This window comes from Rhizobium sp. 10N427 (genome assembly GCF_056394605.1).
Window position 1 is genome coordinate 344,135 of record NZ_JBFTID010000001.1, and the last position, 461,373, is coordinate 805,507.

Here is a 461,373-nt window from a genome sequence, read left to right on the forward strand (position 1 = left end):
CGCAGCGATCGGAATCCACGGCCAGTGGATATGGATCCATCCGGAAACGAAAACCGTCGTCGTCAAGCTGTCATCGCAAACCCTGCCTGTCGATCCGCCGCTCGACCAGGCGATCATCGGCTCGCTGCGCAGCATCTGCCGGGCGTCCGCGTAGCCAGGATCAGGAAAACCGGTGCTCCTTGGATGGAACCGGAGAGGCGAACTGCGTCTGTAGTTCGGCCACGTCGAGAGGGACGACGGTGTCGGCGCCGGACGGCAGCGGAGATGCTGCTGAGCAGGATCGAGGGGCGCCAGGAAGCCCGGCATATCCTCGTCGAGCCGCATGTTGAGATGCGCGGAAGCACCTGACCGGTGGACCAGACATCGCACCGCAGCCCGATGTATATTCTTCGGCCATAAAACATGAGTGCTTTTAACGTCCGGTGCTCGATATACAATCGTGCAGGACGCTTATCTGCGTTTCACGCCCGGCCAGTCGCCGATCGGCTCACCCCGCCAGACCGTTGCCTATCTCTATCGCGTCGTTCGCAACCTGTCCTTCGACGTGCTCAAGCGTCGCAAGGTGGAGGCGAGACAGCAGGAGGGCGAGCCGCTGCACTGGACGATCCCGGTCGAGACCGAAAATCCGGAACAGGCGCTGATGTTCTGTGACCAGGTTCGCGTCGCCTCCGAGGCGCTGGCGAGCCTGCCCGACGATGCGCGGACGGCGGTGGAAATGTACCGGTTTGGCGGCCACACGCTGGAAGAGGTCGCCCGGCATCTCGACGTCTCGGTTGCCACCGTGCACCGCCACGTCAAAAGTGCGATGATGAAAATTGCGCTCGCCCTTGACGCACCCGTGTCATGACGCACAACTGGCGTGAAAAAATCGGCCCGTTCGATCGTCTATAGGATCGAAAGGGAAAAGCGGATAACGAGCCGGAGAGGCCGTATCCCACTGGGGCGACATTTGACACAGCATAGCAATCGATCCGAAGACATTCTCGAAGAGGCCATGGACTGGTTTCTGCGCCTTCGGGAAAGCAGCGCGGATCCGGCCACCGATGCCGCTTTCCAGCAATGGCTGCACTGTTCGCCGGAACATGCCAAGGCCTGGGATGCCGCCTGCCGCAGCTGGGCTCTGCTCGGGGAAGCGATGCCGCGTCAGCAGGCCGGTGCCACCACACCCGATATCATCGATTTCGCCACTGCGCGCTCGCGGAAGCGCCGTACATCCTTGCGGCTTTGGGCCACCGGCACGCTTCTCGCCGCCGCCTGCATCATCCTGGCGCTGTTCGCGCCCTCGCTGCTGATCCTGTTCACCGCCGACTACACGACCGGCACGGCGCAGACGATGACCCTGACGCTTGACGATGGCAGTATCGTTGAGATGGCAGCGCGCAGTGCCATCAAGACAGAGATGGAGGGCGCCACCCGCCATGTGACGCTTCTCGCGGGCCAGGCGTTTTTCGATGTTGCACATGACGCCAAACGCCCCTTCATCGTTGATGCCGGCGGCATGAAGGTCGGCGTCATCGGCACCGCCTTCGACGTGTCGATGACCAGCGAGCACGCCTCCGTGGCGCTCGCCCGCGGCATCGTCGATGTCTCCGCCACAGGCGGAAAAGCCGACACCGAGCTTTCGCCCGGCCAGATTGCCCGGGCAGACCGCGCCAGCGGCACGCTGACCGTCGATAGCATCGACATCGCCGAAATCGGCGCATGGCGGGACGGAAAGCTCTTCGTCAACGACGCCACCATCGCCTCCGTGGTCGCGACCCTGCAGCGCTATCACCCGGCCTGGATCCGGATACCGAGCGGCACGCTTGCGTCGCAGCGCGTCACCGGTCTCTATGATCTCAAGGATCCAGATCATGCGCTCGAAGCGCTGGTCGAGCCGTTCGGCGGCAAGGTGCACCGCCTCTCTCCCTATCTCCGTGTCCTCTCGCTTCTCTAGCCAGATGCAAATGCGATTTATTTTCAAAAATCGTCATCGCTGCTGAAAAAACCCGGAAGGTCGATCGTCTTTGCTGCTGAAACGTAGGCCGGGGGGCTCTGCGTCAGAACGGAGACAGAGTCGAGATGAGCGTAGTGGCGTGCCGTACCGGGCGGGGGCTTAGACTGAATCGTGCAGCATGGCTGCGGGCAACAGTGGCTGTGGTCGCAATCAGCGCGCTGGCACCGGCAGTGACCACGCCCGCATTTGCGCAGAACACCGCTGCGGCTGCCGTAAAAGAATTCAACATCCCGTCCCAGCCGCTCTCCGGCGCCCTCAATGTCTTCGGCAGACAAGCCGGCCTGCAGGTGACGCTGGCATCCGAAACGTCGCGCGGCGTCAGCTCAGCAAGCGTGACCGGCGAGATGACGCCTGAACAGGCGCTCGCCCGCCTGCTGTCCGGCACCGGCATTTCCTACCGCATCCAGAACGGCACCGTCGTTGTAGGCACGGCAACCACGGCAGGAACCGCCGGCGGCGCGGCGGCCGCCGACGGTTCGACCGTGCTGCAACCGATCCAGGTCCAGGGTGTTGCAGGCGGACGCGGCGGCGCAGGTGAGATCATCATCGGCGAGCGGGAGATCGAGCGCAACAACCCGACGAGCCTTGCCGACGTCTTCCGCGGCGAACCGGGCATCCAGGTCGGCAGCTCGCTGCCGATGTCGCAGAAGGTCTATGTCCACGGCGTCGAGGAAACCAATCTCGCGGTCACCATCGACGGCGGCCGCCAGGGCAACAAGGTGTTCCATCACAACGCAACGACCCTGATCGACCCGGGCCTCCTGAAGCTCGTTGACGTTGACGCCGGTATCGCGCCCGCCGATGCAGGTCCGGGCGCACTTGCCGGCGCGATCGCCTACGAAACCAAGGATGCCCGCGACCTCCTGCAGGGCGATGGCGTCGGCGCCTTCGTCACCTCGTCCTATAATTTCAACAGCAACACCTTCACCAACGGCGTGTCCGGCTACGGCATGAAGGACGGGCTGGAATTTCTCGGTTACCTCAACTACGGCCGCGGCGACGAATTCACGGCCGGCAACGGCGACGAGGTGCTCGGCACGAGCACCAACATCATCAGCGGCATCGGCAAGGTCGCCTATGAGTTCGACAGCGGCGATCGCGTCGAGCTCAGCCATGAGAGCGTCAGGGATGATGCGCCCCGGCCGTTCCGCGCGAACATGGAGCTCATCACCAACGCGCGCCCTTGGGAGCCAAAGGTTCGCGACTACACGCTGACCCGCCAGAATACGGTATTCACCTACACGGACGAAACGCCCGAAGGCCTGTGGGATCCGACCTTTGTTCTGGCTTATGCCAAGAACGAGGTCGGCACCCTGGGCTACGCCTGCCCTGGTCGAGGCTGCACGATCCCGACGACCTTCCCGACGATCGGCGAGACCACCAGCTTCAACGGCAAATTCGAAAACCGCTTCGACGTCGGAATTGGCGACATCACTGCCGGTCTCGATTTTTACAATGACAAGGTCGATCTCGACGCCGCCAGCACGTTGCTTGGCTTCTCGGACTCCTCGCGCGAAAAGGCAACCAATGTGGGCCTTTACGCGCAGGCGCGGCTGGAGCCCTGGGACCATACCCGCCTGTCGTTCGGCGGCAGAGCCGACCAGCAATGGTTTACCGGCACCAGCGGCGACAAGTGGGACAATGCAGGCCTGAGCGGCAACGTGTCGCTCGAATACGACCTGACGGATTTCCTCACGGCCAAAACCGGTTTCTCGCATGTCTGGGCAGGCATCCCGCTGGCCGAGAGCTTCATCATGAATCCGATCTGGAACTATGGCGACGGTCCGGAGCCGGTCACGTCCAACAACTTCACGTTTGGCCTCGAAGCACACCATAACGGTTTTACACTCGAAGGCACCGTCTTCGGGACCGATATCTACGATGCGCGCGTCGCCAGATACGCGACCGCAACGGGCGCGCTGCTGGCGCACGACATGCAATCGCGTGGCTTTGAAATCGGCGCGGGTTACGAGTGGCTCGACGGCTTCATCAAGGTCAAGTACGCCCATATCGATGTCGATGTGGACGGCAAGCCAGCCGATTCTGATACCGGCAATTATCTCGCAGCTCCTGTTGGCGATATCATCACGATCACCGCCGCCCACACGTTTAGCGAATGGGGCCTGACAATCGGCGGGGATGTTGAGATTGCGCCGGAATATGACCGGGTGGCGTCCGGAGCTCCTGCCTACAAGGCCTACGAAGTCGTCAATGTCTTCGCCGAGTACAAGCCGCCGAGCCACTCCAATCTGACCTTCCGCGCCGACGTCAAAAATCTCTTCGACGAAACCTATGCCGAAAGGGCGTCTTACGGACAGGAATTCGGCACCGTGAAGCCGCTCCACCAGGAAGGCCGCGCCTTCATGATCACCGCCAAGGCGACGTTCTGAGAACGCCGGCCGATGAACATGCGCAAAGCAGGGAATTGATCCGATGATCGAGGCGACAGCCAGGTTCGAAACGGGAAACGGCCAGAAATATCTCGAGCAGATGTGCAAGCACTTTGCCCATAAGGTCGAGGTCATCGAGGCGGACGGGCATGCCGAATACCGCTTCTCCTGCGGCATCGGCAAACTGGAGGCGGGGCGAGACGCCCTGCTTCTCAGGGTCAGCGCCGAAAGCGAAGCGGAATTTGCCGAGACCCGGGCGGTGATGGAGGACCATCTCCTTCGCTTCGCCTTCAAGGAGAAACCGGAGCCACTGCTCTGGACGAAGCAGCACCAGGACGCGTGAGCACAGCATTGAGACACGGGAGCGCTGCGCGTTTTCGCGCGGCACTTCCTGCCGTCGATAAAGGTGAACCATGAGCCAGTCTTCCCGTCAGATTGCCGAACGGGCTACGTTCCAGAGCTTTGTAAACTGCTACATGCGTGAAATCGATGCCGGTCTGTCTGCAAGACATGGCGGTGCTTCCGGTGTCGATTGCATCGAATGGGCGCTGCCCAGCCAGCATCTCTTTCTGCGCGCTGAAATAACTTCGCGGTCGCTCTGCGGTCCGCACCGCTTCGGCCGCGCCTGGTGCAAGGGCACATCCGAAATCGCCTGGCGGCCGGTCGCGCTCGTCACCGCGCTGCAGTTCCTCGTCCATGAAATGTACAGGCGCGGTCATGACCTGCCTGCCGATACCCTGCAAGGCCTGGAACTCGAGCTCCTTCTGCGCGTGCTGCAGAGCTACCGCCAGACGATGAGCTATCTGGATGCCGGGGGCGAGGCGCGGACGTCGAGCGACCGTTTCATCGATGCCGAGCAATCGCTGGTCTTCGGTCACTGGATGCACCCGACGCCGAAGAGCCTGCAGGGCATGTCCGCCTGGCAGCAGCCAAGCTATGCACCCGAATTCGCCGGCGAGTTCCAGCTGCATTTCTTCGCGGCTCGCACCGATTGTGTCAGGCATGCCTCGGCACGTGCCGAAAGCGCCGTCGAGATCATCGAGAGCATGGCAAGGGAGGCTGCGGGGCTCCTGCGCGACGGCGAGACGCTGATACCCATGCATCCGCTACAGGCCGAGGCTCTCAGGCTCGACGCCGATGTGCAGTCGATGCTGCGCAGCGGCCTGCTTCGCGATCTCGGTGCCCGCGATGCACCATTCACCGCAACCTCGTCGGTACGCACGGTCTATAGCCGCAGCCAGCCCTGGATGCTGAAATTCTCGTTGCCGGTACAGATAACCAACTCCTTGCGCCGCAACCGGCGCCATGAGCTGGATGCCGGGATCGCCATTGCAAAACTGTTCGACAGGACCGGCATTTCGGAACGCTACCCAAATTTCCGGATCATTCACGACCCGGCTTACATTACGCTCGATATCCCGGGCCTCAGCGAAAGCGGATTCGAAGTCATCCTCCGGGAAAACCCGTTCGTCGAGGGGCACGACGAAGGCATGGTGACAGTCGCTGCGCTCACCGCCGATCCGCTTCCCGGGCAGCCCTCTCGACTCGACCGGATCATCACCGGTCTTGCCACGCGTAGCGGCAAGGCGCGCTCCTGCGTGGCTCTCACCTGGTTCGAGCGCTATCTCGATCACGCGCTCGTTCCGCTCGTCAAACTCTACGACGAGTTCGGCATCGCGCTCGAGGCGCATCAGCAAAACAGCATTCTCGACGTCTCGGCAGGCTATCCCGGCGGCTTCTACTATCGCGACAATCAGGGCTTCTATCTCTCCAATCGCTACCGGCCGCTCTTGATGCGGCATGTGCCGGAGACGGCAGGGATCGCCTCGCTCTATTTCGACGATGCGGAAATCCGCAACCGCTTCGCCTATTATCTGACGGTCAATCAGATCTTCTCGCTGATCAGCCGCATGGGCCACGACGGGCTGCAGGATGAAAGTGCCCTGCTCCTGGTGCTGCGAAACCGCCTCGAGCAGCTCGCGGCCACTTTGAGCGGCGCAGGCCGCGACTTTGCGCGGCATCTGCTCGACCGGCCCGTCATCGCCACGAAGACAAACCTGATGGCCCGGCTTCTCGACATCGACGAGCTTCAGTCGGAAGGCGGCGTCTCGCTGTATAGCGACCTGCCCAACCCGCTATTCGCGGTCGCGGCCTCGGGCTTCCGGGAGGGCAATCATGCCATTGCCTCTTGAGCTTCACGGACGGCCCGAAGAGCGTGTCCTGCGCCAGCTCATTGCAGCGCTGCTCTTCGAAGGCATCGTGCCTCACGAGATCGCGGCCTCCGGCCAGACGCTGTGGAGCCTCGGAGCGGTTGAGTTCCGCTGCAGTGCGACAAGAGGCGCATTTGGCCGGGTGAGGATCGTGCCCGGCTCGATCGAAATGACTCACGATGGGCAATGGTGCGAGGCGACGCTCGCCGCAGTGGTGCCGCATCTGCCCGGCAATGCGCGCAACCGCGCCAGACTGCTCAACGAGATGGAGCAGACGGTGACGCTGTCGCGCTGGAACGCTGCCAACCTTGATCGGCGCTGCCGCCGTTCGTCGGCCTACGCATCGCTGGAAGCGCTGCTGGACGAGGGGCATCCCTATCATCCCTGCTACAAGGCGCGGACCGGATTTTCCGAAGCCGATCACGCCAGCTATGGACCTGAGGCCGGACGCCGCTTTCAGCTCATCTGGCTTGCCGTCTCCCGCTCGCTGCTGGAACAGCGGCTGCCCTGCGGCGAAGACGAGTTCTGGCAGCATGAGCTCGGAACCGACGTTTACGACGAGCTGTCGGGGCGCCGGGATGCACCCGGCCTTGGTGAGGATTTCGCGCTGCTGCCTGTTCATCCCTGGCAATGGCGCACCCTGAGCCAGGATCGCCTGAAAAACTGGATCACGGAAGGGCTCGTACATTGCCTTGGCACCGCCGGCCCGTTCTATACGGCCAGCCAGTCCGTCCGAACGCTGCTCGACGCGGAAGAACCCCGCCGCGCCCATCTCAAACTGCCGCTGGCGATGGTCAACACCTCGGCCGAGCGAATATTGGAGCCGCATTCTGTCTGCACCGCCCCCATCATCTCGGCGTGGATTGATAGCGTCGTGCGCTCGGACAGCCTGTTTGCCACCCGCTACCCACTGACGATCCTGCGCGAATATGCGGGCATGATCGCCGGCCGCTCGACAGAGCTTTCCGGCCATCTCGGTGCCATCTGGCGGGAGAGCCCTGAAGCCAGCCTTGGTGCCGGCGAAGCGGCGATCCCGTTCAACGCCCTGATGATGATCGAGGCGGACGGCGCGCCATTCATCGATCCTTTCGTTCGGCGCTATGGCCTTGACGCCTGGATGGACCGGCTTCTCGACATCGCCGTGCTGCCCGTCTGGCATCTGCTTGTGGCCCACGGCATCGCCGTCGAGGCACATGGGCAGAACATGGTTCTCGTCCACAAGGACGGCTGGCCGGTCAGGATCATGCTGCGCGATTTCCATGAGAGTATCGAATTCTCCACGGATTTCCTCGCCGACCGCCAAAACGCGCCCGATTTCGCGCAACTGGACGCCGTCTACCGGGATGCCAGGCCCGGCGATTTCTATTCGACGGACTCGCTGGATTCGCTGCGGGAATTGGTGATGGACACGCTGTTCATCTACAATCTCACTGAGGTTTCGCATCTTCTCGAAGAACATTACGGCTACAGCGAAACCGCCTTCTGGCAGAAGACCACAGCCTGCCTCGCGGCTTACGCGAAACGGCATGATCTCGGAGAGAGGCAGGCCGCGCTCGGCCACAGCGCTCCGTCGATCCTCACCGAATCCCTGATGACCCGGAAGCTGCTCGCAGCCCAGCCGGAATATCATCACCTCATCCCCAACATCTTTGCCGTCACCGGCTGAACAGAGGATAACCCGATGATCACCATAGACGATACGCTTTACGACCGGGCCCATTTCGACAGCGCCACAGAGCGATGCATAAAGGAATCCGGGCTCGACCGGCGCCAGCCCGCCCGCTATGCGGTCTGCTTTGCCAACACCGTCGACTGGCTGGAGCTGTTCTTCGCCATCCGCTCGATCGGGGCCAACGTCCTGCCGATTTTTCCGGGCACGCCCTATCCCGCTGCCCGCCGTCTTGCGGTCAGCGCCGGTTGCGGCACGCTCTTCTACAACAGCCTACAGGCGGAATTGCTCTCGGAACAGGAAGCCGCCGCCGGCGAAGGACAGCTGCTGCAGATGAGCTCCGGCACGACGGGAACGCCGAAATGCATCGCGCGGAACTGGAGCGAGATCGATCGCGAGATCGAAAGCTATGTCACGGCGTTTCGCGCCCCTGAGGCAATGACCCCTGTTGTCGCCTGCCCCACGACCCATTCCTACGGGCTGATCTGCGGCATTCTCGTTGCGCTTCGCCGCGGCCAGACGCCGGTGATCCTCAACACCGCCAATCCGAAATACCTGCTGCGAAAGCTTAAGGAGATCGACCGCCCGTTGCTCTATTCGTCGCCGGCGATTCTCCACACGCTGGCAAGGCTTCTGCCTTCAGGCGAAAAGATCCATGCTGTCATGACATCGGGAACCGTTCTGCCAGAGCCCTGGTTTGCCGATATCCGGACCAGGGCGGAGCACATGTTCCAGCAATATGGCTGCTCCGAAGCCGGATGCATCGCCATCAACCCGGATGTCCGCAGCGCCGCCGATATGGGCTATGTCCTGCCGCACCATCGTGCCGAAGCCGGGCAAGGCGCCACCGCTCCCGGTGAAATCGTCGTCAGCAATGCGACTACGGCCGTTCGCACCCAGGATCTCGGCTATCTGCGCGAGGACGGCATGCTGGTCTTCGTCTCGCGCATGGACGACACGATCAACGTCTCGGGTCTCAACGTTTATCCGAAGGATGTCGAGGACGCAGTGATGCTGATGCCCGGCATTTCCGATGCCGTCGCGTTTCGCAAGCCGGATCGTTTTGCCGGCGAGCGCGTGACGCTGATTTTCAGCGCTGCAGAGGCGATCAACCCGCTCTCCGTCCGCGAATGGTGCAGCCGCAATCTTGCCAGCCATCAGCTGCCGATGGAGATCCTGCAGGTCGGCGCCGTGCCGCGGCAGGCAAATGGCAAGATCAGCCGGAGGCAGGTGGCCGAAATGCACCAGGCCGGTGCCTTCGCGGCCCCAGCCATGGAGGCGGCACAATGAACCGCGGCGAGATCATCTCCGCCATCGGCTCGATCCTGCGCGATACGATGCAGCTTCCACATGCCGGCGCCTTTGCGCCGACGGCGCGGCTCAACGAGGATCTCTATCTGGATTCCGTGCTGATCCTGCAGATCTTCCTCAACCTCGAACTGGAATACGGGCTTCCCGCCGTCGATGAGATCATCAACCGCCAGGATATCGTCACGGTCGAGGATCTCGCCGGTCTCTTTGCCGATGCGCCGGCAGAGCCAATATCTCCTGCTGCTGTGCCTGAAGGCGATGGCGTGCACGGCGAAGCTTATTACGACATCAAGGTTCACTGCTTCGTCAGCTGCGTCTGCGAGGGCCTGAAGAAGGCGGGGCTTGACCACCGGCCCTTCTATTTCGGCGTATGGGACGCCGATTTCGCTGTCAGCGAGCAGTTCGAACTGCTCTATCACACGCCTGCAATCAGCCAGGAATTCTTCCGCTCGTGGTTCGAAACGCTCTACGGCGCCGAAGTGCGAGAGTGGTACGACCACGGCAGGTCTAAGGAAGAGAACCTTTCGACGATGCTCGATCTGATCGAGCGCCGCGGCGAAACCGGCTATGTCATGGTGATGGTCGATCTTTTCCACCTGCCGGAACGGGAAAACAAGTTCAACCAGAACCCCTTCCCGCACTACCTGATGATCGAGACGAGCGGCGATCCCGAGATCTGGAATGTTCTCGACCCCGACTACCGCTGGCAGGGCCAGATCGAGCGCGCCAAGATCATCAATGCGATGATGCAGCCCAGCGTCGCAGGCGGTTACGTTTTCGACCGCTCCGAAGCGCGTGCGCCTGTTGACGAAGACCTGCGCGACTATTTCCACGCCAGCTTCCATCCACGCGGCAATCCGCTCGTCGATGCGGTCCGCAGGATCGTTGCGGCGCATCTCGACGGCCCGCCGCGCCTGCAGCTCCCGGCGCTGGCTTCGGCGGTGCGCGAACTCCCGGTGATCTCGATCCGCAAGTATGCCTATGAGCACGGCTTCGCGTTCTTCTGGCGCGCCCTCAAGCTGCCATCGGCGGAATTCGACATCTGGTGCGACGAGATCGAGGCTCTATTCCAGGAGCTCAAGTCGCTGCATTACGCCTGCATGAAACTCAGCCAGACGCGCGACCACAACTTCGCAGCCGACGTCTTCAAACGCCTCGACAACGCCGAACGCATTGAGGGCAGGATCAAGAACAAGTTGCAGGAGGTCTTCGGCCTCTGGTGCGAAAGCCGCGGCATTGCCGCTTCCGCTGCGCCGTTGGCGAGAGGAGTATCACGATGAAGGTCTCTCTCTGCACCATCACCTTCCGCCACCATCTTCTGTCGATCGAAGACATCGCCAACTGGGCGCGCTGCAACGGCTTTCAGGGGATCGAACTCTGGGGGGCGCATGCGCGCAATCTTGCCGCCAGGCCGGAGCTGGATGGCAGCTGGCTCGCGGGCTTCGGGCTCGGCGTGCCGATGATCAGTCACTATCTGCCGCTTGAAGCGGAAGCCGCCACGCTTCGGCGGCTGGCGCTGGAGCTCTGCGGTCACGCGAACCGCTGGGGCGCGCGGAAGATCCGCATCTTTGCAGGCAGTCGTGCCAGTGCCGCGACCTCGATCGAAGACCGGCGCCGGATCATCGCGCGGCTGCGGGAGATCGCGGTGATTGCCGAAGCGCATGGCCTGCTGCTACTGGTAGAAACCCATCCGAATACCCTCGCCGACACCGGCCCTTCGACGCTCCGGCTGATCGACGAAGTTCGCCACCCGGCCTTCAAGATCAACTTCGATGTTCTGCATGTCTGGGAAGGCGGCGACGATCCCGTCGCCATGCACCGCGCTTTGCGCCCGCATATCCGACACTACCACCTGAAGAACGTCGCCTCGCGCGATGATCTCGATATTTTCGAACCGGCGAATGTCTATTCAGCCGCCGGCCGGCGCGATGCGATGACGCCGCTTTTTGCCGGTGCCTTCGACTATGATCGCTTCCTGTCGGAGCTTTCCGGCGAGCTTAGCGCCGATGCATCGCTGGAATGGTTCGGCTCCGACTGCTTCGAGGTGTTGAAAAACGACCGCGGACGTCTTGCCGACACACTCGACAACACGGTCCCGCTTCAACGCTCGGCCAATTTCTAACTTCGGATATCGACCATGCATGTGTTCAAGACATTTCTCACCACCCTCTTTCTGCTGGTCCCGGGCGTTGCCGCGCAGGCGCTGGAGATCGAGACGGCGCAAGGCGTCGTGACCATCGATGCGGCGCCGAAAACTGTTGCGGTTTACGACATCGCGGCGGTCGATACGCTCGACAAGCTCGGCGTCAGGATCGACGGCCTGCCGTCGAAACTCTACGTCCCCGAACTCGATCGCCTGAACGGGACGGCCAAGCCGGTCGGCGATATTTTCGAGCCCGATCTTGAAGCGTTGAGTGCGCTTTCCCCCGATCTCATCATCGTCGGCGGCCGTTCCTCGCCAAAGCTCTCGTCCGTCTCGAAGGTCGCTCCGTCGATCGACATGACGATGGATGGCGACGATCTGCTGCTGCAGGCGAAGCAACGGCTCTCGGCTTACGGCGCATTGTTCGGCAAAGTGGCGGAGGCGCAGGCCGCGTCTGCGGAACTCGACCAGGCCGTGGAAAAGGCCCGCCAAGCGATCGCCGGCAAGGGCAAGGCGCTGATCGTCATGACCAATGGCCCGAAGATCTCGGCCTATGGCGCCGGTTCCCGCTTCGGCTGGGTGCATAACGCGCTGGCGCTTCCATCCGCTGTAAAGGACGTCACCGCCGCGACGCATGGCGAGGCTGTTTCCTTCGAATTCATCCGAGAGGCCAATCCCGACTGGCTGTTGGTGCTCGACCGGGCAGTGGCAATCGGCTCCAGCGACCAGAACGCCAAGGCGACGCTCGACAACGCCCTTGTCGCCGAGACGGCCGCCTGGAAAAAGGGACAGGTGATCTACCTGCCCGCCGCCGACTTCTACATTGCCGCGGGCGGGGTTCAATCGACGCTTCGCGTCCTGGACCAGATCACCACCGCTTTTGCCGCCGCGAAGCGATGAACTGTCGCCTGTCCTGCAAGTGGATTGCGCCGCCTTTGCTCGCGGCGCTTTTTGCCGTCAGCCTGTGTGTCGGCGCTGGCAGCACGGGGACCGGGCCGTTCGATCCGGCGGCGCAGCAGCTGCTGTTCGTCAGCCGCCTGCCGCGCACGCTTGCCGCCGTTCTGGCGGGTGCGGGCCTCGCCATCGCCGGCCTGATCATGCAGATCATCGCCAGAAACCGCTTCGTCGAACCGGCGACGGCCGGAGCGGCGCAGAGCGCGGCGCTCGGCATCCTCATCGCCACCATCTTCTATCCGACAGCCTCGCTTGCCCTAAAGACGCTGGTCGCCACCGCGACCTCCCTTGCCGGAACCACGGTCTTCCTGGCGACGGCCCATCGCCTGCCGCCGGAGCAGCCCTATCTGGTGCCGCTGTTCGGCCTCGTCTATGGCGGGGTGATCGGCGCGGCGGTGACCTTCGCCGCATGGCAGACCGATCTGCTGCAATATGTGGAAATCTGGATGAACGGCGAGTTCTCCGGCATCCTGCGCGGGCGCTACGAACTGCTGTGGCTCGCCGTACCGCTGGTCGGCGCCGCCTGGTGGATTGCCGACCGGCTGACGATCATGACGCTCGGGCGCGATGCCTCGATCGGGCTTGGCATCAGCTATGGGCGGATGCTGCAGGCCGGGCTGGTCATCGTCTCGGTCATCACGGCGCTGACGGTCACCGTCGTCGGCATGATCCCCTTCGCCGGGCTTGTCGTGCCGAATGTCGCCTCCCGTCTGCTCGGCGACAATATCCGCAGCTCGATCGGATGGGTGGCCGCAGGCGGCGCAATCCTGGTGCTCGGCTGCGATATTATCGGCCGCCTCATCCGTTACCCCTATGAAATACCCGTCGGAACCGTCATGGGGGTTACAGGCGCACTGCTTTTCCTTGTGCTGCTATTCGGGCGGCGAAGAGATGCATAAGACGCGCCTGCTCATCCTCGCCGCTCTCGCGGTCGCCAGCCTTATCGCCTTCATGTCGATCGGCCTTCGCGGCAACATCGCCTTTGCACTGGAGCTGCGCGCTGTAAGGCTCGCGGCCCTCATAGTCGTGGCAGCATCCATCGCCGTCTCGACGGTGCTGTTTCAGACCGTCACCGGCAATCGCATCCTGACGCCATCGATCATGGGCCTCGATGCCCTCTACGTCTTCGGCCAGATCGCGCTGGTCTTCGCCGTCGGCGGCGCCGGATTCTCCGCGCTGAATGCGGAAGCGAAGTTCGGCATGGAAGTGCTGCTTCTGATGCTGATGTCCTGCGCGCTGCTCTTTCCGATGCTGAAGACTCGGACGGATATCGGGCTGATGCTGCTGGCAGGCGTCGTTGCCGGCATTCTCTTCCGCAGCCTCACCTCGCTCCTCGCTCGCCTCATCGACCCAAACGAGTTTGCCGTCGCGCAGACGGTGAGCTTCGCCAATTTCAGCAACGTTGAAACAGGTCTGCTCGGGATCGCGGCGGTCCTGACGCTTGCCGCCGTCATCGCCGCCTGGCGCCTGCGGCATGTGCTCGACGTTCTGCTGCTCGGGCGCGAGAGCGCCACCGGCCTCGGCATCGACTGGCTGAAGACGGTGGCCGCCATTCTTCTGCTGGTCTCGGCCCTGGTCTCGGTCTCGACCGCCCTTGTCGGCCCCGTTGCCTTTCTCGGCCTGCTTGTCACGGCCCTTGCGGAAAAGATCGGCGGGAGCAGCAGACACGGCGCGCTGATCCCCACCGCCATAGTGGTCGCCATCATCCTTCTCGTCGGCGGCCAGACCCTGCTGCAGCATCTGTTGGGCAGCGCCTCCACGCTCGGCATCGTCATCGAATTCGCCGGCGGCCTTGTCTTCCTTCTGATGCTGATTACCGGGAGCAGAAAATGATCCGTATCGAAAATGTCTCGCTGTCAATCGCCAAGGCAGAAATCCTCAAATCCGTCGAGCTGACGATCCCCAAGGGCGGCATCACGGCACTCGTCGGGCCGAATGGCGCCGGCAAGTCCACGCTTCTGTCGCTGATCGCGCGGCTCCAGCCGCTGCAGCATGGCTCGATCTCCGTTGACGGGCTTCCCGTCGGCACCACCAGCGGCCGGGAGCTTGCCAAGGTGCTGGCGATCCTGCGCCAGGACACGGCAACGGCAAGCAGGCTCAGGGTGCGCGAACTGGTCGGCTTCGGCCGCTTCCCCCACCACCGCGGCCGCCTGACGGCCGCGGACGAGAAGCTGATCGACGAGGCGTTGGCGGGTTTCGATCTCAACGATCTCGCAAGCCGATTCATCGACACGCTTTCCGGTGGCCAAAGACAACGCGCCATGGTGGCGATGACGTTCTGTCAGGGCACCGACTACCTGCTGCTCGACGAGCCGCTGAACAATCTCGACATGTTCTACGCCCGCCAGCTGATGCAGACACTGCGCCGGATCGCCGACGAGAACGGCCGCACCATCGTCATCGTTATCCACGACATCAACCAGGCGGCCGCCTATGCCGACCGGATCGTTGCCATGAAGGACGGGCGGATCATCGCCGCCGGCGCGCCTGAAGAGGTCCTGAAGACCGATGTGCTGGAAGCCGTCTTCGGCTACGCGATGCCGGTACACGAAGCCGAGGGCATGCGGGTCGCGCTGCATTTTTGCCGGTAGAACGCCGGGCAATGATAAAAAATACCACTTTCCTTCGGCGCCGATCGGATGCATGTCTTCGCCCACCCGGCGGTATGACGGCGGGATCTATGATCAAAAGTGGATATGAGCATGACGCAGCAGGCATGGAACCACCCCGTAGCCGCCATCACTGAAAACGAGCGGGCCGCCCGCCTGGACCGGCTTCGCCAGAGCATGCGGGAACGCGGCATTGCCGCCACGCTTCTCGGTCCGACGGAAAGCCTGCGCTACTTCACCGGTCTCGTCTGGCATCTGAGCGAGCGCCTGCTCGGCGCTGTCGTCACCGAAGACAGGCTCACCTATATCGTGCCGGGTTTCGAGCTTAGCCGCGTCGAGACTCTGCCGCATCTTCCGGGCGATCTGCTGGTCTGGCAGGAAGAGGAAAGCCCCTCGGCCATCGTCGCGCAGCTTGCAGGCGCCTCAGGCAAGCTGGCGCTCGACGATGCGTTGCCGCTCGCCTTCTACCATGCCTTCGCCGAAAAGATCGGCGCCGCAAGGCTCGTCGATGCCGGGCCGATGATCAATGCGTTGCGCCTCACCAAATCGCCAGCCGAGATCGCCATCATTCAATATGCGATGAAGCTGACGCTCGGCATTCACGGCAAGGTCCGCGAGATGATCAAGCCCGGCATCGCCGCATCGGAAGTGGTCCGGTTCATCGATCAGCAGCACCGTGCGGCAGACGCTGACAACGGCTCGAGCTTCTGCATCGTCTCTTTCGGCACCGCCACGGCGCTGCCGCATGGCGCCGATGGCGAGCAGATCCTTCAGGATGGCGACGTCATTCTCGTCGATACGGGTTGCCGGATCGACGGCTACCATTCCGATCTGACCCGGACCTATATGCTTGATCCCACCAGCGAATTCGAGCGCGCCTGGTCGATCGAGCGCGAGGGACAGCTGGCGGTTTTCGGTGCGGCAACGCTTGGTGCTGCCTGCGAGACGCTGGATGCAGCAGCCCGCAAGACTTTTGCCAACCATGGGCTAGGCCCGGACTATCAGCTGCCCGGTTTGCCGCACCGCGCGGGCCACGGACTGGGGCTCGAAATCCACGAAGGACCGTTCATCGTCCGCGGCAACAAGACGCCTCTGGCGCCTGGCATGTGCTTTTCCAACGAGCCTATGATCGTCTTTCCCGGCCAGTTCGGGGTTCGCCTGGAAGACCATATCTACATGTCGGAGACCGGCGCCAACTGGTTTACCGAGCCGTCAACCGGCCCGTCGTCGGTCTGACGCGAACCGCAAGATGCAAAACCCGGCCATCCTCCGACAGGAGAATGGCCGGGCCATATGGACGAAAATCAATCAGCTTGCGGGACTGATCTCCCGCCGCGCAAGTTTGCCTTCCTCGGCCTTGTAGAAATACTGGCTGGCGACGAGCCAGCCTTTCAGCGGCCTCAGCGGCGGAATACAGGTCGCCAGCATGAACGGACCTGTCACCAGGAACTGCACCCAGAGCGGCGCCGAGAAGGCGACCTCCAGCCACACGCCGAGCAGCACGCTCGGGACGCAGGCAAAGCAGATGACGAAGAAGGCCGGGCCGTCGGCCGGATCGGCGAAGGAGTAATCCAGTCCGCAAGCCTCGCACTCCGTCCGAAGCGTCAAGAAGCCCTTGAACATGTGCCCCTGCCCGCATCGCGGACAACGGCCGCGAATGCCGGTCTGCATGGGAGGAAGAGGAGGATATTCGGTATCCACGGTTATCTCGCTTTTCAGGTTGCGAGGCATTTTTATATGCATTCAATGCCTCTGAATGTATGCATACAATATAATTACATTGAAGGCGAATTGCCAGTCTATTAGGCACAATGCCGCAGTGACTTGATCGTAAAGTTAAGAAGCCATCTCCAGCGCCGTCACGCGCCGCTTCCGCCAGCGCGGCAAAGACTGGACGGGATCAGAAAAACGACGCCGTCATCTCGGGCGAGCCTTCCAGTGCATGCGCCATGAAATCCAGCGCGCCCTGCAGACGCTCTCTCGTAATCGGCCCGCCAATGCAGACGCGCACAGCCTCCGGCGCCTGGCCATCGACGGTGAAGGCATCGCTTGCGACGACACCGATACCCGAACTGCGCATATGGCTGCTGAAGGTCGATCGGGTCCAGCCATTCGTCAGCGGCAGCCAGATATTGAAGCTGATCGCATCCGCGTTATAGCTGCCCGCAGGCAGGATCCTTGCCACCATCTCTTGGCGGGCCGCTGCCTCGGTGCGGATGAAGTGGAGGATGGAATCGGCGGTACCGTCTTCGATCCACTGGGTCGCCAGCGCCAGATTGAGCGGCGAGGCCATGACATTGCCAGTGCGCATGGCGCTGATAAACGGCCAGATCGCCTTGGTATCGGGCGCCACGACGAAGGCCAGCCGCAAGCCGGCGCCGATGCATTTCGCCAGACCGCCGATATGCCAGGTGAGCTCCGGCGCAATCGCCGCCAGCGGCGGGGGGCCATCGGCAGGAATGAAGCCATAGGCATCGTCTTCGACGACGGGCAGATTGTATTTGCGGGCGACCGCCGCGATCGCTTCGCGGCGCTGAAGCGGAATGGTCAGCGTCAGCGGGTTCTGCAGGGTCGGGTTGAGATAGAGCGCCTTCGGCTTCAGCCTTTCGCAGGCATCGGCCAGCGCATCCGGGAGAATACCCTCTTCATCCATCGGGAGCCCCGACAGATTGAGCCGCAGCTGAGCAGCGATCGAGCGCATGCCGGGATAGGTGATGTTTTCGGAGAGAACGGCATCGCCCGGCCGCGCCAGCATGCCGAAAATAGCCAGCAGCGCCGGATGCGCGCCGGGCGTGACGAAGATGCGCTCCTGCGACGGCGCCAGACCACGGCGGCCAAGCCAGACGCCGGCCGCCTCCTTGTCCATCGCCGAACCGCCAAATCCCTGATAGCGCAGCAGCGGGATCAGATTGGCGGCGACGGTTGCCATGCCATCGCGCATTCGCTCCAGAAGCTCGACGCCATCGGGCTCGGGCGGAAGGTTCATCGAGAAATCGGCGACGGCTTCGCGCCGCGGATCGGCAACGGCTTCGGCAGCAAACCCTCGGCGCTCTTTTTCCTGACCACCGGTTACGAAGGTGCCACGGCCGACATGCGAGCCGACAAGCCCGCGCTTGCGCGCCTCAACATAGCCACGGGCGACCGTGGTGAAATCGATATTGAGGCGTTTGGCGAGCTCGCGCTGCGGCGGCAACCGGTCGCCGGCAGCAAGCACACCGCTTCTGAGATCCATCTCGATCAGATCGGCAATCGCCATATAGCGTGGGCTGGAAGAGCGGTTGAGATCTGGGTGCCAGTCTTTCATCTGTGATCCGTCGATACCGGGCCAACGCGGGAAGTAGCTCCCGCATTGACTGTATATTGTTGCATCGAGTTTCTGTCACGCGGAAACATTGTCGCAACATCGGATTCCAGGGAAGCTTTGGCATCCCCGCAGATACGGGGATGCCCTTCTGGGGCGTTTACCGCCAGCCGAGCGCCGGGGCGACGTGCTTGAGGATGCTCTCGATCACATGCGCGTTGTAGTCGACACCCAGCTGGTTCGGCACGGTCAGCAGCAGCGTGTCGGCCTCGGCGATCGCCTCGTCCTGCTTCAGCTGAGCAATCAGCCGGTCGGGTTCTGCTGCATAGGAACGACCGAAAATCGCCTGCGTCTGCGGATCGATGTTGCCGATCTGGTCCTGGCTGTTGCCGCTGGCGCCGAAATAGGCGCGGTCCATATCGTTCATAAGCGCGAAGATGCTGCGGCTGACGGAGACCCGCGGCTCGCGCGCATGCCCGGCTTCCTTCCAGGCCTCGCGATAGATACGTATCTGTTCGGCCTGCTGGATATGGAACGGCTTGCCGCTCTCGTCGGTCTTCAGCGTCGAGCTCTGCAGGTTCATGCCGAGCTTGGCAGCCCAGATGGAGGTCGCATTGGAGCTCGATCCCCACCAGATACGCTCACGCAGGCCCTCGGAATGCGGTTCGAGGCGCAGCAGGCCCGGCGGGTTCGGAAACATCGGCCGCGGATTGGGCTCGGCAAAGCCCTCTCCGCGCAGCACGTCCAGAAACACCTCTGTGTGGCGGCGGCCCATATCGGCATCGCTCTCACCGTCGGCTGGGGCGTAGCCGAAATAGCGGTAGCCATCGATGACCTGCTCCGGCGAACCACGGCTGATGCCGAGCTGCAGGCGGCCGCCGGAGATCAGGTCCGCCGCTCCGGCATCTTCGGCCATGTAGAGCGGGTTTTCGTAGCGCATGTCGATGACCGCGGTACCGATCTCGATCCGCCTGGTCTTCGCGCCGACTGCCGCCAGAAGCGGAAATGGCGATGCCAGCTGGCGGGCAAAGTGGTGTACGCGGAAATAGGCGCCGTCGGCGCCGAGCTCCTCGGCGGCCACCGCCAGGTCGATCGACTGCAGCAACGTGTCGCCCGCCGTGCGGGTTTGCGATTGCGGGGAGGGCGTCCAGTGCCCGAACGAGAGAAAACCGATCTTTTTCATGATGCTGTCATCCGCAAGGTTTCGTTGCCGCTGTCTTGCCACGCCGCCGCGCCGGAATATAGCCGCGCCCCATTGAACAGAGTGTCGCTTCCGGCGCGCCTCGCATCATGCCTCTGTTATGAGCATTGGCAGCAATCGCAGATCTGCCATGCATGAGGCGGGACGCTGGAAAAACGTAAAAACAAAAACGCCGGCTCGAATGAACCGGCGTTTCCGATAGAAATTCTGAAGACTTCGCGGGCCGATTAGCGGCCGGCTGCAGAGCGTGCGACCGAGCGGATATCACCGCGGTCGATGCCGAGGTCGTACAGTTCGCGGTTCGTCATGCGACCCAGTTCTGCAACGGTCTGACGGTACTTGCGCCAGTTATTGAAAGAGCGTGCTACGTTCATCTCGGTCCCCTTCCGTGGGCTTTGCGAACCCTGCTGCCCCAATCGGCGCTCCGTTCGCTTCGATGAGAAATATATAATCTAAGCCAGCCGGGATTTGCAGCGCTAAGACATCTGGACAGCATTGCGCAGAGTGCATAGCTTGCCCATCTTGCGGGCAATTAATGAACACTTGGTGTCCTGACTGCAAAGGCGAAGTCTTCCGCCACGAGTTCGCTGATCGAAATCAGCACCTCTTCCGCCGTGAACCCCGAGGCGATCGCCGCGCGGATCAAATCCTGGAGATCCGGTTCGATCACATCGCGGCAATCCTCAAGCCTCTCGTCCGAAACATTCAAGCTGTAAAGTTCTTCCATCGCACAACCCTTTCATGTCCCGTCCGCCGGACCGCAGTCCGGCGGCGCGATCGTTACCGTGCCGATACTTTGCGTTTTGCAGCAGGCAGGAGGCCTTCGCGCTGCAGCTGCTTGCGGGCAGCCTTGCGATGGCGGGACACGGCCTGCGCGTGCTCGCGAACCCGTCGTTCCGAGGGCTTTTCATAGACGCGGCGTTCCTTCATCTCGCGAAAGACGCCTTCCTTCTGCAATTTCTTCTTCAGCACACGAAGCGCCTGCTCGACATTGTTGTCTCTGACCAGAACCTGCATGGTCTTCTCCTTCTTCGTTTGTGATGTCTCAGCCCAGCTGCCTGGCGATGATCGCCTTCAGTTCCCGCCGCGTCAGCAGGCAGGGATCGGGCTTCCAATTCTTGGTGGGCCGTTTCACGGCCTCTTCGCGCTTGCGCGGCGCTGCCGCGGCAGGCGCAATCGCGGTATTCGTCTTGTTCAAATGAAATCCTTTGCCGCCTCTTGGCGGCCGGCACAGCCCGGCAAAAACGCCGGGCGACCGGCTTTCGAGCCGGTCATGCGCGGTTTGTTATGTGAGTGATGGCCGAAAGATAGGGTGAGAGGCGCCGCATTGCAAGGCGGGCCAGCGACCGGGCAGAGCATCGGCACCCACCGCGGAAAGACCGCTGCGGCACAAAAGCGGCCGCAGCGGCTATGGTTTTTCAGCGATCAGCCTTTGATGAAGGCCAGCAGATCGGCATTCAGGATGTCGGCATGGGTTGTCAGCATGCCATGCGGAAAGCCCTTGTAGACTTTCAGGGTGCCGTTCTTCAGAAGCTTGATCGATTCATACGCGGATGCGCCGATCGGCACGATCTGGTCGTCGTCGCCATGCAGCACCAAAGTCGGCACCGAAATGTTTTTCAGGTCTTCGGTCTGGTCCGTTTCCGAGAAGGCCTTGATACCTTCGTAATGCGCCTTGGCGCTGCCCATCATGCCCTGACGCCACCAGTTGCGGATCACGCCATCCGAAACCGTCGCGCCCGGACGGTTGTACCCGTAGAACGGGCCAGCCGGAACGTCGAGGAAGAACTGGGCGCGGTTGTCGGCAAGCGCCTTGCGCAAACCGTCAAACGCATCGATCGGCAGGCCGCCCGGATTGGCGTCCGTTTTCAGCATCAGCGGCGGGACGGCGCTGACAAGCACCGCCTTGGCGACGCGGCCCTGCGGCTCGCCGAACTTGGCGACATAGCGCGCGACCTGTCCGCCTCCGGTGGAATGGCCGATATGAACGGAATTCTTCAGATCGAGATGTTCGACCACGGCGGACGCGTCGGCCGCGTAGTGGTCCATGTCGTGACCTTCGCTCACCTGCGCGGAGCGGCCGTGGCCGCGCCGGTCATGGGCGATGACGCGATAGCCGTGATGAAGGAAGAACAGCATCTGGTTGTCCCAGTCATCGGCCGAAAGCGGCCAGCCGTGATGGAACACGATCGGCTGGGCATCCTTCGGACCCCAGTCCTTGTAGAAAATCTGCACGCCGTCTTTGGTCGTGACGAAATGATTGGTCATGATCGGTCGTCCTCTGTCGTTCGGGGTTGATTGTCGAAAGGGCAAGCGAAATGGAGTTATGGCAGCTGAAAATGTCGCGCAAACGAATGTCCCTACCCGCGCGCGGCGCCATCATCCCGGATGACTGCGAAGACATCAAGGTTGGATTTCGCGAACGGCAGCGAGGCTGGCCGGGCAGCTCTCTGGGCGGGTCAATCGAGACGGGATGCGGCCTGGCGGTCAGTTCGCGCTTTTGAAATCGAGACCGATATCGAGGATCGGCGCGCTATGCGTTATCCAGCCGACGGAGATCAGATCGACGCCGGATGCAGCGATGTCAGGCGCGGTCGTAGGCGTAATGCGCCCCGAGGCTTCGGTGATCGCCCGGCCGGCAACGATATCGACGGCCTGGCGCAGCATGACCGGGTGCATGTTGTCGAGAAGCACGGCATCCACGCCCTCGTCCATCACCTCCCGGAGCTGATCGAGCGTATCCACCTCGATCTCGATCTTGACCATGTGCCCGGCAGCAGATTTGGCTCGGCGCAACGCCTCGCGGATGCTGCCTGCGATGGCAATATGGTTGTCCTTGATCAGCACGGCATCATAGAGCGCGAAGCGATGGTTCATGCCGCCGCCTGCCCTCACCGCATATTTTTCCAGCGCCCGAAGCCCCGGAGTCGTCTTGCGCGTGCAGGCAACCGACGCCTTCGTTCCGGAGATCGCCTCAGCAATCGAAGCGGTTACCGTGGCGATCCCCGAGAGATGCGAGAGAAAATTCAGCGCCGTGCGCTCGCCGGTCAAAAGTCCCCGCGACGGGCCTGATATCGTTGCGATCACGTCACCGGACTTGACCGCCATGCCGTCCTGCAGGTGCCGCTCCATGACGATCGCGGGATCGACGAGCTGAAAGGAAAGCTCGGCCGCATCCAGACCGGCAATGATACCCGGCTGCCGCGCAGCCATGACGACCGTGGAGCGGTGGTCCGCGGGAATGACGGCAGCCGAGGTGATATCACCGGCAAGACCGAGATCTTCGGCAAGGGCTGCCCGGACAAGAGGCTCGATCACAAGGCGCGACAGGGGAACAAGGCTCATATCAGGCACTCCTTGCAAAATCTTGAGAGGCGGCGGCGCGGGCAATCTCCAGCACCTCGGCAAGCGTCATCATCCGCCTGCGTGCAACGCCCTGACGCAGCGGGAAATCGGTCCGCGCATGCGCCCCGCGTGATTCCTGGCGCAGGCTGGCAAAGACGGAAATGGAAAGCGCCACGATCGCGGGATCGGAGGCCGGACCTTCGCTTTCTGCCAGCGGCAAGAGCGCAGAGATCGCACCATGGATGGCGCCAGCATTGCGCAGCACGCCGAGATGGCGAGAGACGATCGGCCGGACGAAGCTTGTTTCGGGGCCCGGCGGCAAGGCGGGAACCGCCCCGAGGCTCGCCTTGATTGCCGATGAAGCCATATCGCGGGCGGCACGCATGCCCATCACCGCCGCTTCGAGCAGCGAGTTGCTTGCCAGCCGGTTGGCGCCGTGAAGGCCTGTCGATGCAGCCTCGCCTGCCACCCAAAGTCCGGGCACGCTGGTGCGGCCGCCGCGATCAGTGGCAATGCCGCCCATATGATAGTGAACTGCCGGACGAACCGGGATCGGCGCGCTGCCCGGATCGATACCTGCTTCGTGGCAAAGGGCGGCGATCGCGGGAAAGCGCGCGCCGAACCGCGTTCCGAGCGCTCGGCGGGCATCGAGGAACACGCGTCCGCCGCGGGCGATCTCGGCGCTGATGGCGCGGGCGACGACATCGCGCGGCGCCAGCTCGGCACCCGGCACGCTGGCCATGAACCGCTCACCGCGCTCGTTGACAAGCTCGGCCCCCTCGCCGCGCACAGCTTCGCTGACGAGCGCCAGCGGGCGGCGGCGGCTGTCGAGCGCCGTCGGATGGAACTGCACGAATTCCATATCGGCAAGAACCGCCCCGGCGCGCGCCGCAAGCGCAACGCCCTGGCCAAAGTTTCCGGTCGGATTGGTGGTCGCCTCGTAAAGCCCGCCGATCCCGCCGGTCGACAGCAGGACGCGCGACGAGGACAGGACAATGCCGCCAGCCGGTCCCGCACAAAGGAGGCCGCAGACGACTCCGTCTTCTGTGAGAACCCGGCGCGCTTCGGCGCCTTCGATCACCGTGATTGCCGGATCGGCGCGGACGGCAGCCGTGAGTGCGCGGATGATCGCCGCTCCCGATCCGTCGCCACCGGCATGGACGATGCGGCGGCGGGAATGGGCAGCCTCCAGGCCAAGGGAAAGCGCACCATCGCCGTTCCTGTCGAAGACGACGCCAAGGCGTTGCAGAACCCGGATGACCTCGGATGCGTCGCCGAGAATGTCCGCAGCGGCCTCGGCGTCACACAGACCGTCACCGGCAGCCAGCGTATCGGCAAGATGCAGGCTCGGGCTGTCATCGGCGCCGACGCTGGCGGCAATGCCGCCCTGCGCCCAGGCGCTCGATGTTTCGGCCCCCAGCATACTGCGGGTGACGAGAACGGAGGGCTCCGGCGACAGCGTTAAGGCGGCGATCAGCCCGGCAAGACCGCTGCCGACGATCACGGGACGGCCAGAGAGATGGTCGAGGATCTCGATCATATCGCCAGCATCCTCTCCACCGCCCGCCGCGCCGCGACGGCAACGCCGGCATCCACGATCACCTCATGGCGGTTTTCTTCCAGCGCGGTGCGGATATTGGAGAGCGTGATCCGCTTCATATGCGGGCAGAGATTGCAGGGGCGGATGAATTCGACATCGGGATGATGCACCGCGACGTTGTCGCTCATCGAGCATTCTGTTAGCAGAACCACGCGCGTCGGCTTCTTTGCGCTGACGTAGTCGGACATCACCGCCGTCGATCCGGCAAAATCCGCTTCCGCCACCACATCGGGCGGGCATTCGGGATGCGCAAGGACGGTGACGCCAGGATGATTTTCGCGCAACTGCCTGACGTCATCGGCCGAAAACAGCTCGTGCACTTCGCAATGCCCGTGCCAGGCGATGATCTCGACATTGGTTTCCCGGGCGACGTTGCGCGCCAGGTATTCGTCGGGGATCATCAGCACCCGGGGGACGCCAAGCGACTCCACCACCTGCTTGGCGTTGCCCGACGTGCAGCAGATATCGGACGCCGCCTTCACCGCGGCTGAGGTGTTCACATAGGTGATGACGGGGACGCCAGGATGGGCCTGACGCAGCAGGGCGATGTCTTCAGGCGAGATCGAATCCGCCAGCGAGCAGCCTGCCGCCATGTCGGGGATGAGCACAGTTTTTGCCGGATTGAGCAGCTTCGCCGTCTCCGCCATGAAATGCACCCCGGCCAGAACGATGACGTCGGCATCCACATCGATGGCCTTGCGCGCCAGCGCCAGACTGTCGCCGACGATATCGGCAACGCCGTGAAAGATCTCCGGCGTCTGGTAGTTATGCGCCAGGATGACGGCATTGCGCTTGCGCTTGAGTTCGAGGATGGCCTCGACATCGTCTTCGAACGACATCCATTCGGCTTTGGGAATGACGCGACTGACGCGATCATAGAGGGACGCGGCTGATACGGGACGGTTCATGGCGGTCTCCTTTATGCTCAAATTGAGCATTAACGGAGCAAATAGATATTCTCATACTGAGCATATGTCAATTGCGGGAGAGAGGCAGTTTCGTTCCGGAGAGAGCGCGTTCTTCGACGACGGTCGGACGGAAGCGGAAGAGCTTGGCCGGACGTCCACCGGTTTCGCTGGTCATTTCGCCGGTTTCCTCGACCAGTTCCTGCTGTTCGATCAACCGGCGGAAATTCTGTTTGTGAAGACCTAGCCCGGCCAGCGCCTCGACGGTGCGCTGCAGCTGAAGCAGCGTGAAGCTTTCGGGCATCAGCTCGAAGACGACAGGACGGTATTTGATCTTGGCGCGCAACCGGGCAATGCCGGTCGCCAGAATCCGCCGGTGATCAGCAAACATCGGGCGCCCGAAATTCACCCCTTCGACACCGGCCTCGGCCAGCAAGCCGGCTTCGTAGAGCAGCTCGTAGCGCTGCAGCGTCAGATCCTCGTTCCAGCCGCCGCCATCGAGCCCGAAGGTGAAGTCGGCCCGCTTGTGGCGCTGATCGCGTCTGATCGGATCGGCATCGGCCCACAGCCGCAGCTTCTGCATCACCTCGGCCAGCACCTCCGGCCGCCCCTGGCGATGGTCCTCCCAGGGAAGATATTCGTACCATCCATGCCAGGCCGGACGTCCCCCACCCGGCGCGTCCTGTTCGCGCACCAGGCCGAGATAGCTGATCGATATCGTCCGACCGCCAAGGATCTCGTTGTTCCGGTCACGATCCGCAAATGTATAAAGCTGCTCCAGATAGCCGATCGGGTGGCCGGTTTGCTCTTGGATCCATTCGCGCAGGCCGCTTTGGAGCGTCCGGTGTCCGAGCTCGAAAGGGCCGGACGGCAACGCCTCGCCGGCGCGCACGGTCATGACGCGCGGCTCGTCCTTTGTCACAGCCGTCACCACGGCCATGAGTTCGGCATGAGCGAGCCCGATCGTCACGTTGATTCCCCTGGATTATCAGCCACCGTCAGCCCTTGTGGCACAGCCGCGCCGCTTCGCCAACCGCAAGCTGCGCAACGCTGGAGACGGCAACGCATTTGCGCTATGAGGCGGACTGTCCAACGCACCAGATCCGGCAGCCAGCATGTTCGTCCTGAAAGACCAGATCGCCACCGAGCAGGTGGTCAAGAAGAGCCGGTTTCGCGCTGTCGCCATTCCTGTCGATAGCGAAGCCGCCGTCAAGGCTGCACTCACCGAACATTCCGATCCCTCGGCAAACCACAATTGCTACGCCTGGCGGATCGGCAACGTCTATCGCTTCAGCGACGACGGCGAGCCCTCGGGCACCGCCGGAAAGCCGATCTTCCAGGTGATGGAAGGGCGCCAGCTCGACAGGACGCTCGTCATCGTCACCCGCTGGTTCGGCGGCGTGCTGCTTGGCGCCGGCGGTCTGGTGCGCGCCTATGGCGGCACGGCCGCAGCCTGCCTCAGAGAAGCGGCGTTGGAAGAGACAATTCCTGCCGTCACCGGCACCGTGCACCTGAATTTCCAGGAATTGGAGATGGTTCGCTCGAAACTGACGTCGCAGGTCATGGCGCGGATTACAGGCGAGCAGTTCGATCACGAGGGATGCCTGCTGCTACTCGAAATCCCAGAAATACACGCCGCCGAAGCCATCCTGCTGGTCACCAATCTGACCCGCGGCCGCGCAGTCCTGAAGCTCGACGACGGCGGCCAGGCTTAGCTTGCGCGGCAGCAGCCGTCACAGGTTTCTGGCGATCACCATCTTCTGCACGTCGCTGGTCCCCTCGTAGATCTGGCAGATGCGGACATCGCGATAGATCCGCTCGACCGGATAGTCGGACATATAGCCATAGCCACCATGGATCTGCAGCGCCGCGGAGCAGACGCTCTCAGCCATCTCGGATGCAAAGAGCTTGGCCATCGACGCTTCGGAGAGACAGGGCTCGCCGGCTTCCTTGAGCGCTGCGGCATGCAGCACCAGCTGACGCGCCGCTTCGATCTTGGTCGCCATTTCCGCCAGCCGGAAGGCAATGGCCTGATGCTCGGCGATCGGCTTGCCAAAGGTGATGCGTTCGCGGGCATAGGCCTGTGCCGCTTCGAGCGCCGCGCGCGCCATGCCGACGGCCTGGGCGGCAATGCCGATCCGTCCGCCTTCGAGATTGGCAAGCGCGATCCGGTATCCCTCGCCTTCCTCACCCAGTCGCTGGTCCGCTGGTACCCGCATGCCGGTAAAGGCGATCTGGCAGGTATCGGAGGCATGCAGCCCGAGCTTTTCCTCGACGCGCACCACTTCGTATCCCGGCGTATCCGTCGGCACGATGAAGGCAGTGATGCCCTTCTTTCCCGCCGAAGGATCGGTGACCGCGAAGACGATGATCAGATTGCCATTCTTGCCTGAGGTGATGAACTGCTTGGTGCCGTCGAGAACATAGAAGTCTCCATCGCGCACCGCCTTTGTTCTCAGGTTTGCGGCATCGGTGCCCGCCTGTGGCTCGGTCAGCGCGAATCCGCCGATCCATTCGCCCGATGCGAGCGTCGGCAGGAAGGCACGCTTCTGCGCATCGCTGCCAAACCGCAGGATCGGGACGCAGCCGACTGAACTGTGCACGCTTGTGATCGCCGAACAGGCGCCATCGGCGGCAGCGATTTCCTCGATCGCCAGCGCATAGGCCACCGCACCGGTATCCGAACCGCCATAGTCCTCGGAAACCAGCATGCCGAGCAGACCGAGCTCGCCCATCTCGCGCAGTTCATCACGAGGGAAAAGATGCTCCTTGTCGCGGCGGGCAGCGCCCGGCGCCAGCCGCTCCTGCGCGAAGGCACGCGCCATGTCGCGGATCTGGATCTGTGTCTCGTTGAGCAGCATGGGCTTCTCCCTCAGATCCGCTCGAAAGCCATGGCTGTCGCCTCGCCACCGCCGAGACAGAGAGAGGCCATGCCGCGCTTCAGATCGTGGCGCTGCATCGCTGCCAACAGCGTGACGATGATGCGCGCGCCGGAGGCGCCGATCGGATGACCGAGCGCGCAGGCGCCGCCATGGATATTGATCTTTTCAGCCGGCAATTCGAGATCGTGCATGGCCGCCATCGGCACGACGGCGAAGGCTTCGTTGATCTCGAAGAGATCGACGCTGGAGAGCGCCCAGCCGGTCCGCTCCGAAAGCTGTTGCAGCGCGCCGACAGGTGCGGTGGTAAACAGGCGCGGTGCCTGCGAATGCGTTGCGTGCCCCGCAATCACGGCAATCGGCGAAAGCCCGCGCCGTTCGGCTTCCGAGCGGCGCATCAGCAGCAATGCGGCGGCGCCATCCGAGATCGAGGCCGAGCTTGCCGCGGTCACCGTTCCGTCGTCGCGAAAAGCGGGCTTCAGAGAGGGAATACGCGCCGGATCGGCCTTGCCCGGTTGTTCGTCGCGATGGACGTCGCGGCTCACCTTTCCTGACTTCACCTCCACCGTCACCGTCTCGGCATCGAAGAGCCCGCCATCGACGGCCCGCTTCGCCTTGTCGAGCGAGGAAACGGCGTAGGCGTCCTGCGCCGCGCGGGTGAATTGATAGGCCTCGGCACATTCCTCGGCAAAGGTGCCCATCGACCGGCCCTTGTCGTAGGCGTCCTCGAGCCCATCGAGAAACATGTGGTCGAGGATCGTGCCGTGCCCCATGCGATAGCCGCTTCTGGCGCGCTTCAGCAGATAGGGAGCATTGGTCATGCTCTCCATGCCGCCCGCGATGACGACGCTCTGGCTCCCGGAGACAATCTCATCGTGGCCGATCATCGCCGCCTTCATGCCCGAGCCGCAGACCTTGTTGACAGTCACCGCGCCACAGGCATAGGGCAGACCGGCGCCAAGTGCGGCCTGACGCGCCGGCGCCTGCCCCTGCCCGGCAGGTAGCACACAGCCCATCAGCGCCTCGCCGATATCGTCTGGCTGTACGCCGCCGCGCGCGATCGCGGCACGGATGGCCGCCGAGCCAAGCTCGCTTGCACTGACATCCTTGAAGTCGCCCTGAAAGGCACCCATCGGCGTGCGCGCCATGCTGACGACGACGACCGGATCATCGGATTTCATGAGAAGGGCTCCTCCCTGCCTGAACTCATGCATCACGCGCCGCCCGCCGGGCGGCGCTTCGTTCAACATATCGCTCTTCGAAACAAATGCCATTGCATCGTGCAGAGATGTCGCAAAAGAGCCAGCGGGTTCGCGTCTCGAATAGACAAGCCCCTTGGCGGATCGCTACATCTTATTGTCGTGGATCGACTGTAGTGCCGTTTCGGCCTGTACTAGATTCGGCGCACCAAGATTCAAGGGTTCAAGTGATGGCGGAATTTCCAAGCAAGGCTAAAGTCGTAATCATCGGTCTCGGCGGCATCGTCGGCGCCTCGATCGCTCATCACCTGATCGAGCGCGGCTGGGACGACATTGTCGGCATCGACAAATCGGGGATCCCGACCGATATCGGATCGACGGCGCACGCCTCCGACTTCTGTTACACCACCAGCCACGACTATCTCAGCGTCTGGACGACGCAGTATTCGATCGATTTCTACGAGAAGATGGGCCACTACGCCCGTATCGGCGGTCTGGAAGTTGCCCGCACTGGCGACGACACCTGGATGGAAGAGATCAAGCGCAAGCTGAGCTCCGCCAAGGCCTTCGGCACCAACGCCCGCTACGTCTCGCCCTCCGAGATCAAGGAAATGTTCCCGCTGATCGAGGAAGATCAGGTTCAGGGCGGCATGTTCGACCCCGATGCCGGCCTCGTCATCCCGCGCTCGCAGACGGTTGCCGGCAAGCTGGTCGATGCGGCCGAAAAGTCCGGCAAGCTGAAGATGTTCGGCAATACGCCGGCGAAGTCGCTGATCGTTGAAGGCGGCCGCATCAAGGGCGTTGTCACCCATCGCGGCACCATCATGGCCGATCACGTCATCGTCTGCGCCGGCCTCTGGGGCCGCCTGATCGCAGAAATGGTCGGCGAAGACCTGCCGGTGATGCCGGTCGATCACCCGCTGACCTTTTTCGGCCCCTATAACGAATTCGAAGGCACCGGCAAGGAAATCGGCTTCCCGCTGCTGCGCGACCAGGGCAACTCCGCCTATATGCGCGACACCGGCGACCCGGCGACCACCGAAGGCGGCCAGATCGAGTGGGGCTATTACGAGACCACCAATCCGCGCATGTGCCATCCGCGCGACCTGCTCGAAAAGCACGAAGCACGCCTCTCGCCCTCGCAGCGCGACCTGGAAATGGAACAGATCATCGAGCCGCTCGAGCGCGCCATGGAACTGACGCCGATCCTGGGCGAACTCGGCTACAACGAAGGCCACTCCTTCAACGGTCTGCTACAGGTTTCGGCCGGCGGCGGCGCCTCCTGCGGCGAGAGCCAGAAGGTTCGCGGTCTTTGGTATTGCGTCGCCATCTGGGTCAAGGACGGCCCGGGCTACGGCAAGCTGATCGCCGACTGGATGACCGACGGCCGCACCGAGATCGACCACAACTCGATCGATTACGCGCGCTTCTATCCGCATCAACTGACGGAAGAGTTCATCGAGGGACGCTGCTACGAAGCCGCCCAGAAGATCTACTTCCCGGCCGTTCATACCCGCGAACCCTATGCATCCGGCCGCAACGCCAAGCGCTCACCCTTCTACGAGCGCGAAAAGGAACTCGGCGGCTACTTCATGGAGCTCGGCGGCTGGGAGCGCGCCCATGGCTACGCCGCCAACGAACACCTCCTGGAAAAATACGCCGACCGCGTGCCGGTTCGCGAAAACGAATGGGACAACCGCCACTTCTGGCGCGTCTCGAATGCCGAGCATCTGGCGATGAGCGAGGATTGCGGCATCGTCAATCTCAGCCATTTTCACATGGTCGACATCGAAGGGCCTGATCATGTCGAGCTCCTCGAATGGCTCTGCGCCGCCAAGATCGGTGGCGACGCCAATATCGGCAAGGGCATCTACACCCACTTCCTCGACGACGAGGGCATGGTTCGCGCCGACTTCACCGTCATCCGCATGGCCGACCGCTGCCGTCTGATCAACGGCGCCGATGCCGGCCCGCGCGACTTCCACTACATGAAGCGCGTTGCGCAGGACCGCGGCCTCGATGTCACCATCACCGACGTCGCGGAGAAGTACATCACCGTCGGCATCTGGGGCCCGAATGCCCGCGAGACGCTGAAGAAGGTGGTTGCCGATCCCTCGGGCCTCGATGCCGAAAACTTCGCCTTCGCCGCCATCAAGCCGATCGAAATCGCCGGCAAGACGGTGACCGCATTCCGCATCTCCTATGTCGGCGAACAGGGCTGGGAACTGCACATGAAATACGAGGACGGCCTCGCCGTCTGGGATGCCCTGCGCTCGACGGGCGTCATGGCCTTCGGCGTCGAAACCTATGCAAACTCACGCCGCATGGAAAAGAGCCTGCGCCTGCAGAATGCCGACCTTCTGACCCAGTACAACCTGATCGAAAGCGATCTGGCGCGTCCGAAGGTCAAGGAAGCCGATTTCCGCGGCAAGGCCAAGCACCTGGAATACAAGGCCCGCGAACACCAGCCGGCGATGCTCTGCACCCTTGTCATGACCGAAAATACCGACAAGTCGGGCGTCAAGCGCTATCCGGTCGGTTCCATGCCGGTCATGGATCCGGAAACCGGTGCCGTGCTGATCGACGAACTCGGCCGCCGCTCCTACACGACCTCGGTCGCCTTCGGCCCGACGATCGGCAAGAACATTGCGCTCGCCTACCTGCCCTGGGAATATTGCCAGGTCGGGCGCAAGCTGAATGTCGAATATTTCGCCGAAACCTATCCGGTCGAAGTGGCTGGCGTCGGCTACAAGCCGCTCTACGACGCCGAAAATCTGAAGCCGCGCAGCTAACAACGGCGCATTTTCAGGCAGACATCCGAACCCGCCGTGTCTCATGACGCGGCGGGTTTTGCGTTTCGGCATCGGCCCGTTCAGCCGATTGCCGTATCCGTAGAGGCGCAGTAATGTATACAGGAATCCGCAACCAGCAGGCCCTCATGTCTTCCAATTCCGATCGCGTCGAAACCGCCACTCTTGCGCTGCGCCGTGCCATCGTCGAACAGGCGCTGAAAGCCGGTACCAAGCTGCCGGAAGATGAGATCGGCAGGCACTTTTCGATGAGCCGGACGCTGGTTCGTGCGGTGCTGGCGAAGCTGCAGACGCAGGGGCTTGTCGATACCTATCACAAGCGCACCGCGACCGTTGCCCAGCCCAGCCTTGAAGAGGCTCGCGATGTGTTTGCCGTGCGCCGGGCGCTCGAGCGCGAGGCGATGAAGGCGGTCATCAAGCGCTGGTCTCCGGCCATCGAGAAAGCGCTCAGAAGCCATGTGAGCGAGGAGGAAGAGGCGCATGCCAAGGGCGACGCCCGCCTTTCCACCCGGCTTGCTGGCGAATTTCACCTGAAGCTCGCCACGCTTTCCGGCAACGCTCTTCTCGAACGCTACCTGTTCGAACTCGTCTCGCGCTGTTCGCTGATCCTGGCGATGTACAGCCGCCCGCATTCCAGCGAATGCGCCATCAGCGAACATTCCGCCCTGATCGCCGCGCTGAAGACCGGCGATGCGACGGCCGCCGAACGCCTGATGGACGAGCATCTGATCTCGGTCGAGACCCGGGCGCTGATTGCGGACGAGAGCGACGACCGCCCGGATCTCGGCAGCATTCTCGCGCGCTACAGCGGCGATACCAGCCCTTAGGCCACTGCCTATTTTGCAGTCATGTATACATGATTTTGCCTTTTCTGTAGACATGCTGTAGAGGCTGCATCCAGGACCTAATGCAGGCCACGCCCTGCGAAGCCGCGTCATTCGCATGCTCGCTGCATCTGGCACTCGGCTTGCAAGGAATGATGCGGCGCTCAAGATTCAAGGAAGAACGCGATGGCTGATATCGAAACCGTCTTTACCAACGCCCGGCTGCCGGACGGTTCGCTGAAGAACATTGGCGTCGCCGCCGGCAGGATCGTTTCACTGGAGCCTGCCGGAAAGGCGGCCGGACCGGTGGAGGCTGTCGATCTCGAAGGCGCCCTCGTCGTGCCCGGCTTTGTCGAAGGCCATATCCATCTCGATACCAGCTTCTATGGCGATGCCTGGATCCCGCACAAGCCCTGCACCAATGGCTTCGATGTCCACCAGCGTGTCGCCTTTCAGGCCGAAAACATGGCGCAGGCCGCGCCGATGGCGGAGCGGGCGCGCAACCAGCTCGATCTCTGCATCGCCAATGGCGCGACGGCGATGCGCAGCCATGTCATGGTCGATGGCTCGGTCGGCCTGAGGTCGCTGGAGACCATTCTGAAGGTTCGCGAGGAGTACCGCGATCTGATCGATATCCAGCTCGTCGCCTTCCCGCAGAGCGGCATCCTGAAAAGCCCTGGGACCCCCGAGCTGCTCGATGCCGCGATCGGCCTCGGCGCCGACCTGATCGGAGGCCTCGATCCGGCAAGCTTCGACCGCGACGTCACCGCCCACCTCGCCGTCGTCTTCGGCATTGCCGAGAAACGCGGCGTTGATATCGATATCCATCTGCATGACGCCGGCACGCTCGGACTTTTCACAATCGAGGAAATCTGCGCCCGCACGAGGGCGCTCGGCATGGGCGGCCACGTGACTGTCAGCCACGCTTATGGGCTCGGCGACCTGCAGCAGGACGCCGCGAACAAGGCTGCCGATCTGATTGCCGCAAGCGGCGTCTCGATCATGACCAATGCGCCGGGCAATCACAATTTTCCGCCGGTCGCGCTGCTGCGCAAGGCTGGCGTGACGGTTTTCAGCGGCAGCGACAACATCCGCGACAGCTGGTGGCCCTATGGCGATGGCGACATGCTGCGCCGTGCCGAGATCATCGGTTACCGGTCCGGCTTCTACACCGACGACGAACTCGCCGCGGCCTTCGACGTCGTCACCGCAGCGGGTGCCAAGGCGCTCCGCCTTGAAGGCTACGGGCTTGAGATCGGCGCCAAAGCAGATTTCGTGACGTTGGACACGCCACACATACCGCAAGCCGTCGTTAGCGTGCCGAAGAACCGCAAGGTGTTCAAGGCGGGCCGGCTGGTGGCCCAGGGCGGGGCGGTGATCCGCTGATGTCAGCCGCCGGACGCCGCCAGAGCCAGAGCTTCAACGCCACATCGCAGACGGCGATGGTGACGGCACCGCACTGGCTTGCGGCGGAGGCGGGAGAAAAGGTTCTGAAGCGCGGCGGCAACGCGATCGAGGCGATCATCGCCGCAGGCGCTGCGCTGTCCGTCGTCTATCCGCATTTCTGCGGCCTTGGCGGCGATGCGATCTGGATGATCGCCGACGCCTCGGGCAAGGCCACGACCTTTCTTGGCATCGGGCAGGCGGCCGAACATCTGCCGGCGCTGACCGATATGCCGCTCCGCGGTCCGTTGTCGGCGCTGACCAGCGCCTGCCTGGTCGACAGCTGGGGACACCTGCTCGCTCATTCGAATGCGGCATGGGGCGGGCACGAAACGCTTGCCGCGCTTCTGGACGATGCCATCGCGCTCGCCGAGAACGGCTTTCCGGTCAGCGCTTCACAGCGCTTCTGGCACCAATTCCGCAAGGGCGAACTGGCGTCGTGGCCCGGATTTTCGGCGCTCTTTGCTGATGACGGCATCCAGCGCCAACCGGCCCTGGCGGCAACGCTGCGCGCCATCGCAGAGAACGGTCCACGCGAGTTCTATGAAGGCGCCCTCGCCCGCCGTATCGCCTTGGGCCTCGCCGAAGCGGGGTCGCCGGTAAGAGCCAGCGATCTCGCCAGGACCCGGACGATCGCCGGGGAGCCTCTGTCTCTCCCCTACCGCGGCCTGACGCTTCTCGCCCCGCCACCGCCGACGCAAGGTGTCACGACGCTCGGCATCATGGGCGTGCTTGGCGAGTTCGCGATGGCCGGCTTCGATTATCGGGAGGCCGGTTTCTATCATCATCTCGTCGAGGCGGTGAAACAGGCCTTCCTCGACCGGCCAGCGATTGCCGATCCGCTCTTCGCCGCCATCGACACGCAACGGCTGCTGGCGCCCGGGCGGCTGTCGGCAAAAGCCCGGACGATCAACCCCGGCCATGCGATGCCATGGCCGCACCCATACAAGCATGGCGACACGGCGTTCCTGGCTGCCGTCGATGCCGAAGGGCGCAGCGTTTCGATGCTGCAGAGTATCTATTTCGATTGGGGAAGCGGCGTGGTTGCCGGTGACACCGGGATTCTCTGGCAGAACCGCGGTGCGGCTTTCAGCCTCGATCCGGCAAGCCCGAACCATGTGAGACCCGGCAAGCGGCCATTCTATACGCTGAACCCCGGCATGGCGTTGAAAAATGGGCGCCCGCATCTGCTTTATGGCACGCAAGGCGCCGACGGCCAGCCGCAGACGTTGGCGCTGCTGCTTTCGCTGCTCATCGACCACGGGCTCGACCCGCTGGCTGCCCTGTCGCAGCCGCGCTTCCTGCTCGGGCGAACCTTCTCGGACACCAGGGACAGTCTGAAGATCGAAGCCAATGCCGGCGCTTCGGTGCTGGAAGGCTTGGGGGCGTTCGGCCATCAGGTCAGCAGCATCGATGCCTTCAGCCAGCTCGGCGGCCAGGCCGGGATCATCTGCATCGGTGATGACAAGGCGATCACCGGCGCCCACGATCCGCGCAGCGATGGCGGGGCGATCGGTCTCTGATGATGAGCACGCCGGTTTTCGATCTGCTGATCCGCGATGCGCGCCTCGAGCCTTTCGATGGGCCTGTCGATATCGGCATCGCCGGAGAGCGCATCGCGGCGATCGGTGCGAACCTCGTCTGCGAGGCCATCGAGACGACGGATGCTCAGGGCGCCTTTGCCAGCCGTGGTTTTACCGACAGCCACGTTCATCTCGACAAGGCCTGCATCCTCGATCGTTGCAGCATATGCGAGGGAACGCTGGCCGAGGCCATCAGTGAGACGGCGAAAGCCAAGGCCGATTTCACCGAGCAGGACGTCTATGCCCGCGCGGCGCGCGTCGTCGAAAAAGCGATCGTCAACGGCACAATGCGCATGCGCACCTTCGTCGAGATCGATCCGCGCGCCGGCATGCGCTCCTTCGAGGCGATCAAGCAGATCCGCCAAGACTATGCCTTCGCGATCGATATCGAGATCTGCGCCTTCGCACAGGACGGACTGACAAACGAGCCGCAGACGTTTGAAATGCTCGACGCGGCGCTCGCGGATGGAGCCAACCTCGTCGGCGGAGCGCCCTATATCGATCTCGATCCGCGGGGCCAGATCCGGATGATCTTCGATCTGGCGGAGAAGCATGGCACCGCCATCGATTTCCATCTCGATTTCGATCTTTCGCCGGAGAAGACCAATCTGCCTGCGGTCATCGAGGAGACGGTGCGCCGCCGCCATCAGGACCGCGTCTCGCTCGGCCACATGACCAGCCTCTCCGCGATGGCGCCGGACGAAGTTCAGTCGCTCGCACGTCAGTTGAAAGCGGCGGGCATCGCCGTCACGACACTGCCCTCCACTGATCTGTTCCTGAATGGCCGCGATCATGACCGGCTGGTGCCGCGCGGCGTGGCACCAGCCCATCTGCTGGCATTCGAAGGGGTGCTGACCTCGATCGCCAGCAACAATATCCTCAATCCCTTCACGCCGTATGGCGATGCATCGCTGCTGAGAATGGCCAATCTCTATGCCAATGTCGCGCAGCTTTCGCGGCGCAGCGACATGCAACTGGCCTTCGAGATGATCAGCACCTCGGCAGCGCGGATCATGGGCAGGGATGAGCAGCCGATCGAGGTCGGCTCGCCTGCCGATATCATCCTGATCGATTGCATAGACCGGGAACAGGCGATCCGCGAAAACGCCCGCGTCATCTTTGGATGCAAACGCGGGCGCAGGACTTTCGAGGCACCAAGGCCGAGCATCTTGCGGGCTTAAGCCGCCTGCGCTGCCTTCGCCGGAATTTCGACGTCGATCTCCAGCACCGAGACATGCTCGCCGCGGTCGATTTTCACCTGCAGCCGGTCGCCGTCGATTTCCACGTGCCTGGCGATCACGGCGAGGATTTCCTCCCGCAGGATCGAGACCAGGTCGGCCCCGGGCGTGATGCGCTCATGGGCGAGCAGAAGCTGCAGCCGCTCGCGGGCAACAGGCGCGGACTTTTTCTTCTGGAAGAAGTTGAACACGTTCATGCTGCCCTCCGTCCGAAAATCTTGCCGAACAGGCCGCGCTTCTCGCCAGGTACCGTAACCGGCACCACTTCGCCTGCCAGGCGGCGGGCAGCCTCGAAGTAGGCCTTGGCCGGCGCCGTGTTCTGATCGGCGAGCGTCACCGGTGCACCGATATTGGACGCGCGCAGGACGTCCATGCTCTCCGGAATGATGCCGAGCAGCGGAATCGAGAGGATTTCCAGCACGTCATCGACCTTCAGCATGTCGCCACGCTCGGCGCGCGTCACGTCGTAGCGGGTGAGCAGCAAGTGCTTTTCGATCCGCTCGCCGTTTTCGGCCTTGGCCGTTTTGGAGTCGAGCAGGCCGATGATGCGGTCGGAGTCGCGAACCGAGGAGACCTCGGGGTTGGTGACGACGACGGCGATATCGGCATGGCGCATGGCGAGCGTCGCGCCGCGTTCGATGCCGGCCGGGCTGTCGCAGATGATCCAGTCGAAATTGCGCTTCAGATCGTTGATGACCTGCTCGACGCCCTCGGCGGTCAGGCAATCCTTGTCGCGCGTCTGCGAGGCCGGCAGCAGGAACAGCGTTTCCAGCCGCTTGTCGCGGATCAGCGCCTGCGAGAGCTTGGCATCGCCCTGGATGACGTTGACCAGATCGTAGACGACCCGGCGTTCGGCACCCATGACGAGATCGAGATTGCGCAGGCCGACGTCGAAATCGACGACGACGACCTTTTCGTTGCGCTGCGCCAGAGCGGCGCCGAGTGCGGCCGTAGAGGTCGTCTTGCCAACGCCACCCTTGCCCGAGGTAACAACTATGACTTTACCCATATCCCCTCTCCTGTCCTAAACCATTCGTCCGTTAAATCAGCCGCGATGCGAGGATCGCGTCGTTTTCGAGCCAGAGCTGCGCAGGCTGGCCGCGCAGTTCGGCAGGCAGATCGTCTGCCGTCTTGTAGATGCCGTCGATCGCCAGCAATTCTGCTTCCAGCTTGCGGCAGAAAATCCGGGCCGACGAGTTGCCGACCGAACCTGCCAGCGCCCGGCCGCGAAGCGCGCCGTAGATGTGGATGGAGCCGCCGGCGATAATCTCGGCGCCCGAAGCGACCGATCCGATGATCGTCACGTCGCCTTCCGGGAAGATGATCGACTGGCCCGAGCGCACCGGCTCGTGCAGAACCATCGACGACAATGTGGCGCGCGTTACCTGAACGGGCGCAGTGGCCTGCACCTGCGTCTCAGCCTTCGGCGCCGGCTCCTTCGCCTGCGGCACGTCGGCGACATCGACATCCGGTGCCGGGCGGCCGCCGCTCATGCCCGGCGGCATGGTAGCGTCGAGCTGCGATGGCCGCGCGCCTTCGATGCCCATGATCCGGACGCCGCGTTCGCCAAGCGAAGCGATCATCGACTTCAGCTGAGCCCGGTCCGCCTGGAGGTCGGCGACATCGAGGACAACCGGCCTTCCCAGGAAAAAGCCTGCCGAACGCTTGGCCAGATCGTCGAGCCGGACCAGCCATTCATCGAAGGGCAGATCGGGCGTCAAAACGACCGCCAGGAACGAACGGCCTTTGATACGGATGGAGCGCGCGTCGGTTAACACATTAGCAATCTTGGTTAATTTTTGATTGCTTCGGTGTACCTGCTTCGTGGTTAACAAATAGTTAACGCGTGGCCCCGGCCACAACGTTCAGTTAACGGCCGGGGACATTTGCACGGCGCCGTGGCAGGGCCGCCACAGGGCTATTTTACCTCGACGGCAAGGTCCGCAACATCGGGCGCGGTCTTCACCAGACCCATCTCCTGCATGAAGGTCCCGAACCGCTGGTAGCGGCCGGTATCGAGCGCCGCAGGACGCTTGGCGAAGCGCGGCAGCGTGTCGAAGAATGCTGTGCGGTTCAGCTCGTCGTCGAGATTGGGGTAGGCCTTGACGAACAGCTGCCAGGCTTCCTTGGGGTGGTTGGTGATGAAGATCGAGGCCTGTTCGACGGCCGCGAGGAAACGTGGCAGCCGCGGATCGGCGATCGAATCGCGATGGGTGACGAAGATCAGCTCGTCATAGGGCGGCACGCCGTTTTCTTCTGGAAAGAACGCCTTGCCCTCATGTCCTTCGAGCTTCATCTGCGTCAGCTCGAAATTGCGGAAGCCGCCGACATTGGCATCGACCTTGCCTGCGATCAGCGATGGCGACAGGGCGAAATTGACGTTGACCAGCTCTACGTCTTCTTTCGTGAGACCGGCGTTTTCCAGCATCCGCTTCAGCATCGCGTCTTCAAAGCCGGTGACGGAAAAGCCGACCTTCTTGCCCTTCAGATCGGCAAGACTCTTGATCGGTCCATCGGCAAGCACGGTGACGGTGTTGAGCGGCGTCTCGACCAGCGTGCCGACCCGCACCAGCGGCAGTCCGGCTTCGTGGTCGAGGTAGAGGTTGGGCTGGTAATGGATGCCGATATCAGCCTGCTTGGCGGAAATCAGCCGCGGCACCGCCGAGGGATCGGCAGGCGGGATGAGCTCGACATCCAGCCCTTGCGCGGCAAACAGGCCCTTCTGCCCGGCGATGACCAGCGGTGCGTGGTCGGGGTTGACGAACCATTCCAGCATCACTGTCAGCTTGTGGTTGGCAAGCGACGGCGAAGCGAGCGCCACAAGGGCAAGGAAGGTGGCGGATATCAGACGCAGCATGTTTGCTCCATGAATGTGCAGTTTGAAAATCGTTCAGCGCGTGGTTGCCCACGGCGTCCAGCCGGAGGTGAGCCTGTCGACCACCACCCGGCAGATCAGCGTCATCGCCGCCAGCACCGCCATGGCGGCAAAGACCATGTCGGTCTGCATGCGCGCATTGGCCTGGACCATGACGAAGCCGAGGCCTGCCGACGCGCCGACCCATTCGCCGATCACGGCGCCGAGCGGCGCCAGCGGCGCAGCGATCCTCAGACCTGAAACGAGTGCCGGAACGGCAAGCGGCATCCGGATGCGGACCAGCGTCTGCCAGTGGCTGGCATTTGTCAGCGATACGGCATCGAGGATATCGCGCTCGGTCCTGCGCAGCCCGTCGGCAAAAGCCGAAGCGACGGGAAAAAAGATGATGATCGTTGCCATGGCGACCTTGGAAGCCATGCCGAAGCCGAGCCAAATGACCAGGATCGGCGCCAGCACAAAGACCGGGAAGGCCTGCAGGATCAGCACCAGCGGCCAGACCAGCGCCCCGGCGGCCGGAAAGGCCGACAGCACGAAGGCCGCCGCCGCACCTGAGATTGCTCCGCAGACGTATCCCAGCACGATCTCAAGCGCCGTCGTCAGGCTCTGCTCCAGCAGGAACAGCGGCTGCCGCACAAAGACCGAAGCGACCGACAGCGGTGAAGGCAGGATGAAATGCGCCGGCGCAAACAGCCAGATGACCACCTGCCAGATCGCAAGCAGCAAAACTGCACCATAGAGAGCGTTGAGAGGGCGCATCGTTCAGGTGTCAGTGGAAACTGAGGGGCGTGAGCGCAGCAGAACAGACATTGCGAAGCGATCTCCAGACGGCAATGGAGATCCAGGCAAAGCGAAGACGAAGGGAGATACCGGCGGCATCTTGTTCCGTTCCTACGCCGGCATGACCCGGATCAGGTTCAAGGGTCCGGCTCAGCGCCATCTCAGCATCGTCAGATGCTCCCCTCGGAATGGGCGGGAAACTGTCGCGTTTTCAAAGGACTGTCAATGGTGGATCCGCCGCCTGCGCAGCGCCCAGGCATTTGTGATCGAAAGGGCTAGAGACTTTTGGCCCAGGGCTACCTATCTAAGTGTCATGCAATTTAGGGAGACCGAATATGAAATTCGCTATTCTCACCGTTCTTGCTGCTTCGCTGGCGGGAATATCAGCCCAGGCCGCGGACCTGACACCACCGCCTGCGCCGGTTGAACCGGAGGCAATAACGCCGGTTTTCACCTGGTCGGGCCCTTATATCGGTGCCGAGGGTGGCTATAGCTGGACGACGTTCGATCCTGACGGTGCATCCAATGTCGACGCCAACGGCGGGATCCTGGGCGGCTTTGCCGGCTACAACTACCAGTTCGACAATAACTGGGTGATCGGCGTCGAAGGCGATGTCCTCCATAACTGGAACGAAGAGGACACGGCCTTTGGCTCCGTCGAGACGACATGGCAGGGCTCGGTCCGCGCCCGCGTCGGCTATGCCTTCGACAACGCCCTGCTCTACGGAACCGCCGGCTGGGCGATCGCACGGGCAGAAGGTCATCCGACCGGGGCTTCAGATGTTTCCGACACGCTGAACGGCTGGACGATCGGCGCAGGTATCGACTACGCCTTCACCCAGAACATCTTTGCCCGCGGCGAGTATCGCTATACCGACTACGGCAGCGGCAACTTCGGCGGTGCGGCGGGCGGTGATTTCGATCTGAACCAGAACACGATCATGATCGGCGTCGGCGTCAAGTTCTGAGGAGACGGAATGAAATGCGCGATCGCGGACGGCACGCCTTCACACGGCGTGACGCGAAGCTAGCCGTTTTCCAAAAGTCCGCTCTAGGTGTTCCAACATCCCCGTGGAAAACCGGAACACCGTGTTGCACTAAATTAGGACTTCGACAAAAGTCATTCCTCATGATGAGGAATGCTCACAATGCTGTCGGGTCTCGGGACAATCACCATTACGGACGAGAATTACAGCGAGCACGTGGCCTTCGAACTCGGTGAGCGTGACGGCCTGCTGTTTGGCGGCGAAGAGATCCTGCGGCGGGCACAGCGCGCCAAGAAGGTGTTTCTCTTCCTGCTGACATCGCGGCGCGAGTTGCGCATCCGCATTGCCAATGTCGAGCATTCCTGCGCCAATTTCGTCGTCATCAGCGAACCGCTTCCTGCCACCTGAGAGCGCGTGAAAAGGCCACGAGCGGGTCAGCGCTGCGTGGCCTTCATGACGCGGCCCGTGAGGCGAGCCGCGCCTCAGTTCAGATGTTCGAAGTCCGCCATGTTCTTCTCCGTCACCAGTTGGAACGGGATCCAGACCTCGCGGTCGATCTTTTCGCCCTTGATCGCCTTCAAAGCCGCATCGATCGAACCCTTGCCCTGACCCTTGGCATCCTGGAAGACCGTGACCTTCAGGTCGCCCGCCTTCATCGCCTGCAGGGCTTCCGGCGTGGCGTCGATACCGGCGACGATGATCTTCTCCGTGGATGCGCCGCCATTCTTCAATGCGGCGATGGCGCCGAGCGCCATCTCGTCGTTGTTGGCAAGAACGGCATCGAACTCCAAGCCCGATGTCAGCCAGTTGGAGACCAGATCGGCGCCGTTGACGCGGCTCCAGTTACCGACCTGCTCCTGAGCGACCTTCAGGCCGCTGCATTCAGGCGTCGCGATGACGTCATGGACGTCCTGAGTGCGCTGACGCGCGGCCTGGCTCGTCAGGTCGCCGATCATGATGACGACATTGCCTTTGCCGCCCAGAATGCGACAGACTTCCTTGGTCTGCAGCGTGCCGGATTCGGCCTCGTTTGAACCGACGAAAGCCTGTTGCTTGCCGAGTGTCGAAAGATCGGTCGGCTGAACGTTGACGTAGATCAGCGGGATGCCGGCATCCTCGGCAACCTTGCTGAGAGCCGGCGTGCCATCTGAATCGACGGGATCGACGATGATGGCCGAGACGCCGCCGGCAGCGAAATTCTTGACCTGGTCGAGCTGCTTGTTGACGTCCGTCGTCGCATCCTCGATCTGCAGCTCGACACCGACGGACTTGGCATAATCCTGCATGCCGTTGACGATCAGCGTCTGAAAATTGTTGGTGAGCGTCCCCATCGAAACACCGATACGATCGGCCGCGTGCGCCTGCCCAGCAAGCACCAGGGCAACCGCGCTGGTGGTCAGCAATTTCAGCATTTTCTCTCCTCCCAGAGATAAGGCGGCGCCAGCCGGCCGCAGGAAAACGTTAGCCGGGGAAGATCGCGCGGTCCGCGGAAAAATTGATGAAAATCCCTCATTTGCAGGGATCCGGACAGCAAAAGGCCCGGCGGAGAAGCCGGGCCTGCGGGTCGTTCACCTGGGAGGATCAGCCAGCCTGCTGTTCGCGGCGCGCCTTCTTTTCTGCGCGGCGCCTGGCCTGCTCCATGAACCGCTTGTCCATGCGCTCCTGCGCTTCGGATGAACCATCGTGGAATGTGCCGAACCACTTGTCGAGCGGGATCACGCCATCGGCGTAGTTGCACTCGAAATACTTGTGGTGAAGGTAGTGGTCGTAGCTGTGCGTATCGATGGCGCTTTCCTCGCCGACGACGATCTTGTCGAAACCGGCATGGCCGGGCGCCGGTGCAAGGCCGGCATGCGCCAGATGAAAGATCGCATGAACCGGGTTCGACGGAACGATCCAATGGATCAGCACGCCGGAGAAATACAGCAGGTGCTCGATCGGGTGCATGGCAAGACCTGACCAGGGGCCGGGATTGACGTTGTTATGATGCAGCTTGTGGACGGCATGATAGAGCGGCGGCCAGTGGATCAGCCGGTGGACCAGATAGAAATGCAGGTCGCGGAATGTCGGGATCAAGAGCATGACCACGGCGCAATAGACCGGTTGCTCGGCGAATGAGACATAGGGAATGATGCCATTGGCAAAGGCCCACAATGTGAGCACTTCGAAAGCCGTCCAGAGCGGCACGGCGCTGGCGAAAGTCCAGATGACATTATCGACCGTCTGATTGCCGAACAGAAAGGCATCATTGCCGACGGAGGGCCATTTGGCATTGAACTTGAAGCTCGTTCCCTGCTTCTTCTGCATGTAGAGGCGCAGGTGGAACGCGCCGAAGAAGACGAAGACGATTGCGGCGTTGCGCACCAGCAGATAGGCAATCCAGCCGATCGAGAAGGTCTTTGCCGTCTCGAGCGACGGCGTTGCATAGAGCCAGAGCAGCGTGCCGATCGCCGCATAAAGCACGTTCCACGGCATCAGATAGCCCGGATAGCCGAACACCCATTTCAGGAAACGGAGCGGCTGCACTGGCCAGATGAACACAGGCGGATACTGAATAAGCTTGGAAGGCGCCCAGTCGCCGCGTTTGTTGCGCTTCCCGTAAAGTGTGTCGTCCATCTGATATCCTCCAACTCGTGCCGGAAAATTACCGCAGCAATAGTGCCGTTTCCCATCGCTGTCTTGATGTGTTTTGATCAACTGAGCGATTTCGCCAGAGGCGCTGCAATGCTTGACTGTCGAGCGGAGTTTTGGGGAGGTTTTGATGAAAAAGACGACACTGCAGGATGTCGCCACAGAGGCCCGGCTTGGCATCGCCACCGTCGAGCGCGTCATCAACGGCCGCGGCGGCGTCACCGAGAAGACGGCAGAAAAGGTGATCCGTGCGGCCAAGAAACTTGGCTACGGCGAGCGCTCGACGGAAACGCATCGCGGCGCCATCCGCATCGAGGTCATTCTGGTGCGCCCTGAAACCAGCTTCTTCGCCCGCTTGAACCAGGCCTTCGAGCGCATTGCCGCATCGCTCGACCGCGCCGTCATCCTGCATCGCACCTTCATCAAGGAAAGCGATCCGATCGGCATGGCCCATCACATCGCCAATCCGAGCTTTCGCCGCTCCGGGCTGATCATCTGCGCGCAGGATCACCCGAAGGTCATCGAGAGCCTGCGGCGTGTGCGCGCCGCTGGCGTCGAGGTCGCCCAGGTCGTCACCCGCTGCGACGACCAAGAGGTTCCCTATCTCGGCATCGACAATTATGCCGCCGGGCGCAGCGCCGCCTATTACATGTCCGGCATGCTGGCTGCCCGGCGCGGAAACTTCGCCGCGATCTGTCATAGCGGGGCCTATTCGAACCATCGCCAGCGCATCCAGGGCTTTTCCGATTACCTCACCGAGAAGGGTGCCAATGGCCACGCGGTATCGCTGGTGATGATGGGACGCGACGATGATCTGCAATGCGCCGAACTGCTCGGCGAGGCGCTCCGCCGCGATCCTGAAATCATCGGCGTCTATTCGGCCGGCGGCGGCGACGAAGGTGTCGCCATCGTCCTGCAGCAATGGGCCAGGCAGCGTGATATCTTCTGGGTCGGACACGAGCTGACCGAGAAGAAGAAGCGCTATCTGGAAACCGGCCTGCTGGACATCTGTCTCGACCAGGCGCCCGAAGTGCAGGCGCGGCGCTCCGTCGATCTCATCCTGCGCAAGCTCGACATCATCCGCACCGAGGTCATCACCGATCCGGTGCGCTTCATGACCGTCAGCGCCCAGAACCTCTAACTAACGACGAGGCCAGCAATGCAATCCCTCACCGTCTTCCAATCCCTTTGGGCCATGGAGCTTCGAAGCGCACTCACCCCGGAGCGCGCGCTCGAGGAGAATATCGGCCTGATATCCGAGGCCGGTTTCGACGGCGTGAGCGCGCATTGGTATGACCGCGCCTATGTCCGGCCACTTGCCGCTTTGCTGAAGGACCACGGCTTGAAGGCGGAGGGGCAATGCTTTCCGAAGACGATCGACGAGCTGAAACCGGCGCTGGAAAATGCCGCAGAATTTGGCGTCGCCCATCTTTGCCTGCAGCCGGACGTCCGGCTGCGCCGGATCGAGGATTGCCTGCCGCTGCTGGAGGGTTGGCATCGGCTTTCAGAAGAGGCCGGCATTCCGGTCTTTATCGAGACACATCGCGACCGGATGACCACCGACCTGTTCTTCACCCTCGACCTGATGGACCGGCTTCCGGATCTGAAACTGCTCGGCGATCTCTCGCATTTTCTCGTTGGCCGCGAGTTCGCCTGGCCGGTCTCCGATGAGAACCACGAAATGATGCAGCGCGTTCTCGACAGCTCCTGGGCCTTTCATGGCCGCGTTGCCTCGCGCGAGCAGGTGCAGATCGAGATCTCCTTCCCGCATCACCGGCCGTGGGTCGATCTGTTCATGGGCTGGTGGGACTACGGTTTCCGCAGCTGGCGGCAGCGGGCAGGCGCCAGCGACACCCTCGCCTTCACCTGCGAGCTCGGCCCGAAACCCTATGCCATAACCGGCCGCGACGGCGAAGACAGCACCGACCGCTGGCAGGAGGCGCTGTTTCTGAAGGACGAGATCCGGGCGCTCTGGGCCCGGACTGCCGCGTGATCAGTAGAAATCGGGCTTTTCGTGTTGCGGGACCGCCACCCGCTCGCCCGACTTCCAGGCCTGAAGGCAGGCCTTGGTGACCTGCATCGCCATGAAGCCATCCCAGGCGCTGGCGCCGGTTGGCTGCCCGGTGAGTATCCCGGACGTCCAGGCTTCCAGCTGTGCCCGGTAGGCCTGCCGGAACCGCGGCCGCCAATCGGGCGGGGTGCGGAAACCGTCATGGCCCTTTGCGCGAAGCATCGTATGCGGGGACGGATCCAGCGATACGGTTCCGTCCTCGCAGACGAGCTCGGCGCGCACGTCATATCCGTATTGGGCGTCAGTGAAGACCTCGATGTCGATGACGACGCCCGATGCGGTCTGCAGCAGGATGAATTGCGGCTGGCGGTTCGGCGCATTCCGCGTCGGCGGCGGGCTGGTGACGAAGGCCGAGGCAATCTCTTCGTCCAGCAGGAAGCGGGCAATATCGAATTCGTGGCCTGCCGAATTGGCAATCACCAGATCCGAGGTCAGATAATCGGGCGCCACTGCGTTGCGGTGAATGCAGTGGAGAAACAGCGCACGGCCGAGTTCGCCCGATTGCAGCGTATGCTTCATCTCGCGATAGCCGGGATCGAAGCGGCGCATGAAACCGACCTGCACCAGACGGCGCCTGGCATTGGTTTCGGCACTGATGATCGCCTCGGCATCCTCGATGCCAGCCGCAAGCGGCTTTTCCACCAGGACCGGCTTACCGGTGGCAATCGCCTTCAGCGCCAGCGCAGCATGCGTTTCATCGGGCGAGCAAACCATGACGGCGTCGACATCCGGGTCGGCGATCAGCTCATCCGCACCGGCAAAGACACGGGCACCTGAGGCCTCGCCAACTGCGATCGCGCGCTCCCGGCTGAAATCCTGAACAGCGGTGAGCCGCGCATTGGCTACACCTTCAGCAAGGATCGCCGCATGGTCACTCCCCATCACGCCGGTGCCGATGATGCCTATCCTGACCTCTGTCATCGATGTTCCTTTCGGGATTCCGCTTTAGGGAATTCAAGCTAAGCGCGCGGCAACAGCGATTTCAAGTTCACCGACACCTGCGAAAGGTCTGTGGCATCGGGTTTTGCCCGCTTGGCGATCAGCATTTCGGCGAGGCGGATATCCTTGGCGATGCGATTGCCGGGTCCAAAGCCGCTGGCGGCAAGCAGGCGCCCGTCTTCGCCGAGGTGGAAGAGAATGAATGTCCCGGGCTCGATTTCCCGGCGCACGCTCGTAACCGCGCCGTCGGCGAGACCGGCGATCTGCAGCGTGCAATCATATTGATCCGACCAGAACCACGGGACGGCCTCGTAGGGGCTGACAGCACCCAGCATGCCGGCGGCCGCATGCGCGCCCTGATCCTGCGCATTCCGCCAGGCCTCCAGCCGGATTCGCCTCGCGTCATAGGGAAATGAACAGCAGTCTCCAGCCGCAAAAATTGCCGGATCCGAGGTTTGCAGGCTGGTATCGACGGCAATGCCGTTCTCGACGGTGAGACCGGCCTTCACAGCCAGTTCGGAGCGAGGTTGAGCGCCGATGCCCACCACCAGCGTACCGGCTTTCAGGATTTCACCGGTGATGAGGGCCAGGACGACACCATCGCTGTCACCGGATAGCCGCTCGATACCGGCGCCGCACACGATCCGCACGCCATTGCCTTCGTGAAGCGCCTGGACCTTTGCGGCGATCTCCACAGGCACGCCCCGCATCAGAATGCGCGGCAATGCCTCGATGACAGTGACCTCAAGCCCGCGCTGGCGGGCAGCCGCCGCTAGTTCGAGGCCGATAAAGCCCGCGCCGATGATCGCGACGTGGCCGCCCGCCGACAGCCGCGCAGCAAGGCCCGCCGCATCGTCGTGGGTTCGCAGATAGAAAACATGCTCGAGCCCCTCGGCCGCGGGCAGGCGCCGCGGGGCCGCACCGGTTGCGATCAGCAGCCTGTCGTAGGGGATTCGCCGGCCGCTTGCCAATTCGACGGCGCGGCGCTCGCGATCGATCGCAGTGGCGGCATCGCCGGCGATGACCACGATTCCGTGTTCGTCATATTGCGACCGCCCTGCGATAAACGGCGGCTCAGCGCCATCGGGCGCCAGCATATGCTGCTTGGAAAGCGGTGGCCGTTCGTAGGGCAGATGCCGCTCGTCGCCAATAAGCGTGATCGATCCATCGAAGCCCTGATCGCGTAGCGCGAAGGCAGCGCGCGCGCCGCACTGGCCGCCGCCGATGATGACGAAATGCTGCATCGGCGTCATTCCAGTCCGAGAAACACAGCGCCGTCTTCGACCTTGACGGGATAGATCCGGAGGTTGACGCAGACGGGCGCGCCCCTTGCCTCGCCGGTGCGATAGTCGAAGCGTCCGTTGTGTTTCGGACATTCGACGATGTGGTCCATGACCAGACCATCGGCGAGATGAACCTTCTCGTGGGTGCACATCCCATCCGTCGCATAAAAGCTGTCATCGGGGCTGCGGTAGACGGCGAAGGTCTTTCCGCCGTGATCAAAACGGATCACGTCCTCGTTCTCGACATCATCGATCTCGCAGGCCTTCACCCAGTTGCTCATCCGATCCTCCCGAATTCATCGCGTTTGATCAGAACCTAGGCGATCGGCCGGAAAATCGCGGTCAGATTCTTGATCAAAACCCATCAATTCGAACGGCGGGAATAGCATCTCGACAGGACCAAAACAGCATGCGGGAGCTATTTATGAAAACCATTTGACTAAATAAAAACTCGGTGCCAAGCTGATGACATTCTGAGGGCTGTGGCATGACATTGCGTGGTACCAATCAGGAATCAGGGCGTCCGTATAACCGGCGTATCGTTCTCGAAGCGATCCGGTTGAACGGTCCGGTGACGCGCGCAGACATCGCCAAGCGCGTCAGCCTGACGGTGCAGACAGTCTCGACCATCGTTCGCGAACTCGAAGAGCAGGGCTACATCCTCTCGGTCCGAGAAGAGCCGAGGGGGCGCGGTATTCCGCCATCGGTGCTGACGATCAATCCGCAGGGCGGCTATGTCGCGGGCATCCACCTAACCCCGCTCGGTATCGACGCGGCACTGGTCGATCTCAACGGCAATATCGTCGAGAGCGCCTATCGCACCGCGCCGAATGTAGCGCCCGATCTTGCGTTCCAGCTGATCGGCGAACTGGTCTCAGAACTTCGCGCCGGTGGCAGCAAGCGCATCCTGGGAGCCGGCATGGCGCTGCCGGGTCCCTTCGGCATCGATTCCATGAGCTTCATCGGTGCGACGACAATGGCAGGCTGGAAGGACGTGCCGCTCAAGGAGCGGCTGGCGGAAGCCGCCGATCTGCCTGCTTTCATCGACACGGACATGGCCTGCGCGGCACTCGGCGAACAGCTCTACGGAATTGGCTCGCAATTCTCCAACTACTACTATCTCTATTTCGGCGTCGGCCTCGGCGGCGCCATGGTTCACGACGGCGCAGTGATGCGCGGCGGCTGGGGCAATGCCGGCGAAATCGGCCATATCCCGGCGGTACCGGATGGCGAGCCCTGCCCCTGCGGCAACAGCGGCTGCCTGGAACGCTATCTTTCTCTCGACGCCTTCAATCGCCGCGGCGTGTCGCAGCAAATGTGGGCCGAGGAAATCCGGCCGATCTTCCACAACGCCGTCCGCACCATCGAGAACCTGCTCGACCCGCAGACGATCGTGCTCGGCGGGCTGGCGCCACCCGACCTCATCGAAAAGCTGGTGGCCTCGGCCGGCCTGCCGAATTCCGTCGCCGCCCGCAAGGATCGAAAGCATCCGCGGCTGGTCATGGCGAGCGATTGCCAGAACTCGGTGCTCCGCGGCGCGGCAGCGCTTGCCGTCTCCAGCCTGCTGTCGCCGCGCTTCGGCCAGATGTTTTCCACCCCCGACGAGAAAGGGATCGCCGCATGAGCGAACCGCTGCTGGTGCTCGACAATATCCGCAAGAATTTCGGCGCTATCGAAGCGCTGAAGGGGGTCAGCTTCTCGATCGGCAAGGGCGAGGTCGTGGCACTGCTGGGCGATAATGGCGCCGGCAAGTCGACGTTGGTGAAGATCATTTCCGGCGGGCTGGAACCATCGTCCGGCCGGATGCTCTTCGAAGGTCGCGACTATGTGGCCAAGACCCCGGCCGAGGCGAAGGCCGCCGGTGTCGAGACGGTCTATCAGGACCTGTCTCTCGCCACCAATGTCGATGTCGTCGCCAATTTCTTCATGGGCCGCGAAATCACCCGCAAGGTGCTCGGCATTCCCTTCCTCGACGAGCGGGCGATGGAAAAGGTCGTCGGAGATGCGCTTGCCAATGCCGGCACCCGCATCCCGTCGCTCCGCACCAAGGTCGAGCATCTCTCCGGCGGCCAGCGCCAGGCGATCGAGCTCAACCGCTTCGTCCATTGGGGCGGCAAGCTGGTGCTGCTCGACGAACCCTTTGCAGCGCTCGGTGTCGAGCAGACGCGCCGCGGCCTCGAGATGATCCGCCATGTGGCCAACCAGGGCATCGGCGTCGTCATCATTACCCACATCATGCAGCAGGCCTTCCAGGTCGCCGACCGGATCGTGGTGATCCGCCAGGGCGTCGTCGCGGGCGACGTCGAGACATCAAAGACAAATGCAGACGCGGTGATTGAAATGATCACCGGACAAAGCCTCGCCGGTGCCGGACCGGTGAGACCATAAAAATTGAGGGTCCGGCACAAAAGGAGAGAACGACATGAAGCGAATAGCCTTAGCCGCGCTGACCGTTCTGGCGCTCGGCATCTCATTGATGACGACCGCCTTCGCGCAATCGAAGGGAACGGTCTATTACCTCGTCCCGACCTTGCTCGATGAATTCCAGACCGGCTCGGTCAGCGCGCTTGAGATGTTTCTCAAGCAGACCGGCTACGAAATGAAGACGCTGAACGCCGACAACAAGACGGATGCGCAGCAGTCGCAGATGAACGATGTCATTGCCTTGAAGCCCTCGGCGATCATTCTGGCCGCCGTCGATTTCAACGCGCTGAAACCATCGATCGAGGCCGCACGCGCCGCCGGTATCCCGGTCGTCGAGTTCGACCGGCAGATCACCTCGACGCAGTCGGACTTCACATCGGTCGCCGGAACGATCGAGATCGGCTATGTGGCGGCCGAACAGGCAGAAAAGCTGCTGAAGGCAAAGAATGGCGACGTGAAGGGCAAGGTTCTCCAGGTTCTGGGCGATCCCGGCGATCCCTACACGCTCGACATCCAGAAGGGCTTCGAAGAGAAGATGAAGGCCTTCCCGGGCGTGAAGATCATCTCGGTGCCTGCCATGCAGTGGGAAGCCAGCAACGCCGGAACGATCGTGTCCGACCAGATGCTTGCCAACCCTGATATCGACCTGATCTTCAGTCATGCCGCGCATCTCTCGGTCGCCGCCGTCGCTTCGCTCGAAGCCGCAGGCAAGAAGCCGGGTGATGTCATGCTGATGAGCTCCAACGGCGCTCCTGTCGGTCTCGACCTGATCCGCAAGGGCTGGCTGAACGTCGAAGTCGAGCAGCCGCTTTATGCGCAGGCCGCGGCCGTCGCCATCTTCATGGACAAGATCGCCAAGAAGGAAGAGATCAAGCCCGGCGAATATGACGTGCTCGGCCTGAAGGGCGTCGTCACCAAGGAAGCATGGGGTCCGAACATCAAGATCCCCGGCGCTGCCATCACCAAGGAGAATGTCGACGATCCGGCCTTCTGGGGCAACCAGAAAGCACCGACCGCACAGGTCAAATCGGTCGAATGAGCGACATCCAAGCGCCCGGGCTTCACAGCCCGGGCTCCCTCCCCAGCAACCGGAACGGCCTGATGACACCTCGCACGCGTCAATTCTTTGAGCTCGTCCTCGATAATCTCGTCTGGTTCATGCTCATCTTCGTGCTCGCCGTCTTTTCGGCGTTCGTCCCGAACTATTTCCAGCTTGGCATCTTCGCCAATATCATCGAAGCCTCCAGCGTCCTCGGCGTCATGTCGATCGGCCTGTCGCTGGTAATCATCGCCGGGCATATGGACCTTTCGGTGGAGTCAGTCGCGGCGCTGTCGGCCATGGCAGTCGGCATCCTGTTCTGCTCGGCCGGCATCGGCATCGGCTTCACGCTCAGCCCGGAATGGCTGATGGTGCCGGTCTCGCTGCTGATCGCCCTTGCCGTCGGCGGCCTGATCGGGCTGCTCAACGGCTTCCTGATCGTCAAGGTGAAGATGAATGCCTTCATCATCACGCTGGCCTCCTATATCTGGGTGCGCGGCATCGTGCTTGCCGTCTCGGGCGGCCGCTCCGCGCAGGATCTGGCACCCGCCATCCGCTGGTTCGGTATTCAGAGACTGATCGGCCTGCCACTGACGGCCTGGATCGCCATCTTCTGCTTCGTGCTGTTTTCGGTGATCATGGCCAAGACCCCGTTCGGCCGTCATCTGACGATGATCGGCGGCAATGAGACGGCAACGTTCCGCGCCGGCATTCCCGTCCAGCGCAACCTGATCATCGCCTTCGTCATGGCAGGCGCGATCGCCGGTCTCGCCGGCTGGCTACTCGCCATCCGCACCTCGGGCGCGACAGCCAATCTTGGCGTCGGCCTGCTGTTCAACGCCTTTGCGGCCGTCGTCATCGGCGGCGTCAGCCTGAAGGGCGGCGTCGGCGCCCTGCCCGGCGTCTATGCTGGCGTGCTGCTGCTGTCGTCGATCAACACCGCCATCAATCTCATGGGCCTGCCCGCCAATTTCACCCAGGTTATCCACGGCTTCCTGGTGCTGGCGGCGGTCCTTCTCGATACATTCAAGCAAAAACTGCGTCAGAGGCTCGCATGACTGGAAGACTGGACGGAAAAATAGCGGTTGTCATCGGCGCCGCCCGCGGCATCGGCAAGGCGACGGCCAAGCGCTTTCAGGAAGAAGGCGCCACGATCGTCCTCGCCGACTACGAAGAGGAAGGCGGCCGCGCCGCCGCCGCGGATCTCGGCGTCACCTTCTTCAAGACCGATATCTCGAAGATGGAGGACGCCAAGGCTGTCATCGCCTTCGCAGTCGAGACCTATGGCAGGATCGATATCATCGTCCAGAATGCCGGCGTCTATCCCTGGCAGCTGATCGAGGATACCAGCCCCGAGGACTGGGACAACGTCATCGCCGTCAATCTGCGCGGCTCCTTCAACGCGGCGCGCGCAGCACTCGACCCGATGCGGAAGCAAGGCTATGGACGCATCCTCTTCACCTCGTCTATCACGGGGCCGCGTGTCACCAGCCCGGGCCACGGCCATTATTCGGCGACCAAGGCCGGGATCAACGGCTTCATCCGCGCCRCAGCGCTCGAATTCTCCTCCTATGGCATCACCGTCAACGGCGTCGAGCCGGGCAACATCATGACCGAGGCGATGCAGCTTCACCGTGGCCCGGCCTTCATCAAAAACATGGAGGATGCCATTCCGCTCGGCAGGCTCGGCAGCCCGCGCGATGTCGCCAATGCCTTCCTGTTTCTCGCCTCCGACGATGCAAGCTACATCACCGGCACGACGATCGTCGTCGATGGCGGGCAGCTTCTGCCTGAGGGAAGCGATTTCAGGCTCTTGCCTCCGTGAGCTGGCGGCGGTCCTCACGGTCTCGTGAGCGAAGTCGGCCGCCCGTCTCTTGACCTTCGTGACTGCTTCCCTACTTCGCAACTCGGGCGAAGAAGTTGGGAATGACATGAAGGTATTGATCGTTGAGGACGAGGGCATCATTGCCTGGGACCTCGAAAGCATGGTGCTCGACAACGGGTTCGAGGTTGCGGGACTCGCAAGGACGGAAATTGAGGCGCTCTCGCTGGCACGGCGAGCCGATATCGCGCTCGTCGACGTACAGCTGGCGGACGGCCCGACCGGTCCGCAGATCGCCCGCACGCTGATCGATCTCTATGGCATCGAGGTCGTCTTCATGACTGGCAATCCCGAAATTGTCGCGGGCTTCGAGGGCGCCGTCGGCGTCGTCACCAAGCCGCATCACCTCGACAAGGTCAAGTCGGCGCTGATGGATGCGCTGGCTGCCAGAACCCGCAAACGGGATGCCAGGTCCAGCGGCGCGACGGCTGCCTGATGTAGTTCGCTGCAGCGGAAGGCCGTCAGTTTTCCGCCCGCCAGAACCGTTCCCTGAATCCGGTTCCGGACGCGTCCCTCATGTAATTCCTTAGCTCTCTCTCGGCATCGAGGCCGGGGAAGATTTCGGCGATCTGCGATTCATATTTCAAGATCGCCGCGAACTTGCGCTCGAAGTCGACGTCGATATCAACATGATCCCTGACCGTCCAATTGGTCCGCTCCAGTGCAGCCGGCACGCTGTCCGGATGGCCGGGCGGGAAGAAGCCGGCGGCATAGGGAATGTCCTCATAGAGATAAATATCGGCGTTCCAGGCAGCACTGCATTTGCGGAAAGTCTCGGTGGTCACGACATGATCCAGATGGCGGCCGACCGCCATTGGGCAGAGGACGATCGTCGGGCGCACCGCGGCGAACCATTCCGCCAGCAAATCCTCCAGCGGCGCCCAGGCCGGATCCCGATCCGATGGCGGCGAGAAGACCGCCTCCCGGGTCGCGTAAAGGGGGATGCCATCGCGGTCTTTGCGATAGATTGAATCCGTCATGCCGCCATGAATGTAATCGGCGCCGAGGCGCGCGATCGAGGCGATATCCTCCTCGCGCCTGACGGCATACGGATTTGCGCCGAGCCCCCACCATTCATGCAGCTCGCGAACCAGCGGTGACGGCTCACCCTGCAGATCGGCATCGCCGGTAAAAATCGTCGCCGCGACGACATGGGCACCATCTTTCACCGCCCTGTCCATTAGCCCGCCGGCACTGAGAACCGCGTCGTCGAGGTGCGGCGAGAGGATCAGGACGCGGTCGTCCCCGGTGAGCTTGTCGAGCATTACGGCATCCGTTCGTGTGGCGATTTTCCTTGCAGACAAAAGACGCCGGATTATTCACCCCAGCCGACAACACCCTTGATTTCAAGGAAATCATGGATCGCCCAATCGGCGTACTCGCGGCCGTTGCCGGACTGCTTGTAGCCGCCGAAGGGTGCGAATGTGTCCCAGTCCGGATAGTTGAGATAGACCGAACCGGCGCGCATGCGCTTGGCCACGGCGCGGGCATGCTCGATATCGGTCGACTGGATATAGGCGGCGAGACCGTAGACCGTATCGTTGGCGATGCGAACGGCATCCTCGTCGTTCTCGTAGGAGATGATCGAGAGAACCGGCCCGAAGATCTCCTCGCGCGCAATCGTCATGCCGGGCGTGACATGGCCGAAGACTGTCGGACGGATATAATAGCCGCGGTTCAGCCCCTCCGGCCTGCCGGGACCGCCGGTGACCAGCGTCGCACCTTCGCTGATGCCGCTCTCGATCAGGCGCTGGATCTTGTCATATTGGATCTGGCTGACGACGGGGCCGAGATCGACGCCTTCGGCGCGCGGATCGCCGGTCTTGAAGGCTTCGGCCGCCTTTTTGGCGATGGCAAGCACCTCGTCGTGGCGGCCTGCCGGTACCAGCATCCGGGTCGGCGCATCGCAGGACTGGCCAGAGTTGCCGAAGCAGCCCTCGACACCCTTGGCGACGGCCGTTTCGAAATCAGCGTCGTCGAGAATGATGTTTGCCGACTTGCCGCCGAGCTCCTGCGCCACGCGCTTGACCGTATCGGCGGCGGTCTTCGCAACGATGATCCCGGCCCGCGTCGAACCGGTGAACGAGACCATATCGACATCAGCATGTCCGGCCATGACCTGGCCGACATCGGGACCGGTGCCATTCACCAGATTGAACACGCCCTTCGGCGTTCCCGCGGCCGCCATCACCTCGGCGAAGATGATGCCGCTGATCGGCGCGATTTCCGATGGCTTGAGAACGACCGTGCAGCCTGCGGCGATCGCCGGAGCCACCTTGCAGACGATCTGGTTCAGCGGCCAGTTCCAGGGGGTGATCAGCGCGCAGACGCCGATCGGCTCCTTGACGACGGTGGTCGTGCCGCGCTTTTCGCTGAATGTGTATTCCTCGAACGCGGCGATCGTCGCTTCCATGTGAGCGCGCCCCACCCCGGCCTGCGAATCGCGGGCGAATGGCAGCGGCGCACCCATTTCCTGGCTGACGGCCTGGGCGATATCTTCGAAGCGCTCATTATAGCATTCGAGAATCCGCTTCAGCAGCGCCAGACGCTCCTCTTTCGAGGTCAGCGAGAACGTTTCGAACGCCTGCTTCGCAGCTGCAACAGCCTTGTCAACATCGGCTGCAGAGCCACCGGAGATCGAGGTATAGGTTTCTTCGGTCGATGGATCGATCACCTCGATCGTCTTCGGCATCACAGGATCGACCCAGGCGCCGTCGATGAAGAATTTCAGGTGGTTATTCATGTGTTCTCCAATGCCGTTGGTAGCTCAGGCGCGGGCAGCGCGATGGCGCTCGACCGGTGTCATTGACGGACACTAGCCGAACTTTGCAAATGTGAAATAGCAATTGCGAGGCAATCTCTGCCGCCGCCACGCGGCGGTGTTTCTCACCGGGCAAACCGTGTCGAGAGAATGATCGAGGACAGCGTGCGGTCGACGCCATCGATCGCCCCGATCCTGTCGATCACCTGGTCGAGCTCCGATATCGACGGCGCAGCGATCAGCGCGATCAGGTCAAACGATCCGCTGACGGAATGCAGCGCCGTCACCGTCTGCATCTTGTCGAGGGCCGATGTCACCTGCGCCAGCGCCTTGGGCGCGATGGTGATCAGGATATGCGCCCGGATCAGCCCCGAGGCATAGGCATCCGACAGCCTGACGCCATATCCGGCGATCACGCCCTCGCGCTCGAGCCGTTCCAGCCTCGCCTGCACCGTCGTTCGCGATAGCGACAGTTTCTTGGCCAAGGTGGCAACCGGCAGACGGGCATTTTCGCCGAGCAGCGCCAACAGCTCCCGGTCTTTCACGCTCAGATCCATCGCTCTACACTCCGCAAAGATTGATCAGCAAACTGATTTAATATGTCCGTCGTTTTGCGCATTCTGCCGCTATTTTATGTGAAGTCCACTGCTAGGCTTATAAAAATCCTATAAACGTCATCGAGGGCTGATATGAAAGAAGTTGTTGTTGCAGGCGCAGGCAAGATCGGTGGCGCCATCGCCTTGATGCTGGCCGATACGGGCGCGTACAAGGTGCTGGTCTTGGACCGCAGCGCTGAACAGACCGAACGGGTCGAGCGGCATCCGGCGATTTCGACCGCCGTGCTTGATATTTCCAGCCATGCGGATCTGGTGGCCACGCTCAAGGGCAAGTTCGCCGTCCTGTCGGCAGCGCCGTTCAATCTGACCGGCCTGATCGCCGAGGCGGCCCTTGCCGCCGGCGTGCACTATCTCGACCTCACGGAAGACGTTGCGACGACCAAGAAGGTCGAAGCGCTGGCAGAGAATGCCGAAAGCGCCTTCATTCCCCAGTGCGGCCTGGCGCCGGGCTTCATCTCGATCGTCGCCAACGATCTGGCCAAGCGCTTCGACAAGCTCGACAGCGTGCGGATGCGTGTCGGCGCGCTGCCGCAATATCCGTCCAACGCTCTGAACTATAACCTCACCTGGAGCACCGACGGCCTGATCAACGAATATATCGAGCCCTGCGAGGCGATCGTCGAAGGCAAGTTCATCACCGTTCCGGCGATGGAAGAACGCGAAGAGTTCTCGCTCGACGGCGTAACCTATGAGGCGTTCAACACCTCTGGCGGACTGGGCACGCTTGCCAAGTCGCTGGAAGGCCGCGTGCGGACGATGAACTACCGCACGATCCGCTATCCCGGCCATCAGGCGATCATCAAGGCACTCCTGAACGATCTCAACCTGAAAAACCGCCGCGACGTGCTGAAGGACCTGTTCGAGCATGCGTTGCCCGCCACCATGCAGGACGTGGTCATCGTCTTCGTGACCGTCTGCGGCTGGAAGGACGATCACTACCTGCAGGAAACCTACGCCAACAAGGTGTATTCCGGCGTCGTTGCCGGCCGCAAGATGAGCGCGATCCAGATCACCACCGCGGCAGGCATCACCGGCGTGCTCGATCTTCTTGCCAACGGCAAGCTTCCGACCAAGGGCTTCGTACGACAGGAAGAAATCGCTCTTGCCGACTTCCTCGACAACCGCTTCGGCCAGTTCTACAGCCCCGAAGCCGCGCGCCTCAAGGCAGCCAGCTGAACCAGCCCTCAGAAATCGAACTGCGGCCGATCGGGCCGCAGTTTCAAAGGCTGGGATTGAACTTGTCCCAGCCTTCCTTGACCGTTTCCATCGCCGGATTGGTCGATGTGCTCGAGACATGCGGCAGCGTCGAAATCTTCTCGCCGAGAACACGGCGGTATTTGGCGATGTCGCGGGTGCGAACCTTCAGCAAATAGTCGAAGCGCCCGGCGATCATGTGGCACTGTTCGACCTCCTTGATCTTCTTGACCGCATCGTTGAAGCTCTTCAGCGCGCCCTCGGTCGTGTTCGAGAGCTTGACCTCGACGAAGGCGATATGATCGAGTTCCATCTTCGCCGGATTGAGCACCGCCCGGAAACCCTCGATATAGCCTTCGGCGATCAGCCGCTTGAAGCGGATCTGGCATGGAGTATTCGACAGGCCGACGCGCGCTGCCAGGTCTGTAATGGAGATCCGCCCATCTTCCGACAGGGCCTCCAGTATCTTCCTGTCCAGTTGGTCGAGTTCACTAAACAAGGCGGTCTCTTTAGGCATATTAGCATCCCAATCGCGATATCTATAGATAATTGCCATTGAAATCGCCCTCAATCAAGTTGGATCGACCAGGCACATTTATGCTAGATTGCCGCTGCCGGTGGTTTGGGGCATGGGCGCATGCGCCTTGCGTATCGAACAGACGCCGGCAGTTGCCGTTCAAACAAGTCCCGCTGCTAGGATCCCGCAATGCTCAACGCCGCCGATAACGCACCAGGTCCGGATTCCAATTCGCCATTTGCCGAGTTTGCGCCGCCGATCCGCGAGCAATCGGACCTGCGCAAGGCCATCACCGCCGCCTACCGGCGCCCGGAAACGGAATGCCTGCCGCCCCTCGTGGAAGCAGCCCGCGTGCCTGCGGATATGAAGGCCGCCGCCCGCGATACCGCGCGCAAGCTGATCGAGGCGCTGCGTGCCAAGCACAAGGGAACCGGCGTCGAGGGCCTGGTGCAGGAATATTCACTGTCGAGCCAGGAAGGCGTTGCGCTCATGTGCCTCGCCGAAGCGCTGCTGCGTATCCCCGATACGGCCACGCGCGATGCGCTGATCCGCGACAAGATTTCCGAGGGTGACTGGAAGTCGCACGTCGGTGGCGGACGCTCGCTGTTCGTCAACGCGGCGACCTGGGGACTTGTGGTCACCGGCAAGCTGACATCGACCGTCAACGACCGCAGCCTTGCCGCCGCGCTGACCCGGCTGATTGCCCGCTGCGGCGAACCGGTGATCCGTCGCGGCGTCGATATGGCGATGCGCATGATGGGCGAGCAGTTCGTCACCGGTGAGACGATCGACGAGGCGCTGAAGCGCGCCCGTCCGCTCGAAGCACGCGGCTTTGGTTACTCCTACGACATGCTGGGCGAGGCAGCGACGACGGCAAAGGATGCCGACCGCTACTACCGCGACTACGAGAAGGCGATCCACGCGATCGGCAAGGCATCGGATGGCCGCGGCGTCTATGCCGGGCCGGGCATCTCGATCAAGCTGTCGGCTCTTCACCCCCGCTATGTCCGCGCCCAGTCGAAACGGGTGATGACCGAGCTTCTGCCCCGCGTTCGCGAACTGGCACTGCTTGCCCGCACATATGACATCGGCCTCAATATCGACGCCGAGGAAGCCGATCGCCTCGAACTGTCGCTCGACCTCCTCGAAGAACTCAGCCTCGACGCCGGGCTGAAAGGCTGGAACGGTCTCGGCTTCGTCGTTCAGGCCTATGGCAAGCGCTGCCCCTTCGTGCTCGACTACATCATCGATCTCGCCCGCCGCTCCGGCCGCCGGATGATGGTGCGCCTCGTCAAGGGCGCCTATTGGGACGCCGAGATCAAGCGCGCCCAGCTCGACGGCCTGCCTGACTTCCCCGTCTATACGCGCAAGATCCACACCGACGTTGCCTATGTCGCCTGCGCCCGCAAGCTGCTGGCCGCCACTGACGCCGTGTTCCCGCAATTCGCAACGCATAATGCCCAGACGCTGGCGACCATCTATCAGCTCGCAGGCCCGGACTTCCAGATCGGCAAGTACGAGTTCCAGTGCTTGCATGGTATGGGCGAGCCTCTTTATGACGAGGTCGTCGGCAAGCAGAATCTCGACCGGCCCTGCCGCATCTACGCGCCCGTCGGCACGCATGAAACGCTGCTCGCCTATCTCGTCCGCCGCCTGCTCGAGAATGGCGCGAACTCCTCCTTCGTCAACCGCATCTCGGACCCCAAGGTTTCGGTGGATGACCTGACCACCGATCCGGTCGATCTCGTCGAAGCCGCCACGCCCATCGGCAAGCCGCACGATCTCATCTCCCTGCCGCAGAACCTCTATGGCGCCGAACGCAACAATTCCTCGGGCATCGACCTTTCGAACGAAATGGAACTGGCCCGCCTTGCCGGCAACCTGCTTCAGACAACCACGAAATGCTGGCATGCCACGCCGCTTATGGCAGACGGCTCGGTGGATGGCACGACAAGCCCGGTTCTCAATCCGGCCGATCATGGAGACGTTGTCGGTCAGGTGACCGAAGTGGAGATCGACGCCGCCGCCAGGATCGCCAGGTTCGCGGCTGACGGCGCCAAGCAATGGGCGGCAGTCCCGCCGGCAGACAGGGCAGCCTGCCTCGATCGCGCCGCCGATATCATGCAGTCGCGGATCGAGCCGCTGATGGGCATCATCATCCGCGAGGCCGGCAAATCCGCCGCCAACGCCATTGGCGAGGTACGCGAGGCAATCGACTTCCTGCGCTACTATGCGGAACAGGCTCGCCGCACACTCGGCCCGTCGCATGTGCCTCTCGGCCCGATCGTCTGCATCAGCCCCTGGAACTTCCCGCTGGCGATCTTCACCGGACAGGTCGCCGCAGCGCTGGTGGCGGGCAACCCAGTTATTGCCAAGCCTGCGGGCGTCACCCCGATCATCGCCTTCGAAAGCGTCAGGATCCTGCATGAGGCCGGCGTTCCGCGCGCAGCGCTTCAGTTCACCCCGGGCAGCGGCCGCCTCGGCGCCGCGCTGATCGACGCGGAAGAGACGGCCGGCGTGATGTTTACGGGTTCCACCGGCGTCGCCCGGATGATTCAGGCACAGCTTGCCAACCGTCTCTCGGCGTTGGGCAAACCGATCCCGCTGATCGCCGAGACAGGCGGCCAGAACGGCATGATCGTCGATTCCTCCGCACTTGCCGAACAGGTCGTCGGCGATGTCATCGCTTCGGCTTTCGACAGCGCCGGTCAGCGCTGCTCGGCATTGCGCGTGCTCTGCCTGCAGCAGGACGTCGCTGACCGCACCCTGACGATGCTGAAGGGCGCCCTCCAGGAGCTGACGATCGGCCGTACCGATCGCCTCAGCATCGATGTCGGCCCGGTCATCACGGCGACCGCAAAAGGCGATATCGACGCCCATATCGAGAAGATGAAGGCGCTCGGCTGCAAGGTCGAGCAGCTGCCTCTGCCTGAGACTGCGGGCCTCGGCACCTTCGTGCCGCCGACCATCATCGAACTCAAGAAGCTGTCCGATCTGGAAAAGGAAATCTTCGGGCCGGTTCTTCACGTTATCCGCTACCGCCGCGAAGATCTCGATCGCCTGATCGATGATATCAACGGCTCCGGCTACGGCCTGACATTCGGGCTTCACACGCGTCTCGACGAGACGATCGCTCACGTCACCAGCCGCATCCAGGCGGGTAATCTCTATGTCAACCGCAACATCATCGGCGCGGTCGTCGGCGTCCAGCCGTTCGGCGGCCGTGGCCTGTCGGGCACCGGCCCGAAGGCGGGCGGTCCGCTCTATATCGGCCGCCTGGTCCAGAAGGCACCGGTGCCGCCGCAGCACAGCTCCGTTCACACCGACCCGGCTCTTGCCGACTTCGCAGTCTGGCTATCGGGCAAGGGACGGGCTGACGACGCCGAGGCCGCACGCGAGCTCGGAAGCCTCTCCGCCGTTGGCCTTGAGAAGGAACTTGCCGGTCCTGTCGGCGAGCGCAACATCTATGCGCTTCATCCGCGCGGACGGGTTCTGCTCGCTCCCGAGAGCGAACGTGGCCTCTATCGCCAGCTGGCCGCTGCGCTCGCCACCGGAAACCAGGCCGTTATCGACGAAGCCACCGGCCTTCGCGCCGCACTGAAGGACATTCCCGCAAGCGTCGCGGCGCGCGTCTCCTGGACTTCGGACTGGAACAAGGACGGTCCCTTTGCCGCAGCCCTTTTGGAGGGCCGCGCAGAGCGCATCCGGACGCTCAACAAGGCGATCGCCGCACTCGATGGACCGCTTGTCCTGGTGCAATCGGCGACGGCCGCCGAAATCGAGAGCGATATCGAAGCTTATTGCCTGAACTGGCTAATCGAAGAGGTCTCGACCTCGATCAACACGGCCGCCGCCGGCGGTAACGCCAGCCTGATGACCATCGGCTGAATGGGATAGAATACTTGCCCGGACACCTGCCCGGGCAAGTTGATCTATTCCAACGGTTTCGCGCGCAGCATCGCTCCGGGCCGTCCGCCTCGACATGATCGTTTTCCACGGCTGCAACGCGCGAGACGACGCCCACACACGTCACCGATGTCCTACAGCCGACAGCAATACGTTCAATATTTCCTAAAATTCTACAAATACAACCTTATTTACTTGAATAATAAATCGGATGATTAATCCAAATTAGCTACGACTATGGAAATAGTCAGAATGACTTAGATGGACATAGAATTATTTTACGAATACTAATTGCACAGATACTATGAACAGGACGCGTATCATGAGTCCGATCTCGGTAGTAGTTATTGACGACCACCCGTTAATGGTGGCCGGACTGACGGAAATTCTTGGAAAGAATCCGGAATTTACTATCGCAGCGACTGGCACATGCGCCGACGATGCATTGGATATCGGCCTAAGACTGGCGCCGGATGTGTTTGTCGTCGATCTGATGATGCCCGGCAACATCTTCGACGTGATCACGAAACTGGTCGAAAAAATCCGCACCAAAATACTGGTTTTTACAGCGAACACGGGCAGCGATTACGCGGTGCGTGCGCTCAATGCCGGCGCGAGCGGCTATGTTCTCAAAGGCAGCAGCATTCAGGAGCTCGTCCAGGCAATCAGCGCCGTGCATCGCGGCGACATGTTCATCACGCCGGCCTTTGCCTGCAAGGTCATCGAAGAACTCAAGATCGCTTCGCTGCGCAAAAAGGCCGGAGCGGATTTGAAGCTCAGCATCCGCGAGGGGCAAATCATCGGCATGCTTCTGCGGGGCTTCACCAACCGGCAGATCGCAATCGGCCTCAAGATCGGCGAGAAGACCGTCAAGAATTACATGACGATCCTGATGCAGAAGCTGAATGCCCGAAACCGGCTGGAAGTGCTGATCGCCGCACAAAAGCTGGAGGGTGCCGGCGATTCCATTCCGCGGCACTAGAGACTGTTGCCCTCCATCGGCACCGTCACCCGAAGCTCCGTGCCGGAAACCGGCCCCGGCCGGATATCGACGTGCCCCCTGAATGCAGCGACACGGTTGCGAATGCCCTGGAGGCCGAGCGGACGGTGCCGATCTATGCTGCTCTCTGGCGCAATCCCTGGACCTTCATCGGCAATGGTCACGACGATCTCGGACATATCGGATGATGCAGACACGCGCTGACCTCGGCCGCCGCCGTGTCGGAATGCGTTGTTGAGCCCTTCCTGCACCACGCGATAAAGACAGATTTTCAGCGGATGCGCGACGCGCTCGGGAAGTTTCCCGTAGGCCGATAAGACCTTTGATCCCGTCGCATACTCATGCTGCTCGACCGCCATCTGCAAGGCGGCCTCCAGCGGCATGTGCTCGATCTCGGGCACGACAAGATCGGTCGATAGCTCCCGCAATTCGGTCAACACCAGACGCGCAATATGAACGGGTGCGAGCTCGCCCCCCTTGATCTCCGGCACGCGTTCAAGCGCCACCTTCGGCAAATTGGCGCTTGCCGCAGATCCGCTCAGCTTGAGGATCAGCAGACTGAGCAGCTGAACCGGACCATCGTGCAGATCGGCGCCAATCCGGTTGAGAAGCTGCTCGTTCGATTGGGTGGCATCCATGCGGGACCGGTCCGCCGCCTTTCGAAGCTCCGTATTCTGCTCCGCCAGTGCCCGCGCCTGAGCGAGCTGCGTCTTCAATACCGCCCGCTGACCGGCAATCGTCCTGCTGGCCCGCCGGACGATCAGAAACAAGAGCGCCATGATCGCCAGCGAGGTGGCTCCGACAATCACCCATGTATGGCGCTGCACCCTGTTGCGCTGAACGACAAATTCGCCCGCCTCCTCATAAAGCTCTCCGACGGCGATGATATCCCGCGTGCCCGGCCGGTAGATCGGGGCATAGATTTCGATGAGCGGCCGGTGGGTTGCCGCGGGACCATCGTCCTCTCCGTCGTCGTGGCTATCCTCAAGCTGGGCGACGACCCGCCCCTTGAAAGCGTGCTCGATATCCTGCGAGGGAAAAGTCTTTCCAATCAGCGATTTGTTGGTGCTGTAGATGACGAGACCATCGTGGCGCCATATCCGGAAGCCTTCGACGCGCCGTGCGAGATCCGTGCCGATCAGCAACTCATCCAATTCCTCCTGGCGGGCCGGAGACACCTGAGGATCATCGGCATTTCCCTCGATATGGCGAGCCAGAAAACCCTCCATGTAGAGGGCGCCGGATTCGGCCCGGCTCCTCAGCTGGTTGGCGGCGATCTGTCCACTCAGCCATTCCCCCAGCAGCGCCATCGAACCACAGACGACGATACCCGCAACAATGAGAAATTGCCGGGTGACATCAAGGCCTTGCCAGATGCCGGACATGCCCGGCCCTCCGCCTTCGGCATTCTTACTGCCAGGGACGTAAGTCACATTTATTTGCGGGTCAAAAGTCCCGCCCCCCTCAAAGACCAAAGTCTCTAGATGTCCCCGGACCTATGGAACTATTCCGTGGCCTCCCCCCGAGACATCATCCGATCATCGCAGATAATGCCGATCGGTTTCTACTGGATTCTTTCGGGGCGCAACTTTGCGCTCCGAGTAAAAAATCCCGCCGCCCGGCTCGATCCTGCGAATTCTTTGTGGGGAGCAAGCATTGCCGAAACGATAATCGTTTCCCGTGCAATCAGAGGGGAGAGTACCATGGTCACCTATATCCGTTCGGATCTCGATTTCATCCTGGCGCAGATCAAGATTGCAGAGGCGCATGCTGCTGGAACGCCGCTTTATGGACCAGGTGGCCTGATCCCCGCTTACAACGTGGCCTGGGGGTTGCGGACGGTCGATGGATCCTACAACCACCTCCTGCCCGGCCAGGAAATGTGGGGCGCCGCCGGCGCAGAGTTTCCCGAGCTGATGTCTCCGATCTACCGGCCCGCCGATGGCACGCTCTTCGATCCAGATGGTCCGGGCGGAGCGCCTGCAATGCCGACGGCTCCCAACTACAACCCGTCGAACAATCCCGGTTCCCTCGTTTTCGATTCAAGCCTCCGCACCATCTCGAATCTGCTCGTCGATCAGACGCTCGGCAATCCGGCCGCTATCCTGACCGCACTTGAGCGAGCCGGCGCGGCAAGCCCGATGACCGATCTTCCCGCAGTCACGGCGATCTACCAGACATTCAAGCCGGCTTCAGACGCCGAGTACCAGGCACGCGTCGTCATGCAGAACGCCAAGACCGCAGCCGATGCGCTTGGTGATGGCGATCCCAACACGCCGCCGACGCCTGCGGAACAGACCGCGCTCGATACATTGGCGAATGCCACGGCAGCGCATGCCGCGACAGTGACCGATCTGGAAGCTGCGCGCGAGGTGCGCGATGCGGCGCTTGAGCCCTTCGGCATCACCATGCAGGGCGACAACGTCTATCTTCCTGCCGTCGCACCGGATGAAGGTCTTTCGGCGCCGTTCAATTCCTGGTTCACCCTGTTCGGCCAGTTCTTCGATCACGGCCTCGATCTGATCAACAAGGGTGGCAGCGGAACGGTGTTCATCCCCCTGGCGGAGGACGATCCGCTCTATGTCCCAGGCAGCCATACGAACTTCATGGTGCTGACCCGTGCGACGGTTTCGGCTGGCGCAGATGGTATCATGGGCACCACTGACGACGTCCGCCCCGTTAACACGACAACCTCCTATGTCGACCAGAATCAGACCTACGCCTCGCATGCGTCGCACCAGGTCTTCCTGCGCCAGTATCAGCTCAATACGGCAGGCGATCCGGTTGCAACGGGCAAGCTGATCGAAGGCGGCAACGGCGGCATGGCGACCTGGGGCGAGGTCAAGGCTCAGGCGAAGACACTGCTCGGCATCAACCTGACGGATGCCGACGTCGGCGCCGTCCCGCTGCTGCGTACTGACCCCTACGGCAACTTCATACCCGGCGCGAACGGCTTCCCGCAGATCATCCTCGGGATCGGCGCGGACGGTATCCCCAACACGGCCGACGACATTGTGCGGGAAGGCGACCCGACCGCCAATGGGGGGCTGGGCGCCTCGACGACCGGCGCTATCCGCACCGCCAGCGCGTTCCTCGCCGACATCGCCCATGAGGCCGTGCCGATCGGCAAGATCGCCGATGGTGACATCACCATCGGTCTCGGCAACCCGGGCAACGGCGATACGGAATATGACAACGAACTGCTGGACGCGCACTTCATTGCCGGCGACGGCCGCGTCAACGAGAATATCGGCCTGACCGCCGTCCACCACGTCTTCCATGCCGAGCATAACCGGCTTGTGCAGCATACGAAGGACACGGTGCTCGCAAGCAACGACCTCACCTTCATCAACGAGTGGCTGGAAGTCGATCTGGTTGCTCTGCCGACGGCCGGGCAGATCGCATCGCTGGTCTGGGATGGCGAGCGCCTCTTCCAGGCGGCCAAATTCGGCACCGAGATGCAGTACCAGCATCTCGTCTTCGAAGAATTCGCCCGCAAGATCCAGCCGAATATCAACGTGTTCCTGGTGCCTGATGGCTTCGACACGACCATCGACCCGTCGATCGTCGCCGAATTCGCCCATGTGGTCTATCGCTTCGGCCACTCGATGCTGACCGAGTCGATCGACCGCTTCGACCCGTCATTCAACGAAGACCATATCGGCCTGATCGAGGGCTTCCTCAATCCGCTCGCCTTCGATGGCGGCGATACCGGCGTTGCCCATTCGATCGGCGACGACGTTGCGGCGGGTGCGATCATCCGCGGCATGACCCGGCAGGTCGGCAACGAGATCGACGAGTTCGTGACGACGGCGCTGCGCAACAATCTGCTCGGCCTGCCGCTCGACCTCGCGACGATTAACCTCGCCCGCGGCCGCGACACCGGCGTGCCATCACTGAACGAGGCGCGGCGGACCTTCTACGAGGCCACCAACGAGGACGCGCTGCTCAAGCCCTACGAGAGCTGGGTCGATTTCGCCGGTCACCTCAAGCATGAAGCGTCGATCATCAACTTCATCGCGGCTTACGGCACACATGCTGCGATCACCACCGCGACCACACTTGTAGGCAAGCGCGACGCGGCCCTGGCCCTCATCATTGGCGACGGCAACGATGTCGATGGAGTAACCATTGGCGGCGTGAACTATACTGATCGTTTCGACTTCCTGAACGGCACCGGCACCTATGCAGCGTTGCTCGGTGGCCTCGAAAACGTCGATCTCTGGATCGGCGGCCTTGCCGAACAGATCATGCCCTTCGGCGGTATGCTGGGCTCGACCTTCAACTTCGTCTTCGAAGTGCAGATGGAAAAGCTGCAGAACGGCGACCGCTTCTACTATCTGCAGCGCCTCGACGGTCTTCACCTCTTCGGCGAGATGGAGAACAACTCCTTCGCCGCGATGATCATGCGCAACACCGACGCCACGCATCTGCCGTCCGACGTCTTCTCGACGCCCGGCCTCATCCTGGAGATCGACCGCACCAAGCAATACAATCCCGGCCTGGGCGAGGATGCCGGCGCCGACGGCATCCTGGAGGACGATCCGAATACGGTGATCAATGAAAGCGCCGACAACCGCGGCATCGATCCTCTCGGTACCAGCCTGCTGACACCGCTCGTCATTCGCGACAACCCGGCCACAGCGGGCCCTGATACCAACTATCTCCGCTACACCGGTGGCGACCACGTCGTCCTCGGCGGCACCGGGGGCAACGACACCCTGATCGCCGGCATCGGCGACGACACGCTCTTCGGCGACGGCGGCAACGACCGGCTGGAAGGCGGCTTCGGCAACGACATCATCAATGGCGGCGACGGCAACGATATCATCGTCGACAGCGGCGGCGACGACAACATCAAGGCCGGCAAGGGCCATGACGTCGTACATGCAGGCCCCGGCCTCGACCTCGTCATGGGCAATGACGGCCAGGACTTCATCTTCCTCGGCACAGACATGGGCTCGGAAGTCTTCGCCGGCACCGGCAACGACTTCATCTACGGCAACAAGAATGCCGAACGCATTCTCGGCAACGAGGGTGACGACTGGATCGAGACCGGTACCTTTGACGGCGCGCCCGGCGACAACTTCGACGAAATCTTCGCCCATGACGGCATCGACGGAAACGACGTGTTCCTCGGCGATGGCGGCTTCGACGAGTTCATCGGCGAAGGCGGCGACGACATCATGGTCGGCAGCGCCGGCCGCGGCAAGATGGCCGGCATGTCCGGCTTTGACTGGGCGACCTACAAAGACAATACGCTTGGCGTGAATGCCGACCTCTCCCGCCCGATTGTCTTCGACGAGGCCCCGACCCTACCGCAGAACGCGGCACTCGACGAGTATGAGTCGATGGAAGGCCTCTCCGGCACCCGCTTCGCTGACGTGCTTGGCGGCACCGAAGACGTGGCGGCCGACCGCGCCAGCCTCGCCAATGGCGGCACGAGCGGCTATCTCGGCAGCACGCTCGACGCGCAGGGCATCGCCCTGATCGCCGGCCTGCAGGCTGTACTCGGCGCGGGTGTCACCTCCTTTGCCGGCGGCGACATCATCCTCGGCGGCGATGGTGACGACCGCATCCAGGGTAACGGCGGCGACGACATCATCGATGGCGACAAGTGGCTGAACGTCCGCATTGGCATCATGAGCGGGTTCGATGATAACGGTCCCACCGGCACGGAAATTGCCGGCAATCCGAATATCAAGAGCATGACGAGCCTCGTCACGCTTGTCGTCAACGGCGCCTCTGTTACCAAGACGCTCGCGGCCTGGATGTTCGAAGGCCGGATCAACCCCGGCCAGCTACAGATCATTCGTGAAATCACCACGGCTGGTGCGGACAACATCGCCGATACCGACACCGCCGTCTTCCGCGGCGACCGCGGCGAATACGCCTTCTCGGCCACCACGGACGGGCAGGTCATCGTCACCCATGCTGTCGAAGACGCAATCGATGGCAGCGACCGCCTGCGCAACATCGAGAAGGTGGAGTTTGCCGGAGGTGGTGCGCTCAACATCATCGTCGGCACGCCTTACAGCGACAATGGCCTTGCCCCACAGGGGGCGGCTCCGCTCAACCAGCCGGTACTGAACGGCACGGCAACGGACGACCTGATCCTCGGCCTTGCCGGCTCCGATGTGCTCAACGGCAATGGCGGCAACGACATCCTGGTTGGCGGCGCCGATGGGGCCGTCGCGGCTCTGACGACTGTGACCTTCCAGGATAACTTCAACACCAGCAGTTTTACCAACTCCAACGGACCCAACGGCAATCCCGCGTGGACGACGCCCTGGACAGAAACTGGCGACAGCACACCCGGCGACCCAGCGACAGGCAGTCCAACGACGGGCCAGATTCGCCTCGATAATGGTCAGGACAATCTACGGTTCAATGCCGGGGATGGCGGCCAGATCCAGCGCACTGTGAACCTCGCCGATGCAACTGCTGCCACTCTGGCTTACACCGTTGGCCGCAGCACCGGCAACAACAGCCTTGACGCCGCACCAGACGACGACGCCGTCAGGGTTTATTTCTCGCGGAGCGGTTCTGAGGCCGACTTCGTCTTGGTCGACACCATCAACAGCACATCGTCAACAGCGGCGCGCAATATCAACCTTGCGGGTCCCTTCACGGCGAATGCTGCGATCCGCTTTGTCACCAGCGCGCTGGAAGGGGGCGAGTTTGTCTCGATAGACACCCTTGCTATTACCCGCACCACGGTCGGCACTGGTGCGGTTGCCGGCGACACGCTCAATGGTGGCCTCGGCAACGACACCTACTCCTTCAGCCTTGGCGACGGCAACGACGTCATCATCGAAGCCGGTGGCGCGGGCGCGGGAACGGCAGACAAGATCTCGATCCTAGCCCCGAGCACGGGCGTCGATGTAGATGGCCTGCCGATCCTGACCATCAACGCCCTCAATGCCTTCGACAGTAATACGGGCACTGAGAACGGCAACCTGGTGATCAACTATACGCTGCCGACAGGCGTGCAGCAGTCCATCACCGTGAACGGTCACTACACCGGCAACGTTGCAGAAACCGGCGTCGAGCTAATCAACTTCAACGGCGCCTTCTTCAACGGCTACCAGCTGGTCGGCGACTATGCCATCAGCCGGGCAGACCCGGCGGGCGGTACGCGTACCGTCAATCTGGCGGCCTCGGCTATCAACAACCTGATCGCCGGCGAAGATGGCGACAATGACGCAATCACCGGCGGCAGCGGCAACGACTTGATCTTCGGCGGCGGTGACAACGACGATCTCGTCGGCGGCCTCGGCGACGACCTCCTGGTCGGCGGCGCGGGCAATGACGACCTCGACAACCGTCTCAACGCAGCTCTCGACGACTTCGAAGGCGCGATCGGCGCCGACACCATGGTCGGCGGCGCAGGCAACGACACCTACGGCGTCGACGATCTGCTTGACGTCGTGGTGGAAGTTGCGGGCGAAGGCACGGATACGGTCGAGACCTTCCTCGCCGACCTGTCGATCGTGGCCATGGCCAATGTCGAAAACCTCGCCTTCCTCGGCGCCGATGCCAGCCAGTTCGTCGGCACCGGCAATGCGGGCAACAACGTTATCTCCGGTGGCGATCTCGCCGATACCCTGAGCGGCCTTGGCGGCAACGATACGCTGCAAGGCGGGCTCGGTGCTGACACCATGATCGGCGGTGACGGCAATGACGTCTACGAGGTCGATGAGGCTGGTGACCTTGTGACCGAAACCTCGGCAGATGCCCTCATCGGCGGTACCGATCGCGTCGAATCCGACATCGACTACACGCTCGGCGCAAATCTCGAGAATCTGGACCTCAACGGCGCCGCTGTCAGGGGCACCGGCAACACCCTCAACAATGTCATCAACGGCAATGGTGGGACCAACCAGCTGTTCGGCGCGGGGGGCAACGATACGCTCAATGGTGACGACGGCAACGACCTGCTCGATGGCGGCGATGGTAACGACACGATCAGCGGAGGCGACGACAACGATACGATCATTGGCGGGGCCGGCAACGACACCATCGATGTCGGCGGTGGCTTCAATACCATTGTCTACAACGCGCCCGGCTTCGGCGAGGACACCATCAACAGCTTCGACAGCGCCGGAGGAACAGCAGCCAACCAGGACAAGATCGACCTCAGCGGGCTCGGGATCACGGCGGCAAACTTCGCCAACCGCGTCTTCGAATCCGGCTCAGGCGCCAACACGCTCATTACTATCCGGGAAAACGGAGCGTCTTCGACTATCCAAGGTACGATCCTGATCAATGGCAGCAACACGGGGGCCATCGACGCCACCGACTTCACACTGGCGGCAGCAGCCCCGACCAGCACGATCACAGGGACCGAAGCCGCTAACACCCTCAACGGAGTGGGGACCACATCCGAGACGATCAACGCGCTTGGCGGCAATGACACCGTCAACGCAAACGGCGGCAACGACGTAGTCAACGGTGGTTCGGGTGCGGATACCCTCAATGGTGGCGACGGCAACGACACACTTAGCGGCGGCCTAGGGATCACCAATCTGAACTATGTCGACAGTTTCGACACGCAGAACCAGGGCAACTCCAACGGCACGACCACTTGGGATCCCGATTGGATCGAGAGTGGGGACAGCGGTGCTGTCGCTACGGGTCAAATCCGCATCGACGCTGGCAACAACAACGTCCTCCAATTTCTCGGTGGCAATGGCAACGATTTCAACGGAGCGCAAATCCAGCGCAGTGTCGATCTCGCGGGGGCCACCACTGCCACCCTCAGCTACTCGTTCGTCGCCACTGGACTGGACGCGGGAACGGATAACGACGCGGTAACGGTGCTCTTTTCTCGGGACGGCACGAACTTCGTGCAGGTCGACGTGATCAACACCGCCGCGAACACCCTTCCCCGCAACATCGATCTCAGCCTGTTTGGCACCGGACCGTTTACCGCGAACGCCGCCATTCGCTTCGTGACGACCAGCCTCGAACTCAACGAAAGCGTCAACATCGAAAGCCTTACGATCAATGCGACGGGTAACTTCGGTGTCGACACCATCAATGGCGATGCCGGTGACGATACTGTTATCTGGAATGCCAATGCCTCCGGCGCCACCGATGGCCGCGACATCGTCAATGGCGGCACGGAAGGGGCCGCTGGCGACACCTTCGTGATCAATGGCAACGCCGCGGCCGAAGCCTACACGATCTACACCAGGGCAGCCTGGCTGGCGATCACCGGTAACGTCGCGGCGAACCTCAATGCCGCGACCGAAATCGTCGTCACCCGCAACGGCAGCAACAATGCGTCCGTCATCGCGGAGCTCAACGAGATCGAGGAAATCCGCCTCAACGGTGTCGATCCTTCGGGGGCGGGAATGGCCGGGAATGACAACTTCAGCATCGTCGGCGACTTCTCGACCACCAGCCTGCGCCTCAACACGATCACCATCGACGGCGATGCCGGAAATGACACGATCGATATCTCGGCGCTCGGCTCTGCGCACCGTATCGTCTTCCGCTCCAATGGCGGCAACGACACGATCATCGGCACGTTGCGGCCGCAGGACGTCATCGAACTGGCCGAAGGCACCACAGTCGACGACTATGAGATCACGACCGGTGCCAACGGCGTGACGACGATGACCAACGGCGAGCACAGCATCCAGTTCACCAGCGAAGGCGGGCTGCCGCAGTTCAATGGCGATGGCACCACGGCCGAGGAAGAAGATACGCCGGCACCGAACCCGCCTGCCCCGACGCCACCAGCCGCAACGGCAGGGGCGACGATAGCAGGCACTGCAGCCGCCGACGTGCTTCTTGGTACGGCCAGTGGTGAAACGATCGTCGGCTTTGCCGGCAATGACGTGGCAACCGGCGGCGCCGGGGCCGACATCATCCGCGGCGATGACGGCGACGACTTCCTCAATGGGGAAGGCGGAAACGACATGGTCTTCGGCGGCGCCGGAAATGACGACCTGCTGGGTGGCGAAGGCAACGACATGCTCTATGGCGATGCCGGATCCGACCGCGTCTTCGGCGATGCCGGCGACGACATGATCCGCACCGGTGCCGGCAACGACACCGCCCATGGCGGCAGCGGCAACGACATGTTCGTCGCCGAAGCAAGCGATGGCGACGACACCTACTATGGGGATGACGGTAGCGACACGCTGGATATGGCGGCGATCACTGCAAACCTGACCGTCGATCTCGGCAGCGGCTTCATGGGCCGAGGAAGTGCATCGAGCAGCCTCTCGGGCAACGATACGCTGTGGGGTATCGAGAATGTCGTCACCGGTTCCGGGGCCGACACGATCACCGCCAATGCTGCCGTCAATATCATCGATGGCGGGGCCGGAAACGACAAGTTCGTCTTCCTCTCCGAAAAGGATGCCGACGGCGACACGATCATCGGCTTCCAGCCGGGCGACAAGATCGATCTCAGCGGCACCGACGCCAATGGCGGCGTTGCCGGCAACCAGGCCTTCACGCTGGTCAACGGTTCGGCGCTGACAGGTGCCGCCCAGCTGATCGTCACGCATGAGGTCCGGGCCGATGGCGACTACACGGTCGTCCAAGGCAGCGTCGATGCCGACAGCACGGCCGAACTCCGGCTCAACATCAAGGGGAACCACAACCTCACCGCTTCCGACTTCAACCTGTAACCCGCGACATCAGGCGTGCCGACTTTCCCGGCACGCCTGACAGCCCAACAACAGAACGAAGTGGTGAAAGACATGCGCCCCAAGACTCCATTGACCGGTAACAAGCGCAAGCAGGTCGAGAAACTGACTCACGGACTGCGCGGAATATTCGTCTTCCTGTTCTTTACATCAGGGGTCATCAATATTCTGGCACTGACCGGCTCCTTCTACATGCTGCAGATCTATGATCGCGCCCTGACCAGCGGCAGCGTTCCGACACTGCTCGGGCTTTCGGCCCTGGCGATCGGCCTCTACCTGTTCCAGGGTTTCTTCGACATCATCCGCTCGCAAATCCTGGTGCGGATGGGCGCCCGGCTCGACAGCCGGATCGCGCCCATGGCCCATCAGGTGGCAATCGACATGCCGCGGTTCGGGTTCTCAACCGCAGAGGCGCTCGAGCGCGGGCGCGATGTCGATACCGTTCGCAGCTTTCTCGGCAGTCAGGGTCCTGTTGCCCTGTTCGACCTGCCGTGGGTGCCGCTCTACCTCGTCTTCGTCTATATGCTGCATCCCTATCTCGGCGCGCTGACTTTCGCCGGCGCCTTCGTGCTGTCGATGCTGACCATCGCGACCGAGCTGATGACGCGGCGGCTCGCCAGTGCCACGCACAAATCGGGCATCGAGCGCAATGCGATCGCGGATTCCAACGCGCGCAATGCCGATATCCTGAAGGCCATGGGTTTTGCCGGGCGCGCGGTGGACCGCTTCAACCGCGCCAACCAGGATCACCTGGAACTGCAGACCCGCACCAACGACATCAGCGGCACGTTTGGGGCGATCTCGCGCGTGCTGCGCATGATCCTGCAGTCGGCCGTCCTCGGTCTTGGGGCATGGCTGACGATCCAGGGAGAATTGTCGGCAGGCGCCATCATTGCCGCCTCGGTCGCCTCGGCCCGGGCACTTGCGCCCGTCGATCTGGCGATCGGCAACTGGAAGGGCTTTGTCGCCGCCCGAACCGCCTTCATTCGGCTGAAGGAGACGGTCATCGCACTTGCCGGCGCCGTGCCGCCGATGGCGCTGCCGGCACCGGCCCGCACGCTGAAGGTCGAGAAGATAACGGTCGCTGCTCCGGGTTCCGGACGGGTGCTTCTCAGCGAAGTGAGCTTTGAGATCGCCGCCGGCCAGGCGCTCGGCATCATCGGCCCGAGCGGCGGCGGCAAGACCACGCTGGCGCGCGCCCTGACCGGGGTCTGGCCGACCCTTCGCGGCAGTGTTCGTCTCGACGACGCCGAACTGACGCAATGGTCGGATGACGACCTCGGCCAGCATGTCGGCTATCTGCCACAGGATGTGGCGCTGCTCGATGCGACGATCGAGGAGAACATCGCGCGGCTGGAGCCGCAGGTCGACGCCCGGGCGATCGTCGATGCAGCGCAGACGACAGGCATCCACGAAATGATCGTGCGGATGCCGGATGGCTACCGCACGGCACTCGGCCCGCAGGGCGTCTCGCTTTCGGCCGGACAGCGGCAGCGCATTGGCCTTGCACGGGCGCTTTACCGTAACCCCTTCATCGTCATCATGGATGAGCCGAATTCCAACCTCGATGGCGAGGGTGAAATGGCGCTGACGCAGACGATCAAAGCGGTACGCGCCCGCGGCGGCATCGCCGTCGTCATCGCGCACCGGCCAAGTGCGCTTGCAGCCGTCGATATGGTTGCCGTCATTCAGAACGGAAAGATGGTCGCCTTCGGACCCAAGGACGAGATCCTGAAGCCAACGGCAGCCGAACCGGTCAGCCGGCCGGCAGCAGCGGCACAGATCGGATCACGCATCACAGCGAGGATGTCAGAATGATCGAGGTCAAAGGAACCAAAACCGCAAAGACGGAAGAAGACCCGCACGATCGCTATGTCCTGAAGAACGAGGACAAGCAGTCGAAAGTGCCGATGTTCATGACGTTGTTTCTCACAGGTTTCGCTCTCTATCTGAAGACAGCGCTATCTCATCAGCAGCCAAACCCGCCCGCTGAAGAAGCAGACGCCCGGCCGGCGCTGGACGGCGAAGAACCATTGCCGGCGGCCGACGCTGTCACGGCTCTTGCGGCGGCAGGGATCGAGGACGAGGAGGACGAAGCCGCGCTGGCCGGAAAGAAGGCCTCGGGCGTGACGCTCTCGAACCACAAGAACAGCGTGAGCTACGCGCTGACCGATTCTCCGGCGATCGAATTCAACAGGCTCAATCTGCCCAGCCTCGCGCTGTTGAAAAGCTCAGGCGGGATTTCGGTTTCCTTCCACGCCTCGAACGACAATGCATGGAAGGCTTCGAAAGCATCCGTGGCGGGGCCGCAAACGAGCACCGGCACCGGCAGCAGCAACGAGAGAGTCTCCTCACCCGCCCCTCAAACAGGAAACGAAAAACCGCAAAACCGCGCCCCGCGTATCACCAGCCCGGTCACCCTCGCTGACGTCTCCGGTTGCGCCATTGCCTTGATCGGCCTTGCCGACCTGTTGCGCGGCGCGCTCGATCCCGATGGCGATGCCTTGTCCGTGCGGGATCTGACGGTCTCATCGGGCAAGCTGGTGCAGACGGCGGGCGGGTGGAGCTACGATGCAGCGGGTCTCGGTCCGGTGACCATCACCTACCAGATTAGCGACGGCACCGCCTCCGTGTTGCAGACCGCACATTTCTCGGTGGTCAAGGCAGCACCCGTCATCGGCACGGCTGGAGACGATCTGCTTTCGGGGACGCAATGCGCCGACGAGATCGGCGGGCTGGCCGGAAACGATAATATCGACGCCAGAGACGGCAACGACACCGTGGACGGCGGTGATGGAGACGACAATATCGTTGGCGGCAGCGGCAACGATACGATCCGCGCAGGCGACGGCAATGATATCGTTCTCGGCGGTCTTGGCGACGATCACATATGGGGTGGCCGTGGCAATGACCGCCTCTATGGCGAGGAAGGCCGCGACACGATCTACGGTGAGGAAGGCGACGATCTCATCAGCGGCGGCGCGGATGCCGATATCCTTCGTGGCGGCGACGGTCACGACAGAATGAGCGGCGATGCCGGCAACGACGTCCTGGACGGTGAAGATGGTGATGACGACCTTGATGGAGGCGACGGCGACGATGTTCTCTTCGGACAGGCGGGCACCGACACACTGAAGGGCGGCACTGGCAACGATTTCCTGAGCGGCGGCAGCGGCCGGGACACGGCGAAGGGCGAAGATGGCGGCGATACGGTCGCAGGAGACGCCGACGGGGCCGACGACATCTACGATGGCGGCGCCGGGATCGATACCCTCGACTATTCGGCGCTGGCCGAGGCGGTCGAGATCGACCTCGCCGATGGCACCGCCACCGGAGTGGAGATCGGCAATGACGCCGTCTCGAATTTCGAGATCGTCCGCGCCGGGGCGAATGACGACGAGGTGACCGGCAGCCTTGCCGACGAAGCGATACACGGCAATGCCGGCGACGACTATCTGAGCGGCGGCGGCGGAACCGACTTGGTCGAAGGCGGTGACGGCGATGATGTTGTCGAAGGCGACATCGATGCCGTGGCCGACCGCTACGATGGCGGAAGCGGCATCGACACGCTCGACTATTCCGCAGCGGTCATGTCGATCGTCGTCGATCTCGCGGCCGCTGATGCGACGGGTGAAGAGATCGGCAACGACAGCATCAGCAATTTCGAGATCATCAAGACCGGGGACGGCGATGACACCCTGAATGATAATGAGGGCGCCGATCTTCTCTGCACCGGAGACGGCGACGATATCGTGGTCGCGGCAGCCGGTGCATCCGATGACGAGTATCGCGGTGAAGGCGGGTTCGACACGATCGATTATTCGCAGGCAGCGCACGGCGTGCTGATTGACCTGAACACCGGCACCGCTACCGGCTTTGATGTCGGCCACGACGTAATCGAGGGTTTCGAAAAGGTCATCGGCGGCGCGGGAGACGACACGGTCCGCGCCGGACCGCTGGCTGTCGTCATCGAGGGTGGTGCGGGCGAAGACACGTTCGAATTCACTGTGCCCGCTGGTGAAAGCAGTGCCGATGTCGTCCACCAGATCCTTGATTTCATGGTCGGGGACCGCATCGACATCTCCAAATACAAGATCTTCGAGGAGGTTCTGGACGGCCTCGAGGATCGTTTCGAGGAGATCTATGGCGACAAGGCGGATGACGAGCCGCTGCCGATCCGCGTCCGCCACGAGGGGACCGACGAGATGAGCCGGACCTTCATCGAGGTCGATATGGACAAGGACGAGCACTACGAAATGACGATCAACCTGACGGGGCATCATCTGCTTGTCATCGTTGAAAATCCCGCGGCCTAGGAAGGTAAGACATGTCTAGAAACCAGCAAAGATCCCAGGCCGCACTTTCACCTGAGGACAACAATACATTTCCTGTGACTGCCCGCGTTCTCGCCGGCATGGCGCTTGGCGTGCTGCTGTTTGCCGGGGCTGGAGGATGGGCGGCGACGACGCAGCTCAGGGGCGCGATCATCGCCCCGGGCGTCATCATGGTGGACCGGAACCTGAAGTCGATCCAGCATCGCGATGGCGGCATCGTCAGCGAAATTGCCATCAAGGAGGGCGATGTCGTTACCAAGGGACAGATCATGCTGCGCCTCGATGACGCCCAGACTCGCGCGGAGCTCTCGATCGTCAAGGCGCAGCTGATCGAACTGACGGCGCGCCAGGCGCGGCTGATCGGCGAGCGCGACAATGAGGAGGCCATCACCTTCCCGGCCGATTTCGGGACGGAGTTTCCTGCCATTGCGGCGGGCGAACGCCGTCTCTTCGATGGTAACCGCAAGAACCGGCAGAACCAGAAGCAGCAGCTTCAGTATGGCATTTCGCAACTCGAGGAGGAGTTGAAAGGCCTGGTCGCCCAGCATGACGCCAAGACCGGCGAGCTCGAACTGGTGAAAACCGAACACACCAAGATCAAGGGCCTCGCCGACAAGAAGCTGATCGATACATCCCGCAAATATTTCATCGACCGTGAACTCGCGAAACTGACTGGCGAGAGCGGGGAGATTCAGGCCAATATCGCCCGGTCGCGGGCACGCATGAGCGAGATCCAGGTGCAGATCATCGCCATCGACGAGGCGGCCCGGACAGAGGCGCAGCGCGAACTGAGCGTCGTCGAGCCGAAGCTGTCGGAATTGAGGGAGCGTCGGGTCGCCGTCGAGGATCGGCTGTCGAGGACCGATATCCGCGCACCGCTCTCGGGAACCGTCAACGAGCTTTTCGTCCACACGATCGGCGGCGTCATCACCCCGGCAGAAAAGCTTCTGACCCTGGTGCCCGCCGACGCGGCGCTTAAGATACAGGCGAGACTTGCGCCCACCGATATCGATCAGATTTCGGTCGGCCAGGACGCGAGAATGCGTTTCTCCGCCTTCAATCAGCGCGCAACGCCGGAGTTGAAGGGTAACATCGCCTATGTCTCGGCGGCAACCAGCACCGATCCTGCCACGGGTCAGATCTTCTATCTCGCCGATGTTGCCGTGCCTCAGGCAGAAATGGCAAAGCTCGGTGCCAACAGGCTTTTGCCGGGCATGCCTGTCGAAGTCTTCGTCTCGACTGAAGAGCGCACGGCAATGTCTTTCCTCGCCAAGCCACTGACGGATCAGTTCAACCGGGCGTTCCGCGAGGAGTAGTTTGGAAAATTGCGGGGCGCGCCATTATAGCGCGCCTCGCCAACTCAGATCAGCCTTCCAGCCACTTCACCTGCTCTGGCGTCAACTTGATATCGAGCGCGGAGAGGCTGTCCTCCAGCTCGGCGATCGTCCGCGGCCCGATCAGCGGAATGACCGGGAATGGCTGGGCGATGACATAGGCGAGCGCGATGTGGATCGGGCTGCGGCCAAGCTTGTTTGCAAGCTCGATTGCCCGGTCGCGGCGCTCGAAATTGCGGTCCGAATACCAGCAACGGACGATTTCCTCGTCGTCATGCTTGTCGCGTCCCGCACGGTCGGTGAAGAAGCCGCGGCCCTGGCTCGACCAGGCGAAGTTCGGGATCTGCTTCTTGTTCAGCCACGCCTTCCACTCGTCGTCGGAAGACGTAACACAACCGGCCCAGATCGGATCCAGCATCTCGGCCAGCGAGAAGTTGTTGGAAAGAGCAGCCGGTGCCGTCTTGCGGTTCTTGTCGGCATAGGCGATCGCCTCTTCCATGCGGGCGCGCGTCCAGTTCGATCCGCCGAAAATGCCGCGGATGCGGCCACGCTTCACCTCGGCATCCATCGCATCGACGAACTCGCCGACCGGAACGGCGGTGTTGTCGCGATGCATGAAGTAGATGTCGACATAGTCTGTCTTGAGACGATCGAGCGACTGGTCGAGCTGCTTGGCGATCATATCTGGATAGCAAAGCGGCGAGTGCGCGCCCTTGCCGATCAGCACGATCTCGTCGCGCGATACATCGCGGCTGGTGTGCCAGTCGCCGAAAATGCTTTCGGTCTTGCCGCCGCCATAAACGTAAGCCGTATCGAACGCATTGCCGCCTGCCTCGTAGAAGGCGTCCAGCGTCAGCGATGCCGAAGCGAAGTTCGGGAAGAACTCGAAGCCGAGCGTCACCACCGAAGCCGGTTTCAGGATGCCCGGGATTTCGCGCTTCGGAATGCTGTTGCCGAGCTTGACCGGAGCGCCTGCGAGATTGAGCGTCCGCTTCGTTGCCTTCTCGACCCCGTATTCCAGGCCGACCGACGCGCGCCACTGATCAAGAACCCGGAGATTGCCGACGGAATCCGCCCAGCTCATGCCCGGCGAGGTGAACTCATGCTGTCCAGCGCGGATCGCATCGCCGGCGGCATCCACCTCGAACGAATAGAGCCAGCGGTCTTCCTTGACCTCGATCGTCTCCTGCTCGTTGCCCTTGAAGATCTCGATCTTGCCGGTGCCGCCCTTGTGGCCAGACGCGAACCAGAAATCCTTGACCTCGATACGGCCGTCCGAGCCGATAATGCGCAGCGTGTTGTCCTGGTTCGCCATGATCGAGCAGGACACTTCGGCGATGATCGAGTTCGGGAATTTCAGCACCGCCGAGGCCCACTCATCGACACCGGACTGGCCGAGATGGGCGACGCCCGAGACCTTCTCGGGCTCAAGGAACGGCTTGCCTTCGGCAGCACCGGCAATCAGCCGCGCCATGGAGACCGGATATCCGCCGACATCGAGAATGCCGCCGCCTGCGGTATCGTTGGAAAACAGCCGGTGCTCGGGCTTGAAGCTTCCCATGTTGAAACCGAAGCTGGAGCGGATGATGCGGACCGTGCCGATGACGCCGCTCTTCACCAGCTCGACGATCTTCGCCGTCTGCGGATGGACGCGGTACATGAAGGCTTCACCGGCAAAGACGCCGGCCTTCTTCGCCTCGTGATAGATCGCGTCCGCATCGTAAGCGGAGAGCGCGATCGGCTTTTCAACGAGCACGTGCTTGCCCGCGCGGATCGCCTTGATCGCCCACTCGGCATGGCCGGTATGCGGCGTGGCGATATAGATCGCATCAATCTCGGGATCGGTGAGCAGCGCGTCATAGCCCTTGACGATACGCGCGCCCGGGAAGCCGTCGCCGAGGCCCGGCTTGTCGGGATTGCGCGTCGCGATCGCCACAAGCTTGCCGGTCCGCGAATGCGCGATGCCATCCGCAAAGGTACGGGCGATGGTGCCGGGGCCGATGATGCCCCAGCGGATCGTTTGCTCTGAACTCATGACTATTCCTCTTTCGATGTGGTCGTCTTGGGATTGCAATGTCAGCGCAGACGTTGGCCCGCGCTGTCGAACAGAAATGTGCGTTTGGCCGACAACGAGACGGCCAGGCTGTCGCGATTGCCGGTGGTGCGGGATTCCGGCCGCTCGATGATCAGCTGCTCGCCGCCGAGCGTCGCGTAAATGTAGCTGGTATTGCCGAGATGCTCGGCGACATCGACGCTGACGGTCATATCGGCGTCACCCTTGCCGGAATCACCGAAATGCTCGGGGCGGACGCCGAGCGTCACGTCGGTTCCGTCAGATAGCGCCGCAGTCAGCGGCAAGGTCAAACGGACGGTCCGGTCTGCGGCAAGCGCGATGGTCAGTCCCGCGGCGTCCCTGCCCGTCACGATGGCCTTCAAAAAGTTCATCTTCGGGGAGCCGACGAAACCGGCGACGAACTGGTTTGCCGGATCGTCGTAGAGATCGAGCGGCGCGCCGACCTGCTCGATATTGCCAGCCCTGAGCACGACGATCTTGTCGGCCAGTGTCATCGCTTCGGTCTGGTCGTGTGTGACGTAGATCATCGTCGTGCCGAGCTGCTTGTGCAGCCTCGAAATCTCGACGCGCATCTGCACACGCAGCTCGGCATCGAGGTTGGACAGTGGCTCGTCGAACAGGAAGACCTTGGGCTCTCGCACGATCGCCCGGCCGATCGCCACGCGCTGGCGCTGGCCGCCGGAAAGCTGCTTGGGGCGGCGCTGCATCAGCTCGTTGATCTGCAGGATCCCGGCTGCGTGGCGGACGCGTTTCTCGGTATCTTCCTTCGGATTGCCATTCATCCGCAGGCCGAAGGAGAGGTTTTCGGCCACCGTCATATGCGGATAGAGCGCGTAGGACTGGAAGACCATGGCGATGCCGCGGTCGGCGGGCTCGACGTCATTGACCACCTTGCCGCCGATATCGATCTCGCCACCGGAGATGTCCTCCAGCCCGGCGATCATGCGCAACAGCGTGGACTTGCCGCAGCCCGATGGTCCGACGAAGACGACAAACTCGCCGTCCTTGACCTCCAGATTGGCGCCATGGATGATCTCCAGCGCACCATAGCGTTTGACGACGTTTCTGAGTGAAAGCTCTGCCATGCGGCTCCCCGATTATTTGATTGCGCCGGCAGCAATGCCAGCGATGAAGTGGCGCTGCAGGAGCACGAAGATGACGAGGATCGGCGCGGTGAGCATCGTTGCCCCCGCCATGATGCCGCCCCAGGAGACCTTGGTCAGGCCGATCAGCGTGCCGAGCGCCACGGGTGCGGTCATCATCGCCGGCCTGGAGTTGATCAGCAGCGGCCAGAGATAATTGTTCCACGAGACCAGGAAGAGGATGATCGACAGCGCCGCCATGGTCGGCCGCGCCAGCGGCAGGGCAATGCGCAGGAAGATCTGCCATTCCTTGACGCCTTCGACGCGTGCCGCATCGAAAAGCTCGTTCGGCATCATCGAGAAAGACTGGCGCATGAAGAGCACGCCGAGCGAGTTAAAGAGCGGCGGAACGATCAGCGCCACCCAGGTATTCGCCAGCTTGAACTCTCGCGCCACCATGATGAACTGCGGAATGACCACGACCGCGAAGGGCAGCGTGATGGTGCCGAGAATGATGGCGACGACGACGGAACGCCCGGCGAAGCGGTAGCGCGCCAGCGCCCAGCCCGCCATCGAGGTCAGCAGCACCGACAGAATGGTGTAGATGATAGCCACCGAGATCGAGGTGAACATCGCCCGGGTGAAGCCGGTCTGCGCTTCCAGATCCTGGAAGTTGGCAATGAAGTTCGTCGACGGAAGCAGCACGATCTCGGGGCTGAAGATGCCGTAGTCGGGCATGGTCGAGAAGATGAACATCATCCACAGCGGGAACAGCCAGATGATCGCCAGCGGTGTCAGCACCGCATGCAGCGCGATCCGCCTCAACAGCAGCGATTGCGACTTGGATTTCATTTCGCTTCCCTCCCGACCCACAGGTTGAGCAACGAGATCGCAACCGCCAGTGCCGCTATTGTGTAAGCCACGGCTGACGCATAACCGAAATTCAGCGACAGGAATCCCTGGCGGTAGAGCAGCAGGCCGAGTGTCTCGGTGCCGCCACCCGGACCGCCGCGATTGGTGATCAAGAACGGTTCGGTGAAGAGCTGCATCGTGCCGATGACCGAGAGAACGACGCAGAACAGAATGATCGGCTTCAAGAGCGGCAGTGTGATGTGGAAGAACTGCTGCGTCTTGCTGACCCGGTCGAGCGTCGCAGCCTCGTAGACATCCTCAGGGATCGATTGTAGCCCGGCGAGAATGATGATGGCGTTATAGCCTGCCCAGCGCCAGGTCACGGCGATGATGACGAGCGCCATCGCGGCATTGGCATTGTCGAACCAGGAGACCGCCGGCAGGCCGACCGAGGTGATCAGCTTGTTGACGATGCCGAAATCGATGCTGAACATCAGCCGGAAGACCGCCGCATAGGCGACTTCGCCGACGACGACGGGCGCAAAGAAAGCAAAACGGAAGAGCGGCCGCAGCTTCAGGAGCGGCGAATTCAGGAGCACCGCCATGACGGTGGCGATCGCGATCATCACCGGCACCTGGATGACCAGGATGATCAGCGTGTTGTAGAGCGCGTTGTAGAAAGCCGGGTCGCCGAACAGGCGCCCCCAATTGGCCGAGAGGCTGAATTTCCACGGATTGACGCGCGTGTTCTGAAACGAGATCAGAAACGAACTGATGATCGGCCACACCCAGAAGGTGGCGAAGACGATGAGATAGGGCGCGAGGAACGCATAAGCGCTCCGGTTGCGGATCGGCATGTTTTCCTCCTCACAGACGCAACGAGCCATCCCGGGGGATGGAGAACCGGGCGCCGCAAAGCGCCCGGCTTCGTCACTTATTCTGCGATCGGAAGACCCGTCGCGGTGGCGATCTGCTTGGCAGCGTCGTCAAGCGCCGCCTTGGCATCCGGGAAACCACCGGCGAAGTATTTGGTCTGCGCTGCCTTGTAGATGGCATCCGCATCCGTCTGGTACTGCGTGCCGCGGCTCGGCACGATCTTCGGCAGGGTCGAGAGAATATCGGCCCAGACCTTCTGACCGCCCCAATAGGGCTGCGGTTCGTTGACGAACGGATCCTGCACGGCCGAGAGAAGCGACGGTACGAGGCCGAAGGACTTCAGCATCGTCACCTGGCCCTCATTGGTGCCAAGCGAGTAGTTGATGTAGTTCCAGGCCGCTTCCTTGTTTTCGGAATTGGCGGCGATCGCGAGCGACGAACCGCCGAGATTGGCCGCATGCGGGCCGTCCGCCGTCAGGCTCGGCATCATGTAGACGCCCCACTTGCCGGACAGATCGGGCGAGCCGGAGCGGATCGTGCCTTCATACCAGCCGCCATACATCTGGCTGGCCACCTTGCCAGCGGTATTCGCCTGGATCTTTTCGTCCCAGATGGCGGCCGTCAGCGTGCCGGCATCCTTCATCTGCTTGACCTTGTCCAAAGTCGCGACGCAGGCAGGCTTGTTGATGGTGATCGATTGACCATCCTCGGAGAAGTAGCCGCAGCCCTGCTCGTTGGAAATCATCCGGAACCATTCGCTGTCGCCGTTGAAGTCGGCCTGCGCCATGACGACGCCAGGATTGGCGGCCGAGATCTTCTTGCCGGCGGCGATGAAATCGTCCCATGTCTTGATCGTCGTCGGATCGACGCCAGCCTTTTCATAGAAGTCGCGGCGGTAGAACACCGCAACCGGGCCGGAGTCCCACGGCATGGCATAGGCCACATCGCCCACTTCGAGTTCGGTACGCTTGAAGTCGGGGAATTTGGCTTGGATGTCGGCGTTGTAGCCGAGGTCCTTCAGGTTGGTGAAGCAGTCGGGGAAGCGGTTCCAGAAGATTTCCGCTTCGAAATTCTCGACCGTGACGATGTCAGGCAGGCCGTCTCCTCCGGCGGCGCAGGCTGCCAGCATCTTGTCGAAGACCTGCTGGTTGCCGAGATCCTGCACATCGACTTTGACGTCAGGGTATTTCTTGTTGAAGCCTTCCACAGTGGATTTCAGCGCCGATGCGGCGACGTTCCAGCTCCAGATGGTGAGCGTGCCCTGCTCTGCATATGCGGAGCCGGAAGCAAGCAGCGCGACAGCAGCCGTCGCACCGATAAGATTGAAGCGCATTGAAAATCCTCCCTTTTCAATTGCCGTCCCTTAGCGAACGTGCCTACACTAACCGGAAGGCACCGGCTGTCTCCTAAAAAGGGAATATGGATTTGGCGGAAAGTAAGGTTGCGCAAAGAGCCATCTATCAGCCCGGTGCGAGCAGCATCGAGGGGCTGCCCACCGCGCTTCAAATGTTCCACGCCCATCCGCCCGTCATGGCCATGCCGCACTGGCACGCGCAGGTCGAGGTCAATTTCGTGATGCATGGCAGCGTGCATTATCGCATGAACGACCACGAATTTTCGCTCAACGCCGGCGAGATGTGCCTGTTCTGGGGCGGCCAGCCGCATCAGATGGACGAATCGTCCGATGATTCGATTTATGCGGGCGCCCACCTGCCGCTCGTCTATTTCTTCCGCATGCGCCTGCCGGTCACCATTTCCAGCCAGCTGATGCGCGGCGCCACCATGCTGACCTCGGCGACAGACGCCGCCGACAGCGAGAATTTCGCGCGCTGGCACCGCTATGCGACATCAGGCGATGCGGCAAAGTCGCAGCATGCGGTGGACGAACTGCTGCTGCGCATCGAGCGCATCCTGCTGGAACCCTATTCGATGATCGGGCTCAGCACGCAGCTGGCCGAAAACGATCCGCCCTACGCCCAGTCGTCGCGCAACGTGGCGCGCATGTGCGATTTCATCGCCGCCAATTTCATGGAAGACATCGACACGATCGACATCGCCCGCGCCGCCGATCTCCATCCGAAATATGCGATGAACCTCTTCAAGAAGTCGACCGGCATGACGCTCAGCAAATACGTCAACCTGCTGCGGCTCTCGCGCGCCCAGGCGATGCTGATGAGCGAGGAGGCGAACGTGCTGCAGGTGGCCATGGATAGCGGCTTTGGCTCGATCAGCGCCTTTAACAAATCCTTCCGTCACATCGCCGGCATGTCGCCATCCGATTTCCGCCGTGACCTGCGCTCATCGGGAATTTCCACGGCAAACTGATCCCCAACCGTTATTCACACCCCATCGAGGAGACCTCACCATGGCTGGAAGACTGGCAGGCAAGATTGCGATCATTTCCGGCGGGGCGACAGGCATGGGCGGAGCAGCCTCGAAACTCTTTGCCGCCGAGGGCGCCAAGGTGGCGATCATCGACCGGAACGAGGAGGCAGCCGCAGAAACCGCAAAGGCGATCCGCGACGCCGGCGGTGTCGCCGACTACTGGGTGGCCGACGTCTCCAATGAGACGGCCGTCAACGATGCCGTCAGAGGTGTGGAAGACAAGTTCGGCGCCGTCACCGTCCTCTTCAATCATGCCGGAACGATCGTCATCAAGCCGTTCCTCGAAACCACGCTCGAGGAATGGGAGTGGCTGCACGGCGTCAACGTGCGCTCGATGTTCCTGATGACCAAGGCGGTCCTGCCGAAGATGATCGCAGCAGGCGGCGGCTCGATCGTCTGCACCTCGTCGATCTCCGCCGTCGCGGCAACGCCGATGGAAGTACTCTACGACACGACCAAGGGCGCCGTGCACATGTTTGCCCGGGCCATTGCCGTCGAGTTCCGCGACCGCAACATCCGCTGCAATGCCGTCTGCCCGGGCTTCATCCGCACGCCGCATGGGTTGCGCGAGGTCAAGGAACTGCAGGCGCTCGGCGTCGATGTGTCGGACGAGGCAATCGCCGCCCAGCAGGGGCGCATCGGTGAGCCCGAAGACGTGGCGCGTGCTGCACTCTATCTGGCCAGCGACGACTCCAATTTCGTCAACGGCGTCCACCTCTTCGTCGACAACGGCTTCACCGCGATCTGAAGAGACAAGACGGGCAGGCCCACCGGGAGGACAGATGGCGCGCGAATTCGATTTCATCATCGCCGGCGGCGGATCGGCGGCATCGGTGGCGGCCGTGCGGCTGGTGCGCGATTTCGGCTTTTCGGTCCTGATCGTCGAGCGTGGCCCAAGCCAGACGGCGAAGCTGATGTCCTTTCCGGCGGGCTACATGAAATACCTCGCCCGCGACGATTTTCTTGAAATGCATCATACCGTTCCCCAGCCGCAGCTTGGCGGCCGCGGGCCGATCGTGCCTGTCGCCAAGGCACTCGGTGGCGGCAGCGCGGTCAATGCGATGGTCTACATGCGGGGCCAGAAGGAAGACTATGACGGCTGGGCGCGCTATCTCGGCAATGGCAGCGAGTGGTCCTACGCAGACATGCTGCCACACTTTACCGGCATCGAGGCCAATAGCCGCTTCAACAACGCCTATCACGGCATATCGGGTGAGCTTCGCGTTTCCGAGCCGAAGCATATTTCGGATACGACCGAGGATTTCATCCGGGCCGCCCAGGGGCTCGGCCATTCCTACAATCCGGATTTCAATGGCGAGCGCCAGAACGGCGTCGGCATCATGCAGCACACATTCGCCAAATGGGGCCGGCGTACCGAGCGCTCCGACGCCAAGAAGGCATTCCTCGATCCCCTGGCAAAGGACGAGCGGCTGCAGATCATCACCGGCGCGCGGGTCGACCGCATCCTCATCGAAAACGGCCGCGCCCGCGGCATCGTCTACACCAGGGGTGGCGAGACGCAGACGGCGATGGCAGGCCGGGAGGTGCTGGTTGCGGCCGGTACCTATAACAGTGCCAAGCTGATGATGCTGTCGGGCCTCGGTCCGGCCGATCACCTTCGCCAGCACGGGATTGCCGTTGCAGCCGACATTCCAGGCGTCGGCGCCAATCTTCAGGATCATCACGAAGTCCCGGTGATCGCGACGACCAGGGGCAAATCCGGATATTTCGGCGAGGACAAGGGCTGGCCGATGATCCGCAACGGCCTGCAATATCTGTTCTTCGATTCCGGGCCGGTGACGACAACGGGGATCGAATCCTGCCTGTTCTATGATCCGGATGGTGGCGAGCGGCCGACGATCCAGCTCTATTGTGCTCCGATCGTCTATCTCGACCGCGACGTCTCCTCGGCCAAACCCACCTGGGGCGTGACCTTCACCTCATGCCTTCTCAGGCCGAAGGCGCGTGGCAGCGTCCGGCTGCGCTCCGCCAATCCTGCCGACCAGCCGCTGATCGATTGCAACTTCTTCGGCGATCCCGATGATCTGAGGCTGACACTGGCATCGCTGAAGACAGCGCGCCGGTTGCTGGAAACCGAGCCTTTCCTGTCCAAGATCGACATGGAGATCCTTCCCGGCCGCGCCATCCAGGATGAAGAGGCCCTGACGAAATTTGCCGGGCAGACGGTCAAGACCAACTACCATCCCTCCGGTAGCCTGCGCATGGGGCCGGACAGCGACCCCATGGCGGTCGTCGGCAGCGACCTTCGTGTGCGGGGCATCGAAGGCCTTCGGGTCATCGATTGCTCGATCATTCCCTTCATTCCTTCGGGCAACACCAACGCTCCGGCGATGGCGATCGGCTCGAAGGCTGCCGAGATGATCGCCGTTAGCCACGCCTGAGCTGAAGGCCGACCAGCATGGCCAGATTGCCGCAGCCAATAAAATAGATAGCGAATAATTTGAATCCTATCTAATTCGATGCTATATCCGGCGCATGGATACCTACAACAGCCTTCAGCGGGTCTTTACCGCCAACCTGCTTTCGACCGGCCGCCAGTGGCGCCGCGCCGTCGATTTGGCGCTCAGCAGCCACGGAATCTCCGAGGCCTGCGCCGCCCCGCTTCTCTGGATCGGCCGCCTCGGCGGCGGTGTCCGCCAGGTGGTGCTGGCCGGCCATGTCGGCATCGAGGGGCCGTCGCTGGTGCGGCTGCTCGATCAGCTCGAAACACTTGGCCTTGTCGTCCGCAAGGACGATCCTGCCGATCGCCGCGCCAAGGGTCTTTATCTGACCGATGAGGGCAGTGCCCTTGCGGCGCGCATGGAAGCGGTGCTCGACGAGCTTCGCGAGCGCATTCTCCAGGATGTCAGCAAGGCCGACCTTGAAGCTGCCGTGCGCGTGCTGCAGGCCTTCGACAATATCGACGTGACGCAGACCGGCGCCCTCGAAAAGGAAATCGAGGCGGCGTCGTGACATTGGGATGGCGTGACTGGTTATTCTCGGGCAAGGCCTTCCTTGCATCGATGCTGGCGCTGTTCGTGGCGCTGTCGCTCGACCTGCCCCGTCCCTACTGGGCGATGGCGGCTGTCTATGTGGTCGCCAATCCGCTGGCCGGTGCCACGAGCTCCAAGGGCCTCTACCGCGCGCTCGGCACACTGCTCGGCGCTTCGGCAGCCGTGTTTTTCGTTCCCCTGTTCGTCAACGCTCCGGAATTTCTGTCGCTGGTCGTCGCCCTCTGGACCGGCACGCTGCTCTTCATCTCGATGCTCGATCGCAGTGCCCGAAGCTATGTCTTCATGCTCGCCGGCTATTCGCTGCCGATGATCGCCCTGCCCTCTGTCGGCTCGCCCGAGACAGTCTTCGATACCGCACTTGCCCGTTCGGAAGAAATCATCATCGGCATCGTCTGCGCCAGCATCGTCAGCGCCGTCATCTTCCCCGCCAGCGTCAGTTCGCTGCTCGGCCAGCGCATCACCACCTGGCTCGATGATGCCGGAAGCTGGGCCGACGAGATCCTGCGCGGCGAAGGCGCCTCGCCCGCCACGCCGCTGAAGCGCCAGAAGCTCGCCTCCGATGTCACAGGCCTCGACCTCGTCATCAGCCAGCTCGGCCATGATGCGAATGGCCGCGATATCGTCCGTCATTCACGCGAATTGCGCGGCCGCCTGCTGATGCTGCTGCCGCTGTTTTCTTCGCTTGCCGACCGTCTTCACGCGCTGAAATCGTCCGGACAGGAGCTGCCGCCGGCGCTTTCCACGCTGCTCAACGATGCCGCCGCTTGGTTGCAGCAGGGGGGCAAAGGCAAGCCGGACGGCACGGGCGCAAACCTGCGCCGCCGCATCGATGACGTCCAGACCTCGGAGAGCCACGAAACCGGCTGGAACGCCCTGCTTTATCGCAGCGCGCTTGCCCGCCTCGGCGAGATCGTCGACCTCTGGCACGATTGCCTGACCCTGCGCGATGAGATCGCCAGCGGCCGCCATGCCGGTCCGTGGCATCCGGTTTTCCGCCACCGCCAAGTGGTCGGCCGCGTCAGGCATTATGACTATGCGCTGATTGCCTTCGCTGCCGGTTCCGTCGTTGCCGGGATCGCTGTCGCTTGCTTCTTCTGGATCTTCACCGGCTGGCAGAATGGTGCAGGCTTCGTGACGATGGCCGCCGTCGCCTGCTCGTTCTTCGCCGCGATGGACCGGCCCGCGCCCTTCATCCGGTCGATGTTCATCTGGTCGGCTCTGAGCCTCGTCATTTCGTTCATCTACATCTTCGCGATCCTGCCGGCGGTCAATTCCTATGAGCTGCTGGTGGTTGTCTTCGCACCGCCATTCCTGCTGCTCGGACTGCTGATCACCCGCCCGCAGTTCAACATGCTGGCGATGCTGCTATCGGTGAACAGCGCGAGCTTCATCGCTCTCCAGGATCGCTACACATCCGACTTCACCACCTTCACCAATGAGGCGGTCGCGGCCCTTGCCGGAATCGGCTTTGCCCTCGTGTGGACGCTGATCGCCCGCCCTTTCGGCGCCGAACTCGCTGCCTGGCGGCTGGTGCGTGCCGGCTGGAGGGATCTGGCCGAGACCGCAGCCGGTGAACGCCGCACTGACCACGAGCGGCTCTCCGGCCGCATCCTCGATCGCCTCGGCCAGCTGGTGCCGCGCCTCGCCGCCGTCGAGGATCGCGAACTAAAAAAGGTCGATGGCTTTGCCGACGTCCGCCTCGGCTTCAACGTGCTGATGCTGCAGACCCGGCGCAAGGAGCTCAGTGGCGCAAGCGCCCTTTCCGTCGGCCGCGTGCTGTCGGGCGTCTCCGATTTCTACCGTGCCCGGCTCGATGCCGGCCAGGCAATCGATCCGCCCGACGAACTGCGTGCCGCGATCGATGACAGCCTCGGAACCATTGCCCATGAACGGACGGAAACCCGGGACAATATCGATGCGCTGGTCGGCCTGCGCAGGGCGCTCTTCCCTGAGGCGTCGCCGCCGGACTGGCCCACGCCCGAAACCCTCTCAACCCCGCTTCAGATTGCAGCCGAGTAAACCGTCATGCCTGCCGAATTCGATCTCTATGGCGTCTATGTGCCGCGCCTTCTCGTTCTCATGGTGCTTTCCCTTCTTCTCGTGATGATCGTCCGCCGCGGGCTGAGCTGGCTGGGCGCCTATTCGCTCGTCTGGCACCGCGGCCTCTTCGATCTCTCCCTCTATGTGCTGCTTCTCGGAGCAGTCTCCTCCCTGACACGCTGGTACTTCGCATGAACACGCTGAAATCAATCTCCCGCCTGATCGTCACCCTCGCCTTCGTTGCCGCCGCTGCCTATGCCGGCCACGGCCTCTGGGTGCATTACATGGACGAACCCTGGACGCGCGACGCGCGTCTGCGCGCCGACGTCGTCGGCATCGCACCGGACGTTTCCGGCCTCGTCAGCGACGTCGCCGTCAAGGACAACCAATCGGTCAAGAAGGGTGATGTGCTGTTCCGCGTCGATGGCGAGCGCTTCAAGATTGCTCTGGCGCAGACCGAAGCCGCGCTGGAAGGTGCAAAGGCGATGCTGGAACAGGCCCGCCGCGAAACCGACCGCCAGCAGCGCCTCGGCGACGCCGCCTCCGTGCAGCAGAAGGAACAGGCGCGCACCGCCGCCGACCAGGCCGAAGCCACCTATCTGCAGGCCGTCGCCAACCGCGATCTGGCGCAGCTCAATCTTGACCGCTCAGCCGTCAAGGCAACGGTCAACGGCACGGTTTCGAACCTCAGCCTGCGCCCAGGCGACTATGTCACCGCCGGCACCGCCAAGGTCGCGCTCGTCGATACCGACTCCCTGCGCGTCGAAGGCTATTTCGAAGAAACCAAGCTGCCGCGCATCCATGTCGGCGACAGCGTCACGATCCATCTAATGGGCCATCGCCAGACACTGGAAGGCCATGTCGACAGCATCGCCACCGGCATCGAGGACCGCGAACGCACGTCGGGAACCGGGCTGCTGGCCAATATCAACCCAACCTTCAGCTGGGTACGGCTGGCGCAGCGCGTTCCCGTCCGCATCAATCTCGACAAAGTGCCTGACGGAGTACAACTGATTGCCGGTCTAACGGCGACGGTCGAAGTCGGAGGCCAAAGCTCCGCCCTCGCCTCGCTCGACTGACGTTGCCTAGAAGTTCCAGTCCTCGTCTTCCGTCGCCACGGCCTTACCGATGACGTAAGACGAGCCGGAGCCAGAGAAGAAGTCGTGGTTCTCGTCGGCATTCGGCGAGAGCGCCGAGAGGATTGCCGGATTGACCTTGCAGGCCTCCGGCGGGAACAGTGCCTCGTAACCGAGGTTCATCAGCGCCTTGTTGGCGTTGTAGTGCAGGAACTTCTTGACGTCTTCGGTGAGCCCGACACCGTCATAAAGCGCCTCGGTGTACTTGGCTTCGTTGTCGTAGAGCTCCAGCAGCAGATCGAAGGCGAAATCCTTGATCTCCTGACGGCGGGCCTCCGGCAGGCGCTCTACGGCGCGCTGGAACTTGTAGCCGATGTAATAGCCATGCACCGCCTCGTCGCGAATGATCAGGCGGATCATGTCGGCGGTGTTGGTGAGCTTTGCGCGGCTCGACCAGTACATCGGCAGATAGAAGCCGGAATAGAACAGGAAGCTCTCGAGGAAGACGCTGGCAACCTTCTTCTTCAGGGGATCGCCGGAAGCATATTGCTCCATGATCAGCGCCGACTTCCTTTGCAGAAACTCGTTCTCGTCGGACCAGCGATAGGCGTCGTCAACGTCAGGTGTCGAGCACAGCGTCGAGAAGATCGACGAGTAGGAGCGCGCGTGCACAGCTTCCATGAAGGAGATGTTGGAAAGCACCGCCTCTTCATGCTGGGTCGAAGCATCGGCCATCAGCGTCACCGAGCCGACGCCGTTCTGGATCGTGTCGAGCAGCGTCAGCCCGGTAAAGACCCGGATCGTCAGTTGCTGCTCTTCCGGTTTCAGCGTCGCCCAGGAGGGAATGTCGTTCGACAGCGGCACCTTTTCCGGCAGCCAGAAATTGCCGGTCAGGCGGTTCCAGACTTCGAGGTCCTTGTCGTCCTCGATGCGGTTCCAGTTGATGGCGCGGACGCGGGATACGGGCTTGGCGTGCATGTTCATGGGTGTGTCCTTTGGACCGAATTCATCTGGTAGCCCCCTCATCCCCGGTGCAACGAGTTGCGCCTGACCTGCCGGCACCTTCTCCCCGAGGGGAGAAGGGAAACCGCGGCGGCGTATCGCTCTACATCCCCTCTCCCCTCGGGGAGAGGGCTAGGGTGAGGGGGCCGCTTACTCAAACGTCAGCAGCTAAAACTCACAGCGTACACGACACACATCCCTCCACCTGCGTACCCTCCAGCGCCATCTGGCGCAGGCGGATGTAGTAGATGGTCTTGATGCCCTTCTTCCAGGCATAGATCTGCGCCTTGTTGATATCGCGCGTCGTCGCCGTGTCGCGGAAGAACAGTGTCAGCGACAGGCCCTGATCGACATGCTGGGTAGCAGCCGCATAGGTGTCGATGATCTTCTCCGGCCCGATCTCATAGGCGTCCTGGTAATAGTCGAGATTGTCGTTGGTCATGAAGGCGGCGGGATAGTAGACGCGGCCGATCTTGCCTTCCTTGCGGATCTCGATCTTGGAGACGATCGGATGGATCGATGACGTCGAGTGATTGATGTAGGAGATCGACCCCGTCGGCGGCACCGCCTGCAGGTTCTGGTTATAGAGCCCGCCCTCCATGACGGCCTTCTTCAGTGCCAGCCAATCTTCCTGGGTGGGAATTTCGATACCGGCATTGCTGAACAGGTCGGCAACCGTCTGCGTAGCCGGTTTCCACTCGGTTTCGGTATACTTGTCGAAATATTCGCCCGAGGCGTATTTCGAATTCTCGAAGCCCTTGAAGCTCTGACCGCGCTCGACGGCGAGACGGTTCGAGGCGCGGATGGCGTGATAGGTCACCGTGTAGAAGTAGATGTTGGTGAAATCGACGCCCTCTTCGGAGCCGTACTGGATCCGCTCGCGGGCCAGATAGCCGTGCAGGTTCATCTGACCGAGGCCGATCGCGTGGCTCTCGTCGTTGCCCTTCTCGATCGAAGGGACCGAAGAGATGTGGCTCATGTCGGAAACTGCCGTCAGCGCCCGGATCGATGTTTCGATCGTCTTGCCGAAATCGGATGAGTCCATGGCGGCAGCGATATTCAGCGAGCCGAGATTGCAGGAAATGTCCTTGCCCATCACCTTGTAGGACAGGTCGTCGTTATACTCGCTGGCTTCGCTGACCTGCAGGATCTCGGAGCACAGATTGCTCATGGTGATGCGTCCGGCGATCGGGTTCGCCTTATTCACCGTGTCCTCGAACATGATGTAGGGATAGCCGCTTTCGAACTGGATCTCGGCGACGATCTGGAAGAAATCGCGGGCCTTGATCTTCTTCTTCTTGATGCGGCTGTCGGCCACCATCTCGCGGTATTTTTCGGTCACCGAGATCTCGGTGAACGGCACGCCGTAGACGCGTTCCACGTCATAGGGCGAGAACAGGTACATGTCCTCGTTGTTCTTGGCGAGCTCGAAGGTGATGTCAGGAATGACGACACCCAGCGACAGCGTCTTGATGCGGATCTTCTCATCGGCATTTTCGCGTTTGGTATCGAGGAAGCGCATGATGTCGGGGTGGTGAGCGTTGAGATAGACGGCACCGGCCCCCTGGCGCGCGCCGAGCTGGTTGGCATAGGAGAAGGCATCCTCGAGCAGCTTCATCACCGGGATGATGCCCGACGACTGGTTCTCGATATGCTTGATCGGCGCGCCCATTTCGCGAATGTTGGTCAGCGACAGTGCCACGCCACCGCCCCGCTTTGACAACTGCAGCGCCGAATTGATCGAGCGGCCGATCGATTCCATATTGTCTTCAACGCGCATCAGGAAGCAGGAGACCAGCTCGCCGCGCTGCTTCTTGCCGGCATTGAGGAAGGTCGGCGTCGCCGGCTGGAAGCGGCCGGAGATGATCTCATCGACCATGTCGCGCGCTAAGGCCTCGTTGCCCTGCGCCAAGGCAAGTGCCACCATGCAGATGCGGTCTTCGTAGCGCTCCAGATAGCGCTTTCCGTCAAAGGTCTTCAGCGTGTAGCTGGTGTAGTATTTGAAGGCGCCGAGGAAGGTCGGGAACCGGAATTTCTTGTCATAGGCGTGATCGAAGAGATCGCGCACGAAATTGAACGAATACTGATCCAGCACCTCCTGCTCGTAATAGCCCTCAGTCACGAGGTAATCGAGCTTCTCCCGGAGATTATGGAAGAACACGGTGTTCTGGTTGACGTGCTGCAGGAAATACTGCTTCGCCGCCTGCCGGTCCTTGTCCAGCTGGATCTTGCCGTCCTCGTCATAGAGGTTCAGCATCGCGTTCAGCGCGTGGTAATCCAGCCCTGTTTCCGCGGCCTGCGCCTTTACAGGGCGCTCGAGAACTGCCGTGTCCAAAATCGTTCCAATCCGTGTTTGACGTTGGCAACATCATCAGCCGTACCCAAGAGTTCGAACCTGTAGAGGTACGGCACCTGGCATTTCTTCGCGATGATGTCGCCGGCGAGCCCGAAGGTCTCGCCGAAGTTGCTGTTGCCCGCGGCAATCACGCCGCGGAGGTTCGAACGGTTTGCCGCATCGTTCAGGAAACGGATCACCTGCTTGGGCACGGCTCCCTTGCCGCCCTCGCCGCTATAAGTCGGGAGGATCAACACGTAGGGCGAGACAGCTTCGAGCGTCGCGCCAGTGATGGGGATGCGCCGGGCGGGAAGGCCAAGCTTTTCGACGAAGCGATGGGTGTTTTCCGACCGGCTGGAAAAATAGACGATCTCGCCCATCGCAGCCGCCGCTCAGGCGAGCGCGCTGATCATGTCGGGGCGGAAGCCAGCCCAATGCTGCTCGCCGGCGATGACGACGGGAACCTGGCGGTAGCCGAGACCCTGCACCAGATCATAAGCGGCGCTATCGGTGGAAACGTCGATGATCGTGTAGTCGATGCCCTGGCGATCGAGCGCGCGGGTGGTTGCGGTGCATTGAACGCAGGCGGGCTTGCTGTAGACGGTGATGCTCATGGGAAAACCTCGTGACTAGAAGGCATGGGATATCGTTCGGACATCCGCCGATGTCCGCGCTTGGGAAGATCGAAAAGGAAGACAGCCGTTGCCGGTTGCCGGGCGTCAGCAGCCCGTCATTCGCGCCGGTATGATCTGAAACTCAAAGACATAAGACTTCACCCCGAAGTGGCTCATGCGGGACACACCGGAGGAAGCGAAGAGCGGCATCATGCCCACATCTCATCGCTCGCCAGCCGGACACCCCGCCCGTGGACGTTTTCGCTCAAGGCAGGTCTCCTGGCTTGCGGATCATCACATTCATCCCGGTCTTCCCAGGTCTTCATGACCCAGTGACCCGAAATGGGACAGATGCTCGCCGCTTACAGTTGCGGGGGCAGCTCCGGCATTGCTCCACCTTGCGGCAGATCTCACCGAATTCCCGTCTTAGCCCGCGATTCTTGCGAATCGAGGGAACCTCGAACACTAGATATAGTACGCGAGTCTATTTGTACGTCAATGGATGGTTCATGTTTCGGGTGCCGCAAGCCGAAAAAATGAATGTGATGTGGATAACGGAAGATTAATGCGGATTGGCTGTGGAAAAGAGAAGCCGGCAAAAGCCGGCTCCTCGAATACGATGACGATCAGGCCGTTGCCGTGGCAACGCGTTCGCGCAAAGACCGCGCCGCCGCCACCATATTGACTAGCGCCGGCTTCACTTCCTCCCATTTGCGGGTCTTCAAGCCGCAATCCGGATTGATCCAGAGCTGCGAATCGCCAAGCCGCTCGCGCGCCAAAAGAAGCAGACCGGTCATATCGGCAATATCGGGAACGCGCGGCGAGTGGATGTCGTAGACACCCGGGCCGATCTCGTTCGGATAGTCGAAGCTGCGGAATGCCTCCAGCAGCTCCATCTTCGAACGCGATGTCTCGATCGAGATCACGTCCGCATCCATGGCGGCGATCGCATCGATGATGTCGTTAAACTCCGAATAGCACATATGCGTGTGGATCTGTGTCGCGTTGCCGACACCGGTCGAGCACAGGCGGAAGCTTTCGACGGCCCAGTCGAGATAGGTCTTCCACTGCGAGCGCCGCAGCGGCAAGCCTTCCCGAAGTGCTGCCTCGTCGATCTGGATCATCCTGGCACCCGCCTTTTCGAGATCACCGACCTCGTCGCGAATCGCCAGCGCGATCTGCCGGCATGATTCGCTTCGGGCGATATCGTCGCGCACGAAGGACCAATTGAGGATCGTCACCGGTCCAGTCAGCATACCCTTGACCGGCCGGTCCGTCAGAGACTGGGCATATTGCCACCAGCCAGTCGTCATCGGCTTCGGCCGCGCGATATCGCCGAAGATGATCGGCGGACGGACATAGCGCGAGCCATAGCTCTGTACCCACGCATGCTGCGTGAAGGCAAAGCCCGACAGCTGCTCGCCAAAATACTGCACCATGTCGTTGCGCTCGAACTCGCCATGGACGAGCACATCAAGGCCGATTTCCTCCTGCCAGCGGATGGCTGCTTCGGTCTCTTTGCGCAGGAAAGCCTCATAGTCCGCATTGCTGAGCGTTCCCTTCGCATGTGCCGAACGCGCCTTGCGGACTTCAGACGTCTGCGGGAAGGACCCGATCGTCGTCGTTGGGAACAGCGGCAAGCGGATATCCGTCTGCTGGATCGCCTTGCGCTCGGCGAAGCCGGCCTTGCGGCGCTTCATGGTCTCGTCGATCGCTGCAATCCGCTGCCTGACCGCGGGATCATTGACCTTCGGCGATGCCGCGCGGGCGGCCGCGGCCCTCGAAGAGCTGCCGATGGCATCCGTCACGCAATCGCGCCCCTGCGAAAGTGCCTGGCCGAGGACCGCCAGCTCATCCAGCTTCTGCGTGGCAAAAGCCAGCCATCCCCTGACCTCGGCATCAACAGCGGTTTCGAGAGCAAGATCGATCGGCACATGCARAAGCGAGCAAGATGGCGCGATTTCGATTGGACGCGTTTTGGAAAGCGCCTCGACCCGATCCAGCAGTTTCTCAAGATCAGCGCGCCAGATGTTGCGGCCATCGATGACGCCGAGAGATAATACCCGGTCATCAGGCACCGCCGATACGACCGCATCAAGCTGCTCGGGCGCGCGCACCAGATCGACGTGCAGACCGGCAACCGGCAGCGCCGCTGCTGTCTTGAGATTGTCGCCCAATGCCCCGAAATAGCTGGCGATCATGATCTTCAGGTTCGGAACCAGCTGGTGAAGCGCGCTGTAGGCCGTGGTCAGCGCGTACCGCTCAGCGTCTGCGAGATCGAGCACCAGGGCTGGCTCGTCGATCTGCACCCAATCGGCGCCCGCAGTGCTGAGCTCCGCGAGGATGCCCGCATAGACAGGCAGCAACCGGTCGAGCAGTTCGATCGGATCGAAGCCTGGCTGCGTCGCCTTGCCGAGCTTCAGGAACGTCACCGGGCCGAGAATGACCGGGCGCGTGTGGATGCCGAGCGCCTTTGCCTCCCGGAACATCTGCAGCGGTTTGTTTTCGGTCAGCGCGAAGCGCTGGTCGCGGGTGAATTCCGGCACCATGTAGTGGTAGTTGGTATCGAACCACTTGGTCATTTCGAGCGCCGGAACGCCCTCATGATGATGCGCATGGCCGCAATCGCCGTGCTCAGCGCCCACTGAGCCGCGCGCCATGGCGAAATAGATGTCGAGATCGACGGGACCGCCCTTCCAGCCATATTCGGCCGGTACGGCGCCGACCATCACCGCCGTGTCGAGCACATGGTCGTAGAGGGAGAAGTCGTTGGACGGAATGATATCGATTCCCTTGGCCTTCTGCAGGGCCCAATGTTCGGCCCGCAATGCCTTGGCGACGTCGAGAAGTGCTGCCCTATCAAACTTTCCGGCCCAATAGCTTTCCAGCGCGAACTTCAGTTCGCGGTGCTTTCCGATACGCGGGAATCCGAGATTTGCAGTCTTGATGCTCATGTTTCCTTACCCCGAGGGTTGTGGGCAAGGCTTGGGATGACGCATCGGCGCGCGGACACAGGCGTGCCGGTCGCAAAAGCGGCACACCGGACACCCCGCCCGTGGACGTTATCGATCGCGGCAGGTCTCCTGGCTTGCGGGTCAACGCTGCCGTCCGTCTTCCCGGGGCGTCTTCCCCAGTGACATGAGTGGACGGCCGCTCGCCGCTTACAGTTGCGGGGGCAGCTCCGGCATTTTCACCGGATTCCCTCTTAGCTCCGGACCAAAGGTCCGCAGAACCACGATGACACGAGCATGTCGCATCGCGGATCTCACGTCAATAGACATAAAGATATGTTTATGTCTTTGTTTCTCGGCTAGCTGTACTCGCCGACTACGACAACAGCATCGAGGACGGCGCGCCGGTCTCCACGGGAGCCTGCAGCTTCTGGGCAGCAAGCACCACTTCGACGCGATTGCGGGCATCGAGCTTCTGCATCAGGATCGTCATGTAGTGCTTGACGGTCTTCTCGCTGATATCGAGCATGCTGGCGATTTCGCGGTTGGTCTTGCCCTGCAACAGGTAGTTGACGATCTGCTGCTCGCGGGCGCTCAGGCGCTTCTGCATCTGCGCCTTGCGGCGCACCTCGGCCGTCTTCATCGACAGGATCACCTTGGTGGCGAAACCCGGCGTGATGAAGGTGCTGCCGTCATGCACGGTCTTGATCGCCTCATACAGATCGCGCGCCGTGCTACCCTTCAGCACATAGCCGCAGACGCCGAGATTGAGGACCTGAATCGCCGTGTCGATATTGGCGGTGGCGGTGAAGACCACGACCTTGGTGCCTTCGTAATTCTTCTGGATCAGCTCGAGTGCTGCCAGCGTATCGCCCGGCATGCTGAGATCGGTGACAAGAACGTCGGGCCGGTGCTCCTCGACGATCTTCAGCGCGTCGATGGCGTTCTGCCCGCGGGCAGTCACCCGAAGACCTTCCTTCGCCGAGTAAAGATTAACGAGTCCATCCAACAATATTGGATGATCATCAACGAATGCGACCGAGATAGACATAATGACGAATAAACCCCCTCGTCTTCTTTCCGATAGCTCTAAAGTAAACAGAGCCAAACATAAAGACGGATTTTAATGCTTGGTTAACTTCATCGGATTTCTGTCTATTCGATCTCTATGCTTTCAGCCAGTTATCAATTCGGATAGTCCGTCACCTTATAGGCCAGTTGCGTCGGCCTGCTGCAGCTCCAGCACCATCTCCAGGATCATGCCGCCCCCCGGCCGCTTGGTGACAGCAAGCTTGCCGCCGAAGCTCTCGATCCTCTGCCGGAGGCCATAGAGCCCCATTCCGCCCTCGCGCGCCGCAAACGGCACGGTCCCGGAAGGCAAACCGTCATCCTCGACCGAAATCGCGATGACGGGCATGTCGATCCGACATCGGACACGCTGGCCGTTGCCACCAGCGTGGCGGTAGGCATTGTTGAGCCCTTCCTGAACGAAGCGGTAGATGCAGGTCTTCAGCGCCGGCGGCAGGTCGGCATTGGTGCCGCTGGAGACAAACGCGACCTTGGTCTTGGTCCGCGCCTCATGCTGCCTGATCGCTTCGGCCACCACGTCCTTTGCCCAGAGATGCAGTATCTCCGGCAAGAGCAGCGATTTGGTGACCGTCCGAGCCTCGATCAGCGCTTCACCCAGTGTCTTGCTGGTCTCGTCGAGGAGCCTTGCGCGCTCATCCTTCTTGGTCAGGTCGCGCAGCTCGTCGAGCTGCAGGATCGCCAGTGTCATCAGCTGTACCGGGCCGTCATGCAGGTCGGCGCCGATGCGGCGGATGAAGGTCTCGTTGAGGTTGGCGAATTCCATGGAGGCCCGGCGCGCCGTGTCCCTCAGCTCCATCAATTCCTTCGAGGCGGACTCTGCCTCCTCGGCGCGGTGGCTCAGAACCTGCCGCTGATGCTCGATCGTCCGGCTGCCGCGCCTGACGATCAGGAACAGCCCGAGCATGACGACGAAGGAGAACAGCGCCACCGTCGTCCAGGTGACCACCCTCAGCCGCGCGAGCTCATCGACAAAACCGCTCGGATCCTCATGGATCTCGGCCACACCGATGATCCGCCCCGAAGCCTGGTCATGCAGCGGGCTGTAGATTTCGAGATATTCGGTATTGATGTTGCGGAACGTATGCTCGTCGGCATGAAGATCCGCATAGACGGCAACAATTTCGCCTTTCAAGGCGCGCTGTAGGCCCTCGGGGAAACTGAAGCGGTGGCCGATCATCTGCTTGGTCCGGGAATAGGCAACAGTCCCGTCGGGCGCCCATATCTCGATATGCGGGAAACGCGCCTGGAGATCCGCATCGCCGAAAAGCGCGTCGAGATGAGCGATGCTGGCGGCCTTAAGGCGCGTCGAGGCGCCCAGTTCCTGCACCTCAGCCTCAGTCAGGCTCTGAACCAGCAAGGCCGTCGTGCCGGCCTTTCCGCTGAGCGCTTTGTCGGCAACCAGCCGCGTCGTAAGATAGCCCGCAGAAACCGTGGCGATCAGAATAACCAAGCTGCTGGCGATCAGGAACTGCGTGGAAAGGGTCCGCTCGGCGCCCCATCGAAGGATACGGTTAAACAGTCGCGGCGCTTCCACGCTTTCATCTACGCCAGCATTTCTGGCGCCTAAGTATTCGTCCGGCAAAACGTCCCCCCAAGGCCGATAGCGCTATCATCCTTGCAATATTACCCAAGGAAATAAAAGACCATTTTTGTACTATAGGCCCGTATGAATTCTATCAGACCAAAGGCCAATTCATCATAGGACCTTACTCCCGGAAGGATAAGGACCGAAGACCTGCTTTTGCCGTGGACGAACATCGAAAACATCGTCCGACCATGCGCCGTTCAAAACCCCGGCAACTTTCCGCAAGATCGCATCATCCCAAGCCAGCCCTGCAAGGCGGGCTTTGAAGACATCAGGGGCAATTCAAACCGCCGGGCTCGCAGCGCGATCCGGCGGACAGGACAAGTTTGCGAAAAACCAGGCGCCAGGACAGCGCGCCGACGGAGGGGAAAATGGTTACGCTTGTAAGACACGATCTCGAGTTCATCCTGAAGCAGATCGCCATCGCCGAACAGCATGCGGCCGGTGGTGACCTTGCCGCGCTCGTCGCCGAAGCCGGCGAAGCAGCCGGCGCGACCGGCACCGGTGCACCGCAGGCGCATCTCCTGCCCTACGGCCTCCGAACCGTCGACGGCAGCTACAACAACCTGCTCGATGGCAATGAAACCTGGGGCGCAGCCGACCAGCCGTTCACGCCGCTGGTGCAGCCGAACTACGTCAACGAAAATGACGACTCGCTGGCATTCGGCCCGGGAACGGTTCTCACGAACGGTAACTATGCGCCGGGTACCCCCAGCGCCGTCGGCCCGGGCACCGTCGTCGACGCCGATCCACGCATCATCTCCAATCTGATTGTCGATCAGACCAGCAACAACCCGGCAGCCATCATGGTCTACCAGGCCATGATCGACGAGGGCAAGACAGCGACGCGCGTACCGATGCAGGACGCCAATGGCGCGCCCATCGTCCATGCAACCAATGTCGTCGGCCCCGATGGCACCGTTCTCGCCGCCGCGGGCAGTCCCGTCTACGTCTACACTTTCGAGAACGTCTCGCCCGATATCGGCGACTCCGCGCCTTACAACTCGATGTTCACGCTGTTCGGCCAGTTCTTCGACCATGGCCTCGACCTCGTGGCCAAGGGCGGTGCCGGAACGGTCTATATTCCGCTGTCACCGGATGACCCACTCTACAATCCGGCAACGCCGCACACCAATTTCATGGTCCTGACCCGCGCCAGCCGCGATGCCGATGGCGAAGTGGCTGCCAACACCACGACGCCGTGGGTCGACCAGAACCAGACATATACCTCGCATGCATCGCATCAGGTCTTCCTGCGCGAATATGTCATGCATGAGGGCAAGCCTGTCGCGACCGGCCATCTGCTTGACGGCGCGCGCGGCCTGCCGACCTGGGCCGACATCAAGGAACAGGCTCGCGAGATGCTCGGCATCGACCTGACCGACGCCGATGTCACCAACATTCCGCTGCTGCGCACCGATCCCTATGGCCGCTTCATCCCCGATGCCAACGGCTTCGCGCAGGTCATCACCGGCATCGGCGCCGACGGCATTCCGAACACCGCCGACGACATCGTTGTCTCAGGCACGCCGGGCGCTCCTGTCAGCACCGCTGGAGCCGTCCGAATCGGCCACGCCTTCCTCGATGACATCGCCCATGCCGCAGTACCGGTCATCGCCGGTGGCGTACTGCAGGCCGACAGTGACGACGCCGTAGGCTATTCCGGCGGCTTCAACACCCGCGGTCAGCAGACTGCCTACGATGATGAGTTGCTCGACGCGCACTACATCACCGGCGACGGCCGCGGTAACGAGAATATCGGCCTGACGTCGATCCACCACATCTTCCACTCGGAGCACAACAGCGTCGTCGAGCAGACCAAGCAGGTCGTCCTCGACAGCGCCGACCTGGTCTTTATCAACCAGTGGCTGCTTGAGCCGATTACCACGCTGCCGACAACCGAGGCAGAACTTGAGGGACTCGTCTGGAACGGCGAGCGTCTGTTCCAGGCCGGCCGCTTCACCACCGAAATGCAGTATCAGCACCTCGTCTTCGAGGAATTCGGCCGCAAGATGCAGCCGGATATCGATGCCTTCGTCTTCGAGCCATCGACCGACATCAATCCGGCGATCTTCGCCGAGTTCGCCCACGCGGTCTACCGCTTCGGCCACTCGATGCTGAACCAGGATATCGACCGTCTCGTGGAAAATGCCGACGGTACTTTCAGCTTCGATAACATCACATTGTTCGACGGCTTCCTGAACCCGCTGGAACTCGGCGCGGTCGATGCCAACGGTAATGTGCTCGTCAATCACGACCAGGCAGCCGGTGCCATCATCCGCGGCATGTCCCGACAGGGCGGCAACGAAATCGACGAATTCGTCACCGACGTTTTGCGCAACCAGCTTGTCGGCATCCCGCTCGATCTTGCAGCGCTCAATATCGCCCGTGGCCGCGACGTCGGCCTGCCGACGCTGAACGAGGCACGTGCCCAGTTCTACCAGGCAGCCGGTCAGGACACGCAGCTGAAGCCCTATGTCAGCTGGACCGATTTCGCGCTGAACCTGCAGAACACCGCGTCGATCGTCAACTTCATCGCTGCCTACGGCACGCACTCCTCGATCACCAGCGCGGCGACCCTCGACGCCAAGCGCGCTGCGGCCGCCTCGATCGTGCTCGGCACGGCCGGTGCACCTGCCGACCGCCTGGAATTCCTGAATTCGACCGGCGCCTGGGCGACGGCTGAGACGGGTCTCAACGACATCGATCTGTGGATCGGCGGCCTTGCCGAGAAGAAGATGGATTTCGGCGGCATGCTCGGCTCCACCTTCTCCTTCGTCTTCGAATTGCAGATGGAGAACCTGCAGGAATCGGACCGCTTCTATTATCTCTCCCGCGTCCAGGGTCTGAACCTTCTCAACGAGCTGGAAAACAACTCGCTGAGCAAGATCATCATGCGCAATACCGATCTGGGCGAAGGTTCGACGGCGCTGCCGGGCGACATCTTCTCGACGCCTGACCATACGCTTGAGATGGACATCTCGAAGCAGGTCGGCGCCGATCCGATCTTCACCGATGCGATCCTGCAGGCGCTGACGCCGCTGGTCGTGCGCCGCGACACCGATGGTGACGGCGACCTCGACTACATGGCCTATCACGGCGGCGACCACGTCGTCATGGGCGGCACCGAGGACGACGATACGATCATCGCCGGCGAAGGCGATGACACGATCTGGGGCTATGGCGGCAACGACACGCTTGAAGCCGGCTACGGCGTCGACCACGTCCACGGTGGCGAGGGTGACGACATCATCACCAATGCCGGCACGGATATCGGCGCGGCCGACTTCCTGCATGGCGAAGGCGGCAACGACGTCATCCATGGCGGCAGCGGCCTGGCGCTGATCTTCGGCAATGACGGCAAGGACTTCATCATCGCAGGCCCTGACGGCAAGCACGTGCTCGGCGGCCTCGGCGACGACTTCATCCGCGGCGGCGACGGCGGCGACTTCCTGATGGGCAACGAGGGCAACGACTGGATCGAAGGCGGCGGACGTTTCGACACACTGTCGGGCGAAAACTCCGAGCTGTTCTTCAATTCCTCGATCATCGGCCATGACGTTCTGAACGGCGATGGCAGCGACACCGATTACGACGCCGAATCCGGCGACGACATCATGTTCCAGGGCGATGGCATCCAGCGCAGCAACGGCATGGCTGGTTTCGACTGGGCAATCCACAAGGGCGACAATACCGCAGCCAATTCCGATCTCGGCATCCCGCTCTTCGCCACCCAGGAAGCCTTCATCCTGCGCGACCGCTTCGATCTTGTCGAAGGTCTCTCCGGCTGGGTCCATGACGATATCCTGACCGGACGCGTCGCCCCGACCAATGCCCGGGCCGAGCTGCAAAATACCGCAGCCATTCCGGGTACCGGCAGCCCGCTCGAAAGCTATTCGAACGCGCTGCTCGAAAAGAACCTCAGCCTGATCGCCGGTCTCTCGCAGCTCGTCGCCCACCGTGCCCGTACCTCTGTCACGGTCAACGGCGTCACCGAAACAATCGTCATGGATACCGCTGACGCTTCCGACATCCTGCTCGGCGGCGGCGGTGATGACATCATCACCGGCCTCGCCGGGGACGACATCATCGACGGCGACCGCTGGCTGAACGTCCGGATCCGCATCAACGACCTCAACGGCAATGAGATCGGCTCGTCCGACGGCCTGTCGAAGGGCGTCTTTGCGCCCAGCGGCGCCGCAATGTTCAACGGCCGCACACTCAGCGACCTGATGTTCGACCGCACGCTGAACCCGAGCCAGCTCGAAATCGTCCGCGAGATCATCGACGGCGAGGTAGAGGGCGATATCGATACGGCCGTCTATACCGACGTCCGCGCCAACTATACGATCACGCAGAATGCGGATGGCAGCATCACCGTCGCTCATACCGGCTTCGACGAAGACGGGGGGCCCGACGGAGATGAGGAAACGGTTGCCAATCCGGTTTCCGACGGCACCGACCGCCTGTTCAACATCGAGCGGCTGCGTTTTGCGGACGGCGAATATGCGCTGAGCCCGCCGCAGCTCCAGCTCTACACGCTCGATCGTGGCCAATACCGCGACGACTTCAGCCCGTCCAACTACACGGGTACCGATGGCACCACGCCCTGGACGACACCTTGGACGGAGTCTAGCGACAACAACAGCGCCACCAGCGGCGATGTTCTCGTCACCGGCGGCACGTTGCGCTTCGACGATAACGGCAATGGCGCCAGCGTGCAGCGCGCCGCCAACCTTGCAGGCGCGACGACGGCCCGTCTCACCTACGATGTGAACGAAAGCGGACTCGATCAGGGCGATACCGTGACCGTCTGGTTTGCGGCCAATGGCGTCAATTTCATCCAGATCGACACTATCAACTTTGCAACAAACGTTGCAGAACGGAGCATCGATCTGACCGGTCCTTTTACCGCCGGGGCCATTGTTCGCTTCACATCCACCGCACTCGGCAATAATGACATCGTCGATATCGACAATGTCACGATCGACTTCACCCGCCCTGCGGCGGCGCCATCGATCAACTATGCGACGACCTTCGTCGAGAATGGCGATCCGGTTGCGATCGCCTCCGGTCCTGCGATTACCGATGAGGATGGCCAGATCGTCTCCGCACGGATCGTTCTGACCAATGCCCAGAACGGTGACCAGCTAAATGTAGGCGCTCTTCCTGCAGGCATCACCGCCCAGACCGACACTTTGGTTGCCGGCCAGATCGCCATCACACTGACGGGGACTGCCACGCTTGCCGCCTACCAGGCCGCAATCCAGGCGATCACCTTCGGCAACAGCTCGGACCAGCCGGGAACGGTGGCACGCGTCATCACCGTCACCGTCAACGACGGCCTGATGAACAGCAATCCGTCGACCGCAACGATCGCGGTTACGGCCGTCAACGATGCACCTGTCGCCGGTGACGATAGCGTCATCACCAATGTAGAGACTGGCAGCTTCGTCATTCCCGAATGGGCACTGCTCGCCAATGACACGGATGTCGACAGCCTTCTCAATATCACCGGCGCAACCGAGAACCAGACCAACTTCGCGGTCGCAGTGAACCCCGCAGGCGACGTCACGGTCACGCACTCGACCACACAGCAGCGCAACTTCACCTACACGGTGAGCGACGGTGCTGCGACCGATACGACGACCGTTACCGTCACCCGCGACACCAACGACGTCAGCGGCACGGCAGGCAACAACATCCTGATCGGCGACAACTCCGGTGATACGTTCGACGGCGGCACCGGCAACGACATCATCCTCGCCGGTGGCGGCAACGACACCATCGTCTGGAACGCCAATAACACAGGCGCAACGGATGGACGCGACATCGTCGATGGCGGGGCCGGCACCGACACATTCGACCTCAATGGCCGCACCGGCCAGGGCGGCAACGAAACCTTCCGCATCTATACGCGGCAGGCAGCCGAGCTTGCCGGCATCACCGGCCTGATGGCGACGACGGAAATCGTCATCACCCGCAACGGTACCGACAATGCCTCGGTGATCGCTGAACTCGACAATATCGAGGAGATAACCGTCGGCAACATCACGCTGGATGACGGCACGCCGACTGGCGGGACAACGGGTGGCGACACCATCACCGTCATCGGCGACTTCTCGCAGACCAGCCTGGCGCTGAACACGATCACCATCGACGGCACTAATGGCGACGACGTCATCGACATCTCGGCGCTGCAATCGGCACACCGCATCGTCTTCCGCTCGAATGGCGGTCACGACACGATCGTCGGCACGCTGCGCCCGCAGGATGTCATCGAACTTCCTGAGGGACTGACTGCGGCCGATTTCGAAACGACTGTCGATGACGAGGGACGCACGGTCATGACCCGTGACGGCAGCTCGATCACCTTCGTCGGCCCCAATGGTTCCGAGCCGCCGGTTGGTCCCGGCGACGACGACCACGAGGAGGAGGAAGAAGAGCAGGAAGGCAGCGGCAGCTGCGACGATGATGACGACGACGGCGAACAGCCGTCCGGCGGCGAAGGCCCGGCTCCGGCCACGCCCCGCACGCTTGTTGGCACCGGTGCCGGCGAGGCCCTTTTGGGTGCAGCCGCAGCCGACATCATCCTGGCAGGCGATGGCAACGACATCCTCGTCGGTGAAGCCGGCAGCGATATCCTGCGCGGTGAAGGCGGCCACGACCTGATCACCGGCGGCGCAGGCGCCGATGTGATGTCGGGCGGTGATGGCGATGACGAAGTGCACGGCGGCGCCGATGCCGACCATATCTTCGGCGACGCAGGGGCAGACCGGCTCTATGGCGACGATGGCAACGACGTCATCGAAGGCGGGGCGGGCGACGACCAGGTCTGGGCGGGCGCCGGCAACGACCTCATCCTCGCCAAGCTCAACGACGGCTCCGACACCTACTGGGGTGGAGATGGCAACGACACGCTGGACTATGCAGCGGCCACCACCAACCTCACCGTCGATCTCGGCAACGGCTTCATGGGCAGAGGCAGTGTCGCCGGGTCGAGCACAGGAACCGATACCGTCTACGGCTTCGAAAACTTCATCGGTGGGTCCGGCCACGACACGATCACCGCGTCGCTCGCCGTCAACATCATCGATGGCGGGGCTGGCGAAGACGTCTTCCGCTTCACCTCGGCGGCAGCGGCCAACGGCGACAAGATCTATGGCTTCCAGCCGGGAGACAAGATCGACTTCTCGGCCATCGACGCCAACACGTCTGTCGCCGGTGTCCAGGGCTTCGCGCTGAAAGCGGGCTCGATTACCGCCGCCGGCCAGATCGCCGTCAGCCACGAAACCATCGATGGCGAGGCCTTCACGGTGCTGCGCGGCAACGTCAACGCCGATCCGGAAGAAGACTTCGAACTGATGATCGCGGGCACCCACAATTTGAAGGCATCGGACTTCAACGGTGTCTCCTGATCGATGGCTCTGCCCCATGGCCGCTGACGGCCATGGGGCATGCCGAATGAATTGCCGGAGGGGAAAATCATGGCAACGAAGAAGAAAGAGCCGCAGTACAAGATCGACAAGGCGCGCGGCGTCCTGACCTATCTGTTCGGCCTGTCCGGGCTCATCAACATCCTGGCGCTCACCGGCGCCTTCTACATGCTGCAGATCTACGACCGGGCGCTCGCCAGCGGCAGCATCTCGACGCTGATCGCGCTCTCGGTTCTGGCAATCGGCCTTTACCTCTTCCAAGGCGTCTTCGACATCCTGCGCTCGCAGATCCTCGTGCGTCTCGGCGCCAAGATGGACACAACGCTGGCGCCGCTAACCCACCAGGTTGTCGTCGAAATGCCACGCTACGGCTACTCGACGGCAGAGGCGGCCGAGCGTGGCCGCGACGTCGATACGCTGCGCAGCTTCCTCGGTGGCCAGGGCCCGATCGCGCTTTTCGACCTGCCCTGGATCCCGATCTATCTCGTCTTCGTCTGGCTGCTGCATCCGGTGCTTGGCATGCTGACGCTGGGCGGCGCAGCAGTCCTCGCCTGTCTGACGATCCTCGCCGAAGTGCTGACGCGGCGTCACGCCCATACGATGATCAAGGCCGCCGTCACCCGCAACGCCGTGCTCGATTCCAACACCCGCAACAGCGAAGTCCTGCATGCCATGGGCATGACTCAGCGCGCCGTTGATCGCTTCGAGCGGGCCAATCGCTATCACCTCGAGCACCAGACAAAGACCTCCGATATCGGCGGCACGCTGTCGGGTCTCTCCAAGGTGCTGCGCATGATGCTGCAGTCGGCTATCCTCGGTCTCGGCGCCTATCTGGCGATCGGCGGCGAACTCTCGGCCGGCGCCATCGTCGCTGCCTCGATCGTCACCAGCCGCGCGCTCGCCCCCGTCGATCTGGCGATCGCGCAGTGGAAGAGCGTCGTCTCGGCACGCCGCAGTTACAACCGCATCCAGGAAACGCTGGCTGTCCTGAACGGGAAGGAAGAGTTCATCCCGCTTCCCGAACCAAAGGAAAGCCTGAGGATCGAGGGGCTGACAACCGTTGCGCCCAGCACCGGCGCTGTGCTGCTCAGCGAGGTCGGTTTCGAACTGAAGGCCGGCCAGGCACTCGGCCTCATCGGCCCGAGCGGCGGCGGCAAGACGACATTGGTCAGGAGCCTGCTCGGCATCTGGCCGGCGCTGCGCGGTTCGGTGCGCATCGATGGCGCCGATCTCGGCCAGTGGAATGCCGATTTCTTCCGCGATCACGTCGGCTACCTGCCGCAGGACGTTGCACTGATGGACGGCACGATCTCCGATAACATCTGCCGCTTTGCCGAGGAGCCGGATCCACGCAAGATCATTCTCGCGGCCAAGGCGGCCGGCATCCACGACATGATCGTCCACCTGCGCGAAGGCTACCAGACCGAACTCGGCCCGAACGGGACTGCACTTTCGGCCGGTCAGCGGCAGCGTGTGGCGCTGGCCCGCGCGCTCTATGGCGACCCCTTCCTGGTGGTACTCGACGAGCCGAATTCCAATCTCGACGCCGAGGGTGAAGAAGCCCTGACGACGGCCATTCTCTCGGTCCGGCGCCGCGGCGGCATCGTCGTCATCATCGCCCACCGCCCCAGCGCTCTGCAGGCCGTCGACATGGTCGGGCTGATGCAGGGCGGAAAGCTCACCTCCTTCGGCCCCAAGGAAACGCTGCTGCAGACCAAGGCCAAGCCGCTCGCCGTCGAGAAGTCGTTCGGCGACAGCCGATCGCCGCGCTCGACGGCCGCGGAATAAGGGAGCGCGCTGTCATGGAGGAGAAGCTCACCCTTGGCCTGCCGGATGCGCAGGCAGCGATCGCGCCGATCAACAAGTACCGCGAGAAGGAAGAGAGCAAGAGCGGACCGCGCAAGTTCTTCATGCCGCTGACGGCCTTCTCGGCGCTGGCGATGATGTTTGCAAAGACCGAGCCCGGCGCACGCAACCAGCAGCCCGAGGCCAAGGAGCAGGAGCCGGAACAACCCTCCAACGACGATTACGGGATCATCGAGGACGTCACCGCCTTTCTCCAGACGCTCGCGAGCGAGGCCGCCGCTCCGGAAGCAGGTGAACAGCAGCCTGCCGTCCGGCTGAGTTTCCGCACCAGCACGTTCTACGTCACGGACATGCCGCCGCGTCTTGAGCGCACCGTCCTGAGCGGCACGGCCAACGACAATCTGCGCAGCATCATCGACGCCGGCGAAGGCTTCGAGTTTCCAGCGCTGCGCCCGCCCGTTCACCTCGACCTGCCGTCCCGCGCAACGCGCAGCACTTCCGCCAGCGGCGCGCCCTCCAGTGGCAATCGCAATCCCGATGACCAGGACGACCCGGACCCGAACCGGGCGCCGGTCAGCCTCGGACGCTACACATTCTCCAGCGGCTTCGTGAACCTTTCGGCGCTGGTCATGCTCGACGACCTGCTCGCCCATATGTACGACCCGGATGGCGACAAGCTCAGCATGAACGACATCTCGGTATCGAGTGGCCAGATCCGCGCCTACGGGCAGGACATGTGGCTCTATACGCCGCAGCGCGGCTATATCGGTGACGTCACCTTCACCTATGACGTGTCCGATGGTCAGGCCGAAATCCGCACCGGCGCGCTGTTCAACCTGCGCAAGGCGCCGCCCCATGAAATCCAGGGAACGGAAGGCGCCGACACGACCGGGACGCCCGGCGAAGACCTGATATCCGGCCTCGGCGGCAGCGACGTGATCTATGGGCGCGAAGGCGACGACATTATCTCCGGCGACGGCGGCGACGACCTGATCCTCGGCGGCGACGGCGCCGATACGCTCTACGGCGGCGCAGGGAACGACACGCTCTTCGGTGGTGCCGGCAACGACGTTCTCTTCGGCGGCGACGGCGATGATCGTTTGTTCGGCGAGGCAGGCAACGACACGCTGATCGCCGGACACGGCAACGACGCGCTGAGCGGCGGCACCGGCGCGGACCGGCTGTTCGGCGAAGATGGCGATGACAGCCTGCTCGGAGAGGCCGGCGACGACTATCTCGACGGCGGCGATGGCGACGACGCCATGACCGGCGGCAGCGGCAACGACGTCGTTATCGCCGGCAAGGGTAACGACACGATCAAGGCCGGGCTCGCGGGCGAGGAAGCGCGAATGGCAGTGGCCACGGCGCATGATGGAAATGACAGCTATTCCGGTGGCGAGGGCATCGACACCTATGACATGAGCAGCGCCCGCAAGTCCGTCGCCGCCGACCTTTCTCTTGGGACCGCCAGCGGCGAAGAGATCGGCAGCGACAGGCTCGTCGATATCGAAAATCTCACCGGCGGCGCGGGCGACGATACGCTCACCGGCAGCGATGCCGCCAATATCCTGGCCGGTGCCGACGGCGACGACACCCTTTGCGGCAAGGATGGCGACGACACGATTTCCGGCGGAAACGGCGACGACACCTTCGTCGTGCTTGCCCGGAGCGGCGATCGCGATGATGACGACGACGGGGATGATCACTATTCCGGAGACGATGGCTTCGATACGCTCGATCTCGCTGCGCTGGTCCAGGAGGTCATCGCCGATCTCGAAGCGCAGCTGGCCGAGGGTCAGGAGATCGGCCGCGATACGATCGAAGGCTTCGAGGCCGTGATCGGCGGCGCCGGTGACGATCGCCTTTCCGGCAATTCGGCGGCCAATATTCTGGTCGGCGGCAACGGCAACGACCGCCTCTCCGGCCGCGCCGGCGATGATGTGCTGACCGGTGGAGATGGCAATGACATCGTCTCCGGCGATAGTGGCGATGATATCGTTCTCGTTGCCGTCCACGCCGCCGATGACGGCCGCAACGGACGGAGCGACGGCGACGACAGCTATCAGGGCGGTGACGGCTTCGACACCTACAGTGCTGCCGGGGCCGTGCATGCCGTCATCATTGACCTAGATCAGGGCACTGCCACCGGCATCGATATCGGCAACGACACATTGGCAGGCTTCGAGGCCGCGATCGGCGGCAGCGGCGCGGACTTCATCATCGCCGGAGATGGCCTCAACTTCCTGGCCGGTGGCGCCGGAGACGACGTCTTCGTCTTCCGTTCGCTGGCATCGATCGCCAACGATGGCGACGGCCGTGACCAGATCCGCGACTTCGCCGTCGGCGACCGGATCGATTTTTCCGGGATTGCCGCCAGCATCGGCGGACTGGTGTTCGGAGCGCCCGATACAGACGGCCCGCAGCAGCCGATGAACCGGATCATGCTCTATCACGAGAGCTTCGAGGACGGCGACCGGACCATCGTCAAGGCGATCATCGACTTCGAGCGCGACGAGGATTTCGAGATCCTTCTCTACGGCCGCCACGAACTGACCGAACAGGACTTCATCCTGGCGGCACGCGATACCGGCGCGGATGGCACCGCTCCGCATCAAGCCTGATCACAATCAAAGAAAAGCTAGGGGAAAGCACATGCAGCCGGCAAAGAAAGAAACACAAAAGCAGTTCGGCATTTCGGGCCGCATCTATCTCTCGGCGTTTCTCGCCGGGGCGCTGGTCTTCGGCATTGGCGGCTGGGCCGCACAGGCGAAGCTCTCGGGTGCCGTCATCGCGCAGGGGCAGGTTGCCGTTTCGCAACAGGTCAAGGTCATCCAGCACCGCGATGGCGGCATCGTTTCGGAAATCCTGGTGCGCAACGGCGACGCCGTCCGCAAGGGTTCCGTACTTTTCCGCCTCGACGAAACTCAAACCCGTGTCGAACTGACGATCGTCCGCAGCCAGCTGCAGCAACTGCAGGCGATGATGGCGCGACTTTCCGCCGAACGCGACGGGGCCGAAACCGTCAGCTTCGCAGGGCTCGACGTCCCTGTCGCGCTCGCCAGGAGCGAGACCAAGCTGTTTACCGAAAACCTCGGCATGCTCGCCAATCAGAAGGAACAGCTGCGCCTGCAGGCCGCGCAGCTGCAGCAGCAGGTGGAGGGCTATCGCGCCCAGCAGCAGTCGAACGACGAAGAAAAGGCAATCATCGATCTGGAACTGCAAAAGACCAACCAACTGCTGGCAAGAGGCCTGATTCAGATCACCCAGCAGCGCGACGCCGCCCGGCAGAAGGCGCGAATCGAAGGCGCCCGCGGCGAGCTGATCGCCCGCATGGCCGAAACTGAAAACGAGATCAGCGAAGTCAGGATGAAGCTCCTGTCGCTCGATCAGAACCGCCGTAAGGAGGCGCAGACGGAGATCGTCGGGCTGGAGGCCAAGATTGCCGAACTCACGGAACGGGAAGTCGCCGCCGGTGACCGCCTGTCACGGATGGAAGTGCGCGCGCCGGTCGACGGCCTGATCTACGACATGCAGATCCACACGATCGGCGGCATCGTCGGCGCCGGTGCGACGGTGATGTCCGTCGTTCCCGATAGCGAAGAGATGACCGTCGAAATCCAGGTGCCGCCTGCCGACATCGACCGCATCGCCCCCGGCCAGCCGACACGCATGCGCTTTACGGCCTTCAATCAGCGCACGACGCCCGAATTTCACGGCGCCGTTGACGTGGTGGCCGCGGCCACGGCAACCGACCGCACCACCGGGCGGCCGTACTATCTCGCCACCATCAAGCCTTCCGATCTGCTGCAGCTCGGCAACCGCAAGCTCGTTCCCGGCATGCCTGTGGAAGTCTATGTCCAGACCGACGAGCGCAGCGCGCTGTCCTATCTGGCAAAGCCATTCACCGACCAGATGATGCGGGCATTCCGCGAGGACTAGAGCCCGGAAATCCACTGGAAGCCGATGGGACGCGACCTGTTCGCGCACCCGTCGGCTCCAACGCGTTAACCAATCGTTAACCATATTGGACCAGCCTTGGCGGCAGTCGCGGCCTCTTCTTGAGGCGGCATTTGCAAACAGATCGAGGTGGTAAGATGCGGCTCGTCACTCTTCCCGGCAAGATTCTCGCCAAGGCAAATCATACGCTGATCATCATGGGCGACGGCGCGGCGCGCCAGGCCGTCTGCGTGCTCGATGAAGCGCTGAAGGCGGCAAATCCGCAGCGTATTGACGCCGTGCGTCAGCATCTCGGGCTGATCGAGCGGATCGCCAGCGGCAAAACCGACAGAGGCGAAGTCGCCTTCGACGGCCGTGTCTGGATCACGTCGGCCGATCTCACGGTCAATAGCGGCGGACGCCTGCATTGATCCTCAGCGATCGAAGAAATCCTGCCACTGCTTTTCGCCGGCCATGCAATCGCTCTTCGGCGGTGCAGCGGCCTTCTGGATGTCCGGAACCGGGCTGAGGCCGCTGACCTCAAGCACCAGCTTGCGGCGGACAGCGATGCCGAAATCTTCGATCTTGTAGACCGGCAGCACGAAAGCGCCCGGGCCGCCGATGACGCAGTCGGCATAATAATTGTCGAGGCCGCCCGGCGCCCCTGATGGCCTTAGCATCAGCGCCAACCCGTTGATGATGAGCCCCGCCTCCACCGCCTTGTCGCGGGTTGGCGCAACAGGGTTGCCGGCATTGTTTGTGCCGTCGCCCGAAACATCGATCACCTGCCGCATCGCTGTATAGGGGCTCGAAACGATCATCGACGCTCCCTGAGTGATCGCCGTCGATATCGATGTCCGCCTCTGGGTGTTCAGCGGCCGCTGTTCCAGTTTATCGGCAAATGCGATCGCATCGCTTTCGGTCTCGATCAAATGCCAGTCGAGCACGGAGCCCGGCACCACGAAGCCGGCCCATTCGAAATAGCTGATGGCGATGCGCCCCGTCAGTCCGCCTTTGACGGCGTCGATGAATTCCTTGTGCTTGAGCGCCTCGACATAGCCCTCTCGCTGGATGCGCACCTCTTCGAAGTCCATCGACCGGGACGTATCGACGGCCAGCACGAGCTTGACGTCGACCTCGCCGGCGCCTGCCTGTACCGGCATGGCCGCACTTCCGGAGAGCGTCATGAGTATCGCAAGCGTCTCGAACATCGGCAATCCAATCACCGGCTATGGACCCTGCCGAAGGATATAGTCCGAACCGTGCATCCGCCAATGCGGCTTCGAAAGATTGTCGTGTCTCAAAGACGGTCGCTTCTTTGAACACGTTTTGCTTGTGTTAAGCACCCGGATAGATCGCACGGCACAATCCTGGATATAAGCCGTTACAACCGGATGTCTGGCTTTCTGCAAAACATGCGGCAGCTACGCACCAGCCGCAATGGCAACTTCGCGATGATGACCGCGATCGTCCTGCCTGTGCTCATCGGCGCCGCAGGGCTGGCGATCGATCTCGGCAACATCATGCTCTCTCAACGCCAGTTGCAGGAAGCAACCGATTCCGCCGCGCTCGCGGTCTCGACAGCACTTGCCGATGGCAAGGCCGACGAGACTTCCGGAAAGGCTCTGGCGAAAGACTTCGTCGGCGGCCAGATGGCCAATTATGTCAGTTCCACGTCAGCAACCGCGATCAAGAACGCCACCAATGCGACGATCACGACGACAACGAGCGCGACCGGAAAGTCCTTCACCGTTGCAGTGAATTCTTCCGCGACAGTGACGTTGACGCCGCTGATCGCGTTCCTTGCCGGTAGCAGCAAGACGATCGCGGCAGCGAGCAACACAACCAGCGGATCCGGCAGCACCAAAAGCGGTCTGTCGATGGAAGTGCTCGTCGACGAATCCACCTCGATGTCGCAGAACACCACGACGCTGAAAAGCGCAACATGCATCATCCCGATCTTCAATGGCTGCCTGCTTTACGGCCCGCCGGTCTATGTCACAAAGATCGAGGCCCTCAAGCAGGCCGCAACCGCGCTCTTCGATGCCTTCGACAAATCCGATCCTTCTGCAAAATACGTTCGTACAGGCGTGATCTCCTATACTGCAGGCATCAAGGGGAAATCGGCGATGGCCTGGGGAACAACGGATTCGCGGCGCTACGTTTCGAATATCGTGGTCGCTCCGCTCAGCGGAACCGACGCGACCGCGGCCGTGAATACAGCGACCACAACCATCAAGAAGAACATTTATGGCACGGACACTGAAAGTGTCGAACAGAAGAAGAAGGACAATGCCAACTCCGACAGGGTGATCGTTCTGATGACCGACGGTGAAATGACCGGCATGACTGACCAGTGGAGCAAGGCGCTCGACCAGTCGGTGCGCGATGAATGCGCTGCCGCCAAGAGCGCCGGCATCACGATCTACACCGTCGCCTTCATGGCCCCTGCCAACGGCAAAAACCTTCTCAAATATTGCGCATCAACGACGGCGAATTACTATGAGCCGGAAACCATGGATGGACTGGTCGCCGCCTTTTCGTCTATTGCCCAGACCGCCACCAAATCCGTAAGCCGCCTGACCAATTAGCGGTGCAGCTAAAGCCGTCAGACCGCCCGGCGCCTGTCGGATGCGGCGCGCTCCACCCAGTCGGCGATCGTCCTGTTTCGCCCTTTCGATTTGGCGTTGAGCAGGGCCGCATCGGCACGCAGCAGCAAGTCCGCGGATGGCGCATCGCGCGCAGTCGATGCAGCGCCGACCGAGATCGTGACGGCGCCAAGCAGGCGGCCATGATAGGTCACCGGCGTTGCCGCAATCAGCGTCCGCAGTTTTTCCGCCAGATCGAGTGCGCTGTCTTCGGAAGCCCCCGTCAGCAGGATTGCGAACTCCTCGCCGCCGAAGCGATAGACGATACCGGCATCACCGACCGCTTCCGAGAGGATGGCGGAAACCCGGCGCATGACTTCGTCTCCGGCGTCATGGCCGAATTCGTCGTTGAAGCGCTTGAAATGATCGATATCCGCCATGATGGCGATCGCATCACCTGCCCCGTCCCGGGCGATGCGGTTCAGCGCCTCGTCCAGCGAGCGGCGATTCAGAAGCCCGGTCAGGCCATCCCTTATCGCCAGCCCCATCAGCCGGTCGCGCAGCTGGAGATTGGCAACGCCGAGACCGATATTCTCGGCGATCAGTTCGAAATAGAGACGCGCCGCAGCGATAGCCTGGCCGTCGGATGCGCCCTCGAAATAAAGCAGGCCGACGGTATCGCCCTGAGCCGAGAGCGGAACACAGATCCCCATCTCTTCTGCATGGGAAAGATGCTGGCATGGGATATCGCCCGCAGCGGCATCGCTGACATGCGGCCGGCCGCGGCGCAGCGCCCAGCATTCCGCCGAGGTCAGCGCCGGCCCGGCGCGGCGCGGCTCGCGCCAGCTGCCGATCGAGCTCAAGGCGGTGCGGCTATCGTTCATGACATAGAGGTGCCCGGCGAAATTCGGGAAGATCTGCGGCGCAAACAGCGATACGACCTCTGCGAGCTCTTCCTGGCGCTGGCAGGCCTGCAGCCGGTGCATCATCTGCAGGATGAGATCCTTGGTGCGCTGGTCCTCGCGCCGCTCGGCGTCCAGCCGCTCGCGCTCAAGGCCATTGTCGCGGAAGATCTGGATCGCATCATTCATCTCGCCGATCTCGTCCCGCCTGCTATCTGGCAGCACCTCGACGGCATAATCCTGCTTTGCGAGGCGGTTGACGATGCCAGTCATCCGCATCAGCGGCATGGCAACACGGCGTCTGAGGACGAAATAGAGCACACCGAGGAAAACCGCCGCGGTCAGCCCGAGCAGGCTCTTGGCCACCGCGCCCCAGAAATCGCTCCACTCCTTGGCCTCCGCGAGCGCATCGCTGGTGCGGGTCGCAACGAGATCGGTGAACTGGCGAACGCTGGTGAGAAGATCGCCCTGGATGCGCTCGTGCTCCGGCCCGAACAGCGTTTGCCGCGCGCCTTCCTGGTCGCCGCCAGTATAGGCGGCAACGGCACGCTCCTCGAGCGCGTCCAGAGCCTCGCCATCCTGTTCCACTTCCTGGATCAAGGCTGCTTCCCGCGAAGACAGCGCCGCCGACTTGAGAGACTTTATCGCCTGCTCGCGATCCCGCTCGCCCTTTTCATCGCCCCTGAAAGCCTGAAGATGGCGGTCTTCGCCCCGCATGACGAACAGGCGTGCATCCTCGCTCGTCTGCTCGGCTGCCATCGCCAGTTGCTCGGACAACTCGTTGAAAACCTGGCTTTCGACTACGGCCCGGCGCTCGAAATCTGCGCTGCGTGCGGACAGGATGAAGGCGCCGCCGGCTAGCAGCGTCAGGCCGACGGTGACGCCATAGGCCCAATTCGTGATGGTGCTAATCCGCATGTCGAAATCTCGTCTGCACGATGGAAGTCAGCGTTCTGGATCGTACGTTGATGTGCCGATCTTATCGATCGAGCATTAAATGAGTATTTAATAATAAGCGTGAAAGTTGAGCGGCTAGACCGGAACACAGCAGGGCGATACCACAACTGCTTCAGGCGCAACAATACCAAAATCCTCCGGCTGGAGAGACAGAACCGCCTAGCCCCGGGCGGTGCTTGCAAATTTTGGATTGCGGATCGCCCAGCTAACGAGATCGACCTCGATGTCATCATACCAGGCTTCGAGAACCTGCCAGCGGTAGCTCATTTCTTCGATCAGCGGCCGCTGCAGCTCATGATGCGCGGCGGTCAACTCGGCAATCGCGGCGGTATCGATCGGTTCTTCCCTGGATTTCTCCTGAAGGATCGCGAGATATTCGGCCTGGTTCCGGTCATGCGCGCGCTTGACCTGCATGTAGGTGCGCAGCGTGACGAGAACTTGATCTTTGTTGGCCATGAATCGAATCCCGTTTGGAATCCGAATAACCCGAACCGAATATTCGCGCCAACGAAAAAGCGGCTTCGCTAATATTTGTGATCATATGAAAAGGGGCAGCCTGCCGGCCGCCCCTCCTCTCAAACATCGATCGCCGCTGCGATCAGGCAGCGTTGCGCTTCGGCAGCTTCCAGCCCGGACGGACGAAATGGCAGGTATAGCCATTCGGAATCCGCTCCAGATAGTCCTGGTGCTCGGGCTCTGCTTCCCAGAAATCGCTGTCGGCTGTCACTTCGGTGACGACCTTGTCCGGCCACAGACCTGAGGCATCGACATCGGCGATCGTATCCTCGGCGACGCGCTTCTGCTCGTCGCTCGTGTAGAAGATCGCCGAGCGGTAGCTGGCGCCCCGGTCATTGCCCTGGCGGTTCAGGGTCGATGGATCATGGATCTGGAAGAAAAATTCCAGAAGCTCGCGATAGCTGATCTTGGCGGGATCGAAGATGATCTCGATCGCCTCGGCGTGGTTGCCGTGATTGCGATAGGTGGCATTCGCCACTTCGCCGCCGGTATAGCCGACACGGGTCGAGATCACGCCGTTGTAGCGGCGGATCAGATCCTGCATGCCCCAGAAGCAGCCACCTGCGAGAACTGCGCGTTCGGTCGTCATTGAACTTCCTCCACCTGGTCGAGATAGGCGCCATATCCTTCCGCTTCCATCCGGTCGCGGTGGACGAAACGGAGCGACGCCGAGTTGATGCAATAGCGCAAGCCGCCGCGGTCACGCGGGCCGTCGGGGAAGACATGCCCGAGATGACTGTCGCCATGGCTGGAGCGCACCTCGGTGCGCACCATGCCATGCGAGATATCGGTGAGCTCGCTGACATTGGCGGGCTCGATCGGCTTGGTAAAGCTCGGCCAGCCGCAGCCGGATTCGAACTTGTCGGCAGAAGCAAAAAGCGGTTCGCCCGAAACGATATCGACGTAGACGCCAGGCTGCTTGTTATCGAGATATTCGCCGGTGCCGGGCCGCTCGGTTCCCGATTGCTGCGTCACGCGGTATTGCTCGGGCGTGAGCTTGGCAATGGCTTCGGCACTTTTCTTATAGTGCTGCATGATTTTCTCCTAGCAATGACCTGCCGCCTCAATTGCCTCCGGCTGACGCGACGAGAACGGGCTTGTCGCGATAGTCCGAAGGGAACATCTGCTTGAGGCTTGCGATCTTCGGCAGATCGTTGATCACTATATAGGGATAGGTCGGGTTATTTGTCAGGAAGTCCTGGTGATAATTCTCGGCCGGATAGAAATTCTTTCCCGGCTCGATGGTGGTGACGATCGCCGCATCGAAGACCCGGGCGTGGTTGAGCTGGCTGATATAGGCCTTGGCGACCTTGGCCTGCTCGTTGCCGGCGGGGAAGATTGCCGAGCGGTACTGCGTGCCGGTATCCGGCCCCTGGCGGTTCAGCTGCGTCGGATCGTGGGCGACGGAGAAATAGATCTGCAGCAGATGCCCATAGCTGACCTTCTTCGGATCGAAGACGACCTGCACGGACTCCGCATGGCCGGTATCGCCGCCGCTCACCGTTTCATACTGCGCCGTGCTCTTGCTGCCGCCGGCATAACCCGACGTGGCGCTGACGACGCCGTTCACATGCTGGAACACGCCCTGCACGCCCCAGAAACAGCCGCCGGCAAATGTCGCCGTTTCCGTGCCTAATGTCGCCTGCTCATCGACGGCAGGCGCCGGGATGACGCGCGCCTCTTCAGCCGATGACGGCGTGAAATAGAAGGCGGCGCCGGTCATCAGCAGCGCTGCGGCGCCGAGCGCGATGGTGCGGATCGCACCGCTGGATCTGTTCTTGTCCTGTTGGCTGGTCATGGTTTGCTCCTTTCAGCCGAAGGTGAATGCGAATGCCTGGACGCCGGGATCGAGGAAGCGGATCTCGAACGTATGATCGCCGACCGCGCCGGTCTCGCGAACCAGCTGGTAGAGACGCTGGCCGGTGACCGTGCCATTGCCATCGGCATCGGTATCGAAGCCATGCCCATCGCCGGGCGGCTTGCCATCGACCGTCACCTGGAAACGCACCGGCTTGCCGTCTTCGCCCGGCCCGAGCACGAGATGCAGGTCGCGGGCATGGAACCGGTAATAGATGCTACCGTCCTTGTCGTTGAGCTTCGCCTGTTCGGCGCCGACAGTCCAGTTGCCCGTCAGGCCCCATTCGTTGAGACGCGGCGTGGCGGCAACATAGCTATGCGCGGCATCGTTGACGGTACCCTTGTCATCGACGAAATTCTGCGAGCGCTGCCAGCCGACATAGGTCTCCGGCGATTGCACGTCCGCCTGGTTCGATGCGGCTTCGGCGCCCGTTGCCTTCACATCGACGATATCGGACGAGACGTTCGCCTTGCCGGCCTCGGCAAGCAGCTGCTGGACGATACGTTCCGAGCCGTCGTAATCGCCCTCGCCGAAATGATGGTGACGCACCCGGCCCTCCGCGTCGATGAAATAATGCGCCGGCCAGTACTGATTGTCGAAGGCCCGCCAGATCGCATAATCGTTGTCGATGGCGACTGGGTAGGTGATTCCGAGATCGCCGATCGCCTTCTTGACGTTGTCGACATTCTTCTCGAAAGCGAATTCGGGGGCGTGGACGCCGATGACGACGAGGCCCTGATCCTTGTACTTTTCGGCCCAGGCTTTGACATAGGGAATGGCGCGGATGCAGTTGATGCACGAATAGGTCCAGAAATCGACGAGCACCACCTTGCCCTTCAGCGCCTGCATGGAAAGCGGCGGCGAGTTCAGCCACTGCACGGCGCCATCGAGCGAAGGCATGGTCGCTTCGACCGGAAGCGCCTCGGCGCCACCTGCTTTCGGGGCGCCTTTCATCATCATGGCGTTCGAGCCGCTCATGGCCGGATTGCCGCTCATCATCATCTGATTGTTGCCGCTCATCATCGCGTCACCGCCCTGCATCAGGACAGAGGAACCGGAGTTGTCAGCCTGCTGTTGCTGGGGGTGCAGCTTGTCGATCAGACCCTGCTCCAGAGTGCCGGTGCTGGCAAGCGATGCCTGCGTCAGGAAGCCGGTATCGGCCCCGAGCCCGATCGCCACCACCGCGACGAGAACGGCAAAGCCAACGCCGCGGCGAACCCACTCGCCGGCGCCGAGCGACCGCTTCATCACCTGGTAAACGCGACCACCGACGAGCAGCGCCAACGCCAGCGACGTCGCAGCGCCGAGCGCATAGGCGAGCAGCAGCAAGGTCGTGCCGACACTTGCGCCCTGCAAGGCAGCCCCGGTCAGGATCAGACCCAGGACCGGACCAGCGCAGGGCGCCCAGAGCAATCCGGTGGCAACGCCGAGAAGCAGAGAAGCGACAACCGTCGAGCCGCCGCTGCGGCTCTCCTTGTCGGCAGACTGCGACAGGCGGGCGCCGAGCGAAACAAGCGGCCGTGTCAGGCGATCCGAGAGCGCCGGAAACAGCAGAACGATACCGAAAACGGCAAGCAGGACGAGCGCGGCGTAACGGCCATACTCGTTCGCCTGCACCGCCCAGCCGCCGCCGATCGCGGCGAGACTGGCGACGGCTGCGAAGGTTGCGGCCATGCCCGCCAGCATCGGCAGCGTCGAGCGCATGAAAGGCTGGCCCGCCCGCGCGAAGACGAAAGGCAGGACCGGCAGGATACAGGGGCTGACGATCGTCAGCACGCCGCCCAGATAGGCGAGGACAAAGAGGATCATGATATTTTCCGCTTATCAGGCCGAGGCCGGATGAAATTTCAATGCGATGCCGTTCAGGCAGTAGCGCAGGCCTGTCGGCTTCGGACCGTCGTCGAAGACATGCCCGAGGTGACCGCCGCAGCGCCCGCAATGGACAGCCTCGCGGACCATGCCGAAGGATGAGTCACGCGTCGTGCCCACGACCTTGTTGTCGATCGGCGCCCAGAAGCTCGGCCAGCCGGTACCGCTGTCGAACTTCGTCGTCGATGCAAAGGATTCCAGGTCGCACCCGGCGCAGGCAAAATTGCCCTTGCGGTGTTCGTTGAGAAGCGGGCTGGTGAATGGCCGTTCGGTCGCCTCTTTGCGAAGAACCGCATATTGGTCGGATGACAGCAGCGACTGCCATTCGGCATCCGAATGCGTGACAGCAAATGTCTCGTCGGCGTTCGCGCTTGTCGCCGATAGCGCCAGCCGCAAGCCGATGGCGGCCAGTCCCGTATTCAGGAGCAGCATGCGTCTATTCAACATCTTCAGACCTCCTTGTCCGAAATTGGTCCTGTCTGCAGATAAGTACGGGCGCGGCGCGCATTTTGTTACACGGCGAGACAGGAAAAGTGCTGGACACTCTGGGCAATTGATTTCGCGGATATCACTGGGACGTTATATCTTTTGAAATACGACGCTATCCCGCCCTTTCGTGGACGGCAAGCAGACCGCCGGTCATATTATCGCGAGCGGCCGTGAAGCCCTTCGTTCAGTTCCTGAAGACGAGGCAGGTGCCGTTGCTTTTCCGGATCTGGGCGCAGAGCTGATTGGCCTCGTCCCGGGTCTGACGGGCAATACGCGTCACATAACGCGGCCGGAAGCCGAAGCTGCGGTCACGCTGACGCATGACCAGCGGCTGCTCGGCATTGAGCGGCGCCGGCAGCCTGCCGACGGCGGCAAAGAACAGGCGGCGGGCAGCGTCCGGATTGGCATGGGCGGCGATCTGCACGCCCCAGGGCATCCACGTGCCCTCGCTCTGCCAGGCGGGCTCACGCAGCTTGCGGCGTTCGGCAAGGGCAACACAGCTGTCGAGGAAGGTCTTGGTCTTGTCGAGCGCGGGTGCCGCGATTTCGGGCGCGCTGCTCTTCCAGTCGTCGACGCTGTAGGAGGTGATGCCGATCACATAGGCGCGGGTCTCGGATGGCAGGCTGCCGCCGGAGAGATAGTTCGACAGCCCGTTTTCACCGGCATTGTAGGCAGCGGCGGCGAAGCCGAGATTGCCGAACCGGTCGCGCAGCTCGCCGAGATATTCCGCCGATTTGTGCAGGGCCTCCAGAACGTCGTAACTGTTTCTGAGACCCCGCAGCTTTGCCGTTCCCGGCATGAACTGGGCTATGCCCTCGGCACCCTTGTAACTCAGGGCGTCTGCCCGGAAGCGGCTTTCGCGCCAGATTAGCCGCGCGAAGAAATCCGGCGGCAATTGGAAATCCGCCGCCGATCGCTCGATGGCGCTGCAGAGATCGCGATTGAAGCTGTCCTTGCGAATGCAGAGCGTCTCGCCCGCGCCCTCAGCCGAGCGCGTATAGAGGCAGCCGGCGGGCGCCGGTCCCTGCACGTCTTCCACCGCCATTGCGGGATGTGCGAATGGCGTGGCGAGCAGGATACCCGCCGCCCATGCTGTCAAAGTCCTTCGCACCGAATGCTTTGCGGCCGTCATGTGGTTCCGGTGCGGAAGAGCCCGCGCCGCCATAGGTGGCTAATGTAGCCATACCAAATGCTTTGACGGCCGCAGTCAAGCGATAACCGGCGCCAGCGTCTCCGCCGGCGCCGATAACGGCATCACTCTTAAGCAGCGCGGACCTTGCGGCTGCCGCGTGCCCATTCCGGGAGCCAGTCGCCGTGGGCGACCAGGAGATCGTCGACCAGCGACCAGATCTGATCAAGATCGAGTTCGGCGGCCGTATGCGGGTCCATCATCGCGGCATGATAGATATGCTCGCGATTTTCGGTCATCAGCGCCTGAACGGTCAGTTCCTGGACGTTGATGTTGGTCCGCATCAGCGCCGTCAGCTGCGGCGGCAGGGCGCCGATATAGGTCGGCTGGATGCCGGAGGCATCGACGAGGCAGGGAACTTCAGCGGCGCAATTTTCCGGCAGCGAGGTGATGCAGCCGTTGTTGCGGACGTTGCCGTAGATGACCGAGGGCTCGCCGGTCCAGACCGAGTTGATGATCGAGGAGGCATATTCCTTCGACTGCTTGACCTCGATCGTGTTGGCCGTCCGGTAGGTTTCGGCCTGGCCCTTCCAGCGCTCGATCTGCTCGATGCAGCGCTTCGGATATTCGTCGAGCGGGATGCCGAATTTCTCGATCAGGTCCTCGCGGCCTTCCTTGATGAAATAGGGCGTGTATTCGGCGAAATGCTCCGAACTTTCGGTGACGAAATAGCCGAGGCGGGTCAGCATCTCGTAGCGCACCTTGTTCGGGCAGCGCGGGTTCCAGCCGGGCTTCGGCGCCCGGCCTTCGCGGTAGCCACGCACGAGATCCGGATAGAGATCGCGATAGGAGCCGTCCGGCTGCCGGTGCTCGAATTTCAGATAGAAGGCCATGTGGTTGATGCCGGCCGAGCGGTAGCGGATCTCCTCGTAGGGAATGTCGAGGTCGTGGGCCAGCTCCATCGCGGTGCCCTGAACCGAGTGGCAGAGGCCGACCTGCTTGATCGTCGGATATTTTTCCGAGATCGCCCAGGTGTTGATCGCCATCGGGTTGACATATTGCAGCATGATCGCCTCGGGGCAGACGGCGAGCATGTCTTCGCAGATCTTCCAGAGATGCGGGACAGTCCGCAGGCCGCGCATGATGCCGCCGACGCCAAGTGTATCGGCGATCGTCTGGCGCAGGCCGTATTTCTTCGGCACTTCGAAATCGGTCACCGTGCAGGGCTCGTAGCCACCGATCTGGAAGGCGACGACGACGAAGTTGGCGCCGGCCAGGGCCTTGCGCTGGTCCGAATAGGTCTCCGCCTTGGCGTTGACGCCGAGCGTCGAGATCAGCTTGTTGACGACGATGGCGCTTTCTTCAAGCCGCTGCGGATTGATGTCCATCAGCGCGATCGTGGCGCCAGACAGCGCCGGGCGCTGCAGGATATCGCCGACGATATTCTTCATGAAAACGGTGGAGCCAGCTCCGATGAACGTAATTCTGGGATTTGCCATATGAACCTCCGGCGTCAGGCAGTCAGGCTACCTCGAAAGCGGCTTTCACGAGCCGTTCGGTGTAGGCGGTCTTGGGATTGGTGAGAACTTCGTTGACGGGACCCTCTTCCATGATCCGGCCATGCTGCATGACGATCACACGATGGCAGAGGGCACGCACGACCTTGAGATCGTGCGAAATGAACAGGTAACTCAGGCCGCGCTCGTCCTGCAGCTTGCGTAGGAGCTCGATGATCTGCGCCTGGACGGAGAGATCGAGCGCCGAGGTCGGCTCGTCGAGCAGGATGAACTCAGGCTCGAGCGCGATGGCACGGGCAATGGCGATGCGCTGGCGTTGGCCGCCCGAGAATTCATGCGGGAAACGCGAGAGAATATTGCCCGGCATGCCGGCGGCAAGGAGCGCTTCGCGCACGCGGTCGAGACGTTCGGCCCTGGTGGCGCCGAGCTTGTTGACGACAAGGCCTTCCTCGATGATCTGGCCGATCGTCATGCGCGGATTGAGCGACGAGAACGGATCCTGGAAGACGATCTGCATGCGCGAGCGCAGTGGACGCATTTCGGATCGCGATTTGCCGTGGATCGGCTGCCGGTCGAAATAGATCTCGCCGGTATCCGGGTCGTTGAGGCGCACCAGGGCCTGGCCGAAGGTCGTCTTGCCCGAACCGGATTCGCCGACGAGACCAAGCGTCTCGTGCCGGCGAAGCGTCAGGTTGAGGCTGTCGACCGCAACCAGCTCCTTCAGCTCCGGCTTGAAGAAGCCGCCATGGCGCATCATGAACGAGACGCGCACGCCGCGGGCGTCGAGAATGATATCCGATCCCTCAGGCAGCGGATTGGCCTGGCCGCGCGGCTCCGATGCCAGGAGATGCTTGGTGTAGGGATGCTGCGGATTGGCGAAGAGCTGCTCGGTCGTGTTGTGCTCGCGCATTTCGCCATGCTGCATCACATAGACATAGTCGGAGAACTGGCGGACGACCGTCAGGTCGTGGGTGATCAGGATCACCGCCATCCGCAATTCCTTCTGCAGGTTGCGGATGAGATTGAGGATCTGCGCCTGTACGGTGACGTCGAGCGCCGTCGTCGGCTCATCGGCGATCAGCACATCGGGATTGTTGGAGAGCGCCATGGCGATCATCACGCGCTGGCGCTGCCCCCCGGAAAGCTGGTGCGGATATTGCTGCAGGCGGATTTCCGGATCGGGGATCTGAACCTGCTTCAGAAGCTCCAGCGCCCGCGCCTCGGCCTGCTTGCGGCTGACCCTGTTGTGGACGCGAATGGCTTCGACGATCTGGCTGCCGATCGTATAGATCGGGTTCAGCGAGCTCATCGGCTCCTGGAAGATCATGGAGATCCGGTTGCCGCGCAGCTTGCGCCGGGCAGGCTCCGAGAATTTCAAAATGTTCTTGCCGTCGTAATCGACCGAGGACTGCGGGGCGACGACGGCGCGCTTGGACAACAGCCCCATGACGGTGCGCGCCGTCACCGATTTGCCGGAACCGGATTCGCCGACGATGGCGATCGTTTCGCCGCGATAGAGCTGGAAGGAAATGTCCTTCACCGCTTCCACGGTGCCGTGTTCGACCTTGAAATTCACGCCGATATTGCGCGCATCGATGATCGGTGTTTCGTCGCGGCCATCATGGTCGTGGCGGACGGGTGGAGCGAAGGAACTGACGAGAGCGAGAGCCATCTGCATCACCTCAATAAGGATCGACCGCGTCGCGCAGACCATCACCCAGCGCGTTGAACGCGAAGACGGTGACGAGCACGAAGCCGACGGGGGCAAGGATCCAGGGATAGGTCCCGATGACGGAGTAGTTTGCCGTGTCCTGCAGCATCAGGCCCCAGGATATCAGCGGCGGCTTCACGGCAAAGCCCAGGAAGCCGAGGAAGGATTCGAGCAGCACGACGCTTGGAATATGCAACGTCACGGCAACGATGACGTGGCTCATCACATTCGGGAAAATGTGCTGGAAGATGATGCGCCGGTCGGTGGCGCCGACGGCCATCGCCGCACGCACATAGTCGATACGGGCCAGCGCCAGCGTCTTGCCGCGCACCTCGCGCGACATCTGCGCCCAGCCGAGCGCCGACATGACGAAGATCACGAAGGCGAGGAAGACGTTCGTCGGCGCGGTGATCGGGATCAGCGAGGTCAGCGCCAGATAGAGCGGCAATTGCGGGAAGGCGAGGACCAGCTCGACGAAGCGCTGGACCCAGACATCGAAGCTGCCGCCGAAGTAACCGGAGACCATGCCGACGGTCGTCCCGACGATGGTGACGATGAACACCACCGTCAGCGCGATCATCAGCGAGATGCGCGAGCCGATAATGGCGCGCGACAGCACATCACGGCCGAACTTGTCGGTGCCGAGGAAATGCACCGGCTCGCCGCCGACAGTGCCGAAGAAATGCCGGTTGGCCGGGATCAGCCCGAGCAGGCGGTATTCCGCACCCTTGACGAAGAAGCCGAGAACACGGGGATTGTCGTAGTCGGGGCCGACGATCGGCTGGAAGGTGACGGGATCAAGCTCCTCGGAATCGCCGAGCGCATAGACCCGCGGCCAGACGAGATTTCCGTCCTTGTCGTGGGCGCTCATCATCTGCGGCGGCGCAAAGCCGACATCCGTCGCCTTCGGGTCCATCGGCGCGAAGAAATCCGCGAAGATCGCCATGATGATCAGCAGGCCGACCAGGATCAGGCCCATCATTCCGGTCCAGGACCGGCGCAGGCGGCGCCAGACGAGCGCTAGGTAGCTCTCGTTGCCATGCGGCGCGTGCTTGACGGTTTCCTCGTGCGGAGGCGGCGGGGAAGAGTCGAATGCCAGCATCTCAGGCTCCTCCATATTGACGGACGCGGGGATCAAGCAGCGCCAGCAGCATGTCGGCGATGATGTTGCCGACGATCAGCGTTGCCGAGAGAACCAGCATGAAGGTGGCGGTGACATAGACGTCGCCGATCGCCATGGAACCGACAATCGCGGGGCCGACAGTCGGCAGCGAGAAGATGATCGCCGTCTCGATTTCGCCGGTCAGCATGTAGGGGAGAACGACACCCTGATACATGACAAGCGGATGCAGCGCATTCGGAACGGCGTGGCGCAACACGACGGCGCTGCCGGACAATCCCTTGGCGCGCGCGGTTTCGACATATTGGGCGTTCAGCGTATCCAGCAGATTGCCGCGCATGACGCGCATGTTGTAGGCGAGGCCGCCGAAGGTGGCGATGGCAACGACAGGCCAGACATGGCTGACGAGATCCATGAATTTCGCCCAGGACCACGGCGCCCCGCCATATTGCGGCGAGAAGAAGCTGCCGATCTCGCTGACGTTGAACTGGAAGACCAGGAGATAGACGATGATCAGCGCCATCAGAAAGCGCGGCACGGTCATGCCGAGGAACGAGATGCCGGACAGGAGGCTGTCGATCCAGGTGTACTGGCGCGTTGCCGCCCATATGCCGAAGCTGATGCCGAGGATCGATGCGAAGATGTGGCAGACCAGGGCCAGCGCCAGGGTGCGCGGCAGGCGCTCGGCGACGACATCGGCGACCGGCTTGTTGTAGAACATGCTGTAGCCGAAATCGCCTTCGGTGATGATGCCCTTCATCCAGTTCACATACTGGATGACCATCGGCTTATCGAGGCCGTGTTCGACGCGGTAGGCCTGGGCCTGTGCATCGGCTTGTGCGAAGGAAGCGCCGCTCTGATTGATCAGCTGCGAGCGGATGTAATCTGCGTAGTCGCCGGGCGGCGCCTGAATGATCGCAAATGTCACCACACTCAGAATGAAGAGGACGGGGATCGCCGAGGCGATGCGCATGAGCAGGAATCGTAGCATCGGACGGTTCGCTTCTCCTTGCCGCCAGTCGCTCGTCTCTAGCGCGGCCGGCTTGTTGATTATGCCCGGCCGCGCGCAGCACGCGCGGCCGGAAGCTCATTCGGTTGGGAGGGAGCTCTTAGTTGATCGGACCCTTGTCTCCGGGCTTGCCGGGCAACTGCTGCGGGAACAGCTCGTATTTGCCCTGCTTGTCGGCGGCCACCCACAGACGCTCGCGGATGACGGAGTCTTCAGCCCAGTTGAACATGAAGATCGGCGTACCCTGCGGGACGTTGGAGAAGCGCTTGTTGACGATCAAGGCGCCCGGATATTCCGTCAGACCAACGGTATCGACATTCTCGGTCGCGACCTTCTGATACTGCTTCATCAGATCGACGCGCTCGTCGTTGTTCTGGCTCGCCTGGAACTTGGTGACGAGATCGACCAGCTTTTCTTCGTAAGGCATCAGATCGACCTTGCCATCCTTGCCGGCGCGATGCTGCCAGCTGGTGCGTGGACCGATCGGAGCCAGCTGCTCGGTGTTCTGCACCACGGAAGCCAGTTCCGGCGTGTTGCGCTGGATCAGCCAGTCGAAGCGGCCGCCGTAATGGGCATCGTCACGCTTCGGACCGTCGAGGGCATTGATGATGACCTTGATACCGAGCTTTTCCATCTGCCCGACGACGCCTTCTGCAAGGCTCTTGTCGGTGGCGTAGCCGTTGTTGACCAGCAGCACGACCTCGACATCCTTGCCGTCGGCCGTTCCGGCCGGGAAGTTCACGAAGCCGTCGCCATCCGTATCCTTCAGGCCGGCCTTGGCGAGCAGCGCCTTGGCACCGGCCAGATCGTAGGGATAGTAGACCGTGGAATTGCGATCGTAGAAGCTCGTGCCCGAGGACAGGCCACCCGGATAGATCGCCGTGAACGGACCCTTGACCAGCGAGTCGCCGATGGCCTTGCGATCGACCGCCATGGTGACTGCCTTGCGGAAGTCCTCGTTGCGGTTCAGCTCGCGGATCGCTTCGCCACGCGCATCGGGATCGCCCCAGCCGTTGGCGGAGAGGTTCATGCGCAGGTTATAGCCGATCAGGCGCGGACCGAAAGCGAGACGCGCCGGAGCGGTCTTTTCAGCAGCACGCTTCAGCGATGCCACGAAATTCTCAGGCTGTTCGAGGTTCGAGAAGTCGCCGGAACCGGCAACCGCCTGAACGTCACGGTCTGCCCAGGTCGAGAGCTTGTAGTGCAGCTCGTTGAGGTAAGGCAGCTGATTGCCCTTCTCATCGACCTTCCAGTAGTAAGGATTGCGGCGCATGACGATGATATCGTCAGGGCGATACTCGACCGGCACCCAGGCCCCCATCACCGGCATGTTCATATATTCCGGCGGGAAGGCGTTCTTGAACTGGTCGTAGGTGTTCTTCGAATATTTCGGATGCTGCGGCTTCAGGATGTGCGACGGGCCCGGGCAGAAGTTCGGGTAGGCCATCGTGTAAAGATACTGCTTCGGGAAGGCCTCCTTGAAGGTCCATTCCACCGTGTAGTCATCTACCTTGGTGAGCGTCGTTCCCTCGCCGAAGGCTTCCGGCGATGCGCCGCCGCCCAGCGGCGAGACGTTCGGGTCGACGACTTCGTCTTCCCAGTAGAACATGATGTCATCGGCATTGAACGGCGCGCCGTCGGACCACTTGGCGCCTTCGACCAGATGCATGGTCAGCTTGTGACCATCGGCCGACCATTCCCAGCCCTTGGCCAGATTCGGCAACGGCTCGGTATCCTTGGCTTCCACCTGGAAGAGCGGCGCGGTGCGCGTCAGGCACTCGGAGAGGCCGATATCGATGCCGCCCCAGCCCTGCGTCTGGCCGGCGCCATAGTTCCAGCCTTCCGGACGGCCACCGATGACATGACGCATCGTATCGCCATAGACGCCGATGCCGTCAGGCATGTTCGCGGTCTTGAAGACCAACGGCTCCTTCGGGAGGCGATCCTTGACGGCCGGGAGCTTACCGGTATCGACAAAGTTCTTTTTGACCCAATCCGGCTCGTTATAGGAAGGAAGCGCCTTGAACTCCTCGATGGAGTCTCGCGACACGTATTTTATCTTGCCTTCCGCCGGAAACGGCGGCGGCGCTGGCGGAGTGGTCGGCTCGGAAGCGTAGGCATTCAAGGCCGCGACTGAAACGCCAAGCGCCAGTCCGGCCAGGATGCCGATCTTACGGAAATTCGTCATCGTCTCTCCCTCTTGTTCCGGAGCGCTTGCAGGCGTCTCCGCTTCTCCTCTAGGAATGATGAAGCAAGCCTTGGCGCGGCGGCCTTCCTCCCGAAGGACCGCCGCGGCTTGCTTCACCGGAAAATCAGACCGCCTGCTTCAGCGCCGCCTTTTCGGCCCGAAGCTCTTCGATCGAGCGGACGTTGCGGCGCGCAGCCCCTGCCCATTCCTTGGTCTTGACCTTGCTGTTGGCCAGACGTTCCTTGGCGGCAGGCACGGCATGCGCATATTGCGGCAGCCAGCGGGCCTGGGCGACCACCATCTCGTCAACCATCTGCCACACCTCTTCCGGCGTCGAGACGGCGCCGACCAGCGGATCGTGCAGCACGGCAAGCTTCAAGAGATCGATATCGCCGGTCACGGCTGCATGAACCGACATGCGCTGGACATTGATCGATGCCATGCAGGTCACAGCGCAGGCTTCCGGAATGGTGATGCCCGAGACCATGTTGATGCCAAAGCGGTCGACGAAGCCGGGCGACTCGATGATCGCGTCGGATGGCAGGTTGGTGATGACGCCATTGTTCTGGACGTTGAAGTGGCCACGATAGACCCGGCCGGTCTCCAGCGCTTCAAGAATATGGCTGGCATGCTCGTTGGAGCGCCTGGCCGGATCGATCGGCTTTTCGGCCGAGGCGAGGAACTGCGGAAACTCGGTCTCGAACCAGTTGCGGGTCTCGGTCGAGTGGCGCAGGTAACCCCCGGTCTCGCCGTGGATCCAGTCGGACATGTCGATCCACTTGGTGATTTCTTCCGGCCGCTTGCGGTACCAGGGCAGGTATTCCGACAGGTGGCCGTTGCTTTCGGTCGAATAGACGCCGAAACGCTTGAGCACGTCAATGCGCAGCTTTTCCTGCTGCGAGAACACCGGATGCGCCTCGAAGGCGGCAACCAGCTCGTCCTTGCCAATCTTGCGGCCGTTGAGCTTCAGATCGACGAACCAGGTCTGGTGATTGATGCCGGAGCAGATGTAATCGAGCTCGGAGAGCGACTTGGCGCCGAGTACTTCGGCGATCTGTTCGGCACCGTGCTGTACGCCGTGGCAAAGACCGACCGTGTCGACCTTGCCATACTCGATCGCCGCCCAGGTGTTCATCGCCATCGGGTTGGCATAATTCAGGAACTTTGCGCCCGGCTCGGCCAGCTCGCGGATATCCTTGCAGAAGTCGAGAATGACGGGGATGTTGCGCTGGCCATAGAGAATGCCGCCAGCGCAGATCGTATCGCCGACGCACTGGTCGATGCCGTATTTCAGCGGGATGCGGATATCGTCGGCATAGGCTTCCAGGCCGCCGACGCGCACGCAGCTAATGACATAGCGCGCACCGGAGATCGCCTCGCGGCGGTCGGTCGTCGCCGTCACCTTGGTCGGCAGCTTGTTGGATTCGACGATCTTGTCGAGGATCGCCTTGATCATCTGCAGGTTATGTTCGCTGAGATCGGTCAGCGCGAATTCGATGTCCTTGAATTCAGGCACGCACAGGATATCGGTAAACAGCTTCTTGGTGAAGCCGACGCTGCCTGCTCCGATGATAGCGATTTTGAAACTCATGTCCTTCACCTCGGTCCGATCGAATGTTACGTAGAGAGAAGACAAGGGAGAACCAGGCCGCATGTTTGCACATGCAGGTGAAAACCACTGGAATTAAAACCTGTATTCCTCCCGGCCGTTCGTCCGGCCGCGATCTCTTCCTCTTATGCGAAGGGATTATGCGCATATTCGGCAGGGCGGCCAGAGAAGGATTATGCTTTCGAGGGTAATTTTGTGCTGCACGATTTGATCGCCAACGGACAGGCCATGCGGACCGTTTCGCTGCCTCGCGGACGCCAGAGGCTGCACGCCATGCCGACCAGTGCGGGCTACGAAGTTCGCGAGAACGAGACCTATGACTGGGACGGCCGCAAGCGCGGCCAGACGCCGTTTACGGTGCTGCAGCACACGATCAGCGGCAGCGGCCACCTGCGTTATCTGAACCGCAACTACAAGCTCCAGGGCGGCGACACGATGATGGTGCTGGTCCCGCACAATCACCGCTACTGGCTCGAAAAGGGCGAGCGCTGGGAGTATTTCTGGATCTCGATGAATGGCGACGAGACGCTACGCATCCACAAGATGGTGCTGGCGCTTGCCGGCCCGGTGCTCAAACTGCAGCAATCCACCATCGATCATCTTGCCGATTGCAGCCTGCGCCTGGTCAAGGGTGCAACGACCCCCGGCTCGGCTTCGGCCATCGCCTACGAGGCGGCAATGGCGCTCTATGACGACGTCTTCGGTTCGCCCGCCTTCATGGCCGAGCAGAGCCTGATGCAGCCGGTGATCGACCATATCAACCTGTATCTGGAAAAACCGCTCCCGGTCAGCGAGCTCGCCGCCATCGTCGGCCTCAGCCGCGCCCATTTCTCCCGCAGCTTTTCCGAAAGCGAGGGCATACCACCCGCGGAGTATGTCCTGCAGCAACGGCTGCAGCGCGCCGCCAAGCTGCTGACCAAGGCTGACTTCCTGCCGGTCAAGGAAGTGTCGATCATGTGCGGCTTCGAGGATGCCAACTACTTCGCCAAGGTCTTCCGCCGCGTCTACGGCATCACGCCCACGGAGTTCCGCACCACCGGCATGTATGCCAGCATCGGCCGCAGCCGGTAGGGCGCTATCTCGGATGTGATCGCCAAACCGCTGTCGATCCGCACCCGGTTTGTGATATGCCCTGCCCATGGACACACAAACAGACTTCGACTGCCAGACTTGCGGCGCTTGCTGCTCGTTCTCGGCCGACTGGCCGCGCTTCTCGACCGAGTCGGATGCCGAGCTCGATCTGATACCGCTGAAATATGTCGCAGCCGATGAAGCGGGAATGCGCAGCGAAGGCAACCGGTGCTCCGCCCTGGTCGGCGAGATACGGTCGAAGACATCCTGCGCGATCTACGCCGTGCGGCCGCATGTCTGCCGCACCTGCAGCCCCGGAGACTTCGAATGTCTCTCCGCCCGCGAATTTTTCGGCATCGGCAACTGAGCTTGAAAGCCGCCGGCGCTGGCGCAAGCTGCTAGAAATAGATCGACATGATCAGGTCCTGATCGAAATCGCCAAAACCCTTGCCGAAAATGTTCATGCCGCCCGGATTGTCGGCCTTTTCGTCGATGCCGATGCGGAAGCGGATCGAGTGATGATCGGCGATACCAAGCGAGGCAATGGTCTGGGTCGAGACCATGGCGCCGTCGATCCAGGTGCCGGTCTCGTCGATCGTCCAGGTTTTCAGCTTGCCATATTGAGACCCCGACAGCTTCCACCAGGCCGGTGAATACATGCCGCGGCGGTCGCCGAAATCGCCGGGCGAGGTCCAGTGTCCGGCCTTGATGCCGTTGACCCAGATCGAGATGTCGGACGGCCAGTTGGCGTTGGTGGCCGGCGTCTCGGAGCTGAGTTCGGCTGAGAACTCCACCTTGCGGATCTTCTTGCCGGAGACCTTGGCGTTGTTCGGAAACTTGTATTCGACATAGCCGCGGGTGAACCAGAGAAGTGCTGCCTGCATGCGCTGCGGGTCGAGGAAAACTTCCTGCACATCGAGCATGCCGATGACATTGTTGACCGAACAGAGGCCGCAGGGCGCACCCACCTCGAACTCGGTGAAGAGGCCGATCGGCATGCTGACGGTGACGACGTCCTCGCTCGCCTTTGTGCCATTGGCGCCAAAGCGGATCAGGATCTCGTCATAGATGCTGGAGCAGACCTTCTGGTTGCCCTTGCTCGCCTTCATCGTCTGCGTCTGGATCAGGCCCGCCTGCTCCAGCGCCTTCAGGTTGGTTGCCGTCGTCGATTGCGGCAAGCCCATCTGCGCCGCGATGTCGTTGACATTCAGCGGCCCCTTCTGGCGCAACAGGTTGAGGATCTCGATCCGCGTCGGAGACCCGAGTGCCTGGACGACATCGGCGTCCCGCATCGGATCGACGGTTAGAAGCTTAGTCTCCATATGATAATACTGGTTCTCCAGTCTTTCTTGTTGGTTTCAGCTGATATCATGGGCGCAGGCACTGTGTCGCTGCTCAAATTTTACTAGGGGCCGGTCCGCGCCTCGGGAGAACTCTCGCGGACCGGCAGGGGCCTTCTCACCTCGGCCCTGAAGCAATCTCATGCACGTCATCCCTTGATGCCGGACGAAAGCATCAGCGCCTGCGTCACGCGTTTCTGGAACAGAAGGTAGGCAAGTGCGACGGGCATCGCGGCGAGAATGGCGACCGCCATGTCGCGCGCATATTTGACGCCGAAGGCATCGCGGGTCTGGGTAATGCCGACGGTGATCGTCATCATGTCGTCAGAGTTGGTGACCAAGAACGGCCAGAGGAAGGCGTTCCAGGCCATGATGTAGGTGATGATCGCCAGCGCCGTGGTGATCCCCCAGTTCAGGGGCAGATAGAGCTTGAAGAGGATCTGGAATTCGCCGCAGCCATCGAGCTTGGCAGCCTCGCGCAGCTCCTTCGGCACGGAATCGAAGAACTGCTTGTAGACGATGACGACGACGGGAACGATCAGCTGCGGCAGGATGATGCCGCCCCAGGTGTTGATCAGGTTCAGCTTGTGCATCAGCACGAATTGCGAAATCACCAGCGCCTGCGACGGCACCATGAAGCTCGCGAGGATGATGCCGTAAAGCAGCTTGCGGCCGGGGAAAACGATCTGCGACAGCGCATACGCGCACATGACGCTGATCAGGATGACGACGATGGTCACCGTTACCGAGGTGACGATCGAATTCAGATACCAGGTCGGCAGCTTGGTTTCGAACAGCGCGTAATAATAGCCCGAAAAGTTGAGCACATCGGGGATGAAGGTCGTCTTCGCCACGACCTCCTGCTCCGGCTTGATCGAGGTGACGACCGCCCAATAGATCGGGAAGGCCCACATGCAGGCGATCAGGAGCGTGAGGACAAGGAGCAGCACGTTGCCGATTGTTTTTCCGGGCATCCTAGCGCTCCCTCACACGTAGCAGCTGGTACTGCAGCACCGAGACGACGACGATGATCGCGAAGAGAATGACGGCGACGGCAGAACCCGTGCCGCCGTGGTTAGAACGGAAGGCCTCGCGGTAGACGAGCTGCAACAGCACATAGGTGGAATTGAAAGGGCCGCCCTCGGTCAGCAGGTAGACCTGGTCGAAGATCTTCAGCTGCAGGATGAGCTGCAGGGTCAGCACCAGCGCCGTGACCGGCCAGATCAGCGGCCAGGTGATGCGCTTGAAGCACTGCCAGCGCGTCGCGCCATCCAGCATCGCCGCCTCGTAATAATCGTGCGGAATGTTGCGCAACCCGGCGATGAACAGCAGCAGGTTGAAGCCGTTGGTCCACCAGACCGTCACCAACGCCACCATCGGCATCGCCCAGATGGGATCGCGGAAGACGCTGACGCGCTTGCCGGTCACGGCTTCGATGACGAACTGCGCGATACCGAACTGCTGGTCGAGAACCCATTTCCAGATCTGGGTGACGACGGAAACGGGCAGGATATAGGGAATGAAGAAGAGTATCAGGATCAGGCTCTGCACCCAGCCCTTGAGACGCACGACCATCAGCGCCAGACCAAGCCCGATCAGCGTGTTCGGAATGACGGTCAGCACAACGAAATAGCCGGTGTTCCAGACCGAGGTGAAGAACAGCTTCTGATGGAACAGCTTGACGTAATTGTCGAAGCCCACCCACTGGCCCTCGCCGATCAACGGAGCGTCCGTGAAGCTGAGCGCAAACATCTTATAGACAGGATAGGCAAAGACCGTCGCATAGGCGATCAGGAACGGCGCGATCATTGCCACCGCCGTCAGCGTCTTGCGCCGCTTCTCATTGTTGATCACAGGCATCTCCTTCGAAGCGAAGGCTGGCCGGAGAAAAATCTCCGGCCAGCAACGGCTTATTCCTGGCTCTTCAGCTCTTCGCGCATCTGATCGATGGCATCGGCCGGATCGAGCTGGCCGTTGAGCGCGGGAACCACGAAGTTCTGCGTTGCCTCGTAGATCGGACCGGCGACACCGGCGAGCTTCGAGACCGGGTCGAACACGGCGGTATCGGCAAGCTTCGCATAGGTGGCGTTCGGTTGCATTTCCTTGAATTCCTTGCTGTCGGTCACCGGCTTGAAGGCGGGGATATGACCGGCGCTGGCCCAGGAGATGCTGTGCTCGTTCATCCAGGCGATGATCTGCAGCACGGCCTTGAGTTTCTCAGGCGTGATCGGCTTGCTGTCGCTGTTCGGTACCGCGAAGGAGTGCGAGTCCGCCCAGGTCGCCTGCGTGCCCATCAGGTTCGGGATCTCGATCGCACCCCATTCGAAGCCGAGTTCGCCCTTCTTGGCGAGGTCGGTCATGGTCGGCACTTCCCAGACGCCGTTGACATGCATCGCAGCCTTGCCGGAGGTGAACAGCGCGATCGAGGCTTCGTAGGAGATCAGCTTCGGCGAATAGCCGGTCGAAACCCAGTTCGCCATGGTCTGCAGTGCCTTGACGCCGGCGTCACCGGGCAGAATCTCGTTGCCATCCATGAACTTGGCGCCCTGCTGGGCAATCAGCGTATAGAAGACGCGCCACATCGAGCCGCCTTCGTCCGTATGCAGCGACAGCGGATATTCGACCTTGCCGGTTGCCTTGATCTTCTCGAGCGCGGCATTGAAATTGTCGAGGCCATCGAGCCCCTTCGGCAACCCATCGTCGCCCAGCAGCCCGGCTTCCTTCAGGATGTTCTTGTTGTAGTAGAGAACGATCGAGTGGACGTCGAAGGGGATGCCGTAGACCTTGTTGTCGAAAGTGCCCTGCTTCCAGGCCGCATCGACGTAATTTTCCTTCTTGATGCCGGCAGAGGCCAGTTCCTCGTCGGTGAACGGCCGCAGGATGCCGGTCGGCACCGCCAGCGGATAGCGCGACATGTGATAGGTCATGATATCGGGCTGCTGGCCGACGGCGGCCGCCGTCTGCACCTTCGTATAGAAGGGCACGCCCCATTCCAGCGTCGTCGCGTTGATCTTGATATCGGGGTGGGTGTCGTTGAATTCCTTGATCAGCGCCTTCATGCGAACGCCGTCGCCGCCGCTCAGGAAGTCCCACCAGGTCACGTCTGTTTGCGCGAATGCGGCTGCCGAGGGCAGCAAGGCTATGGCCGCCGAAACGGCAAGTTTCACCAGTTTTCTCACGTCGGTTCCTCCTCAATAAAAGTGTTATTCATGGGCATCTCACGGCACGGGACATCCGTGGCCGCAGACCTCCTCCAAGGCCTACGTCCCCCCTCCCGCATGTCTTCGCCGAGTTCCGGATTCCGTCCGGATTTCGGTATCAGCTGAGCCTTCCGCCTTCGGCATCGAAGGCCAGCATTTCAGGCACCCTCAGCGAGAGGGTGATCTTTTCCTTGGGCTGCGGCCGGCTTTCCCGGCACTCCACCGTCATTTCGGCACCCGTTGCCGTCAGCACATGCAGATAGCCGGTGCCGCCCAGTTCCTCGGTAAACTCGGCCGTTACAGGTAGCGGCAATCCGCCTTCCGTCGCGCCGAGCCCGATATGCTCTGGCCGCACGCCGACATGGACGACGGCGCCGTTCGCGACAGGCGCCCGTGTCGGCAGATCGAAGGTCTTGCCCGGTGCGTCGTCGAGTTCGATCGTCGCCGAATTTTGGCCTGAAACGATGACCTTGCCCTTCAGGAAGTTCATGCCCGGCGAGCCGATGAAGCCGGCAACGAACATATTGGCGGGATCGCGGTAGAGATCGAGCGGCGCGCCGACCTGCTGCACGACACCGGCCTTGAGCACGACAATCTTGTCGGCCAGCGTCATCGCCTCGACCTGGTCATGGGTGACATAGACCATCGTCGCGCCGATCTGCCGGTGCAGTCGGGCGATCTCCATGCGCATCTTCACGCGCAGTTCCGCATCCAGATTGGAGAGCGGCTCGTCGAACAGGAAGACGCGCGGCTCACGCACGATCGCCCGGCCGATGGCGACGCGCTGGCGCTGGCCGCCGGAAAGCTGGCTTGGCTTGTGATTGAGATAGTCCTCGAGCCGCAGGATATCGGCCGCAGCCTTCACCTTCTGCTGGATCTCCGCCTTCGGTCGCTTGGCGATCGACAGGCTGAACCCCATGTTTTCGAAGACGGAGAGATGTGGATAAAGCGCATAGGACTGGAAGACCATGGCGACGCCGCGCTTCGACGCTTCGGTATGCGTGACGTCCTCGTCTTCGATGCTGATCTTGCCGCCGCTGGTTTCCTCCAGACCGGCGATCATCCTGAGCAGCGTCGACTTTCCGCAGCCCGACGGGCCGACGAAGACCGCGAACTCGCCCTGTTCGATCTCGATATCAACGCCATGGATGACCTTGAACGAGCCGAACGACTTGCTGACGTCAGTCAGTTTGATTCCAGACATGCATCCTCCCGATTGGCATTCCCATCTGGGCGGCCTCCTCCGCCGCCCGGATGACAATCAGCTCACGCCGCGGCGACGGAGAGCAGGATGAAGTGATAGGACTTGGCCGGCAGCGAACCGCTGAGCTTGCCTTCATCCGTGACCTGCAGCCCGGAACCGGCCTTGGGAACGATGCGGTTCTGATCTTCGACCGAGTTGCGCGCCTTCAGGTCGTCGCCGACCATGGTGTGATGCTGGAGGATTTTCGCGCCCTTGAAACCCTGCAGATCGACATCGAGATCCATCGCCTCGTCGAGGCTGCGGTTGATGGCGAAGACGGCGATCGTCTTGCCGTCTTCCTGCAGCACGGCCGAGAGGTCGAGATAGGGAACATCCTGCGCCACTTCGCAATCGTAAGTCGGGCCTGACGCAGAAACGTTCAGCGCCGTGCCGCGGCCGTATTTCGAGGCGAACTGCAGCGGGTAGTAGATCGACTGGCGCCAGGCCGGGCCGCCTGCCTTGGTCAGGATCGGGGCGATGACATTCACCAGCTGCGCCATGCAGGCGATCTTGACGCGGTCGGAGCGGCGGATGAAGACGTTGATCAGCGAGGCGACGAAGATCGCGTCCTCGAGATTGTAGAGCTCTTCGAGCAGCGGCGGTGCTTCCGGCCAGTCCCAGTTCTTGTAGCGCTGGTCATCTTCCTTGCGGTCGTGATACCAGACGTTCCACTCGTCGAAGCAGATTTTCACATCGCGCTTCGAGCGCTTCTTCGCCTTGATGTAATCGATGACGCCGCCGATCGTGACAATGTAGCGGTCGAGCTCTATCGCCTTGGCGTAATAGTTCAGCGTGTCGTTCTCTTCGTTGCCGAAATATTTGTGCAGCGAGATATAATCAACGCTGTCGTAGCTGGCTTCGAGAACCGTCGCCTCCCATTCGGGATAGGACTTCATCTTGTCGTTGGACGAGCCGCAGACCACCGTTTCGAGCGTCTTGTCGAAATATTTGAAGGCCTTGGAAACTTCGTTGGCGAGATGGCCATATTCAGCCGCCGTCTTGTGGCCGACCTGCCAGGGGCCATCGATCTCGTTGCCGAGGCACCAGATGCGGACGTTGTGCGGATCCTTGTAGCCGTGCTTGGCGCGCAGGTCGCTCCAATAGGTGCCGCCCGGATGATTGCAATATTCGAGGAAGTTGCGGGCGTCGTTCAGGCCGCGCGAGCCGAGGTTCATCGCCAGCATCATCTCGGTCTTGGCGAGCTTCGACCAGTCGGCGAATTCATTGACGCCCATCTGGTTGGTTTCGCGGGTGCGCCAGGCGAGATCGAGGCGCGTCGGGCGCTGGTCGCGCGGGCCGATGCCGTCTTCCCAATGATAGGCCGAGACGAAGTTGCCACCCGGATATCGCACGATCGGCATATCGAGCTCACGCACCATATCAAGAACATCGGTACGGAAGCCATCTTTATCCGCTTTTTCATGACCCGGCTCATAAATGCCGGTGTAAACCGCCCGGCCCATATGCTCCAGGAATGAGCCATAGACGCGCTTGTCGACGGTCGAGATCGTGAATTCCCTGTTTAGGGTGGCTTTAGCCCGCATCGGTGTTCCTCAAAGTTTATTGAATCTGATTTTTTGCCACGCTATTCTGAGAGATTTTTTAAATCAAGCATTTTGTTTTATATCAAAAAATCAGATTTGAAGAGCGGCGAACGCGACCTCTGTTGCGACAAAACGCCTGCATCGCTCAACTGCGGCAGAAGAGATTGCTGGAAGCCGCAACCTATGAAAGACTCCTGATAGAAACACCCTGTCGCCTCTCATTTGCAGGATTCGAACCATATGCGTTATCTCACCTGCCTGCGGTTCATCGCAGCAGTCGCCGTCGGCTGCATCGCCGCATCAGGGAATACCCTCCACGCACAGGAGCCGCAGAGTTGGCCGCAGATCCGCAGCGACATTCCGGCAGATCCCGATATACGCTTCGGCATCCTCCCCAATGGCATGCGCTTTGCCATCATGCACAACGCCACTCCGCCGGGGCAGGCGGCGATCCGCTTCCGGATCGGCGCCGGTTCGCTTGACGAGAACGACGAGCAGCAGGGGCTGGCGCATTTTCTTGAGCACATGGCATTCAAGGGTTCGGCCCATGTCCCCGAAGGTGAGATGATCCGCATCCTGCAGCGCAAGGGTCTGGCTTTCGGCCCGGATACCAACGCCAATACCGCCTATGACGAAACCGTCTATTCGCTCGATCTTCCCGAGGTCGATGCCGACACGCTCTCGACCGGTCTGATGCTGATGCGCGAAACGGCGAGCGAGCTGACGCTCGACGCCGGCGCCTTCGATCGCGAGCGCGGCGTCATCCTTTCGGAAGAGCGGTTGCGCGACACGCCACAATACCGGGCGTCGATCGGCGTCACCAACCTGCTGCTCGAGGGCCAGCGCGCCACCCTCCGCTCACCAATCGGCAAGATCGACATCATCAAGAATGCGCCTGTCGACCGTGTCCGCGACTTCTACAATGCCAATTATCGTCCTGACCGTGCGACATTGATGGTGGTTGGTGACGTCGATCCGGCTGCACTGGAGGCCGACATCCGCAAGCGCTTCAGTGACTGGCAGCGCGGCGCTGCGGTTGCCGAACCGGATCTCGGTGCGTTGAAGGCAAAGACCGAAAGCGCCGATGTGATCACGGTGCCGGGCAGCGCGACCAATGTTCAGATCATCTGGACACGCCCCTTCGATACGTCTCTTGACACCTATGCCAAGCGGCGCCAGCAACTGGTCGAGGACCTCGGTCTTCTGGTGCTGCGGCGGCGCCTTTCGACCATTGCCAGCAAGCCGAACGCGCCCTTCACCAGCGCCGACGCCGGCTCGCAGGATCTGCTCGAATCCGCCCATGCAGTGATGATCGCCGCAAACGGCGATCCGGAAAAATGGCAGGCGGCGTTGAGCAGTATCGACCAGGAACAGCGCCGGCTGCTGCAGTTCGGCGTCTCCCAGCCGGAGCTAGACCGCGAGATCACCGAATATCGCGCCCTGCTTCAATCAGCAGCATCGGGCGCAGCGACCCGGACGAGCACCGGGATCGCCTCGACCCTCGCCTACACCGTCGATACCGATCAGGTCTATACCTCGCCATCCGAAGACCTGGCTCTCTTCGAACGCATGACGAAGGACATCCAGGCCGGGAAGATCAACAAGGCCCTGCCGGTCACCTTCTCAGGCAATGGCCCGCAGGTGATGCTGCTGACGCCTGCCGCTCCGAAGGGCGGCACAGATGAGCTGCGCAAGACCTATGACGCATCGCGCGACATCGCCGTGACGGCTCCGGTGGCGGCGGCCGATATCGCCTGGCCCTATACGGATTTCGGCGCGCCGGGCACAGTCGTCGAACGCCGCGTCGTTGACGATCTCGGCCTGACGATGGTGAAATTCGCCAACGGCGTGCGGCTCACCGTCAAACCGACGAAGCTGCGGGCCGACGAGGTTCTGGTGCGCGAAGATATCGGCCACGGCCGTATCGGCCTACCCAAGGATCAGGCCTCGGTGCTCTGGGCCTCGCCCGCCGTCATCCTCTCCGGCGTCAGGGCCATGGATTATCCCGATATTCAAAGAGTGCTGGCGGCGAATGTCGTCGGCATCGATTTCTCCGTCGGCGACAGCTCGTTCCGCTTCAACGGGCAGACGCGGAGCAGCGATCTGCAGACGCAGTTGCAGCTGATGGCCGCCTATACCTCAGATCCGGCATACCGGCCGGAGGTTTTCGACCGGGTGAAGCAGGCCTACCTGAACAATCTCAATCAGTATGCCGCGACCCCTGGCGGCGTCATCAGCCGCGATTTTGCAGGATTTGCGCATGGCGGCGACCCCCGCTGGACTTTCCCCGGCAAGGCCGAACTCGGCTCCGCCCAGTCAGCCGAGTTCGAAAAGCTTTTCAGACCGGCGGTTGCCAGCGGCCCGGTCAACATCACCATAGTCGGCGATGTCACGGCAGATGAAGCCATCGCTCTGACCGCACGGACATTCGGCGCCCTGCCGCCACGCCCGGATACGGCTCCAAGCACTGCGCCGCTCAAGGTCAGCTTCCCCGCTCCGACCGCGTCGCCTATCACCGAGACGCATAGCGGCAGGCCCGACAATGCTGCAGCCATCGTCGGAGTGCCGGTCGGCGACATGCTCTCGGGCCTGAAACGGTCGTTCACCGCCAACCTCACCGGCCAGGTCATCCAGAACCGGCTGATTGCCCAGTTCCGCATCGCCGAGGGCGCAAGCTACGGCGTGCAGGCCGATGTCGATCTATCGAAAGACATTCCGGGTTTCGGCTATGCCTATATCTATGTCGACACGACGCCAGGGAAGCTCGCGCGGTTCTATGAACTCGTCGACCAGGTCGCGGCCGATCTGCGGAAGAACACTATCTCTGCCGACGAGCTCAGCCGCGCCCGCGCCCCCGTCATCGAAACAATGAAGCACCAGCAGCAAAGCAACGAATACTGGATCGAGCACCTGCAGGACGCCCAGACGGATCCCCGCGGACTGCAGCGCGTGCGCGAAAACCTCAGCGGCTATGACAATGTCACCACCGAAGACATCCGCCAGTTCGCGATCGCCTACCTGAAGCCGGAAACATTCTGGAAATTCGAGGTGCTGCCGGCGGCGGGACAGTAAACGCGTCCGGTCGAACGGCTTGGCTGGGCGCTGTGGCAAACCACAGCGCCCAGCCTTGCGCGTTCGGAATTCCCGAACTTAAGAATTGGAATCTGCCGTCAAATCCGGACACTGCTTTTCGGCTACATCATTGTCATCAACCCCGGCGATACGCCGGGCAATCGATCAACCGAAAGGATTTCGTCATGTCCAGACTTGCAAACAAGACCGCTCTCATCACCGGCGGCACCAGCGGCATCGGCCTGGAGACGGCCCGCCAGTTCATCGCCGAGGGCGCGCGCGTTGCCGTGACCGGCAGCAGCGCGGCCGGCGTCGAAAATGCCCGCAAGGAACTGGGCGACAAGGCGCTCGTGATCCAGTCCGACGCCGGAGACGTCGAGGGCCAGAAAAAGGTCGTGCAGCAGATCGAGGAAACATTCGGCCATCTCGACATTCTCTTCGTCAATGCCGGCGTTGCCCAGTTCGGTCCTATCGAAGGCTGGTCGGAAGCCGCCTTCGACAAGTCGATCGCGACGAATGTCAAAGGCCCCTACTTCCTGATACAGGCGCTGCTGCCGATCTTCGCCAAGGGCGCAGCCATTGTTTTGAACACCTCGATCAACGCCCATATCGGCATGCCGAACTCGAGCGTCTACTCGCTGACCAAGGGCGCGCTTCTGACGCTTGCCAAGACCATATCGGGCGAGCTTGTCGGCCGCGGCATCCGCGTCAACGCCGTCAGCCCCGGCCCCATCGCCACGCCGCTCTACGGCAAGCTCGGCATGTCGGAAGCGGACTCGAAGGCGATGGCGTCGCAGGTTCAGAGCCAGATCCCGGTCGGCCGCTTCGGCGACGCCAGCGAAGTTGCCAAGACCGTCATTTTCCTCGCTTCCGACGAAGCGTCCTATATCGTCGGCAGCGAGCTGATCATCGACGGCGGCATGAGCAATCTCTGAAGACCGAACTCGTTCGAAGCGCCCGCGGTGAATGAAGCGGGCGCTTTCGAGTAGCGCGGCGGCAATGATCACGCTTCGGTTGCGGTTATTCTATGCAAGGCAGGAAACAATCAGCGATTAGCCGGGAATGCCGCGCTTTATATTAGCGATTAGGCATGAAATGCTTGCATCACGGCCGTAAATCGGTTGTCCTTGGCGATGCCGTGAATGTGGGCAAGCTCGCCATGAAGAAGATTCAAGCGCGATTTCGATTTGCGGGCGAGCGCCGTCAGGTGACGGCACTTTTCTACGATATTGTCGGCTCTACCGAGCTGTTGCTGCGAACCGAGCCCGAACAGTTCTTCCGCTCCGTTTCAGCACTCCACCAAAGCGCGGATGCGATCATCGCCAAGCATGGCGGCTTCGTTCATCAGCGGCTTGGTGATGGCGGCTGTTGCTATTTCGGCTTTCCCAATCAATCCGAAGACGCCGCCGAAAGCGCGGTTCGGGCATCACTGGAACTGGTCGGATCCCTGACCAAGCCGAAGGGCCGGACAGGGCGGCCGCTGAAACTCAGAATCGGGATCGCCACCAGTTTCGTCGTCTTCTCCGCGGAGGGCGACGAAATCGTTGGCGCTGCGCCGATACTGGCGGCCCGCCTCCAGGGCGAGGCAGACCCGAATTCGGTGCTTGTGGCCGACTCGACTGTCCGCTTGACGCAAGGGGCTTTCGACTATTCCTTCATCCGGGAGGCCAATCTCAAGGGTTTCGACGAACCGGTCGCGCTCTGGCGTCCCAAGGACCGGCATCCGGCGGCGGCCAACGAACAGTCCATCGCAAGCGAGCGGCCGCCGCTCCGCGGCAGGACCAGCGAGCTTGCCATTCTTTCCGATGCGTGGCGTTCGGCCCTTGATGGGAGGGGCAGCTCGATCGCGCTGACCGGTGAGGCCGGCATCGGCAAATCACGCGTCGTCGATGAGTTCATCAGCAGGACAAAGACACGGCCGCAGGACCTTGCCATCCTGCAATGCGGCCGCCGTCTGGAGGGGCAGCCGCTCTTTCCATTCACGGCCTTCATCGACCGGCTTGGCGCTTCGCCCGCTCTCAGGGATGGCGGGATAGCGGCATTCAACGACGCCCTGGTTCTGTCGGGGCGGCCTGTCGATAGGAAGCTGATCGAGCCGCTCGCCAATTTCACGGCCAGCGCGACGACCGCGATGTCTGGCAGTCTCCGCACATCCGATCTATCCGGGCGCGCGTTCAGGCAGTCCGTCATCGAAGCCGCCGCGCATGTTCTCACCTGCAATGCACCGGCCTCTCCGGCGCTGATCGTCTTTGAGGATGTTCATTGGGCCGATGGCATGACGCTGGGGCTTCTGGAGCGTCTCCGGGCGCTGGCCGCCGAGCAGCCGATCCTCGTGATCCAAACGTCGAGGCTGGCAGGCGCACCGGCGGGCGCCACCGAAATCACCCTGTCCGGTCTGGCATCCGATGCGGTGCGGGACCTCGTAACCTCGATCTGGGGCAAGCCGGCGCCGCCTGGACTATCGGATTTCATTCTGGATCAGAGCGATGGCATGCCGCTTTACGGCGAGGAGCTGGCCAGCTTTTTCCGCTCGCGCAATGCGCTGGCCGGATCGCCCGCAGAGTGGAAAAGACAGCTGACGGAAGGCGGTGTGACGTCGCTCAACGATCTGCTGGCCGCCCGGCTTGCCGGAAGCGGGTCTGCCAGGCTGACAGCCCAGATCGCCAGCGTCATCGGCCGTGAGTTCAGCCTCCCGCTGCTGATGCATCTTCTCGACAGTATTGCCCGGCAGCCGCCCGACCATCCGGTCGCGCGGCTTATCGCTGAGGGGATTATCGAGCTCGTGCCCGAGGCCCGCGACACTTTCCGGTTCCGGCATGTGCTGATGCAGGAGGCCGCTTATGGCAGCCTCCTGAAAACCGACAGGCGCCGCATCCACCGGCTGATCGCAGAACGGTTGATCGGCGAGGAGGTGCCAAGCCTGCCTGCCGCAATCGCCGCCTGGCAATGCGCCGAGGCGGGATTGCACGAAGATGCGGCCAGGTTCGCCCTGGAAGCAGCCGAGGCCAGCGTCTCGCGCTCCGCCATGAATGAAGCTGGCATTTCGATCGCACTCTGCGCAGAGGAGCTCAGGCGCGTGACCGCGGCACGCAACGGCCGGGCCGACCTGCGGCTCAGACTGCTGGAAGTTCAAGGTGTTGTCGCGACCGCGCTCGAAGGAGAGGGCTCGAAAGCCGCCCAGCGGGTCTATTCGCGCGCCATGCAGCTGTTGCGGACGCAGCCGCCGCCGGTCCGCGCGAGGCATTTCCCGGTTTATTGGGGATGGTGGTTCACCGCGCCTACCGTGCTGGAGCAGCAGACCCGCGCCCGGATTCTCGTTGCCGACATGCAGAGCGTCGAGGATGACGAGACAAGACTTCAGTCTTTTCACTGCGGGTGGGCGACGAGCTTCCATGCCGGTGAGCACGAATTCTGTCTCGACTGTGTCTCCAGGGGACTTCATCTCTACGACCCCGAGCGGGCGGTCAGGAATCGTGCCTTCTTCGGCGGACACGATGCGAAGGTGTGCGGACTGGGCGAGAGCGCGCTTTCCTATCTGCTTCTCGGCCGTCCTGACGATAGCGAGAATGCGATCGCCACCTGCCTCGACTGGGCTGAAGCAACCAATCATGCCGGCACCATGGTGCACGCGCTCTATTATGCGATCGTCCTCAGGCGATGCCAGGACCGCTTTGACGACGTTCATGCCCTTGGCGAGCAGATGTATGCGCTGGCCGGCCGACACGGTCTCTCGGCCAGCCAGGCCCGTGCCAACATGTATTGTGGCTGGGCCGAGCTGATGCGCTCTGCAGGGCGCCGCGGGGCAGACCGCTTCCAAGACGGGCTGACGCTTCAGCAACAGCTGGGCACCGACGACAATCTCTCCATGCATAGCGACATGCATGCGCAGGTGCTGCAACTCACCGGCAGACCTGCCGAGGCCATGGAAGCGCTGCAAACTGCAATCGCGGCAGGAAGCGCAAGCGGCCAGCTGTTCTGGCTCGCGGAGCTCTACCGGCGGCGCGCCAATCTCAAGCGCCAGCTGCAGCACAAGGCGCCCGAAGTCATCAGGGATTTCGCAAAGGCAGTCCGCATCGCGGAAACGCAAAAAGCTGTCTGGCTCGCCGGGCGGGCAAAACGCGATCTCGATGAATTGGCAGGGCTTTGAGCCATGGACGAGATCGCGGGCGAAGCGTTTTCGGCCATGCTTGAGAACGGGCGGATACCCTCCCCGCCCGATCCTGCCGGGACCGTCCGGCGCATCCTTGAACGAAAACGTGACTACGGGATCACCAGGCTGGGTTCGGTGACCGAACTCGACTGGATCGGCATCCCGGTGGTCCAGGTGGTGCGGCCGCGCTCGCTCTCCGTCGCGGTCAGCCAAGGCAAGGGGTTGACCGTTCCACTGGCGGCGATTTCGGGGCTGATGGAATCTCTCGAAGGCTGGGCGTCGGAAAGGATCGACCCCGCGCGCGTCTTCGAGGGAACGCTTGGAGGGCTGGACCCTCAAGGATTTTGGACCCATCTTCAAGGAACAAAGGACACCGCACTATCCTGGATCAATGGCGTCGATCTGTTTTCGGGACAGGCAATGCCGGTTCCGCTTGGCCTCGCCGATTCCGCCTATACCTTTCCATCGCCGCATCCGGCCTGGATGCCTCGGGACACGACGGGCCTTGCAGCCGGGACAAGCCTCGAAGGTGCCGTTGCGCATGCGTGCCTCGAATGTCTCGAGCGTCACGCGCGATGCGAGGCGATGGCCACGCCGCATTTCTTCGATCGCTATCAGGTCGACGCGCGCTCCGTTCAAGCCGGCAAGGCTTCGGAAGTTCTGCGCCGCCTGTCCGGGACCGGCTTCATCATCGGCATCTGGAAAATTCCGGCGCCGCACGATCTGCCTGTCTATTGGTGTCATGTGATGGAGGACGCCGGTAGAGCTCCATTCGCGCCGTTACCCGCAGAGGGCTTCGGATGCGCGCTTACCGACGACGCGGCCCTGACATCCGCCCTGCTCGAGGCCTGCCAGTCGCGGCTTGGCGTCATCTCCGCCGCACGGGACGATATCAGCGCTGAACTCTACCGCTATCCTGATGAATCAGAGCTCTGGGAGTGGCGCGCGCAGCTTTCCCGTGGCGGGAGCGCTTTTGCCGAAACCGGCAGGCCTGAACAAGATCGCCCGCTCCGGCGGATCGGGCGCGCCCTTCGGCACGCCGGTGCAAGAGCAGCCATCCTGGTCAGCCTTCATGTGGATGAGACGATCCCTCTTCATGTGGTCCGGGTCATCACGCCACCGCTACAGACGAACCCGGAGGCCGATGTTGGGCGCTGATATCGTTGTATTCCTCGGCCCATCATTGGATGCGATCGAGGCGCAAACACATCTCGATGCAGTCTACGAACCTCCGGCAGGCGGCGGCGACATCATCAGAGCCGTGATCACGCACGCTCCGGCAACGATCGCGATCATCGACGGCGTCTTTGCGCAGGCGCCCGGCGTACGCCATCAGGAGATCCTGTGGGCGATGTCGAAAGGCGTGCACGTCTACGGCGCGGCCAGTATTGGCGCGCTGCGCGCGGCCGAACTCGCAGGCGAAGGCATGATCGGGCATGGCATGATCTATCGCTGGTACCGGCGGTTTCCGCTTGCCGACGATGCCGATGTCGCCGTGCCGATGGCACCAGTGGAATTTGGATCGCGAAGGCTGGGCGAGGCCATGATCGATATCAGACTGACGCTGAAGCAGGCGCAACGGGAGGGTGTGATCGGCGCATCCCTCCGGCGCCGGCTTGAAGCGGTCGCGCGCACGCTTCATTTCCGCAACCGGTCCTTCTCGAGCTTCATCTCGGCTGCAGAAAGCCATTTGGCGCTGACGAACGAAATAATGTCCTTGAAGAATTGGCTAAAGACTGGAGCGATCAGCCGGAAGAAAACGGACGCGATCTCTCTCCTGAACTATTTGAAATACCGGAGAAGAATAGGTTTCGAAACACCCATTCATTGCCATTTTGAGCTTACGGAAGCCTTCGCTTACGATATGGAGTCATGCAACTTACTCGACAATCTCTTGCCGAAAGTACAGTTTCTCTGATATAAGGCCGCCTGTTGCTTGCTTTGAACAGAAGCGACGGAGGCAGCCTTGGATGCCGTTACTCACCCGAAGAGCGCAGATCATCTGGCAGCTGTAGCGCAGCCATTGGGGACACGCTTCCTCATTTTTCCGCAGCCTCCCTACATCCTTGGGTATGAGAAGCCCGAAGTCGTGTGGATCGGACCGTCCGCCGGTCCCGTTCTCGCGGGGCCTTCCGACAAGCGCATGTATGTAGTCAGCCCGGCCGAGGAGAAGATCCCGTATCTCGCGCCGGATATTCCTCCCTATCCCGGGCTTTTGCTGCCGCCGGTTGAGCCTGGACCCGACGGACATTTTGATCATATCGGTCCGGATTCACCGCAATTCCTCTCGACGCACAGCTATGCCTGTGCCCGCCGCGTTCTCGATATCTGCGAGAGTTATGCCGGGCATGCCATCGGCTGGTTCTTCGAGCCGACGCTTGAGCGGCTAGAGATCGTCCCGCGCATCGCCCATTGGGAAAACGCACAATCCGGCTTCGGCTTCCTGGAATTGGGAGAAGAACAACCGGAGACCCCGGCATCCTGCTTCGCGCTGAATTTCGACGCCGTTGCCCATGAAATGGGGCATCTCGTGCTGCTCAGTGAACTCGGCATTCTCCAGAGCGACGGGCGTGGCAGCGATTTCTTCTCCTATCATGAAGCGGTCGCCGACCTGATATCACTGCTCGGCCTGCTGCAATTCGATACGGCGGTCGATCGCCTGCTGCGCCGGACCGGCGGAAACCTGCTCGTGCACAACGAGCTCGACCGTTTCGCCGAGCTCAGCGCCGAAAAGCAGCTGCGATCCTTCAACAACGCGCTTCGCCTCAGCGATGTCAGCAGCGAGGTGCACGACAGGTCGAAGCCGTTTGCCGCCGGCATTTTCGACTGTCTGATCGAGGTCTATCAATCGCTGCTCTTTGAGCGCGGATTGTCGAAGATCGATCCGCGCCGCTACAGCGACCTTCGCCAGCAGATGGCGCCGGCTCTGATCGAAGAAGCGCTGCGCAACTCAAGGCGATCCGCCGATCTGAACCATTTTGCCACCAAAGCCGCCCTGCAGGAGGCTCGCGACATCGTCGGCGAGGCTCTTGTCGGCTCGTGGCACGATCTCGAACCCGACAGCGTGACATTCCCAAATGCTGCCGGGGCATTTCTCGAGACCGCATGGCAGGGCCGCGGCTCCGCCTATATCGACCAACTGGAAGATTGCATGAGGTGGCGTGAAATCCTTTGACAACCTGAGGGGGACGCATCGATGACATATGAGAGCATTCCAGCACCTTCTGGACCCCGCTACGTGGCGGATGAGATCATCCTCTACGGGATCGATCTGAATGACACGAATGATACAGCCCATATTGACGTTGGATTTGCGAAAGGCACGGATCTTCAGCTTAAGCTCGCCAGCAATGTCGGCATCACAGCTTACACAGTGCTTGCTTATGGATACGCCTTCGAAGGGCACTGCTACAGGCTTGATACCACTCGCATCTTCATAATCACTGGGCCGATAGCACGACCTGCTGTCGGTTGCGGCTTTGATAAGCAAGAGAAATACCAGATGTGGCGGATCACGGCGTCCACGCAAATCCTGGAAATCTCGACGGCCTTTGCCGACGCGCGGGCGCTCATTCTGGAGGCCCAGTTGCCCGGCAAGAGATCACCGAGCTCATACGCGATAACGCTCAGAATGGCGCATCGCGGCGGCCGTTTGAGCAACGACTAATTCACCTTGCGAGAATAGGAGTTCGGTTATGCCGTGCAAAGTAATCGTCAGGTTTACAGAAGATCTCAGAGCAATCACAGTTTGGGACGGTTCCGTGCCCTACAAAGGTGTGAAAGTGGATGAGTGCGGTAAGCCAATTGATTCTGAGGTCACGCTTCAGAATCTCAATCCGGACGCGGGTGATGGCTATCAGATCGTTGTGGAGCTCAGCGGCACCTCCGGTGTGGTTGTGATCTGTGAAGAAAATACCCCTAGTAGCTATAATGTGCCTGCCGAAAGTGGTGCGGCGGGTGTTCTTTACTATCCGAAGAACGGCGCGGCCCTTGGAGATAAGCTTAGCCAACTTGAGAAGGACGTTGGCCAGTTGAAACTGACGATCAAGGCGGACGGCGCTCCACGTTAGCGGCAAAAGGCGACCGCCATCCGATGACGCTGCTGCAGCTAGTGAGGCACATGAACTTATACAATGCCTGACCCCAAGTTCACGCTAGACTGCTGCGGAGCCTCAAGGCCGGATCCTGCCATATCCGGAAGCCGCCTTTGAAAGCGTTTTCGTTGTCGCCGAGGCGGCAATTGTCCGGCAGGTCCTTGATCTTGTCGACATTGCCGCCACCGATGACGATATAGTCGGGCTGCAGGGCAGCGCGCAGGCGCTCGGCGACATCCGCCACGGACTTCCGCCATTTGGCCTTTCCATCCGCCTCCAGCCCGCGGAGGCCGACATAGTCCTCGAAGGTCTTTTTCTTTTTGTAGGGAAGATGCGCCAGTTCCATCGGCAGACAGACGCTGTCGGCGACCATCGCCGCGCCCAGCCCGGTGCCCAACCCGAGAAACAGCATGCGCCCGCCCTCGTAGCTGCCGATCGCCTGCATCAAGGCGTCGTTGACCAGCTTCAGCGGCTTGCCGAAGGCCTTTTCGAAATCGTAGTCCTTCCATCCGGCCGCAAGATTGTGCGGATCAAGCGAAGGCTTGTTGTCCGAGACAGGACCCGGATAGCCCATGCCGATGACATCGTAATTCCAGCCCTCCGCCATCTCGCGCACCGCCTTCACCATCTTGTCGGGCGACATGTCTGGCCCCGAAACGACGGCGCGCTTTTCGCCGCCGGTGCTCAGGTGGACTTTCACATGTGAGCCGCCGAGATCGATGGCGAGCACCGTTTGCGTTGTCTGATGCGTTTCGGCGGCGTTGTTGGGCGTGTCCATGAGGAAATCCTGCTTCTTCCGACGGAGTTGATTTGAAAAGGCGCGGGCACTTCCGCGTTCGGGCTAGTGCGTGGTGACCTCGATCCTGAAATCACGGCCCTCCCAGCTGTTGCGGTCCTTCCAGAAAATCGTGAAGGAGATCGCCGATCCCGCTGGGAAAGCGGCGGTCGGCACGTCGGCGAGGTGGGTGCCCATCGAACTATCGGCCGTATCGATATCCTGCGTCGTTTTCCAGCCATCGGCAGACCAATGGATCAAAGCGGGCTCGAACAGTTCGAAGCGTAGCAACCGGCCAGATGGCACATAGTCCGTCGTCGAATTCGTGCGCCAGACCCAAGGCGCCGGTACCGGCTTACCCTGCACATAGCGCTTCAGCGTCTGCGGCGGCATGTCGAACACCGCCCCATCCTTCAGCGATCGCAACAGCTTGATATGTTCGGCATGCGCCCAGACGAGCGGCATGGCGCTTCCCGAGGGACGGCCGAGGAATAGCTCCTTGTCGGCAATGTCCGCCTCGTCCCAGATCTGCTCCGGCAGCAATCCGCCATCGCTTGCCGATGCTTCCAGCGTTGCGAGCAACCGCGCCGCCTCATCTTTTCTTCCGGCCGCAATTTCGAAATGCGCCCGCTCGCCTGTCAGAAGCGGCCAGAGGCGGCCGATACCCGCGCCATCAAACGGCGAGCCGTCTTCCTTCTCACCGTAGCCATCCTCGTTATAGCGATACCAGTAGGGCCCGGCGGGAAGATCCCGCTTTAGCAGCGAGTCGATCGCCTTGACCGTGTTGACGATCCGCGGATCGTCCGCCGCCCGCAAACCGAAACGCACCAGCGCCAGCGCATCGGGGCTGACGAGCAGGCCGGATTCCAGCGTCATACCGGCATTGTCGCGGTTCTTGATCGGCACCAGTGCGGGTGACCGCGCATGGCCTTCGCCGGTGAAACTGCCGATCCGCATGTAATAGCCGTCGATGCCGAGGCTTTGCGACAGCGCCGTATTCCTCGCATAGGTCCAGCTTTCGATCTGCTCGTTCCAGCTGTCTGCGACTTCCCTCAGATAGCGCGCCAGATCGCGGTCCGATACAGCGTCCATAGCGTCCGCAGCGGCCAGCAGCCCGGCGATCTCGACCGCGAGCGTGAAAGGCGAGAAGCCGCCATCTTCCTCCCACCGGTCCTGCTGGGTTGCCGGGCCGTTACGGACGACGTATCGGGCCGCGGCCCTGACCATGCCCTGATAGCGCCCGGCATCGGATGGACCAATGACCTTGGCTCTGAGCAGCATGTCATAGAGCAGCATCGGAAAAGCGGTCTCGTCCATCTGGATGCCCTTCCAGTAGGGCCGCCCGTCGAGCCAGGAATTCTGCACCCAATGGCCGTCGGCCTCCTGGGTCGCGACCAGATAGTCGAGAACCTCGAGCGCATCGGCATGTGCTCCGGCCGCGAGCAGCCCGCCTGCCGTTTCGACGAGATCGCGCGTCCAGACAAGATGATAGCCGCCAAGATCATCATCGCCCTTCGACGAGCCCCAGGGAATGGAGAGGCTGGCAATGATTGCGCCCGAGGCATCGTCACGATGGGTGGCGAGGACGGCGGTGCTGACGCGATAGCGGTTGAGTTCGCGCGGATCATGCGGCTCATCGAGGGGAAGCAGCCCGCTCTGCCATGTACGCCATCCGGACTTGTAGGCTTTGAGTGCGGGCTCGATGCCCTGCTGCAGGCTGAGCAACACACGGAAGGCCGCCTCTTCCGGCTGCGTTCCGAAGCCGAGCGCGATCAGCGCCCGGCCCCCGGTCTGCGACAGATCGAGCGTGCCGCCGAGCGCCACATTGCCGTCTTCGGCGCGTTGATACTCCTGCCGCAGCCCCTCGCCGCGCGACAATGTCTGCCAGGCATCGGAAAAGCCGACGAAACCGGCCGAACGGGCAAGCCACGGCACCGACGAGGCAACGGCCAGCGACCGGCCTGTCCCATAGGCGAAGAGCATCGGATGCCCCTTGAAATCGTCGTACCAGCCGGTGTTGTTGGCGCCGCCATTGACGAGATGCGGCGATATGATTGCGTGAAGCTGGTAGTCGGAGAGCGCCCCAATCAGCGCCTCGAACTGGATCTCCTGCAGCACGACTTCGCGGTCGGGATCCGAAAGGATCGTTTTGGTGATCCGGTAGCGCCCGTCCTTCGCCGTGTTGATCAGCCGGAATGCCGGAACGCCGTCCTCCAGCGTCTCGACGACATGATCGGCGTCACGCTTTTCCTCGGAGAAATAGTCCTTCGCGGTGACGGCGAAGCCGAAATCGCGGATGCTCGCCTGATCGAGCCGCGGCGCGTAGACCTCGTTGAGGATACCGTGGCTGGCGGTGAACCAGACCTGACCGGCTTCCCCGGGCGCGCGCCCAACGGCGGACTTGTCGCTCGATGTCCAGCGCGGCAGAATTCCGGGTGCCCCCGGCGGCGTGGTCGGCTGCGTCAATGGTCTGATCCTTCGTTCGCGCCTTATGCGAGAACCGCTCCGCATTCTGGGAAAGGACGCGCGAGTGCAGGCTCAGCAAAGCACCTGAAACGGAACCTGTCGAGGACAGAGTGAACGGCGAAGCCGTGATGGCGGCAAGGTGACGCGGCGAATGTCAGCCGGCAGGAGCGAATTGGCTCATGGCGCCGAGATAGGGTTTGGGAAGCGGTGAGGCATAGGAGCCGCGCTTGCTGGTCGACAAACCAAGCGATACCAGCGCCTCCGCCTGCTTGACCGCAGCCGCGACGCCATCGACGACGGGCACGCCGTAATGCGCCTGCAGCTCGCGGGCGAGATCGGTCATGCCGGCGCAGCCAAGCACGATCGCCTCGGCGCCGTCCTCTACAAGGGCGCGTTCAATCTCGGCCCGCAGCTTGCCGATCGCCCCGGATGCCTCGTTCTCCAGTTCGAGAACCGGAATGTCGGAGGCCCGCACCTTGGCACGGTCGCCCATGCCATAGCGGCGAACCAGATTGTCGATCAGCACCCGCGAACGCTCCAGCGTGGTGACCACAGTGAAGCGCTGGGCCAGAAAGCCGGCGGTGGCAACAGCGGATTCGCAAAGGCCGAGCACCGGGACGTCGCAGAAGCTGCGAGCCGCCTCCAGCCCGGTATCGTCGAAGCACGCGATGATGGCCGCATCATAGCCTTCCGCCTGCCTGTCCTTCAGCTCCGCGAGCAGCCCCGGCAGCGCCATGGCGCCGTCATAGTGGCCCTCGATCGAAACGGGCCCCATGCGCGACGTCGCGGTGATGATCTCCGTGCCTGCAGCAGCGACCGCGCGGGCTGCAACCGCGGCCTTCTCTGTCATCGAGGCCGTGGTATTCGGGTTTACCAATAGTATGCGCATGTTACCTGATCTTTGCCTGCCGGCGGCCAAGCATCATCATGATGCCGAGCGTGCCGAGGATGATGGTGAAGGAGAAGACCGTGGTGACCGTGCCCAGCGCATAGAGCACCGGCGTCGTGACATTGGTGGTCATCCCGTAGATTTCGAGCGGCAGCGTGTTGTAGCTGCCCGACGTCATCAGCGTGCGGGCGAATTCGTCATAGGAGAGCGTGAAACCGAACAGGCCGACGCCGATCAGGCTCGGCAGGATCATCGGCAGAACCACATGGCGGAAGGTCTGCCAGGAGGTGGCGCCAAGATCGCGAGCCGCCTCTTCATAGGCCGGCGAGAAGCGGTTGAAGACGGCAAACATGATCAGCACGCCGAAGGGCAGGGTCCAGGTCAGATGGGCGCCGAAGGCCGAGGAATACCAGGCGGGCTTCAGGCCGCTCTGCTGGAAGACCACGCCGATGCCGAGCGAGATGATGATCGAGGGCACAACGAGGCTGGCGACCGTTGCGTAGAACAGCGCCGTCGCGCCGCGGAATTTTCTGCGGAAGGCAAGGCCCGCCAGCAGCGAGACGACCACCGTGACGATCATCACCATCAGGCCGAGCGTGAAGGAGCGCTTGAACGACGCCCCGAAATCGCCGACCGCCTGCCTCTCGAACAGATTGGCGAACCAGTGCAGCGAAACGCCGTTCAGCGGGAAGGTCAGGCCGCCGTCCGGCCCCTGGAAGGACAGGATCAGGATCGCCGAAAGCGGCCCGTAGAGGAAAAGCACGAAGACGATGAAGAATGCCGTCAGCGCGTAGAATTCGAGGCCGCGTCTTTCACCGTTCATCTCAAAGCTCCTTGCGGATATCGACGACACGCAGGATCGCGGCGACCATGAGCAGCACGACGACCAGCAGCACGACGGCGTTGGCGGCGGCGGCCGGATATTGCAGCAGCGACATCTGGTTCTTCATCATCAGCGCCACCGAGGCGCTCTGGCCGCCGGACATGACCTGAACCGTCGAGAAATCGGCCATGACCAGCGTCACCACGAAGATCGAGCCGATGGCGATGCCGGGCTTTGCCAGCGGAATGACGACGTTCCAGAGGACCTGCCAGCCGGATGCGCCGGCATCGCGCGCCGCTTCGAACAGCGAGCGGTCGATGCGCATCAGCGTGTTGAAGATCGGGGTCACCATGAACAGCGTGTAGAGATGGACCATTGCAAGCACCACGGCGAAATCGGAATAGAGCAGCCATTCGATCGGCTGCGGCACGATGCCTGATGAGACGAGGGCGGAATTAACGAGACCGTTGCGGCCGAGCACCGGGATCCACGAGATCATGCGGATGATGTTGGACGTCATGAACGGCACGGTGCAGACGAGGAAGAGGATCATCTGCGTCGAGGTCTTGCGGATGTGAAAGGCCAGGAAATAGGCGACCCAGAAGCCGATGAACAGCGTCAGCGCCCAGACGATAACGGTGAATTTGAGGGTGTTGAGATAGGTCTTCCAGGTGACCCACGAGCCGAGCGTATCGGTGTAGTTCATGGTCAGGAAGGCCGGATAGAGCCCGGCGAAGTCGTAGTCCCAGAAGCTGACGACACCGATCATGGCGATCGGCAGGATGAAGAAGATGCCGAGGATGACGAAGAGTGGCACCGCCTGGAGATAGGAGATGGCGGCAAGCGGCATGCGGAAGCCGGTGCTGCGGACGCGGCCGATTTTCTCGTTTGTCTCTGCAGAAGCGATCGTCGCCATGTCTTCGGTCTCCATCTGATCTGGCCGGTGGGCTGCATCCCCACGGCCCTCATCCCTGTGCTTGTCACAGGGATCCAGCCGACGCGCGTCTGCGCGGCGAGAAGAATCTTTCAGCCCAAGGACTTGGGCTGGCTGGATTCCTGTGACGAGCACAGGAATGAGGGACATCGGTAGCCCCTCTCCCCGTCAAAGGGAGAAGGGCATTTGCAATCGCCTTAGGCAGCGATGAACTCGTTCCAGCGGCGGACCATGTAGCGGTCTTCGTCCATGACCGAGTTCCAGCAGGCGACGTGGCCCATGCGCTCCTCGAAGGAGCCGCCATCGCGCACCGCACCGGCCTTTTCCATGACCTTGCCGTCCGGGCCCTTGATGTCGCCCTTTGCAGCCTTGCCCTCGATCCAGTAGCCCCATTCGTCTTCCGACATGAACTTCTTGGCGGTGTCCATGCAGGCGGAATAGTAGCCCTGGCGGTTGAGGTAGCCGCCGACCCAACCGGACGTGTACCAGTTGATGTATTCGTAGGCGGCGTCGAGTTCCTTGCCCTTGAGGTGCGAGGCAAGGCCGAGACCGCCGCCCCACGAGCGGTAGCCTTCCTTGAGCGGCTGGAACTTGCAGGCGATGCCCTTGGAGCGGACGGCGGCGACGGCCGGCGACCACATCGACTGGATGACGACTTCGCCCGATGCCATCAGGTTGACGGACTCGTCGAAGCTCTTCCAGAAGGCGCGGAACTGGCCGTCGCCCTTGGTCTTGATCAGGAAGTCGATCGTCTTGTCGATCTCTTCCTTGGTCATGTTGCCCTTGTCGGCATATTTGATGTTGCCGGCCGCTTCCATGATCATCGCCGCATCCATGATGCCGATCGACGGAATGTTGAGGATCGAGGTCTTGCCCTTGAAAGCAGGATCGAGAATGTCGGCCCAGCTGGTGATATCGCGGCCGACGAGATCGGGACGGATGCCGAGCGTATCGGCATTGTAGATCGTCGGCATCATCGTGAAGAATTCGGTCTCGCTCTTGGCAAAGGTCTTGGCGTCCTTGGCCTCGACATAGCCGACGGTGTGCGGCGCCGTGCCCTGCGCGATGACGCTGTCAGCCTTCAGCTTGCCGGTCTTGAAGAGCGGTACGACCTGATCGTAATATTTCAGCTTCTTGGTTTCCATCGGCTGGATGACGCCGGTCGGATAGACCTTCTTCAGGATCCAGTATTCGATGTCGGCGATGTCGTAGCTGTCAGGCTGGGTAACGGCGCGCTGCGCTGCGGCATCGGAATCGGTCGCCGTCATCTCGAGCGTGATGCCGAGGTCGGCCTTGCACTTCTCGGCGATGTCGTTGAGGTTCGAAACGCCTGTGCCGAACTGGCGTAGCGTGATGTTGGACTGCGCCCAGATCGTCGGGAAGCCGGTGATCAGGCCCGAGCCTGCGGCAGCACCGATCGCCGCAGCGCCGGTCTTCAGAAGCGAACGGCGGGAAATCCCGGCCTCCGTGTTGGTTGTCGTCTTTTCAGTCGTCATGTCAGTTCCCCTTTTTTTGATGGCAAGGTTCATGCACGGCCAAGGAGGACGGCGTCCTCGAGGGCCCAACTCAGAGACACCGCATCGCCGACCGATACGGGTTTGGCGAAATAATCGCCGTCGCTCGCGATGACCGTGAAGTCGTCACTGCCCGCACCGATGACGGTGAGTTTCACCGTCGCGCCGCGATATTCGATGTTGGAAACGACGCCGCCGAAGCCGAGCGTCTTGTCGCTGGCCGCCTCAAGACGGACGCGATCGGTACGGATGCCGATATCGACGGCTTCGCCCACAAGCCTGCCGTCGCCGCGCACCGAGAAGGTCTGCCCCTCCGGCGCCTCGAGCACCAGCATGTCGTCCTTGACGGAGGTCACGCGGCCCGAGAGAACATTGTGGTCGCCCATGAAGCGGGCGACGAAAGCCGTCGCCGGACGCTCGAAGACCTCGCGCGGAGGCGCCGCCTGCTCGATCTTGCCGTCGTTCATGATGACGATCACATCGGCGAGCGCCATCGCCTCTTCCTGGCTGTGCGTCACATGCACGAAGGTGATGCCGAGCGTCTTCTGCAGCTTCTTGAGTTCAGCGCGCATGCGGATCTTCAGAAACGGGTCGAGCGCCGATAGCGGCTCGTCGAGCAGCAATGCTTCCGGATCGGTAATCAGGGCGCGGGCAAGCGCCACACGCTGCTGCTGGCCACCGGAGAGCTGCGCCGGCCGGCGCGTCGCATAGGCCTCCATCTGCATCAGCTTCAGCATCTCGAGCGCCTTGGCCCGGCGCTCGTCCTTCTCGACGCCCTTCATCTTCAGGCTGAAGGCGACGTTGTCGATCAGGTCGAGATGCGGAAACAGCGCGTAGGACTGGAACATCATCGCCGTGCCGCGCTTGGCGGGCGGAAAGTCGGTGACGACGGTATTGCCGAGGCGGACATCGCCGGAGGATATGCTCTCGTGACCGGCGATCATCCGCAATGTCGAGGTCTTGCCGCAACCGGATGGACCAAGGAAGCAGCAGTAGGATCCCGCCGGGATCTTGAGGCTGATGGCATGCACGGCCGTCGTGCTGCCATAGACCTTGGAAACGGATGCAATATCGATCTCTGCCGCTTTCGACATCATGTCTTCCCCTGTTCGAGTAAGACAATGCATCTGCCGTGCCAGTTTCTGCTGCACTGCGTCAAAGCCATGGGATTCAACGGAAAACAGGATTAGACTGGCTTAAGCGCAAATTAGAGGCAGTGAAAATTCTGCACAGGAAATAGGCTTTCGTCTGCAATTTACGCAGTATATCGTATACAATTTGATCGCCATTTTGCGCGCAAAATTCGTTTAACTTCTGATGCAAAGCTGGCTATCATTGCGGCTGTAATCAGGTACCCGTTTTCATGACTCCTTCAGCCAACGCGCTTTTGCAGGCAGACGATTCAGCCGACACCGGCACCCAGCAGATCCGCGATGCAATCCGCGACGCGATCGTCGAACGCCGGCTCGCGCCTGGAACGAAACTGTCGGAAGCCGATGTCGGCAATCTCTTCAATGTCAGCCGCACGCTGGCCCGCGCTGCGCTTCAGGCGCTCTCTTACGAGGGGCTCGTCAGCGTCGAGAAAAACCGCGGCGCCTTCGTTGCCTATCCCTCGCCAGATGAAGCGAAGCAGATCTTCGCGGCCCGCCGTCTCGTCGAACCGGGCATCCTGCGCGAGGCAGCCGCCCGCATCACGCCATCGCAGATCCAGCACCTCCGCCAGCTGCTGCAGGAAGAAGGACGCCTGATCAGCGAGCGCGGACAGACAGCGCGCCGGGCCGAAATCAAGGCTTCCGGCGACTTCCACCTGACGCTGGCATCGATATCGGGCAACGCCATCATGCAGCGCTTCATGGAAGAGCTGGTGGCCCGCTCATCCCTGGTCATCGCCCTCTACGGCCAGTCCGCCGTTTCCAGCTGCGGCCATTCCGAGCATGGCGACATCGTCACCGCCATCGAGGCCGGCGATCTCGACCGTGCCTGCCATCTGATGGTGCATCACATCTCCCATATCGAGGCCGACCTCGATCTTCGCGAGCGCAAGAGCTTCGGCCTGAAGGAAGCTTTTTCGATCTAGCCAAACGCCCTTCGGCGCCGTCGGTCGCTCTACCCGGCCGGGCGGATGCAGCACGCTCCCCGAGCAAATCCCTGCTTTTCTTCCGGAATTCCCGCTCTAGTTCCAAAAAGAGGAGCCGCTTGCGGCGGGGATGACGAGGAGCAACTGATGAGCGGAGCGCCGTTGAAAAGCTTGCCGGAGCAGCCGGAACTGCAACGGGTGATGGGACCGGGCCTGCTGCTGCTCTTCATCGTCGGCGATATTCTCGGCACCGGCATCTACGCGCTGACCGGCCAGGTCGCAGCCGAAGTCGGCGGGGTCGTCTGGCTGCCTTTCCTGATTGCTTTTGTGGTGGCGCTGCTGACGGCGCTCAGCTATCTCGAGCTGGTGACGAAATATCCGCGGGCGGCCGGCGCGGCGCTCTACACGCACAAGGCCTTCGGCGTCCACTTCCTGACATTCCTGATCGCCTTTGCCGTCATGTCCTCCGGCATCACCTCGGCATCGACAGCATCGCGCGCCTTTGCCGCCAATTTTTCCGAGGCCTTCGGCTTTGAATTCGGCGACTATGGCGTCACCTTTATTGCCGTCGCCTTCATCGCGCTAATCGCCGCCATCAACTTCCGCGGCGTCGGCGAAAGCGTGAAGCTCAACGTTGTCCTGACGATGGTCGAACTGACCGGCCTGCTGATCATTATCGGCATCGGATTCTGGGCGATTGCCGGTGGTGAGGGCGACGTATCACGCGCCTGGACCTTTCAGCCGAGCAGCGAGCACGGCGTGTTCTGGTCGGTCATCGCCGCCACGACGCTCGCCTTCTTCGCCATGGTCGGCTTCGAGGATTCCGTCAACATGGCCGAGGAATGCAAGGAGCCGAGCCGGATCTTCCCGAAGGTGCTGCTCGGCGGCCTGTTGATCACAGGCGTTATCTACGTGCTGGTTGCCATCTCGGCGATCACGCTGGTGCCTGCGGCCGAGCTCGGTGAAGGCGAGACGCCACTGCTGAAGGTGGTGCAGGCGGGCGCGCCGAACTTCCCGATCGGTATTTTCGGCATCATCACCATGTTCGCCGTCGCCAATTCGGCGCTGATCAACATGATGATGGCGAGCCGGCTGATCTACGGTATGAGCCGCGAAGAGGTCCTTCCGGCCGCTCTCGGCAAGGTTCATGCCGCGCGCCAGACGCCCTATATCGCCATTGGCTTTACGTCACTGCTGGCCGTCGGCCTGATCCTGTTTGCCGGCGGCGTGCCGGCGCTCGGCGGAACCACGGCTCTGCTGCTGCTCGGCGTCTTTGCCGTCGTCAATATCGCCGTGCTGGTGCTACGCCGCGACAAGGTCGATCACCCGCATTTCCGCACGCCGACCATCGTGCCGGTCCTCGGCGCGGCGACCTGCCTGTTCCTCGTCGGCCCCTGGACCGGCCGTGATCCGGTCCAGTACGTGATCGCCGCCTGCCTGATCGGCATCGGTGCGGTCCTCTGGTTCGCGACGATCGGCTTCATGCGAAGCGCGAACCAGAATGCCTAATGCGACGACTGTTGCTTGGCGCGGGCGACGATCTGCGTCGGATTGACGAACTGCAGGGCGATGATGAGCCAGAAGAGCGTCGTGATCATGTAGATCACCGCCATCGCATCGATCGACTGCGCGGCACGAACGCCGGAGGCAAACACTGCGTAATAGAGCGAGACGACCAGCGTCTGCGTCGTCGGCCCCGAGATCAGGAAGGTCAGCTCGAACATCGCGATGGTGCGAACCAGAACCAGAAGCAGCGCCGCCAGCATGCCGGGCAGAAGCAGCGGCAGCAGGATGCGGATGAAGAGGCTCGTGGTCCCCGCCCCGAACACCCGGGCCGCTGCTTCGATGCGCGGATCGATCTGTTCGATGAACGGGATCATCACCAGCACGACGAAGGGGAAAGACGGCACGAGGTTGATCAGCACGAGGCCCCAGAACGTACCGCCGAGGCCGAGCTGATAGAGCACGGTCGCAAGCGGAATGCCGTAGGTCAAAGGCGGGATCAGCAGCGGCAGCAGGAAGAGCAGAACGATCAGCTTCTTGCCGGGGAAGTCGCGACGGGCCAGCGCATAGGCCGTCAGCACCCCGAGAATGCCCGAGATCACCGTGACCGTGAAGACGATCTGGAAGGTGACGAGCACGACGCTCGATAGCTGGAATTCCTTCCAGGCGCTGAAATACCAGCGCGTCGTCCAGCCCGCCGGCAGCCATGTGCCGAGCCAGCGCGTCGAGAAGGAATTGATGATGACGACGGCGATGACGGCCAAGAGGTTGAGGATGAACAGTCCTGCAACGGCCCAGACGGCGAAGCGCCAGATTTTCGATGTGAGGCCCTGGTCACGGATCATGGCTCAGCCTTTCGTGCCGCCGGCAGGGCCGCGATAGAAGAACGAGCGGCAGGCGAGAACCGCCACCACGACGACAAGCTCGACAGCCCCCATGATGAGCGCGATCGCCGAGCCCAGTGAATGGTCATATTGCTCGAAGGCAGCCTGATAGGCCGCGATCGAGATGACGCGCGTCGGCCCGGCCGGCGCACCGAGCAGAACCGCCGAGGGGAAGACGGCAAAGGCCTGCACAAATGCCAGGCAAAAGGTGACGGCGAGGCCCGGCACCAGAAGCGGCAGGAAGACGCGGAAGAAGCGCTTGCGCGGACCGGCCCCCAGCGTTGCCGCCGCCTGCTCGATCGCCGGATCGATGCCGGTGATGTAGGAGAGCGTCAGCAGGAAGGCGAAGGGAAAGCCGGTGATCAGCAGCGAGGCGAAGACGCCCCAGTAGTTGTTGGTCAGCTTGACCGGCGCATCAAGGATGCCGATCAGCAGCAGCGTCTGATTGAACCAGCCGCGCGGGCCGAGGAACGTCAGCAGGCCATCGGCGACGAAGACCGTTCCAAGCGTGATCGGCAGCACCAGGATCGTCGTCAGCAGGCGCTGGCGCCGCATCAGCCGGACGCGGAACGCGATTGGCACGGCGAGCGCCAGATTGAGGATGGTGACAGGCAACGCCAGCCACATCGTAGCGCCGATGGTGTTGTACTGGAAGGGATCGCTGAAGAACTTGGCGTAATTCGCATACCACGCGCCGCCATCCTTCGGCGTCAGCGAATCCACCACGCCATAGAAGAAGGGATAGACGAACAACGCGAGCATGAAGATCAGGCCCGGCAGCACCAGCATCGTCGTGCCGTCGAGCCCGCGGACCGCAAGCCGGGTGCGAAGCGATGGCCCGCTCATGCAGCCGTTTCCTTGAAGAGTAGCGCCCGCCCTGCAGCCGGCTGCAGGAAGGTCGCAGCACCGCGCGGCAGCACATCGTCGGAGCGGAAATAAAGATCGGAGCCGTCAGCGGATTTAGCCAGGCCGAAGAAGGCGCGGCCGCGATATTCCATGCTGCTGACGGTGGCGGGAATGCCATCGCCGGCGACCGCGACCAGATCTTCGGGGCGCACGGAAAGCACCGCGGCATCGCCCACCTGAAGCGGCGTGCGCATCGTGCCGGTCAGCCGCGCCGGGCCAACCTCGATCTGCGCCTCGTCACCCGACACCGAGGTGACGCGGCCGCGGATACGGGTGCGGAAGCCCATGAAATCGGCGACGTTCAGATTGACCGGGCGCTGGTAGAGATCCTGCGGCGTGCCGATCTGCTCGATATGGCCCTGGCTCATGACGACGATGCGATCGGCCAGCGATAGCGCCTCGTCCTGGTCGTGCGTCACGTAAATTGTCGTCGAGCCGATCTGGTCGTGAATGCCGCGGATTTCGGCGCGCATTTCAAGACGGAGCTTGGCGTCGAGATTGGATAGCGGCTCGTCCATCAAGACGATCGGCGGACGGATGACGACGGCACGCGCAATCGCAACACGCTGCTGCTGGCCGCCGGAGAGCTGGCCGGGCAGCTTGTCTGCCTGGCTTTCGAGCCGGACGAGCGCCAGCGCATCGTTGATCCGCTTGTCCGCTTCCGGCCCCTTGATGCCCTGCATCGCCAGACCGAAGCCGACATTCTTGCGCACGCTCATATGCGGGAAGAGCGCGTAGCTCTGGAACACCATGCCGAAGCCGCGCTTTTCGGGCTCCAGCTGGTCGATACGGCCGCCGCCGAGACGGATTTCACCGCCCGAGAGTGCCAGCAGCCCGGCGATACAGTTGAGCGCCGTCGACTTGCCGCAGCCCGACGGGCCGAGCAGTGCGATGAACTCGCCGGGTTCGATCGCAAGATCGATACCGTCGAGCGCGTTATAGGCGCCGAACGAGCGGCGGAGACCATCAAGCTCGAGACGGGCTTTGTTGCGCGACGACGGCGCTGCGTTCTGGGCGGGCGCGTTCAATCGAAACTCCATATATATCGAGGCAATGAGGGCGCCGGCCCTATGACCGGCGCCATGGATTGCGATCAGCCCTTCTTGGCGCCGATCTTTTCGTCCCAGATGCGGAAGGCTTCGACGAGCTGCTTGGGCTCGAGCGGCACTTCCAGCGGGTTGCTGGCGATCCAGTCGGCATATTCAGGACGGCCGAATTCCTTGATCACGTCCTGGCTTTCCTGCGGCGCCATGTCGATGGTGACATCCTTGACGGCCGGACCCGGATAGAAATAGCCGGCGTCATAGGCGATCGCCTGCTGCTTCGGCTGCAGGATGTAGTTCAGCACATCCATCAGCACCGCGATCTTCTCGTCCGATACGCCCTTCGGGATGACCGCATAATGCGCGTCGGTGACCCAATGGAAGCCGTCGAGCTTCTGCACCTTGGCTTCGGCGGGAACGATGCCGAGGGCGCGCGGGTTGATGTCCCAGCCCGTCGTCGTGGCCACGATGTCACGGGTACCTTCGCCGAGTTCCTTGAACACCACGGCGGTGCCGGTCGGGTAGTATTCGATGTTCTCGCCGAGAGCGGCCAGATATTCCCAGGTCTTCGTCCAGCCCTTGGCGGGATCACGCGGATCGCTGTCGCCGAGAAGGTACGGAAGACCCATCAGCAGCGTGCGGCCGGGGCCGGAATTGGCAGGGCGGGCGTAGAGGAACTTGTTCTTGTTCTGCTTCGTCCAGTCGAGCAGCTCCTGCGCCGTCTTTGGCGGCGTCGCCACCTTGTCCGGCATGTATTCGATCAGCGGGCCGGACGGGTAGTAGGTGATGACGACACCCTGATCCTTGGCAAGGCCCTGCATCTTGAAGGCCTGCGGCTGCAGGGTGCTTTCAAGATTGGGAAGCTCGGATTTATGCGCGCCGAGATCGATCCAGAGACCCTGGTCGACACCAGCCGAAAGCGCGTCGGTGCCGGTCAGCACAAGATCGATATCGACCTTGCCTGCCGCCTGCTGCGCCTTGATCTTGCCGGGCAGTTCCGGGGCCGGCGCCTTGGTGAAGGCGAAGCTCGACACCCAGTCGGCCTTTTCGGCGGCATAGGCTTCGAACATGCCCTGCGTCAGCGCAAGATTGCCGGCAACGTCGGCGATGGTGATCGTCACCGGGCTCGCCGGCTTCTTCGCCTGGGCAAACAGATGGCTGGGCAGCATGCCGGCAACGGCAACGCCCGCGGCGGTACTCACGAATGTTCTGCGCGTAATGTTCATGGGTGTCTCCTCCTCTTGTGCGGCGTCTGCGGACGAGCCCAGACAGCCTGCTCTCCCGTGATCTGCCAGGCGAGATCAAAACGCCGGCCAACCGCCGAAAAGCGGTTGAAAGCCTTGCAAAGCGACCGCTCCTCATCGGCAAGCCTTGGCAATGGATGAGGATTGATATACTAGTATGCACAACAGAGTCAACGTGCAGGAAATAGCATGCGGCAGGCATCCGGCTCCGAAGCGATCGACTTTCCGCCCGCAGTGGAAAGACCGGCGAAGCTACGCCGTGTGACAACGGCCGATGCCATTTTCAACCAGCTCTACGCCGACATCGTCTCACTGCGCATGCCGCCCGGCATGGCCCTCCAGGAAAAGAAGATCGCCGAAGAATTCGGTGTCAGCCGTACCCCGGTGCGCGAGGCACTGCTGCGGCTTGCCGAAGGCGGGCTCGTCGATATCTACCCGCAGTCGGGCACTGTCGTTTCCCGGGTTCCCGTTTCGGCCATTCCCGAAGCCGTTGTCGTGCGCAAGGCGCTGGAAACGACGACCATCGAAGCCGCGACGCGCAACGCAACACCCGCCGATATCGAGCGGCTCGATATGATCATCAGCAGGCAGAAATCGCTGGCTTCGCTGGGCGACACATCAGGCTTTCACGAGGAAGACGAAGCCTTCCATGAGGCGATCACCCGGATTGCCGGCTATCCCGGTATCTGGACGATCCTGAAGACCGTGAAAGTGCAGATCGACCGCGCCCGCCGCCTGACGCTGCCGGCGCTGGGGCGCATGGACAATGTGGTGCGCGAGCATATCGTCATCCGCGATGCGATCGCCAGTCATGACGTCGATGCTGCCCGCGAGGCGATCTTGCATCACCTCAGCGCCGTCATCCCAGATGTGGTGGAGCTGCGCACCCGCTATCCCGATTATTTCTGCTAGAAGCCAAAAATATAGAAGCGACTGACGAGGAGGAAATCGATGCGGCAAGGATGGAGATGGTTTGGGCCCGAAGCCCCGGTGACACTGGACGAGGTGCGCCAGACCGGCGCCACCAACATTGTCTCTTCGCTGCACCAGGTCCCAATCGGCCGCGCCTGGACGGAAAAGGAAGTCTCCGAGCGCAAGTCGATGATCGAGACGACACCCGCCGGGCGTTCGCCGCTCGTCTGGTCCGTCGTCGAAAGCATCCCGATCCCCGATGCCGTCAAGCGCAAGGGCGGCAAGGCGAAGGCCGAGATCGAGGCCTGGATCGCCAGCCTCGAAGCGGTCGCAGCCAACGATATCCCGATCGTCTGCTACAATTTTATGCCGGTCGTCGACTGGACCCGTACCGAACTCGACTACATCACGCCGACAGGCGCCACCGCCATGCGCTTCGACCACGAGCGCTTTGCAGCTTTCGATCTCTTCGTGCTGCAGCGCCAGAGCGCCGGAAACGATTACTCGGCTGAAGACCAGCAGCGGGCACGCGAGGTCTATGACGAGATGAGCGAGGAAGAGATCTCCGAGATCACCCGCATCATCACCTCCGCCCTGCCGGGCTCCACGACCGAGCCGCTGACCATCCCCGGCTTTCGCGACAAGCTATCGAGCTATGCCGGCATCGATGCCGCGAAGCTTCGCCAGCATCTGATCGAATTCCTGCAGGCCGTGACGCCGGCTGCCGAAGCGCGTGGCGTCAAGCTGACGCTGCATCCGGACGATCCGCCACGCTCGCTCTTCGGCCTGCCGCGTATCGCCTCGAATGCCGAGGATTATGCGGCGCTCTTCGACGCCGTGCCCTCGCCTGCAAACGGTATGTGCTATTGCACCGGCAGCCTTGGCGTCCGCGCCGAAAACGATATGCCCGCGATCGCAAGGCGTTTCGCCTCGCGCATCTATTTCGCCCACCTGCGCGCCACCAAGCGCGAAGGAGACGGCCGCACTTTCCACGAAAGCGCCCATCTGGAGGGCGATGTCGACATGGTCGCAGTGCTGAAGGAACTCGTTGCCGAAGACAGCAAGCGTAGCGCCAAGGACGAGATCGTCTTCCGCTCCGACCACGGCCACCGCATGCTCGACGACCTCAACAAGACCGTCACGCCCGGCTATCCGGCGATCGGCCGCATGCGCGGCCTGGCAGAGCTGCGCGGGATCCTCTACGCGCTGGGGTCTATCCCGTCGTAGGACTTGCGAGGGCCGCATCTTGCGATCTTGCCCTCGCCAATACCCTCATCTTTTTGCCCTCAGGGCTGCGCCCACGGGATGTCACAGAGATGGGGGTGGATCGAACTACCCTTCCGGCAGCCAGGAACGATAAAGCGGATGCTCCGCCGTGATCGGCAGCGGAGTCGGCTTACCGGTTCGTTGCGAGTCATAGGCTGCTGTCACCAGTTCCAGAGAATTGCGCGCGTCCTGCAGCGTCACCGGCGGCTCCGTGCCATCAGTGATTGCCTGATGGAACAGCTCGAACTGGCGGGTATAGCCGTCTTCCTTGACCTCGTAACCTGCAAGGGCGTCATCGACACGCTTCTGATGTTCCTCGGTCCCGGCGATGAAAGTCCAGGGATCGCGGCCCATCGTATAGGGCTCCAGAATGCTTTCGGCGACGACATCGTGGAAGCAGAAGCGCAGCCGCGAGATTTCCTTGCGCGACCCCAGCGTCATCGACAGCGCCGCCAGCGAGCCGTTCTGCATCTTCACCGAAATGGCCGACGTGTCCTCGACCTCGATCGGATTGACCAGCGTCGCGCCATAGGAAAACACCTCGGCGCAAGCGCCGTGCACATAGTTCAGCATATCGTGCGCGTGGATGGCGTGGCCGAGAAGCCCGCCGCCGAGCTCGCTCTTCCATTTGCCGCGCCATGGAACGGCATAATAATCCGGGCCGCGCCACCAATGCGTTTCAATCGTCGTCAGGAACGGGCGTCCGGTAAGGCCGAGTTCGATCAGCCGCTTCAGCTTCTGCAGGCCGGAACCGTAGCGATACTGGAAGATCGGCATCAGCATCTTGCCGCCGGCGCGCGCGACGATCCCGGTCATCTCGTCGACCTCGGCGATCGAACCGAACAGCGGCTTCTCGCAGATCACATGCTTGCCTGACTCTATTGCCTTCTTGCAGAGCGCGAAATGCGTGTCCGGCGGCGTGCAGATGTCGATGACATCGAGGTCATCGCGGGCAAAAAGCGTATCGGCATCCTGCGTATATTCGCCGATGCCGTGGGTCGCGCAGAGTTCGCGCCCGCGCTCCTCGTCCAGCGAGCAGAGGACAGGCACTTCGAACAAATCCTTGTTCCAGTCGAAGCCCGCAAGATGCCGGGCAGCGATACCGGCTCCGATCACGCCGACGCGCAATTTCTGTGTCATGGCAGGCTCTCCTATCGTCCGCCGAGCCTGACGGCATTGGTCTGCGCCTCCAGCGACAGCCGGCAGACTTCATAGACATGGGTCTGCAGCATCGCGGTCTCGCTGCGATCGCGCACATCGGCGCTGAAGGCGTCGAAATAGTCGAGTTTCTCATCGCTGCAGTCGATGTGGATGTTTTCCTTGCCGTTGACCAGGAAGAGATGGTCCTTGCCGGGACGCCCGGAAATATCGATGTACTTGCGCAGCTCCATATAGCCTTCGGTGCCGAGGATGGTCAGACGGCCATCGCCCCAGGTGCCAAGCCCTTCGGGTGTGAACCAATCGACGCGGACATAGCCTGACCCCCGGTCGGAGCGCAGCAGCACTTCGCCGAAATCCTCGAATTTCGGCTTATCGGGCATGCCGAAATTACCGATCGAGCTGGCCACGACCTCGCCCGTGGTCGAGCCTGTGTAAAACAGGAACTGGTCGACCTGATGCGAAGCGATATCGACAATGATGCCGCCAAAGGCTTCCGGATCGAAGAACCAGTCCGGCCGTGTCGGCAGCTGCAGCTTGTGCGGTCCCATGCCAATCGTCTGAATGACCTTGCCGATCCGGCCTTCCTTGACCAGCTTTCCCGCCTTGACGGCGGAGCGAACGCAATGGCGCTCGGAAAAGCAGATCGAGAAGATGCGGCCGGTCTCGGCAACCGTCTTCTTCACCTCTTCAAGCTGGGCGAAGGTGGTGACGCCCGGCTTGTCGGTCATCACGTCCTTCCCCGCCTTCATGGCGCGGATCGCAAGGCCTGCACGGTCACGCGGGATGGCGGCGATGCAGATGACATCGATCGACGGATCGGCAAACAGCTGCTCGCGATCGATCTGCGGGGTATCCGGGTAGGTTTTCTCGAAGTTTTCGCGCAGCGCCGGAACCGAGGTTTTCGGGCAGTAGCCAACGAATTCTCCGCCGGCCGCAAGCAATCCTTTGACGTGATCGAACGTGTGCCCATGATCGATCCCGATGACCGCAAATCTCAACATCTCGAAATAATCCTCCTGCTTGCACGGCGCGCCGCGACCCGCCCGCTCCTCTTGTAACCATTCAGATACTTGCGCCAATTCTGTGTCAAGCGATGTTTAGCCGCAGAATGCGACAAATTCTCCGGCGCAATTGCAGTGCCCAAAAAGCCGCAGGGACGGCAGTCGGCGGCCAGGAACTGAAAGCCCGGTTGATGCGTTCTGGCGCTATTCCTCCATCAACGACCGAGATCCGCCGTGGACCAGAAACAGCGCACCGCACCGCAACTGGACGAAGATCAACGCGAGGAACCGAAGGACAGCGCAGACGCTGAGCCCACCGGCAAAGAGGAAAAGAAACCGTCGATTATCCGGCGCCATCCGCTGGCGGCGCTCTTCATCGCCGTTGCGATCGCGGCCGTCGCGGTCATCGGGTATGTGGTCTGGCTGGTTTATTTCCATCCCTATGAGAGCACCGATGACGCCTTCATCGATGCGCGCAGTTTCTCGGTCGCTGCCAAGATTTCCGGCTATGTTGCCGATGTTCCCGTCTCCGACAACCAGCATGTCGATGCCGGCGCCGTCATCGTCAAGATCGATCCACGCGACTACCAGATTGCCCTCGATCAATCGAACGGCCAGATCGGCGTCGCGAAAGCGGCAATATCGAGTGCCGAAGCGCAGATCGCCGCCGCCGGTGCGGCGATCGACGAAGCGAAGGCGCAGCAGACCTCGGCCGCCGCAGCCCTCCAATATGCCAATGATGAAAACAGCCGGCAGCAGCAATTGGTCAAGAGCGGCGCCGGTTCCGAACAGTCCGCCCAGCAGGCCGCATCGACGTTACGGCAGAACCAGGCGAATTTCGTCCAGTCGCAGGCAAGCGTCACCTCCGCGGTGAAGAACCAGGCCGCCGCCGAAGCGCAGAAGGCGAGCGCGATCGCCACCCTTCACCAAGCTGAGGCGGAGGTGGAAGCGGCGCAGCAGAACCTCGACTACACGACCATCACTGCGGCTCAGCCGGGCCGGGTCGTCAAGCTCAGCGGCTCGAAGGGCCAGTATGTGCAGGCGGGTCAGGCAATAGCCATGTTCGTTCCCGACGAGATCTGGATCACCGCCAATTTCAAGGAAACGCAGCTCACCGACATGCGTCCCGGCCAGCCCGTCGATGTGACGATCGACGCCTATCCGGATCATCTGCTGAGGGGCAAGGTGGATTCCGTGCAGCCCGGCTCAGGCACCGCCTTCTCGCTGCTGCCGGCTGAAAATGCCACCGGCAACTATGTAAAGGTCACCCAGCGTGTGCCGGTGAAGATCGTCGCCGACGACTGGCCGAAGGATATCGCCATCGGCCCCGGCATGTCGGTCGTGCCGACGGTGACGGTCCGGCCGAGGCATTGAGATGAGCAGCGCCGCAACGACGGCCGGAAGCGCGCCCACAGCCGCGTTCGGGGCATCGAACCCATGGCTGATCGCGATGGTCGTATCGCTCGCGACCTTCATGGAAGTGCTTGACACGACGATCGCCAACGTGGCGCTGCGCTACATCTCCGGCGGCCTCGCGGTCAGCGCGGATGAAGCGTCCTGGGTGGTCACCACCTATCTGGTTTCCAATGCCATCATTCTGGTCGCCTCCAGCTTCATCGCCAAGCGCTATGGCCGCAGGCGCTTCTATCTGCTCTGCCTTGCCACCTTCACCGTCGCCTCGATCTGCTGCGGCCTTGCTTGGAATCTCGAGTCGCTGCTGGTTTTCCGGATGATCCAGGGCTTTGCCGGTGGTGGCATGGTGCCGATATCGCAGTCGATCCTCGCCGACTCCTTCCCGCCCTCCAAGCGCGGCCAAGCCTTCGCGATGTTCGGCGTCGCCGTCGTCGTCGCCCCGGTGATCGGCCCGACGCTCGGCGGCTATCTCTCCGACAATTTCTCCTGGCACTGGTGCTTCCTGATCAACGGACCGGTCGGCGTCTTCGCCTTCATCCTCGTGTACATGCTGGTGCAGGAGCCGGAATCGCTTCGCAGGGAGCGCGCGGAGATGCGCAGCAAAGGCACGCGTTTTGACATTACCGGCTTCCTACTGGTCGCAACATTCCTCGGCGCGCTGGAACTGGCGCTCGACCGCGGGCAGACGGAGGATTGGTTCGGCTCGAACTTCATCATCGCCACGGCCGCAGTCTGCCTGCTGGCCCTTGCCTTTGCCATCCCGTGGCTGATGACCCATCGAAATCCTGTGATCGATGTCCGGCTGCTTGCCAGCCGCCAGTTCGGCGCCTGCGTCATCGTCATGCTGGCAACCGGCGCGATCCTGATTGCCACGACGCAATTCGTGCCGCAGGTGCTGCAGACCAATTTCGGTTACACCGCGACCTGGGCCGGCTTTGCCCTGTCGCCCGGCGGCCTTGTGACGATGATGATGATGTTTGCCGCCGGACGCCTGACATCGATGGTCCAGCCGAAATATCTGATCGCCATCGGCATGGCGATCATCGCGCTGGCGATGTGGGACATGACGCGGCTGAATGCCGATCTGAACTTCGGCTTCTTCGTATGGTCGCGGCTTTATCTCGGCCTCGGCCTGCCGCTGATCTTCATTCCGATCACCGCCGCATCCTATGACGGTCTGCGGCCCGATCAGACTGACCAGGCCTCCGCGCTGATCAACGCGGCGCGCAATACCGGCGGCTCGATCGGCGTCTCGATCGCCTCCAATGTGCTGGCCCACCGCGAGCAATGGCACCAGAGCCGGCTGGTCGAGCATGTCATTCCGTCGGAACCCGGCTATACGAACGCGTTCAATCAAGCGACGCAATTCTTCGCCGGTCGCGGCTCAAGCCTGCTCGATGCGCAGTCGCAGGCGATGGGCTGGATCGGCCATCAAGTGCAGACCCAAGCGAGCTATCTTGCCTATATCGACGTCTTCCACGTCCTGATGGTGATCTCAGCGCTGATGGTGCCGCTAGCGCTGATCCTTCGGCGCATCGATCTCAAGCAGGATGCGGCACCTGGAGGGCACTGAGAGCTAGTGGCCATCCGGCGGCACGGCTTCGGCAGGCACGGTGCCCTTGATATTCTTGCGGTGGAAGATGAACAGCCCGGCGAAGACGATGATGGCGGCGCCGACAATAATCTGCGTATCCGGCACATCGTTGAAAAAGACGTAGCCGAGCACGATCGCCCAGAGTAGCAGCGTGTATTGCAGCGGCGCCAGCAGCGAGGCGGGCGCCAGCTTCAACGCGCGGGTGATCAGCAGATGCGCGCAGGTGGCGACAACGCCGAGAAGCAGCATGCCGCCGAGATCGATAAGCGTCACGTTTCGCCAGTCACCGGTTAGCACGACCAGCACGATGCCGGTTGCAAGGGCGGCGATCGTCTGCCACGTCACCAGGGTCGTATCGCTGGTGGAGCGCAGATAGCGGTTCATAACAAGGGTCAGCGCGAAGGCGAAGCTGCCGACGAGGCCGAAGATTGATGGCAGTGAGAGCATCGCCGTCGATGGCCGTAGCGCGATTACGACACCAACGAAACCGATGAAAACGGCAAGCCAGCGCCGCCAGCCGATCTTCTCGCCGAGGAAGAAATGCGAAAGTGCGGCAACATAGATCGGCCCGGCCATATAGAAGGTCATGACGTCGGCCAGCGGCAGATAGGCAACGGCCGCATAGAACAGCCCGACGTCAAATGTGGCCATGCAGACGCGCATCAGCTGCAGGCGTTTCTGCTCCACATTGAAAAGCGCCCGCGGACCCTGGCGGACGATCATCGGGCCGAGCACGAAGAAAGCGCCGAGCGAGCGGATGACCAAGACCTGCCCGACGGCAAAGCTCGCCACCAGCCATTTGCCCATCGCGTCATTGAGCGCGAAAAGCAGATCGCCGATCAGCATGAAGACGATGCCGGTCATGACGATATTGCCGGCGGCCGCCGTGGCTGAATTCGGTTTCATTATCGGGTATTTCCTCGCGCCTGCGGCATGATCGATGCCGCAGGCGGCTTCGGCCTTAACGGCCGCGATGTCAAGCGTTCGGTGGCGCTAATTTATGCAGGCGAGCGCAGACAGGACTAATGAATGATGCGAACCGGCACATCCTGCGCGGGTGATAGCGCAGCGCCATCCCTGGAGGCGCCATGCAGATCCGCGGCAGCGGCCGCCAGACCAAGGAGTGCTGCGCGCAGCTGGGCGTTTGTGCTCTTGCCGGCACCAAGATCGACCACAGCATCCCACAACTCATCCGCGATCACGCGGAGATTGTCTTTGTCATCATCAAGCAATTCGCAGATGGTCTCAACCCGGGAGACGGTATCCTTCACCAGATCTCTCTTTCCCACATCTGAAAGATCCGTCACTTTATTAGCAACCGAGACGAGCTTTATGACAAGTCCAGGAATTGTTTCTTCGCGATACATCGATTGTCCCATCCGCCGATCAGAATAGAATTGATTATTCATAACGATTCTGCCGCCCCCAATTGGGTGAGATGGCGAAAAAGTCCAGCTTTAATTGACTGCGTTCTGGAAAACGGCCTGATGCCGGGCTATGCCCTTGCTGACAGTCAAGCGAATGCGTTTCCTGGAGGCTCCATGACATCCGATCCGTCCCTCGCCGCCCTTGCCGAAGAGGCAAAGGGCTGGCGCCGTACCATTCATCAGCATCCGGAACTGCTTTTCGATCTGCCCGTGACATCAGCGCTCGTCATCGGCAAGCTGACATCCTTCGGCTGCGACGAGGTGGTCAGCGGCCTGGCGAAATCCGGCGTTGTCGCGGTCATCAACGGCAAGCTCGGCGCCGGCAAGACGATTGCGTTGCGCTGCGACATGGATGCGCTGCCGATGTCGGAACAGACCAACCTGCCGCATGCCTCCAAGGTCGAGAACATGATGCATGCCTGCGGCCACGACGGCCACACCGCCATGCTGCTCGCCACTGCCAAACATCTCGCCGCCAACCGCAACTTCGCCGGCAAGGCCGTGCTCATCTTCCAGCCGGCAGAAGAGGGCGGCGGCGGCGGCCGGGTAATGATCGAGGAAGGCGTGCTCGAACGCTTCGGCATCGAGGAAGTCTATGGCATGCATAACGAGCCCGGCCTTGCTGTCGGCTCCTTTGCCATCCGCAGCGGCCCGATCATGGCAGGCGGCGACCGTTTCATCATCACCATCAACGGCAAAGGTGGCCACGCAGCCTCGCCACATCTCAGCCACGACCCGGTCATCGTCATGGCGCATATGATCACCGCGCTGCAGTCGATCACGTCGCGCTTCATCGATCCCTTCGATCCGGTGGTTCTTTCGATCACCTATGTCAACGGCGGCAATGACCGGGCGCTCAACGTCATCCCGGCGGCCGTCCAGATCGGCGGCACCATCCGCACGATGCAGCCGGAGACGCGCAAGGCCGTCGAAGCGCGCTTCCGCGAGGTGGTGACGATGACCGCCAAGGTGTTTTCCGCCGAGGCCCAGATCGACTGGCGCCCCGGCTACCCGGTCACCGTCAACGATGTGGCAAAGACCAGGGTCGCGGTCGCCGCAGCCGAACGCGTGGCCGGCAAGGGGCGCGTGAACGACGACTACCCGCAGACCATGGGCTCGGAAGATTTCTCCTACATGCTGGAGAAGCGCCCCGGCGCCTTCATCTGGCTCGGCAACGGCGATAGTGCGGACCTGCACAACCCCGCCTATGATTTCAACGACGAGGCGATCATCCACGGGGTCAACTATTGGCTGGCGCTGGTCGATCAGCAACTCGGGGCCAAGGGCTGAGGAGCCGCATTGATGACTGACACTTCGATTTTCACGGCCGGCGAACTGCAGGCACGCGTCGTCGCCATTTTCAGGAAGGCCGGCATGAACGGCGTCCAGGCCGAGGCGGTCACCCGCGTCATCACCGCCGGCGAACGTGATGCCTGCAAGTCGCACGGAATCTACCGTATCGAGGGCGTGCTGCGCACCATCAAGGCCGGCAAGGTGACACCCGATGCCGTGCCTGAGGTACTCGCCCAGCGTGATGGCTCGGCAATCGTCAAGGTGGACGCCAAGGGCGGCTTTGCCAATCCGGCCTTCGAGCTTGGTCTGCCGCTGCTGGCAGAACGTGCCCGCGCCTCCGGCCTCGCGGCGCTCGTTATCAACGACTGCACGCATTTCTCGGCTCTCTGGCCGGAGGTCGAGGCTGTCGCAGCCGAAGGCCTCGCAGCAATCGTCATGTGCCCAAGCTACGCAACGGTGGCGCCGGCTGGCGGCAACAAGCCGCTGCTCGGCACCAATCCGCTCGCCTTCGGCTGGCCGCGCCCGGACAAGACGCCCTACGTCTATGATTTCGCCACCTCGGTCGCCGCCCGTGGCGAGATCGAGCTTCACCGCCGCGCCGGCAAGAAACTGCCGGAGGGATGGGCGATCGACGCCGATGGCGAACCGACGATCGAGCCTGAAGCCGCACTCGCCGGCGCCATGCTGCCCTTCGGCGGCCATAAGGGTTCGGCGATCAGCACAATGGTCGAACTGCTGGCCGGTATCATGATCGGCGACCTCACCAGCCCCGAAGTGCTCGACTATCTTGGCACCACGACCCTGGCGCCGCGCCACGGCGAACTGGTGCTTGCCTTCTCGCCACAGGCCTTTGCATCAGGTCGCGCCGGAGACCCGTTCGCCCGCGCCGAAGTTCTCTTCGAGGCCATCGCTGGCCAGGGCGCTCGCCTTCCCTCGCAACGCCGCTATACGGCGCGGGTTAAGTCGCTTGCTGAGGGGATTGTGTTGACGAAGGCGGAGATAGAGCAGCTCGACCGGCAGCTTGCGCTTGGGTTGGATTCGGTTGGTTAAGTAGGCGACGCCTGCACTTCAGCGCCAACGCCGACTTGGCATATTGAAGCGGGCAGCGCTCCGCAAACTCCCCTCATCCCTGTGCTTGTCACAGGGATCCAGCCCGCCCAAGCCCTTGGGCCGAAAAGACTCTTCCCACCGCGCAGACGCGCGGTGACTGGATTCCTGTGACGAGCAGAGGAATGAGGGAGACGTAAAGACAACCGCTCAAAACAAAAGCGGCCGGAGTTGCCTCCAGCCGCCTCAAAACTCAGACCTAGAAAAGTCTCAAGCCTTATACTTTGCAACCGCGCCCGGAAGCTTGCTCCACTCGCCGTACCAGCTGTTGAACAGCTTGAACTGGCTCTCGACATAGCCGCGCTGGCTGTCGTTGAGGGTGTCGCTCTCGTTGAAATGCAGCGTGTATTCCTCGTCGCCCTTCAGCACCATCATGTGCTTGAAGAACAAGACGAGATCCGGACCTTCATCGAAGGAGGAGAGGACGGCGAGAGCCTGTTCCAGCTCCAGAGCCCGCTGACGCGCATCGACGTCGCCCTTCGCCGCGGCCTGCGACAGGTTGCAGAGCGTGATGACTTCCTTTGGCAGGACGTTGCCGATGCCGGTGATGGCGCCGGTGGCGCCGCAATTGACGAAGCCGTGGAAGACGGCAGTGTCGACACCGATCATCAGCGAAACGCCGTCGTCACGGCTGGTGATGTTCTCGGCCGCGTAGCGCATGTCTGCCGGGCCGCCGAATTCCTTGAAGCCGACGAGGTTGGAATGTTCGGCGCGCAGCGCGAAGAACAGGTCGGCGCGGGTGGCGAAGCCATAATAGGGGCTGTTGTAGATGACAGCCGGAAGATCCGGGGCTGCCGACAGGATCGCCTTGAAGTGCGCCTTCTGGGCGGCGATGACCGAGCCGCGCGAGAGCACGCGCGGGATGACCATCAGGCCGTGGGCGCCGACCTTCTGGGCGTGCGCCGCATGGGCAACGGCCGAGGCGGTGTTCACCGCACCCGTGCCGACGATGACGGGAATGCCGGCCTTGACCAAGCGCTCGACGCCTTCCATGCGCTGCGCGTCGCTGAGCAGCGGCCAGTCACCCATAGAGCCGCAATAGACGACGGCCGACATGCCGTCGGCGATCAGCTGCTTGCCCTTGCGCACCAGCGCGTCGAAGTCCGGGGTCCGGTCCTTCTTGCAGGGGGTCATGAGCGCCGGGATGACGCCGGAAAAGATCTTGGCCTTCATGTCAAACTCCTTCAGCGGATAGCGAATGATCGGGGCAGCACGGGCGCGGACGTATCAGCGCCTCAAGCTCTGATATATCATCTAGCACTTTGTATTTTATTTGTCGACAAGAAATCGCCGACGTCTCACAAATCGATATCGTGCCGCTGGTTTCGCGAAAACAACGCCTGGATCTGCGCCACGATCTGCTCGGCATGCGCCTTGGCCAGCCTGTCGGCGGCATCGATATCCCGCGCCTCGATCGCAGCAATCATATCCTCGTGCTCGTCGACGAACTGCTGCGGCAGACGGTCGCCGTAGGATTGATAATAGAGCCTGAGGATACGTCGGCCCTCGTCGAGCAGCCGGTTGAACAGGCTGATATAATAGGGGTTGCGTCCAGCCTCGGCGATTGCCGCATGCAACGCCGCATTGGTGGCGATCATCGCCAGCGCATCGCCAGCCTCGGCGGCGGCGGTAAAGCGGGCCTGCGCGGCGCGGATCGCCACAAGGTCCTCGGGGCGTTGATATTGAGCCGCGAGCCGCGTCGTCACCCGGTACATCAAGACAAGCGCATCGAAGAAGGTGTGTAGATTGAGGAAGTCGATATTCGCCACCATCGTCGAGCGGTTCGGCAGCGTATCGATCAACCCCTCTCCCGAGAGCCGGACAAGCGCCTCGCGAATCGGCGTGCGCGACATCTTGAAACGCTCGGCCAACTGCACTTCATCGATGGGACTACCCGGCGGCAGGACCAGATCGAGGATCTCGTCGCGCAGCAGTTCGTAGACCATCTTCACGCCTGAGCCGCGCTTGCGCTCGGGAACGGAGGCCGGGTCTGTTTCGGTCATCGCGGAAATCCTTGTCTCTCACCTATCGAGTAAGGGGGCACGCGCACCGGATCAATCTTTTTTCCGCAGGCGCCCTATCGGCCCGTCAAAAGCCGCTTCACGCCCGACACTCATTTACAACAAACAGGTTTACAGTAAATTACTAACATGTTAGCTCTCTAATTACTGACTTCAGGAGAGAAAATGGTGGCGGGATTTGGTTTGTCGGTCGCTCTGGCGACGCCTTTCAAAAGCAGTGGCGCGATTGCGGCCGATGTCATGGTGAAGCAGGCAAGGCGGAGTCTCGCAGACGGCTGCGCCAGCGTCACGCTGTTCGGCACGACCGGCGAAGGCGCCTCGATCGGCACCCAAGAGCGCGCACGGATCCTCGATGCCTTCATGGAAGCAGGGATCGAACCGTCGCAGATCGTTGCCGGTGTGCTTGTCGATGCCGCCGAGGATGCCGCCCATCAGATGGCGCAGGCACTCTCGAAAGGCGTGCGCAACATCCTGCTTGCCCCGCCGTCCTACTTCAAGAACGTCAGCGACGATGGGCTTTTTGCCTGGTATGCCGACGTCTTCGCGCAGGTGGGCGACAAAGCGCGCGATGTGCTGGTCTACAACATTCCCTCGGTGACGATGGTTGCCCTCAGCATCGATCTGATCGGCCGCCTCAGGACTGCCTTCCCGGCGATCGTCACCGGCGTCAAGGATTCCTCCGGCGACTGGCCCTACACCGAAACGCTGCTGAAGACCCATGGCGACCTGATCATCCTGATCGGCGACGAGCGCCATCTCGCCAAGGGCGTGCGGCTGGGCGGCCAGGGAGCGATTTCGGGCATGGCGAATTTCGCGCCGCTCGAGGTCCGCGCCATGGCGGTCGATGGCAAGGACGATACGCGCGTCGAACGTTTCGTTGCAGAGCTCCTGAAGCATCCCGTGACACCCGCCGTAAAAGTCATGGTGGCAACCATGACAAACGATGAAACATGGCTTGCAGTCCGTCCGCCTTTGACGTCAATTTCCGCCGGCGGCAGACGCGAACTCGCTTCTGCCTTCGAAAGCCTGTTTCGCACCAAGGCGGCCTGAGCGAAATGTACGAGGAGAAGCCTATGGATGGAGCCGACGAGCAGCCGACGCTACGGGAGAAAGCCTATGAGAGCTTTACCCGGCATCTGCTGGCGCGCGACGTCCGTCCCGGGCAATTCGTCTCCCAACGCCGGCTGGTCGAACTCACAGGACTGACGCTCGGCGCCATCAGGGAGCTCATCCCGCGTCTGGAGGCGGAGGGGCTGATCAAGACGGTGCCGCAGCGCGGCCTGCAGATTGCCCATATCGACCTCAACCTGATCCGCGAAGCGTTCCAGCTTCGCCTGTTTCTCGAGAAGGAGGCCGTCGCCCTGTTCACGCAGACGGCCTCCGACGCGACCGTTGCGGCCATGCTCGCCGAGCATCGCGACATTGTCGCGGCGATCGAGAGCGGCAACGCAACGCATGAGCTCGAAGTCCATGCCCAGGCGGTCGACTGGGGCATGCACGACGCCTTTATCGACGCGCTCGGCAACACGATCATTTCCAACGCCTACCGCGTCAACTCGATCAAGATGCGCTTGATCAGCCAGGAGCGCTTCCGCATCGACGGCCGCGTCGGTCCTGTCATGGGCGAGCACCTCAAGGTGCTGGAGGCCATCGAACGGCGCAATGTGGACGAGGCGGTCAATGCCCTCGCAGCACATATCAATCACGCGCGAAGCCGTGCGCTGAGACTATAGACGACCGCCCGCGGTGAGGAGATCGCAGGGCACAAAGGAGGAGGAGTAACAGCATGGCATCTTCATTCATCAATCCCACCCGCCGCAGCTTTCTGGCGGGATCTGCCGCAGTCGGCGCGGCCGGCATCCTGGGCGTCAAGCCGGCCTCGGCGGCGGTCGACTGGAAGCGCTTCGCGGGAACGACGCTCGAGGTCAACCTAGTCAAGAGCCCGCGCAGCGAAACGATCCTCAAATACCTCAGCGAATTCGAGACACTGACCGGCATCAAGGTCAATGCCGAGGCGACGCCCGAACAGCAGCAACGCCAGAAGACCACCATCGAACTCAGCTCCGGCAAGCCGAGCTTTGACGTCGTGCACCTCAGCTACCATGTCCAGAAGCGCCAGTTCGAAAAGGGCGGCTGGCTGGCCGATATCAGCGGCTTCCTCAATGATCCCTCGCTTACCGACCCATCGCTGGTGGAAAGCGATTTTGCCGAGGCCGGCATGACCTTCGCCAAGGATTCCGAGGGTAAGCTGCGCTCGCTTCCCTTCTCGGTCGACTACTGGATCGTCTACTGGAACAAGGAACTTTTCGAGAAGAAGGGCCTATCCTACCCGGCGACCTTCGAGGAGATGGTCAGCGCTGCCGAGGCCCTGACCGACAAGAGCAGCAACACTTATGGTTTCGTCGCCCGCGGCCTGAAGAATGCCAACGTACCGGTCTGGACGACGCTGATGCTGGGCTACGGCACGACGCCGCTCGGCCCGGACGGCAAGCTGCGGACGACCTCCGATGATGCCGTGGCTGCCGCCAAGATGTACCAGCAGCTGATGACGAACGCAGCGCCGGTCGGCGTCTCGGGCTTCAACTGGGCCGAAGCGCAGTCTGCCTTCCTGCAGGGCAAGATCGGCATGTGGCTCGATGGCGTCGGCTTCGCACCGCCGATCGAAAACCCGGAAAAGTCCCGCGTCGTCGGCAAGGTCGGCTATGGCGTCATGCCGAAAGGCCCGAAGGCGCAGGCAGCGGCGACGACGGGAGACGGCATCGGTGTTGTTGCCGCAAGCAAGAACAAGGAAGCCGCCTACCTCTTCTGCCAGTGGGTGATCTCCAAGGAAATGGGTGCCCGCCTGCTCCAGGCTGGTGCCGGCGTTCCGTTTCGCAACTCCGTGCTCGAGGATCCGAAGGTTCGCGAAGGCGTCAAGATGCCGAGCGCCTGGGTCGATGCCGTTGCAGGCTCCGCCAAGGTTTCGCAGCTCGCCCTGCCGGTCATCATTCCGGTCACGGAGTTCCGCGACATCTATGGCGTCGGCCTCACCAACATGATCGGCGGCGCCGATCCGGCGGCCGAGCTGAAGACGGCAACCGCTCAGTTCGAACCGGTCCTGGCACGAAGCGAGGGATAATGGCATCCGTGAGCATGGAAACCGCGCGGAGCGGACGTGACGCAAAAGCGAGGAGCAAGCCGAACAGGCTTGCTCCGAACTATTGGCCCTTCGTGATCCCGGCACTGATCGTTATTGCCGCGGTCATCGTCTTTCCGTGGGTTTTCACGCTGTGGATGAGCGTGAATAGCTGGACACTTGGCCAGGCCGTCGTCTTTGCCGGCCTGGACAATTATATCCGGCTGTTCACCGACTTCCGTTTCTGGGAGTCGCTCTGGCACACGGCTGTTTACACGCTGCTTGCCGTCGTCGCCCCCCTGTTCTTCGGAACACTGGCCGCACTGATCTTCGACGCGCAATTTCCGCTCCGAGGCCTGCTGCGCGGCATTTTCGTCATGCCGATGATGGCGACGCCTGTTGCCATTGCGCTCGTCTGGACCATGATGTTCCATCCGCAGCTCGGTGTGCTCAATTATCTTCTGTCGCTCGCTGGCATCGGCCCGCAGGAATGGATCTACAACCAGAAGAGCGTCATTCCTTCGCTGGTGCTGGTCGAGACCTGGCAGTGGACGCCGCTGATCATGCTGATCGTGCTTGGTGGTCTGGCCGCCGTGCCGCGCGAACCATATGAAAGTGCCGAGATCGACGGCGCCAATGTCTGGCAGAAATTCCGCTATCTGACGCTTCCGATGATTGCGCCCTTCCTGATGATCGGCGTCATCATCCGCTCGATCGACGCCGTCAAGAGCTTCGACATCATCTATGCGATGACGCAGGGTGGGCCCGGCACGGCGTCGGAGACGATCAACATCTATCTCTACAACACCGCCTTCTCCTACTACGACATCGGATACGCTTCGGCGATGGCCGTGATCTTCTTCGTCATCATCGTCGTCCTGTCCTTCGTTTTGATGATGGTCCGTCAGCGCGCCAACTGGTCGGATACGGAGACACGATGATGAAGCGCAAGACGCTCGACCGCATCGGCCTTTTCTTCGTCGCCCTGGTGATGGTCTCGCCGGTCATCCTGTTCTTCCTCTGGATGATCTCGCTATCGCTGAAATACGAAATCGACAACGGCGCCTATCCGCCGATCCTGATCCCGGAACGCTTCGCCTGGTCGAACTATCTCCAGGTGTTTCAGGAAAACAATTTCTTCCTATATTTCTGGAATTCGATCCTGGTCACCGGCGGCGCGACATTGCTGGCCCTTCTGATCGGCGTACCCGCCGGCTACGGCATCGCCCGGCTGAAGGCGGAGCGCTCGGCGATGGTGATCATGATCGCCCGCATGACGCCGGGTCTTTCCTTCCTCATCCCACTGTTCCTGTTGTTTCAATGGCTGAACCTGCTCGGGACGCTCTGGCCGCAGATCATCATCCATCTCGTGGTCACCGTGCCGATCGTTGTCTGGATCATGATCGGCTATTTCGAGACGACGCCAAAGGAGCTGGAGGAGGCAGCCAGCATCGATGGCGCGACGGCCTGGCAGGTGTTCCGCCTGGTGGCGCTGCCGATCGCCAGGCCCGGCATCGTCGTCGCCTTCATCCTGTCCGTGATCTTCTCGTGGAACAACTTCGTCTTCGGTATCGTGCTCGCAAGCCGCGAAACGAGAACGCTGCCGGTTGCGGTCTATAACATGCTGTCCTTCGAGCAGGTGAGCTGGGGGCCGCTGGCCGCTGCCGCGCTGATCGTCACCTTGCCGGTGCTGGTGCTGACGATGTTTGCGCAGAGACAGATCGTTGCCGGATTGACCTCAGGCGCGGTCAAGGGTGGCTAGGCAGGACAATTCAACCAAACGAGTGACCGCAGCCTTGAACCTGTCATCTCCTCCATCCACCGGCCGCCGCCATGTGCTTTGCGTTGGCGCAGCCGTGCTCGACACGCTGTTCAGGGTGCGATCGATCCCGGAAAAGCCGGGCAAGGTGCTTCCCTACGAAATGCTGCAGGTTGCCGAGGGTATGGCCTCGAGCGCCGCCTATGCGATTGTCAGGCTGGGCGGCATGGCAAGCCTCTGGGYCGCCACCGGCGATGACCCCGCCGGGCATCAGATCATCTCCGATCTGCAGCAGGCAGGCATAGACGTGGAAGGGATGACGCTCGTACCGGGCGCACGCTCAGCAGTCTCAAGTATTCTCATCGACGATGATGGCGAGCGGCTCATCGTTCCCTTCTACGACAAGCAGCTGCACGACGTAGTGCGGGATGTGACGCCCGCCGATCTCTCAATCTTCGATGCGGTTATGGTGGATGTGCGTTGGCCCGGGCTGGCCAAAAAGGTACTGCAGGCAGCCCGCCAGGCTGGCAAACCCGCCATCTTCGACGGCGACGTCGCGCCTGCAGAGACACTGGATATGCTGGCGAAAGAGGGCGATCATCTGCTTTTTTCGGAACCCGCCGCGCGTCTGCTCTGCGCATGCGACGACCCTGCTGCAATGGTGCCGATCCTTCGCGAGCGCTATCCGAATGCCCTGGTCGCCGTGACTGCAGGAGAACGCGGCTGCTATTGGTGGAACCGGCAGGAAGACGCCGTCGCTCATGTTCCAGCCTTTCGGGTGAAGGCCGTCGATACGCTGGCGGCGGGCGATGTTTTCCACGGAAGCTATGCCCTGGCGATTGCCGAGGGCGCCGGACCCGAAGATGCAATCCGGCTGGGTTCGGCTGCCGCCGCGCTCAAATGCACGGTCTTCGGCGGTCGCCTCGGCGCACCTGATCGCGCTGCCGTCATGGCCTTGCTGTCAAAGGACTGACGCGTCAGCCGCCGCGCTTCATTGCCTGAACGAGGTTGCGGCCGCGCCGCAACGCGGTGATGGCCGCGCCGACGGCCACGATCCAGAGCGCGGCACACAGAACATCGTTGTGCAGGCCGAGCAGTGGTTCGAAGACCGACAGGACGGCTGCCGCCGTGACGGTTGCCATGCGGTGCTGCTTGGCCATCGGGCCAGAGAAATCGGCGCCTTGCCCGCAGGCACGGCCAAGCTCGCGGACATAGGCGGTGAGAACCGCAAAGGCGGCCGCCGCCCAGCCAAGGCCGGCAAAGCCGATGCCGAGGCCGACACCCGCGAAAATCAGGATATCGGCGGCGCGATCCGGAAACTCGTTCCAGAAGGGGCCATCGGCCGCAGCCTTGCCGCCCTCGACCGCGACCATGCCGTCGAACAGATTGCAAAGCAGACGAAGCTGGCAGGACAGTGCTGCGAGGAGCAGGAAGACGATCCGCTGGGTGCCGGTATCCTGTCCCGCGAAATAGAAGAACAGTCCGGCCAGCGCCGCGGCCGCAATGCTCGCCTGCGAGATCTGGTTCGGCGTGACTGACTTTTGCGCCAGCCAGCGGGCGATCGCCTGCGCCCACCGTGTATTGCGGCTCGTCAGCGGACGGCGGTCTCCGGCCTCGGTCACGGCGCAGTTCTCCCTCTTGAGATCGAATAATTGTAGATCGCCGCATAGCTGGTGGAAACGGCAAGCGGCACGGCGATGGTCTTCAGGATTTCGGGCGTGCCGCTCAGCATATGGAAGGCGACGAGGATGGTCGCCGACCCCAGGCAAGCAATCAGCGGCGGCGCGACGAGACGGACGCCACCGGAAAACAGGTTGGACAGCGCCTCGACCGCCCGTTTCAGAAACAGCGTCAGACAGGCAGAGAGCGTGCCCTGCACGGCGCCCGCCATCAGCATGGCTGGCAGCGGATAGGGACGGTTGGCGAAAAGCGCCCAGCCTCCCATGGCGAGAAAGGCAAAGGCTACATGCACGGCGCTGCTTCGGCCAAGCCGCGCGACGAGGCCGCTCATGTCAGCGACCACCAGTAACGAACGAGATGGAAGAAGATCGGCGCCGAGAAGACGACGGAATCGAGCCGGTCGATCAGGCCACCGTGGCCCTCGATGATGTGGCCCCAATCCTTGACGCCGCGGTCGCGCTTGATCGCCGACATGACGAGCCCGCCGAAGAAGCCCATCAGGGTGATGATGAGCGCCAGGAGGCCCGCCTGGAAGGGCGTGAACGGGGTGATCCACCAGAGCGAAGCACCGATCAGCGTGGCGCTGGCAATGCCGCCGATGAAGCCTTCGACAGTCTTTGAGGGCGAGAGTTTCGGAGCAATCTTGGTGCGGCCGAAGAGCTTGCCCCAGACATATTGCAGCACGTCGGACAGCTGCACGACGATGACGAGGAAGGCGATCAGCAGGACGTTGCGGCCCTCATATCCGGGGATCGTCAGTGTCAGCAGCGCCGGCACGTGCGAGGCGCAGAAGACGCAGATCATCAGCGCCCATTGGACTTCGGCGATTCGGATCAGGAAGCGCTCGGTATCGCCGCGCAACACCGAAATAATCGGCATCAGCAGGAAAGCGTAAACAGGCACGAAGATCGAATAGATGCCGTATTCCTCGGCCCAGAGCAGATAATACTGGATCGGCAGAACGACGAAGAAGGCCGAGGCGAGCGCCCAGTGATCGGCCCGCTTGGTATTGGTCAGTGTGATGAATTCGCGCAGCGCCGCAAAGGAGCAAAAGGCGAAGAGAATGATGACCCCTGCCCGCCCGGCCAGAAAGGCGATGCCGATGAAGATCACCATGATCCACCAGGCCTTGATGCGGGCGTTCAGGTTTTCGATGGCGCTGTTGGAACCGTCGGGCGACAGCTTCCGGTGCAGCACATAGCCGATGGCGGATGCCAGGATCAGCACACCGAAAATGCCGAGAACCAGGGTGATCAGATCGTGTTGCGCCCCGTTCATTCGCCAGCTCCGGCCGTTTTCGGCGACAGCGCCAGCATCGCGGCGCGCAGACGCTCAAGAAAATCTTCCTTCGTCTCGCCTCTCTCCAGCTGCATCGGGCTGCCGAACGTCACGGTGCAGATCAGCGGTATCGGCACGATTTCTCCCTTCGGCATGACGCGGTTCAGATTGTTGATCCAGACAGGCACGAAATCGATATCCGGCCGCGCTTCGGCCAGATGAAAGATGCCGCTCTTGAACGGCAGCAACGGCTCTTCTGTCTGATTTCGCGTGCCCTCGGGGAAGACGATCAGCGACGAGCCGCTGTCGATGGCGTCGGCCATCTGCGCAATCGGATCCTGCGTCCGGTTCTCGCGGTCCCGCTGGATCAGCACCGAATTGAAGACATCGCGGCCGATGAAGGTACTGAGCCTGGATTTCAGCCAATATTCGGCACCGGCCACCGGCCGTGTTTCGGCGCGCATTCTGGGCGGCAGCACCGCCCAGACGAGAATGAAATCGCCATGGCTGGAGTGATTGGCAAAATAGACGCAGCGCCGCGGCGGCAGGCCTTCGCCCGACCAGATGGCACGCACCGCGGTGATGGCGCGCGCAAACAGCACGATCGCCACCGCGGCAGGCTTTGCAATCAATGTCCGCATGTCCTGCATCAAGGCTTCCTGCATTCAGGGTTGCAGGAACCTAGCTGCCTTTTGCGCAGACGGGAAGCAGCGCCGTAAGCCGGGTAAGATTTCCACAGGCGGCCGGCATCACGCCGACCGTGCTTCTCCCTCATCGGCCTCGGCCGACACGAGAATCTTATCGACGCGGCGGCCATCGAGATCGACGACCTCGAAGCGCCAGCCATTCTTGACGAAGCTCTCACCGAGCTCCGGCAGGTGCTTCAGCTCTTCGAGAATGAGACCGGCGACAGTCTGGAACTCGATGTCGTCGTCGAGCTTGAAGCTCATGAACTCGGCGAATTCGTCGATCGGCGTCCAGCCGGATACCAGATAGGAGCCATCGGTGCGGCGAACGATTGCCTGTTCTTCCGAAGGACCTTCCAGCAACGCGCCCATGATCGCTTCCATGATGTCGCCGGACGAGATGACGCCTTCGAAATGGCCATACTCGTCATAGACGAGAACCATGTGAACGGGCGATTTGCGGATCGCCTGGATCGCATGCGTTGCGGTCGATAGATCCGAAATGACCGGAACTTCATGGGCCAGCGCCTGGATATCGGCATGGCCGTTGGCATTCATGGCGTCGTAATAGTCCTTGACGAACAGGACACCAAAGACTTCGTCGGAGCTGCCGCGGCGAACCGGCAGACGCGAGCGGCGCGTCGCATGCAGCAGGGTGCGGATCTCTTCCGGGGTATCATCGACATCGACGACCTCGACATCGCGGCGCGGCGTCATCAGGGCGCGGGCCGTGCGGTCGGCAAGGCGCATGACGCCCGAAATCATCGCCGATTCTTCGCTTTCGATCACGCCGGCGCTCTGCGCTTCGGCGAGGACCGTCTTGATCTCTTCGTCGGTCACGCCGTCGCTGACCTTGCCGGACTGGCCAAGCAGCTTCAGCACCAGCTTGCCCGATGCATCGAGCAGCCAGACGAGCGGCAGCGCAAATTTGGAGAGCACGACCATCGCAGGCGCCACCTTGGCTGCAACCGCTTCCGGTTCGCGCAGCGCAATCTGCTTCGGCACGAGCTCGCCGACGATCAGCGACAGGTAGGTGATGGCGACGACCACGGTGCCAACGCCGAGCGCATCCGACAGCGCCGGGCCAACGCCCTGCTCCGACAGCCACTGCGTCAGGCGTCCGCCGAGCGTGGCGCCGGAAAAGGCGCCCGAGAGCACGCCGACCAGCGTGATGCCGATCTGCACGGTGGACAGGAAGCGTCCGGGATTTTCGGCAAGTCTGATGGCCTGGGTGGCCCCCAGGCTGCCGTGATCGGCGAGAACTTTAAGACGGGCGGGGCGGGAAGAAACGACAGCAAGTTCGGACATGGCGAGCACACCGTTCAGAACGGTAAGCAGGACCACGATAGTGATTTCGACTAACAAAAGGAGCCTATGATATCGACAAGGATGTCCCAAGATAAGGGTAAAGCGCTGACATTGAAAGCAAACGATCCGTTGAATGGCGGATATTTTTTCGTGACCGGAGCGTCTCCATACCGATATCTGGCATGTTTCGGAACGCCGCAGGCCATCGTCTCCGCGGCACAACCAAAACCTTCACGTTTCCGAAAAGCGGAACTTTTAAGCGTTCTATCGGTTCTTCATGCTCAACGAGCCTGGGGAGAATACCTTATGACACAGATCCGAGAAACCGAGCGCCGTGGCCGTACTTTGCGCGGCCGCCCGTATAGCCTTCCGGAATTTGCCAAGAAATACGGCCTCGAAGACGATCAGGCTGAAGACCTCTTCGTGCGCTTCGGCCCCTCCTCGATCGAACTCGATCTGCTGATGGCTGCGAAGCGCCGTCCGCCTGTGCGTCTCGAACAGGTAATGTAATCGATCCCGACCCGACCATGCGGCTTGCGAACGGCAGTCTCTGACGAAGGAATGGACGATGAACGCCACGACCGCAGCCAGCAAGAAAACCAAGCCGAATGCCGCGATGATGAAAGCGCGGGCGGTTCCGCAGCTGATCGACCCGGATGCGGAACCGTTCGTCGCCGAAGCCGTGCGTGAGCTTGTCGATTGCAAGATCCCGTTTCTGGTCGCCGGTACCTATGCTGTCTGCGCCTACACCGGCATCCAGCGGCAGACGAAGGATTTCGACATCTTCTGCAAGGCCGGTGACTACGGCCGCATCCTTGGGCATTTCAAAGACAAGGGTTACGCCGTCGAAGTCGAGGATGAGCGCTGGCTCGGCAAGGTCTTCAAGGGCAAGCATTTCTTCGATGTCATTTTTGCGTCGTCCAACGGCACGATGCCTGTCGGCGACGACTGGTTCAAGGATGCGCGTCAGGTGGAGATGTGCGGTTGTCCGGTCTGGATCATCAGCCCGACAGAGCTGCTTTGGTCGAAATTCTTCGTACAGCTGCGCCACCGCTATGACGGCGCAGATATTGCCAATGTGATCCTGCGCGCCCACGACAAGATCGATTGGCGCAAGCTGCTCGGCTATATGGAAGTGCACTGGGAAGTGCTGCTGATTGCGATCCTGAACTTCCGGTGGATCTACCCAACCGAGCGCGACAAGATCCCGCAATGGCTGATCGACGAGCTGCTGGAGCGCCTTGCGGCCCAGCGCGAGCTGCCGCTGCCGCAGATGCGCATCTGCCGCGGACGGATGTATTCGCGCGTCGATTTCGAGATCGACGTCAAGGAATGGGGTTTTGCCGATGTGGGCGGCGAGGGACAGCCGCGCGGCGAATGGGAGGAAGCCGATGGCTGAGACGAGAAGGAAGATCCGCGTCGCCGCCGTCGCCGACCTGCATGTGAAGGAAGACGGCGCCAAATCCTACAAGGAGCTTTTTGCCGAGGTCTCCGGTGTTGCCGATGTTCTCGTCATGGCAGGAGACCTCACCGATCTCGGCAAGCCCAAGGAAGCTGAGCTTCTCGCTGCCGATCTGCGCAGCTGCACGGTTCCCGTCGTTGCCGTTCTCGGCAACCATGACCACGAGAGCGGGTCTGTCGAGGACGTGACCCAGATCCTGACCGATGCCGGGGTGAAACTGCTGAACGGCCAGGCGGCGGAGATAGCGGGCGTCGGCTTCGTCGGCGTCAAAGGTTTTGCCGGCGGCTTCGGCCGGCATATGCTCGGCTCCTTCGGCGAGAACGCCATCAAGGCGATGGTCGCCGAAAGCGTCGAGGAATCGATGCGGCTTGAAAATGCCATGCGCCAGGTGCGCGCCGACAGATCGATGGTGATCCTCCACTATGCGCCGATCGCCGAGACCGTCGTCGGCGAGCCGCTGGAGATCTACCCGTTTCTCGGATCTTCGCGTCTGGCGGAAACCATCGACCGCTTCAAGGTCAATGCGGTCGTCCACGGCCATGCCCATCGCGGCACATACGAGGGCCGCACACCTGGCGGAGCGCCGGTCTATAATGTTGCCGCCCATATCGAAAAACCGACCGGCAAGACCTATGCGCTGCTGGAGCTGTAAATCTAGGCGCGTTTGCCGATCTTCCGGACCGGCTTCTGTTCCGGCCGGACGACACGAAACGCGTCGTTTTCAGCAGCCCGCATCAGGCGGCCGGTGCGGCGCAACATGTCGATCAGCTCACTGCCGTCGGTCGATGCGCGCGTTCGTTCGAGCTGCTCGTATTCCGCCATCGCCTGCTGCCAGTGAGCACCGCCCCGATCGTGCGGGCGGCCCTCTTCCTCCCAGATGGCATAGGCACGCTGATTGATCCAATCGTCCTTCGTACGGCTCATGATATGTCCAACTGAAATAAGCAAAATAATCTCCGGGAAGACTGCCAGAGCGGGCTTACAGAGTCGTTACTTGCGCGGACGAAATTTGAGCGGATTTACTTGCACTATCAGCAGCAAGATCAGGCCGAAAGAATGTGCGTGTTCTACTCCTTGCGCTCGGCAAGCTCGATGATGATGCCGTCGGGGTCGCGCAAGAAGGCGATCTTGTGCAGCACCTCGGAATTGAAGGCGAGACGCGGCCGCTCCTTCACCTCGACGCCGGCGGCTTCAAGCTTTGCGAAAGTCTCGTCGACGCTGTCGAACAGGAAGGTCAGATGGCGCATACCCGCGGTGCCGTCAGGCACATCCGCGGCTCTGGCTGCGCCGCCTGGCGGCGCGACGATCTCCAGCATGCCGCCGCCTGCATCCAGAAATACGAGATCGGAGCCATCCGGCTGCTTTTTCCGAAGATGAAGTCTGAGGCCTAGCAGGCTACAGTAGAAATCGACGGTGCGATCCATGTCGCTGACCGTCATGCCGACGTGTTCGAAGGATTTCAGCATTGCAGGCGGGGCCTCCTCTCCCCGGCAGGCGGATGAAAAATCGCTGCCGAACCTACGCCTCTGCAACCGGGCCGCAAGTCCGAAATCTAGCCTTCAACGAAACGTGCAGTCAGTTTTTCCGGTGATCAGCCTTGCCCGCGCTGGCCGAATATGATCGATTTCCGGCGCTGCTGGAGGGCGGCAATTTTCCGCAATTTCCATGAGCAATCGCTCATCAGCATTGGAGGGGTTACCATGTCCCAGCTTCTCGACGCCGCTTCCGCAAACGGCCTCTTCGTCGGCCGCATCTGGAACCTTGAGGCCGGTGGCCCGTCGATCGTGACGATCCGCGACGGGCAGCTCATCGATATCACTTCCAAAGACGTGCCGACGCTGAGCGCGCTGCTGGAACTGGCCGATCCTGCAGGTTTCGTCCGCGCGGCCGCCGGGACGCCTGCCGGGACGCTGGAGGCAATCGCCGCAAACAGCACCGGCGCTCCGGATACGAGCAAGCCCTATCTGCTGGCGCCTGCCGATCTTCAGGCGATCAAGGCCTGCGGCGTCACTTTCGCCCAGTCGATGATCGAGCGCGTCATCGAGGAGAAGGCGGCCGGCAACCCTGACCGCGCCGCTTCGATCCGCGATCGCGTTGGCGCGCTGATCGGCGGCAGCCTTGCGAATATCAAGGCGGGCTCGCCCGAGGCCGCCAAGGTCAAGCAGGCGCTGATCGATGAAGGCATGTGGTCACAATATCTCGAAGTCGGCATTGGTCCCGATGCCGAGGTGTTCACCAAGGCACCGGTTCTGTCGTCGGTCGGCTGGGGCGCCGATGTCGGTTTGCACCCGATCTCCACCTGGAACAATCCGGAGCCCGAGATCGTGCTGGCGGTCAACAGCCGCGCCGAGATCAAAGGCGCGACACTCGGCAACGACGTCAACCTGCGCGATGTCGAGGGCCGCTCGGCGCTGCTGCTCGGCAAGGCGAAGGACAACAACGCATCCTGCTCGATCGGCCCTTTCATCCGCCTGTTCGACGACAGTTACACAATCGACGACATGCGCAAGGCCGAGCTTGACCTCAAGGTAACAGGCGAGGACGGCTTCGTTCTGCACGGCAAGAGCTCGATGTCGAAGATCAGCCGCGATCCGACTGATCTCGTCAAGCAGACCTGCGGCGCGCACCACCAGTATCCCGATGGCTTCATGCTGTTTCTCGGAACCCTCTTTGCCCCGACCCAGGACCGCGACGCCAAGAACCAGGGCTTCACCCACAAGCTCGGCGATGTGGTGGAGATCTCTTCGGCCGGGCTTGGAACACTTAGCAACACCGTGCGCCTGTCGACGCAATGCCCGCCCTGGACATTCGGCATCTCGGCCCTCTTCAAAAGTCTCGCAAGGCGCGGCTTGTTGTGAGCGGCAATTGTGCTTGGCGCCGCAATCGGGTTAGAAGAGCAGCATGAACGACAACGTCATCAAGTTTAAGAAACCGAACAAGCCGAAGCCGCCGCGCCAGATCAATCCGGCGCTGCGCAAGCTCATCGTGGTCCTGACCATCCTGGTGCTCTTTGCGGCCGCCTGGGGCTATTTCAACTTCTTCGGCGGCCAGCCAACGCCGTAAGCGTGCGGGCGCGGCTTCGCCGTTTCCTCACCAGTTGAAGGTCAGCTTGCCCATCACCGTCCGGCCATCGCCATAGGTGCAGCCAAACGAGCTGCAGCTGGCGATATATTCCTTGTCAGCCAGATTTCGAAGGTTAAGCGAGGCGGTGACGCCTTCTTTCTTGTAGGTGAGTGCCGCATCGAAGAGGGTGACTCCGTCGAGGTCGTAGGTGTGCAGGACTGCGGGGGTACCGTAGCTTGCATATCCATAGCGCTGGCCTACATAGCGAACACCCGCGCCGATGCCGACGCCTTCAAGCGGGGAGCCTTCTGCAAAGCTGTAATCCATCCAGATGCTGGCGGCATGCTCCGGAACACCGTCCAGTGGGAGGCGGTTCGTCAGCATTCCGGGGGCGATCGTGTCTGTATCCGTATAGGTGTAGGCCGCTCGGAGATTGAGGCCATCCGCCAAGCTCGTCACTCCTTCGAGCTCGACGCCTTTGGCATGAACTTCACCGATCTGACTGGTGACGCCGCCAACCGTCTGCAGGACATTTTGCTGACGCAGATCGTAGACCGCCGCAGAGAAAAATCCGTCCCAGCCTTCGGGCTGATACTTCACGCCGATTTCGACCTGCTTGCCTTCCGTGGGACGGACATCGGAAAAGGTTGACGTGGGCGCAACCGGCTCAAACGAAGTGCTGTAGCTGACATATGGTGCGATACCATTGTCGAAGACATAGCCCAGCCCGACGCGTCCCGTCAGCTTTTGGTCATCGCGATCGAGAGATCTGACCGCCCGCGTTGCAGGCAGGAAATTCGTCGTGGTGCCATCCGTACTTGCCCAATCCTGTCTCAGGCCAAATGTCGCCCGCCAATTGTTGTAGGCCATCTCGTCCTGAACATAGATACCGACTTGACTGAGGTCCGTGTCCACCAGCGTGTCCGTCGTACGGGACAGCAGGCTGATCGGTCCACCATAAGTGGGATTCAGGATATCGAGCGGCGTTGCCCGGAAGAACCGGGTGCGCGCATTGTTGCTGAAATAGCGATAGTCCAAGCCGATCAGAAGCTTGTGCTCCAGATCACCGGTCTCGAACTCTCCCAGCAGACTATTGTCCACATTGAAAGTGTTAAGCAGTTCGTCCTGGAAAGTCGCATTGCGCAGGATTGAGTGACCATCGGCGCCCACACCCGGACCATAGGCTACGTTCGCGACGGTCGTTGACATCCCCAGCGCCTGATAATCCCAATCGAAATTCGAGTAGCGGACATTCTGGCGGAAGGTCCAGGTGTCGTTCAGCTTGTGCTCGAACTCATAGCCGAGATTGGTCAGCGTCCGGTTGGAATGGTCGAAGCTCTTGTCGCCGACATAGAAGTCCGGGCTGAGCGTGTTGGCAAACAGCGCAGGCACGCCCGACGGCGTGCTCGGATTGTCGTGCTGCACGCTGGTCAGGATCGTCAGCTTGGTGTCTTCATCGGGCTGCCAGGTGACGGCAGGGGCGATGAAATAACGGTCGTTGTCGAGCTGATCGACCTGGGCGCTCGCGGTTCTTGCCAGGCCAGTTACACGGTAGGCGAAATCCGACGCGTCGCTGACCGGGCCGCCGGCATCGAAATAGGTGCCATAGGTATCGTAGCTGCCGATCTGCAGGCCCACCTCGCCAAAGCGGTCGAAGGTCGGCCGCTTGCTGATCAGGTTGATGATGCCGCCCGGATTGCCCTGGCCGAACATCACGGAGGCCGGGCCGCGCAGCACTTCGATACGCTCGAGCTGATAGGGATCGATCGCCGGCGCGCCTGCCGTCCGCATCAGTCTCAGGCCGTTCAGATATTGCGACTGACGGCCATCGAACCCACGGATGCGCGGCGCATCGAAACGCGGATCGGACCCGCCCGGCTGGCTGACGACACCGGGCATGTAGTCGAGAGCCTGGCTTACGGTTTCGGCATCCTGCGCCTTCAGCTGGTCCGCGGTGATGACGGAGATCGACTGCTGGGTTTCGAGAATCGGCGTTCCGGTCTTGGTCGCCGTCGAACTCGTCCTTGCAACGAAACCCTTCACCGGCGCATTCGGGTCCTGCTTCGCCCGGCCCTGGACGGTGATCGGCGCGAGCTCGGTCACGGTCTGCGCATCCTGCGCGACCGCGGCTGCCGGAAGGAGCGCTGCCCCGCAAACGGTGGACAGCAGGACAAGCGATAGATTCTTCACGCGCACGGCAACCTCATGGAGACGAGGACGGGACGACCCGCCTAAAACTTGACAATTTCAGTCACGTTACTAGACGCTTTCGTTTTTTTGATCCAATAAGGCAATGAGCGTTTTTCATAAGCGCTGGTTCTGAAAACAGGTGGCAATTGGCGAATAGCTCCGCGCTCGAGCTCAGGCATCTCCGATATTTCGTTGCGCTTGCCGAAGAGCAGAATTTCGAGCGTGCGGCGGCCCGGCTGGGTATTGCCCAGCCCGGCCTCAGCCAGCAGATCATCAAGCTCGAAGCCCTGCTCGGCGTAGCCCTGCTCGATCGCAGCCGCCGCGCGGTGCGGCTGACGCGGCCGGGACTTGAGCTCGCCGAACAGGGCCGCCGCGTTCTCGGTCAGGCGGAGAACGCGATTGACGCCGTTCACCGCGCCGCGCGCGGCGATCTGGAGCGGGTCTCGGTCGGCTATGTCGCCTCGGCTGCCTATTCCGGCGTGCTCGGCGATGCGCTTTCGAAGTTCAAGGCCGCGAGCCCCGGTGTCGAATTCCAGCTGATCGAGATCGAGATGCGCCAGCAACTCGAAAAGATCGCCGACAAGACGCTCGATCTCGGCTTCATCCGGCCACCGATCTCGCTTCCGCCGGGTTTGGCAGCCGAAGTCGCGGTGCGCGAAGATTTCGTCGTGGCCCTGCCTGCCGGCCATCGACACGCGAGTGCCGCATCCGTTTCCCTGAAATCACTCTCCCCGGAAGTGTTCATCACGCCGCGCCAACCTGCCGATACCGGCTTTCACCGCAACACGATCGCCGCCTGCCGCGAAGCCGGTTTCGAGCCTCACATCAACAGTTCCGGCCGGGATTTCATAACGATCGCCAGCATGGTCGTGCTCGGCGTCGGCGTTGCGCTGGTGCCGCGCTCGTTCCAATGCGTCCAGCTTCCGGGCATTACCTACACCAGGCTGAAAGGATGCTCGGTGACATCGGATCTGGCGATCGCCTACCGCAAGGTCGAGCCATCGCCGGTCATCAAGGGCTTCATCGCCCATTTCAAGAAAAACCTGGTACGCGATCAGGACGGTCTTCGCGATGACGTTGCCGACGAGAGCTTCTGATTGCCGCCGCCTAGTCTTGTTGACAAAGTTCATTTTCGCCGGGAAGCTTTCACGCTCCATAAGGCTGGAGGATACTTTGACGCTGCCGTCAGCAATTTTTGAGACGTATCGCTCCACGCTTGTCTCACAGCCCTTGTCTGCGCTTTGGCGGGGGCATGGCTCTGCTATTTTTCTGGAGTTTGGCCGCTTATCGCCAAAGGTGAAACGAGATGGGTCTGCTGCCAATCCACAGGGCGACTATACGGTCATAATCGAGTGGAGTTGGCGAATTGAGAACGAGGAGTCCATCCTGTGCGGAAGCTGGAGCGATGAAGATAATTGGAAGGAGATATTTCAGACGCTGATCGGACAGACGGTTCAAGACATCTCGATCTACGGACGGCTTCCAGAACTATCGATTTCTTTCGCCAATGGACTTTACGTTGCTTCCTTTATGACCGCCGAGGGGCAACCTGCTTGGGGCATCATCGACCGTTCGCCGCAACACCAAAAATGCAGATGCTTGGGCGTTCGCGATGGCGTCATCGTCGAAGAATTCTAGCCGGTGAGGGTCTATGACACCACGTTGCGGATGAACTTCACGATCCCGGTCTGCCGGTTCGCGTAGGAATAGTCCTGGGCCGAGCTGTAAATCGCAAAAGTCCCTGCCGGGTAGTCCTTCTCGGCGCCGCCGACGGTAAGAGTCAGCACGCCTTCGGTGACGAAGATCATTTCGTGCCAGCCCTGCGGGTCCGGTTCCGCGTCATAGCGCTCGCCGCCTTCGAGCGACCAGAGCCACATCTGTGTCTCGTGGGCCGCAGGCGCAGTGCCGAGCAGAACGCCGGCGCTTGCCGGGCCGTTTCCGCGCCAGGTCACCTCGTTGATATCGGCAGAGGAGCTGCGGTCGGGATCACGCACCAGATCGACGAACCCGACGCCCATTGCCGCCGCCAGCTTGTCGAGGCTGGAGAGACTGATATTCGCATCACCGGCTTCGACGGCGACGATCATCCGCCTGCTGATCCCCGATGCTTCAGCCAGCGCCACCTGGCTCATGCCGGAGGCCTGACGATGCCTGCGAAGATTGCCGGAAACATGCGCTACGACATCGCGACGCACTTGACTGTGCAATATATTGCTCATAGGCTCCTTTTACTCTTGATGGGCAGACTATTCAACAGCGATTTCAGCCGTGCGTGGGGCACCTACGCGGGAACGGATGTTTGCGCGCGGCCGTCTGCCCCGCATTTAAAGGCGAGGTCATTCATGTCGCAACAGCCAATCGTTCTCCACGAAGCCGATATCACCGCTCTTCTTCCGAAAGTGGACGTCCGCTCGGTGCTGGAGCGCATGTTCCGCTCGCTGGCAGATGGCGATGCCGTTCAGCCGCCGCAGACGCTCAGCCTTTTCCCGCGCGATGCCGGCGACTTCATCACCTATCTCGGCGTGCTCTCGGGCGAGAAGGTCTTCGGCGCCAAGCTTTCCCCCTACATCCCCGGCGACGGCAAGGCGCTGGTCACGGCCTGGACGCTGCTGATGTCGATGGAAACGGGCACGCCGGTACTGCTCTGCGATTCCAAGAAGCTGACCACCGAGCGCACCGCGGCGACATCGGTCATCGCCGCCGATGTCCTGGCGCCTTCAGATGCGTCGGTGCTCACCATCGTCGGCTCCGGCCCGGTGGCGCTTGCCCATCTACGCTATGCGGAAACGATCCGCGCCTGGAAAGAGGTGCGCATCGCATCACCGAACGTCGCCAGCCGCAAGGACATTCCTGCGACGATCGCCAGTGGCGTTGCGGTCAGCCAATACGCCGATGCCAATGCCGCCGTAGCGGGCGCCGACGTGGTGCTGCTTTGCACTTCCTCGGGCAAGCCCGTCATAGACGTTAAGTCGCTGTCGAAATCGGCCGTCGTGACCTCGATCAGCACCAATGCCGCCAATGCCCACGAGGTCGATCCCGCGGCCCTACAGGGCTTCGACGTCTATTGCGATTACCGCGCGACGACACCGGCATCAGCAGGCGAAATGAAACTGGCTGCCGCCGCCGGACAATGGAGTGCTGACGCGCTTTGCGGCGACCTGCCCGAACTGCTGGCTGGCAGAGCCAAGGCTCCGAGCTGCGAACGCCCGGCCTTCTTCCGCTCGATCGGCCTTGGCCTCGAAGACGTTGCGGCCGCCGTCGCCCTGCTCGCCGCCGCCCGCGCCTAAGACACAAGCAATAGCCAGGAGAATGACATGAAGATCCGCAATTTCGGCGTCGAGATTTGGATGAACAAATACGAGAACGTCTGCGAGCTGAACCTCGCCGAGACCTGCGTCGAATCGCTGACCGTCGGCGAATTGCTCGACATGGCAGGCAAGACGGATATCGCCGCCGAATTGCTGCCGCTGAAGCTCACCTATGGCGAGATCGAAGGCAGCGTGCGGCTGCGCAACCTGGTTGCCGGCCTCTACGAGCGCCAGAAGCTCGAGAATACCGTAATCACCCACGGCGCGATAGGCGCCAACGCACTCGTTCACCTGACCCTCGTCGAAAAGGGCGATCGCGTCATCTCCGTGCTGCCGACCTACCAGCAGCACTACTCGATCCCCGAGAGCATCGGCGCCGACATCCAGATCCTAAAGCTCACCGAAAAGACCGGCTTCCTGCCCGATCTCGAAGAGCTGAAGAAGCTGGCGACCCCGGGCACCAAGCTGATCGCCATCAACAACCCGAACAACCCGACCGGTTCGCTGATGGACCGCGCCTATCTCGAAAAGATCGTCGAGATTGCCCGTGCTTGCGGCGCCTGGATCCTCTGCGACGAAGTCTATCGCGGCACGGATCAGGAAGGCGCAGACGGCATGACCGCCTCGATCGCCGATCTCTACGAAAAGGGCATCAGCACCGGCAGCATGTCGAAGACCTATTCGCTGGCCGGATTGCGTCTCGGCTGGATTGCCGGTCCGGAAGATTTGATACATGCGGTTTCCGTTCATCGCGACTACAACACGATCAGCGTCGGCCGCCTCGACGACCACTTTGCGGCGATCGCGCTCGAAAATCGCGACAAGATCCTGAAGCGTAGCCATCATATCACCCGCAGCGGTCTCTCCATCCTCTCGGACTGGGTCGATGCCGAGCCGCTGATTTCCTGGATCAAGCCGAAATCCGGCACCACGGCCCTGCTGAAATACGATCTGCCGATCTCCTCCGAGGACTTCTGCCTTCGCCTTCTCGAACAGAAGGGCGTCATGCTGACGCCGGGCAGCGCCATGGACATGGAGGGCTACCTGCGCATCGGCTACACGAATGGCGAAGCGGTACTCCACGAGGGCCTGAAGCGCATTTCGCAATTCCTGAAGGAGGCCGCCGTTTCGGCCGCCTGATCTCCTCGAAAACCCAAGAATTCCAGCCGCCCGGTTGCGGGCGGCGGATTGAGTCCGTTTCCAAACAAAAGGGGAATTTCCATGAAACGACTTTTGACAGTGCTCTCGCTTTCGCTTCTCGCGGGCACCGCCTTTGCCGACGAGCTTCGCATCGGCACCAGCGCCGATTACCCGCCGTGGGAATCGGTCGATGCCAGCGGCAACATCATCGGCTTCGACAAGGATGTCGGTGACGAGATCTGCAAGCGCATCGCCGCCACCTGCAACTGGCAGAACCAGGCCTATGACGGCCTGCTGCCGGGTCTTCAGGTCGGCAAGTTCGACCTCGTCATCTCGGGCGTGTCGATCAACGACGAACGCTCGCAGAAGGTCGATTTCTCGGCCGCCTATGCCGACGCTCCGAACGCGATCGTCACCGCGCCAGGCAGCGATGCAGCCTCGGCCAAGTCTGCCGCCGATCTCACCAAGGCCCTCGCCAAGGCTTCGATCGGCGTTCAGTCCGGCTCGACCCACGAGCAGGTGATCCGCGCCCATTTCCCGGATGCCGACGTACGGGTCTACGACCGTCCCGACCAAGTTGCCGACGACCTCGTCGCTGGCCGCATCGATGCCGGCCTGATGGAGCGTTCCGCCTGGGAGCCGCTCATCAAGGATCGCGGCGCCGACAAGCTCGCCTATGCAGGTCCGCTGCTGACCAGCGCCGACTTTGCCGAATTCGGCAAGGGCCAGGGCGTTGCCATGGGCAAGGGCAAGGCCGAGCTGAAGACCAAGGTCGACGGCGCCGTCGAAGCGATGCTGAAGGACGGTACGGTCAAGACCATTTCCGAGAAGTGGTTCGGCTACGACGCCTCCAAGAAATAATGGCATGCGGGAGGCGGCATGCCCGCCTCCCCTTCCAGGAGAGACCATGCGCATTTCACCCGACATCCTGGCGGCAGCCAGGAACGATCTGTCCGCCCTGGTGGCCATTCCATCCGTCAGCGCCCGTGGCGAAGGCATGGAGGCCTGCGCGGACGAGGTCGAGCGCCTTCTTGCCGAAGCCGGTTTCAGCACAGGGCAGCACAAGGGCGATGTCGGCCCGTTCGTCGTCGGCGAGACCGGCGATGGACCGTTCACGCTTGTCATCTACAATCACTACGACGTGCAGCCGGAAGACCCGGTCGCCCTCTGGACTGATCCGCCCTTCGTGCTCACCGAGCGCGATGGCCGCCTCTACGGCCGGGGATCGGCCGACGACAAGGGCGAGTTCATCAGCCGCATAGCCGGTTGGAATCTTTTCCGCCAAGCCCATCCCGGCGCCCTGCCGTTCAAGCTGATCTGGATCGTCGAAGGCGAAGAGGAGATCGGCAGCCCGTCGCTGACCCGCTTCCTCGACAGCCGCTTCCCGGACACCAGGGCCGACCTCTGCTGGTGGGAATTCGGCGAAGTCGACAAGTCAGGCCGCCCGATCATTCTTATGGGCTTCAAGGGCATCCTCGCGGTCGAGCTCGAATGCCGCACGGCGCGGGCCGACCTGCATTCGAGCCTTGGCGCTATCTTCGATAATCCGCTCTGGCGCCTTGCGGCCGCCATTGCCTCGCTGCGAGACGCTTCCGGCCGCATCCTGATCGACGGCTTTTATGACGACGTTATGGCGCCGGATGTCCGCAGCCGCGCGCTTGCCGCGACCCCGCCTTTCCCGCTCGAAAGCCTGCAGGCCGAAACCGGCGGACAGCGCCTGCTCGATGGCGTCGATGCTGATACGTTCTACGAGCACCTGAATTTCGAACCCTGCCTGAACGTCAACGGCTTTCACGGCGGCTATGACGGCGAAGGGGCAAAGACCGTTCTGCCCTGCACCGGAATGGCCAAGCTCGATTTCCGGCTGGCACCGGGCCAGCACCCGGTAGAGATCGCCGCATTGCTGCGCCGTCACCTGGACGCGAAGGGATTTGACGACGTCGAGATGAAAATCCTCGATGCCGAGGTTCTCGGCGTCAGAAGCGACCCGTCGCATCCCGCCGTCGATCTGGGGGCGGCACTGCTGGAAAAATGGTTCGGGCGGCCAGCGGTGATCCAGCCGAGTTCGGCCGCCTCGGGGCTTGCGCATCCTTTCGTCCACAAATTCGGCGCCACCCTGTTCGGCGCCGGCCTGACGCATCACGGCGCGATGCTGCACTCTCCGGACGAGAATATCCTAGTCTCCCATTTCGAGAACATGATCGGCTTTTCCGCCGAGTTTTTCGCGGCCCTTTGCGAGAGCGCAGTGACCCGGGAGGCTGCCGCAGATGCTTGATGCCCTCGTCCAATATCACGGACAGCTTCTGCAGGGGCTGTTGACCACCCTGATCGTTGGCGTCGCCAGCTTCGTCGCGGGCTTCGTCATCGCCGCAGCCCTTGCGCCGCTCGCCGTCTATGGCAGTCCGCTGACGCGCAAGATCATTATGGGCTATGTCGGGCTGATCCGCGGCCTACCCGAACTGCTGGTCATCTTCCTGGTCTTCTATGGCGGCACGGTGCTGCTGACCAAGATGATCGGCCGCTATGTCGAAGTCGATGCGTTGACCGCGGGTGTCGTGTCGCTGTCGGTCGTTGCCGCCGCATACCTAACCGAAATCCTGCGCGGCGCTCTGCTCAGCGTCTCGCAGGGACAGTGGGAGGCAGCACTGTCGCTCGGGCTGCGCAAGCCCCGCGCCTTCCTTCTCGTCATCCTGCCGCAGATGATGGTGCGCGCCCTTCCCGGCCTTGGAAACCAGTGGCTGGTGATCCTCAAGGAAAGTGCCCTCGTCTCGGTCGTCGGCCTTGAGGAGCTGATGCGCAAATCGGTGGTCGCCGCCGGCGCGACGCATCAACCACTCGCCTTCTATCTGGCCGCTGCCGGCCTCTATGTTGCCATCACCGGCATCTCGTCCCTTCTCCTGAAGGCGTATGAGCTGCGCCTCACGCCGCATATGAGGTGACCATGCTCTCCTTCGATCTGTTTCTTCCGGCGTTTCTGACCGTCAAGGACGGCTTCATCCTCACCGTCCTGATCACCGTGGCGAGCTTCGCGCTCGGCCAGGTTCTGGCCCTGCCGCTGGCTTTGGCGGTGACCTCCTCGCGCCGTTCTCTGCGCGTGCCGGTCTCGACCTATACGTTCCTGATCCGCGGCAGCCCGCTGCTGGTCCAGCTGTTCATCGTCTATTACGGCCTCGGCCAGATCGATCTGATCCGCCACGGCTTCCTGTGGCCGGTGCTGCGCAGCCCCATCTATTGCGCCATCTTCGCAATCGGCCTGAATTCGGCCGCCTATTCCGCCGAGCTGCTGGCCGGTGCGATCCGCCAACTCCCGGCAGGTCAGTGGGAGGCAGGACAGGCGCTCGGGCTGCATCGCGTGGTGCTATTGCTGAAGATCATCCTGCCGCAGGCCTACCGTGCCATCCTTCCGGCGATCGCCAACGAACTGGTGCTGGTCATGAAGGGCTCGACGCTCGCCAGCGCCGTGACCGTGATGGAAATGACCGGTGCCGCCCGCGTCTTCGTCGCCCGCACCTACGCGCCCTTCGAAACCTTCCTGATCGCCGGTACGCTCTATCTGTTGATGGGTGCGGTCTTCGGCCGGATCTTCCGCTTCATCGAAATGCGGGTGGCGATTCCGGGGCGGTAACGGCCCCGGCCGGTAGCATCAGGTATTTCGCCTGATGCCCTGCAGCAGATCCAGCACGGAGTTTGCGGCATCGAGCACATTCGTCCCCGGCCCGAAGACGGCGGCGACGCCGTGGTCGGTGAGGAACTGATAGTCCTGGCGCGGAATGACCCCGCCGCAGACGACGATGACATCGCCGCCACCCTTTGCCTTCAGCGCCTCGACCAGCTGCGGCAGCAGCGTCTTGTGACCAGCCGCCAGCGACGAGACGCCGATGACGTTGACCTTCTCGCCGATCGCCATCCCGGCCGCCTCATCGGGCGTCTGGAACAGCGGCCCGGCCAGCACGTCGAAGCCGACATCGCCGAAGGCCGAAGAGATGACTTTCGCACCGCGGTCATGGCCGTCCTGGCCGAGCTTGGCGACCATGATCTTCGGCTTGCGCCCGAGGCTCTCCGTCACATCCGCCATGCGGCCCTTCAGCACGGCAAGCTCCGGCTGATCGCGATAGGCCTCGCCATAGACGTCCCTGATCACCTCGGGTACCGCCGCATGATCGCCGAAGGACGCGCGCATCGCATCGGAGATTTCACCGACGGTGGCGCGCGCCCGCGCTGCCTCGACTGCGGCGGCAAGCAGGTTTCCCTCTCCGGTGCGGGCGATGTCTGCAAGGGCTTTCAGGGTTTCGGCAACCTTGACGCCATCACGGCGGCGGCGCGTGTCCTCGATGCGCTTGACCTGCGCGGTCCGCACAGCCGCATTGTCGATCGCCAGGATGTCGAGCTCTTCCTCGGTCTCGAGCCGGTATTTGTTGACGCCGACGATCACTTCGTCGCCCTTGTCGACAGCGGCCTGACGGCGCGTCGCGGCTTCCTCGATCAGCCGCTTCGGCAGGCCTTCGTTGACGGCCTTGGTCATGCCGCCGAGCGCCTCGACCTCCTCGATCAGCGCCCAGGCCTTGTCGGCCAATTCCTTTGTGAGGCTCTCGACATAATAGGAACCAGCCAGGGGATCGACGACCTTGGTCACCCCCGTCTCGTGCTGCAGGATCAGCTGGGTGTTGCGGGCGATGCGGGCCGAGAATTCCGTCGGCAGGGCGATCGCCTCGTCGAAGGAATTGGTGTGCAGCGACTGCGTGCCGCCGAGCACGGCCGACATCGCCTCGAAGGCGGTCCTGATGATGTTGTTATAGGGATCCTGCTCCTGCAGCGAGACACCCGACGTCTGGCAATGGGTGCGCAGCATCAGCGACGAGGCCTTCTTCGGCTGGAACTCCTCCATGATCTTCGTCCATAGCAGACGGGCGGCACGCAGCTTTGCCGCCTCCATGAAGAAGTTCATGCCGATGGCGAAGAAGAAGGAGAGGCGTCCGGCGAATTCGTCGACGTCGAGACCCTTGGCGATGGCCGCCCGCACATATTCGCGGCCATCGGCCAGCGTGAAGGCAAGCTCCTGCACCAGCGTCGCACCGGCCTCCTGCATGTGATAGCCGGAGATCGAGATCGAATTGAACTTCGGCATCTCGCGCGCTGTATACTCGATGATATCGGCAACGATCCGCATCGAGGGCTCGGGCGGATAGATATAGGTGTTGCGGACCATGAACTCCTTGAGGATGTCGTTCTGGATGGTGCCGGACAGAGCCGCGCGCGAAACACCCTGCTCTTCCCCGGCGACGATGAAGGAGGCGAGGATCGGGATGACGGCGCCGTTCATCGTCATCGACACCGAGATCTTCTCCAGCGGGATGCCGTCGAACAGGATCTTCATGTCCTCGACGCTGTCGATCGCCACGCCGGCCTTGCCGACATCTCCTTCGACGCGCGGATGATCGCTGTCATAGCCGCGATGGGTGGCCAGATCGAAGGCAACCGAGACGCCCTGCTGACCGGCGGCAAGCGCCTTGCGGTAGAAGGCATTGGAGGCTTCGGCGGTCGAGAAGCCGGCATATTGGCGGATGGTCCAGGGGCGTCCGGCATACATCGTCGCCCGCGGTCCGCGGGTGAAGGGAGCAAAGCCCGGAATGCTGTCCAGATGACCGGCGCCCGCGATATCCTCGGCCGTATAGAGCGGCTTGACGTCGATGCCCTCAGGCGTGTGCCAGACAAGCACATCCGGAGAAGCCTTCAGCTCCTTCGCGGCAAGCGCCTGCCAATCGGCCACGGTCTTCTTCGTCATGTCATCCTCCGGCATGTCATTGCGCCGCACGCTATCACCAGGAATGCATGCGGCGCGATAGGGCCTTAGGATAATTTACACGAGCCTTCCCGTCACGCTTCCGCGTGCCCGGTCACCCGTGCGCGTGTCTGGGGATCTTCGGCAGGAAGATCGTCAGCAGGCCGAGCAGCGGCAGATAGGAGCAGATCTTGTAGATGAACTCGATGCCGTGGCTATCGGCGAAATCGCCGAGGAAGGCGGCGCCGAGACCACCGGCGCCGAAGGCGAAGCCGAAGAACACCCCGGCAATCAGCCCGACGCGGCCCGGCACCAGCTCCTGCGCGAAGACGACGATCGCCGAGAAGGCCGAAGCGAAGATCAGGCCGATGACGACGCTGAGAACGCATGTCCAGAAGAGGTTGGCATAGGGCAGCATCAGCGCGAAGGGAATGACGCCGAGGATCGAGAACCAGATGACGAAACGGGCGCCGAGACGATCGCCGATCGGGCCGCCGAGGAAGGTGCCGACGGCAACCGAGCCCAGGAACAGGAATAGCATCAGCTGCGCCTGCTGCACGCCGAGCTGGAAACGGTCGATGACATAGAAGGTGAAGTAGCTCGAGATACTTGCCATGTAGACGTTCTTCGTCGCGGTCAGAAGCACGAGGATCAGCAGCGCGATCACCACCTTGTTCTGCGGCAACGGCAGGGTGCGGCTGACGGCCGGCTTGCCGGCATTCTGGCGGCGGTGGCTCATGTACCAGTTGCCGACCCAGCCGAGCACGATCATGCCGATCAGCGCGATGCCCGATAGCCAGGAAACGCTGTGCTGGCCGAGCGGGAAGACGATGAACGCGGCGATCAGCGGGCCGATCGCCTGACCGGCATTGCCGCCCACCTGGAAGAAGGACTGTGCAAAGCCGTGACGGCCGCCGGAGGCCAGCCGCGCGACGCGCGAGGACTCCGGATGGAAGACGGCGGAGCCGAAGCCGATGAGGCTTGCCGCAACGAGCAGCAGCTCGAAACTGCCGGCATTGCCCAGCAGGATCAGGCCGCAGAAGGTGCTGGCCATGCCGACTGGCAGCGAATAGGGCATCGGCCAGCGGTCGGTGAAGATGCCGACGAAAGGCTGCAGCAGCGACGCGGTGACCTGGAAGGTCATCGTCAGCAGGCCGATCTGTACGAAGTCGAGGTTATAATTGGCCTTGAAGAGCGGATATAGCGACGCAAGAAGCGACTGCATGATATCGTTCAGCATGTGGCAGAAGCTGACTGCCATCAGGATCGACATTGTCGTCTTCTGGAAACGCGGCGCGGTTTCGCTCACTACGGCCATGAATATATCCTCCTGCAACAGGATTCCTTGCCTGCTGCGGTCATGTGATGAAGAAATGGAAGCGTTCGGGACCGGGTGAAATCCTCCCGGTGGCGTTCGCTAGCACAGCATCTATCGCAACTTCTGCGTCCGGCACAGCCCGCTTTGGCCAAGAGCGGTACGCCAATGCCTAAAATTTGCGCGCCTGCGCCATTTTTGCTGCGCCTCCGAAGACTGGCGTTGAACGCGGGATTTCGGGCGGTGGTTGTACGCGGGCCTTGGGCTCCCTAAGGTAAGGCGGTTCGAACCAAGCTTCCAAGGACCCGCATGCAGGACAAGGCCTCTTCACCCGCGCTCGAGATATCAGCGATCCGCCGCAGCTTCGGCGCCCAGGCAGCACTTGCCGGCCTGTCGCTGACCGTCGCCCGTGGCGAGATCGTCACCCTGGTCGGCCATTCCGGCTGCGGCAAGTCCACGCTTCTCCGGGTGATCGCAGGCATCGAGCGGCCGGATGGCGGAGCAGTGGTGCTGGAGGGCGAGATGGTGTCCGGGCCGGACCGCTTCGTCGAGCCGGAAGAACGCAAGATCGGTTTCGTCTTCCAGGACTATGCCCTCTTTCCGCATCTGACGGCGATGCAGAACATTCTCTTCGGTCTGCGCAGGCGGCCAAAGGCCGAAGCGGCAGCGATGGCGGCGGAAGTCATCAGCATTGCCGGGATCGGCCATCTGACGGACCGCTACCCGCATATGCTCTCTGGCGGCGAGCAGCAGCGCGTGGCACTTGCCCGGGCGCTGGCGCCGCGGCCGCGCATCCTGCTGATGGACGAGCCATTCTCCAACCTCGACCAGGGGCTGCGCGAGCAGGTCCGCACCGAGACGATCGCACTTCTGAGAACACTCGGCACCACCGCCATCATCGTCACCCATGATCCGCAGGAGGCGCTGTCGGCGGGCGACCGGGTGGTGCTGATGCGGGCGGGTGAGATCGTTCAGGTGGGAACCGGCTACGATCTCCACGACCGGCCGAACTGCGCCTATGCCGCCGAATTCTTTTCGCTGGCGAACAAGATTCCCGGCATCAGCAGGAACGGCCGCATGGAAACGGCAATCGGCAGCTTCGCGCATGGGCTCGACCTGCGCGACGAGGAAAGCGGCACCGTCTATGTGCGCTTCCAGGATATCACGGTCTCGGTCGATGAAGGTGACCTGCCGGCCCGCATCATCAGGCGCTCCTTCCAGGGGGAAATCGAGGAACTGACGCTCGATGTCGAGGGTCTCCAGGCTCCGATCCGGACCCGCACCATGCGGCGCCTGCCGGACGATGCGCAGAGCGTGCGAATCTCGATCGCTCCCGAACGGGTGCTCGCCTTCGCCTGAACGGGTGAGAACGCCATCACGAAGCCGTGATGGCGGCGACTTAAACTTGACTATCCCCCTCAAGAACTGCAGCTACGGAGCGCAGTCATTTACGGGGGTAGTATGATGCAAACCAAAATGTCCGCGGCATTCGCCGCTTTTTCTCTGTGCGCTCTTCCGGTCACCGTTTCGGCCGCCGAGCTCAATCTCTACACGACACGTGAGCCGGCGCTGATCGCGCCGCTTCTGGAAGCCTACACGGCGAAGACCGGCACCAAGGTCAACACCGTGTTTCTCAAGGACGGTCTTGCCGAACGTGTGGCAAGCGAAGGTGCTGCCTCTCCGGCAGATATCCTGATGGCCGTCGATGCCGGCAATCTGGTGGATCTCGCCGAAAAGGGCGTCACCCAGCCGATCGAGTCCGCAACGCTCAACGCCGCCATTCCAGAACAGCTTCGCGATGCGAAGGGCTACTGGTTCGGCCTGTCGATGCGCGCCCGCGTGCTCTATGCCGCCAAGGATGTCGATCTGACGGCCTTCAACTACGAGGATCTCGCCGATCCCAAGTGGAAGGGCAAGATCTGCATCCGCTCTGGCCAGCATCCGTACAACACGGCGCTGTTTGCGGATTATATCGCCCATTACGGCGAAGCCGAAACCGAAAAGTGGCTTTCCGGCATCAAGGACAACCTCGCCCGCAAGGCGGCCGGTGGTGACCGCGACGGCGCAAAGGATATCCTCGGCGGCGTCTGCGACATCGCCATTGCCAACTCCTACTATGTCGGTCTGATGCGCTCCGGAAAGGGCGGCGAAGACCAGGTCAAGTGGGGTGAGGCGATCAAGGTGGTCCTGCCGACCTTCAAGAACGGCGGCACGCAGGTCAACATCTCCGGTGCGGCCGTTGCCAAGCATGCGCCAAACAAGGAAGAAGCCGTGAAGCTTCTGGAATATCTCGTCTCCGACGAGGCCCAGAAGATCTATGCCGAAGCCAATTACGAGTATCCGGTCAAGGCCGGCGCCTCTGTCGATCCGATCATCGCCTCCTTCGGCGAATTGAAGATCGACAGCAAGCCGCTGGCCGAAATTGTCGGCTACCGCAAGGAGGCGAGCGCGCTCGTCGACAAGGTCGGTTTCGACAACTAAGGCGATCGGGGCGGCTGCACCTGCGGGCGCCCCTTTCCGTTCGGATGATTGCATGTCCCTGACATCAGTGGCAGATCGCCCCGCAAGGCGGCCGGTCAGCGCCTGGCTTTCCGGAGCCGGGCTTGTTGCGTTTCTCGTCATCCTGCCCTTCGGCGGCCTCGCCTTCGAAGCGTTCAAAGGCTCGCCGTCGCTCTGGAGCCATCTGTTTTCGACGATCCTGCCGGTCGCCCTTGCGGATACGGTGATCCTGCTCGGCGGGGTCGGCCTGATGACGGCGGCAATTGGTACGCTGACGGCTTGGCTGGTGACAGCCTACGACTTTCCCGGCCGCCGCGTGCTGGAATGGGCGCTGCTGCTACCGCTCGCGGTGCCGACCTATATCATCGCCTACGCCTATCTCGATATCCTGCATCCGATCGGCTCCGTGCAGGGCGCGATCCGCTGGCTGCTCGGCTATGAGAGCCCACGGCAGTTCCGCTTGCCCGATATCCGTTCGATGACGGGCTGCATCCTGCTGCTCGGCATGGTGCTTTATCCCTATGTCTATATTCCTGTCCGGGCGATGTTCCTGACGCAGTCGGCCAATCTCATCGAAGCGGGACGGATGCTCGGCATTAGCAGGCGCGGCGTCTTCTGGCATATCGCCCTGCCGCTTGCCCGCCCGGCCGTTGCCGTCGGCGTCAGCCTGGCATTGATGGAAACACTGAACGACGTCGGCGCCGCCGAATTTCTGGGCGTGCGGACCCTGACGGTCTCGATCTACACGACCTGGATCACCCGCACCGACCTGCCCGGCGCATCGCAGATCGCGCTGGCACTGTTTTTCATCGTCGTAGCCCTGATTGCCATCGAGCGCTGGGCCCGGCGCAATCAGCGCTACGCAACCGACAGCCGCCGCAGCCGCGGCCTGCAGCCGCAAAAGGTCTCTCCGTCCAAGGGTCTCCTTCTCTCTGCTCTCGGCTTCCTGCCTGTTATCCTCGGCTTCGCGGCGCCGGCTGTCTATCTGGCCTCGGAGGCCTGGAAGCGCTTCCGCTTCGCCGGGGTTTCCGCCAATTTCCTCAGTGAAGCCGGATACACAGTGCTCTTCGCCTCGGTCGCCACCGCCGCGGTCATCCTTCTCGGCCTTCTGCTTGCCTATGCCGGCCGTCTATGGCCGGGTGCAGGCTCATCCTTGCTGATGCGGATTGCGGCAACCGGCTATGCCGCACCGGGAACAGTCGTGGCGATCGGCGTGCTGATCGTCCTCGGCAGTGCGGACAGGATGATCTTTCATGCCGGTACTCAATGGTTGGGCGTCGTCACCGGATTGTTCTTCATGGGATCGGGAGCGGCCCTCGTCTATGCGCTGGCGGTTCGCTTCCTGGCGATTTCGGCGGGCGGCATCGACGCCGGACTGGCGCGCATTCCTGTCACGCTCGACCACGCCTCGCGCACACTTGGCCAGACACCATCAGGCACCTTCCGCCTCGTGCATCTGCCGCTGTCGAAGACGGCGATTGCCGCCGCTGCGCTGCTGGTCTTCGTGGATTGCGTCAAGGAACTGCCGGCGACCCTGCTGCTGCGCCCGCTGAATGTCGAGACTTTCGCCACGCATCTCTACGGCGAGGCAGCGAGGGGAACATACGAGGAGGCATCGATCGCCGCTCTCGCAATCGTCCTCGTCAGCCTCCTGCCCGTCATCCTGCTCTCGCGGGTCGGCACCACAAGGCGCTGAAAGGCACCCGCGCGGTTTGCGCGGGCGCTCTGTCCTAGCGTTCGCGCTCGAACAGCGCGTCGGTTTCCTGCCACAGGGCATCAGGGATCGGCAGCTTCGCCCAATCGAGATTCTGCGCAATGCGCTCCGGCCGGCTCATGCCGAGAACGGCGGCGGAGACGTGTGGATTGCGGAAGGCGAACTGGATCGCTGCCGCCTGCAGGGGGACGCCGTGACGCTCGCAGATCGCCTCGATCCGCTTGGCCCGGGCGACGACTTCCTCCGGCGGAGCACCGTAATCGAAGGTCGTGCCTGAATTGCCCGGACCCGTGGCGAGAATGCCCGAATTGAACACCCCGGCGACGACAATCTCGACACCCCGATGAGCAGCTTCCGGCAGCAGGTCGGCTTCAGCCGCCCGGTCGAGCAGGGTATAGCGCCCGGCCATCATGACAGCGTCGAGCGCGCAGGCCTTCATGAACCGTGTTGCAACATCGCTCTCATTGACGCCGACGCCGATCGCCTTGATGTGACCGGCCTTTCTGAGATCGTCGAGCGCCCGGTAGCAGCCTTCGACGGCCTCGTTGAAACGCCGCTCATAGGCATCCCCATGGGTGAAGCGATCGACATCATGGATATAGACCAGATCGAAATCGGCAATGCCGAGCCGGTTTGCCGATTGCTCGAGCGAACGCATCGTTCCGGCATAGCTGTAGTCGAAGAACGGCTTGAGGCGCAGCGGCGAGGCCCACAGACCGTAATCGACCTTCTCGCCATAGGGCGGCGCCATATAGCGGCCGGCCTTGGTGGAGACCGTGACGGTCTTGCGATCGATGGTTCGCAGGAAGGTGCCAAGGCGCAATTCGCTGAGACCGTGGCCATAGAGCGGCGCGGTGTCGAAATAGCGCATCCCGCCGTCAAAGGCGGCAGCCAGAACATCGGCCGCCTGCGCCTCGGTCACATCCCGGTAGAGCGTTCCGATGCCGCTCGCGCCGAAGCCGAGGCGGGAGGCAAAGCCGATCTTGCTCGAAGTCATAACCGCCGTCATGCCCGGTCCTCCCCAAAGCCTGGAAGCCGGTAGACCTCGATCGCGTTCAGTCCGAAGATCCGCTCCCGCTCGGCGCTCGACAGATCCTTGAGGCATTCCTGCAGCGCCTCGACGACACGGTCGTAGCTTGCCGCTACCAGGCAAACCGGCCAGTCGGTGCCGAACATGCAGCGATCGGTGCCGAAGACATCGAGCACTTCATGGACGTAGGGCTTCAGGTCCTCAGGCGTCCAGCTCTGCCAGTTGGCTTCCGTCACCATGCCGGAGACCTTGCACCAGACGTGGTCACGTTGCCCTTTGAACTGGCGGATCAGCACCGCCCATTCGTCGAAACCGCCATTGCGGATTTCTGGCTTCGAGATGTGGTCGAGCACGAAGCGCGTTTCAGGGAAGGCTTCCACTGTCGCGATGCAGGAGGGCAGTTGCGGCAGGTTCGGCACGAGGTCATAGACGAGCCCGGCAGCCTCGACAGCTTCCAGGCCCTTCTTCACGTCATCGCGCAGCAGCCAGTTCGGGTCACTTTCCGTCTGGATAAGGTGCCGGACGCCGACCAGCCACTTGCCCTGAGGCGACGATTGCAGTTCGGCAAGCGTCTGGACGAGTTTCGGATCGGTCAGATCCACCCAGCCGACGACGCCGGCGACGAAATCCGTCGCCTCCGCCGTCCTGATGAAATCCCAGGTCTCGCCGAGATCGTTCCAGGTCTGCACCAGAACGGTTCCGTTGACGCCATTCTTCTGTAGAGCCGGGCGCAGGTCGTCCGGCTCGAACACGCGGTTGATCGGTTCGAAGGGGCCGCTCAGCCAGCCATAATCGCCACCGCTTTTGGGATCCCAGAAGTGATGATGGGAATCGATGATCGGGCTTGTCATGGTTGACGCTCCCTACCAGCGCTGATGAACATATTGCTTGATGTAGGTGTCGTAGATCGACCTGATCTCCCGCATCGCGCTGTCGGAAATCGCCGGCAAGCTGGCGGCCTCGGCATTGGAGCTCGCCTGCGCCGGATTGCGGGCGCCCGGAATGGGGAGCGTGACGGCGTCGAACATCAGGATCCAGCGGAGCGCGAATTTCGCCATGGTCGTATCGCCGGAGACCAGGGGACGAACCTTTTCGACCGCCTCCAGACCGACCTCATAGGGTACGCCGGAGAAGGTCTCGCCGACATCGAAGGCTTCGCCGTTGCGGTTGAAGAGCCGGTGGTCATTGCTCTCGAACTTGGTGTCCTTCTTGAACTTGCCCGACAGCAGCCCGCTTGCCAGCGGCACGCGGGCGATGATCGCCACCTTCTTTTCCTCCGCCTGCTTGAAGAAATGCTCGATCGGGCGCTGGCGGAAGGCGTTGAAAATGATCTGGACACTGACGACGCCGGAATATTCGATCGCCTTCAGCGCTTCCTCGACGCGCTCGACGCTGACGCCGTAATTGCGGATCTTGCCCTGCTCCACCAGCCGGTCCAGACGTCCGAAAACTTCAGGGTGATAGTAGAGATCCGTCGGCGGGCAATGCAGCTGGACGAGATCGAGGCAATCGGTCTCAAGGTTCTTGAGGCTGCGATCGATCCAGCCGTTCAGGTTCTCCGCGCTATAGCCTTCGACGGACTGTTCGGGCAGGCGGCGACCGGCCTTGGTAGCGATGAACGGGCGTTCGCCGCCGCGTTCCTTCATCACCTTGGCGATCAGGCGTTCCGAATGGCCGTCGCCATAGACATCGGCCGTGTCGATAAAGGTGACGCCGGTGTCGAGAGCGGCGTGCAGGGCGGCGAGCGCCTCCGTATCGTTGACCTCTCCCCATGCGGCGCCAATCGCCCACGCGCCAAATCCGATCTCGCTGACCTTGCGGCCTGTCCGGCCGAACTCCTTCGTTCGCATCTCTCACTCCCTGATTTGCGGTGACCGGCGGGCCGGTACTGTCTGGTTAGACTTGCTTGACATTCTCCGTCAACCCAATTATCAGAAAACAGGGTTGTACGACAACCCGGTAAGTACGCAAAATCTGCATCGGGAGGATGAGACCGTGCGATCACTTGTTTTGGGAGGCATTTCTCTAGCGCTTAGCCTCGGCGCGTCACTGCAAATGGCATCGGCTGAAGACACGATCAAGATCGGTGTCGTGGCCGCAGAATCCGGCGCTTTCGTCTCGGCCGGTCACACCTTGCCGGCGGGCGTTGGCCTAGCGGTCAAGGAAATCAACGACGCGGGAGGCGTCAAGGTTGGTGACAAGACCTACAAGGTCGAGATGGTGAAGCGCGACGACCGCACAGACATCTCCACCGCCATTGCCGCGACCCAGGAACTGGTTCGCGATGAAAAGGTTTCGGCGATCTTCGGTTCGGAAACCCACGACTTTACATTGGCGATGACCAAGATCACCCAGCCTGCCAAGGTGATCCAGTTTGCCGGCAACAGCACGCTGGCAAAAATCCTGAACCCGCAGTCCGTCGCCCCCGGCGCCGAAGACCATTACCTCTTCCAGTCCGAGCCGCAGGAATTCCAGCGCTCCGGCTCAACGGCCCGCGGCGTTCTCAGCCTGCTGACCCCGCTCGTCGGCCACCCGCTGAAAAAGTCTGTGGTCATCGTCGGCAATGACGCGACCGGCCAGTTCCTGACCTCCTATTACGTCAAGGCACTGAAGGCCGAAGGACAGGAAGTGCCTGAAGTCATCTCCTATCCGCCCGACACCACCGACTTCTCGCCGTTCCTGACGCGCGCCAAGAGCCTGAACCCTGACGTCGTGCACTTCTGGTACAACGGCGACTCGACGCTGACGGCCCTGCCGCAGGCGCTCGAACTCGGCGTTGCCCCCAGCTACTTCCTGTTCGGCGTCGACCCGGGCATCTGGAAGGAACGAGGCCTGACCGCCGACGTGCCGGTCGCCATGAGCTGCGTGCCGATCTGCTGGGGTGAATCTTCCAACGCCAATGCGAAGACCTATTTCAAGGCCTACTTCGCTGCCGGCGCACCGAAGGGCGTAACTTCCTCGGTCTCGCTGCTCTACTACGACTATGTCCATATGCTCGCCGAAGCCTGGACCAAGGCCGGTTCGCTCGATCCGGACAAGACCGTCGCAGCCCTGGAATCGCTCCATCACAAGGGCGTGGTTTCCGATGACCTCTCCTTCAACAAGAGCCATCAGGTGACGCACGCAACCGAGGTCTGCGCTGCAGCACCGGGCGGCGACATCTCCTGCGCGATGCAGCAGCCACCCGCCGAAGCCCCCGCGGAATAAACTGCCGATGCGCCTCCCGCCGGCCCCCTGCGCCGGCGGGACTTTCGTCATTGAAAGCGGACGCGCCTGACGCGCAGTCCCCGTAACAGCGGAACAGAGCTGTGGACATTCTCATTCAGCAAATCCTCAACGGCCTGTCGATCGCGAGCGTCATCACGCTGATCGCCGTCGGGGTCACCTTGATCTTCGGCCTGACCGGCATCATCAATTTCGCGCATGGCGAATTCCTGATGGTCGGCAGCATCGTCACTTGGCTTGCCGTGCAAGCCGGCCTCGGATTCTTCATCGCTCTCGTGCTCGCCGTCCTTGCCGTCGGCGTCATGGGCTTCGTGCTTGAACGCGGGCTGTTTCGCTTCACGCTGACGCGGCCGACCAATGGCTTCATCGTCTCGCTCGGGCTGATCGTCGTGCTGCAGCACATCGTCATCTTCTTCTACGATCCGAACCAGAAGAGCATTCCACGCCCGCTGACCGGCATCTGGGATATCGGCGGCGTCCGCATCGCCTCGGTTCGCGTCATGGTCATTCTCGTCACCATCGCGGTCGTGGCACTGACCTTCGCCATGGTCACCCGCAGCCGCTATGGACGCGCGCTGCGCGCCGCCGTCGATGATCGCGATACGGCTGCACTGATGGGCATCCCGGTCCGTCGCTACATCACCGGTGTCTTCGTGCTCGGCAGCGCCCTTGCCGGTCTCGGCGGCGCGTTGCTCATCGCCCTCTTCCCGATCACGCCGTTCACCGGCGGCACCATGGTGATGAAGGGTTTTGCCGTGGCGCTGATCGGCGGCCTCGGAAACCTGACCGGTGCTGTCGTCGCCGGCCTGATTCTCGGCATCGTCGAAGGCTTCAGCGCCGGCTACGGCTTCTCCGCCTGGACAGACGCCTATTCCTTCGCCCTGATGATCCTGGTTCTGCTCTTCCGCCCGAATGGACTGTTCGGCGGCACGAGCGGCCCGAAAATGGCCTGACGCGCGAAAGGCACATGCTATGAACAATTCACTTTCGTCGCTCCGCTCACTGATACCGGCTCTGGTCGTGCTGGCGATCCTTGCCTTCGTCCCGACGCTTGGCGCCAGCAACCGTATGCTGTCGCTGGCGATCTCGGCCGGCATCAACATCGTCGCGCTCTATGGCCTCTCGGTGCTGTTCGGCCAGACCGGTATCCTCTCCATGGGCCATGCGGCCCTTGTCGGCGTCGGCGCCTATGCGGCGGCGCTGCTTGCCCGCGATACCGGCATCAGCTTCTGGGTGGCACTGCCGCTTGGCGGCATCGCCGCTGCCGCCTTCGCGGCCATCATCGGCGTCCCCTCGCTGCGCGTCTCCGGCCACCACTTCGTCATCATGACCTTCGCCTTCGGCCAGCTGCTGACCATCGTTCTGACAAATGGCGGTGATTTCACCGGTGCCGCGACTGGGCTCGACCTGCAATTGCCGGTCAGCTTCTTCGGCATGCGTCTCGATGATCTCGTCCCCTATTATTTCGTCGTGCTGGCCTTCGTGGCACTCAGCGCCATCGCCAGCTGGGGGATCATCAACTCGCCCTATGGCCGGACGCTGCGCGCCATCCGCGAAAACGAGAAACTGGCCGCCTCGCTCGGCATCAATGTCGGCCGCCACAAGATCGGCGCCTTCATCGTCAGCGGCGTCTTTGCCGGTGTCTCGGGCGTGCTGCTCGCCTATTTCCTGCGGCACATCTCGCCCAGCCAGTTCTCCTCCTTCCCGAGCATCTATTTGGCGCTGATGGTGATGATCGGCGGCGCGCGCCTGCTGCTCGGGCCGATCGCCGGCGGCATTCTCGTCTCCTTCCTGCCTGAGGTCCTGAACCTCGATCCCGTCGAATCCCGAATCCTCTACGGCGTCTGCCTGATCGCCGTCATCCTGCTGCTCCCGAACGGCCTGATCGCCGGCCTCATCGACGGCTGGAACAGGCTCGTTCGCGGCCCGGCGCAAAAGCAGGCGTCGCGCCAGGCGGCAACTGCCACGCATGCTTCGGAGGCAGGCCGATGAACGCCATTCTTGAGATCAGCGGACTGAAGAAGCAGTTCGGCGGCGTCACAGCACTATCCGGTGTCGACCTGTCGATCGAAGAGGGCGAGATCCTCGGCATCGTCGGCCCGAACGGTTCCGGCAAGACGACGCTCTTCAACGTCATCACCGGCGTCTACCGGCCGACCGAGGGGCATGTCCGCTGGCGCGGGCGGGATATCACCAGTCTCGCCGCCCATGAAGTGTCGGGCGCCGGTATCGGCTACACCTTCCAGCAGGCCATGGCCTTTCCGGGCCTCACCGTCTGGGAAAACGTCCAGATCGCCTGCGAGCATGCGCGCAAGACGAGCCGACCCTATCCCTGGACAACGCCCGCCGCCCTGCTCGATTTCGTCGGACTGACGGCGCTCGCAAATGAGCGCGCCGGCGTTTTGCCCTTCGGCAATCTGCGTCTCCTCGGCATCGCGCTGGCGCTCGCCACGCGGCCCTCGCTAATCCTGCTTGATGAGCCGGCGGCAGGCCTGAACGACAAGGAAACCGCAACGCTGGTCGGGCTGGTCAAGCAGTTCCCGGCCCACGGCATCAGCGTCTGCGTCATCGATCACGACATGAAGCTGATGCAGATGCTCTGCAAGCGGCTGGTCGTCCTCGATTTCGGCTCGAAGATCGCCGACGGGCCGACACAGGACGTTCTTTCCAATCCGAAGGTGCTCGAAGTCTATCTCGGAGGTGCGCTGTGAACCTGCTCGATGTTTCCAATGTAACAACAGGGTATGGCCCAACGGTCGTCAACCGCGATGTCTCCGTCACGCTCGGCGAGAACGAGGTGATCACCATTCTCGGCCCGAACGGCGCTGGCAAATCGACTTTGCTGCGCACCATCGTCGGCCTCGTCAAACCGCGCGCGGGAACGATCAGCTTCGCCGGCGAAAACGTGACGGGCCGTACGCCCGATATCATGGCCAAGCGCGGTGTGGTTCTCGTGCCGGAAGGACGGCGGATCTTCGGCGACATGACCGTCGAGGAAAACCTGCGTCTTGGCGCCTATGCGCGGCGTGACACCGACGCTGTCGAAGCCGACGTCAAGACGATGGAGCGCTTCTTCCCGATCCTTGCCACCAAGCGGCAGCAGAAGGGCGGCTCGCTGAGCGGCGGCCAGCAGCAGATGCTGGCGATCGCCCGCGGCCTGATGGCGAGACCCCGCGTGCTGCTGCTCGACGAGCCGTCGCTCGGGCTTTCCCCGCTGCTCGTCAAGGAAATCCAGACGATCATTCTCGACATCGGCAAGACCTTCAACGCCTCCGTTCTACTGGTCGAGCAGAATGCCGGCCTGGCGCTTTCCGTCGCCACCCGCGGCTATCTGATGCAGAACGGCCGCATCGCGACGTCGGGGCCGATCGCAGAACTCAAGGACATGTCGCTGATGCGCGAGCTCTATCTCGGCGGCGTGGCGGAGCAGGTGTGACGATGGACACGATCGCTCTTTCCTACGGCCGCGGCCATCTCGACATCACGCTTCCGCCGGGCGCCCGGCCGACGGTGATCCGCAAGCAGCAACTGCCGAAACTCGCCGATGGCAAGGCGGCGGTGATCGAGGCGCTGCGCCATCCGGTTGCCTCCAAACCTCTTGCTGACCTTGCAAAGAACCGCCAAAGCGCCTGCATTCTGATCTGCGACATCACCCGGCCGGTGCCGAACCGGCTGTTTCTGCGCCCGATGATCGAGACGATGATCGCGTCGGGCATTCCGCAGGAGAAGATTTCGGTGCTGGTCGCCACCGGCCTGCACCGGCCGAATCTCGGCGATGAGCTGGCCGAACTGGTCGGCGATCCCTGGGTGCTCGAAAATGTCCGCGTCGAAAACCACTATGCCAGAGACGAGGACGCCCATATCGATTTCGGCTTCACCAAGACGCGGAACACGCCGGTCAAGCTCGATCGGCTGTTTGCCGAGGCCGATCTCAGGATCGCCACCGGCCTTGTCGAGCCGCATTTCATGGCAGGCTGGTCGGGCGGACGAAAGGTCATTGCCCCGGGCGTTGCCCATCACGAGACGATCCGGACATTCCACTCGGCACGCTTCATGGAAGACCCGCTGGCCGTCCAATGCAATCTGATCGGCAATCCACTGCACGAGGAGCAGCTGGAAATCGTCCGGATGCTCGGTGAGGTCTATGCGTTGAATACCGTGCTGGATGAGGATCGCGATCTCGTCTGCGTCACCTTCGGCGAGATCATCGCCAGCCATCAGGCGGCGGTCGATTTCGTCAGCGGCGCGACACAGATCCCTCTCGACCGGAAGTTCTCCACCGTCATCACCTCTTCGGCCGGCTATCCGCTCGACAAGACCTACTATCAGACCATCAAGGGCATGGTGACGCCGCTCGATATCCTGAAGCCCGGCGGCACGCTGATCATCGCGTCGGAATGTTCGGAAGGCTTCGGTTCACCGGAATTCCGCGAGGCGCAGGCAAGACTGGTCGAGCTCGGACCCGATCGGTTCCTGGCGACGCTGACGGCAAAGAGCCTAGCAGAGATCGACGAGTGGCAGACGGAGATGCAGTTGAAGCCGATGCGGCTCGGCAGCGTCGAGCTCTATACGACCGGTCTTTCGGGCGACGACCGGACGCTGACAGGCGTCGGCATGATCGACGATATCGAGACGGCAATCGCCCGCAGCATCAGCGCCAACGGCGATGCCGATGTCGCCATCATCCCGGAGGGGCCTTATGTCGTGCCTCGATATGCGGCGTGAGTGCTTAACGATGAAGGTTGGCGTCGCGCAACTCTTCGAAGCGCGCGGTGCTCTTCGACAGGTGATTGCGCAGCGCCTTGCGGGCGGCCGCTTCGTTGCCGTCGCGGATCGCGGCGAAAATCGCATGGTGCTCCTTGCGCATCCGCTCGGCATGCTGCTCGCGCCCGGCCGCCGTCATCTTGTCGAGCCGGGCCCACTGGCGCGGCACCATCGCATTGCCGAACGTGTCGAACAGCCGTCCGTAATAGGAATTCTGCGTCGCAACGAGGATCGAGCGATGGAAGGCAAAGTCTTCCTCGGCGCCATAGCCGCCTTCGGCTATCGCCCGGTCCAGCGCATCGAGCCGGTCCTGCATGCGGACGATATCCTCCGGCGTGCGCCGGAGCGCCGCGAGACCGGCAGCCTCATATTCGATGCCGAGGCGCAATTCGAGAACCCGCAGCACCTCGTCGATCGATTCCAGATCGTTGGGGATGATCGAAAAGGAACGCGGCGTCGGATCGTTGGAAACGAAGGCGCCGAGCCCCTGGCGGGTCGTAATCAAGCCTTTCGCACGCAACGTCGCAAGCGCCTCACGCACGATCGTGCGGCTGACGCCCGTCGCTTCCATGATCGCCTGCTCGGTCGGCAGCCGCTGGCCGGGCTTCAGATCGCCGGACTCGATCTGGGCGATCAGGCTGTCAGCCAGCCCGCTGCGCAGATTCGGCGTCTGCGGGATGGTGTTGAAAACGGCGTTGTCCCTGTCCTTCATGCTGTCGCGACGTCCATTCTCGCCGTCAGGCGGCGGCCGGGGAATAATGCCGTTGCTACCGCATACCAGCACAAAAAGCAAAAGCCCGCCCGGCGGGGATAACCAGAACGAACGGGGAGGAAAGAATGAAAGAGAAAATCGGCTTCATCGGTCTCGGTGCAATGGGATCAGGCATGGCGGCCAATCTGCTGTCGAAAGGCTGGCCGCTGACCGTCATGGCCCACAGAAAGCGCGAGGCCGTCGAGCAGTTGAAGGCGCAGGGCGCCAGCGAAGCGGCGACGCCCAAGGCACTGGCGCTGGCATCGGATGTGGTGGTGCTCTGCGTCACCGGTTCCGAGGAAGTTCAGCAACTCCTGTCCGGTCCAGATGGCCTGCTCGCCTCCGGAAGGCGGATGCTTTTGATCGACTGCTCGACCTCCAACCCCGCCGTGACGATCAAGCTCGCTGCCGAACTTTCCGAGCAGGGCATCACGCTCGTCGATGCGCCACTCGCCAGAACGCCGAAGGAAGCAGCCGAAGGCAAGCTGGATGTGATGGCGGGAGGCTCTGCCGATGGCATTGCCCGCGCCCGGCCGATCCTCGAAGCCTTCGCCGCCCGCATCATCGAGACCGGCCCTGCTGGCACCGGGCACACGATGAAGCTGCTCAACAACTTCGTGTCGATGGGTTACTCGGCGATCTATTCGGAAGCATTGATGATCGCCGCGAAGGCCGGGTTGACGCCTCAGGTATTCGACAGCGTGCTGCGCGGCAGCCGCATGGATTGCGGTTTCTACCAGGCCTTCTTCGAATTCGTGTTGAACCGCAACGAAAACGCTCAGCGCTTTGCCATGGCCAACGCATTGAAGGACATGTCCTATCTGGCATCGCTGGCCCAAGCGCTTCAGGCGGTAAATCCGGTCGGCGCAGCCGTGCGCAACAGCTTTGCGACGGCGGTCGCCGCTGGCCATGGCCAATCCTTCGTGCCGGCCCTTTCGGATGTCATCGCGGCTGCAAACGGTGTCTCGCTGACTGAAGCAGCGGACGGAAAACAGGGCGGATGACCGTGCTGGAAATTCACCTCGACCCCGTCGGCGGCATTGCAGGCGACATGTTCGTCGCAGCCCTGCTCGATCTCAGGCCGGACCTGAATACCGGCTTGCAGGCGGCGCTGAAACGCTGCCCGCTGATCGAAGACGTCGGGTGCGAACTTGTGGCGCATCACGACGGCGTGCTGACCGGCAGCCGCTTCAAGGTGCATCATACTGAGCATGGGACGGATCACCCGCATGATCACCATCATCATGACCATCACGGCCACCATCATCATGATCACGGTCATGCGGAGCACGATCACAGCCATGCAGGGCATCACCATCACGTCGCCTGGCGGGACATCCGCGATGCCCTGAGCCGTTCGGCGCTCGGCGGAGACACCATCCGCCACGCGACCGGCATCTTCGAAAAGCTGGCGGAAGCCGAAGCCAAGGTCCACGGCACGACACCCGAAGACATTGCCTTTCACGAGGTTGGCGCCTGGGATTCGATCGCCGACATCGTCTCTGCCGCCTGGCTGATAACGCAACTCGGCGCAGCGCATTGGAGCGTTGGTCCGGTCCCGCTCGGAAGCGGCCGGGTGAAGACCTCGCATGGACTGCTCCCGGTTCCGGCGCCGGCGACCGTGCACCTGCTAAAGGATTTCGATGTCATCGATGACGGGATCGGCGGCGAGCGCGTGACGCCAACGGGTGCCGCTATCCTTGCTTATCTTTGCGGGACAAAGACCGCACCCGGCCGAAGGGTCCTGAAGGCATCAAGCCATGGCTTCGGCACCAAGCCGCTCCCCGGCATCAGCAACTGCCTGCGGCTCCTGGCCTTCGAGCGCCGCGACGAGGTATCAGGCTTCAACGGCACGGTGGCGGTGCTCGAATGCGAGATCGACGACCAGACTGGCGAAGACATCGCCCAGGCCGTCGACCGGCTGCGTAACCGGCCGGATGTGCGCGACGTCGTCCAGATGCCGGTCTTCGGCAAGAAGGGCCGGATGATGACCCATCTCCGGGTGCTTGCCGACCCATCGAAAAGCAGGGATGTCGCCGCCGCCATGCTCGACGAAACGACAACCATCGGCGTGCGCGCCACGACGGCTGAGCGGATGACGCTGAGCCGCGAGCAGGAAACGGTCGAGCACGCAGGAAAGATCTACGCCTTCAAGCTCGTCGACCGCCCCTCGGGCCGCACCGCCAAGCTCGAAGCCGACAACCTGACATCCACCCCGGGTGTCGCGGCACGCAACAGCCTGAGGAGTCTTCTGGAGGGGCTGTTGAAACAAAAGAGAGGAGACCTGTTGTGAGAAAGGCTCTGGAGGAATGTCTCGCCTCGCTCGGCGACGTCTCGATCGCGGTCAGCGGCGGTATCGATTCGCTGACGCTGGCGGTCATTGCAACCCGGCTTCTCGGACCCGCACGCGTCAACATCATGCACGCGGTCTCGGCGGCGGTCCCCGGAGAGGCCACCGAACGCGTCAGGATGCTGGCGGACAGCGAGGGCTTTGACCTCGAGATTATCGATGCCGGCGAATTATCCGATCCGGATTATCTCCGGAACCCCGTCAACCGCTGCTTCTTCTGCAAGGGCAATCTCTACGGTGCCATCGCCGCCCGGTCGAACCGTCAGCTGCTGTCGGGGACCAATCTCGACGATCTCGGCGAGTACCGGCCGGGGCTTGAGGCGGCCAAGAATTTCTCCGTCCGCCATCCCTTCGTCGAGGCCGGTATCGGCAAGCAGGCTGTGCGCCAGCTGGCGCGCGACGCGGGCCTCGGCGCGCTGTCGGAGCTGCCGGCCTCCCCCTGCCTCTCCAGCCGGATCGAAACCACGATCGCCATCGAGCCGGAAATGCTGGAGGCCGTGCACCGGATCGAGACGTTCCTGACCGAGACGCTCAGACCTCAAACCGTCCGCTGCCGCATCAGGCGCAGCGGCATCGCCATCGAGCTTGATCGCGATGCGCTGGCACTGGCAACGGCAATGAACGACGTCGGCAACGACCTGCGCGGCATGCTGCCCGGCGCCTACAGGAACGGTCCGCTGACCTTCGAGCCATACCGCAATGGCAGCGCTTTCGTCGGTGCCAGGCCATGACCGGCGATGCCGTCTTCGATTTCGCCCGGGCCGAGCGCATCGGCCTCAGCGAAGCCGTATTCTGTGCGGGCAAGACGCCGCAGCAGATTGCGGCGATCCTTCGAAGCGCCAGCGAGCGGGATGCCGGTCTGCTGCTCACGCGCCTCGACGACCAGAAGTTCGCGGCGCTCCCGAGTGAATTGAAGCCCGCCACGGACTGGTGCCCGCTGTCGCAAACCGCATTTTTCGGCCCGGTTCCGCCGGTATCCTTGACCCAAACCGTCGCGATCGTCGCAGCCGGAACCTCGGACGCACCGGCCGCCCGGGAAGCCGAGCGGACCCTTCGCCACGCAGGCGTCGAGGCATCCGTCATCATCGATGTCGGGGTTGCCGGGCTCTGGCGGCTGATGGACAGGATCGAGGAGATCCGCCGCTTTCCCGTGGTCATCGCCGTTGCCGGCATGGACGCGGCGCTCGCAAGCGTTCTCGGCGGTCTGTACGGCGGCAGCCTGATCTGCGTGCCGACCTCGGTCGGCTATGGCGCGGCCGAAGAGGGCCGCACCGCACTCAACGCCATGCTGGCCAGCTGCGCGCCGGGCATCGTCGTCACCAATATCGACAACGGCTACGGCGCCGCCTGCGCGGTGCTCCGCATGCTTGGTGTCATGAAGCTTCGCTGATCAGGGAGCCGTCGAGCGGCTCCCCGAGGCTTTCTCAGGCAGCGTCCACAGTCAGCTGCGTCTGCTCGCCGAGACCGTCGATGCCGAGCTTTATCGTCTGCCCGGCCTTCAGGAACAGCGGCGGCTTCATGCCGAGGCCGACGCCCGGCGGCGTGCCCGTCGAGATGATATCGCCCGGCTGCAGGCTCATGAACTGCGAGATGTAGTGAACGAGGAAGGAGACGCCGAAGATCATCGTCTTCGTCGAGCCGTTCTGGCGCATCGTGCCATCGACGGACAGCCACATCTTCAGGTCTTGCGGATCGGCGATCTCGTCGCGCGTTACCATCCATGGGCCGATTGGGCCAAAGCTGTCGGCCGACTTCCCCTTGGTCCACTGCCCGCCGCGCTCGGCCTGAAATTCGCGCTCCGAAACGTCGTTGATCAGGCAGTAGCCGGCAACATGTTTCATCGCGTCGGCTTCCGAAACATAGCGGGCCTCGTCGCCGATGACGATGCCGAGCTCGACTTCCCAGTCGGTCTTCTTCGACTTGCGCGGGATGATGACGTTGTCGTTCGGGCCGGTGATGGCGCTGGTGGCCTTCATGAACAGGATCGGCTCTTCGGGAATGGCCGCACCGGTCTCGGCAGCGTGGTCTGCATAGTTCAGGCCGACGCAGATGAACTTGCCGGTGCGCGAGACGCAGGGGCCATACCGGCCGGTCTCGGCAGCGAGGGGCAGGCTCTCGATGTCGATCGCGGCGATTTTTGCCAGACCCGCAGCCGTCAGGCTGTCACCTGATATGTCGCCGACATGACCGCTGAGGTCCCTGACCTTGCCGTTCCTGTCGAGAATGCCGGGCTTTTCGGCGCCGCGCTCACCGTATCTCAGAAGCTTCATATCGATTGTCCGTTTTTCAAGATGTGTCTTCAGGCGTTCGCCCAGCCGCCATCGATGACGATGGCATTGCCGGTCATGAAGGCCGATTCCTTGCTGGCGAGGTAGACGACGAGGTCGGCGACTTCCTCGGGCGTACCGAGGCGTCCCATCGGCTGGCGGGCGATGAAGCTGGCGCGGGCCTGATCGTAATCGCCGAGCGCCCGCATGCGGTCCTGCAGCGACGGGCTTTCGACGGTGCCGGGGCAGATCGCGTTGGCGCGGATGCCCTGGCCGACATAATCGAGCGCCACCGATTTCGTCAGCCCGATCACCGCAGCCTTGGTGGTGCCGTAGATGAACCGGTTCGGCGCAGCGATGACGGTCGAGGCAACAGACGCCATGTTGACGATCGAGCCGCCGCCGCGGGCGATCATGCCCGGCAGGAAGGCGCGGATCATCCGGTACATGGCGCGGATGTTCAGGTTGACGGAAAAGTCGAAGGCATCCTCGTCGCAATCGAGTATCGAGCCGTGATGCACGAAACCGGCGCAGTTGAAGAGAATGTCCGGCGCATCGATCTCCTTGGCGAAGGCGCTGATCTCCGCCGGGTTCAGCACATCGAGTTTGCGTGCGCTAACGCCCGCCTGATCGCGCAGCGTATCGAGCTTTGCGGCATCGATATCGGTGGCGCAGACGCGCGCGCCTTCACGCAGGAAGGCGAGCACCGTGGCACGTCCCATCCCCTGCCCGGCTGCCGTCACGACAGCGGTTTTTCCCTCAAGTCTTCCAGTCATGTCATGTCCTCAACAGATTATTCGGGTTGTTCTCCGGCCAGCCCGACGCGGTTTGCGGCACCATGGAGGTGCGCCCGCATGGCATCACGGGCTTCGTCGCCGTCGCCCGCTTCGATGGCATCGAGAATGCGTTGATGCTCGCCGAGGGTCACGGCCGCCAGATCTTCGGAACGCTGCTGGTTGCCGGAGGCCAGAATGCTTTCGCGCACCCGCTCGGAAACGAACATCAGGAATTGGACCATGTAGAGATTGCCCGTCGCCGCAGCGACGGTTTTATGGAATTCGAGATCGGTCTTAAGCCACATGACGCTGCCGTAGGGTGCATCACGCATCGTCACCAGCGCATCCTTCATCGCCGTCAGGTCGTCGCCGGTCCGGCGCTTGGCGGCAAGGGCCGCCGCCTCGACTTCGAGAATGCCGCGCAGTTCGAACAGCGACTGGAAGGCCGCAGCCTGCTGCAGGGCTTCGTAGTCGATCGTCAATGTCGTGGCATTCGGCTGGTCGGCGACGAAAGCGCCGCGGCCCTGCTGCGACCAGATCCGGCCCTCGGACCGCAGCCGCGCGATCGCCTCGCGCACGACGTTGCGACTGACACCGAATGTCTGCGCAAGCTGCTGCTCGGTCGGCAGCTGATCACCCGGCCTCAAACGCCCCTGGGCGATTTCGCGCGAGATCGAACTTGCGACCAGCGTCGACAGATGCGGGCCCCGATTGACCTTGTCGAGTTTCAGCGTCATTCCCTACCCCCTGCCATGCCATCTGCACTTGCCAATATCCGCCCCTCGCTCAAGAGATGCCGTGGGTCGAATGCATCCTTGATCCGGCGCGAGAGCTCCAGCGTCAAGGGGTCGGCACGTTTCAGGAAGGCGTCCTGCTTGACGCGGCCGATGCCATGTTCGGCGCTGATCGAGCCGCCATGCTTGTCGACGACATCGAAGATCACCTCTTCTGTGGCATGAAACAGGCCATCGAACTGATCATCGGGCATGCCGACAGGCGGAACGATATTCAGATGGATATTGCCGTCGCCGACATGGCCATAGGTGACGGCGATCGCCTCGGGATGCTTCTGCGACAGCGCTTCGAGCGTGTCGCCGACGAAGGCCGCCAGGCTCGAGATCGAAACCGAGACATCGGTCCTCAGATATCGTCCGCCGCGGCCCTGCGCCTCGACCATCATCTCGCGCAGCAGCCAGAGCCGGTCGCCCTGCGCCTTGCTGCTGGCAATGACGCCGTCGAGAACCAGATCGGAGGCGTCGCCGAGAAATCCTTCGAGCAAGGCGCGAAGATCAACGCGTCCGGCTGCCGAAGCCTCGATCAGCACATAAACGGGATAGGCCTCGCTTAGGGGATCGGGAAGATCGTCGCGGGCGTTGATGGCAATCTCGATGCCGCCGCGCAAGATGAGCTCGAATGCCGTCAGCAGGTCGCTGCACTGGCGGCGCGCCCGCGCATAAAGCTGCATGGCATCATCCACCGAGGCCAGCCCGACCAGCGCCGTTTCCACCTGTTCCGGCTTCGGAAACACCTTGAGCGCCACGGCGGTGACGATGCCGAGCGTGCCTTCGCTGCCGATGAAAAGCTGTTTCAGGTCATAGCCACGGTTGTCTTTGCGCAGCGTGCGCAGACCGTTCCAGATCCGGCCGTCGGCAAGCACGACCTCGAGGCCGAGCACCAGGTCGCGGGTCATGCCATAGCGCAGTACGTTGAAACCACCGGCATTGGTCGAAACGTTGCCGCCGATCCGGCAGGTGCCCTGCGCCCCAAAGGTGATCGGCAAAATACAGTCGGCCGCTTCGGCGTGGCGCTTGGCATCTTCGAGAATGCAGCCGGCCTCGACGACCATGGCGAAATCGATCGGATTGACGGAGCGTACCTTGTTCATCCGCTCCAGCGAAACGACCACCTCGCCGCCCGGATAGCTCGGCACTGCCGCGCCAACCAGCCCGGTCAGCCCGCCCTGCGGAACGACATGGATCTTCTCTTCATGGCAAAACGCCATCAGGCGGCTGAGCTCAGCGGCCGAGCGCGGCCGCGCCACGGCCAGCGGCCGGCCGTAATGCTCTCCGGACCAATCGCGGCTGTAGCGCTCCAGCGCCTCGCCTTCCGTCAGGAGCAGGTCTGCCGGCATAGCGGCAGAGAGGGCGGCAAGCGCTCTTTCCTGGAGGGGCGGAAGGGCATTCATTCGGTTGCTCCGGTTAAGCGGGAAAACATCTGGACAACTGGGTCACTTACATGGTTATCATACAACACTGGTTTCGAACATCAAGTGCGGCGATCTTTTCCAATGCTCGCCTTTCGCTAAAAACCAGTGTAAAAACGATAACTTGCAGGAGGATCCGTACTATGACCGCAGCGTCCGGCCAATTTCGAAATATGCACGTCATGATCCGTGTGTTCGACCTCGATAGGTCGATCAAATTCTACACGGAACTGCTCGGCATGAAGCTTCTTCGCAAGGATGACTATCCGGGCGGAAAGTTCACCAATGCCTTCGTCGGCTATGGTCCCGAGGAGACCGATACCGTCATCGAGCTGACCTACAACTGGGGCCGCGAAGAACCCTACGAACTCGGCACCGGCTTTGGCCATCTGGCACTCGGCGTCAACGACATCTATGCCGTCTGCGCCGCGCTTGAGAAGCAGGGCGCCAAGATCCCGCGCCCGCCGGGTCCGATGCTGCACGGCACCACGCATATCGCCTTCATCGAAGATCCTGATGGCTACAAGATCGAGCTGATCGGCCTCGACACGATGTAAGACCCGCTTCGTCTTCCGGAGGCCGCGCTGCAGAGCGCGGCCTTTTTTGTTTGCTGACGCCGTCTGCGTGCGGCCCATCATTTGATGATCGCAATCTTGCTGCGGTCGATGGTAATGGCGACGGCGAGGATCAGCACCGAGCCGAAGACGACGTTTTCGGCAAAGATGTTGATGCCGATGAAAGTCATGCCGATGCGCACGATCGAGATGATCAGCGCGCCGACAGCCGTGCGGGCGACCCCGCCGAGACCGCCGGTGATCGCCGTGCCGCCGACGATGACGGCAGCGATTGCCGGCAGCAGCAGCTGGTTGGCCAGGTTGGGCGAGCCGCTCGACAGACGCGCAGCCAGGATCACGCCGGCAATCGCCGCCAGCATGCCCGAGATTGCAAAGGCGACGATCTTGGTCCGCTCGACATTGATACCAGCAGCGATCGCCGCAGGTTCACCGGCACCGATCGCCAGGCTGTGGCGGCCGAAGCGCGTATATCTGAGGCCGAAAAATGCCAGGATGYCGATGATCGCGGCAATCCAGATGACCGTCGGCAGGCCCGCAAAGTTGTCGTTGATCCAGGCTGTGTTCAGACGGCCGGCTTCCTCGATGGTAATTGCCCGCCCGGCCGCGGCCCACAACGCGATACCGGCGACGACGCCGCCTGTCGCCAGCGTCGCCACGAAGGACGGCACCTTGAGGCGGACATGGACGTAGCCACTCAACGCGCCGAAGACCAGGCCGGACAGGATCGCCACCGGAAAGGCGAGCATGCCGATCTGCGGCAGAAGCTGCGCCAGGATAACGCTCGACAGCGACGCCACCGACTGGATCGACAGGTCGATGCCGCCGATCAGGATGACGAAGGTCACACCGGCAGCGAGAATGAAGAGCACCGCCGTGTTCGACAGCAGAAGGATCAGCGTATCGCCGGTCAGGAATCCGGGAGCCGCGACCTCGATGACAAGGACCAGCACGACGAGGAGTGCGGGCGGAATGGCGCCCTGCATCCAGCCTGCGGCGAGAAGGGATTTCATATCCTTGAAACGTTCCATCATCGCCTCCTCACACCATCGCCCGGACAAGATCGACCTGATCCGGCTTGTTTCCGGGCGCCGCATCGAAATGCGCCGTGACGGCGCCATCGCGCATCACCAGCACCCGATGCGACAGGCCAATTGTTTCCTCCAGCGTGTCGGAGATCAAAAGGATCGCGACACCCTGCGAGGACAGATCGCGCACCAGTTCATAGACTTCCTCCTTGGCGCCGACATCGAGACCGCGCGTCGGGTGATCGAGGATCAGGATCCGTGAGCCCGCCGTCATCCAGCGCGCCAGAACCACCTTCTGCTGGTTGCCGCCGGAGAGTTTCCGGCAGGCGATATCGGGTCCCGGCGCCTTGATGCGCAGCCGCTTGATCCAGTCGGCTGCCAGCCGCCGCTCGCGGCGATAATCGATTGCGCCGTTGCGCATTACCGAGGAGAGATCGGCAAGGGTGATGTTTTCGGCGATCGACAGGAACATCACCAGCCCCTCGACGCGGCGCTCGCGCGGGATATAGCCGATGCTCTTGCGGACGGCCTGCTGCGGCGTACGGAAATGCACCGGCTCGCCGTTGATCTTCAAGGTGCCGCCGGTATGGGTCATGAAGCCGCCGATGGTGCGGGTCACTTCCTCGCGGCCGGAACCGACGACGCCGGCAATACCGACGATCTCGCCGGCATGGATCTGCAGATCGACATCGTGAAAGGCGCCATCGATTGCCAGCCGGCTGGCATCGACGACGATTTCGCTCTTCGGCGGCAGCTGCTTGTCTTCCTTGTAATAGGTAGACTGCAGCCCGCGGCCGACCATAATCTCGTGCAGTTCGGGTCCGGTGACATCGGCAGCCCGATGCTCGGCCACCACCTGCCCGTCCTTCATCGTGTAGACGCGGTCGGAGATGCGCAGCACCTCGTCCAGGCGGTGCGAGACGAAAACGAAGCTTGCCCGCGATTTCAGCGAGCGCACGCGCTTGAACAGCACGTCGATATCGCTGCCGCTCAGAACCGAGGTCGGCTCGTCGAGCAGGATGACCAGCGGGCGCGAGACGGTTTCTTCCAGCGTCAGGGCCTTGGCGAGTTCGACCATCTGGCGCGCGGCAAAAGTCAGTTCCGAGGTGCGCGCGGTCACGTCGATGTCGACGCCGATCTTGTCGAGCTGGCGCTTTGCCGCTGCCCGCATCGCTTTCCAGTCGACGATGCCGAAGCGGACGAACTGGCTTTCCTGGCCGAGATAGATGTTCTCGGCAACGGAGATGTTGAGCAGCAGCGACTGCTCCTGGAACACCATGCCGATGCCGTTGGCGGCGCCATCGCGCGCATTACGCAGCTTCAGCGGCTGGCCGTCGAGCATCAGCGTGCCGCTGTCAGGCTGATGTGTGCCTGCAAGGATGCGCATCAATGTCGATTTGCCGGCACCGTTTTCGCCGATGAGGCCGACGACCTCGTTCGGCCGGATTTCGAGCGAGACGTTCTTCAATGCGTGAACGCCGGCGAAGGATTTGCTGATATCGTTGGCTGAAAACATGGCGGTCACTTCACGATCTGGAGACGCAGGCGGTCGAGCGACAGCGCGACGGCAGCGATGATCATCAGGCCCTGAACGGTCTGCTGCACATAGGGCGAGACGCCGAGCAGGATCATGCCGTTGCTGAGAACGGTGACGATCAGGACGCCGACCAGCGTATTGATGACGCCGCCTTCACCGCCGGTCAGCGCCGTACCGCCGACCACCACGGCAGTCACCGCCGCAAACAATCGGCCATCGGCGATGACGGCATCGGAGCGGCCGAGCTGGGCCGCGGCAAGAACACCGGCAATGCCGAAGAAGAAGCCCGCCAGCCCGAACGCCATGATGCGGACGCGGCGGAGATTGATGCCCGAGAGTTCGGCGACATCCTCGCCCCCGCCGATCGCCATGATATGGCGGCCGAGACGGGTATAATATTGAACGGTGCAGGCAATCAGGAATGCGGCGAGCGCCACCCAGACGGCGAAAGGCAATCCGAGAAAGCGGGCAAGCGCCAGATCGCGGATCGACGGATCCATCAGGCGCACGGCGGAACCACCGAGCATATAGACGGAGATGCCGAGCCCGATGAACCAGACACCGAGCGTCGCCATGAAGGACGGGATTCGGAGATAGGTCTGGATGATGCCGGTCGTCAGGCCCATGACGGTGCTGGCGGCGATCGCGGCGATGACGGCAAGCCAGCCGTAGGCATTGGCATTGGCATCATTGGTGGCGAGCAGCACGGTCACCATGGCCGCGACCGAAAGCGAGCCCTCGACCGAGAGGTCTATACTGCCGAGCAGGATGATGAAGGTCAGGCCCATGGCGAGCGTCAGCGGAACCGCGGCGGAATTGGCAACGCGCACCAGGTTGCGAGGCTCGATAAAATTGGGATTGGCGATGGTGATGAGAATGCAGAGCGCGATCAGCACCAGCGCCGGAGCGTAGGCGCGCAAGCGCTTGAGGTTCGGCCCGCTGAACAGGCGGCTTCCAACAGTCGGCATGGCACCTGCCTGTTCGCTTTTTGTCATAGTCTTGATGTTTTCGGCATTGATGGTCAACAGACGGCACCTCATGCGTCATGCGGAGGAGCTGGCAGGCGCCGTAGCGCCCGCCAGCGACGAGGCAGCCTCGGGAGGAGCCGATGCTGCGGGAGAGACGGTGCCGCTAGGTGCGGATGGCGCCTGTCACACGACCCCAAAGGTCGTTCCAGTCCAGCGTCGGATGCGAGTCGATGTTGGTCTTGTAATATTCCTCGACATTGTCCTTCGCGATCAGCACGGCCTTGCCGTAGAATTCGCGATGGTCGGCCGGTTCCTTGGCCGGGTCGAACTTCTTCTGGAGTGCAGCCAGACCAATGGCGAGGCCCATGCCGCCCTGCCAGAACGGATCCGAGGTGACCGTGCAGGCAAATTCGCCCTTGCGCACCGCGTCAACCGCAGCCTTGATGCCGTCAACGCCGACGACGGGAACCTTGCCAGCGAGGTTTTCGGCGCGGAGCGCTTCGAGTGCACCGGTGCCCATGTCGTCATTGGCAGCCCAGATGCCCTTCACGTCATCGCCGAAGCGCGTGAGCAGGTTGCTGGTCAGGTCGTAGGCTTCCGACGACTTCCAGTTGGCGACCTGGAAATCCAGGAGCTTGATGTTGGTGTTGGCAGCCAGCGCGTCTTCCAGACCCTTCTTGCGCTCGATCGCCGCCGTGTTGGAAATCTGTCCGCCAAGCGCGATGATGCCGCCGGAGCCGCCGATCGTCTTGAAGAGGATTTCGGCAATCTGCTTGCCGCTGGAGATGCCGTCGAATTCGATGTGCGAGACGTAGTTCGGATTGAAATCCTTCGGATGAAGGTCCGCCGGCTTGTTCCACTGCGTCACGACATAAGCGCCCGCCTTGGCGCAGGCCTCGACGATCGGTCGTGCATCCGGCGTATCGTTCGGGTCGGAGTTCAGCACCATGTTGCCGCCGGTCTTGGCGAGCATCGCCTTGATGTCAGCAATACCCTTTTCGCTGTTGCCCTCGGAAACCAGCGTGACGTGGTCAAGGCCGATGGCGGAGGCGAAGGCCTCGGCACCCGTCTTCCAGACGGCATGATAGGGGTTGGAGAGAGAGCGGATGGACGTGACAAGCGTCGGCTTGTCAGCGGCGAAGAGCTGCCGTGGCAAGGCGGCGACCGTCGCACCCGCTGCGACCGTCGCCAGAAACGATCTGCGGTTCATGCTGCCGAAACGCGAATTCATCTTATCGTTCATTCGAAAACCTCCCGTTGAATGACGAAGATAGCGATGCCGTCCTTGTTTCCCCGGCATCTCCATCTGAAGCGACGTCGTCATAACATTTGTACGACAACCCTTCAAGACGATAACCGTACCCTTTCTCTTGACGAGGGGCAAGAGACTTGAGATTGTGATCGCGAATTGATGCCGGGACAACGAGGAGCGACCGGTTTCATCTGGATTTTACGGAGGAAAGAATGCCCGATTACATCATCGTCGGGGGCGGCTCGGCGGGATGCGTGCTTGCTGCGCGCCTGAGCGAGGATCCGGACGTATCCGTGACCCTGCTGGAGGCTGGCCCGCGCGACAGCAATATGTATATCCATCTACCCGTCGGCTTCTTCAAGATGACCGCGGGGCCGCTGATCTGGGGCTATGAGACGGTCGCCGGGCGCGAGATTGCCGGACGCAAGATGGTCTATCCGCAGGCGCGCGTGCTCGGCGGCGGCAGCTCGATCAATGCCCAGGTCTTCACCCGAGGCTGCCCCGAAGATTACGACGGATGGCGCGACCTCGAAGGATGCACCGGCTGGGGCTATGACGATGTCAGGCCCTATTTCCGCAAGTCCGAAGGCAACGACACGTTCGGCGGCGCCCATCACGGCACCGAAGGACCGCTCGGCGTCAGCTCGCAGACGCCGCATGCCCTCACGCGGGTTTTCGTCCGCGCCGCCCAGGAAGCGGGTCTCCCCTTCAATCCCGACTTCAATGGTGGATCGCAGGCCGGAGCCGGCTTCTACCAGACGACGACCCGCAATGGGCGCCGCAGCAGCACGGCCGTCGGCTACCTGAAACCCGCAGCGCACCGCAAGAACCTGACGGTCCGCACCGATACGGCCGTCAACCGCATCGTCATCGAAAATGGCTGCGCCGTCGGCATCGAGATCATCGAAAACGGCCGCCCGGTGCTGCTGCGTGCCGAGCGCGAGGTCATTTTGACATCGGGCGCCATCGGCTCCCCGAAGATGCTGATGCTCTCCGGCCTCGGCCCTGCAGACGAATTGCGGGCGCTCGATATCGACGTTGTCAGGGATCTGCCGCAGGTGGGCAAGAACCTGCAGGACCATATGGATGTCGATGTTCTCGCCGAACTCACCGGATCACACGGCATCGACCGCTACAAGAAGCGGCATTGGCAGGTGGCGGCGGGCATCGAATACGCGCTGTTCGGCAAGGGTCCGGTCGCATCCAACATCGTCGAAGGCGGCGGCTTCTGGTGGGGCGACCGCGCCGAGGCGACGCCGGATCTGCAATTCCACTTCTTGCCCGGCGCCGGTGTCGAGGAAGGCATCGGCGGCGTACCCGGCGGCAATGGCTGCACGCTGAATTCCTATCACGTCCGCCCGCGCTCGCGTGGGACGGTGACGCTGCGCTCCAAGGACCCGGCCGTTCCGCCTGAGATCGACCCCAACGCCTTTGCAGAGCCTTACGATCTCGAGCGTGCTGTCGACGGCATCAAGATCTGCCAGGAAATCCTCTCGCAACCGGCCTTCCGGCCCTTCGTCAAACGGCTGCATCTGCCCGACGGTAACATCCGCACGCAGGAGGAATACCGCCAGTTCGCCCGCCAATACGGCCGTTCTGCCTATCATCCTGTTGGCACCTGCCGCATGGGTGGCGGCGAAGACGCCGTCGTCGATCCGGACCTCAAGGTGCGCGGCATCGATCGCCTCAGGGTCTGCGACAGCTCGGTGATGCCGCGGCTGATTTCCTCGAACACCAATGCGGCAACGGTGATGATCGCCGAAAAGGCGGCCGATATTCTCAAGGGCGTCTTGCAACGGCAGCCACAGCACGATTACGCATGACGATCCTTTCCAGCGCAGATCATTCCATGACCTATTCCATCCCGTCTCCCCGCGAATTCCTGGCCTCGCTCTTCCACGCCGCCGTCAAGGCCGCCGATCCCCTGACGGGGATTGCGGCGCACCTGCCGGAAAAGCCGAAGGGCAAGACCGTCGTCATCGGCGCCGGCAAAGGGGCGGCGCAGATGGCGCGGGCACTTGAAAGCCTCTGGGACGGGCCGCTGGAAGGCGTCGTCGTCACCCGCTACGGCTATGGCTGCGAGACCGAACATGTCGAGATCATCGAAGCCTCGCATCCGGTGCCGGATGCTGCTGGTCTCGCCGCATCGAAGCGGCTGATCGAGACGGTGAAGGATCTATCCGCCGATGATCTCGTCATCGCTCTTGTCTGCGGCGGCGGCTCGGCGCTGCTGCCCTCTCCGCCGAAAGGGCTGACGCTCGAGGACGAGATTGCGCTCAACGAGATGCTGCTTGCCTCGGGCGCGCCGATCTCGGCGATGAATGTCGTGCGCAAGCATCTGTCGACCATCAAGGGCGGACGGCTGGCGGCAGCGACCAGGGCCCGCGTCGTCAGCCTCATCGTCTCCGACATTCCCGGCGACAATCCTGCCCATGTCGCATCCGGCCCGACGGTGCCCGATCACTCGACCCGGCATGAGGCGCTTGAGATCATTGCCCAGTACGGCCTCAAATTGCCGCAGGCGGCAATCGATCACCTCAATTCGGCGGCAGCCGACGCGCCGCTCCCGGATGATCCGGCCTTTGTCCGCAACAGCCACCATATCATCGCCTCGGCCGGTGTTTCGCTGGAGGCCGCTGCCGCACTGGCGCGTGCAGGAGGCATCGAGGCGGCGATCCTCTCGGATGCGATCGAGGGCGAATCCCGCGACGTGGCGCAGGTGCACGCGGCTATCGCCAGGGAAGTGCTCGGCCGCAACCGGCCGTTCGCCAAACCCGTCGTCGTCCTTTCCGGCGGCGAGACGACGGTGACGCTGCGTGCGAAAGGCGGCAAGGGCGGGCGCAACGGCGAGTTCGCGCTGGCAGCAGCCCTTGCCCTTGACGGGCACGACATCCATCTCATCGCCGCCGACACGGACGGCATCGACGGCTCGGAAAACAATGCCGGAGCCTTTGCAGACGGTGCGACGGTGAAACGGCTGCGCGCAGCCGGTCTCGACCCGCGCCGCGTTCTCGATGCCAATGACAGCTATACCGGCTTCAAGGCGACCGGCGACCTTTTCGAAACAGGCCCGACCGGCACCAATGTCAACGATTTCAGGGCGATCCTGATCCTCTAGCCGGAACCGATCATGCAACACCTGCTCTTCATCGGCACGCTCAACCAGCCGACCTCCTATTTCGAAGGTGCCAATGGCGATGGACTTTCGGTTCATCTCTTCGACGACGAGACGCTGAGTGCCGAGCGGCTGGCTACAGCGCCGCAGATCGTCAATCCGACCTTCCTCACGCCATCAGCAGACGGCAGCCTCGTCTATGCGAATTCGGAGATCGAAGGCTGGTACGAGGGCCTCGTCACCGCCCTTTCGTTCGACAGGCAGGCCGGGCGCCTCCGCCATCTGAACATGCAGCCGTCGCTGGGCGCTACCACGGCGCATAACGCCATCTCGCATGACGGCAGGCACCTCTTCGCCGTCAACTATGCGATGGGAGACGGTGGCCCGGATCAGGCGCTTGTCGCCTTCGAGCGCCGGACCGACGGCTCGCTGGCGCCGGGCAAGATCAGCGTGGCGCAATCCGGAACCGGCCCGAACCCCGCCCGCCAGGAACGCAGCCATCCGCACAGCGTCACCGAGATCGCCCCGAACCTGATCTTGGTTGCCGATCTCGGCACGGATCGGCTGACGATCTACGCTCTCGAAGGGGACCGGTTCGAGAAGGTGAGCGAGACCGCGGCAAGGCCTGGTGCAGGACCGCGCCACGTTGCGCTCCACCCCTCCGGCCGCTTCGTCTTCGTCATCAACGAGCTTGATTCCACGGTGGCGAGCTATCGCTTCGATGCTGCCCGCCGGACGCTGCATGAGATCGAGATTCACTCGACGCTGCGGCCGCAGACCACGGGCACCAACTATGCGTCGGACCTGCAGATCTCGCCGGACGGCCGGTTTCTCTACGGCGCCAATCGCGGGCATGACAGTATCGCGGTCTTCGATATCGACCCGGAAACCGGCAGGCTTTCGCCGAAGGGTCAGGTGCCCTGCGGTGGCCGCACGCCGCGCAATTTGGCAATCGCCCCGCAGGGCGGTCACCTTCTTTGCGCCAATCAGGATAGCGACGTCGTGACCATTTTCACCCGTGACCGGGAGACCGGAGCGCTCCGCGACAGCGGCAAGACGATCCACATCGGCACGCCGATGTGCCTGCGCTTCGCCCGGGCTTGACGCCCGCCCTCAGTGCTTGAGGATCTGGCTAAGGAACAGCTTCGTCCGCTCATGCTGCGGATTGGTGAAGAAGTCGTGAGGCTTGCCCTCCTCGACGATCTGGCCCGAATTCATGAAGATCACCCGGTCGGCAACGGCCCGGGCAAAGCCCATTTCGTGGGTGACGCAGACCATCGTCATGCCATCCTTCGCCAGACCGGTCATGGTTTCCAGAACCTCCGAGACCATCTCTGGATCGAGCGCCGAGGTCGGCTCGTCGAAGAGCATCACGGCCGGCTCCATGCAGAGCGAGCGAGCAATCGCGACGCGCTGCTGCTGGCCGCCGGAGAGCTGGATCGGGTATTTGTTGGCCTGTTCCGGAATGCGTACGCGCTCGAGAAAACGCAGCGCCGTCTTCTTCGCTTCCGCCGCCGGCACGCCCTTGATCCACATCGGCCCCACCATGCAGTTCATCAGCACCGTCATATGCGGGAAGAGATTGAAGTGCTGGAACACCATGCCGACATTCTTGCGGACGTCGCCGACATTGCGCATCCTGTTGTGCAGGGTGATGCCGTTGACGGTGATATCGCCTTCCTGATGCGCTTCCAGCCGGTTGAAGCAGCGGATCAGCGTCGATTTGCCGGATCCTGAAGGACCGCAGACGACGATGCGCTCGCCCTTGGTGACCGTCAGGTTGATATCCTTCAGCACCTGGAAGGCGCCGTACCACTTGGACACATTCTTCGCTTCGATGATCTTGTCGCCGTTCATCGGACTTTGCTCCTGGCGTAGTGACGCTCGATGCGGGATTGGATGAGCTCCAGGCAGATCGACATGATCCAGTAGAGCATGGCGGCGGAGATCAGCATTTCCATGTGCTGGAAGGTCTTCTGTCCCAGCGTGCGGGCAAGGAACATCAGTTCCCAGACACCGATCACCGAGACCAGCGAGCTATCCTTCAGCATCGAGATGAACTGGTTTCCGGTCGGCGGAATGATCACAGGTAGGGCCTGCGGCAGGATGATCTTGCGCATCGTGACGCCGAAACCGAAGCCGATCGAGCGCGAGGCTTCCCATTGGCCGCGATCGATGCTCTGGATGCCCGACCGGAAAATCTCCGTCATATAGGCGCCGTAGCAAAGCGACAGCGCCAGGATACCGGCCGGCACCGCGTCGATGACGAAGCCGAGCTGCGGCAGGCCGAGATAAATCAGATAGACCTGCATCAAGAGCGGCAGGCCGCGGAAGAACGAGGTGTAGAAACTGGCGATCGCATAGGCAAAGCCGTTGGTCGACAGCTTGGCGACGGCACCCAGAATGGCGATCGCAGAGGCGATGACGATCGATATCGCAGAGACGTAGATCGTCGTCACCAGACCCTGCGTGATCATGAAGGGCAATTTCTCGGCAATGAACGGCAGGCTGAGATGAAAGGTGGCGAAGAAGGCCAGGAACAGAGCGAGCAGTTCCAGCCAGACGATGGCGATCTGCACCCTCAGCGGCGCAAAACCGATGAGCACGACATTGAGCACGAAGATGACGGCGATAACGAAGGCGATCGCAAAACGTCCGTAGATGCCGCTGGATGCGGGATCGCCGATCACAGGGCGCATCAATTCGCCCATCGCGGTGCCGCTCATATTGAACATCAGGAAGAAGGCGAGCACGACGGCAAACAGTGTCGCCACGAACCACGGCTTATGGACGAGTACTTCAGACTCGACTGTATCGGGATAAAGCATCTCTTGTCCCTTGCGGCAAATCGACGGTCCGGGGGTCCGGACCGTCTGGTTCTGGCGGCGGTTACTTTACGACCGTATAATCCACGCCGTACCACTTTACCGAAAGCTTGCTCAGCGTACCGTCCGCCTGCATGCCCTTCACGGCCTCGGCGATCTTGTCGTTGAACTCCTTGTCGCCATGCTCGATGGCAATGGCGAGCGGCTCGTAGAAGACCGGGTCGCCGATCTGCTTGATCGGATAGCCGGCCTTGACCGCGTCGAGAATGCTCGGCAGCGAGGACACGACGGCATCGAGACGGGTGCCGTCACCGAGACGCAGGTCGTCGAAAGCCGTGGTCGAGTTGGCGTAGGACTTCACGTCCTTCGGCTTGAACTCGTATTTGAACGGAGGCGCGCCGGCAGCGTCGAGCGTCAGGTCGCCCTTGGCATAGGCCTCAAAAGTCGAGGTCGCCGTAGTGCCGACCACCTTGCCGTCGAGATCGGAAAGCTTGGTCGCCTTGCTGTCCTTGTGAACGGCAACGGCGGCAGGGGTGTAATAATAGACGGCCGGGAAATCGAAGATTTCGGCGCGCTTCTTGGTCGGCGTCATCGAGCCGACATGCATGTCCCAGCGGCCCGCCCAGTTGCCGGCGGTGATGATGTCCCAGCCCGGCGTGACGAATTCGACCTTCACGCCAAGACGCTTGCCGATATCCTTGGCAACGTCGATGTCGAAGCCATCGAGTTCGTTCTTCTCGTTCATGAAGGATTGCGGCGCCCAGTTGGCGTCGGTCGCAACCTTCAGGTCCTTGGCCGCCAGCACGCGGTCGAGCACAGCACCGGCATTCGCCGGCACGGCAGCCAGCGCGACGGCGAGCGACGCAGCAGCGGCGGTCATCTTTGTCAGTCTGTTCATGCGATGGTTCCCTTTATTGTCATTCTTGGTTTTTGGCCCGGGCTCATTCCCGTACCGTCATGCGATCTTGAAGTCGAAGAGACCTTTTCGTCTTCCGGCGATCTGAAGCAGCCGCAGGCCGGTCGCTTCCTTGAATCGATGGAAGTCAGAGCTCTCCTTTCTGGCGCATCTCGTCGCGGATAGAGCGTGCGACCCGGAAGGCTTCGACGCCGGCCGGAATGCCGCAATAAACCGCGATCTGCGTGAGTGCCGCCCTGAGCTCGTCATCGGTCAGCCCATTGCGGATGGCGCCGCGGAAATGGATGCCGAATTCATGCATGCGATTGAGCGCCGCCAGCATGCCGAGGTTCAAAAGGCTGCGCTGCTTGAGATCGAGACCGTCATCGGTCCAGGCCGTGCCCCAGCAATATTCGTTGAGCACATCCTGGAACGGGGCCGAGAAACTGTCGGCGCCGTTGATGGCGCGATCGACGTAGTCGTCGCCGAGAACCTTGCGCCGGACGGCCTCACCACTCTTTCTGAGCGCTTCATCCATGGTTCGACTCCCCGGTTGTGAGGAACTCGCGCATCAGATCGGCAACCGTCTGCGGCGCCTCGATCAGGATCGAGTGGCGGAGGCCCGGCAGGATCGCGAGCTTCGAGCCTGGAATGCGCTCGTGCATGTAGCGGGCCATGCGCGGGTTCGACCCGGCATCGTCTTCGCCCGTCGCAATCAGCGCCGGGCAGCGGATCTGATCGAGGAATCCGCCGAAGTCGGTTTCCGCCAGCACGCGGTAGGCCGCCGCATAGCATTCCGGATCATTCTCGGCATCGCGCTGTCTAAGCGTCGCGATTACCTCCGGATTGTTGTCCTGGAATTCTTCGGTCAGCCACCGGGACAGCGATGCATTGTGATGGTCGGCAGGCGTGCCGGCGCGCAGCGCCGACAGCCGTTCGAGAACCCGCGTCCGCTCCTCCGGCGTCCGGCCAGCGACAGTCGATAGCAGCACCAGCTTGCGCAAGCGCTCGAGATGGGTCAACGCCAGGCGTTGTGCAATCAATCCGCCGAGCGAGAAGCCGGCGAGATTGAAAGTCGAGAAACCTGCCTTGTCGGCCAGCGCCAAAGCTTCATTGACGAAATCGTCGATCTCATAGCGGCCCTTGGCCCGGCTCGAATGGCCATGGCCGCGCAAATCGAAGGTCAGGATCGTGAACCTGTCCTTCAGACGCTCGACCACGCCCGACCATGCCTCAAGATAGGAGCCGACGCCGTGGATGCAGACCAGCGGATCGCCGCTGCCGTCGATCCGGTAGTTGAGCGTCACGTCTGCGACGGTATGGCGCTGTGCCTCTGCCATGATCAGCCCGCCGCCGCCTTGCGCTGCTTGTCTTTTTCGCGTGCCGCGAAGAAGGGCATGATTTCCTTGACGAACAGCTCGATCGTCCGTTTCTGCAGCTCGAAGGGCAGATTGAAGGTGAGCCCGAGACAATACTGATCGACGCCGGCTGCCTCATAGACCAGCAGCTTTTCGATCGCCTCATCCGGCGTGCCGAACATCAGGTTCTTGCGGATGTTGTCCGGGTTGTAGTTGTCCTTGCCCTTGACCGCCTCATAGGGAACCGCTTCCGGAAACCCTTCGCGCACATTGCCGATATTCTGCATCAGGTTTTCGAAGGTGCGGCCGTAATCCATGCTGTGCTGGACAGCGGTTTCCCAGCCGTCCGCCTTGTCGTAGACGCAGGTGCGGCGCTGCATCATGAAGCGCGGGCGCGGGACTTCCGGATGGTCGGCAACGGCCTTGTTGAACTTGTCGGCCAGAACCTGGATTTCTGCGGCAGGCTGGGAGAGCGGTGTGGAGAGGATGCTGGCGCCGTTGGCGATCGCCCAGTCGAACGAGCCGGGATCGCGCGCCGCCACCCAGATCGGCGGATGCGGCTGTTGCAGCGGCTTCGGCACAGACGTCGCCGTCGGGAATTTCCAGTAGTGGCCGTCATGGGCATAGTCGCCGGCCCACAGCTTCTTCACCGCAGGAACGATCTCCTTCATATAGGCGACGCCTTCCTGCTGCGGCATGCCGCCCGCCATCCGGTCGAACTCGTACTGGTAGGAGCCGCGGGCGATGCCGAATTCCAGGCGCCCATTCGTCAGGTGATCGCAGAGCGCCGATTCACCGGCGAGCCGGATCGGGCTCCAGTAGGGAGCGACGAGCGTCGAGGTGCCCAGGCGGATCTGCTGTGTATGCTGTGCCAGCCAGACGAGCGTCTGGAAAGGATTGGGAGAGATCGTGCATTCGATCGTGTGATGTTCGGCCGTCCACAGCGCCTCGAAGCCACCTTCGTCGGCCATCCGGGCAAGATGAAGAAGGTTGTTCTTGGCCGTCGACATCGAAACATCGGGCGAGAAGCGCTCCATGGTCAGCGATACTGCGAATTTCATCTGCTAGCCTCCCGTTCGGGCTGAATTTTCTTCTGTGCCGTCACTTCAGACGGATGACGAAGGGGTCCTGCATTGCCCCGGAGTAATCGATGATGACGTTCTTCAACCGCGAGAATTCGTGCATCACCTCGAAACCGCCGCGGCGGCCATAGCCGCTCTCCTTGAAGCCGCCATTGGCGGACATGAAGGAGGCGGAACGGTAGGTATTGACCCAGACCGTTCCAGCCTCGATCTGATTGGCGAAGCGAAGTGCCCGGTCGATATCCTTGGTCCAGATGCCGGAGGCGAGGCCGTAATGGCTGTCATTGGCGAGCGCGATCATCTCCGCCTCGTCGCGGAACGGCATGACGCCGACCACCGGGCCAAAGATCTCGTCGCGCATGAAGCTCATGTCGTTCTGCGCATCGACCATGACGGTCGGCTCGAAATACCAGCCGCCGCTCGACAGGCCTTCCTTCTGGGGACGGCGGCCACCGGCTGCGATCTTCGCGCCTTCCTTGACGCCGGATGCCACGTAGCCCTCGACCTTGGTGAGCTGGTCGGCGAGCGCCAGCGGACCGATATCCGTCTCCTCGACCGTCGGCAGGCCGACACGGATGCGGGCGGTGCGGGCAACCAGTGCATCGATGAACTTGTCGTAGATACTGGCCTCGACGAAGCAGCGCGAACCGGCAACGCAGGTCTGGCCCGCCGCGGCAAAGACGCCGGACACGACACCGTTGACCGCATGCTCGATCTCAACATCGCCGAACACGACATGCGGAGACTTGCCGCCAAGCTCTATCGAGCAGGGCACGAGGTTCTGCGCCGCATTGCCGGCGATGCGGCGGCCGGTCGCGGTGCTGCCGGTGAAGACATACTTCGAGACACCCGGATGGCGTGTCAGCGCCTCGCCCGCACTCTTACCGGTACCAGTGACGACATTGACGACGCCTGCGGGAAAGCCCGCTTCATGGATCAGCTCGGCCAGCGCCAGCGTCGAGGCACTTGCATGTTCGGAGGGCTTGATGACGACGGTGTTGCCGATCGCCAGGCACGGCGCCAGCGTGCCGGTGAGCAGCATAAGCGGCGAATTCCAGGGCGTGATCATGCCGACGACGCCGAGCGGCTCGCGCAGGTTGAGGTTCAGCGTATCGACCCGGTTGATCGGGATGGTGTCGCCCTGCAGCTTGTCAGCCATGCCGGCGAAATAGTGATAGCTATCCGGCATCGAGCGCATCTGCGCCCGCGTTTCCTTCAGCAGCTTGCCATTGTCGCGCGTCTCGATCTCGGCCAGCGTATCGGCATTGGCCCGGACAAGCTCGGCAAGACGGCGCACCAGCGCGCCACGATCGGTCTGCGTCATGCGGCGCCAGGCGGGGTTGCGGAAGGCAGCATTTGCTGCGGCAACGGCAGCCGCGACATCATCGGCATCGGCCTCCGCCAGATCGCACCAGCGCTCGCCGGTCGTCGGATCATAGCTTGCGATATAGTTGCCGTTCTTCGGCGCTACGAATTCGCCGTTGATGAACAGGCCCTGGCGCGAACCTTCGATGGAGCTGACTGTCGTCTTCATGTCACTGTCCTTGGTCTTGGGAGGCTTGGATCCAGGCACGGGCTTCGCCGTCGATCATCGCGACGCGGCCGCCATCGTCGGAATCCATGTAGATGCCGAACCGGCCTGCCTGCCGCTCGCGCACATAGCGGCGCAGCATCGAACGCAGTTCGTGGGTGGCGATCGTCTCGTAGGGAAGATCGTCGATCGCAAAGAAACGGAGATCGGCGGGCAGATTGACGCCCTCCCCCTCGCCCGCCAGCCGCGCACGATAGACGAGATAGCCTGGATCGCTGTCGGCAACGTCGAAGACAGAGTAGAGGAAGGTCTCGTCCGGCATCAGCCGCAGTGCATCGCCGCCTTCGACGACCAGCTGGCTGTCAGCCTTGCGGCGGCGCGCCGAGGGAAGCACCCAGCTGCCCTTTCCGTCAGCCCGCAGCAGCAGGCCATCGCCGGCTTCGATCAGGTAGCCGATGATCATGCCATGAGAAGCGAGCCAGCCGGATGGCAGCGGATCCTTGACGCTGGCATAGCGGCCGCGGCAGAAGCCGAGTGGCGCGGTCGGGCTGGTGCCGAAAGCCCTGACCTGGCCGATCAGAACCGTGTGATCGCCGGCATCAACCGAGCTGAAGGTCGTGCAGTCGAACCAGGTGAGACTATCCGTCAGAACAGGCGCACCGGTATGGATATGGTCGTGGGTGACGGACTGGAACTTGTCCGGCGACTTCGAGGCGAAGGTACCCGATACATCGACCTGGCCTTCATGGAGGATATTGACTGCAAAGCAACCGGCACCCGTAAAGGCCTGATAGCTGGACGCGGACTTGGCGATGCAGACCAGAAGCAGCGGCGGATCCAGCGAAACCGAGGTGAAGGAATTCGCGGTCATGCCGCGCGGCGTGCCGTCCTCATCGCGGGTGGTGATGACGGTGACGCCCGTCACGAAGGTTCCGAAGGCCCGGCGCAGTGCGATCGGATCGATCGGCGCATCCGTCTTTGCCGCTATCTCCGCCATGCTTTCGTGCCTCCTCCGTTTGTTGAAGAGGAGGCTATCGCTGCCTGTCCGGTGGTTCTTCCGCGCCTTCAAAGGAAAGGCAGGAAAACTTCTGCTGCGATCCATAGGAGAGGGAAAGTGGCCGCGCGAAAGCACTGCAAGCGAGGATAACGGGGCTGTGGGAGATTACTTTCCGGCCGTTGCGCGGTTGTCGATGACGCCATGCAGGCGGATCGCCAGTTCGACCGCAAAGCGCTTTTCCGGCATCTCGACATCGACGCCGAAGAGTTCCTGGATGCGCGACAGCCGATAGCGCAACGTCGTCACATGCAGGCCCATCGTATCGGCGCAGGCCTGGCTGCGGCAGCCTTCCTGCAGGTAGGTAGACAGCGTCTCGAGATAGGGCGTGCCGTTCTCGCGGTCATGCTCGGCAATGGCGCCGACGCTTTCCTGCACGAAGCTGCGCACGTCGCCGGCTTCGGACGCCGCAACCAGCATCGGCAGCGGCCCGAAATCCTGAGCGGAAACGGCGCCTGTCAGCCCGAAGGAGCGGCCGATGCGGATCATCCGGCTGCAGCGTTCCCAGGCGGCGGGATAATCGGAAAGCGCGGCACAGCGGTTACCCGCGACGACCACGGGCGGCTCGTCGAAATAGCGGCCGAGCTCCTCGGCAATCCGCCGTGTCAGCTTGGCCGTGCGTTCCTGCCGCTTGCTCGGATCATGCGGAACCAGGCACACGACGCCGCCATCAATCGCGATCAGGCTCGCCTGCAGCGATGCCTGCTGCATGATGCGTGCAAGGGTGTGTTCTACATCGACGGAAGCCCCGCCGAACGCCTTCGTCTTGTCGGGAAAATCGATGACGATCATCTGCTGCGGCGTCGCGAAATTGAGCCCCAGCCTTTGGGCGCGCTGGGCGACATCTCCGGCATTGCGCCATCTGGCCTCGACGATCTCGAAGAACAGCTCGGTCTGTGTGCGGGTCTCAAACCGGAAGCGGATGAAACTGCGCATCATCTGGACGCTGAGCGCGAACTTGGCGCTGTCGAGCATCAGGAGATCGAGATCGCTGAACTCGCGCGAGGTGGGGAAGATGATCAAGGCCCCCACCAGCTGGTTATCGACCATCAGTGCCTCGATGCGGGCCGAGATCTTGAAGCGCTGCGTGCCATCATCGAGAAACAGGCTCGCGGCATCGGTCGTGCCACGATCGATCGCCTCGCGCGCCGCCTTCATTAGCGGCCGGGCAAAGACGGTGGACGCGGCCTCCTGCCACGAGGCCTCGTCATAAAGCCCATTTGGCGGCCGCCCCGCGATCACCTGATTGGCGGTGAAATCGACAACCACAGTCGGGTTCGGCAGCATCATGCCGACCATCGCGGACAGCGGCGCAACCGCACCGTCACTAAGCACATGTTCGAGCAGCGAGGTATGCGCCTGCAGCGCCCGCTCCAGCCGCTGCGCCGCGCGCTTCTCTGCCTCAAGCCGGTGCTCGCGCTCGACGGCGATGGCGCCCATGTGAATGATGGTGCCGAGAAAGGCGAGGTCGTCTTCGGTGACATCGGTGATCTGCCGGGAGATGACGCTCAGCACCATCGGCCGGCCCTCGGCATCCCGGCAGTTCATCGGCATCACGACGACCGTGCGGTAGTCGCGCTCGAAGGCTTCCTTGCGATAACCCGGAAACTCGGCCGTCTCGCGCGCGTCGCGGATATAGACGGGCTCGTTGCGCTGCAGGGCAATCAGCGACGGGCTTGTCGCCAGTTCCCATCGGTCCGGCAGCTGGCGTTCGATCAGCGTCGGATCGTAGCGGACGATGACATAGGCATAGCCGTGCGCCGCATCGATGCCCATGATCGAACCAAGCGACCAATGGGCGTGACGGCAGGCGGCCGCGATCAGGTGCTGCAGCACGGTCTGAAGGTCGCCGCCGCTGTTGATCTGGCTCGCGACGTCGCGGAGCGCCAATATCTGAGACTTCTGATCCAACCTGCCTCGCTCCCCCCGGCTGGCGCGTATCATGCGCGCGGCCTCAATAGAAATCTACTCCGTTTCGATGGAAGCTGAAGCCATCCGCTTCCGCCGATCAAAGGAAGACGTTCGCCGTTTAGCCGCTAGGCTTCTAGCCAGTTTCAACATTTCGTATCGGCGCAAGGCATGACACTCGGCATCAGAAAGATTTCCACCTTCCTCGAAGAAACGCATGTCGAAGGCGGCAAGGCAGCGCCTCGGCCGGTGACCATGGTCGTGGTGGCAGCAGTGATCCAGAACCCCTGGGCCGGGCGCGGCTTCGTCGAGAACCTGCGGCCGGAGATCATCCGAATTGCCGGCGAACTCAGCCACGAGATGACCAGCCGCCTGTTGCGGCAGATGGATGCCGAGAAGATCGAGGCCTGCGGCAAGGCGGCAGCGGTCGGCATCAACGGCGAGATCGAACATGCCTCGGCGATGATCCATACGCTGCGCTTTGGCAACCCGTTCCGCGAGGCGATCGGCGGCACCAACTATCTGGAATTCGCCAATACCCGCAACGGCCCCGGCGCCCTGCTATCGCTGCCGATGATGCACAAGAGCGAGAGCGGCAAGCGCTCACACTTCCTGACCGCCAACTTCATGATTGCCGATGCCCCGGGCGCTGATGAAATCATCGTCGCGATCGGCGCGGCCGACGGCGGCCGGCCGCATGCGCGCATCGCCGACCGGTTCCAGGATATTGCCGAGATGGAAGCCGAAAAGGCAGCCAAGGGCTAACCCGGGCTACCGGCCCCCGTCGCCGGGAATTGCCGCGGTGATGATCGTGTCGGCCGCAATCAAGCGGTCGAACACGCCGGGGAGCTCGATCTTTGCCAGGATCAGCGGCGGATCGGGATCTCCGGGCGGCAGCAGACGGCCCTGCGGCCAGATGGCTTTCAGCTCCTCCCGGTTTACTGAGGCGAGGTTGACATCGATATCCGTCAGCGTTCCCGGCACCCGGTAGGGGCAGCGTCTCGTCGAGCAGTTCGACGCCGAGGAGAATTGCCACAGGAAATATTGCTGCCAGTTGCCCATCGGAAATGTGCCGCCGACATCAGGCTTGTAGCGCGCATACCAGATCGGCAGCCGTGCCAGCACCGGATAGATCTGCCGGTAGGCGGCGATATAGCGGGCGGTCGCGTGGTTGACGTAAAGGATCGGATAGCGGCCGGTGCGGGTTCGGATATGCCCGGCAAAGATCTGCGCATCAGACAGCGACATGAACTGATCGGTGTCGAGCCCCTCGAGATCGAGGACCATCAGGTCGTCGGGGCCGGGCTCTGCGTAGTCCAGAAAGTGGTTGGCCTGATCAACCGGGTTGCCGGGTCTGGCGACATGATAGGCGCCCCATAGCAGCCCGCTCTGCTTGGCAATGAATTTCCGGGTCTGATAGAGCTCGCGGCTGACCGCATATTTGCGCCACATCGTCTTGCAATGCGCGACGGTATCGCCGCGATGCTCGCCGCTGCAATCAAACACTTCCGGAAGCCCGTCCGAGGCCTTGGAAATCATCCCGGCGATCCGCTTGTCGGTGAGCAGAGCATCCCAGTCGATCGCGTTCATCTCATAGGCATCGACGATAAGCGCCGCATCCTGGCGGTTCCAGGGGGCCGCGTCGCGCGCGCCAGCGGAAGGACCGGCCAGTGAGAGACCGGCCGCCATGAGGTATGCAAACACCCATCTAAGGGATCGCCGCATCGACCGCCCTCTGTTCGTGCCGGGCAATTATATTAGATCATGCTTGCGCGAAACTGCGCCGGAGCGGCAGGGGGTAAACGGTGCTACGCCTTTCGGACGAATTGCCGAAGCGGCAGCCGTCTCCCATATCCATTTGGCTATGGTGAAAAGGACAGATGACCGACACCAATGCGGGGCCCGCTGAACCGGAATTCGGCGGGCCTCCTTTTCTTCAGGCAGAATCCCTACTTCCCGGCAATCGCATTGCGGATCATCGCGTCGTAGCCTTCCGGATCCTGCAGCATCGCAAAATGGCTGGCATCCTTGAGGATCACCAGTTTGGCGCCCGGAATTTCCTTTGCCATCATCTCAGTATGATCAAGTTTGACGGCCTCGTCGTGGTCGCCGATCGCCAGCGTCACCGGCACGGCGATCTTGGCGAGATTCGCAGCAGTCCAGGCCGGCTGGCTCGCCCACATCGCCGAGATCTGGTTGACGAACGCGTCATATTCGTTCGGCGTCGGCGACAGCTTGTTGTAGGATTCGCCCGCGGCATTGATATAGTCGCTGAAGGTCTTGTTGGTCATCACGTCGGCCTTGACGCCATCGGTCGTGACATTCGCCGCCTGGGCAATGACCCGCGTCAGCTTCTCCGGATGCGTCATCGCCATGTCGATGCCAATAATGCCGCCGTCGGACCAGCCAACGAGCGTGACCTTGTCCAGCTTCAGATAGTCGAGCAGCGCCACGTAGTCGGACGTCATCAGGTCGTAGCCGAAGGGCTGGGCGCTGCGCGTCGAGCGGCCGTGGCCGCGGCTGTCGGCAACGATCACCCGATGATCCCGGGCAAAATCCGCGACCTGATTGCCCCAGACATCGGCGCTGCCGAGACCGCCGTGAATGAAGAGGATAGGGTCGCCCTCCCCATACTCAGCGTAGTACATCTTGATATCGTTGACCGGTGCCATGCCGCTGGCCTTGGCGGGCGGCATCGGTGGAAAACTGGGTAGCGTTTCCCAGCGCTCGGCGGCTTTTGCCGCCGTGGTCAGGGCGAGTGCGGTCAATAGGGCAATGGCAGCAGCTTTGATTGCAGACACAGCTGATCTCCGAGCGAAACACGCCGCGGAGATTAGGCCTATCCAGCCAGCTGGCAAGTCATCCAATCGAAGGCGGGTCAGGCGGCCGAACGGCTGGTCTGCGGGTTCCGGGGCCCCTGATAGTTCGATTTGACCGAAGAGCCGTCGTCGCGCATCACCGCACGGCGGTTCAGCTTGAAGAGGCTGACGAGCTGCGACAGCGCATCGGCGCCGAGCGCCAAGGTGCTGCTGATCGCCGTCGTGCGCGCACTCATCGCCGCATTTTCGCGCGTCATCTGGTCGAGCCGCTCGACTGCCTTGCTGATATCGCCAAGCCCCGCCGTCTGCTCGTCGGCCGCATGGGCAATTCTGTCGACATTGCCGTCGATCCGTTTGACGAGAACGTCGATCTGCTTCAGTGCCTCGCCGGTCTCACCGACCAGCCGGACGCCTTCGAGCACCTCGGTGCCGGAATTGTTGATCAGTGCCTTGATTTCCTTCGCCGCATTCGCCGAGCGCTGGGCAAGCTCGCGCACTTCTTGAGCAACGACGGCAAAGCCCTTGCCGGCCTCGCCGGCGCGCGCCGCTTCTACACCGGCGTTCAGCGCCAGAAGGTTCGTCTGGAAGGCGATCTCGTCAATCACGCCGATGATCTGGCTGATCTCACGGGAGGCCGCCTCGATGCGCTGCATCGCGTTGACGGTCTGCTCCACAACTTTGGTCGAGGCTGCGGTCGAAGCCCGTGCACTTTGAACAAGCTGCCGGGTCTCCTTGGTGTTTTCCGATGACGAGCGGACGGTGGCAGTGATCTCGCCGAGTGCCGCCGTCGTCTCCTCAAGGGCTGCTGCCTGCTCACGGGAGCGTTCGGCAAGATGCTCGGAAGCCTCGCGCACCTCCTGGCTGCTCTTGCTGAGATCACCGGTCTGGCCGAGAACATTGACCAGCGTCTTCTGGAACTCGCCGATCGACTTGTTGAAGTCGCGGCGCAGCCGTTCGAATTCACCAACGAAGGGCTTGTCGAGCGTAACGCGGATATTGCACTGCGACAGCCGTTCGAGCGCCGCGCCAAGCTCTTCCACCGCATCCATCCGGTCAGTCACGTCGATCGCAAACTTGACGACCTTGAAGACCTCGCCCTTGTGGTCGATGATCGGATTGTAGGACGCCTGAATGAAGACGCGCTTGCCATCCTTGCCAAGCCGCATGAACTGCCCGGTGGAGAATTTACCCGAGCGCAGTTCGGCCCAGAAATCCCGGTATTCCTGCGATTGGGCGTAGCCCGCCTCACAGAACATCGCATGATGCTTGCCGATGATCTCGGACGCCTCGTAGCCAAGCGCGCCGAGGAAATTCTCGTTGGCCTTCAGGATCGTGCCATCGGGTGTGAACTCGATGACGGCCTGCGCACGCGACAGCGCCGCCAGCTTTCCTTCGTCTTCGGCGCTCTTGCGCTTGATCGCGGTGATATCGGTGGCGATCTTCACCACCTTGTAGGGCTTGCCGCGGCGGAAGACCGGATTGTAGGAGGCTTCGATCCAGATTTCCTGGCCATTCTTCGCCAGACGCCGGTACTGGCCCTGATCATACTCTCCGCGCGCCAGCTTTGCCCAGAACGCCTTGTATTCCGTCGATGCTGCCTCATCGCGCAGCACGAACATGCTGTGATGGCGGCCGACGATCTCGGAGCGCGGGTAACCGACAGCTTTGCAAAAATTCTCGTTGGCAGTCAGGATGTTGCCAGAAAGATCGAACTCGATGATGGCTTGCGAGCGGCTCAGCGCCTCAAGCACGGACGACGCATCAAAACCGAGTTTCGGAAAGCTGGACATGTTTCAGTGACCCCACGATTACCGGCATCGGGACGATCCTGAACCGCCCGCCTTGCGCCCTCGCGAAACACTATCCGGACACCGTTAATTAGATATTAAGCATATCTGAAGTGGTGATTTTTACGGGCGGCTATCCCGCGCCGGGCGCCGATCCGCGTCAGGGTTGCGGAGCCGGTGTGCCCGATGACCTCATACGTGACCTGCGCCGCACACTCGTCTAATGCAGGATCTGGCTGAGGAACAGCTTGGTACGCTCGTGCTGCGGATTGTCGAAGAACTCAGCCGGCGAATTCTGTTCGACGATCTGGCCCTGGTCCATGAAGATGACGCGGTTGGCGACCTGGCGGGAAAAGCCCATTTCGTGGGTTACGCAGAGCATGGTCATGCCTTCTTCGGCCTGACTGACCATCGTAGCCAACACTTCCTTGACCATCTCAGGATCGAGCGCCGAGGTCGGCTCGCCGAACAGCATGATCTTCGGATTCATGCAGAGCGAACGGGCGATCGCCACGCGCTGCTGCTGGCCGCCGGAGAGCTGGCCCGGATATTTGTTGGCCTGTTACGGAATCTTGACGCGCTTCAGGAAGTGCATGGCGACTTCTTCCGCCTGCTTCTTCGGCATCTTGCGCACCCAGATCGGCGCCAGCGTGCAGTTTTCCAGGATCGTCAGGTGCGGGAAGAGGTTAAAGTGCTGGAACACCATGCCGACTTCGCGGCGCACTTCGTCGATCTTCTTCAGGTCGTTGGTAAGCTCGGTGCCATCGACGACGATCTGACCCTTCTGGTGCTCTTCCAGACGGTTGATGCAACGGATCATCGTCGACTTGCCGGAGCCAGACGGGCCGGCGATGACGATGCGCTCGCCACGCATAACCCTGTATAGCAAGTGTTTTTTGTCGATAAAAAACCAGAAACATCTTAAGCTTATGCGATCGTTACGAAAAATAGGACCTGCCTCTGATCGGTCAGGCGGCGGCTCCTCACCCGTCCAAGCGATCGCCGCGGCGCTTGGAAGCAGTAGCAGCGACCGCCTTGATATTGCGCATCGCTCACGGTTGTCATAGGCCTCATCACATAATCGCAGGAGCCCAGCGCGTGACGAAACAGAAGCCGAAAATTGCTATCAATGGCTTTGGCCGCATCGGCCGCTCTGTTCTTCGCATCCTGCTGAAAGAGCGCCGCGATATCGAGGTCGTCCTCGTCAACGACATCGCTCCGCTGGAAAGCTGCGCCTACCTGTTCCAGTATGACAGCGTCTTCGGCCCATGGCCGGAGGACGTGGTGGCCGAGGCTCGCGCGTTGCGGATCGGCGAGCGTTCGATACCTTTCCACAACGAGCGGGATATTCGCGCCCTCGATCTATCGCACGTCGATATTTTCCTCGAATGCACCGGCCAGCCTTATACCCGCGATTACGTCTCCCGGGCGCTAGAGGCCGGCGCAAAGCGTGTCCTGATTTCGGGTCCGGCGGAATCTGCCGACGCGACGGTGGTGCTTGGCGCCAACGAAGAGATGATTGCCGGCCACAAGATCATATCCAATGCATCATGCACCACGAACGCGCTGGCACCCCTGCTGAAGACTGTCGATGACCTCTTCGGCATCACTGGCGGGCAGATGACGACGGTTCATTGCTATACCGGAAGCCAGCCGACCGTCGACCAGCCGCGGGACGATTTTGCACGCAGCCGCGCGGCAGCCCTCTCTATGGTGCCGACGAGCACCAGCGCCCACAAGCTGGTTGGCAAAGTCCTGCCATCCCTCGCCGGAAAGATCGAAGCCCGGGCCATCCGCGTTCCGACCGCAAGCGTCTCGGCGATCGACCTGACGGTGTCGCTGGAGAAGGCGCCGACCCTAGCCGAAGCCCGCGAACGCTTCAAGGGCGCAATCGCCACGTCGCCCGTCATCGGCTGGATCGAAAAGCCGCTCGTATCCGTCGATCTGCGCGCCCGGCCGGAATCGCTGGTCGTCTCAGGACCGGAACTCTCGGTTTCCGCTGGCGGCCTTCTGCGGGTTTTTGGCTGGTACGACAATGAATGGGGCTTTGCCAACCGGATGCTCGACGTTGCGGCCCTAATGGCACGGTCGTAGCGCGGCGAAATGAGAGAGACGATAGCAATGCCGTATCCGAGGTCATTCAGGGCCATATCCGCAGTGGCCGCGACCCTGTCCCTGTTGTGGGCACCAGCGCTGTTGGCGCAGGAGGCATCGTCCGGTTCGAACTGGTCCAAGGACCCGACCAGCCGCTGCGAATTCATTTCCCCCATCTCTCTGACTGCAGGTCCCACCTACTGGACAGGACTATGCACCGCGAACAAGGCATCCGGACTTGGCATGCTGCGACGGCGCGACGGCGATCGCGCCGGTCCTGCCTTCTATGGCGAAATGAAAGCAGGCGTGCCTGTCATCGGTGTGATCGATCATGATGGTTATCGCGTTGGCCGCTTCAACGATGGCGATATCGGTGGCGATGCCAATCTCAAACCGCAGGTTCGGATCGATGCGTTCCGCGCGGCGGCAAAGGCAGCGCGAGCGGTCGGCTCGCAATATGCCAAGCAGGGCAACGCCGCCTCATCCCGCCACTATGAAAACATTGCCCAGCAACTCGATATGCAGGTGGAATGACCATTCGTTTCGGCGCCGGCATCGACCCTGTCGATGAGAACGCGATTTGCGGCAAGAATTGTGAGCGTTATCGCAGCCGTTGTCTCGCGACGGCAACGAAATATTCAGCCCCTTGCCGAAGCACATTGTCGTTGAAGTCATAGCTGGGATTGTGCAGGGGAGCTGACGTCTCTCCATTGCCGATGAAGGCGAAGTTACCGGGAACTTTCTCCAGGAGCCTGGCGAAATCTTCGGAGGCGGCGATAGGCGCAATATCGTCTTCCACCGCCCCAGGTCCGAAAACGGAGGCGGCAGCCTCCAGTGCAACGCGCGTTTGCTCGGATGTGTTGACGAGTGGAACGAACTCACGGCCGTAGTCGATCGATGCCGAACAACCATAGGCCGAAGCAGTCCCATCAACGATCTGGCGCATACGGCGCTCAATCTCCGCGCTGACCTCAGACCGCATGCTACGCGCGTCGCCGAGTATGGTTGCGGTACCCGGGAGAGCGTTACGTGTACCGTCGGCAATAAGTTCAGTGACCGATACAACCGCCATATCTGCGGGGTCGAGCCGTCGAGAAACGATCGTCTGCAGGTTCACAACGAGCGCACAGGCTGCAACCAGCACTTCATTGGTATGGTGCGGTCGCGCCGCGTGGCCGCCTGTTCCGTCCAGCCTTATCTCGAATATGTCCTCGGCGGCCATGATTGAGCCAATTCGCGTCGCGAACCGGCCCACCGGCATACCCGGCATGTTGTGGATGCCGTAGACTTCGGAAAAAGGGAACCGGGCCATGAGGCCGTCGTCCAGCATTGAAAGAGCGCCCCTGCCCCATTCCTCAGCCGGCTGAAAGACGAAGCGAACCGTGCCGTCGAAGCCACCCTCTTCTGCCAGGATACGGGCAGCACCAAGTAGCATTGCGACATGTCCGTCATGGCCACAGGCGTGCATCGTGCCTAAGGCTTGCGACCGGTAGGGAAGGTCGCTCCTCTCGCTGATCCGAAGCGCATCCATGTCGGCACGAAGCGCGATGGCGCGCTTTCCGGTTCCCAGCGTCAAACTGCCGACAACGCCGGTTTTTCCAACGCCTTCTATGACCTGGATGCCCCATGAACGAAGTTTCTCGGCGACGAACGCTGCCGTGTTGATTTCTTCAAAGCCGAATTCGGGATTGCGGTGCAGGTGATGCCGCCATTCGATCATCTCCCTCTCGATTGTCTCGAACCTGTTCATAGTCCACTCCCGAGCAAGAGGGCGCCGCTGGAGCGGCGCCCGGACAAGATCATTCGGCATTCTTTTGCTCGAACTTGCCACCCTTCAGTTCGTAGAAGACGAAGTCCAGCCGCGTGATATCGCCCTTCTCGTTGTAGGAGAGAGGGCCTATGACGGTATCGACTTTCAGCCCGCCGTGCAGCTTGTCTGCGACAATCTGTGGATCGGCGCTTCCGGCTTCCTTGATGCCGGCTGCAATGACCTGCATCGCCACGTAGCCATAGAGCGTGAAGCCTTCCGGATCGATCTTCTTCCCGGCAAAGCGCTTCACAACCTCCGCAGCCGCGGGGTTTTGACGTGCATCGGGGCCGAAGGTAATCAATGTGCCGTCGGCTTCCGGCCCGGCGATAGCCGCGAATTCACCCGAGAACATCGCGTCTCCGCCGATCATCGGGGTCTTGACCCCTTGATCACGCAATTGACGAAGAATGAGACCTCCCTCGGTGTAGACGCCGCCGAAATAGACGACATCAGCCTTGGTCTCTTTGATCTTGGCGATCAGGGCCGAGAAATCCTTGTCGCCGACAGTGATACCCTCGTAGCCAGTCTCGGTCAGGCCGCCGGCATTGATCGATTTCTTTACCTCTTCGGCAAGACCCTGACCGTAGGGCGTCTTGTCGTGAACGATGAAGACATTCTTGCCGGTGAAATTCTTGATCAGATAGTTCCCTGCGACGGTCCCTTGCTGGTCGTCACGCCCACAGGTGCGAAAGGTGTTCCAGAGCCCGCGTTCCGTGAGCTTGGGATTTGTGGATGCCGGAGTGATCTGGAACATGCCGTTCTCGGCATAGACATCCGAGGCAGGGATTGAGGCACCGGAATTCTGATGCCCGATGACGAATTTTATGCCGGATGCCGCAAGCCGATTGGCGACCGAGACGGCCTGCTTGGGATCGCCACCGTCATCTTCCGTCTGCAGCAAGATCTTTTCGCCGAGAATTCCACCCGCGGCATTGATATCCTCGATCGCCTGCTTGACGCCATTGAGGTTCTGTTCGCCAACAGCGGCGCTGCCGCCTGTGACCGGGCCGGCCCAGCCGATGGTCATATCCGCCAATGCCGGCGTGGCCAGCACGCCCGCAATCGTCGCGGCAATTATTATGCTTTTCATGTCATTCCCCTTTTAGGTTTCTTCGTTGAGAGGTCCTTCGGTCACGAACAACAGCACGCGGCTCGAAGCGTCGAGTTCAAGGCGGACTGCCATTTCGGGATTTGCAATGGCTCGGCGAAGCCCGGCGAGACCGGCTGCGCCCGACGGCGTGGTCGGGGGGCCGCCAGCGGCTTCCAGCAAGAGTGGTTCGTTGGTGAGACGATCCTCTTCAACGGTCACAACGTCGATAAACCCGGCCATCAGTTTCAATGCCGGCCGGCTTGCCTCGCCGCAGGCAAGCATCGTTGCGGACGTTGTCAGATCGCCAGGCACCCGCTCGACATTGCCTGTGCGGATTGCCACATCGACACATGCCGCTGTCGCGGGTTCTACGACGACAATCCTTGCCGGTTGCGCGAGCCAGTCCTTGAGGCCTGTCGTCATTGCCGCCGCGAGACCGCCGACACCGGCCTGGATAAAAAGATGCGTCGGACGCAGCCCTTCCCCAATCTGCTCTTTGATTTCCTGGGGGATCACGCCATAGCCTGCGATCACGTCGCTCACGATCGGGTCATCGGGATCGGAGGAGGTGTCGGCCACCAGAATGCCGGCACCGTCTTTGGCCGCCTTCTTTGCCGCGTCGACAGCGTCGTCATAGGTTCCATCGATGTCGACGATCTCCGCACCCATCTCAACGATGCGATCACGGCGGGCGCGAGAGACGTCGGGGTAGAGGAAGATGCGGGCGCGGCTGCCAGCAAAACGAGCGGCGGCGGCAACGGCCAGGCCATGGTTTCCAGCACTCGCAGTCAACAGCTGAGGCAGGCGGCCGGCCGGCACTTTGCCCGAAGCAATCGCGGCGAAATCCTCACCGGTAGCCCGCGACAGCGCCCGCAATGCCGCATAGGTTCCTCCAAGTGATTTGAAGCTGCCGAGTGTTCTAGCTCCCTCGTCCTTGAGGAAGACCGCACCCAGCCCATGGGCAGCTGCGAGCTCCGGCAAGGCAATCAGCGGTGTCGCGGCATATCCCGGCGCAAGGGCATGCAGGCGGGTCTGGATAATGTGAGCGTCTTCGATCGGCAGGTTCTTTGTCATGCGGAAATGCTACTGCGTTATGCGCGCTGAGTTTCGCCGAAATTCCTTGCACCTTACCGGTTTCAGGCGATATTCTCCCTATTCATGACGGAAACCGCTACCCTCGATTCATTCGATCTCTCTTTGCTGAAGCTGGTGCAGGTCAACAACCTGATGCCGGCCCGCATGCTCGCCGAAAAAGTTGGCCTTTCGGAAAGCGCGGTGTTGCGCAGGCTTCGCCAGATGCGGGCGAATGGGACGATTGCCGCCGATGTCGCGATCGTACGGCCGGCGTCGATGGGATTTCCACTGACAATTCACGTTCTCGTTTCGCTGGAGCGCGAGGCCGGTAGCGAACTCGAGGCGTTCATCAGGAAGATCAAAAAGCGGCCGGAGGTTCGGCAGGCCAACTACGTGACCGGTGAGGCTGATTTCATTCTGATGCTGCAGCTTTCCGGCATGGAGCAATACGACGTCTTCACGCGGGAAGTGTTCCACGAAGACGGCAACGTGAAATCGTTCACGACGCTGGTTACGATCCGCGATGTCGTCAACCCTATGGATGCGGTCCTTGCTCGAGGCATCGACCGATAAATCAAGGCGCCGCTCACACCGCGGTGCCCCCTCGAAGTATAACTCCGCGGACCACTGCCACTCACCTGCTCGCCAAAAGGCGGATCTAGAGGCGGTTTCGGCGGTGTAGTGATACGCGGCCAATATGCACGATAAGAACCCGGCAAGATCCTGGTGAGCTTCCATGAGACCGGCCGTCCCACCGGGATCATCTGCCACGGTCCGATCGTTCTGCTTTCGGCACTCCCGCATCCGGATGCCTTCATCGCCTCGATGATCACAGGTGACGGCAAGGCAAGCTCGCTCACCACCGGCTGGCCTTATGCCGGTTATCGCGCGACGATCTTCTTGACCGGCGAAGAGCAGGCGCTCGAAGGCCCGAACGGCCTCGGTGGCAACGTTCAGTTCTACCTGGTCAATGCTCTGGCCGAAGCCAGCGCACGCGTGGAACCGATCGCCAACTGGCATAGCAACGTCGTCGTCGATCGCGAACTGATCACCGGCCAGCAGCCGATGTCGGCGCCAGAATTCGGCGACGCTCTCGTCGCAAAGCTGAATGACAAGCAGTAGTCACGTCGAAAGCGGACCGCCGGGTCAATTCGGCGGTCCCAAACCCATACTTTAAGTCGCGTCCAAGCTCAAAAAAGCGCTTTCCCCGGGGCTTGTCTCATGGGAAAGGTAACGCTGCATTTGCGACGAAAGATCCATGAAAACAATATCGGGCACCAACCTTGAGCAAGCGAAATTCCATAACCGCCGGGTTGTGATCGAGGCGATCCGCAGCAGTGGACCGCTGTCCCGGGCGGCGATCGCGCGGATGACCGCGCTGACCACGCAAACGGTGTCCAACATTGTCGAGGAACTGGCGCGCTCTCACCTTTTGATTTCCGGCGAGCCGCAGAAGACAGCGCGCGGACAGCCGATCATTCCGTACTCGATCAATCCGCAGGGCGCCTATTCGATCGGCCTTGAGCTCGGAAGCCAGCGCGCCAGCGGCATTCTGACCGATCTCTCCGGGGCCATCTGCGCCCGCGTCGAGCACAACATCGACCATGCCGATCCGGAGAAGGCAATTCCTGTCCTTGAGGGCGTCGTCGCCGAGCTTCAGGGAGCATTCGCGTTTGACCGCCGCCGCCTTCTCGGGATCGGCATGGCACTTCCCGGGCGCTATGCCGACGGAGGGGTGACCACGCTCAGCCCGCAAAATCTGCCGGGGTGGCAGCGCTTCCCCGTTGGACGCGAGCTTGAAGACCGTCTGGGCTTGCCGGTGCTCATCGAGAACGATGCGGCGGCAGCGGCGATCGGCGAGCGCCTTCACGGCGTCGCCCGCGGCTTCAACAGTTTCGTCTATCTCTACCTTGCCCGCGACGGTGGCATCGGTGCCGGCATGTTTCTCGACGGCCATCTCTACAAGGGCAGCCGCTACAATGCAGGCGAAATCGGCCATATCGTCGTCGAACGCAACGGCAGGCCCTGCCCCTGCGGCAAACGTGGTTGCCTCGACCGCTATGTGTCGCCGTCGGTCGCCTATGAATTCATGGGCATCGGCAATGCAGGCGAGCTTTCGACCGACGAACTCGACGAACGGGTGAGAGCCGGCGGCAAAGGTCTTGAGGACTGGCTGGCGCTGGCGGTCGAGCCCTTGCGGCAGACAATCGACTTTCTTGAGCTTGCCTTCGACCCGCAGACGATCGTTCTCGGCGGCAGCATATCGACGCTGATGATGCAGCGGCTGGCCGACTGCCTGGCGCCCCTACCCGTGCCGATCGATCCCGATGAGATAAGGACCGTGCCGCGCGTCACCATCGGCACGACCGGGAAGGATACGGCCATTCTCGGCGCCGCAGCCCTCCCGATCTTTTCCGAAACGAACCCCCGTTTCGACGTGCTGCAGAAGCCGCTGGGCTAGCGGCTTCAGGCTTGCTGGATGCCGTAGAGAAGCGGCATCAATCCCGCGAGCGCCCGGAACCGCTCCCAGGATTTCGCCTCCGGTCTCGTCCAGCCGTTTTCAGCGAGGGCCGAAAGCCTTGGAAAGACCAGGCGATCGAAGACGGCCCGGTCGGTCATCGGTTCAGACCAGATGCAGGCCTGTATCCCGCGAAGCATGTTCCTTTGCGCGTCCGTCCATCCCTCGACCGGATCGAACTGGTACAGCTTTTCAGCGTCGGACGTCCCCGCCCAGTTGGCGCCCGGCTCGTCCCAATCTGGCCTGAGTGCCATATCGAGATAGTAGACCTGGCCGGGGCAAACCACGATTTCGTAGCCTTGCGCGGCGAGTTCAGCCGCCACTTCGACATTTCTCCAGCTGCAGAGATAGCTGCGCGATTTGTCGATGACGTCTCCATGGGCTGCTTCTTCCCAGCCCCCGGTGGTGCATCCGTTGGCGGCCAGGAAGCGCTGCGCCCGCTGCAGAAATTCGGCCTGCAGCACCGCGGTACCCGACCCAGAAATATCGTCGGCGCCATGGTCGTTGGTAATGACGTTCAGCCGTTCCGCATGCCTGTCGGCGATCTCGTCACCGGCGAGTGAACGCAACCTTGCCAGTGCCTGCGGAGAACCGGACCAGGCGCCGAGCGGAACCTCGTCGGCACCGATGTGGATGATCTTCGAAGGGAACAGGTCGATGAGTTCGGAGAGAATGGTCTCAACGATCTCGTAGGTCTCTTCCCTTGCCGGATTGAGGCAATTGTCCGGAAAGCCCTGGACGGAATAGTAGCTGCCCATCTCGTCCGGATCGCGCAGTTCCGGAATGGCAAGCTGCATCGCATAGCAATGGCCCGGCATGTCGATCTCCGGAACGACGGTTATGCCGAACGACGAGGCGAGCGAAACGATCTCTCGTACCGCAGCCTTGGTGTAGAACCCGCCCGTTCGAGCCGGGCTGGAGCCGAGGAGCGGCGGAATTGCCAGCCCGTGGCCGCGCCAGGCGCCAATCTCCGTCAGAGCCGGATAGGCGTCGATCTCCACGCGCCACGCTTCATCATCCGACAAATGCCAGTGGAAATGGTTGAGCTTGTTCCACGCCAGCACCGCGAGCAGCTTTTTGATTTCTGCAGCGCCGTAGAATTGTCTGGCAACATCGAGATGCAACCCGCGCCAGGCCATTTGCGGCTCGTCGGTGATTTCGCCGGACCCCGGAAAATGGAAGACCTGCGGATGCAGCCTTGCGCCCCGCCAAATCTGACCAAGCGTGATGAGGCCGTAGAGAAAACCGGTCCGGCCGGCCGCCTCGACCTCGACGCTGCTGCCCCGAAAGCGGATACGGTAGCTTTCCGGCCCCGGGAGATCTGCTGCTGTCAGCAAGACAGGCATGCCTCCCTCGGCAGCCGGTCTCACCATCCCCTCGACGGCAAACAGCCGCTCCACCAGCGCCGTGAAATTTTCTGCCGCGGCCTCTGCTTCGGCATTGGAAGCCTGCAGGGCAAAGCCTGCAGGCAACGGCATGCGGGCGCCAACCGAGACTTTGCTGGGCCACGGAATAATGGAAACGGGAACAGACACCTGGGCAGGCACCGGAAAGATCTCTGCGCCACGCTTGAGCGGCGCGTTGCTGGCCGACGACCGTGTCGGTTCGCATTCAAGCGTGATGATGCGCCCGTCATCAAGAGCCAGATAGGCGTTGGTCGCACCGTCCGTCCAGTGCTGGAATTGCCAGCTCAGCGCAAAAACAGAGATCGACCAGGTGTCTCCCTGGGCAAGCACGAAGCCTTCAGGCGGACGGAATTCCGTAAAGTTCGAGAGACGTTTGGAAACCACCGCACCTTCGACCCGGCCAGCCGGATCGACACGTCCCGGCCCGCTGACACAGAGGGCGAAGTTGGTCAGCGGTTCGCCTCCCATGTGCTTCAGGCGAAGTGCATAGGAGAACTCTGCGTTGCCGGAAGGCGGATTCCATATGGTCTCCAGCCGCAGGGCGGAGCGTTGAGGTGCGGACATGGCTATTCCTTTGGGTTCAGTGGTCAGTTTTGAGCATGCCGGCATAAATGCCGGGCTCGGAATTCGGGATCGGCGTTGCCGCAACGGCCTTCTCGTAAAACGCGGACGGCCCGACGTCGCCGATGATCGCATAGGCATATCCCAGCGACTTAAGGTCGGTCAGGCTGGCAAACAGGAGAGCACGGCCGATTCCAAGACCGCGCGCATTTTCATCAACGCCGGTTGGGCCGAAAAAGCCGCGGGCCGTGGCCTCGTGGCAGGCAAAGCCGATCAGCGCGCCGTCGCGCGTCGCGATAAAGCAGGTGGGCGGCTGGCGGGTCATGGCGACTGTTGCTTCGCTGGCCCAGCCCGCTCCAAATTTGTCCTCGATCCAGCCTGTGATCAGCTTGAGCTCGGGCGGCAAGGCGCGCCTGATTGTCACCTTGGCCTCCGTCATGGCGGTTTGTGACGTGTTGTCGGCAGGCAAGGCCGACAGGTTGACGAGATAATCCATTCTAGTTTGGCCTTACTGAGCTGTGTTGCCGGGCATTCGGACAAAGTGGTTCGCGCCCACCTGATCGATCGCTGCCGACGCTGGGCGGCTGAGGCTGCGGACCTTTTCCGCCTGTTCAAGAAAGCGCGCACTTCCGCCGGTCACGAACGGCCTGCCGCCATCGGGCACGGCAGAAAGCAGCAGCCGGGTGTAGGGATGATGCGGCTGGCCAAGCACAGCTGCCGTATCGCCCCATTCAACCATCTGCCCCGCAAACATCACGACGATTTCCTCGGCAACGCTGGCCGCGGTGGCGATATCATGGGTGATGTAAAGCAGGGCCAGATCATTTTGCTTTTTGACGCGCGCCAGGAGGTCGAGAATGTCCTTGCGAATAGAGACATCGAGCATCGACGTCGGTTCATCGGCAACGAGCACGCTCGGTTGAACGGCAAGCGCCCGGGCGATGTTGACGCGCTGGCGCTGACCGCCCGAAAGCTCGTGCGGAAACTTCCGGCGCGAGACTGCCGGGTCGAGCCCGACGCTTTCAAGCAGTGCCCCGATACGCTCGTCCAGCACCTGCTTTGAAAGACCGTGCTGGTGAAGTTCGAGCGGCCGCGACAGATGATGGTTCACGCTGAAGGCGGGATTCAGGGAGGAAAACGGATCCTGAAACACCATCTGGACATCCTTGCGGTAGCGCCGCTCCTCCTTCGGGGTACCGCGAAGCGTCAGATCCTGCCCCCGAAAGAGCAGCTTGCCGCCAGAGGGTCTGTCCAGGCGGGCGATGATCCGCGCGCAGGTGGTCTTGCCGCATCCGGATTCGCCGACAAGCGCCAGAGCCCGTCCCGGATAGAGGGAGAAACTGATGTCCCTCAAAGCCTGGATCGGGCCGAAATGCCTGTTGATGCTTTCAAGCCGGATATGCGGCAAAGCTGCGGTGGATATGCTCGGCTCGGCTCTCATGCTGTAACTCCGGAAGACAGGTCATGGACGGGAAGCTGCGGGATCGCGTTCCATAGCTTGCGCGTGTATTCGTGCTTCGGCGCCGTGCTGACCTGATGGACATCGCCGACCTCGACCAGCTCGCCTTTCAGCATCACTCCGATGCGCTGACACAGCTGCGCCATCAAATGCAGGTCGTGCGTGATGAACAGCACCGAGAAACCATGAGTTCTCTGCAGATCGACGACCTGCTCGAGGATCTCGCGCTGGACGACGACATCGAGCGCTGTCGTCGGCTCATCCATAATGATCAGTTCGGGCTGGAGGGCCAGACATATGGCGATGACGATGCGCTGACGCATGCCGCCTGAAAACTGATGCGGATAGTCGGCAATGCGATGGGGCGGTATGCCCACCAGCCGGAACATCTCCTCGCCGCGTGCCCTCGACTGGTCGCGCGAACATCCGGTATGCCTGAAGAGCACGTCATGAAACTGCGCTTCGACCCGCATCAGGGGGTTAAGCGAGTTCATCGCACTCTGGAACACCATACCGACGCGCTTCCAGCGGATCTTCTGGAGCTCGCGCTCGCTCAGGCGCAACAGATCTTCTCCACCCAGCCTGATGCTGCCGCTTGTGATCCACGCAGGCGCCTTGGAGAGCCGGGTGATCGCATAGGCAATCGTGCTCTTGCCGCACCCGGACTCGCCAGCAAGCCCAAAGATCTCTCCCTTGCCGATGTTGAAAGAGACGTCGTTGACGGCGCGGAACTCGCCTTTGTCGACCAGATAGTCGATGTTGAGATGCTCGATTTCCAGCAGATTGTCGCTCATCGGCGTGCCTCCAGTTCGCGATTGCGGGCACGATTGAGGCGGAACCACCGAGCAAGGGCGGGGCCTGAGCGCAGTTGCGGATTCGCGATCTCATCGAATGTGAAGTTGAGAAGCGCCAGTCCGAGACCGGTCAGCGCAATCCCGGCCGCCGGAACGCCGACGTCCCACCACGCACCCACCATGATCGCCGACGCGTTCTGCGCGTTGTAGAGCATCGTGCCCCAGGAGACCTTCAGGGGATCGCCGAAACCCAGATATTCCAGCGTCGTCTGTGCGACGACAGCATAGATGATGCTCCCGACCAGATTGATACCGATGAGGGGCGCCAGATTGGGCAGGATCTCGACGAAGATGATCCGCCATGCCGGCTCGCCGATCATTTTCGACGCTGTCACGAAATCACGGTTTCTGATCGACATGGTCTGCGACCGCGTCATTCTTGCACCCCATGGCCACGATGTCAGAGCGATGATCATCATGATCGTCATCGGACCGACCGTTCCCGCGAATGAGGCAAGCAGGATCAGCAACGGCATGTTCGGGACGACGAGAACGGCATTGGTTGCAAGATCGAGGGCGGCGTCGGTTTTTCCGCCGGCATATCCGGCAACAAGACCGATACCGGTGCCGATGACGGTGATCGCGATGCCGGTGGCAAACCCGACCGAAAGCGAGCTTCGCGCACCCCAGACAAACTGGCGATAGACATCGCGCCCCATCTTCGTGGTGCCAAGAACGTGTTCCATCGACGGGGGCTGATGGGAGCGGCCGACACGCGCGCCGGGTTCGCCCGGCGCAATAAGCGGAGCAAGCAGCGCGATCGCCCAGATGGCCGCGACGATAATCAATCCGGCAACGGCCTTGCGCTGGCGAAGGATGGCCCCAAGGGTGAAGCTCATTAGTTTGCCTCCCGCAGTCGTGGGTCGATCGATCCATAGAGAATGTCGACGAGAAAATTGGCGCCGAGAGTGGCAAGCGTCATCAGGAGCAGCTGGCCCTGAATGACCGGATAGTCACGCGCGATACTCGCGGTGTAGAGGGTCAATCCGAGCCCCGGGTAGTTGAAGACGATCTCAGTGACGATCGATCCACCGAAGACCGCGCCGATCATCAGTGCCAGATTGGTAAGAACGGGAAGCATCGCGTTGCGGGCGCCGTATCCGAACATCACGGCACGGTGGCTGAGGCCCTTGGCACGCCCCATCGTGACGTAGTCTTCGCCAAGCACCGAGATCATCGCCGAACGCATCGTCGTCTGAAATTCACCGATGAGAAACGGCGACAGCGTCAGTACCGGCAGAATGGCGTGAACGAGCACGCTGCCTGCAAAGGTGAAGTCGAAACCCGGATCCAGGTTCGGATCATAGGCATAGCCAACCGGAAACCAGCGAAGCGAAACACCAAAGATGAAAAGCGTGGTCAATGCGATGATGACGGGAGGGACGGAGATCATCACGACCGAAAGGGGCGAGACGATCGTGTCAAACCGGCCGCCGCGCCGCCATGCGGCGACAGCGCCGAGAACCACCCCCACACATAGCGAAAAGAGAATGGCGGTGACGACCAGAAAGATTGTCCAGATGGTGGCTCTGCCCAAAACCTGAACAACCGTTTGCGGATAGTATTTGACCGACACGCCAAGATCCAGCGTGGCCAACCCCTTCAGATAGTCGGCGAACTGGCTCATCATCGGGGCATCGACCGCGCCAAAGCGAGCCTTGATCGCTGCCACGGCTGCCGGCGTGGCGCGTGGCCCCAGCTGGGCCACCATGGCGTCGACGGGGCTCCCCGGCATAAGCCGGGGAAGGATGAAGTTCATCAACACGGCGAACGCCAGAGCGACCGCATAGACGCCGAGGCGCCGGCTCGAAATGCGCATATCCTCTATCCCTGGCCGGCTTATTGAACCGGCTTGAGACGCAGGAGATGCATCAGACGCATCCGGTTGTTGTCATGATCTTCCGGGTTCATGACCGGATCCTTGTCCGTCACCCAGCCGGTAAAGCGCTTGCTGGAGAACTGATACCAGGTGGGACCGTTGAACACAGGTACGACCGGGAAGTCATCGGCGACCAGAAGCTGGATGTCGTTGAAAATCTTCTTGTGGTCATCATCGGTCGTGGCCTTCAGATACTGACTGAAGAGCGCGTCCAGCTTCGGATTCGAATAGCGGGAAGGCGCGCCGGTGATGCGTCCGGCATAGGCTGTCGAGAGGCTTTGATAGTAGCCGCGGAACGGCGTCGCCCCGTCGGCACGCGAGTTCATGACCACCTCGAAACTTCCGTCAAGGATCTGCTTGCGCCACTGCTCGTATTCGGGCGTGGCGACGGACGCATTGATGCCGATGGCGCGAAGTCCCTCGACGGCGATCTGGACCGCGTCAATCCAATCGGTCCAGCCGTTTGGAACGATGACCGGAAACGCGATCGCCTTGCCTGTTGGCGTCGTCCGGAAGCCATCGGCGCCCTTCTTGAAGCCCGCGTCATCAAGGACCTTGTTGGCCTTCTCCGTGTCGAAGCCCATGAAGGCGTCCTTATCGCCTTCCGCGGCCTTGTTGCGCCAGCTTTCGAAGCGCGGCGGCAGGCCGCTGGCATGAAGGTTTACCACCGGATAGCCGAACCCGGCGATATCCACCATCGACGGCCGATCCATGGCGAGGCTGAATGCGTGACGGAAATTGATGTCCTTGTAAGCCTCGAGATTGCCCTCGTTGGCGCTCTTGAAGTTCATCTGGAAGGCGACCGTCTCGGCCGGCGGCTGCCAATAGCCGTTATGATCCGGATCGAGTGCTACGAAGGTTTTCTTGATTTCCGGAATGAACGATCCAATCCAGTCCATATTGCCTTCCGGCAGGATCGCCAGCATCTGATCGTTGCCGGAGATCTGCGGTAGCCGGATGCAATCCACATGAAGGGACGCCGCATCCCAGTAATTCGGATTGCGGCATTGCTCGTAAACCTGCGGCGTGAACCGGCGCAGCTCGGTGAGAGGCCCGGATCCGATCGGCTTTTCATTCTTGAATGCGACCGGGTCGGAAACATCCTTCCAGACATGCTCAGGAACGACGGCCAGATCTGCCAGCGACTCAGGGAAATCGGAGTTGACGTCCTTCAGATTGATGCGGACTTCGGTCGGTGATGGCGCCTCAACGGATGCGACAGTCTCGCCGACACCGACCGTATCGAGAGCCGCGTTCTTCAGCATCAGATCGATCGTATACTTGACATCAGACGAGGTCAGCGGCTGACCGTCCGACCATTTCAGCCCAGGACGCAGTTCATAGGTGATAGACTTGAGGTCATCTGAGAATTTGAAGCTCGTCGCCAGCCGCCATACCGGCTTGCCACCGTCCTCGGCGTTGAAAATGACAAGTGGCTCATAGATGAAATCCATCGTGCTCTGCCGGCGCCCGGCGAGGTCGAACGGATTGAAATTCTGCACCCAGCTCGTCTGCTCTTCAATGTGCATTGTCAGGACCGCCTCGGCGCTGAATGCACTCGAGGCGCCGAACAAGGCGATATAGGCAGCCGTCGTCGCCCAGCCCGCCTTCGCGATAAAATTGCGATACCCAATTCCAGTGATGTTCATGAAGGTTCCCTCTTTTTTATTTGCACTCAATCAAATTGATTTAATAATGGATATCGATCTTGGCGATGCCGGTCAATCTGTGAAAATCAGAAATTTGGGTTTGAAAATGCGCCCGCCGGAAAGCCTTCATTTCTTTCACGAAACGGCATAGAGGCGGAGGTGTGGGCTGCCCGGACGCCGGCGTCGTCTGCGCACAGAATGTGGATCGCGAAGGCAATTTCCGCGTCATTGCCGATCGTCCATCAGAACCGAATAGTTCAAGGTCGCCAAGTTCCTTCACGGGCGACATCGCAGGCGTTTCGTCATAAAAGCGTAATGTGCCTTTGCGATGCCTCAGGTCTCCAAATGTGAATCACTTTCCAGGTTTCCATGACAATTCCCGACGTTGCCGACCGACTCCATCCCGCGGCATCCAGCCGTCTCAGGCTCTTGGCAGAAGCCGTTTTCAAGGCCGGCACGCTCGCCCGTTCCTCCCTGAAACGCCGCCGTGTCAACGAGATGCTGGCGAAGGCTCCCAGAGACTATCAGACGGAGATCGACGTCGCGGTTGAGCGGATCATTGTCGACGAGATGGTCAGGGCATTTCCGGATTACGCCATCCAGGGCGAAGAGGCCGTCGGCAATCGCGACGCCGGCCCGGATACGCCAGTGATCTACATCGATCCGATCGATGGCACGACGAATTATGCGTGGGGAATACCCCATTTCGGCATGACCATCTCGATTGCCGAACATGGCAAGGTCGTCGCCGGCGTCGTCTACGACGCGATGCTGGACGAGCTCTTCAGCGCCGAAGCCGGACAGGGTGCCTATCTCAACGGCGAGAAGATCAGCTGCATCAACAATGGCGATATCGAGAATGTCCTGATCGGAGCCGGCCTTCCCGTTCCCGGCCAGGTCAAGGCGGTCAGGAAGGAAACCTATCTCTCGGCATTGCAGCGGCTGATGGATGAGACGGCCGGCGTGAGGCGGCTCGGCTCGGCGGCGCTCTCGATCGCCTATGTGGCCTGCGGCCGCCTCGATGGCTTCTTCGAGGATGGCCTGTCGCTGCACGACTACGGCGCCTCGGCATTGCTTGTCGAAGAGGCAGGCGGCAATGTCTCCGCCTTCTCGGGTGGCCCGGTAACGGCGAATGGCGATATCCTTGCGGCCAACGCCGCGGTCCACGCCTGGCTGGTTGACGGCTTCCGCGAAGGCTAGTGGCCGGAGGTGATCAGCGTCTCAAGGCCAACCGGGTCATCGGTGGTGATCTGGTCGGCCTTCAGCGCCAACAGGCGGCGAACATCGGGCAAGACATCGGGGATGGCGCGATTGATCGTATAGGCGTCGATCGTCCGGCCTTCCTGATGAAATGCGCCGATCATGTCGAAACCCGCTGCATCGGCAAACAGCACCAGCTTGTGATGCAGATAGATCATCGTGGCCTTTGGCGAGGCCGCAAGCGCGCCAGCGACGAAGCCCGCGAAATCGCGGTTTTCCATCAGCCGCTCGATTGCGCCGTCATGGCATGGGTCGTAGCCGACAGGCATATCGGGGACAGCGCGCGACAGGCGCTCCACGGCCACGGCGTCGCCGCCTGACAGAATGACGGATTTAGCCACCGGCGCGATCGCCCTCGCAAAGGCAGCAACGTCGGCTTCGCTGATGCGGACAGAATATTCCTTCAGATCCAGTTGCAGGACCGCATCCGGATGGCAATCGATCTCCTGCAGCAGACGGCCGAGATCATCGATCAGCATGACCGGATGACCGGTCGGCTGGCCTTCGTGGTCGCGGAGATAGAGGCTGTGGAGATAGTCGGCCGAGGCATCGGCGACAGCGCCCTCGCCCGTCGTCGCCGGATGCAGCACGTCGTCGTGCAGGACAGCAAAGCCATCACCCGCGAAACAGACGAGATCGATCTCGACGCTTGCACCGAGCGCCATGCCCTCGGCAATCCGCTGGCGCGTAAAGGAAATGTCGCCGGCCTGCCGGTGGCCGCGATGCCATTTCAGCCAGGTGAGATGGCCATCCGTCTTGATTGCGACGCCCGTTGTATCAGACATGACCGAACACCTGCTTCTGTCCCTGATGGCCGGCTTGCGGCGATTGATAGACGAGGCCGTTATCGCGGAATGCGAAGTAGGCTGCAACCTTGGGCTCGACCAGACTGCCCTTCGCCCAGTTGGCATCCGGCGCGGTCATCGATTTCAGCCGGCTACCGTCGATGAGATCGATATCGACAAGCTTATGCGTCCCGAAATCGATGGTGCGGTGAACCGACGCTGCTTTCTTCTCTGAGAGAGAAAGCGAAAGCGCCTCGGGCCGGAAGGCGATCTCCACCTCGCCATCGCCGACCGGTACGGCGAGCGGAAAGGCCGGGTGCTCGCTGACGCCGTTCTTGACAGTCGTGCGGACGAAATTCATCGAGCCGATAAACCCGGCGACGAAGGCCGTCTGCGGCTCGCGATAGATGACGTCTGGCGGTGCGATCTGCTCGGTGCCGCCGTCTCGCATGACGACGATGCGGTCGGCAAGCGCTAGCGCCTCGTCCTGACCGTGGGTGACGAACAGCGTGGTGATGCCGAGACGCTGCTGGATGTCCTTGACCTCTTCACGCAGACGCTCGCGCAGATGCTGGTCGAGGCTGGCGAAGGGTTCGTCGAGCAGCAGGATCTTCGGCTCCAGCACCAGCGAACGGGCCAGCGCGACACGCTGCTGCTGGCCGCCGGAAAGCTGCGTGGTCTGGCGCTTGCCGTAGTTGGACAGGCCGACAAGCTGAAGGGCGCCTTCGACGCGGTCGCGGATCTCCGCCTTCTGCAGATGCCGCAGCTTCAGGCCGAAAGCGATGTTGTTGAAGACATCCATATGCGTCCACAAGGCGTGGCTCTGAAACACCATGCCGGTCGGCCGCTTCTCCGGCGGCAGGCCGGTCACGTCCTTGGCGTCGATCAGGATCGAACCGCCCGTCGGGCGCTCGAAGCCGCCGATCATGCGAAGCAGCGTCGACTTGCCGGAGCCGGAGGGGCCGAGAAGGCAGACCAGCTCGCCATCTTCGACATCGAGCGAGAAATCGCGTACGGCGAAGGACGTGCCGAAGCTCTTCGAAACGCCGTTGATCGTCAAACGAGCCATTGAAAGCCTCTCTTCGGGCGGAACCCGATCATATTATGCACCGAAGCCCCGGGCGAATGCACCCGTGCCGATGACGCGGCGGGCAAACATCAAGGCAATGAAGGACGGCACCCACAGCATCACAGAAAGCACAGCGCCGTACTGAACGACGATCTGGTTGTTGATGAAGGTGATCATCAGCACCGGCATGGTGCGGATTTCAGGCGCACCGATCAGCCAGGCGCCTTCGGTTTCGTAGAAGGTGCCGACGAAGGTCAAAAGCAGGGCGGCGGCGATCGTCGGCCCGGCCTGCGGCAGGGTGATCGACCAGAAGACGCGCAGTGGTGCCGCACCTGCGTCCCGCGCCGCCTCTTCCATGCGGCGATCGACATTCTGAAAGGCCGCGACCGGAATCCAGATCATCAGCATCAGTGTGCCGACGAGCTGGATCAGCACGACACCCCAGAAGGTGCTGATTAGCCCCAACTGCAGGAAGATGCCGGCGATCGCCACCAGCAGGCCAAATTTCGGAAAGGCATGCGATGCGAGCAAGGACAGGAAGAGGATGTTGCGGCCCGGAAATTTCATCCGCGCAAAGGCATAGGCCGCCGGAAGGCAGATGATCGCCGAAAGGATGGTGACGGTTGCCGTCAGCCGCAGGCTCAGCGTCAGCGCATCCCAGACATCCGCACGCGACAGCGTCTGATGCCAGAAGCGCAGGCCGAACTGCTGCGGAATGACGGAGGGATAGCGCCAGACCTCGGTAAAGGCCCAGGTGCCGACAACGACCAGCGGCAATGCGATGAACAGCGTCAGAAGGACTGCGAAGCAGATCCCGGTCCAATCGATCCTGGCGCGTGAAGCGGTGTTTTCAACCGGCGTCATCGGCGGCCCTCCCGGTTTCTGGCGATCGAGCGCACGTAGAAAATGCCGAAGACCAGGCAGAAGGCGAAGGAGATAACCGCCTGCGTCAACGCGTTCAGCGGATCGTTCATGTCGGAGAAGGTGCGCTGCATGAACGGCCCCATCATCTCGGGCGAAGCGGGACCGAGAACATAGGGCAGCGTGAAGGACGAGAAGATGCCGAGAACGGCGAAAGATGCGGTCACCAGGAGGGAGTTGCCCATGCGCGGCATGATGATCGAGATGAAGACGCGCAAGGGCTTGGCGCCGACATCACGCGCGGCCTCGATCGAGCTTTTCGAGATGCTGCTGAGCCCGGCCGTCAACATCAGCACGGTCAGCGGCAGGTTGTCCCAGACGAGGCCGATCACCGGCCCCCAGGGTGTCAGATAGGGCGATGGCAGCTTCGGCAGACCGACGGCGTTGAGCAGGATATCGACGGTACCATTCGGGCCGATGGTGCGGATCAGCGCGTAGGAAAGAATGATCGACGGCACGAACATCGGGAAGATTGCAAGCCCCTGCACATAGCCGGCAAGGCGGCCCTGGGAGAAGCGAAGATAAAGCGCAATCGGCAATCCGATGACGACAAGCAGCACGCCGCAGACAAAGGTCGTCCAGAGCGTTACCCAGAGATTGGCAAGGCTGTAGCTGTCGGTGAAGAAGAACTGGTAGGAAGCCAGCGAGAACTGCGAAGTTCCATCCGCCCGGCGCACGAAGATCGTACCCATGACGGCCGAGATGATCGGATAGACGATAAGCCAGCCGAGCAGGAGAATCGGCAGGGCGACCAGAAGCAGCCCCGCCGAGGCACTCTTGGCCGGCGCGCCATCACGCGCCGGCGATTGAACGGGTATCCGTCTGCGCATCAGGTACGGCTGATGTTCGGCGCTACGTTACGGTACCAGCCGTCGTTGATGTTGGTTTCCCAATCGCCACTCGGGAAGGTCGGAATGGTCTTCGGAATGACGTCGGCATACTTCTTGCGAAGGTCGTCCGAAATGTGGTCCCAGGAGACGCCCGGGAAGCCGCCGATCTCAGTGATGATGGATTCCTGGATTTCCTTGCTGAGCAGGAACGAGGCGAGCTTGAGAGCGGCATCCTTATGGGCGCCGTTCGAGAGGACAGTCATGCGCGAGAAACCACCGCAGAGCGCGAGATCGCTTAGCTGGACGAGGCCGGTCGTCTCGGGCAGCACGCCCTGCGAGATTGCCTGCAGAATCTGATCCGACCAGACAGGCGTCATGGTGACGACGCCCTGTGCGAGCAGCTGGATCGACTGCGTGTTGCCGGCGGTGTAGGCGCCCTTTTCGTAGAGCGAGGGAGCGAGATCAGTGAGAAGCTTCCAGGCCGGAGTCAGCGTCTGGTTGGCGTAGTCTGCGGTGAAGTTGTCGACGGTGAACTTGCTGGGGTCGCGGCCATTGGCTTCATGAATGGCGCGGCGGACGAAGTTACCGCCAGAACCGCCCTTGTCGGGACGGTTGTAGATGAACTGGCCGGGGTTGGCCTTGATCCAGGCCGTCAGCTGTTCCCAGGTCTTCGGCGCGTTCTTCGGGTCGAGCTTGGTGGTGTCATAGGCCAGCAGAACCTGCGAGCCGCGATAGGGAAGCGAGTATTCGCTATCGACGCTCAGCGGGTTGACGTGGTCGAAGCCTTCGATGTTCTCGGCCGAGAACTTCACCCAGAGACCGGCGTCGATGCCGCCTGCCGGAAGGCGTGGGTCGAAATGTTCGAAAATGTCTGCCTGCGGATCGGTCTTGGTCTTCAGCGCGGCGAGACCGCGATCGGCGATAGCGCGCAGACCGGTGTTGTCGCCGGCGTCGGTGACCTTGATGGCCAGCTCCGGATGGGCCTTCGAAAACGCCGGAACGACGATGTTGCTCCAGAAATCGATAATGTTGGCGTCAGAGCCACTGTAGAGATCAATCGTCTCTCCAGCTGCAAACGCAAAGCGCGGCATCGCCAGAAGGCCCACCACCGCCGACGAAGTGACTAGAAATTCGCGTCTGTTCATGACCTTCTCCTCTTCCTGGGCCTCATTCCAAGAGGCCTTCGAAAGCCTAGCTATCCGTGGTGGATGACACCCCAATGACAAAAACCCACTTTTTGCACGCCTGTGCATCAATTGGCTTGAGGGATTTGGATTGCGGCTCAGTTACCGATAATATCGCGACATCACCATCATGACCGGCAAACCAGGCGTCGCCGCGCTATCCCAATTCACCCGCAAGATTTCATTCGTCCGGTTACATTGTTGTACGACAAATTATATGCCAGTATGTGATGGCGAGGTAACGCAGGAAGGCGCGAAGCCCCGCATCACATCAGACGATCGAGCGAAGAAGTGTCAGGAAAATAAATGCCAAAACTGGAGAAGAGAAGCGTCAACGCGAATGGGCCTGAGGTTACCGTCATGGGCCTGGGCGGAACCGGCCTAGGCAACATGTACCGCGCGACTGACCCGAAAGTGGCGCATGACACCGTTCACGCTGCTTTCGAGAAGGGCTTGCGCTATTTCGATACGGCGCCGGTCTATGGCTTTGGCCTGGCGGAGACCCGGCTTGGCGAAGCGATCCGCACGCTGCTGCGGAGCGAAATCGTCATCTCGTCCAAAGTCGGCTACGATCTGGTGCCGATCCCCGACAGCGAGGTCAAACCTGTTCTCTGGGACGAGGCGCCGCCTTTTCGCGCCGATTTCGACTATTCACGCGATGCCGTCTTCCGGTCGATCGAGGGCTCACTGAAGCGCCTCGGCACTGATTATATCGACATGCTGGCGATCCACGATCCGGACGAGGCGATCCACTTCGCCAAGGGTGAGGATCCGCGCGCCCGCAGCCGCTTCAGGGAAGCGATGGACGGCGCCTATCCGGCACTCGACGAGCTCAGATCGCAGGGTGTCATCAAGGCGATCGGCGTCGGCATCAACCAGTGGCAGATGCTGTCCGATTTCGTCGAGGCGGGTCAGTTCGACTACTTCCTGCTGGCCGGCCGCTACACGCTTCTGGAACAGGAGCCGCTTGCCACACTGTTTCCCGCCTGCGAGCGCAAGGGCACGAAGCTCGTCATCGGCGGCCCCTACAATTCGGGAATTCTGGCAACCGGCGCCGTCAACGGCGCGACCTTCAATACGCGCAATGCGCCGCAGGAGGTGCTGGATCGCGTTGCCCGGCTGAGCTCCGTCTGCGAAAGCCACAAAGTGCCGCTGGCCGCTGCCGCTCTCCAGTTTCCGCTGGCCCACAAGCTTGTCGTCAGCGTCATACCCGGCGCCCGTTCGGTCGCAGAACTCGAACAGAATCTCGACTATCTCGCGTGGCCGATCCCGGCGGGCCTATGGTCGGATTTGCGCGATCAGGGGCTGATCGATCCGGCAGCGCCGCTACCCGGCGACACGCAGTGACATGATGCCTCCGCGGCCGGCGATTGCACCCATCGGCGAATTGGAGACGATCCTGTCGTCGACGAAAGCCGACCTGACGGCGGCTGCTGGCTTTCCCGAACTAGAGATATCCGGCCGCCGGATCAGGCTGTTCTTCGTGCGCGAGGCGCAGGCGGCGATCACCGACTGGCCGGCGCTCAAGGCGAAAGCGCGGCGCGTTGCCACCGCGCTTGCGCGGGTGGATGCGACGCCCGTTCTGGTCACCACGCTTGCCGCATCTCCGCTTGCCGCGGTATTACAGGATGCGGGATGGGCCATCCTGCGTGAAGGCAGCAACGAGATTGTACCGGGCGGCCCTCCAGCGGACATGGCAGACCGGAAAATTCAGGGTTTCGGAAGCCGGAAGCTCACCCTTCTCTGCGCCCTTTGGCATCTGCGAAACGAAAGCTTCGAAGCGTCGCAACTCGGCGCTGCCGCCGGCGTTTCGGCGACCGCGGCGCGCAGCGCCATTTCCGATGCCGTGCAGCTGGGCTGGCTCGTTCCGCAGGCCCGTGGCCGCAGCCACCGCTACGCCGTCGCTAATTCGCAGGCGATCATCGATACGGTGAAAACAACGGCGGCGGCGGCAAGCCCGCGCTGGCAGCACTACGCCGTTCCCGCCGATGCCCTCACATCTCTGCCGCAGCGGCTCGATGGATTCTGCCGGACGCATGATATCGGCTATGCGATTACCGGGCGCTACGCTGCGAGCTACTATCTCGGCAGGCGCGGCGATGTGCCGGAGTTGCAGATCAGGCTTTCGCCCTCGGTCGACATCGCCGACCTGCTCGCCCATCTCAGGGCCGCGCCGGTCAAAGCGCCCGGCAATCTCGCGATCGTGATTTCGGCGGATGCCGCCAGCTGGCTCCACGCCAGGCGCGCCCACGGGCTCGATCTTGCCAATCCACTGATCGTCCTCTGTGATCTCTTGAGCCTTGGAAGCCCTGCTGCCGAAGCGATCGAGGCCTGGCTCAGAGGCAGCGAATGCGCTTCAGACGGGGGCTAGTGCCACCCATTGGTACTATATACACAAGCGCGTAGCGGCGAATGGTCCATCCCCAGAAGTAGCGATTGAATTTTTCACTCTGCTCATACACTATCTATTCGCGCCCCCCCTATTGATCGGTCCTCCGCAAGGACGCCAATCGACCCTCGCGGTAAACGGAAAAAAGAAATGAACGCCAAGGCCCCGAATGCAATCGACGTCTATGTCGGCTCCCGAGTAAGAATGCGCCGGCTCCTTCTCGGCCTTAGCCAGGAAAGGTTGGCCGATCAGATCGGCGTGACGTTCCAGCAGGTCCAGAAGTATGAAAAAGGCATGAACCGCATCGGCGCCAGCCGCCTGCAGAAGATCGCCGAAGTGCTGTCTGCACAGCCGAGCTATTTCTTCCAGCAGGACGACAACCAGCCGCTGACGCTCGAGGGCCTGGAGATGCCGCAGAAGGCTGATCCGGTTTCAGAATTCCTCCGCTCCAAAGAGGGCCTCGCTCTCAACCGCGCCTTTCTGAAGATCAACGATCCGCAGATCCGCGAAAAGATCGTTTCACTCGTCAAGGCGATGGCACAGGCCGAAGGCCACCGCGAGGTTGCCGCCGACACGGTCGCTTCGGATTCCAGCGTCCCGCTGAACGGCTGACCGCTGATCCAGCAAAACGATGACATCGAGGCGCGGCCATCCGGACCGCGCCTTTTGATTTCCGCAGCCTATGACCCGCATGGTTGCATCCGGATTCCAGGTTGAATTCCGAAGCGCATTCCGACGCCTAGACGTGTGTCACGCTTGTGTCACGCGCGTCCTGCGGGAAGTTCAACTAGCCTCGTCATGTGGCCGTTTGCAGCGGCAACGATCTCATGGGGTGTATCAATGGAAGATGCGGTCATCGACATCAGGAACGCGAAGGGCGAAGAGCAGCTGAAGGAGCTGGCCTCCCTTGCAAGACTGATTGCCTTCGCGCGTGAGAATGCCAGGGAGCTCAATGCAGAATTCCCGGCCCATTGCCTGGATATGGCGCTGAATGCCCTGCTTCAGGATCTGCAGGGCAGCGCAGCGCCCGCGATCGCCGAGGAAGGGCAGCGGCTCGAAGCGGCTTTCGCGGTTCGCCACTGACTGAGCCATTTTCTTGCTCCGGAAAAGCCGGGGCAAGATGATAGCTCGCATGCTTGCTTCAACTGCTTAAACGTTACAGCAAACTGCGCGCAGCCTGCCGGTAGCCATGTTCGCGGTGATAATCGCGATAGTCCGATTTGCCTTCAGCCGATGATGCTCGAGAACTCCACCGGCTGAGGCCACACATGCTTTCATGAGCCGTCAGGCTTTGCCGCCGCGCACCGCGTCGGCGATCGTGACCTTCTTCGGAATGAGCTTGAGCTCGTAGAAGGTGTCGGCGATCGCCTGCTGCTGAGCGACGACAGAAGCATCCAGGCTCTTCACGCCATAGGACTGACGTTCCAGCGCGCGGACGAGGACCGGTTCCGGAATACCCACGGACGGCGACAGTTCGGCAGCTGCTGCCGCAACGCCGGATTTGGTCCAGTCGTCGATTTCGGAAATCGCTTCGATGACCACATCGATAGCCACGCTGTGGCCATCGACCAGAGTTTTGGTCCCGAGATAGAACTGATGGTTCGGGACGATACCCTCGCCGTTTCTGAGCTCGCGCGCTTCGATCGCGATCTCTGCCGCCGCCTGGAAGGGATCCCAGATAACCCAGGCATCGACGGCGCCCTTTTCGAAAGCGGCGCGGCCATCGGCCGGAGCGAGGAAGGACGGCTCGACGTCGGCATAGGTCAGGCCCGCTTCTTCGAGCGCCTTAACGAGCAGATAGTGAACATTCGAGCCCTTGTTGAAGGCGACCTTCTTGCCCTTCAGATCGGCAACCGACTTGATCGGGCTATCCTTGGGAACGAGGATCGCTTCGCCGCGCGGGGCCGGCGGCTCGTGTGCGATATAGACGAGCGGCGCATTGGCCGCCTGTGCGAAGATCGGCGGCGTCTCGCCGGTCGAGCCGAAATCGACGGCTCCGGCGTTCAGCGCCTCGAGAAGCTGCGGGCCACCTGGGAATTCAGTCCATTCGACCGAATAGCCGATCGTCTCGAACTTCTTCTCCAGGATACCCTTGCCCTTGAGCAGCACCAGGGTGCCGTATTTCTGGTAGCCGATGCGAACGACCTTGTCGGCTGCAATAGCGGTCCGAACCCCGACCAGGGGAGCGGCGATTGCGCCGGCCATGGCCACGGTAAATGCGCGTCTCGAGATTTTCATAGTGAGCCCCTCCGTTGAATTGGTTGGGCCAAAATTAAATTATGTCTACAGCTTTACTAGACTAATCGTGCTGTTTTCGGAGCAGTCCAAGGATTCCATTTTTGATTTTTGCGTCATTCGCAAAATGGGTGCTCGAAAGAGCGTTCAACCGCCTGGAATCCAAGTGATACGGGCGCATTTTCATCGCCAGACGGCGACCCGCGCAGCGTCTATTGCGCACGAAGATAGTGGCGCGGCGGGCCAACGGTTCCCCGTTCGATCAGCCGGACCGACATGCCGACGCGGCGCACCCGCGCCTCGGCATTCAGCGCTCTCTCCTTCAGCATATCCCAGCCGACGCGGCCGAGCTCTTCGCGCTCGATGCGAAGCGTCGTCAGTGCCGGGGTGCTGTGCTGCGCGATCGAGATATCGTCCATGCCGATCACCGAATAATCACGCGGGAGGATGTTGCCGCGGGCGCGCAAGGCATCGATGACGCCGAGCGCCATGATGTCGTTGCTGCAGACGAATGCCGTCGCCTTGGCGAACCGGCCCTTCTGCATCGCGTCTATCAGGGCATTCGAGAGATCAGGCTCGAGGATCCCCGCAGCCGTCAGGTCAAACAGGTGCCTGTCGGGGTCAATGGCAATTCCGGCCTCCTGCATGGCATCGCGAAAGCCATCGAAGCGTTCCTTGAGCGACGTCCGGAACAGCCGGCTTACATGCACGATTTCAGTATGGCCTTCCGACAGCAGCCTTGTGGTCGCCAGCCAGCCGGCGGATCTGTTGTCGGGCAGCACGCAGGAAAGCCGCATCGTCCGGTCGATGCCGTTGACGATCACCGCCGGCGCATGACTTCTGGCCACCTGCTCGATCAGGACAGGATGGTCGAGACCGACGAGAAGCAGACAGGCGCCGTCTGCACCGAGCAGATTTTCGACGTTGACGCTGCCGGTTTCGATATCCGGCGTGAGCAGATGGACCTTGGCATCGACGCCGCCCTCCCTTGCGGCATCGAGCGCACCCTGAATGACGCCCTCATAGAATTTCGAATTCAGATAAAGTGTCGCTGTGGTCACAACCGCCAGACCGGATGGAAAGGCTTCCGTTAACTCCGTCGTCTTGTGGCGATAATCGAGACGCGCAGCCGCCTCCAGGATCCGCTCCCGGCTCTCGATCCCGACCCCTGACCGGTTGTTCAGCGCCTTCGACACCGAGGCAATTGAAACGCCTGCGGCTTCGGCAATATCAGAGATACGTGATCTGCGTGTCATCCAGGGATTCTCCTCGGACCTTGATTAGCACGGCCGGTTGAACCTCGCCACTGTTCGAGAAATTTTCTCCATCAACGAAATTTTTCTTTCCCTATCTATTTTTTCGTTTATCGTTGCACAGTCGCCGCATCAAGCGGGCGGCATTGACCTGGGAGGGGAAGATGCTGAGACGTCGAGAATTCATCGCAAGTGCAATTGCCGCCGCCTTGATCGACATTCCCGCGGCACTCGCCGCGGACGAATCGCTGAGAGTGTTCTGGTGGGGCAACCCGGACCGGGCAAAACGGACTGGCGAGGTCATCAAGCAGTTCGAAGCCGCCGCGCCTGGCGCAAAATTTACCGGGCAGGTCGCCACATCCGACTATTGGGTGAAACTGAGCACCATGGTCGCGGGCCGCAATGTGCCCGATGTCTTCGCACTCGAGCCAGTCACCTTTGCCGACTATTCCCGCCGCGGCGCGACGCTGGATCTCACGCCGTTTCGCGACAGCATCATCAAATCGACGGATTTCGCCTCCGGCGCACTGGATCTCGGCACGGTCGATGGAAAATTGACCGGCATTCCGACATCGCTCAACGCCGCGGCCCTGATCGTCGACAAGGCAGCGCTGGAGAAAGCCGGAGTTCCGGTGCCGGCGGCGTCCACGACCTGGGAGCAGTTCAAGACGATCTGCACCGACTTCAAGAAGGCCGCTGGTTCCGCAAGCCTCTTTGCCGTCGGCAACGGCGCGAGATACAGCTTCGTCTTCGAAGTCTGGCTGCGCCAGCGCGGCAAGACACTGTTCACGCAGGACGGACAGCTGGGCTTCCAGGAAGCCGACGCGATCGAGTGGTTCGATTACTGGGATCAGCTGGCGAAGGCTGGCGGTTGCGTGACCGCCGATATTCAGGCCCTCGACAAGGGCAATATCGAAACCAACCCGATCGCCAGCGGCAATGCCGTGATGGCATTTGCCTATTCCAATCAGCTTGCCGGTTACGGTGCATTGGCAAAATCGGAAATGTCGATCGGCTCGCTGCCGGTGCAGGAGGCGTCCGGTCCCTCGGGGTTGTTTTACCGGCCCTCGACGCTATGGTCGATATCGCCCTGGTCGAAGTCGCCGGAGACGGCTGCGAAGTTCATCAACTTCTTCGTCAACGACACCAATGCCGGGCATGCTCTTGGAACCGAACGCGGCGTTCCCGTGAATGCGAAGATCCAGGGCGACGTCGCTGCCACCGGCGACAAGGTTTCGAAGCAGACGATCGATTACATCGTCTCGTTGAAGGATAGGGTCGGCCCCTATCCGCCTGCAATCCCGATCGGCGCTGCCGAGTTCTCGCAGCAGGTTTTGACTGCGACTGCCGACAGCGTCGCCTTCGAGCAGATAACGCCATCCGACGCGGGCAAGCAACTCATGTCGGAAGGCAAGCGCATATTCGGCGGATGAGCAGCACCGGGGAAGCATGATGGATCAGCGCAATAGTCCGCAGCAGCCGTTGGACGAGCACAAGGAAGCGCGCAGACTGCAGTTCCTGCCGTGGGAGCGTGCCGCTGCCGACCTCGACCATCCTGACCATATCGAACGAAAGACTGCGCTGCAGGAGTCCTGCGGCGCGGAATTTTCCGATACGTCCTACATCGCCGAGCACGCGGCGGTCTTCACTGAAAGCCTGAAGATGGGCGAGCGGTCATGGATCGCGGGTCATGCGCTGGTCCGCGGTGCAGTCGTGCTTGGCGATGACTGCACCATCAACCCCTTCGCCTGCGTCTCCGGAAAGGTGACCTGTGGCAATGGCGTGCGGATCGCATCGCATGCGTCGATCGTCGGCTTTAATCACGGTTTCGACGATCCCGGCGTGCCGATCCACCGGCAGAAGGTGACCACGACTGGCATCACCATCGGAGACGACGTCTGGATCGGCGCCAATGCCGTCGTGCTTGACGGCGCCGTCATCGGCAGCGGGGCGGTCATTGCGGCGGGTGCTGTCGTTTCCGGCGAAATTCCGCCGATGGCGATCGCCGGCGGCGTACCGGCGCGAGTCATCCGCATGAGAGGCCAGCCGCCCCGGTCATCCCGGCCCGGTAGCATCGAGGGCAATCTTCAGGCGCTTGGACAGAAGGCGCGGGATCAGTGGCCGGAGATCCTTCAGCGCTGGAAAACTGCCGATGCCTATCTGTCACTTGAAGCTGATGGCGTCGCCCGCCCGGCTACCCGCCATCTCTGCGATGCCATCGAGATTGCTGCAGGCTTCGGCGAACTGCCGCCCGGACTGAATGTGGCTGAGACCATCGAGCGGCTCCGGAGCCTTCAGGACCGTGAGACCGGTCTTTTCCCCGAAGCTGGAACGCAATCCGCCGGCACCGAGCTCCGGCAGGACCCGAAAGCGCTCTATAATGTGCTCTCTGCCGGCTACGCACTCGAAGTCCTGGGCTCCCATCCGCAGCAGGCAATCCAGGCCGTGCAGATCGATCTCGCCGAACTAGATCGCTGGCTCCTGGGATTGCCCTGGACAACCGCAGCCTGGAGCGCGGGCAGCGTCATCGATGCGATCGGCACCGCCATGTATTTCAACGCGAGATATTTCAACGTGGACCAGCCACGCCAGGCGCTGTTCGAATGGCTGACGCGGCATGTCAACGTGGCGACAGGTGTATGGGGCGAACCGACGGCGGCGGAAGGCTGGCTGCAGCCTGTCAACGGCTTCTACCGCCTGACGCGTGGAACCTATGCACAATTCGGCGTGCCCCTACCGAAGCCGCATGAAGCGTTTGAAACGGTGCTGCTGAACTACCGGAACCATCAGGGCTTCACCGGCTCCAAATACACCGCGTGCAATCTTCTCGATACGATCCATCCTCTCCTGCTCATCGCGCGCCAGAGTGACTACCGGCGTGGCGACGCCGAAGACATCGCCAGGAAGATCATCGCCAGAGCGGTGGACCGCTGGCAGGACGGCGAAGGTTTCGCCTTTGCCGATGGCAGCCCGGCCAGCCTGAAGGGAACCGAAATGTGGCTGTCGGTCGTTCATCTGGCAGCCCGGTATCTTGGCCTGGCGAACGCATTCTCCTTTTTGCCAAAGGGCGTGCATCGCACGGCCGCCGTCGGTCTCGGTTTATAGCGAGAACTCCGACCGCGCCCGCAGAACGGAAAAGGCCGCAACGAAATCCATCGCTGCGGCCCTTCCGTCACTCTCGCTGCCGCCGCAGCCGAGCGTTAGAACTCTTTCCAGTCGTTGCTGGCCGAATGCGTCGTCCCGCCCGATCCGCCGAAGGCAACGGCGAGCTTTGTCGAGAGCGTGCGTGCCGGCGAGGCGACCGCGTGAAGCCTGCTGCCGTTTGCCGTTCTATGGGTATTGCCCGAGACGTCGTAAGGCCGGTTTCCGTTAGCGCCGTCGTCCAGCTTGAACTGCGCAAGACGTTCCGCCAGCGCCGCGACTTCGGTCGCCAGTGTGTGGCAGGCGGCATTGGATTCTTCGACCATGGCGGCATTCTTTTGCGTTGCCTGGTCCATCTGGTTCACCGCGGTATTGATCTCCTGAAGGCCCGTCGACTGCTCCCTCGCGGACTTGACGATCGCGTCGACATTCTGGTCGATCTGCTGCACCTGACCGACGATGGCCGATAGCGCGTTGCCGGTCTCGGTGACCAAATCAACGCCAGTCTTGACCTGCGATCCCGAGGAGACGATCAGCGTCTTGATTTCTTTGGCGGCACCAGCCGAGCGCTGGGCAAGCTCGCGAACCTCCTGCGCGACGACCGCGAAGCCCTTGCCGGCCTCCCCTGCCCTCGCCGCTTCGACGCCGGCGTTGAGAGCCAGCAGATTGGTCTGGAAGGCGATGTCGTCGATGACGCCGATGATATTGGAGATCGACCGCGACGATTGCTCGATCGCATGCATGGCATCGACAGCGCGCCGGACGATCTCGCCCGAGCGCTCGGCATCGCCCTTGGTGCGAGCGACCATCGATCCGGCCTCCTCGGCACGGACGGTCGAATCCTTGACGGAAGTGGTGATCTGTTCGAGCGCTGCTGCGGTTTCCTCGACGGACGCTGCCTGCTGCTCCGTGCGCCGCGCCAGATCATCGGCGGCGGAGCGAACCTCGCCGGCGCCGCTCTGGATCACATTGGCATTCTGCGAGAAGGAGACCATCGCCGAGCGAAGCTTGACGATCGAGTCGTTGAAATTGACGCGGGTCTCATCGAGAGCAGCGGTGAAGGGCTGCTCGAGCACCGTCGTCATGTCGCCTTCTGCAAGCCTGGAAAGTCCGCGCGCCAGCTCGCCGACGGCGAATTTGACGTCGGCTTCCTGCGCCGTGTTCAGCCGTGCGCGCTCTGCCCGCTCCTTCTCCTGCTGCGCATGCGTGGCAGCAGCCTGATTTTCAAGATCGGACTTCTGTCGATTGCTCTCCAGCAGCCGGCTCAGCGAGCGGGAGAGATCGCCGATCTCATCCTTCGAACCGGCGTCCTTGATCTGCACGTCGAGCTTGCCGGCGGCGATCTCGGCCGTCTCGGAAATCACATTGGAGATCCGGCCGATAAAACGGCGTGCGATCAGCCAGCCGGCGAGGCCGAGCATCAAGGCGGCAACGCCGGTCGAGATCAGCGCATCGCGGATCATTGCATTCAGCTCGGCAAAAAGCGTTGCCTTCGGTACGGATATCACCGCATACCAGTCCGGCCCCTCGCCGAGCTTGACGGGAACGGCGACCGCCAGAGAAGCAGTGCCATCGCTCGCCATCAGCTGCTGCTCGGCACCGAGTTTGGCAATCAGGCCGTCCCATCCCGCCGTCTCATCGCCTGCCTGGCTGAGGCTCTTTCCGATCAATGCAATATTCGGATGGCTGACAATCTTACCGCCGCCGCTGACGAGCCCGATAAAGCCTGTCCCCATTGGCTGGATCTGTGACAGCGCCTTGCTGGTATCCTGAAGCGAAAGATCGAGCCCTGCGACGCCCGCCGGCTTTCCGTCGATGATGATCGGTTTGGTGACCGAGGTCATCAGCACTTCCTTGCCATCGATCGTGTAGGGATAGGGCTCGACGACGGTCGTCTTGCGCGTCGTGAATGGAACCTGATAATAATCGCCCGGACCCGGCGTCGCATAGTCGGTCAATGCGGTATGGGTGATCTGCGTGCCGCTGCGAACCCAGTAGGGCACATAGCGGCCGGTCTGGTCATAACCTTCCTTGTTGGCGAAATCCTTGTCCTTGCCGTCGAAGGCATCCGGCTCCCAGCCGGTCCAGGTCGCCAGGATTGCCGGATTGGCCTGCAGCATGTTCAAGAGAATCTTGTCGGCCTTGGTGCGATCGGCATCGCCGGTCTGCTTCAAAGTCTGCAAAACGGCATCCAGGCTATCGACGATATGGACGGTACCGCCAATATCGCGCTCGACAGCAATCGCCTCGGACCGGGCGATCTGGCGCATCTGATCCATGCTTTCTGTGCGTATTTCCGTGTAGGATCTGAAGAAAAGGACGCCGGATGCGGCAATAACGGCAACGACGCCGCAAGCGCCAATCGAGAATAGATTACGACCTGTCGTTGTTTTGAAGAGCATATTAATAACTCGTTCCCGTCATGATTGTTTTACGTTGAACCCGCCGCCGATATTCTTGGCTTTAGACTTACAATTTTAGCTATTCATGATTAAGGAATGTTTGATTGACAGATATCTTGGAAAGCAATCAGACGGGCGTCACGAGGCGCCTTTGGCGTCAAAATTGCTTTTGCGATGCCGATCGCAAAACGATTGCTGGACCAAACGCCGTTCTTCTGCGAAAGAACTACACCCTGTAAAAAGGCGTAAACCGTTGATAAGCCGGCGCGCGAGCGATAGGCTCCGGCGGCGATTGAAAACGGCTAAGAGAAGTAAAAGGAACTCTGATGGCTACTGGTACTGTAAAATTCTTCAACGATGACAAGGGCTTTGGCTTCATTACCCCGGAAAGCGGTGGCGCTGACGTATTCGTGCACGTGTCTGCTCTGCAGCGCGGCGGCTCGCTTCGCGAAGGCGACAAGGTGAGCTTCGAAGTCGGACAGGACCGCAAGACCGGCAAGTCCAAGGCCGAAAACGTCGCAGTTCTCTAATATTTTGCAAGGCCCAGCCGCACGCGTGTGCCGGCTGGGCCTTCATTCGATGCCGATGATCAGGTCCCCGTCACGGGAACATCAGCGGATGTCGCGGTTTTTTCACAATGGCAACGTATGGAAGCCATGTGGAGTAAATCATGCGCAAAGCCTGGACTGTCAGCCGCGGACCGATTGCGGCAACCGAAGCGGATGTCGAGAAAGCCCGGGCGATCAACGCCATGCTGACCCGTTCGATTGGAATTCTGCCCGAAAATCCCGGTGACCCCATCCTGCCCTTCGCGGTCGGCCTCTTCAACGAGATCAAGGCGCTGCTGAAGCCGGAGCATGGCGTGAGCAGCCTGCGCCGGGCGACGGCGTTCCACATTTTCTCCAAGCGCTATTATTTCGCCAGCGCCCAGCCCGATTCGATGCGCCACGACATCGACGGCAGACCGGTCGAACCGCTCAGCGCTGCAGACCGCCTTGCGGCGCAGAAAAGCTTTCTCGACGTGAAGCGGCAACTGATGCGCACGAGCATCGAAAGACAGCAGGCCAACAAGGCACACATCGATGAAGCGCGCGCCGGACACTAGCGGGCCCTTTCAGCCCGGCACGTAGCCGTGGCGTGAATAGAATCTGTCGAGTTCGCGGTTTTCCGGCGACCGGCCGGTGAAGATTTCCACGTATTCCGGGATGCGCTTCATGCGTACCGCAAGATCTTCCTGCGACTGCATGGAGATATAACCGATCTGCACCAGATAAACGGTGCGGGCCCGGACATCGGCCCTGGCTTCGTCTTCACCGAAGCGGTGCAGCATTTTCGTCAGGGCGGAAATCCGAAGCTGATCGGCTTCCTGCACTTCCGCAAGCGTTTCCGCCGATTGCAGCGCCCAGCTTCGGATGGCGAACTCGAATTTGGCGTCGAACAGTGCAGGATCGATCCAGCAGTCGAAAACGTTCAGCATCGCCTCGGCCACCGTTTCCGCATAGGCTTCCGAACGCCTGACCAGATTTCCGGTATTCTTGTCCCGCCATCTGGCGACCAGCGCGCCGAGCAACTCCTCGCGATCCTTGAAGAACCAGTAGAAGCTGGTGCGCGACAGCGTGAGCTTCTTCGCGAGCGGCAGGATACGCACGCTATCGACGCCCGATTCGAGCAGCGAGGCATAGGCCGCCTCAAGCCACACATCCGGCGAGCCCCGCCAGCCGCTATCATTCTGTAATCGCTCCATGGCGCAGAGGTACCAAACTCCCATCGCGGCAACAACGGGTTTGTGCATCGCTGTCTGTCAGCAAAACAGCAATGCCTTCTAAATTGACATAGGTGTACATTTCTGGATAACCTTCGATCCCAGTCATGAACACTGGAGCACCGCGATGTCGAACGATCCCCTCCTGCAACCCTACAAGCTCAAGCACCTGACGCTTCGCAACCGGATCATCGTCACCTCCCACGAGCCTGCCTATCCCGACGACGGCATGCCGAAGGAGCGGTACCGCGCCTACACGGTCGAGCGGGCCAAAGGTGGTGTGGCAATGACGATGACCGCGGGCTCGGCCGCAGTCTCACGCGACAGTCCTCCCGTCTTCAACAACCTGCTTGCCTACAAGGACGAGATCGTCCCGTGGATCCGCGACATGACCGATGCCGTCCACGAACAGGGTGCCGCGATCATGATCCAGCTGACCCATCTTGGACGGCGCACCCGCTGGGACAAGGGCGACTGGCTGCCCGTTCTTGCACCCTCGCACCAGCGCGAGGCCGCGCACCGGGCTTTTCCGAAGAAACTTGAAGACTGGGATATCGAGCGCATCATCAAGGATTTCGCGGATGCCGCGGAGCGGATGAAGGCGGGCGGCATGGATGGCGTCGAGCTGGAAGCCTATGGCCACCTGATCGATCAGTTCGCCTCACCGCTGACCAATGAACTCGACGGCCCCTATGGCGGTTCGCTGGAAAACCGCATGCGCTTCTGTTTCGACGTGTTCAGGGCGATGCGCGAAAGAGTGGGCGACGATTTCATTCTCGGCGTCCGCTATACCGCCGACGAGTGTCTTCCCGGCGGTACCGATCGCAATGACGGCATCGAGATTTCGAAACGGCTGCGCGACAGCGGGCTGATCGACTATCTCAACGTCATCCGCGGGCATATCGACACCGATCCGGGCCTGACCGACGTCATCCCCATTCAGGGCATGGCGAACTCGCCGCATCTGGATTTCGCCGGCGAAATCCGCGCCGCGACCAATTTTCCGACCTTCCATGCCGCGAAGATCCCCGACGTTGCGACCGCCCGCCACGCCATCGCCTCCGGTAAGGTCGATATGGTCGGCATGACACGGGCCCACATGACCGATCCACACATCGTTCGAAAGATCATCGAGAAGCGGGAGGAGGATATCCGCCCCTGCGTCGGCGCCAATTACTGTCTCGACCGGATCTACCAGGGCGGCATGGCCTTCTGCATTCACAACGCCGCTACCGGGCGCGAAGAGACGATGCCGCATGTGGTGGAAAAGGCGGATGCCCGCCGGAAGATCGTCATCGTCGGTGCCGGCCCGGCCGGGCTCGAGGCGGCGCGCGTCGCCGCCGAGCGCGGCCACGAGGTCGTCGTCTTCGAGGCCGCCAACAATCCCGGCGGGCAGATCCGCCTGACGGCACAAAGCGAACGCCGCAAGGAAATGATCAGCATCATCGACTGGCGCATGAGCCAGTGCGAGAAACGGGGTGTGACCTTCCATTTCAACAGCTGGGCCGAGGCTGACACTATCGCCGCTGAGAACCCTGATGTGGTGATCATCGCCACCGGCGGCCTACCGCATACCGATGTCCTGTCGAAGGGCAGCGAACTCGTCGTCTCCGCCTGGGATATCATCTCGGGCGACGTGAAGCCCGGTACCAATGTACTGATCTATGACGATGCCGGCGACCATGCCGGTCTGCAGGCGGCGGAGATTATCGCGAGGACAGGCGCGAAGGTCGAGATCATGACGCCGGACCGGTCCTTTGCGCCCGAGGTTATGGCGATGAACCTCGTTCCCTATATGCGCACGCTGCAGAAGCTCGACGTCATCTTCACCGTCACCTTCCGTCTGGACCAGGCCGAGAAACAAGGCAACCAGCTGCTGGCGCATGTCGGCAGCGACTATGGCGGCGTTGCCAAGCAGCGGATCGTCGACCAGATCGTCGTCAACCACGGCACCATTCCGCTTGATGACCTCTATTTCGAACTGAAGCCGCTCTCCAGCAATCTCGGAGAGCTGTCGCACGATCAGCTTCTGGCCGGAGAGCAGCAGACCGTCACCCGCAATGCCGATGGCAAATTCCAGCTGTTCCGGATCGGAGATGCAGTGGCGGCGCGAAACACCCATGCCGCCATCTATGACGGCCTGCGGATCGCAAGCCGCCTTTGATCCCGGCGCGGGAAAACGGCCGCGTCGTCCCTGAGTCGCAGCAGGGATAGGCGGCACCCGGCCTGAGGCAAGGCCGGGAGTCCGGCGCAACCAGCGCTTTTGCGGCCCATATCGGTCGGTTTGTTCACAGCCGATCGGTCCGTAAACCGTTGATCGGCGAGCCGAAATGGGCTCAAGATAGGCAGTGGCAAACGAATTGCGATTCGATTCGCGGCCCCGGAGACCAAAAACCGATAGTGGCTAATGCCGTGATATGGTTAATGTACTCCCCTGAACGGAAGTAGAAACGCCGTTCGCTTCCGCTGCCCGTACACAGGCTCGTCCGGCGCGAAAACCGCTCTTTTCAGCCGCCGATCTGTGCAAAGGCTTCTCGAAGAAATCCGGTTAACTCCCTGTTAAGCCTAATTGCCTTGCAAGAAAATGAGAATCGGAGCTAAATGCGCTTTCAAAGCCCGCAGGGTGTTTAAATCGCATTTTTGAGATTTCCATGAATATGGCACCGACAATTGATAAGGCAATTTCTGACGTCGATCAGCTGATCATCGCTCAGGCGCAGGAACTGTCCGACAAGCTGAAGCAGCACCGGCTGGAAATGTTTCCGCCGCGGGCCATGAAGGATCTGCGCGAGTTCCAGCTGGCAGAGGCTGCACGCTTTCTCGGCGTCACCAGCGGCTATCTCAGGAACCTGTCGCTGGAGGGCAAAGGCCCCCTCCCCCAGGTCACCTCGTCCGGGCGCCGCTCCTATACCGCCGGTCAGATGGACGAGATGCGCCAGTTTCTCGACCAGAACGCGCGTGGCGGCACGCGTTACGTTCCGCATCGCAAAGGCAGCGAACATCTTCAGGTCGTCGCCGTCGTCAACTTCAAAGGTGGCAGCGGCAAGACCACGAGTGCAGCCCACCTTGCCCAGCACCTGGCCCTCACCGGCCACCGGGTCCTGGCTGTCGATCTCGACCCCCAAGCCTCACTGTCCGCCATCCACGGCTTCCAGCCGGAATTCGACGTCGACGAGAACGAGACGCTTTACGCGGCGATCCGCTACGACGACGAGCGCCGTCCGCTGAAGGAAATCATCCGCAAGACCAATTTCCCCAACCTCGACCTCGTCCCCGGCAATCTCGAGCTCATGGAATTCGAGCACGACACGCCGCGCATTCTCGCTCAGGGCAAGACCAGCGATTACGGCCGGATCTTCTTCGCCCGTCTCGACGAGGCGCTGTCTTCGGTATCCGATGATTACGACGTCGTCGTCATCGACTGCCCTCCCCAGCTCGGCTTCCTGACGATGAGCGCGATCTGCAGCGCGACCGCGGTGCTGATCACCGTTCATCCGCAGATGCTCGACGTCATGTCGATGTGCCAGTTCCTGCAGATGCTCGGCGAGGTGCTGAACACCCTGAAGGGCGCCGGCGGCAACATGAACCTCGACTGGCTGCGCTATCTGGTGACCCGCTACGACCCGCAGGACGGGCCGCAGACGCAGATGGTCGCCTTCATGCGCTCGATGTTCCGCAATCACGTTCTGACAAATCCGATGCTGCGAAGCGTCGCGATATCGGATGCGGCCATGACCAACCAGACGCTTTACGAGGTCGAGCGCAGCGCCTTTACGCGCGCCACCTATGACCGCGCAATGGAAGCGATGGATTCAGTCAACGGCGAGATCGCCGATCTCATCCACAAAGCCTGGGGCCGCAAATGATAACTCACGGCTTCGCCACGGGAAACCAATCGACCGTCCGGAGGGAGACATATGGCACGTAAGAATATCCTCTCCGGCCTGATGGACGATTCCAAGAAGTTTACCGCGGTAAATATCGAAGGCGATTCCGGTGCCGAAAAGCAGCAGATTGCCTTCAAGGGAATCGGGGCGCTTGGCGCCGTCACCCGCAGCATCGACGCGCTGGCGGCGAGGGCGGATGCGGCGCGCGATATCGAAGAAAAGCTCGCTCATGGCGAAACGGTTATCGATCTCGATACCGCTCTCATCGAGGAGTCCTTCGTCAGCGATCGTCTGGTTCAAACCGACGAGCAGTTTCAGGAATTGCTTGAAGCGATCCGCTCGCGCGGTCAGGACTCCCCTATTCTGGTGCGTCCGCATCCGCAAAAGGATGGCAAGTATCAAATCGCCTTCGGTCATCGCCGTGCGCGCGTTGCTAAGGAGCTCGGCCGTCCGGTTCGCGCCGTGGTCAAGAAGCTCGACGACCGTGACCACGTCATCGCCCAGGGTCAGGAAAACTCGGCGCGTGCCGACCTCTCCTTCATCGAGCGCACGATGTTTGCCGACAAGCTCGATACGCTCGGTTTCGACCGCGAGACCATCATGTCGGCGCTGAGTGCCGATAAGACGACGGTCTCCAAGATGCTGTCGGTCACCCGCCGCATCCCGGCCGAGGTTCTCTCGGCAATCGGCGCTGCGCGCGCCACCGGCCGCGACCGCTGGCACGATCTTTCGGTCAAGTTCGAAGAAGAAAATTCCGCCGAGCGGGCAACTCTCTTCGTTGAGACGCCCGATTTCGTTGCTGCCGAACCGGACGTGCGTTTCGATATGCTTGTGCAGTTTCTGAACGGCAAACCCGTTTCTACCGCTCAGAACCAGGCGCAGCCGGCGTCCATCAGCCAATGGCAGCGGCGCGACGGTTCGGTCAAGGCGAAGATCAAGGATAACGGGAAACAGTTCACGATCGCGCTGAAGGCAGCCAAGGGATCGGCCTTCGGCGCCTATATCGCAGACAATCTGGATCGTCTCTACGAGGCGTTCGAGAAGGACATGATTTCATCGAAGAATGGAGATCAATAAGCAAAAGAAAAGGCCCCCAAAACGTTGCCGTAGTGGAAGCCCTCTCTGATCTAGACACCCAGAGAATCACATTTCCACTCCACATAGTCAAGAGTCCCCGGCACCTATTTTTGGTGAGCTGATATCTTTTGCCTTGAAGAAGGCGAAGAAAATGGATGGTGGAAGTGTGACGACGCCTTTTGGGCGGCGGCCGATGACGCTTGGCATGCTTGCAAGCCAGGTCAGAGCCCAAAAGATCGAGAGCAGTGCCTCGGTCGACAAGTGGAAAATCTATCGCGCGCTCTGCGAAGCCAAACCTCTGCTCGATATTTCCGACCGGGCGCTCGCGGTGCTGAATGCGCTTCTGAGCTTCTATCCACATGGCGAACTCTCTGCCGAGCGCAGCCTTGTCGTGTTCCCATCTAACAACCAGCTTTCAATCCGATGCCACGGCATGGCCGAGCAGACGGTGCGGCGGCATATGGCATCTCTCATCGCGTCGGGCCTGGTGCTCCGCAAGGACAGTCCGAATGGCAAGCGTTATGCGCGCAAGGACCGTCAGGGCGAAATCCGGGATGCCTATGGTTTCTCGTTAGCGCCGCTGCTTGCCCGCGCTGAGGAAATCGAACGTCTCGCAGCCAAGGTCGCTGCCGAGAAATTGCATCTGCAGACCATCAAGGAACAGCTTACCCTTTGCAGGCGCGATATCTCGAAGCTGATCACAGCTGCGATCGCCGAGTCGGCCGATGGCGACTGGTGGGCGATCGATGAGGCGTTTCATTCCATCCTCAACAAGCTGCCACGCGTTGCAACCCCGCATCTGATCGCCTCGGTTCTGGCCGAGCTCGAGGAATTTCGCGCCGAAATCGTCAAGCAACTGGAGACACAGATTAAAACCGAAAATTCGAGCGCCAATGCCTTACAGAATGAGCGGCACATACAGATATCAGAATCTGAATCTATTTCTGAATCTGAACATCCGGTTACGAATGCCGGGGATGGGTTGACCGCAGTAAACTCCGCTGATCTCGGCGACAACGCTTTAGAAGGACAAAGGCTGCTACCCGGGAAGGCGTCGATTACCTATCCGATCACCACAGTGACCGAAACCTGCCCCGATATCGCTCTTTACGGACCGGGAGGAAGTGTTCGAACGTGGAGCGATCTGATCAGCGCCAGCACCATCGTCAGCACCATGCTGCAAATCGATCCATCCGCCTATCATCAGGCCGTCAGCAGGATGGGCGTGCAGAATACGGCTGTCGCGATCGCCTGCATATTCCAGAAGGGTAGTACGATTGCGTCTCCAGGCGGCTATTTGCGGACATTATCGCGCCGCGCCGGGGAGGGGCGGTTCAACACATGGCCAATGCTTGCCGCTTTGCGACGGGCGAACATATCGGAGCCTGCGGCAGGCCCTCCAAAGCCGGTTACCCAATGATGGAAGCAAACTATTCATTGAGTTCCGTTGCGCTAAGAAAACATCGGATAAACAACGATTGGAACGTGAAGAAATCAGGCCATGAGAGCGCCATATGGACTGAAATCCAAGCGAATCCAGTCGCTTAGCCTAACGTCGGCGTCCATCGAGAAAGAGCAGCAGCCCGAGCCCGGCCACCCCCGAGATCGCACCGACAAATGCCGTGCCGGAATAGGTTGTCAGAGCCGTCCCGGCAGCAAAGAGCAAGGCGCTCAATCCAGCACTGAGGAATATGTTGACCGAGATCAACGCGCTGCCGAGGCCCGGACGCTCGGCGATCAGATCCTGCAGATAGGTGATCGGAACACTGATCAGGGCGGCTGCGCCAATCCCGCTGATAAGGGTGAGGGCGTAGACCTGCCAGGGCGCGGAGGCGAGGGCGAGCAGCACGAGATAGACGGCGTAGATGATCGTTCCCGCGGCCAGAGCCGTCAGCTGGCTGATCACCCGCAGCAGCCGCGACCAGAGAATGATGAAGATGACCTCGAGGAAGGCAACGATGCCGACGAGGACACCGACATCGGCAACGGTCCCATGCGCAGCACCGGTGACCACCAGCGGCAGGATCGCGCCGTTGACGTGAAGCGTGCTGCTGATCAAAGCGATAGCCACCACGCGACTCAGGATCTTCGGCGAGACGACCTGTCCGAGCGCAGCGAGATAGGACAGATGATGGGTGGCCGCATGGTCGGTGCCGCTCTGCCGTGGCAGAAACAGCCCGATCAACGCCAGACAGACGACACAGGAAATACAGGCAAAGAGATAGGCGGGCAGCATGGTCGGCGAACCGGAGAGCAGAATGCCGGTCAGCCCCGGGACGAGAACCCAGGAGAGGGAGATCATCGCCCGCACGCCCGAATTGACGGTCGCGACATCGCTTCTGTTCATGTCTCCGGTCGCCGCTCTGACATTGGCGAACAACAGCGAGCTCAGCGAACTATAGACGGGCAGGATAAGAAGAGCGCTCAACACGAAGACCTGTTCGGTCGGAATGAGATAGATGGCGCCGTAACCGGCAACGCCGAAGATCGCGGCGATCAGCATCATCGTCCGGTATTCGCCCAGCCGGTCGGCAAGATTGCCCAGCAGGATGCTGACGACGACATTGACGGTTGCGGCCGCGAAGATCAGTGCGGAATAAAGCGCGTTCGAAAGACCCAGCTCTCGAATACCGACGACGGATTGGTAGGGCGAGGTCGTCGCGCCGGCAAAGCCGAAGGTGAAAATCGCAAGCATGCTCACCCGGATGACCGGGTTGCGGAAGACGTCGGGGATAAGGCGTTTCATGTTCTTCATCGAAGACTGGCGAATACAGGCCGGGCGGGGATGAAGCCACCCGATATGGACAGTCGCCGTATGTTGTTGTCAATCTTTCCAAGAAGCGGAAAGACGCGCCTCCGGCGTATAGGCGAAATCGCGATCGAATGGAAAGGCTGGACGCTGCCGGCGCAGGCTGACAAGGTTTTCGATATCCTGTCCAACCACGCCATCCGTCAAAGCCATCAGGTTGGGGTTTGCGATCGGGGCCAGCTCCGGCGAGAGATAGCCGGATTTGACGACGAGAAGTCCTACGGATTTGGGATCAAGGCCGAGGCGGGTGAAATCCGCGATATTGTGGTAGGGGCGCCGGCGCGCAGCAAGAATGACAGTCACGCCGCCGATCCTCACAACGGCCTGCCGGTCGGCAGGAATGCCGGGGTCGTCGAGGGTCAGGATTTCCGCTTCCACATCGACCGGTTGGCTCGACGGATCCAGGCTGCCGCCGATCGATAGCGTTACCCTTGCAGAGTTTACTGCAGTAAAACATGCGTCAACCGTCGGGCGATCCGTGATGCCGGCAAAGAGAACGCCGGTCAGATTGCGGCTCAGAACGGCTCGCAGAACGTCCGCGCGGTCACCGACGCCGCCACCGGTCGGATTGTCCGCAGAATCGGCAAGAATAACCGGACGTGACGATAAATTCTGAGCGATATCAAGGACTTCGTCCAATGGACGGGTGACCGGGCCGAAACGAAACTCGGCGCGTGCATCCCAATAGGAGAGAGCAATCTCCTCTGCCGCCTTTATAGCCGCAGCCTTGTCTTTGCCTGTCACAACCGCGCAGGCCGTCGCGCGTGGCTCGTCGGCCCAGACATAGCCGACCATAAGGTTGGCATCGAAAATTCCGTCGCGGGCGTCGAATTCGGGCAGCCTGGCATAGAGCCGCTTTGCCGGCTCGTCCTCAGTCGAGGTGCGCTCGCCGGGCCAGAGAACCGGGACCGGCGCCCAGGCGACACCTGGCCGCTCGCCCGTCTCCAACGCATCAACGAGCATCGTCCAGGCACGGACCATCGTCTGGCGCACATCGATATGCGGTGCTGTGCGGTAGGCGGCGAAGATATCCAGCTGGTCGACGATCGTCTGGCTGACATTGCCATGCAGGTCGTAGCTCGCCGCGACAATGCAGGCATCGCCGGCGACGGCGCGGGCTGCCGAAATCCAGTCGCCCTCGGCATCGTCCATGCCCTCGACATTCACCGCGCCGTGCATGGCGAGGTAGAGGCCGTCGAGCGGCAGCGCCGCTTTCAGCCTCTCGATAAATTCGGACTTGAAGGCTTCATAGGCCACGCGCGACACCGGGCCTCCGGGCACGGCGCGGGCGTGAAGCAGCGGCAGCAGGTGAGCCCCGCTCTCGTGGACGAAGTCGAAATAGGCCGCGCCGAGAAGCTCTTCCCCCCGCAGCACCTTGAAATCATCCACGGTCATCAGCACCGGCGAGTAGGTGCTGCACTCTGTATGAATTCCGCCGATCGCAATCCGCATGGCTGTCATCCTAGAGCATCGGGCTCAGCGGAACGATGGCAGCGAAGCGATGCCAATCCTTCGCGGCCTTCGGCGTCCATGCCGCCTCGGCGATAGCCGGCAGGCGCGGGAAGACGAGACGGTTGAAGTAACCGCGCGACAGGAAATGCTCAGACCAGATGCAGGCCTGAACGCCCTTCAGCCGATCCTTCAGCTCTTCCGGGAATTCGCCCGCCGCCTCATAGGCATAGGTGTGGGCCGGCGGCACCGTTCCGGCCCAGCTGGCGCCCGGTTCCTGGAAAGCCGTCGCCTGAACCATGTCGAGATAATAGGCCTGGCCCGGCGTCATCACGACGTCATAGCCTTCCTTGGCGAGCTCAATGCCAACCTGCGGATTTTCCCAGGCCATCAGCAGGCTGTCCTTTGCCGCAACGCCGCCGCCATGGGCCACCTCGTTCCAGCCGGCGAGCTTGCGGCCACGCTTGTCGAGCATCGCCTTCACCTGCTTCAGGAAATAGGACTGCAGCCCGAACGTGCCTGAGATGCCTTCCTTCTCCATCAGCTTCTTGGCAAGCGGCGAGGCGAGCCACGAGCCGTTTGCCACTTCGTCACCGCCGATATGGATGTAGGAGGAGGGGAAAAGCTCGACCATCTCGTCGAACACTTTCTCCAGGAACTCATAAGTCATCGGTATGGCCGGGTTCAGCGCATTGTTGGGATAGCCCTGAACGGAGTGATAGCTGTCGGGCGCTTCCTGACCGTCGGTGAGTTCGGGCAGTGCAACGAGCGTTGCCGCATTGTGACCGGGAATGTCGATCTCGGGAATGACTTCGACACTCAGCGAACCGGCATGGGCGACAATCTCGCGGATGTCGTCCTGCGAATAAAAGCCGCCGGCGGGCTCCGCACCATTGCCGAGCTGTGGAAGCAGCGGTTCGTCGGGCCCGCGCAGAACGCCCGCCGCCGTCAGCTGCGGGTAGGCCTTGATCTCCAGACGCCAGGCCTCGTCATCGGTCAGGTGCCAATGGAAGATGTTGAGCTTGAACCAGGCGAGGATATCGATCAGCCGCTTGACGTCGGCAACCGGATAGAACTGGCGCGAGACGTCGAGATGGCAGCCGCGCCAGCCGTACCGCGGCTTGTCCGATATCGTCCCTGAAAGGGGGAAGCGGAATTTGTCTTTGGTGACGCGAGCGCCGTTCAGCAATTGGGCGAGCGAAGTCAGGCCATATTGGCGTCCGGCAGCACCGGAATAGCTGAGCGTCACGCTGCCGGATGCGAAATCCAGGCGATAGGCTTCTGCCTCAAGGGCGGCATCCGTCTTGAAGATCAGCGGGCGGCCCTGCGGCGAGGCGGCAAGATTGAAGACCGAGTGATCGCTTTCGAACAGGCGCCGCGTCAGCGAGATCACCGTCGAGATGGCAGCGAGTTCCTCGACGCTTGCGTCCTGTGGAAAGAGCACGACTGGAAAGCCGTCGCCCGGTGTGGCACTGATCTCGGCCGGCCATGGCTGAAGCGCAAAGGGGAGATCGAGACGGCCTTCCGGCAGAAGCTCCGGCGGCGGCTCGCTGGTGCGGCCTTCCAGCAAGAGGTCCGACACGGCGACCGGCACATGCTTGCCCGAGGAGAGAGTCAGGTAGGCGGACTTGGCGCCGTCGGTGCAATGCTGCGCCCTGCGGTGCAGGCCGGCGACTGTGAAACTCCAGCTTTCGCCGGGTGCGAGCGTGAGACCGGCGGGCGGACCGAACTCATGGAAATTGGCGTTGCGGCGCAGGAAGGTGGCGTTGCCGCAAGCTGCCGCATCGATGACGCGGGTGAGCGAGGTATAGACGAGCTTGAAACCGGAAAGCGGCTCGCCGGACAGATTGAAGAGCGTGAAGGTGAATGCACCGTTCGGGCCGCCATCCGGGTTCCAGCTGTTTTCCAGGCGGTAGTAAACCGGTTTCATTTCTGTTCCTCTCGTTTTCTCTTATGATTTTTCAATAGTGCTCGGATTGGGAGAAGGTGCGGGCGAGCTCTGCCTGACCGGCCGTCAGGCCGCAATCGACAGGCAGGCAGACGCCGGTGATCGCCGCCGCCAGCGGTCCGGCGAGAAAGCCGACGGCATTGGCGACATCCTTCGGATCGACGACACGCTGCAGCGGATACCAGCGGCGGGCATCCTCGAAGACATTGGGATTGGCAGCTGCACGGATTTCCCAGGCCTGCGTCTTGACCGTACCCGGAGCAACCGCATTCGAGCGGATACCGAACTTTCCGTATTCGACAGCCACCAGCCGGGTGAAATGCAAAAGCCCGGCCTTGGCGGCGCTATAGGCGGGATGGCCGAAGACGTTCATGCCGTTGACCGAAGCGATGTTGACGACCGAGCCTTTGCTGGCCTTTAGCTGGTCCTCGACGGCCCGGAAGGTCAGGAATGCCGCTTCGAGATTGAGCGCATTGTCCGCCCGCCAGATTTCCGGCGTCGTGTCATGCAGGCTGACGGCGCGGGCGGCGCCTGCATTGTTGACCAGCGTGCGGACCGTTCCGATCTGCGCTGCCCGCCTGGCGAGCGCGGCAACGCTGTTCTCGCTGGTGACGTCGCATTCGACCGGGATGAAACGATCGGCGCTGCCGAGTTTCGCTGCGGTTGCGGCCGCAGCTTTCGGATCGATATCGGCCAGCAGAACAATGTCGTGATCGTCGGCCAGTTTCGCGGCGATCGCCGCGCCGATGTCGCCTGCTGCTCCCGTCACGATGGCCGCCGATTGCGTCATTGCTGCTGTCCTCTCATGTCAATCAGTCTCCAAGCAGCTGCCGGTCGTCGGTGCCGTCGCGGTGGGCGACGAGTTGCTGCTTTATGCGGCGGAGCGTCGTCGTTGCCTTCGGCTGGATGGCATAGGCCACGAGGCTCGCAAGAATATCGACCGTCGCGATATAGGCGATGCGGGTCGATGTCGGCCGGTAGATATTGGTGCCTTCGGGCAGGTCGATCGGAACGACGATCTCGGCGGCCTTGGCAACCGGGCTGCCGGTCTGCGTCAGCGCGATGGTCTTCACCTTGGCCTCGCGTGCCAGAGCAAAGGAGCGAACCAGCTCGGCATTGCGGCCGGAGAAGGAGGAGCCGATGATCACGTCGCCGGATTTGGCCGCTGCCGCCATCATCAGCTGCATGCTGTGGTCGGAGCTGGCGGTAATCCGCAGCCCGAGACGGAAGAGACGGTTCTGCAGCTCGTCGGCGATCATCGAGGAATTGCCGCCGGAGCCGAAGGCGTAGATCATTTCAGCCTTGGAGATCAGCCCGACGGCCGCCTCAATCGCCGTCAGGTCGAGCGAGCGGTGCAGCAGGAATAGCGCGTTCTGCGCCTTGGTAATGATATCCTGCGCCACGTCGGCCGGATCGCTGCTTTTCGATTCCGGCTTGAGATAGCGCACGCCGATATGGGCGGTGCGGGCGAGCTGGACCTTGAAGTCGGAAAAGCTTTCACAGCCAAGCCGCCGGCAGAAACGGGTGACGGTCGGCGGGGAAACTTGGGCGCGTTCGGCGAGTTCGATGATCGACGCGTTTACCGCAAACTCGAAATCATTGACGATGATCTCGGCGATGCGGCCCTCGGAGGCTGAGAGCCGGCCCTTGTCTTCCTGCAATGTGGAAAAGATATCCAAGCCGGTCCCCCCGTAATCGCCGCTCTCAGTCTTTCTTCTTATAGGCGACGCAATCAATCTCGACCTTGCAATCGACCATCATGGACGATTGGACGCAGGCGCGGGCCGGCGGGTGCTCGCCGAAATATTCCTGATAGATCTTGTTGAAGGTCCAGAAATCGCGCGGGTCATCAAGCCAGACACCGACGCGAACGATGTCCTCGACGCCGTAATCGGCTTCCTTGAGAATGGCGAGCACATTGGCGATCGTCTTGTGGGTCTGGGCAATGATATTGCCGTCGATGATCTCGCCATTTTCCATCGCCACCTGGCCGGAAACATAGAGCCAGCCGTCGGCTTCCACAGCGCGTGCGAACGGCAGCGCCTTGCCACCGGCGCCGGTTTGTACAGTGCCATAGCGTTTGATGGACATGCCCGGTTCCTTGCAAATTATTTTCTTGATAAGTTGACAAGTGACCATAGAAAGCAGAATTTGACCAGCGAAAAACGCCATTTATGAAAACTATTTAAATCGGGGGCGGCCATGCGTGATCCTTTTCAGAATCCTTTCCCGTCCTCGGATACCGCCAGGCACAGCATCTGGGAGATGCTTGTTCCCCGCGATATCGACGCTTTTCTGGCTGCAGACTGGTCTGCTGTCGAGCATGATTTCGTCGAGGAAGGCTTCATCGGCATCGATGGCCGCAAGGAAGTCAGCCCGGACAAATGGCGCCTCGCTTTTCCGACGCTGAAAGCCTATCGCGACGAGTGGCTGAAGCAGGCGAAAGACTTCGCCACGCAAAGATTTGCCGAGGATACCCGTACGGCGATTTTCACCACCACGACGCTCGAGGATATCGAGATCGAGGGCGACATGGCGCTTGTCCGCAAGAAGTTCGACGGCGGCCTGACGAAGAGCGACGGCAGCCGCGACATCATGCAGTGGCAGACACTCTATTATTGCAGGCTCCACGAAGGACAGTGGAAGATCTGCGGTTTCACCGGCTACCTGCCGAACCCGATGGGTTGACGCGGGGCCGACATTAAAAGGCCTAATCACTTGCGCATTTTCACGGCAGCACTGGCGACCGAGACCAATACCTTTTCACCGATCTGCGTGGACCGCCGCGCTTTCGAGGCCTCGCTTTATGCGCCGCCCGGCCAGCATCCCGAAACGCCGACGCTCTGCACCGCCCCGATCACTGTCGGCCGCCGTGTCGCCGCCGAAAAAGGCTGGGAGCTGATTGAGGGCACCGCCACCTGGGCAGACCCGGCCGGTCTCGTCAATCGCAACACCTATGAGGAACTGCGCGACGAAATCCTCGGCCAGCTGAAGGCAGCGCCGCCGGTTGATGCCATCGTCATGGGCCTGCACGGTGCGATGGTCGCTGCCGGCTATGAAGATACGGAAGGCGATCTTCTGAGCCGCATGCGCGAGATGGTCGGGCCTGACGTGCTGATCTGTGCCGAGCTCGATCCGCACAGCCACCTCACGAAGAAGCGTATCGAAGCGCTTAACTTCGCCGTCTATTTCAAGGAATTCCCGCATACCGATTTCGTCGATCGCGCCGAAGATCTCTGGCGGATCGCCGTCGATGCGCTGGAGGGCCGGGTGAAGCCCGTCAATTCGGTGTTTGACTGCCGGATGATCGATGTTTTCCCGACCTCGCGCGATCCGATGCGTTCCTTCGTCGACAAGATCATGAAGATCGAGAAGGACGACGCGGATGTCCTGTCGATCTCGGTCGTGCATGGTTTCATGGTCGGCGACGTGCCTGAAATGGGCACCAAGCTTCTTGTTGTCACCAACAACAAGCCGGAAAAGGGCGCCGCCTTGGCGCGCGAACTCGGCATGGAACTGTTTTCCAAGCGCGGGACCTTCATGGTGCCGCAGATCGACGAGAAGGAAGCGGTGTCCCGCGCACTTGCCGCAACCGCCTGGCCTGTCGTGATCGCCGATGTCTGGGACAATCCGGGCGGCGGTACGGCTGGCGATGCGACGGTCATTCTCGAAGAGCTGATCGCCCGCGGCGTCAAGAGTGCTGCCATCGGCACGATCTGGGATCCGGTCGCCGTGCAGATCTGTTTTGCGGCAGGCGAGGGGGCCGAGATCCCGCTGCGCTTCGGCGCCAAATCGGCACCCGGCACCGGCAATCCTGTCGATGGCACTGTCAAGATCGTCAAGCTGGTGAAGAATGCCGAGATGCAGTTCGGCGAGAGCCTGGCGCCTTTCGGCGATTCCGCCCATATCGTGCTCGATGGCATCGATATCATCCTGAATTCGACGCGCGCCCAGAGCTTCGATCCAAGCCTGTTCTCGGTGATGGGTATCGATCCGGAAAAGCAGAAGATCTTGGTGATCAAGTCCACCAACCACTTCTTCGCGTCCTTCTCCAAGATCGCGGCCGAGATCCTTTACTGCTCCGCGGGAACGCCCTACCCCAATAATCCGGCAACGACGGCCTATCGCCGGGCGCCGAAGAACATCTGGCCGATCGTGGCCGATCCTCATGGAACCGAACGCGGAGCCGCCTGAGATGCATGACAACCGGTTTGCCGTCGTCGCCAAGGCAGGTGACAGGATCGCGGATCTCTCGACCCCCCGCCCTGTCATCGACGAAGACAAGCTGGCCGCCAACATCCACCGGGTGCAGTCCTATATGGATCAGCACGGGCTGAACTTCCGCCCACATATCAAGACCCACAAGATCCCGGCACTGGCCGTCGCCCAGGTCGCGGCCGGCGCCAAGGGCATCAACTGCCAGAAGGTGACCGAGGCGGAGGTTTTCGCTGCGGCCGGCTTCGAGGACATCCTGATTACCTTCAACATTCTCGGACCGCAGAAGCTGGAGCGGCTGAGTGCCCTGAACGACCGGATCTCCGGCCTGAAGGTGGTTGCCGATAGCGAAGTGACGATCGACGGACTGGCAGCCCATTTCTCCGGCCACCGGCCGCTGACCGTGCTGGTCGAATGTGACACGGGCGCGGGCCGCTGCGGGGTCCAGACGCCGGAGGAGGCTGCCTCGCTTGCCAAGCGGATCGCCGCGGCCGACGGACTGACCTTCGGCGGCATTCTCACCTATCCAAAACCGCAATCGGCCGATGCCGTCGAGGCTTTCATCCAATCGACCCTTTCGCTCCTCTCGGCGCAAGGCATCGAGTGCCCGATCGTTAGCAACGGCGGGACGCCGAGCCTGTTCGACGCACATCTCGTCAAGTCGGCGACGGAGCATCGCGCCGGAACCTATATCTACAATGACCGGCAGATGGTCCGCATGGGCCACTGCCGCGAAGGCGATTGCGCCATGCATATCGTCGCGACCGTGGTCTCGCGTCCGAATGCGGACCGTGCGGTCATCGATGCCGGTTCGAAGGCGCTGACCTCCGATCTCCAGGGTTTCAGCGACTTCGGGCTTGTCGTCGGGTATCCAGAGGCGAAAATTTCAAGCCTCTCGGAAGAGCATGGCGTCATCGACCTCTCGGCTTGCACAGGGCCGCGGCCGCAGATCGGCGAGAAGATCTTCATCATCCCCAACCACACCTGTGTGGTCTCGAACCTCTTCGACACGATGGTCTTCCACCGCAATGGCGTCGTCACCCGTGTCGAGGAAGTCGCTGCGCGCGGCCTCGTCTGGTAACTGATCGGTCAATTGCTGCTTGCGCACGCGGCCGCATTCGCTAGATGAGGTTCATCGAGCGAAGGAGAGTGGCGTGGAAGAGCAAGTCCAGATTGGAAATCGCGGTGATTTCGGCCAGTGGGCAATCGAGGTCGCCAAACTAATCGTCAGCGACCAGGGTTTCGAGCTCGCAAAGGCTGCCCGTGAAGGCAGCGAGGACGATGTCCGTGCGGCCGGTGCTGCACTCGGGCAGGCGATCACCGACGCCTTGATGGAAGTCTATGACGGCCTGATCGAAGAATAGACGAGATCAGACCGCTGTTGCGGTCCGATTGCGATCCTCAGGCTGTCGCCGGAGACAGCAGGTTCACATCGATTTCGGTGAGCTCCACCCGGCGTTCGAAGGCGATACCGTCTTCGTCGAACAGATGGCAGTCCACGGCATTGATACCGACGGTTACGGGAACATCGGCGCGGATGCCGACGCTGCCGGGCAGCATGGCGCAGAAGTTTTCCGTTTCGCTGCCGAGCGCGGCATAGGCAACCGTATTGGCGCCCAGCCGCTCGATGACGCTCGGCGTCACCGTCAGCGAGATGTCGCCATTGGCAAGTTGCACCTGCTCCGGCCGGATGCCGAGCGTCAGCGTCTTGCCTGCCATCCCGTCGCGCGGGGCGACCGGTAATGTCGCCGTCTGGCCGCGGTAATCGACCGTCACGCCGGCATCGCTGACGGATTTGCAGGTCACCTGCAGGAAATTCATTTTCGGATTGCCGATGAAGCCGGCCACAAACTGGTTTGCCGGCTTGTGATAAAGCTCCAGCGGTGCGCCCGTCTGCGAGATATTGCCTGAATCGAGCACGACGATGCGGTCGGCCATGGTCATGGCCTCCACCTGGTCGTGGGTAACATAGATCATCGTGGCCTTCAGCTGCCGGTGCAGCTTGGCCAGCTCGATGCGCATGTCGGCGCGCAGCGCTGCGTCGAGGTTGGAGAGCGGCTCATCGAACAGGAAGATCTTCGGTTCGCGAACGATCGCGCGGCCGATGGCGACGCGCTGGCGTTGTCCGCCGGAGAGCATGCCGGGCTTCTGCTGCAGGCGGGTTTCGAGGTGGAGGATGCGGGCAGCGTTTTCGACGCGCGCCTTGAGCTTTTCCTCTTCCATCTTCTCGACGCGCAGCGGAAAGGCGATGTTTTCAAAGACCGTCATATGCGGATAGAGCGCATAGGACTGGAAGACCATTGCGATGCCGCGCTTGACGGGCGGCAGCTCGTTGACGCGCACACCATCGATGACGATGTCGCCCTTGGTGGTGGCATCGAGACCGGCGATCATCCGCAGCAGGGTGGACTTGCCGCAGCCTGACGGTCCGACGAAGACAACGAACTCGCCGTTCTTCACGTCGAGTTCGACGCCTTTCAGAACTTCGTAGTCGCCATAGAATTTTTGAACTTTATTGAGCTGAAGCTGTCCCAAAAATCTGTCTCCGGTCCCGGCCTGAACGCGCATGAGGTTGGTCGGTGAGGATCGCGGCCGAGTGACCGCGATCCTCTGATACGGCTTACTTGAAGGCTTCGATTTCGCCGGCAGCCTTTTTCAGAGCGGCTTCCGGTTCGGCCTTGCCTGTCACGACGGACTGAACCATCTCGATGATCGAGTTCTGGAAGCCCTTGTAGTCGGTGAAGAGCGGCTCGGGACCACCGAAGGCGATACCGTCGATGAACGGCTTCCACGACGGATCGGCCTTGACGAATTCGTCAACCTTCGCCGACGGACGCAGCGGGGTGAGGCCCGCGCCGCCCTGCAGCTCGTATTCGCCCTGCGGGCCCGGCGAGGTGATGTACTTGGCGAATTCGGCCGCCTTTTCCTCGACGCCCGTGCCCTTAAAGACGGCCAGGCTGTCGGTGATCAGCAGCGTGCCTTCACCCTTGGCCGAAGGACCGAGTGGCAGTGGCGCGACGCCCCAGTTGATCTTGGTGTCCTTCAGGCGGGCAGCAGCACCCGAACCTGCCTGGATCATGCCGACCTTGCCATCGAGGAAGATGGCGCGGATTTCGTTCTGTTCGTAGGCGGTTGCGCCTTCGACGGAGTAGGGCGTGATGTCCTTGTAGGCTTGCAGGGCTGCGAGAACCTCCGGGCTGTCGATGACGATCTTGTCGCCGTCGATGACCTTGCCGTTGTTGGTGTAAACCCAATGCATGAACTGGTGCATCGTGTTGTCGAAGGTTTTGGCAGGCAAGCCGTAACCGGCAATGCCGGTCTTTTCCTTGATCGCCTTGGCGTCGGCGATTTCTTCAGCCCAGGTCTTCGGCGGGGTTTCCGGGTCGAGACCGGCCTGCTTGAACAGGTCCTTGTTCCAGTAGAGGGCCTTGGTCGAGAAAGCGACCGGCACGCCCCACTGGTTGCCGTCGAAGGTGACGGTGTCGACGATGTTCGGGTAGTAGCTCTTCTTCTCTTCGTCGGTCATCGGAACCGGAACGATAAGGTCGTTCTGCGCGAATTCCTTCAGCGTGCGCGAGCCGACATAGGCCATGCCGACGGGCGTACCGGCAGCAGCCAGCGTCGTTGCCTTGTCCTGGCACTGTTCCCAGCCGACGACTTCAGGCTTGACGGTCCAGCCCGGGTTCTTGCCTTCCCATTCCTTGATGTATTTTTCATGGATGGGGTCGATCTTGTCGCCGCAATAGATCCAGCTGATTTCCTGGTCAGCGGCATGAGCGGTCATGGTACCAAGCGCGGTGGAGCCGAGCAGGGCAAGGGCCATGAGGCCGGTCTTGAATTGAATCGTCACTTTTTTAGCTCCCATTTTCTCTGGTGGTTTAGTTTTGTCTTACTGTTTCACCGCGCCCGCGGTCAGACCGCTGACGAGATACCGTTGAAGGAAGAAAATCACGATCATCGCCGGCGCGATGCCGACGAAACTTGCCGCCATCAACTCGTTCCAGACGACTTCCTGGCGGCCGAAATAGGCAAACAGGCCGACCGGCAGAGGGGCGTATTCCGTCTTGGAGTTGAAGGTCAGGGCGTAGATGAATTGCTGCGCGTAGGAGCCGATGAAGGTTGTGATGGCAACGACGGTGATCCCCGGCATGGCGATCGGCAGGATGACGCGGCGCAGCGTGTAGAAATGGCTTGCACCATCGACGAAGGCCGCCTCATCGAGCTCTCGCGGGATGCGCATCATATAGGTGCGCAGCAGCCAGATCGCCGAGGGGATCAGGAAGGCGATGCCGGGAACCATGATGGCGAAATAGGTGTTCAACAGCCCGAACGAACGCATCAGCCGGAAGAGCGGGATGAGAAGAACGGCACCCGAGAACATGTTGACCGCCAGGAACGCGCCGAGCAGCAAGCCTGCCCCTCGGAATTCGAAGCGCGCGAAGGCATAGGAGGCCGGGACGACGAGGATCAGCACCACCGTGGTGACGATCGTCGAGATGAAGAAGGAGTTGAAGATATAGCGCGCAAAGCCTGGCACGCTCACCCACATGGTCCGGTAGGCTTCGAACGAGCCGTTCTCAGGAATGAAGCGATAGGGCGAGGAAAACAGCTGGCTGAGCGGCTTCAGCGAGACGAGGAAGCCCTCGACGAACGGCGCCAGCACGAAGGTGAGAAACACCAGGATACCGGCATAGATGCCGATGATCTCATACCATTTGTAGCGGTTGATCAGCAGATGCGGCGTTCTCATCGCTTGTCTCCGGAAGAAAGACGGCTGGTGATACGGAAGTAGCAGACGCAGAAGATCGACAGGAAGATGCAGATCAGCACGGCGCGCGCTGCACCCTCGCCATATTTGTTGGAGCCGATCGCCGTCTTGTAGGTGTCGATGATCATCGTCGTGGTCTCGCCGCTCGGGCCACCGCGCGTCAGAATCCAGATGATGTCGAAGGAATTGAAAGTCGAGATCAGCGACAGCATCGACATGGTGATCATCGAAGGCACGATCAGCGGCAGGGTGATGCGGCGGAAGCGATAGAAACGTCCGGCCCCGTCGGTCCAGGCCGCTTCGTAGAGATCCTGCGGGATCGCCTGCATGGCCGCCAGCATGTAGAGCGTCACCATCGGCACGCCGATCCAGACGTCGGTGATGATGGTCGCCCAGAAGGCCGTCGATCCCTCGGCAAGGAAGGCGACGGGACCCGACGCCAGGCCGAAGCGCTGCAGCATGCCGGAGATCATGCCGAACTGGCCGTTATACATCCAGCCCCACATGAAGATGCCGATCGCCATCGGAACGATCCAGGGCGGCATGGTCAGCACGCGAAACAGTGCGCGGCCGGGCACGGCGGAGTTCAGCATCGTGGCGCCGAAGACCCCGATGATCATCTTGATCGACACCGAGAAGAACGTCCAGATGAAGGTCCGGATGATGACCTCGGCGAAGGTCGAGTTGAAGATCTTGCCGTAGTTGACCCAGCCCACCCAGTTGGTGGTCTTCTTCAGCGACGCGTCGGTGAATGACAGGATAAACGTGTCAAGCAGCGGATAGGCGACAATGACTGTCACATAAAGAACGGCCGGAAAGAGGAGGAGCCAGGCGAAGATGACTGTGCTGCGTTGAACACCCATCTCCAGCCCTCCTCAAGCCGCTCTTGCGTGAAGGGCTTCGTCGAAGCGGTCCCAGATGGGACGCAAGTCGACGATCGTCTTTTTCATTCGCGCCTCATCCATGGCGAGCGCCAGAATGCCGGCTTCCAATGCGTTCAGTGTCGAGACGGGAAGCTCGAGGCCGGTGCGCACACTTTCGAGAATATCGGCGGCCATCTGTTCGTCGGCGCCGTAATGCTGCGAGAGCTCGGTTGCGGCGTATTTGGTCTCGAAGACCTTCTTGCCGGTGAGCTGCTCGTGGACATCGAGATAGCCGCGCACGAAATCGCCTTCCGCCATACCGCGCGATCCCATGATCGCGAAGCGGCGGAACTGGTCTGGAACATTGAGGTTGGTATGGAAATTCATGCCGACGCCATTGGCATATTCGACGATCGCCACCTGATAGTCGATGATATCGGCGTCGCTGTCGAACACCTTGTCGGATCCCATCCAGCCGCTCGGCTTACGATGGAAGAGTTCGAGGTCGTTGATGCCTTCGCGGGCCGGATCGTTGGCGGGCGTGAAGCTCTTGCGGCCGCCGAAGCTGGCGACACGCTCCGGCCGGGCGCCGACGATACCATTATAGAGGTCGAGATCGTGGCAGCACTTCTCCAGCATGAAGCTGCCGGAATAGCGCTCGTAACGGCGCCAGTCGCGCATGAAGAAGGCGCCGTGATAGGGCTCGATATGCTCGGAGGCCTCGATGGAGACGATGTGTCCAAGCTTGCCTTCCGCCTGGACGGCGCGCAGGTCCTTGTAAAGCGGCGAGTAGCGCAGAACGAGGCCGACCATCAGCCGCTCATGGCCGAAGTTCGCCATCAGGTGAGCAAGCTCGATGCTCTCGGCGATCGTCGTGACGATCGGCTTTTCGCAGAAAACCTTGAGACCGGATTCAAGGCCGAGGCGGATGTGATCGAGATGCATGTGATTGGGAGAGCCGATCATCAAGAGATCGAGCTTTTCGGAAGCGAGGAGCTCCTGCGGCGTGCCATAGGCCTTGCCGACGGAGATGCCCTTTTCCTGCAACCCCGGAAGGCCCGCGGGTTCGGGATCGACATAGCCGACGATTTCGAAGCTGCTGTCGATTGCCGTGAAGACATGGCCGAGGTAGCCGAGCCGGAATCCCAGCCCTATGATTCCCACTTTCATCCCGATGACGTTCCCAATTTAGTAATTTATTTTCTTCAAGTTGGGACAAAAATCAGAGGCCGTCAACCGAAAACGGGCCTGAAAGCGCATTGATGAAATTTATTTTCATCATATACGATCTAGGCGCAGTTTTTGCGGTTTAAACACAAGCGCCACTTGCGGCCGGTGGGGCGGCCGCTGTGCAATAAGTGAAACTGGTTTCTATTTCCGGCACCAGTTGCGCCCGAAAACAGTTTTCAGGGAAATGCCCGTTCAACTCAGACTACGCCCGGGGTTGGCGTTCGGCAAGCCATGCAGATAGCGGCGCCTGCAAACGCTGCGATGGCGTGCCGCAGGGCTCAGAGGTGGCTGCGATCACTCTCCGGCCGAACGTCCGGTGGCGAGTTCCAGCTTGCGCAGGCAGTCGTCATTGCCGGCGAAACGGAAGATGCCATAGACGGCAAGACCGAGATCCTCGCTGCCCGATATCGTCAGGCTGGCAGATTCCGCGTTGCCGAAACGCAGCGACAGATCGTTCCACTGGTCGAAGATCTGTCTATCTTCGTTGATGATCGCGGCCTCGAACTGACTGTTGTCGCGCAGCTCACCGTCTTCGGCATGGTCGACGGTCTCGTCGGGTTTCCCAAGCTGGCGGCTCATCAGCTGGTAGGCCTTGGCGAACAAGGCACGCGTCTTGCGGCCATCTTCGTCGCCGGCGATATAAGGCGAGACAGCCGAAATGTTGCAGATTCCCGTGCCCTTCACATAGGCGAGAATATACTCGTTGAAGAGACTGCTGGCTTCCGGGGCCCCCTTGCAGACATATTGTCCGGTTGCATCCGCGCTGCTACTGCCGCCATCGATCGCCTCGCAGCCAAGCGCCGAAGGACGCATGTCCTGCGCGATGCCGAAGGGCAGCATCGGTGGGGACGTGTCCTGCGGCGCGGACGATGGGGTGACGATTGCCGCCGCAAGCGCAATCGGAAGCATGCCGAAATCGAAAGCCATCATGTCCTCGTCAGCGATTCCGTTTCAGTCAATCGCATGACAAGCGCGCGATTGCCACCGTCAGCCAAACGCAGCTGTGGACAAGCACGTTCCTTCACGATCAGGCATCAGCCTGTAACATAGCCACGCTTGAGCTTGGCGCGGACGAGCCGGGTCATGCGCGAAGCGGCCTGCTCAGACCCGGCGTAGAGATCGATCCGGCTGCGCCCTTTCGTGCCGAGGCGGCCCCAGCAGCGCAGGACTGCATGATCGCCGAACAGGCTTCGTTCGATCGATACGAGATAGAACCGGGCCATGTTGCGGGCCGGATCGCGGCGTGTGAGGAGGACGACATCCATGCCCCGAGATTCACACCGGAGCGGTGCCAGCGTCCAACGCGGAATATGAATCGGTCCGGCGGGATCGATTCATTCTGGTGATGAATACCGGCCCGGCCGGGAAGCGTTCAGCGGGCGCCTTTCAGGCGGAAGCGGGCCTCGAGGTGGTTCCAGCTGCGCCTGAGAATCTCGACGATGACGATGTAGACCACCGCTGCGGCGACATAGAGCTGGAAGTCGTAGGTGCGTTGAAAGGCGAAGCGCGTGGCCCCGAGCAGGTCGTAGACGGTGACGACGCTCGCCACCGCGCTGCCTTTGAGGACGAGTACGACTTCGTTGCCGAAACCGCGCAGGCCATGACGCGCTGCCTGCGGCGCGACGATCATCAGCATCGCCAGCCACGGTTTCAGAGCGAGAGCCTTGGCGGCTTCCATCTGACCGCGCGGAACGGCAAGCACGGCGCCGCGGAAGATCTCGGATTGATAGGCTGCAGTGTTGAGGCTGAAGGTCAGAAGCACGCAGAATTGCGGCTCGCGGAACAGCGGCCAAAGGCCGAGCGCCTGCAATTCCGGCCGGAATTGTCCCGAGCCGTAATAGACCAAGAACACCTGAGCGAGCAGCGGCGTGCCGCGCACGGCATAGGAATAGGCATAGGCTGCAGCCCTCACCGCCTTGGGACCAGACAATCGCGCCCAGGTGAGGAGCGCGGCGAGGATCGCCCCGAGAGCAATGGAGATCACAGTCAGCTCGATGGTGATGAGCAGGCCCGAGAACAGCCGCCCGCCATATTGCTGGAAAACATCGAGATCGATCATCGGGCGTGCCCCCAACCGCGATTGGCGTAGCGCTCGAGTGCCGAGAGCACGGTGCTGGAGATCATCGTCAGCAGCAGATAGATGCCGCAGGCGGCGGCGTAGAACAGAAAAGGCTGCTTGGTCTGGCCGGATGCCAGGTAGGCCTGACGCAGGATGTCGTCGAGGGCGATGACCGAAACCAGCGACGTTTCCTTGAGAAGCGCCAGCCAGCAATTGCCGAGCCCGGGCAGGGCAGGGCGCAGAAGCTGCGGAAAGATCACCTTCAGGAACAGCGGAAAGGGCTTGAGACCCAGGCTCAGCCCGGCTTCGATCTGGCCGCGGTCGATGCCGCGCAACGCGCCGAGCAGGATTTCGCTGGAATAGGCGGCGAAAACGGCGCCGAGCGCAATGACGCCGGCGATGAACGGGCTGAGTTCGAGATTGACGCTGTAGCCCATCCATTCGCCGATCGTCCGGATGGCGATGGAGGAGCCGTAATAGATCAGGAGGAGCGTCAGCAATTCCGGCAGGCCGCGGAAAGCGGTGGTGAATGCTTCGCCAAATGCCCGCAGCGCTTTGCTGCGGGCATTCTTCATCAAGGCGAGTGCGAGCCCCAGCGCGAAGCCGAAGGGCAGGGTCGTCAGCGCCAGCTCTACCGTCAGCAGAGTACCGGCGAGCAGCTGACCGCCCCAGCCATTCGCGCCAAATCCGAGAGTTTCCATATGCCTCTTCGTCTCCAGGGGCTCGGCAGAGCGGGCTTAGTAGATCGAGAAGGGGAAATACTTCGCGTTGATCGTCTTGTAGGTGCCGTCGGCGACGATCGCGGCCAGAGCCTTGTTCAGCTTTTCCTGCAGCTCCGGCTCGGCCTGGCGGATGCCGATGCCGACGCCGTCACCCAGGTAATGCGAGTCCTTGATGTCGTTGCCGGTCAGCTGGCAGCAATCGTTGCCCGACTTCTTGAACCACTCGGTCAGCGTGATCTTGTCGGCCATGACGGCATCGACGCGGCCGGCGACGAGATCGAGAAGAGCTTCGTCAACGGTGCCATACTGGCGGACTTCGGCGTCCTTATACTTGTCTTCGATCAGCGTCGAGAAGGTCGAGGAGGACTGAACACCGAGCGTCTTGCCCTTCAGGTCGTCAGGCGTGTTGCCCGGCAGCGGCGCCGACTTCAGAACCGCCATCGCACCAGCCGTGTGGTAGTAGGGGTTGGTGAAGGCGATCTTCTTCTTGCGCTCGTCGGTGATCGACATCGAAGCGACGATCGCGTCGTAGTGGTGAGCGAGAAGGCCAGGAATGATGCCGTCCCAATCCTGCGCCACGATCTTGCAGTCGGCCTTCATGTTGTCGCAGAGCGCCTTGGCGATATCGACGTCGAAACCGGCCAGCGTGCCGTCGGCCTGCTTGAAATTGAAGGGAGGGTAGGCGCCTTCGGTGGCGATGGTCAGCGTGTCCTGGGCGCTGGCGGCCGTCGCCGAAAGCCCGAGAAGGCCGAATGCCGTCAGTGCTGCAGCTGCAATAGTCCTGTTCATCTCAGTTCCCTTTATCATTATGGTGGTTGCTTGCCGGAAGCCGCCCTTGGAACGCTGATGCCGTTCCGCGCCGGGCGGCCTTAAATTTCCTCCAAGGATCCGTAGTTCTCGGAAGAATTGCTGCCGCTCTTTTTCTGCCTCAGGTCTTTCAGGTGCTTGTAGAGCGTCGCGCGCGACATCTTCAGCACCTCGGCGATGTAAGGCGTCGCGTTGCGGATCGAGAAAATGCCCTGGCGATCGAGAATGCCGACCAGTTCGCTCAAATCGTCCTTGCTGAGGCCTGCCTCGGTCAGCCGCTTCTCGCGCAGATAGGCGTCGATCGTGGCGCTGACGACCTCTTTCCAGTCGCTCTTGAAGAGCGCTGCCGGCGGATCCGACGGTGGCGAGAACTGAATGAGGTTGCGGATGAATTCGACGGCACCTTCGAAGGCGGAGATATCGAGGTTGACGCAGAGAAGTCCGACCGGCCGCTCGGCGTGATCGCGCAGCACCGCGGTGACGGAGCGAAGCTGGCGCCGATCCCAATTGGTCTTGCGGTACGGCCCGATCACCGAGGAGTCGATCGAGATCGCCACATCGAGATCGGTCATCGACGAGTCGCCCGGCCGGCGCTTCGAAAAGGCGTTGGCGATATAGGCGATGTTGCCGGTTGCGAGGTCATGCAGAACCACTTCGGCATGCGGCTGCAGAAGCGTTGCGATCGCCTGGCAAACGGGGACGTAGGGTTTCAGAACTTCCTTCATGAGCAACAGTTACGGCTGATGAGACATTTTGTCAATTCAGACATATTGTCTCAAACGAGATCCGGGTATAGGAGATTGGAAGGGAGGAAGTGGAGTGCGTAATAGAGGCATGGACCAGCATTTCAGCGCTGGTTTTTATCGCTCCCCGTTCGCCACCGAATTTCTCAAGCCGAGGTTGTGGATGCAGACGCAGTGTCTCCCGATGGATTTTCTGTCTAATCTTCTATCCGCCGAGACGATCCTGCGCCGGCCTTCAAGAATGGAGTTTTACATGAGCATTTCCGAGACCATCGAAGCGGCAGAGCGCCGTATCCGGCCATACGCACGGGAAACCCTGCTGGAGCCGTCGCCGGTGTTTTCAAGCCGGGTGGGCCAGGAGGTTCTCCTCAAGCTTGAAAACCTGCAGCATACCGGATCCTTCAAGCTGCGCGGCGCGCTGAACAAGATCCTGGCGATGGGCGGCGAGGCGACGAAGACCAAGGTGGTCACCGCCTCATCCGGAAATCACGGCGCTGCCGTTGCCTATGCTTTGCGCGTCATCGGCGGCAAAGGTCTGGTGTTCGTCCCCGAGGGTGCATCGCCCTCGAAGGTCGCGAATATCCGGAACCTCGGCGCCGAGGTGGAATTCTTCGGTGACGACAGCATCGATACCGAAATCCACGCACGCGCCTATGCTGCAGAGCATGGCTGCCTCTATGTTCCGCCTTACAACGACTATGAGGTCATGCGCGGCCAGGGCACCATCGGCGTCGAGCTGATGCGTCAGAGCCAGCCGATCGACAACCTCTTCATCTCCGTCGGCGGCGGCGGCCTGATCGGCGGCATTGCCGCCTATATCAAGGCCGTCTCACCGAACACCCGTATCATCGGCTGCTCGCCTGCGGCATCCTGCGTGATGGCGCGCTCGGTCGAGGCCGGTTCGGTTCTCGATCTTCCGTCTGACGATACGCTTTCCGATGGCACGGCCGGCGGCCTCGAATCCGATACGATTACCTTCCCCTTCTGCCGCGATCTCGTCGATCACTGGATCGACGTTTCAGAAGAAGAGATCGCCGAGGCGATGCGTACCTTCATCGACGGCCACCACATGCTGCTCGAAGGTGCAGCTGGCGTTGCACTCGCTGGCCTTTGCAAGGCCGGTGCCGAATGGACCCGCGGCCGCTCGGTCGCCGTCATCTGCGGTGCGAATATCAGCCGCGATGTTCTGAGGAGCGTGATTTGAACGCGCCACGGCTGTTTTCTCCGGAGGAAATCAGAAAGCGCCTCGAGACGGTGGATCCCGTCCTTTGCGTCGAAGAGGCATTTCGCTCCTTCTCGCGCGGCGAAGCCATCGTCCCGCCACCGGGCGAGTTGATCTTCCACAACCCGCCGGGTGACGTGCATATCAAGTATGGCTATATCGGCGGCGGCGCGGTCTATGTCGTCAAGATCGCCTCCGGTTTCTACGAGAACCCGCGTCATGGTCTACCGAGCAGCAACGGCGTGATGCTGGCCTTCGATCGCCAGACGGGCGCGCTTGCGGCCATTCTCGACGATCGCGGCCATCTGACGGATATCCGCACCGCTGCGGCAGGCGCCGTCGCGGCGAAATATCTGGCCCCCGAAAACGTCGAGACGATCGGTGTCATCGGGACTGGTCTGCAGGCTGAGCTTCAGGTGAAATTCCTGCAGTCCGTCAGGCCCTGCAAGAACATCCTTGTCTGGGGCCGCCGGGCGGAAGCTGCCGAAAGCTATGCCGAGCGGATGCGCAAGGACGGTTACACGGTCGCAGTCGCATCGAGCGTCGAGGATGTGGCGGAACGCTGCCGGATCATCGTCACCACCACTGCAAGCCACGAGCCGCATCTCCATGGCGCCATGATCCGCCCGGGAACGCATGTGACCGCGATGGGCGCCGATACGCCCGACAAGCGCGAACTGCATGCCGATATTTTCGCCGCTGCCGATCTGGTTGCCGTCGATAGCCGCGTCCAGGGCGCGCTGCGCGGTGACCTGAAGGGTGCGCTGGATGCCCGGACTGTCGAACTTGAGCGCGTCAGCGAACTGGGTCAGATCATCGCCGGCACGGCGAAGGGGCGGTCCAGCGCCGGTCAGGTGACCGTTGCAGCACTCACCGGTCTGGCCGTGCAGGACGTGGCGATCGCATCGGCGGTTATCGCCGGAGATATCTGATGCCTGCCGCGCCGCGTGCGGTGTCCGTGTTCAACGAGGTGACGTCATGTTTCAGACGATAGTGGATGCCTTCCCCCAGTTGCGAGACATGCGCCGCACCATGCATGCGCATCCGGAGCTGTCGCTCGAGGAAACGTGGACCGCAGCCTATGTCGCCGAGCGTCTGCGCGAGCTCGGGATCGAGGTTCACACTGGGATCGGTGGCCACGGTGTTGTCGGCGTCATTCACGGATCGGCCCCTGGACCAGCCATTGCCTTGCGCGCCGATATGGATGCGCTGGCGATAGAGGAGCAGAGCGGCCGTCCCTACGCGTCGGAGATCTTGGGCAAGATGCATGCCTGCGGCCATGACGGACATGTGGCGATCCTGATCGGCGCGGCGATGCACCTTGCCCGCACGCGGCGTTTCCGCGGAACGGTCTATCTGTTCTTCCAGCCGGCCGAGGAGCGCTATGGCGGCGCCCAGCACATGATCGATGATGGGCTTCTCGCCCGTTTTCCGGCAGAGCGCGTCTTCGGCCTGCACAACTGGCCGGGCCTCAGGGCCGGCGCCATCGTCGTCCACGACGGGCCCGTCATGGCCGGAACCGGGGAATTCGAGGTCACGTTCACGGCCGCCGGCGCGCATGCGGCCATGCCGCATCTGACCGGTGATCCGATCCTGGCCGGGTCGCATTTTGTCACCGGCGTCCAGCAGATTGCCGCGCGCGCCATCGATCCGCTCAGCGCCTCGGTCGTCACCATCGGTTCGTTTCAGGGTGGACACGCGCAGAATATCATTTCCAAGAAGGCGGTCCTCATGGGGACCTTCCGCGCCTTCGGCCTGGACGTGCTGCAGCTGATCCAGCGCCGCCTCGAAGAGATCGTCCGCTCGGCCGCGGCAATTGCCGGAACGGAGGGTGCGATCCGTTTCGACGATGGTCTGTGTCCGCCAGTGGTCAATACGCGGGCGGAAGCCAGGCTGATGCGCGATGCGGCCACCGAGCTTTTCGGCGAAAGCGAGGTCGAAACCCTGCCGCCGACGATGGCGGGTGATGATTTCGGCGTGTTCCTGCAGCATCTGCCCGGCGCCTACATCTGGATCGGCAACGGCACCGCCGATGAAAGTGCCGGGCTGCATCTGCCGAACTACGACTTCAACGACGACATTCTCGTGCGTGGCGCAAGCCTGCTTGCCGCGACGGCGGAACGGGCGCTGGCGTGATGTCCGCTATGCCTGTGACGATATCAGGGAAATGCAGCCATGTATGATCGCAGCTTTCTGGAGGATTTTTCGGCGACCTTTCCCGCGGCGCGCCAGAAATTTCTCGATGCGTGCCGGGACGCGGCAATTCTCGAAACCTTTCCGCATCCGCTCAAAGGTCCAGACGGCGAAGAGCTCGCAACCGATATCGCCTATTTCGGCCGCATCGATGCGCCATACCTAATCGTCTCGGTCTCAGGCACCCATGGTGTCGAGGGCTGGGCGGGTTCTGCCTGCCAGACGGGCTGGGCACGCCGCGATTTGGCGCTGCCCGATGATGTCGCGATGCTGCATATCCATGCCATCAATCCCTGGGGCATGGCCTGGGACCGGCGCCAGCAGGAAGACAATGTCGACCTCAACCGCCATTATGTCGATTTCGCCGGCGTTCCGGCCAATCCCGATTATGCGAAACTCTACGAGCACGTGATGTGCCCTGAGGACGATACCAGCCGGCGCAGCGCGGCCGATGCGGCGCTCACCGCCTATTGCGAGAAGCATGGCCGTCTGACCTCCGGCATGACCCTGCAGGGCGGCCAGTATTCTTTCCCGGATGCGCCATCCTATGGCGGGTCGGCACCAGTCTGGAGCCGCCGGATTGTCGATGAAATCTTCGCCCGCTATTGCGGCAAGGCCAGGCGCGTCGCCGTCGTCGATATCCACACGGGCTACGGCCCCTATGGCTACGGCATTCCACTCTGGCACATGCCCGGCGGGCCGCAGCTTGAGAAGGCGCGCACCCTTTTCGGCCCGACCATCGAGGCGCCGCTGGCCGGCGATCGTGCCCATGAGGAATTCATCCAGCACGGCCATTTCTATGGCTATTGCGAACGCCAGATCGCCAAGGCCGATGTCATCGCCATGTGCCTGGAATTCGGCGGCGAATGGCTGCCGGACGGACAGAGGGCGCGGCTGGAACGCAACGATGCGCTGCTGTGGCGTGATGGCGACCGCCTCTCGGCCGAAGCGCGCGCCGCGCGCCGCCGCTGGCGCGATCTGCATTGCCCCGACAGCGACGGCTGGCGCGAGATGGTCTGGTTCCGCGGCCGCCAGGTCTTCCGTGAAATGGTCGAGCGCATCCGACTCGATGACGAAACCTCTATGCCCGAAATGAACCAAGCATGACATTACGCATCATCGACCAACCCGTTGTTCGCCAACTCCTCACCATGCCCGTCTGCATCGATCTGATGGAACAGGCGATGCGGCAGACCGCCCAGGGTGAAACGCTGCAGCCGCCGCGCTGGATCATGGGTCTGCCGGGAGACAGCGGCCGCGGCTTCGGGCTGATGCCGGGGGCGATGAAGGAACCGGCGGGCTTCGGCGCCAAGCTGACGGCCGTCTATCCCGAGAACGGCGCCAAGGGCCTGCAGTCGCATCGCGGTATCATCGCGCTTTTCGACACGGAGACCGGCGCGCCGGTGGCGATAGTCCATGGCGGCGAGGTCACGGCCATCAGAACGGCAGCCGCCAGCGCGCTCGCAACGCGCCTGTTGGCACGCCCGGACGCCAGTGATCTGGCGATCCTCGGCTATGGCGAACAGGCGCTTCAGCATCTGAAGGCGATGGCGGCTGTCCGCACGCTCAGCCGCGTCCGTGTCTGGGGCCGCTCGCAGGAACGCGCCGAACATTTTGCCCGCGAGGGCCGGGCGCTCGTCGATTGCGCCATCGAAGTTTCCCCATCGGTGGAAGCAGCTGTTTCCGGTGCAAGTCTGATCTGCACGGTGACGGGTGCGGCCGAGCCTGTTCTTGCCGGCCGGATGATCAGCCCAGGTGCGCATCTCAACGTGGTCGGCTCAAGCGTTGCCGCCGCCCGCGAGATCGACGTCGATGCCGTTGCGCGCTCGCGCTTCTTCGTCGATTACAAACCCTCGACGCTGCTGCAGGGCGGAGAGTTTCTGGCCGCGAAACGCGAGGGCCGCGTCAGCGACGATCATATCATCGGGGAGATCGGCGAGATCCTGATCGGCCGCAAGACCGGGCGCCAGACGGCCGATGAGATTACGATCTACAAGTCGCTCGGGATTCCCGCCGAGGATCTCGTCTGCGCGCATTTTCTCTACACGGCTGCCACCGAGCACGGGCTCGGCGCCAGCGTCGATTTTTCCTGAAACGGACGGAGATGGATCACCATGAGCCTGCTTGACGATATCGAACGCGCCCGGGCCGCCGTCCAGCCGCATATCCATCGCACGCCGCTTTGGCACTCCTCGACGCTTTCCAAGCTTGTCGGCGAGGACGTCTATCTGAAGGCGGAGCTTTTCCAGAAAACCGGCTCCTACAAGCCGCGCGGCATGATCTGGGCGCTGATGTCCCTCTCCGATGCCGAGCGGGCGGCCGGTGCCATCACCTTTTCGGCCGGCAACGCGGCGCAGGGGCTCGCCTACGCGGGAACGGCGCTCGGCGTGAAGACCGTCGTCGTCATGGCTGCGACCGCCAACCCGACCAAGGTGCAGGCGACCAAGGATTACGGCGCAGAGGTGATCCTGCACGGCACGCCGCAGGAAGCGGCGCAGTTCTGCCTCGATACAGCGCGGCAACGTGGCCTCACCTATATCTCCTCCTATGACGACGATGCGCTGATGACCGGCCATGCCTCGCTCGGCTGCGAGATCTTCGAGGATCTTCCTGACGTCGCGACGATCTTCCTCGGCATGGGCGGCGGCGGCATGGCAGGTGGGCTTGCCAAGGCGGCGATCGCCCACAGCCATTCCGTCTCGCTGGTCGGCATCGAGCCCGAGGGGGCGCCGGCGATGTACGAAAGCCTGAAGACGGGAAGCGCCGTGCGGCTGCCTGTCGTCAAGACGATCGCCGATGGTCTGGCCGCGCCAAGTGCCGGCGTCAAGTGCTTCGAGCTTGTCCGCCAGCGGTTCGAGGACGTGTTGCTTGTTGACGACGAAGCGATCGTCGGCGCAATGAAGCTTCTGATGCAGCGTTGCAAGCTCACCCCCGAGCCCGCAGGTGCCGCGGCGCTGGCGGGTCTCCTTGCCAATCGCGAGCGGGTGCGCGGCAAGGGACCGGTCGTCTGCGTCGTTTCCGGCGGCAATATCGATCTCGCGCTGCTCAAGCAGTGGCTTTGACCAATTTACCAAGGATAGCATTATGCGTTTTCAAACAGATGTCAGGGACAGCACACGGATCGGCTTTGCCAGCGGCGATGTGAGCGGCAGCGGCAAGGTGCTGTTTGCGGCTGCAGGGCCCGACGGCAACGTGCTTGTCATATGCGACGAGACGCCGGTTCATCCGGTGAGCTTCCGCTGGCCGGACCAGCCCGCCGATCGCGGCGTCATGATCACGGCCGGCGGACAGCGCCTGGAGATCACCGATGCCTGGACCGGCATGGCCAATGCCGAAACCGGCGAGCTCGTTCTCGGCGAAGACGCCCGGGCGCTCGGCCGCACCGGGGACGAATGGAAGAGCGTCGTCATCCATGTGATCACAGGTGATGCGCCTGCTGCTGGCGAGACCGTCAGCATCGAGGTCGATGCCGACCGCCGGCGCAAGCTCAGCCTGGCCCACACGGCAGCTCACCTCTCGGCCTTTGCGCTCAACCGCGCCGCCAAGAGCTATTGGACCAAGGAGGGCGCCGCGCTCGATACGCTCGGAAATCCCGATTTCGACAAGGAAGCGATCGTCAGCGCGCTGCTGTCGGAGCAGGCGTCGGTCGATACCTATCGTGTCGGCAAGACGCTGCGCAAAAAGGGCTTCGAACTCGAGAGCTTCGTCGCCGACCTCCCGGCCGTCATCGAGGCGATCAACGAGACGCTGCGCGGCTGGCTTTCTGAGCCCACAGCCATCTCGCTTACGCCAGTTCCCTCGACGCTCGATACGCGGCGCCTCTGGGAATGCGCTCTCGATGGCAGGCGGGCGCAGATGTATTGCGCCGGAACCCACGTGGCGAGCCTCCAGGACATCGCCGCGATCACCGTGTCGATCGAGCCGGTCGATGGTGGCGTCGTCATGCACACGGCAGCACGCTGAGCGGATCTTAAAAAACCTACAAGGCGGCGGCCTCAGCCGCCTTGCACAAGGCGCAGCCGCGTGATCTCGGACGGCGCAAAGAGCCTGATCGGCGGTCCCCAATAGCCGGTTCCGCGGCTGGTATAGACCCAGAGATCGCCGAGCTTCGCCAGCCCGTGAACGAAGGGCTGCTGCATCCGCACGAAGAACATCCACGGCAGAAACTGGCCACCATGTGTGTGGCCGGAGAGCTGCAACGTGAAACCCGCTTTCGACGCTTCGGGGGCGCTACGCGGCTGATGGGCCAAAAGCAGCCGGAAGGACGCATCGCCGGGTGCGCCCTTGGCGGCCTTGGCCGGATCGCTCTGATGCCTTGGGTCGAAATGACCGCCGCCGTAATCGGTGACACCGGCAATGACGGCCTGCGCGCCGCGGTGATCGATGACCACGTGCTCGTTCATCAGCACCGTCAGCCCCAGCCGGCGAAACTCGCTGATCCACGGATCGGCGCCCGAATAATATTCATGATTGCCGGTGACGAAGAACGTGCCATGGGGAGCCGCCAGGTCCGCCAGCGGCTGCGTGTGCTTCTGCAGCTGCGGCACCGAGCCATCGACGGCGTCGCCCGTCACGGCGATGAGGTCAGGCTTCAGCGCGTTGACCGTCGCGACGATCTTTTCGACATAGCCGCGCTTGATCGTCGGGCCGATGTGAATGTCGCTGACCTGAACAATGGTGAAACCGTCAAACGCCGCATCAAGTCCGGCGACCGGAACATCGACCGTTTTCACCGGCGCGCGGCGGCGTGCGAAATAGAGGCCGAGAAGGCTGAGAAGCAGCGCAAGCGCGGGAACGCCGAGTGTGGTGAATTCCGCAAAGGCCGGAACGGGCGCCCCCGCCCCGGATAACCATCCGGCGATGGCGAGCGCGATCAGCGCGATGTCGCGCAGGACCGTGAGAACGAGCAGAGACGAGAAGAAGCCCATGGCGGAGAGCCCCGCCCATGCCAGCAGATCTGACAGTGGCTGGCGGCTGATCATCCGGGCTGCCATGCCAAGCGGTATCAGGGTCACGGAAGCGGCAAGGGCGATGACCGCCAGCCACTTCAGCGCACCATCGACGGGTGCTGCGGGTATCAGCCGGATGCCGACATAGAGATGCATCAGAAGGCCGATGGCCATGACGCGGACGAAGAAGGCGGAAGGGCGCATGAAAAATCCGTCAATGGAAGCCGGCCGCGATAATGCGAGAGCGGCGTGCCAGAGCAAATAGGAACTGTGGCACGCCAGTAAAAGAGGCCATGCTGCTCGGCCATCTCGGCGGCAGCCTCTTGCGGAAGCGGCACGCCGTCGAACCCGCAGGCGGCGATCAGCCGGCGGCGGCCATCGCAGCTTCCAGGTTGCGGCCGTCATTTGCCCACAGATGCTCGATCTGCAGGGCGGTCGGATCCGGGAAGATATAGGCATCGCCGTTTTCGATGCCGCGGACGATATTGACCGCGACATGCTCCGCCGTCGCCTTTTCGAGCGGGATATGCCGGGCGAGATCGGTATCGACGGGGCCGGGATAGATGCCGATGACATCGATGCCGGATGCTTTCAACGTGCCGCGCAAAGTCTGCGTCAGCGACTGAAGCGCGGCCTTCGAGGCCGAATATCCGCCGAGCGGCGGGGCGGAAACCAGGCCGACGATGCTGACGACATTGACGATCGTGCCGGAGCCGCGGGCGACGCAACCGGGCACGAAGGCGCGGATGACCCGCAGCGTTCCGTAATAATTGGTCTCCATGTCGCCGTTCAGTTCTTCATGCGTGCTACTGATGAAATCGTTGAACGCCAGGCTTCCGGCATTGTTGAGCAGCACATCGACATCGGGCGCGGCGGCAAGCGCCTGCTTGACCGAGGCATCGTCGGTCACGTCGAGCTGCAGAGGCATGACGCGGGCATCGGCGAAATCGGGAAGCGACGCGACGTTGCGGGCCGTGGCGTAGATCTTCTTGACGCCAGCGCCGAGCAATTCCTTGACGGTGGCTGCGCCGATGCCGCGGTTGGCGCCAGAAACCAGGACGGTTTTCTCTCTCAGTGACATTTGCTTTCCTTCCGGGCCATCGCTGCGGCCATAGGTTCGAAAATTTAGTAAACAGATCTGTTTACTTCGCGAATTGATAAACAGATCTGTTTACCGTGTCAACGCAGTTTGCTAAAGCTGTCGTCATACGCCCGTGAGGAAATGAGACATGCCCGACGCCGCGCCCATCCCGGCCAAAAAGCTCGAGATCCTGAAGCTGGCCTTCGACCGCTTTTACGATGGCGGGTTTCATGCCACCGGCATCGACACCGTCATGGCCGAGAGCGGCATCTCCAAGCGCACGCTTTACAAGTATTTCGCCTCGAAGGAGGACCTGATCGAAGCGGTGCTCGATTATTACGGCGAGGGCATCGCGGACGCTTATTTTGCCCCGGCAACGGCCACAGATGGCGATCCGCGCCAGCAGATCCTCGCCTGTTTCGACAGCCGGCGCATGCAGCTGGAGGCAGACCGCCGGGGCTGCCTGGGGATCAAGGCTTCCCAGGAATATGCCGGCAAGCATGAAGGCATTGCGGCGCGCGGCGAACGTCTCGGCCTCCATGTCGAGCAGCGCTTCATCAGCATGTGCGGGCGTCTCGGCGTGGCCGATCCCGAAGGCCTCGGAAAACAGATCGCCATTCTCTTCCAGGGCGCACTGCTGATGTCACAGGTGTGCCGCAATCCCGCACCCTTTGCTTCCGCCAAGGCGGCGGTCGAGACACTACTTCAAAGCGCAAAGCGCAAAGCGTTGAGCTGATCGCTTGGGGCGCGTGCCACCGTCGCACTACGCTTCCCTCTCAGTGACCACCGCCGCCGGGTTGCGGGCTCTTCGGTGGCGTGACATTGCGTAATAGCGGCACCAGCGCCGTGGCGATGACGAAGGCGGCCATGATCACCCGGAAGGCATCGGCATAGGCCATGGTCGAGGCCTCGCGGTAGGCGAGCCTGAACAACTGCTTCAGGGCGGCCGTCTGCCCGCCGTTGATGCTTCCGGCGATCTCAGAATAGCGCCGAGCAACGCCGCCCGTCAGCCGCTCCATCGCACCATTCGCAGGCGTCAGGTTGGAGGCGATGGCGTTGAAATGCATGTTGGTGCGGTTGTTGAGGATTGCCGCGCTGACGGCAATGCCGACGGCACCGCCGAGATTGCGCATCATGTTGAACAGACCGCTCGCATATTTCAGCCGTTCGGGTGGCAGGCTGCCGAGCCCGAGCGTCACGGCGGGCGCGACGGCAAAGACCTGCGGAAAGCCGCGGAACACCTGTGGCCAGAAAAGCTGGTCGCCGCCCCAGTCGTGGGTGATGGCGCTGAAGCCCCACATCGAGATGCCGAAGGAGGCAAGCCCGAACATCATCAGCCAGCGGATATCGTAGCGCTTGGCGAGCATGATGTAGAAGGGGACGCCGAGCATCGATGCGGCCCCAGTGGAAAAGACGGCAAGTCCAGTCTCCCAGGCATTGAAGCCGCGGACATAGCCGAGAAACAGCGGCGTCAGGTAGATGGTCGAAAAGATGCCGATGCCTGTCACGAAGGAGAGCAGGCAGCCGATGGCGAAGTTGCGGTTTCCGAAGGCGCGCAGATCGACGACCGGTTTCGAATAGGTCAGGCTGCGAATAAAAAACAGTAGGCTGGAGATGCCCGCGATCGTAGCGGTGGTGCGGATCGTCTGGTCGTCGAACCAGTTGGCGCGCGTGCCTTCTTCCAGCGTATATTCCAGCGTTCCGAGTGCCACCGCCATCAGCAGGATGCCGGGATAGTCGGCTTCCTTGAGAAGCTTGATATCGGGCTCGTCGATCTTCACCAGAATGGCGACGAGCACGGCGATCAGGGCGCCGGGGACGACGTTGATGTAAAACAGCCAGTGCCAGTTCCACGTATCGGTAATCCAGCCACCGATAACCGGGCCGAGCGTCGGCGCGACCGAGGCGATGGTGCCGACGACCGCTGCCGCATAGACGCGCCGCGGTCCCTGGAAATAGTGGAAGGACGAGGTGAAGACGGTCGGGATCATCGAGGCGCCGAGCAAACCCTGCAGGGCGCGAAAGACGATCATGCTGTCGATGTTCCAGGCAAGGCCGCACAGCATGCTGGTCAGCGTAAAACCGGCGGCCGACGCGGTGAACAGCCAGCGCGTCGAGAACACCCGGGTCAGCCATCCCGACAGCGGGATGACGATGATTTCGGCGATCAGGTAGGCGGTCTGTACCCAGCTGATCTCATCCTGCGAGGCCGACAGGCCGCCGCCGATATCCTGCAGCGAGGAGGCGACGATCTGGATGTCGAGCAGCGCGATGAACATGCCGAAGCACATCACCACGAAGGGCAGCAGACTGCGAACCCAGCTTGGCTGGGCAGTCGTGACGGGGGCTGTCATGGTCTATTCCTGATCAGGGACGGGTGTCGACGGTCACCGTTGTCGAGAGGCCGGGCCGCAGCGCCTGATCCTTGACGGCGGTGTCATCGAGTGCCACGCGGACGGGCACGCGCTGGACTATCTTGGTGAAATTGCCGGTGGCGTTTTCAGGCGGAATGACGCTGAAGGTGGCGCCGGTAGCCGGTGCGATGCTGCTGATCTTGCCGGTCAGATCGTGGCCGGGATAGATATCGGCGACCACGGTCACCTTCTGTCCAGGCTTGATGACGGCGAGCTGATCTTCCTTGAAGTTCGCGTCGATCCACAGTCCCTTTTCAGGAATGACGCTCAGGAGATAGCTGCCATCGGAGACGAAGGCGCCGATCTGGGCTGCCCGGTTGCCGACATAGCCATCAACAGGCGAGCGGACCTCCGTGTAGCTGAGATTGAGCCGCGCTGTCTCGGCATCGAGCCTGGCGCCGTCGAGCGCCGATTGCGCCTGGGCGATCTGCGTGTCCAGAACCTGTATCTGCTGGCGCGCCGCCGTTAGTCCGGCGTCGGAGGCGGCGACTGCGGCCTTCGCTTGCGTGTCGGCCAGAACCGCCTTCTGGGCGTTCTGCTCGGTTCCCGTGCTCTGGGTCGCCAGATTGCGGTAGCGCACCGCGTCGATCTCGGTGAAATCGGATGCCGCCTTCTTGGCAGCAAGATCGGCTTCCGCCTGTTTCACCAGCGAGGCCTGAAGCGCCGACTGGGCGTGAAGATTGTCGAGGCTCGCCTGCTGTTCGCGCACTGCCGCCTCGGCGCGATCGACTGCCGTCTTGAATGTGCGGCTGTCGAGGCGCACCAGCAACTGACCTGCCGTCACCCGCTGATTGTCATCGACCAGAACAGCCTCGACATGGCCGGAAACCCGCGGCGAGAGCGCCGTGGTATTGCCGCCGATATAGGCGTCATCGGTGGTCTCGAGATAGCGGCCGGTCTGCGACCAGTAGTATCCGTACCATCCGGCGCCGCCCGCGATGGCAATGAGCGCCAGGATGCCGAGCGGGCGCTTGAGGCTTCTCTTCGGCTTCAGGGAAATGGCTCCCTGGGTCAGTTCGGATTCAGTCACGACCTTATTCATGGCCATGCTCCAGTCTTATTGTTCTTGGTTGGGGGCGGGGCGCTCGATCAGCGCCGTACCGGACGCTTCGGAGCGGAAGGGATAGCGCAATCGCAGCGTCTCGCTGGCGGCAGGCCCGGCGGCGACGTCGTATTGCGGCTTGGCGAGCGGGTTTCCGGTATTGCGGTCGACAAGCACCGGATCGGCCCAGGCGCCGCTTTGCTTGTCGACGATGACAAGGCTCGGCCCTTCAGGTGCGAAATGCCGGTTGCTCCAGGCGATCATCGACCAGATGACCGCGCGGAAGTCCTCGCCGCAGGCCGTCAGCACATATTCGAAGCGTTGCGGCCGCTCCTGATACGCTCGCCGTTCCAGCAACCCTGCCTTGACCAGATTGTCGAGGCGCCGGGTCAGCGTCGCGGTCGCAATGCCGAGGTTCTTCTGAAACTCGTCAAACCGCGTCACGCCGCGTAGCGCATCGCGCAGGATCAGAATGCTCCACCATTCGCCGACGCGGTCGAGACTGCGGGCGACAGGGCACTGCATGGATTTGAAGCTTTTATTCTGCATGACAGCACCTAGTAGCTTTCATCATGAAAGTTACAATACGCCGACCGATTGCGCTTTGCAAGCTGTTTGCTTGTTTGGCGAAATGCAGAGCTCTGGCGCGTCGGCATGACCGAAACGCGAAGGGCCAGCCGTGGTGTCGGCTGGCCCTTCGCGGATCGCACAAAAATCAGATGGAAGGATCAGCCGATCCGCTTCCCCGCAGCGTCGAAGAAATGCAGCGCTGATTGCGCCGCGCCGATCGTCACGCGGGCGTCGATGGCGATCTGTGACCGGCCTGGGACGCGGAAGACGATGTCTTGGGTGTTCGGCAGCGTGCCGTGGACATAGCTTTCGGCACCGACGAGTTCCACCGCGCCGACGCTGACGTCGGCCGTGAAGGCATCGGGCTTGCCGGGTTCGGCGAGATGCAGGTCCTCAGGGCGGATACCGAGCGTTGCGGTGCCCGGCGGCAAAGGCGTGGCGCCGTTGCCGAGCGCAAAGCCGCTGCCGCTGGTCTCCAGCAGGTTCATCGACGGCGAGCCGATGAATGTGGCGACGAAGGTCGTCGCCGGCTTCTCGTAGAGCTCGATCGGTGTCCCGACCTGTTCGATATGGCCGCCGTTCAGGACGACGAGCCGGTCGGCAAGCGTCATCGCCTCCATCTGGTCGTGGGTGACGTAGACGCTGGTCGTCGCCAATGCCCGCTGCAGCCGCTTGATCTCAACGCGCATCTGCACGCGCAGTTTCGCATCGAGATTGGAGAGCGGCTCGTCGAACAGGAAGGCTGCGGGTTCGCGGACGATCGCTCGGCCCATGGCGACGCGCTGGCGCTGGCCGCCCGAGAGCTGGCGCGGCTTGCGCTCCAGAAAGGGCTCGATCTCCAGCGACTTTGCCGCCTTGACGATCCGCCGCTCGATCTCATCCTTCGGCGTGTTGCGGTTCTTCAGGCCGTAGGCGAGGTTCTGGCGCACCGTCATATGCGGATAGAGCGCATAGTTCTGGAAGACCATGGCGATATCGCGCTCGGAGGGCTCGAGATCGTTGACGACGCGGTCGCCGATGCTGATCTCTCCGGAACTGATGCCTTCCAGGCCGGCGATCATTCTGAGCAGCGTGGACTTGCCGCAACCGGAGGGGCCGACGAGCACCAGGAGTTCGCCGTCGGCGATCTCGAGCGAGACGCCCTTGATGACTTCGACGCCGCCGCCATAGGTCTTGCGGACATCGTTGAGGGTGATCCTGGCCATTACTTCTCCGTCTCCACAAGACCTTTGACAAACCAGCGCTGCATCAGCACCACGACGAGGATGGGCGGAATGATCGCAAGGATCGCCGTCACCATCACGAAATTCCAGGGCGTCGCCGCGTCGGTGAAATCCACCATCTTCCTGAGCCCGATGATGATGGTGTTCATCTGCGCGTCGTTGGTAACGAGCAGCGGCCAGAGATACTGCGTCCAGCCGTAGATGAACAGGATGACAAAGAGCGCCGCGATATTGGTGCGCGACAGCGGTAGCAGGATATCGCGCATGAAGCGGAACGGTCCGGCATTGTCGATGCGCGCCGCCTCCAGCAATTCGCCGGGGATCGTCAGGAAGAACTGGCGGAACAGGAAGGTCGCGGTTGCCGAGGCCATCAGCGGCAGGGTCAGCCCCGCATAGGTATCGATCAGGCCGAGATCGACGATCACCTTGTAGGTCGGCAGGATGCGCACCTCGACCGGCAGCATCAGCGTCACGAAGATCATCCAGAAGAACACCATGCGCAGCGGGAAACGGAAGAACACCACCGCGAAGGCCGACAGGAAGGAGATCAGGATCTTGCCGACGGCAATCAGGATCGCCACCACGAAGGTGTTGAAGAGCAGCCGTTCGAGACTGACGCCGACGGCGCGCTCGACGCCGCCGAACAGCGCCTCGGTGTAATTTTCGGTGAAGTGGCTGCCCGGCAGCAGCGAGATCGGCGGTTTGATGATCTCGGCCGACGTCATCGTCGAGGCGATGAACGTGTAATAGATCGGGAAGGCAACGATGATGATGCCGATGATCAGCATCAGATGGCCGATAAGGCTGGCGACGGGGCGTTTTTCGATCATTTCAGACCCTCACGCATAATGCACCCGCTTCTCTACGAAGCGGAACTGGAAGGCTGTCAGCGCGATGACGATGATCATCAGGATCACCGATTGTGCCGCGGACGAGCCGAGATTGAGGTTCACGAAGCCGTCGTTATAGACCTTGTAGACCAGCGTTTCCGTCGCCTTGGCCGGGCCGCCGCCGGTCACCGAATGGATGATGCCGAAGGTGTCGAAGAAGGCATAGACGGTGTTGACGACGAGCAGGAAGAAGGTGGTCGGCGCCAGCAGCGGGAAGACGATGGTCCAGAAGCGGCGGCTGCCGCGGGCGCCGTCGATGGCAGCCGCCTCGATCAGCGATTTCGGGATCGCCTGCAGACCGGCGACGAAGAACAGGAAATTGTAGCTGATCTGCTTCCAGGCGGCGGCGACGATAACCAGCGTCATCGCCTGGTTGCCGTTCAGAAGCGGATCCCACATGAAGCCGTTGCGCCGCAGGATATAGGCGAAGGTGCCCATGGCGGGATTGAACATGAAGAGCCAGAGCATGCCGGCGACGGCGGGCGCCACGGCATAGGGCCAGATCAGCAGCGTCCGGTAGAAGGTCTGCCCGCGCACCACCTTGTCGGCCGCCGTCGCCAGAGCCAGCGCCACGACCATCGAGAGCAGTGCCGTCAGCACGCTGAAGACGACGGTGACATAGAGCGAGTTCAGATAATTCGGATCGGCGAAGACGTCGCGAAAATTTGCGAGGCCGACAAAGCCGCTCTTCAGGCCGAATGGATCTTCGCGCTGCATCGATTGATAGAGCGCCTGGCTTGCTGGCCAGAAGAAGAAAACCACCGTGAGGATGATCTGCGGGGCGACCAGGAAATAGGGAAGGATCTTGTTCGGAAAGACGACGCGCTGCACGGCGATCTCCTTGACATGAAGGGGCCACCCGCAGCCTTGAGGGCTGCGGGCGGAAACGCCGGTATTACTGGCCGATTGCCTGCTGGATCGCGGCATTGCCGCGTTCGACGGCCTTGTCGAGCGCTGCCTTGGCATCCTGCTTGCCGGCCAGCATCGCTTCGAACTCTTCGTTCATGATGTCACGCACCTGCGGCAGGTTGACGAGACGCACGCCCTTGGAGTTTTCGGTCGGCGCCTTGCCCATCATCTGCAGGATCGGCGTTTCGCGGCCCGGGTTCTTTTCGTAGAAGCCGGACTTCTTGGTGTCTTCATAAGCGGCCATGGTCACCGGCATGTAGCCGGATACCTGATGCAGGCGGGCCTGGATCTTGGTCTGCGACAGGAAGTGGAAGAACTGGGCGATGCCCTTGTATTCTTCATCGCTCTTGCCGGCGAAGACCCAGAGGCTGGCGCCGCCGGGAATGGTGTTCTGCGGACGTCCTTCGCCTTCATAATAGGGCAGCTGGCCGATGCCGTAGTTCATGCCCGTCTTGATGATGTCGCCGAGACCTCCGGAGGATTCCGTCATGATGCCGCATTCACCGGAGGTGAAGAGCTGCTTGGCTTCCGAGGTGCGGCCGCCATAGCGGAACGTGCCGTCCTTGGCGAGATCGGCGATCGCCTGGAAATGCTGGACGAAGAGCGGCGAGTTGAATGCGAGCTTCACATCGGTGCCGGCAAGGCCGTTCTCGTTCGAGCCGTAGGACACGTTGTTCCATGCGGCCAGGTTCTCGGTCTGGATCCAGGTGAGCCAGGTCGAGGTCAGGCCGCAGGCAGACGCGCCGCTCGACTTGATCTTCTTGGCGGCTTCGAACACTTCGGGCCAGGTCTTCGGCGGGCTTTCAGGGTCGAGGCCGGCCTTCTTGAAGGTGTCCTTGTTGTAATAGAGGATCGGCGAGGACGAGTTGTAGGGGAAGGACAGCATCGTGCCGTCGGGCTTCGAATAATAGGCGGCGATGCCGGGCAGGTATTCCGACTTGTCGAACTTGAAGCCGCCCTTTTCGAGAACCTGGGCTGCCGGCATGATCGCGCCCTCGGCGCCCATCATCACGCCGCTGCCGGCATCGAAGACCTGCAGGATCGCGGGCGGCTGCTTGGCGCGGAAGGCGGCGATGCCGGCATTCAGCGCTTCCGGATAGGTGCCCTTGAAGACCGGGACGATCTTGTAGTCTTTCTGGCTTTCGTTGAATTCCTTGGAGAGCTGGTTGACCACTTCGTTGTTGGCGCCCGCCATGGCGTGCCACCACTGCAGTTCGGTCACTGCAAAGGCACTCGAAGCGAACGAAAGCGACAAGGTGATGGTTGCCGCGGATGCGGCCATGAAACGAATGGACATGGTTCCTCCCTATGTGTCCTGCCGCGCCGTTTTGAACGGATTACGGCCTGCCGGCGCAGATCCTCCTCGATCTCACCGGCCGGTTTCGTTACGAAACTTTCCGCATACAAAACGAAAAGAAACGAACTGGCAAATGAAATTGTGAAGGTTTTGTGACATAGTGTTTGTGACAGTTTTGTCGAGTGCGCCTTTGGTCGAATTCGCAAGCCATCTTCTCTCCCGCAAGACGACCTGATAGCGTCGCCGCCATGCATTCCTCTCTTCAGCTTTCCCCTGATGACAAAGCCCTCTTCGATGGCCGCCACGGTGAGGCGGCTGCTTTTGCCATGCGGCTTCTCGTCCGTTTCGCCGAGGCTGTCGGCGCCACAAAACTGGTGGACATCGAGGCTGCCCATATCGACGGCTGTCTCTATCTCGGCGAGGTCAGCCTCGATTTCGTCGAGCGCATGGTGTCCTGGGGCGGCCGCGTCCGGGTGCCGACGACGCTGAATGTCGGCTCGGTCGATCTCATCCATCCCGAACTTTTCCGCGGCGACGAGGCGCTTGGTAAGAACGGTGCGCGGTTGATGAGGGCGCATGAGGAGCTCGGCTGCGTCCCGACCTTCACCTGCGCACCCTACCAAACGATCTTCCGGCCGCGCTTCGGCGCGCAGATCGCCTGGGCGGAATCGAATGCGATCGTCTTTGCCAATTCGGTGCTCGGCGCCCGCACCAACCGCTATGGCGATTTTATCGATCTCTGTTGTGCGCTGACGGGACGGGCGCCCTATTATGGACTTCATGTCACCGAAAACCGGCGGGCGACCGTGCTTGTCGATATCGAGGAGTTTGCCGAGGGTGAGCGGGATGCCGGGTCGATCTGTGTCGCTGCCGGTCACGCCATCGGCCGCCGTTGCGGCGATCGCATCCCCGTCATCCGCGGCCTGCCGAAGGAAAGCTCCGAGGATGACCTGAAGGCGCTCGGTGCCGTTGCCGCATCGGCAGGCGCCGTCGCGCTGTTTCACGCCGTCGGGCTGACGCCGGAGGCGCCGACGCTGCAGGCGGCCTGCGGCGGGGTCGAACCGCAGGAGACGCTCCGGCTCAGCCGCACCGATATCCGCGACACCATCCGCAATCTCTCGACCGTGGCGGAAGGGACACCGCTTGCGGCCATCAGCATGGGAACGCCGCATTTCTCGATCGGCGAATTCGAGCGGCTGATGCCGCTGCTCAGCGGTGGGAAGGCTACTGTCGATATCTACATCAACACCAACCGAGAGGTCCTGGCGGAGCTTGAAAATCGCGGCTGGCGCGTAACGCTGGAGGCGGCGGGCGTAACGCTCGTCATCGATACCTGCACCTATGTCACGGCAATCATCCGCGACATGTCGGGTGCGGTGATGACCAACTCGGGCAAGTGGGCCTATTATGCGCCGGGCAATATCGGCGTCGACGTCGCCTTCGGCTCGCTGGCAGAGTGCATGGCCTCGGCGCGCTCAGGCAAGGTGGTGCGGCTGTGACGGCATTTTCCGCGACGACCCTCATGGAAGGCAAGGCCGCGGCCCCAGCCTTCGTGCTCGCCGAGCCGCTCAGCTTCTGGGGCGGCGTGGATTCGGCGACCGGCGAGATCATCGATCAGTGGCATCCGCAAAGCGGCCAGTCGATCACCGGCGTGATCCTCGTCATGGAGGCGGGCAGGGGATCAAGCTCGGGAAGCTCGGTGCTCGCCGAAGCAATCCGGCTGACGACCGCGCCAGCAGGCATCATCCTCCTGAAGCGCGACGCGATCGTGGTGACCGGCGCGATGGTTGCCGAGGCACTGTACGGCATCGGCTGTCCGGTAGCACTCGCCCGGCCGGAGGACTGGGCGCAGATTTCGATAGCCACGCATCTGGCGATCGAGGCCGGTGAGCGCGAGGCACAAATCAGAATTATCCAGCCCTGAGCGGCTGCGGGAGGAGGAAGTGATGACCAAGACCGAAAAGCCCCTGGCGATCAGCGCGCCCGATCCGCGGACGCTCGATCTGATCTTCACCGATGCGGCGCGCCGCGTGCTTCACGACACATACGAGATCGTCGAGGCCGATCCGGACAATATCGCCGGTCTCGGCGACGAGGTTCTCGGCAAGGCGCGCTACATCATCGGCCAGCCGCCGCTGTCGGAGGAAACGCTGGCGCGGATGACGTCGCTGCGCTGTGTGCTCAATGTCGAGAGCAATCTCATCAACAACATGCCCTATGACGTGCTCTTCCAGCGCGGCATTCATGTGGTGACGACGGGCCAGGTCTTCGCCGAGCCGGTGGCCGAAATCGGTCTCGGCTTCGCCCTGTCGCTCGCCCGCGGCATCGTCGATGCCGATGTCGCCTTTCGCGACGGCAACGAGCTCTGGGGCGGCGAGGGCAATGCCAGCGCCCGGCTGATCGCCGGATCGGAGATCGGCATCGTCGGCTTCGGCGATCTCGGCAAGGCGCTGCGCCGAGTGCTGTCGGGCTTCCGCGCCAAGGTGCGGGTCTTCGATCCCTGGCAGCCGAAGTCGATCCTCGAGGAAAACAATGTCGAGGCCGCAAGCCTGGAGGATGTGCTGACGAAGAGCGACTTCGTCTTCGTCGTTGCCGCCGTCACCAGCGAGAACAAGGGCTTTCTCGGAGCCGAGGCCTTCGCCAGCATGCGCAAGGGAGCGGCCTTCATCCTGCTCAGCCGCGCCGATGTTGTCGATTTCGATGCGCTGATGGCCGCTGTTGCCTCAGGCCATATCGTGGCGGCAAGCGATGTCTATCCGGAAGAGCCGCTGCCATCCGATCATCCGGTGCGCAAGCTCAAGGGCTTTATCCGCTCGGCCCACCGCGCCGGAGCGCTCGACAGCGCCTTCAAGAAGATGGGCGACATGGTGCTCGAGGACATGGACCTGATGGACCGCGGCCTGCCGCCGATGCGCTGCAAGCGGGCCGAACGGGAAACGGTTTCACGCATGCGGTCGAAGGGCGTGAAGATCAACTGATCAAATCTTCGCGGAAGGCTATTCCTCGCATTGTCAACGGTGCCCGGTCTTGCTAGGCCGTGGCACCCCAACGCATTCCCATCGCAGGCTTCCATGTTCTCCAGATCGACCGATGAGGCGCCTTCCCCGCTGGTGGGAATTGCCCTTGCCTGCATCGGCTATTCGCTGTTTGCCATCCAGGACGCCGTCGTCAAGTGGCTGGTCGCCGACTATGCCGTGCCGCAGATCCTGTTCATCCGCAGCGTGATGATCGTCGGCTTCTCGGCCTTCTTCATCCACCGCAACCGGCATCCGTCGATCCTGAAAAGCCAGCACAGAAGTTCCGTTCTGCTGCGCGCCGTTCTGATGCTCGGCGCCTGGCTTGCCTATTATTCCGCGGCCCGCCATCTCGGGCTCGCCGAAATCACCACGATGTATTTCTCGGCACCCGTTATCACCGTCGTGCTGTCGATCTTCATCCTGCGCGAAAATGTCGGGCCGATCCGCTGGCTGGCCTGCATCGGCGGCTTCATCGGCGTCGTTCTGGCCGCCAATCCAGTTGAAGCGCCGAGCCTCATTCCCGCCGGCATGGTGTTTTTCGCCGGCTTCTGCTGGGCTTGGAGCACCATTCTCGTGCGCCTCGTCAGCCGTACGGAAAGTACCGTCAACCAGATGCTGGCAACAGGCGTTCTGTTCGTCATCGTCTGCGGCGCCGCACTGCCCTTCGTCTGGAAAACCCCGGATGCTTTCGGCTGGGCACTGATGATCGGCCTCGGCTGCATCAGCGCGGCCGGTCAGTACATCCTTTACGAAGGCTTCCGCTATGCGCCGGCCTCTACACTGGCGCCGATCGAATATAGCGGCCTGATCTGGGCTTTCCTCTATGGTTACCTGATCTGGGCCGAAATCCCGACGTTGAATGTCGTTGCCGGGGCCCTGCTGATCGTCGGCTCCAGCCTGGTGCTGATCTGGTGGGAGCGGCGCCTCGTGATCATCTCGCGGCGCCGCCTGACGGCTTAATCGCGAACCAGCACATGCCCTGACTTCAGCCAGAATGGCGGGAGATAGAGCGGCGTCGATGACAGCGGCAGGATGCTGTCCTTGACCGCGACACCCAGCTTGTCCGCCATGAAGCTACGGCGCGCGGCGATGCGCGCATGCATGGCCGGATAGCGCTGCCTGATCTCCTCCCTCAGTGCTTCGTCGGCGAAGGCAACGGCATCTTCGCTGTTCAGCGCCCAACCAGCTGGCATCGGCACGGGAATGACATCCACCTGGAACGGCATGCCGGAGCGAAGCCGATCCGTGGAGCCCGGCTGCACCGGCGAATGCAGCCATTCCTCGTGGCTGCCGAGATGGCCGGGGTTGAGCGCAGAGTTAAGCCCCGCCGACTTCAGCTTGCCGGTCACCGCCTCGAAGAGCGCGCCGCCGGTGACACCGATATCCGATGTTTCGTACCAGGTCATCAGCGCCTCGAAATAGGCTTTCGCCGGCTTCAGGAAGTCGTGGTCGTGGTCAGCAAGCAATCCGGCGCGCGATGACAGTGCACCCCAGTAGCCGAGCGCCGTGGTGACGCCGTCGCCGCGCTTCAGCTTTCGCGCCGTCGGGCTGCGCAGGCCGATGATGTGTTCGCCCTTGCTGACTGAGGCAAACATCGTGTGGACGTTGAGCGGATCGCCTTCATAGCCGAGCCGTCCGAGCGCCTCGAATTCCGTATCGCCTTCGCGCACGCCTGAAATGACCCTCCAGAGCGCCGTCGAGCAGCGCGCAGCCGCCCACTCGAAAACCGCGAGCTGATCGACATCGACAACGGAACGCAAGCCGTCCTGCGGATGCATCAGCACTTCGGTTCGATCGACGAGCTTGCCGCCACTGCCGATGGCGCGGCTCAGGATCTTCACGATGAAGTCAGGCACGAAGAAGCTTTGTGCGTAATCGTCATCTTCCTCGGCAGAAAGATATTTCCAGCCCACCAGTCCAATGCTGTCTCCAGGCGTGATACCGGCATCCTTGAGACGGTCGGCAAAGCGCGGGTTCTCAGAGCGGTCCTGACCCATCAGGCTGAAGCTCTGCGCGCGCAACACTTCGATGCCGGGCAGCCGGGCGAGCGCCGTATAGCTCTCGGATTCGTTGCCGGTGATGATGACGCGCTTGCCGCCTTTGCCGAGCATCAACAGCGCCTCCTCGAAACGCGGCTCGAATCCGGAGAGGAACATGATGTTTCCGAAATGCTCCCGGTCGGCATAGACGACGAGCCAGTCCGTCCCGGCATTCTTCAGCGCTGCTTCGGCGCGCGCTGCATAGGTGGCGGCGGGAATCTGCGGCTGTTCGCCGAGCGGACCGAAATCCGGAAGGGCGACGGGGGCGAGCGAAATGGTCATGTTTTCCTCCGATGCGCCCGCTCCAAACCGGGCTCGACGGATATGGCGAGATGGCGGCCGCAAGGTCAATCGGCAAAGGCCACCCATTGCAAAAATGTCGTGATGGCACATTCTAATTTTCGAATGATGCGCAACCGCGCCATTCTTGGCCCGGAAATTCCGCAACCGCAGTGCTACTATCGCGTTACATGCCAAGGGAGCGGAAGAGGAGCCCTCCCAAGGTGTCATGGTTCACCACTGCGATCTCGGGAGGAGAGCAGATGCTGGCGACGAGTGTATCGCTCGACGATAAATATACGGCCGACGAAGGCAGGGTCTTCATGTCCGGACTGCAGGCGCTGGTTCGCCTGCCGATGACCCAGATGCGGCGCGACCATGCCGCCGGGTTGAACACCGCTGCCTTCATATCAGGCTATCGCGGCTCGCCGCTCGGTGGCTATGACCAGCAGCTGATGAAGGCGCAGCGCTATCTTGACCAGCACCAGGTCACCTTTCAGCCAGGGATCAACGAGGATCTTGCCGCCACCGCCGTCTGGGGCAGCCAGCAGGCCGGTCTTTCGCCGGGAGCCAACAAGGACGGTGTTCTCGGTATCTGGTACGGCAAGGGCCCGGGCGTCGACCGCTCCGGCGACGTGTTGAAACATGCGAATGCGGCGGGCACTTCCGAGCATGGCGGCGTCCTCTGTTTTGCCGGCGACGACCACGCGGCGAAGTCTTCCACCGTGCCGCACCAGACCGACCATGATTTCATGTCGGCGGTCATTCCGGTTCTCTATCCGTCCTCGATCCACGAATTCATTGAATACGGCCTGCTCGGCATTGCCATGTCGCGCTATTCCGGCTGCTGGGTCGGCATGAAATTCATCGCCGATACCGTCGAGACGACCGCCGCTGTCGATCTCTCGGGCGAAAAGCGGCAATTCGTGATCCCCAGTGATTTCGAGCTGCCGCCGGGTGGGCTCAACATCCGCTGGCCGGACCCGCCGCTGATCCAGGACGACCGGTTGCAGACCTACAAGGCCTATGCGGCGATCGCCTTCGCCCGCGCCAACCGGGTGGATGAGATTACCCATGATGCGCCGCATGCCCGCTTCGGCATCATCTCCTCGGGCAAGGCCTATGAGGACGTGCTGCAGGCGCTGCGGGAACTGGAGCTCGGCCGTGCCGAGATGGAAGCGATCGGCATCCGTATCCTGAAGATCCGCATGCCCTGGCCGCTGGAACCGGAGGCCGTACGGCATTTCTCCGAGGGTCTGGACGAGGTGCTCGTCATCGAAGAGCGCCGCGAGATCATCGAGAACCAGATCAAGCAGCAGCTCTTCAACTGGCGCTCCGACGTGCGCCCGCGCATCGTCGGCAAGTTCGACGAGCATGACAAACCCTATCTCAGCCTCTCGGCGGCGCTGACGGTGGGTGCCGTTGCGCGTGCCATCGCCGAGCGCATCCTGAAACTCGATATGGACCCGGCGCTGCACCGGAGGATTTCCGACAAGCTTGCCTATCTCTCCGAGCGCGGCCAGATCAGCCGCAGCCATGTGCCGCCGCTGCAGCGCACGCCTTTCTTCTGTTCCGGCTGTCCGCACAATACCTCGACGCGGGTGCCGGAAGGCAGCCGCGCCACGGCCGGTATCGGCTGCCATTACATGGTCACCTGGATGGACCGGAATACCGAGACCTTCACGCAGATGGGCGGCGAAGGCGTGCCGTGGACGGCGATCTCGCGCTACACCGACGAGAAGCACATGTTCGTCAATCTCGGTGACGGCACCTATTTCCACTCCGGTATTCTGGCGGTGCGCCAGTCGGTCGCCGCCAAGGTCAACGTTACGTACAAGCTGCTCTATAACGATGCCGTTGCCATGACCGGCGGCCAGCAGATCGACGGCTACATGACGCCGCAGCTGATGACCAAGCAGCTCTACAATGAAGGCGTCTCGCCGATCTATCTGCTCTCGGACAATCCGGATGCCTATGTGGCGCCCGAGCTTGCGCCCGGCGTCACCGTCCTGCACCGCGATCATCTCGATCCCGTCATGCTGAAACTACGCGAAACGCCGGGTTGTTCGGCGATCGTCTACGTACAGACCTGTGCTGCCGAAAAGCGCCGGCGCCGCAGCCGCGGCCTGATGGAAGACCCGGCCAAGCGCGTCTTCATCAACGAAGCGGTTTGCGAAGGCTGCGGCGATTGCTCGGTGCAATCCAACTGCATCTCGGTCGAGCCGCTGGAAACCGAGTTCGGCCGCAAGCGGCAGATCAACCAGTCGACCTGCAACAAGGACTTCTCCTGCGTGAAGGGTTTCTGTCCGTCCTTCATCACTGTGAAGGGCGGCGAGCGCAAGAAGCGCAAGGCGGTCGAGCCCGTCGATGCCGACATCCCGATGCCCGTCATCCCGGAGATCGGTGACCGCCCCTGGAATATCGCCATCGCCGGCGTCGGCGGTACCGGCATTCTGACGATCGGCGCCGTGCTCGGCATGGCTGCCCATCTCGACGGCAAGGTGCCGATGATCCTCGATATGGCCGGTCTTGCCCAGAAGGGCGGCGCGGTGATGAGCTATCTGCGCATCGGCCGCGAGCAGAAGGACGTGACCTCGCCGCGCATCGTCAACGGCGGTGCCGATCTGCTGCTGGCAGCCGATGACGTGGTCGGCGCCTCGAAGGATGCGATCACGCTCTGCAAGAGCGAGCGCACGACGGCCATCGTCAATACCGGGCTGATGCCGGTTGCCGATTTCGTCCGCAACCGTGACTTCGATTTCAAGACCGGCTCGGTGATGCACACGATCGCCAAGACAGTCAGCGACCGCTCGGTCTTCCTCGACTTCAGCCATGCGGCGACCGCGTTGACCGGCAATGGCATCAACACCAATATCCTGCTCACCGGCTTTGCCTGGCAATCGGGCCTTGTGCCGCTCTCGCTTGAATCGATCGAAAAGGCGATCGAACTCAACGGTGTTGCCGTCAAGGCAAGCCGCGCCTCGTTCAACTGGGGACGCTTTCTCGCTCACGATCCGGACGCCGTGCGCGCTGCGATGGGCGAGAAGGAGGAGCGCAAGACGCTGGCCGATATGTCCCTTGCCGAGGTCGTTGCCCATCGCAAGGCGCATCTCGCCGCCTATCAGGACGAGCGCCTTGCCACCCGCTTCGGCGCCTTCGTCGAGCGCGCCAAGGGCGCGGCCGCAAAGGCTGGCCTTTCGGACAAGATACCGTTTGCTACCGCCGTCACTTATGCGCGGGTGCTCGCATACAAGGATGAGTATGAGGTGGCGCGGCTGCTGACCGATCCTGCCTTCGAGGCGAAGATGCGCGAGGAAATGGAGGGCGATTTCCGCCTGGTCTTCAATCTCGCGCCACCGGTTCTCACTGGCAAGGACCCGAACGGCCGCCCGAAGAAGCGGGAGTTCGGCGCCTGGATCCTGCCGCTGCTGCGCGGTCTCGCACGCTTCAAGAGATTGCGCGGCACGGCGCTCGATCCCTTCGGCTATCTGCATGAGCGCAAGCAGGAGCGCCGGCTGATTTCGGACTACGAGGCGGTGGCGACCCGTGTCTTTGCAAGGCTCGACGCCGGCAATGAAGCGGAAGCGCTTGCCATTCTGACGCTGTTCGATGAGATTCGCGGCTACGGGCTGGTCAAGGAGGCGGCCACCCGCACGATCATGGAGCAGATCGACAAGCGCTTGAAGGCTTACGAGACGACGGGCGAGCCGGCACGCATGCCGGACGCCGCATAGTTGGTGGCGACGAGCAATTCCAGCAAAGGTGCCAAGCGGTTTTGCGTCCGGAATTGCGGAATGGGTCCAAGGGAGAAGGCCGGATGTATTTAGGTGGCTTGAGCTTTGCGCTCGGCGAGGAAATCGAAGCGCTGCGCGACGCCGTCAGGCGCTTCGCCAGCGAACGGATCGCGCCGCTCGCCGACGAGACCGACCGCAACAATGCTTTTCCGATGCCGCTCTGGCGTGAGTTCGGCGATATGGGCCTTCTCGGCATCACTGCCGCTGAGGAATATGGCGGCGCCGGTCTCGGCTATCTCGCCCACTGCGTGGCGATGGAGGAAATCAGCCGTGCCTCGGCCTCGGTGGCGCTGAGCTACGGCGCTCATTCCAATCTCTGCGTCAACCAGATCAACCGCAATGGCAATGCTGGCCAGAAGCAGCGCTACCTGCCGAAGTTGATTTCTGGCGAGCATGTCGGCGCGCTGGCGATGTCCGAGCCTAGTGCCGGTTCTGACGTCGTCTCGATGAAGCTCAGGGCCGAGAAGCGCGGTGACCGCTACGTGCTGAACGGCAGCAAGATGTGGATCACCAACGGCCCGGATGCCGATGTGCTCGTCGTCTATGCCAAGACCGATCAGGAAGCCGGCCCGCGCGGCATCACCGCCTTCCTGATCGAGAAGAGCTTCAAGGGCTTTTCAACCGGCCAGAAGCTCGACAAGCTCGGCATGCGCGGCTCCAACACGTCCGAGCTGATCTTTGCCGATTGCGAAGTGCCTGAGGAAAACGTGCTCGGCACGGTCGGCGGCGGCGTGAAGGTGCTGATGTCGGGTCTGGACTACGAGCGCGTCGTGCTCTCCGCCGGCCCGCTCGGCATCATGGCTGCCTGCATGGATATCGTCGTTCCCTACCTGCACGAGCGCAAACAGTTCGGCCAGGCGATCGGCGAGTTCCAGCTGATGCAGGGCAAACTCGCCGACATGTATGTGACGATGAACACTGCGCGAGCTTATGTCTATGCCGTCGCCACCGCCTGCGATCGCGGCGAGACCACCCGCAAGGACGCCGCCGGCTGCATCCTCTACGCCGCCGAAAAGGCAACCACCATGGCGCTCGAGGCCATCCAGGCGCTCGGCGGCAACGGCTATACCAACGACTACGCTGCCGGCCGCCTGCTCAGGGACGCCAAGCTCTACGAGATCGGCGCAGGCACCTCCGAAATCCGCCGCATGCTGATCGGCCGCGAACTGTTTGCGGAGACGGCATGACCGTACTCAAATCCGAAATCTCCACCAATTCCGAAGCCTTCAAGGCCAATCGCACGGCGATGCAGGAAGCCAGCAAGCTCGTCGACGAAGCCGTTCGTGTTGCCGCCAATGGCGGCGGGCAGGTGGCGCGGGAGCGGCATGTCGGGCGCGGCAAGATGTTGCCGCGCGATCGGGTCATGGGGCTGATCGATCCGGCGACGCCGTTTCTTGAGGTCGCGGCCACGGCGGCGCATGGGATGTATGACGGCGATGCGCCAGCGGCGGGATTGATCACGGGAATCGGCCGGGTGATGGGCCGCGAATGCATGATTGTCTGCAACGATGCGACGGTCAAAGGCGGTACCTATTATCCGATGACGGTGAAGAAGCACCTGCGGGCGCAGGAAATCGCCGCGGAGAACAACCTGCCCTGCATCTATCTCGTCGACTCGGGCGGCGCCAACCTGCCGAACCAGGACGAGGTCTTTCCGGACCGGGACCATTTCGGCCGTATCTTCTTCAATCAGGCGAACATGTCGGCGGCCGGCATTCCGCAGATCGCCGTCGTCATGGGCTCGTGTACGGCCGGTGGCGCCTATGTGCCGGCCATGTCCGACGAGACTGTCATCGTCGAGGGGCAGGGGACGATCTTTCTGGCTGGTCCGCCGCTGGTGAAGGCTGCGACCGGCGAGATCGTCACGGCCGAGGATCTCGGCGGCGGCGATGTCCATACGCGGCTGTCGGGCGTTGCCGATCATCTGGCGCGCGACGATGCCCATGCGCTGGCGCTTGCCCGCCGCAGCGTTGCGGCGCTCAACCGTCCCAAGCGGACGGCGATCGAGCTACAGATCCCGGAGCCGCCGCTCTACGATCCCTCGGAGATCGCCGGGATCGTCCCGGCCGATCTGCGCACGCCCTATGACATCAGAGAGGTCATCGCCCGCATCGTCGATGGCTCGCGTTTCGACGAGTTCAAGGCGCGCTATGGCGCCACACTTGTCTGCGGCTTTGCCCATATCCACGGGATGCCCGTCGGCATCATCGCCAATAACGGCGTGCTGTTTTCGGAATCGGCGCTGAAGGGCGCACATTTCGTCGAGCTCTGCTCGCAGCGGAAGATCCCGCTGGTCTTCCTGCAGAATATCACCGGATTCATGGTCGGCCGGAAATACGAGACGGAAGGCATCGCCAAGCACGGCGCCAAGCTGGTGACGGCGGTGGCGACCACAAATGTGCCGAAAATCACCATGCTGATCGGCGGCTCATTCGGTGCCGGAAATTACGGCATGGCCGGCCGCGCCTTCTCTCCGCGTTTCCTCTGGACCTGGCCGAACAGCCGCATCTCCGTCATGGGCGGCGAACAGGCGGCGGGCGTTCTGGCGACCGTGCGCGGCGAGGCGCTGACGCGCGCTGGCAAGCCATGGAGCGCAGAAGAGGAAGCAGCCTTCAAGCAGCCGGTGCTCGACCGTTTTGAAAGCCAGAGCCACCCGCTCTATGCCTCGGCGCGGCTTTGGGACGACGGGATCGTCGATCCCACAAAGAGCCGTGATGTGCTCGGGCTTTCGCTATCGGCGGCGCTGAATGCCCCGATCGAAGACACGCGCTTCGGCCTGTTCAGGATGTGAGGCTGCCATGTTCGACAAGATACTGATCGCAAACCGGGGTGAGATCGCCTGCCGTATCATCCGCACGGCAAGGCGCTTGGGCGTTCGCACGGTTGCGGTCTATTCCGACGCCGATACCGGCGCACTTCACGCGGAAATGGCCGACGAGGCCTATCGCATCGGCGGCGCGGCGGCGCATGAGAGCTATCTGTCAATCGAGCGCGTCATTGCGGCGGCGACCCGCTCCGGGGCTCAGGCGATCCATCCGGGCTATGGGTTTCTCTCAGAGAATGCGGAATTCGCCGAAGCTGTCGAAGCAGCCGGCATGGTATTCATCGGTCCGCAGCCTTCCGCCATCCGTGCCATGGGCCTCAAGGACGCAGCCAAACGGCTGATGGAGCAGTCCGGCGTTCCTGTCGTGCCGGGTTATCACGGTGACAATCAGGATCCTGATTTCCTGGCGGCAAGGGCGGCCGAAATCGGCTTTCCGGTGCTGATCAAGGCGCGGGCGGGCGGCGGCGGCAAGGGCATGCGCCGCGTCGAGCAGGCGCAGGATTTTTCCGCCTCGCTGGAAGCGGCGCGGCGCGAGGCGGCGGCTGCATTCGGCGACGACGCCGTGCTGATCGAGAAATATCTCCTGCGGCCGCGCCATATCGAAATGCAGGTCTTCGGCGACCGCCATGGCAATGTGGTGCATCTCTTCGAGCGCGACTGCTCGCTGCAGCGCCGCCACCAGAAGGTCATCGAGGAAGCGCCGGCCCCCGGGATGACGGCGGAGATGCGCCGGGCGATGGGCGAGGCCGCGGTCCGTGCCGCCAAGGCGATCGATTACCGCGGCGCCGGAACGGTGGAGTTCATTGCCGACGTTACCGACGGTCTTTGGCCGGATCGCTTCTTCTTCATGGAAATGAACACTCGTCTGCAGGTGGAGCATCCGGTGACCGAGGCGATCTCGGGCGTCGATCTTGTTGAGTGGCAGTTGAGGGTGGCGGCGGGCGAGCCGCTGCCGAAGAAGCAGGCCGAGCTTGGCATCAACGGCTGGGCCTTCGAGGCCCGCATCTATGCGGAGGACGCAGCGAAAGGCTTCCTGCCCGCGACCGGCAAGATCGAGCGCCTTCAATTTCCCGAAAGCGGAGCCAGGATCGACGCAGGCATCAGGGCCGGAGACCGGATTTCGGCGCATTACGATCCGCTGATCGCAAAGCTGATCGTTCATGGAGACAATCGCCAGGCTGCGCTGTCCGGTCTGCGGGGCGCGCTTGAGGCATCGCGGATCGAGGGAACCGTCAGCAATCTGGCGTTTCTCGCCAATCTGACGCGCCAGGAGGATTTTGTCGGCGGTCATCCCGATACCGGCCTGATCGAAAGGAACCTCGACAGCCTGACAGCGGTTCCGGCGCCAAGCGGATCGGCGATCGCGCTTGCGGCGGTTCTGTCACTCAACATGCCGCGCGGCGGACGCGATCCTTGGGAGACACTTGGCCACTGGCAGCTCTGGAGCGAGATGCAGCGCATCGTCAGCCTGCAACATGGAGGTGAAACGCTGAGCCTTCGGGTTATCGCCCGCGGCTTCGACATGTTTGCGGCCCATAACGGCCAGCGCGTCGTCCCGGTCAGGATCGTCAGCCGCGACAATGGGCGCATTCATGCCGAAGCCGATGGACGCCAGGTTCTCGTCGAAGCCCGGCACCATGGACGGCAGCTTTCGCTCCGGCTTGATGGCGCGACCCACGTTTTCGAACTGCCCGATCCGCTTGAGACCGCAGCCTCCGAGATCGCCGGCGGCGACCGGCTGGTGGCGCCGATGCCCGGATTCATCAAGCTGGTCCGTATTGCCGAAGGCGCGTCCGTTGCCAAGGGACAGCCGCTGATCGTCATGGAGGCGATGAAGATGGAGCTGACGCTGACTGCCGCCCGCGATGGCGTGGTGGAAAGTGTCGCGGTCAGCGAGGGACATCAGGTTTCCGAGGGTGCGGTGCTGGTCAGCCTGAAGGCGCTCGGGGAATGAGGCCGCGCCGCGTCTCGATCGTCGAAATGTCGCCGCGCGACGGTCTGCAGAACGAGGCGCGCTTCGTCGAGACCAGCGATAAGGTCGCGCTCGTCGATTTGCTCTCAGGCTGCGGTTTCGAGCGTATCGAGGTGACGAGTTTCGTCAGCCCGAAATGGGTGCCGCAGCTTGCCGATGCTTCCGATGTGATGGCACGCATCACCCGCCGCCCCGGCATCCGCTACGCGGCGCTGACACCGAATATGAAGGGCTTCGAAGCGGCTCTGGTAGCAAAAGYCGATGAGATCGCGATCTTCGCATCGGCCTCCGAGAGCTTTTCGCAGCGGAATATCAACTGTTCGATCGCCGAAAGCATCGAGCGTTTCAGGCCAGTCGCGGAAGCGAGCCGGGAGCACGGCATTCCCATGCGCGGCTATGTCAGCTGCGTCGTCGAATGCCCGTACGAGGGCATTGTCGAGCCTGTGGCGGCGGCCGAGGTGGCGCGCCAGCTCCGCGACCTTGGCTGCTTCGAGATCAGCCTCGGTGACACGATCGGCCGGGGGCGGCCTGAGGCGGTCGACCGCATGCTGGCGGAGGTGCTGGAGGAGGTCCCGGCGGATCGTCTGGCTGGGCATTTCCACGATACGGCGGGCCGCGCGCTGGACAATATCGATGTGGCGTTGGAACGGGGGATCGCGGTGTTCGATGCATCGGCCGGCGGTCTCGGCGGCTGCCCTTATGCGCCGGGCGCCAAGGGCAACGTCGATACGCTTGATGTCGCCCGCCATCTCCAAGCGAAGGGAATAGAGACGGGGCTGCTTCTGGACCGGCTTGCCGAGGCTGCGAGCCTCGCCAGAAGCCTGAGGAGTGAATGACGATGCCTGAAACGCTGAAAGTCGCCATCGAGAATGGCATCGCGCGCCTGACGCTGGCGCGGGGCGAAAAGCACAATGCACTGTCGTCCGCCATGATGGACGAATTGATCGCGGCTTCGAGGGAGATCGGAGCCGATCCGGCGGTGCGCGTCGTCGTGCTTGCTGCGGAGGGCAAGAGCTTTTGCGCCGGTGGTGATCTTGGCTGGATGCAGCAACAGTTTGCCGCTTCACGGGCTCAGCGTATGGAGGAAGCCCGCCGCCTGGCAACGATGTATCGCACGCTGAGCGACCTGCCGAAGCCGGTGATCGCCCGTGTGCATGGCAACAGCTTCGGTGGCGGGGTGGGGCTGCTGGCTGTCTGCGATCTTGCCGTCGCTGCCGATACCGCGCGTTTCGGCCTGCCCGAAGTGCGGCTCGGCATCATTCCGGCGACCATCAGTCCGTTCGTCGTTGCGCGCATCGGCGCGGCTGCTGCGCGCCCGCTGTTTCTTTCCGGCAAGCCGATCGATGCCGGGGAGGCGCGGGCTATCGGTCTCGTCGATCGCATCGTTCCGGTCGAGGAGCTGGACCGCACCATCGAGGTGGAGGTCAGCCATTTCCTGCAGGCCTCGCCCGAAGCGGCGGCACGCGCCAAGGCGCTGGCAAAGTCGCTGGCACCGCCGATCACCGATGCTTCGCTCGAAAGCGTGATCGGCCAGCTTGCCGATGCTTGGGAGACTGCGCAAGCGCGCGAAGGCATTGCGGCCTTCTTCGAAAAGCGCAATCCGCCCTGGCGGGCATGATATGCTTTGCGCTTGAATTGGTCGAAAGCTGAGCCTATTTTGATAAGCGGTTGATCAATTTACGCCAAGGTGACGATGATGGCAGCTCTGAGCTTCGATGTTGCAGCCGCGCGTTACGGCGACGGCCAGTCTGCATTTCTTTCCGCGCGCCGCGTTGCCGATCAGCTCGGCGTGACGCTTGCCGAACTTGCCCGGCTGATCGGTGTTGCCCGCAACACGCTGACGGCGAAATCGAGTGCCCGGAAGGTCGATGGCGCGCTCAGCAATGTCGTGCGCATCCTCTCCATGGCAAGCGAGATGGCGGGTGACGACAATCGCGCCGTGATCTGGTTCAAGCACCAGCCGATCCCGGGCTGGGCCGGCAAGACCGCCTTCGATCTCGTTGGTGAAGGCAAGCCGGACAAGGTGCTTGCTTATCTGGAAGCTGTCCGGTCTGGCGTCTATGCCTGAAGGCCCTGAGGCCGGCACGCTTGAGCTCTGGCGGGCCTTCGTGCCGCGTTGGGCGTTTGCGCCACTCTCGGGTGAAGGGGCAGCGCGCTTCGGCGGCCGCTGGAACCTGGTGGGTGAGGCAACCATCTATGCGGCCTGCGAACTTTCGACGGCTTGGGCCGAATATAATCAGGGCTTCGTCCAGCATCCGGCCGTCATCGCCAAGCTTGAACTGACAGGCGCACGGCTTGCTGACACGACCAATGCCGCATTTCTCGAAGCACATGCGGAAACGATCGCAATCCACCGCTGCGAGTGGCAGCTGGAACTCGATGCCGGGCGCGTTCCCGCAACGCACCAGTTGCGGGAACGGCTGATCGCGGCAGGCTTCGATGGGGTGCTCTATCCTTCCTTCATGTCGCCGGGCGGCCGCTGCGTGGCGCTCTGGCGTTGGAATACACCCGGCGCGCCGAAGCTTAGCGCCGTCGATCCCGAAGGGCGCGTGCCGAAAACCGCTGCGTCCTGGCTCTAGCGCTTCCGGCGTTCCAGGCAGGCATTTCGCCGCCTAAGGAACTGACCCATTTGGGCCAGATTGCGAAGCGCGGCGCAATCTGGCAGTTTGGGCTGAAAATGGCTGGTATTTCGCATGGCCAGGACGGCAAGCTTGCGGTATCAGGCCGGAAGAAGGTGGGGAAGCAACTGACGATGAAAGCACCGACCGGCCGTGATGCCGCTCCGACGATTGCCGATGTTGCGCGGCTGGCCGGCGTTTCCCGCGCTGTCGCAAGCCGGGCCCTTTCGACCGAGCCGCGGCCGGTGTCCGCCGACAAGCGCGAGCGCGTCATCGATGCGGCCAATGCTCTCGGCTACAAGCCGAACCTCTTGGCCCAGAGCCTGACCACCAAGACGGTCAATCTCGTCGCCGTCGTCGTCAACCACATTCACGATCTCTCCGACCTCGACCTGTTCGACCGGCTGATCGATCAGATACAGGCGATCGGCAAACAGGTCATCCTGGTGCGCATCGGTTCGGTCGCGCGCGTCGAGGAGTTCCTCAGAAACGGCGTCGCCTATCATGTCGATGCCGGGCTGGTGTTTTCGGACTTCGCCGATGCGACGACCGTGCGGCGGATGTTCCGCTCCGATCTGGTGGTCATGCTGAACGGGCTGCATGACGAGCTCTCGCCCGTTGTGATGCCCGACGAGGCCGTCGGTATTTTCGAGGCGGTCGCGGATGCCGCCAGCAAGCGGGTGCGCACGGCGGGGCTGGTCACCGGCCGCGCCTCTTCGCCGGTCGAGCATGCGCGTATCGGTCTCTATCGCAAGGCTTTTGAGCAGCACCGGATCGAATTGAAACGCACGGTTCAGGGTGACTATTCCTATGCCAGCGGACATGCCGCTGCGGCTGTGCTCGCCGGTGACGATTGTCCCGATGCGATCTTCTGCACATCGGATGCGATGGCGATGGGCATTCTCGATGTTTGCCGTTCGGATTTTCCGGGCAACCGGCCGCCGCGTTTCCGGCTCTATGGCTTCGACAACCTGTCGCTGACCGATTTCGAGGCCTATCCGATCTCGTCGATCGGCTACGACAAGTCGGATTACGTCCGGCATATCGTCGATTTCATCGCCAATCCGGAGGCGTTCAAGCCGGGACAGCCGCCGATCATGGTGCCGACGCGCTTCGTGCTGCGTGCCACCTCCTAAAGAAAAGGCCGCCCGGAGGCGGCCTTTATTGTCTTACCACTGCGGGTTAAGAGCCGGCGGGTTGGCTTCAGCGCCCCACCACTTCTTGTAGTTTGCCTCATAGGCGCCCGACTGGATGTAATCGGACACGAACATGTCGAGCCAGCGGACGAATTCCGGGTCGCCCTTGGCGACGGCCATGCCGATCGGGTCGTTGGAATAGAGACCGGCAAGCGTCACCAGCGTCGGGTTCTTGGTCGCGAGATAGTCGAGCAGCGAGGAGTCCTCGATAGCGGCATCGACGCGCTTCTGCTGCAGCTGCAGCACGCCGTCAGGCGCGAACTGATCGACATAGACGAGTTCCGCATCCGGAACGGCGGTCTTCAGGAAGGTTTCGCCCGTCGTGCCGCGGCCGACGACGATCTTCTTGCCGGCGAGATCTTTCAGATCCTTGATGCCCGCATCCTTCTGCACGATGATGCGCAGACCGGCACGGTTATAGGGGATCGAGAAATTCACGACCTTGGCGCGCTCGAGCGTCGCAGAGGTATTTGCGATCGCCACGTCGATCTGGCCGGAGACCAGCATTGAGATACGGGCGTCACCCGAAACGTCGGTGAATTCGACCGGCACGCCGATCTTTTCAGCCAGGCGCTTGGCGACATCGACGTCATAGCCGACGGGATTGTTCTGGTCGTCGCGGAAGCCAATCGGCTCGCCGCCGAGCGACACGCCGATCCGGATCGTGCCGCGCGAGCGGATGTCATCGAGCATGCCGGCGAAGGACGGCAGAGCCGAGCCTGCGACGACGGCGATCGCAGCGATCGCGGTGAGAAAGCGTTTCATTGTTCCATTCCCTCTTCGTTGATTATGCCTGTTTCGCTGCCCGCAATTCCGGTTCGGACATCGAATCCTCCCAGAGCCAGTAGCTGATCTCGCCCTCGCATCTGAAATTCACAACCTCATGATTTCCTTTTGCGTCAACTGCGTGAATGACGACACCTGCAAGGAAACCCGTATCCAGTTCGTTAAGCTCCTCGACGGCGAGCTTGATCGCGTCGGAGAGCGAATAGCCGAGCTTCATGGCGAGCACGATGGTGCGCGAGGTCGAGCAGCGCATGGTCATTTCGCCGGTATGGGTGCAGGCGGCCGCGCCGTAGCGGCTGTCGGCGTAGAAGCCGGCGCCGGGGATCGGCGAGTCGCCGAGGCGGCCCGGATATTTCCAGGCCCAGCCTGAAGTCGAGGTCGCAGCATGAATGCCGCGAGCGGGATCCGCCGAGAGGAACACGGTCGTGTCGCGCACGCGCTCGGGATCGGTGATCGCCTTGCTGAGCGGCGCCAGCGGAATGTTCGGGAATTTCGCCAGCTCTTCGGCCGGCAGTTCCTTTTCCAGCCGCTCCCACCAGACGCGCTTGCTGTCTTCGAACAGCACGTCGTCCTCGGGGAAACCGATTTCACTGGCAAAGCGGCGCGCGCCATTGCCTGTCAGCATCACATGCGGCAGGCGCTTCATGACCTCATGGGCGAGTTTCGCGACCGGCAGCGTATTGGGTACGGCGCCCACAGCGCCGACGTCACGGGTGGTACCGTCCATCACGGCGGCGTCCAGTTCCATGTCGCCGAGCATGTTCGGCCAGCCGCCGAAACCGACGCTGCGGACTTTCACTTCGCTTTCGACCTTGCCGATGCCGGCAACCATGGCGTCGAGGCTGTTGGCTCCGCTGCGCAGCATGTCGACCGTATGGGCAAAACCCGGCCAGGCTTCTTTATTGGCGATGAGCAGCATGAAAAACCTCTAATCTTTACGCATTTTGGAAAGGAACTGGGCAACGCGGGGCTGCGCCATGCCGCCATCGGCGGCGAAAAACTGTTCGGTCGGCAGGTCGACAAGCAGCTTGCCCTTGTCGAGAAAGACGATCCGGTCGGAAATCTGCCGGGCGAACTCGATCTCGTGGGTGACGAAGAGCATGGTCGTGCCCTCTTCGGCGAGCTTGGCGAGGATCGCCAGCACTTCGGCGGTCATTTCAGGGTCTAGCGCGCTCGTCACTTCGTCGAGCAGCAGATAGCGCGGCTGCATGGCAAGCGCCCGGCAGATGCCGACACGCTGCCGCTGGCCGCCGGAAAGCTGCGCCGGATAGGCATCGGCGCGATCGGCGAGGCCGACTGAGGCCAACAGAGCGCGGGCGGTCGCCTCGGCTTCGGCCCGCGGCTTCTTCAGCACCTCGATCGGTGCCAGGGTGATGTTTCCGAGCACCGTCATGTGCGGGTAGAGATTGAACAGCTGGAAGACCGTTGCCGAGCGCTTGCGCGCCTCGGCCAGTTCCTTGGGCTTGCCGGTGTCGAATTCGTCGACGAGGATCCGGCCGCCATTCAGCTTTTCCAGGCCGTTGATGCAGCGGATCAGCGTCGATTTTCCGGAACCTGACGATCCCAAGATCGAGACGACCTCGCCGGGATTGATTGTCAGGTCGATGCCGTCAAGGACGGTGGTCGAGCCGAACGCCTTCTTGACGTTTTCTACTTTGAGCATGTCAGAGCCCTCTCCAGGCGCTATGAGCCCTGAGGCGGTTTTCGAAACGGGTGCCGAGAAGCGCAACGAGCTTCGCGGTCGCATAATAGAGCAGGCCGACGGCGGTCCAGACGATGAACGGCTTCAGCGTCCTGAGGTTCAGGATGTTGCCGATCTTTGTGAGATCGACGACGCCGATCACCGAGATCAGCGAGGTCACCTGCAGCTGGTTGACGAGCAGCGCGATCAGCGGGCCGATCGCAAAGGCCATCGCCTGTGGCGCCACGACATGGCGCAGTACCTGCCAGCGCGTCAGGCCGAAGACGCGCGCTGCCTCGATCTGGTCGCGGCCGATGGATTCGATCGCCGAAACGGCGATGACATAGACGAAGGCGGCGGTATTGGCCGACAGCGTGATCGTTGCCGCGGTCACCGGCGTGATGCGGATATGGAAGAGCGCCGGCAGGCCGAAGAAGACCAGGAAGAGCTGCACCAGAACAGGCGAGTTCTTCAGGAGCTCGGAGACGAAGGTAACGATCTGCAGCAGCACCGGCACGCGGTAGAAGCGCACGACTGCCCAGAGAATGCCGATCAGCAGACCGATCAGCGACGTGCCGAAAAACAATGCGACGCTGACACCGAGGCCCTGGGCGAGCAGCACGAAATCGTAAGAGGTGAAATCGGTATAGCGCATCAGCCGACTGCCTCCATCAAGTCACGGTTGAGGCGGCGGTGAAGCAGCGTGACACCAAGCGACACGAGATAGGTGAGCACAGCATACGCAACCAGCAGCACGACATAGACTTCGAAGGGCCGGTAGGTCTGCGACACGACGATCTGCGCCGAACCGGTGAGCTCGTTCAGCGTAATGGTCGAGAGGATCGACGATGTGAGGATCAGGTTGATCAGCACCGAGCCGAGCGGCCGGATCGACGTCCTGAGTGCGATCGGCAGAACGATCTTGGTAAAAGTCACCCGGCGTGACAGGCCGCTGACCTCAGCCGCTTCGATGATGCCGGGGTCGATCGCCAGGATCCCGGCTCGGATTACATCGGAAGCATAGGCGCCGCCGGCAATCGACAGCGCCACGACGCCGGTCGTGAACGCATCGATGTAGATGCCGAGTTCCGGCAGGCCGTAATAAAAGAAGAACAGCTGGACGATGAACGGCACGTTGCGGAAAATATCGACATAGACGAAGGCAACGCGCCGCAGCGTCTTCGACGACGAGGTGCGGGCGATCGCCACGAAGGCGCCCATGAGGACGCTGCCGAGCAGCGCCAGGGCGCAGGCCTCTGCCGTCAGCAGGGCGCCTTTGGCGAGAAAGCCGATATGCGGCAAAAGGATCGAAAGGTCGAACCGCACGATCGCTCTCCCCAAGCACGATTGAAACCGGTTTCATATTGCTGAAACCCGCGGATGCTGTCAAGCGCCGTGGCAGGGAAGTTGTGGAGATCTGACAAGAACGCCCCGCATCCGGAGATGCGAGGCGCTTCCATGACCGTTGAGGGGCCCTAAGCGGCGGAGAAGGGCACGGCCACGAAGGTTTTGTTGCCACCGCGTTCGACCAGCAGCAGCACCGACTTGCGGCCGGATTTGGCGGCTTCGGCGACAGCGGTCTTGGCATCGCTTGCGCCACGCACCGGCTTGTCGTTGACCGAGACGATCACGTCACCGGTCTGGATGCCGGCTGCAGCGGCCGTCTTGTCGGGGTTTACGCTGGCGACGACAGCACCGGTGACGCCGCGCGGCAGGTTCAGTTCCTGGCGGGTGTCCGGCGTCAGGTCGGCGAGGCCGACGCCGATGCTCGGGCCGGTCTGCACCTTGCCATCGCCTTCATCGGCAGCGGCCTGCTTCTGTCCGTCGTCATTGCCACCGATGGTGACGTTGAGTTCGGCGCTCTTGCCGTCGCGCCAGACGGTGAGCGTCTGCTTGGCGCCGGGCGACATGTCGGCAACGAGGCGCGACAGGTCCTTCGGAGTCTTGACGGCTTCGCCGCCGACTGCGGTGACGATATCGCCTGTCTTGATACCTGCATGAGCAGCCGGGGTATCATCCGATACGGCAGCGACGAGAGCGCCCTGGGCATCGGTCAGGCCAACGGCATCGGCGACATCCTTGGTGACGGCCTGGATCTGCACGCCGAGATAGCCGTGGTCGATCGAGCCGTTCTTCTGCAGCTTGGCGACGATGGTGCGGGCCTCGGCGGACGGGATGGCAAAGCCGACGCCGACGCTGCCGCCGTTCGGAGAGTAGATCGCGGTGTTGATGCCGACGACATGGCCGTCACGATCGACAAGCGGGCCGCCGGAGTTGCCGTGGTTGATCGGCGCGTCGATCTGGATGAAGTCGTCGTACGGGCCGCTATGCAGATCGCGGCCGCGGGCCGAGACGATACCGGCGGTCACCGTGGTGCCGATGCCGAACGGGTTGCCGATGGCGAGAATCTGATCGCCGAGTTTCAGCTTGTCGGAATCACCCCAGGCGACGGTCGCCAGCGGCTTCGGAGCCTGGATTTTCAGAACGGCGATATCCGACTTCGGATCGGTGCCGACGAGCTTGGCGGGCAATTCGGTGCCGTCATCCAACGTCACCTTGATATCGATGGCATTGTCGATGACGTGGTTGTTGGTGACGATCACGCCATCGGGGCTGATGATGAAACCAGAACCGAGCGCCATCGCGTGCTGGCCGCTGTCATGTTGCGGGGCCTGGCGCGGCATGGGGATGCCCTGCTGCTCGAAGAACTGGCGGAACTGCTCGTCCATCGGCGAGGACTGCTGGTCGCTGGTGTCGGTGGCCTTCATCGTCGTCGTTACGGTAACGACGGCCGGCTTGTCGGCATCGACGATCGGCGCGAACGAGCCGCCGGGGGCAAATGTACCGCTGACTTCTGCAGGCGCGGCAACCGCGGAGGCGGCATTGATGGTGAAAGGCAGCGCCGCAGTGCCGGCAATCAGGGCGGCGCCGAGAAGCGCTGCAGTGCGGTGCTTGAGAAGGATATTGGACATGGCGAATGGTCCCTTGCAAATGGTTGCTAAGCGGCGTCGATGTTCCGGGGAACGCGGGCGTCGGGCGAAATGCACAAACTCTTCAAATTAAAAACCGCCGCTTTACTTAGCGATTACTGGTGTTCGTGAAGAATTAGCGCTTGATACTGATATGCGCCGCTCAGGGTTCATTTACAAATTAAATGTTCATTACCGTTTCATTGCAAAATGGTAAGAATTACAGGGAATTAATATTCGGATCGAGAGCGGCCCGCATCGCTGCCGGGAGTGTATGTCTCAGGCCTCGACTTGGACCATATGGCCGTTGCCGAGGCTCTTGTAGCAGCGCTTTGGCGGCACATAGCCGAGCGGGCGTACCGGGCTTTTCAGTTCGTCCGTGGAGAGCCCGCGCTTGATGCCGCGGCGCGACGGATCGGGAACCGGAACGGCGGCAATCAGCTTCTTGGTATAGGGGTGCTGCGGATTTCCGAAGACAGCTTCGCGCGGGCCGATTTCGACGATCTCGCCGAGATACATCACCGCGACGCGATGGCTGACGCGCTCGACGACGGCCATGTCGTGCGAGATGAACAGGAAAGCCAGCTTGAGGCTCTGCTGCAGGTCCATCAGGAGATTGCAGACCTGCGCCTTGATCGAGACGTCGAGGGCCGAGACGCTCTCGTCGGCGACGATGACCTTCGGATCGAGCGCTAATGCCCGGGCGATGCAGATGCGCTGGCGCTGGCCGCCGGAAAACTCGTGCGGATAGCGCTCCATCATGTCGGGTTTCAGCCCGACGCGCTCCAGCAGATCGGCCGCCTTGTCGCGTGCCTGCGCCCGGGTTCCGAGATCATGGGCGACGATCGGCTCGCTGACGGTGGCGCCGATGGTCATGCGCGGGTTCAGGCTGGCGAAGGGATCCTGGAAGATCATCTGGATGCTGCGGCGCATGTGCCGGAGGCGCGATGAATCCAGCCCCGTCACGTCGTAACCGTCGAGATTGACGGTGCCGGCATTCGGCTCGATCAGCCGGGTGATCGAGCGGCCGGTCGTCGACTTTCCGCAGCCGGATTCGCCGACCAGCGACAGCGTCTCGCCCTGGAAAAGATCGAAGGAGACATCCTCGACCGCGTGGATCGCGCCGGTGCGCGTGCCGAAAACGCCGCCACGGATTGCAAAGCGCGTCGTCAGGTTCTTGACCTCGAGGATCGGCGTCTTGCTGCGATCGACGGTATCGGCGACAGCCACGGGCTCGGTACGCTCGCCGGTGGTGGTGTCGACAACAGGAAAACGCAGCGGCCACTGGTGGCCGGTCATCGAGCCCAGCCGTGGAACAGCCGAGAGCAGCGCGCGGGTATAGGGGTGCTTGCCGCGGTGGAAGATATCGTCGGTCGGCCCGGCCTCGACGGCTTCGCCGCGATACATGACGATGGTGCGGTCGGAGATTTCGGCGACAACGCCCATGTCGTGGGTGATGAAGAGAACGGACATGCCTTCCTCTTCCTGCAGCAGCTTGATCAGGTCGAGGATCTGGCCCTGGATCGTCACATCAAGCGCCGTCGTCGGCTCGTCGGCGATCAAAAGCTTCGGCCGGGAGGCGAGCGCCATAGCGATCATCACGCGCTGGCGCATGCCGCCGGAAAACTGGTGCGGATATTCGTCGAAGCGGGAGGATGCATTCGGAATGCGGACTTTTTCGAGCAGCCGGATCGTCTCGGCCCGGGCTTCCGATTTGGTCATCTCCCCATGGCAGGTCAGCGCCTCTGAGATCTGGCGGCCGATCGTGAAGATCGGGTTCAGCGAGGTCATCGGCTCCTGGAAGATCATCGCCGCGTCGTTGCCGCGGACCTTGCGCATCTCCTTGTCGGACAGCGCCAGAATGTCCTTGCCGTTCAGCAGGATGCTGCCCTCGACGCGGCTCTGTTTCTTGGCGAGCAGCCGCATGATCGACAGCGAGGTGACGCTCTTGCCCGAGCCGGATTCGCCGACGATCGCCACGGTCTCGCCGGGCATGACATCGAAGGAGACGTCGCGCACGACGGGCTTCCAGGCACCATCCACCAGAAACGAGGTGGTCAGGTTCTTGACCGAAAGCACCGGATTTGCAGCTTCACCCATGTCTTTTTCCTGCTTCATGGTTCGGTCTCAGGTCTTGAGCGGCGTGGCAAAGGAGGCCGAGGGGCGCCCTTCGGCGATGCGGGCTGCTTCGACGGCGGCAATTTTCGCGTCGATCTCGCGCCGGTCGATCATGCCGCTCGGATTCTGGCGCGTCGCCATCGTCTCGGCGACATAGAGGTAGCGCTCGCTGGCGACCGCATGGAGCCGCCGCAATTCTTCCAGTGGATCGGTATGATCGTCGGCGCGGATATTGAGCCAGGCGTAATCCTGGTCGCGGTAGATGACGAGGGCGGCCGATTGCTTGCCGCGCTTGTCGCCACCGGCGTCTTCACCGGCCTGCATGGCTTCCAGCAGCCGTTCGGCCAGCGGCTTGCCTGCGGTCTTCTGATAGGCCGCGAGCGTTGCCGCGATCACCTCGGGACCGGCAAGCATGTTGCCGGCGACGGAGACGTTGCCCGCCACCAGATGCCCGGCCCAGTCGATGCATTTTTCGCCGGTAAAAGCGGCATTGCGGCCGGTCGCGTCGATCATATGGAACTGCCGCTGATCACGGCCATCGTCGCGCGCAGCCAACTCGGCAATAATTGCCTCCGGCGCTTGCCCTGCGGCAAGCATGCCCAGGCCATCGACGCCGTTCAGCGGATTGACGAAAGCCTGCGTCGCCACCGCACCGATCCCGCCGCGGATATGCGGGACGATGCCGCCAACGGCGAAGAAGCGGCTGGCGACGGCGATGCCGAGATGGCCGGTGCTGGGGTCACGGGCGACGATGGAATAGGTCACGGTCTATCTCCCCACCGCATAGGCCTGCATCAGGCGCGGGGTCGCCGCAGCCCGCAGCAACCCGTCGGCATCGCGGCGTGCTGCGGTCAGGCGGCCGACGGTCCACGGATCGGCAACCGTCAGCTTGTGACCCTTCTTGCGCAGGGCCTCGAGAACGCCCTCGCCGAAATTCGCTTCGGCCATCAGGCTGCCCGGCTCGCGGGTGCGGGGATAGAAGGAACCCGGAAAATGCGAGGTGTGGAACAGCGGCTGGTCGATCGCCGCCTGCAGGTTCAGCTTGTGATGGACATAGCGCAGGAAGAAGGAAAGCTGCCACTGCTCCTGCTGGTCGCCGCCGGGCGTGCCGAAGGACAAGGTCGGGCGTCCTTCATGAAGCGCAATCGACGGCGTCAGCGTGGTACGCGGCCGCTTGCCGGGGGCGAGCGACGTCGGCAGGCCGGGCTTCAGCCAGAACATCTGGGCGCGGGAATTGAGGCAGAAGCCAAGGCCCGGCACCGTCGGCGAAGACTGCAGCCAGCCGCCCGAAGGGGTGATCGACACCATGTTGCCCTCGCGGTCGATGACGTCGATATGGACGGTGTCGCCGCGCTTTTCGGAGAGATGCGCCATGGTAGGCTCGTAGACCGCGCCGGTCTTGGAGGTGACGCCGAGCATGTCCATCGTCAGCGCATACTGGTCTTCGAAGCCCGGCACGACACCCGGCTGCAGCTCCAGCGATGCCTCTGGCTTGATGAGCTTGCGGCGCTCGTCGCTATAGGCGTCCGACAGCAGATGCTCGATCGGGATCGTCGAGAAATTGGGATCGCCGTAGTAGATTTCGCGGTCGGCGAAGGCGAGCTTCATCGCTTCGGTGACGGTATGGACGAAATCGGCACCGGCAGGATCCATCGAGGCGATATCGATGCCCTTGAGCAGCGCCAGCGTCTGCAGGAAGACGGGTCCCTGTCCCCAGGGGCCGATCTTGGCAATCGTCCAGCCGTGGTAGTCGTAGGTCTGCGGCGCTTCGATCGTGGCCGACCAGTTCGCCATGTCATCGGCGGTGATGACGCCCTTGTGCTTGATGCCGCTCGCATCCATCACTTCGGTCGAACCGGCATAGCGCTCGATAGCCTCGGCGACGAAGCCGCGATAGAAGGCATCGCGCGCGGCTTCGACCTGTTCCTCGCGGCCACGCTTGGCTTCTGCCTCTGCGATGATCCGCTTCCAGGTCCCGGCGAGAACCGGGTTCTTGAAGTTGGAGAGCGGCTCGGGTGCCGCCCCACCGGGCAGCCAGGTCTTGTGAGAGGTCGGCCATTCCTTTTCGAAGAAGGAGGAGAGGCCTGCAATGGTCGCCGAAACGCGCGGCAGCATCGGATGGCCGTTTTCAGCGTAATAGATCGCCGGTTCCAGCACGTCGCGAACGCTCATCGTGCCGTAGTCGCGCAGCATCAGCATCCAGCCGTCGAAGCTGCCGGGAATGACGGTCGAAAGCAGACCGTCGCCCGGGATCAGCTTCAGGCCTTCGGATGTGTAATGCTCGATAGTCGCGCCTGCAGGGGCCGGGCCCTGCGCACAGATGACCTCGACCTTGTCCTTCTTCTTCGAATAGAGGACCGCAGGCATATCGCCGCCCGGGCCGCAGAGATGCGGCTCGACGACCTGCAGCACGAAGCCCGTGGCGACAGCCGCATCGAAGGCGTTACCGCCCTTTTCGAGAATGCTCATGCCGACTGCCGAGGCGATCCAGTGGGTGGAGGTGACGACGCCGAACGTGCCGAGGATTTCGGGACGGGTCGTGAATGCGGTCATTTCGAATGTCCTTTCAGGAAATCATGCTTCGCGCGGATCGAGCGCATCGCGCAGGCCGTCGCCGAGGAGATTGAAGCCGATGACGACGAGGAAGATCGCCGCCCCCGGCCACATCGCCATCCATGGGGCTTGGGAGAGGAAGTTCTTGGCAACGTTCAGCATCGAGCCCCAGCTGGCGGCGGGCGGCTGCTGGCCGAGGCCGAGGAAGGAGAGGCTGGCCTCGGCGATGATCGCAGTTGCAATCGTCAGCGTCGCCTGCACGAGAATGGGCGCCGCGACATTCGGCAGGATGTAGCGGGTGATGATCCTGAACTGCCTGAGGCCGATGGAGCGGGCGCCCTCGACATATTCCTCTGTCTTGACGGCCAGAACCTGGCCGCGGGTGAGGCGGATGAAGATCGGCATCGCCGAAAGGCCGATGGCGATCATCGCGTTGGTGAGGCTCGGGCCCAGGAAGGCGGCAAGCGCAATCGCGGTGATCAGGAACGGCATGGCAAGGAAGGCTTCGGTGATGCGCGAGATGATCTGATCGACCCAGCCGCCGAAATACCCTGCCATCAGGCCGAAGGGCACGCCGACGATGACAGCGATCGCCACCGAGAAGACGCCGGCCATCAGCGAGGCCTGTGCCCCCCAGATCATCCGCGAAAGAATGTCGCGGCCGAGATCGTCGGTGCCGAGCCAGTGGGCAGCCGATGGCGCCTTGCGGATCGCCGACCAGCTGGTGCCGTTCGGATCGGGAATGGGCAGCAGAGGTGCCGCAATCGCCAGGATCGCGAAGAAGGCGATGATGCAGAGACCGGCAAGCGCGCCCTTGTTGGCCTTCAGCTTGCGCCAGGCGCGGCTCGGCACACGCTGTTCGGTGGTGACAGCGACCTGATCGATGGCGGTCATAGCGAGGCCCTCATGCGCGGATTGAGAAGGACATAGAGGATATCGGCGATGAGATTCATCAGGATGAAGCCGATCGCGGTGCAGAGCACGACGCCTTGGACGACCGCATAGTCGCGGTTGAAGACGGCATCGACGATCAGTTTGCCGAAGCCCGGAATGGTGAAGATCTGTTCGGTCAGAACCGCACCCGCCAAGAGTTCGCCGAAGAGCAGGGCGCTGAGCGTCACGATCGGCAGCACTGCATTGCGGAAGCTGTGTTCGAGCACGACCGAGCGCTCGGAGAGGCCCTTGGCGCGGGCGGTACGGATATAGTCGGCGCTGAGCACGCTCAGCATCGCCGAGCGCGTGTGCCGCATCAGCGTCGCGGCCAGCGCGTTGCCGAGCACGAAGGAGGGCATCAGCATTGTCTGGATCGAGCGGATCGGGTCGTTGAAGAAGGGTTCGTATCCGGAGGCGGGCAGCCAGCCGAGTTTCACCGAGACTAGCAGGATCAGCATGATGCCGAGCCAGAAGTTCGGGATCGAAAGGCCGGAAAGCGCGATCAAGTTGGCGATGTAGTCGAAAGCGGTGTTCTTCTTCACCGCCGCCAGGATGCCCATGGGAACGCCGATCACGAAGGCGAAGATCATCGACATGATGGCGAGCTGAATGGTGACCGGGAGTTTCTCCGCCACCAGTTCCAGAACCGGCTGATTGGTTCGGAGCGAAATGCCGAGATCGCCCTGCAGCACCGAGCCCAGCCAGGAGACATACTGGTAGGGCACCGGATCGTTCAGCCGGTATTTCTCGCGCAGATATTCGATGACCTGCGGATCCCGCTCTTCGCCGGCCATGGCAAGGATGGGGTCACCCGGCAGCAGCTTCTGCAGCGAGAAGACGAAGACCGATATGATCAGCAGCGTCGGAATGGCGACGAGAAGCCGCTTGGCGATGTAGGTATACATGAACGATCCTGAGCGAGCGGGGAGAGGCGGCGGGCACTACCCACCGCCGCGATGGCTGGTTCAGCCTTCCTTCTTGACACCCGTCAGACGGATCATGCCGTCAGGCGAGGCGACGAAGCCGGTGACGTTCTTGTGCATCGCCCAGATCCACGAGTTATGGCCGAGATAGATGATCGGCATGTCGTCGTTGAGGATCACGGCCGCGGCGTCATACTTCTGCTTGCGGACCGCATCGTCGGTGGACGCACGGGCCTCGTTCAGCAGCTTGTCGACTTCGGCGTTGCAGTACTTGGTATCGTTGATGCCGCCCTTGCAGGTGATGAACTGGTGGATATTGCCATCGGGATCGATACGGCCCGACCAGTCCGAGCGGCTGAGCTGATAGTTGCCCGCCGTCTGCTCAGACAGCAGCGTTGCGAATTCCGTCGAGCGGATGGTGACGTCGAAGCCGGCCTCGGCAACCATGGACTGGACGACCTGCATCATCTGCGAGGCGACCGGGTTGTTCTGCACCTGCAGCTCGATCGGCACGCGGTCGAAACCGGCTTCCTTGATCAGCGCCTTGGCCTTGTCGAGATCGCGGGCGGGAACCGGGATATCCTTGTCGAACCATGGGCTGTTCGGCGGGAACGACTGGTTGCCGGCAACCGATGTGCCTTCATAGACGATCTGGTTCAGCGCATCGCGGTCGAGCGCCAGCGAGAAGGCCTGGCGCAGGCGCTTGTCCTTGCCGAACGGGTTGTCGGCGCGGGCGCCGTTCCCGACATTAGCATAGAGCGCCATGTAGCCGGTGCCGATCGCGTCGGCATAGGTGAGGCTCGTATCTTCCTTCACCGAAGCGGCATCGGTCGGCGCCAGGCGCTCGATCATGTCGAGATCGCCGGAGCGCAGGTTGGCGAGGCGCACCGTGGTATCCGGGATCGGCAGGTAGGTGACCTTGTCGACGAAGATATTGTCCTTGTTCCAGTAATCCTTGAACTTCTCAAGCACGATGCGGTCCTGCTGGACACGCTCGACGAACTTGAAGGGACCGGCGCAGACCGGGTGATTGCCGAAATTGGCACCGAGTTCTTTGGCAGCCTTCGGCGAGACGATCATGCCGGCGCGGTCGGAAAGCTGGGCGAGAAGCGTCACGTCAGGGCTCTTCAGCGTGAATTTCACTTCGTATTCGCCCGAGGCCTCGACCTTCTCGACCGAGGTCAGTTCGCTCTTGCGGCGTGATTCCGGCAGCGTCATGTTGCGTTCGATGGTGGCGACCACGGCCGCCGCATTCATCGGTGTTTCGTCGTGGAACTTGACGCCTTCGCGCAGCTTCATGGTCAGCGTCTTGCCGTCGTCGGACCATTTCCATTCGGTCGCGAGCTGCGGCACGATTTTCAGGTCGGGGGTCACGTCGACGAGCTTGTCGCACATCGCGGTATAGACGATGCGGCCGACGAAGGTGCGCGACTGCGCGGGATCGAGCACGTCGGCATCGTCCTGCAGGCCGATCTTAAGCTCGGCGGCAAAGGATGGGAGGGCAACAATTGCCCCGGCTAGAAGGGTCGTCACGAAACTGGCGGTCTTCATTTCACTCTCCTCTGGTTCTTTTTGTTTGCTTCATTGCCGTGGCTCTTCAGGTGAGCTCTTCTTTGGTCTCCGGTATCTGGTGGTCGAGCGAGGTCATGCGAACCAGGCTCTCCTGCAGCGTCAGCAGGTGCTGGCGCATCGCTTCGCCGGCTCTCGCGGGATCGCGGGCGGCGATGGCATCGACGATTGCGGTATGCTGTCCGTAGGTCACGGTGCGCGTCTTGCTGGCGGCGCGGGCGCGCTCGCGGATCGTCTGCCAGGCTTCGTCCTGACGCACGCGGTTGATGACGTCGAAGATCGTCAGGAAGAACTGGTTGCCGGCCGACTGCGCGATATGGCGGTGGAGCGCGCCGTCCCACAGCTCGCGGCCGTCGGCATCGGTGCTTTCATAGATCTTCTTGACCAGCTCATACATGCGCTCGACGTCGTGCTTCTTGGCGCGGATGGCGGCAAGCTGAGCGAGCTGCGGCTCGATGCGCAGGCGTACTTCCATGATTTCCATCAGGTCGGTGCCGGCAACGATCGAATCCACATGCTCGCTCCAGCCGTCGGGGCGCCTTCCGGCAAAAGTGCCGGATCCCTGGCGGCGCCAGATCAATCCCTCGGCTTCCAGAACTTCAAGCGCGCGGCGGATGGCACGGCGGCTGACGTCGAACATCTCCGAAAGTGCCCGCTCGGTCGGCAGCTTGCCATCGGCATCGAGGCTGTCCGAGCGCAGCAGCGCTCGCAGCTTGTCGAGAGCGTAATTGGAGTTCCCAGTGGTCTCATCCATAGTGAATGGTCCGAACCAATTTCTTATTGGTTCAATCCAAAACCATATTGGTCCGCCGCGTCAAGCGGTTTTTTGTGCAATTTTTGCAGCGCACAAAAATTAGGCTGCGATCTTCGCCATGCACAAAAAATCCGGCGCCGATGACGCCGGATTGGGCAGGTCGAAAATGCGAAATCCCTTAAATACCGGCGATCTTGCGCAGGTCGTCGGTGGCGCCGGGCGCGGTTGCCAGAACCGGCGATCCCTTGGTCAGCCGCTCGCCTTCGGTCGGGAAGGGGTGGTACCAGCCGCCGGCTTCCTTGACGAGGCAGTAGCCGGCCATGCAGTCCCAGGCATGCATATAGGGTTCGTAATAGCCGACGAGACGGTCGGCCGCGACATAGGCGAGCATCAGCGCGCCGGAGCCGTTGCGGATGAAATTGCCGCCGGCTTCGAGAAGGTTTTCCACCATCTTGCCGACGAAGGCCGGCGTGACATGGTTATTGGCGCCGATGCCGGTCACGGCGTTGCGGATCGTGCGCGACGGGTCGAGCGACAGCTTCTTGCCGTTCAGCGTGGCGCCCATGCCGAGAGCCGCCGCATAGAGCTCGTCGTGACAGGGTGCCGAGATGACGCCGACGACAGGCACGCCCTCATGCAGCAGGCCGATCGACACGCACCAGTTCGGCATGCCGTTGACAAAGGGGCTGGTGCCGTCGATCGGATCGACCACCCAGGTGAAGCCCGAAGTGCCGGTCTCCAGGCCGTATTCCTCGCCGAGAACGCCATCGGTGGGGTAGGCTTCGTTGAAGCGCTTGCGGATCAGGTTTTCCACTTCGCGGTCCGCGATCGAGACCACGTCCTGCGGATCGCGCTTGGTTTCGATAACCAGCGTTTCGCGGCGCTTGAAATAATCGAGCGCGACCGCTCCGGCCTCGCGGGCCACGGCTTCGGCCAGCGCAAGGCGCGCTTCGAGCCCGGGTACGACATGCGACGTCATGAAAATCTTCCCTTGATAAAATGCGGCGTTCAGCCGCCGATGATGGCAATGCCGCGATCCTTGAAGCCGATCTCCACCTCTGTCAAAGGCGCAAAGGCCCTTTCCACTGCGGGATCGACGACGAAGAGCGTGCCGTTGCTGGTTTTGACTTCGTATTCCACATGGTCGCCGAGATAGGCGGCGTGGGTGATCTGGCCGCTGAAGGCGCCGCCGTTTTTCGGCGCCAGCGTGATGGCGTTCGGGCGGACCGCCAGCTGCGCCGGGCCGGGGCGCATGTTGCGGCCGGAGATGCGATGCGTCAGGCCCTCGACATTGATCGTCGCGTGATCGCCATCGATGCCGACGACATTGCAGGGCACCACATTGGCCTCACCCATGAAGTCGGCGATGAAGGCCGACACAGGCTGGTCGTAGAGATCGCGCGGCGCGCCCTTCTGCGCAACTTCGCCATCCTTCATGACGATGATCTGGTCGGAGACCGCAAGCGCCTCGTCCTGATCGTGGGTGACGTAGACGGCGGTGAAACCAAGCCGCTGCTGCAGCTCGCGGATCTCGGTGCGGACGCGGCGCCGAAGCCGGGCGTCGAGGTTCGAGAGCGGCTCGTCGAGCAGCAGTACCTGCGGCTCCAGCACCAATGCCCGGGCAACCGCGACACGCTGCTGCTGGCCACCGGAGAGCTCGGCAGGCAGACGTTGACCCATGCCGCCAAGACCGACGAGCTTCAGGCCTTCCTCGGCGCGCTCGCGTGCTTCCTTGCGCTTGATGCCCGACGATTCCAGACCGTAGGCGACATTGTCGAGCGAGGTCATGTGCGGGAACAGCGCATAGGACTGGAACACCATCGAGACATCGCGCTCGTTGGCCGGCAGCATGGTCACGTCCTTGCCGCCGATCAGGATGCGGCCAGCGCTCGGATGTTCGAGTCCGGCAAGCATGCGCAGCGTCGTCGTCTTGCCGCAGCCGGACGGGCCAAGCAGCGTCACCAGCGTGCCGGGTTCGATGGTTAGAGACAAATCGGGGATGGCGGTGAAGGCACCGAAGGTCTTGCGCACGTTCTCGAAGACGACGGAACCGGGTTTGTTGCTGCTCATGCGGTTTTCTCCTGACCGAGAGGTACGGATGCGGTGGCCGTCGGCGCCGCCATAGCGACGCGGTTTTCGCGGCGCAGGCGGCGTTCGCCGACCAGGAACTGGAAGCCGGCGATCACCGTGACCATGACGACGATCAGCGCTGAGGAATAGGCGATGGCAACGCCATACTCGCCATTCTCGACAAGGCCGACGATATAGGCGGTGGACATGTTGTATTCGGCGCTGACCAGGAAGATCACGGCGCTGATCGAGGTGATGGCGCGCACAAAGGAATAGACGAGGGCGGCCGTGATGGCCGGGCGCAGCAGCGGCAGGATGACCTTGCGGATCGTCCGGAAGCTGTTGGCGCGCAGCGTCAGCGATGCCTCGTCGAGGCTCTTGTCAAGCTGGCTCATGGCCGCCACGCCGCCGCGGACGCCGACCGGCATGTTGCGGAAGACGAAGCAGGCAACGAGGATCAGCGCCGTGCCGGTCATCTCCAGCGGCGGCAGGTTGAAGGCCATGATGTAGCTGATGCCGATGACGGTGCCGGGAATTGCAAAGCTCAGCATCAGCGCGAATTCGAAGACGTTGCGGCCGACGAACTTCTGGCGGACGATGATATAGGCGGTCAGCAGGCCGACAGCAGCCGTGAGCGGGGCGGAGATCAGGGCGATCTCCATTGTCGTCCAGAACGAATTCCAGGCGACCCCCGTCCACGCCAGGCCGCCGTCATCACGGAACCCGATCGAGAAGGCGCGGATGTAGTGTTCGAATGTCAGCGTATTGTCGAGGCCCCAGGTGCGCACGAAACCGCCGAACAGGATCATCGCATAGACGACGATGGTGAAGATCGCCCAGGGGATGACGAGCGAATGAACAGCAATCGAGACGCCGCGCGGCAGGGCGATGTGCTGGCCGGAATCGCCCTTGCCGGTGACGGTCGCATAGCTCTTGCCCTGTAGCCAGAAACGCTGTGCGATGAAGGCCGACATGGTGAAGACGAGCAGGATCATGGCGAGCACGGCGGCGCGGGCCGGGTCGTTCTGCGAGCCGACGACGGCAAAGAAGATTTCCGTCGACAGCACGCCATGGCTGCCGCCGAGCACCATCGGGTTGCCGAAATCGGCCATGCTTTCGATGAAGCCGATGAGGAAGGCATTGGCGAGGCCGGGCTTCATGAGTGGCAGCGAGACGCGCCAGAAGGTGCGCCAGCGGTCGGCGCGCAACGTTTGCGACGCCTCTTCCATCGACGGGCTGACGCCTTCGACGACGCCGATCAGCACCAGGAAGGAAATCGGTGTGAAGGATAGAACCTGGGCAATCCAGATGCCGGTCAGGCCATAGAGCCAGCGGCCGGGCTCGACGCCAAGCAGGGAAGATACAAACTGTGTGGCGACACCGGAACGGCCGAAGAGCAGGGTGAGCGCCAGGCCGACGACGAAGGGCGGCGTGATGATCGGCAGGATGGTCAGCAGCCGCAATCCCTTCTTGTAGGGAAAGCGCGTGCGGGTGGCGACCAGCGCGAAGCAGAGGCCAAGCGTCGTCGATCCGGCCGCCGTCATGATCGCCAGCCAGAGCGTGCCCCAGGCAACGCCGCAGCGCTCGCCGCCAACGACGCAGCCGAGGCTCCAGACCGATGAATCCTGGATATTGGTGAGAAAGCCGGTGGGATTGAAAGAGCCGTCGAAATCCTGGAAGGCGCCGACGAACATGCTGCCGACGGGGTAGAACACGAAGATGGCGACGAGGAACACCAGCATGGAGATCGCGCCGACCACGAAGGCGTCGCCCTTCATCACGCCGCGTTCGGCAAGGCCGAAGGCGAAGAAGAACACGAAGACAAGGCCGGTCACCACCGCGCCCGCACCCATCGACGGCTGGCCATCAGGGAGCGCGCCGAAGAGGGTTTCGGCGAATGTCCAGCTCCAGCCGGAGAGATTGATCGCCAATCCCTCGATCGTCAGGAAAAGCACGCCCAGGCCTCCGGCCCAGGCCAGCAGCGTAGCACGCTGCTTCGGATCGGGAAGGAAGCGCGCGATGCCGCCTAGCAATACGAGGAAGACGGCGATCGCGAGCCACCATCGGCCATAGGTGGTGATCTGCAGGATGCCGGGCGCCGTGGAGGGATCGCCCAGAAAATCAGACAGCCATCCAAGGCCGAAGAAGCCGCCTTCGATCCGATACCACGGGAGCAGTATCAGGGCGGCAATGGCGAAGACGAGAGCGATATCCAGTCTGCGATTGTAGTTCTTCATGGTTCGCTCCCGCTTGAGCACGGCATTATGCTTGGAGGCCGGCAGCCATCGGCAGCCGGCCATCGAGATCACTCGAAATCAGTTGGCCTTGGCGCCGATTTCCTTGTCCCAGCGGCTGAGCAACGCCTTGCGGACATCGGGATTGCCGTATTTGGCGAAGTCGTAGTCGATGAGCTTGATGTCTTCGAACTTCGGCGCTTCCTTCGGAATCTCGGCCGACTTGTTGGACGGCAGCTGGAAGGACTTGGCGTCCTTCATGTGCGACTGCGCATCGGCGCTGAGTGCCCAGTCATACCACTTCTTGGCATTCTCGAGGTTCTTGGCGCCCTTGACGATCGACATCGAGCCGATTTCGTATCCGGTGCCTTCGCAAGGCGCGACCGCCTTGATCGGGAAGCCTTCGACGGTCTGGGCAACCGCATCATGCATGAAGACGATGCCGATGGTCGACTCGCCGCGGGCGGCAGCCTTTACCGGTGCTGAACCGGACTTGGTATATTGGGAAACGTTGGCATTCAGCTTCGTCAGGTAGTCGAAAGCCTTGTCCTCGCCCATGATCTGCACCAGCGTTGCCAGCGTGTTGTAGGACGTGCCCGAGGAATTCGGGTTGGCGATCTGGATTTCACCCTTGTAGGACGGATCCAACAGGTCGGCCCAGCACTTCGGTTCCTTGAGGTTCTTCTGCTTCAGGATGTCGGTGTTGTAGCCCCAGCCGAGCGCACCGGCATAAACGCCGACGGTGCGGTACTTGGCGCTTTCGGCCTGCTTCTTCGCCCAATCCTGCAGTTGGTCGAACAGCGGCGACTTGTATTCCAGCGTCAGGTTTTCGGCGGCTGCCTGCAGGTGCGGGTCGCCGGTACCGGCCCACCAGATGTCGGTCTTCGGGTTGCGGGCTTCGGCGCGGATCTTGGCGTAGGTCTCGCCGGCCGAGAGGCGCACCATGTTGACCTTGATGTCGGACTGCTTTTCGAACAGCCCCTTCATGAGGTCGCAGACTTCCTGGTCTGCCGAGCAGATCACATTGAGATTGCCAGCGGCATGAGCCGAAAAGGCAGCAAAAGTCACACTCGCGGCAAGCGCTGCCGCGGCAAGTTTAGCTGAACGCATTCTTTCCTCCTGGATGTGGCGGCGCCTCCACGCCGATCGCCTTTGCAAGCGTGTGCAAATGCTGCATGACCCAGGAAAGCCTGTCAACAGTTTTGTCACAAAAGTGTCATAAATCCATTCGTCGAGATATTGCACGCAATTGCAATATCGTGCACAGTCGCGTGCAAGGGGAGATTCAGGTGGTCACGAAAGTCTTTGTCAGCGCGCAGGAAGTCGCGGAAAAAGCGGGGGTTTCCCGTTCGGCTGTGTCGCGCACGTTTACGCCAGGGGCCAGCGTCGCGCCCGAGACACGCAAGCGGGTGATGGAGGCGGCCGAGGCGCTCGGATATCACGTCAATCATCTGGCCCGCGGGCTGATGCGCAACGAGAGCGGCATTGTTTGCCTGATTGTTTCGGAGATGGGCACGCCTTATCGCTCGTCGCTGATCAGGGCGGTGACGCAACATCTGCAGAACTCTGGCAAGATCGCGATGCTGATCAACACTGACCGCTCCGACGGCAGTGTTGACCGAGCACTACGCCAGGCGATCCGCTACCGCGCCGATGCTTCGATCATCCTGTCGGGCCAGCCCGACAAGTCGATCACCCAGCTTTGCCTGAAGAATGGCCAGCGGCTGGTACTGATCAACCGCGACGACGCGCAGCCCGGCCCGTTCAGGATCAATCTCGACGACAAGGAAGCGGCAAGCCGCATCCTCACCGCCTTCGTGCGCGCCGGCTGCCGGCGCTTGGCTTTCGCCAATTCGGAAGTCGGAACGCCCAGCCTGATGGCCCGCGAGCATGGTTTCGTTGCCGCCGCCGCAGCACTCGGTATGGAGGTCGCCGTCGAGCGCTTCGGTCCCACCGGCTACGAGGCGGGCAAGGTTGTCGCCCAGCGGCTGCTGACCCGCAAGGAGCGGCCCGACGCCATCTTCTGCGCCAACGACCTGCTCGCCTGCGGCGTCATGGACGCGGCCCGCCATCAGTTCATGATGTCGGTCCCCGATCAACTCTGCGTCGCCGGCTTCGATGATATCGAGCAGACCTCCTGGTCATCCTACGATCTCACCACTTTCGCCCAGCCCGTCGAAGCCATCGCCCGCGAGGCAGTTGCCTTTCTGGCGGAGCCGGGAAGCGCGGAGGACGACGGACAGGGGCGGTCAATCAGGCTGCATGCGGAGCTCATCTGGCGAGGGTCAATCCGCGGCGGATAACGGCTTCGAGCCGATCTGTGCATACGATTACACAGATTTTCACAGGCGGTAAGTTCCCGACGTAAAGCTACCGTTGCCGCATAAAGTCATGATTTTTCGTCTATAATGGGCAGAGGTGCAATCCATTGACCTCTCAGCTTTGCAACCTGCGTCAAAAGTCATCTTGAACACGTTTACATTGTCTCGTAGATGTCGAGGCGGCCGGTGTGCGGTTGCCGAAGCCAGCGAGCGGAATGGACATGTCAGAAAAGCGCGTGCATCTGGTCTTCAAGACCCATCTGGATATCGGTTTCACGGATCACGCCGAAAAGGTTCGCCGCCAGTATCACGAGCGGTTCATTCCGCAGGCGATCGAAACGGGCGCGCATTTCCATGCCGAAAATCCCGATGAGCCGAAGTTCATCTGGACGACGGGTGCCTGGCTGATCTGGGATCACCTGAATTCGCGCTCGCCGGTAGAAGTCGCAGCCCTCGAGCAGGCGATCGAGCGCGGGCTGATCCGCTGGCACGGCCTGCCGTTCACGACGCATACCGAGCTGATGTCGCCGGATCTGTTTCGTGCGGGGCTTTCCTATTCGCAGGAGCTCGACCGCCGCTTCGGCAAGACGACGATCGCCGCGAAGATGACGGATGTGCCCGGCCATACGCTCGGAATGGTGCCGCCGCTCGCCGAAGCCGGGATCCGCTTCCTGCATCTCGGCGTCAACACCGCCTCGCCACCGCCCGACGTGCCGGATGTTTTCCGCTGGCGGGCACCCGATGGCGCCGAAGTCGTGGTCATGTATCAGCGTTCCTATGGCGAGACCTATTTCCCTGAAGGCTTCTCGGATGGGCTGAGCTTTGCCCATACCAACGACAATATCGGCCCGCAAAGCGTGCCGCAGACGGCGGAGGCTTTACGTGACATCCGCAACCGCGAGCCGGACGCGACGATCCGCGCCGCGACGCTGGAAGATTACGGCGCGCTGCTCTGGGAAGCGCGCGAGCGCTTTCCGGTTCTCGACATCGAGCTCGGCGACAGCTGGATCCATGGCAGCGCCACCGACCCGCAGAAGACCGCCCGCTTCCTGGCGCTGCAGCGGATCTATGATCGATTTGCTTCCCGCGGTTTGACGAAAAGCCGTCTGGCCTTCGGCCGCGAGATTGCGATGGTCGCCGAACATACCTGTGGCGTCGACATCAAGTCGTATCTGCGCGACGACAAGGCCTGGTCGCGTCCGGATTTCGAGGCGGCGCGCAAGGGTGATTACCGGTTCGCCTATGCCGAACAGTCCTGGCAGGAGCAGCGCGATTATCTCGACAAGGCCATTTCGATGCTGGAGCCCGATGACGCCGCGGCGGCGGCCCAAGCTGTTGCTACGCTTGGGGCGCACGCCTTGCCCGTGCTGTCGGCCAAGCAGACAGAGTTGACGGCAGGCGGCTGGACGGTGACGCTCGACGGTCAAAGCGGCGACATTGCCTCGATCGCAACGCCGGCGGGGACGACGATCTCGGGCCGCGGCGGCGCGCTTCTCGGCTATCGCTATGAAAGCTATGATGCAGCCGATGTCGGCAGGCATATGGACACCTATCTGACGCATCGCCAGGAATGGGCGGTTCTTGATCATGACAAGCCTGGTCTCGCCCAATCCGGCGCGGCGCTGTCTCAAGTGTTTTCACCCGTTCTCGAGGCGGCCGCAGGCAACATGATGTTGCTCTCGCTGCCCGAGCGCGCATCGTCGTCATATGGGGCGCCAAAGCATGTTTCGCTGCGGTTCCTGGATGAAGGCGATGCGCTTTCCATTCAGCTGACGCTGCATGCCAAACCTGCCAATCGCATGCCGGAGGCGAGCTTCTTCTTCGTCACGCCTGCCGGGGATGCGGCGTGGAGTTTCCGCAAGATGGGGCTCTGGCACAAGTCGGGCGCGATCGCCGAAAGCGGCGGGGCGCAGCTGCAGGCCGTCAGCGCCGCGCGCACCGGTGCGCTGCAGATCGAGCCGCTGGATACGCCGCTCGCAGCACCCGCAAGCTGGGACTTCATGACCTTCTGCAAGGCGCGTCCGGATTTCTCCGGCGGCATCCGGTTCAATCTCCACAACAACAAGTGGGGCACGAATTTTCCGATGTGGTGCGAGGGCGACATCGTCGCGCGCTTCAGGCTTTCCGAAATTTAAGTACCTGAAAAATAACAGCAAAAGTAAGCCACGGAGAGCGATCTCCGCGGCTTTTTCGTTGTGGAAAAGTCCTTGCCTTTATCCGCTTGCACTAAGTTGGATACTAATATACTACTTCTTGGCAAGCCAACGGGAGGTGGCGACGGGTGACGACAATAGGTCAGCGCATCACGATTGAAACTGGGGCCGGGACGCGATGAGCGAGACCCGCAAGAAGCGCTCGCTCGCCGGCGTCACCCATCTTTCGCATCAGCGAGCCGCCGCGCCACGTGCCGCGACGCTGGTTTATAACGCGCTGCGCGACGACATCATCTCGCTCCGCCGCAAGCCGATGGATCTCCTCAACGAGAAAGAACTGGAAGCGCAGTTCGGCGTCAGCCGCACGCCGATCCGCGAAGCGATCCTGCGTCTGTCGGACGATGGGCTGGTCGACGTTTTTCCGCAGTCCGGAACCTTCGTGTCCCGCATTCCGCGCCATGCGCTCTACGAGGCGATCCTTGTGCGCAAGGCGCTTGAGGACACCACCGTCTCGATCGCCGTCGAGAAGATGACCCCCGCTGGTCTGCGTCTGCTGGAGCGCAATCTTGCCGATCTCAGCGCCTGCGTGCGCGACGACGATGTCGCCGCTTTCCATGTGGTCGACAACGATTTCCACAAGCTGATCAGCGATATCGCCGGCTTTCCCGGCATCTGGGCGATCATCCAGCAGGTCAAGGTCCATTCCGACCGCTACCGCCTGCTGACACTGCCGCAGGAAGGGCGTCTCGCCCGTGTCATCGAAGAGCACTCCGCCGTCATCGACTGCATGAAGGCAGGCGACAAGGCGGGTGCCGCATCGGCCATGGGGTTCCATCTCGGCAAGCTGCTCGGCGAAGTCGAGAAAGCCGAAATCTGGGATCCGAACTATTTCATCGAGGATGCGAAATCTCCCTTGGCATCCGCTGATCAGAAGGGAAAAATTCAATGAAGATCGACGTCCGCCATGCTTCCCATCCAGAAGCCGTCCGTGGCTACGACACCGAGACGCTGCGCCGCCACTTCCTGATCGAGACCGTCTTTGAAGGCGGAGACATCAGGCTGACCTATTCGCATTACGACCGCATGGTGATCGGTGGTGCCACGCCGCTTGCTGCTGCGCTGGTCCTTGGTGCGCCGAAGGAAATCGGTCAGGAGACGTTCCTCGCCGAGCGTGAGCTTGGCGCCCTCAATGTCGGTGGCGCGGGAAGCGTCACCGTTGACGGCAAGCGCTACGATCTCGCCAAATATGATTGCCTGTATGTCGGCAAGGGCGCCAAAGACGTCAGCTTCGAAAGCGCCGATGCGGCAAACCCGGCCAAGTTCTATCTGGTGTCGACGCCGGCGCACCAGGCTCATCCGACGGTTCTGCTGACCCGCGACAAGGCGCGTCATCTGACGCCGGGGGAAGCAGCGACCGCCAACAAGCGCTCGATCTACCAGTTCATCCACCCCGAGGTTTGCCAGTCCTGCCAGTTGACGATGGGCTTCACGATGATCGATGCGGGCAGCGTCTGGAACACCATGCCGTCACATACCCACGACCGGCGCATGGAAGCCTATCTCTATTTCGATCTCGAAGCCGATCAGCGCGTCTTCCATTTCATGGGCGAGCCGCAACAGACCCGCCACATGCTGGTGGCCAGCGAGCAGGCGATCATCTCGCCGCCGTGGTCGATCCATTCGGGTGCCGGCACCAAGAACTACAGCTTCATCTGGGCGATGGCCGGTGACAACAAGAGCTTCACCGATATGGACCATATCGCCATTGCGGATCTGAGGTAGGACGATGGCCAATCCCTTCGATCTCTCGGGCCGCACCGCCGTCGTCACCGGCGCCAATACCGGCATCGGCCAGGGCATTGCACTGGCGCTCGCCGAAGCCGGTGCCGCAATCGTCGCCGTCGGTCGTTCGTCGATGGACGAGACCGAGGCGCTGGTCAGCAAGGCGGGCGTCCGCTTCCACGCCATCAAGGCCGATCTTGGCAGCATCGCGCCGGTCAAGGATATCGTCTCGGAGACGGTCTCGGTCTTCGGCAGTCTCGATATTCTCGTCAACAATGCCGGGATCATCCGCCGCGCCGATGCGGTGGATTTCACCGAGGAAGACTGGGATGCGGTCATCGACACCAATCTGAAGACTGCCTTCTTCCTGTCGCAGGCGGCCGGCCGCCACATGATCGAGCAGGGCCGCGGCAAGATCGTCAACATTGCCTCGCTGCTCTCGTTCCAGGGCGGCATCCGCATCCCGTCTTACACCGCTTCGAAAAGCGGGCTTGCCGGCATTACCCGGCTGCTCGCCTGCGAATGGGCGGGCAAGGGCGTCAACGTCAACGCGATCGCGCCCGGCTATTTCGTCACCAACAACACCACGGCGCTGCGCGATGATCCGGACCGCAGTGCCGCGATCCTGGCACGCATCCCGGCGGGCCGCTGGGGCACACCGGCCGAACTTGGCGGGGCCGCCGTGTTCCTGGCATCGGCCGCATCCGACTATGTCCACGGCACCGTGATCCCCGTCGATGGCGGCTGGCTGGCGCGCTGAATGAGTGAGTGAATTCGCACCCGCCCGCGGGCCGCGTCTGGAGGAGACATGCAGTACCAGTTCGATTTTGCGGCGCTGATGCCCTATTGGCAGGATTTCCTGTCGGGCGCGCTGACGACGATCGAGATTACCGTGTTTTCGGTGATCATCGGGCTTGCGATCGGCATCGCCTGCGCCATCGCGCGCCGGTCCGATGTGCCGCTGCTGCGCACGGTCGTCGGCATCTATATCGAAACGGTGCGCAATACGCCGTTCATCGTGCAGATCTTCTTCATCTTCTTCGGGCTGTCGTCCATCGGATTCCGACTGCCGATCCTTGCCGCCTCCGTCTTCGCCATGGTGATCAATGTCGGCGCCTATACGGCAGAGATCGTTCGCGCCGGGATGGATTCCATCCATCCGAGCCAGATCGAGGCGGCCGAAGCGCTGGGCCTTTCGAAATTCCAGATCTATCGCGACATTATCCTGTTACCGGCGATCGAGCGTGTCTATCCGGCGCTCTCAAGCCAGTTCATCCTGATGATGCTGTCGACCTCGATCTGCTCGCAGATTTCGGCGGAAGAGTTGACCGGTGTCGCCAACAACATCCAGTCGAACACGTTCCGGTCGCTCGAAACCTATTTCGTCGTCGCGCTTCTCTATATCGCCATCACCTATCTGATGCGTGCCGCCTTCTTCGGGCTCGGCCTCATTGCATTCCCGCGCCGCCGCCGGCTCGGGCTCGGCGTGTGAGGTGACGATGCTCGGAGCTTTCTCGACCAATCACCTGATCTATCTGCTGGATGGCCTGCTCTGGACGATCGTGCTGTCCGCGCTCGCCTTCATCCTCGGTGGCATAGCCGGCTTCTTCGTCATGCTGGCACGCATCTCGCGCTTCCGCTGGCTGCGGCGCACCGCGCTCGTCTACATCCAGATCGTCCAGGGCACGCCGCTGTTGATCCAGATGTTCCTGCTCTATTTCGGTCTCGGCGTCTTCGGCATCTCGGTGCCGCCGCTGGCCGCCGCCGGTCTCGGCATGATGGTCTATTCGAGCTCCTATCTCGGCGAGATCTGGCGCGGCTCGGTGGAATCGATCGCCAAGACCCAGTTCGAAGCTGCCGAATGCCTGGGCCTCACCCGCTGGCAGGCGCTACGCGACGTCATCCTGCCGCAGGCGCTGAAGATCGCCACGCCGCCGACGGTCGGCTTCCTCGTGCAGCTCGTCAAGAACACGTCGCTTGCGTCCGTCGTCGGCTTTCTGGAGCTGACGCGTGCGGCGCAGGTCATCAACAACTCCCTGTTCCAGCCGTTCCTGGTCTTCGGCGTCGCAGCGCTCTTCTACTTCTGCGTCTGCTATCCGCTGTCGGTCTGGAGCCGTTCGCTTGAGAGGAAACTCAATGTCGGCCGCCGTTAAACTCACCAATGTCGTCAAGCGTTTCGGCGCCCTGGAGGTGCTGAAGGGCGTCTCCTTCGAAATCAACGCCGGCGAAGTCGTGGCGCTGATCGGCCAGTCCGGTTCGGGCAAGAGCACGGCGCTGCGCTGCATCAACCGGCTGGAGACAATCCAGGACGGCACCATCGAGGTCTGCGGCCACCGGGTCGAGGATCCGAAGCTCGATCTGCGCTCGCTGCGCCGGGATATCGGCATGGTGTTCCAGAGCTACAATCTCTTCCCGCACATGACGGTCGCCGAAAACATCATGCTGGCGCTGCGCCGCGTGAAGTCGATGCGCAAGGATCAGGCCCGCGAGATCGCCACAGAGGTTCTCGCCAAGGTCGGCCTGTCGGAAAAGATCGACAACTATCCGGAACAGCTTTCCGGCGGCCAGCAGCAGCGCGTGGCGATCGCCCGCTCGCTCGCCATGCAGCCGAAGGTGATGCTGTTCGACGAGGTGACCTCGGCGCTCGATCCGAAGCTGACGGGCGAAGTGCTGCGCGTCATGGAAGATCTCGCCCGCGGCGGCATGACGATGATCGTCGTCACCCACGAGATGGGCTTCGCCAAACGCGCCGCCAACCGCGTCATCTACATGCATACCGGCAAGGTCTGGGAGACGGGAAGAGCAGACATCCTCTCCAATCCCCAGACGCCGGAACTGAAGGAATTCATGGCCGAAGAGCTCTGAATTCAAGGAGGAGTACCTGCACGCATGCGCGCAGGGTCGGGTAAACGAGAGAGGAGACTCATATGCCGACGACAATGATTTCGAAACTGGCACTCATCGCAGGCGCAAGCCTGCTGGCCTTCGCATCGGCCGCCAATGCCGACGTGCTCGACAATATCAAGAAGGCCGGAAAGGTGCGCATCGCGGTTGCGATGGGCATTCCGGAATATTCCTTCGTCGACGAAAACCTGAAGCCGACAGGCTCCGACGTCGAAACCGCAAAGCTGATCGCCAAGGATCTCGGCGTCGAGCTGGAACTGGTGGAAATCACCAACGCCGCCCGCGTTCCCTCGGTTCAGACGGGCAAGGCCGACATGGTCGTCTCCTCGCTCGGCATCACCGAAGAGCGCAAGAAGGCGATCGACTATTCGGTTCCCTACGCGACGCTGGCGCTCGTCGTCGCCGGTCCGGCTGACGCCGCGATCAAGGACTATGCCGATCTCGATGGCAAGCGCATCGGCGTGACGCGCGCCACCACCAACGACCAGGACATCACGGCGAAGGCCAAGGGTGCCGATATCGTTCGCTTCGAAGACGATGCGACGCTGATCACCTCCGTCGTCTCCGGCCAGGTCGATATTCTCTCCAGCCAGTCGGCCGTCATCAACGGCATCAACAAGAAGATGACCGCCAATCCGCTGCAGATAAAGTTCACCCAGAAGGAAACCAACCTCGGTATCGGTATACCCAAGGGCGAAACGGCGCTGAAGGGCTGGCTCGATGGTTGGGTGAAGACCAATTTCGACAACAAGGTGCTGCGCGATATCTATCGCCAGTTCCACAATGCCGAACTGCCCGACGATCTGACCTCGCGTCAGTAAACGTCAAAAAGAAACGCCGGGGCTTTGCGGCCCCGGCGGGTTTTCAAGCGAGCGCCTGCGCCCGCTTCTGATAGACCTCGGGATCGGGGATCGGCACTGCGGCGATCAGCGCCTTGGTATAGTCGTCCTTCTGGTTCTCGAAGATTTCCCGCCGCGTTCCCGTCTCGACGATCTTGCCGCCGCGCATGACGGCGACGCGATGTGACATGCGCTCGATGACTGCCATGTCGTGCGAGATGAAGAGATAGGCGAGCCCCATCGTCTCCTGCAGCTCCAGCATCAGATCCAGCACCTTGGCGCGCACGGAAACGTCGAGTGCGGCCACGCTTTCATCGGCGACGATCACCTTCGGGCCAACGGCAAGTGCACGGGCGATGCAGATGCGCTGGCGCTGGCCACCCGAGAATTCGTGCGGATAGCGGGTTGCCGCATCCGGCGTCAGGCCGACGCGACGCAGCAGTTCGGCGACACGATCCTGCCGCTCACTCTTGTTGCCGATGCCGTGGATGACCATCGGTTCGGCGATGGCAGGGCCGACGGCCATGCGGCTGTCGAGCGAAGCATAGGGATCCTGGAAGATCATCTGCGCCGAGCGGCGAACCGGGCGCATTTGGCGCTGCGTCAGGCCGGCAATGTTCTGGCCGTCGATCAGCACGCTGCCGGTGAAGGGAATGAGGCCGAGCACGGCCTTGCCCGTCGTTGACTTGCCGGACCCGCTTTCGCCGACCAGGCCGAGCGTTTGACCCGGCATCAGGTCGAAAGAAACGCCGCTGACGGCCTGCACCTGCGGTTTGCCCTTGAAGAACCGGCCGACCGGGCTGCCATAGTGGACGTCGAGATCGCGAACGGCGATCACGGGTGCCGCGCCGGTCCGCTCGGGCTCGATCTTGCGTGGCGTCACGCGCGGCGGGCCATCAGTGCCGGCAAGCGCGCCGAGGCGCGGCACGGCGGCGAGCAGCTGCCTGGTATAGTCTTCCTGGGGACGGTTGAAGATGGCGAGCGATGGGCCTTCCTCGACGATCCGGCCGTTCTGCATGATCAGCACGCGATCGGCCATTTCGGCGACCACGCCCATGTCATGGGTGATGAGCACGATCGAGGTGCCGAACTCGGCCTTCAACTCGCGCATCAGCTTCAGGATCTGCGCCTGAACCGTGACATCGAGCGCCGTCGTCGGCTCGTCGGCGATCAGCACCTTCGGCTGGCAGGAGAGCGCCATGGCGATCATCACGCGCTGGCGCATGCCGCCTGACAGCTCATGCGGATATTGCTTCAGCCGCCGCGCCGGATCGGTGATCTGCACCGCATCCAGCATCTTCAGCGCCGTCGCCTCGGCATTCTCGTTGCCCTGGTGCTCGCGGATCGCCTCGGTCAGCTGTGCGCCGATCGACATCACCGGGTTCAGCGAGGTCATCGGTTCCTGGAATACCATGGCGACATCGCCGCCGCGCACGCTGCGCATGGCGCGGTTTGATAGCGTCAGCAGGTCACGCTCGCCAAGCAGGATGTTGCCGGAGGTGACGCGCAGCGACGCCTTCTGCAGCAGTCCCATGATGGCGAGCGAGGTCACCGATTTGCCCGAGCCGGATTCGCCAGCGATGCAGAGCGTTTCGCCGCTTGAGAGGCTGAAGCTGATGTCCCTGAGGACAGGCTTCAGCCCTTCGGGCGTGCGTGCATCGACGCTGAGATTGCGGACGGAAAGGACCGGCGCTGTAGTGGCGGGCAATGTCACGAGAATACGATCCTCGGGAAGTAGAAGGAGACCACCCAGTTCGGCATATCGACGATTTCGCTGATGCGCAGATCGCCGCAGACGGAGCAGAGCATATAGGCATCGACAGGGTTGAGGCCGTGTTCGACCGTCAGAAGATCGATCATCCGCATCACGGCTTCGCGCGCGCCCGTCATCAGATCGGGGCCGATACCGGTCGTGACTTCATAGCCCATGCCGTCGAGGTGGCGGGTGACCGGCTCCGTCGTGGTGAAGCGCGGCGACTGCAGCCGGGCGTCCTTGACGAGCTCGATCGTCGCTTCGACATTCATCTGGCTTTCGATCGCCGTGCCGCAGACTTCGCCGTCGCCCTGGGCGGCGTGCGTATCGCCGATCGAGAACAGTGCGCCATCGACTTCTACCGGCAGGTAGAGCGTCACACCGGCCGTCAGGTCGCGGATGTCCATATTGCCGCCGACGCGGCGGGGCGGGACGACGGAATGGGTGCCGGGCTCTGCCGGAGCCACGCCGATCGTACCGGCAAAGGGCTTCAACGGCACACGGCCGCCGGGGCCGAAGAGCGCCGGAACCATGCTGTTGGCATCATAGGACCAGACATGCAGCGCCGGCTCCTTGAACTGGTCGGCGAGCAGGCCGAAGCCCGGAATATTGGCCGTCCAGCCAACGCCCGACGGAATGAATTTGCGCAGCGTCACCTTCAGTGCATCGCCGGGTTTCGCGCCTTCGACATAGACAGGGCCGGAAACCGGGTTGATCTTGCCGAAATCGAGATCGCGCAGCGTATCGAGGGTCGCATCGCGGCCGAGCTGGCCGCCCGAGGAATCCATGCATTCGAAATGGATCGTCTCGCCCGGCTTGGCGACGACAGCCGGGGCAAAATCCTTGTTCCAGCCGAAATTGTGCTGGGCGCGGTGAATGGTGTGGGTGCAGGCAATGCACATCTTGTGTGTCTCCCTCGTTCTTATGGCGCCCTCCCGGCCGGGGCCGGGAGGACGTTCACCCGTCAGGGCTTATTGGTTGACGTAGATCGCGTCGTAATTGATGACGCGCGTCGGATCGATATAGACGTTGTCGGCGCCGCCCATGCGGAGCGACTTGGCAACGACGCGGCGCTCGTTGATCACCGGAACCCACGGCGCATCGGCCATGATGTCGGTGAAGATCTTGCCCCAGGCAGCGGTGCGTTCAGCACCCTTGGCCGGGTCAGACATCGAGTCTGCCGCGACAGCGCGGGCATCGAGATCCTTGTTGCAATACCAGGACCAGTTCCAGCCACCGGCAACCGCACCCGAGCAACCCAGGATCGGGCCGTAGAAGTTGGACGGATCCGGGAAGTCGGCGATCCAGGCCATGCCGCCCGACCAGATCATCGGCGCTTCGCCTTCCGTACCACCAGCAGAGATGACGTTGGCCTGTGCCAGCGCACGGACTTCAGCCTTGATGCCGACAGCGGCCAGATCCTGCTGGATCGCCTGGGCGATACGCGGCTGCGGATCGGTGTTCGTGGAGTAGAGCGTCGTTTCGAAACCATCCGGGAAACCGGCTTCGGCAAGAAGCGCCTTGGCCTTGGCAACGTCGTAGGTGTAGCCGGTGAAGGACTTGTCATAGCCCGGCATCAGCGGCGGCAGCGGCTGGTTGGCGGGCGTTGCGCGGCCGTTCAGGATGCGGGTGATGCGGTCCTTGTTGACGGCCATGTTGACGGCCTGGCGAACCTTGACGTTGTCGAACGGCTTCACCTTGGTGTTGAGCGTGATGTAGCCGGTGTGGAGCTGTGCGCCATCGACGATCATCTTCGCGCCGTCGGCGGAGTTCTTGATCTCGAGGAACTTGGCCGGCGGAATGCCGTCGCCAGCGATATCGACTTCGCCCTTCTGCAGGCGCAGCAGTGCGACCAGCGGCTCCTGGCCGACTTCGACAGTGAAGCTGTCGACATGCGGGACGTCCTTGACGAAGTAGTCCTTGTTGCGCTCGAACACGAGCTTCTGGCCGATCGTCCAGTCCTTCAGGGTGAAGGTGCCGGAGCCGACGGGCTTCTTGCCGAAATCGCCGCCTGCTGCTTCGACTGCTTCCTTAGGAACGACGGAGGCGAAGTTGATGGCGAGAACGTGCAGGAAGGTGGCGTCCGGACGCGACAGCGTGAAGACGACGGTGCCTGCATCAGGCGTCTCGATGCCGGAAAGCGTTTCGGACTTGCCGCCCGTCACGTCTTCGAAGCCCTTGATGGCGCCGAAGAAGCCGGCGCCCGGGCCCTGCGTCTTCGGGTTGACGGCGCGTTCAATCGAATACTTGACGTCGGAGGCGACGACTTCGCGGCCGTTGGAGAATTTCACGCCCTTGCGGAGCTTGAACGTGTAGGTGAGGCCGTCATCCGAAACGGTGAAGCTTTCGGCCAGCGACGGAACGAGGTTCGGTGTACCCGGCTCATAGTCCATCAGGCGCGAGTAGAGGCTCTTGATCATCGACCAGTTGACCCAATCGTAACCGATGGCCGGGTCGAGGGTGGCGATATCGTCTTTGTAGGTGACGATAATGTCGCCGCCCTGCTTGGGTGCATCCTGTGCCATGACCGAGAGCGGCGCCAGCGCCACCACCGATGCCATGGTTGTCATTCGAAGCCAGCTTTTGAACATATTGGTTCCCCTTCTTTGGTTGCTGTCAACGTGTGCGGATACGCGGGTCGATGACCGGCGCAATGAGGTCGGCAAGCAGATTGCCGATGACGATGGCGAGCGCCGAAGTCAGCGTCACGCCCATGATGATCGGGATATCGACCTGCTGGATTGCCTGCCAGGCAAGCTGGCCGATGCCGGGCCAGCCAAAAACGGCCTCGACCACGACCACGCCGCCCATGAACTGGCCGATATCGATGCCGATCATCGCAATAATCGGCAGGATGGCGTTGGGCAGCGCGTGGCGGAAGATGATGCGGCGCGACGACAGGCCCTTGGCGCGGGCAGTGCGGACATAATCCTGATTGAGCACGTCGATCATCGCCGAGCGGACCATGCGGGCATACCAGCCGGCGCCGAGAACGCCGAGCGTGGTGGCCGGCAGCACGACATGGGCAAGCGTGCCGTAACCGCTCATCGGAAACCAGCCGAGGGTGACGGCGAAGACGTAGAGAAGCAGCAGCGCGACGACGAATTGCGGGGCCGAGACGCCGACGAAGGAGGCCATCATCACCAGACGGTCGACGAAGCCGCCGCGGCGGATCGCGGCGACCGTGCCGAGCGTCAGGCCGAGGATGACTTCGACGATGATACCGGCGAGCATCAGCGTCAGCGTTGCCGGCAGGCGGGCGACGATCAGCGTCCAGACATCGGTCTTCTGCGCATAGGAGCGGCCGAGATTGCCGGAAAGAAGATTGGTCAGATAATGCCAGAACTGCACGAGCAGCGGCTGGTCAAGGCCGAGCTCATGGCGGATGTTGGCGACCGTCTGCGCCGTGGCGCTGCGCCCGGCGATCATCCGCGCCGGATCGGCGGGAAGCGCATAGAGCAGCACGAAGGTGATGGCGGCAACGCCGAGCAGGATCAGAAACGCCTGGGCGAGGCGGCGGAGAACGAGGAACATCAGTTTCTCCCCCGCTGCGTCGGGTCGAGGATATCGCGCAGCGCGTCACCGACGAGATTGAAGGACAGCGCGGTCAGCAGGATGACGATGCCGGGGAAGAACACCAGCCAGGGAGCGGCCTGGAAGTAGCTCTGGCTTTCGAAGATGATGTTGCCCCAGGAAGCCTGCGGCGGCTGGACGCCGATGCCGAGGAAGGAGAGCGTCGCTTCGAGCAGCACCGTGGTGGCGATGCCGAGCGTGCCCCAGACGATCGCCGTCGGCACCAGATGCGGCAGGATATGCATGAACAGCACGCGCATGTGTCCGGCGCCGAGCGAGCGTTCGGCCATGATGAAGTCTCGCTCGGAGAGGCCGCGGGTCTCGGTATAGACGATACGGGCGACCTGCACCCAGTTCACGAGCGCAATGACCATGGCGACGATCCACAGGCTCGGGCGCAGCAGGGCGGCAAGCACGATGGCGAGCAGCAGCGCCGGGAAGGCCATCATCAGATCGGTGAAGCGCATCAGCACATTGCTGGCGAAACCTTTCACATAGCCGGCGATGATGCCGACGAAGAGGCCGATCGCCACCGCGATGCCGTTTGCCACCAGGCCGATGACCAGCGAGGTGCGAGCGCCGTAGAGCAGGCGCGAGAACAGGTCGCGGCCGAGCGTATCGGTGCCGAGCAGGAACTGCCCGCCGGGCGGTAGTGGCGCACCTTCGAGCGACAGCCCGTCGAACATCTGGTTGTCAGGGTCGAAGGGTGCAATCCACGGCGCGGCGATCGCCATGACCACGACGAGCAGGACGACCACGAGGCCGAACAGCGCCGCAGGCTGGCGCAGCATTTCTTTCAGCACGCGCATCAGCCGGCCTCCGGCAGGGGCTCGGCACCGCCGACGATAAAGGCGGCGATCTGTTCCATCGGCAGACGGCGGCGCATGGCGCAATCGCGCAGGATAGCGTAGGCGCGTTCCTCATCGACCCGGTGTGCGGCCATCAGTTTTTCCACCGCGGCATGGACGAGAGGGCGAAGGCGTACACGCTCTTCGAGATATTGCAGCCGTTCGGCATTGTTCTTGCGTTCCTGATGGATGGAGACGGCCATGACGAGGGCCGGATAGACGGCGGACGTGGCGATCGGTTTGGCGATGATGGCACCGGCGCCCTGTTCCAGCGCCCAGGCAATGCGGCCCGGCGCTTCGGAGCCGAGAAGGGCGACGACGGGGCAGGCCGCTGCCGGATCCTTCCAGGGCAGCAGGTCATCCCAGCCCTGGTCTGCATCAACGATGACGAGATCGGGCAGGTCGGTCGCCGCAAGCGGCGCCCATTGCAGGCTGGTGCGGATGCCGAGAAGCCGGAGCTGACGGATCAGTCTCTCGGTGTTGCTGTCTTCGCGATGGATGATGGCAGCGTGCCAGCCTGTAAAATTCGGTGTTTCCCTCATGAGACCACCCGTAATTTCGGCGAGGCAGTCTTGTTGCGGCCGGTAAGATAGGGGTCGGCAGCGAGCGGCGGCCGCGAGGCCACGACGTCGAAGCCGTTTTCGGCATTGATCTGGCCGAGATGGAAGGGCAGCGGCGCATGATGGGTTTCACGGTCGATGGCAATCGAGCCGAACAGGCTTGGGCGCTGCGTGTCGTAGAGTTCGCGGCGCACGGCGGCTGGTTCGTCGCTGCCTGCGGCGATGATCGCATCGGCGCAGAGTTTGACCGCCGTATAGGCGCTGGCAAAGACGCTGGAGACACGGCGGCCTGCGCCATACCGGGCCGCGACACGGATCTTGAAGGACAGGTTTTCTGGCGTCGAGAGATTGTCGAAATAGGAGGCCGCGCAAAGCTGGCCGATTGCCTTACCGGGCTCGATATCGGCAAGCTCGCATTCCATCAGGTCGCAGCTGACGACGGGGCAATTTTCCGGGCGGAAAGCCGGATCGCGTTCGGCAAGCTTGCCGATCGCGGCAAGGAAAGCGTAGCTCGACGGACCGATCAGGTTGTTGAGGATGAAGCTCGGGCGGCGCTGCTCGATATCGGCAACGATACGCTCGACCGCCGTTTCTTCCAGCGGCAGATAGCGCTCGCCGAGCACCTCGCCGCCGGCATTGTTGATCAGCTCGCGGGCCAGCCGGTTCATCTCCCAGCCCCAGACATAGTTGGCGCCGACGAGATAGGGACGGGCGCCGAAACGCGGGATCAGATGCTCGAACAGCGGGATCAGGTGCTGGTTCGGGCAGCCGCCGACATAGATGACGTTTTCGTTGGCTTCGAAACCCTCGTAGGGGCACATGTACCAGAGCAGGCCGTCATGCTTTTCGACCAGCGGAATCACTTCCTTGCGCGCGGCCGACGTGATCGTGCCGACGATATGGCGGCAGCCGGCGCGCAGCAGCTGGCGCGCGCCTTCCAGATAGGCGGCGAGATCGGCATGCGGGTCGTAGAAGACCGGCTCGATCCTCACCTGGCGGGCGGCGGAAATTTCCGCCAGCGCAAATTCCGCGCCGTCGCGCGCATCCCGTCCCATCGAGCCGTAAGGCCCCGTGGTGGAGTAAAGAATGCCGATTTTCAGCGCGTCGGTCATACGGAACCCAAAAAACCAAAAACCCCACGACGCGGGCCCATCATCGATGGGGCGTCATGGGGCGAAACTGCCCAGCGACTATCGGAGTCATGTGAATGCGGTATGGCTCGTCTGCCTAATCCGCAGGCTTGAATAAAATACAGGCATCGGATCTTTGTCAAGGCCACAAACAGCGTGTGGCGATCAACAATTTTCGGGCCGACTTCCGCCGGTGCCTAAAGCGTCGCGGCTGCCCGCGCCGCCTGATTGAAAGCGCCCGAAATGAAGCGCAGGATGGCGGCGGTTTCGGACAGCGTCTGCTCCGCGGGGCGGGCGTTGGCGGTCGGATCGACGAGCAGATGTTTGCGCACTTCCGCATAGGTCTTGCAAGCCTGCGCACCCCTCTCGGTGATCTTCACGGTTTTTTCTTTTCCGGTGCGGCCGGTCGTCAGCAGCCCTGCGGCCTGGAGCTTGCGGATCGCATAGGTGACCACATGCGTGTCCTCGATATCGAGCACCAGGCAGATGTCGGCGAGCTTCTTTTCCCGGTCGCGATGGCGGATCGAGTGAAGGATGAGGATTTCCATCGGTGATAGACCCGGAAATCCGGCCGCCGCCATGCAGCGGACGATCCAGCGGTCGAAAGCATGCGAGGCGAGGATGAGGCCGTATTCGATCTCCGACAAAGCAGGCGAGCCGCCTTCGGCGAGATGCGCCGAGGAGACGATCGGGCCGAACGAGGCAATGCCGGGAAAGGCGTCAGCACTCATATCCTTGTTTTTGCTGTCAGCCATTTTCGCTCTCCTGCCTTGACGAGAATATGTCGTCATTTTATCGATATTTTATCAACGTGCAATTCCGCAATCCATCTTGAGGACGGTTCAATGCAAGCGACGGATACCAAGCGCTGGGATTTCTGGATCGATCGCGGCGGTACCTTTACCGATATCGTCGCCCGCGACCCCGCGGGCGAATTGCACGCACGCAAGGTTCTCTCCGAAAATCCGGCCGCCTATCGCGACGCCGCGGTCCACGGCATTCGTCTCCATCTCGGGTTGACTGCAGGCGAGGCCATCCCGGCCGGGCTGATCGGCGAAGTGCGGATGGGCACGACGGTTGCGACCAATGCGCTGCTGGAGCGCAAGGGTGAGCGGCTGGCGCTGGTGACGACCAGGGGTTTCCGCGATGCGCTGCGCATCGGCTACCAGGAGCGCAAGAAGATCTTCGCCACCGAGATCATCAAGCCCGATGCGCTGTACGATACGGTTGCAGAGATCGGCGAACGCGTGCTGGCCGACGGCACGGTCGAACTTGATCTCGATGAAGGCGAAGCCCGCCGCGCCCTCGAAGCATTGCGGGCCGAAGGCTACCGGGCGCTTGCCATCGTCTTCATGCATGCCTACAAGTTCCCTGCTCACGAGGCAGCTGTCGCGCGCATCGCCCGCGAGATTGGTTTCGAGCAGGTATCCGTCAGCCACGAGGTCTCGCCGCTCATCAAGCTGGTCGGCCGTGGCGATACGACCGTCGTCGATGCCTATCTGTCACCGGTGCTCGGCCGCTATGTGGCGCAGGTTTCCGATGAGCTCGACATCAAGCGCACTGGCGCCCGCGTCATGTTCATGATGTCATCGGGCGGTCTGACCGCGGCCGATATGTTTCAGGGCAAGGATGCCATTCTTTCCGGTCCGGCTGGTGGTGTCGTCGGTCTCGCCAAGACAGGCGAGCAGGCGGGTTTCTCGCGTGTCATTGGCTTCGACATGGGCGGCACCTCCACCGACGTCGCGCATTTCGACGGCGAGTATGAGCGGGCCTTCGAGACCGAAGTCGCGGGCGTCCGCGTCCGCGCACCGATGATGCTGATCCATACGGTGGCCGCCGGCGGCGGGTCGATCCTGCATTTCGAGGACAACCGTTTTCGCGTCGGTCCGGATTCGGCCGGTGCTCATCCGGGTCCGGCCTGCTACCGCAACGGCGGGCCGCTGGCGGTCACCGATGCCAATGTCATGACTGGTAAGCTGCTGCCGGAATTCTTCCCGGCGATCTTCGGGCCGAACCAGGATCAGCCGCTTGATGTCGATACCGTCAGGGCGAAATTCGCCGAACTGGCAGCCCGGATCGGTGACAGCAGGAGCCCGGAGGAAGTGGCCGATGGCTTCATCCGTATCGCCGTCGCCAATATGGTCGAGGCGATCAAGAAGATCTCCGTCCAGCGCGGCTATGACGTTACCCGTTATGCGCTGAACTGCTTCGGCGGTGCCGGTGGTCAGCATGCCTGCCTGGTGGCCGATGCGCTCGGCATGAAGAGCATCCTGCTGCATCCGATGTCCGGTCTACTCTCGGCCTATGGAATGGGCCTCGCCGATATCCGGGCCACCCGCCAGAAGGCCCTCGGCGTTCCGCTCGATGCCGATGCTCCATCGGCGATCTCGGCGCTTTCAGCCGAGCTGCAGCGCGAATGCGTTCCGGAGCTAGAGGCACAAGGCGTTCCGGCTTCTGCCATCGAAACCATTGCACGCGCCCATATCCGCTACGCCGGCACCGATACGCTGATATCGGTGGAAACGCTGTTTCCCGCAGCCGACGATGCGGCGCGGCTGCGGGTCGAGTTCGAAAAGCTGCACAAGCGCCGCTTCGGCTTCGTTGCCGAAGACAAGCCGCTGGTGGTCGAGGCGATCGAGGTGGAGACGATCGGCGGCGCGGCTGCGCAGATCGATGTCAGCAACCAGGAGGGCACTGGCGGGGAGGCTGAATCCGCGCGGCGTACGCGCTTCCATTCGCAGGGCGAAGCGCATGACGCGGCCGTCGTTCTCCGCTCCTCGATGCAATCAGGGCAGACCGTGACAGGTCCTGCAATCGTCATCGAGCCGAACCAGACGATCGTCATCGAAGACGGCTGGCAGGCGAAGCTGACGGTTCATGACCATATCGTCTTGACCCGCATCAAGGCGTTGCCGGAGCGCACAGCGATCGGCACCAGGGCTGATCCTGTCATGCTGGAGATCTTCAACAATCTCTTCATGTCGATCGCCGAGCAGATGGGCGTGACGCTACAGAACACCGCCTACTCGGTGAATATCAAGGAACGCCTCGATTTCTCCTGTGCCGTCTTTGACGCCGAGGGCAATCTGGTCGCCAACGCGCCGCATATGCCTGTGCATCTGGGTTCGATGGATGCTTCGGTGGCCACCGCGATCCGCGAAAACCCGGTCATCCATCCGGGCGACGTCTTCCTGATCAACGCGCCCTACAATGGCGGCACGCATCTGCCCGACCTGACGGTCTGCACACCGGTTTTCGACAACGACGGAAGCCGCATCCGCTTCTGGGTGGCGAGTCGCGGCCATCATGCCGATATCGGCGGCATTGCTCCGGGATCGATGTCGCCGCTCGCGACCCATATCGAGGAGGAAGGTGTCTATATCGACAATTTCAAGCTGCTCGATCGCGGCCGTTTCCGCGAGCAGGAGCTCGCGGCGCTGCTGACAGGCGCCCGCTATCCGGTTCGCCAGCTGGCGCAGAACGTCAATGATCTCAAGGCGCAGGTGGCGGCCAACGAAAAGGGTGTCGCCGAGCTCGCAAAGATGATCGCGTTGTTCGGCGAGGATGTCGTCGATGCCTATATGGGCCATGTCCAGGAGAATGCCGCCGAGAGCGTGCGCCGTGTGCTCGACCGTCTCAAGGACGGCGAATTCAGCTATGAGATGGACCAGGGCTGCAAGATCGTCGTCAAGGTGACCGTCGACAAGGAAAAGCGCGAGGCGACCGTCGATTTCACCGGCACCTCGCCGCAGCGCGCCGACAATTTCAACGCGCCACAGCCGGTCACCCGCGCCGCCGTGCTCTATGTCTTCCGCGTTCTGGTCGAAGCCGATATCCCGATGAATGCCGGTTGCCTGCGGCCGATCCGCATCATCGTTCCCAAGGGCACGATGCTGACGCCGGAATATCCGGCGGCTGTGGTTGCCGGCAATGTCGAGGTCAGCCAGGCGGTTACCAACTGCCTGTTCGGCGCCGTCGGCGCCATGGCTGCGGCGCAGGGCACGATGAACAACCTGACCTTCGGCAACGCGACCTATCAGTATTACGAGACGATCTGCTCCGGCGCGCCCGCTGGTCCACGGTTCAACGGAGCGGACGCCGTCCACACGCATATGACCAATTCACGGCTGACCGATCCGGAGATTCTGGAAACGCGCTTCCCTGTTGTTCTGGAGGATTTCCATATCCGCAAGGGCTCGGGCGGCCGCGGAAAATGGTCGGCAGGCGACGGCACGGAACGGACGATCCGGGCGCGTGAAAAGCTGGAATTCGCGATGCTTTCCGGCCATCGCCGCGTGGCGCCCTTCGGGCTAGGCGGCGGGGAGCCGGGCGCGCTTGGCCGCAATGCGGTGCGCCGGAATTCCGGTGCGATCGACGTGTTGATCGGCAGTGCCCACACGCAGCTGGAAGCCGGCGAAGCCTTCATCGTCACCACGCCGACAGGCGGTGGCTACGGGAAGGCTTGAGGCCGGTGACCGCAGATCAGGTACGGGCGCGCTTCAGCGGAACGGCTGACGGCGTGGCCTGATCGAGCTTGTTATAGGCAGCCTGGATGATGTCGAGATCCGAGGCATGGCCGACGCCCGCCAGATTGTACATGAGATCGCCAACGGCGGTGTCGATCCGCGGCGCACGGACGGCATAGACCTTCTCGACGACGCCTTGCACGGCTTCCGGGTCGCCACCCAGAGCCTGGTAGAGCCCGATGGCCCTGAAGATGAAGGCGTTGCGGCGGTCGTTGATGTCCGCGGTGGATTGGTTGCCGATCAGCGTTTGCATGAGTTCGACGGCTCGGTTCTGATATTCGCTCATCGGGCGCTCAATTTGTCGTTCGTTTGGTCGTTCATCAGGAAAGCGAAAGTCTTTTAATGATGTCTAAATAATGGGTTACGGATATTTGTAGGCGCAATCATAAGGCGTCTAAATTAATAGAATATATAGCCGCAGGAAAAATCGCTTGCCGCTCCCGGCCGGCGTGCATCGCTGTCAAGGCCAGCAATCGCAAACTTCGGCATTGCTTTTTCCGGTTCTGTTTTTTATCGATAATATGACAATGCGAGCGAAGAAGCGGCGAAGACCGCCTTCGCTCCTTCCATGCGCGACATCAAGGGAGGCTTCGACATATGACGATTTCACTTTCCGGCAAGACCGTTCTGATCACCGCCGCAGGGCAGGGGATCGGCCGCGCCTCGGCGATCGCCTTTCAGCAGGCAGGTGCTGCGGTGCATGCCACCGACATCAACACCGATGCACTGGCACAGCTGACGGCCGAAACCGGGATTGCGACCCACAAGCTGAACGTTCTCGACGAAGCGGCGGTCAATGCGCTGGTCTCAGAGATCGGGCAGATCGACGTGCTCTTCAATTGCGCCGGCTTCGTCCATGCCGGCTCGATCCTTGAGATGAAGGACGCTGATCTGGAATTCGCCCTCGATCTCAACGTCAAGGCGATGATCCGCACCATCCGCGCTGTGCTGTCCGGCATGCTGGAGCGCAAGGATGGCTCGATCATCAACATGGCTTCGGTGGCATCCAGCATCAAGGGCGTGCCGAACCGTTTCGCCTATGGCGTCACCAAGGCCGCCGTCATCGGTCTCACGAAGTCGGTTGCCGCCGACTACGTGGCGCAGGGCATCCGCTGCAACGCCATCTGCCCCGGCACGGTCGAGAGCCCGTCGCTGCAGGACCGCATGAAGGCGCAGGGTGATTACGAGACGGCGCGCGCCGCCTTCATCTCGCGCCAGCCAATGGGCCGTCTGGGCTCACCCGAAGAGATCGCCGAACTCGCCGTCTATCTCGCCGGCGCCACCTATACCTCAGGTCAGGCCTACGCCATCGATGGCGGCTGGACCATTTAATCCGGAAGAAAACCATGACCCGCATTACCGGCCTTCGTGTCTTCGATCTCCGTTTCCCGACCTCGCAGAGCCTCGACGGCTCGGATGCGATGAACCCCGATCCGGATTATTCCGCCGCCTACGTGATCCTCGATACCGATGAGCCGGGTCTTAACGGCCACGGCCTGACCTTCACGATCGGCCGTGGCAACGACATCTGCTGCATGGCAATCAAGGCGATGGATCACCTCGTCGTCGGCCAGGATCTCGAAGCTTTCCGTGCAGCACCGGGAAAGTTCTGGCGCCACCTGACGGGCGATAGCCAGCTGCGCTGGATCGGCCCCGACAAGGGCGCCATGCATCTGGCAACCGGCGCTGTCGTCAACGCCTTCTGGGATCTGCTGGCGAAGAAGCAAGGCAAGCCCGTCTGGCAGCTGGTGTCAGAACTCCCGGCCGAAGAGATCGCCGATATCGTCGATTACCGCTACCTGACCGACGTGCTCACGCGCGACGAGGCCGTGGCGATCCTGAAGACGGCCGAGGCCGGCAAGGCGGAGCGGATTGCGACGCTGAAGGCTGAGGGTTACGCCTGCTACACGACATCGGCCGGATGGCTGGGCTACGATGACGAGAAGCTCCGCCGCCTCTGCCAGGAAGCGATCGATGCCGGTTTCAACCATGTGAAGATGAAGGTCGGGCGCGATCTGGAAGACGATATCCGCCGCCTGCGGATCGCCCGCGAGGTGATGGGGCCGGACCGCTATCTGATGATCGATGCCAATCAGGTCTGGGAAGTGCCGCAGGCGATCGACTGGGTGAACAAGCTCGCCTTCGCCAAGCCCTTCTTCATCGAGGAGCCGACCAGCCCCGACGATGTTGCCGGCCATCGCAAGATCCGCCAGGCGATCGCGCCGGTGAAGGTCGCGACCGGTGAGATGTGCCAGAACCGCATCATGTTCAAGCAGTTCATCGCCGAAGGCGCGATCGATATCGTGCAGATCGATTCCTGCCGTATGGGGGGATTGAACGAGGTGCTGGCGGTGCTGTTGATCGCCGCGAAATTCGACCTGCCGGTCTGGCCGCATGCCGGTGGCGTCGGGCTCTGCGAATATGTCCAGCACCTGTCGATGATCGATTACATCGCCGTATCAGGCACTAAGGACGGACGGGTGATCGAATATGTCGACCACCTGCACGAACATTTCCTCGACCCCTGCGATATCAGGAACGCGGCTTATATGCCGCCGTCGAAGCCGGGGTTCTCGATCGAGATGAAGGCGCAGTCGATCGCCGACTACACCTTCGAGGGCTGAGGAAGAAAACGCGCGCCGCTCAGGCGGCGCGCTGCTCGGTGCCCTGAATGGCGGAAAGCTTCCAGTCGGCGCCGTTCTTGCGAACGAAGGTCCAGACTTCGGTGCTTTCGCTCGGGCGTTGATCGTCGCCGGAGACGACGCGGCCGCTGTCGCGCTCGACCATCGCGTCGATCGACGAATAGCGCATCGCAAGCGTTGCGTAGTCGAGGCCGTCTTCACGCCAGGCTTCGGCAATATCGCCCTGCAGCAGCTTCACGTCCGAAACGCGGTTGCGAACGCCGTTTGTGGCGTTCTCACCGAGCTCTTCCGCCAGATAGGACATCGCCTCAGGCGTCGTCAGCTTGCGCAGCGTGCCGTAGTCCTCGGCGCCATAGGCGGTCTGCACTTCGGTCAGCAGCTCCTCGAACTGGTCGAGGTCTGCCTGCGCCAGGCCGATCTCGTCGCTGGGGCGCTGGTTGTTGCGCTGCGGAGCCGCGGCGGCCGCACCCGAGCCGATCGTTGGAATGCGGAACGAGCTGTTATTGTTCGACGACATGTTGCTATAGGACGGCCCGCCTGCCGAGCCGTAGGACGGCTGGCGGCGATTGGCAAAGAAGCGCATGGCGAGCGTGATGGCGCCGAAGATCAGCGCGATCTGCAGCAGCAGGCCGAGGAAGCCGAAACCGCCGCCGAAGCCGTGGCCGAGCATCATGCCGAGCAGACCACCGGCGATCAGGCCGCCGACCATCGAGCGGCCGAAGCCGCCGAACATGCCGCCGGGGCGCTGCGCCGCCACGCCGGGCTGCGCCGTCGTCTGCGGCTGGGGTGTCATGGAGCGTTCAACCGGTGCAGCAGGTGCCGGCGCCGTGCGTGTGACCGGAGGAGCCTGGAAGGTGCGTGTGCCACGGCTGCCGAAACTGCTGAACCCGCCGCCCGCACGCCGGGCTTCGGCCTCACCATAGGCAGCAAAAACAGTAGCGCTCGTCAGAACGGCAATCGCCGCAATCTTGGCAAAACGCGAAACGGCACCCGGCATTTCATCTCCTCTCATGCACAACTACGGCATGTTGCAGCCTAATATAGGGGCTCTTCCCGCGATTTGAAGCCAGCCAAAAGTCTATTGGCAGACATCGACCCATTTTGCAGCCGTCAGCTCCGCCAGTCGCCCTGTTTGAATGCGCACCGCGGAGTTGGGGGAACCGGCGGCGGGTATGACTTCGGCGAATTGTTTGAGCGACGCATCGCAATAGACCGGCAGCGGCGACGGCAGGCCGAAGGGGCAGACGCCGCCGACCGGATGGCTGGTGATTTCGAGCACTTCGTCGGCCCCGAGCATGCGGCCCTTGCCGCCGAACGTGTCCTTGAATTTACGGTTATCCAGCCGCGCCGTGCCGCTGGCGACCACCAGCATGGCCTCGTCGCCGACGCGCAGGCAGATCGTCTTGGCAATCTGCGCGGGCTCGACCCCATGGGCTTCGGCCGCAAGCGTCACCGTCGAAGAACTGGCTTCGGTTTCGATGATGGCGATATCGGGTGCATGGGCGCTGAAGAAGGCGCGGACGGATTCGAGGCTCATGGCGCAAATGCTAGAACAGCGGCGCGCGGAAATGAAGAGGCGGCGTTTCACGATCGCTTGTGCGCTGCAGCGAAAGCATGTTGCTAATCCGGCATATATTCGCTAGGAGAAAACTTGATTATAAAAAGAAGGTTTATTTTCCGGCGTCCCCATGACCTTTCAACCGCGCATGCAGAACAGGATCGAAGGCTTCTCCGTGGTTGGCGGCATGAACCGGCGGAGCTGGAATGGCATCGTCGCCGATGTCTGGGATGTCGAGTGCGCGCCCTATGCCGGTGGCTATTATGTCGCCCACGATCCGCGGCTTTTCATTCTGCTCGACATGCGCGGCCCCGGCGATTCACGCGTCAAGCTGACACCGAAGAGCGCAGGAGCCGTCCAGGACACCGTGCGCCGGCCGATCTCCTATGTGCCCGCCGGGATGGAACTTTGGGCCGATCTCGTCGATGTCCAGTTCGTCCGCCATCTCGATATCCATTTCGATGCCGACATCGTCGGACGGCGGCTGATGGAAGATCTCGACCCATCACGGCTTGCCGATGCCCGGCTGCTGTTTCACGACGAGCGGGTGATGGCCCTTGCCAATCTGATCGGTGCCGAATGCCTGAACCCGCAGCCGCTACACGATCTCTATGGCGATGGTCTGTGCCTGTCGCTGATCATCGACGTATTGAAGCTGACCAAGGCGCAGCCGCGCAAGCGCAGCAAGCTGGCCACCTGGCAGCTTCGCCGCACCACCGATTTCATTGAACAGAATTGCCTTCGCAACATCAGGCTCGAGGAGCTTGCAAACTTGACCGGGTTGTCGCAATCGCATTTCAGCCACGCCTTCAAGGCCTCGACCGGGATCGCGCCCCATCAGTGGCAGACCAATGCCCGTGTCGAAAAAGCCAAGCATCTGCTTCTGCAGGGCGATTTCAGTCTTCCGGCGATTGCCGCCGAGACCGGCTTCTCCGACCAGGCCCATTTCACCCGCGTCTTCCGCAAGACGACCGGCGCCACCCCGGCGCTGTGGAAGAAGGCTCACGTTGCCTGAAAACCACGCCTCACGAGCATTTGTTTAAAGTGCGGAAATTTGCCCAAGAACGTTCAAATTCCCCGGATCGCGACAATCCAACCCCTTAAATTTGAGTTAAACGCTCATCTTATCAACAAGCTGTTTAGCCGGGTGACTTTGGGGTTTGCGCGGCGCGAGTGGGGTAAGACAATGCGTGGGCAGACCAAGGCTCTCATCTTCAAGACCAACCTTCTGACCGGCGCCGCCGCCATCGGCCTCGTAGCCGCCATGCCGGCGCAGGCCCAGGACGCGACGGCATTGGCGCCGATCACCATCCAGGGGCAGGCCGGAGCGGCAAATTCCGAGGCGACGGCGACCAGCCCGGTCAAGGGATATGTGGCGAAGCGGTCGGCGACGGGGTCGAAAAGCGATACGCCGATCAACGAGATTCCGCAGTCTGTGTCGGTGATCGGAACGCAGGAAATGGACGATCGTGGTGTCGTCAACAAGGTCGATGAGGCTCTGTCCTATACGCCTGGAGTCAACGCGCAGCCTTTCGGCAATGACGGTGATACGGACTGGTTCTATATACGCGGATTTGACGCGACCCAGACCGGCGTGTTCATGGACGGCCTCAACCTGTTCAGCTACAGCTTCGGCGGCTTCCAGACCGATCCTTTTATGCTCGAACGCGTCGAAGTGCTGAAAGGGCCCGCTTCGGTTCTATACGGTGGTTCGAACCCTGGTGGTATCATTGATCTGGTCCGCAAGCGGCCAACCGATGAGCCGCTCTACTATACCGATATCGGTATCAATAGTAACGGCAACGCTTTCACCGGTGTTGACCTTTCCGACAAAGTCGGCTCAAGCGACACGATGACCTATCGCCTGACTGGCAAGGTTGCTGGTGGCGACAACTACTCCGACTTTTCGCACGACACGCGCGGTTTTATCATGCCGCAGCTGACGATCGCGCCCGATGATGCCACTTCCATCAATATCTGGGGCTATGCGGGAGCGCTCGATCAGGTTCATACCGGCAACGGCTTCTTCCCCTATGTCGGGACTGTCGTCGATGCGCCCTTTGGCAGGATTCCGCGCGATTTCTTCCCGGGCGAACCGGATATCGATCAAGGCAATTACCAGCAACAGATGCTTGGCTACGAGATCAAGCATGAGTTCGACAGCGGCTGGACGGTGACGCAGAACGCCCGCTATGGGCATCTCAACAAGCATGAGGTTGCGCCCTACGCCTATGGTTATGCGAGCCCAACCGAGTTGAATCGCATCAACTTCGAGCATCAGACCGAAGTCAATTCATTCTCTGTCGACAATCGCGCCGAGACCGAATTCGATCTTGGTGAGACGAGCCACAAGCTGATGCTTGGGCTGGACTACAAGTATTTCCAGATCGATCAGGTACAGGCTGCAAACAGCGCGACGCCGATCAGCGTAACCGACCCGATCTACGGGCTCCCGCAGCCCGCCAATCGCAGCTACATCAATCAGGTCACCACCCAGCAGCAGCTCGGCGCCTATATCCAGGATCAGATCCGCTTCGGTGGTGGCTGGCTCGCGACTTTGAACGGCCGCTACGACTACGTGGACACGAAGACCGACAACGGCCCGACCTTCTGGGCGCCGACGCAAAACAATAGCTACGGGTACGACAAGACGGCCGTCAGCGGCAGGGCTGGTCTCGCATATGAATTCAGCAATGGCATCACGCCTTATGTGAGTGTCGCCACCTTCTTCAATCCAATCATCGCGACAAGCCTGTCGAACACCATCAAGCCCGAGGAAGGTAGCCAGGTCGAAGCAGGCGTGAAATACGAGCCCACCTTCTTCGACGGGACCATCACCGCATCGCTCTTCCAGATCACTAAGCAGAACGTTGTTGTCACGGATCCCGGTACCACACTGTCCAGCCAGATCGGCGAGGTGCGTTCACGTGGTTTCGAATTCGAAAGCAAGGCGAATATCACCGACGATTGGAAGGCAATCGCTGGATTTTCCTATACTGATCTCGAAATCACGGAGGACGCCAACACGTCGCTCATCGGCAACTCGCCTTATCTTCAGCCGAAGGTTCAGGCCAGCTTGTGGTTGGACTACACGATCCCGCGCGGCGCGCTGGAAGGCGTCAGCGTCGGCGGTGGTGTTCGCTACCAGGGCTGGTCCTGGGCTGATTTTGCCAACACGAGCAAGGTTCCGGGTGCCGCTGTCTTCGACGCTGCTATTCGCTACGAGAACGAGGGTTGGGGCGCGTCTCTCAACGTGACCAATCTCTTTGACAAGGAATACGTGAAAGGTTGCGGCGGCTTGACCACCTGCGGCTACGGCGACGCTCGCACGATCACCTTCAAGCTCAGCAAAAAATGGTAAGTTGACAATCATAGTAAAGTTTTGCACCAAGCAAAACGGCGGGAGGGCGGTGCCCCTCCCGCAGCTGTTTCAGGAGCCCGCTTCATGTCCACGCCATTTCTGAAAATGTCGGATGTCCGCTTTTCTGCAGGTGAGCGCACCATCCTCTCGGGCATCGATCTGACACTGGAGAGCGGGCGGATCTATGGGCTGGTCGGGCCGAATGGGTCCGGCAAGAGCACGCTGATGAAGATCATCGCCCGCCAGCATGCGGCAACCGGCGGGACACTGGAACTCGAAGGCAGGAACGCGGCCGCCTGGGGCGCGCGGGAATTTGCCCGCAAGATCGCCTATATGCCGCAGTTCACGCCCGCGACCGATGGCATGACGGTGCGTGAGCTGGTGGCGCTGGGGCGCTTTCCCTGGCACGGCACGCTTGGCCGCTTCGGCAAGGCCGATCACAATCTGGTCGATGATGCTATCGCCCGCACGAGTCTCGAAGAATTCGCCGCGCGTCCGGTTGCCAACATGTCCGGCGGCGAGCGTCAGCGGGCGTGGATTGCCATGATGCTGGCACAGAATGCCAGCTGCCTGTTGCTCGACGAGCCGACCTCGGCGCTGGATCTCGCGCATCAGGCCTCCATGCTGTCGCTGGTGGAATCGCTCAGCCACGAACGCGGGCTGACCGTCGTCATCGTTCTGCACGATATCAACCTGGCCGCCCGCCATTGCGACGAGATCATCGCGCTCAATCGCGGCCGGATCACCGCGCAGGGCAAGCCTGAAGAGATCATGCAGGCCGATCGGCTGCAATCGATCTTCGGCGTCGGCATGGGCGTCTTCACCCACCCGGCACGCGGCGAGCCGGTCAGCTATCTGCTGTGATGCCGATGAAAGCTCTGACACGGCGCAATTTCCTGACGATGTCGGCGGCTCTCGCCGCTCCTTCGGTGCTTAGGGCTGCCGCGCCGCCGCGTGTGGCCGCACTCGATTGGGCCCTGCTGGAAACGCTGCTGGCGATCGGCGCCAATGTGGTGGCGGGAAGCGAGCTGCGCGGCTACCGGCAGATCGCCGTCGAACCCGCCGTGCCCGGGGGCGTTGCCGACCTCGGGCTCCGGGGTACGCCGAATTTCGAAGTGCTGCGCTTCGCCAGGCCGGACCTGATCTTCAACTCCAATTTCTACAGCTGGGCCGATGGCCTGATGAGCCGGATTGCGCCGGTGAAGACCCATGCGATCTACCGCATGGGCGACATCCCCTTCCAGCGGGCGCAGGAGGTGACGCTGGCGATGGCGGCCGAGTTGCAGCTCGATAGCGGCAAGCGCTATGCCGACGATCTGATGGCCAGGCTCGACAATTACCGGACGCTGTTTGCTGCAGGCGACGGCCGCACGATCCTGCCGATCAATCTCGGCGATGCGCGCCACTACCGCGTCTTCGGCAGCGACAGCATGTTCGGCGAAGTGTTGGCCCGTACCGGGCTGAAAAACGCCTGGCAGGGCAAGACGAGCTATACGGCGATGGCGCCGATCGGCATCGAGACGCTGGCATCGATGCCGGACACCTGGATCGTCTTCATCCCGCCGCATCCGCCGGATGCGATGGTGACGCTGCAGAGCGGTGCCTTCTGGCAGGCCCTTCCCGCCGTCCGGGAAGGCCGGGTGCTGACGCTTGGCTCCATCAATCCTTATGGCGCCTTGCCTGCGGCATCGCGCTTCGCCGATCTGCTTGCGAAGGGGCTTACCGATGCATGGAATGGTTAGCCGCCGGGTGGCCGATGGCCGCCCGAACGGCACGCTCATCGGCGTAGCCGCGTCTTTTGCGGCCTGCGCCTTGGTTTTCGCTCTGCTCGTCGCCTTCCGGCCACGTCTGCCGGAAGGGCAGGCGGCGCTCGATGCGGTGCTGCTATGGCAGAGCATGATGCCACGCGCCGCGCTGTCGCTGATCGCTGGCGCGGCCCTCGGCCTTTCCGGCTTTCTGCTGCAGCGAGTGCTGCGCAACCCGATCGCTGATGCCTCGACGCTCGGCATCGCGTCTGGCGCGCAGCTTGCCATGACGATCGGCATCAGCGTTTCGCCGCTGCTGCTCGGGTTTTCGCGCGAGCTGGTGGCGTTTGCGGGCGGGCTTGTGGCGGTGGCGATCGTGCTGGCACTTAGCTGGCGGCGCAGTCTCGATCCGGTAACCGTCGCCCTGTCGGGCATGATCGTGACCTTGATTGCCTCGGCGCTCAGCGTCACCCTCATTCTCGCCCGCGGCGAATATGCCATGTCGATCTTCATTTGGGGCGCGGGTTCGCTCAGCCAGCAGGATTGGCATGCGGTAATCTCGCTGGCGCCACGGCTGCTCGTGGGCCTTGCTGTCGCCGTTCTTCTGTTGCGGCCGCTGCAGGTGCTGTCGCTCGACGATGCCGGTGCGAAAAGCCTCGGCGTCGCCCTGCATACGACCCGCCTCGCCGTGCTGCTGCTCGCCGTGTGGCTGTCAGCCTCTGTCACCGCAGAGGTCGGCATTATCGGCTTTCTCGGCCTTGCCGCCCCGGCGATTGCCCGCCTTGCCGGTGCGCGCACCACCCGACAGCTGGTGATTGCCGCGCCGCTGACAGGTGCCGCGCTGCTGTTCTTCACCGATTGCCTGACGCAGCTTCTTGGTCCGGGCTTTACCGATCTTGCTCCCGCGGGCGCGGCAACCGCGCTGCTCGGCGGCCCGCTGTTGCTTTATCTCCTGCCACGCGTCCACTCCTTCGCGTCGGTCACGGCGCAGACGACCGTGGCGATCAGGCGTCTTCAAAGCCCTGGCCGAGTGTTCCTGCTGCTGCTCCTGGCGCTTGCCCTTGTCGTCGCCCTGGTGTTGACCACGGCACCGGCCGACGATGGCTGGCATATCGCCACCGGTACGCTGTTTACCGATCTGCTACCGCTGCGCCTGCCGCGCACCATCGTTGCCGCCGGTGCGGGCGCGATGCTGGCTGCCGCCGGCTTCATCATGCAGCGGGTGACCGGCAACCCGATCGCCAGCCCGGAAGTGCTCGGCGTCAGCACCGGTGGCGGCGCGGGGCTGACGGTTGCGCTGTTCATCTTCGGTTTCCCTCCGCCCTTCGTCATGCTGGCATCCATGGCGATCGGCGCGCTCGTCGCCTTCCTGATCATGATCGCCATCGCCGCCCGCGCCCAGTTCGCGCCCGAGCGTCTGTTGCTTGCCGGTATCGCCATCGGCGCCTTTTCGATGGCGATCGTCTCGATGGTGCTGGCGCAGGGCGATATGCGTGGCTACGTGCTGCTGACCTGGCTGACTGGCTCCACCAACCGTGCCGGCAGCTTCGAGGCCTGGACGGCGGTGATCTCGCTCGCCATTCTCGCCGCACCGCTGCCCTTCCTCAGCCGCTGGCTCGCCATCCTGCCACTCGGCGGTCCCTCGGCGCGCAGCCTCGGCCTGCCTGTCGGCGCCAGCCGTCTGTTGCTGGCGATGATCGCGGCGCTGATGACCGCGGTTGCCTCGTTCCTCGTCGGGCCGCTCAGCCTCACTGGCCTGATCGCGCCGCACCTAGCGCGGCTGACGGGTTTTCACCGGCCGGGCCAGCAGCTTGCTGCCGCGATCCTGATTGGCGCAGGCGTTCTTGTCGTGGCCGACTGGCTCTCGCGCGTGGTGATCTATCCCTATCAGGTCCCGGTCGGCCTCTTCGCGGCGCTGATCGGTGGCCCCTATCTCATCTGGCTCCTGACGCGAAAGGAAGCGGCATGACGGCGCAATTCCGGCTTTCGGGTACGGCAATTCCACCGGATGCCAGGCATATGCTGGAAGAGATCGCCGAGCATTTCGCCGAGCATGCGTCGGTGACCCGCAACGGGGAAACCGTGCATCTCGAGCATGAGATCGGTGCAGCCGATATTCGCATCGCCGGCGAGACGCTGACAATCGAGCTCGCCTCGAACAGCGAGGACGAGCTGACGATGATCCGCACCGTGCTCGCCGAGCACCTCGTCCATTTTGCCGGGGAGAAGAAATTCCAGCTGACCTGGTCGGAAAAGCCGAAGCCGGCGCTGCCGGGCAATATGCGGCTGGCGACGGTGACGGGCGCGCGCAATATCACGCCGCATATGCGCCGGGTCACCTTCTCCTGCCCCAATGTTCAGGATTTCCGGCAGGGCGGGCTGCATGTGCGCCTGCTGTTGCCGCAGAATGGCGAGGCGCCGGTCTGGCCCACTGTCGGCGACGATGGCCGCATTCAGTGGCCGGACGAAAAGATCACCGCCGTGCGCATCTACACGATCCGCAGCGTCGATCCGGAGCGCGGTGAGGTCGATATCGATTTCGTACTTCACGAGGGCGAAACCATGCCCGGCGCCACTTTCGGGGCGACGGCGGCCGCTGGCGACTTGATTGGTATCATGGGACCGGGCGGTGGCTGGATGCCCGAGGCGACCGATCTTATCCTCGCCGGAGACGAGACGGCACTGCCGGCCATGCTGCGCATTGCCGAAGCGGCACCGGCCGGAACCAAGGTCCGCTTCTTCGGCGAGGTTGACAGCGCGTCCGAAGAGCAGCCGATCGCGTCAGCGGCTGATATCCAGACTGTCTGGCTGCATCGCAACGGTGCTGCGGCCGGAACGGCGGGCAGTCTGCAGCGGCTGATCCGCTCACTGGCGCCGCAATGCGCCGCGCCCACCTTCATTTGGGTTGGCTGCGAGAAGGCGGAAGCCGTGGCGATCCGCGAATATCTGAAGGACGAGCTGCAATATGACCGGCAGTGCATGCGCGTCGGCAGCTACTGGGAAAAGTAAAAGGCGGACCGGCTTTCGCCGATCCGCCTGATGTCTCTTTTCAAAGAAAGCCTGTCAGCCGGCCAGATAGGGCCAGACCTCAAGTGCACCGCGATACATCATGTCGAGCGCGACGTAGAGGATAATAGCCAGGCCGACATAGGCGATCCAGCGGTGCTTGGTGAGCAGGCGCGCGATGAAGTTTGCGGCAATACCCATCATGGCGATCGACAGGGCGAGACCGGCGACGAGGACCGTCGGGTGTTCGCGGGCAGCTCCGGCAACAGCCAGCACGTTGTCGAGCGACATCGACACGTCAGCAATGACGATCTGGCTGGCGGCCTGCCAGAAGGTCTTTTTCGGCTTGCCCTCGGCGGCCTCAAGCGCGCCTTCGCCTTCCGCACCATGCTGCGAACGCAGTTCGCGCCACATCTTCCAGCAGACCCAGAGCAGCAGCAGACCACCGGCGAGCAGCAGGCCAACGATGGCGAGCAGCTGAACGGTGATCGAAGCGAAGATGATACGCAGTACGGTAGCGGCCAGAATGCCGACCAGAATGGCCTTCTTGCGTTGATCGGCCGGAAGGCCGGCGGCGGCAAGGCCGATAACGACGGCGTTGTCGCCGGCAAGCACGAGATCGATCGCGATGACCTGCATAAGCGCAGTCAGGCCCGCGGCAGTAAAGATTTCCATGAAAAACGTCCCCCGATGTTCGGAAGCCGAACTAGAGCCCGCAAAACGTTACGTCAACCGGCAATCATCCGGGTCCACGCAAATGTCCCGGATGTGTGTCCTGCCAGTCCCACGCCGGAAATGCGCGGGGAGGCTATCGCCTAATGTTTGAGCTTGATGATGATCTCGCGATATTCGTCGGCGATCGCAATGGCTGCCTTCGCAACGACCGGACTGATGGATTTATGATCAATCGCGATGCGGCAGGTTTCGAAGACGCCGCGCAGCTCATGCTCGATATCCGACAGCTGCGGATATTTCTGCACGAGGAGGTGCGGCAGCAGGCGCGCCTTGTCCCTCATCGGTTTGGAATTGCTGGAGAAATTCAGGTTTTCAGCGATCACGTCCCGGATCGCATCCTCGAGACGCCACGTTGCACCGATCATATCCGTGACTGACACCATGCTACCCCTCTTCTTCAGGCGGGCATATTCCGCCTGAATAATATGAAGCAAGGCTTGTGCCAGCTTTGCGGGATGCCGGGCGGCAATTGTGGCGCCCGGCATCGTCTCAATTCGTGAAGCTCAGGATTTCTTCTTCTTGGCTTCGTCGTCCATCAGCTCATACCACATGGCGTTGAGGACGGCGAAGGCGGCTGCGAGCGGCAGGCCGAGGATCCATGCGAAGTACCACATCGTCTTTCTCCTTTAATAGGCGTGGCCGCTTTTGTCGGTGATGGCTTTTTCATCCACCTTGCCCCACAGCACCTTGTAGACCCAGGCGGTGTAGAGAAAGATGATCGGCAGGAATATTGCCGTGACGACGAGCATGATGAACAGCGTCAGATGGCTCGACGACGCATCCCAGACTGTCAGGCTCGAGCGCGGGTCAATTGAGGATGGCAGGATGAACGGGAACATCGAAACGCCGACCGTCGAGATGATGCCGAAGATCGACAGCTTGCTGAAGAGCAGCGTGGTGACCTCCAGCCGAACCCGCATGCTGAGCAGGGCAAGGGCCGCTCCGGCAAAGCCGCAGGCCGGTGCGATCAGCAGCCACGGATAGGTGCCGTAATTGGCAAACCAGGTGCCGGCATGTTCCGCCGTTTTGAAGAGCGGATTGGAGGGGCCGACCGGGCTGATGTCGCTGGTGATGCGGTAGCCATCGACGCCGACTGCGAGGAAAATGCCGCCGAGCGCAAAGAGCAGGATGGCGGCGAATGCCGCAAGGCTGCCATAGGTCCGGGCGCGCTCGGCAACCGGTCCGCTGGTCTTGAGGATCAGCCAGGCTGCACCATGCATGGCGAGCATCGCCACCGACAGCAATCCGCAGAGCAGCGCGTAGGGGTTCAGCAGCCCAAAGAACGAACCTTCGTAGAATATCCGCATGTCGTCGGCGAAGCGGAAGGGTACGCCCTGCAGCACGTTGCCGACGGCGACGCCGAAGATCAGCGCCGGAACGAAGCCGCCGACGAACAGCGCCCAGTCCCAGTTGCTACGCCACCGTGCACTGTCGCGCTTCGAGCGGTACTTGAACCCGACCGGACGCAGGATGAGCGCGAAGAGGATCGCGAACATCGCCAGGTAGAAGCCCGAGAAGGAGACGGCGTATAGTGGCGGCCAGGCGGCGAAGATGGCGCCGCCGCCGAGGATCAGCCAGACCTGGTTGCCTTCCCAGGTGGCGCCGATGCTGTTGATGGCGACCCGCCGTTCGGTATCGGTCTTCGCCACGAAGGGCAGGAGCGTTCCGACGCCGAGGTCGAAGCCGCCAGTCGTGGCAAAGGCGATCAGGAGGATGCCGAGCAGCAGCCACCAGATGACGCGCAGCGTGTCGTAGTCGATAAGTTCGTGAAGGATCATGACAATCACTCCGCAGCAGGAACGAGGGTTTCGGAGATCAGCTCGGCTTCCGGCTCGTCATCGGGCTCGGGGCCTTTCTTGATCGCCTTGAGCATCAGGCCCATCTCGATGATGATCAGCGTCGTGTAGAGCGCTGCAAAGCCGATGATCGTCAGAAGCACGGTGCTGGCGCCCAGGCTGGAGACGGCAGCCGCTGTCGGGAGCACGCCTTCGATCACCCAGGGCTGGCGGCCGAACTCGGCAACGATCCAGCCGACCTCGATCGCCACCCATGGCAGCGGGATCGCGAAGACCGCGACCTTGAGCAGCAGCGGATACTTGTCGAGGTGACGCCGGGCCGAAAGCCAGAAGAAGGTTGCCGTCAGCACGATGAAGAACATCCCGAGACCGACCATGATCCGGAACGACCAGAAGAGCGTCGGCACATGCGGGATCGTATCGCGGGCGGCCTGGGCGATCTGCGCATCTGTCGCCTGACGCGGATCGTCGACATAGCGCTTCAGAAGCAGTGCATAGCCGAGATCGTGACCGAGGTCTTCGAAGGAGGTGCGGACCTCCTGCGTCGGCTGGTCCGGTGCCCGGACGGCGCGGATCTGCATCAGGGCGTCATAGGCCTTGATGCCGTCGCGGATGCGGGTTTCGGCTTCTTTCTCCAACTTGTCGATACCGGGGATTTCGGTGGTCAGCGAGCGGGTGCCGATCAGGCCCATCGCCCAAGGAATATGAACGGCGAAATGCGTCTCGCGGGCTTCCTGATCCGGAAAGCCGAAGGCGGTGAAGGGGGCCGGAGCAGGCTCCGTTTTCCACATCGCCTCGATGGCGGCGAGCTTCATCTTCTGGTTTTCCGTCGCCAGATAGCCGCTCTCGTCACCGAGCACGACGACAGACAGCGATGAGGCGAGGCCGAACGAGGCGGCGACAGTCATCGACCGCTTGGCGATTTCGACATGGCGTCCCTTCAACAGGTACCAGGCCGAGACGCCGAGCACGAAGATCGACGCACAGACGTAACCGGCCGAGACCGTGTGCACGAACTTTGCCTGGGCGACGGGATTGAACACCACGTCGAAGAAGCTGGTGACCTCCATGCGCATCGTCTGCGGATTGAGCGCCGAACCGACCGGGTTCTGCATCCAGCCGTTGGCGATCAGGATCCAGAGTGCCGAGAAGTTCGAGCCGAGCGCCACGGCCCACGTGGCGACGAGATGCCCGACTTTGGAAAGCTTGTCCCAGCCGAAGAAGAACAGCCCGACGAAGGTTGCTTCCAGGAAGAAGGCCATCAGGCCCTCAATGGCGAGCGGTGCGCCGAAGATGTCGCCGACATAATAGCTGTAATAGCTCCAGTTCATGCCGAACTGGAATTCCATGACGATGCCGGTTGCGACACCGATGGCGAAATTGATGCCGAAAAGCGTGCCCCAGAATTTCGTCATCTGCCGCCAGATCTGGCGGCCGGTCATGACATAGGTGGTTTCCATGATGGCAAGCAGCACGGAAAGCCCAAGCGTCAGGGGTACGAATAGAAAATGATAGAGCGCGGTCAGCGCAAATTGAAAGCGCGATAGCGCCACTATGTCGAGTTCCATTATCTTTCTCCCACGGTCCCACGCGGTATCAAGAGTTCCACGGGCGCCGGCCGGCGCCCGCAGTCATGCCGCTCAATCCGGCCGCAGCCGGTTCAGAGCCTTTTCGAACGCCGCCTCTCCACGGCGCGAAATTTCGACGATGCACCCATCCGCAATCACCGCGATGATATCGGCGATTGCCGCCTCCCGGCGGATGTGGCAGGCGATGACCACGGCGTGGCCGGATGCCTTTTCGGCAAGGCGGCTCATCACGTCGCGGGCGGTTTCGCCATCCAGGCCCTCTGTCGGCTCGTCGAGCAGCCAGAGGGATGCGTTGCGGAGAAACAGCCGGGCAAGCGCCAGGCGGCGCGATTGCCCGCCGGACAGGCCGAGCCCGCCCTCTCCAAGTTTCGTGTCGAGCCCTTGCGGCAGGGCATCGATGATGGTGAGCAATCCGGCAGCCTCGAGAGCATCGCGAAGCTGTGCCTCGCTGGCCGAGGGATCGGCGATCAGGAGATTGCCGCGGATGCTGTCGGCGAAGAGCTCGGTGCGCTGCGTCAGCAGCGTCGAATCGGTGATCACCGCACTTCCGCCTTGCGGCTGCAACTCGCCTGCGAGAAGCGCCAGGAATGACGACTTTCCGGCGCCGCTGGAGCCGATGAGCGCCAGCGTCTCGCCAAATTTCAACGTAATCGTTAGCTTACGAAGGGCTAGCTTCCCGGCCCCGTCGTGAGCGATTGCAACATCTGTCAGCGCAAAGGCAATGCCCGTTTCCGGTGCGCCATGTCCGGTCGTCCGATCCGCCGTGGTCAGACGGTCGCCGACGCGGCGTGCAGCAATGAGGGTGCGCCCAAGCTCGATGGCGCCGCGGCGTAGGGCGGCAAAGGGCTCGATGGCGGCGAAGGCGACCAGCAGGCCGAGGGCGGCAACAGGCGCGCCGATGCTCCCTGTCCCCGCAAGGGCGGCGACCGCCAGCAGCGATCCGGCGAGCAGCAGCGAGGAGGTCAGGCCGAAGCCGAAGCTGACGGCGGTTTCGATCCGGTTCAGACGGTCGTCCGCCACCGAGATATAGGCATCGGCAGTGACAACGGCCGCAGATTGAGCGTCCAGACGCCCGGCCATCAGCAGGTCCATTTGACCGGCGACGAGATCGATGACGCGGCCGCGGACCGCCTCGACACCATGCATGCGGCGGCGTGCGGATTTCGCGGCGGCGCGGCCGGCGAGGTAGGGAATGCCGAGCCCGGCAAGCAGGAGGATCAACCCGGTCGCGGCGCCAAACAGCGGATGGATCATGCCGAGCGCCAAGCTTGCCGCGATCGCGGTGCAGATCGCAACGGCAGCGGGTACGAGGACGCGCAGATAGAGGCCGTCGAGTGCGTCGATATCGGCCGTCAGGCGGAACAGAAGCTTTGACGGCCGGGCTGCGAGATTGCGCGCCGCGCCGTCCTTCGCCCAGCCGCGAAACATGCGCTCCCGGAGCGCCGCCAGTACCGATAGCGTCGCATCATGGGTCGTCATCCGCTCGCCATAGCGCGAGAAGGTACGCCCGATCGCCAGCAGGCGGATACCAGCCGATGGCGCGAAAACGTCGAAGGTGACGGCCGTGGCAACGGATAGTCCGGCAATCGAGGCGGCGGTGATGAACCAGCCGGAGAGGCCGAGAAGGGCGATACCGGCCAGCACCGTCAGCGCCGACATCAGCGCGCCGATCAGCAGGCCGCGGCGCCGTTCGGCGATAAACAGGTAGACGACGGGTTTAAGATCACCGAGGCGCGTGTTCATTCCGCTGCCTCCCGAAGCGTTTCCGCGCCGATCGCGATCACCCGCTGCATGCGAGCGGCAAGCCGCGGATCGTGGGTGGCGACGACAAGCGTCTTGCCCTTGGCGAGGTGGATGAGGCTTTCGGTGATATCCGCCGCTGTCGCAGCATCGAGATGTGCGGTCGGTTCGTCGGCAAGAATGATCCGGATGTCGGGATTGCAGGCGGCGCGGGCGATGGCAAGCCGCAGTGCCTCGCCACCGGACAGGCCGAGCCCGCCTTCGCCGAGCGGGCGCTTGCCGTAAGCCGCCGCGACTTGGTCGAGCTTGGCGGCACGGAGTGCCTCATCCGCCTTGGTGCCGGCGCGGCCGAGCGTAACGTTGCCCGCGAGCGAACCAGCAAAGATATGCGGCTTCTGGCCGATCCAGGCGATATGGCGGCGCCAGTCGCCCGCTTCGCCGAGCGGCAGGCCGCCGATGCGGATTGCACCGTCCGAAACCGGAGCAAGGCCGGCAATCATCGCAAGCAAGGTCGATTTCCCGCTGCCGCTGGCGCCGAGCAGGGCGACATGCTCGCCCTGCATGATGCGACAGCTGAACGCTTCGATGGCCTGTGGCTTGCCGGCAGCGTAGCGGAAGCCGGTATCGGCAAGTTCGATATCGAAACGCGTGGTTTGTTTGCCGGCGGCTTCCGGAACGATATCGAGCCCCCCGGTTGCAATTGCCTCCAGTGCTGAGAGCGCGGCTTCGCCGCTGGCGCGGTCGTGCCACACCGACGAGAGATCGCGCAGGGGCTCGAAAAAGGCTGGAGCGAGCAGCAGCAGGAACAGGCCGGTGGTTAGATCGAGGCCGCCGGTCCAGGCGCCGAAGGTTATTTCGCCGAGCAGGCTGAAGCCGACGTAGACAGCGAGCAGCGCAACGCCGAGCGCGGCAAACAACTCCAGCACCGCCGAGGAGAGAAAGGCGATCCGCAATACCGCCATCGTCCGGGTCTTCAGATCATCGGCATCGGCGCGCAGGCGGCTTGCCGTCCGATCGACGGCGCCGAGCGCACGGATCGTCGTCAGGCCGCGCAGCCGGTCGAGAAGGAAGCCGTTCAGCCCGCCGGTCGCGGCAAGCTGCTTTTCGCTGGCAGCCTGGGCGCGCCAGCCGATCAGGGCCATGAAGAGCGGGATCAGCGGCATGGCGATCAGCAGGATGAGTGCTGCAATCCATGAAATCGGGAATATGCAGGCGAGTATCGCCAACGGCACGGCCGTCGCCTTGAAGCGCGCCGGTTGGAACCGGGCAATATAGGGCACGATCAGTTCGGCCTGTTCGCCGATGACGCTGGCCGCTTCGCCGGATGCCGGCCGCGCGGGATCTACAGGCGAGCGGCGCGCAAGCGCTTCTACCGCGGCGGCGCGGCGCTTGCTGAGTTCGGCGCGGGCGGCCTTGAATGCCAGGCGGCCACCAGCCGCGTCAAGACAGCTCTTGGCGATGCCGAGAATGACGATGAAGAGTGCCGGCCACAGCACGGCGTCGAGCCCGCCGCCACTGGCGATCCGGCCGACAGAAAAAGCGATGAGGGCAGCCTGGGGAATGAAGACGAGGGCGCCTGCTGCCTGCAACAGCGCGGCGGCCTTGGAACCGGGTCTGTTTTTGCCGACACGCTGTCTGCGACGGCCGCGCTTTTGCGCGCCCGGTTCTGGCTCGTCATTCGCGTCTAAGAAAGCACTCCCCATGGCGCTAACTCTTGTTCGCAGGACGGCGGCCGCGGCCGAGCGAAATCACCCGGTCCTTGGCTTCCAGAAGCTTCGTAACTTTTGCCCCCAGAGATAGTAATGTTGCGAGGCGCTCGGTTTCAAGTTGTTTTACGTCTTCGTACCAATGCGTCAGCTGCTCGATCAGCCCATGCATTTCACCCATGCGCTGCTGGGCATATCGCTCGTGGTCACTGGCCGGCCGCTGCATGAGAATTTCGCGCAGTACGGAGAGGGTCGGATCGACCTCGCGCTTCTTGCGCTCTTCGGCAAGCGTACGCAGGATCAGCCAGACGTCGTCAGGCGTCGAGAAGAAATCCCGGCGGTCATCCGGCTTGTGCTTCATCAGCACGAGGTTCCACGCCTGTAGCTCGCGCAGGCTCATCGACACGTTCGAGCGTGAGATGCCGAGCGCATCGACGATGTCTTCGGCGCAGAGCGGCTCGGGCGAGACGTAAAGCAGCGCGTAGATCTGGCCGACGGTGCGGTTGATCCCCCAGCGCGAGCCCATTTCGCCGAAATGCAGCACGAAGGATTGAACGAGTGGTGGAAGGTTCATGACGGTGATTTCCGTAATGTCTGTGATTTCAGAAATTTCTGAAATCACTATATTCCACTTTTCGCTCCGCACAATCGGCGGCACCCGCCTGCGTCAATTTGGTCAGAGATGCGTGTAAGCCGTGTGACGGCCTAGAACGCGGCGCGCTTGTCGTATCTGGCGAGGCGCGAGAGGAGATAATCGACCTCGGCCTTCGCCTTGTCGCTGATCACGCTCGCTGGCTTCCGCTGGGCGTCGCTGGCGATCGCGCCGCGCTTCTGCAGCACATATTTGCGCACGGCAAGGCCGACGCCCTGCTGCTGCTCGTAGCGCACCAGCGGCAGATGGGCGTCGAAGAGATCATGCGCCTCGTCGCGCCTGCCTTCCTGCTGCAGACGGACGACATCGGCGAGCATGTCGGGGAAGGCATAGCCGGTCATCGCGCCGTCAGCGCCGCGTTCCAGCTCGAAATCGAGGAACAGCCCGCCATTGCCGCAGAGAATCGAGATATCCCGCATCTCGCCGGCCTTGTGCGCGGCGCGCAGCTTCGAAATCTTCTCCAGCCCCGGCCAGTCCTCATGTTTGAGCATGACGCAGGAGCGGTGATTGTTAACGATCTTCTGGATCACACTAGGCGTCATCACTACGGTCAGCGTCAGCGGATAGTCCTGGATGACGAAAGGAATGTCATCCCCGATCGCTTCGACCGCCTGGGCATAATAGCCGATGATCTGGTCGTCGGTGCGCAGCGAAGGCGGCGGGGCGATCATCACCCCGGCGGCGCCGAGATCCATGACGCCGCGGGCAAGCGAACGCATCGCCGCAAAGCCCGGCGCCGAGACGCCGACGATGATGGGCACGCCGGCGCGGCCGACGACCTGGCGGGTGATCGCCAGCGATTCCTCCGGCTCCAGTTTCGGCGCCTCGCCCATGATGCCGAGAATGGTCAGGCCGGTGACGCCGCATTCGAGATAGAAATCCGTCAGGCGATCGACCGAGACCGTATCGAGCCGTCCATCCGGATGAAATGGCGTGGCGGCGATGGCGTAGACGCCCTTGGCGGTATGGTCGAGCTTCATCTGGATCCTCCTCGTTTTGCGCGAGCTTAGGCAGGCCATGAAGGGTGATCAACCGAAATAGCCGTTTTGCTCCATCAATGACGTCGGGCTCTGTTGCAGGCGGAGCCTGCCGCCGTTAAGACGGTAAGGGGTTCTCACATCTGGATATTCTCACATGTTCGATATCATCTGGCGCGGCATCGTGATCGGCATCGGTGCGACCGTTCTCATGGACATCTGGGCGATCGTTCTGCACCGCTTCTTCGGGCAGAGCGCCGCCAACTGGGCGCCGGTCGGACGCTGGTTCTACCACCTGAAGAACGGCAAGGTGTTTCACGACAGCATCGCCAACGCCGCGCCCTACGAGCATGAACTGGCGCTCGGCTGGATCAGCCACTACGTCACCGGCATCGTCTACGGTCTGGCGCTTGCGATCATCATGGGCCCGGCCTGGCTCGCAGAGCCGACCTTCATCCCGGCCTGGATTCTCGGTATCGTCACCGTCGGTGCCGGCTGGTTTCTGCTGCAGCCCGGTCTCGGCATCGGCTGGGCGGCGTCGAAGACGCCGAACCCGGCCAAGGCACGCGCCATGAACCTGATTGCCCACACGGTCTTTGCGATCGGGCTTTATGGGACGGCGCTTTTGATCCGCTAGCGGCCGGAGGCGTTATGAGACAGATCTTCGTCATCGGCATCGGGACCGGCAATCCCGATCATGTGACCATTCAGGCGATCAACGCCATGAAGGGCGCAGACCGCGTCTTCATCCCGACCAAGGGAGCGAAGAAGGAGGAGCTTGCGAGCGTACGCCGCGAGATCTGCGAGCGCTATCTCGATGCGGGAAAGACGAAGACGATCGAGTTTGCCGTGCCGCAGCGGCAGACCGAGGGAAAGAGTTACGTCCAGAGCGTCGATGAATGGCATGCGGCCATCGCTGCGACTTATGCCTCGATGATCGGCGATCTCGGCGAAAACGAAGCCGCGGCCTTTCTGGTCTGGGGCGATCCTAGCCTCTATGACAGCACCCTGCGCATCCTCGAGCGGATCCGTGGCAGCGTCGCCTTCGAGGTGACGGTCATCCCGGGGATCACCAGCATCCAGGCGCTTGCCGCCAGCCACAAGATCCCGGTCAATCTCGTCGGCAAGCCGGTCGAGATCACCACCGGGCGCCGGCTTGCCGACGAGGGGCTGACTGCCGACAGCACCGTCGTGATGCTGGACGGCATTCAGGCGTTTTCGCAGATCGACGATCCGGATGCGGAGATCTTCTGGGGGGCCTATCTTGGCACTGCCGACGAAATCATCCATTCCGGCCGTCTCGGCGACGTTTCGGACGAGATCGTCAGAATGCGTGCCGCGGCGCGCGAGCGGCATGGATGGATCATGGATATCTACCTGCTGCGCAAGGGGCGCGACTTCGAGGTGTGAGCGGCTTTGCCGAGCGCGCCGTCATCCTGTAAGGACAGGTGATGGAAGGGTGTGCCATGGCTGCGGCCGGTAACAGACAATTGCAGGATGTGGTGGTTGGCGGGCTTCGACGCGGCGCCTGCCCGACGCTTGCCGCGCCAATGCAGACCGGCGACGGCCTGCTCGTCCGCCTGCGCCCGGCCGGCGGCGCCCTGACCGTTGCACAGCTCAAGGCGCTGGCAAGTGCGGCGGCATCCTGTGGCAACGGCATCCTTGAAATCACCGCCCGCGGCAATCTGCAGGTCCGCGGCTTGCGGGTGGATAGCGTCGCCACGCTAGCCTTGGCGATCGATGCCGCGGGCATCGTGGCTCCGCCCAGTCCCGCAATCGAGCTTTCGCCGCTGCATGGCATCGACAGCGCGGAACTCGGCGATGCGGCTGCGCTGGAAGCGCAGTTGCGCAGCACTCTTGCCGGCAAACTGCAATCAGCCGATATCGCGCCCAAGCTTGCCATCCTGGTCGATGGCCGCGGCGTTTTCTGCCTTGATCATCTGAGCGCCGATATCCGCATCGTCGCACTTGCCGGTCACGACTGGCTGGTGGCAGTCGGCGGTACCGCACTGACGGCGCGGCCTGTGTTTTCAGGTGGTATCGACGGGGTAGTGGCTGCCGTCGGTTACATCCTCGACATCCTGATCGCGACCGGCCGCCATAGCCGCGCCCGCGATATCGATATCGAAACGCTGCGCGCAGCCTTTCCCGAGGCTCCGCAGTCCATATCCTTTTCACCGTCTCGTACACCGGTACCGGGCATTCTCGCCTTGCCGGATGGAAGGGCCATTCTCGGCCTGCGACCGCGATTTGGCCAGATGCGAGCAGATGCGCTGACGGCCTTCCTGGCGGATCTTGCCGATGACATCGAGACCCGGCTGGCGCCCGACCGGCAGCTTTTTCTTACCGGCCTTGCCGCGGCAGACGCAGAGGGGCTCAGAGTTCGCTCGGGCGACTACGGCTTCACCGCCGACCCGCTCGATCCATCGGCCAATATCGCGGCTTGCGTTGGTGCTGGCGCCTGCGCATCGGGCTTCTACGACACGCGAAAGCTTGCCGCCCGGATCGTCGATACCGCTCCCGATTTGCTGGATGGATCTCTGACGGTGCATCTGTCCGGCTGCGCCAAGGGCTGCGCCTATCCGCAGGCGGCGCTGACGCTGGCTGGACGCGGAAATGCCTATGCCTTTTCCCTGAACGGCAAAGCTGGTGACCCGCCGGATGCAACGATTGCTGGCGGCGGGATCGAATCCGCTATAGAGAGGCTCGCCCAGCTTGCCGGAACAGAACGGCGGGCCGGAGAAACGGCGGCTGCCTGCCTTCATCGGCTTGGCGCCAGCACCATCGCGAAAGCGCTGCAACAGGACTAGGGATGCCAGACTACGATTACATCCGCGAGGGAGACGCGATCTACGAGCGCTCGTTCGCGATCATCCGCAACGAAGCCGATCTGTCGCGATTTGCGCCTGACGAGGCCGATGTGGCGGTCCGCATGATCCATGCCTGCGGACTGGTGGAAGCGGCTGCACATTTCGACTTCGCGCCCGGTTTCGTCCAGGCGGCCCGCGCGGCCCTGCAGTCGGGCGCGCCGGTTTTCTGCGATGCGGAAATGGTCTCCCATGGCATCACCCGCGCCCGGCTTCCGGCGGGCAACGAGGTGATCTGCACGTTGCGCGATCCGCGCACGCCCGATCTAGCCAAAGCCAAGGGAAACACGCGCTCGGCAGCGGCGATCGAACTCTGGCGCGACCGGCTGGGGGGCAGCGTCGTCGCGATCGGCAATGCACCGACGGCCCTCTTTTATCTCCTGGAATTGCTTCGTGACGGCGGCCCGAAGCCTGCGGCCATCCTCGGCATGCCTGTCGGCTTTGTCGGCGCGGCGGAATCCAAGGATGCACTGGCCGAGAATTCCTATGGCGTGCCCTATGCGATCGTGCGCGGCCGGCTTGGCGGCAGTGCGATGACGGCGGCTGCGGTCAACGCGTTGGCGAGGCCCGGACTATGAGCGCTCCCGGCCGTCTGATCGGCGTCGGCACCGGACCGGGCGACCCGGAATTGCTGACCATCAAGGCCGCTAAGGCGATCGAGGCGGCTGATGTCATCGCCTATTTCGCCAAGCAGGGGCGGAGCGGAAACGGGCGTGCCATCGTGCAGCATCTGATTTCCGCAAGCGCCGAGCTTCTGCCGCTTTATTATCCTGTCACCACCGAGATCGATAAGGGCGAGGCGGCCTATCAGAGCCAGATCACCGCCTTCTACGACGCGTCGGCCGCAGCCGTCGCCGCCCATCTCGATGCCGGAAAGACCGTCGCCATCCTCAGCGAAGGCGATCCGATGTTCTATGGTTCCTACATGCATCTGCATGTGCGGCTGGCGCATCGCTATCCGGCCGAGGTGATCCCCGGGATTACCGCCATGTCCGGCTGCTGGTCGGTCGCGGGCATGCCGATCGTCCAGGGTGACGACGTGCTGTCCGTTCTTCCGGGCACGATGGCGGAAGCGGAACTGACCCGCAGGCTGGCCGACACGCAGGCCGCCGTCATCATGAAGGTCGGCCGCAATCTGCCGAAGATCCGGCGGGCGCTGGAAGCAGCCGGCCGGTTGCGAGAAGCCGTCTATGTCGAGCGCGGCACGATGGCCAATGCGGCGATGATCAAGCTCGCCGAACGGCCGGATGGCGAAGCGCCGTATTTCTCGCTGGTTCTCGTGCCCGGCTGGGAGTCGAACCGATGAGCGGCAGGCTCTATGTGATCGGCACCGGCCCGGGCAATCCGGACCAGATGACCCCGGAAGCGGCACGCGCCGTTGCCGTCTCGACCGATTTCTTCGGCTATGGTCCCTATCTCGACCGCATAGCCTATGAGCCGCACCAGACGCGCCACACCTCCGACAATCGCGAGGAGCTGGACCGTGCCGCGGCCGCGCTGACGATGGCGGCAGAGGGCCGGACGGTCTGCGTCGTTTCCGGCGGCGATCCCGGTGTTTTCGCCATGGCTGCCGCTCTTTGCGAGGCGATCGACAAGGGTGATCCCGCATGGCGCGCCGTCGATCTCGTCGTTCTGCCCGGTATCACCGCCATGCTGGCGGTTGCTGCGCGCACGGGCGCGCCGCTCGGCCACGATTTCTGTGCCATCTCGCTGTCGGACAATCTGAAGCCTTGGGAGATCATCGAAAAGCGGCTGGCGCTTGCGGCGCAGGCTGGCTTCGTGATTGCCCTCTATAATCCGATCAGCAAGGCGCGGCCCTGGCAGCTGGGGCGGGCCTTCGAGCTGTTGCGCCGGGAGTTGCCCGGCACCACGCCCGTCATCTTCGGGCGAGCGGCCGGAAGGCCTGATGAGCGCATCGTTGTCCAGCCGCTCGCGACTGCCGACGCGGCGGTTGCAGATATGGCAACCTGTGTCATCATCGGCTCGCCGGAGACCCGCATCATCGCCCGGAACGGCAAATCCGATCTTGTCTACACGCCACGCTTCATGGCCGGAGGAAGCCGGTGATCGATCGCCGCCAGCGCCTCGCCGACAGTCTCGACCGTCTCCATGGCGGGTGTTGCGGCACGGCCGATCATGAAGACGTCGATCCCAAGAACGCGCGCCGCCTCGATCTTGGCGTAGGTGGCGTCACCACCACTGTTCTTGGCGACGATCGCATCGATCCGATATTCCCGAAGAAGCGCCAGTTCGGCATCGAGCACGAAGGGGCCGCGATCGAGGATGAAGGTCGCATTGCCCAGCGCCAGAGGCGGGGTCACCGGATCGACGCTTCTGACAAGATAGAAATGATGCGCCGCCGCCTCGGCCGCATGCGCCTCCTGGCGCCCGGTGGCCAGAAAGACGCGGCGCGGTACGATGCCCAGCGCCGCAATTGCGGCCGGGATGGTAGAGAACTGGATCCAGCGATCGCCGGGCTCTTCGCGCCACTGCGGACGGCGCAGCGCAATGGCCGGAACGGCGGAGGTCCGCGCAGCCTCGGCGGCATTTGCCGAGATCCGCGCGGCAAACGGGTGGGTCGCGTCGACAAGCAGATCGAATTTTCCCTCGGCAAGGAATGCCGCGAGACCTTCGGTGCCGCCGAATCCGCCGATGCGGACAGAAACCGGCTGTGTGGACGGATTTTCGGTTCTTCCGGCCAGCGACAGCAGAATATCGAGCCCGTCACGATCGCGAAGGGCGGCCGCCAATGCGCGCGCCTCGCTCGTCCCGCCCAAAATCAGAACCCGGTATGCCGCCATGTCTGATCTGCCATCCCGATCCGAAAAGCCCTGGCTGACCATTATCGGTATCGGCGAGGATGGTCCAGATGGACTGGGCGATGAGGCGAAACGTCTGATCACAGGCGCGCCGGTGGTTTATGGAGGGGCGCGGCATCACGCGCTGATGGACGGCTTGATCTCCGGTGAGCGGCGGGTCTGGCAGAGCCCGTTCGAGGTCTCCGTCGGAGACATTGTTGCGCATAGGGGCACGCCCGTCGTCGTTCTCGCATCGGGCGATCCCTTTCTCTACGGCGTCGGCGCAACGCTGTCCCGGCGGATCGGTGCTGGCGAGATGCGTGTGATCCCGGCGCCTTCGGCATTCAGTCTTGCCGCATCGCGGCTTGGCTGGCCGCTGCAGGACACCGCGGCAATCTCGCTCCACGGCCGCCCGGTAGAGCTGATCCTGCCCCATCTGCACGACGGGCGCCGGATCATTGCGCTGACCTCCGACGAGAATGGCCCGGCAGCCATCGCGGCGCTGCTGACCGGTATCGGCTTTGGCCGCTCCCGCATGACCGTGCTGGAAGCCCTCGGCGGCGAGCGAGAGCGCGTTCGCGCGAACACCGCGGCCGAGTTTGCGCTTCAGGGTATCGATTCCTTGAATGTCTGCGCGATCGAGGTCGTGGCGGACAAGGCTGCCCGCATCATCTCCTTTGCAAGCGGCCTTGACGATGCGTTGTTCGAGCATGACGGCCAGATCACCAAGCGCGAGATCCGCGCGGTGACGCTGTCTGCGCTGGCGCCGCGCCATGGCGAATTGTTGTGGGATATCGGCGCCGGATCCGGTTCCGTCGGCATCGAGTGGATGCTCTGTGACCCTTCGCTGAAAGCGATCGCCATCGAACAGTCGCCGGAACGCGCCGCCCGCGCAGCGCGCAATGCAACGGCGCTTGGCGTGCCGCATCTGGCCCTTGTCGAAGGTGCGGCGCCCGCTGCCCTTGCCGGCCTGCCGGAACCGGATGCGATCTTCATCGGCGGCGGCGGAAGCGAGCCTGGTGTCCTTGAAGCGGCGATCGCGGCCCTGAAGCCCGGCGGCCGGCTGGTTGCCAATGCCGTGACGCTCGAGATGGAGGCCTTGCTACTGTCGGAATATGCAAAACGCGGCGGCTCGCTCACCCGCCTCGATATTTCCCGCGCTGCACCTGTCGGCACGATGAGCGGCTGGCGGCCGGCCATGCCCGTCACGCAATGGCGCTGGATAAAGGATCAGGAATGACCGTACATTTCATCGGCGCCGGGCCAGGTGCCGCAGACCTCATCACCGTTCGCGGCCGCGATCTGATCGCGAAATGCCCGGTCTGCCTCTATGCTGGATCGATCGTCTCGCCGGGACTGCTGCAATATTGCCCGCCCGGCGCGCGGATCGTCGATACCGCGCCGATGTCGCTCGACGCGATCGAGGCGGAATATCTGCGGGCTGCCAGTGCCGGCGAGGATGTCGCCCGCCTGCATTCCGGCGATCTCTCCGTCTGGAGCGCTGTCGCCGAGCAGATCCGCCGCCTGGAAAAGCACGGTATCGGCTACACGATGACGCCGGGTGTTCCGGCCTTTGCCGCCGCCGCCTCTGCGCTCGGCCGTGAATTGACGATCCCGGCGGTTGCGCAGAGCCTTGTGCTGACGCGCGTCTCCGGCCGCGCATCGCCGATGCCGAATGGCGAAACGCTGGAGAAATTCGGGGCGACGGGCTCGACGCTCGCCATTCACCTGGCGATCCATGCGTTGCCGCAGGTCGTGGCCGAGCTGACGCCCCTTTATGGCGCCGATTGCCCGGTTGCGATCGTCGTCAAGGCATCTTGGCCGGATGAGCGGATCATCCGCGGCACGCTTGGCGATATCGAGGCGAAGGTTGCCGCTGAACCGATCGAACGGACGGCGATCATCTTCGCCGGTCCGTCCCTGTCAGCAAGCGACTTCCGCGAGAGCTCGCTCTACGATCCCGCCTATCAGCGCCGCTTCCGCGGCCGCGAAACGCTCTAGACTGCCGACGCGAGGTAATCCATGCTATGGCGCAGCGCCGCGGCCGGGTCCTGCAAGCCGTGGACTTCCGGCGAGAAGGGCTCAAAGGAGCAGGGACCAATGTATCCCGCCTGCAGCAGCGCACGCACCTGACCGGCATTGTCGAGCCGATCGGCTGACGTCACCAGAACCCGGTGCGGATCGCGCATGTCCGATACCGTCACCTTGGCATCGTCGACGCCGGAGATGTGGATCAGCCCGGTGAGATCAGCGAAGATCGCGGCCTCGCCGGCAAGGTGATGATGGAACGTGTCGTGCACCAGCTTGAAGCTGCCTTCGGCGCCGAGCTCACGGATCGCTTTGGCTGCCTCCGTCTTCGAGCTCAGTGAGCAGATCTCGAAGCCGAGCGGCTCAACGAGACCGATGACCCCAGCGGCATCCAGCATCGGCTTCAGGGCAGTGAGTGACTGGCGCAGATTGGCCTGACGTGCGCCATCCTCGCGGCCGGTGCCGTCATTTTTCGGCACCAGCACCAGTGCCTTGGCGCCGCATGCTGCGGCATAGTCGATGAGTTCCCGGGCTTCGGCGGCGCGGGTGTCGTTCCACTCGTTGAAGCGCTGCAGGGCGTTGATCGAGATGATCGTCACGCCATGGCGGGCTGCCGCCGTCTTGATCGCCGACGGCTGCGTTCCGTCGAGAATGGCGTTTCCATCGAGGTCGTTACGGATCTCAACCGCATCGATGCCGAGGCTCTTTGCCAGCGCGAAGAAATCGTCGATGCCAAGTTTCGGCGCGGCCATATGGTTCAGCGCGTAGCGAATGGATGTCATGTGTGGGTCCTCCCGGGGCGCGCTTGCGGTGCGCAAGTGCGGATCAATGGTTGATCGAATCTCTACCTGAAATTCGAAGCGCCGCTAGCGGCAGAAGGCCATGCGTCCCTATCATCTGTGATAGAATTTCAACCGAAATGATGGAATTCTATCATTCTAGATATTCTCGGGGATATAGATCTCGAGCGGCAGAAAAGTCTGGCCGGCGCTCCCCGCTTCCCCGGTTTCGATTGCCGTGGTCATCTGGGTAATCAGCTCGCGGCAAAGTGCCGGCAGCGGCGTGCTGATCGCCATGGTCACCGTGCCATCCATCAGACCCTCCTTGCTCTCGGGGACGAGCTCGTTGACGATCAGCGCCACTTCGCCGGTGCGCTTCTCCTCGCGTATCGCCGCAATCGCTCCCTCCATGCCGCCACCGCAGACATAGAGGCCGGCAAGATCGGGATGTTTCTGCAGCAACGTCGACGTCGCTTCGTGGGTGATCTCGACAGTATCGAGATTGATCAGTGTCTCCAGCAGATCGAATTCCGGCGCCTCCTCGCGGAAATAGGAGCGGAAACCCATTTCGCGCAGCTCATGGCCATGGAAGCGATGGCTGCCGACGAAGCAGGCTACCTTTCCGGGTTTCCGGGCCGTGCGGGCGATCGTCCAGGCTGCCGAGCGCCCGACCTTGCGGTTGTCGAGGCCGAGATAGCCGGCGCGCACGCCCTCCGCGAAGTCGGAAAGGACAGTGAAAACCGCAATACCCTTCTGCTTCAGCTCCTCGACGGCGGCCGTCACCGCCGGATAATCGGGCGCCACCATGGCCACCGCCTGATTGCGGGCGGTCAGGCTCCTGAGCTTCTCGATAATGGCGGCAGGGGTGGAGGCGGCGGGATAATCGATCTGAACCTGCAACCGTGCCGTGGTGCAGGCCGCAGCCGCAAGCTCGATCTCGCGGGCAAAGGCCTGGTAGAAGGATTGCGTCGGCTTCTGCAGCAGAAAGGCCAGCTGATAGCGCGGCAGGTCCTCGAACACCCGCTGCCGGATGAGGCCGACCGCGTGGTAACCGATCGATTGCGCTGCGTCATAGACCCGGCGCGCCGTCTCCTCGCGCACCTTATGCCTGCCGTTCAACACGCGATCGACGGTCGCGACACTGACGCCGGAGCTGCGGGCGAGATCGGAAATGGTTGGCCGGCGCATCGTTCTTCCTGATGGATTCCATCACCAATGAAAGTCAGTCGTGATGTGTTTTGATAGAATATATCAAGACTGCATTGAGCCCGGCGCAAAGTCAACTTAACCTTCATGGCGGCCAAGGAGCGGCGGGAGGCAAGAATGACCGAGACGATGAAACGCGATTATAGCCTGCTGGGCGAGAGCAGCCGCCGGGCGGTTGAGACAGGGCTTGCCGCGGCCGAATGGTATCACACCGAAGTGTCGCGCAAGGAGATGAAGGCGCTGATGCAGCGCTCCGATGCGGCGGCGATCCGCGACACGGTCATCTGGCTCGGCAGCATGGTGATCTTCGCCGGTCTCGGCATCTATTTCTGGGGCTCTTGGCTCTGCGTACCCTTTTTCCTCGCCTACGGCGTGCTCTACGGCTCGGCGTCCGACAGCCGCTGGCACGAGTGTGGTCATGGCACGGCATTCAAGACGCGCTGGATGAACGACGCCGTCTATCAGATCGCCTGTTTCATGATCATGCGCAATCCGGTGACCTGGCGCTGGAGTCACACCCGCCATCACACCGATACAGTCATCGTCGGCCGCGACCCTGAAATCGCGGTCATGCGCCCGCCGGATCTCTTCCGGCTGATCCTCAATTTCTTCGGCATTCTCGACGCCGGATATGCCGTCATCGATATGCTGCGCAACGCCTTCGGTGTCATCAGCGCGGCCGAGAAGACCTTTATTCCGGAGATGGAACAGTCGAAGACGATCCAGGTGGCGCGCATCTGGCTGGCGATCTATCTCGTGACCATCGCGCTGGCGGTCTATCTGGGCTCGTTCCTGCCTTTGATGCTGATTGGTCTGCCGCGTCTCTACGGTGCGTGGCACCATGTGCTGACCGGCCTGCTGCAGCATGGCGGCCTTGCCGACAATGTCATCGATCACCGGCTGAACAGCCGAACCGTCTACATGAACCCGATCAGCCGCTTCATCTACTGGAACATGAACTATCACGTCGAGCATCACATGTTCCCAATGGTGCCCTATCACGCGCTGCCGCAGCTGCACGCGATGATCAAACACGATCTTCCGGTGCCGAACGCCTCGATGTGGTCGGGCTACAAGGAAATGATCCCGGCCTTCCTGCGCCAGCTGCGCAACGAGGACTATTTCCTGAAACGCGAACTGCCGCAGACGGCACGGCCCTATCGCGAGGAGTTCCACGGCGAGCTCGCCCCCGCCGCACAATAAACGACATATCTGGGAGGAAAGAACATGAGCGGAAACTGGATCGAAGTCTGCGCGGCCGATGATATCGATGAGGAGGATGTCATCCGCTTCGATCACGACGGCAAAACCTTCGCGGTCTATCGCAGCCCCGACGACGAGTTCTTTGCGACGGACGGGCTCTGCACGCACGAGCGCATTCACCTCGCGGATGGTCTGGTGATGGACGACATCATCGAATGTCCGAAACATAACGGCCGCTTCAGCTACAAGACCGGCGAGGCCAAGGGTGCTCCCGTCTGCGTCAACCTGAAGACCTATCCGGTCAAGGTCGAAGGCGGCGCCGTCTTCATCTCTCTCTAGGAGGCTCCTGTGTCTCATTTCGTCATTGTCGGGGCCGGAGAATGCGGCGCCCGCGCTGCCTTTGCGCTGCGCGAAAAGGGTTTCGACGGCAGCATCACGCTTGTCGGAACCGAAACCCTGCTGCCATACGAGCGGCCGCCGCTATCGAAGGCAAGCCTCGGCGAAACCATCGAACCCAAGCTGATCGCTGCTGCCGAACGCTATGAGGCGGCGAATATCCGCCTGCTGACCGGCGTTTCGGTGGAGAGTCTCGATCCGAAAGCTCGGAATATGGTGCTCTCCGATGGCGCGGTGATCTCCTATGACAAGCTGCTGCTGGCGACGGGCGCCAGCGCCAGGGAGTTTCCCGGTGCGCCTGCGATGAGCGCGCGGATCCGGGCGCTGCGCACGCACCAGGACGCGATCGCCCTGCGCGGTGTCATGCAGCCGGGCAGGCATATCGCCATTATCGGCGGCGGTTTCATCGGCCTCGAGGTGGCGGCAACGGCGATCAAGCTCGGCGCGCGCGTCACCCTCGTCGAGGGGCTCGAGCGGGTGTTGAAGCGTGGCGTGCCTGAGGAGATCGCCCATGCGCTCGCAGAGCGTCATCGGGGCGAAGGCATCGATCTGCGCTGCGGAGCGGCGATCGAAGCGATCGGCGAAGCGGAGGACCATGCCTTCATCCGCATGGCCGGCGAGGTGCTGGAGGCCGACCTGATCCTTGTTGGGATCGGTGCCCGGCCGAATATCGAACTGGCGGAAAAAGCAGGTCTTGTCGTTGATAACGGTATCGCTGTCGATACCCATCTGCAGACCTCCAGGCCGGGCATTTATGCTGCCGGAGACTGCTGCTCTTTTCCCCTTGAAATTTACGGCGGTAAACGCGTGCGACTCGAATCGTGGCGCAATGCGCAGGAGCAGGGCACCCTCGCCGCCGCCAATATGATGGGCGGCAGCGAGACGATTTCCGCCGTGCCGTGGTTCTGGTCGGATCAATATGATCTGACGCTGCAGATTGCAGGCCTCTCTGATGGAGCAGTGACGCATCTGAGGCGCGATCTCGGCGACGGCGCCTTCATCCTCTTCCATCTCGATGCCGGCGGCCGCCTGCTGGCGGCAAGCGGCATCGGTACCGGCAATGCCGTCGCCCGCGACATCCGCCTTGCGGAGATGCTGATTGCAGCGCGCGCCCATCCCGATCCGGCGGCCCTGACCTCAACTAATGTCAAATTGAAGTCGCTGCTCGCGGCCTGAATGGAGAACAGAATGAAGAAGCATATCCGGCCGACCGTAGCCGATCTTTTGGCGGAAAAAGGTAAGCGTCAACTTACAATGCTGCGCGTTACCTCGCTGGAGGAGGCGGAAGCCGCGGAGAAGGCGAAGATCGATATCGTCTCGGTTCCACCGGCGCTGTTGGGGCCGGTCTTCCGCGAGGTGGCGCCGAGCCCATTTGCCATCCCTGGGCTTGAATATGGCGATCTGGTCTCGGCGGACGAATATATGCGCGAGGCGTTCAAGGCGCTGAAAGCCGGCGGTGATGCCGTCTATTGCGCTGCCGGGCTCTCCACCATCCGGCGGATGCGCGAGGAGGGGATTCCCGTCTGCGGTCACGTCGGCCTCATCCCATCTAAGGCGACCTGGACCGGTGGCTTTCGCGCCGTCGGTAAGACAGCTGCTAGCGCCTTCGAGATCTGGCGCCAGACCAAGGCGCTGGAGGATGCGGGCGCCTTCGCGGCCGAGATCGAGGTCGTGCCCGGCGAGGTCGCGGCTGCGATCAGCCAGAACACTTCTATGCTGATGATCTCCATGGGTGCCGGAACCGGCTGCGATGCGCAATATCTCTTCGCCGACGATGTGCTCGGCGCCAATCGGGACCACTATCCGCGCCACGCCAAGGTCTATCGCAACTTCGCAGCCGAGCATGACCGGTTGCAGCGCGAGCGTATCGCGGCCTTCGCCGAATTCGCCGAGGATGTCAAAACCGGCGCCTATCCGGAAAAGCGGCACCTCGTCGGCGTCGATGAAGAGCAGCTGAAACTCTTCTTGCACCGGCTGCGCAGCGAGTTGGATCGCGCCTGATTGCTTGGCGAAGATGCAGGCGTGGCGTGCTACGCCTGCCAGATGTGGATCAGATAGCAGGTTGCGCGGCCGCGAAGAACGAGTGGAGACGGGCGTTCCACTGCGGCCAGAACCGCGTCGTCATTCTCGAGTGCTGCATTTTCTCCACCGTATTCGCAGACGAGGCTGCCGTCGCGGCAGACAAGCAGGACCGTGCCGGCATTCGCTGTCCCGGTCCAATCACCATCGACTGCAAGCCGCAAGACGCTGTGCTTGAGCCCAGCGCGCCGCGTCATGACATTAAGATCGGTGATCGTGCCGTCGGCGAGGGCGGCGGCCACCGGAACGTCGGCAGGGAAGGCGAGCGGCTCGCTCGATTTGGTCAGCAAAACGGGATCCCGGCCGCCGATGGCGAGCGATATGCCGTTGCCGGTGAGGATCGACAAGGTCCGGTCGATCCCCTCGAAAATCGAAAACGGCCCATCGCTGGCAACCGTTGCCATGCTGACCCGCCAATCGAATGCGCCGAGCGCCGCGTTCTCGGGAAAGACAGCAATCTCCACCGTCTCCCCGCCGCCATTCTTCCACGGCATGCGGCGATGGTTGCTGGCCTTGAGATGGGTGATGCGTGGCATGGCGGGCTCCGGATTGAAAAATTCGATCAAGTGGACTAAGTTTAGTGGACTAAGTTTAGTGGACTAAGTTCAAAGAGGTTCATGCACCATGGAAATCGTCAATATCCATGAAGCCAAGACCAACCTGTCGCGCCTGATGGAGAAGGTCGCGAAAGGCGAGTCCTTCATCATCGCCAAGGCGGGCAAACCGATCGGCAAGGTCGTGCCGATCGATGAGGTCGAGAAGCCCAAGAAGCGGCGTATCGGTTTCATGAAGGGCATGTTCAAGACACCCGAAGACTTCGACACGATGATGGCCGAGGAGATCGAGGAAATGTTCTACGGCAATCCCGACAAGTTCAAAGACCGATGAAATTTTTGCTCGATACGCACTTTCTGCTTTGGACGGCTGAGGAATCCGACCGGCTGCCAAAGGAATTCGTCAAGCTTGTCGAGGACGAGACCAACGAGCTGATCTTCTCCGTCGTCAGTATTTGGGAAGTCGCGATCAAGGTTCGGCGCAGGCCGAATTTCGACATCACGGCCGGGCTTTTGCGGCGCTTCCTGCTCGATAACGGATTCGACGAACTGCAGGTGACCGGCGAGCATGCGACGGCTGTCGAAAATCTGCCGTCTATTCATGGGGACCCATTTGACCGCCTGCTTGTCGCCCAGGCCTTTTCGGAAGGTCTGGTCCTGCTGACAGCGGACAGAACCCTCGCGCAATACGGTGGTTCTGTCCGGCTGATGTGATCGTCAGTTCCCCAAAATCCCCGGCAGCCGCAGTCCCTTCTCCTTGGCGCAATCGATTGCGATGTCATAGCCCGCATCGGCGTGGCGCATGACGCCGGTCGCCGGGTCGTTCCAAAGAACGTTTCCGAGGCGGCGCGCCGCATCGTCGGTGCCGTCGGCGCAGATTACCATGCCGGAGTGCTGCGAGAAGCCCATGCCGACGCCGCCGCCGTGGTGGAGCGACACCCAGGTGGCGCCCGATGCGGTGTTGAGCAGTGCGTTCAGCAGCGGCCAGTCGGAAACGGCGTCCGAGCCGTCCTTCATCGCTTCGGTCTCGCGGTTCGGCGAGGCGACGGAGCCGGAGTCCAGGTGATCGCGGCCGATGACGACGGGCGCCTTCAACTCGCCGTTCCGGACCATCTCGTTGAAGGCGAGGCCGAGCTTGTGGCGGTCGCCGAGGCCGACCCAGCAGATACGCGCCGGCAGGCCCTGGAAGGCGATGCGTTCGCGCGCCATGTCGAGCCAGTTGTGCAGGTGCTTGTTGTCAGGCAGCAGCTCCTTCACTTTGGCGTCGGTCTTGTAGATATCCTCCGGGTCGCCCGACAGGGCTGCCCAGCGGAATGGACCGATGCCGCGGCAGAAGAGCGGGCGAATATAGGCCGGCACGAAGCCCGGGAAGGCGAAGGCGTTTTCGAGGCCCTCGTCCTTGGCCACCTGGCGGATGTTGTTGCCGTAATCGAGTGTCGGAACGCCGGCATCCCAGAAGGCAACCATGGCTTCGACATGCTGGCGCATCGAGGCGCGGGCAGCGTCTTCGACGGATTTCGGATCGGTTTCGCGCTTGGCCTTGGCTTCCTCGACGGTCCAGCCGACCGGGAGGTAGCCGTTGCGCGGGTCATGTGCCGAGGTCTGGTCGGTGACGATATCCGGGCGCGGGCCGCCGGCCTTCATGCGCTTGACGAGTTCCGGGAAGATCTCCGCGGCATTGCCGAGCAGGCCGACGGACCTGGCTTCTCCGGCCTTGGTCCACTTGTCGATGAGGGCGAGAGCCTCGTCGAGTGTCTTTGCCTTTTCATCGACATAGCGAGTGCGGATACGGAAATCGATGCGGGTCTCATCGCATTCGACGGCAAGGCAGCAGGCGCCGGCCATGACGGCTGCGAGCGGTTGCGCGCCACCCATTCCGCCGAGACCACCGGTAAGTATCCACTTACCTTTGAGGTTGCCGTCATAATGCTGGCGGCCGGCTTCGACGAAGGTTTCGTAGGTGCCCTGAACGATGCCCTGTGTGCCGATATAGATCCATGAACCGGCCGTCATCTGGCCGTACATCGCAAGGCCCTTCTTGTCGAGCTCGTTGAAATGATCCCACGTGGCCCAATGCGGCACGAGGTTGGAATTGGCAATCAGAACGCGCGGCGCATCCTTGTGGGTGCGGAACACGCCGACCGGCTTGCCGGACTGAACGAGCAGCGTCTCGTCCTCGTTCAGCGTCTTCAGCGTTGCGGCGATCCGGTCGAAATCCTCCCAGGTGCGGGCGGCACGGCCGATGCCGCCGTAGACGACCAGTTCGTTCGGGTTCTCGGCCACGTCGGGATCGAGGTTGTTCATCAGCATGCGCAGCGGCGCTTCGGTCATCCAGCTCTTGGCATTCAGCTCGTCGCCGCGCGGCGCGCGGATTTCACGGATGTTGTGACGCGGATTGCTCATCTCAGATCTCCAGGGAAGGAAGGATGTTGGCGGATACGGACGCGTTGAGCGCCCCGGTGGCGATGAGGCTGCTGGCAGCCTCGAGGTCATTGGCCATGTAGCGGTCGATTTCGAGCGTCGGGACCACGGTGCGGATCGCGCCGATCGCCTTCAGTAGCTCGGGGCTGGTGGCCAGCGGCGCGCGGAATTCGACGCCCTGTGCTGCCGTCAGCGCTTCGATGCCGATGATGCCGAAGAGGTTTTCGGTCATCTGCAGCAGGCGGCGTGCGCCATGGCAGGCCATGGAAACATGGTCTTCCTGGTTTGCCGAGGTCGGCGTCGAGTCGACCGAAGCCGGGTGCGACATCTGCTTGTTCTCGCTCATCAATGCCGCCGAAGTGACTTCAGCGATCATCAGGCCGGAATTCAGGCCGGGCTTCTTGGCGAGGAAAGCCGGGAGGCCATAGGAGAGGGCGGGATCGACAAGCAGCGCAATGCGGCGCTGGGCGATCGCGCCGATTTCGCAGACGGCGATGGCGATCTGATCGGCCGCGAAGGCGACCGGTTCGGCATGGAAATTGCCGCCCGAGACGACGGAGTTGTCGGAGAGTACCAGCGGGTTGTCAGTCACCGCGTTGGATTCGATCTCAAGCGTGCGGGCAACCGAACGGAGAAGATCGAGGCAGGCGCCGTCAACCTGCGGCTGGCAACGGATGCAATAGGGGTCCTGCACGCGCTCGTCGCCCTCGATATGGCTCTGGCGGATGATAGAGTTGTCGAGCAGCGCGCGTAGCGCCGCTGCCGTATCGATCTGGCCCTTGTGACCGCGAAGCGTATGAATGTCGGGATGGAAGGGCGCGGAGGAGCCCATCGCGGCATCCGTCGACATCGCGCCGGTGATCAGCGCTGCCTGGGCGGCGCGGTGGGCACGGAACAATCCGGCCAGCGCCAGCGCCGTCGAGGTCTGTGTGCCGTTGATCAGCGCCAGGCCTTCCTTGGCGGCGAGCACGACAGGCTTCAGCCCGGCCTTTTGCAATGCCGCAGCGCCGGAGAGGCGTTCGCCTGCGAAGAAAGCTTCGGCTTCGCCCATCATCACGGCTGCCATATGGGCGAGCGGTGCAAGGTCGCCGGATGCGCCGACGGAGCCCTTTTCCGGGATGACCGGGATCACGCCCTTTTTGAGCATGCCTTCTATCAGCCGTACGAGTTCAAGGTGAACGCCGGATGCGCCGCGGCCGAGCGAGACGAGCTTCAGCGACATGATCAGCCGCACGACATTCTCGGGAAGCGGCGCGCCGATGCCGCAGCAATGCGACAGGATGAGATTGCGCTGCAGCGTTGCAACATCGGCAGCATCGATCTTGATCGAGGCCAGTTTGCCGAAGCCGGTATTGATACCGTAAACCGGGGCGTTACCGGCGGCGATCTCGGCGATGCGCGCGGCTGCCTTGTTGATCCCGGCGTCGAAGGACGTATCGAGCCTGGCCGGTTCGCCGGTCCAGTAGATGGTTTCCAACTGTCTCAGAGAAACGGAGCCTGGATGGAGGGTGATGGTCAACGGCCGATCCTTTCGCCCTTGTAGATGCGTGCATGAAGTGGGTTGAAGCCGATGCGGTAGACGAGCTCGGCGGGGCTCTCGATATCCCAGATTGCCATATCGGCGGATTTGCCGGTTTCCAGCGTTCCGGTCTCGTCGAGAAGGCCAAGAGCGCGCGCACCCTCACGGGTGGCGCCGGCGATGCATTCCTCGACGGTGAGGCCGAAAAGCGTTGCCGACATGTTCATCGTCAGCAGCAGCGAGGTCAGCGGCGAGGTGCCGGGATTGCAGTCGGTCGCGATGGCAATCGGCACACCTGCGGCGCGCAACGCCTTGACCGGCGGCTTCTGCTTTTCGTTGATGGCGTAGAAGGCGCCGGGCAGCAGCACGGCAACGGTTCCAGCTGCAGCCATGGCCGCAATGCCTTCGTCATCGAGATATTCCAGATGATCGGCGGACAGTGCGCCGTAACCGGCGGCGAGCTTGGCGCCACCGAGGTTCGACAGCTGCTCGGCATGCAGCTTGACCGGCAGGTCGAGCGCCTTGGCGCGATCGAAGACGCGGGAGATTTCGTCGATCGAAAAAGCGATGCCTTCACAGAAGCCATCGACAGCATCGGCAAGACCGCGCTTGTGTGCTTCATCGAGCGCCGGCAGCACGACATCGTTGATATAGTCGCCGTTGCGGCCCTTGTAATGCGCGGGTGTCGCGTGGGCGCCGAGATAGCTGGTCTTGACCCGAACAGGTCTGATATTGCCGAGCGCGCGGGCGGCTTCCAGCATCTTCAGCTCACCGTCGATGGTCAGTCCGTAGCCGGACTTGATCTCGATGGTCGTGACGCCTTCCGAAAGCAGCGTATCGAGCCGACGTATCGAGGCCTGAACGAGGCCGTCGACCGACAGCGCATTGGTCGCCTTGACCGAGGAAACGATACCGCCGCCGGCCCGGGCAATCTCTTCGTAGGTCGCGCCTTCGAGGCGCATCTCGAACTCGCGGGCGCGGTTGCCGCCATAAACGATGTGCGTGTGGCAATCGACAAGACCGGGCGTGACCCAGCGTCCTTCCAGATCGCTGATCTCGGCGCGCTCGATCATCGCGACCGGCAACTCGCCTTCCGGGCCGACGTAGGTGATCCGGCCGCCTTCGGTCACGACAGCACCTTTTTCGATGATGCCCAGACCCGGCTGCGCAGGATCGAGCGTCGCCAGTCTGGCGTTGCGCCAGAGGCTTGGACGGTCCGTTCCGGTGAAAAGATTATCCCCTGTCATCAGCTTTACGCCTTTCCTTATGTCGAAACATGTATATACATAATAATCAGGTGACAAGTGGAATTTTGGGCGCTTCCATGGAAAAGAAAGATGGGACGTCCTGAAGGGAGAAGCCGATGACGACACTTCATGCAAAAAGCGCGCTGCTGCCGCAGGGGTGGCAGAGCGATGTGCGGTTGACGATCGAGGGCAGCCGTATTGCCAAGATCGAGACCGGTGTCGCGGCCGCCGCAGGCGATGAGCGGCATTCGGTGCTGGTCCCGGCGATGCCCAACCTTCACAGCCACGCGTTTCAGCGTGCCATGGCGGGCCTCGCCGAAGTCCGCGGCCCCACCGATGACAGCTTCTGGAGCTGGCGCACAGTGATGTACAAGTTTGCGCTGTCGATGACGCCGGACCATGTCGAAGCCGTTGCTGCGCAGCTCTATATGGAAATGTTGGAGGCGGGCTTCTCCCGCGTCGGCGAGTTTCACTACCTGCACCACGACAAGGACGGCCGCCCCTATGGCGATATTGCCGAGCTTGCCGGGCGCATTGCCAGCGCCAGTACCGATACCGGTATCGGTCTGACGCTTCTGCCTGTCTTCTATGCCCATTCCGGTTTCGGCGGCGCGGCACCGATCGAGGGGCAGCGCCGCTTCATCAACTCTGTGGAGAGCTTCGGTAGCCTGATGGAGCGCTGCACGGCGATAACGGGCGGGATCGAGGGCGCCAAACTCGGTATCGCGCCGCATAGTCTCCGGGCTGCAACGCCGAACGAGCTGAATGCGGTTCTGCCGCTGGCAGGCAACGGCCCTGTTCACATCCACATCGCCGAGCAGGTCAAGGAGGTCGAGGACTGCATCGCCTGGTCCGGCGCGCGGCCGGTCGAGTGGCTGCTTGCCAACGCCCCGGTCGACGGCCGCTGGTGCCTGATTCATGCGACCCACATGACGAATGACGAGACGCGCGGCATGGCGAGAAGCGGCGCGATTGCCGGCCTTTGCCCGATCACCGAGGCCAATCTCGGCGATGGTACGTTTGCCGCTCCGCTGTTTCTGGAAGAGGGCGGGCGTTACGGCGTCGGGTCCGATTCCAACGTGCTGATTTCGCTGTCCGGCGAGCTGCGCCAGCTCGAATATTCCGAGCGCCTGCATCGGCGCGCCCGCAACGTCATCGCCGCGCCCGGCGGTTCGACGGCGCGCGCCCTGTTCGACAATGCCCTCAAGGGCGGCAATGCGGCACTGTCTGCCGCCGCCGGGCTTGGCGAAGGAAGGGATGCTGACATCATCTCGCTCGATTGCACCGCCATCCCCTATCTCTCAGGCGATCAGCTGCTGGATCACTGGATCTTTGCCGGTGGCGTCGGGATAGACAGTGTCTGGTCGCTCGGACGCAAGCAGGTCGAAGGTGGCCGCCATAAGAAGCGGGAGGCCATCAATCGCCGCTTCCTTGCCGCGATGCGCGAGCTGCTGGATGCATGAGCCTTCCCTTCCTTCCGTATAAGCTCTAGAGCGGGGAGGACGCCAACCGGAGCCAGAGATGAACGGCAGCAAGGATGCGACACTGCATCAAAGCATCTTGAGCGAGATCGAGGGCCGTATTGTCTCCGGCGAGTGGCCACCGGGGCATCGCATTCCTTTCGAGGTCGATCTTGCCCAGCAGTATGGCTGCTCGCGGATGACCGTGAACAAGGTGATGACGCAGCTTGCCAAGGCCGGGCTGATCGAGCGGCGGAAGAAATCCGGCAGCTTCGTCACCCAGCCGCAGGCGCAATCGGCCGTTCTTGAGATCCACGATATAAAGGCCGAGGTTCAATCGCTGAACCTGCCCTACAGGTATCGCGTCGTGTCGAAGGCAAGCCGGAAGGCAAAGGCGGGAGACGGGCGGTTGCCGGATCTGGCAGCCGGTACGCCGCTTCTGGAGCTCGCCTGCGTTCACTTTGCCGGGCCGCGCCCCTTTTGCCTGGAGGAGCGTCTGATCAATCTCGAAACCGTGCCCGATGCCGCGACTGCGGATTTCGGCGACGTTGCGCCTGGGGCCTGGCTTCTGAAGCAGGTGCCGTGGACGACGGCTGAGCACAAGATCCACGCGTTGTCTGCGGGCAATGCTGCTGCAGGCGCGCTGGATATCGCCCGCGGCACGGCCTGCCTCGTCATCGAGCGCCGAACCTGGAGCAATGCCGGGCCGGTCACCCATGTGCGCTTCACTTATCCCGGCGACCGGCATGCGCTCGTGGCCCGTTTCAGCCCGGCTTCCTGAGAATCGACCGCCTGCTTATTGCGAATCATACGCCAAATAGCGGAAGTAAACGCCAAGATGGCTTCCGGAAAATGACATGCGCTATGAGATCGACAACGCCCTGCTGAAAAGCCTGCTGCCAGCAGTGGTGCAGGCCGAGGATATGCTGGCGCGTCTCGATGAGCGCGCCGCGCGCTCGCCTGTCGGCGAAGGCTTTACCGAGCGTGGCCATTTTTTCGATGCCGCAGGCGCGCTCTGGGTCGCTGGAGAGCTCGTTCATATCGAGGACCTCGTTCTGCACGACGCCCATATGGACAGCCGCACGCCGAGCCACGAACTGACGATCGCGCATGCGGTTCTTCGCGCAAGGCGGCGGATCTGGACTGCGGACCCCACCTGGGCGCTGAGCGCCGCAGGATTGAACGCGCTTGCCGGAGCCGGGCTGAACGAAGGGACGGCGCCGGAGATCAAGAGCCTGCGCCCCGTCGAGGAGGAGGCAGACGATCCCGACGAGCTTCTCGCCGCCGAGCTTGCCGAGATCGATGCGGTTCTCGCCCGCTCTCAGAAATTGCTCGATGCCCATATCGGCAAGGAGGCCGAGCCGGAAGAACGGCCGAAGGAAAAGCGCAGCGACGATCCGCTCGGGCTTTTCGGCGACGACGAGTGGGACGAGGGGCTGCGGCTTGCGGATTGGCGTGCAGTCCTGCCGCTTGCCGGCGATCTGCCTCCGGTACTCGCCGCCGCCGTTCTTTTCGAGGCTTGGGAAAGGATCGAGCCGCTCCGGCGGCAGAACTGGCTTGGCGGATTGCTGGTCTCCAGCCATCTGCGTGCGCGGGGCAAGGTCGCCTCGCATCTCTTCTCTTTCTACGGCGGACTGAAGACGGTGCGCCACGAGCGCCGCCGCTCGCGCGACAGGCTGACCCGGCTTTTGGCCTTCCTAGAAGCGATGAGCGAGAGCGCCGCGACCGGCCTCAAGGAGATGGATCGTCTGACGCTGGCGCGCACCCAGATGGAGCTGCGCTTCAGGGACCGGCGCTCCAATAGCAGCCTGCCGCAGCTTGCCGATTTCGTGCTGTCGCGGCCGATGGTCTCTTCGGCGATGGTCGCCAAGCAGCTGAAGGTTACGAGCCGCGGTGCGCTCAATCTGCTCAACGAGATCGGCATCCGCGAGATGACCGGCCGTGGCCGCTACCGTGCCTGGGGCATCCTCTAAGCAATACGCAAAAAAAGGCCGGAGCTTTCGCCCCGGCCTTTTCTCTAAGGGTGAACGTCCGGCCCGCCATCCTGTCACAGATTGCGGGCCGGACGCTCTAGCGCTTCCATTGCCCCCAGAAGCGCAGTCCTATTCCCGCTCGCCCGTGAAGTTGAGCAGCAGCTGGAAGATGTTGACGAAATTCAGGTAGAGAGACAGAGCGCCGAAGACGGCAAGCTTCTGGTTCGATTCCTGATCGTGGTTCTCCGAAAACTGTTCCTTGATGTTCTGCGTGTCCCAGGCGGTCAGGCCGACGAAGACGACGATACCGATGACCGAGATGGCGAACTGCAGCGCAGACGAGCCAAGGAAGATGTTGACGATGCTGGCGATGACGACGCCGATCAGGCCCATCATCAGGAACGAGCCGACCTTCGCCAGATCACGCTTGGTGACGTAGCCGTAGAGGCTGGTCGCGCCGAACATCGTTGCGGCGATGAAGAACGTACGGGCGATGCTCGTGCCGGTGAACACCAGGAACACCGAGGCCAGCGACAGGCCCATGACGGCGCAGAACGCCCAGAACATCATCTGTGCAGCACTGGCCGACATCGTCTGGATCTTGAACGAGAAGAAGAAGACGAAGGCCAGCGGAGCGAGCATGACGACCCACTTCAGCGGCGACTGGAAGATCGGCACGTAGAGCGCCGGCGTCGAGCCGACGATGAAGGCGACGATGCCGGTAATGACGAGGCCGACACCCATGTAATTGTAGACGCGCAGCATATGCTGGCGCAGTCCCTCGTCGAAGAGCGCCTGCGAGCCGGCGGCAGAGCCGTAGCCGTAACGCGGATTGATCTGGTTCATTGCGATCTCCTCGGGTTGAACTAGTAGAGCGAGCGGGCTAGGCCTTCGGCTGCCCTGTCGAGATTGAGGCCACCATCACCGGCAACGAGGGCATAGGCCACTTCGCCGATTTGCCAGTAGGCAGCTTCGGTATTGTCGAGCGCGAGATGGCCAACCGGTTGCACGGCAAACGCCCCCGGCCTAACGGCAAACAACGAGAGCTGTTTGCCGTTCGCTTCCTGGATAGCCATCTCCACGCTCGGGCCGAATGCAGACGGGAAGATCTGAACATCAGAGACCTTCCAGTCCTTCGGCAGTTCGGGCATGGTAATTGCAGTCGCCGCACGAATGTCGTCGGCGTTGTAATGTGGTGCCGCAGTCTGTGACGGCACGGTCTGGCGCAGCTGCGCCGTCTGATAAGCGCGAACGGCGTCTTCGACATAGGCCGGAGCCGGCGTCGAGGCTGCCACTTCAGTCGCCGTGAAGGCACCGAAGGTCGTATGAGCGACCCAGCCGGCAGCAACGAGCACGGTGACGGCAGCGATCCGCTGGACGGTGTGCAGGATGCGGCCATAGGACAGGCCACGCTCCAGCCGCCGTGCGGCATCCCGGGTTTCGATCCGGCCGAAGGCATTCTCGCCGGCCAGCGCCAGACGCAGTTCGCCCTTGATGCTGAGATCGGCCATCACCTTCGCAGCGATATCCGGGTTCTCCGAAAGGTAGGATTCCACCTGGATGCGGCGCGCCACATCGAGCTCGCCATCCACATAGGCGTCGAGATCGGTGTCGATGATCGGATCAACTGCTTTCATTGCCGTTCCCTCCGATTAGGCGCAGGTGCGAAACGCGCGGTGTCTTCTCCTCGAATTCACGAAGCTGGGCGCGGGCTCGCGAAATGCGCGACATCAGCGTTCCCACAGGAATACCGAGCGATGCGGCCGCTTCCTGATAGGAAAGGTCTTCGATGGCAACGAGATGCAGCGCCTCCCGCTGTTCTTCCGGCAGGTTGAAGAACGCGTCGCGAACCTGTTGCAGGCGCACGGCATGTTCCTGTCCCGCCGGCAGCGACTGGTCCGCCTCGAGGGCCGCTTCGTCATGCCTGCGTGTGAGCGACCGGTTCTGGCGAACACGATCGATGTGAGCGTTGTGGACGATGGAAAGCAGCCAGGTGCGAAGATTGCCGCCGCCGCGGAAGCTCTGACGCTTCTCGTAGGCCCGCAGCAGGGCATCCTGCACCAGATCTTCCGCGTCATCCGAGTTGCGCACCAGAGCACGCGCGTAGCGCCTGAGCGCTGCGAGCTGTCCGATAACATCGAATGGGCGTTCTTTCCGTTCCATGATTGAGTATACGGATGCTGGCCGGGATTTATTCCCGAAAATTTTCGAGGCCTTGAGATTTTTCGTTAGATTGCCGCGCCACGCGGGATTTGCTATACATGTATAGCAAGGAGAACCCGATGCTCGCCCTGAGATTGCCGCCGGATGTTGAAGCCCGGCTTGATGAACTTGCCAAGCGTACCGGCAGAAGCAAGAGCTTCTACGCGCGGGAGGCCATTCTCGAATACTTGGACGATCTGGAAGATATCTATCTCGCCGAGAAGCGATTGGAAGATGTTCGCAGTGGGCGGAGCGACAGCGTCGCGCTCGAAGATCTGATGAAGGCCTATGGTCTGGAAGATTAGGCTCGAGCGCTCGGCAGAACGCGAGCTTTCCAAACTCGGCGCGGATGCCGCCAAGCGAATTCTTGTCTTTCTTCACGGCAGGCTGGCGAAGCTCGATGATCCGCGTTCGATCGGTGAAGCGCTGAAGGGATCCGAGCTCGGAAATTTCTGGAAATATCGTGTCGGCGATTACCGCATCATCGCGCATATCGAGGATGGGATCGTGGAGATCCTGATCGTCCGGATCGGCAATCGCCGAGAGGTCTACCGGCGCTGAGGCCGAGGCTAAACCGCCTTCCCATCCGAAAGCCCATCCAAAATAGGGCAATCAGGCCGGTCGTTGCCGTGGCAGGCGTGGACGAGGTGCTCCAGGGTGCGGCGCAGCTCCATCATCTCGCGGATTTTCTGGTCGATCTCGGTCAGCTTGGTCTGGGCAATGTCCTTGACGTCGGCACTGGCGCGGCTCTTGTCTTCGTAAAGCGCCAGAAGCTGGCGGCATTCCTCGACCGAGAAACCGAGGCCGCGGGAACGCTGCAGAAAGCGCAGCTTGTGGACATCGGACAGGTCGTAGTCACGATAGCCGTTTCCGCCCCTTTCAGGCCGGACCAGGCCGATATCCTCGTAATAGCGGATCGTCTTTGCCGGAAGACCGGACCGGTCCGATGCCTCGCCGATATTCATGGCAGCCTCCTAGAGTTTCTGGACGCGCAGCCTGAGCGCGTTGGCGATGACCGAGACAGACGAGAGGCTCATCGCCGCCGCCGCGATCATCGGCGAGAGCAGCAGCCCGGGCACCGGGTAGAGGATGCCCGCCGCAACGGGAACGCCGAGCGCATTGTAGCCGAAGGCGAAGCCGAGGTTTTGGCGAATGTTGCGCATCGTTGCCTCTGCCAGACGGCGGGCGCGGACAATTCCGGTAAGATCGCCCTTCACCAGCGTGATGCCCGCACTTTCCATCGCCACATCGGCGCCGGTGCCCATGGCGATGCCGACATCGGCTGCGGCGAGCGCCGGCGCATCATTGACGCCGTCGCCCGCCATGGCGACGACTGCGCCCTTAGCATGCAACTCGTCAATCAGCGCCTTCTTGCCCTCGGGCAACACATCGGCACGCACCTCGTCGATGCCGAGCTGTTTGGCAACGGCCTTTGCTGTCCGCTCGTTGTCGCCGGTCGCCATGATGATCCGCAGACCGCTGTCATGCAGCGCCCGGATGGCCGCTGCCGTTGTCGGCTTGAGCCGGTCGGCCACTGCGACGAAGCCGGCGAGGCTGCCGTCGATGGTGACGAACATCACCGTCTTGCCGTCGTCGCGCAAATCACTGATCTGTTCGTCGAGCGCCGCGGTATCGATGCCGAGATCCCCCATCATCGCGGCATTGCCGAGCGCGATTTTAGCGCCATCGACAAGGCCGGTGACACCCTTGCCGGTGATGGCATCGAACGATGTGACCTCGGATAGCGCAATGCTGTGTTCCTCAGCACCGGCAACGATCGCTTCGGCGAGGGGATGCTCGGAGCCGCGTTCGAGGCTTGCCGCCACGGCAAGCAGCCGGCTTTCGTCGATGCCCTCAAGGGCAACCGTGTCGGTCAGGCGTGGCTTGCCTTCGGTCAAGGTGCCGGTTTTGTCGACGATCAGCGTATCGACCTTGGAGAAGCACTCCAGCGCTTCGGCATCCTTGATCAATACGCCTTCCTGAGCGCCGCGGCCGGTGGCGATCATTATCGACATCGGCGTTGCCAGGCCGAGAGCGCAGGGACAGGCGATGATCAGCACGGCGACGGCCGCGATCAGTGCATGGGCAAGCCGTGGTTCGGGACCGAACATCATCCAGGCGCCGAAGGCAAGGATCGCCACGGCAACGACGGCGGGAACGAAGACGGCAGAGACGCGGTCCACAGCGCCCTGGATCGGCGCGCGGGAGCGCTGCGCCTTGGCGACCATGTCGACGATCTGCGACAGCGTCGTCTCGGAGCCAACGCGCTCGGCGGTCATGATGAAGCTGCCGTTACGGTTCATCGTGCCGCCGGTAACCGTGTCGCCCTTTGTCTTTTCGACCGGAAGCGGCTCGCCCGTGATCATCGATTCATCGACGGTCGATTGTCCTTCGCTGACCTGCCCATCCACCGGCACGCGCTCGCCGGGGCGGACCCGCAGGCGGTCGCCCTTGGCGATGTCATCGACTTCGATATCGATCTCGCTGCAATCGGTGGTAATCCGCCGCGCGGTTTTAGGGGCAAGATCGAGCAAGGCGCGGATTGCCGAACCGGTGCGCTCGCGCGCCTTCAGCTCCAGAAGCTGGCCGACGAAGACGAGCGTGACGATAACGGCCGCTGCCTCGAAATAGACAGGCACCGTATCGACGTGGCCGCGGATGCTCATCGGGAAGAGGCCCGGCGCAAATGTCGCGACGATGCTGTAGAGATAGGCGGTGCCGACGCCGAGGCCGATCAGCGTCCACATGTTCGGGCTGCGGTTGACCAGGGACGCCCAGGCGCGGCGGAAGAAGGGGATGGCGGCCCAGAGCACAACGGGTGTCGCCAGCGCCAGTTCGAGCCAGACGGCACGCGCCTCGCCTATCATCTCGCGCAGCGGCAGACCGATCATCGGCCCCATGGTCAGTGCCAGCAGCGGAACGGCCAGCGCAGCGCTAACCCAGAAGCGGCGGGTGAAATCGACGAGCTCCGGGTTCGGGCCTTCGTCTGCCGGTGGGATGCCCATCGGCTCCAGCGCCATGCCGCATTTCGAGCAGTCGCCGGGATGATCGGCGACGATTTCCGGATGCATCGGGCAGGTATATTGCGTGCCCTTCGGCATCGGCTTTGCCTCTGGGCGATTACCATCGAGATAATCGCCCGGGCTTGCCTCGAACTTCGCCTTGCAGCCTGCCGAGCAGAAATAGAGCTTGTCGCCCTCGTGCTTCAAAAAATGCTTCGCCGTTGAGCGATCGACGGACATGCCGCAGACCGGATCCTTGGCGAGGAGATAATCCTGGGGCGCTGCTTCGAACTTCTTGCGGCAACCGTCGCAGCAGAAATGGTAGGTTCGGCCTTCATGGACGAGGCTCTGCTTGCCGGCATCCGGATCGACCGTCATTCCGCAGACGGGATCGCGCGTGACGGGCGCCTCGGCCGGTGCGCCGTGGCTATGGCCGGAGCAGCAGCCCTGCGCTCCGTGGCCGTGATGATGGGAATGGTCGTGATTATCCATAAGATTCTCCTTTGCCCGCAAGGGCAGTGGATAGGCTTATGAACCTTCCAGCAACTGGAAGGTCAAGCGAGAAGTTTCGTCCCGCTTGAAAATCGTCAATCAGGCTCGATCAGGGCGACTGGCTGGACGCCAAGAATACTGGCGAGCGGCAGCCGTGGTCCGGGATCGAGATGATGTCCGGTAAGAAGATCGCATTTGATGCCCTGCAGACTTGGCGGGATCTCGATTGCGGTATCGGCCCAGAACTCCGGCCCTGAAAACAACACACCGGGATCCAGCCAGCCGAGCATCAGGCGTGGTACGACCGTAATCGCATAGTCGCCGTCGAGCTGCCGGGCGCAGGCAACGGCGTGGTCTTTTCGGCTTCCCGTGATGCTGAGCGGCAGATACCGGCCAGCGGCAAACAGCTGTGGCTGGCGGCGGCGCAGGTGCAGGCCGATCTCGATAATCCGCTGTTTCAGCACCGGTGCCGTCAGCTCGTCGATTTCGCCATGCGCCGAAAGCGACTTGCGGAGTGCCTTGAAATTGACCGGGCGGCGGTTGTCGGGATCGACGAGGCTGAAATCGAAGCCTTCCGCGCCCTGATAAATATCGGGGATGCCGGGAGCGGTCAGCTTGATCAGCGTCTGCGACAGGCTGTTGAGATAGCCGGCGGAAAGGAGGGGCCGCAGCGTTTCGGCAAAGTCCTCATGGAAGGTGAGGTTCGATGAGGCTGTGAGCGCTGATGCGTAAGCATTCACCGCGGCTTCGTATCCCGCATGCGGCTCGTCCCAGCTGGTACCGAGCTTCGCCTCGCGGATCGCTTTCTCGGCGTAGGCGGCAAATCGCTCCGTCAAAGCTTCCGCCCGGCCCTCGCTGAAATCTTCAGGCCAGATGCCGGCCAGCGCCTGATAGAGCATCCATTCGACATTGCCCTCCGGCGTCAGGCCGCCCGGCAGTTCGGTGAGGTGTTCGCGGTTCATCTCGCGCCAGCGCTCGACGCTGCGGCGCCAGAGGTCCGGCTCCTCGCTGAGGGCATAAAGTCTGGCGCGGGCGTCTTCACCGCGTTTCGTGTCGTGTGTCGAGGTTGCCGAAAGACCATGTGGCTGTTCTTCCGCACGCTTTTGCATGAAGCGGTGAAAAGCCTCGACGCCTTCGGGCATCGCGTCCGGCTCGCCGCCGACTTCGTTTGCGGCGAGAAGCCGGTTGTGGCGGTAGAACAGCGTGTCCTCCATCGCCTTTGCCATGATGGGACCGCTCAACTGCTGGAAGCGCCGCTGGAATTCTTCCGCGCGGCCGTTGGTCAGCAATGCGCAGACGCCGTCGAGCGCCCTGCGGTCTTTGACATGCCTGGCGGCCGATCCTCTTATCTCCTCCAGCACCGTGGCCTCGCGTGCGTCCATCGCACCGCCTTGGCCGTAGCTCCTATAGACAGGAAAGGCGATCAGAAGCTCGCGAATGGCGTTCCTGATATCCGCTTCCGGTGTATCGGGGAGCGCGGCGGTCGCGAGCTTGCCTAGGCGGTTCACCTCGCCGGCAAAATTCCGCTCCACCATCAGCATCTTGGCGGCTCTCAACCCCGCTTGAAAATCCGCGTTGGCCGGTGCGATGGTCGTATACGCCTTCTGCAACTCGGCCGTTCCCCTGGGGTCGATGAAGAGATCGGCAAGAGCGGAAATGAACTCATAGCCCGTCGTCCCCGAGATCGGCCAATCCGCAGGCAGGCTCTCGCCATGGCCGAGGATCTTTTCGACGATGATATAGGTCTCCGGTCCGGCGGCCTTGCGCAGCCGGTCCAGATAGGCCTTGGGGTCGGCAAGGCCGTCGATATGATCGAGGCGCAAGCCTTGCACTTTGCCCGACCGGACAAGATCGAGGATGACGCGATGGCTGTCCTCGAAGACGGCCTCGTCCTCGACGCGCAGGCCGGCGAGGCCGGTGACCTCGAAGAAGCGGCGGTAGCTCAGATGAGATGCGGCCGTCTTCCAGTGCGTGAGCCGCCAGTGCTGCGCCGCGTGGAGTCGGCCGATGTCGCCGGTTTCGGCACTATCGGGATGCAACGGCAGATGCGTCTCGAAATAGGCAAGGGTCTGCTCGCCGGTCTCCGGGTCTCGAACTACCTTGAGTTCGCCGTCGGCCAGCGCTTCCTCGAAGGGCTTACCGAGGATGGGGAGCGTCAGCGGTTCGGACCAGTCGATGTCGAAATAGCCGGCATAGCGGCTCTGTTTTCCATACCGCAGGACATCCCGCCACCAGGCATTTTCGGTCGAGGCTGCCATGTGGTTCGGCACGATATCGAGGATCAGCCCGAGACCGGCTGACTTGAGTTCGGCGCAGAGCCGCTCGAACCCTTGGCGGCCGCCGATCGCGGGGTCGATCTCGTTGGCATCGGTGACGTCATAGCCATGGGTCGAGCCGGAGACCGCCGTGAAGATCGGCGAGGCATAGAGATGGCTGATGCCGAGCGCCTTGAGATAGGGCACGAGTTCGGCCGCATGGTCGAAGGTCATGCCGTTGCGAAACTGGAGCCGGTAGGTGGATGTGGGAAGCGTCATGAGCCGCCTTTGTTCGGAAGGATAACGATCCGGAACGGCGGCGGCGGGCTTTTGTTCCCGCCATTTCACTCTTGCGGCAGGCGGCGGAGCAGTCTCTTTCCGCCTATTGTCAGGCTCGCGCAGTCATGGTCATGCGCGGCGGAAAATCTGCGCCTGTGTCCCCTTTGGAAAGCTCTTTGAGCTGACCAGTTCAAGGCGGCGGAGCGACGTGACGCCGGAGAAGATCGGCAGGCCGCGGCCGAGCGCCAACGGGTAGACCATCAGCCGGTATTGATCGACCAGATCGGCGGCGATGAGACTCCGTGCGAAGCTGGCGCCGCCATGGGCAACGATGGGGTCTCCGTCGGTGGCCTTGAGTTTGGCGATCTCCTCGCTGAGATCACCGCTCGCCACATAGGCGTCCGGCCAGTTGCCGGTCTCGGCAGCCTCCAGGACGGCCGCTCCCGACTTCGAAAAGACGGCCTTCGGTATCTCGTTCATCGGCGCGGCGAATGGCCCTGCCGCGGTCGGCCAGAATCCGGCCATACTCCTGAAGCTGCGGCTGCCCATGATGTGCAGGCCGGCATCCGCGACCGTCTCAACCTTCCAGGCAATCGCCTCCTGGTCGCCGTTGAAGATCCAGTCGATTTCGCCTTCGGGACCGCAGACGAAGCCGTCGAGCGACATGGCCATGGTCAGGATCAGGTCTCGCATTGCTCTCTCCTCGTGCTGTTCTGATCCAAGGACGCTGAGGCGGCGCAGATTCCGACAGCGCCGCCGAAAAATCGGGACATCAGTCGATGAAGACGCCGACGCTGGCCGCACGGCCCATGGCGTCGATGACGGTCAGCTTCGAATAGCCGCCGCCGTCCGGCAGCCACTGGTTGGTGCGGCGGCGCGAGAGATCCGGCAGCGGCTTGCCGTTTGCCAGCCATCGGAACGGCGCCCGGCCGCCCTGCAGTTTCAGCACGAGCGGCGAGAGATCGCCGTTCTTGGCGCCGAGATCCACATGCGCGCCCTCGGGCGGATAGACGATCTGCGGCGCGGATTCGCGTGAGGAGTTGACCAGAAGGCCGCTGGCATTCAGCGCAAAACGACGCTGGCTGACTGGCAGGTCCTGTTTGGCGATGCGGATCGCGCCGGAGGGCGGACGGGGCAGCGGCGTCGTGGCGATGCCGGACTTGGCGAAACCTTCGAAGAGGATCGGCGCTGCGGTGCCGTATCCGGTCAGCCCGGGAACCGCGCCGTTGTCGGGACGGCCGACCCAGACGCCGAGGACGTAGCGGCCATCATAGCCAACCGACCAGGCGTCACGGTAGCCGTAACTCGTGCCGGTCTTGTAGGCAATGCCGCGCTGCGGCGCGCCGGCAGGCGGGATGACGCCGGAGAGGATATCAGTGATGTTCCAGACGGCGACCGGTTCCAGCAGCGGCTCACCGTCAATCTTGCCGGGTATGCCGGTCACGCCATCGCCGATCCTGACCGGCTGACCGTTGTTGGTGAGCGCGGTATAGAGCTGCACCAGATCCTTCAGCGTGATGCCGACGCCGCCGAGGCCAATTGCCAGGCCCGGCGTCTCGTTCGGCGGCAGGCTCGGCTGAACCTCGGCGCGGCGGAAGCGCACCATCAGCCGCGTCGGGTTCACGGCATCGAGAAGCTTTACGGCCGGGACGTTCAGTGACAGCTGCAGCGCCTCGCGGATCGTCACGTCGCCCTGATAGCTCATGTCGAAATTGCGCGGCCGGTAACCGAAGAAATCCGCCGGACGGTCCTCGATGATGGTTTCCTGGGCGATGAGCCCCTGCTCGAAGGCGAGACCATAGATGAAGGGCTTCAGCGTCGAACCCGGCGAGCGGCTGATGCGGGTCATGTCGATCCAGCCGGAGCGGCTGGCATCGAAATAATCGGCCGAGCCGACCTCACCGACGATCTCGCCGGAGCGGGCATCCGCCATCACCATGGCAATCGACAGCTTCGGGCCGAGCCGCATCGCGGCATTCCTGGCGGTCAGTTCCAGTCCTGCCTGGACCTGCTTCTTCAGCGTCGTCTTGTGCTCGCGCTCTTTGGGCGCCTTGCGCAGCGCCGCTTCGGCAACATGCGCTGCAAGCGCCGGCAGCTGCATGCGCCGCGCTGGCACCAGCGTCGCCTCGGCACGCCCGGCTTCGCCATCACCGACGGCGTCGGCAACTGCGACACGCTCCAGCACCCGCTTGCGCGCGGCTTCCGCGGCGGCGAGATTGCGGTCGGGGCGCCGCTTTTCTGGAAGCTGCGGCAAGGCGACGAGGAGAGCGGCCTGTGCCACCGTCAGCCGCTTCGGCTCCTTGCCGAAATAGGCAAGGCTCGCGGCCCTAACCCCTTCCAGATTGCCGCCATAGGGGGCATGGGTCAGGTAGAGATTGAGGATCTGCTCCTTCGATAGCCGCCGTTCGATCTGGATCGCGCGCACCACCTGCAGCAGCTTGGCCGACAGCGAGCGGCCGCTCCGCGGCTCGATCAGCCGCGCCACCTGCATCGACAGCGTCGAGGCGCCGGAGACAATTCGGCCGCTGGTGGCGAGCTGCAGCGCTGCCCGGCCGATCGCCAGCGCATCGATGCCGCGATGGTCGTAGAAGCGCCGGTCCTCATAGGCGACCAGCATGCGCAGGAATTGCGGATCGACGTCGGAGACATCCGTCTTCAACCGCCAGCGGCCCTCAGGCGTTGCGAAGGCGCGCAGCAGCTGGCCGTCGGCATCCAGCACTTCGGCGGAGACCTGCCCGGCAGTATCGAGCGGCGGCGGGTAGGCCTTGTCGAGCGCATCGAGGCCAAGCGCCAGCGCGCCGGCGAAGATCACGCCGGCGGCCGATGCAATGGTGAGCCTGTGCCAGAGCCGCATTACTGTGCTGCGACAACCTCCATCTTGCCGGTCGCGGTGCGGGCCGAGAGCTGCGGACGGTACATGTCCTCGACGACGGCAGCCGGATGGTCGTAGGTGCCCGGGGTCACGGCGCGCACGACATAGGCGACGTTGATCTCGCGATTGTCGCCTTCCGAGCGGTTGAAAGCCGCCACGAAGCGGTCGTCGCGGAACTCGGTATGGGCGGCCGTCTGTTCGCCGATCCAGTCGAAATTCGTCAGCTGGGCGCTATCGACCAGGCTCGGATTGTCGATCTGGAAACCGGCCGGCAGCAGGTCGGTGACGACGATGCGCGACGGCCAGTTATTGCTTTCGGTCACATGCAGCACGACGACATAGCGCTCGTTCTGCTTGGCTTCGCTGACATTCGCCTCCTCGCCATCGAGCGTGTAGTAGCTGCGCTCTATCGCAAAGCCGTCGCCGCCGGCAGGCAGCGGCGTCACCGGGGCGGCAACAGTCGTCACCACCGCGGAGACCGTGTCGCTGGTGGCGCTGGTCAGGGTCAGCGGATTGTTCAGGAGCGCATCGCCGCTCATCGACGCCATGTAGGAGCCGGTATGTTCGGCACCGTTGACATCGACCTTCAGCGCATCGTCACCGCTCTGGATGGCGCGGGCGGCCAGCAGCATCCAGGCCTGTTCCTGGGTGCTCGTCCACTTGGAGCGGTTGAACTCCTTGGCGACGGCCTTGGCGAGCTCCGGAATGACCGGCGGCACCGGACGGCTTTCGGCCGCCAGCGCCAGGATCGCCGCGCCATCGCGCAGGATCGAGCCATAGTCGGTGCGCGAAAGATTGACGCGCTGGACCATCGACGTTTCGGTCATCTGCAGCGCATCGACGAAGATGTTCTTCGAGCGTGTCGCATCGCCGTAGAGCGCCAGCGCCGCGGCGATATGGGCCTTGGCGAGCGGTGTCGGGAAGTCGTTGATCATCGTGTCTGCGTAGTAGCGCAGATCACTGATCGCCGCCTTCTTGTTGCGGGCGAGAACGTAGAGCGCATAGGCGATATTGTCGCCCTGCGTCTTGACATCGACGTCGTAGCTCAGCGCGTTCTGCAGGTTCTCAAGCGCCTGCACCAGCGCGCGGTCCGGCACGTCGTATTTCTCTTCACGTGCGCGGGTCAGGAAGTCGGTGACGTAGGAATCGAGCCAGAGGTCGCCTGAGTCAGGTCCCCAGAGGCCGAAGCTGCCTGCCGATGCCTGGTAGGAGAGCACGCGGTAGATCGCGTCCTGCACCCGCTTCTTCACATCGGCGTCGTCTTCAAGTCCTGCCTGCTTGGCGAGTTCGCCGAGATAGAGCAGCGGCATGGCGCGGCTCGTCGTCTGCTCGGCGCAGCCGAAAGGATAACGGTCGAGGGTCATCAGCAGCGCCGGGATATCGAAGGCGGCGGAGCGGGTGACGTTCACGCTGACGGAGGCGCCGGGCAGCACGCTGTCGGCCAGCAGCTCCTTGTCGATCTTCAACGAGGCCCCCGGTTTCAGCGCGATGACGCGGCGCTCGGTGACCGGCAGCGAAGCCGGGCGAACCGGCACATCGACGGTCTGGTCGAGCGACAGGCCCGAGGCATCGGAGAGGTTGATCGAGACGGAACCCTGGCCGGGCTGCTTGCCGATCACGGCAAGCGTCAGGTCGGATTTGGCGCCAGCATCGAGATGGATCGTCTTGGAAGCCGAGGCGGCATCGACGCCGACAGCGTCATTGCCCGTGATCGCCACCTTGAAGTCGCCTGCTGGCGCATCGGTATTGGCGATGTCGAGGCGCAGTTCGGCCTTGTCTCCCGGCGCCAGGAAGCGCGGCAGGCTGGCGGTGACAACGACGGGGTCGCGGATGATGACATCCTTGACGCCATGGCCGACACCGTCCTTCGACCAGGCAACCGCCATGACGCGGGCCGTGCCGTTGAATTGTGGAATGTCGAAGCTGACATTCGCCTTCCCCTCGGCATCGAGCTTGACCGGGCCGGAGAAGAAGGCGACGAGCTTCTGCGTCGGCGGGCTGGCGGAGAGCGCCACGGTGCCGCCGTCACCACCGGTGCGCAGCTTGCCGGTTGCGCCGAGCGAACCGTCGATCAGGCGGCCGTAGAGGTCGCGGATTTCGAGACCAAGCTGGCGCTGGCCGAAATACCAGTCTTCTGGGTTCGGCGCCTCATAGCGCGTCAGGTTGAGAATGCCGACATCGACGGCGGCAACCGTCACATAGGCATCCTCGTTGGCGCCGGCACCGGCAACTGCGAGGCTGATATTGAGCGGCCCGCGCGGCAGCATCTTGTCAGGCGCCTCGACCTTGACCTGCAGCGCGCGCTGCTCGGGATCGACCTTCAGCCATTTGATTCCGATGGAGCGCATCGGCATGTGATTGTCCTGGCTGTCGCCGGGGCGGAAGAGAGTGGCGGTGACATAGGCACCCGCACCCCAATCGGCGGTGACGGGAATATCGACTTCACCGCCGGTCTCGCCCATCGTGGCGTTCTGCACAGCCACCAGGTTCTCGGTACCCGCGGTGACCATCAGCTCGCCGCCATAGCGCGAGGTGACCTTCAGCTTGGCCGTTTCGCCGACCTTGTAGCTGTCCTTGTCGAGAGCGATTTCGAGACCATCTGGCGTCTCCGTAGAGGTCGTCTCGACGAACCAGCCGGCGTCGAATTCGAAGCTCGATGTCGGACCGTCGGCATCCGGGCTTTCGACTTCGAGGCGATAGCGGCCCCAGCCGACAGGCACGGAAATCTTGCCGCCATCGGTTCCGGCATCGATCACGCCATCTGCGACCTGGCGGGCATTGTAGGCAGGTTCGTATTTCCAGGCGGTGCCGTCGCGGTACCACTGGTACTCGCGCTCGAGGTTGTAGAATTTCCAGCGCAGGCCCTTCACTTCCTGTTTCTGGCCTTCGGCGGTGATGCCGATAATATTGAAGGAGACGGTGGAATTTTCGGCGACGTCACCGGAGAATTCCGGCTTGATGCCGATCATCGGACCCTGGTTCTTCACCGGGATCACCAGCGAGCGCTCCAGCGCCCGGCCACCCTGTTCCTGCATGCGGATATAGACGGTGGCGTTGAGAAGCTGGGTGGTGGCCGGAAGGTCGCCGACGGTGAGATCGGTCGATGCCTTGCCGTTTTCATCGAGTTCCGGCAGGCCCTCGATCGTCTGGCGGTTTTCCTCGGAGGCTTCTTCATCGGCAAGGCCGAAGAAATAGCCGGGGAAGGCAGCGCTTTCGCGGGTCGGCTTCAGCACGACGTCGCCTTCGAGCGTCAGCCCGGCGGCCGGTGCGCCATAAAGGTATTTGCCGTCGATCTCGATCGTCGCGGGCGTATCCGGGCCGATTTCCTTGGCCTCGGTCTTCAGCGTCATGTCGGTGCGATCAGGCACGAAGTCATCGACCAGGAAGCTCTTGGTGCCGATCGCAGCACCCTTCGGATCCGTGTAGATGTTCATCGTCCAGGTGCCGCGCATGGCGTTCTGCTGCACCGGCAGATCGACCGTATAGCCGCCGAGATCGCTGGTTTCCTTGACGATGCGGCGGTCTTCCACACCATCGGGGCGCAGGAAGACGAAGGTGAGCGGCAGGTTCTCGATCGCCTTGCCGTCTGTGTCGCGGGCAAGCGCGGAGGCATGCACCGTCTCGCCGGCGCGGTAGATGCCGCGCTCGGTAAAGGTCATGATATCGATCGCGCCTGGCGAAGCGCGGCCCGTGACGCCGCGGTCGGAGAGGTCGAAGCCGGCGCGCGTCATGTCGAGGAAGACGTAGTCGGAATCGCCGTTCTTGGCGGTGATCACGGCAGGCGTCAGCGCCGCCGTACCGCGCATCAGGCCGGCGGTGAAGGTGGCGCGGCCGTTATCGTCGGTCTTGGCGGTGCCGAGCACTTCGTTGTTCTTGGCAAGCAGCGTCAGCTCGACGCCGGCAATCGCCTTGGCGGAAGCCAGCGAGCGGGTGAAGACGTTGAGGCCGTCGGTGCCGGCATAGGTGGTGATGCCGACATCCGAGACGACGAACCACTGCGTCGCCTTGCTGTCCCATTCATTCTCTGGCGCGTTGGCAGGCGAGGCGATTAGCACGTAGACGCCGGGCTTGCGCTGCGGCAGCGCCTCATCGACGGGGAAGCTGGTGACGACATCCTTGTTGAGGTCGTTGGCGATGTCGATCGAACCCTGCCAGACCAGCTCGCCGCTTTCGTCCTCGATGCGCTGGGCGCTGTAGCCGTCGAGCTGCGTCAGGAACTGCGAATTCGTCAGCAGCGGCGCAATGCCGCGATCGCCGATGCGGTAGAGCTTCAGCGCCGCCGACTGGATGTTGACAGAAACCAGCGGAATACCGCGGCGCGCCGTGGATGGCAGCACGAAGCTGTCGCCGGTGAAACGCACCGTCTGGCTGCGGTCCTTGACGTAGATGTCGAGGCTGACAGGCGCTTCCAGCACCTCATCGACCGACGACGGCAGGCCGGAGCGGAAGACGATCTTGTAGTTCTCGCCATGAACGAGACCTTCGACGCAGATCTGCTTGTCCTTGGCTTCGAGCGCTTTCGGCGCCTGGCCGTTCAGCGTCACGAAGGGCGTGTAATCCGTCGTCTTGACCAAGGATTCCGAGAAGGTGACGCAGGCGCGGGGATTGGCGCTGTCGGCATCGACATTATGCTCGGTGATGCGGAAGCCCTGCTCGGCCTTGAGCTTCAGATAGGCGTCGTTGACTTCCTTGGAGCTCGCAAGCGCCAGACTCGCCTTGTAGGCGTTGAGTGCCGCCCGGTAGTTCGAATTCTTCGACAGCGACGTCGCAAGCACGGCCAGCGCGTCGGCGCGCTTGGAGGCAGTGCGGGTTAGGTCATATGCGTTCAACGCATCGAGCTGCGCCTGGCCGAAGACCTGGCTGTCGGTGCCGCCGAGCGAATTGGCGGCGCGCGCGGTTTCGAGCCAGAGGTCGCCATCGTTGGGGGTGAGCGCCAATGCGCCATGGAAGGATTCCAGCGCGGCGGCGAGATTGTTGGCCGTGAGATCGAGGCGGGCGGTCGCCGTGAGATTATCGACCGACTGACCTTCCTGGGCCTCGGTCAGCTCGTTGTTGGTCTTGTAGTCACGGGCCTGCTGGATGACGTCGGCCGAGAGAAAGTTGAGGCGCGGCGCAGCACCGAGATCCGGCTCCTGCGGAATGGCGGCAGCCGTCGTCTCGACGATCCGGCCGGCGATCGCGCCCGGGAAGGCGTTCATCGTCTTGAAGTCGGATTTCAGGAAGCACCACTGGACCTTTGGATTATAGGTAAAGGCCTTGCAGCTCTTGTCGCCGATGCAGGACTTCTTGCACTGGTCGAGCGAGACGTTCTGCTCCGTCCTCAGATCGAAGCCGAAAAAATCGGCATCCTTGATCGTCTGGATATCGCGCTTCGCATCGGCGGCGCCGGCTGGCAGGCTGATCGCAAGTGCAGAAAAGGCGATGGCGGCGAAGGCGAAGAAAGAGCGTACAGACATCAAGTCCCCCCGGGCGGCTGCGCTGATCGGGCCGCACTCTTGGCTGCCCCGATGGCGTTGTCAACACAACTTATGCGGTGTCGCGTTTTCGCACAGAAGCCGCCATCGCATTGTCATGTCATCATGAGATAAGTGCTTTGGAATTGGGCCTTTTTGCTGTTTTTGGCAAGACGAAACGCGCCAAAGGGAATTGCCCTCCGGTGGACCTGTTTTTGTCAGGAAGGCGTGTCGCGCCGAGCGCGATTTCACTGCTTGCCTGCTTCGTCGAAAGCGCTGCCCCAATAAGCGGCTGTCATCCCGGCGACCGGCCGATCAGCCGGATACACTCGAACTCTCGCCGAAAATCCGAAAAGGTTTCTTGCGAGGCGTGCCGGGAAGATCCGTTCTTGCTCTGAGGGCCTGTCGAGTGTTATTCCGCCCTGTGGATAACCACGCAGGCGGCACCCTGAGCCGCCTATCATTTCAAAGGCTTAGCTAATTTTAACATTTTATCAATGTTAACAACGGGTTAAACTCGAAAAAATACGTTCCGGCCCGGAACATATCCTGTTCAGCACCGTTATCTGCTCAAGTTCCAGAGGCTCACAACCGTCCGGAATGAAGTTCTTTCGCGTGCTTGGGTTAACGGAAGAGGGCGTCATGGCCATCAATGTTGTGCGTAAATGGCTGCGGGATAACGTTATGAACCAGAGAGTATTGATTGTAGAAGACGAGTTTCTGATCGCCCTCGACCTCGAGGCGACAGTCGAAAACTTGGGAATGGAAGTCGCGGGACTTGCGACCAACAAGGAGCAGGCGTTGCAGCTTGCGCACTTGGCGGACGTGGCTTTCGTCGACATCAACCTGTCCGATGGCGCGACAGGTCCGGAAATCGGCCGCCGCCTTGCCGAAGAGCATGGCATCACGGTCGTTTTCATGACCGGCAACCCGGAGGCTGTCGCAAACGGCGTCAAGGGTGCGCTGGGTGTCGTCAGCAAGCCCGTCATGCCTGCGGTGGTCGAACAGTCGCTGAAATATGCCGTCGCGCGCCGCGCAGGCATGTTGGCGTCGGTGCCGCCGCAGATGATGGTGTTTGCCTGAAATTAGCCGCTGACGGCCGCAAGTTGCGGCCGTTCGGCTAGCTTTTCCGTGCCGTAGGCACGAAGGAAAGTCCGCACGGCATTGCGTGCTGCGCTTTCGAGCTGTGATTCCGTCGGCAATTGTCCGAACAGAAGCATCAATTGCAGATCGGCATTGCCGAGCGCCAGAAACTGGCGGGCTGCCACATCGAAATCATCGATCTTCAGAGACCCTCCGGCACTCAGCCGCGCAAACAGCGCCCCGAGCGCTGAAATGATCCTGCCCGGTCCCTGCTGACGCCAGGTCTCAAAGAGATGCGGATAGCGCTCGCCTTCGTTCTGGATCAGACGGCGCAGGAATTTTCCGTCCTGATTGCAGAAGCAGTTCTTGTTGATGCGAATTGAAAAGGCGACGAGATCGTCTTCCAGATTGTCGGCATTGACCGGGAAGGTCGAAAGCATCGAGAACAGCATCTGGTCCGCGCGGCTCATGACGTCCTCGACGACGGCGACGAATAGCGTTTCCTTCTCGCAGTAGTGATTATAGACGGTCTGTCGCGAGACATTGGCCTCGATGGCGATCTCGTCGACGCTCGCTCCGGCGAAACCCTCGCGGCAGAAAACCTCGGCCGCGGCCTCCAGGATCGATGCACGCTTCTTGAACTGGCCGCGCTGCGTCGGTCCTTCGGATCGCTTTTCGGGTGTCGCGGAATTTTTCATATCCGTAAATGTAATGCGTCTTGACGTTTTAGACAATGCTGTCTAATTTTACACCAGTGTCCAAAATAATTGACATATTGATGCGTATTCGTTGACGCTTCTCCCAAGGCGCCGATGGACCGCTCCGGACACCCAATTGAACCCCTTCGAAAGCAAAGCGGTGGTGTGAATTTCCGCCTCGTCCGCTGCGTTTTTATGAAAGATCACCGCCATGAACGCTCCATTCTTTCGCACTGCGCTCATTCTCGGCCTGCTGTCGGCCATCGGCCCGTTTGCCATCGACATGTATCTGCCGGCGCTGCCGTCCATCGGGGCGGACCTTCACTCCGACAACAGCGTGACACAGCTGAGCCTGCTTGCCTTCTTCATCTCGTTTGCACTGGCGCAGCTTCTCTATGGGCCGCTGTCCGACATGTGGGGCAGAAAGCTGCCGCTCTATATCGGTATCAGCGTCTTCGTCGTCGCCAGTGTCGGCTGCGCGCTGGCGCAGAATATCGAAACGCTGATCGCCTTCCGCTTTATCCAGGGCATCGGCGGCGCTGCCGGCATGGTCATTCCGCGCGCAGTCGTCCGCGACATGCATACCGGCGTCCAGGCAGCGCGGCTTATGTCGCTGCTGATGCTGGTTTTCTCGATCTCGCCGATCCTTGCGCCGCTGACCGGCAGTGCCGTCATTGCCTTCTACGGCTGGCGGGGCGTGTTCTGGGCAGTCACCATTGCGGCTTTCATCGGTATCCTTCTGCTGGCAACGCAGCTCGAGGAAACGCGGCCTGCCCACCATCGCAAGGAAAGCAGCATCGCTGGCGCCATGCGCGCCTACGGCATGCTTCTCCGCGACCGCAACTTCATGACGCTGACTTTCATCGGTGGCCTGGGTATCTCGAGCTTCCTCGTCTATCTCGCCAATTCGCCCTTCGTGCTCATCGAGCATTACGGGCTGACGCCGACGCAATACAGCTTCGCCTTCTCGATCAACGCCGTGTCGTTCTTCGCTGTGTCGCAGGCAACCGGCTGGCTCGGTGAGAAATTCGGCCTTGTCCGCGTCATGCGCATCGCCGTCACCTCCTACGCGCTTGTGATGATCGCCATGGTCGCCGTCATGGCCGCCGGCCTCGACCAGCTTCCTGTCATGGCTGTGTTCCTGTTCGCCGGATATGGCTTCCTCGGCCTCGTCATTCCGACCAGCGCCGTCCTGGCGCTGGAGGATCACGGTGAGATCGCGGGCACCGCGTCGTCACTGATGGGCACACTGCATTTCGTCATCTCGGCGGTCGCCATGGTCTTCTCGAGCCTGGTTGCCGATGGTACCGCGCTGCCGATGGCCGGCGGTATCGCCATCTGTGCTTTCCTGGCTTTTGCCGTGACGCAGGCAACCATCGGCCGCCGTACCGCGGTCGCAGCCGCCGAATGAACCATTGCCGCGCCGCTCCGGCGGCGCGGCGGTACTGATATCTGCAACGTTCGATTGATAATCGCCGGACGGGCCATAAGTACCTGCTGAGCAATATCATTTCGGAGAAGCAAGCATGGTCAGCGAACGGGAATTGATCTCCAAGATCACCTGGCGCCTGATGCCGTTCCTCGGCATCCTTTATCTCATCGCCTATATCGACCGGCAGAATGTCAGTTTCGCCAAGCTGCAGATGGTTGGCGATCTCGGCATGAGCGAATATGCCTACGGCCTTGGCGCCTCGCTGTTCTTCATCGGCTATTTCCTCTTCGAAGTTCCCAGCAACCTGTTTCTGAACAAGCTCGGCGCCCGCATCTGGTTCGCGCGCATTCTTGTCTCCTGGGGCATCGTCACCATCGCGCTCGCCTATACGCAGAACGCGACGATGTTCTACATCCTGCGCTTTCTGCTTGGCGTCTGCGAGGCGGGCTTCTTCCCGGGCGTGCTCTATCTGCTGACGCTCTGGTTTCCGGCGGATTATCGCGGCCGCATGGTGGGGCTGTTCATGATCTTCAGTGCGCTGGCAAACGCCGTCGGCGCGCCGCTCGGCGGCATGCTGCTCGATCTCGATGGCCTCTATGGCTATGCGGGCTGGGAATGGGTGTTCCTGGCGACAGGCATTCCGGCCGTCATCGCCGGTATCGTCACCTTCTTCTACCTCCCGGGCAATCCGCAGACCGCGACGTTCCTGAGCAGCGACGAAAAGAGCTGGCTGCAGAACCGGCTCGACAGCGAAAATGCCGGCATGGACAAGAATGCCGAGAACGGCTTCAAGGCGCTGATCGATCCGCGCGTGCTGTTGATGTCACTCTGCTACGTGGCGTTCCCCCTGGCCGCCTATGGTCTCAGCTACTGGCTGCCGACCATCGTCCATGGCTTCGGGGTCACCAACACGGTCAACGGTTTCATCAATGTCATCCCGTGGATCCTGGTCGCCGTTGCGCTCTATGCCGTGCCCGCGATGGCCGATAAGGCGCCGTCCAAAACGCCCTATATCGTCATCCCGGCCTTTATCGGT

Annotated in this window: 404 protein-coding genes, 1 pseudogene and 3 riboswitches (2 of these 408 only partly in view); of the genes and pseudogenes, 190 read left to right on the forward strand and 215 right to left on the reverse strand. The window is 62.2% G+C overall.

What is annotated here, in order from left to right:
• The 15 genes from AC1DIJ_RS01500 to AC1DIJ_RS01570 form a co-directional block, all read left to right on the forward strand.
• Positions 1-154: the 3' portion of a serine hydrolase domain-containing protein gene (locus AC1DIJ_RS01500; protein ID WP_112388572.1), read on the forward strand. The gene continues 995 nt to the left of window position 1, outside the view; the window shows 154 of its 1,149 coding nt (coding positions 996-1,149); its start codon lies beyond the left edge, outside the window; it ends in the stop codon at positions 152-154.
• A gap of 285 nt (positions 155-439) precedes the next feature.
• Positions 440-847, forward strand: a complete 408-nt coding sequence (locus tag AC1DIJ_RS01505) for an RNA polymerase sigma factor (RefSeq protein WP_477831162.1) — start codon at positions 440-442, stop codon at positions 845-847.
• A gap of 102 nt (positions 848-949) precedes the next feature.
• Positions 950-1,936, forward strand: coding sequence for a FecR family protein (locus AC1DIJ_RS01510; protein ID WP_112538230.1), 987 nt, complete (start codon positions 950-952; stop codon positions 1,934-1,936).
• A 194-nt stretch (positions 1,937-2,130) separates the two neighbouring features.
• The gene (locus AC1DIJ_RS01515; RefSeq protein WP_310290894.1) at positions 2,131-4,386 is read left to right on the forward strand and encodes a TonB-dependent receptor; all 2,256 of its coding nucleotides are present in this window, start codon (positions 2,131-2,133) and stop codon (positions 4,384-4,386) included.
• 43 nt (positions 4,387-4,429) lie between these two features.
• Entirely contained in the window at positions 4,430-4,729 is a 300-nt protein-coding gene (locus AC1DIJ_RS01520; RefSeq protein WP_112388576.1) for a DUF2218 domain-containing protein, read from the forward strand.
• 70 nt (positions 4,730-4,799) lie between these two features.
• Entirely contained in the window at positions 4,800-6,578 is a 1,779-nt protein-coding gene (locus tag AC1DIJ_RS01525; protein ID WP_112388577.1) for an IucA/IucC family protein, read from the forward strand.
• Positions 6,562-8,262: an IucA/IucC family protein gene (locus tag AC1DIJ_RS01530; RefSeq protein WP_310290887.1), complete on the forward strand. Its 1,701-nt coding sequence runs from the start codon at positions 6,562-6,564 to the stop codon at positions 8,260-8,262. The genes AC1DIJ_RS01525 and AC1DIJ_RS01530 overlap by 17 nt, the downstream gene beginning before the upstream one ends.
• Before the next feature lie 15 nt (positions 8,263-8,277).
• Positions 8,278-9,555, forward strand: a complete 1,278-nt coding sequence (locus AC1DIJ_RS01535; RefSeq protein WP_310290884.1) for an AMP-binding protein — start codon at positions 8,278-8,280, stop codon at positions 9,553-9,555.
• A complete protein-coding gene (locus tag AC1DIJ_RS01540; protein WP_112388578.1) occupies positions 9,552-10,856 on the forward strand; it encodes a DUF6005 family protein in 1,305 nt (434 codons plus the stop codon). The genes AC1DIJ_RS01535 and AC1DIJ_RS01540 overlap by 4 nt, the downstream gene beginning before the upstream one ends.
• Positions 10,853-11,698 (forward strand): sugar phosphate isomerase/epimerase family protein, encoded by an 846-nt coding sequence (locus AC1DIJ_RS01545; RefSeq protein WP_112388579.1) that lies wholly within the window; start codon positions 10,853-10,855, stop codon positions 11,696-11,698. Before AC1DIJ_RS01540 ends, AC1DIJ_RS01545 begins: the two co-directional genes overlap by 4 nt.
• A 15-nt stretch (positions 11,699-11,713) precedes the next feature.
• Positions 11,714-12,619 carry a siderophore ABC transporter substrate-binding protein gene (locus tag AC1DIJ_RS01550; RefSeq protein WP_112388580.1) on the forward strand — a complete coding sequence of 302 codons (906 nt, stop codon included), beginning with the start codon at positions 11,714-11,716 and terminating at the stop codon, positions 12,617-12,619.
• The gene (locus AC1DIJ_RS01555; protein WP_477831163.1) at positions 12,616-13,572 is read left to right on the forward strand and encodes an ABC transporter permease; all 957 of its coding nucleotides are present in this window, start codon (positions 12,616-12,618) and stop codon (positions 13,570-13,572) included. The genes AC1DIJ_RS01550 and AC1DIJ_RS01555 overlap by 4 nt, the downstream gene beginning before the upstream one ends.
• On the forward strand, positions 13,565-14,506 hold the full coding sequence (locus AC1DIJ_RS01560) for an iron chelate uptake ABC transporter family permease subunit (RefSeq protein WP_112388582.1): 942 nt from the start codon (positions 13,565-13,567) through the stop codon (positions 14,504-14,506). The genes AC1DIJ_RS01555 and AC1DIJ_RS01560 overlap by 8 nt, the downstream gene beginning before the upstream one ends.
• Positions 14,503-15,264, forward strand: coding sequence for an iron ABC transporter ATP-binding protein (locus tag AC1DIJ_RS01565; RefSeq protein ID WP_112388583.1), 762 nt, complete (start codon positions 14,503-14,505; stop codon positions 15,262-15,264). Before AC1DIJ_RS01560 ends, AC1DIJ_RS01565 begins: the two co-directional genes overlap by 4 nt.
• A 111-nt stretch (positions 15,265-15,375) precedes the next feature.
• Positions 15,376-16,518 (forward strand): M24 family metallopeptidase, encoded by a 1,143-nt coding sequence (locus AC1DIJ_RS01570; protein ID WP_112389016.1) that lies wholly within the window; start codon positions 15,376-15,378, stop codon positions 16,516-16,518.
• 72 nt (positions 16,519-16,590) lie between these two features.
• On the opposite strand, the gene AC1DIJ_RS01575 is transcribed toward AC1DIJ_RS01570, so the two are convergent.
• From AC1DIJ_RS01575 to AC1DIJ_RS01630, 12 genes are all read right to left on the reverse strand, one after another.
• Positions 16,591-16,983, reverse strand: coding sequence for a DUF983 domain-containing protein (locus AC1DIJ_RS01575; RefSeq protein WP_112389017.1), 393 nt, complete (start codon positions 16,981-16,983; stop codon positions 16,591-16,593).
• A gap of 199 nt (positions 16,984-17,182) precedes the next feature.
• Positions 17,183-18,586: an aminotransferase-like domain-containing protein gene (locus AC1DIJ_RS01580; RefSeq protein WP_112388584.1), complete on the reverse strand. Its 1,404-nt coding sequence runs from the start codon at positions 18,584-18,586 to the stop codon at positions 17,183-17,185.
• A 157-nt stretch (positions 18,587-18,743) separates the two neighbouring features.
• Positions 18,744-19,766 (reverse strand): LLM class flavin-dependent oxidoreductase, encoded by a 1,023-nt coding sequence (locus AC1DIJ_RS01585; RefSeq protein WP_112388585.1) that lies wholly within the window; start codon positions 19,764-19,766, stop codon positions 18,744-18,746.
• 245 nt (positions 19,767-20,011) lie between these two features.
• Positions 20,012-20,158: a DUF1127 domain-containing protein gene (locus AC1DIJ_RS01590; protein ID WP_112388586.1), complete on the reverse strand. Its 147-nt coding sequence runs from the start codon at positions 20,156-20,158 to the stop codon at positions 20,012-20,014.
• Positions 20,159-20,316: 158 nt separating this feature from the next.
• Positions 20,317-20,511: a hypothetical protein gene (locus AC1DIJ_RS01595; RefSeq protein WP_112388587.1), complete on the reverse strand. Its 195-nt coding sequence runs from the start codon at positions 20,509-20,511 to the stop codon at positions 20,317-20,319.
• Positions 20,512-20,564: 53 nt separating this feature from the next.
• Positions 20,565-20,801, reverse strand: coding sequence for a 30S ribosomal protein S21 (gene rpsU, locus AC1DIJ_RS01600; protein WP_112388588.1), 237 nt, complete (start codon positions 20,799-20,801; stop codon positions 20,565-20,567).
• 28 nt (positions 20,802-20,829) lie between these two features.
• On the reverse strand, positions 20,830-20,982 hold the full coding sequence (locus AC1DIJ_RS01605) for a hypothetical protein (RefSeq protein WP_310290866.1): 153 nt from the start codon (positions 20,980-20,982) through the stop codon (positions 20,830-20,832).
• 227 nt (positions 20,983-21,209) lie between these two features.
• Positions 21,210-22,052 (reverse strand): alpha/beta fold hydrolase, encoded by an 843-nt coding sequence (locus AC1DIJ_RS01610; RefSeq protein ID WP_112388589.1) that lies wholly within the window; start codon positions 22,050-22,052, stop codon positions 21,210-21,212.
• Positions 22,053-22,271: 219 nt separating this feature from the next.
• The gene (gene nadC, locus AC1DIJ_RS01615; RefSeq protein ID WP_112388590.1) at positions 22,272-23,129 is read right to left on the reverse strand and encodes a carboxylating nicotinate-nucleotide diphosphorylase; all 858 of its coding nucleotides are present in this window, start codon (positions 23,127-23,129) and stop codon (positions 22,272-22,274) included.
• A 1-nt stretch (position 23,130) separates the two neighbouring features.
• The gene (locus AC1DIJ_RS01620; RefSeq protein ID WP_112388591.1) at positions 23,131-24,669 is read right to left on the reverse strand and encodes an L-aspartate oxidase; all 1,539 of its coding nucleotides are present in this window, start codon (positions 24,667-24,669) and stop codon (positions 23,131-23,133) included.
• Positions 24,666-25,637 (reverse strand): quinolinate synthase NadA, encoded by a 972-nt coding sequence (nadA, locus tag AC1DIJ_RS01625; protein WP_112389018.1) that lies wholly within the window; start codon positions 25,635-25,637, stop codon positions 24,666-24,668. The genes AC1DIJ_RS01620 and nadA overlap by 4 nt, the downstream gene beginning before the upstream one ends.
• Before the next feature lie 67 nt (positions 25,638-25,704).
• The gene (locus tag AC1DIJ_RS01630; RefSeq protein ID WP_112388592.1) at positions 25,705-26,604 is read right to left on the reverse strand and encodes an NUDIX hydrolase; all 900 of its coding nucleotides are present in this window, start codon (positions 26,602-26,604) and stop codon (positions 25,705-25,707) included.
• 145 nt (positions 26,605-26,749) lie between these two features.
• Between AC1DIJ_RS01630 and AC1DIJ_RS01635 the strand changes: the two genes are divergently transcribed.
• Complete coding sequence (locus tag AC1DIJ_RS01635) at positions 26,750-27,349, forward strand: IMPACT family protein (protein ID WP_112388593.1); 600 nt, start codon at positions 26,750-26,752, stop codon at positions 27,347-27,349.
• A gap of 18 nt (positions 27,350-27,367) precedes the next feature.
• On the opposite strand, the gene AC1DIJ_RS01640 is transcribed toward AC1DIJ_RS01635, so the two are convergent.
• Together AC1DIJ_RS01640 and AC1DIJ_RS01645 are read right to left on the reverse strand one after the other, a co-directional pair.
• Positions 27,368-28,495 carry an acyl-CoA dehydrogenase family protein gene (locus AC1DIJ_RS01640; protein WP_112388594.1) on the reverse strand — a complete coding sequence of 376 codons (1,128 nt, stop codon included), beginning with the start codon at positions 28,493-28,495 and terminating at the stop codon, positions 27,368-27,370.
• Between the two features lie 11 nt (positions 28,496-28,506).
• Complete coding sequence (locus tag AC1DIJ_RS01645; RefSeq protein WP_112389019.1) at positions 28,507-29,694, reverse strand: acetyl-CoA C-acyltransferase; 1,188 nt, start codon at positions 29,692-29,694, stop codon at positions 28,507-28,509.
• A gap of 248 nt (positions 29,695-29,942) precedes the next feature.
• Here AC1DIJ_RS01645 and AC1DIJ_RS01650 point away from each other — a divergent pair, with 248 nt between their 5' ends.
• The 5 genes from AC1DIJ_RS01650 to AC1DIJ_RS01670 all read left to right on the forward strand — a co-directional run bounded on the left by AC1DIJ_RS01650 (position 29,943) and on the right by AC1DIJ_RS01670 (position 37,553).
• Complete coding sequence (locus AC1DIJ_RS01650) at positions 29,943-32,504, forward strand: GcvT family protein (RefSeq protein ID WP_112388595.1); 2,562 nt, start codon at positions 29,943-29,945, stop codon at positions 32,502-32,504.
• Positions 32,505-32,650: 146 nt separating this feature from the next.
• On the forward strand, positions 32,651-33,349 hold the full coding sequence (locus AC1DIJ_RS01655) for a GntR family transcriptional regulator (RefSeq protein WP_112389020.1): 699 nt from the start codon (positions 32,651-32,653) through the stop codon (positions 33,347-33,349).
• 183 nt (positions 33,350-33,532) lie between these two features.
• Positions 33,533-34,732, forward strand: a complete 1,200-nt coding sequence (locus tag AC1DIJ_RS01660; protein ID WP_112388596.1) for an amidohydrolase family protein — start codon at positions 33,533-33,535, stop codon at positions 34,730-34,732.
• Positions 34,732-36,312 (forward strand): gamma-glutamyltransferase family protein, encoded by a 1,581-nt coding sequence (locus AC1DIJ_RS01665; protein WP_310290850.1) that lies wholly within the window; start codon positions 34,732-34,734, stop codon positions 36,310-36,312. The genes AC1DIJ_RS01660 and AC1DIJ_RS01665 overlap by 1 nt, the downstream gene beginning before the upstream one ends.
• A 2-nt stretch (positions 36,313-36,314) precedes the next feature.
• Positions 36,315-37,553 (forward strand): amidohydrolase family protein, encoded by a 1,239-nt coding sequence (locus AC1DIJ_RS01670; protein ID WP_112389021.1) that lies wholly within the window; start codon positions 36,315-36,317, stop codon positions 37,551-37,553.
• Here AC1DIJ_RS01670 and minE read toward each other — a convergent pair.
• From minE to AC1DIJ_RS01695, 5 genes are all read right to left on the reverse strand, one after another.
• Complete coding sequence (gene minE / locus AC1DIJ_RS01675) at positions 37,550-37,807, reverse strand: cell division topological specificity factor MinE (RefSeq protein WP_112388597.1); 258 nt, start codon at positions 37,805-37,807, stop codon at positions 37,550-37,552. The two genes, AC1DIJ_RS01670 and minE, sit on opposite strands and share 4 nt — an antisense overlap.
• Positions 37,804-38,619, reverse strand: coding sequence for a septum site-determining protein MinD (gene minD, locus AC1DIJ_RS01680; RefSeq protein WP_112388598.1), 816 nt, complete (start codon positions 38,617-38,619; stop codon positions 37,804-37,806). Before minD ends, minE begins: the two co-directional genes overlap by 4 nt.
• A 31-nt stretch (positions 38,620-38,650) precedes the next feature.
• Positions 38,651-39,397, reverse strand: a complete 747-nt coding sequence (minC, locus tag AC1DIJ_RS01685; protein WP_112389023.1) for a septum site-determining protein MinC — start codon at positions 39,395-39,397, stop codon at positions 38,651-38,653.
• A 131-nt stretch (positions 39,398-39,528) separates the two neighbouring features.
• Complete coding sequence (locus AC1DIJ_RS01690) at positions 39,529-40,467, reverse strand: ABC transporter substrate-binding protein (RefSeq protein ID WP_112388599.1); 939 nt, start codon at positions 40,465-40,467, stop codon at positions 39,529-39,531.
• Positions 40,468-40,500: 33 nt separating this feature from the next.
• Positions 40,501-41,241, reverse strand: coding sequence for an ABC transporter permease (locus AC1DIJ_RS01695; protein WP_112388600.1), 741 nt, complete (start codon positions 41,239-41,241; stop codon positions 40,501-40,503).
• Positions 41,242-41,353: 112 nt separating this feature from the next.
• Positions 41,354-41,456: riboswitch (TPP riboswitch) on the reverse strand.
• 141 nt (positions 41,457-41,597) lie between these two features.
• On the opposite strand from AC1DIJ_RS01695, the gene AC1DIJ_RS01700 reads away from it, so the two are divergent.
• Positions 41,598-42,230: an outer membrane protein gene (locus tag AC1DIJ_RS01700; protein WP_112388601.1), complete on the forward strand. Its 633-nt coding sequence runs from the start codon at positions 41,598-41,600 to the stop codon at positions 42,228-42,230.
• Between the two features lie 180 nt (positions 42,231-42,410).
• The gene (locus AC1DIJ_RS01705) at positions 42,411-42,656 is read left to right on the forward strand and encodes a hypothetical protein (protein ID WP_112388602.1); all 246 of its coding nucleotides are present in this window, start codon (positions 42,411-42,413) and stop codon (positions 42,654-42,656) included.
• 74 nt (positions 42,657-42,730) lie between these two features.
• Here AC1DIJ_RS01705 and AC1DIJ_RS01710 read toward each other — a convergent pair whose 3' ends face one another.
• Positions 42,731-43,660 carry a sugar ABC transporter substrate-binding protein gene (locus tag AC1DIJ_RS01710; RefSeq protein ID WP_112388603.1) on the reverse strand — a complete coding sequence of 310 codons (930 nt, stop codon included), beginning with the start codon at positions 43,658-43,660 and terminating at the stop codon, positions 42,731-42,733.
• A gap of 169 nt (positions 43,661-43,829) precedes the next feature.
• Complete coding sequence (locus AC1DIJ_RS01715; protein WP_112388604.1) at positions 43,830-44,864, reverse strand: sterol desaturase family protein; 1,035 nt, start codon at positions 44,862-44,864, stop codon at positions 43,830-43,832.
• Positions 44,865-45,009: 145 nt separating this feature from the next.
• Here AC1DIJ_RS01715 and AC1DIJ_RS01720 point away from each other — a divergent pair, with 145 nt between their 5' ends.
• Positions 45,010-46,020 carry a LacI family DNA-binding transcriptional regulator gene (locus tag AC1DIJ_RS01720; RefSeq protein WP_112388605.1) on the forward strand — a complete coding sequence of 337 codons (1,011 nt, stop codon included), beginning with the start codon at positions 45,010-45,012 and terminating at the stop codon, positions 46,018-46,020.
• 18 nt (positions 46,021-46,038) lie between these two features.
• Positions 46,039-46,872, forward strand: a complete 834-nt coding sequence (locus AC1DIJ_RS01725; protein ID WP_112388606.1) for a sugar phosphate isomerase/epimerase family protein — start codon at positions 46,039-46,041, stop codon at positions 46,870-46,872.
• Here the strand turns inward: AC1DIJ_RS01725 and AC1DIJ_RS01730 are convergent, their stop codons facing one another.
• The 3 genes from AC1DIJ_RS01730 to AC1DIJ_RS01740 are packed head-to-tail and all read right to left on the reverse strand — an operon-like array spanning position 46,873 to position 49,453.
• Entirely contained in the window at positions 46,873-47,871 is a 999-nt protein-coding gene (locus tag AC1DIJ_RS01730) for a Gfo/Idh/MocA family oxidoreductase (RefSeq protein ID WP_112388607.1), read from the reverse strand.
• Positions 47,872-47,909: 38 nt separating this feature from the next.
• Positions 47,910-49,133: an NAD(P)/FAD-dependent oxidoreductase gene (locus AC1DIJ_RS01735; RefSeq protein ID WP_112389024.1), complete on the reverse strand. Its 1,224-nt coding sequence runs from the start codon at positions 49,131-49,133 to the stop codon at positions 47,910-47,912.
• A gap of 5 nt (positions 49,134-49,138) precedes the next feature.
• On the reverse strand, positions 49,139-49,453 hold the full coding sequence (locus AC1DIJ_RS01740; protein WP_112388608.1) for a MocE family 2Fe-2S type ferredoxin: 315 nt from the start codon (positions 49,451-49,453) through the stop codon (positions 49,139-49,141).
• Positions 49,454-49,659: 206 nt separating this feature from the next.
• Here AC1DIJ_RS01740 and AC1DIJ_RS01745 point away from each other — a divergent pair, with 206 nt between their 5' ends.
• From AC1DIJ_RS01745 to AC1DIJ_RS01770, 6 genes are all read left to right on the forward strand, one after another.
• Complete coding sequence (locus AC1DIJ_RS01745; RefSeq protein ID WP_112388609.1) at positions 49,660-50,796, forward strand: ROK family transcriptional regulator; 1,137 nt, start codon at positions 49,660-49,662, stop codon at positions 50,794-50,796.
• Positions 50,793-51,560 carry an ATP-binding cassette domain-containing protein gene (locus AC1DIJ_RS01750; protein ID WP_112388610.1) on the forward strand — a complete coding sequence of 256 codons (768 nt, stop codon included), beginning with the start codon at positions 50,793-50,795 and terminating at the stop codon, positions 51,558-51,560. The genes AC1DIJ_RS01745 and AC1DIJ_RS01750 overlap by 4 nt, the downstream gene beginning before the upstream one ends.
• Before the next feature lie 34 nt (positions 51,561-51,594).
• Positions 51,595-52,635 carry a sugar ABC transporter substrate-binding protein gene (locus tag AC1DIJ_RS01755; RefSeq protein ID WP_112388611.1) on the forward strand — a complete coding sequence of 347 codons (1,041 nt, stop codon included), beginning with the start codon at positions 51,595-51,597 and terminating at the stop codon, positions 52,633-52,635.
• A gap of 62 nt (positions 52,636-52,697) precedes the next feature.
• Entirely contained in the window at positions 52,698-53,693 is a 996-nt protein-coding gene (locus AC1DIJ_RS01760; protein ID WP_112389025.1) for an ABC transporter permease, read from the forward strand.
• Positions 53,690-54,460, forward strand: a complete 771-nt coding sequence (locus AC1DIJ_RS01765; protein ID WP_477831164.1) for an SDR family NAD(P)-dependent oxidoreductase — start codon at positions 53,690-53,692, stop codon at positions 54,458-54,460. Before AC1DIJ_RS01760 ends, AC1DIJ_RS01765 begins: the two co-directional genes overlap by 4 nt.
• A gap of 58 nt (positions 54,461-54,518) precedes the next feature.
• On the forward strand, positions 54,519-54,953 hold the full coding sequence (locus AC1DIJ_RS01770) for a response regulator (protein ID WP_310291280.1): 435 nt from the start codon (positions 54,519-54,521) through the stop codon (positions 54,951-54,953).
• 25 nt (positions 54,954-54,978) lie between these two features.
• Here the strand turns inward: AC1DIJ_RS01770 and AC1DIJ_RS01775 are convergent, their stop codons facing one another.
• From AC1DIJ_RS01775 to AC1DIJ_RS01785, 3 genes are all read right to left on the reverse strand, one after another.
• Entirely contained in the window at positions 54,979-55,782 is an 804-nt protein-coding gene (locus AC1DIJ_RS01775; RefSeq protein ID WP_112388614.1) for a PIG-L deacetylase family protein, read from the reverse strand.
• Positions 55,783-55,832: 50 nt separating this feature from the next.
• Complete coding sequence (locus AC1DIJ_RS01780; RefSeq protein WP_112388615.1) at positions 55,833-57,260, reverse strand: aldehyde dehydrogenase family protein; 1,428 nt, start codon at positions 57,258-57,260, stop codon at positions 55,833-55,835.
• 143 nt (positions 57,261-57,403) lie between these two features.
• Positions 57,404-57,835, reverse strand: a complete 432-nt coding sequence (locus AC1DIJ_RS01785) for an Lrp/AsnC family transcriptional regulator (protein WP_112388616.1) — start codon at positions 57,833-57,835, stop codon at positions 57,404-57,406.
• Between the two features lie 132 nt (positions 57,836-57,967).
• Here AC1DIJ_RS01785 and AC1DIJ_RS01790 point away from each other — a divergent pair, with 132 nt between their 5' ends.
• Complete coding sequence (locus AC1DIJ_RS01790; RefSeq protein WP_112388617.1) at positions 57,968-59,071, forward strand: saccharopine dehydrogenase family protein; 1,104 nt, start codon at positions 57,968-57,970, stop codon at positions 59,069-59,071.
• Positions 59,072-59,114: 43 nt separating this feature from the next.
• Here AC1DIJ_RS01790 and AC1DIJ_RS01795 read toward each other — a convergent pair whose 3' ends face one another.
• Positions 59,115-59,606, reverse strand: a complete 492-nt coding sequence (locus AC1DIJ_RS01795) for an Lrp/AsnC family transcriptional regulator (protein ID WP_112389026.1) — start codon at positions 59,604-59,606, stop codon at positions 59,115-59,117.
• A 189-nt stretch (positions 59,607-59,795) separates the two neighbouring features.
• Between AC1DIJ_RS01795 and putA the strand changes: the two genes are divergently transcribed.
• Positions 59,796-63,494 (forward strand): trifunctional transcriptional regulator/proline dehydrogenase/L-glutamate gamma-semialdehyde dehydrogenase, encoded by a 3,699-nt coding sequence (gene putA, locus AC1DIJ_RS01800; RefSeq protein ID WP_112388618.1) that lies wholly within the window; start codon positions 59,796-59,798, stop codon positions 63,492-63,494.
• 340 nt (positions 63,495-63,834) lie between these two features.
• Entirely contained in the window at positions 63,835-64,494 is a 660-nt protein-coding gene (locus AC1DIJ_RS01805; protein ID WP_112388619.1) for a response regulator, read from the forward strand.
• Here the strand turns inward: AC1DIJ_RS01805 and AC1DIJ_RS01810 are convergent.
• The gene (locus AC1DIJ_RS01810) at positions 64,491-65,897 is read right to left on the reverse strand and encodes a sensor histidine kinase (RefSeq protein ID WP_112388620.1); all 1,407 of its coding nucleotides are present in this window, start codon (positions 65,895-65,897) and stop codon (positions 64,491-64,493) included. The genes AC1DIJ_RS01805 and AC1DIJ_RS01810 overlap by 4 nt on opposite strands.
• A gap of 318 nt (positions 65,898-66,215) precedes the next feature.
• On the opposite strand from AC1DIJ_RS01810, the gene AC1DIJ_RS01815 reads away from it, so the two are divergent.
• The 4 genes from AC1DIJ_RS01815 (at position 66,216) to AC1DIJ_RS01830 (ending at position 80,829) form a co-directional block, all read left to right on the forward strand.
• Positions 66,216-75,161: a peroxidase family protein gene (locus tag AC1DIJ_RS01815; RefSeq protein WP_112388621.1), complete on the forward strand. Its 8,946-nt coding sequence runs from the start codon at positions 66,216-66,218 to the stop codon at positions 75,159-75,161.
• Between the two features lie 72 nt (positions 75,162-75,233).
• Positions 75,234-76,997, forward strand: coding sequence for a type I secretion system permease/ATPase (locus AC1DIJ_RS01820; protein ID WP_112388622.1), 1,764 nt, complete (start codon positions 75,234-75,236; stop codon positions 76,995-76,997).
• Positions 76,994-79,495, forward strand: coding sequence for a calcium-binding protein (locus AC1DIJ_RS01825; protein WP_112388623.1), 2,502 nt, complete (start codon positions 76,994-76,996; stop codon positions 79,493-79,495). Before AC1DIJ_RS01820 ends, AC1DIJ_RS01825 begins: the two co-directional genes overlap by 4 nt.
• Positions 79,496-79,506: 11 nt before the next feature.
• Positions 79,507-80,829, forward strand: a complete 1,323-nt coding sequence (locus AC1DIJ_RS01830; RefSeq protein ID WP_112388624.1) for an HlyD family type I secretion periplasmic adaptor subunit — start codon at positions 79,507-79,509, stop codon at positions 80,827-80,829.
• Between the two features lie 49 nt (positions 80,830-80,878).
• Here the strand turns inward: AC1DIJ_RS01830 and AC1DIJ_RS01835 are convergent, their stop codons facing one another.
• The 5 genes from AC1DIJ_RS01835 to AC1DIJ_RS01855 all read right to left on the reverse strand — a co-directional run bounded on the left by AC1DIJ_RS01835 (position 80,879) and on the right by AC1DIJ_RS01855 (position 87,064).
• The gene (locus AC1DIJ_RS01835) at positions 80,879-82,882 is read right to left on the reverse strand and encodes an aldo/keto reductase (protein WP_112388625.1); all 2,004 of its coding nucleotides are present in this window, start codon (positions 82,880-82,882) and stop codon (positions 80,879-80,881) included.
• Between the two features lie 41 nt (positions 82,883-82,923).
• Positions 82,924-84,006 (reverse strand): ABC transporter ATP-binding protein, encoded by a 1,083-nt coding sequence (locus tag AC1DIJ_RS01840; protein ID WP_112388626.1) that lies wholly within the window; start codon positions 84,004-84,006, stop codon positions 82,924-82,926.
• Between the two features lie 12 nt (positions 84,007-84,018).
• Positions 84,019-84,855 (reverse strand): carbohydrate ABC transporter permease, encoded by an 837-nt coding sequence (locus AC1DIJ_RS01845; protein ID WP_112388627.1) that lies wholly within the window; start codon positions 84,853-84,855, stop codon positions 84,019-84,021.
• Positions 84,852-85,712, reverse strand: a complete 861-nt coding sequence (locus AC1DIJ_RS01850; RefSeq protein ID WP_112388628.1) for a carbohydrate ABC transporter permease — start codon at positions 85,710-85,712, stop codon at positions 84,852-84,854. Before AC1DIJ_RS01850 ends, AC1DIJ_RS01845 begins: the two co-directional genes overlap by 4 nt.
• Before the next feature lie 77 nt (positions 85,713-85,789).
• Entirely contained in the window at positions 85,790-87,064 is a 1,275-nt protein-coding gene (locus AC1DIJ_RS01855) for an ABC transporter substrate-binding protein (RefSeq protein WP_112388629.1), read from the reverse strand.
• A gap of 86 nt (positions 87,065-87,150) precedes the next feature.
• On the opposite strand from AC1DIJ_RS01855, the gene AC1DIJ_RS01860 reads away from it, so the two are divergent.
• The 7 genes from AC1DIJ_RS01860 to AC1DIJ_RS01890 all read left to right on the forward strand — a co-directional run bounded on the left by AC1DIJ_RS01860 (position 87,151) and on the right by AC1DIJ_RS01890 (position 94,249).
• On the forward strand, positions 87,151-88,056 hold the full coding sequence (locus AC1DIJ_RS01860) for a helix-turn-helix domain-containing protein (RefSeq protein ID WP_112388630.1): 906 nt from the start codon (positions 87,151-87,153) through the stop codon (positions 88,054-88,056).
• Between the two features lie 40 nt (positions 88,057-88,096).
• Positions 88,097-88,864, forward strand: a complete 768-nt coding sequence (locus AC1DIJ_RS01865) for an SDR family NAD(P)-dependent oxidoreductase (protein ID WP_112388631.1) — start codon at positions 88,097-88,099, stop codon at positions 88,862-88,864.
• Positions 88,865-88,898: 34 nt separating this feature from the next.
• A complete protein-coding gene (locus AC1DIJ_RS01870) occupies positions 88,899-90,518 on the forward strand; it encodes a GMC family oxidoreductase (RefSeq protein WP_112388632.1) in 1,620 nt (539 codons plus the stop codon).
• A 94-nt stretch (positions 90,519-90,612) separates the two neighbouring features.
• Positions 90,613-91,089: a MarR family winged helix-turn-helix transcriptional regulator gene (locus AC1DIJ_RS01875; RefSeq protein ID WP_112388633.1), complete on the forward strand. Its 477-nt coding sequence runs from the start codon at positions 90,613-90,615 to the stop codon at positions 91,087-91,089.
• A 50-nt stretch (positions 91,090-91,139) separates the two neighbouring features.
• The gene (locus AC1DIJ_RS01880) at positions 91,140-93,149 is read left to right on the forward strand and encodes an FUSC family protein (RefSeq protein WP_405049565.1); all 2,010 of its coding nucleotides are present in this window, start codon (positions 91,140-91,142) and stop codon (positions 93,147-93,149) included.
• A gap of 6 nt (positions 93,150-93,155) precedes the next feature.
• Positions 93,156-93,365, forward strand: a complete 210-nt coding sequence (locus AC1DIJ_RS01885; RefSeq protein ID WP_112388635.1) for a DUF1656 domain-containing protein — start codon at positions 93,156-93,158, stop codon at positions 93,363-93,365.
• Entirely contained in the window at positions 93,362-94,249 is an 888-nt protein-coding gene (locus AC1DIJ_RS01890; RefSeq protein WP_112388636.1) for an efflux RND transporter periplasmic adaptor subunit, read from the forward strand. Before AC1DIJ_RS01885 ends, AC1DIJ_RS01890 begins: the two co-directional genes overlap by 4 nt.
• A gap of 6 nt (positions 94,250-94,255) precedes the next feature.
• Here the strand turns inward: AC1DIJ_RS01890 and nrdF are convergent, their stop codons facing one another.
• The 7 genes from nrdF to AC1DIJ_RS01925 all read right to left on the reverse strand — a co-directional run bounded on the left by nrdF (position 94,256) and on the right by AC1DIJ_RS01925 (position 103,771).
• A complete protein-coding gene (nrdF, locus tag AC1DIJ_RS01895) occupies positions 94,256-95,230 on the reverse strand; it encodes a class 1b ribonucleoside-diphosphate reductase subunit beta (RefSeq protein WP_112388637.1) in 975 nt (324 codons plus the stop codon).
• A 193-nt stretch (positions 95,231-95,423) separates the two neighbouring features.
• Entirely contained in the window at positions 95,424-97,583 is a 2,160-nt protein-coding gene (gene nrdE, locus AC1DIJ_RS01900) for a class 1b ribonucleoside-diphosphate reductase subunit alpha (protein ID WP_112388638.1), read from the reverse strand.
• A complete protein-coding gene (gene nrdI / locus AC1DIJ_RS01905; protein ID WP_112388639.1) occupies positions 97,553-97,963 on the reverse strand; it encodes a class Ib ribonucleoside-diphosphate reductase assembly flavoprotein NrdI in 411 nt (136 codons plus the stop codon). Before nrdI ends, nrdE begins: the two co-directional genes overlap by 31 nt.
• A gap of 12 nt (positions 97,964-97,975) precedes the next feature.
• Positions 97,976-98,197: a glutaredoxin-like protein NrdH gene (gene nrdH, locus AC1DIJ_RS01910; RefSeq protein WP_112388640.1), complete on the reverse strand. Its 222-nt coding sequence runs from the start codon at positions 98,195-98,197 to the stop codon at positions 97,976-97,978.
• Between the two features lie 252 nt (positions 98,198-98,449).
• A riboswitch (cobalamin riboswitch) is annotated at positions 98,450-98,673 on the reverse strand.
• A 150-nt stretch (positions 98,674-98,823) separates the two neighbouring features.
• Positions 98,824-101,151 carry a 5-methyltetrahydropteroyltriglutamate--homocysteine S-methyltransferase gene (metE, locus tag AC1DIJ_RS01915; RefSeq protein WP_112388641.1) on the reverse strand — a complete coding sequence of 776 codons (2,328 nt, stop codon included), beginning with the start codon at positions 101,149-101,151 and terminating at the stop codon, positions 98,824-98,826.
• 102 nt (positions 101,152-101,253) lie between these two features.
• Positions 101,254-101,449: riboswitch (cobalamin riboswitch) on the reverse strand.
• A gap of 75 nt (positions 101,450-101,524) precedes the next feature.
• Positions 101,525-102,199, reverse strand: coding sequence for a response regulator (locus AC1DIJ_RS01920; protein WP_112388642.1), 675 nt, complete (start codon positions 102,197-102,199; stop codon positions 101,525-101,527).
• A 156-nt stretch (positions 102,200-102,355) separates the two neighbouring features.
• Complete coding sequence (locus AC1DIJ_RS01925; RefSeq protein ID WP_310290819.1) at positions 102,356-103,771, reverse strand: sensor histidine kinase; 1,416 nt, start codon at positions 103,769-103,771, stop codon at positions 102,356-102,358.
• A 422-nt stretch (positions 103,772-104,193) separates the two neighbouring features.
• Here AC1DIJ_RS01925 and AC1DIJ_RS01930 point away from each other — a divergent pair, with 422 nt between their 5' ends.
• The 5 genes from AC1DIJ_RS01930 (at position 104,194) to AC1DIJ_RS01950 (ending at position 117,431) form a co-directional block, all read left to right on the forward strand.
• Positions 104,194-111,240 carry a peroxidase family protein gene (locus tag AC1DIJ_RS01930; RefSeq protein ID WP_477831165.1) on the forward strand — a complete coding sequence of 2,349 codons (7,047 nt, stop codon included), beginning with the start codon at positions 104,194-104,196 and terminating at the stop codon, positions 111,238-111,240.
• Positions 111,241-111,309: 69 nt separating this feature from the next.
• On the forward strand, positions 111,310-113,046 hold the full coding sequence (locus AC1DIJ_RS01935) for a type I secretion system permease/ATPase (protein ID WP_112388645.1): 1,737 nt from the start codon (positions 111,310-111,312) through the stop codon (positions 113,044-113,046).
• A gap of 14 nt (positions 113,047-113,060) precedes the next feature.
• Positions 113,061-115,685, forward strand: coding sequence for a cadherin-like domain-containing protein (locus tag AC1DIJ_RS01940; protein WP_112388646.1), 2,625 nt, complete (start codon positions 113,061-113,063; stop codon positions 115,683-115,685).
• A 31-nt stretch (positions 115,686-115,716) separates the two neighbouring features.
• The gene (locus AC1DIJ_RS01945) at positions 115,717-117,003 is read left to right on the forward strand and encodes an HlyD family type I secretion periplasmic adaptor subunit (RefSeq protein WP_310290811.1); all 1,287 of its coding nucleotides are present in this window, start codon (positions 115,717-115,719) and stop codon (positions 117,001-117,003) included.
• Positions 117,004-117,158: 155 nt separating this feature from the next.
• Positions 117,159-117,431: a hypothetical protein gene (locus AC1DIJ_RS01950; RefSeq protein ID WP_112388648.1), complete on the forward strand. Its 273-nt coding sequence runs from the start codon at positions 117,159-117,161 to the stop codon at positions 117,429-117,431.
• A gap of 3 nt (positions 117,432-117,434) precedes the next feature.
• Here the strand turns inward: AC1DIJ_RS01950 and AC1DIJ_RS01955 are convergent, their stop codons facing one another.
• A complete protein-coding gene (locus tag AC1DIJ_RS01955; protein ID WP_112388649.1) occupies positions 117,435-118,211 on the reverse strand; it encodes a DUF1194 domain-containing protein in 777 nt (258 codons plus the stop codon).
• Between the two features lie 204 nt (positions 118,212-118,415).
• Here AC1DIJ_RS01955 and AC1DIJ_RS01960 point away from each other — a divergent pair, with 204 nt between their 5' ends.
• Entirely contained in the window at positions 118,416-119,591 is a 1,176-nt protein-coding gene (locus AC1DIJ_RS01960; RefSeq protein ID WP_310290808.1) for a TadE/TadG family type IV pilus assembly protein, read from the forward strand.
• Between the two features lie 17 nt (positions 119,592-119,608).
• Here AC1DIJ_RS01960 and AC1DIJ_RS01965 read toward each other — a convergent pair whose 3' ends face one another.
• The 14 genes from AC1DIJ_RS01965 to melA (AC1DIJ_RS02030) all read right to left on the reverse strand — a co-directional run bounded on the left by AC1DIJ_RS01965 (position 119,609) and on the right by melA (AC1DIJ_RS02030) (position 136,444).
• Entirely contained in the window at positions 119,609-121,408 is a 1,800-nt protein-coding gene (locus AC1DIJ_RS01965) for a sensor domain-containing diguanylate cyclase (protein WP_112388651.1), read from the reverse strand.
• A gap of 198 nt (positions 121,409-121,606) precedes the next feature.
• Entirely contained in the window at positions 121,607-121,903 is a 297-nt protein-coding gene (locus tag AC1DIJ_RS01970) for a hypothetical protein (RefSeq protein ID WP_112388652.1), read from the reverse strand.
• 142 nt (positions 121,904-122,045) lie between these two features.
• Positions 122,046-122,552 (reverse strand): peptide-methionine (S)-S-oxide reductase MsrA, encoded by a 507-nt coding sequence (msrA, locus tag AC1DIJ_RS01975; protein WP_112388653.1) that lies wholly within the window; start codon positions 122,550-122,552, stop codon positions 122,046-122,048.
• Positions 122,549-122,998: a peptide-methionine (R)-S-oxide reductase MsrB gene (gene msrB / locus AC1DIJ_RS01980; protein ID WP_112388654.1), complete on the reverse strand. Its 450-nt coding sequence runs from the start codon at positions 122,996-122,998 to the stop codon at positions 122,549-122,551. The genes msrA (AC1DIJ_RS01975) and msrB (AC1DIJ_RS01980) overlap by 4 nt, the downstream gene beginning before the upstream one ends.
• A 28-nt stretch (positions 122,999-123,026) precedes the next feature.
• Complete coding sequence (msrA, locus tag AC1DIJ_RS01985; protein WP_112388655.1) at positions 123,027-123,761, reverse strand: peptide-methionine (S)-S-oxide reductase MsrA; 735 nt, start codon at positions 123,759-123,761, stop codon at positions 123,027-123,029.
• A 12-nt stretch (positions 123,762-123,773) separates the two neighbouring features.
• On the reverse strand, positions 123,774-125,630 hold the full coding sequence (locus AC1DIJ_RS01990; RefSeq protein ID WP_112388656.1) for a cytochrome c biogenesis protein DipZ: 1,857 nt from the start codon (positions 125,628-125,630) through the stop codon (positions 123,774-123,776).
• A 15-nt stretch (positions 125,631-125,645) separates the two neighbouring features.
• Positions 125,646-126,137 (reverse strand): peptide-methionine (R)-S-oxide reductase MsrB, encoded by a 492-nt coding sequence (gene msrB / locus AC1DIJ_RS01995; RefSeq protein WP_112388657.1) that lies wholly within the window; start codon positions 126,135-126,137, stop codon positions 125,646-125,648.
• Between the two features lie 226 nt (positions 126,138-126,363).
• On the reverse strand, positions 126,364-127,224 hold the full coding sequence (locus AC1DIJ_RS02000; protein WP_310291272.1) for a lytic transglycosylase domain-containing protein: 861 nt from the start codon (positions 127,222-127,224) through the stop codon (positions 126,364-126,366).
• A gap of 215 nt (positions 127,225-127,439) precedes the next feature.
• On the reverse strand, positions 127,440-128,807 hold the full coding sequence (gene melA / locus AC1DIJ_RS02005; RefSeq protein WP_112388659.1) for an alpha-glucosidase/alpha-galactosidase: 1,368 nt from the start codon (positions 128,805-128,807) through the stop codon (positions 127,440-127,442).
• A gap of 22 nt (positions 128,808-128,829) precedes the next feature.
• Positions 128,830-130,497 (reverse strand): ABC transporter ATP-binding protein, encoded by a 1,668-nt coding sequence (locus tag AC1DIJ_RS02010; protein ID WP_112389028.1) that lies wholly within the window; start codon positions 130,495-130,497, stop codon positions 128,830-128,832.
• A 10-nt stretch (positions 130,498-130,507) separates the two neighbouring features.
• Positions 130,508-131,638 (reverse strand): ABC transporter permease, encoded by a 1,131-nt coding sequence (locus tag AC1DIJ_RS02015; protein WP_112388660.1) that lies wholly within the window; start codon positions 131,636-131,638, stop codon positions 130,508-130,510.
• 1 nt (position 131,639) lies between these two features.
• A complete protein-coding gene (locus tag AC1DIJ_RS02020; RefSeq protein ID WP_112388661.1) occupies positions 131,640-132,647 on the reverse strand; it encodes an ABC transporter permease in 1,008 nt (335 codons plus the stop codon).
• Positions 132,648-132,765: 118 nt separating this feature from the next.
• On the reverse strand, positions 132,766-134,853 hold the full coding sequence (locus AC1DIJ_RS02025) for an ABC transporter substrate-binding protein (RefSeq protein WP_112388662.1): 2,088 nt from the start codon (positions 134,851-134,853) through the stop codon (positions 132,766-132,768).
• 124 nt (positions 134,854-134,977) lie between these two features.
• Positions 134,978-136,444: an alpha-glucosidase/alpha-galactosidase gene (gene melA / locus AC1DIJ_RS02030; protein WP_112388663.1), complete on the reverse strand. Its 1,467-nt coding sequence runs from the start codon at positions 136,442-136,444 to the stop codon at positions 134,978-134,980.
• Between the two features lie 213 nt (positions 136,445-136,657).
• Here melA (AC1DIJ_RS02030) and AC1DIJ_RS02035 point away from each other — a divergent pair, with 213 nt between their 5' ends.
• Together AC1DIJ_RS02035 and AC1DIJ_RS02040 are read left to right on the forward strand one after the other, a co-directional pair.
• Positions 136,658-137,533: an AraC family transcriptional regulator gene (locus tag AC1DIJ_RS02035; protein ID WP_112388664.1), complete on the forward strand. Its 876-nt coding sequence runs from the start codon at positions 136,658-136,660 to the stop codon at positions 137,531-137,533.
• A gap of 67 nt (positions 137,534-137,600) precedes the next feature.
• A complete protein-coding gene (locus AC1DIJ_RS02040; RefSeq protein ID WP_112388665.1) occupies positions 137,601-137,900 on the forward strand; it encodes a YkgJ family cysteine cluster protein in 300 nt (99 codons plus the stop codon).
• A gap of 31 nt (positions 137,901-137,931) precedes the next feature.
• Here the strand turns inward: AC1DIJ_RS02040 and AC1DIJ_RS02045 are convergent, their stop codons facing one another.
• The 6 genes from AC1DIJ_RS02045 to arfA form a co-directional block, all read right to left on the reverse strand.
• A complete protein-coding gene (locus tag AC1DIJ_RS02045; protein WP_112388666.1) occupies positions 137,932-138,855 on the reverse strand; it encodes an ArsR/SmtB family transcription factor in 924 nt (307 codons plus the stop codon).
• 167 nt (positions 138,856-139,022) lie between these two features.
• Entirely contained in the window at positions 139,023-139,847 is an 825-nt protein-coding gene (locus AC1DIJ_RS02050; protein ID WP_112388667.1) for a carbohydrate ABC transporter permease, read from the reverse strand.
• Position 139,848: 1 nt separating this feature from the next.
• Positions 139,849-140,733 (reverse strand): carbohydrate ABC transporter permease, encoded by an 885-nt coding sequence (locus AC1DIJ_RS02055; RefSeq protein ID WP_405049558.1) that lies wholly within the window; start codon positions 140,731-140,733, stop codon positions 139,849-139,851.
• A 50-nt stretch (positions 140,734-140,783) separates the two neighbouring features.
• The gene (locus tag AC1DIJ_RS02060; protein WP_112444144.1) at positions 140,784-142,052 is read right to left on the reverse strand and encodes an ABC transporter substrate-binding protein; all 1,269 of its coding nucleotides are present in this window, start codon (positions 142,050-142,052) and stop codon (positions 140,784-140,786) included.
• 139 nt (positions 142,053-142,191) lie between these two features.
• Positions 142,192-143,277 (reverse strand): ABC transporter ATP-binding protein, encoded by a 1,086-nt coding sequence (locus AC1DIJ_RS02065; protein ID WP_112388669.1) that lies wholly within the window; start codon positions 143,275-143,277, stop codon positions 142,192-142,194.
• Positions 143,278-143,339: 62 nt separating this feature from the next.
• On the reverse strand, positions 143,340-144,860 hold the full coding sequence (arfA, locus tag AC1DIJ_RS02070; RefSeq protein ID WP_112388670.1) for an arabinosylfuranosidase ArfA: 1,521 nt from the start codon (positions 144,858-144,860) through the stop codon (positions 143,340-143,342).
• A 240-nt stretch (positions 144,861-145,100) separates the two neighbouring features.
• On the opposite strand from arfA, the gene AC1DIJ_RS02075 reads away from it, so the two are divergent.
• From AC1DIJ_RS02075 to AC1DIJ_RS02110, 8 genes are all read left to right on the forward strand, one after another.
• Entirely contained in the window at positions 145,101-147,932 is a 2,832-nt protein-coding gene (locus AC1DIJ_RS02075; RefSeq protein WP_112389030.1) for an insulinase family protein, read from the forward strand.
• 185 nt (positions 147,933-148,117) lie between these two features.
• On the forward strand, positions 148,118-148,867 hold the full coding sequence (locus AC1DIJ_RS02080; protein ID WP_112388671.1) for an SDR family oxidoreductase: 750 nt from the start codon (positions 148,118-148,120) through the stop codon (positions 148,865-148,867).
• A 224-nt stretch (positions 148,868-149,091) separates the two neighbouring features.
• Complete coding sequence (locus tag AC1DIJ_RS02085; protein ID WP_112389031.1) at positions 149,092-152,079, forward strand: ATP-binding protein; 2,988 nt, start codon at positions 149,092-149,094, stop codon at positions 152,077-152,079.
• Positions 152,080-152,082: 3 nt separating this feature from the next.
• Positions 152,083-153,240 carry a YcaO-like family protein gene (locus AC1DIJ_RS02090; RefSeq protein WP_112388672.1) on the forward strand — a complete coding sequence of 386 codons (1,158 nt, stop codon included), beginning with the start codon at positions 152,083-152,085 and terminating at the stop codon, positions 153,238-153,240.
• Positions 153,230-154,000, forward strand: coding sequence for a TfuA-like protein (locus AC1DIJ_RS02095; protein WP_112388673.1), 771 nt, complete (start codon positions 153,230-153,232; stop codon positions 153,998-154,000). Before AC1DIJ_RS02090 ends, AC1DIJ_RS02095 begins: the two co-directional genes overlap by 11 nt.
• A 48-nt stretch (positions 154,001-154,048) precedes the next feature.
• On the forward strand, positions 154,049-155,257 hold the full coding sequence (locus AC1DIJ_RS02100; protein WP_112388674.1) for a gluzincin family metallopeptidase: 1,209 nt from the start codon (positions 154,049-154,051) through the stop codon (positions 155,255-155,257).
• Between the two features lie 21 nt (positions 155,258-155,278).
• Positions 155,279-155,749 (forward strand): immunoglobulin domain-containing family protein, encoded by a 471-nt coding sequence (locus tag AC1DIJ_RS02105; protein WP_112388675.1) that lies wholly within the window; start codon positions 155,279-155,281, stop codon positions 155,747-155,749.
• A 94-nt stretch (positions 155,750-155,843) separates the two neighbouring features.
• Positions 155,844-156,152, forward strand: coding sequence for a hypothetical protein (locus AC1DIJ_RS02110; protein WP_162706000.1), 309 nt, complete (start codon positions 155,844-155,846; stop codon positions 156,150-156,152).
• Positions 156,153-156,231: 79 nt separating this feature from the next.
• Here the strand turns inward: AC1DIJ_RS02110 and AC1DIJ_RS02115 are convergent, their stop codons facing one another.
• From AC1DIJ_RS02115 to AC1DIJ_RS02145, 7 genes are all read right to left on the reverse strand, one after another.
• A complete protein-coding gene (locus tag AC1DIJ_RS02115) occupies positions 156,232-156,954 on the reverse strand; it encodes an ROK family protein (protein WP_112388677.1) in 723 nt (240 codons plus the stop codon).
• A 63-nt stretch (positions 156,955-157,017) separates the two neighbouring features.
• Positions 157,018-159,462 carry a glucan 1,4-alpha-glucosidase gene (locus tag AC1DIJ_RS02120; protein WP_112388678.1) on the reverse strand — a complete coding sequence of 815 codons (2,445 nt, stop codon included), beginning with the start codon at positions 159,460-159,462 and terminating at the stop codon, positions 157,018-157,020.
• A gap of 109 nt (positions 159,463-159,571) precedes the next feature.
• Positions 159,572-160,306 (reverse strand): aspartate/glutamate racemase family protein, encoded by a 735-nt coding sequence (locus AC1DIJ_RS02125; RefSeq protein WP_112388679.1) that lies wholly within the window; start codon positions 160,304-160,306, stop codon positions 159,572-159,574.
• 1 nt (position 160,307) lies between these two features.
• Positions 160,308-161,129: an ABC transporter permease gene (locus AC1DIJ_RS02130; protein ID WP_112388680.1), complete on the reverse strand. Its 822-nt coding sequence runs from the start codon at positions 161,127-161,129 to the stop codon at positions 160,308-160,310.
• A 1-nt stretch (position 161,130) separates the two neighbouring features.
• Positions 161,131-162,045, reverse strand: a complete 915-nt coding sequence (locus AC1DIJ_RS02135; RefSeq protein ID WP_112389032.1) for an ABC transporter permease — start codon at positions 162,043-162,045, stop codon at positions 161,131-161,133.
• A 215-nt stretch (positions 162,046-162,260) separates the two neighbouring features.
• On the reverse strand, positions 162,261-163,559 hold the full coding sequence (locus AC1DIJ_RS02140) for an ABC transporter substrate-binding protein (RefSeq protein ID WP_112388681.1): 1,299 nt from the start codon (positions 163,557-163,559) through the stop codon (positions 162,261-162,263).
• A 29-nt stretch (positions 163,560-163,588) separates the two neighbouring features.
• Positions 163,589-164,671, reverse strand: a complete 1,083-nt coding sequence (locus tag AC1DIJ_RS02145) for an ABC transporter ATP-binding protein (RefSeq protein ID WP_112388682.1) — start codon at positions 164,669-164,671, stop codon at positions 163,589-163,591.
• Positions 164,672-164,940: 269 nt separating this feature from the next.
• On the opposite strand from AC1DIJ_RS02145, the gene AC1DIJ_RS02150 reads away from it, so the two are divergent.
• Together AC1DIJ_RS02150 and AC1DIJ_RS02155 are read left to right on the forward strand one after the other, a co-directional pair.
• Entirely contained in the window at positions 164,941-165,654 is a 714-nt protein-coding gene (locus AC1DIJ_RS02150; protein WP_112388683.1) for a GntR family transcriptional regulator, read from the forward strand.
• A 147-nt stretch (positions 165,655-165,801) separates the two neighbouring features.
• Positions 165,802-167,163, forward strand: coding sequence for an APC family permease (locus AC1DIJ_RS02155; RefSeq protein ID WP_112388684.1), 1,362 nt, complete (start codon positions 165,802-165,804; stop codon positions 167,161-167,163).
• Here the strand turns inward: AC1DIJ_RS02155 and AC1DIJ_RS02160 are convergent.
• Genes AC1DIJ_RS02160 through AC1DIJ_RS02175 form a run of 4 tightly spaced genes read right to left on the reverse strand, consistent with a single transcriptional unit; the run spans position 167,160 to position 171,216 of the window.
• Positions 167,160-168,002, reverse strand: a complete 843-nt coding sequence (locus AC1DIJ_RS02160) for an ABC transporter permease (RefSeq protein WP_112388685.1) — start codon at positions 168,000-168,002, stop codon at positions 167,160-167,162. The two genes, AC1DIJ_RS02155 and AC1DIJ_RS02160, sit on opposite strands and share 4 nt — an antisense overlap.
• A gap of 3 nt (positions 168,003-168,005) precedes the next feature.
• Entirely contained in the window at positions 168,006-168,887 is an 882-nt protein-coding gene (locus tag AC1DIJ_RS02165; protein ID WP_112388686.1) for an ABC transporter permease, read from the reverse strand.
• Positions 168,884-169,987 (reverse strand): ABC transporter ATP-binding protein, encoded by a 1,104-nt coding sequence (locus tag AC1DIJ_RS02170; RefSeq protein WP_112388687.1) that lies wholly within the window; start codon positions 169,985-169,987, stop codon positions 168,884-168,886. Before AC1DIJ_RS02170 ends, AC1DIJ_RS02165 begins: the two co-directional genes overlap by 4 nt.
• A 53-nt stretch (positions 169,988-170,040) precedes the next feature.
• A complete protein-coding gene (locus AC1DIJ_RS02175; RefSeq protein WP_112388688.1) occupies positions 170,041-171,216 on the reverse strand; it encodes an extracellular solute-binding protein in 1,176 nt (391 codons plus the stop codon).
• 207 nt (positions 171,217-171,423) lie between these two features.
• Here AC1DIJ_RS02175 and AC1DIJ_RS02180 point away from each other — a divergent pair, with 207 nt between their 5' ends.
• Both AC1DIJ_RS02180 and uxuA read left to right on the forward strand, forming a co-directional pair.
• A complete protein-coding gene (locus tag AC1DIJ_RS02180; RefSeq protein ID WP_112388689.1) occupies positions 171,424-172,146 on the forward strand; it encodes a GntR family transcriptional regulator in 723 nt (240 codons plus the stop codon).
• Positions 172,147-172,185: 39 nt separating this feature from the next.
• Positions 172,186-173,373 (forward strand): mannonate dehydratase, encoded by a 1,188-nt coding sequence (gene uxuA / locus AC1DIJ_RS02185; protein ID WP_112388690.1) that lies wholly within the window; start codon positions 172,186-172,188, stop codon positions 173,371-173,373.
• A 105-nt stretch (positions 173,374-173,478) separates the two neighbouring features.
• Here uxuA and AC1DIJ_RS02190 read toward each other — a convergent pair whose 3' ends face one another.
• The gene (locus AC1DIJ_RS02190; RefSeq protein ID WP_112388691.1) at positions 173,479-174,552 is read right to left on the reverse strand and encodes a Gfo/Idh/MocA family protein; all 1,074 of its coding nucleotides are present in this window, start codon (positions 174,550-174,552) and stop codon (positions 173,479-173,481) included.
• An 11-nt stretch (positions 174,553-174,563) separates the two neighbouring features.
• Positions 174,564-175,574 carry a Gfo/Idh/MocA family protein gene (locus tag AC1DIJ_RS02195; protein WP_112388692.1) on the reverse strand — a complete coding sequence of 337 codons (1,011 nt, stop codon included), beginning with the start codon at positions 175,572-175,574 and terminating at the stop codon, positions 174,564-174,566.
• A 234-nt stretch (positions 175,575-175,808) separates the two neighbouring features.
• Here AC1DIJ_RS02195 and AC1DIJ_RS02200 point away from each other — a divergent pair, with 234 nt between their 5' ends.
• Together AC1DIJ_RS02200 and AC1DIJ_RS02205 are read left to right on the forward strand one after the other, a co-directional pair.
• Positions 175,809-176,948 (forward strand): HlyD family secretion protein, encoded by a 1,140-nt coding sequence (locus AC1DIJ_RS02200; RefSeq protein ID WP_112388693.1) that lies wholly within the window; start codon positions 175,809-175,811, stop codon positions 176,946-176,948.
• A 1-nt stretch (position 176,949) separates the two neighbouring features.
• Positions 176,950-178,560 (forward strand): DHA2 family efflux MFS transporter permease subunit, encoded by a 1,611-nt coding sequence (locus AC1DIJ_RS02205; RefSeq protein ID WP_112388694.1) that lies wholly within the window; start codon positions 176,950-176,952, stop codon positions 178,558-178,560.
• A gap of 3 nt (positions 178,561-178,563) precedes the next feature.
• On the opposite strand, the gene AC1DIJ_RS02210 is transcribed toward AC1DIJ_RS02205, so the two are convergent.
• Positions 178,564-179,487: a DMT family transporter gene (locus tag AC1DIJ_RS02210; RefSeq protein WP_112388695.1), complete on the reverse strand. Its 924-nt coding sequence runs from the start codon at positions 179,485-179,487 to the stop codon at positions 178,564-178,566.
• Positions 179,488-179,603: 116 nt separating this feature from the next.
• A complete protein-coding gene (locus AC1DIJ_RS02215) occupies positions 179,604-179,990 on the reverse strand; it encodes a hypothetical protein (protein WP_148194275.1) in 387 nt (128 codons plus the stop codon).
• A 132-nt stretch (positions 179,991-180,122) separates the two neighbouring features.
• Between AC1DIJ_RS02215 and AC1DIJ_RS02220 the strand changes: the two genes are divergently transcribed.
• Positions 180,123-181,298, forward strand: a complete 1,176-nt coding sequence (locus AC1DIJ_RS02220; RefSeq protein ID WP_112389033.1) for a M20 aminoacylase family protein — start codon at positions 180,123-180,125, stop codon at positions 181,296-181,298.
• A 12-nt stretch (positions 181,299-181,310) separates the two neighbouring features.
• The gene (locus AC1DIJ_RS02225; protein ID WP_112388697.1) at positions 181,311-182,351 is read left to right on the forward strand and encodes an Ldh family oxidoreductase; all 1,041 of its coding nucleotides are present in this window, start codon (positions 181,311-181,313) and stop codon (positions 182,349-182,351) included.
• Between the two features lie 267 nt (positions 182,352-182,618).
• Here AC1DIJ_RS02225 and AC1DIJ_RS02230 read toward each other — a convergent pair whose 3' ends face one another.
• Positions 182,619-183,581, reverse strand: coding sequence for a dihydrodipicolinate synthase family protein (locus tag AC1DIJ_RS02230; protein ID WP_112388698.1), 963 nt, complete (start codon positions 183,579-183,581; stop codon positions 182,619-182,621).
• Between the two features lie 125 nt (positions 183,582-183,706).
• On the reverse strand, positions 183,707-184,411 hold the full coding sequence (locus AC1DIJ_RS02235; protein WP_112388699.1) for a GntR family transcriptional regulator: 705 nt from the start codon (positions 184,409-184,411) through the stop codon (positions 183,707-183,709).
• A 183-nt stretch (positions 184,412-184,594) separates the two neighbouring features.
• On the opposite strand from AC1DIJ_RS02235, the gene AC1DIJ_RS02240 reads away from it, so the two are divergent.
• The 6 genes from AC1DIJ_RS02240 to AC1DIJ_RS02265 are packed head-to-tail and all read left to right on the forward strand — an operon-like array spanning position 184,595 to position 190,276.
• Entirely contained in the window at positions 184,595-185,479 is an 885-nt protein-coding gene (locus AC1DIJ_RS02240; protein WP_112388700.1) for a dihydrodipicolinate synthase family protein, read from the forward strand.
• A gap of 23 nt (positions 185,480-185,502) precedes the next feature.
• Positions 185,503-186,162, forward strand: coding sequence for a GntR family transcriptional regulator (locus AC1DIJ_RS02245; RefSeq protein WP_112388701.1), 660 nt, complete (start codon positions 185,503-185,505; stop codon positions 186,160-186,162).
• 53 nt (positions 186,163-186,215) lie between these two features.
• Positions 186,216-187,547, forward strand: a complete 1,332-nt coding sequence (locus AC1DIJ_RS02250; RefSeq protein WP_112388702.1) for an ABC transporter substrate-binding protein — start codon at positions 186,216-186,218, stop codon at positions 187,545-187,547.
• Positions 187,547-188,485 (forward strand): carbohydrate ABC transporter permease, encoded by a 939-nt coding sequence (locus AC1DIJ_RS02255; protein WP_112388703.1) that lies wholly within the window; start codon positions 187,547-187,549, stop codon positions 188,483-188,485. Before AC1DIJ_RS02250 ends, AC1DIJ_RS02255 begins: the two co-directional genes overlap by 1 nt.
• Complete coding sequence (locus AC1DIJ_RS02260) at positions 188,485-189,306, forward strand: carbohydrate ABC transporter permease (protein WP_162698697.1); 822 nt, start codon at positions 188,485-188,487, stop codon at positions 189,304-189,306. Before AC1DIJ_RS02255 ends, AC1DIJ_RS02260 begins: the two co-directional genes overlap by 1 nt.
• Positions 189,307-189,328: 22 nt before the next feature.
• A complete protein-coding gene (locus AC1DIJ_RS02265; RefSeq protein ID WP_477831166.1) occupies positions 189,329-190,276 on the forward strand; it encodes a sugar kinase in 948 nt (315 codons plus the stop codon).
• 4 nt (positions 190,277-190,280) lie between these two features.
• Here AC1DIJ_RS02265 and AC1DIJ_RS02270 read toward each other — a convergent pair whose 3' ends face one another.
• From AC1DIJ_RS02270 to AC1DIJ_RS02290, 5 genes are all read right to left on the reverse strand, one after another.
• On the reverse strand, positions 190,281-190,925 hold the full coding sequence (locus AC1DIJ_RS02270) for a CDP-alcohol phosphatidyltransferase family protein (protein WP_112388705.1): 645 nt from the start codon (positions 190,923-190,925) through the stop codon (positions 190,281-190,283).
• Positions 190,922-191,314, reverse strand: coding sequence for a hypothetical protein (locus AC1DIJ_RS02275; protein WP_477831167.1), 393 nt, complete (start codon positions 191,312-191,314; stop codon positions 190,922-190,924). Before AC1DIJ_RS02275 ends, AC1DIJ_RS02270 begins: the two co-directional genes overlap by 4 nt.
• Positions 191,311-192,261: a phosphatidate cytidylyltransferase gene (locus AC1DIJ_RS02280; protein ID WP_112388706.1), complete on the reverse strand. Its 951-nt coding sequence runs from the start codon at positions 192,259-192,261 to the stop codon at positions 191,311-191,313. The genes AC1DIJ_RS02275 and AC1DIJ_RS02280 overlap by 4 nt, the downstream gene beginning before the upstream one ends.
• Positions 192,258-192,902, reverse strand: coding sequence for a lysophospholipid acyltransferase family protein (locus AC1DIJ_RS02285; protein WP_112389036.1), 645 nt, complete (start codon positions 192,900-192,902; stop codon positions 192,258-192,260). The genes AC1DIJ_RS02280 and AC1DIJ_RS02285 overlap by 4 nt, the downstream gene beginning before the upstream one ends.
• Positions 192,903-193,010: 108 nt before the next feature.
• Entirely contained in the window at positions 193,011-194,312 is a 1,302-nt protein-coding gene (locus AC1DIJ_RS02290) for a hemolysin family protein (RefSeq protein WP_112388707.1), read from the reverse strand.
• Between the two features lie 249 nt (positions 194,313-194,561).
• Between AC1DIJ_RS02290 and AC1DIJ_RS02295 the strand changes: the two genes are divergently transcribed.
• From AC1DIJ_RS02295 to AC1DIJ_RS02305, 3 genes are all read left to right on the forward strand, one after another.
• Positions 194,562-194,765, forward strand: coding sequence for a hypothetical protein (locus AC1DIJ_RS02295; protein WP_112388708.1), 204 nt, complete (start codon positions 194,562-194,564; stop codon positions 194,763-194,765).
• A 109-nt stretch (positions 194,766-194,874) separates the two neighbouring features.
• On the forward strand, positions 194,875-195,654 hold the full coding sequence (locus AC1DIJ_RS02300) for a nucleotidyltransferase family protein (RefSeq protein ID WP_112389037.1): 780 nt from the start codon (positions 194,875-194,877) through the stop codon (positions 195,652-195,654).
• Positions 195,647-196,369, forward strand: a complete 723-nt coding sequence (locus tag AC1DIJ_RS02305; RefSeq protein ID WP_112388709.1) for a metallophosphoesterase family protein — start codon at positions 195,647-195,649, stop codon at positions 196,367-196,369. Before AC1DIJ_RS02300 ends, AC1DIJ_RS02305 begins: the two co-directional genes overlap by 8 nt.
• A gap of 2 nt (positions 196,370-196,371) precedes the next feature.
• On the opposite strand, the gene AC1DIJ_RS02310 is transcribed toward AC1DIJ_RS02305, so the two are convergent.
• On the reverse strand, positions 196,372-196,641 hold the full coding sequence (locus AC1DIJ_RS02310) for a DUF2934 domain-containing protein (protein WP_112388710.1): 270 nt from the start codon (positions 196,639-196,641) through the stop codon (positions 196,372-196,374).
• 143 nt (positions 196,642-196,784) lie between these two features.
• A complete protein-coding gene (locus AC1DIJ_RS02315; protein ID WP_112388711.1) occupies positions 196,785-197,183 on the reverse strand; it encodes a VOC family protein in 399 nt (132 codons plus the stop codon).
• Positions 197,184-197,417: 234 nt separating this feature from the next.
• On the opposite strand from AC1DIJ_RS02315, the gene AC1DIJ_RS02320 reads away from it, so the two are divergent.
• Both AC1DIJ_RS02320 and AC1DIJ_RS02325 read left to right on the forward strand, forming a co-directional pair.
• Positions 197,418-198,575, forward strand: a complete 1,158-nt coding sequence (locus tag AC1DIJ_RS02320) for a fumarylacetoacetate hydrolase family protein (protein WP_112388712.1) — start codon at positions 197,418-197,420, stop codon at positions 198,573-198,575.
• Between the two features lie 43 nt (positions 198,576-198,618).
• A complete protein-coding gene (locus AC1DIJ_RS02325; protein WP_310290753.1) occupies positions 198,619-198,780 on the forward strand; it encodes a hypothetical protein in 162 nt (53 codons plus the stop codon).
• Between the two features lie 27 nt (positions 198,781-198,807).
• Here AC1DIJ_RS02325 and AC1DIJ_RS02330 read toward each other — a convergent pair whose 3' ends face one another.
• The gene (locus tag AC1DIJ_RS02330; protein ID WP_112388713.1) at positions 198,808-200,976 is read right to left on the reverse strand and encodes a TonB-dependent siderophore receptor; all 2,169 of its coding nucleotides are present in this window, start codon (positions 200,974-200,976) and stop codon (positions 198,808-198,810) included.
• Between the two features lie 140 nt (positions 200,977-201,116).
• Here AC1DIJ_RS02330 and AC1DIJ_RS02335 point away from each other — a divergent pair, with 140 nt between their 5' ends.
• Positions 201,117-202,067: a LysR substrate-binding domain-containing protein gene (locus tag AC1DIJ_RS02335; protein WP_112388714.1), complete on the forward strand. Its 951-nt coding sequence runs from the start codon at positions 201,117-201,119 to the stop codon at positions 202,065-202,067.
• 76 nt (positions 202,068-202,143) lie between these two features.
• The gene (locus AC1DIJ_RS02340; RefSeq protein WP_477831168.1) at positions 202,144-202,608 is read left to right on the forward strand and encodes a hypothetical protein; all 465 of its coding nucleotides are present in this window, start codon (positions 202,144-202,146) and stop codon (positions 202,606-202,608) included.
• A gap of 11 nt (positions 202,609-202,619) precedes the next feature.
• On the opposite strand, the gene AC1DIJ_RS02345 is transcribed toward AC1DIJ_RS02340, so the two are convergent.
• Positions 202,620-203,189, reverse strand: coding sequence for an XRE family transcriptional regulator (locus AC1DIJ_RS02345; RefSeq protein ID WP_112388715.1), 570 nt, complete (start codon positions 203,187-203,189; stop codon positions 202,620-202,622).
• A gap of 123 nt (positions 203,190-203,312) precedes the next feature.
• Between AC1DIJ_RS02345 and AC1DIJ_RS02350 the strand changes: the two genes are divergently transcribed.
• From AC1DIJ_RS02350 to AC1DIJ_RS02375, 6 genes are all read left to right on the forward strand, one after another.
• Positions 203,313-204,257, forward strand: a complete 945-nt coding sequence (locus AC1DIJ_RS02350; RefSeq protein ID WP_112388716.1) for an ornithine cyclodeaminase family protein — start codon at positions 203,313-203,315, stop codon at positions 204,255-204,257.
• 27 nt (positions 204,258-204,284) lie between these two features.
• Entirely contained in the window at positions 204,285-205,418 is a 1,134-nt protein-coding gene (locus tag AC1DIJ_RS02355; protein WP_112388717.1) for an aminotransferase, read from the forward strand.
• 81 nt (positions 205,419-205,499) lie between these two features.
• Complete coding sequence (locus tag AC1DIJ_RS02360) at positions 205,500-206,279, forward strand: transporter substrate-binding domain-containing protein (protein WP_112388718.1); 780 nt, start codon at positions 205,500-205,502, stop codon at positions 206,277-206,279.
• A 46-nt stretch (positions 206,280-206,325) separates the two neighbouring features.
• On the forward strand, positions 206,326-207,693 hold the full coding sequence (locus tag AC1DIJ_RS02365; RefSeq protein ID WP_112388719.1) for a M20/M25/M40 family metallo-hydrolase: 1,368 nt from the start codon (positions 206,326-206,328) through the stop codon (positions 207,691-207,693).
• Positions 207,686-208,357 carry an ABC transporter permease subunit gene (locus AC1DIJ_RS02370; protein WP_112388720.1) on the forward strand — a complete coding sequence of 224 codons (672 nt, stop codon included), beginning with the start codon at positions 207,686-207,688 and terminating at the stop codon, positions 208,355-208,357. The genes AC1DIJ_RS02365 and AC1DIJ_RS02370 overlap by 8 nt, the downstream gene beginning before the upstream one ends.
• A gap of 2 nt (positions 208,358-208,359) precedes the next feature.
• On the forward strand, positions 208,360-209,043 hold the full coding sequence (locus AC1DIJ_RS02375) for an ABC transporter permease (protein WP_112388721.1): 684 nt from the start codon (positions 208,360-208,362) through the stop codon (positions 209,041-209,043).
• 18 nt (positions 209,044-209,061) lie between these two features.
• Here AC1DIJ_RS02375 and scpA read toward each other — a convergent pair whose 3' ends face one another.
• Positions 209,062-211,200, reverse strand: coding sequence for a methylmalonyl-CoA mutase (gene scpA, locus AC1DIJ_RS02380; RefSeq protein ID WP_112388722.1), 2,139 nt, complete (start codon positions 211,198-211,200; stop codon positions 209,062-209,064).
• A 112-nt stretch (positions 211,201-211,312) separates the two neighbouring features.
• Positions 211,313-212,515 (reverse strand): MFS transporter, encoded by a 1,203-nt coding sequence (locus AC1DIJ_RS02385; RefSeq protein WP_112388723.1) that lies wholly within the window; start codon positions 212,513-212,515, stop codon positions 211,313-211,315.
• A 306-nt stretch (positions 212,516-212,821) separates the two neighbouring features.
• Here AC1DIJ_RS02385 and AC1DIJ_RS02390 point away from each other — a divergent pair, with 306 nt between their 5' ends.
• The 3 genes from AC1DIJ_RS02390 to AC1DIJ_RS02400 all read left to right on the forward strand — a co-directional run bounded on the left by AC1DIJ_RS02390 (position 212,822) and on the right by AC1DIJ_RS02400 (position 216,707).
• Entirely contained in the window at positions 212,822-213,871 is a 1,050-nt protein-coding gene (locus AC1DIJ_RS02390) for an ABC transporter ATP-binding protein (RefSeq protein WP_112388724.1), read from the forward strand.
• A gap of 117 nt (positions 213,872-213,988) precedes the next feature.
• Entirely contained in the window at positions 213,989-214,993 is a 1,005-nt protein-coding gene (locus AC1DIJ_RS02395; RefSeq protein WP_162698698.1) for an extracellular solute-binding protein, read from the forward strand.
• Positions 214,994-215,045: 52 nt separating this feature from the next.
• Positions 215,046-216,707: an ABC transporter permease gene (locus AC1DIJ_RS02400; protein ID WP_112388725.1), complete on the forward strand. Its 1,662-nt coding sequence runs from the start codon at positions 215,046-215,048 to the stop codon at positions 216,705-216,707.
• A gap of 34 nt (positions 216,708-216,741) precedes the next feature.
• On the opposite strand, the gene AC1DIJ_RS02405 is transcribed toward AC1DIJ_RS02400, so the two are convergent.
• The 3 genes from AC1DIJ_RS02405 to AC1DIJ_RS02415 are packed head-to-tail and all read right to left on the reverse strand — an operon-like array spanning position 216,742 to position 219,605.
• On the reverse strand, positions 216,742-217,734 hold the full coding sequence (locus tag AC1DIJ_RS02405; protein ID WP_162698699.1) for an aldo/keto reductase: 993 nt from the start codon (positions 217,732-217,734) through the stop codon (positions 216,742-216,744).
• Positions 217,731-218,606: an amidohydrolase family protein gene (locus AC1DIJ_RS02410; RefSeq protein WP_112388727.1), complete on the reverse strand. Its 876-nt coding sequence runs from the start codon at positions 218,604-218,606 to the stop codon at positions 217,731-217,733. The genes AC1DIJ_RS02405 and AC1DIJ_RS02410 overlap by 4 nt, the downstream gene beginning before the upstream one ends.
• A gap of 12 nt (positions 218,607-218,618) precedes the next feature.
• On the reverse strand, positions 218,619-219,605 hold the full coding sequence (locus AC1DIJ_RS02415) for an aldo/keto reductase (RefSeq protein ID WP_112388728.1): 987 nt from the start codon (positions 219,603-219,605) through the stop codon (positions 218,619-218,621).
• A gap of 145 nt (positions 219,606-219,750) precedes the next feature.
• Here AC1DIJ_RS02415 and AC1DIJ_RS02420 point away from each other — a divergent pair, with 145 nt between their 5' ends.
• The 6 genes from AC1DIJ_RS02420 to AC1DIJ_RS02445 all read left to right on the forward strand — a co-directional run bounded on the left by AC1DIJ_RS02420 (position 219,751) and on the right by AC1DIJ_RS02445 (position 225,705).
• Positions 219,751-220,962, forward strand: a complete 1,212-nt coding sequence (locus AC1DIJ_RS02420; protein ID WP_112388729.1) for an ABC transporter substrate-binding protein — start codon at positions 219,751-219,753, stop codon at positions 220,960-220,962.
• A gap of 101 nt (positions 220,963-221,063) precedes the next feature.
• The gene (locus AC1DIJ_RS02425; RefSeq protein ID WP_112388730.1) at positions 221,064-221,933 is read left to right on the forward strand and encodes a branched-chain amino acid ABC transporter permease; all 870 of its coding nucleotides are present in this window, start codon (positions 221,064-221,066) and stop codon (positions 221,931-221,933) included.
• 19 nt (positions 221,934-221,952) lie between these two features.
• Positions 221,953-222,972: a branched-chain amino acid ABC transporter permease gene (locus AC1DIJ_RS02430; RefSeq protein WP_112388731.1), complete on the forward strand. Its 1,020-nt coding sequence runs from the start codon at positions 221,953-221,955 to the stop codon at positions 222,970-222,972.
• The gene (locus tag AC1DIJ_RS02435) at positions 222,969-223,691 is read left to right on the forward strand and encodes an ABC transporter ATP-binding protein (protein ID WP_112388732.1); all 723 of its coding nucleotides are present in this window, start codon (positions 222,969-222,971) and stop codon (positions 223,689-223,691) included. Before AC1DIJ_RS02430 ends, AC1DIJ_RS02435 begins: the two co-directional genes overlap by 4 nt.
• Positions 223,688-224,416 (forward strand): ABC transporter ATP-binding protein, encoded by a 729-nt coding sequence (locus AC1DIJ_RS02440; protein WP_112388733.1) that lies wholly within the window; start codon positions 223,688-223,690, stop codon positions 224,414-224,416. The genes AC1DIJ_RS02435 and AC1DIJ_RS02440 overlap by 4 nt, the downstream gene beginning before the upstream one ends.
• Before the next feature lie 2 nt (positions 224,417-224,418).
• The gene (locus tag AC1DIJ_RS02445; RefSeq protein WP_310290729.1) at positions 224,419-225,705 is read left to right on the forward strand and encodes a nickel-dependent lactate racemase family protein; all 1,287 of its coding nucleotides are present in this window, start codon (positions 224,419-224,421) and stop codon (positions 225,703-225,705) included.
• 4 nt (positions 225,706-225,709) lie between these two features.
• Here the strand turns inward: AC1DIJ_RS02445 and AC1DIJ_RS02450 are convergent, their stop codons facing one another.
• Positions 225,710-226,456: a FadR/GntR family transcriptional regulator gene (locus AC1DIJ_RS02450; RefSeq protein WP_112388735.1), complete on the reverse strand. Its 747-nt coding sequence runs from the start codon at positions 226,454-226,456 to the stop codon at positions 225,710-225,712.
• Positions 226,457-226,554: 98 nt separating this feature from the next.
• On the opposite strand from AC1DIJ_RS02450, the gene AC1DIJ_RS02455 reads away from it, so the two are divergent.
• The 4 genes from AC1DIJ_RS02455 to larB are packed head-to-tail and all read left to right on the forward strand — an operon-like array spanning position 226,555 to position 230,235.
• Positions 226,555-227,499 (forward strand): NAD(P)-dependent oxidoreductase, encoded by a 945-nt coding sequence (locus AC1DIJ_RS02455; protein ID WP_310291263.1) that lies wholly within the window; start codon positions 226,555-226,557, stop codon positions 227,497-227,499.
• A gap of 2 nt (positions 227,500-227,501) precedes the next feature.
• Positions 227,502-228,788 (forward strand): nickel pincer cofactor biosynthesis protein LarC, encoded by a 1,287-nt coding sequence (larC, locus tag AC1DIJ_RS02460; RefSeq protein ID WP_405049564.1) that lies wholly within the window; start codon positions 227,502-227,504, stop codon positions 228,786-228,788.
• Positions 228,785-229,576: an ATP-dependent sacrificial sulfur transferase LarE gene (gene larE, locus AC1DIJ_RS02465; RefSeq protein WP_112388737.1), complete on the forward strand. Its 792-nt coding sequence runs from the start codon at positions 228,785-228,787 to the stop codon at positions 229,574-229,576. The genes larC and larE overlap by 4 nt, the downstream gene beginning before the upstream one ends.
• Positions 229,573-230,235 (forward strand): nickel pincer cofactor biosynthesis protein LarB, encoded by a 663-nt coding sequence (gene larB, locus AC1DIJ_RS02470; RefSeq protein WP_112388738.1) that lies wholly within the window; start codon positions 229,573-229,575, stop codon positions 230,233-230,235. The genes larE and larB overlap by 4 nt, the downstream gene beginning before the upstream one ends.
• Before the next feature lie 34 nt (positions 230,236-230,269).
• On the opposite strand, the gene AC1DIJ_RS02475 is transcribed toward larB, so the two are convergent.
• The 4 genes from AC1DIJ_RS02475 to AC1DIJ_RS02490 are packed head-to-tail and all read right to left on the reverse strand — an operon-like array spanning position 230,270 to position 234,073.
• Positions 230,270-231,115, reverse strand: a complete 846-nt coding sequence (locus tag AC1DIJ_RS02475) for a fumarylacetoacetate hydrolase family protein (RefSeq protein ID WP_112388739.1) — start codon at positions 231,113-231,115, stop codon at positions 230,270-230,272.
• A gap of 29 nt (positions 231,116-231,144) precedes the next feature.
• The gene (locus AC1DIJ_RS02480) at positions 231,145-231,888 is read right to left on the reverse strand and encodes an SDR family oxidoreductase (protein WP_112388740.1); all 744 of its coding nucleotides are present in this window, start codon (positions 231,886-231,888) and stop codon (positions 231,145-231,147) included.
• Positions 231,889-231,905: 17 nt separating this feature from the next.
• On the reverse strand, positions 231,906-232,625 hold the full coding sequence (locus tag AC1DIJ_RS02485; protein ID WP_112388741.1) for a FadR/GntR family transcriptional regulator: 720 nt from the start codon (positions 232,623-232,625) through the stop codon (positions 231,906-231,908).
• Complete coding sequence (locus tag AC1DIJ_RS02490; protein ID WP_112388742.1) at positions 232,622-234,073, reverse strand: FAD-binding oxidoreductase; 1,452 nt, start codon at positions 234,071-234,073, stop codon at positions 232,622-232,624. The genes AC1DIJ_RS02485 and AC1DIJ_RS02490 overlap by 4 nt, the downstream gene beginning before the upstream one ends.
• A gap of 161 nt (positions 234,074-234,234) precedes the next feature.
• On the opposite strand from AC1DIJ_RS02490, the gene gloA reads away from it, so the two are divergent.
• A complete protein-coding gene (gloA, locus tag AC1DIJ_RS02495; protein WP_003592575.1) occupies positions 234,235-234,648 on the forward strand; it encodes a lactoylglutathione lyase in 414 nt (137 codons plus the stop codon).
• Between the two features lie 77 nt (positions 234,649-234,725).
• On the opposite strand, the gene AC1DIJ_RS02500 is transcribed toward gloA, so the two are convergent.
• The 4 genes from AC1DIJ_RS02500 to AC1DIJ_RS02515 all read right to left on the reverse strand — a co-directional run bounded on the left by AC1DIJ_RS02500 (position 234,726) and on the right by AC1DIJ_RS02515 (position 239,439).
• The gene (locus AC1DIJ_RS02500) at positions 234,726-235,694 is read right to left on the reverse strand and encodes an ABC transporter permease (protein WP_477831169.1); all 969 of its coding nucleotides are present in this window, start codon (positions 235,692-235,694) and stop codon (positions 234,726-234,728) included.
• A gap of 10 nt (positions 235,695-235,704) precedes the next feature.
• The gene (locus AC1DIJ_RS02505; RefSeq protein WP_112388743.1) at positions 235,705-237,207 is read right to left on the reverse strand and encodes a sugar ABC transporter ATP-binding protein; all 1,503 of its coding nucleotides are present in this window, start codon (positions 237,205-237,207) and stop codon (positions 235,705-235,707) included.
• 5 nt (positions 237,208-237,212) lie between these two features.
• Positions 237,213-238,253 carry an ABC transporter permease gene (locus tag AC1DIJ_RS02510; protein ID WP_003592569.1) on the reverse strand — a complete coding sequence of 347 codons (1,041 nt, stop codon included), beginning with the start codon at positions 238,251-238,253 and terminating at the stop codon, positions 237,213-237,215.
• Between the two features lie 106 nt (positions 238,254-238,359).
• Complete coding sequence (locus tag AC1DIJ_RS02515; protein ID WP_112388744.1) at positions 238,360-239,439, reverse strand: sugar ABC transporter substrate-binding protein; 1,080 nt, start codon at positions 239,437-239,439, stop codon at positions 238,360-238,362.
• A gap of 221 nt (positions 239,440-239,660) precedes the next feature.
• On the opposite strand from AC1DIJ_RS02515, the gene AC1DIJ_RS02520 reads away from it, so the two are divergent.
• The 3 genes from AC1DIJ_RS02520 to AC1DIJ_RS02530 are packed head-to-tail and all read left to right on the forward strand — an operon-like array spanning position 239,661 to position 243,667.
• Positions 239,661-241,271 (forward strand): GMC family oxidoreductase, encoded by a 1,611-nt coding sequence (locus tag AC1DIJ_RS02520; RefSeq protein WP_112388745.1) that lies wholly within the window; start codon positions 239,661-239,663, stop codon positions 241,269-241,271.
• Between the two features lie 26 nt (positions 241,272-241,297).
• Positions 241,298-242,566: a glycerate kinase type-2 family protein gene (locus AC1DIJ_RS02525; protein ID WP_112389042.1), complete on the forward strand. Its 1,269-nt coding sequence runs from the start codon at positions 241,298-241,300 to the stop codon at positions 242,564-242,566.
• 12 nt (positions 242,567-242,578) lie between these two features.
• Positions 242,579-243,667 carry a lactonase family protein gene (locus AC1DIJ_RS02530; protein ID WP_112388746.1) on the forward strand — a complete coding sequence of 363 codons (1,089 nt, stop codon included), beginning with the start codon at positions 242,579-242,581 and terminating at the stop codon, positions 243,665-243,667.
• Between the two features lie 9 nt (positions 243,668-243,676).
• Here the strand turns inward: AC1DIJ_RS02530 and AC1DIJ_RS02535 are convergent, their stop codons facing one another.
• From AC1DIJ_RS02535 to AC1DIJ_RS02575, 9 genes are all read right to left on the reverse strand, one after another.
• A complete protein-coding gene (locus tag AC1DIJ_RS02535) occupies positions 243,677-244,420 on the reverse strand; it encodes an amino acid ABC transporter ATP-binding protein (RefSeq protein WP_112388747.1) in 744 nt (247 codons plus the stop codon).
• On the reverse strand, positions 244,417-245,391 hold the full coding sequence (locus AC1DIJ_RS02540) for an amino acid ABC transporter permease (protein WP_112388748.1): 975 nt from the start codon (positions 245,389-245,391) through the stop codon (positions 244,417-244,419). Before AC1DIJ_RS02540 ends, AC1DIJ_RS02535 begins: the two co-directional genes overlap by 4 nt.
• 61 nt (positions 245,392-245,452) lie before the next feature.
• On the reverse strand, positions 245,453-246,286 hold the full coding sequence (locus AC1DIJ_RS02545; RefSeq protein WP_112388749.1) for a transporter substrate-binding domain-containing protein: 834 nt from the start codon (positions 246,284-246,286) through the stop codon (positions 245,453-245,455).
• Between the two features lie 145 nt (positions 246,287-246,431).
• Entirely contained in the window at positions 246,432-246,821 is a 390-nt protein-coding gene (locus AC1DIJ_RS02550) for a carboxymuconolactone decarboxylase family protein (RefSeq protein ID WP_112388750.1), read from the reverse strand.
• Positions 246,814-247,623 (reverse strand): alpha/beta fold hydrolase, encoded by an 810-nt coding sequence (locus AC1DIJ_RS02555; protein WP_112388751.1) that lies wholly within the window; start codon positions 247,621-247,623, stop codon positions 246,814-246,816. Before AC1DIJ_RS02555 ends, AC1DIJ_RS02550 begins: the two co-directional genes overlap by 8 nt.
• 2 nt (positions 247,624-247,625) lie before the next feature.
• On the reverse strand, positions 247,626-248,702 hold the full coding sequence (locus AC1DIJ_RS02560; protein ID WP_112388752.1) for an LLM class flavin-dependent oxidoreductase: 1,077 nt from the start codon (positions 248,700-248,702) through the stop codon (positions 247,626-247,628).
• Between the two features lie 40 nt (positions 248,703-248,742).
• Entirely contained in the window at positions 248,743-250,257 is a 1,515-nt protein-coding gene (locus AC1DIJ_RS02565; protein ID WP_112388753.1) for an aldehyde dehydrogenase, read from the reverse strand.
• 1 nt (position 250,258) lies between these two features.
• Positions 250,259-251,251 (reverse strand): flavin reductase, encoded by a 993-nt coding sequence (locus tag AC1DIJ_RS02570; protein WP_112388754.1) that lies wholly within the window; start codon positions 251,249-251,251, stop codon positions 250,259-250,261.
• 165 nt (positions 251,252-251,416) lie between these two features.
• On the reverse strand, positions 251,417-253,219 hold the full coding sequence (locus tag AC1DIJ_RS02575; protein WP_112388755.1) for a helix-turn-helix domain-containing protein: 1,803 nt from the start codon (positions 253,217-253,219) through the stop codon (positions 251,417-251,419).
• A 168-nt stretch (positions 253,220-253,387) separates the two neighbouring features.
• On the opposite strand from AC1DIJ_RS02575, the gene AC1DIJ_RS02580 reads away from it, so the two are divergent.
• Positions 253,388-253,981, forward strand: a complete 594-nt coding sequence (locus AC1DIJ_RS02580) for an amino acid synthesis family protein (RefSeq protein ID WP_112388756.1) — start codon at positions 253,388-253,390, stop codon at positions 253,979-253,981.
• Between the two features lie 6 nt (positions 253,982-253,987).
• Here the strand turns inward: AC1DIJ_RS02580 and AC1DIJ_RS02585 are convergent, their stop codons facing one another.
• From AC1DIJ_RS02585 to AC1DIJ_RS02600, 4 genes and pseudogenes are all read right to left on the reverse strand, one after another.
• The gene (locus tag AC1DIJ_RS02585) at positions 253,988-254,905 is read right to left on the reverse strand and encodes a glycoside hydrolase family 25 protein (RefSeq protein WP_112388757.1); all 918 of its coding nucleotides are present in this window, start codon (positions 254,903-254,905) and stop codon (positions 253,988-253,990) included.
• A gap of 260 nt (positions 254,906-255,165) precedes the next feature.
• Positions 255,166-256,008 carry an alpha/beta fold hydrolase gene (locus AC1DIJ_RS02590; protein WP_112389043.1) on the reverse strand — a complete coding sequence of 281 codons (843 nt, stop codon included), beginning with the start codon at positions 256,006-256,008 and terminating at the stop codon, positions 255,166-255,168.
• A gap of 86 nt (positions 256,009-256,094) precedes the next feature.
• Positions 256,095-257,825, reverse strand: coding sequence for a methyl-accepting chemotaxis protein (locus AC1DIJ_RS02595; protein WP_112388758.1), 1,731 nt, complete (start codon positions 257,823-257,825; stop codon positions 256,095-256,097).
• Between the two features lie 217 nt (positions 257,826-258,042).
• A pseudogene (locus AC1DIJ_RS02600) lies at positions 258,043-258,702 on the reverse strand (amino acid ABC transporter ATP-binding protein); the annotation flags it as partial.
• Between the two features lie 218 nt (positions 258,703-258,920).
• Between AC1DIJ_RS02600 and AC1DIJ_RS02605 the strand changes: the two are divergent.
• The gene (locus AC1DIJ_RS02605; protein ID WP_112388759.1) at positions 258,921-259,916 is read left to right on the forward strand and encodes a type I glyceraldehyde-3-phosphate dehydrogenase; all 996 of its coding nucleotides are present in this window, start codon (positions 258,921-258,923) and stop codon (positions 259,914-259,916) included.
• A gap of 243 nt (positions 259,917-260,159) precedes the next feature.
• Positions 260,160-260,450: a hypothetical protein gene (locus AC1DIJ_RS02610; protein WP_477831170.1), complete on the forward strand. Its 291-nt coding sequence runs from the start codon at positions 260,160-260,162 to the stop codon at positions 260,448-260,450.
• 67 nt (positions 260,451-260,517) lie between these two features.
• On the opposite strand, the gene AC1DIJ_RS02615 is transcribed toward AC1DIJ_RS02610, so the two are convergent.
• The 3 genes from AC1DIJ_RS02615 to AC1DIJ_RS02625 are packed head-to-tail and all read right to left on the reverse strand — an operon-like array spanning position 260,518 to position 263,890.
• On the reverse strand, positions 260,518-261,666 hold the full coding sequence (locus AC1DIJ_RS02615; RefSeq protein ID WP_112444410.1) for a M20 aminoacylase family protein: 1,149 nt from the start codon (positions 261,664-261,666) through the stop codon (positions 260,518-260,520).
• A gap of 49 nt (positions 261,667-261,715) precedes the next feature.
• Positions 261,716-262,816 carry a branched-chain amino acid ABC transporter substrate-binding protein gene (locus AC1DIJ_RS02620; protein WP_112388761.1) on the reverse strand — a complete coding sequence of 367 codons (1,101 nt, stop codon included), beginning with the start codon at positions 262,814-262,816 and terminating at the stop codon, positions 261,716-261,718.
• A 12-nt stretch (positions 262,817-262,828) separates the two neighbouring features.
• On the reverse strand, positions 262,829-263,890 hold the full coding sequence (locus AC1DIJ_RS02625; protein ID WP_112388762.1) for a pyridoxal-phosphate dependent enzyme: 1,062 nt from the start codon (positions 263,888-263,890) through the stop codon (positions 262,829-262,831).
• A gap of 84 nt (positions 263,891-263,974) precedes the next feature.
• Between AC1DIJ_RS02625 and AC1DIJ_RS02630 the strand changes: the two genes are divergently transcribed.
• The 3 genes from AC1DIJ_RS02630 (at position 263,975) to AC1DIJ_RS02640 (ending at position 266,351) form a co-directional block, all read left to right on the forward strand.
• Positions 263,975-264,463: an Lrp/AsnC family transcriptional regulator gene (locus tag AC1DIJ_RS02630; RefSeq protein WP_112388763.1), complete on the forward strand. Its 489-nt coding sequence runs from the start codon at positions 263,975-263,977 to the stop codon at positions 264,461-264,463.
• Between the two features lie 153 nt (positions 264,464-264,616).
• The gene (locus AC1DIJ_RS02635; protein ID WP_310290686.1) at positions 264,617-265,012 is read left to right on the forward strand and encodes a type 1 glutamine amidotransferase family protein; all 396 of its coding nucleotides are present in this window, start codon (positions 264,617-264,619) and stop codon (positions 265,010-265,012) included.
• Positions 265,013-265,148: 136 nt separating this feature from the next.
• Complete coding sequence (locus AC1DIJ_RS02640; RefSeq protein ID WP_112388764.1) at positions 265,149-266,351, forward strand: ROK family transcriptional regulator; 1,203 nt, start codon at positions 265,149-265,151, stop codon at positions 266,349-266,351.
• Between the two features lie 5 nt (positions 266,352-266,356).
• On the opposite strand, the gene AC1DIJ_RS02645 is transcribed toward AC1DIJ_RS02640, so the two are convergent.
• Genes AC1DIJ_RS02645 through AC1DIJ_RS02675 form a run of 7 tightly spaced genes read right to left on the reverse strand, consistent with a single transcriptional unit; the run spans position 266,357 to position 274,216 of the window.
• The gene (locus AC1DIJ_RS02645; RefSeq protein WP_112388765.1) at positions 266,357-268,378 is read right to left on the reverse strand and encodes a beta-N-acetylhexosaminidase; all 2,022 of its coding nucleotides are present in this window, start codon (positions 268,376-268,378) and stop codon (positions 266,357-266,359) included.
• A 16-nt stretch (positions 268,379-268,394) separates the two neighbouring features.
• Positions 268,395-268,871 (reverse strand): GNAT family N-acetyltransferase, encoded by a 477-nt coding sequence (locus AC1DIJ_RS02650; protein WP_112388766.1) that lies wholly within the window; start codon positions 268,869-268,871, stop codon positions 268,395-268,397.
• Positions 268,872-268,883: 12 nt separating this feature from the next.
• A complete protein-coding gene (locus AC1DIJ_RS02655) occupies positions 268,884-269,816 on the reverse strand; it encodes an ABC transporter ATP-binding protein (protein ID WP_112388767.1) in 933 nt (310 codons plus the stop codon).
• A complete protein-coding gene (locus AC1DIJ_RS02660; protein ID WP_112388768.1) occupies positions 269,813-270,628 on the reverse strand; it encodes an ABC transporter ATP-binding protein in 816 nt (271 codons plus the stop codon). The genes AC1DIJ_RS02655 and AC1DIJ_RS02660 overlap by 4 nt, the downstream gene beginning before the upstream one ends.
• Positions 270,625-271,527 (reverse strand): ABC transporter permease, encoded by a 903-nt coding sequence (locus AC1DIJ_RS02665; protein ID WP_112388769.1) that lies wholly within the window; start codon positions 271,525-271,527, stop codon positions 270,625-270,627. Before AC1DIJ_RS02665 ends, AC1DIJ_RS02660 begins: the two co-directional genes overlap by 4 nt.
• Positions 271,527-272,507: an ABC transporter permease gene (locus AC1DIJ_RS02670; RefSeq protein WP_112388770.1), complete on the reverse strand. Its 981-nt coding sequence runs from the start codon at positions 272,505-272,507 to the stop codon at positions 271,527-271,529. The genes AC1DIJ_RS02665 and AC1DIJ_RS02670 overlap by 1 nt, the downstream gene beginning before the upstream one ends.
• A gap of 20 nt (positions 272,508-272,527) precedes the next feature.
• Positions 272,528-274,216 (reverse strand): ABC transporter substrate-binding protein, encoded by a 1,689-nt coding sequence (locus tag AC1DIJ_RS02675; protein WP_112388771.1) that lies wholly within the window; start codon positions 274,214-274,216, stop codon positions 272,528-272,530.
• On the opposite strand from AC1DIJ_RS02675, the gene AC1DIJ_RS02680 reads away from it, so the two are divergent.
• Positions 274,215-274,367 carry a hypothetical protein gene (locus AC1DIJ_RS02680; protein ID WP_162698700.1) on the forward strand — a complete coding sequence of 51 codons (153 nt, stop codon included), beginning with the start codon at positions 274,215-274,217 and terminating at the stop codon, positions 274,365-274,367. The two genes, AC1DIJ_RS02675 and AC1DIJ_RS02680, sit on opposite strands and share 2 nt — an antisense overlap.
• Before the next feature lie 218 nt (positions 274,368-274,585).
• Complete coding sequence (locus tag AC1DIJ_RS02685) at positions 274,586-275,416, forward strand: inositol monophosphatase family protein (protein ID WP_112388772.1); 831 nt, start codon at positions 274,586-274,588, stop codon at positions 275,414-275,416.
• Here the strand turns inward: AC1DIJ_RS02685 and AC1DIJ_RS02690 are convergent.
• The 5 genes from AC1DIJ_RS02690 to AC1DIJ_RS02710 are packed head-to-tail and all read right to left on the reverse strand — an operon-like array spanning position 275,413 to position 280,226.
• Positions 275,413-276,261, reverse strand: coding sequence for a glycerophosphodiester phosphodiesterase (locus AC1DIJ_RS02690; protein WP_112388773.1), 849 nt, complete (start codon positions 276,259-276,261; stop codon positions 275,413-275,415). The two genes, AC1DIJ_RS02685 and AC1DIJ_RS02690, sit on opposite strands and share 4 nt — an antisense overlap.
• On the reverse strand, positions 276,254-277,330 hold the full coding sequence (locus AC1DIJ_RS02695) for an ABC transporter ATP-binding protein (RefSeq protein WP_112388774.1): 1,077 nt from the start codon (positions 277,328-277,330) through the stop codon (positions 276,254-276,256). The genes AC1DIJ_RS02690 and AC1DIJ_RS02695 overlap by 8 nt, the downstream gene beginning before the upstream one ends.
• Before the next feature lie 33 nt (positions 277,331-277,363).
• Positions 277,364-278,194: an ABC transporter permease gene (locus tag AC1DIJ_RS02700; RefSeq protein WP_112388775.1), complete on the reverse strand. Its 831-nt coding sequence runs from the start codon at positions 278,192-278,194 to the stop codon at positions 277,364-277,366.
• On the reverse strand, positions 278,191-279,081 hold the full coding sequence (locus AC1DIJ_RS02705) for an ABC transporter permease (protein ID WP_112388776.1): 891 nt from the start codon (positions 279,079-279,081) through the stop codon (positions 278,191-278,193). Before AC1DIJ_RS02705 ends, AC1DIJ_RS02700 begins: the two co-directional genes overlap by 4 nt.
• Positions 279,081-280,226 (reverse strand): extracellular solute-binding protein, encoded by a 1,146-nt coding sequence (locus AC1DIJ_RS02710; RefSeq protein WP_112388777.1) that lies wholly within the window; start codon positions 280,224-280,226, stop codon positions 279,081-279,083. The genes AC1DIJ_RS02705 and AC1DIJ_RS02710 overlap by 1 nt, the downstream gene beginning before the upstream one ends.
• Positions 280,227-280,571: 345 nt before the next feature.
• Between AC1DIJ_RS02710 and AC1DIJ_RS02715 the strand changes: the two genes are divergently transcribed.
• The 4 genes from AC1DIJ_RS02715 (at position 280,572) to AC1DIJ_RS02730 (ending at position 283,737) form a co-directional block, all read left to right on the forward strand.
• Positions 280,572-281,612 carry an aldo/keto reductase gene (locus AC1DIJ_RS02715; protein WP_112388778.1) on the forward strand — a complete coding sequence of 347 codons (1,041 nt, stop codon included), beginning with the start codon at positions 280,572-280,574 and terminating at the stop codon, positions 281,610-281,612.
• A gap of 1 nt (position 281,613) precedes the next feature.
• Positions 281,614-282,636 carry a hypothetical protein gene (locus AC1DIJ_RS02720; protein ID WP_112388779.1) on the forward strand — a complete coding sequence of 341 codons (1,023 nt, stop codon included), beginning with the start codon at positions 281,614-281,616 and terminating at the stop codon, positions 282,634-282,636.
• Positions 282,637-282,804: 168 nt separating this feature from the next.
• Positions 282,805-283,266 carry a helix-turn-helix domain-containing protein gene (locus tag AC1DIJ_RS02725; protein WP_112388780.1) on the forward strand — a complete coding sequence of 154 codons (462 nt, stop codon included), beginning with the start codon at positions 282,805-282,807 and terminating at the stop codon, positions 283,264-283,266.
• 228 nt (positions 283,267-283,494) lie between these two features.
• A complete protein-coding gene (locus AC1DIJ_RS02730; RefSeq protein ID WP_112388781.1) occupies positions 283,495-283,737 on the forward strand; it encodes a hypothetical protein in 243 nt (80 codons plus the stop codon).
• A gap of 201 nt (positions 283,738-283,938) precedes the next feature.
• Here the strand turns inward: AC1DIJ_RS02730 and AC1DIJ_RS02735 are convergent, their stop codons facing one another.
• On the reverse strand, positions 283,939-284,892 hold the full coding sequence (locus tag AC1DIJ_RS02735) for a sulfonate ABC transporter substrate-binding protein (protein ID WP_112388782.1): 954 nt from the start codon (positions 284,890-284,892) through the stop codon (positions 283,939-283,941).
• A 209-nt stretch (positions 284,893-285,101) separates the two neighbouring features.
• A complete protein-coding gene (locus tag AC1DIJ_RS02740) occupies positions 285,102-286,145 on the reverse strand; it encodes a LacI family DNA-binding transcriptional regulator (protein WP_112388783.1) in 1,044 nt (347 codons plus the stop codon).
• A 161-nt stretch (positions 286,146-286,306) separates the two neighbouring features.
• On the opposite strand from AC1DIJ_RS02740, the gene AC1DIJ_RS02745 reads away from it, so the two are divergent.
• Positions 286,307-287,575 (forward strand): ABC transporter substrate-binding protein, encoded by a 1,269-nt coding sequence (locus tag AC1DIJ_RS02745; RefSeq protein WP_112388784.1) that lies wholly within the window; start codon positions 286,307-286,309, stop codon positions 287,573-287,575.
• Positions 287,576-287,594: 19 nt separating this feature from the next.
• Positions 287,595-289,247, forward strand: coding sequence for an acyltransferase (locus AC1DIJ_RS02750; RefSeq protein WP_112388785.1), 1,653 nt, complete (start codon positions 287,595-287,597; stop codon positions 289,245-289,247).
• A 95-nt stretch (positions 289,248-289,342) separates the two neighbouring features.
• On the opposite strand, the gene AC1DIJ_RS02755 is transcribed toward AC1DIJ_RS02750, so the two are convergent.
• On the reverse strand, positions 289,343-291,685 hold the full coding sequence (locus AC1DIJ_RS02755) for a methyl-accepting chemotaxis protein (protein WP_112388786.1): 2,343 nt from the start codon (positions 291,683-291,685) through the stop codon (positions 289,343-289,345).
• A 326-nt stretch (positions 291,686-292,011) separates the two neighbouring features.
• Here AC1DIJ_RS02755 and AC1DIJ_RS02760 point away from each other — a divergent pair, with 326 nt between their 5' ends.
• Positions 292,012-292,215 carry a cold-shock protein gene (locus tag AC1DIJ_RS02760; RefSeq protein WP_112388787.1) on the forward strand — a complete coding sequence of 68 codons (204 nt, stop codon included), beginning with the start codon at positions 292,012-292,014 and terminating at the stop codon, positions 292,213-292,215.
• A 140-nt stretch (positions 292,216-292,355) separates the two neighbouring features.
• Positions 292,356-292,790, forward strand: coding sequence for a ProQ/FINO family protein (locus tag AC1DIJ_RS02765; protein ID WP_112388788.1), 435 nt, complete (start codon positions 292,356-292,358; stop codon positions 292,788-292,790).
• A gap of 9 nt (positions 292,791-292,799) precedes the next feature.
• Here the strand turns inward: AC1DIJ_RS02765 and AC1DIJ_RS02770 are convergent, their stop codons facing one another.
• Positions 292,800-293,429 (reverse strand): TetR/AcrR family transcriptional regulator, encoded by a 630-nt coding sequence (locus AC1DIJ_RS02770; RefSeq protein WP_112388789.1) that lies wholly within the window; start codon positions 293,427-293,429, stop codon positions 292,800-292,802.
• Positions 293,430-293,574: 145 nt separating this feature from the next.
• On the opposite strand from AC1DIJ_RS02770, the gene AC1DIJ_RS02775 reads away from it, so the two are divergent.
• The 4 genes from AC1DIJ_RS02775 (at position 293,575) to repC (ending at position 299,831) form a co-directional block, all read left to right on the forward strand.
• Positions 293,575-295,611, forward strand: coding sequence for an NADH:flavin oxidoreductase (locus AC1DIJ_RS02775; RefSeq protein WP_112388790.1), 2,037 nt, complete (start codon positions 293,575-293,577; stop codon positions 295,609-295,611).
• 487 nt (positions 295,612-296,098) lie between these two features.
• On the forward strand, positions 296,099-297,313 hold the full coding sequence (repA, locus tag AC1DIJ_RS02780; RefSeq protein ID WP_112388791.1) for a plasmid partitioning protein RepA: 1,215 nt from the start codon (positions 296,099-296,101) through the stop codon (positions 297,311-297,313).
• 51 nt (positions 297,314-297,364) lie between these two features.
• Positions 297,365-298,411, forward strand: a complete 1,047-nt coding sequence (gene repB / locus AC1DIJ_RS02785; protein WP_112388792.1) for a plasmid partitioning protein RepB — start codon at positions 297,365-297,367, stop codon at positions 298,409-298,411.
• 151 nt (positions 298,412-298,562) lie between these two features.
• Positions 298,563-299,831: a plasmid replication protein RepC gene (gene repC, locus AC1DIJ_RS02790; RefSeq protein ID WP_112388793.1), complete on the forward strand. Its 1,269-nt coding sequence runs from the start codon at positions 298,563-298,565 to the stop codon at positions 299,829-299,831.
• A 129-nt stretch (positions 299,832-299,960) separates the two neighbouring features.
• Here repC and AC1DIJ_RS02795 read toward each other — a convergent pair whose 3' ends face one another.
• The 6 genes from AC1DIJ_RS02795 to AC1DIJ_RS02820 all read right to left on the reverse strand — a co-directional run bounded on the left by AC1DIJ_RS02795 (position 299,961) and on the right by AC1DIJ_RS02820 (position 306,708).
• Positions 299,961-301,157 (reverse strand): MFS transporter, encoded by a 1,197-nt coding sequence (locus AC1DIJ_RS02795; protein WP_112389045.1) that lies wholly within the window; start codon positions 301,155-301,157, stop codon positions 299,961-299,963.
• Positions 301,158-301,235: 78 nt separating this feature from the next.
• Positions 301,236-302,672: a M81 family metallopeptidase gene (locus AC1DIJ_RS02800; RefSeq protein ID WP_112389046.1), complete on the reverse strand. Its 1,437-nt coding sequence runs from the start codon at positions 302,670-302,672 to the stop codon at positions 301,236-301,238.
• Positions 302,673-302,682: 10 nt separating this feature from the next.
• Positions 302,683-304,599 carry a beta-N-acetylhexosaminidase gene (locus tag AC1DIJ_RS02805; protein ID WP_112388794.1) on the reverse strand — a complete coding sequence of 639 codons (1,917 nt, stop codon included), beginning with the start codon at positions 304,597-304,599 and terminating at the stop codon, positions 302,683-302,685.
• A gap of 31 nt (positions 304,600-304,630) precedes the next feature.
• Positions 304,631-305,407, reverse strand: coding sequence for an SDR family oxidoreductase (locus tag AC1DIJ_RS02810; protein WP_112388795.1), 777 nt, complete (start codon positions 305,405-305,407; stop codon positions 304,631-304,633).
• Between the two features lie 22 nt (positions 305,408-305,429).
• Positions 305,430-306,296 carry a MurR/RpiR family transcriptional regulator gene (locus AC1DIJ_RS02815; RefSeq protein ID WP_112388796.1) on the reverse strand — a complete coding sequence of 289 codons (867 nt, stop codon included), beginning with the start codon at positions 306,294-306,296 and terminating at the stop codon, positions 305,430-305,432.
• A 25-nt stretch (positions 306,297-306,321) separates the two neighbouring features.
• On the reverse strand, positions 306,322-306,708 hold the full coding sequence (locus AC1DIJ_RS02820) for a RidA family protein (RefSeq protein WP_112388797.1): 387 nt from the start codon (positions 306,706-306,708) through the stop codon (positions 306,322-306,324).
• 111 nt (positions 306,709-306,819) lie between these two features.
• Here AC1DIJ_RS02820 and AC1DIJ_RS02825 point away from each other — a divergent pair, with 111 nt between their 5' ends.
• The 4 genes from AC1DIJ_RS02825 (at position 306,820) to AC1DIJ_RS02840 (ending at position 310,196) form a co-directional block, all read left to right on the forward strand.
• On the forward strand, positions 306,820-307,305 hold the full coding sequence (locus tag AC1DIJ_RS02825; RefSeq protein WP_112388798.1) for a hypothetical protein: 486 nt from the start codon (positions 306,820-306,822) through the stop codon (positions 307,303-307,305).
• Between the two features lie 30 nt (positions 307,306-307,335).
• Complete coding sequence (locus AC1DIJ_RS02830) at positions 307,336-308,811, forward strand: M81 family metallopeptidase (protein WP_112388799.1); 1,476 nt, start codon at positions 307,336-307,338, stop codon at positions 308,809-308,811.
• A 1-nt stretch (position 308,812) separates the two neighbouring features.
• A complete protein-coding gene (locus AC1DIJ_RS02835) occupies positions 308,813-309,913 on the forward strand; it encodes a D-TA family PLP-dependent enzyme (RefSeq protein WP_112389047.1) in 1,101 nt (366 codons plus the stop codon).
• 73 nt (positions 309,914-309,986) lie between these two features.
• Complete coding sequence (locus tag AC1DIJ_RS02840; protein WP_112388800.1) at positions 309,987-310,196, forward strand: hypothetical protein; 210 nt, start codon at positions 309,987-309,989, stop codon at positions 310,194-310,196.
• A gap of 37 nt (positions 310,197-310,233) precedes the next feature.
• Here the strand turns inward: AC1DIJ_RS02840 and AC1DIJ_RS02845 are convergent, their stop codons facing one another.
• The 11 genes from AC1DIJ_RS02845 to AC1DIJ_RS02895 all read right to left on the reverse strand — a co-directional run bounded on the left by AC1DIJ_RS02845 (position 310,234) and on the right by AC1DIJ_RS02895 (position 320,006).
• A complete protein-coding gene (locus AC1DIJ_RS02845) occupies positions 310,234-311,367 on the reverse strand; it encodes a sn-glycerol-3-phosphate ABC transporter ATP-binding protein UgpC (protein ID WP_112388801.1) in 1,134 nt (377 codons plus the stop codon).
• 85 nt (positions 311,368-311,452) lie between these two features.
• Positions 311,453-312,655 (reverse strand): ABC transporter substrate-binding protein, encoded by a 1,203-nt coding sequence (locus AC1DIJ_RS02850; RefSeq protein WP_477831183.1) that lies wholly within the window; start codon positions 312,653-312,655, stop codon positions 311,453-311,455.
• Positions 312,656-312,721: 66 nt separating this feature from the next.
• Positions 312,722-313,582 (reverse strand): carbohydrate ABC transporter permease, encoded by an 861-nt coding sequence (locus tag AC1DIJ_RS02855; RefSeq protein ID WP_112388803.1) that lies wholly within the window; start codon positions 313,580-313,582, stop codon positions 312,722-312,724.
• Positions 313,579-314,463, reverse strand: a complete 885-nt coding sequence (locus tag AC1DIJ_RS02860) for a carbohydrate ABC transporter permease (protein WP_112388804.1) — start codon at positions 314,461-314,463, stop codon at positions 313,579-313,581. The genes AC1DIJ_RS02855 and AC1DIJ_RS02860 overlap by 4 nt, the downstream gene beginning before the upstream one ends.
• 12 nt (positions 314,464-314,475) lie before the next feature.
• The gene (locus AC1DIJ_RS02865; protein ID WP_112388805.1) at positions 314,476-315,633 is read right to left on the reverse strand and encodes a Gfo/Idh/MocA family protein; all 1,158 of its coding nucleotides are present in this window, start codon (positions 315,631-315,633) and stop codon (positions 314,476-314,478) included.
• A gap of 354 nt (positions 315,634-315,987) precedes the next feature.
• The gene (locus AC1DIJ_RS02870; RefSeq protein WP_477831171.1) at positions 315,988-316,620 is read right to left on the reverse strand and encodes a hypothetical protein; all 633 of its coding nucleotides are present in this window, start codon (positions 316,618-316,620) and stop codon (positions 315,988-315,990) included.
• A 107-nt stretch (positions 316,621-316,727) separates the two neighbouring features.
• Positions 316,728-316,958, reverse strand: a complete 231-nt coding sequence (locus AC1DIJ_RS02875; protein WP_112388806.1) for a WGR domain-containing protein — start codon at positions 316,956-316,958, stop codon at positions 316,728-316,730.
• 107 nt (positions 316,959-317,065) lie between these two features.
• Positions 317,066-317,752 (reverse strand): ABC transporter permease subunit, encoded by a 687-nt coding sequence (locus AC1DIJ_RS02880; RefSeq protein WP_112388807.1) that lies wholly within the window; start codon positions 317,750-317,752, stop codon positions 317,066-317,068.
• Entirely contained in the window at positions 317,749-318,453 is a 705-nt protein-coding gene (locus AC1DIJ_RS02885) for an ABC transporter permease subunit (RefSeq protein ID WP_112388808.1), read from the reverse strand. The genes AC1DIJ_RS02880 and AC1DIJ_RS02885 overlap by 4 nt, the downstream gene beginning before the upstream one ends.
• Positions 318,454-318,489: 36 nt before the next feature.
• Positions 318,490-319,263: a lysine/arginine/ornithine ABC transporter substrate-binding protein gene (locus AC1DIJ_RS02890; protein WP_112388809.1), complete on the reverse strand. Its 774-nt coding sequence runs from the start codon at positions 319,261-319,263 to the stop codon at positions 318,490-318,492.
• 80 nt (positions 319,264-319,343) lie between these two features.
• Positions 319,344-320,006, reverse strand: a complete 663-nt coding sequence (locus AC1DIJ_RS02895) for a helix-turn-helix transcriptional regulator (RefSeq protein WP_112388810.1) — start codon at positions 320,004-320,006, stop codon at positions 319,344-319,346.
• A gap of 271 nt (positions 320,007-320,277) precedes the next feature.
• Between AC1DIJ_RS02895 and AC1DIJ_RS02900 the strand changes: the two genes are divergently transcribed.
• From AC1DIJ_RS02900 to AC1DIJ_RS02930, 7 genes are read left to right on the forward strand one after another with little or no spacing between them, the layout of a single operon-like run.
• Positions 320,278-321,228, forward strand: coding sequence for a threonine/serine dehydratase (locus AC1DIJ_RS02900; RefSeq protein ID WP_112389049.1), 951 nt, complete (start codon positions 320,278-320,280; stop codon positions 321,226-321,228).
• Entirely contained in the window at positions 321,225-322,178 is a 954-nt protein-coding gene (locus AC1DIJ_RS02905) for a Rossmann-fold NAD(P)-binding domain-containing protein (RefSeq protein WP_162706001.1), read from the forward strand. The genes AC1DIJ_RS02900 and AC1DIJ_RS02905 overlap by 4 nt, the downstream gene beginning before the upstream one ends.
• Before the next feature lie 46 nt (positions 322,179-322,224).
• A complete protein-coding gene (locus AC1DIJ_RS02910) occupies positions 322,225-323,382 on the forward strand; it encodes an amidohydrolase (RefSeq protein ID WP_112388811.1) in 1,158 nt (385 codons plus the stop codon).
• 39 nt (positions 323,383-323,421) lie between these two features.
• A complete protein-coding gene (locus AC1DIJ_RS02915; RefSeq protein ID WP_112388812.1) occupies positions 323,422-324,546 on the forward strand; it encodes a DUF2817 domain-containing protein in 1,125 nt (374 codons plus the stop codon).
• The gene (locus AC1DIJ_RS02920; protein ID WP_112388813.1) at positions 324,543-325,532 is read left to right on the forward strand and encodes an ornithine cyclodeaminase family protein; all 990 of its coding nucleotides are present in this window, start codon (positions 324,543-324,545) and stop codon (positions 325,530-325,532) included. The genes AC1DIJ_RS02915 and AC1DIJ_RS02920 overlap by 4 nt, the downstream gene beginning before the upstream one ends.
• A 21-nt stretch (positions 325,533-325,553) precedes the next feature.
• Positions 325,554-326,501: a threonine/serine dehydratase gene (locus AC1DIJ_RS02925; protein ID WP_112388814.1), complete on the forward strand. Its 948-nt coding sequence runs from the start codon at positions 325,554-325,556 to the stop codon at positions 326,499-326,501.
• Positions 326,502-326,523: 22 nt separating this feature from the next.
• Complete coding sequence (locus tag AC1DIJ_RS02930; protein ID WP_112388815.1) at positions 326,524-327,402, forward strand: alanyl-tRNA editing protein; 879 nt, start codon at positions 326,524-326,526, stop codon at positions 327,400-327,402.
• Between the two features lie 32 nt (positions 327,403-327,434).
• Here the strand turns inward: AC1DIJ_RS02930 and AC1DIJ_RS02935 are convergent, their stop codons facing one another.
• A complete protein-coding gene (locus AC1DIJ_RS02935; RefSeq protein WP_112388816.1) occupies positions 327,435-328,592 on the reverse strand; it encodes a metallophosphoesterase in 1,158 nt (385 codons plus the stop codon).
• A 157-nt stretch (positions 328,593-328,749) separates the two neighbouring features.
• Positions 328,750-329,469: an SDR family oxidoreductase gene (locus AC1DIJ_RS02940; protein WP_112388817.1), complete on the reverse strand. Its 720-nt coding sequence runs from the start codon at positions 329,467-329,469 to the stop codon at positions 328,750-328,752.
• Positions 329,470-329,617: 148 nt separating this feature from the next.
• Between AC1DIJ_RS02940 and AC1DIJ_RS02945 the strand changes: the two genes are divergently transcribed.
• Positions 329,618-330,205, forward strand: a complete 588-nt coding sequence (locus AC1DIJ_RS02945; protein WP_112388818.1) for a TetR/AcrR family transcriptional regulator — start codon at positions 329,618-329,620, stop codon at positions 330,203-330,205.
• Positions 330,206-330,245: 40 nt separating this feature from the next.
• On the opposite strand, the gene AC1DIJ_RS02950 is transcribed toward AC1DIJ_RS02945, so the two are convergent.
• From AC1DIJ_RS02950 to ugpB, 7 genes are all read right to left on the reverse strand, one after another.
• Positions 330,246-331,823, reverse strand: coding sequence for a DHA2 family efflux MFS transporter permease subunit (locus AC1DIJ_RS02950; protein ID WP_112444381.1), 1,578 nt, complete (start codon positions 331,821-331,823; stop codon positions 330,246-330,248).
• 13 nt (positions 331,824-331,836) lie between these two features.
• Entirely contained in the window at positions 331,837-332,925 is a 1,089-nt protein-coding gene (locus tag AC1DIJ_RS02955; RefSeq protein ID WP_112388820.1) for an HlyD family secretion protein, read from the reverse strand.
• A gap of 15 nt (positions 332,926-332,940) precedes the next feature.
• Positions 332,941-333,474 (reverse strand): winged helix-turn-helix transcriptional regulator, encoded by a 534-nt coding sequence (locus AC1DIJ_RS02960; protein WP_112388821.1) that lies wholly within the window; start codon positions 333,472-333,474, stop codon positions 332,941-332,943.
• Positions 333,475-333,653: 179 nt separating this feature from the next.
• Positions 333,654-334,700, reverse strand: coding sequence for a sn-glycerol-3-phosphate import ATP-binding protein UgpC (locus AC1DIJ_RS02965; RefSeq protein ID WP_112388822.1), 1,047 nt, complete (start codon positions 334,698-334,700; stop codon positions 333,654-333,656).
• Entirely contained in the window at positions 334,700-335,548 is an 849-nt protein-coding gene (gene ugpE / locus AC1DIJ_RS02970) for a sn-glycerol-3-phosphate ABC transporter permease UgpE (RefSeq protein ID WP_112388823.1), read from the reverse strand. The genes AC1DIJ_RS02965 and ugpE overlap by 1 nt, the downstream gene beginning before the upstream one ends.
• Positions 335,549-335,557: 9 nt before the next feature.
• On the reverse strand, positions 335,558-336,439 hold the full coding sequence (gene ugpA, locus AC1DIJ_RS02975) for a sn-glycerol-3-phosphate ABC transporter permease UgpA (protein ID WP_112388824.1): 882 nt from the start codon (positions 336,437-336,439) through the stop codon (positions 335,558-335,560).
• A gap of 64 nt (positions 336,440-336,503) precedes the next feature.
• Positions 336,504-337,814: a sn-glycerol-3-phosphate ABC transporter substrate-binding protein UgpB gene (gene ugpB / locus AC1DIJ_RS02980; protein WP_112388825.1), complete on the reverse strand. Its 1,311-nt coding sequence runs from the start codon at positions 337,812-337,814 to the stop codon at positions 336,504-336,506.
• Positions 337,815-338,062: 248 nt separating this feature from the next.
• On the opposite strand from ugpB, the gene AC1DIJ_RS02985 reads away from it, so the two are divergent.
• The 4 genes from AC1DIJ_RS02985 (at position 338,063) to AC1DIJ_RS03000 (ending at position 341,791) form a co-directional block, all read left to right on the forward strand.
• Positions 338,063-339,313, forward strand: coding sequence for an aconitase X catalytic domain-containing protein (locus tag AC1DIJ_RS02985; protein WP_112388826.1), 1,251 nt, complete (start codon positions 338,063-338,065; stop codon positions 339,311-339,313).
• A complete protein-coding gene (locus AC1DIJ_RS02990; protein WP_477831172.1) occupies positions 339,310-339,738 on the forward strand; it encodes an aconitase X swivel domain-containing protein in 429 nt (142 codons plus the stop codon). Before AC1DIJ_RS02985 ends, AC1DIJ_RS02990 begins: the two co-directional genes overlap by 4 nt.
• Before the next feature lie 22 nt (positions 339,739-339,760).
• A complete protein-coding gene (locus AC1DIJ_RS02995) occupies positions 339,761-340,792 on the forward strand; it encodes a hydroxyacid dehydrogenase (protein WP_112388827.1) in 1,032 nt (343 codons plus the stop codon).
• Positions 340,793-340,885: 93 nt separating this feature from the next.
• A complete protein-coding gene (locus tag AC1DIJ_RS03000; RefSeq protein ID WP_112388828.1) occupies positions 340,886-341,791 on the forward strand; it encodes a DMT family transporter in 906 nt (301 codons plus the stop codon).
• Here the strand turns inward: AC1DIJ_RS03000 and AC1DIJ_RS03005 are convergent.
• Entirely contained in the window at positions 341,788-343,152 is a 1,365-nt protein-coding gene (locus AC1DIJ_RS03005) for a M24 family metallopeptidase (RefSeq protein ID WP_112388829.1), read from the reverse strand. The two genes, AC1DIJ_RS03000 and AC1DIJ_RS03005, sit on opposite strands and share 4 nt — an antisense overlap.
• A 260-nt stretch (positions 343,153-343,412) precedes the next feature.
• Here AC1DIJ_RS03005 and AC1DIJ_RS03010 point away from each other — a divergent pair, with 260 nt between their 5' ends.
• From AC1DIJ_RS03010 to AC1DIJ_RS03050, 9 genes are all read left to right on the forward strand, one after another.
• Positions 343,413-346,883 (forward strand): indolepyruvate ferredoxin oxidoreductase family protein, encoded by a 3,471-nt coding sequence (locus AC1DIJ_RS03010; RefSeq protein ID WP_112388830.1) that lies wholly within the window; start codon positions 343,413-343,415, stop codon positions 346,881-346,883.
• 83 nt (positions 346,884-346,966) lie between these two features.
• Positions 346,967-348,130, forward strand: coding sequence for an isovaleryl-CoA dehydrogenase (locus tag AC1DIJ_RS03015; RefSeq protein ID WP_112388831.1), 1,164 nt, complete (start codon positions 346,967-346,969; stop codon positions 348,128-348,130).
• Positions 348,127-349,734, forward strand: coding sequence for a carboxyl transferase domain-containing protein (locus AC1DIJ_RS03020; protein ID WP_112388832.1), 1,608 nt, complete (start codon positions 348,127-348,129; stop codon positions 349,732-349,734). Before AC1DIJ_RS03015 ends, AC1DIJ_RS03020 begins: the two co-directional genes overlap by 4 nt.
• A 7-nt stretch (positions 349,735-349,741) precedes the next feature.
• Positions 349,742-351,721 carry an acetyl-CoA carboxylase biotin carboxylase subunit gene (locus AC1DIJ_RS03025; RefSeq protein ID WP_112388833.1) on the forward strand — a complete coding sequence of 660 codons (1,980 nt, stop codon included), beginning with the start codon at positions 349,742-349,744 and terminating at the stop codon, positions 351,719-351,721.
• Positions 351,718-352,575: a hydroxymethylglutaryl-CoA lyase gene (locus AC1DIJ_RS03030; RefSeq protein ID WP_477831173.1), complete on the forward strand. Its 858-nt coding sequence runs from the start codon at positions 351,718-351,720 to the stop codon at positions 352,573-352,575. The genes AC1DIJ_RS03025 and AC1DIJ_RS03030 overlap by 4 nt, the downstream gene beginning before the upstream one ends.
• Before the next feature lie 2 nt (positions 352,576-352,577).
• Positions 352,578-353,357 (forward strand): crotonase/enoyl-CoA hydratase family protein, encoded by a 780-nt coding sequence (locus AC1DIJ_RS03035; protein WP_477831184.1) that lies wholly within the window; start codon positions 352,578-352,580, stop codon positions 353,355-353,357.
• A gap of 78 nt (positions 353,358-353,435) precedes the next feature.
• Entirely contained in the window at positions 353,436-353,807 is a 372-nt protein-coding gene (locus AC1DIJ_RS03040) for an antitoxin Xre-like helix-turn-helix domain-containing protein (RefSeq protein WP_112389052.1), read from the forward strand.
• The gene (locus AC1DIJ_RS03045) at positions 353,800-354,318 is read left to right on the forward strand and encodes an RES domain-containing protein (RefSeq protein ID WP_112388836.1); all 519 of its coding nucleotides are present in this window, start codon (positions 353,800-353,802) and stop codon (positions 354,316-354,318) included. The genes AC1DIJ_RS03040 and AC1DIJ_RS03045 overlap by 8 nt, the downstream gene beginning before the upstream one ends.
• Before the next feature lie 173 nt (positions 354,319-354,491).
• Positions 354,492-355,493 (forward strand): LacI family DNA-binding transcriptional regulator, encoded by a 1,002-nt coding sequence (locus AC1DIJ_RS03050; RefSeq protein WP_112389053.1) that lies wholly within the window; start codon positions 354,492-354,494, stop codon positions 355,491-355,493.
• 33 nt (positions 355,494-355,526) lie between these two features.
• Here AC1DIJ_RS03050 and AC1DIJ_RS03055 read toward each other — a convergent pair whose 3' ends face one another.
• From AC1DIJ_RS03055 to AC1DIJ_RS03135, 17 genes are all read right to left on the reverse strand, one after another.
• The gene (locus tag AC1DIJ_RS03055) at positions 355,527-356,318 is read right to left on the reverse strand and encodes a transporter substrate-binding domain-containing protein (protein ID WP_112388837.1); all 792 of its coding nucleotides are present in this window, start codon (positions 356,316-356,318) and stop codon (positions 355,527-355,529) included.
• A 22-nt stretch (positions 356,319-356,340) separates the two neighbouring features.
• Positions 356,341-357,258, reverse strand: coding sequence for a glycosylasparaginase (locus AC1DIJ_RS03060; protein ID WP_112388838.1), 918 nt, complete (start codon positions 357,256-357,258; stop codon positions 356,341-356,343).
• Positions 357,259-357,267: 9 nt separating this feature from the next.
• Positions 357,268-358,002 (reverse strand): amino acid ABC transporter ATP-binding protein, encoded by a 735-nt coding sequence (locus AC1DIJ_RS03065; RefSeq protein ID WP_112388839.1) that lies wholly within the window; start codon positions 358,000-358,002, stop codon positions 357,268-357,270.
• A 1-nt stretch (position 358,003) separates the two neighbouring features.
• A complete protein-coding gene (locus AC1DIJ_RS03070) occupies positions 358,004-358,675 on the reverse strand; it encodes an amino acid ABC transporter permease (protein WP_112388840.1) in 672 nt (223 codons plus the stop codon).
• On the reverse strand, positions 358,675-359,346 hold the full coding sequence (locus AC1DIJ_RS03075; RefSeq protein WP_112388841.1) for an amino acid ABC transporter permease: 672 nt from the start codon (positions 359,344-359,346) through the stop codon (positions 358,675-358,677). The genes AC1DIJ_RS03070 and AC1DIJ_RS03075 overlap by 1 nt, the downstream gene beginning before the upstream one ends.
• Before the next feature lie 149 nt (positions 359,347-359,495).
• A complete protein-coding gene (locus AC1DIJ_RS03080; RefSeq protein WP_112388842.1) occupies positions 359,496-360,992 on the reverse strand; it encodes a DegQ family serine endoprotease in 1,497 nt (498 codons plus the stop codon).
• 276 nt (positions 360,993-361,268) lie between these two features.
• Positions 361,269-363,089, reverse strand: a complete 1,821-nt coding sequence (locus AC1DIJ_RS03085) for an ABC transporter ATP-binding protein (RefSeq protein WP_477831174.1) — start codon at positions 363,087-363,089, stop codon at positions 361,269-361,271.
• 27 nt (positions 363,090-363,116) lie between these two features.
• Positions 363,117-363,872, reverse strand: a complete 756-nt coding sequence (locus AC1DIJ_RS03090) for a DUF1028 domain-containing protein (protein ID WP_112388844.1) — start codon at positions 363,870-363,872, stop codon at positions 363,117-363,119.
• 3 nt (positions 363,873-363,875) lie between these two features.
• Positions 363,876-365,660, reverse strand: coding sequence for a gamma-glutamyltransferase family protein (locus tag AC1DIJ_RS03095; RefSeq protein WP_112388845.1), 1,785 nt, complete (start codon positions 365,658-365,660; stop codon positions 363,876-363,878).
• Between the two features lie 21 nt (positions 365,661-365,681).
• Positions 365,682-366,554, reverse strand: coding sequence for an ABC transporter permease (locus AC1DIJ_RS03100; RefSeq protein ID WP_112388846.1), 873 nt, complete (start codon positions 366,552-366,554; stop codon positions 365,682-365,684).
• Positions 366,551-367,498, reverse strand: coding sequence for an ABC transporter permease (locus AC1DIJ_RS03105; RefSeq protein WP_112388847.1), 948 nt, complete (start codon positions 367,496-367,498; stop codon positions 366,551-366,553). Before AC1DIJ_RS03105 ends, AC1DIJ_RS03100 begins: the two co-directional genes overlap by 4 nt.
• Positions 367,499-367,558: 60 nt before the next feature.
• Positions 367,559-369,067: an ABC transporter substrate-binding protein gene (locus AC1DIJ_RS03110; RefSeq protein ID WP_112388848.1), complete on the reverse strand. Its 1,509-nt coding sequence runs from the start codon at positions 369,065-369,067 to the stop codon at positions 367,559-367,561.
• A 46-nt stretch (positions 369,068-369,113) separates the two neighbouring features.
• A complete protein-coding gene (locus tag AC1DIJ_RS03115) occupies positions 369,114-369,839 on the reverse strand; it encodes a FadR/GntR family transcriptional regulator (protein WP_112388849.1) in 726 nt (241 codons plus the stop codon).
• A 178-nt stretch (positions 369,840-370,017) separates the two neighbouring features.
• A complete protein-coding gene (locus tag AC1DIJ_RS03120) occupies positions 370,018-370,818 on the reverse strand; it encodes an inositol monophosphatase family protein (RefSeq protein WP_112388850.1) in 801 nt (266 codons plus the stop codon).
• A gap of 29 nt (positions 370,819-370,847) precedes the next feature.
• Positions 370,848-371,909 carry an ABC transporter ATP-binding protein gene (locus AC1DIJ_RS03125; RefSeq protein WP_112388851.1) on the reverse strand — a complete coding sequence of 354 codons (1,062 nt, stop codon included), beginning with the start codon at positions 371,907-371,909 and terminating at the stop codon, positions 370,848-370,850.
• The gene (locus AC1DIJ_RS03130) at positions 371,906-374,146 is read right to left on the reverse strand and encodes an ABC transporter permease (protein ID WP_112389054.1); all 2,241 of its coding nucleotides are present in this window, start codon (positions 374,144-374,146) and stop codon (positions 371,906-371,908) included. The genes AC1DIJ_RS03125 and AC1DIJ_RS03130 overlap by 4 nt, the downstream gene beginning before the upstream one ends.
• Before the next feature lie 78 nt (positions 374,147-374,224).
• On the reverse strand, positions 374,225-375,253 hold the full coding sequence (locus AC1DIJ_RS03135) for an ABC transporter substrate-binding protein (protein ID WP_112388852.1): 1,029 nt from the start codon (positions 375,251-375,253) through the stop codon (positions 374,225-374,227).
• Positions 375,254-375,432: 179 nt separating this feature from the next.
• Between AC1DIJ_RS03135 and AC1DIJ_RS03140 the strand changes: the two genes are divergently transcribed.
• From AC1DIJ_RS03140 to AC1DIJ_RS03180, 9 genes are all read left to right on the forward strand, one after another.
• The gene (locus AC1DIJ_RS03140; RefSeq protein WP_112388853.1) at positions 375,433-376,446 is read left to right on the forward strand and encodes a LacI family DNA-binding transcriptional regulator; all 1,014 of its coding nucleotides are present in this window, start codon (positions 375,433-375,435) and stop codon (positions 376,444-376,446) included.
• Positions 376,447-376,685: 239 nt separating this feature from the next.
• Positions 376,686-378,599, forward strand: coding sequence for a DUF5054 domain-containing protein (locus AC1DIJ_RS03145; RefSeq protein WP_112388854.1), 1,914 nt, complete (start codon positions 376,686-376,688; stop codon positions 378,597-378,599).
• A 196-nt stretch (positions 378,600-378,795) separates the two neighbouring features.
• Positions 378,796-379,566: a GntR family transcriptional regulator gene (locus tag AC1DIJ_RS03150; protein ID WP_112388855.1), complete on the forward strand. Its 771-nt coding sequence runs from the start codon at positions 378,796-378,798 to the stop codon at positions 379,564-379,566.
• Positions 379,563-380,399 carry a 5-dehydro-4-deoxy-D-glucuronate isomerase gene (kduI, locus tag AC1DIJ_RS03155; RefSeq protein ID WP_112388856.1) on the forward strand — a complete coding sequence of 279 codons (837 nt, stop codon included), beginning with the start codon at positions 379,563-379,565 and terminating at the stop codon, positions 380,397-380,399. The genes AC1DIJ_RS03150 and kduI overlap by 4 nt, the downstream gene beginning before the upstream one ends.
• Before the next feature lie 4 nt (positions 380,400-380,403).
• Positions 380,404-381,159, forward strand: coding sequence for a 2-dehydro-3-deoxy-D-gluconate 5-dehydrogenase KduD (gene kduD / locus AC1DIJ_RS03160; RefSeq protein WP_112388857.1), 756 nt, complete (start codon positions 380,404-380,406; stop codon positions 381,157-381,159).
• Between the two features lie 48 nt (positions 381,160-381,207).
• A complete protein-coding gene (locus tag AC1DIJ_RS03165; protein ID WP_112388858.1) occupies positions 381,208-381,891 on the forward strand; it encodes an amino acid ABC transporter permease in 684 nt (227 codons plus the stop codon).
• A 7-nt stretch (positions 381,892-381,898) separates the two neighbouring features.
• The gene (locus AC1DIJ_RS03170; RefSeq protein WP_112388859.1) at positions 381,899-382,552 is read left to right on the forward strand and encodes an amino acid ABC transporter permease; all 654 of its coding nucleotides are present in this window, start codon (positions 381,899-381,901) and stop codon (positions 382,550-382,552) included.
• Positions 382,536-383,264 (forward strand): amino acid ABC transporter ATP-binding protein, encoded by a 729-nt coding sequence (locus tag AC1DIJ_RS03175; RefSeq protein WP_112388860.1) that lies wholly within the window; start codon positions 382,536-382,538, stop codon positions 383,262-383,264. The genes AC1DIJ_RS03170 and AC1DIJ_RS03175 overlap by 17 nt, the downstream gene beginning before the upstream one ends.
• 62 nt (positions 383,265-383,326) lie before the next feature.
• The gene (locus AC1DIJ_RS03180) at positions 383,327-384,124 is read left to right on the forward strand and encodes a transporter substrate-binding domain-containing protein (protein ID WP_112388861.1); all 798 of its coding nucleotides are present in this window, start codon (positions 383,327-383,329) and stop codon (positions 384,122-384,124) included.
• A gap of 43 nt (positions 384,125-384,167) precedes the next feature.
• Here the strand turns inward: AC1DIJ_RS03180 and AC1DIJ_RS03185 are convergent, their stop codons facing one another.
• The 8 genes from AC1DIJ_RS03185 to AC1DIJ_RS03220 all read right to left on the reverse strand — a co-directional run bounded on the left by AC1DIJ_RS03185 (position 384,168) and on the right by AC1DIJ_RS03220 (position 392,761).
• Positions 384,168-385,856 (reverse strand): ABC transporter ATP-binding protein, encoded by a 1,689-nt coding sequence (locus tag AC1DIJ_RS03185; protein ID WP_477831175.1) that lies wholly within the window; start codon positions 385,854-385,856, stop codon positions 384,168-384,170.
• Positions 385,853-386,797 (reverse strand): acetamidase/formamidase family protein, encoded by a 945-nt coding sequence (locus AC1DIJ_RS03190; protein ID WP_112388863.1) that lies wholly within the window; start codon positions 386,795-386,797, stop codon positions 385,853-385,855. The genes AC1DIJ_RS03185 and AC1DIJ_RS03190 overlap by 4 nt, the downstream gene beginning before the upstream one ends.
• 69 nt (positions 386,798-386,866) lie before the next feature.
• A complete protein-coding gene (locus AC1DIJ_RS03195; RefSeq protein ID WP_112388864.1) occupies positions 386,867-388,486 on the reverse strand; it encodes an ABC transporter substrate-binding protein in 1,620 nt (539 codons plus the stop codon).
• 25 nt (positions 388,487-388,511) lie between these two features.
• Positions 388,512-389,432 (reverse strand): ABC transporter permease, encoded by a 921-nt coding sequence (locus AC1DIJ_RS03200; protein ID WP_112388865.1) that lies wholly within the window; start codon positions 389,430-389,432, stop codon positions 388,512-388,514.
• Positions 389,429-390,277, reverse strand: coding sequence for an ABC transporter permease (locus tag AC1DIJ_RS03205; protein ID WP_112388866.1), 849 nt, complete (start codon positions 390,275-390,277; stop codon positions 389,429-389,431). Before AC1DIJ_RS03205 ends, AC1DIJ_RS03200 begins: the two co-directional genes overlap by 4 nt.
• Positions 390,277-390,858: an ANTAR domain-containing response regulator gene (locus AC1DIJ_RS03210; protein ID WP_112388867.1), complete on the reverse strand. Its 582-nt coding sequence runs from the start codon at positions 390,856-390,858 to the stop codon at positions 390,277-390,279. The genes AC1DIJ_RS03205 and AC1DIJ_RS03210 overlap by 1 nt, the downstream gene beginning before the upstream one ends.
• Positions 390,855-391,988: a transporter substrate-binding protein gene (locus AC1DIJ_RS03215; RefSeq protein WP_112388868.1), complete on the reverse strand. Its 1,134-nt coding sequence runs from the start codon at positions 391,986-391,988 to the stop codon at positions 390,855-390,857. The genes AC1DIJ_RS03210 and AC1DIJ_RS03215 overlap by 4 nt, the downstream gene beginning before the upstream one ends.
• A gap of 215 nt (positions 391,989-392,203) precedes the next feature.
• Positions 392,204-392,761: a winged helix DNA-binding protein gene (locus tag AC1DIJ_RS03220; RefSeq protein WP_112388869.1), complete on the reverse strand. Its 558-nt coding sequence runs from the start codon at positions 392,759-392,761 to the stop codon at positions 392,204-392,206.
• Between the two features lie 90 nt (positions 392,762-392,851).
• Between AC1DIJ_RS03220 and AC1DIJ_RS03225 the strand changes: the two genes are divergently transcribed.
• Positions 392,852-396,472 (forward strand): hydantoinase B/oxoprolinase family protein, encoded by a 3,621-nt coding sequence (locus AC1DIJ_RS03225; protein WP_112388870.1) that lies wholly within the window; start codon positions 392,852-392,854, stop codon positions 396,470-396,472.
• Positions 396,473-396,488: 16 nt separating this feature from the next.
• Here the strand turns inward: AC1DIJ_RS03225 and AC1DIJ_RS03230 are convergent, their stop codons facing one another.
• The gene (locus AC1DIJ_RS03230) at positions 396,489-396,818 is read right to left on the reverse strand and encodes a hypothetical protein (RefSeq protein ID WP_310290391.1); all 330 of its coding nucleotides are present in this window, start codon (positions 396,816-396,818) and stop codon (positions 396,489-396,491) included.
• A 311-nt stretch (positions 396,819-397,129) separates the two neighbouring features.
• On the opposite strand from AC1DIJ_RS03230, the gene AC1DIJ_RS03235 reads away from it, so the two are divergent.
• Together AC1DIJ_RS03235 and AC1DIJ_RS03240 are read left to right on the forward strand one after the other, a co-directional pair.
• On the forward strand, positions 397,130-397,864 hold the full coding sequence (locus tag AC1DIJ_RS03235; protein WP_112388871.1) for an SDR family oxidoreductase: 735 nt from the start codon (positions 397,130-397,132) through the stop codon (positions 397,862-397,864).
• Positions 397,865-397,878: 14 nt separating this feature from the next.
• The gene (locus tag AC1DIJ_RS03240) at positions 397,879-399,156 is read left to right on the forward strand and encodes an L-fuconate dehydratase (protein ID WP_112388872.1); all 1,278 of its coding nucleotides are present in this window, start codon (positions 397,879-397,881) and stop codon (positions 399,154-399,156) included.
• A gap of 19 nt (positions 399,157-399,175) precedes the next feature.
• Here the strand turns inward: AC1DIJ_RS03240 and AC1DIJ_RS03245 are convergent, their stop codons facing one another.
• On the reverse strand, positions 399,176-400,171 hold the full coding sequence (locus tag AC1DIJ_RS03245) for a Tim44 domain-containing protein (protein WP_112388873.1): 996 nt from the start codon (positions 400,169-400,171) through the stop codon (positions 399,176-399,178).
• 81 nt (positions 400,172-400,252) lie between these two features.
• Positions 400,253-400,711: a YbaK/EbsC family protein gene (locus tag AC1DIJ_RS03250; RefSeq protein WP_112388874.1), complete on the reverse strand. Its 459-nt coding sequence runs from the start codon at positions 400,709-400,711 to the stop codon at positions 400,253-400,255.
• Positions 400,712-400,862: 151 nt separating this feature from the next.
• Between AC1DIJ_RS03250 and AC1DIJ_RS03255 the strand changes: the two genes are divergently transcribed.
• From AC1DIJ_RS03255 to AC1DIJ_RS03280, 6 genes are all read left to right on the forward strand, one after another.
• On the forward strand, positions 400,863-401,747 hold the full coding sequence (locus AC1DIJ_RS03255) for a helix-turn-helix domain-containing protein (RefSeq protein ID WP_112388875.1): 885 nt from the start codon (positions 400,863-400,865) through the stop codon (positions 401,745-401,747).
• 171 nt (positions 401,748-401,918) lie between these two features.
• Positions 401,919-404,093: a TonB-dependent siderophore receptor gene (locus AC1DIJ_RS03260; RefSeq protein WP_112388876.1), complete on the forward strand. Its 2,175-nt coding sequence runs from the start codon at positions 401,919-401,921 to the stop codon at positions 404,091-404,093.
• An 84-nt stretch (positions 404,094-404,177) separates the two neighbouring features.
• A complete protein-coding gene (locus tag AC1DIJ_RS03265; protein ID WP_112388877.1) occupies positions 404,178-404,957 on the forward strand; it encodes an ATP-binding cassette domain-containing protein in 780 nt (259 codons plus the stop codon).
• A 5-nt stretch (positions 404,958-404,962) separates the two neighbouring features.
• A complete protein-coding gene (locus AC1DIJ_RS03270) occupies positions 404,963-405,835 on the forward strand; it encodes an ABC transporter substrate-binding protein (RefSeq protein WP_112389056.1) in 873 nt (290 codons plus the stop codon).
• Entirely contained in the window at positions 405,828-407,807 is a 1,980-nt protein-coding gene (gene fhuB, locus AC1DIJ_RS03275) for a Fe(3+)-hydroxamate ABC transporter permease FhuB (RefSeq protein WP_112388878.1), read from the forward strand. The genes AC1DIJ_RS03270 and fhuB overlap by 8 nt, the downstream gene beginning before the upstream one ends.
• The gene (locus AC1DIJ_RS03280) at positions 407,804-408,847 is read left to right on the forward strand and encodes a siderophore-interacting protein (RefSeq protein WP_112388879.1); all 1,044 of its coding nucleotides are present in this window, start codon (positions 407,804-407,806) and stop codon (positions 408,845-408,847) included. Before fhuB ends, AC1DIJ_RS03280 begins: the two co-directional genes overlap by 4 nt.
• A gap of 54 nt (positions 408,848-408,901) precedes the next feature.
• Here the strand turns inward: AC1DIJ_RS03280 and AC1DIJ_RS03285 are convergent, their stop codons facing one another.
• The 9 genes from AC1DIJ_RS03285 to AC1DIJ_RS03325 form a co-directional block, all read right to left on the reverse strand.
• Complete coding sequence (locus AC1DIJ_RS03285; protein WP_112388880.1) at positions 408,902-409,519, reverse strand: TerC family protein; 618 nt, start codon at positions 409,517-409,519, stop codon at positions 408,902-408,904.
• Positions 409,520-409,659: 140 nt separating this feature from the next.
• On the reverse strand, positions 409,660-409,962 hold the full coding sequence (locus tag AC1DIJ_RS03290; protein WP_112389057.1) for a hypothetical protein: 303 nt from the start codon (positions 409,960-409,962) through the stop codon (positions 409,660-409,662).
• Between the two features lie 120 nt (positions 409,963-410,082).
• Positions 410,083-410,193 (reverse strand): cytochrome bd-I oxidase subunit CydX, encoded by a 111-nt coding sequence (gene cydX, locus AC1DIJ_RS03295; protein ID WP_112388881.1) that lies wholly within the window; start codon positions 410,191-410,193, stop codon positions 410,083-410,085.
• Between the two features lie 12 nt (positions 410,194-410,205).
• Entirely contained in the window at positions 410,206-411,357 is a 1,152-nt protein-coding gene (gene cydB, locus AC1DIJ_RS03300) for a cytochrome d ubiquinol oxidase subunit II (RefSeq protein ID WP_112388882.1), read from the reverse strand.
• 5 nt (positions 411,358-411,362) lie between these two features.
• Positions 411,363-412,943, reverse strand: coding sequence for a cytochrome ubiquinol oxidase subunit I (locus AC1DIJ_RS03305; protein WP_112388883.1), 1,581 nt, complete (start codon positions 412,941-412,943; stop codon positions 411,363-411,365).
• 72 nt (positions 412,944-413,015) lie between these two features.
• Positions 413,016-414,707: a thiol reductant ABC exporter subunit CydC gene (gene cydC, locus AC1DIJ_RS03310; protein WP_112388884.1), complete on the reverse strand. Its 1,692-nt coding sequence runs from the start codon at positions 414,705-414,707 to the stop codon at positions 413,016-413,018.
• On the reverse strand, positions 414,704-416,407 hold the full coding sequence (cydD, locus tag AC1DIJ_RS03315) for a thiol reductant ABC exporter subunit CydD (protein ID WP_112388885.1): 1,704 nt from the start codon (positions 416,405-416,407) through the stop codon (positions 414,704-414,706). The genes cydC and cydD overlap by 4 nt, the downstream gene beginning before the upstream one ends.
• Positions 416,408-416,411: 4 nt before the next feature.
• On the reverse strand, positions 416,412-416,984 hold the full coding sequence (locus tag AC1DIJ_RS03320; RefSeq protein WP_112388886.1) for a GbsR/MarR family transcriptional regulator: 573 nt from the start codon (positions 416,982-416,984) through the stop codon (positions 416,412-416,414).
• A gap of 131 nt (positions 416,985-417,115) precedes the next feature.
• Entirely contained in the window at positions 417,116-418,042 is a 927-nt protein-coding gene (locus tag AC1DIJ_RS03325) for a dihydrodipicolinate synthase family protein (protein WP_112388887.1), read from the reverse strand.
• Positions 418,043-418,196: 154 nt separating this feature from the next.
• On the opposite strand from AC1DIJ_RS03325, the gene AC1DIJ_RS03330 reads away from it, so the two are divergent.
• From AC1DIJ_RS03330 to AC1DIJ_RS03355, 6 genes are read left to right on the forward strand one after another with little or no spacing between them, the layout of a single operon-like run.
• Positions 418,197-418,676: a DUF2938 domain-containing protein gene (locus AC1DIJ_RS03330; RefSeq protein ID WP_112388888.1), complete on the forward strand. Its 480-nt coding sequence runs from the start codon at positions 418,197-418,199 to the stop codon at positions 418,674-418,676.
• Positions 418,677-418,690: 14 nt separating this feature from the next.
• Complete coding sequence (gene cobF, locus AC1DIJ_RS03335; protein ID WP_112388889.1) at positions 418,691-419,449, forward strand: precorrin-6A synthase (deacetylating); 759 nt, start codon at positions 418,691-418,693, stop codon at positions 419,447-419,449.
• A gap of 56 nt (positions 419,450-419,505) precedes the next feature.
• Complete coding sequence (cobG, locus tag AC1DIJ_RS03340; RefSeq protein WP_112388890.1) at positions 419,506-420,849, forward strand: precorrin-3B synthase; 1,344 nt, start codon at positions 419,506-419,508, stop codon at positions 420,847-420,849.
• 2 nt (positions 420,850-420,851) lie between these two features.
• Positions 420,852-421,484, forward strand: a complete 633-nt coding sequence (locus tag AC1DIJ_RS03345; protein ID WP_112388891.1) for a precorrin-8X methylmutase — start codon at positions 420,852-420,854, stop codon at positions 421,482-421,484.
• Positions 421,481-422,212, forward strand: a complete 732-nt coding sequence (locus AC1DIJ_RS03350) for a precorrin-2 C(20)-methyltransferase (RefSeq protein WP_112388892.1) — start codon at positions 421,481-421,483, stop codon at positions 422,210-422,212. The genes AC1DIJ_RS03345 and AC1DIJ_RS03350 overlap by 4 nt, the downstream gene beginning before the upstream one ends.
• Positions 422,209-422,973, forward strand: a complete 765-nt coding sequence (locus AC1DIJ_RS03355; RefSeq protein WP_112388893.1) for a precorrin-3B C(17)-methyltransferase — start codon at positions 422,209-422,211, stop codon at positions 422,971-422,973. Before AC1DIJ_RS03350 ends, AC1DIJ_RS03355 begins: the two co-directional genes overlap by 4 nt.
• Here AC1DIJ_RS03355 and AC1DIJ_RS03360 read toward each other — a convergent pair.
• Positions 422,937-423,707, reverse strand: a complete 771-nt coding sequence (locus AC1DIJ_RS03360; protein WP_112388894.1) for a cobalt-precorrin-6A reductase — start codon at positions 423,705-423,707, stop codon at positions 422,937-422,939. The genes AC1DIJ_RS03355 and AC1DIJ_RS03360 overlap by 37 nt on opposite strands.
• Here AC1DIJ_RS03360 and cbiE point away from each other — a divergent pair.
• Positions 423,706-424,944: a precorrin-6y C5,15-methyltransferase (decarboxylating) subunit CbiE gene (gene cbiE, locus AC1DIJ_RS03365; protein ID WP_112388895.1), complete on the forward strand. Its 1,239-nt coding sequence runs from the start codon at positions 423,706-423,708 to the stop codon at positions 424,942-424,944. The two genes, AC1DIJ_RS03360 and cbiE, sit on opposite strands and share 2 nt — an antisense overlap.
• Complete coding sequence (gene cobM / locus AC1DIJ_RS03370) at positions 424,941-425,705, forward strand: precorrin-4 C(11)-methyltransferase (RefSeq protein ID WP_112388896.1); 765 nt, start codon at positions 424,941-424,943, stop codon at positions 425,703-425,705. The genes cbiE and cobM overlap by 4 nt, the downstream gene beginning before the upstream one ends.
• Here the strand turns inward: cobM and AC1DIJ_RS03375 are convergent.
• Positions 425,702-426,514: a TIM barrel protein gene (locus AC1DIJ_RS03375; RefSeq protein ID WP_112388897.1), complete on the reverse strand. Its 813-nt coding sequence runs from the start codon at positions 426,512-426,514 to the stop codon at positions 425,702-425,704. The two genes, cobM and AC1DIJ_RS03375, sit on opposite strands and share 4 nt — an antisense overlap.
• 156 nt (positions 426,515-426,670) lie before the next feature.
• Positions 426,671-427,699 carry a LacI family DNA-binding transcriptional regulator gene (locus tag AC1DIJ_RS03380; RefSeq protein WP_112388898.1) on the reverse strand — a complete coding sequence of 343 codons (1,029 nt, stop codon included), beginning with the start codon at positions 427,697-427,699 and terminating at the stop codon, positions 426,671-426,673.
• A gap of 135 nt (positions 427,700-427,834) precedes the next feature.
• On the opposite strand from AC1DIJ_RS03380, the gene AC1DIJ_RS03385 reads away from it, so the two are divergent.
• The 4 genes from AC1DIJ_RS03385 to AC1DIJ_RS03400 are packed head-to-tail and all read left to right on the forward strand — an operon-like array spanning position 427,835 to position 431,317.
• Positions 427,835-428,920 carry a fatty acid desaturase family protein gene (locus tag AC1DIJ_RS03385; protein ID WP_112388899.1) on the forward strand — a complete coding sequence of 362 codons (1,086 nt, stop codon included), beginning with the start codon at positions 427,835-427,837 and terminating at the stop codon, positions 428,918-428,920.
• A 24-nt stretch (positions 428,921-428,944) separates the two neighbouring features.
• Positions 428,945-429,259: a MocE family 2Fe-2S type ferredoxin gene (locus AC1DIJ_RS03390; protein ID WP_112388900.1), complete on the forward strand. Its 315-nt coding sequence runs from the start codon at positions 428,945-428,947 to the stop codon at positions 429,257-429,259.
• A gap of 9 nt (positions 429,260-429,268) precedes the next feature.
• Positions 429,269-430,492, forward strand: a complete 1,224-nt coding sequence (locus tag AC1DIJ_RS03395; protein ID WP_112388901.1) for an FAD-dependent oxidoreductase — start codon at positions 429,269-429,271, stop codon at positions 430,490-430,492.
• A 12-nt stretch (positions 430,493-430,504) separates the two neighbouring features.
• Positions 430,505-431,317: a 3-methyl-2-oxobutanoate hydroxymethyltransferase gene (locus AC1DIJ_RS03400; RefSeq protein WP_112388902.1), complete on the forward strand. Its 813-nt coding sequence runs from the start codon at positions 430,505-430,507 to the stop codon at positions 431,315-431,317.
• A gap of 29 nt (positions 431,318-431,346) precedes the next feature.
• Here the strand turns inward: AC1DIJ_RS03400 and AC1DIJ_RS03405 are convergent, their stop codons facing one another.
• Entirely contained in the window at positions 431,347-431,931 is a 585-nt protein-coding gene (locus AC1DIJ_RS03405; RefSeq protein ID WP_477831176.1) for a HutD/Ves family protein, read from the reverse strand.
• Positions 431,932-432,019: 88 nt separating this feature from the next.
• On the opposite strand from AC1DIJ_RS03405, the gene AC1DIJ_RS03410 reads away from it, so the two are divergent.
• Positions 432,020-432,283 carry a type II toxin-antitoxin system Phd/YefM family antitoxin gene (locus AC1DIJ_RS03410; protein WP_112388903.1) on the forward strand — a complete coding sequence of 88 codons (264 nt, stop codon included), beginning with the start codon at positions 432,020-432,022 and terminating at the stop codon, positions 432,281-432,283.
• Complete coding sequence (locus tag AC1DIJ_RS03415) at positions 432,280-432,663, forward strand: type II toxin-antitoxin system VapC family toxin (RefSeq protein ID WP_112388904.1); 384 nt, start codon at positions 432,280-432,282, stop codon at positions 432,661-432,663. Before AC1DIJ_RS03410 ends, AC1DIJ_RS03415 begins: the two co-directional genes overlap by 4 nt.
• Before the next feature lie 3 nt (positions 432,664-432,666).
• On the opposite strand, the gene hutU is transcribed toward AC1DIJ_RS03415, so the two are convergent.
• The 3 genes from hutU to hutI are packed head-to-tail and all read right to left on the reverse strand — an operon-like array spanning position 432,667 to position 437,136.
• Positions 432,667-434,352: a urocanate hydratase gene (gene hutU, locus AC1DIJ_RS03420; RefSeq protein WP_112388905.1), complete on the reverse strand. Its 1,686-nt coding sequence runs from the start codon at positions 434,350-434,352 to the stop codon at positions 432,667-432,669.
• A gap of 1 nt (position 434,353) precedes the next feature.
• Positions 434,354-435,889 carry a histidine ammonia-lyase gene (gene hutH / locus AC1DIJ_RS03425; protein WP_112388906.1) on the reverse strand — a complete coding sequence of 512 codons (1,536 nt, stop codon included), beginning with the start codon at positions 435,887-435,889 and terminating at the stop codon, positions 434,354-434,356.
• The gene (hutI, locus tag AC1DIJ_RS03430; RefSeq protein WP_112388907.1) at positions 435,886-437,136 is read right to left on the reverse strand and encodes an imidazolonepropionase; all 1,251 of its coding nucleotides are present in this window, start codon (positions 437,134-437,136) and stop codon (positions 435,886-435,888) included. Before hutI ends, hutH begins: the two co-directional genes overlap by 4 nt.
• Before the next feature lie 116 nt (positions 437,137-437,252).
• Between hutI and AC1DIJ_RS03435 the strand changes: the two genes are divergently transcribed.
• The 3 genes from AC1DIJ_RS03435 to AC1DIJ_RS03445 all read left to right on the forward strand — a co-directional run bounded on the left by AC1DIJ_RS03435 (position 437,253) and on the right by AC1DIJ_RS03445 (position 440,569).
• Positions 437,253-438,599, forward strand: coding sequence for a formimidoylglutamate deiminase (locus AC1DIJ_RS03435; protein WP_112388908.1), 1,347 nt, complete (start codon positions 437,253-437,255; stop codon positions 438,597-438,599).
• A gap of 58 nt (positions 438,600-438,657) precedes the next feature.
• Positions 438,658-439,377: a histidine utilization repressor gene (gene hutC, locus AC1DIJ_RS03440; protein ID WP_112388909.1), complete on the forward strand. Its 720-nt coding sequence runs from the start codon at positions 438,658-438,660 to the stop codon at positions 439,375-439,377.
• Between the two features lie 76 nt (positions 439,378-439,453).
• Complete coding sequence (locus AC1DIJ_RS03445; protein WP_112388910.1) at positions 439,454-440,569, forward strand: RHE_PE00001 family protein; 1,116 nt, start codon at positions 439,454-439,456, stop codon at positions 440,567-440,569.
• Between the two features lie 129 nt (positions 440,570-440,698).
• On the opposite strand, the gene AC1DIJ_RS03450 is transcribed toward AC1DIJ_RS03445, so the two are convergent.
• From AC1DIJ_RS03450 to AC1DIJ_RS03460, 3 genes are read right to left on the reverse strand one after another with little or no spacing between them, the layout of a single operon-like run.
• Entirely contained in the window at positions 440,699-441,415 is a 717-nt protein-coding gene (locus AC1DIJ_RS03450; RefSeq protein ID WP_112388911.1) for a Bax inhibitor-1/YccA family protein, read from the reverse strand.
• 20 nt (positions 441,416-441,435) lie between these two features.
• Complete coding sequence (locus AC1DIJ_RS03455; RefSeq protein WP_112388912.1) at positions 441,436-442,206, reverse strand: anti-sigma factor family protein; 771 nt, start codon at positions 442,204-442,206, stop codon at positions 441,436-441,438.
• Positions 442,193-442,732 carry a sigma-70 family RNA polymerase sigma factor gene (locus AC1DIJ_RS03460; protein ID WP_112388913.1) on the reverse strand — a complete coding sequence of 180 codons (540 nt, stop codon included), beginning with the start codon at positions 442,730-442,732 and terminating at the stop codon, positions 442,193-442,195. The genes AC1DIJ_RS03455 and AC1DIJ_RS03460 overlap by 14 nt, the downstream gene beginning before the upstream one ends.
• Positions 442,733-442,851: 119 nt before the next feature.
• On the opposite strand from AC1DIJ_RS03460, the gene relB reads away from it, so the two are divergent.
• The gene (relB, locus tag AC1DIJ_RS03465; protein WP_112388914.1) at positions 442,852-443,076 is read left to right on the forward strand and encodes a type II toxin-antitoxin system RelB family antitoxin; all 225 of its coding nucleotides are present in this window, start codon (positions 442,852-442,854) and stop codon (positions 443,074-443,076) included.
• Positions 443,060-443,332 carry a type II toxin-antitoxin system RelE family toxin gene (locus AC1DIJ_RS03470; protein ID WP_112388915.1) on the forward strand — a complete coding sequence of 91 codons (273 nt, stop codon included), beginning with the start codon at positions 443,060-443,062 and terminating at the stop codon, positions 443,330-443,332. The genes relB and AC1DIJ_RS03470 overlap by 17 nt, the downstream gene beginning before the upstream one ends.
• A gap of 8 nt (positions 443,333-443,340) precedes the next feature.
• Here the strand turns inward: AC1DIJ_RS03470 and cueR are convergent, their stop codons facing one another.
• The 6 genes from cueR to AC1DIJ_RS03500 all read right to left on the reverse strand — a co-directional run bounded on the left by cueR (position 443,341) and on the right by AC1DIJ_RS03500 (position 457,127).
• Positions 443,341-443,736 carry a Cu(I)-responsive transcriptional regulator gene (gene cueR, locus AC1DIJ_RS03475; protein WP_112388916.1) on the reverse strand — a complete coding sequence of 132 codons (396 nt, stop codon included), beginning with the start codon at positions 443,734-443,736 and terminating at the stop codon, positions 443,341-443,343.
• Between the two features lie 9 nt (positions 443,737-443,745).
• Positions 443,746-446,265: a heavy metal translocating P-type ATPase gene (locus AC1DIJ_RS03480; protein WP_112444367.1), complete on the reverse strand. Its 2,520-nt coding sequence runs from the start codon at positions 446,263-446,265 to the stop codon at positions 443,746-443,748.
• A gap of 95 nt (positions 446,266-446,360) precedes the next feature.
• Positions 446,361-448,799, reverse strand: coding sequence for a malto-oligosyltrehalose synthase (treY, locus tag AC1DIJ_RS03485; RefSeq protein ID WP_112389059.1), 2,439 nt, complete (start codon positions 448,797-448,799; stop codon positions 446,361-446,363).
• 129 nt (positions 448,800-448,928) lie between these two features.
• On the reverse strand, positions 448,929-449,492 hold the full coding sequence (locus tag AC1DIJ_RS03490) for a dihydrofolate reductase family protein (RefSeq protein ID WP_112388918.1): 564 nt from the start codon (positions 449,490-449,492) through the stop codon (positions 448,929-448,931).
• 79 nt (positions 449,493-449,571) lie between these two features.
• Entirely contained in the window at positions 449,572-451,653 is a 2,082-nt protein-coding gene (pbpC, locus tag AC1DIJ_RS03495; protein WP_112388919.1) for a penicillin-binding protein 1C, read from the reverse strand.
• Positions 451,653-457,127 (reverse strand): alpha-2-macroglobulin family protein, encoded by a 5,475-nt coding sequence (locus AC1DIJ_RS03500; protein WP_112538737.1) that lies wholly within the window; start codon positions 457,125-457,127, stop codon positions 451,653-451,655. Before AC1DIJ_RS03500 ends, pbpC begins: the two co-directional genes overlap by 1 nt.
• A gap of 639 nt (positions 457,128-457,766) precedes the next feature.
• On the opposite strand from AC1DIJ_RS03500, the gene AC1DIJ_RS03505 reads away from it, so the two are divergent.
• The gene (locus tag AC1DIJ_RS03505; protein ID WP_112388921.1) at positions 457,767-458,207 is read left to right on the forward strand and encodes a response regulator; all 441 of its coding nucleotides are present in this window, start codon (positions 457,767-457,769) and stop codon (positions 458,205-458,207) included.
• Between the two features lie 2 nt (positions 458,208-458,209).
• Here the strand turns inward: AC1DIJ_RS03505 and AC1DIJ_RS03510 are convergent, their stop codons facing one another.
• Positions 458,210-458,941, reverse strand: a complete 732-nt coding sequence (locus tag AC1DIJ_RS03510; RefSeq protein WP_112388922.1) for a TetR/AcrR family transcriptional regulator — start codon at positions 458,939-458,941, stop codon at positions 458,210-458,212.
• A gap of 175 nt (positions 458,942-459,116) precedes the next feature.
• Here AC1DIJ_RS03510 and AC1DIJ_RS03515 point away from each other — a divergent pair, with 175 nt between their 5' ends.
• Complete coding sequence (locus tag AC1DIJ_RS03515) at positions 459,117-460,316, forward strand: multidrug effflux MFS transporter (protein WP_112388923.1); 1,200 nt, start codon at positions 459,117-459,119, stop codon at positions 460,314-460,316.
• A 115-nt stretch (positions 460,317-460,431) separates the two neighbouring features.
• Positions 460,432-461,373: the 5' portion of an MFS transporter gene (locus AC1DIJ_RS03520; RefSeq protein ID WP_112388924.1), read on the forward strand. It continues 357 nt past the right edge of the window; the window shows 942 of its 1,299 coding nt (coding positions 1-942); it begins with the start codon at positions 460,432-460,434; its stop codon lies beyond the right edge, outside the window.

Coding starts and splice junctions, on each gene's coding strand:
- AC1DIJ_RS01520 (WP_112388576.1), top strand. CDS start 4,430: ATGATCGAGGCGACAGCCAGGTTCGAAACGGGAAACGGCCAGAAATAT.
- AC1DIJ_RS01525 (WP_112388577.1), top strand. CDS start 4,800: ATGAGCCAGTCTTCCCGTCAGATTGCCGAACGGGCTACGTTCCAGAGC.
- AC1DIJ_RS01530 (WP_310290887.1), top strand. CDS start 6,562: ATGCCATTGCCTCTTGAGCTTCACGGACGGCCCGAAGAGCGTGTCCTG.
- AC1DIJ_RS01535 (WP_310290884.1), top strand. CDS start 8,278: ATGATCACCATAGACGATACGCTTTACGACCGGGCCCATTTCGACAGC.
- AC1DIJ_RS01540 (WP_112388578.1), top strand. CDS start 9,552: ATGAACCGCGGCGAGATCATCTCCGCCATCGGCTCGATCCTGCGCGAT.
- AC1DIJ_RS01545 (WP_112388579.1), top strand. CDS start 10,853: ATGAAGGTCTCTCTCTGCACCATCACCTTCCGCCACCATCTTCTGTCG.
- AC1DIJ_RS01550 (WP_112388580.1), top strand. CDS start 11,714: ATGCATGTGTTCAAGACATTTCTCACCACCCTCTTTCTGCTGGTCCCG.
- AC1DIJ_RS01555 (WP_477831163.1), top strand. CDS start 12,616: ATGAACTGTCGCCTGTCCTGCAAGTGGATTGCGCCGCCTTTGCTCGCG.
- AC1DIJ_RS01560 (WP_112388582.1), top strand. CDS start 13,565: ATGCATAAGACGCGCCTGCTCATCCTCGCCGCTCTCGCGGTCGCCAGC.
- AC1DIJ_RS01565 (WP_112388583.1), top strand. CDS start 14,503: ATGATCCGTATCGAAAATGTCTCGCTGTCAATCGCCAAGGCAGAAATC.
- AC1DIJ_RS01570 (WP_112389016.1), top strand. CDS start 15,376: ATGACGCAGCAGGCATGGAACCACCCCGTAGCCGCCATCACTGAAAAC.
- AC1DIJ_RS01580 (WP_112388584.1), bottom strand. CDS start 18,586: ATGAAAGACTGGCACCCAGATCTCAACCGCTCTTCCAGCCCACGCTAT.
- AC1DIJ_RS01585 (WP_112388585.1), bottom strand. CDS start 19,766: ATGAAAAAGATCGGTTTTCTCTCGTTCGGGCACTGGACGCCCTCCCCG.
- AC1DIJ_RS01590 (WP_112388586.1), bottom strand. CDS start 20,158: ATGAACGTAGCACGCTCTTTCAATAACTGGCGCAAGTACCGTCAGACC.
- AC1DIJ_RS01595 (WP_112388587.1), bottom strand. CDS start 20,511: ATGGAAGAACTTTACAGCTTGAATGTTTCGGACGAGAGGCTTGAGGAT.
- rpsU (WP_112388588.1), bottom strand. CDS start 20,801: ATGCAGGTTCTGGTCAGAGACAACAATGTCGAGCAGGCGCTTCGTGTG.
- AC1DIJ_RS01610 (WP_112388589.1), bottom strand. CDS start 22,052: ATGACCAATCATTTCGTCACGACCAAAGACGGCGTGCAGATTTTCTAC.
- nadC (WP_112388590.1), bottom strand. CDS start 23,129: ATGAGCCTTGTTCCCCTGTCGCGCCTTGTGATCGAGCCTCTTGTCCGG.
- AC1DIJ_RS01620 (WP_112388591.1), bottom strand. CDS start 24,669: ATGATCGAGATCCTCGACCATCTCTCTGGCCGTCCCGTGATCGTCGGC.
- nadA (WP_112389018.1), bottom strand. CDS start 25,637: ATGAACCGTCCCGTATCAGCCGCGTCCCTCTATGATCGCGTCAGTCGC.
- AC1DIJ_RS01635 (WP_112388593.1), top strand. CDS start 26,750: ATGTTCGTCCTGAAAGACCAGATCGCCACCGAGCAGGTGGTCAAGAAG.
- AC1DIJ_RS01640 (WP_112388594.1), bottom strand. CDS start 28,495: ATGCTGCTCAACGAGACACAGATCCAGATCCGCGACATGGCGCGTGCC.
- AC1DIJ_RS01645 (WP_112389019.1), bottom strand. CDS start 29,694: ATGAAATCCGATGATCCGGTCGTCGTCGTCAGCATGGCGCGCACGCCG.
- AC1DIJ_RS01650 (WP_112388595.1), top strand. CDS start 29,943: ATGGCGGAATTTCCAAGCAAGGCTAAAGTCGTAATCATCGGTCTCGGC.
- AC1DIJ_RS01655 (WP_112389020.1), top strand. CDS start 32,651: ATGTCTTCCAATTCCGATCGCGTCGAAACCGCCACTCTTGCGCTGCGC.
- AC1DIJ_RS01660 (WP_112388596.1), top strand. CDS start 33,533: ATGGCTGATATCGAAACCGTCTTTACCAACGCCCGGCTGCCGGACGGT.
- AC1DIJ_RS01665 (WP_310290850.1), top strand. CDS start 34,732: ATGTCAGCCGCCGGACGCCGCCAGAGCCAGAGCTTCAACGCCACATCG.
- AC1DIJ_RS01670 (WP_112389021.1), top strand. CDS start 36,315: ATGAGCACGCCGGTTTTCGATCTGCTGATCCGCGATGCGCGCCTCGAG.
- minE (WP_112388597.1), bottom strand. CDS start 37,807: ATGAACGTGTTCAACTTCTTCCAGAAGAAAAAGTCCGCGCCTGTTGCC.
- minD (WP_112388598.1), bottom strand. CDS start 38,619: ATGGGTAAAGTCATAGTTGTTACCTCGGGCAAGGGTGGCGTTGGCAAG.
- AC1DIJ_RS01690 (WP_112388599.1), bottom strand. CDS start 40,467: ATGCTGCGTCTGATATCCGCCACCTTCCTTGCCCTTGTGGCGCTCGCT.
- AC1DIJ_RS01695 (WP_112388600.1), bottom strand. CDS start 41,241: ATGCGCCCTCTCAACGCTCTCTATGGTGCAGTTTTGCTGCTTGCGATC.
- AC1DIJ_RS01700 (WP_112388601.1), top strand. CDS start 41,598: ATGAAATTCGCTATTCTCACCGTTCTTGCTGCTTCGCTGGCGGGAATA.
- AC1DIJ_RS01705 (WP_112388602.1), top strand. CDS start 42,411: ATGCTGTCGGGTCTCGGGACAATCACCATTACGGACGAGAATTACAGC.
- AC1DIJ_RS01710 (WP_112388603.1), bottom strand. CDS start 43,660: ATGCTGAAATTGCTGACCACCAGCGCGGTTGCCCTGGTGCTTGCTGGG.
- AC1DIJ_RS01715 (WP_112388604.1), bottom strand. CDS start 44,864: ATGGACGACACACTTTACGGGAAGCGCAACAAACGCGGCGACTGGGCG.
- AC1DIJ_RS01720 (WP_112388605.1), top strand. CDS start 45,010: ATGAAAAAGACGACACTGCAGGATGTCGCCACAGAGGCCCGGCTTGGC.
- AC1DIJ_RS01725 (WP_112388606.1), top strand. CDS start 46,039: ATGCAATCCCTCACCGTCTTCCAATCCCTTTGGGCCATGGAGCTTCGA.
- AC1DIJ_RS01730 (WP_112388607.1), bottom strand. CDS start 47,871: ATGACAGAGGTCAGGATAGGCATCATCGGCACCGGCGTGATGGGGAGT.
- AC1DIJ_RS01735 (WP_112389024.1), bottom strand. CDS start 49,133: ATGCAGCATTTCGTCATCATCGGCGGCGGCCAGTGCGGCGCGCGCGCT.
- AC1DIJ_RS01740 (WP_112388608.1), bottom strand. CDS start 49,453: ATGAGCAACTGGGTGAAGGCCTGCGAGATCGATGATGTCGAGAACGAG.
- AC1DIJ_RS01745 (WP_112388609.1), top strand. CDS start 49,660: ATGACATTGCGTGGTACCAATCAGGAATCAGGGCGTCCGTATAACCGG.
- AC1DIJ_RS01750 (WP_112388610.1), top strand. CDS start 50,793: ATGAGCGAACCGCTGCTGGTGCTCGACAATATCCGCAAGAATTTCGGC.
- AC1DIJ_RS01755 (WP_112388611.1), top strand. CDS start 51,595: ATGAAGCGAATAGCCTTAGCCGCGCTGACCGTTCTGGCGCTCGGCATC.
- AC1DIJ_RS01760 (WP_112389025.1), top strand. CDS start 52,698: ATGACACCTCGCACGCGTCAATTCTTTGAGCTCGTCCTCGATAATCTC.
- AC1DIJ_RS01775 (WP_112388614.1), bottom strand. CDS start 55,782: ATGCTCGACAAGCTCACCGGGGACGACCGCGTCCTGATCCTCTCGCCG.
- AC1DIJ_RS01780 (WP_112388615.1), bottom strand. CDS start 57,260: ATGAATAACCACCTGAAATTCTTCATCGACGGCGCCTGGGTCGATCCT.
- AC1DIJ_RS01785 (WP_112388616.1), bottom strand. CDS start 57,835: ATGGATCTGAGCGTGAAAGACCGGGAGCTGTTGGCGCTGCTCGGCGAA.
- AC1DIJ_RS01790 (WP_112388617.1), top strand. CDS start 57,968: ATGAAAGAAGTTGTTGTTGCAGGCGCAGGCAAGATCGGTGGCGCCATC.
- AC1DIJ_RS01795 (WP_112389026.1), bottom strand. CDS start 59,606: ATGCCTAAAGAGACCGCCTTGTTTAGTGAACTCGACCAACTGGACAGG.
- putA (WP_112388618.1), top strand. CDS start 59,796: ATGCTCAACGCCGCCGATAACGCACCAGGTCCGGATTCCAATTCGCCA.
- AC1DIJ_RS01805 (WP_112388619.1), top strand. CDS start 63,835: ATGAGTCCGATCTCGGTAGTAGTTATTGACGACCACCCGTTAATGGTG.
- AC1DIJ_RS01810 (WP_112388620.1), bottom strand. CDS start 65,897: ATGTCCGGCATCTGGCAAGGCCTTGATGTCACCCGGCAATTTCTCATT.
- AC1DIJ_RS01815 (WP_112388621.1), top strand. CDS start 66,216: ATGGTCACCTATATCCGTTCGGATCTCGATTTCATCCTGGCGCAGATC.
- AC1DIJ_RS01820 (WP_112388622.1), top strand. CDS start 75,234: ATGCGCCCCAAGACTCCATTGACCGGTAACAAGCGCAAGCAGGTCGAG.
- AC1DIJ_RS01825 (WP_112388623.1), top strand. CDS start 76,994: ATGATCGAGGTCAAAGGAACCAAAACCGCAAAGACGGAAGAAGACCCG.
- AC1DIJ_RS01830 (WP_112388624.1), top strand. CDS start 79,507: ATGTCTAGAAACCAGCAAAGATCCCAGGCCGCACTTTCACCTGAGGAC.
- AC1DIJ_RS01835 (WP_112388625.1), bottom strand. CDS start 82,882: ATGAGTTCAGAGCAAACGATCCGCTGGGGCATCATCGGCCCCGGCACC.
- AC1DIJ_RS01840 (WP_112388626.1), bottom strand. CDS start 84,006: ATGGCAGAGCTTTCACTCAGAAACGTCGTCAAACGCTATGGTGCGCTG.
- AC1DIJ_RS01845 (WP_112388627.1), bottom strand. CDS start 84,855: ATGAAATCCAAGTCGCAATCGCTGCTGTTGAGGCGGATCGCGCTGCAT.
- AC1DIJ_RS01850 (WP_112388628.1), bottom strand. CDS start 85,712: ATGCCGATCCGCAACCGGAGCGCTTATGCGTTCCTCGCGCCCTATCTC.
- AC1DIJ_RS01855 (WP_112388629.1), bottom strand. CDS start 87,064: ATGCGCTTCAATCTTATCGGTGCGACGGCTGCTGTCGCGCTGCTTGCT.
- AC1DIJ_RS01860 (WP_112388630.1), top strand. CDS start 87,151: ATGGATTTGGCGGAAAGTAAGGTTGCGCAAAGAGCCATCTATCAGCCC.
- AC1DIJ_RS01865 (WP_112388631.1), top strand. CDS start 88,097: ATGGCTGGAAGACTGGCAGGCAAGATTGCGATCATTTCCGGCGGGGCG.
- AC1DIJ_RS01870 (WP_112388632.1), top strand. CDS start 88,899: ATGGCGCGCGAATTCGATTTCATCATCGCCGGCGGCGGATCGGCGGCA.
- AC1DIJ_RS01875 (WP_112388633.1), top strand. CDS start 90,613: ATGGATACCTACAACAGCCTTCAGCGGGTCTTTACCGCCAACCTGCTT.
- AC1DIJ_RS01880 (WP_405049565.1), top strand. CDS start 91,140: ATGCTGGCGCTGTTCGTGGCGCTGTCGCTCGACCTGCCCCGTCCCTAC.
- AC1DIJ_RS01885 (WP_112388635.1), top strand. CDS start 93,156: ATGCCTGCCGAATTCGATCTCTATGGCGTCTATGTGCCGCGCCTTCTC.
- AC1DIJ_RS01890 (WP_112388636.1), top strand. CDS start 93,362: ATGAACACGCTGAAATCAATCTCCCGCCTGATCGTCACCCTCGCCTTC.
- nrdF (WP_112388637.1), bottom strand. CDS start 95,230: ATGAACATGCACGCCAAGCCCGTATCCCGCGTCCGCGCCATCAACTGG.
- nrdI (WP_112388639.1), bottom strand. CDS start 97,963: ATGGGCGAGATCGTCTATTTTTCCAGCCGGTCGGAAAACACCCATCGC.
- nrdH (WP_112388640.1), bottom strand. CDS start 98,197: ATGAGCATCACCGTCTACAGCAAGCCCGCCTGCGTTCAATGCACCGCA.
- AC1DIJ_RS01920 (WP_112388642.1), bottom strand. CDS start 102,199: ATGTCTATCTCGGTCGCATTCGTTGATGATCATCCAATATTGTTGGAT.
- AC1DIJ_RS01930 (WP_477831165.1), top strand. CDS start 104,194: ATGGTTACGCTTGTAAGACACGATCTCGAGTTCATCCTGAAGCAGATC.
- AC1DIJ_RS01935 (WP_112388645.1), top strand. CDS start 111,310: ATGGCAACGAAGAAGAAAGAGCCGCAGTACAAGATCGACAAGGCGCGC.
- AC1DIJ_RS01940 (WP_112388646.1), top strand. CDS start 113,061: ATGGAGGAGAAGCTCACCCTTGGCCTGCCGGATGCGCAGGCAGCGATC.
- AC1DIJ_RS01945 (WP_310290811.1), top strand. CDS start 115,717: ATGCAGCCGGCAAAGAAAGAAACACAAAAGCAGTTCGGCATTTCGGGC.
- AC1DIJ_RS01950 (WP_112388648.1), top strand. CDS start 117,159: ATGCGGCTCGTCACTCTTCCCGGCAAGATTCTCGCCAAGGCAAATCAT.
- AC1DIJ_RS01955 (WP_112388649.1), bottom strand. CDS start 118,211: ATGTTCGAGACGCTTGCGATACTCATGACGCTCTCCGGAAGTGCGGCC.
- AC1DIJ_RS01960 (WP_310290808.1), top strand. CDS start 118,416: ATGCGGCAGCTACGCACCAGCCGCAATGGCAACTTCGCGATGATGACC.
- AC1DIJ_RS01965 (WP_112388651.1), bottom strand. CDS start 121,408: ATGCGGATTAGCACCATCACGAATTGGGCCTATGGCGTCACCGTCGGC.
- AC1DIJ_RS01970 (WP_112388652.1), bottom strand. CDS start 121,903: ATGGCCAACAAAGATCAAGTTCTCGTCACGCTGCGCACCTACATGCAG.
- msrA (WP_112388653.1), bottom strand. CDS start 122,552: ATGACGACCGAACGCGCAGTTCTCGCAGGTGGCTGCTTCTGGGGCATG.
- msrB (WP_112388654.1), bottom strand. CDS start 122,998: ATGCAGCACTATAAGAAAAGTGCCGAAGCCATTGCCAAGCTCACGCCC.
- msrA (WP_112388655.1), bottom strand. CDS start 123,761: ATGACCAGCCAACAGGACAAGAACAGATCCAGCGGTGCGATCCGCACC.
- AC1DIJ_RS01990 (WP_112388656.1), bottom strand. CDS start 125,630: ATGATCCTCTTTGTCCTCGCCTATCTGGGCGGCGTGCTGACGATCGTC.
- msrB (WP_112388657.1), bottom strand. CDS start 126,137: ATGTTGAATAGACGCATGCTGCTCCTGAATACGGGACTGGCCGCCATC.
- AC1DIJ_RS02000 (WP_310291272.1), bottom strand. CDS start 127,224: ATGGCGGTGGAAGACGTGCAGGGACCGGCGCCCGCCGGCTGCCTCTAT.
- melA (WP_112388659.1), bottom strand. CDS start 128,807: ATGGCAAATCCCAGAATTACGTTCATCGGAGCTGGCTCCACCGTTTTC.
- AC1DIJ_RS02010 (WP_112389028.1), bottom strand. CDS start 130,497: ATGGCTCTCGCTCTCGTCAGTTCCTTCGCTCCACCCGTCCGCCACGAC.
- AC1DIJ_RS02015 (WP_112388660.1), bottom strand. CDS start 131,638: ATGCTGGCATTCGACTCTTCCCCGCCGCCTCCGCACGAGGAAACCGTC.
- AC1DIJ_RS02020 (WP_112388661.1), bottom strand. CDS start 132,647: ATGCTACGATTCCTGCTCATGCGCATCGCCTCGGCGATCCCCGTCCTC.
- AC1DIJ_RS02025 (WP_112388662.1), bottom strand. CDS start 134,853: ATGACGAATTTCCGTAAGATCGGCATCCTGGCCGGACTGGCGCTTGGC.
- melA (WP_112388663.1), bottom strand. CDS start 136,444: ATGAGTTTCAAAATCGCTATCATCGGAGCAGGCAGCGTCGGCTTCACC.
- AC1DIJ_RS02040 (WP_112388665.1), top strand. CDS start 137,601: ATGGACACACAAACAGACTTCGACTGCCAGACTTGCGGCGCTTGCTGC.
- AC1DIJ_RS02045 (WP_112388666.1), bottom strand. CDS start 138,855: ATGGAGACTAAGCTTCTAACCGTCGATCCGATGCGGGACGCCGATGTC.
- AC1DIJ_RS02050 (WP_112388667.1), bottom strand. CDS start 139,847: ATGCCCGGAAAAACAATCGGCAACGTGCTGCTCCTTGTCCTCACGCTC.
- AC1DIJ_RS02055 (WP_405049558.1), bottom strand. CDS start 140,733: ATGCCTGTGATCAACAATGAGAAGCGGCGCAAGACGCTGACGGCGGTG.
- AC1DIJ_RS02065 (WP_112388669.1), bottom strand. CDS start 143,277: ATGTCTGGAATCAAACTGACTGACGTCAGCAAGTCGTTCGGCTCGTTC.
- arfA (WP_112388670.1), bottom strand. CDS start 144,860: ATGCGGGCTAAAGCCACCCTAAACAGGGAATTCACGATCTCGACCGTC.
- AC1DIJ_RS02075 (WP_112389030.1), top strand. CDS start 145,101: ATGCGTTATCTCACCTGCCTGCGGTTCATCGCAGCAGTCGCCGTCGGC.
- AC1DIJ_RS02080 (WP_112388671.1), top strand. CDS start 148,118: ATGTCCAGACTTGCAAACAAGACCGCTCTCATCACCGGCGGCACCAGC.
- AC1DIJ_RS02085 (WP_112389031.1), top strand. CDS start 149,092: ATGAAGAAGATTCAAGCGCGATTTCGATTTGCGGGCGAGCGCCGTCAG.
- AC1DIJ_RS02090 (WP_112388672.1), top strand. CDS start 152,083: ATGGACGAGATCGCGGGCGAAGCGTTTTCGGCCATGCTTGAGAACGGG.
- AC1DIJ_RS02105 (WP_112388675.1), top strand. CDS start 155,279: ATGACATATGAGAGCATTCCAGCACCTTCTGGACCCCGCTACGTGGCG.
- AC1DIJ_RS02115 (WP_112388677.1), bottom strand. CDS start 156,954: ATGGACACGCCCAACAACGCCGCCGAAACGCATCAGACAACGCAAACG.
- AC1DIJ_RS02120 (WP_112388678.1), bottom strand. CDS start 159,462: ATGCGGAGCGGTTCTCGCATAAGGCGCGAACGAAGGATCAGACCATTG.
- AC1DIJ_RS02125 (WP_112388679.1), bottom strand. CDS start 160,306: ATGCGCATACTATTGGTAAACCCGAATACCACGGCCTCGATGACAGAG.
- AC1DIJ_RS02130 (WP_112388680.1), bottom strand. CDS start 161,129: ATGAACGGTGAAAGACGCGGCCTCGAATTCTACGCGCTGACGGCATTC.
- AC1DIJ_RS02135 (WP_112389032.1), bottom strand. CDS start 162,045: ATGGCGACGATCGCTTCTGCAGAGACAAACGAGAAAATCGGCCGCGTC.
- AC1DIJ_RS02140 (WP_112388681.1), bottom strand. CDS start 163,559: ATGACGACTGAAAAGACGACAACCAACACGGAGGCCGGGATTTCCCGC.
- AC1DIJ_RS02145 (WP_112388682.1), bottom strand. CDS start 164,671: ATGTCGAAAGCGGCAGAGATCGATATTGCATCCGTTTCCAAGGTCTAT.
- AC1DIJ_RS02150 (WP_112388683.1), top strand. CDS start 164,941: ATGACTCCTTCAGCCAACGCGCTTTTGCAGGCAGACGATTCAGCCGAC.
- AC1DIJ_RS02155 (WP_112388684.1), top strand. CDS start 165,802: ATGAGCGGAGCGCCGTTGAAAAGCTTGCCGGAGCAGCCGGAACTGCAA.
- AC1DIJ_RS02160 (WP_112388685.1), bottom strand. CDS start 168,002: ATGATCCGTGACCAGGGCCTCACATCGAAAATCTGGCGCTTCGCCGTC.
- AC1DIJ_RS02165 (WP_112388686.1), bottom strand. CDS start 168,887: ATGAGCGGGCCATCGCTTCGCACCCGGCTTGCGGTCCGCGGGCTCGAC.
- AC1DIJ_RS02170 (WP_112388687.1), bottom strand. CDS start 169,987: ATGGAGTTTCGATTGAACGCGCCCGCCCAGAACGCAGCGCCGTCGTCG.
- AC1DIJ_RS02175 (WP_112388688.1), bottom strand. CDS start 171,216: ATGAACATTACGCGCAGAACATTCGTGAGTACCGCCGCGGGCGTTGCC.
- AC1DIJ_RS02180 (WP_112388689.1), top strand. CDS start 171,424: ATGCGGCAGGCATCCGGCTCCGAAGCGATCGACTTTCCGCCCGCAGTG.
- uxuA (WP_112388690.1), top strand. CDS start 172,186: ATGCGGCAAGGATGGAGATGGTTTGGGCCCGAAGCCCCGGTGACACTG.
- AC1DIJ_RS02190 (WP_112388691.1), bottom strand. CDS start 174,552: ATGACACAGAAATTGCGCGTCGGCGTGATCGGAGCCGGTATCGCTGCC.
- AC1DIJ_RS02195 (WP_112388692.1), bottom strand. CDS start 175,574: ATGTTGAGATTTGCGGTCATCGGGATCGATCATGGGCACACGTTCGAT.
- AC1DIJ_RS02205 (WP_112388694.1), top strand. CDS start 176,950: ATGAGCAGCGCCGCAACGACGGCCGGAAGCGCGCCCACAGCCGCGTTC.
- AC1DIJ_RS02210 (WP_112388695.1), bottom strand. CDS start 179,487: ATGAAACCGAATTCAGCCACGGCGGCCGCCGGCAATATCGTCATGACC.
- AC1DIJ_RS02215 (WP_148194275.1), bottom strand. CDS start 179,990: ATGAATAATCAATTCTATTCTGATCGGCGGATGGGACAATCGATGTAT.
- AC1DIJ_RS02220 (WP_112389033.1), top strand. CDS start 180,123: ATGACATCCGATCCGTCCCTCGCCGCCCTTGCCGAAGAGGCAAAGGGC.
- AC1DIJ_RS02225 (WP_112388697.1), top strand. CDS start 181,311: ATGACTGACACTTCGATTTTCACGGCCGGCGAACTGCAGGCACGCGTC.
- AC1DIJ_RS02230 (WP_112388698.1), bottom strand. CDS start 183,581: ATGAAGGCCAAGATCTTTTCCGGCGTCATCCCGGCGCTCATGACCCCC.
- AC1DIJ_RS02235 (WP_112388699.1), bottom strand. CDS start 184,411: ATGACCGAAACAGACCCGGCCTCCGTTCCCGAGCGCAAGCGCGGCTCA.
- AC1DIJ_RS02240 (WP_112388700.1), top strand. CDS start 184,595: ATGGTGGCGGGATTTGGTTTGTCGGTCGCTCTGGCGACGCCTTTCAAA.
- AC1DIJ_RS02245 (WP_112388701.1), top strand. CDS start 185,503: ATGGATGGAGCCGACGAGCAGCCGACGCTACGGGAGAAAGCCTATGAG.
- AC1DIJ_RS02250 (WP_112388702.1), top strand. CDS start 186,216: ATGGCATCTTCATTCATCAATCCCACCCGCCGCAGCTTTCTGGCGGGA.
- AC1DIJ_RS02255 (WP_112388703.1), top strand. CDS start 187,547: ATGGCATCCGTGAGCATGGAAACCGCGCGGAGCGGACGTGACGCAAAA.
- AC1DIJ_RS02260 (WP_162698697.1), top strand. CDS start 188,485: ATGAAGCGCAAGACGCTCGACCGCATCGGCCTTTTCTTCGTCGCCCTG.
- AC1DIJ_RS02275 (WP_477831167.1), bottom strand. CDS start 191,314: ATGAGCGGCCTCGTCGCGCGGCTTGGCCGAAGCAGCGCCGTGCATGTA.
- AC1DIJ_RS02280 (WP_112388706.1), bottom strand. CDS start 192,261: ATGAACGGGGCGCAACACGATCTGATCACCCTGGTTCTCGGCATTTTC.
- AC1DIJ_RS02285 (WP_112389036.1), bottom strand. CDS start 192,902: ATGCGGACATTGATTGCAAAGCCTGCCGCGGTGGCGATCGTGCTGTTT.
- AC1DIJ_RS02295 (WP_112388708.1), top strand. CDS start 194,562: ATGACACAGATCCGAGAAACCGAGCGCCGTGGCCGTACTTTGCGCGGC.
- AC1DIJ_RS02300 (WP_112389037.1), top strand. CDS start 194,875: ATGAAAGCGCGGGCGGTTCCGCAGCTGATCGACCCGGATGCGGAACCG.
- AC1DIJ_RS02305 (WP_112388709.1), top strand. CDS start 195,647: ATGGCTGAGACGAGAAGGAAGATCCGCGTCGCCGCCGTCGCCGACCTG.
- AC1DIJ_RS02310 (WP_112388710.1), bottom strand. CDS start 196,641: ATGAGCCGTACGAAGGACGATTGGATCAATCAGCGTGCCTATGCCATC.
- AC1DIJ_RS02315 (WP_112388711.1), bottom strand. CDS start 197,183: ATGCTGAAATCCTTCGAACACGTCGGCATGACGGTCAGCGACATGGAT.
- AC1DIJ_RS02320 (WP_112388712.1), top strand. CDS start 197,418: ATGTCCCAGCTTCTCGACGCCGCTTCCGCAAACGGCCTCTTCGTCGGC.
- AC1DIJ_RS02325 (WP_310290753.1), top strand. CDS start 198,619: ATGAACGACAACGTCATCAAGTTTAAGAAACCGAACAAGCCGAAGCCG.
- AC1DIJ_RS02345 (WP_112388715.1), bottom strand. CDS start 203,189: ATGAGCAATATATTGCACAGTCAAGTGCGTCGCGATGTCGTAGCGCAT.
- AC1DIJ_RS02350 (WP_112388716.1), top strand. CDS start 203,313: ATGTCGCAACAGCCAATCGTTCTCCACGAAGCCGATATCACCGCTCTT.
- AC1DIJ_RS02355 (WP_112388717.1), top strand. CDS start 204,285: ATGAAGATCCGCAATTTCGGCGTCGAGATTTGGATGAACAAATACGAG.
- AC1DIJ_RS02360 (WP_112388718.1), top strand. CDS start 205,500: ATGAAACGACTTTTGACAGTGCTCTCGCTTTCGCTTCTCGCGGGCACC.
- AC1DIJ_RS02365 (WP_112388719.1), top strand. CDS start 206,326: ATGCGCATTTCACCCGACATCCTGGCGGCAGCCAGGAACGATCTGTCC.
- AC1DIJ_RS02370 (WP_112388720.1), top strand. CDS start 207,686: ATGCTTGATGCCCTCGTCCAATATCACGGACAGCTTCTGCAGGGGCTG.
- AC1DIJ_RS02375 (WP_112388721.1), top strand. CDS start 208,360: ATGCTCTCCTTCGATCTGTTTCTTCCGGCGTTTCTGACCGTCAAGGAC.
- scpA (WP_112388722.1), bottom strand. CDS start 211,200: ATGACGAAGAAGACCGTGGCCGATTGGCAGGCGCTTGCCGCGAAGGAG.
- AC1DIJ_RS02385 (WP_112388723.1), bottom strand. CDS start 212,515: ATGGCCGTAGTGAGCGAAACCGCGCCGCGTTTCCAGAAGACGACAATG.
- AC1DIJ_RS02390 (WP_112388724.1), top strand. CDS start 212,822: ATGCAGGACAAGGCCTCTTCACCCGCGCTCGAGATATCAGCGATCCGC.
- AC1DIJ_RS02395 (WP_162698698.1), top strand. CDS start 213,989: ATGTCCGCGGCATTCGCCGCTTTTTCTCTGTGCGCTCTTCCGGTCACC.
- AC1DIJ_RS02400 (WP_112388725.1), top strand. CDS start 215,046: ATGTCCCTGACATCAGTGGCAGATCGCCCCGCAAGGCGGCCGGTCAGC.
- AC1DIJ_RS02405 (WP_162698699.1), bottom strand. CDS start 217,734: ATGACGGCGGTTATGACTTCGAGCAAGATCGGCTTTGCCTCCCGCCTC.
- AC1DIJ_RS02410 (WP_112388727.1), bottom strand. CDS start 218,606: ATGACAAGCCCGATCATCGATTCCCATCATCACTTCTGGGATCCCAAA.
- AC1DIJ_RS02415 (WP_112388728.1), bottom strand. CDS start 219,605: ATGCGAACGAAGGAGTTCGGCCGGACAGGCCGCAAGGTCAGCGAGATC.
- AC1DIJ_RS02430 (WP_112388731.1), top strand. CDS start 221,953: ATGAACAATTCACTTTCGTCGCTCCGCTCACTGATACCGGCTCTGGTC.
- AC1DIJ_RS02435 (WP_112388732.1), top strand. CDS start 222,969: ATGAACGCCATTCTTGAGATCAGCGGACTGAAGAAGCAGTTCGGCGGC.
- AC1DIJ_RS02445 (WP_310290729.1), top strand. CDS start 224,419: ATGGACACGATCGCTCTTTCCTACGGCCGCGGCCATCTCGACATCACG.
- AC1DIJ_RS02450 (WP_112388735.1), bottom strand. CDS start 226,456: ATGAAGGACAGGGACAACGCCGTTTTCAACACCATCCCGCAGACGCCG.
- larB (WP_112388738.1), top strand. CDS start 229,573: ATGACCGGCGATGCCGTCTTCGATTTCGCCCGGGCCGAGCGCATCGGC.
- AC1DIJ_RS02475 (WP_112388739.1), bottom strand. CDS start 231,115: ATGAAGCTTCTGAGATACGGTGAGCGCGGCGCCGAAAAGCCCGGCATT.
- AC1DIJ_RS02480 (WP_112388740.1), bottom strand. CDS start 231,888: ATGACTGGAAGACTTGAGGGAAAAACCGCTGTCGTGACGGCAGCCGGG.
- AC1DIJ_RS02485 (WP_112388741.1), bottom strand. CDS start 232,625: ATGACGCTGAAACTCGACAAGGTCAATCGGGGCCCGCATCTGTCGACG.
- AC1DIJ_RS02490 (WP_112388742.1), bottom strand. CDS start 234,073: ATGAATGCCCTTCCGCCCCTCCAGGAAAGAGCGCTTGCCGCCCTCTCT.
- gloA (WP_003592575.1), top strand. CDS start 234,235: ATGACCGCAGCGTCCGGCCAATTTCGAAATATGCACGTCATGATCCGT.
- AC1DIJ_RS02505 (WP_112388743.1), bottom strand. CDS start 237,207: ATGTTTTCAGCCAACGATATCAGCAAATCCTTCGCCGGCGTTCACGCA.
- AC1DIJ_RS02515 (WP_112388744.1), bottom strand. CDS start 239,439: ATGAACGATAAGATGAATTCGCGTTTCGGCAGCATGAACCGCAGATCG.
- AC1DIJ_RS02520 (WP_112388745.1), top strand. CDS start 239,661: ATGCCCGATTACATCATCGTCGGGGGCGGCTCGGCGGGATGCGTGCTT.
- AC1DIJ_RS02525 (WP_112389042.1), top strand. CDS start 241,298: ATGACCTATTCCATCCCGTCTCCCCGCGAATTCCTGGCCTCGCTCTTC.
- AC1DIJ_RS02530 (WP_112388746.1), top strand. CDS start 242,579: ATGCAACACCTGCTCTTCATCGGCACGCTCAACCAGCCGACCTCCTAT.
- AC1DIJ_RS02535 (WP_112388747.1), bottom strand. CDS start 244,420: ATGAACGGCGACAAGATCATCGAAGCGAAGAATGTGTCCAAGTGGTAC.
- AC1DIJ_RS02540 (WP_112388748.1), bottom strand. CDS start 245,391: ATGCTTTATCCCGATACAGTCGAGTCTGAAGTACTCGTCCATAAGCCG.
- AC1DIJ_RS02545 (WP_112388749.1), bottom strand. CDS start 246,286: ATGAACAGACTGACAAAGATGACCGCCGCTGCTGCGTCGCTCGCCGTC.
- AC1DIJ_RS02550 (WP_112388750.1), bottom strand. CDS start 246,821: ATGGATGAAGCGCTCAGAAAGAGTGGTGAGGCCGTCCGGCGCAAGGTT.
- AC1DIJ_RS02555 (WP_112388751.1), bottom strand. CDS start 247,623: ATGGCAGAGGCACAGCGCCATACCGTCGCAGACGTGACGCTCAACTAC.
- AC1DIJ_RS02560 (WP_112388752.1), bottom strand. CDS start 248,702: ATGAAATTCGCAGTATCGCTGACCATGGAGCGCTTCTCGCCCGATGTT.
- AC1DIJ_RS02565 (WP_112388753.1), bottom strand. CDS start 250,257: ATGAAGACGACAGTCAGCTCCATCGAAGGTTCGCGCCAGGGCCTGTTC.
- AC1DIJ_RS02570 (WP_112388754.1), bottom strand. CDS start 251,251: ATGGCGGAGATAGCGGCAAAGACGGATGCGCCGATCGATCCGATCGCA.
- AC1DIJ_RS02580 (WP_112388756.1), top strand. CDS start 253,388: ATGACACTCGGCATCAGAAAGATTTCCACCTTCCTCGAAGAAACGCAT.
- AC1DIJ_RS02585 (WP_112388757.1), bottom strand. CDS start 254,905: ATGGCGGCCGGTCTCTCACTGGCCGGTCCTTCCGCTGGCGCGCGCGAC.
- AC1DIJ_RS02595 (WP_112388758.1), bottom strand. CDS start 257,825: ATGTCCAGCTTTCCGAAACTCGGTTTTGATGCGTCGTCCGTGCTTGAG.
- AC1DIJ_RS02610 (WP_477831170.1), top strand. CDS start 260,160: ATGCTGCGACGGCGCGACGGCGATCGCGCCGGTCCTGCCTTCTATGGC.
- AC1DIJ_RS02615 (WP_112444410.1), bottom strand. CDS start 261,666: ATGAACAGGTTCGAGACAATCGAGAGGGAGATGATCGAATGGCGGCAT.
- AC1DIJ_RS02620 (WP_112388761.1), bottom strand. CDS start 262,816: ATGAAAAGCATAATAATTGCCGCGACGATTGCGGGCGTGCTGGCCACG.
- AC1DIJ_RS02625 (WP_112388762.1), bottom strand. CDS start 263,890: ATGACAAAGAACCTGCCGATCGAAGACGCTCACATTATCCAGACCCGC.
- AC1DIJ_RS02630 (WP_112388763.1), top strand. CDS start 263,975: ATGACGGAAACCGCTACCCTCGATTCATTCGATCTCTCTTTGCTGAAG.
- AC1DIJ_RS02640 (WP_112388764.1), top strand. CDS start 265,149: ATGAAAACAATATCGGGCACCAACCTTGAGCAAGCGAAATTCCATAAC.
- AC1DIJ_RS02645 (WP_112388765.1), bottom strand. CDS start 268,378: ATGTCCGCACCTCAACGCTCCGCCCTGCGGCTGGAGACCATATGGAAT.
- AC1DIJ_RS02650 (WP_112388766.1), bottom strand. CDS start 268,871: ATGGATTATCTCGTCAACCTGTCGGCCTTGCCTGCCGACAACACGTCA.
- AC1DIJ_RS02655 (WP_112388767.1), bottom strand. CDS start 269,816: ATGAGAGCCGAGCCGAGCATATCCACCGCAGCTTTGCCGCATATCCGG.
- AC1DIJ_RS02660 (WP_112388768.1), bottom strand. CDS start 270,628: ATGAGCGACAATCTGCTGGAAATCGAGCATCTCAACATCGACTATCTG.
- AC1DIJ_RS02665 (WP_112388769.1), bottom strand. CDS start 271,527: ATGAGCTTCACCCTTGGGGCCATCCTTCGCCAGCGCAAGGCCGTTGCC.
- AC1DIJ_RS02670 (WP_112388770.1), bottom strand. CDS start 272,507: ATGCGCATTTCGAGCCGGCGCCTCGGCGTCTATGCGGTCGCTCTGGCG.
- AC1DIJ_RS02680 (WP_162698700.1), top strand. CDS start 274,215: ATGAAGGTTCCCTCTTTTTTATTTGCACTCAATCAAATTGATTTAATA.
- AC1DIJ_RS02675 (WP_112388771.1), bottom strand. CDS start 274,216: ATGAACATCACTGGAATTGGGTATCGCAATTTTATCGCGAAGGCGGGC.
- AC1DIJ_RS02685 (WP_112388772.1), top strand. CDS start 274,586: ATGACAATTCCCGACGTTGCCGACCGACTCCATCCCGCGGCATCCAGC.
- AC1DIJ_RS02690 (WP_112388773.1), bottom strand. CDS start 276,261: ATGTCTGATACAACGGGCGTCGCAATCAAGACGGATGGCCATCTCACC.
- AC1DIJ_RS02695 (WP_112388774.1), bottom strand. CDS start 277,330: ATGGCTCGTTTGACGATCAACGGCGTTTCGAAGAGCTTCGGCACGTCC.
- AC1DIJ_RS02700 (WP_112388775.1), bottom strand. CDS start 278,194: ATGACGCCGGTTGAAAACACCGCTTCACGCGCCAGGATCGATTGGACC.
- AC1DIJ_RS02705 (WP_112388776.1), bottom strand. CDS start 279,081: ATGCGCAGACGGATACCCGTTCAATCGCCGGCGCGTGATGGCGCGCCG.
- AC1DIJ_RS02710 (WP_112388777.1), bottom strand. CDS start 280,226: ATGAACAGACGCGAATTTCTAGTCACTTCGTCGGCGGTGGTGGGCCTT.
- AC1DIJ_RS02715 (WP_112388778.1), top strand. CDS start 280,572: ATGCCAAAACTGGAGAAGAGAAGCGTCAACGCGAATGGGCCTGAGGTT.
- AC1DIJ_RS02720 (WP_112388779.1), top strand. CDS start 281,614: ATGATGCCTCCGCGGCCGGCGATTGCACCCATCGGCGAATTGGAGACG.
- AC1DIJ_RS02725 (WP_112388780.1), top strand. CDS start 282,805: ATGAACGCCAAGGCCCCGAATGCAATCGACGTCTATGTCGGCTCCCGA.
- AC1DIJ_RS02730 (WP_112388781.1), top strand. CDS start 283,495: ATGGAAGATGCGGTCATCGACATCAGGAACGCGAAGGGCGAAGAGCAG.
- AC1DIJ_RS02735 (WP_112388782.1), bottom strand. CDS start 284,892: ATGAAAATCTCGAGACGCGCATTTACCGTGGCCATGGCCGGCGCAATC.
- AC1DIJ_RS02740 (WP_112388783.1), bottom strand. CDS start 286,145: ATGACACGCAGATCACGTATCTCTGATATTGCCGAAGCCGCAGGCGTT.
- AC1DIJ_RS02745 (WP_112388784.1), top strand. CDS start 286,307: ATGCTGAGACGTCGAGAATTCATCGCAAGTGCAATTGCCGCCGCCTTG.
- AC1DIJ_RS02750 (WP_112388785.1), top strand. CDS start 287,595: ATGGATCAGCGCAATAGTCCGCAGCAGCCGTTGGACGAGCACAAGGAA.
- AC1DIJ_RS02755 (WP_112388786.1), bottom strand. CDS start 291,685: ATGCTCTTCAAAACAACGACAGGTCGTAATCTATTCTCGATTGGCGCT.
- AC1DIJ_RS02760 (WP_112388787.1), top strand. CDS start 292,012: ATGGCTACTGGTACTGTAAAATTCTTCAACGATGACAAGGGCTTTGGC.
- AC1DIJ_RS02765 (WP_112388788.1), top strand. CDS start 292,356: ATGCGCAAAGCCTGGACTGTCAGCCGCGGACCGATTGCGGCAACCGAA.
- AC1DIJ_RS02770 (WP_112388789.1), bottom strand. CDS start 293,429: ATGGAGCGATTACAGAATGATAGCGGCTGGCGGGGCTCGCCGGATGTG.
- AC1DIJ_RS02775 (WP_112388790.1), top strand. CDS start 293,575: ATGTCGAACGATCCCCTCCTGCAACCCTACAAGCTCAAGCACCTGACG.
- repA (WP_112388791.1), top strand. CDS start 296,099: ATGAATATGGCACCGACAATTGATAAGGCAATTTCTGACGTCGATCAG.
- repB (WP_112388792.1), top strand. CDS start 297,365: ATGGCACGTAAGAATATCCTCTCCGGCCTGATGGACGATTCCAAGAAG.
- repC (WP_112388793.1), top strand. CDS start 298,563: ATGGATGGTGGAAGTGTGACGACGCCTTTTGGGCGGCGGCCGATGACG.
- AC1DIJ_RS02795 (WP_112389045.1), bottom strand. CDS start 301,157: ATGAAACGCCTTATCCCCGACGTCTTCCGCAACCCGGTCATCCGGGTG.
- AC1DIJ_RS02800 (WP_112389046.1), bottom strand. CDS start 302,672: ATGCGGATTGCGATCGGCGGAATTCATACAGAGTGCAGCACCTACTCG.
- AC1DIJ_RS02805 (WP_112388794.1), bottom strand. CDS start 304,599: ATGAAACCGGTTTACTACCGCCTGGAAAACAGCTGGAACCCGGATGGC.
- AC1DIJ_RS02810 (WP_112388795.1), bottom strand. CDS start 305,407: ATGACGCAATCGGCGGCCATCGTGACGGGAGCAGCAGGCGACATCGGC.
- AC1DIJ_RS02820 (WP_112388797.1), bottom strand. CDS start 306,708: ATGTCCATCAAACGCTATGGCACTGTACAAACCGGCGCCGGTGGCAAG.
- AC1DIJ_RS02825 (WP_112388798.1), top strand. CDS start 306,820: ATGCGTGATCCTTTTCAGAATCCTTTCCCGTCCTCGGATACCGCCAGG.
- AC1DIJ_RS02835 (WP_112389047.1), top strand. CDS start 308,813: ATGCATGACAACCGGTTTGCCGTCGTCGCCAAGGCAGGTGACAGGATC.
- AC1DIJ_RS02850 (WP_477831183.1), bottom strand. CDS start 312,655: ATGGCCCTTGCCCTGCTCGGCTCCACCGCGCTTGGTACCATGACCGCT.
- AC1DIJ_RS02855 (WP_112388803.1), bottom strand. CDS start 313,582: ATGAGAACGCCGCATCTGCTGATCAACCGCTACAAATGGTATGAGATC.
- AC1DIJ_RS02860 (WP_112388804.1), bottom strand. CDS start 314,463: ATGGGTGTTCAACGCAGCACAGTCATCTTCGCCTGGCTCCTCCTCTTT.
- AC1DIJ_RS02865 (WP_112388805.1), bottom strand. CDS start 315,633: ATGAAAGTGGGAATCATAGGGCTGGGATTCCGGCTCGGCTACCTCGGC.
- AC1DIJ_RS02870 (WP_477831171.1), bottom strand. CDS start 316,620: ATGGCTTTCGATTTCGGCATGCTTCCGATTGCGCTTGCGGCGGCAATC.
- AC1DIJ_RS02875 (WP_112388806.1), bottom strand. CDS start 316,958: ATGGATGTCGTCCTCCTCACACGCCGCGATCCGGCCCGCAACATGGCC.
- AC1DIJ_RS02880 (WP_112388807.1), bottom strand. CDS start 317,752: ATGATCGATCTCGATGTTTTCCAGCAATATGGCGGGCGGCTGTTCTCG.
- AC1DIJ_RS02885 (WP_112388808.1), bottom strand. CDS start 318,453: ATGGAAACTCTCGGATTTGGCGCGAATGGCTGGGGCGGTCAGCTGCTC.
- AC1DIJ_RS02890 (WP_112388809.1), bottom strand. CDS start 319,263: ATGAACAGGACTATTGCAGCTGCAGCACTGACGGCATTCGGCCTTCTC.
- AC1DIJ_RS02895 (WP_112388810.1), bottom strand. CDS start 320,006: ATGAAGGAAGTTCTGAAACCCTACGTCCCCGTTTGCCAGGCGATCGCA.
- AC1DIJ_RS02900 (WP_112389049.1), top strand. CDS start 320,278: ATGAGCATTTCCGAGACCATCGAAGCGGCAGAGCGCCGTATCCGGCCA.
- AC1DIJ_RS02910 (WP_112388811.1), top strand. CDS start 322,225: ATGTTTCAGACGATAGTGGATGCCTTCCCCCAGTTGCGAGACATGCGC.
- AC1DIJ_RS02915 (WP_112388812.1), top strand. CDS start 323,422: ATGTATGATCGCAGCTTTCTGGAGGATTTTTCGGCGACCTTTCCCGCG.
- AC1DIJ_RS02920 (WP_112388813.1), top strand. CDS start 324,543: ATGACATTACGCATCATCGACCAACCCGTTGTTCGCCAACTCCTCACC.
- AC1DIJ_RS02925 (WP_112388814.1), top strand. CDS start 325,554: ATGAGCCTGCTTGACGATATCGAACGCGCCCGGGCCGCCGTCCAGCCG.
- AC1DIJ_RS02930 (WP_112388815.1), top strand. CDS start 326,524: ATGCGTTTTCAAACAGATGTCAGGGACAGCACACGGATCGGCTTTGCC.
- AC1DIJ_RS02935 (WP_112388816.1), bottom strand. CDS start 328,592: ATGCGCCCTTCCGCCTTCTTCGTCCGCGTCATGGCCATCGGCCTTCTG.
- AC1DIJ_RS02940 (WP_112388817.1), bottom strand. CDS start 329,469: ATGTCACTGAGAGAGAAAACCGTCCTGGTTTCTGGCGCCAACCGCGGC.
- AC1DIJ_RS02945 (WP_112388818.1), top strand. CDS start 329,618: ATGCCCGACGCCGCGCCCATCCCGGCCAAAAAGCTCGAGATCCTGAAG.
- AC1DIJ_RS02950 (WP_112444381.1), bottom strand. CDS start 331,823: ATGACAGCCCCCGTCACGACTGCCCAGCCAAGCTGGGTTCGCAGTCTG.
- AC1DIJ_RS02955 (WP_112388820.1), bottom strand. CDS start 332,925: ATGAATAAGGTCGTGACTGAATCCGAACTGACCCAGGGAGCCATTTCC.
- AC1DIJ_RS02960 (WP_112388821.1), bottom strand. CDS start 333,474: ATGCAGAATAAAAGCTTCAAATCCATGCAGTGCCCTGTCGCCCGCAGT.
- AC1DIJ_RS02965 (WP_112388822.1), bottom strand. CDS start 334,700: ATGGCCAGGATCACCCTCAACGATGTCCGCAAGACCTATGGCGGCGGC.
- ugpE (WP_112388823.1), bottom strand. CDS start 335,548: ATGATCGAAAAACGCCCCGTCGCCAGCCTTATCGGCCATCTGATGCTG.
- ugpB (WP_112388825.1), bottom strand. CDS start 337,814: ATGTCCATTCGTTTCATGGCCGCATCCGCGGCAACCATCACCTTGTCG.
- AC1DIJ_RS02985 (WP_112388826.1), top strand. CDS start 338,063: ATGCATTCCTCTCTTCAGCTTTCCCCTGATGACAAAGCCCTCTTCGAT.
- AC1DIJ_RS02995 (WP_112388827.1), top strand. CDS start 339,761: ATGACCAAGACCGAAAAGCCCCTGGCGATCAGCGCGCCCGATCCGCGG.
- AC1DIJ_RS03000 (WP_112388828.1), top strand. CDS start 340,886: ATGTTCTCCAGATCGACCGATGAGGCGCCTTCCCCGCTGGTGGGAATT.
- AC1DIJ_RS03005 (WP_112388829.1), bottom strand. CDS start 343,152: ATGACCATTTCGCTCGCCCCCGTCGCCCTTCCGGATTTCGGTCCGCTC.
- AC1DIJ_RS03010 (WP_112388830.1), top strand. CDS start 343,413: ATGCTGGCGACGAGTGTATCGCTCGACGATAAATATACGGCCGACGAA.
- AC1DIJ_RS03015 (WP_112388831.1), top strand. CDS start 346,967: ATGTATTTAGGTGGCTTGAGCTTTGCGCTCGGCGAGGAAATCGAAGCG.
- AC1DIJ_RS03020 (WP_112388832.1), top strand. CDS start 348,127: ATGACCGTACTCAAATCCGAAATCTCCACCAATTCCGAAGCCTTCAAG.
- AC1DIJ_RS03025 (WP_112388833.1), top strand. CDS start 349,742: ATGTTCGACAAGATACTGATCGCAAACCGGGGTGAGATCGCCTGCCGT.
- AC1DIJ_RS03035 (WP_477831184.1), top strand. CDS start 352,578: ATGCCTGAAACGCTGAAAGTCGCCATCGAGAATGGCATCGCGCGCCTG.
- AC1DIJ_RS03040 (WP_112389052.1), top strand. CDS start 353,436: ATGGCAGCTCTGAGCTTCGATGTTGCAGCCGCGCGTTACGGCGACGGC.
- AC1DIJ_RS03045 (WP_112388836.1), top strand. CDS start 353,800: ATGCCTGAAGGCCCTGAGGCCGGCACGCTTGAGCTCTGGCGGGCCTTC.
- AC1DIJ_RS03050 (WP_112389053.1), top strand. CDS start 354,492: ATGAAAGCACCGACCGGCCGTGATGCCGCTCCGACGATTGCCGATGTT.
- AC1DIJ_RS03055 (WP_112388837.1), bottom strand. CDS start 356,318: ATGAAACGCTTTCTCACCGCGATCGCTGCGATCGCCGTCGTCGCAGGC.
- AC1DIJ_RS03060 (WP_112388838.1), bottom strand. CDS start 357,258: ATGCTGCTCATCGCCAATAAAGAAGCCTGGCCGGGTTTTGCCCATACG.
- AC1DIJ_RS03065 (WP_112388839.1), bottom strand. CDS start 358,002: ATGCTCAAAGTAGAAAACGTCAAGAAGGCGTTCGGCTCGACCACCGTC.
- AC1DIJ_RS03070 (WP_112388840.1), bottom strand. CDS start 358,675: ATGCGCTATACCGATTTCACCTCTTACGATTTCGTGCTGCTCGCCCAG.
- AC1DIJ_RS03080 (WP_112388842.1), bottom strand. CDS start 360,992: ATGTCCAATATCCTTCTCAAGCACCGCACTGCAGCGCTTCTCGGCGCC.
- AC1DIJ_RS03085 (WP_477831174.1), bottom strand. CDS start 363,089: ATGGGTGAAGCTGCAAATCCGGTGCTTTCGGTCAAGAACCTGACCACC.
- AC1DIJ_RS03095 (WP_112388845.1), bottom strand. CDS start 365,660: ATGACCGCATTCACGACCCGTCCCGAAATCCTCGGCACGTTCGGCGTC.
- AC1DIJ_RS03100 (WP_112388846.1), bottom strand. CDS start 366,554: ATGACCGCCATCGATCAGGTCGCTGTCACCACCGAACAGCGTGTGCCG.
- AC1DIJ_RS03105 (WP_112388847.1), bottom strand. CDS start 367,498: ATGTATACCTACATCGCCAAGCGGCTTCTCGTCGCCATTCCGACGCTG.
- AC1DIJ_RS03110 (WP_112388848.1), bottom strand. CDS start 369,067: ATGAAGACCGCCAGTTTCGTGACGACCCTTCTAGCCGGGGCAATTGTT.
- AC1DIJ_RS03115 (WP_112388849.1), bottom strand. CDS start 369,839: ATGGATGAGACCACTGGGAACTCCAATTACGCTCTCGACAAGCTGCGA.
- AC1DIJ_RS03120 (WP_112388850.1), bottom strand. CDS start 370,818: ATGACGTCGCATGTCGTACCCGGGCTCGAAGCGCGCCTTGCGCTGGCC.
- AC1DIJ_RS03125 (WP_112388851.1), bottom strand. CDS start 371,909: ATGAGCAGCAACAAACCCGGTTCCGTCGTCTTCGAGAACGTGCGCAAG.
- AC1DIJ_RS03130 (WP_112389054.1), bottom strand. CDS start 374,146: ATGAAGAACTACAATCGCAGACTGGATATCGCTCTCGTCTTCGCCATT.
- AC1DIJ_RS03135 (WP_112388852.1), bottom strand. CDS start 375,253: ATGCGTTCAGCTAAACTTGCCGCGGCAGCGCTTGCCGCGAGTGTGACT.
- AC1DIJ_RS03145 (WP_112388854.1), top strand. CDS start 376,686: ATGTCAGAAAAGCGCGTGCATCTGGTCTTCAAGACCCATCTGGATATC.
- AC1DIJ_RS03150 (WP_112388855.1), top strand. CDS start 378,796: ATGAGCGAGACCCGCAAGAAGCGCTCGCTCGCCGGCGTCACCCATCTT.
- kduI (WP_112388856.1), top strand. CDS start 379,563: ATGAAGATCGACGTCCGCCATGCTTCCCATCCAGAAGCCGTCCGTGGC.
- kduD (WP_112388857.1), top strand. CDS start 380,404: ATGGCCAATCCCTTCGATCTCTCGGGCCGCACCGCCGTCGTCACCGGC.
- AC1DIJ_RS03165 (WP_112388858.1), top strand. CDS start 381,208: ATGCAGTACCAGTTCGATTTTGCGGCGCTGATGCCCTATTGGCAGGAT.
- AC1DIJ_RS03170 (WP_112388859.1), top strand. CDS start 381,899: ATGCTCGGAGCTTTCTCGACCAATCACCTGATCTATCTGCTGGATGGC.
- AC1DIJ_RS03175 (WP_112388860.1), top strand. CDS start 382,536: ATGTCGGCCGCCGTTAAACTCACCAATGTCGTCAAGCGTTTCGGCGCC.
- AC1DIJ_RS03180 (WP_112388861.1), top strand. CDS start 383,327: ATGCCGACGACAATGATTTCGAAACTGGCACTCATCGCAGGCGCAAGC.
- AC1DIJ_RS03190 (WP_112388863.1), bottom strand. CDS start 386,797: ATGTGCATTGCCTGCACCCACACCATTCACCGCGCCCAGCACAATTTC.
- AC1DIJ_RS03195 (WP_112388864.1), bottom strand. CDS start 388,486: ATGTTCAAAAGCTGGCTTCGAATGACAACCATGGCATCGGTGGTGGCG.
- AC1DIJ_RS03205 (WP_112388866.1), bottom strand. CDS start 390,277: ATGCGCGTGCTGAAAGAAATGCTGCGCCAGCCTGCGGCGCTGTTCGGC.
- AC1DIJ_RS03210 (WP_112388867.1), bottom strand. CDS start 390,858: ATGAGGGAAACACCGAATTTTACAGGCTGGCACGCTGCCATCATCCAT.
- AC1DIJ_RS03215 (WP_112388868.1), bottom strand. CDS start 391,988: ATGACCGACGCGCTGAAAATCGGCATTCTTTACTCCACCACGGGGCCT.
- AC1DIJ_RS03220 (WP_112388869.1), bottom strand. CDS start 392,761: ATGGCTGACAGCAAAAACAAGGATATGAGTGCTGACGCCTTTCCCGGC.
- AC1DIJ_RS03225 (WP_112388870.1), top strand. CDS start 392,852: ATGCAAGCGACGGATACCAAGCGCTGGGATTTCTGGATCGATCGCGGC.
- AC1DIJ_RS03230 (WP_310290391.1), bottom strand. CDS start 396,818: ATGAGCGAATATCAGAACCGAGCCGTCGAACTCATGCAAACGCTGATC.
- AC1DIJ_RS03235 (WP_112388871.1), top strand. CDS start 397,130: ATGACGATTTCACTTTCCGGCAAGACCGTTCTGATCACCGCCGCAGGG.
- AC1DIJ_RS03240 (WP_112388872.1), top strand. CDS start 397,879: ATGACCCGCATTACCGGCCTTCGTGTCTTCGATCTCCGTTTCCCGACC.
- AC1DIJ_RS03245 (WP_112388873.1), bottom strand. CDS start 400,171: ATGCCGGGTGCCGTTTCGCGTTTTGCCAAGATTGCGGCGATTGCCGTT.
- AC1DIJ_RS03250 (WP_112388874.1), bottom strand. CDS start 400,711: ATGAGCCTCGAATCCGTCCGCGCCTTCTTCAGCGCCCATGCACCCGAT.
- AC1DIJ_RS03255 (WP_112388875.1), top strand. CDS start 400,863: ATGACCTTTCAACCGCGCATGCAGAACAGGATCGAAGGCTTCTCCGTG.
- AC1DIJ_RS03260 (WP_112388876.1), top strand. CDS start 401,919: ATGCGTGGGCAGACCAAGGCTCTCATCTTCAAGACCAACCTTCTGACC.
- AC1DIJ_RS03265 (WP_112388877.1), top strand. CDS start 404,178: ATGTCCACGCCATTTCTGAAAATGTCGGATGTCCGCTTTTCTGCAGGT.
- AC1DIJ_RS03270 (WP_112389056.1), top strand. CDS start 404,963: ATGAAAGCTCTGACACGGCGCAATTTCCTGACGATGTCGGCGGCTCTC.
- fhuB (WP_112388878.1), top strand. CDS start 405,828: ATGGTTAGCCGCCGGGTGGCCGATGGCCGCCCGAACGGCACGCTCATC.
- AC1DIJ_RS03280 (WP_112388879.1), top strand. CDS start 407,804: ATGACGGCGCAATTCCGGCTTTCGGGTACGGCAATTCCACCGGATGCC.
- AC1DIJ_RS03285 (WP_112388880.1), bottom strand. CDS start 409,519: ATGGAAATCTTTACTGCCGCGGGCCTGACTGCGCTTATGCAGGTCATC.
- AC1DIJ_RS03290 (WP_112389057.1), bottom strand. CDS start 409,962: ATGGTGTCAGTCACGGATATGATCGGTGCAACGTGGCGTCTCGAGGAT.
- cydX (WP_112388881.1), bottom strand. CDS start 410,193: ATGTGGTACTTCGCATGGATCCTCGGCCTGCCGCTCGCAGCCGCCTTC.
- cydB (WP_112388882.1), bottom strand. CDS start 411,357: ATGATCCTTCACGAACTTATCGACTACGACACGCTGCGCGTCATCTGG.
- AC1DIJ_RS03305 (WP_112388883.1), bottom strand. CDS start 412,943: ATGGAACTCGACATAGTGGCGCTATCGCGCTTTCAATTTGCGCTGACC.
- cydC (WP_112388884.1), bottom strand. CDS start 414,707: ATGAACACGCGCCTCGGTGATCTTAAACCCGTCGTCTACCTGTTTATC.
- cydD (WP_112388885.1), bottom strand. CDS start 416,407: ATGGGGAGTGCTTTCTTAGACGCGAATGACGAGCCAGAACCGGGCGCG.
- AC1DIJ_RS03320 (WP_112388886.1), bottom strand. CDS start 416,984: ATGAACCTTCCACCACTCGTTCAATCCTTCGTGCTGCATTTCGGCGAA.
- AC1DIJ_RS03325 (WP_112388887.1), bottom strand. CDS start 418,042: ATGAAGCTCGACCATACCGCCAAGGGCGTCTACGCCATCGCCGCCACG.
- AC1DIJ_RS03330 (WP_112388888.1), top strand. CDS start 418,197: ATGTTCGATATCATCTGGCGCGGCATCGTGATCGGCATCGGTGCGACC.
- cobF (WP_112388889.1), top strand. CDS start 418,691: ATGAGACAGATCTTCGTCATCGGCATCGGGACCGGCAATCCCGATCAT.
- cobG (WP_112388890.1), top strand. CDS start 419,506: ATGGCTGCGGCCGGTAACAGACAATTGCAGGATGTGGTGGTTGGCGGG.
- AC1DIJ_RS03345 (WP_112388891.1), top strand. CDS start 420,852: ATGCCAGACTACGATTACATCCGCGAGGGAGACGCGATCTACGAGCGC.
- AC1DIJ_RS03350 (WP_112388892.1), top strand. CDS start 421,481: ATGAGCGCTCCCGGCCGTCTGATCGGCGTCGGCACCGGACCGGGCGAC.
- AC1DIJ_RS03355 (WP_112388893.1), top strand. CDS start 422,209: ATGAGCGGCAGGCTCTATGTGATCGGCACCGGCCCGGGCAATCCGGAC.
- cbiE (WP_112388895.1), top strand. CDS start 423,706: ATGTCTGATCTGCCATCCCGATCCGAAAAGCCCTGGCTGACCATTATC.
- AC1DIJ_RS03360 (WP_112388894.1), bottom strand. CDS start 423,707: ATGGCGGCATACCGGGTTCTGATTTTGGGCGGGACGAGCGAGGCGCGC.
- cobM (WP_112388896.1), top strand. CDS start 424,941: ATGACCGTACATTTCATCGGCGCCGGGCCAGGTGCCGCAGACCTCATC.
- AC1DIJ_RS03375 (WP_112388897.1), bottom strand. CDS start 426,514: ATGACATCCATTCGCTACGCGCTGAACCATATGGCCGCGCCGAAACTT.
- AC1DIJ_RS03380 (WP_112388898.1), bottom strand. CDS start 427,699: ATGCGCCGGCCAACCATTTCCGATCTCGCCCGCAGCTCCGGCGTCAGT.
- AC1DIJ_RS03385 (WP_112388899.1), top strand. CDS start 427,835: ATGACCGAGACGATGAAACGCGATTATAGCCTGCTGGGCGAGAGCAGC.
- AC1DIJ_RS03390 (WP_112388900.1), top strand. CDS start 428,945: ATGAGCGGAAACTGGATCGAAGTCTGCGCGGCCGATGATATCGATGAG.
- AC1DIJ_RS03400 (WP_112388902.1), top strand. CDS start 430,505: ATGAAGAAGCATATCCGGCCGACCGTAGCCGATCTTTTGGCGGAAAAA.
- AC1DIJ_RS03405 (WP_477831176.1), bottom strand. CDS start 431,931: ATGCCACGCATCACCCATCTCAAGGCCAGCAACCATCGCCGCATGCCG.
- AC1DIJ_RS03410 (WP_112388903.1), top strand. CDS start 432,020: ATGGAAATCGTCAATATCCATGAAGCCAAGACCAACCTGTCGCGCCTG.
- AC1DIJ_RS03415 (WP_112388904.1), top strand. CDS start 432,280: ATGAAATTTTTGCTCGATACGCACTTTCTGCTTTGGACGGCTGAGGAA.
- hutU (WP_112388905.1), bottom strand. CDS start 434,352: ATGAGCAATCCGCGTCACAACATCCGTGAAATCCGCGCGCCGCGCGGC.
- hutI (WP_112388907.1), bottom strand. CDS start 437,136: ATGACAGGGGATAATCTTTTCACCGGAACGGACCGTCCAAGCCTCTGG.
- AC1DIJ_RS03435 (WP_112388908.1), top strand. CDS start 437,253: ATGACGACACTTCATGCAAAAAGCGCGCTGCTGCCGCAGGGGTGGCAG.
- hutC (WP_112388909.1), top strand. CDS start 438,658: ATGAACGGCAGCAAGGATGCGACACTGCATCAAAGCATCTTGAGCGAG.
- AC1DIJ_RS03445 (WP_112388910.1), top strand. CDS start 439,454: ATGCGCTATGAGATCGACAACGCCCTGCTGAAAAGCCTGCTGCCAGCA.
- AC1DIJ_RS03450 (WP_112388911.1), bottom strand. CDS start 441,415: ATGAACCAGATCAATCCGCGTTACGGCTACGGCTCTGCCGCCGGCTCG.
- AC1DIJ_RS03455 (WP_112388912.1), bottom strand. CDS start 442,206: ATGAAAGCAGTTGATCCGATCATCGACACCGATCTCGACGCCTATGTG.
- AC1DIJ_RS03460 (WP_112388913.1), bottom strand. CDS start 442,732: ATGGAACGGAAAGAACGCCCATTCGATGTTATCGGACAGCTCGCAGCG.
- relB (WP_112388914.1), top strand. CDS start 442,852: ATGCTCGCCCTGAGATTGCCGCCGGATGTTGAAGCCCGGCTTGATGAA.
- AC1DIJ_RS03470 (WP_112388915.1), top strand. CDS start 443,060: ATGGTCTGGAAGATTAGGCTCGAGCGCTCGGCAGAACGCGAGCTTTCC.
- cueR (WP_112388916.1), bottom strand. CDS start 443,736: ATGAATATCGGCGAGGCATCGGACCGGTCCGGTCTTCCGGCAAAGACG.
- AC1DIJ_RS03480 (WP_112444367.1), bottom strand. CDS start 446,265: ATGGATAATCACGACCATTCCCATCATCACGGCCACGGAGCGCAGGGC.
- treY (WP_112389059.1), bottom strand. CDS start 448,799: ATGACGCTTCCCACATCCACCTACCGGCTCCAGTTTCGCAACGGCATG.
- AC1DIJ_RS03490 (WP_112388918.1), bottom strand. CDS start 449,492: ATGCGAGACCTGATCCTGACCATGGCCATGTCGCTCGACGGCTTCGTC.
- pbpC (WP_112388919.1), bottom strand. CDS start 451,653: ATGCGGCTCTGGCACAGGCTCACCATTGCATCGGCCGCCGGCGTGATC.
- AC1DIJ_RS03500 (WP_112538737.1), bottom strand. CDS start 457,127: ATGTCTGTACGCTCTTTCTTCGCCTTCGCCGCCATCGCCTTTTCTGCA.
- AC1DIJ_RS03505 (WP_112388921.1), top strand. CDS start 457,767: ATGGCCATCAATGTTGTGCGTAAATGGCTGCGGGATAACGTTATGAAC.
- AC1DIJ_RS03515 (WP_112388923.1), top strand. CDS start 459,117: ATGAACGCTCCATTCTTTCGCACTGCGCTCATTCTCGGCCTGCTGTCG.